The sequence below is a fragment of the Ralstonia sp. SA306 genome (assembly GCF_054792405.1).
This window is the reverse complement of sequence record NZ_CP096451.1, coordinates 571491-1032863: the sequence shown is the minus strand read 5'-3', so window position 1 is coordinate 1032863 and position 461373 is coordinate 571491. Positions and strand designations below refer to the sequence as shown.

422 protein-coding genes, 7 tRNA genes, 1 other RNA gene and 1 riboswitch (2 of these 431 running past the window's edge) are annotated in these 461373 nt (G+C 63.6%); of the genes, 178 read left to right on the top strand and 252 right to left on the bottom strand.

Going from position 1 to position 461373, the window contains the following annotated elements; all coding sequences use genetic code 11:
- The 39 genes from ureC to M1D44_RS04695 all read right to left on the bottom strand — a co-directional run.
- Positions 1-1259 carry the 5' portion of an urease subunit alpha gene (gene ureC / locus M1D44_RS04885; protein WP_024975315.1) on the bottom strand. Its footprint begins 460 nt before the window's first position, so only the first 1259 of its 1719 coding nucleotides appear in the window; its start codon is at positions 1257-1259; its stop codon lies off the left edge, out of view.
- 13 nt (positions 1260-1272) lie between these two features.
- Positions 1273-1578 carry an urease subunit beta gene (locus tag M1D44_RS04880; protein WP_316854187.1) on the bottom strand — a complete coding sequence of 102 codons (306 nt, stop codon included), beginning with the start codon at positions 1576-1578 and terminating at the stop codon, positions 1273-1275.
- A gap of 10 nt (positions 1579-1588) precedes the next feature.
- Complete coding sequence (locus M1D44_RS04875; protein WP_024975314.1) at positions 1589-2206, bottom strand: HupE/UreJ family protein; 618 nt, start codon at positions 2204-2206, stop codon at positions 1589-1591.
- Between the two features lie 41 nt (positions 2207-2247).
- A complete protein-coding gene (gene ureA / locus M1D44_RS04870; RefSeq protein WP_024975313.1) occupies positions 2248-2550 on the bottom strand; it encodes an urease subunit gamma in 303 nt (100 codons plus the stop codon).
- Between the two features lie 79 nt (positions 2551-2629).
- Entirely contained in the window at positions 2630-3517 is an 888-nt protein-coding gene (locus M1D44_RS04865; RefSeq protein ID WP_024975312.1) for an urease accessory protein UreD, read from the bottom strand.
- A 143-nt stretch (positions 3518-3660) separates the two neighbouring features.
- Complete coding sequence (gene urtE, locus M1D44_RS04860; RefSeq protein ID WP_024975311.1) at positions 3661-4353, bottom strand: urea ABC transporter ATP-binding subunit UrtE; 693 nt, start codon at positions 4351-4353, stop codon at positions 3661-3663.
- 142 nt (positions 4354-4495) lie between these two features.
- A complete protein-coding gene (gene urtD / locus M1D44_RS04855) occupies positions 4496-5347 on the bottom strand; it encodes an urea ABC transporter ATP-binding protein UrtD (RefSeq protein ID WP_024975310.1) in 852 nt (283 codons plus the stop codon).
- Positions 5344-6513, bottom strand: coding sequence for an urea ABC transporter permease subunit UrtC (urtC, locus tag M1D44_RS04850; RefSeq protein ID WP_316854186.1), 1170 nt, complete (start codon positions 6511-6513; stop codon positions 5344-5346). Before urtC ends, urtD begins: the two co-directional genes overlap by 4 nt.
- Position 6514: 1 nt before the next feature.
- Complete coding sequence (urtB, locus tag M1D44_RS04845) at positions 6515-8134, bottom strand: urea ABC transporter permease subunit UrtB (RefSeq protein ID WP_316854185.1); 1620 nt, start codon at positions 8132-8134, stop codon at positions 6515-6517.
- Between the two features lie 106 nt (positions 8135-8240).
- Positions 8241-9503 carry an urea ABC transporter substrate-binding protein gene (gene urtA / locus M1D44_RS04840; RefSeq protein WP_024975307.1) on the bottom strand — a complete coding sequence of 421 codons (1263 nt, stop codon included), beginning with the start codon at positions 9501-9503 and terminating at the stop codon, positions 8241-8243.
- Positions 9504-9767: 264 nt separating this feature from the next.
- The gene (locus M1D44_RS04835) at positions 9768-10247 is read right to left on the bottom strand and encodes a MaoC family dehydratase (protein WP_024975306.1); all 480 of its coding nucleotides are present in this window, start codon (positions 10245-10247) and stop codon (positions 9768-9770) included.
- A gap of 37 nt (positions 10248-10284) precedes the next feature.
- Positions 10285-10770, bottom strand: a complete 486-nt coding sequence (locus tag M1D44_RS04830) for a MaoC family dehydratase (protein WP_024975305.1) — start codon at positions 10768-10770, stop codon at positions 10285-10287.
- A 56-nt stretch (positions 10771-10826) separates the two neighbouring features.
- Positions 10827-11957 (bottom strand): acyl-CoA dehydrogenase family protein, encoded by a 1131-nt coding sequence (locus M1D44_RS04825; RefSeq protein ID WP_316854184.1) that lies wholly within the window; start codon positions 11955-11957, stop codon positions 10827-10829.
- Between the two features lie 35 nt (positions 11958-11992).
- Positions 11993-13189, bottom strand: a complete 1197-nt coding sequence (locus M1D44_RS04820; protein WP_024975303.1) for an acyl-CoA dehydrogenase family protein — start codon at positions 13187-13189, stop codon at positions 11993-11995.
- 84 nt (positions 13190-13273) lie between these two features.
- Positions 13274-13735: a DUF1178 family protein gene (locus M1D44_RS04815; protein WP_024975302.1), complete on the bottom strand. Its 462-nt coding sequence runs from the start codon at positions 13733-13735 to the stop codon at positions 13274-13276.
- A gap of 137 nt (positions 13736-13872) precedes the next feature.
- Positions 13873-14484 (bottom strand): NUDIX domain-containing protein, encoded by a 612-nt coding sequence (locus M1D44_RS04810; protein WP_112184272.1) that lies wholly within the window; start codon positions 14482-14484, stop codon positions 13873-13875.
- A gap of 44 nt (positions 14485-14528) precedes the next feature.
- Positions 14529-14843, bottom strand: coding sequence for a DUF2818 family protein (locus tag M1D44_RS04805; protein ID WP_024975300.1), 315 nt, complete (start codon positions 14841-14843; stop codon positions 14529-14531).
- 13 nt (positions 14844-14856) lie between these two features.
- Positions 14857-16332, bottom strand: coding sequence for an NADH-quinone oxidoreductase subunit NuoN (gene nuoN / locus M1D44_RS04800; protein WP_024975299.1), 1476 nt, complete (start codon positions 16330-16332; stop codon positions 14857-14859).
- Positions 16333-16348: 16 nt separating this feature from the next.
- The gene (locus tag M1D44_RS04795) at positions 16349-17815 is read right to left on the bottom strand and encodes an NADH-quinone oxidoreductase subunit M (RefSeq protein WP_024975298.1); all 1467 of its coding nucleotides are present in this window, start codon (positions 17813-17815) and stop codon (positions 16349-16351) included.
- Positions 17816-17827: 12 nt separating this feature from the next.
- Complete coding sequence (nuoL, locus tag M1D44_RS04790) at positions 17828-19888, bottom strand: NADH-quinone oxidoreductase subunit L (protein ID WP_112184270.1); 2061 nt, start codon at positions 19886-19888, stop codon at positions 17828-17830.
- A gap of 29 nt (positions 19889-19917) precedes the next feature.
- Positions 19918-20229, bottom strand: a complete 312-nt coding sequence (gene nuoK, locus M1D44_RS04785) for an NADH-quinone oxidoreductase subunit NuoK (RefSeq protein WP_004630788.1) — start codon at positions 20227-20229, stop codon at positions 19918-19920.
- Between the two features lie 17 nt (positions 20230-20246).
- On the bottom strand, positions 20247-20879 hold the full coding sequence (locus M1D44_RS04780; protein ID WP_045206191.1) for an NADH-quinone oxidoreductase subunit J: 633 nt from the start codon (positions 20877-20879) through the stop codon (positions 20247-20249).
- Between the two features lie 146 nt (positions 20880-21025).
- The gene (gene nuoI / locus M1D44_RS04775; RefSeq protein WP_003261939.1) at positions 21026-21517 is read right to left on the bottom strand and encodes an NADH-quinone oxidoreductase subunit NuoI; all 492 of its coding nucleotides are present in this window, start codon (positions 21515-21517) and stop codon (positions 21026-21028) included.
- 20 nt (positions 21518-21537) lie between these two features.
- The gene (gene nuoH, locus M1D44_RS04770; protein ID WP_009241059.1) at positions 21538-22602 is read right to left on the bottom strand and encodes an NADH-quinone oxidoreductase subunit NuoH; all 1065 of its coding nucleotides are present in this window, start codon (positions 22600-22602) and stop codon (positions 21538-21540) included.
- 8 nt (positions 22603-22610) lie between these two features.
- Positions 22611-24962 (bottom strand): NADH-quinone oxidoreductase subunit NuoG, encoded by a 2352-nt coding sequence (gene nuoG / locus M1D44_RS04765; protein ID WP_316854182.1) that lies wholly within the window; start codon positions 24960-24962, stop codon positions 22611-22613.
- 12 nt (positions 24963-24974) lie between these two features.
- The gene (gene nuoF / locus M1D44_RS04760; RefSeq protein WP_112184266.1) at positions 24975-26270 is read right to left on the bottom strand and encodes an NADH-quinone oxidoreductase subunit NuoF; all 1296 of its coding nucleotides are present in this window, start codon (positions 26268-26270) and stop codon (positions 24975-24977) included.
- Entirely contained in the window at positions 26271-26774 is a 504-nt protein-coding gene (nuoE, locus tag M1D44_RS04755; RefSeq protein WP_024975293.1) for an NADH-quinone oxidoreductase subunit NuoE, read from the bottom strand.
- 114 nt (positions 26775-26888) lie between these two features.
- On the bottom strand, positions 26889-28142 hold the full coding sequence (locus M1D44_RS04750; RefSeq protein ID WP_024975292.1) for an NADH-quinone oxidoreductase subunit D: 1254 nt from the start codon (positions 28140-28142) through the stop codon (positions 26889-26891).
- 13 nt (positions 28143-28155) lie between these two features.
- Positions 28156-28758: an NADH-quinone oxidoreductase subunit C gene (locus M1D44_RS04745; RefSeq protein ID WP_024975291.1), complete on the bottom strand. Its 603-nt coding sequence runs from the start codon at positions 28756-28758 to the stop codon at positions 28156-28158.
- A 1-nt stretch (position 28759) separates the two neighbouring features.
- The gene (locus M1D44_RS04740; RefSeq protein ID WP_004630808.1) at positions 28760-29242 is read right to left on the bottom strand and encodes a NuoB/complex I 20 kDa subunit family protein; all 483 of its coding nucleotides are present in this window, start codon (positions 29240-29242) and stop codon (positions 28760-28762) included.
- 6 nt (positions 29243-29248) lie between these two features.
- Positions 29249-29608 carry an NADH-quinone oxidoreductase subunit A gene (locus M1D44_RS04735; protein WP_004630810.1) on the bottom strand — a complete coding sequence of 120 codons (360 nt, stop codon included), beginning with the start codon at positions 29606-29608 and terminating at the stop codon, positions 29249-29251.
- Positions 29609-29771: 163 nt separating this feature from the next.
- Positions 29772-29856, bottom strand: a tRNA-Leu gene (locus tag M1D44_RS04730).
- Between the two features lie 179 nt (positions 29857-30035).
- Positions 30036-30398 carry a preprotein translocase subunit SecG gene (gene secG / locus M1D44_RS04725; protein WP_024975290.1) on the bottom strand — a complete coding sequence of 121 codons (363 nt, stop codon included), beginning with the start codon at positions 30396-30398 and terminating at the stop codon, positions 30036-30038.
- Positions 30399-30460: 62 nt separating this feature from the next.
- Complete coding sequence (gene tpiA / locus M1D44_RS04720; protein ID WP_024975289.1) at positions 30461-31207, bottom strand: triose-phosphate isomerase; 747 nt, start codon at positions 31205-31207, stop codon at positions 30461-30463.
- 79 nt (positions 31208-31286) lie between these two features.
- Positions 31287-32291 (bottom strand): NAD(P)H-quinone oxidoreductase, encoded by a 1005-nt coding sequence (locus tag M1D44_RS04715; RefSeq protein ID WP_024975288.1) that lies wholly within the window; start codon positions 32289-32291, stop codon positions 31287-31289.
- 39 nt (positions 32292-32330) lie between these two features.
- On the bottom strand, positions 32331-33284 hold the full coding sequence (locus M1D44_RS04710; RefSeq protein WP_024975287.1) for an HAD family hydrolase: 954 nt from the start codon (positions 33282-33284) through the stop codon (positions 32331-32333).
- A 100-nt stretch (positions 33285-33384) separates the two neighbouring features.
- Positions 33385-35553, bottom strand: a complete 2169-nt coding sequence (pnp, locus tag M1D44_RS04705) for a polyribonucleotide nucleotidyltransferase (RefSeq protein ID WP_024975286.1) — start codon at positions 35551-35553, stop codon at positions 33385-33387.
- A gap of 332 nt (positions 35554-35885) precedes the next feature.
- On the bottom strand, positions 35886-36155 hold the full coding sequence (rpsO, locus tag M1D44_RS04700; RefSeq protein ID WP_012436069.1) for a 30S ribosomal protein S15: 270 nt from the start codon (positions 36153-36155) through the stop codon (positions 35886-35888).
- Between the two features lie 163 nt (positions 36156-36318).
- Complete coding sequence (locus tag M1D44_RS04695) at positions 36319-37578, bottom strand: branched-chain amino acid ABC transporter substrate-binding protein (RefSeq protein ID WP_037031504.1); 1260 nt, start codon at positions 37576-37578, stop codon at positions 36319-36321.
- A 160-nt stretch (positions 37579-37738) separates the two neighbouring features.
- Between M1D44_RS04695 and M1D44_RS04690 the strand changes: the two genes are divergently transcribed.
- Positions 37739-38206, top strand: coding sequence for a hypothetical protein (locus M1D44_RS04690; RefSeq protein WP_316854181.1), 468 nt, complete (start codon positions 37739-37741; stop codon positions 38204-38206).
- Positions 38207-38450: 244 nt separating this feature from the next.
- Here the strand turns inward: M1D44_RS04690 and M1D44_RS04685 are convergent, their stop codons facing one another.
- From M1D44_RS04685 to M1D44_RS04660, 6 genes are all read right to left on the bottom strand, one after another.
- On the bottom strand, positions 38451-39992 hold the full coding sequence (locus tag M1D44_RS04685) for a 2-isopropylmalate synthase (RefSeq protein WP_004630827.1): 1542 nt from the start codon (positions 39990-39992) through the stop codon (positions 38451-38453).
- Between the two features lie 314 nt (positions 39993-40306).
- Positions 40307-41179, bottom strand: coding sequence for a CDP-diacylglycerol--serine O-phosphatidyltransferase (pssA, locus tag M1D44_RS04680; protein WP_024975283.1), 873 nt, complete (start codon positions 41177-41179; stop codon positions 40307-40309).
- A gap of 13 nt (positions 41180-41192) precedes the next feature.
- Complete coding sequence (locus tag M1D44_RS04675) at positions 41193-41840, bottom strand: phosphatidylserine decarboxylase (protein ID WP_024975282.1); 648 nt, start codon at positions 41838-41840, stop codon at positions 41193-41195.
- A 147-nt stretch (positions 41841-41987) separates the two neighbouring features.
- Positions 41988-43004: a ketol-acid reductoisomerase gene (gene ilvC / locus M1D44_RS04670; RefSeq protein WP_004630832.1), complete on the bottom strand. Its 1017-nt coding sequence runs from the start codon at positions 43002-43004 to the stop codon at positions 41988-41990.
- Between the two features lie 55 nt (positions 43005-43059).
- Entirely contained in the window at positions 43060-43551 is a 492-nt protein-coding gene (ilvN, locus tag M1D44_RS04665) for an acetolactate synthase small subunit (protein WP_021195003.1), read from the bottom strand.
- Positions 43551-45308 carry an acetolactate synthase 3 catalytic subunit gene (locus M1D44_RS04660; RefSeq protein ID WP_024975281.1) on the bottom strand — a complete coding sequence of 586 codons (1758 nt, stop codon included), beginning with the start codon at positions 45306-45308 and terminating at the stop codon, positions 43551-43553. The genes ilvN and M1D44_RS04660 overlap by 1 nt, the downstream gene beginning before the upstream one ends.
- 359 nt (positions 45309-45667) lie before the next feature.
- Here M1D44_RS04660 and M1D44_RS04655 point away from each other — a divergent pair, with 359 nt between their 5' ends.
- The 11 genes from M1D44_RS04655 to M1D44_RS04605 all read left to right on the top strand — a co-directional run bounded on the left by M1D44_RS04655 (position 45668) and on the right by M1D44_RS04605 (position 54020).
- Positions 45668-46234 carry an RNA polymerase sigma factor gene (locus tag M1D44_RS04655; RefSeq protein ID WP_024975280.1) on the top strand — a complete coding sequence of 189 codons (567 nt, stop codon included), beginning with the start codon at positions 45668-45670 and terminating at the stop codon, positions 46232-46234.
- Positions 46231-46671 carry a DUF3619 family protein gene (locus M1D44_RS04650; RefSeq protein WP_024975279.1) on the top strand — a complete coding sequence of 147 codons (441 nt, stop codon included), beginning with the start codon at positions 46231-46233 and terminating at the stop codon, positions 46669-46671. The genes M1D44_RS04655 and M1D44_RS04650 overlap by 4 nt, the downstream gene beginning before the upstream one ends.
- Before the next feature lie 11 nt (positions 46672-46682).
- Positions 46683-47516, top strand: a complete 834-nt coding sequence (locus M1D44_RS04645; RefSeq protein WP_439004781.1) for a DUF3106 domain-containing protein — start codon at positions 46683-46685, stop codon at positions 47514-47516.
- 99 nt (positions 47517-47615) lie between these two features.
- The gene (locus tag M1D44_RS04640) at positions 47616-48140 is read left to right on the top strand and encodes an RDD family protein (protein ID WP_316854179.1); all 525 of its coding nucleotides are present in this window, start codon (positions 47616-47618) and stop codon (positions 48138-48140) included.
- Between the two features lie 30 nt (positions 48141-48170).
- A complete protein-coding gene (locus M1D44_RS04635; RefSeq protein ID WP_439004782.1) occupies positions 48171-49187 on the top strand; it encodes an esterase/lipase family protein in 1017 nt (338 codons plus the stop codon).
- A 244-nt stretch (positions 49188-49431) separates the two neighbouring features.
- Complete coding sequence (locus tag M1D44_RS04630) at positions 49432-50382, top strand: UDP-2,3-diacylglucosamine diphosphatase (protein WP_112184250.1); 951 nt, start codon at positions 49432-49434, stop codon at positions 50380-50382.
- An 86-nt stretch (positions 50383-50468) separates the two neighbouring features.
- Positions 50469-51512, top strand: a complete 1044-nt coding sequence (locus M1D44_RS04625; protein WP_204360035.1) for a glycosyltransferase family 4 protein — start codon at positions 50469-50471, stop codon at positions 51510-51512.
- 12 nt (positions 51513-51524) lie between these two features.
- Positions 51525-51989 carry a diacylglycerol kinase gene (locus M1D44_RS04620; protein ID WP_112184248.1) on the top strand — a complete coding sequence of 155 codons (465 nt, stop codon included), beginning with the start codon at positions 51525-51527 and terminating at the stop codon, positions 51987-51989.
- A gap of 136 nt (positions 51990-52125) precedes the next feature.
- The gene (locus M1D44_RS04615) at positions 52126-52836 is read left to right on the top strand and encodes a TetR/AcrR family transcriptional regulator (protein WP_024975272.1); all 711 of its coding nucleotides are present in this window, start codon (positions 52126-52128) and stop codon (positions 52834-52836) included.
- Complete coding sequence (locus M1D44_RS04610; RefSeq protein WP_024975271.1) at positions 52833-53417, top strand: LOG family protein; 585 nt, start codon at positions 52833-52835, stop codon at positions 53415-53417. The genes M1D44_RS04615 and M1D44_RS04610 overlap by 4 nt, the downstream gene beginning before the upstream one ends.
- Positions 53418-53423: 6 nt before the next feature.
- Positions 53424-54020 (top strand): LysE family translocator, encoded by a 597-nt coding sequence (locus M1D44_RS04605; RefSeq protein ID WP_024975270.1) that lies wholly within the window; start codon positions 53424-53426, stop codon positions 54018-54020.
- A gap of 19 nt (positions 54021-54039) precedes the next feature.
- Here the strand turns inward: M1D44_RS04605 and M1D44_RS04600 are convergent, their stop codons facing one another.
- From M1D44_RS04600 to M1D44_RS04585, 4 genes are read right to left on the bottom strand one after another with little or no spacing between them, the layout of a single operon-like run.
- Positions 54040-54618, bottom strand: coding sequence for a DUF924 family protein (locus M1D44_RS04600; protein WP_316854177.1), 579 nt, complete (start codon positions 54616-54618; stop codon positions 54040-54042).
- A 43-nt stretch (positions 54619-54661) separates the two neighbouring features.
- Positions 54662-55066, bottom strand: a complete 405-nt coding sequence (locus M1D44_RS04595; protein ID WP_024975268.1) for a group II truncated hemoglobin — start codon at positions 55064-55066, stop codon at positions 54662-54664.
- A gap of 34 nt (positions 55067-55100) precedes the next feature.
- Positions 55101-57635 (bottom strand): ABC transporter permease, encoded by a 2535-nt coding sequence (locus tag M1D44_RS04590; protein WP_316854176.1) that lies wholly within the window; start codon positions 57633-57635, stop codon positions 55101-55103.
- Positions 57636-57691: 56 nt separating this feature from the next.
- Complete coding sequence (locus M1D44_RS04585; RefSeq protein ID WP_316854175.1) at positions 57692-58792, bottom strand: substrate-binding domain-containing protein; 1101 nt, start codon at positions 58790-58792, stop codon at positions 57692-57694.
- A gap of 158 nt (positions 58793-58950) precedes the next feature.
- On the opposite strand from M1D44_RS04585, the gene M1D44_RS04580 reads away from it, so the two are divergent.
- A complete protein-coding gene (locus tag M1D44_RS04580; RefSeq protein WP_316684630.1) occupies positions 58951-59799 on the top strand; it encodes an ABC transporter substrate-binding protein in 849 nt (282 codons plus the stop codon).
- Positions 59800-59840: 41 nt separating this feature from the next.
- Here M1D44_RS04580 and M1D44_RS04575 read toward each other — a convergent pair whose 3' ends face one another.
- Entirely contained in the window at positions 59841-60788 is a 948-nt protein-coding gene (locus M1D44_RS04575) for a LysR substrate-binding domain-containing protein (protein WP_024975264.1), read from the bottom strand.
- A gap of 213 nt (positions 60789-61001) precedes the next feature.
- On the opposite strand from M1D44_RS04575, the gene xdhA reads away from it, so the two are divergent.
- The 6 genes from xdhA to M1D44_RS04545 all read left to right on the top strand — a co-directional run bounded on the left by xdhA (position 61002) and on the right by M1D44_RS04545 (position 69164).
- The gene (gene xdhA, locus M1D44_RS04570; protein ID WP_316854174.1) at positions 61002-62516 is read left to right on the top strand and encodes a xanthine dehydrogenase small subunit; all 1515 of its coding nucleotides are present in this window, start codon (positions 61002-61004) and stop codon (positions 62514-62516) included.
- A gap of 4 nt (positions 62517-62520) precedes the next feature.
- The gene (gene xdhB, locus M1D44_RS04565; protein WP_316854173.1) at positions 62521-64887 is read left to right on the top strand and encodes a xanthine dehydrogenase molybdopterin binding subunit; all 2367 of its coding nucleotides are present in this window, start codon (positions 62521-62523) and stop codon (positions 64885-64887) included.
- A 13-nt stretch (positions 64888-64900) separates the two neighbouring features.
- On the top strand, positions 64901-65935 hold the full coding sequence (gene xdhC / locus M1D44_RS04560) for a xanthine dehydrogenase accessory protein XdhC (protein WP_316854172.1): 1035 nt from the start codon (positions 64901-64903) through the stop codon (positions 65933-65935).
- 2 nt (positions 65936-65937) lie between these two features.
- Positions 65938-66975, top strand: a complete 1038-nt coding sequence (locus M1D44_RS04555; protein ID WP_316854171.1) for an adenosine deaminase — start codon at positions 65938-65940, stop codon at positions 66973-66975.
- 17 nt (positions 66976-66992) lie between these two features.
- Positions 66993-68327: a guanine deaminase gene (guaD, locus tag M1D44_RS04550; protein WP_439004783.1), complete on the top strand. Its 1335-nt coding sequence runs from the start codon at positions 66993-66995 to the stop codon at positions 68325-68327.
- 264 nt (positions 68328-68591) lie between these two features.
- Positions 68592-69164 (top strand): TMEM165/GDT1 family protein, encoded by a 573-nt coding sequence (locus M1D44_RS04545; protein WP_024975258.1) that lies wholly within the window; start codon positions 68592-68594, stop codon positions 69162-69164.
- A gap of 262 nt (positions 69165-69426) precedes the next feature.
- Here the strand turns inward: M1D44_RS04545 and M1D44_RS04540 are convergent, their stop codons facing one another.
- Together M1D44_RS04540 and uraH are read right to left on the bottom strand one after the other, a co-directional pair.
- Positions 69427-70671 carry a urate hydroxylase PuuD gene (locus M1D44_RS04540; RefSeq protein ID WP_024975257.1) on the bottom strand — a complete coding sequence of 415 codons (1245 nt, stop codon included), beginning with the start codon at positions 70669-70671 and terminating at the stop codon, positions 69427-69429.
- A gap of 17 nt (positions 70672-70688) precedes the next feature.
- Positions 70689-71042, bottom strand: coding sequence for a hydroxyisourate hydrolase (uraH, locus tag M1D44_RS04535; RefSeq protein ID WP_012762338.1), 354 nt, complete (start codon positions 71040-71042; stop codon positions 70689-70691).
- A 377-nt stretch (positions 71043-71419) separates the two neighbouring features.
- Here uraH and M1D44_RS04530 point away from each other — a divergent pair, with 377 nt between their 5' ends.
- The 6 genes from M1D44_RS04530 to M1D44_RS04505 all read left to right on the top strand — a co-directional run bounded on the left by M1D44_RS04530 (position 71420) and on the right by M1D44_RS04505 (position 78042).
- A complete protein-coding gene (locus tag M1D44_RS04530) occupies positions 71420-72178 on the top strand; it encodes a GntR family transcriptional regulator (protein ID WP_112184226.1) in 759 nt (252 codons plus the stop codon).
- Between the two features lie 214 nt (positions 72179-72392).
- Entirely contained in the window at positions 72393-73802 is a 1410-nt protein-coding gene (locus M1D44_RS04525) for a nucleobase:cation symporter-2 family protein (protein WP_316684637.1), read from the top strand.
- A gap of 4 nt (positions 73803-73806) precedes the next feature.
- On the top strand, positions 73807-75225 hold the full coding sequence (locus M1D44_RS04520) for an 8-oxoguanine deaminase (RefSeq protein ID WP_024975254.1): 1419 nt from the start codon (positions 73807-73809) through the stop codon (positions 75223-75225).
- 111 nt (positions 75226-75336) lie between these two features.
- Positions 75337-76299 carry an allantoinase PuuE gene (gene puuE, locus M1D44_RS04515; RefSeq protein ID WP_024975253.1) on the top strand — a complete coding sequence of 321 codons (963 nt, stop codon included), beginning with the start codon at positions 75337-75339 and terminating at the stop codon, positions 76297-76299.
- Positions 76296-76820: a 2-oxo-4-hydroxy-4-carboxy-5-ureidoimidazoline decarboxylase gene (gene uraD / locus M1D44_RS04510; protein ID WP_024975252.1), complete on the top strand. Its 525-nt coding sequence runs from the start codon at positions 76296-76298 to the stop codon at positions 76818-76820. Before puuE ends, uraD begins: the two co-directional genes overlap by 4 nt.
- Positions 76821-76971: 151 nt before the next feature.
- Entirely contained in the window at positions 76972-78042 is a 1071-nt protein-coding gene (locus tag M1D44_RS04505) for a porin (RefSeq protein ID WP_316854170.1), read from the top strand.
- A gap of 98 nt (positions 78043-78140) precedes the next feature.
- Here M1D44_RS04505 and M1D44_RS04500 read toward each other — a convergent pair whose 3' ends face one another.
- Both M1D44_RS04500 and M1D44_RS04495 read right to left on the bottom strand, forming a co-directional pair.
- Entirely contained in the window at positions 78141-80462 is a 2322-nt protein-coding gene (locus M1D44_RS04500) for an NADP-dependent malic enzyme (protein WP_112184216.1), read from the bottom strand.
- Positions 80463-80757: 295 nt separating this feature from the next.
- Positions 80758-81426 carry a DUF4136 domain-containing protein gene (locus tag M1D44_RS04495; RefSeq protein WP_316684640.1) on the bottom strand — a complete coding sequence of 223 codons (669 nt, stop codon included), beginning with the start codon at positions 81424-81426 and terminating at the stop codon, positions 80758-80760.
- Between the two features lie 155 nt (positions 81427-81581).
- Here M1D44_RS04495 and pepN point away from each other — a divergent pair, with 155 nt between their 5' ends.
- The 3 genes from pepN (at position 81582) to M1D44_RS04480 (ending at position 85499) form a co-directional block, all read left to right on the top strand.
- Entirely contained in the window at positions 81582-84284 is a 2703-nt protein-coding gene (pepN, locus tag M1D44_RS04490; RefSeq protein ID WP_316854169.1) for an aminopeptidase N, read from the top strand.
- 46 nt (positions 84285-84330) lie between these two features.
- On the top strand, positions 84331-85347 hold the full coding sequence (locus M1D44_RS04485; protein WP_024975247.1) for a class 1 fructose-bisphosphatase: 1017 nt from the start codon (positions 84331-84333) through the stop codon (positions 85345-85347).
- A gap of 76 nt (positions 85348-85423) precedes the next feature.
- A tRNA-Thr gene (locus M1D44_RS04480) sits at positions 85424-85499 on the top strand.
- A 152-nt stretch (positions 85500-85651) separates the two neighbouring features.
- On the opposite strand, the gene M1D44_RS04475 is transcribed toward M1D44_RS04480, so the two are convergent.
- From M1D44_RS04475 to lysM, 9 genes are all read right to left on the bottom strand, one after another.
- On the bottom strand, positions 85652-87607 hold the full coding sequence (locus tag M1D44_RS04475) for a sigma-54-dependent Fis family transcriptional regulator (protein ID WP_024975246.1): 1956 nt from the start codon (positions 87605-87607) through the stop codon (positions 85652-85654).
- Positions 87608-87773: 166 nt separating this feature from the next.
- On the bottom strand, positions 87774-89354 hold the full coding sequence (locus M1D44_RS04470; RefSeq protein ID WP_316683998.1) for a GMC family oxidoreductase: 1581 nt from the start codon (positions 89352-89354) through the stop codon (positions 87774-87776).
- Between the two features lie 33 nt (positions 89355-89387).
- Positions 89388-89960: a gluconate 2-dehydrogenase subunit 3 family protein gene (locus M1D44_RS04465; RefSeq protein WP_112184204.1), complete on the bottom strand. Its 573-nt coding sequence runs from the start codon at positions 89958-89960 to the stop codon at positions 89388-89390.
- Positions 89961-90034: 74 nt separating this feature from the next.
- Entirely contained in the window at positions 90035-90817 is a 783-nt protein-coding gene (locus M1D44_RS04460) for a lipoate--protein ligase family protein (RefSeq protein WP_316854168.1), read from the bottom strand.
- Positions 90817-91527, bottom strand: coding sequence for a dihydrolipoamide acetyltransferase family protein (locus M1D44_RS04455; protein WP_316854167.1), 711 nt, complete (start codon positions 91525-91527; stop codon positions 90817-90819). Before M1D44_RS04455 ends, M1D44_RS04460 begins: the two co-directional genes overlap by 1 nt.
- Positions 91524-91775: a lipoyl domain-containing protein gene (locus M1D44_RS04450; protein WP_024975241.1), complete on the bottom strand. Its 252-nt coding sequence runs from the start codon at positions 91773-91775 to the stop codon at positions 91524-91526. Before M1D44_RS04450 ends, M1D44_RS04455 begins: the two co-directional genes overlap by 4 nt.
- Complete coding sequence (locus tag M1D44_RS04445) at positions 91772-92845, bottom strand: alpha-ketoacid dehydrogenase subunit beta (protein ID WP_316854166.1); 1074 nt, start codon at positions 92843-92845, stop codon at positions 91772-91774. Before M1D44_RS04445 ends, M1D44_RS04450 begins: the two co-directional genes overlap by 4 nt.
- A gap of 32 nt (positions 92846-92877) precedes the next feature.
- Positions 92878-93888 (bottom strand): thiamine pyrophosphate-dependent dehydrogenase E1 component subunit alpha, encoded by a 1011-nt coding sequence (locus M1D44_RS04440; RefSeq protein ID WP_316854165.1) that lies wholly within the window; start codon positions 93886-93888, stop codon positions 92878-92880.
- A gap of 306 nt (positions 93889-94194) precedes the next feature.
- Entirely contained in the window at positions 94195-94680 is a 486-nt protein-coding gene (gene lysM / locus M1D44_RS04435) for a peptidoglycan-binding protein LysM (protein ID WP_009241111.1), read from the bottom strand.
- A 303-nt stretch (positions 94681-94983) separates the two neighbouring features.
- On the opposite strand from lysM, the gene M1D44_RS04430 reads away from it, so the two are divergent.
- Positions 94984-96018 carry an extracellular catalytic domain type 1 short-chain-length polyhydroxyalkanoate depolymerase gene (locus M1D44_RS04430; RefSeq protein WP_112184197.1) on the top strand — a complete coding sequence of 345 codons (1035 nt, stop codon included), beginning with the start codon at positions 94984-94986 and terminating at the stop codon, positions 96016-96018.
- Positions 96019-96024: 6 nt separating this feature from the next.
- Here M1D44_RS04430 and M1D44_RS04425 read toward each other — a convergent pair whose 3' ends face one another.
- The 3 genes from M1D44_RS04425 to gcvA all read right to left on the bottom strand — a co-directional run bounded on the left by M1D44_RS04425 (position 96025) and on the right by gcvA (position 97855).
- Positions 96025-96330 (bottom strand): hypothetical protein, encoded by a 306-nt coding sequence (locus M1D44_RS04425; RefSeq protein ID WP_112184195.1) that lies wholly within the window; start codon positions 96328-96330, stop codon positions 96025-96027.
- 104 nt (positions 96331-96434) lie between these two features.
- Positions 96435-96845, bottom strand: coding sequence for a YXWGXW repeat-containing protein (locus tag M1D44_RS04420; RefSeq protein WP_024975236.1), 411 nt, complete (start codon positions 96843-96845; stop codon positions 96435-96437).
- Positions 96846-96919: 74 nt separating this feature from the next.
- The gene (gcvA, locus tag M1D44_RS04415) at positions 96920-97855 is read right to left on the bottom strand and encodes a transcriptional regulator GcvA (protein WP_024975235.1); all 936 of its coding nucleotides are present in this window, start codon (positions 97853-97855) and stop codon (positions 96920-96922) included.
- Positions 97856-98003: 148 nt separating this feature from the next.
- Between gcvA and M1D44_RS04410 the strand changes: the two genes are divergently transcribed.
- Positions 98004-98837, top strand: a complete 834-nt coding sequence (locus M1D44_RS04410; RefSeq protein WP_024975234.1) for a DMT family transporter — start codon at positions 98004-98006, stop codon at positions 98835-98837.
- A gap of 9 nt (positions 98838-98846) precedes the next feature.
- Here M1D44_RS04410 and greB read toward each other — a convergent pair whose 3' ends face one another.
- Positions 98847-99410, bottom strand: coding sequence for a transcription elongation factor GreB (greB, locus tag M1D44_RS04405; RefSeq protein ID WP_024975233.1), 564 nt, complete (start codon positions 99408-99410; stop codon positions 98847-98849).
- 115 nt (positions 99411-99525) lie between these two features.
- Here greB and M1D44_RS04400 point away from each other — a divergent pair.
- Positions 99526-99602, top strand: a tRNA-Arg gene (locus M1D44_RS04400).
- Positions 99603-99775: 173 nt separating this feature from the next.
- Here M1D44_RS04400 and M1D44_RS04395 read toward each other — a convergent pair.
- On the bottom strand, positions 99776-102196 hold the full coding sequence (locus M1D44_RS04395; protein WP_024975232.1) for a RelA/SpoT family protein: 2421 nt from the start codon (positions 102194-102196) through the stop codon (positions 99776-99778).
- Between M1D44_RS04395 and M1D44_RS04390 the strand changes: the two genes are divergently transcribed.
- Positions 102195-102410 (top strand): hypothetical protein, encoded by a 216-nt coding sequence (locus tag M1D44_RS04390; protein ID WP_204360029.1) that lies wholly within the window; start codon positions 102195-102197, stop codon positions 102408-102410. The two genes, M1D44_RS04395 and M1D44_RS04390, sit on opposite strands and share 2 nt — an antisense overlap.
- 47 nt (positions 102411-102457) lie before the next feature.
- Here the strand turns inward: M1D44_RS04390 and rpoZ are convergent, their stop codons facing one another.
- The 3 genes from rpoZ to M1D44_RS04375 all read right to left on the bottom strand — a co-directional run bounded on the left by rpoZ (position 102458) and on the right by M1D44_RS04375 (position 104421).
- On the bottom strand, positions 102458-102661 hold the full coding sequence (gene rpoZ, locus M1D44_RS04385; protein WP_004630929.1) for a DNA-directed RNA polymerase subunit omega: 204 nt from the start codon (positions 102659-102661) through the stop codon (positions 102458-102460).
- 136 nt (positions 102662-102797) lie between these two features.
- Complete coding sequence (gene gmk / locus M1D44_RS04380) at positions 102798-103463, bottom strand: guanylate kinase (protein WP_024975230.1); 666 nt, start codon at positions 103461-103463, stop codon at positions 102798-102800.
- Positions 103464-103485: 22 nt separating this feature from the next.
- Positions 103486-104421, bottom strand: coding sequence for a YicC/YloC family endoribonuclease (locus M1D44_RS04375; RefSeq protein WP_024975229.1), 936 nt, complete (start codon positions 104419-104421; stop codon positions 103486-103488).
- A 151-nt stretch (positions 104422-104572) separates the two neighbouring features.
- On the opposite strand from M1D44_RS04375, the gene M1D44_RS04370 reads away from it, so the two are divergent.
- The 6 genes from M1D44_RS04370 (at position 104573) to M1D44_RS04345 (ending at position 109487) form a co-directional block, all read left to right on the top strand.
- Positions 104573-105598 (top strand): serine/threonine-protein kinase, encoded by a 1026-nt coding sequence (locus M1D44_RS04370; RefSeq protein ID WP_024975228.1) that lies wholly within the window; start codon positions 104573-104575, stop codon positions 105596-105598.
- A 106-nt stretch (positions 105599-105704) separates the two neighbouring features.
- A complete protein-coding gene (locus M1D44_RS04365) occupies positions 105705-106619 on the top strand; it encodes a PP2C family protein-serine/threonine phosphatase (protein ID WP_024975227.1) in 915 nt (304 codons plus the stop codon).
- A gap of 94 nt (positions 106620-106713) precedes the next feature.
- Positions 106714-107430 (top strand): ribonuclease PH, encoded by a 717-nt coding sequence (gene rph / locus M1D44_RS04360; protein WP_112184187.1) that lies wholly within the window; start codon positions 106714-106716, stop codon positions 107428-107430.
- Positions 107431-107441: 11 nt separating this feature from the next.
- Complete coding sequence (gene rdgB / locus M1D44_RS04355) at positions 107442-108047, top strand: RdgB/HAM1 family non-canonical purine NTP pyrophosphatase (protein WP_316854164.1); 606 nt, start codon at positions 107442-107444, stop codon at positions 108045-108047.
- A gap of 7 nt (positions 108048-108054) precedes the next feature.
- Complete coding sequence (hemW, locus tag M1D44_RS04350; RefSeq protein ID WP_024975224.1) at positions 108055-109323, top strand: radical SAM family heme chaperone HemW; 1269 nt, start codon at positions 108055-108057, stop codon at positions 109321-109323.
- A gap of 74 nt (positions 109324-109397) precedes the next feature.
- A tRNA-Ser gene (locus tag M1D44_RS04345) sits at positions 109398-109487 on the top strand.
- 82 nt (positions 109488-109569) lie between these two features.
- On the opposite strand, the gene M1D44_RS04340 is transcribed toward M1D44_RS04345, so the two are convergent.
- The 8 genes from M1D44_RS04340 to M1D44_RS04305 form a co-directional block, all read right to left on the bottom strand.
- A complete protein-coding gene (locus M1D44_RS04340; protein ID WP_316854163.1) occupies positions 109570-109788 on the bottom strand; it encodes a hypothetical protein in 219 nt (72 codons plus the stop codon).
- Positions 109789-110248: 460 nt separating this feature from the next.
- Positions 110249-113413 carry an ImcF-related family protein gene (locus M1D44_RS04335; protein WP_461241611.1) on the bottom strand — a complete coding sequence of 1055 codons (3165 nt, stop codon included), beginning with the start codon at positions 113411-113413 and terminating at the stop codon, positions 110249-110251.
- A gap of 369 nt (positions 113414-113782) precedes the next feature.
- Complete coding sequence (locus M1D44_RS04330; RefSeq protein WP_316853192.1) at positions 113783-115177, bottom strand: hypothetical protein; 1395 nt, start codon at positions 115175-115177, stop codon at positions 113783-113785.
- Positions 115174-115431, bottom strand: a complete 258-nt coding sequence (locus tag M1D44_RS04325; RefSeq protein ID WP_316853191.1) for a PAAR domain-containing protein — start codon at positions 115429-115431, stop codon at positions 115174-115176. Before M1D44_RS04325 ends, M1D44_RS04330 begins: the two co-directional genes overlap by 4 nt.
- 11 nt (positions 115432-115442) lie before the next feature.
- Complete coding sequence (locus M1D44_RS04320) at positions 115443-116177, bottom strand: T6SS immunity protein Tli3 family protein (protein ID WP_316853190.1); 735 nt, start codon at positions 116175-116177, stop codon at positions 115443-115445.
- On the bottom strand, positions 116167-118119 hold the full coding sequence (locus M1D44_RS04315) for a T6SS effector phospholipase Tle3 domain-containing protein (protein WP_316684011.1): 1953 nt from the start codon (positions 118117-118119) through the stop codon (positions 116167-116169). The genes M1D44_RS04320 and M1D44_RS04315 overlap by 11 nt, the downstream gene beginning before the upstream one ends.
- A 3-nt stretch (positions 118120-118122) precedes the next feature.
- Positions 118123-120633: a type VI secretion system Vgr family protein gene (locus M1D44_RS04310; RefSeq protein ID WP_316853189.1), complete on the bottom strand. Its 2511-nt coding sequence runs from the start codon at positions 120631-120633 to the stop codon at positions 118123-118125.
- Positions 120634-121192: 559 nt separating this feature from the next.
- Positions 121193-121510 carry a hypothetical protein gene (locus M1D44_RS04305; protein ID WP_316853188.1) on the bottom strand — a complete coding sequence of 106 codons (318 nt, stop codon included), beginning with the start codon at positions 121508-121510 and terminating at the stop codon, positions 121193-121195.
- Positions 121511-122128: 618 nt separating this feature from the next.
- On the opposite strand from M1D44_RS04305, the gene M1D44_RS04300 reads away from it, so the two are divergent.
- From M1D44_RS04300 to M1D44_RS04285, 4 genes are all read left to right on the top strand, one after another.
- Entirely contained in the window at positions 122129-122932 is an 804-nt protein-coding gene (locus M1D44_RS04300) for a PAS domain S-box protein (RefSeq protein WP_316853187.1), read from the top strand.
- Positions 122933-123296: 364 nt separating this feature from the next.
- A complete protein-coding gene (locus M1D44_RS04295; RefSeq protein ID WP_316853186.1) occupies positions 123297-123704 on the top strand; it encodes a hypothetical protein in 408 nt (135 codons plus the stop codon).
- A gap of 35 nt (positions 123705-123739) precedes the next feature.
- Positions 123740-124372 carry a DUF2968 domain-containing protein gene (locus tag M1D44_RS04290; RefSeq protein WP_316853185.1) on the top strand — a complete coding sequence of 211 codons (633 nt, stop codon included), beginning with the start codon at positions 123740-123742 and terminating at the stop codon, positions 124370-124372.
- 190 nt (positions 124373-124562) lie between these two features.
- Positions 124563-125300: a ribonuclease E gene (locus M1D44_RS04285; protein ID WP_316853184.1), complete on the top strand. Its 738-nt coding sequence runs from the start codon at positions 124563-124565 to the stop codon at positions 125298-125300.
- A gap of 26 nt (positions 125301-125326) precedes the next feature.
- Here M1D44_RS04285 and pcp read toward each other — a convergent pair whose 3' ends face one another.
- The 8 genes from pcp to M1D44_RS04245 all read right to left on the bottom strand — a co-directional run bounded on the left by pcp (position 125327) and on the right by M1D44_RS04245 (position 132909).
- The gene (gene pcp, locus M1D44_RS04280) at positions 125327-125974 is read right to left on the bottom strand and encodes a pyroglutamyl-peptidase I (protein WP_316853183.1); all 648 of its coding nucleotides are present in this window, start codon (positions 125972-125974) and stop codon (positions 125327-125329) included.
- Between the two features lie 78 nt (positions 125975-126052).
- Positions 126053-127078 carry a TRAP transporter substrate-binding protein gene (locus M1D44_RS04275; protein WP_024975217.1) on the bottom strand — a complete coding sequence of 342 codons (1026 nt, stop codon included), beginning with the start codon at positions 127076-127078 and terminating at the stop codon, positions 126053-126055.
- Between the two features lie 140 nt (positions 127079-127218).
- Positions 127219-128175, bottom strand: a complete 957-nt coding sequence (locus M1D44_RS04270; protein ID WP_316684018.1) for a DUF979 domain-containing protein — start codon at positions 128173-128175, stop codon at positions 127219-127221.
- Between the two features lie 3 nt (positions 128176-128178).
- On the bottom strand, positions 128179-128904 hold the full coding sequence (locus M1D44_RS04265) for a DUF969 domain-containing protein (protein ID WP_024975215.1): 726 nt from the start codon (positions 128902-128904) through the stop codon (positions 128179-128181).
- A 55-nt stretch (positions 128905-128959) separates the two neighbouring features.
- On the bottom strand, positions 128960-129703 hold the full coding sequence (gene pxpA, locus M1D44_RS04260) for a 5-oxoprolinase subunit PxpA (protein WP_316684019.1): 744 nt from the start codon (positions 129701-129703) through the stop codon (positions 128960-128962).
- A 19-nt stretch (positions 129704-129722) separates the two neighbouring features.
- On the bottom strand, positions 129723-130772 hold the full coding sequence (locus tag M1D44_RS04255; protein ID WP_316684020.1) for a 5-oxoprolinase subunit C family protein: 1050 nt from the start codon (positions 130770-130772) through the stop codon (positions 129723-129725).
- Positions 130769-131416 carry a 5-oxoprolinase subunit PxpB gene (gene pxpB / locus M1D44_RS04250; RefSeq protein ID WP_112184128.1) on the bottom strand — a complete coding sequence of 216 codons (648 nt, stop codon included), beginning with the start codon at positions 131414-131416 and terminating at the stop codon, positions 130769-130771. Before pxpB ends, M1D44_RS04255 begins: the two co-directional genes overlap by 4 nt.
- A 278-nt stretch (positions 131417-131694) precedes the next feature.
- Positions 131695-132909: a multidrug effflux MFS transporter gene (locus M1D44_RS04245; protein ID WP_316853182.1), complete on the bottom strand. Its 1215-nt coding sequence runs from the start codon at positions 132907-132909 to the stop codon at positions 131695-131697.
- 485 nt (positions 132910-133394) lie between these two features.
- On the opposite strand from M1D44_RS04245, the gene M1D44_RS04240 reads away from it, so the two are divergent.
- The 5 genes from M1D44_RS04240 to M1D44_RS04220 all read left to right on the top strand — a co-directional run bounded on the left by M1D44_RS04240 (position 133395) and on the right by M1D44_RS04220 (position 138757).
- A complete protein-coding gene (locus M1D44_RS04240) occupies positions 133395-134909 on the top strand; it encodes an ABC transporter ATP-binding protein (RefSeq protein ID WP_316853199.1) in 1515 nt (504 codons plus the stop codon).
- A complete protein-coding gene (locus M1D44_RS04235) occupies positions 134902-136011 on the top strand; it encodes an ABC transporter permease (protein ID WP_112184124.1) in 1110 nt (369 codons plus the stop codon). Before M1D44_RS04240 ends, M1D44_RS04235 begins: the two co-directional genes overlap by 8 nt.
- A gap of 13 nt (positions 136012-136024) precedes the next feature.
- Positions 136025-136945 (top strand): ABC transporter permease, encoded by a 921-nt coding sequence (locus M1D44_RS04230; RefSeq protein WP_024975208.1) that lies wholly within the window; start codon positions 136025-136027, stop codon positions 136943-136945.
- Between the two features lie 81 nt (positions 136946-137026).
- Positions 137027-138187 carry a BMP family ABC transporter substrate-binding protein gene (locus tag M1D44_RS04225; protein ID WP_439004500.1) on the top strand — a complete coding sequence of 387 codons (1161 nt, stop codon included), beginning with the start codon at positions 137027-137029 and terminating at the stop codon, positions 138185-138187.
- A gap of 273 nt (positions 138188-138460) precedes the next feature.
- A complete protein-coding gene (locus M1D44_RS04220) occupies positions 138461-138757 on the top strand; it encodes a YkvA family protein (protein WP_024975206.1) in 297 nt (98 codons plus the stop codon).
- Between the two features lie 9 nt (positions 138758-138766).
- On the opposite strand, the gene M1D44_RS04215 is transcribed toward M1D44_RS04220, so the two are convergent.
- From M1D44_RS04215 to M1D44_RS04200, 4 genes are read right to left on the bottom strand one after another with little or no spacing between them, the layout of a single operon-like run.
- A complete protein-coding gene (locus M1D44_RS04215) occupies positions 138767-139747 on the bottom strand; it encodes a quinone oxidoreductase family protein (RefSeq protein ID WP_316853180.1) in 981 nt (326 codons plus the stop codon).
- The gene (locus tag M1D44_RS04210) at positions 139744-140175 is read right to left on the bottom strand and encodes a methylglyoxal synthase (RefSeq protein ID WP_024975204.1); all 432 of its coding nucleotides are present in this window, start codon (positions 140173-140175) and stop codon (positions 139744-139746) included. Before M1D44_RS04210 ends, M1D44_RS04215 begins: the two co-directional genes overlap by 4 nt.
- Positions 140176-140185: 10 nt before the next feature.
- Positions 140186-140977, bottom strand: coding sequence for an SDR family oxidoreductase (locus M1D44_RS04205; RefSeq protein ID WP_316853179.1), 792 nt, complete (start codon positions 140975-140977; stop codon positions 140186-140188).
- A gap of 42 nt (positions 140978-141019) precedes the next feature.
- A complete protein-coding gene (locus M1D44_RS04200; protein ID WP_316853178.1) occupies positions 141020-141937 on the bottom strand; it encodes a DMT family transporter in 918 nt (305 codons plus the stop codon).
- 183 nt (positions 141938-142120) lie between these two features.
- Here M1D44_RS04200 and M1D44_RS04195 point away from each other — a divergent pair, with 183 nt between their 5' ends.
- Together M1D44_RS04195 and upp are read left to right on the top strand one after the other, a co-directional pair.
- Entirely contained in the window at positions 142121-143599 is a 1479-nt protein-coding gene (locus tag M1D44_RS04195) for an NCS1 family nucleobase:cation symporter-1 (RefSeq protein ID WP_316853177.1), read from the top strand.
- 65 nt (positions 143600-143664) lie between these two features.
- Positions 143665-144315 carry a uracil phosphoribosyltransferase gene (gene upp, locus M1D44_RS04190; protein WP_024975200.1) on the top strand — a complete coding sequence of 217 codons (651 nt, stop codon included), beginning with the start codon at positions 143665-143667 and terminating at the stop codon, positions 144313-144315.
- A 68-nt stretch (positions 144316-144383) separates the two neighbouring features.
- Here the strand turns inward: upp and M1D44_RS04185 are convergent, their stop codons facing one another.
- Positions 144384-145946, bottom strand: a complete 1563-nt coding sequence (locus M1D44_RS04185) for a helicase HerA-like C-terminal domain-containing protein (RefSeq protein ID WP_316853176.1) — start codon at positions 145944-145946, stop codon at positions 144384-144386.
- 173 nt (positions 145947-146119) lie between these two features.
- Here M1D44_RS04185 and M1D44_RS04180 point away from each other — a divergent pair, with 173 nt between their 5' ends.
- The 8 genes from M1D44_RS04180 to rng all read left to right on the top strand — a co-directional run bounded on the left by M1D44_RS04180 (position 146120) and on the right by rng (position 153367).
- Positions 146120-146845 carry a YebC/PmpR family DNA-binding transcriptional regulator gene (locus M1D44_RS04180; protein ID WP_024975198.1) on the top strand — a complete coding sequence of 242 codons (726 nt, stop codon included), beginning with the start codon at positions 146120-146122 and terminating at the stop codon, positions 146843-146845.
- An 83-nt stretch (positions 146846-146928) separates the two neighbouring features.
- Complete coding sequence (gene purD, locus M1D44_RS04175; RefSeq protein WP_024975197.1) at positions 146929-148197, top strand: phosphoribosylamine--glycine ligase; 1269 nt, start codon at positions 146929-146931, stop codon at positions 148195-148197.
- A 155-nt stretch (positions 148198-148352) separates the two neighbouring features.
- On the top strand, positions 148353-149261 hold the full coding sequence (hemF, locus tag M1D44_RS04170; RefSeq protein WP_024975196.1) for an oxygen-dependent coproporphyrinogen oxidase: 909 nt from the start codon (positions 148353-148355) through the stop codon (positions 149259-149261).
- Positions 149258-149968, top strand: a complete 711-nt coding sequence (locus tag M1D44_RS04165) for a nicotinate-nucleotide adenylyltransferase (protein WP_316853175.1) — start codon at positions 149258-149260, stop codon at positions 149966-149968. The genes hemF and M1D44_RS04165 overlap by 4 nt, the downstream gene beginning before the upstream one ends.
- A gap of 74 nt (positions 149969-150042) precedes the next feature.
- Complete coding sequence (gene rsfS, locus M1D44_RS04160; RefSeq protein ID WP_316853174.1) at positions 150043-150660, top strand: ribosome silencing factor; 618 nt, start codon at positions 150043-150045, stop codon at positions 150658-150660.
- Between the two features lie 21 nt (positions 150661-150681).
- Positions 150682-151152 carry a 23S rRNA (pseudouridine(1915)-N(3))-methyltransferase RlmH gene (gene rlmH, locus M1D44_RS04155; protein WP_024975193.1) on the top strand — a complete coding sequence of 157 codons (471 nt, stop codon included), beginning with the start codon at positions 150682-150684 and terminating at the stop codon, positions 151150-151152.
- Entirely contained in the window at positions 151149-151772 is a 624-nt protein-coding gene (locus M1D44_RS04150; RefSeq protein ID WP_024975192.1) for a Maf family protein, read from the top strand. Before rlmH ends, M1D44_RS04150 begins: the two co-directional genes overlap by 4 nt.
- Before the next feature lie 125 nt (positions 151773-151897).
- Positions 151898-153367, top strand: coding sequence for a ribonuclease G (gene rng, locus M1D44_RS04145; protein ID WP_024975191.1), 1470 nt, complete (start codon positions 151898-151900; stop codon positions 153365-153367).
- A gap of 20 nt (positions 153368-153387) precedes the next feature.
- On the opposite strand, the gene M1D44_RS04140 is transcribed toward rng, so the two are convergent.
- From M1D44_RS04140 to mdlC, 4 genes are all read right to left on the bottom strand, one after another.
- Positions 153388-154779 (bottom strand): MFS transporter, encoded by a 1392-nt coding sequence (locus M1D44_RS04140; protein ID WP_316853173.1) that lies wholly within the window; start codon positions 154777-154779, stop codon positions 153388-153390.
- Positions 154780-154893: 114 nt separating this feature from the next.
- Positions 154894-155835: a ketopantoate reductase family protein gene (locus tag M1D44_RS04135; RefSeq protein ID WP_316853172.1), complete on the bottom strand. Its 942-nt coding sequence runs from the start codon at positions 155833-155835 to the stop codon at positions 154894-154896.
- Between the two features lie 6 nt (positions 155836-155841).
- On the bottom strand, positions 155842-157293 hold the full coding sequence (locus M1D44_RS04130) for an aldehyde dehydrogenase (RefSeq protein ID WP_316853198.1): 1452 nt from the start codon (positions 157291-157293) through the stop codon (positions 155842-155844).
- Between the two features lie 32 nt (positions 157294-157325).
- Positions 157326-158915, bottom strand: coding sequence for a benzoylformate decarboxylase (mdlC, locus tag M1D44_RS04125; protein WP_316684026.1), 1590 nt, complete (start codon positions 158913-158915; stop codon positions 157326-157328).
- A gap of 93 nt (positions 158916-159008) precedes the next feature.
- On the opposite strand from mdlC, the gene M1D44_RS04120 reads away from it, so the two are divergent.
- Complete coding sequence (locus M1D44_RS04120; RefSeq protein ID WP_024975186.1) at positions 159009-159908, top strand: LysR family transcriptional regulator; 900 nt, start codon at positions 159009-159011, stop codon at positions 159906-159908.
- 13 nt (positions 159909-159921) lie between these two features.
- Here the strand turns inward: M1D44_RS04120 and M1D44_RS04115 are convergent, their stop codons facing one another.
- Together M1D44_RS04115 and msbA are read right to left on the bottom strand one after the other, a co-directional pair.
- Complete coding sequence (locus tag M1D44_RS04115) at positions 159922-160518, bottom strand: peroxidase-related enzyme (RefSeq protein ID WP_112184106.1); 597 nt, start codon at positions 160516-160518, stop codon at positions 159922-159924.
- 51 nt (positions 160519-160569) lie between these two features.
- Entirely contained in the window at positions 160570-162294 is a 1725-nt protein-coding gene (gene msbA / locus M1D44_RS04110; RefSeq protein WP_024975184.1) for a lipid A export permease/ATP-binding protein MsbA, read from the bottom strand.
- Positions 162295-162527: 233 nt separating this feature from the next.
- On the opposite strand from msbA, the gene M1D44_RS04105 reads away from it, so the two are divergent.
- A complete protein-coding gene (locus M1D44_RS04105; RefSeq protein WP_024975183.1) occupies positions 162528-163310 on the top strand; it encodes a glycosyltransferase family 25 protein in 783 nt (260 codons plus the stop codon).
- A 15-nt stretch (positions 163311-163325) separates the two neighbouring features.
- Here the strand turns inward: M1D44_RS04105 and M1D44_RS04100 are convergent, their stop codons facing one another.
- The 5 genes from M1D44_RS04100 to dnaE form a co-directional block, all read right to left on the bottom strand.
- Positions 163326-164168, bottom strand: a complete 843-nt coding sequence (locus M1D44_RS04100) for a glycosyltransferase family 2 protein (protein WP_024975182.1) — start codon at positions 164166-164168, stop codon at positions 163326-163328.
- Positions 164155-164928, bottom strand: a complete 774-nt coding sequence (locus M1D44_RS04095) for a glycosyltransferase family 2 protein (protein ID WP_316684030.1) — start codon at positions 164926-164928, stop codon at positions 164155-164157. Before M1D44_RS04095 ends, M1D44_RS04100 begins: the two co-directional genes overlap by 14 nt.
- A gap of 12 nt (positions 164929-164940) precedes the next feature.
- Positions 164941-166221, bottom strand: coding sequence for an O-antigen ligase family protein (locus M1D44_RS04090; protein WP_024975180.1), 1281 nt, complete (start codon positions 166219-166221; stop codon positions 164941-164943).
- A complete protein-coding gene (locus tag M1D44_RS04085) occupies positions 166218-167285 on the bottom strand; it encodes a glycosyltransferase family 4 protein (RefSeq protein ID WP_024975179.1) in 1068 nt (355 codons plus the stop codon). The genes M1D44_RS04090 and M1D44_RS04085 overlap by 4 nt, the downstream gene beginning before the upstream one ends.
- A gap of 83 nt (positions 167286-167368) precedes the next feature.
- Positions 167369-170887: a DNA polymerase III subunit alpha gene (dnaE, locus tag M1D44_RS04080; RefSeq protein ID WP_316684032.1), complete on the bottom strand. Its 3519-nt coding sequence runs from the start codon at positions 170885-170887 to the stop codon at positions 167369-167371.
- Between the two features lie 150 nt (positions 170888-171037).
- On the opposite strand from dnaE, the gene M1D44_RS04075 reads away from it, so the two are divergent.
- On the top strand, positions 171038-171886 hold the full coding sequence (locus tag M1D44_RS04075; RefSeq protein ID WP_024975177.1) for a sulfurtransferase: 849 nt from the start codon (positions 171038-171040) through the stop codon (positions 171884-171886).
- The gene (locus M1D44_RS04070) at positions 171883-172008 is read left to right on the top strand and encodes a hypothetical protein (protein ID WP_268747321.1); all 126 of its coding nucleotides are present in this window, start codon (positions 171883-171885) and stop codon (positions 172006-172008) included. The genes M1D44_RS04075 and M1D44_RS04070 overlap by 4 nt, the downstream gene beginning before the upstream one ends.
- Positions 172009-172068: 60 nt before the next feature.
- Here the strand turns inward: M1D44_RS04070 and M1D44_RS04065 are convergent, their stop codons facing one another.
- On the bottom strand, positions 172069-172641 hold the full coding sequence (locus tag M1D44_RS04065; RefSeq protein WP_004631035.1) for a flavodoxin family protein: 573 nt from the start codon (positions 172639-172641) through the stop codon (positions 172069-172071).
- 76 nt (positions 172642-172717) lie between these two features.
- On the bottom strand, positions 172718-173416 hold the full coding sequence (locus M1D44_RS04060) for a pirin family protein (RefSeq protein WP_024975176.1): 699 nt from the start codon (positions 173414-173416) through the stop codon (positions 172718-172720).
- Positions 173417-173522: 106 nt separating this feature from the next.
- Here M1D44_RS04060 and M1D44_RS04055 point away from each other — a divergent pair, with 106 nt between their 5' ends.
- Positions 173523-174425: a LysR family transcriptional regulator gene (locus tag M1D44_RS04055; RefSeq protein WP_024975175.1), complete on the top strand. Its 903-nt coding sequence runs from the start codon at positions 173523-173525 to the stop codon at positions 174423-174425.
- A 62-nt stretch (positions 174426-174487) separates the two neighbouring features.
- Positions 174488-175423 (top strand): tRNA glutamyl-Q(34) synthetase GluQRS, encoded by a 936-nt coding sequence (gluQRS, locus tag M1D44_RS04050; protein ID WP_024975174.1) that lies wholly within the window; start codon positions 174488-174490, stop codon positions 175421-175423.
- Between the two features lie 48 nt (positions 175424-175471).
- Here the strand turns inward: gluQRS and M1D44_RS04045 are convergent, their stop codons facing one another.
- Positions 175472-176953 (bottom strand): DEAD/DEAH box helicase, encoded by a 1482-nt coding sequence (locus M1D44_RS04045; protein ID WP_428984650.1) that lies wholly within the window; start codon positions 176951-176953, stop codon positions 175472-175474.
- Between the two features lie 251 nt (positions 176954-177204).
- Between M1D44_RS04045 and M1D44_RS04040 the strand changes: the two genes are divergently transcribed.
- Entirely contained in the window at positions 177205-178020 is an 816-nt protein-coding gene (locus M1D44_RS04040; protein ID WP_316853170.1) for an oxygen-binding di-iron domain-containing protein, read from the top strand.
- Here the strand turns inward: M1D44_RS04040 and M1D44_RS04035 are convergent.
- The gene (locus M1D44_RS04035; RefSeq protein ID WP_316853169.1) at positions 178004-178714 is read right to left on the bottom strand and encodes a TetR/AcrR family transcriptional regulator; all 711 of its coding nucleotides are present in this window, start codon (positions 178712-178714) and stop codon (positions 178004-178006) included. The two genes, M1D44_RS04040 and M1D44_RS04035, sit on opposite strands and share 17 nt — an antisense overlap.
- Positions 178715-178915: 201 nt before the next feature.
- Between M1D44_RS04035 and M1D44_RS04030 the strand changes: the two genes are divergently transcribed.
- From M1D44_RS04030 to M1D44_RS04020, 3 genes are read left to right on the top strand one after another with little or no spacing between them, the layout of a single operon-like run.
- Positions 178916-180619, top strand: coding sequence for an AMP-binding protein (locus M1D44_RS04030; RefSeq protein WP_316853168.1), 1704 nt, complete (start codon positions 178916-178918; stop codon positions 180617-180619).
- 14 nt (positions 180620-180633) lie between these two features.
- Positions 180634-183957, top strand: coding sequence for an acetyl-CoA carboxylase family protein (locus M1D44_RS04025; RefSeq protein ID WP_316853167.1), 3324 nt, complete (start codon positions 180634-180636; stop codon positions 183955-183957).
- 25 nt (positions 183958-183982) lie between these two features.
- The gene (locus M1D44_RS04020; protein ID WP_316853166.1) at positions 183983-185260 is read left to right on the top strand and encodes a branched-chain amino acid ABC transporter substrate-binding protein; all 1278 of its coding nucleotides are present in this window, start codon (positions 183983-183985) and stop codon (positions 185258-185260) included.
- 15 nt (positions 185261-185275) lie between these two features.
- On the opposite strand, the gene M1D44_RS04015 is transcribed toward M1D44_RS04020, so the two are convergent.
- The 7 genes from M1D44_RS04015 to rpoD form a co-directional block, all read right to left on the bottom strand.
- Entirely contained in the window at positions 185276-186289 is a 1014-nt protein-coding gene (locus M1D44_RS04015) for an MBL fold metallo-hydrolase (RefSeq protein WP_112184083.1), read from the bottom strand.
- 211 nt (positions 186290-186500) lie between these two features.
- Positions 186501-186992, bottom strand: a complete 492-nt coding sequence (locus M1D44_RS04010) for a hypothetical protein (RefSeq protein ID WP_024975166.1) — start codon at positions 186990-186992, stop codon at positions 186501-186503.
- Positions 186993-187104: 112 nt separating this feature from the next.
- Positions 187105-187929 carry an OmpW/AlkL family protein gene (locus M1D44_RS04005; protein WP_024975165.1) on the bottom strand — a complete coding sequence of 275 codons (825 nt, stop codon included), beginning with the start codon at positions 187927-187929 and terminating at the stop codon, positions 187105-187107.
- A gap of 74 nt (positions 187930-188003) precedes the next feature.
- Positions 188004-189263: a DUF2957 domain-containing protein gene (locus tag M1D44_RS04000; protein ID WP_024975164.1), complete on the bottom strand. Its 1260-nt coding sequence runs from the start codon at positions 189261-189263 to the stop codon at positions 188004-188006.
- Between the two features lie 90 nt (positions 189264-189353).
- Positions 189354-190949 carry a DUF2957 domain-containing protein gene (locus tag M1D44_RS03995; protein WP_316853165.1) on the bottom strand — a complete coding sequence of 532 codons (1596 nt, stop codon included), beginning with the start codon at positions 190947-190949 and terminating at the stop codon, positions 189354-189356.
- A gap of 740 nt (positions 190950-191689) precedes the next feature.
- Positions 191690-191777 (bottom strand) — tRNA-Ile (locus tag M1D44_RS03990).
- 108 nt (positions 191778-191885) lie between these two features.
- Entirely contained in the window at positions 191886-194210 is a 2325-nt protein-coding gene (gene rpoD / locus M1D44_RS03985; protein WP_235193145.1) for an RNA polymerase sigma factor RpoD, read from the bottom strand.
- On the opposite strand from rpoD, the gene M1D44_RS03980 reads away from it, so the two are divergent.
- Positions 194203-194583, top strand: coding sequence for a hypothetical protein (locus M1D44_RS03980; RefSeq protein WP_235193144.1), 381 nt, complete (start codon positions 194203-194205; stop codon positions 194581-194583). The genes rpoD and M1D44_RS03980 overlap by 8 nt on opposite strands.
- A gap of 108 nt (positions 194584-194691) precedes the next feature.
- Here the strand turns inward: M1D44_RS03980 and dnaG are convergent, their stop codons facing one another.
- From dnaG to M1D44_RS03965, 3 genes are all read right to left on the bottom strand, one after another.
- On the bottom strand, positions 194692-196503 hold the full coding sequence (dnaG, locus tag M1D44_RS03975; RefSeq protein WP_316853164.1) for a DNA primase: 1812 nt from the start codon (positions 196501-196503) through the stop codon (positions 194692-194694).
- Between the two features lie 40 nt (positions 196504-196543).
- Positions 196544-196993: a GatB/YqeY domain-containing protein gene (locus M1D44_RS03970; RefSeq protein ID WP_024975160.1), complete on the bottom strand. Its 450-nt coding sequence runs from the start codon at positions 196991-196993 to the stop codon at positions 196544-196546.
- A gap of 132 nt (positions 196994-197125) precedes the next feature.
- Positions 197126-198349, bottom strand: coding sequence for a BaiN/RdsA family NAD(P)/FAD-dependent oxidoreductase (locus M1D44_RS03965; protein ID WP_316853163.1), 1224 nt, complete (start codon positions 198347-198349; stop codon positions 197126-197128).
- A 95-nt stretch (positions 198350-198444) separates the two neighbouring features.
- On the opposite strand from M1D44_RS03965, the gene tsaD reads away from it, so the two are divergent.
- Positions 198445-199488 carry a tRNA (adenosine(37)-N6)-threonylcarbamoyltransferase complex transferase subunit TsaD gene (gene tsaD, locus M1D44_RS03960; protein WP_024975158.1) on the top strand — a complete coding sequence of 348 codons (1044 nt, stop codon included), beginning with the start codon at positions 198445-198447 and terminating at the stop codon, positions 199486-199488.
- Positions 199489-199535: 47 nt separating this feature from the next.
- On the opposite strand, the gene folE2 is transcribed toward tsaD, so the two are convergent.
- The 4 genes from folE2 to M1D44_RS03940 all read right to left on the bottom strand — a co-directional run bounded on the left by folE2 (position 199536) and on the right by M1D44_RS03940 (position 203744).
- Positions 199536-200342 carry a GTP cyclohydrolase FolE2 gene (gene folE2 / locus M1D44_RS03955; RefSeq protein ID WP_024975157.1) on the bottom strand — a complete coding sequence of 269 codons (807 nt, stop codon included), beginning with the start codon at positions 200340-200342 and terminating at the stop codon, positions 199536-199538.
- Between the two features lie 251 nt (positions 200343-200593).
- On the bottom strand, positions 200594-202504 hold the full coding sequence (gene dxs / locus M1D44_RS03950; protein ID WP_024975156.1) for a 1-deoxy-D-xylulose-5-phosphate synthase: 1911 nt from the start codon (positions 202502-202504) through the stop codon (positions 200594-200596).
- 56 nt (positions 202505-202560) lie between these two features.
- Positions 202561-203460 (bottom strand): polyprenyl synthetase family protein, encoded by a 900-nt coding sequence (locus M1D44_RS03945; protein WP_024975155.1) that lies wholly within the window; start codon positions 203458-203460, stop codon positions 202561-202563.
- Positions 203457-203744, bottom strand: a complete 288-nt coding sequence (locus tag M1D44_RS03940) for an exodeoxyribonuclease VII small subunit (RefSeq protein ID WP_024975154.1) — start codon at positions 203742-203744, stop codon at positions 203457-203459. The genes M1D44_RS03945 and M1D44_RS03940 overlap by 4 nt, the downstream gene beginning before the upstream one ends.
- Positions 203745-204158: 414 nt before the next feature.
- Here M1D44_RS03940 and M1D44_RS03935 point away from each other — a divergent pair, with 414 nt between their 5' ends.
- The 3 genes from M1D44_RS03935 to M1D44_RS03925 all read left to right on the top strand — a co-directional run bounded on the left by M1D44_RS03935 (position 204159) and on the right by M1D44_RS03925 (position 207255).
- A complete protein-coding gene (locus tag M1D44_RS03935; RefSeq protein ID WP_024975153.1) occupies positions 204159-205256 on the top strand; it encodes an aromatic ring-hydroxylating oxygenase subunit alpha in 1098 nt (365 codons plus the stop codon).
- A gap of 100 nt (positions 205257-205356) precedes the next feature.
- Positions 205357-206346, top strand: coding sequence for a DMT family transporter (locus M1D44_RS03930; RefSeq protein WP_024975152.1), 990 nt, complete (start codon positions 205357-205359; stop codon positions 206344-206346).
- 21 nt (positions 206347-206367) lie between these two features.
- Positions 206368-207255 (top strand): sulfurtransferase, encoded by an 888-nt coding sequence (locus tag M1D44_RS03925; RefSeq protein WP_024975151.1) that lies wholly within the window; start codon positions 206368-206370, stop codon positions 207253-207255.
- 70 nt (positions 207256-207325) lie between these two features.
- Here the strand turns inward: M1D44_RS03925 and M1D44_RS03920 are convergent, their stop codons facing one another.
- The 4 genes from M1D44_RS03920 to polA all read right to left on the bottom strand — a co-directional run bounded on the left by M1D44_RS03920 (position 207326) and on the right by polA (position 213623).
- Entirely contained in the window at positions 207326-208132 is an 807-nt protein-coding gene (locus M1D44_RS03920; protein ID WP_024975150.1) for a ZIP family metal transporter, read from the bottom strand.
- A gap of 148 nt (positions 208133-208280) precedes the next feature.
- Positions 208281-209159, bottom strand: a complete 879-nt coding sequence (locus M1D44_RS03915) for a dienelactone hydrolase family protein (RefSeq protein WP_024975149.1) — start codon at positions 209157-209159, stop codon at positions 208281-208283.
- Positions 209160-209267: 108 nt separating this feature from the next.
- Positions 209268-210602, bottom strand: coding sequence for an NAD(P)/FAD-dependent oxidoreductase (locus M1D44_RS03910; protein ID WP_316853162.1), 1335 nt, complete (start codon positions 210600-210602; stop codon positions 209268-209270).
- A gap of 207 nt (positions 210603-210809) precedes the next feature.
- Positions 210810-213623, bottom strand: a complete 2814-nt coding sequence (gene polA, locus M1D44_RS03905) for a DNA polymerase I (protein ID WP_024975147.1) — start codon at positions 213621-213623, stop codon at positions 210810-210812.
- A gap of 4 nt (positions 213624-213627) precedes the next feature.
- On the opposite strand from polA, the gene M1D44_RS03900 reads away from it, so the two are divergent.
- The 4 genes from M1D44_RS03900 to M1D44_RS03885 all read left to right on the top strand — a co-directional run bounded on the left by M1D44_RS03900 (position 213628) and on the right by M1D44_RS03885 (position 216982).
- Positions 213628-214581 carry an LOG family protein gene (locus tag M1D44_RS03900; RefSeq protein WP_024975146.1) on the top strand — a complete coding sequence of 318 codons (954 nt, stop codon included), beginning with the start codon at positions 213628-213630 and terminating at the stop codon, positions 214579-214581.
- A 94-nt stretch (positions 214582-214675) separates the two neighbouring features.
- Positions 214676-215104, top strand: a complete 429-nt coding sequence (locus M1D44_RS03895) for a hypothetical protein (protein WP_024975145.1) — start codon at positions 214676-214678, stop codon at positions 215102-215104.
- Positions 215105-215189: 85 nt separating this feature from the next.
- Positions 215190-216194: a homoserine kinase gene (locus M1D44_RS03890; RefSeq protein WP_316853161.1), complete on the top strand. Its 1005-nt coding sequence runs from the start codon at positions 215190-215192 to the stop codon at positions 216192-216194.
- Positions 216185-216982 (top strand): BPSS1780 family membrane protein, encoded by a 798-nt coding sequence (locus M1D44_RS03885; protein ID WP_112184058.1) that lies wholly within the window; start codon positions 216185-216187, stop codon positions 216980-216982. Before M1D44_RS03890 ends, M1D44_RS03885 begins: the two co-directional genes overlap by 10 nt.
- Before the next feature lie 32 nt (positions 216983-217014).
- On the opposite strand, the gene M1D44_RS03880 is transcribed toward M1D44_RS03885, so the two are convergent.
- A complete protein-coding gene (locus M1D44_RS03880; protein ID WP_439004499.1) occupies positions 217015-219375 on the bottom strand; it encodes a UvrD-helicase domain-containing protein in 2361 nt (786 codons plus the stop codon).
- 150 nt (positions 219376-219525) lie between these two features.
- Here M1D44_RS03880 and M1D44_RS03875 point away from each other — a divergent pair, with 150 nt between their 5' ends.
- Both M1D44_RS03875 and galU read left to right on the top strand, forming a co-directional pair.
- A complete protein-coding gene (locus M1D44_RS03875; RefSeq protein WP_316853160.1) occupies positions 219526-222402 on the top strand; it encodes a valine--tRNA ligase in 2877 nt (958 codons plus the stop codon).
- 33 nt (positions 222403-222435) lie between these two features.
- Positions 222436-223308: a UTP--glucose-1-phosphate uridylyltransferase GalU gene (gene galU / locus M1D44_RS03870; protein ID WP_037031495.1), complete on the top strand. Its 873-nt coding sequence runs from the start codon at positions 222436-222438 to the stop codon at positions 223306-223308.
- A gap of 130 nt (positions 223309-223438) precedes the next feature.
- Here the strand turns inward: galU and M1D44_RS03865 are convergent, their stop codons facing one another.
- The 3 genes from M1D44_RS03865 to M1D44_RS03855 all read right to left on the bottom strand — a co-directional run bounded on the left by M1D44_RS03865 (position 223439) and on the right by M1D44_RS03855 (position 225767).
- Positions 223439-224434: a hypothetical protein gene (locus tag M1D44_RS03865; RefSeq protein WP_316684047.1), complete on the bottom strand. Its 996-nt coding sequence runs from the start codon at positions 224432-224434 to the stop codon at positions 223439-223441.
- A gap of 473 nt (positions 224435-224907) precedes the next feature.
- Complete coding sequence (infA, locus tag M1D44_RS03860; protein WP_004631109.1) at positions 224908-225126, bottom strand: translation initiation factor IF-1; 219 nt, start codon at positions 225124-225126, stop codon at positions 224908-224910.
- A gap of 347 nt (positions 225127-225473) precedes the next feature.
- Positions 225474-225767, bottom strand: a complete 294-nt coding sequence (locus tag M1D44_RS03855) for a hypothetical protein (protein WP_004631110.1) — start codon at positions 225765-225767, stop codon at positions 225474-225476.
- Between the two features lie 314 nt (positions 225768-226081).
- Between M1D44_RS03855 and M1D44_RS03850 the strand changes: the two genes are divergently transcribed.
- Complete coding sequence (locus M1D44_RS03850) at positions 226082-227185, top strand: endo alpha-1,4 polygalactosaminidase (protein WP_316853159.1); 1104 nt, start codon at positions 226082-226084, stop codon at positions 227183-227185.
- Here the strand turns inward: M1D44_RS03850 and pobA are convergent.
- Positions 227163-228389: a 4-hydroxybenzoate 3-monooxygenase gene (gene pobA / locus M1D44_RS03845; RefSeq protein WP_112184049.1), complete on the bottom strand. Its 1227-nt coding sequence runs from the start codon at positions 228387-228389 to the stop codon at positions 227163-227165. The genes M1D44_RS03850 and pobA overlap by 23 nt on opposite strands.
- Before the next feature lie 117 nt (positions 228390-228506).
- Between pobA and M1D44_RS03840 the strand changes: the two genes are divergently transcribed.
- The 6 genes from M1D44_RS03840 to M1D44_RS03815 all read left to right on the top strand — a co-directional run bounded on the left by M1D44_RS03840 (position 228507) and on the right by M1D44_RS03815 (position 237010).
- Positions 228507-229484 carry a LysR family transcriptional regulator gene (locus tag M1D44_RS03840; RefSeq protein ID WP_112184047.1) on the top strand — a complete coding sequence of 326 codons (978 nt, stop codon included), beginning with the start codon at positions 228507-228509 and terminating at the stop codon, positions 229482-229484.
- Between the two features lie 823 nt (positions 229485-230307).
- Positions 230308-230844, top strand: a complete 537-nt coding sequence (locus M1D44_RS03835; RefSeq protein WP_024975136.1) for a fimbrial protein — start codon at positions 230308-230310, stop codon at positions 230842-230844.
- 51 nt (positions 230845-230895) lie between these two features.
- On the top strand, positions 230896-231639 hold the full coding sequence (locus M1D44_RS03830) for a fimbrial biogenesis chaperone (RefSeq protein WP_316853158.1): 744 nt from the start codon (positions 230896-230898) through the stop codon (positions 231637-231639).
- Between the two features lie 475 nt (positions 231640-232114).
- Positions 232115-234832 carry a fimbria/pilus outer membrane usher protein gene (locus M1D44_RS03825; RefSeq protein ID WP_316853157.1) on the top strand — a complete coding sequence of 906 codons (2718 nt, stop codon included), beginning with the start codon at positions 232115-232117 and terminating at the stop codon, positions 234830-234832.
- 72 nt (positions 234833-234904) lie between these two features.
- On the top strand, positions 234905-236017 hold the full coding sequence (locus M1D44_RS03820; protein ID WP_080693637.1) for a fimbrial protein: 1113 nt from the start codon (positions 234905-234907) through the stop codon (positions 236015-236017).
- Positions 236018-236341: 324 nt separating this feature from the next.
- The gene (locus tag M1D44_RS03815) at positions 236342-237010 is read left to right on the top strand and encodes a response regulator (RefSeq protein ID WP_112184038.1); all 669 of its coding nucleotides are present in this window, start codon (positions 236342-236344) and stop codon (positions 237008-237010) included.
- A 114-nt stretch (positions 237011-237124) separates the two neighbouring features.
- On the opposite strand, the gene pcaC is transcribed toward M1D44_RS03815, so the two are convergent.
- The 6 genes from pcaC to M1D44_RS03785 are packed head-to-tail and all read right to left on the bottom strand — an operon-like array spanning position 237125 to position 242299.
- Positions 237125-237523, bottom strand: a complete 399-nt coding sequence (gene pcaC, locus M1D44_RS03810) for a 4-carboxymuconolactone decarboxylase (RefSeq protein WP_024975132.1) — start codon at positions 237521-237523, stop codon at positions 237125-237127.
- On the bottom strand, positions 237516-238328 hold the full coding sequence (pcaD, locus tag M1D44_RS03805; protein ID WP_112184035.1) for a 3-oxoadipate enol-lactonase: 813 nt from the start codon (positions 238326-238328) through the stop codon (positions 237516-237518). The genes pcaC and pcaD overlap by 8 nt, the downstream gene beginning before the upstream one ends.
- A gap of 22 nt (positions 238329-238350) precedes the next feature.
- On the bottom strand, positions 238351-239712 hold the full coding sequence (locus M1D44_RS03800) for a 3-carboxy-cis,cis-muconate cycloisomerase (protein ID WP_316853156.1): 1362 nt from the start codon (positions 239710-239712) through the stop codon (positions 238351-238353).
- 7 nt (positions 239713-239719) lie between these two features.
- Positions 239720-240922 carry a 3-oxoadipyl-CoA thiolase gene (gene pcaF / locus M1D44_RS03795; RefSeq protein WP_045206035.1) on the bottom strand — a complete coding sequence of 401 codons (1203 nt, stop codon included), beginning with the start codon at positions 240920-240922 and terminating at the stop codon, positions 239720-239722.
- Positions 240923-240944: 22 nt separating this feature from the next.
- The gene (locus M1D44_RS03790) at positions 240945-241607 is read right to left on the bottom strand and encodes a CoA transferase subunit B (protein ID WP_024975128.1); all 663 of its coding nucleotides are present in this window, start codon (positions 241605-241607) and stop codon (positions 240945-240947) included.
- Positions 241604-242299: a 3-oxoacid CoA-transferase subunit A gene (locus M1D44_RS03785; RefSeq protein WP_419177587.1), complete on the bottom strand. Its 696-nt coding sequence runs from the start codon at positions 242297-242299 to the stop codon at positions 241604-241606. Before M1D44_RS03785 ends, M1D44_RS03790 begins: the two co-directional genes overlap by 4 nt.
- A gap of 319 nt (positions 242300-242618) precedes the next feature.
- Between M1D44_RS03785 and M1D44_RS03780 the strand changes: the two genes are divergently transcribed.
- From M1D44_RS03780 to M1D44_RS03755, 6 genes are all read left to right on the top strand, one after another.
- Positions 242619-243410, top strand: coding sequence for an IclR family transcriptional regulator (locus tag M1D44_RS03780; protein WP_024975126.1), 792 nt, complete (start codon positions 242619-242621; stop codon positions 243408-243410).
- A 90-nt stretch (positions 243411-243500) separates the two neighbouring features.
- Positions 243501-244079: a hypothetical protein gene (locus M1D44_RS03775; RefSeq protein ID WP_024975125.1), complete on the top strand. Its 579-nt coding sequence runs from the start codon at positions 243501-243503 to the stop codon at positions 244077-244079.
- Positions 244080-244465: 386 nt separating this feature from the next.
- A complete protein-coding gene (locus M1D44_RS03770) occupies positions 244466-245311 on the top strand; it encodes an ABC transporter substrate-binding protein (protein ID WP_024975124.1) in 846 nt (281 codons plus the stop codon).
- A gap of 48 nt (positions 245312-245359) precedes the next feature.
- On the top strand, positions 245360-246055 hold the full coding sequence (locus M1D44_RS03765) for an amino acid ABC transporter permease (RefSeq protein WP_045206031.1): 696 nt from the start codon (positions 245360-245362) through the stop codon (positions 246053-246055).
- A 2-nt stretch (positions 246056-246057) separates the two neighbouring features.
- Positions 246058-246741 carry an amino acid ABC transporter permease gene (locus tag M1D44_RS03760; protein ID WP_037031491.1) on the top strand — a complete coding sequence of 228 codons (684 nt, stop codon included), beginning with the start codon at positions 246058-246060 and terminating at the stop codon, positions 246739-246741.
- 21 nt (positions 246742-246762) lie between these two features.
- On the top strand, positions 246763-247512 hold the full coding sequence (locus M1D44_RS03755; protein ID WP_024975122.1) for an amino acid ABC transporter ATP-binding protein: 750 nt from the start codon (positions 246763-246765) through the stop codon (positions 247510-247512).
- A gap of 70 nt (positions 247513-247582) precedes the next feature.
- On the opposite strand, the gene M1D44_RS03750 is transcribed toward M1D44_RS03755, so the two are convergent.
- The 4 genes from M1D44_RS03750 to M1D44_RS03735 all read right to left on the bottom strand — a co-directional run bounded on the left by M1D44_RS03750 (position 247583) and on the right by M1D44_RS03735 (position 251282).
- On the bottom strand, positions 247583-248506 hold the full coding sequence (locus M1D44_RS03750) for a glutamate/aspartate ABC transporter substrate-binding protein (protein ID WP_316853154.1): 924 nt from the start codon (positions 248504-248506) through the stop codon (positions 247583-247585).
- A gap of 112 nt (positions 248507-248618) precedes the next feature.
- Positions 248619-249887: a D-amino acid dehydrogenase gene (locus M1D44_RS03745; protein WP_112184029.1), complete on the bottom strand. Its 1269-nt coding sequence runs from the start codon at positions 249885-249887 to the stop codon at positions 248619-248621.
- Between the two features lie 542 nt (positions 249888-250429).
- Positions 250430-250783: a cyclophilin-like fold protein gene (locus M1D44_RS03740; protein WP_316853153.1), complete on the bottom strand. Its 354-nt coding sequence runs from the start codon at positions 250781-250783 to the stop codon at positions 250430-250432.
- Positions 250784-250820: 37 nt separating this feature from the next.
- Positions 250821-251282 (bottom strand): (R)-mandelonitrile lyase, encoded by a 462-nt coding sequence (locus tag M1D44_RS03735; RefSeq protein ID WP_316853152.1) that lies wholly within the window; start codon positions 251280-251282, stop codon positions 250821-250823.
- A gap of 184 nt (positions 251283-251466) precedes the next feature.
- On the opposite strand from M1D44_RS03735, the gene M1D44_RS03730 reads away from it, so the two are divergent.
- Positions 251467-252366 carry a LysR family transcriptional regulator gene (locus tag M1D44_RS03730; protein WP_316853151.1) on the top strand — a complete coding sequence of 300 codons (900 nt, stop codon included), beginning with the start codon at positions 251467-251469 and terminating at the stop codon, positions 252364-252366.
- Positions 252367-252551: 185 nt separating this feature from the next.
- Positions 252552-253292 (top strand): SDR family oxidoreductase, encoded by a 741-nt coding sequence (locus M1D44_RS03725; protein ID WP_428984312.1) that lies wholly within the window; start codon positions 252552-252554, stop codon positions 253290-253292.
- A gap of 257 nt (positions 253293-253549) precedes the next feature.
- On the opposite strand, the gene pelG is transcribed toward M1D44_RS03725, so the two are convergent.
- From pelG to M1D44_RS03690, 7 genes are all read right to left on the bottom strand, one after another.
- Positions 253550-254920 (bottom strand): exopolysaccharide Pel transporter PelG, encoded by a 1371-nt coding sequence (pelG, locus tag M1D44_RS03720; RefSeq protein WP_316684057.1) that lies wholly within the window; start codon positions 254918-254920, stop codon positions 253550-253552.
- Positions 254920-256533, bottom strand: a complete 1614-nt coding sequence (pelF, locus tag M1D44_RS03715; RefSeq protein ID WP_024975114.1) for a GT4 family glycosyltransferase PelF — start codon at positions 256531-256533, stop codon at positions 254920-254922. Before pelF ends, pelG begins: the two co-directional genes overlap by 1 nt.
- Entirely contained in the window at positions 256530-257516 is a 987-nt protein-coding gene (locus M1D44_RS03710; protein ID WP_112184021.1) for a tetratricopeptide repeat protein, read from the bottom strand. Before M1D44_RS03710 ends, pelF begins: the two co-directional genes overlap by 4 nt.
- Positions 257517-257545: 29 nt before the next feature.
- The gene (locus M1D44_RS03705; RefSeq protein WP_316853150.1) at positions 257546-259021 is read right to left on the bottom strand and encodes a PelD GGDEF domain-containing protein; all 1476 of its coding nucleotides are present in this window, start codon (positions 259019-259021) and stop codon (positions 257546-257548) included.
- Complete coding sequence (locus tag M1D44_RS03700; RefSeq protein WP_112184018.1) at positions 259021-259581, bottom strand: penicillin-binding protein activator LpoB; 561 nt, start codon at positions 259579-259581, stop codon at positions 259021-259023. Before M1D44_RS03700 ends, M1D44_RS03705 begins: the two co-directional genes overlap by 1 nt.
- Before the next feature lie 69 nt (positions 259582-259650).
- Complete coding sequence (locus M1D44_RS03695; protein WP_316853149.1) at positions 259651-263682, bottom strand: tetratricopeptide repeat protein; 4032 nt, start codon at positions 263680-263682, stop codon at positions 259651-259653.
- The gene (locus M1D44_RS03690; protein WP_316853148.1) at positions 263669-266506 is read right to left on the bottom strand and encodes a bifunctional glycoside hydrolase 114/ polysaccharide deacetylase family protein; all 2838 of its coding nucleotides are present in this window, start codon (positions 266504-266506) and stop codon (positions 263669-263671) included. Before M1D44_RS03690 ends, M1D44_RS03695 begins: the two co-directional genes overlap by 14 nt.
- 484 nt (positions 266507-266990) lie before the next feature.
- On the opposite strand from M1D44_RS03690, the gene paeA reads away from it, so the two are divergent.
- Positions 266991-268307, top strand: coding sequence for a polyamine export protein PaeA (paeA, locus tag M1D44_RS03685; protein WP_316853147.1), 1317 nt, complete (start codon positions 266991-266993; stop codon positions 268305-268307).
- On the opposite strand, the gene M1D44_RS03680 is transcribed toward paeA, so the two are convergent.
- The 3 genes from M1D44_RS03680 to M1D44_RS03670 form a co-directional block, all read right to left on the bottom strand.
- Positions 268247-268717 carry a carboxymuconolactone decarboxylase family protein gene (locus M1D44_RS03680; RefSeq protein ID WP_316684062.1) on the bottom strand — a complete coding sequence of 157 codons (471 nt, stop codon included), beginning with the start codon at positions 268715-268717 and terminating at the stop codon, positions 268247-268249. The genes paeA and M1D44_RS03680 overlap by 61 nt on opposite strands.
- Positions 268620-269177, bottom strand: a complete 558-nt coding sequence (locus M1D44_RS03675) for a MerR family transcriptional regulator (protein WP_316853146.1) — start codon at positions 269175-269177, stop codon at positions 268620-268622. The genes M1D44_RS03680 and M1D44_RS03675 overlap by 98 nt, the downstream gene beginning before the upstream one ends.
- A 139-nt stretch (positions 269178-269316) precedes the next feature.
- Positions 269317-269541, bottom strand: coding sequence for a hypothetical protein (locus M1D44_RS03670; protein ID WP_024975106.1), 225 nt, complete (start codon positions 269539-269541; stop codon positions 269317-269319).
- Between the two features lie 402 nt (positions 269542-269943).
- On the opposite strand from M1D44_RS03670, the gene M1D44_RS03665 reads away from it, so the two are divergent.
- From M1D44_RS03665 to M1D44_RS03650, 4 genes are all read left to right on the top strand, one after another.
- The gene (locus M1D44_RS03665; protein ID WP_024975105.1) at positions 269944-270216 is read left to right on the top strand and encodes a hypothetical protein; all 273 of its coding nucleotides are present in this window, start codon (positions 269944-269946) and stop codon (positions 270214-270216) included.
- Positions 270217-270412: 196 nt separating this feature from the next.
- A complete protein-coding gene (locus tag M1D44_RS03660; protein ID WP_316853145.1) occupies positions 270413-270868 on the top strand; it encodes a VirK family protein in 456 nt (151 codons plus the stop codon).
- 217 nt (positions 270869-271085) lie between these two features.
- Positions 271086-271913 carry a MipA/OmpV family protein gene (locus M1D44_RS03655; protein ID WP_316853144.1) on the top strand — a complete coding sequence of 276 codons (828 nt, stop codon included), beginning with the start codon at positions 271086-271088 and terminating at the stop codon, positions 271911-271913.
- A gap of 327 nt (positions 271914-272240) precedes the next feature.
- Complete coding sequence (locus M1D44_RS03650; RefSeq protein WP_316684066.1) at positions 272241-272681, top strand: hypothetical protein; 441 nt, start codon at positions 272241-272243, stop codon at positions 272679-272681.
- Positions 272682-272767: 86 nt separating this feature from the next.
- Here M1D44_RS03650 and M1D44_RS03645 read toward each other — a convergent pair whose 3' ends face one another.
- Both M1D44_RS03645 and pedF read right to left on the bottom strand, forming a co-directional pair.
- A complete protein-coding gene (locus M1D44_RS03645) occupies positions 272768-273649 on the bottom strand; it encodes a substrate-binding periplasmic protein (protein WP_112184005.1) in 882 nt (293 codons plus the stop codon).
- A 96-nt stretch (positions 273650-273745) separates the two neighbouring features.
- A complete protein-coding gene (gene pedF, locus M1D44_RS03640; protein ID WP_024975100.1) occupies positions 273746-274231 on the bottom strand; it encodes a cytochrome c-550 PedF in 486 nt (161 codons plus the stop codon).
- Positions 274232-274496: 265 nt separating this feature from the next.
- On the opposite strand from pedF, the gene M1D44_RS03635 reads away from it, so the two are divergent.
- Positions 274497-276518 carry a sigma-54-dependent Fis family transcriptional regulator gene (locus M1D44_RS03635; RefSeq protein WP_316853143.1) on the top strand — a complete coding sequence of 674 codons (2022 nt, stop codon included), beginning with the start codon at positions 274497-274499 and terminating at the stop codon, positions 276516-276518.
- Here the strand turns inward: M1D44_RS03635 and M1D44_RS03630 are convergent.
- Positions 276504-277448: an alpha/beta fold hydrolase gene (locus M1D44_RS03630; protein ID WP_024975098.1), complete on the bottom strand. Its 945-nt coding sequence runs from the start codon at positions 277446-277448 to the stop codon at positions 276504-276506. The genes M1D44_RS03635 and M1D44_RS03630 overlap by 15 nt on opposite strands.
- Positions 277449-277552: 104 nt before the next feature.
- On the opposite strand from M1D44_RS03630, the gene pqqA reads away from it, so the two are divergent.
- The 5 genes from pqqA (at position 277553) to pqqE (ending at position 280822) form a co-directional block, all read left to right on the top strand.
- Positions 277553-277627: a pyrroloquinoline quinone precursor peptide PqqA gene (pqqA, locus tag M1D44_RS03625; protein WP_009277446.1), complete on the top strand. Its 75-nt coding sequence runs from the start codon at positions 277553-277555 to the stop codon at positions 277625-277627.
- Positions 277628-277770: 143 nt separating this feature from the next.
- A complete protein-coding gene (pqqB, locus tag M1D44_RS03620) occupies positions 277771-278688 on the top strand; it encodes a pyrroloquinoline quinone biosynthesis protein PqqB (protein WP_024975097.1) in 918 nt (305 codons plus the stop codon).
- Complete coding sequence (gene pqqC, locus M1D44_RS03615; RefSeq protein ID WP_024975096.1) at positions 278685-279395, top strand: pyrroloquinoline-quinone synthase PqqC; 711 nt, start codon at positions 278685-278687, stop codon at positions 279393-279395. Before pqqB ends, pqqC begins: the two co-directional genes overlap by 4 nt.
- Positions 279376-279648 carry a pyrroloquinoline quinone biosynthesis peptide chaperone PqqD gene (pqqD, locus tag M1D44_RS03610; protein ID WP_024975095.1) on the top strand — a complete coding sequence of 91 codons (273 nt, stop codon included), beginning with the start codon at positions 279376-279378 and terminating at the stop codon, positions 279646-279648. The genes pqqC and pqqD overlap by 20 nt, the downstream gene beginning before the upstream one ends.
- Positions 279620-280822: a pyrroloquinoline quinone biosynthesis protein PqqE gene (gene pqqE / locus M1D44_RS03605; protein ID WP_316853142.1), complete on the top strand. Its 1203-nt coding sequence runs from the start codon at positions 279620-279622 to the stop codon at positions 280820-280822. Before pqqD ends, pqqE begins: the two co-directional genes overlap by 29 nt.
- Before the next feature lie 70 nt (positions 280823-280892).
- On the opposite strand, the gene M1D44_RS03600 is transcribed toward pqqE, so the two are convergent.
- The 6 genes from M1D44_RS03600 to exaC form a co-directional block, all read right to left on the bottom strand.
- On the bottom strand, positions 280893-281225 hold the full coding sequence (locus tag M1D44_RS03600; protein ID WP_024975093.1) for a c-type cytochrome: 333 nt from the start codon (positions 281223-281225) through the stop codon (positions 280893-280895).
- A 71-nt stretch (positions 281226-281296) separates the two neighbouring features.
- Positions 281297-283051 carry a PQQ-dependent methanol/ethanol family dehydrogenase gene (locus M1D44_RS03595; protein WP_112183999.1) on the bottom strand — a complete coding sequence of 585 codons (1755 nt, stop codon included), beginning with the start codon at positions 283049-283051 and terminating at the stop codon, positions 281297-281299.
- Between the two features lie 212 nt (positions 283052-283263).
- The gene (locus M1D44_RS03590; RefSeq protein ID WP_316853141.1) at positions 283264-283839 is read right to left on the bottom strand and encodes a cytochrome b; all 576 of its coding nucleotides are present in this window, start codon (positions 283837-283839) and stop codon (positions 283264-283266) included.
- Positions 283826-284899, bottom strand: coding sequence for a beta-propeller fold lactonase family protein (locus tag M1D44_RS03585; protein WP_316853140.1), 1074 nt, complete (start codon positions 284897-284899; stop codon positions 283826-283828). The genes M1D44_RS03590 and M1D44_RS03585 overlap by 14 nt, the downstream gene beginning before the upstream one ends.
- 20 nt (positions 284900-284919) lie before the next feature.
- Complete coding sequence (locus M1D44_RS03580; RefSeq protein WP_316853139.1) at positions 284920-287541, bottom strand: TonB-dependent receptor; 2622 nt, start codon at positions 287539-287541, stop codon at positions 284920-284922.
- Positions 287542-287799: 258 nt separating this feature from the next.
- Positions 287800-289320, bottom strand: coding sequence for an acetaldehyde dehydrogenase ExaC (gene exaC, locus M1D44_RS03575; protein WP_024975088.1), 1521 nt, complete (start codon positions 289318-289320; stop codon positions 287800-287802).
- Positions 289321-289606: 286 nt separating this feature from the next.
- Between exaC and M1D44_RS03570 the strand changes: the two genes are divergently transcribed.
- The 5 genes from M1D44_RS03570 (at position 289607) to M1D44_RS03550 (ending at position 294788) form a co-directional block, all read left to right on the top strand.
- Positions 289607-290383 (top strand): quinoprotein dehydrogenase-associated SoxYZ-like carrier, encoded by a 777-nt coding sequence (locus M1D44_RS03570; protein ID WP_316853138.1) that lies wholly within the window; start codon positions 289607-289609, stop codon positions 290381-290383.
- Complete coding sequence (locus M1D44_RS03565; RefSeq protein ID WP_316853137.1) at positions 290380-291330, top strand: quinoprotein relay system zinc metallohydrolase 1; 951 nt, start codon at positions 290380-290382, stop codon at positions 291328-291330. Before M1D44_RS03570 ends, M1D44_RS03565 begins: the two co-directional genes overlap by 4 nt.
- Before the next feature lie 40 nt (positions 291331-291370).
- A complete protein-coding gene (locus tag M1D44_RS03560; protein ID WP_024975085.1) occupies positions 291371-292300 on the top strand; it encodes an MBL fold metallo-hydrolase in 930 nt (309 codons plus the stop codon).
- 262 nt (positions 292301-292562) lie between these two features.
- Complete coding sequence (locus M1D44_RS03555) at positions 292563-293693, top strand: porin (RefSeq protein ID WP_024975084.1); 1131 nt, start codon at positions 292563-292565, stop codon at positions 293691-293693.
- A gap of 183 nt (positions 293694-293876) precedes the next feature.
- Positions 293877-294788 carry an acyltransferase gene (locus M1D44_RS03550; RefSeq protein ID WP_112183988.1) on the top strand — a complete coding sequence of 304 codons (912 nt, stop codon included), beginning with the start codon at positions 293877-293879 and terminating at the stop codon, positions 294786-294788.
- Between the two features lie 91 nt (positions 294789-294879).
- Here M1D44_RS03550 and M1D44_RS03545 read toward each other — a convergent pair.
- The 6 genes from M1D44_RS03545 to M1D44_RS03520 all read right to left on the bottom strand — a co-directional run bounded on the left by M1D44_RS03545 (position 294880) and on the right by M1D44_RS03520 (position 301416).
- A tRNA-Ser gene (locus tag M1D44_RS03545) sits at positions 294880-294969 on the bottom strand.
- An 80-nt stretch (positions 294970-295049) separates the two neighbouring features.
- Complete coding sequence (gene serS, locus M1D44_RS03540; RefSeq protein WP_316853136.1) at positions 295050-296366, bottom strand: serine--tRNA ligase; 1317 nt, start codon at positions 296364-296366, stop codon at positions 295050-295052.
- 79 nt (positions 296367-296445) lie between these two features.
- A complete protein-coding gene (locus M1D44_RS03535; RefSeq protein WP_024975081.1) occupies positions 296446-297753 on the bottom strand; it encodes a replication-associated recombination protein A in 1308 nt (435 codons plus the stop codon).
- A gap of 99 nt (positions 297754-297852) precedes the next feature.
- On the bottom strand, positions 297853-298278 hold the full coding sequence (locus M1D44_RS03530; RefSeq protein ID WP_316853135.1) for a hypothetical protein: 426 nt from the start codon (positions 298276-298278) through the stop codon (positions 297853-297855).
- Positions 298279-298313: 35 nt separating this feature from the next.
- Positions 298314-298961: an outer membrane lipoprotein chaperone LolA gene (gene lolA, locus M1D44_RS03525; RefSeq protein WP_024975079.1), complete on the bottom strand. Its 648-nt coding sequence runs from the start codon at positions 298959-298961 to the stop codon at positions 298314-298316.
- A 109-nt stretch (positions 298962-299070) separates the two neighbouring features.
- Complete coding sequence (locus M1D44_RS03520; RefSeq protein ID WP_316853134.1) at positions 299071-301416, bottom strand: DNA translocase FtsK; 2346 nt, start codon at positions 301414-301416, stop codon at positions 299071-299073.
- 223 nt (positions 301417-301639) lie between these two features.
- Between M1D44_RS03520 and trxB the strand changes: the two genes are divergently transcribed.
- From trxB to M1D44_RS03505, 3 genes are all read left to right on the top strand, one after another.
- Positions 301640-302596, top strand: a complete 957-nt coding sequence (gene trxB / locus M1D44_RS03515) for a thioredoxin-disulfide reductase (protein WP_112183983.1) — start codon at positions 301640-301642, stop codon at positions 302594-302596.
- A 131-nt stretch (positions 302597-302727) separates the two neighbouring features.
- On the top strand, positions 302728-303393 hold the full coding sequence (locus tag M1D44_RS03510; protein WP_316853133.1) for a Smr/MutS family protein: 666 nt from the start codon (positions 302728-302730) through the stop codon (positions 303391-303393).
- Positions 303394-303440: 47 nt separating this feature from the next.
- Positions 303441-304064 carry a trimeric intracellular cation channel family protein gene (locus tag M1D44_RS03505; protein WP_024975075.1) on the top strand — a complete coding sequence of 208 codons (624 nt, stop codon included), beginning with the start codon at positions 303441-303443 and terminating at the stop codon, positions 304062-304064.
- A gap of 33 nt (positions 304065-304097) precedes the next feature.
- On the opposite strand, the gene M1D44_RS03500 is transcribed toward M1D44_RS03505, so the two are convergent.
- Genes M1D44_RS03500 through M1D44_RS03490 form a run of 3 tightly spaced genes read right to left on the bottom strand, consistent with a single transcriptional unit; the run spans position 304098 to position 306723 of the window.
- Positions 304098-304436 (bottom strand): P-II family nitrogen regulator, encoded by a 339-nt coding sequence (locus M1D44_RS03500; RefSeq protein WP_004631293.1) that lies wholly within the window; start codon positions 304434-304436, stop codon positions 304098-304100.
- Between the two features lie 13 nt (positions 304437-304449).
- Entirely contained in the window at positions 304450-305076 is a 627-nt protein-coding gene (locus M1D44_RS03495; protein ID WP_024975074.1) for a class I SAM-dependent methyltransferase, read from the bottom strand.
- A gap of 9 nt (positions 305077-305085) precedes the next feature.
- Positions 305086-306723 (bottom strand): NAD+ synthase, encoded by a 1638-nt coding sequence (locus M1D44_RS03490; RefSeq protein ID WP_316853132.1) that lies wholly within the window; start codon positions 306721-306723, stop codon positions 305086-305088.
- 55 nt (positions 306724-306778) lie between these two features.
- Here M1D44_RS03490 and M1D44_RS03485 point away from each other — a divergent pair, with 55 nt between their 5' ends.
- The gene (locus M1D44_RS03485; protein ID WP_024975072.1) at positions 306779-308011 is read left to right on the top strand and encodes a GNAT family N-acetyltransferase; all 1233 of its coding nucleotides are present in this window, start codon (positions 306779-306781) and stop codon (positions 308009-308011) included.
- Positions 308012-308076: 65 nt separating this feature from the next.
- On the opposite strand, the gene M1D44_RS03480 is transcribed toward M1D44_RS03485, so the two are convergent.
- The gene (locus M1D44_RS03480) at positions 308077-308268 is read right to left on the bottom strand and encodes a hypothetical protein (protein WP_024975071.1); all 192 of its coding nucleotides are present in this window, start codon (positions 308266-308268) and stop codon (positions 308077-308079) included.
- A 302-nt stretch (positions 308269-308570) separates the two neighbouring features.
- Positions 308571-309098 carry an inorganic diphosphatase gene (gene ppa, locus M1D44_RS03475; RefSeq protein ID WP_024975070.1) on the bottom strand — a complete coding sequence of 176 codons (528 nt, stop codon included), beginning with the start codon at positions 309096-309098 and terminating at the stop codon, positions 308571-308573.
- Between the two features lie 169 nt (positions 309099-309267).
- Between ppa and M1D44_RS03470 the strand changes: the two genes are divergently transcribed.
- The 3 genes from M1D44_RS03470 (at position 309268) to M1D44_RS03460 (ending at position 312956) form a co-directional block, all read left to right on the top strand.
- Positions 309268-310704, top strand: a complete 1437-nt coding sequence (locus tag M1D44_RS03470; protein ID WP_316853130.1) for an aldehyde dehydrogenase family protein — start codon at positions 309268-309270, stop codon at positions 310702-310704.
- Between the two features lie 39 nt (positions 310705-310743).
- Positions 310744-311502, top strand: a complete 759-nt coding sequence (locus M1D44_RS03465) for an SDR family oxidoreductase (protein WP_024975068.1) — start codon at positions 310744-310746, stop codon at positions 311500-311502.
- Between the two features lie 122 nt (positions 311503-311624).
- The gene (locus M1D44_RS03460) at positions 311625-312956 is read left to right on the top strand and encodes an MFS transporter (protein WP_316684079.1); all 1332 of its coding nucleotides are present in this window, start codon (positions 311625-311627) and stop codon (positions 312954-312956) included.
- Positions 312957-313002: 46 nt separating this feature from the next.
- Here M1D44_RS03460 and M1D44_RS03455 read toward each other — a convergent pair whose 3' ends face one another.
- The 3 genes from M1D44_RS03455 to hemC are packed head-to-tail and all read right to left on the bottom strand — an operon-like array spanning position 313003 to position 317369.
- On the bottom strand, positions 313003-314196 hold the full coding sequence (locus tag M1D44_RS03455) for a heme biosynthesis protein HemY (protein ID WP_024975066.1): 1194 nt from the start codon (positions 314194-314196) through the stop codon (positions 313003-313005).
- A gap of 2 nt (positions 314197-314198) precedes the next feature.
- A complete protein-coding gene (gene hemDX, locus M1D44_RS03450; protein ID WP_316853129.1) occupies positions 314199-316337 on the bottom strand; it encodes a fused uroporphyrinogen-III synthase HemD/membrane protein HemX in 2139 nt (712 codons plus the stop codon).
- A gap of 15 nt (positions 316338-316352) precedes the next feature.
- Positions 316353-317369: a hydroxymethylbilane synthase gene (hemC, locus tag M1D44_RS03445; protein ID WP_112183973.1), complete on the bottom strand. Its 1017-nt coding sequence runs from the start codon at positions 317367-317369 to the stop codon at positions 316353-316355.
- Positions 317370-317477: 108 nt separating this feature from the next.
- Between hemC and ppc the strand changes: the two genes are divergently transcribed.
- Positions 317478-320486, top strand: coding sequence for a phosphoenolpyruvate carboxylase (gene ppc / locus M1D44_RS03440; protein WP_024975063.1), 3009 nt, complete (start codon positions 317478-317480; stop codon positions 320484-320486).
- Here ppc and M1D44_RS03435 read toward each other — a convergent pair whose 3' ends face one another.
- Complete coding sequence (locus M1D44_RS03435; RefSeq protein WP_428984649.1) at positions 320487-321914, bottom strand: MFS transporter; 1428 nt, start codon at positions 321912-321914, stop codon at positions 320487-320489.
- Between the two features lie 125 nt (positions 321915-322039).
- On the opposite strand from M1D44_RS03435, the gene M1D44_RS03430 reads away from it, so the two are divergent.
- Positions 322040-322924, top strand: a complete 885-nt coding sequence (locus tag M1D44_RS03430; protein WP_024975061.1) for a LysR family transcriptional regulator — start codon at positions 322040-322042, stop codon at positions 322922-322924.
- 32 nt (positions 322925-322956) lie between these two features.
- Here the strand turns inward: M1D44_RS03430 and M1D44_RS03425 are convergent, their stop codons facing one another.
- On the bottom strand, positions 322957-323562 hold the full coding sequence (locus M1D44_RS03425; RefSeq protein WP_316853128.1) for a ferritin-like domain-containing protein: 606 nt from the start codon (positions 323560-323562) through the stop codon (positions 322957-322959).
- Between the two features lie 204 nt (positions 323563-323766).
- Here M1D44_RS03425 and M1D44_RS03420 point away from each other — a divergent pair, with 204 nt between their 5' ends.
- The 3 genes from M1D44_RS03420 to argH all read left to right on the top strand — a co-directional run bounded on the left by M1D44_RS03420 (position 323767) and on the right by argH (position 326654).
- Positions 323767-324414: an RNA polymerase sigma factor gene (locus M1D44_RS03420; protein ID WP_024975059.1), complete on the top strand. Its 648-nt coding sequence runs from the start codon at positions 323767-323769 to the stop codon at positions 324412-324414.
- Positions 324414-325133 carry an anti-sigma factor gene (locus M1D44_RS03415; RefSeq protein WP_024975058.1) on the top strand — a complete coding sequence of 240 codons (720 nt, stop codon included), beginning with the start codon at positions 324414-324416 and terminating at the stop codon, positions 325131-325133. Before M1D44_RS03420 ends, M1D44_RS03415 begins: the two co-directional genes overlap by 1 nt.
- 105 nt (positions 325134-325238) lie before the next feature.
- Positions 325239-326654, top strand: a complete 1416-nt coding sequence (argH, locus tag M1D44_RS03410; protein ID WP_232040723.1) for an argininosuccinate lyase — start codon at positions 325239-325241, stop codon at positions 326652-326654.
- 70 nt (positions 326655-326724) lie between these two features.
- On the opposite strand, the gene M1D44_RS03405 is transcribed toward argH, so the two are convergent.
- The 15 genes from M1D44_RS03405 to apbC form a co-directional block, all read right to left on the bottom strand.
- Positions 326725-329004, bottom strand: a complete 2280-nt coding sequence (locus M1D44_RS03405) for an arginine/lysine/ornithine decarboxylase (protein WP_024975056.1) — start codon at positions 329002-329004, stop codon at positions 326725-326727.
- Positions 329005-329077: 73 nt separating this feature from the next.
- Positions 329078-329644, bottom strand: coding sequence for a dCTP deaminase (gene dcd, locus M1D44_RS03400; RefSeq protein ID WP_012762552.1), 567 nt, complete (start codon positions 329642-329644; stop codon positions 329078-329080).
- A 196-nt stretch (positions 329645-329840) separates the two neighbouring features.
- Complete coding sequence (locus M1D44_RS03395; protein WP_024975055.1) at positions 329841-330716, bottom strand: formate dehydrogenase accessory sulfurtransferase FdhD; 876 nt, start codon at positions 330714-330716, stop codon at positions 329841-329843.
- A gap of 88 nt (positions 330717-330804) precedes the next feature.
- Entirely contained in the window at positions 330805-331356 is a 552-nt protein-coding gene (locus M1D44_RS03390; RefSeq protein WP_024975054.1) for a superoxide dismutase family protein, read from the bottom strand.
- A gap of 82 nt (positions 331357-331438) precedes the next feature.
- A complete protein-coding gene (locus M1D44_RS03385; RefSeq protein WP_024975053.1) occupies positions 331439-331756 on the bottom strand; it encodes a hypothetical protein in 318 nt (105 codons plus the stop codon).
- A gap of 35 nt (positions 331757-331791) precedes the next feature.
- Complete coding sequence (locus M1D44_RS03380; RefSeq protein WP_316684085.1) at positions 331792-332955, bottom strand: formate dehydrogenase subunit gamma; 1164 nt, start codon at positions 332953-332955, stop codon at positions 331792-331794.
- 31 nt (positions 332956-332986) lie between these two features.
- Entirely contained in the window at positions 332987-333232 is a 246-nt protein-coding gene (locus tag M1D44_RS03375; RefSeq protein ID WP_024975051.1) for a hypothetical protein, read from the bottom strand.
- Positions 333229-333888, bottom strand: coding sequence for a formate dehydrogenase FDH3 subunit beta (gene fdh3B / locus M1D44_RS03370; protein ID WP_024975050.1), 660 nt, complete (start codon positions 333886-333888; stop codon positions 333229-333231). Before fdh3B ends, M1D44_RS03375 begins: the two co-directional genes overlap by 4 nt.
- Before the next feature lie 16 nt (positions 333889-333904).
- Entirely contained in the window at positions 333905-336910 is a 3006-nt protein-coding gene (locus tag M1D44_RS03365) for a molybdopterin-dependent oxidoreductase (RefSeq protein WP_024975049.1), read from the bottom strand.
- 67 nt (positions 336911-336977) lie between these two features.
- Positions 336978-337229: a ubiquinol-cytochrome c reductase iron-sulfur subunit N-terminal domain-containing protein gene (locus tag M1D44_RS03360; RefSeq protein WP_112183962.1), complete on the bottom strand. Its 252-nt coding sequence runs from the start codon at positions 337227-337229 to the stop codon at positions 336978-336980.
- A gap of 234 nt (positions 337230-337463) precedes the next feature.
- Positions 337464-338135, bottom strand: coding sequence for a TorD/DmsD family molecular chaperone (locus M1D44_RS03355; protein ID WP_316853127.1), 672 nt, complete (start codon positions 338133-338135; stop codon positions 337464-337466).
- A gap of 45 nt (positions 338136-338180) precedes the next feature.
- Positions 338181-340340, bottom strand: a complete 2160-nt coding sequence (locus M1D44_RS03350) for a 4Fe-4S binding protein (protein WP_439004498.1) — start codon at positions 340338-340340, stop codon at positions 338181-338183.
- A gap of 82 nt (positions 340341-340422) precedes the next feature.
- Positions 340423-340983, bottom strand: coding sequence for a DUF3306 domain-containing protein (locus M1D44_RS03345; protein WP_316853125.1), 561 nt, complete (start codon positions 340981-340983; stop codon positions 340423-340425).
- An 11-nt stretch (positions 340984-340994) separates the two neighbouring features.
- A complete protein-coding gene (locus M1D44_RS03340; protein ID WP_316853124.1) occupies positions 340995-341534 on the bottom strand; it encodes a DUF3305 domain-containing protein in 540 nt (179 codons plus the stop codon).
- A gap of 9 nt (positions 341535-341543) precedes the next feature.
- Positions 341544-342632, bottom strand: coding sequence for an iron-sulfur cluster carrier protein ApbC (apbC, locus tag M1D44_RS03335; protein ID WP_316853197.1), 1089 nt, complete (start codon positions 342630-342632; stop codon positions 341544-341546).
- Between the two features lie 206 nt (positions 342633-342838).
- On the opposite strand from apbC, the gene M1D44_RS03330 reads away from it, so the two are divergent.
- Both M1D44_RS03330 and metG read left to right on the top strand, forming a co-directional pair.
- Positions 342839-343468 (top strand): OmpA family protein, encoded by a 630-nt coding sequence (locus tag M1D44_RS03330; protein WP_024975042.1) that lies wholly within the window; start codon positions 342839-342841, stop codon positions 343466-343468.
- A 304-nt stretch (positions 343469-343772) separates the two neighbouring features.
- Positions 343773-345842, top strand: a complete 2070-nt coding sequence (metG, locus tag M1D44_RS03325; protein WP_316853123.1) for a methionine--tRNA ligase — start codon at positions 343773-343775, stop codon at positions 345840-345842.
- A gap of 175 nt (positions 345843-346017) precedes the next feature.
- Here metG and M1D44_RS03320 read toward each other — a convergent pair whose 3' ends face one another.
- The 3 genes from M1D44_RS03320 to M1D44_RS03310 form a co-directional block, all read right to left on the bottom strand.
- A complete protein-coding gene (locus M1D44_RS03320; protein WP_024975040.1) occupies positions 346018-346560 on the bottom strand; it encodes a hypothetical protein in 543 nt (180 codons plus the stop codon).
- Between the two features lie 95 nt (positions 346561-346655).
- The gene (locus M1D44_RS03315; RefSeq protein WP_428984648.1) at positions 346656-350564 is read right to left on the bottom strand and encodes a translocation/assembly module TamB domain-containing protein; all 3909 of its coding nucleotides are present in this window, start codon (positions 350562-350564) and stop codon (positions 346656-346658) included.
- A gap of 8 nt (positions 350565-350572) precedes the next feature.
- Positions 350573-352360, bottom strand: coding sequence for an autotransporter assembly complex protein TamA (locus M1D44_RS03310; RefSeq protein WP_316853121.1), 1788 nt, complete (start codon positions 352358-352360; stop codon positions 350573-350575).
- Between the two features lie 237 nt (positions 352361-352597).
- On the opposite strand from M1D44_RS03310, the gene M1D44_RS03305 reads away from it, so the two are divergent.
- The 3 genes from M1D44_RS03305 to panC are packed head-to-tail and all read left to right on the top strand — an operon-like array spanning position 352598 to position 354597.
- Complete coding sequence (locus tag M1D44_RS03305) at positions 352598-352786, top strand: DUF3460 family protein (RefSeq protein WP_024975037.1); 189 nt, start codon at positions 352598-352600, stop codon at positions 352784-352786.
- Between the two features lie 39 nt (positions 352787-352825).
- Entirely contained in the window at positions 352826-353707 is an 882-nt protein-coding gene (locus M1D44_RS03300; protein WP_024975036.1) for a segregation and condensation protein A, read from the top strand.
- A gap of 38 nt (positions 353708-353745) precedes the next feature.
- On the top strand, positions 353746-354597 hold the full coding sequence (gene panC / locus M1D44_RS03295) for a pantoate--beta-alanine ligase (RefSeq protein ID WP_024975035.1): 852 nt from the start codon (positions 353746-353748) through the stop codon (positions 354595-354597).
- Positions 354598-354645: 48 nt separating this feature from the next.
- On the opposite strand, the gene M1D44_RS03290 is transcribed toward panC, so the two are convergent.
- The gene (locus M1D44_RS03290) at positions 354646-355311 is read right to left on the bottom strand and encodes a ParA family protein (protein ID WP_112183951.1); all 666 of its coding nucleotides are present in this window, start codon (positions 355309-355311) and stop codon (positions 354646-354648) included.
- Positions 355312-355397: 86 nt separating this feature from the next.
- The gene (locus tag M1D44_RS03285; RefSeq protein ID WP_439004497.1) at positions 355398-356894 is read right to left on the bottom strand and encodes a cobyric acid synthase; all 1497 of its coding nucleotides are present in this window, start codon (positions 356892-356894) and stop codon (positions 355398-355400) included.
- A gap of 61 nt (positions 356895-356955) precedes the next feature.
- Here M1D44_RS03285 and cobU point away from each other — a divergent pair, with 61 nt between their 5' ends.
- Genes cobU through M1D44_RS03265 form a run of 4 tightly spaced genes read left to right on the top strand, consistent with a single transcriptional unit; the run spans position 356956 to position 360480 of the window.
- Positions 356956-357531, top strand: a complete 576-nt coding sequence (gene cobU, locus M1D44_RS03280) for a bifunctional adenosylcobinamide kinase/adenosylcobinamide-phosphate guanylyltransferase (RefSeq protein WP_024975032.1) — start codon at positions 356956-356958, stop codon at positions 357529-357531.
- Entirely contained in the window at positions 357528-358508 is a 981-nt protein-coding gene (gene cbiB / locus M1D44_RS03275) for an adenosylcobinamide-phosphate synthase CbiB (protein WP_316853119.1), read from the top strand. Before cobU ends, cbiB begins: the two co-directional genes overlap by 4 nt.
- A complete protein-coding gene (gene cobD / locus M1D44_RS03270; RefSeq protein ID WP_316853118.1) occupies positions 358505-359512 on the top strand; it encodes a threonine-phosphate decarboxylase CobD in 1008 nt (335 codons plus the stop codon). The genes cbiB and cobD overlap by 4 nt, the downstream gene beginning before the upstream one ends.
- 11 nt (positions 359513-359523) lie before the next feature.
- Positions 359524-360480: a cobalamin-binding protein gene (locus tag M1D44_RS03265; RefSeq protein WP_316853117.1), complete on the top strand. Its 957-nt coding sequence runs from the start codon at positions 359524-359526 to the stop codon at positions 360478-360480.
- 13 nt (positions 360481-360493) lie between these two features.
- Here the strand turns inward: M1D44_RS03265 and cobC are convergent, their stop codons facing one another.
- Genes cobC through M1D44_RS03230 form a run of 7 tightly spaced genes read right to left on the bottom strand, consistent with a single transcriptional unit; the run spans position 360494 to position 367245 of the window.
- The gene (gene cobC, locus M1D44_RS03260) at positions 360494-361072 is read right to left on the bottom strand and encodes an alpha-ribazole phosphatase (RefSeq protein WP_316684102.1); all 579 of its coding nucleotides are present in this window, start codon (positions 361070-361072) and stop codon (positions 360494-360496) included.
- On the bottom strand, positions 361057-361827 hold the full coding sequence (locus tag M1D44_RS03255; protein ID WP_316853116.1) for an adenosylcobinamide-GDP ribazoletransferase: 771 nt from the start codon (positions 361825-361827) through the stop codon (positions 361057-361059). Before M1D44_RS03255 ends, cobC begins: the two co-directional genes overlap by 16 nt.
- A gap of 2 nt (positions 361828-361829) precedes the next feature.
- Entirely contained in the window at positions 361830-362888 is a 1059-nt protein-coding gene (cobT, locus tag M1D44_RS03250; protein ID WP_316853115.1) for a nicotinate-nucleotide--dimethylbenzimidazole phosphoribosyltransferase, read from the bottom strand.
- Positions 362888-363508, bottom strand: coding sequence for a cob(I)yrinic acid a,c-diamide adenosyltransferase (gene cobO / locus M1D44_RS03245; protein WP_024975026.1), 621 nt, complete (start codon positions 363506-363508; stop codon positions 362888-362890). The genes cobT and cobO overlap by 1 nt, the downstream gene beginning before the upstream one ends.
- Positions 363498-364337: an ABC transporter ATP-binding protein gene (locus tag M1D44_RS03240; protein ID WP_316853114.1), complete on the bottom strand. Its 840-nt coding sequence runs from the start codon at positions 364335-364337 to the stop codon at positions 363498-363500. The genes cobO and M1D44_RS03240 overlap by 11 nt, the downstream gene beginning before the upstream one ends.
- The gene (locus M1D44_RS03235) at positions 364334-365353 is read right to left on the bottom strand and encodes a FecCD family ABC transporter permease (RefSeq protein ID WP_024975024.1); all 1020 of its coding nucleotides are present in this window, start codon (positions 365351-365353) and stop codon (positions 364334-364336) included. The genes M1D44_RS03240 and M1D44_RS03235 overlap by 4 nt, the downstream gene beginning before the upstream one ends.
- Positions 365350-367245, bottom strand: coding sequence for a TonB-dependent receptor domain-containing protein (locus M1D44_RS03230; RefSeq protein WP_316853113.1), 1896 nt, complete (start codon positions 367243-367245; stop codon positions 365350-365352). Before M1D44_RS03230 ends, M1D44_RS03235 begins: the two co-directional genes overlap by 4 nt.
- Before the next feature lie 125 nt (positions 367246-367370).
- Positions 367371-367621: riboswitch (cobalamin riboswitch) on the bottom strand.
- A gap of 167 nt (positions 367622-367788) precedes the next feature.
- Between M1D44_RS03230 and M1D44_RS03225 the strand changes: the two genes are divergently transcribed.
- The 5 genes from M1D44_RS03225 (at position 367789) to M1D44_RS03205 (ending at position 370286) form a co-directional block, all read left to right on the top strand.
- On the top strand, positions 367789-368109 hold the full coding sequence (locus M1D44_RS03225) for a hypothetical protein (protein ID WP_316853112.1): 321 nt from the start codon (positions 367789-367791) through the stop codon (positions 368107-368109).
- Between the two features lie 2 nt (positions 368110-368111).
- Entirely contained in the window at positions 368112-368429 is a 318-nt protein-coding gene (locus tag M1D44_RS03220) for a cell division protein ZapA (protein ID WP_045202841.1), read from the top strand.
- Between the two features lie 215 nt (positions 368430-368644).
- Positions 368645-368864: non-coding RNA, 6S RNA (gene ssrS / locus M1D44_RS03215), on the top strand.
- Positions 368865-369019: 155 nt separating this feature from the next.
- Positions 369020-369490, top strand: coding sequence for an EVE domain-containing protein (locus tag M1D44_RS03210; protein WP_316853111.1), 471 nt, complete (start codon positions 369020-369022; stop codon positions 369488-369490).
- 94 nt (positions 369491-369584) lie between these two features.
- Positions 369585-370286 (top strand): SIMPL domain-containing protein, encoded by a 702-nt coding sequence (locus M1D44_RS03205; RefSeq protein ID WP_024975019.1) that lies wholly within the window; start codon positions 369585-369587, stop codon positions 370284-370286.
- 66 nt (positions 370287-370352) lie between these two features.
- On the opposite strand, the gene lgt is transcribed toward M1D44_RS03205, so the two are convergent.
- Complete coding sequence (gene lgt / locus M1D44_RS03200; RefSeq protein WP_024975018.1) at positions 370353-371255, bottom strand: prolipoprotein diacylglyceryl transferase; 903 nt, start codon at positions 371253-371255, stop codon at positions 370353-370355.
- A gap of 14 nt (positions 371256-371269) precedes the next feature.
- Positions 371270-372214, bottom strand: coding sequence for a LysR family transcriptional regulator (locus M1D44_RS03195; RefSeq protein ID WP_316853110.1), 945 nt, complete (start codon positions 372212-372214; stop codon positions 371270-371272).
- 128 nt (positions 372215-372342) lie between these two features.
- Between M1D44_RS03195 and ilvD (M1D44_RS03190) the strand changes: the two genes are divergently transcribed.
- Positions 372343-374016 carry a dihydroxy-acid dehydratase gene (ilvD, locus tag M1D44_RS03190; RefSeq protein ID WP_024975016.1) on the top strand — a complete coding sequence of 558 codons (1674 nt, stop codon included), beginning with the start codon at positions 372343-372345 and terminating at the stop codon, positions 374014-374016.
- Positions 374017-374070: 54 nt separating this feature from the next.
- Here the strand turns inward: ilvD (M1D44_RS03190) and M1D44_RS03185 are convergent, their stop codons facing one another.
- Genes M1D44_RS03185 through M1D44_RS03175 form a run of 3 tightly spaced genes read right to left on the bottom strand, consistent with a single transcriptional unit; the run spans position 374071 to position 376451 of the window.
- Positions 374071-374496, bottom strand: coding sequence for a DUF2486 domain-containing protein (locus tag M1D44_RS03185; RefSeq protein ID WP_316853109.1), 426 nt, complete (start codon positions 374494-374496; stop codon positions 374071-374073).
- Complete coding sequence (locus M1D44_RS03180; RefSeq protein ID WP_024975014.1) at positions 374493-374921, bottom strand: DNA polymerase III subunit chi; 429 nt, start codon at positions 374919-374921, stop codon at positions 374493-374495. The genes M1D44_RS03185 and M1D44_RS03180 overlap by 4 nt, the downstream gene beginning before the upstream one ends.
- Before the next feature lie 21 nt (positions 374922-374942).
- Positions 374943-376451: a leucyl aminopeptidase gene (locus tag M1D44_RS03175; protein WP_024975013.1), complete on the bottom strand. Its 1509-nt coding sequence runs from the start codon at positions 376449-376451 to the stop codon at positions 374943-374945.
- A 114-nt stretch (positions 376452-376565) separates the two neighbouring features.
- Between M1D44_RS03175 and lptF the strand changes: the two genes are divergently transcribed.
- From lptF to M1D44_RS03160, 3 genes are read left to right on the top strand one after another with little or no spacing between them, the layout of a single operon-like run.
- Complete coding sequence (lptF, locus tag M1D44_RS03170) at positions 376566-377684, top strand: LPS export ABC transporter permease LptF (RefSeq protein ID WP_024975012.1); 1119 nt, start codon at positions 376566-376568, stop codon at positions 377682-377684.
- Complete coding sequence (lptG, locus tag M1D44_RS03165) at positions 377684-378877, top strand: LPS export ABC transporter permease LptG (RefSeq protein WP_024975011.1); 1194 nt, start codon at positions 377684-377686, stop codon at positions 378875-378877. The genes lptF and lptG overlap by 1 nt, the downstream gene beginning before the upstream one ends.
- Positions 378877-379248 (top strand): sirohydrochlorin chelatase, encoded by a 372-nt coding sequence (locus M1D44_RS03160; protein WP_024975010.1) that lies wholly within the window; start codon positions 378877-378879, stop codon positions 379246-379248. The genes lptG and M1D44_RS03160 overlap by 1 nt, the downstream gene beginning before the upstream one ends.
- Before the next feature lie 13 nt (positions 379249-379261).
- Here the strand turns inward: M1D44_RS03160 and M1D44_RS03155 are convergent, their stop codons facing one another.
- The 8 genes from M1D44_RS03155 to M1D44_RS03120 form a co-directional block, all read right to left on the bottom strand.
- Entirely contained in the window at positions 379262-379663 is a 402-nt protein-coding gene (locus M1D44_RS03155; protein WP_316684111.1) for a 5-carboxymethyl-2-hydroxymuconate Delta-isomerase, read from the bottom strand.
- Between the two features lie 128 nt (positions 379664-379791).
- Positions 379792-380601, bottom strand: a complete 810-nt coding sequence (gene cobA / locus M1D44_RS03150; RefSeq protein ID WP_112183921.1) for a uroporphyrinogen-III C-methyltransferase — start codon at positions 380599-380601, stop codon at positions 379792-379794.
- Between the two features lie 56 nt (positions 380602-380657).
- Positions 380658-381989: a sulfate adenylyltransferase subunit 1 gene (locus M1D44_RS03145; RefSeq protein WP_024975007.1), complete on the bottom strand. Its 1332-nt coding sequence runs from the start codon at positions 381987-381989 to the stop codon at positions 380658-380660.
- Positions 381990-381991: 2 nt separating this feature from the next.
- The gene (cysD, locus tag M1D44_RS03140) at positions 381992-382942 is read right to left on the bottom strand and encodes a sulfate adenylyltransferase subunit CysD (protein WP_112183919.1); all 951 of its coding nucleotides are present in this window, start codon (positions 382940-382942) and stop codon (positions 381992-381994) included.
- A 20-nt stretch (positions 382943-382962) separates the two neighbouring features.
- The gene (locus M1D44_RS03135; RefSeq protein ID WP_316853108.1) at positions 382963-383790 is read right to left on the bottom strand and encodes a phosphoadenylyl-sulfate reductase; all 828 of its coding nucleotides are present in this window, start codon (positions 383788-383790) and stop codon (positions 382963-382965) included.
- Positions 383787-384335 (bottom strand): DUF934 domain-containing protein, encoded by a 549-nt coding sequence (locus tag M1D44_RS03130; protein ID WP_024975004.1) that lies wholly within the window; start codon positions 384333-384335, stop codon positions 383787-383789. The genes M1D44_RS03135 and M1D44_RS03130 overlap by 4 nt, the downstream gene beginning before the upstream one ends.
- Positions 384336-384353: 18 nt before the next feature.
- Complete coding sequence (locus M1D44_RS03125; RefSeq protein WP_316853107.1) at positions 384354-386015, bottom strand: nitrite/sulfite reductase; 1662 nt, start codon at positions 386013-386015, stop codon at positions 384354-384356.
- Between the two features lie 125 nt (positions 386016-386140).
- Entirely contained in the window at positions 386141-386914 is a 774-nt protein-coding gene (locus M1D44_RS03120) for a sulfite exporter TauE/SafE family protein (RefSeq protein WP_024975002.1), read from the bottom strand.
- A 155-nt stretch (positions 386915-387069) separates the two neighbouring features.
- Between M1D44_RS03120 and M1D44_RS03115 the strand changes: the two genes are divergently transcribed.
- From M1D44_RS03115 to ilvD (M1D44_RS03095), 5 genes are all read left to right on the top strand, one after another.
- Positions 387070-388011, top strand: coding sequence for a CysB family HTH-type transcriptional regulator (locus M1D44_RS03115; protein WP_024975001.1), 942 nt, complete (start codon positions 387070-387072; stop codon positions 388009-388011).
- A 40-nt stretch (positions 388012-388051) separates the two neighbouring features.
- Positions 388052-389221, top strand: a complete 1170-nt coding sequence (locus M1D44_RS03110) for an ABC transporter substrate-binding protein (RefSeq protein ID WP_024975000.1) — start codon at positions 388052-388054, stop codon at positions 389219-389221.
- Positions 389222-389242: 21 nt separating this feature from the next.
- The gene (locus M1D44_RS03105; RefSeq protein WP_316684114.1) at positions 389243-390127 is read left to right on the top strand and encodes an NAD(P)-dependent oxidoreductase; all 885 of its coding nucleotides are present in this window, start codon (positions 389243-389245) and stop codon (positions 390125-390127) included.
- A 65-nt stretch (positions 390128-390192) separates the two neighbouring features.
- Positions 390193-390277: transfer RNA gene (locus M1D44_RS03100), tRNA-Leu, on the top strand.
- 202 nt (positions 390278-390479) lie between these two features.
- Positions 390480-392339, top strand: a complete 1860-nt coding sequence (gene ilvD / locus M1D44_RS03095) for a dihydroxy-acid dehydratase (RefSeq protein WP_024974998.1) — start codon at positions 390480-390482, stop codon at positions 392337-392339.
- Positions 392340-392423: 84 nt separating this feature from the next.
- On the opposite strand, the gene dkgB is transcribed toward ilvD (M1D44_RS03095), so the two are convergent.
- Genes dkgB through M1D44_RS03080 form a run of 3 tightly spaced genes read right to left on the bottom strand, consistent with a single transcriptional unit; the run spans position 392424 to position 395398 of the window.
- Entirely contained in the window at positions 392424-393230 is an 807-nt protein-coding gene (gene dkgB, locus M1D44_RS03090; protein ID WP_316853106.1) for a 2,5-didehydrogluconate reductase DkgB, read from the bottom strand.
- A 24-nt stretch (positions 393231-393254) separates the two neighbouring features.
- Positions 393255-394457: an MFS transporter gene (locus tag M1D44_RS03085; protein WP_316853105.1), complete on the bottom strand. Its 1203-nt coding sequence runs from the start codon at positions 394455-394457 to the stop codon at positions 393255-393257.
- Complete coding sequence (locus tag M1D44_RS03080) at positions 394454-395398, bottom strand: TIGR03571 family LLM class oxidoreductase (RefSeq protein WP_112184311.1); 945 nt, start codon at positions 395396-395398, stop codon at positions 394454-394456. Before M1D44_RS03080 ends, M1D44_RS03085 begins: the two co-directional genes overlap by 4 nt.
- 243 nt (positions 395399-395641) lie before the next feature.
- Between M1D44_RS03080 and M1D44_RS03075 the strand changes: the two genes are divergently transcribed.
- Together M1D44_RS03075 and M1D44_RS03070 are read left to right on the top strand one after the other, a co-directional pair.
- Positions 395642-396079, top strand: a complete 438-nt coding sequence (locus tag M1D44_RS03075) for a MarR family winged helix-turn-helix transcriptional regulator (protein WP_024974994.1) — start codon at positions 395642-395644, stop codon at positions 396077-396079.
- 4 nt (positions 396080-396083) lie between these two features.
- On the top strand, positions 396084-397901 hold the full coding sequence (locus tag M1D44_RS03070; RefSeq protein WP_316684118.1) for a chloride channel protein: 1818 nt from the start codon (positions 396084-396086) through the stop codon (positions 397899-397901).
- Between the two features lie 9 nt (positions 397902-397910).
- On the opposite strand, the gene M1D44_RS03065 is transcribed toward M1D44_RS03070, so the two are convergent.
- Together M1D44_RS03065 and M1D44_RS03060 are read right to left on the bottom strand one after the other, a co-directional pair.
- Positions 397911-399578 (bottom strand): GGDEF domain-containing protein, encoded by a 1668-nt coding sequence (locus M1D44_RS03065; protein ID WP_024974992.1) that lies wholly within the window; start codon positions 399576-399578, stop codon positions 397911-397913.
- 1 nt (position 399579) lies between these two features.
- Entirely contained in the window at positions 399580-400581 is a 1002-nt protein-coding gene (locus M1D44_RS03060) for an NAD-dependent epimerase/dehydratase family protein (RefSeq protein ID WP_204360024.1), read from the bottom strand.
- A gap of 80 nt (positions 400582-400661) precedes the next feature.
- Here M1D44_RS03060 and M1D44_RS03055 point away from each other — a divergent pair, with 80 nt between their 5' ends.
- The 3 genes from M1D44_RS03055 to M1D44_RS03045 all read left to right on the top strand — a co-directional run bounded on the left by M1D44_RS03055 (position 400662) and on the right by M1D44_RS03045 (position 403727).
- Positions 400662-401711 carry a CDP-6-deoxy-delta-3,4-glucoseen reductase gene (locus M1D44_RS03055; RefSeq protein ID WP_024974990.1) on the top strand — a complete coding sequence of 350 codons (1050 nt, stop codon included), beginning with the start codon at positions 400662-400664 and terminating at the stop codon, positions 401709-401711.
- A gap of 271 nt (positions 401712-401982) precedes the next feature.
- The gene (locus M1D44_RS03050; RefSeq protein WP_316853104.1) at positions 401983-403170 is read left to right on the top strand and encodes an acetylornithine transaminase; all 1188 of its coding nucleotides are present in this window, start codon (positions 401983-401985) and stop codon (positions 403168-403170) included.
- Between the two features lie 80 nt (positions 403171-403250).
- A complete protein-coding gene (locus M1D44_RS03045) occupies positions 403251-403727 on the top strand; it encodes a GNAT family N-acetyltransferase (RefSeq protein ID WP_316853103.1) in 477 nt (158 codons plus the stop codon).
- Between the two features lie 66 nt (positions 403728-403793).
- Here the strand turns inward: M1D44_RS03045 and M1D44_RS03040 are convergent, their stop codons facing one another.
- The 7 genes from M1D44_RS03040 to M1D44_RS03010 all read right to left on the bottom strand — a co-directional run bounded on the left by M1D44_RS03040 (position 403794) and on the right by M1D44_RS03010 (position 410739).
- Positions 403794-404510: an ABC transporter ATP-binding protein gene (locus M1D44_RS03040; RefSeq protein ID WP_009241298.1), complete on the bottom strand. Its 717-nt coding sequence runs from the start codon at positions 404508-404510 to the stop codon at positions 403794-403796.
- Positions 404511-404526: 16 nt separating this feature from the next.
- A complete protein-coding gene (locus tag M1D44_RS03035; RefSeq protein WP_024974987.1) occupies positions 404527-405303 on the bottom strand; it encodes an ABC transporter ATP-binding protein in 777 nt (258 codons plus the stop codon).
- A gap of 13 nt (positions 405304-405316) precedes the next feature.
- The gene (locus M1D44_RS03030; RefSeq protein WP_024974986.1) at positions 405317-406444 is read right to left on the bottom strand and encodes an ABC transporter permease subunit; all 1128 of its coding nucleotides are present in this window, start codon (positions 406442-406444) and stop codon (positions 405317-405319) included.
- Between the two features lie 13 nt (positions 406445-406457).
- The gene (locus M1D44_RS03025; RefSeq protein ID WP_024974985.1) at positions 406458-407393 is read right to left on the bottom strand and encodes a branched-chain amino acid ABC transporter permease; all 936 of its coding nucleotides are present in this window, start codon (positions 407391-407393) and stop codon (positions 406458-406460) included.
- A gap of 210 nt (positions 407394-407603) precedes the next feature.
- Positions 407604-408809 carry a branched-chain amino acid ABC transporter substrate-binding protein gene (locus M1D44_RS03020; protein ID WP_024974984.1) on the bottom strand — a complete coding sequence of 402 codons (1206 nt, stop codon included), beginning with the start codon at positions 408807-408809 and terminating at the stop codon, positions 407604-407606.
- A 453-nt stretch (positions 408810-409262) separates the two neighbouring features.
- A complete protein-coding gene (gene ispH, locus M1D44_RS03015) occupies positions 409263-410249 on the bottom strand; it encodes a 4-hydroxy-3-methylbut-2-enyl diphosphate reductase (protein ID WP_112183895.1) in 987 nt (328 codons plus the stop codon).
- A gap of 1 nt (position 410250) precedes the next feature.
- Positions 410251-410739 (bottom strand): FKBP-type peptidyl-prolyl cis-trans isomerase, encoded by a 489-nt coding sequence (locus M1D44_RS03010; RefSeq protein WP_024974982.1) that lies wholly within the window; start codon positions 410737-410739, stop codon positions 410251-410253.
- Positions 410740-410857: 118 nt separating this feature from the next.
- On the opposite strand from M1D44_RS03010, the gene radC reads away from it, so the two are divergent.
- The 4 genes from radC to nadB all read left to right on the top strand — a co-directional run bounded on the left by radC (position 410858) and on the right by nadB (position 413909).
- Positions 410858-411532, top strand: coding sequence for a RadC family protein (radC, locus tag M1D44_RS03005; RefSeq protein ID WP_024974981.1), 675 nt, complete (start codon positions 410858-410860; stop codon positions 411530-411532).
- Positions 411533-411711: 179 nt separating this feature from the next.
- The gene (gene rpmB, locus M1D44_RS03000) at positions 411712-411945 is read left to right on the top strand and encodes a 50S ribosomal protein L28 (RefSeq protein ID WP_004631999.1); all 234 of its coding nucleotides are present in this window, start codon (positions 411712-411714) and stop codon (positions 411943-411945) included.
- A gap of 13 nt (positions 411946-411958) precedes the next feature.
- Positions 411959-412129, top strand: coding sequence for a 50S ribosomal protein L33 (rpmG, locus tag M1D44_RS02995; protein WP_003262397.1), 171 nt, complete (start codon positions 411959-411961; stop codon positions 412127-412129).
- A 178-nt stretch (positions 412130-412307) separates the two neighbouring features.
- On the top strand, positions 412308-413909 hold the full coding sequence (gene nadB, locus M1D44_RS02990) for an L-aspartate oxidase (RefSeq protein ID WP_316684122.1): 1602 nt from the start codon (positions 412308-412310) through the stop codon (positions 413907-413909).
- Positions 413910-413912: 3 nt separating this feature from the next.
- Here nadB and nadC read toward each other — a convergent pair whose 3' ends face one another.
- From nadC to purN, 7 genes are all read right to left on the bottom strand, one after another.
- Entirely contained in the window at positions 413913-414812 is a 900-nt protein-coding gene (gene nadC, locus M1D44_RS02985; RefSeq protein ID WP_316684123.1) for a carboxylating nicotinate-nucleotide diphosphorylase, read from the bottom strand.
- A complete protein-coding gene (gene nadA / locus M1D44_RS02980; RefSeq protein ID WP_024974978.1) occupies positions 414809-415957 on the bottom strand; it encodes a quinolinate synthase NadA in 1149 nt (382 codons plus the stop codon). The genes nadC and nadA overlap by 4 nt, the downstream gene beginning before the upstream one ends.
- A 187-nt stretch (positions 415958-416144) precedes the next feature.
- On the bottom strand, positions 416145-417335 hold the full coding sequence (locus tag M1D44_RS02975; protein WP_024974977.1) for a DesA family fatty acid desaturase: 1191 nt from the start codon (positions 417333-417335) through the stop codon (positions 416145-416147).
- Positions 417336-417705: 370 nt separating this feature from the next.
- Positions 417706-419082 carry a mechanosensitive ion channel family protein gene (locus M1D44_RS02970; protein WP_024974976.1) on the bottom strand — a complete coding sequence of 459 codons (1377 nt, stop codon included), beginning with the start codon at positions 419080-419082 and terminating at the stop codon, positions 417706-417708.
- 25 nt (positions 419083-419107) lie between these two features.
- Positions 419108-419677 carry a phospholipase D family nuclease gene (locus M1D44_RS02965; protein WP_024974975.1) on the bottom strand — a complete coding sequence of 190 codons (570 nt, stop codon included), beginning with the start codon at positions 419675-419677 and terminating at the stop codon, positions 419108-419110.
- A complete protein-coding gene (locus M1D44_RS02960) occupies positions 419674-421068 on the bottom strand; it encodes an RsmB/NOP family class I SAM-dependent RNA methyltransferase (protein WP_316853102.1) in 1395 nt (464 codons plus the stop codon). The genes M1D44_RS02965 and M1D44_RS02960 overlap by 4 nt, the downstream gene beginning before the upstream one ends.
- Positions 421065-421715, bottom strand: coding sequence for a phosphoribosylglycinamide formyltransferase (gene purN / locus M1D44_RS02955; RefSeq protein ID WP_024974973.1), 651 nt, complete (start codon positions 421713-421715; stop codon positions 421065-421067). Before purN ends, M1D44_RS02960 begins: the two co-directional genes overlap by 4 nt.
- A 402-nt stretch (positions 421716-422117) precedes the next feature.
- Between purN and M1D44_RS02950 the strand changes: the two genes are divergently transcribed.
- Positions 422118-422783 carry a response regulator transcription factor gene (locus M1D44_RS02950; protein WP_024974972.1) on the top strand — a complete coding sequence of 222 codons (666 nt, stop codon included), beginning with the start codon at positions 422118-422120 and terminating at the stop codon, positions 422781-422783.
- A gap of 60 nt (positions 422784-422843) precedes the next feature.
- Here M1D44_RS02950 and M1D44_RS02945 read toward each other — a convergent pair whose 3' ends face one another.
- Positions 422844-424676, bottom strand: coding sequence for an ATP-binding response regulator (locus tag M1D44_RS02945; protein WP_024974971.1), 1833 nt, complete (start codon positions 424674-424676; stop codon positions 422844-422846).
- A 219-nt stretch (positions 424677-424895) separates the two neighbouring features.
- Here M1D44_RS02945 and M1D44_RS02940 point away from each other — a divergent pair, with 219 nt between their 5' ends.
- The 4 genes from M1D44_RS02940 to M1D44_RS02925 all read left to right on the top strand — a co-directional run bounded on the left by M1D44_RS02940 (position 424896) and on the right by M1D44_RS02925 (position 429804).
- Positions 424896-425894: a bifunctional riboflavin kinase/FAD synthetase gene (locus M1D44_RS02940; RefSeq protein ID WP_024974970.1), complete on the top strand. Its 999-nt coding sequence runs from the start codon at positions 424896-424898 to the stop codon at positions 425892-425894.
- 109 nt (positions 425895-426003) lie between these two features.
- Positions 426004-428883 (top strand): isoleucine--tRNA ligase, encoded by a 2880-nt coding sequence (gene ileS / locus M1D44_RS02935; RefSeq protein WP_316853101.1) that lies wholly within the window; start codon positions 426004-426006, stop codon positions 428881-428883.
- On the top strand, positions 428883-429419 hold the full coding sequence (gene lspA, locus M1D44_RS02930) for a signal peptidase II (protein ID WP_037031476.1): 537 nt from the start codon (positions 428883-428885) through the stop codon (positions 429417-429419). The genes ileS and lspA overlap by 1 nt, the downstream gene beginning before the upstream one ends.
- Positions 429420-429426: 7 nt before the next feature.
- Positions 429427-429804, top strand: a complete 378-nt coding sequence (locus tag M1D44_RS02925) for a DUF4180 domain-containing protein (RefSeq protein ID WP_316684131.1) — start codon at positions 429427-429429, stop codon at positions 429802-429804.
- A 10-nt stretch (positions 429805-429814) separates the two neighbouring features.
- Here the strand turns inward: M1D44_RS02925 and M1D44_RS02920 are convergent, their stop codons facing one another.
- The gene (locus M1D44_RS02920) at positions 429815-430387 is read right to left on the bottom strand and encodes a YdcF family protein (protein WP_316853100.1); all 573 of its coding nucleotides are present in this window, start codon (positions 430385-430387) and stop codon (positions 429815-429817) included.
- A 148-nt stretch (positions 430388-430535) separates the two neighbouring features.
- Here M1D44_RS02920 and coaBC point away from each other — a divergent pair, with 148 nt between their 5' ends.
- The 3 genes from coaBC to dut are packed head-to-tail and all read left to right on the top strand — an operon-like array spanning position 430536 to position 433227.
- Entirely contained in the window at positions 430536-431741 is a 1206-nt protein-coding gene (gene coaBC / locus M1D44_RS02915; protein WP_316853099.1) for a bifunctional phosphopantothenoylcysteine decarboxylase/phosphopantothenate--cysteine ligase CoaBC, read from the top strand.
- On the top strand, positions 431738-432784 hold the full coding sequence (locus tag M1D44_RS02910) for an LLM class flavin-dependent oxidoreductase (protein WP_316853098.1): 1047 nt from the start codon (positions 431738-431740) through the stop codon (positions 432782-432784). The genes coaBC and M1D44_RS02910 overlap by 4 nt, the downstream gene beginning before the upstream one ends.
- Positions 432781-433227, top strand: coding sequence for a dUTP diphosphatase (gene dut, locus M1D44_RS02905; protein ID WP_024974963.1), 447 nt, complete (start codon positions 432781-432783; stop codon positions 433225-433227). Before M1D44_RS02910 ends, dut begins: the two co-directional genes overlap by 4 nt.
- Positions 433228-433294: 67 nt before the next feature.
- On the opposite strand, the gene clpA is transcribed toward dut, so the two are convergent.
- Entirely contained in the window at positions 433295-435583 is a 2289-nt protein-coding gene (clpA, locus tag M1D44_RS02900; RefSeq protein ID WP_024974962.1) for an ATP-dependent Clp protease ATP-binding subunit ClpA, read from the bottom strand.
- Positions 435580-435906 (bottom strand): ATP-dependent Clp protease adapter ClpS, encoded by a 327-nt coding sequence (gene clpS / locus M1D44_RS02895; protein ID WP_024974961.1) that lies wholly within the window; start codon positions 435904-435906, stop codon positions 435580-435582. Before clpS ends, clpA begins: the two co-directional genes overlap by 4 nt.
- A 575-nt stretch (positions 435907-436481) precedes the next feature.
- Between clpS and M1D44_RS02890 the strand changes: the two genes are divergently transcribed.
- The 3 genes from M1D44_RS02890 to M1D44_RS02880 all read left to right on the top strand — a co-directional run bounded on the left by M1D44_RS02890 (position 436482) and on the right by M1D44_RS02880 (position 438029).
- Entirely contained in the window at positions 436482-436685 is a 204-nt protein-coding gene (locus M1D44_RS02890) for a cold-shock protein (protein ID WP_004631953.1), read from the top strand.
- 189 nt (positions 436686-436874) lie between these two features.
- Positions 436875-437330 carry a YjjA family protein gene (locus M1D44_RS02885; protein WP_024974960.1) on the top strand — a complete coding sequence of 152 codons (456 nt, stop codon included), beginning with the start codon at positions 436875-436877 and terminating at the stop codon, positions 437328-437330.
- Positions 437331-437408: 78 nt separating this feature from the next.
- Positions 437409-438029, top strand: coding sequence for a DUF4126 domain-containing protein (locus tag M1D44_RS02880; protein WP_316853097.1), 621 nt, complete (start codon positions 437409-437411; stop codon positions 438027-438029).
- A 4-nt stretch (positions 438030-438033) separates the two neighbouring features.
- Here M1D44_RS02880 and M1D44_RS02875 read toward each other — a convergent pair whose 3' ends face one another.
- The 6 genes from M1D44_RS02875 to M1D44_RS02850 form a co-directional block, all read right to left on the bottom strand.
- Complete coding sequence (locus tag M1D44_RS02875) at positions 438034-438306, bottom strand: cyd operon YbgE family protein (protein ID WP_037031509.1); 273 nt, start codon at positions 438304-438306, stop codon at positions 438034-438036.
- Positions 438307-438317: 11 nt separating this feature from the next.
- On the bottom strand, positions 438318-438446 hold the full coding sequence (gene cydX, locus M1D44_RS02870; protein WP_316853096.1) for a cytochrome bd-I oxidase subunit CydX: 129 nt from the start codon (positions 438444-438446) through the stop codon (positions 438318-438320).
- Between the two features lie 23 nt (positions 438447-438469).
- Positions 438470-439612 carry a cytochrome d ubiquinol oxidase subunit II gene (gene cydB / locus M1D44_RS02865; RefSeq protein WP_024974956.1) on the bottom strand — a complete coding sequence of 381 codons (1143 nt, stop codon included), beginning with the start codon at positions 439610-439612 and terminating at the stop codon, positions 438470-438472.
- A gap of 10 nt (positions 439613-439622) precedes the next feature.
- Positions 439623-441179, bottom strand: a complete 1557-nt coding sequence (locus tag M1D44_RS02860) for a cytochrome ubiquinol oxidase subunit I (protein WP_316684135.1) — start codon at positions 441177-441179, stop codon at positions 439623-439625.
- Positions 441176-441388, bottom strand: coding sequence for a cytochrome oxidase putative small subunit CydP (gene cydP, locus M1D44_RS02855; RefSeq protein WP_239497950.1), 213 nt, complete (start codon positions 441386-441388; stop codon positions 441176-441178). Before cydP ends, M1D44_RS02860 begins: the two co-directional genes overlap by 4 nt.
- A 317-nt stretch (positions 441389-441705) precedes the next feature.
- Complete coding sequence (locus tag M1D44_RS02850) at positions 441706-442023, bottom strand: hypothetical protein (protein WP_316853095.1); 318 nt, start codon at positions 442021-442023, stop codon at positions 441706-441708.
- A gap of 449 nt (positions 442024-442472) precedes the next feature.
- Here M1D44_RS02850 and M1D44_RS02845 point away from each other — a divergent pair, with 449 nt between their 5' ends.
- The 4 genes from M1D44_RS02845 (at position 442473) to M1D44_RS02830 (ending at position 443895) form a co-directional block, all read left to right on the top strand.
- Entirely contained in the window at positions 442473-442652 is a 180-nt protein-coding gene (locus tag M1D44_RS02845; RefSeq protein WP_316853094.1) for a hypothetical protein, read from the top strand.
- 115 nt (positions 442653-442767) lie between these two features.
- A complete protein-coding gene (locus M1D44_RS02840; RefSeq protein WP_316853093.1) occupies positions 442768-442902 on the top strand; it encodes a hypothetical protein in 135 nt (44 codons plus the stop codon).
- Between the two features lie 66 nt (positions 442903-442968).
- Positions 442969-443421: a pyridoxamine 5'-phosphate oxidase family protein gene (locus M1D44_RS02835; protein ID WP_024974952.1), complete on the top strand. Its 453-nt coding sequence runs from the start codon at positions 442969-442971 to the stop codon at positions 443419-443421.
- Between the two features lie 66 nt (positions 443422-443487).
- Positions 443488-443895 (top strand): hypothetical protein, encoded by a 408-nt coding sequence (locus M1D44_RS02830; protein WP_152543657.1) that lies wholly within the window; start codon positions 443488-443490, stop codon positions 443893-443895.
- A 94-nt stretch (positions 443896-443989) separates the two neighbouring features.
- Here M1D44_RS02830 and icd read toward each other — a convergent pair whose 3' ends face one another.
- Together icd and M1D44_RS02820 are read right to left on the bottom strand one after the other, a co-directional pair.
- Positions 443990-445240: an NADP-dependent isocitrate dehydrogenase gene (icd, locus tag M1D44_RS02825; RefSeq protein ID WP_024974950.1), complete on the bottom strand. Its 1251-nt coding sequence runs from the start codon at positions 445238-445240 to the stop codon at positions 443990-443992.
- Positions 445241-445502: 262 nt separating this feature from the next.
- Complete coding sequence (locus M1D44_RS02820) at positions 445503-445823, bottom strand: hypothetical protein (protein ID WP_235193142.1); 321 nt, start codon at positions 445821-445823, stop codon at positions 445503-445505.
- Positions 445824-446209: 386 nt separating this feature from the next.
- Here M1D44_RS02820 and M1D44_RS02815 point away from each other — a divergent pair, with 386 nt between their 5' ends.
- From M1D44_RS02815 to M1D44_RS02795, 5 genes are all read left to right on the top strand, one after another.
- Positions 446210-446422, top strand: a complete 213-nt coding sequence (locus tag M1D44_RS02815) for a hypothetical protein (protein WP_004631913.1) — start codon at positions 446210-446212, stop codon at positions 446420-446422.
- A 188-nt stretch (positions 446423-446610) separates the two neighbouring features.
- The gene (locus tag M1D44_RS02810; RefSeq protein ID WP_316853092.1) at positions 446611-448125 is read left to right on the top strand and encodes a metallophosphoesterase; all 1515 of its coding nucleotides are present in this window, start codon (positions 446611-446613) and stop codon (positions 448123-448125) included.
- Positions 448122-449462, top strand: a complete 1341-nt coding sequence (locus M1D44_RS02805) for a cytochrome-c peroxidase (protein ID WP_316853091.1) — start codon at positions 448122-448124, stop codon at positions 449460-449462. Before M1D44_RS02810 ends, M1D44_RS02805 begins: the two co-directional genes overlap by 4 nt.
- A gap of 90 nt (positions 449463-449552) precedes the next feature.
- Positions 449553-450005, top strand: coding sequence for a DUF192 domain-containing protein (locus M1D44_RS02800; RefSeq protein WP_024974947.1), 453 nt, complete (start codon positions 449553-449555; stop codon positions 450003-450005).
- 38 nt (positions 450006-450043) lie between these two features.
- On the top strand, positions 450044-451009 hold the full coding sequence (locus M1D44_RS02795; protein WP_024974946.1) for an MBL fold metallo-hydrolase: 966 nt from the start codon (positions 450044-450046) through the stop codon (positions 451007-451009).
- Here M1D44_RS02795 and M1D44_RS02790 read toward each other — a convergent pair.
- The 3 genes from M1D44_RS02790 to M1D44_RS02780 all read right to left on the bottom strand — a co-directional run bounded on the left by M1D44_RS02790 (position 451006) and on the right by M1D44_RS02780 (position 453447).
- Complete coding sequence (locus tag M1D44_RS02790) at positions 451006-451473, bottom strand: MliC family protein (protein WP_316853090.1); 468 nt, start codon at positions 451471-451473, stop codon at positions 451006-451008. The genes M1D44_RS02795 and M1D44_RS02790 overlap by 4 nt on opposite strands.
- A gap of 35 nt (positions 451474-451508) precedes the next feature.
- A complete protein-coding gene (locus M1D44_RS02785; protein ID WP_112183864.1) occupies positions 451509-452474 on the bottom strand; it encodes a LysR family transcriptional regulator in 966 nt (321 codons plus the stop codon).
- A gap of 64 nt (positions 452475-452538) precedes the next feature.
- Positions 452539-453447, bottom strand: coding sequence for a LysR family transcriptional regulator (locus M1D44_RS02780; RefSeq protein WP_316684219.1), 909 nt, complete (start codon positions 453445-453447; stop codon positions 452539-452541).
- A gap of 73 nt (positions 453448-453520) precedes the next feature.
- On the opposite strand from M1D44_RS02780, the gene M1D44_RS02775 reads away from it, so the two are divergent.
- Complete coding sequence (locus M1D44_RS02775; protein WP_439004496.1) at positions 453521-455077, top strand: MFS transporter; 1557 nt, start codon at positions 453521-453523, stop codon at positions 455075-455077.
- A 9-nt stretch (positions 455078-455086) separates the two neighbouring features.
- Here the strand turns inward: M1D44_RS02775 and M1D44_RS02770 are convergent, their stop codons facing one another.
- Positions 455087-455497, bottom strand: a complete 411-nt coding sequence (locus M1D44_RS02770) for a DoxX family protein (RefSeq protein ID WP_024974941.1) — start codon at positions 455495-455497, stop codon at positions 455087-455089.
- Between the two features lie 34 nt (positions 455498-455531).
- Positions 455532-456416, bottom strand: coding sequence for a LysR family transcriptional regulator (locus M1D44_RS02765; RefSeq protein ID WP_045202747.1), 885 nt, complete (start codon positions 456414-456416; stop codon positions 455532-455534).
- Positions 456417-456530: 114 nt separating this feature from the next.
- On the opposite strand from M1D44_RS02765, the gene M1D44_RS02760 reads away from it, so the two are divergent.
- The 4 genes from M1D44_RS02760 to dapA all read left to right on the top strand — a co-directional run bounded on the left by M1D44_RS02760 (position 456531) and on the right by dapA (position 460949).
- Entirely contained in the window at positions 456531-458162 is a 1632-nt protein-coding gene (locus M1D44_RS02760) for a gamma-glutamyltransferase family protein (RefSeq protein WP_316853088.1), read from the top strand.
- 102 nt (positions 458163-458264) lie between these two features.
- Positions 458265-459581 carry an MFS transporter gene (locus M1D44_RS02755; protein ID WP_316853087.1) on the top strand — a complete coding sequence of 439 codons (1317 nt, stop codon included), beginning with the start codon at positions 458265-458267 and terminating at the stop codon, positions 459579-459581.
- A 127-nt stretch (positions 459582-459708) separates the two neighbouring features.
- On the top strand, positions 459709-460056 hold the full coding sequence (locus M1D44_RS02750; RefSeq protein ID WP_112184307.1) for a hypothetical protein: 348 nt from the start codon (positions 459709-459711) through the stop codon (positions 460054-460056).
- An 8-nt stretch (positions 460057-460064) separates the two neighbouring features.
- Positions 460065-460949, top strand: a complete 885-nt coding sequence (gene dapA / locus M1D44_RS02745) for a 4-hydroxy-tetrahydrodipicolinate synthase (protein ID WP_316853086.1) — start codon at positions 460065-460067, stop codon at positions 460947-460949.
- Positions 460950-460965: 16 nt separating this feature from the next.
- Here the strand turns inward: dapA and M1D44_RS02740 are convergent, their stop codons facing one another.
- Positions 460966-461373: the 3' portion of a hypothetical protein gene (locus M1D44_RS02740; RefSeq protein WP_112183856.1), read on the bottom strand. 183 nt of this gene lie beyond the right edge of the window; only the last 408 of its 591 coding nucleotides appear in the window; its start codon lies beyond the right edge, outside the window; its stop codon occupies positions 460966-460968.

Below are 461373 nucleotides of genomic sequence, written 5' to 3'. Positions count from 1 at the left end.
TGCGTGAGCGCGGGGTTGATCGTGTACTTCGCCACGTAGCGCTTCACGCGGAAGTTGTCGTGGCCGCCGCGCGCGTCGTTCGGGTCACCAGCGAGCTTGCCGCGCTGCACCTTCATCTTGTGCGCGGTCTGCCACGTGCGCAGGACGACCTCACCGACACGGCCCATGGCTTGCGAGTCGCTGGAGATCATCGAGAACGCGCCCAGGTCGTGCAGGATGTCTTCGGCGGCGATGGTCTCGCGGCGGATGCGGCTCTCGGCAAAGGCGATGTCTTCGGCGATGGACGCATCGAGGTGGTGGCACACCATCAGCATGTCTAGATGCTCGTCCAGCGTGTTGACGGTGAACGGCCGCGTCGGGTTGGTGGACGACGGCAGCACGTTCGATTCACCGCACACGCGGATGATGTCGGGTGCGTGCCCGCCGCCCGCGCCTTCGGTGTGATACGTGTGGATCGTGCGGCCTTTGAACGCGGCGACGGTGGCCTCGACGAATCCCGATTCGTTCAACGTATCGGTGTGGATGGCGACCTGTGTATCGGTGTCGTCGGCCACGCCCAGGCAGCAATCGATGGCGGCCGGTGTGGAACCCCAGTCTTCGTGCAGTTTCAGGCCGATGGCGCCCGCGTCGATCTGCTCGCGCAGCGCGCCCGGCAGGCTGCCATTGCCCTTGCCCAGAAAGCCGATGTTCATCGGGTAGGCGTCGGCGGCCTGCAGCATGCGCTGCATGTACCACGGACCTGGCGTGCAGGTGGTCGCATAGGTGCCGGTGGCGGGGCCGGTGCCGCCGCCGATCATCGTCGTCACGCCGCTGTTGAGCGCTTCGTCGATCTGCTGCGGGCAGATGAAGTGGATGTGCGTGTCGACGCCACCGGCGGTGACGATCATGCCCTCGCCCGCGATGATCTCGGTGCCGGGGCCGATGACGATCGTCACGCCGGGCTGGATGTCCGGATTGCCCGCCTTGCCGATCGCCGAGATGCGGCCGTTCTTCAGACCAATGTCAGCCTTGACGATGCCCCAGTGGTCGATGATCAGTGCGTTGGTGATGACAGTGTCGGCGCAGTCTTTCGATTCGCGCTGGCTCTGGCCCATGCCGTCGCGGATGACCTTGCCGCCGCCGAATTTCACTTCCTCGCCGTAGATGGTGAAGTCGCGTTCGACTTCGACGATGAGGTCGGTGTCGGCCAAGCGGACGCGGTCGCCGGTCGTGGGGCCAAACATTTCCGCATAGGCGCGGCGATCAATCTTCAATGTCATGTCCGTGCCTCGTTCAAAGCTTGCCCATCACACGGCCGGCGAAGCCGTAGACCACGCGGTCACCGGCCAGCGCCACAAGTTCGACCGTGCGCTCCTGTCCCGGCTCGAAACGCACGGCGGTACCGGCGGCGATGTTCAGCCGAAAGCCACGCGCAGCTTCGCGGTCAAAGCGCAGCGCGTCATTGACTTCATAGAAGTGGTAGTGCGAGCCGATCTGCACCGGGCGGTCGCCCGTGTTTGCCACCGTGACTGTCACCGTGGGGCGGCCTGCGTTGAGTTCCAGTTCGCCGTCTTGCGGGAGGAGTTCACCGGGGATCATGTCGCGCCCCTCAGACAGCCGCCGCCAGCAGGCCGGCGCCATACAGCGCCACGCCCACACCCGACAGACGCGCCAGCCACGCCAGACGCGGCTTCAGCGCAAACCCGGCGCCGATACCGGCGGTATGCAGCAGCGCCGTCGCCACGGCAAAGCCGCCAACGAAATACGGGAACATGGCTTGCGCGCCTGCGGGGAATTCCGTGCCATGCGCATAGCCGTGGAACAGCGCGAATGCGCCGCACAGCAGTGCACCGCCCCAGGCCGGCAGTTGCGCGCGTGCGGCAATCAGCAAGCCGAACACCAGCAGCGATGCGGCGATCATCGGCTCGGCCATCGGCAAGGCCACGCCGCCTGCGCCGAGCAGCGCGCCCAGGATCATCAACGCAACAAAGGCGACCGGTGCCCACAATGCGTCGCGCACCGAGCGCGAGGCCAGCGCGCTCCACACCCCCACGGCCACCATCGCCAGCAGGTGATCTGCGCCGGTGAGCGGATGCAGGAACCCGGCGAGCAGGCTGCCCCCGGCGGTATGGCCCGGATGCCCCGGGTGAGCAAAGGCAACGGAGGCGCCAAACGTGAGCGCAATGGCCGCAGCGGGCCGGACGAAGCGAGACAGGGTATGCGTCATGGCAGGACTCGTAGTGGTGAGTGGCGTGCGGACTTCAAACTTCAAATGATCGGGTGGTGGACGGTGACGAGCTTCGTGCCGTCGGGAAACGTGGCTTCGACCTGGATGTCGGGAATCATCTCGGCCACGCCGTCCATCACGTCATTGCGGGTGAGGAGCGTGGTGCCGTAATGCATCAGCTCGGCGACGGTCTTGCCGTCGCGCGCGCCTTCCATGATGGCGGCGCTGATGAAGGCGACGGCTTCCGGGTAGTTGAGCTTGAGGCCGCGGCCCTTGCGGCGCTCGGCCAGCAAGGCGGCGGTGAAGATCAGCAGCTTGTCTTTTTCGCGCGGGGTCAGTTCCACGAGGGGCTCTCTTCGGTGAGGGTCAATTCAGTTCAGTTCAGTTCGGGCGATGCGGGGTCACGTCGCCATCATGTGGCCATCATGTGGCCCACAAGCGCAGCGGACGGCCCGCTACGCCATGCATCGGTTCGCGCAGCGCCAGCCATGTCTGCGACAACAGGGCGCGTGCATCTTCAGGCCGGCGTGCAAGCACGCGCAGCAGCAAAACGTTTGGCAGGCCGGGCGCATCTTGCGTGAGGCACGTGACGCCTGCGCGCAGGTCATCGTTGTACGGCAGGTGCTCGGCCATCGATTCGGCCAGGGCATCGGTCGCGCCCGCGCCCACGGCCCAGAGCGTGCCGACGACGTGGAAGCCGGCCATGCCCGTCGTCGCGTTCAGCATGGGCGATTGCGTGTCGAAGGCGGCCGATTCAATCCACAGCGGCTGGCCGTTGCAACGCAATGCGGTGCGCATGGCGATGCGGCCTTCGGCCCACGATTCACCGGCAGCGTGGCGGCCGAGCATGGTCGTGTCCCAGCCGATGGCGGTGGCGCCCGGTGCCAGATCCAGCGTCAGGTCGATGATCGGGCAGGCCTGGTTGAAGACGATGTTCTCTTGCGGCAGCCAGTCGAGCCGCGCGTCTGCATCCATGCGGATGGCAACACGCTGTGTGGCCGTGCGGCCGAGCGACTTGTACCACTTGGTGGCGCCGGGCGTGGTCAGGACCGCATGCGCATCGGCACCGACTTCGATGTCGATATCGAGCACATCGCCGCCGGCAATACCTGCGGGCGGATGCAGCATGACGGCATGGCAGACGCCCTCGCCTTCCGGATACAACGCTTTCTGCACCCGCAGCGGCCCTTGATGCCGGCAGGTGGCCAGCACGGTGCGCTCACCGCGCCGCGCAAACGCCAGGCGCAATGAGGCTTCCCAGGATGCAAATGCGGAGGCCTGCGGCGGAACAGGAAAATCGGGATGGCGCATCGGTCATGCAATCGGGAGGGGTCCCTCATGAAACGCGGCTACACGCTTCACATTGGGCCCCACCCTAAGCAAACGGAAAGGTTTTCCATCATAGCCAGATGCCGCCCATTTGGCACCCGACTTTTTCACACGACACCTGTGTGTCAAACCGCCACCAGATCGCGCACGCCATCGGCCTCCATGTTGGCGCCGTCGCCGCTGGCAATGACTTCACCGCGGCTCATGACGACGTAGCGGTCTGCAATGCTGCGGGCAAAGTCGTAGTACTGCTCGACCAGCAGCACTGACATGCCGAACTCGTCCACCAGGCGCCGCAGCGTGCGGCCGATCTCCTGAATGATCGACGGCTGGATGCCTTCGGTCGGCTCGTCCAGGATCAGCAGGCGCGGCTCGCTCATCAGCGCGCGGCCGATGGCCAGTTGCTGCTGCTGGCCGCCCGAGAGGTCGCCACCGCGCCGGCCCCTCATCTCCTTGAGCACCGGAAACAATTCATAGATGGAATCGGGCACTTTGGAAGGTGCACGCTTGGCGGCCGCACCAATCAGCAGGTTCTCTTCCACCGTCAGGCGCGGGAAAATCTCGCGCCCCTGCGGCACATAGGCAAGCCCCTGCGAGACGCGCTCGTAAGCGGGCAGCTTCTGGATGGTGCGGCCTTCCCAATCGATCACGCCGCTGGCGGTGGGCACCACGCCCATCAGGCATTTGAGCAAGGTCGTCTTGCCGACACCGTTGCGGCCAAGCAGCGTGGTCAGCTTGGCCGACGGCACGTCGAAGCTGACATTGCGCAGGATGTGGCTGCCGCCGTAGAACTGGTTCAGTTGCTGGACCTGTAGCATCGCGTTCTTTCCTTTTGCCTTGAGGGGGGCTCTGAAAAACGTAGCGAGCGGTCCGATGTTGGCCTGAGAAGCGCAGCCGTACACGGGTACGGCGAGCATCACAGGGGCAAGATCGGGACGCGCAGTCGTTTTGCAGAGTCTTCTAGCGCCCCAGATAGGATTCGATCACCCGCTCATCGCGCTTGACGGCATCGAGCGTGCCTTCGGCCAGAACGCTGCCTTCGGCAAGCACGGTCACGCGCCCTTCCGCCCCCGCCAGCGCGGCGACAAACTCCATGTCGTGCTCCACGACCATGATCGAGCACGTGCCGCGCAGGCCGTTGAGCAGCGCGGCGAGCTGCATCGTCTCTTCATCCGTCATGCCGGCAACGGGCTCATCGAGCAGCAGCAGTTGCGGTTGTTGCATCAGCAGCATGCCGATCTCAAGCCGCTGCTTCTGCCCGTGCGAGAGCAGCCCCGCGGGCCGATACGCCTCGGCTTCCAGGTGGATGCGGCCGAGGGTTTCTTCGATGCGCTGGCGGCCGTCGTTCAGCAGACGCGCGCGCAGCGACACCCACCAGCGCTTGTCGGCCTTCATCGCCAGTTCCAGGTTCTCCCACACGGTGTGCTGCTCGAACACGGTCGGTTTCTGGAACTTGCGGCCGATGCCGATCTGCGCGATACGCGGTTCGGTCAGGCGCAGCAGGTCGATGGTCTGCCCGAGGAACACGCGACCCGTTACGTCGGCGTTGCGCGGCCCCGTCTTGCCAGTGATCACGTCCATCATCGTGGTCTTGCCCGCGCCGTTGGGGCCGATGATGCAGCGCAGCTCACCATGGTCGATCGACAGCGTGAGCGCATTCAGCGCGCGGAAGCCGCCGAAGCGCACGGTCACATCTTCGAGGTACAGGATGGCGCCGTGCGAGACATCGATCGTATCCGGCTCAACCACATGGCCCATGCCGGTGGCGGTGCCGGTCTCCGCGCGATCGGGGAGTTCGGTGAAGGTGCTCATGCGTGGTCTCCGGTGACGGTCGCGGCTTCATGCGCCTTGGCTTGCGTGGGCGCACGCTTTTGCATGCGCAGCTTGCCCATCAGCCCCAGCACGCCGTTCGGCAGATACAGCGTCACCAGCACGAAGATCGCCCCGAGCACAAACAACCAATATTCAGGCACCCATGCGGTCAGCAACGTCTTGGCCCCGTTGACGAGGAACGCACCGATGATCGGGCCGATCAACGTGCCGCGCCCGCCCACGGCCACCCACACCGCCATCTCGATCGAATTGCCCGGCGACATCTCGCCCGGGTTGATGATGCCGACCTGCGGCACGTAGAGCGCGCCCGCAATGCCGCACAGCACCGCCGAGAACGTCCACACGAACAACTTGTAGCCAAGCGGGTTGTAGCCGGAGAACATCACGCGTGCTTCGGCATCGCGGATGGCCGTCACCACGCGGCCGAACTTGGACGTGACGATGGCGCGGCACGCAATGAACGCCAGCACCAGCGCGACGAACGTAGCGACAAACAGCACGGTGCGGGTTGGCAGCGCAGAGATCGGGAAGCCGAGAATGCGTTTGAAATCCGTAAAGCCGTTATTGCCGCCAAAGCCCGTCTCGTTGCGGAAGAACAGCAGCATGGCCGCATACGTCATCGCCTGCGTGATGATGGACAGGTACACCCCCTTGACGCGTGAGCGGAAGGCGAAGAACCCGAACAGCCATGCCAGCACGCCGGGCACCAACACCACCAGCAGCGCGGCCCAGGCGAAGTGCTCGGTACCGTGCCAGAACCAGGGCAGCTCCTTCCAGTCGAGGAAGACCATGAAGTCCGGCAGATCGCTCTTGTACACACCTTCACGGCCGATGGCGCGCATCAGGTACATACCCATCGCATAGCCCCCCAGCGCGAAAAACACGCCATGGCCGAGGCTGAGGATGCCGCAATAGCCCCACACCAGATCGAGCGCCAGCGCCGCAAGGGCGTAGCACATGATCTTGCCGACGAGCGTGAGCGCATACGCCGACAGATGCAGCGGGCTGCCTTCCGGCACGAGCAGCGCGCACACCGGCGCGCCAATGCACACGATAAGCGACACCAGCACCAGCGCAGACCATCCGCGCCGCGAGAGCAACGGCATGCGCGCCGGAATATCGAGAGAAAACTTGGTCGTCGTCATATCAGGCCTCCGCGCTGCGGCCCTTGAGGGCGAACAGCCCCTGCGGACGCTTCTGGATGAACAGCACGATCAACACCAGCACGATGATCTTCGCCAGCACCGCGCCATAGAACGGCTCGATGAACTTGTTGATCAGCCCGAGGCCGAACGCCCCGATGATCGTGCCGGCCAACTGCCCGACCCCGCCCAGCACCACGGCCATGAACGAATCGATGATGTAGCTCTGGCCGAGGTCCGGGCCGACGTTGCCGATCTGCGAAAGCGCGCAGCCGCCCAGCCCCGCAATGCCCGCGCCAAACGCGAACGCGTAGCTGTCGACCTTCCAGGTGCGCACGCCAACGCAGGCCGCCATCGTGCGGTTTTGCGTAGTGGCGCGCACGAACAGGCCCAGGCGAGTGCGATTGAGCACCGCCCACGCAATCGCCACGACGGCCAGCGCAAACAGCAGAATCACGAGCCGGTTGTACGGCAGGATCAGCCCCGGATAGAGCGCAACGCCACCGCTCATCCAGCTCGGGTTGGCTACCTCCACGTTCTGTGCACCGAAGATGGAGCGCACCGCCTGCATGAGCAGCAGACTGATCCCGAACGTGGCGAGCAGCGTTTCGAGCGGGCGGCCATACAGATGGCGCAGCACCAGCCGCTCCAGAGCAAAACCGACGATGGCTGCGGCCAGGAACGCGGCAGGCAGCGCTGCCGGGAGATACCAGTCGAACGCGTTCGGAAAGTAGTTGCGGAAGATCGTTTGCACGACGTACGTGGCATACGCGCCGATCATCAGGAACTCGCCGTGCGCCATGTTGATGACGCCGATCAGGCCGTAGGTGATGGCCAGCCCGAGCGCCGCGAGCAGCAGCACGGAGCCCAGGCTCAGGCCAGCAAACAGGTTGCCGATCAGTTCAGATTTGCGCTCCTGTGCGGCCAGACTATCGAGCGCTTGCTGTGCGGCGGCACGCAGTTCGCCGTCGGCACCGCTGTCTTTCGCGAGCAGCGGTGCAATGCGTTGCCGGGTCTGCGGGTTGGTGTCGCCCGCGAGCAGCTTCAGTGCTTCGAGCTTCTCGGCATGTGTGCCGTCGTCGAGTGCGAGATTGGCCCACAGCAGATGCAGCTTGCTGCGCAACTCCGGATCGGTCTCATGCTTGCGTGCGGCGTCGACAATGGGGCGCGACGCCATCTCCGGATGCGCGAGCAGCGTATCGACGGCCTGCGCGCGCACGGCGCGATCGGGCGATTGCAGCACAAAGCCGCTCGCCGCGCTGTCCACCTGGGCACGCAAGGCATTGTTCAACGTGAGGGATTGCAGGTCATCGGCCTTGACGGTCACGGGTTGGCCCGAAATCGCATCGAGGTAGCGCTCGCCGTCCTGGCGCACCATGCCGGCGGCAGGCGCAAAGAACAGCGCGTCGTTCTGCAACGCTTGCAGAATCGGGCCGGCCTGTTCGGCAGGCGCAGCGGTGAGCGCGTTGAGCGTCTTTACCTTAGCGTCGAAATCGTCTTCGGCCAGCGGCTTGAGATCGGCCTGGGTCAAAGGTTGTCCGGCAGCCCACGCAGATACCGCGGGCATCGCAGCCAGACAGACCGCGCACAGCAGCGCGGCAAAGAATCGGGACAAGCGCATCATGGCAATCCGATACGTGGCGGCCGATATCGAAACCGGTCCGCCACGTCGTACAGCGTCGTTCAAAGGACCGGCTACGTTAGACACATGGCCGGCCCACCTGACCACATCACTTGCTTGCAACCATGTCAGGCTTGCCCTCGTTGCCCGGGATGTACGGGCTCCACGGCTTGGCGCGAATCACCGTCGGCGTCTTCCACACGACGTTGAACTGGCCATCGCCGCGCACCTCGCCGATCATCACGGGCTTGCTCAGGTGATGGTTGTTGTTCATCACCAGCGTGAAGCCCGACGGTGCCTTGAACTGCTGGCCGTACATCGCCTTGCGGACCTTGTCCACGTCGGTGGAACCGGCCTTTTCCACGGCCTGTTTCCACATCATGATGCCGACGTAGGTGGCTTCCATCGGGTCGTTGGTGACGCGCTTGTCACCGCCCGGCAGGTTGTTGGACTTGACCCACGCAGCCCACTTCTTCTTGAAGTCGTCATTGACCGGGTTCTTGACCGACATGAAGTAGTTCCACGCTGCCAACTGGCCGGCCAGCGGCTTGGTATCAATGCCACGCAGTTCTTCTTCACCCACCGAGAAGGCCACCACCGGTACATCCTTGGCCTTCAGGCCAGCGTTGCCGAGTTCCTTGTAGAACGGCACGTTCGAATCGCCGTTGATGGTGGAAATGACAGCGGTTTTGCCGCCCTGCGAGAACTTCTTGATGTTGGCGACGATGGTCTGATAGTCGGAGTGACCAAACGGGGTGTAGACCTCTTCGATGTCGCTGTCCTTCACGCCCTTGCTGTGCAGGAACGCGCGCAGGATCTTGTTGGTCGTGCGCGGGTAGACGTAATCGGTACCAAGCAGGAAGAAGCGCTTGGCGCCGCCGCCTTCCTTGCTCATCAGGTATTCCACCGCCGGAATGGCTTGCTGGTTGGGCGCCGCGCCGGTGTAGAAGACGTTCTTCGACATCTCTTCGCCTTCGTACTGCACCGGGTAGAACAGCAGGCCGTTCAACTCTTCATAGACGGGCAGCACCGACTTGCGCGACACCGACGTCCAGCAGCCGAACGTCACGGCCACCTTGTCCTGCGTCAGCAGGCCGCGTGCCTTCTCGGCAAACAGCGGCCAGTTCGAAGCCGGGTCCACCACCACCGGTTCCAGCTTGCGGCCCAGCACGCCACCGCTCTTGTTGATCTCGTCGATCGTCATCAGCGCCACGTCTTTCAGCGACGTTTCGGAGATGGCCATGGTGCCCGACAGCGAATGCAGGATACCGACCTTGATCGGGTCCTTTGCCTGAGCAAACGCGAAGTTCGACACGGACAACAGCGTTGCGGCGGCGACGGCAGACAGCTTCAACAGCTCACGACGTTTCATTGCGGCTCCTTGGGTTTATTGGTGGCGAGAACGACTCCCCGGGACCCAAAAGTGCAACTAACGTGCCATCACATTTGGCTCATTCGAAGGGAAATCCGCGCCAAAACGGTGCCAAAGCCGCGCCAAGAACGCGCATTTGTTCGGCAGGATGCGCCCGCTTGGGGCGCATGAAGACAAGCACAAAACAAGCGGAGTGCAAGGGCAAGCCAATGAAAAAGAAAGGCCGGCATTGCGCCGGCCTGGTGAACCTACGAAAAGCGAGACTCAGGAATAGCGGCGCGAAATCGATTCGGCCACGCAGACCGGGCGCTCCTGCCCTTCGCGTTCGATGGTCACAGCCCAGGTCATCTGAGCGCCTGTCAGCGTGGGCGCATTGGGCAATGGTGGCAGCGCTTCCATTTCCACCAGTTTCACGCGGGCGCGCACACGGCTGCCCACCGGCACGGGCGCGGTGAAACGGACCTTGTTCAGGCCGTAGTTCACGCCCATCTTCACGTCGGCCATCTCGATCGCGTTCGCCATCAGCATCGGCAGCAACGACAGCGTCAGGAAGCCGTGCGCCACCGGCGCTCCGAACGGCGACTCGCGCTTCGCACGCTCAACGTCCACGTGAATCCACTGGTGATCGCCCGTGGCCTCGGCGAAGAGGTTCACCTGCTGCTGCGTGATCTCTGTCCAGTCGCTCACGGCAACTTCCTGGCCGATCAAGCCTTTGAGCTCGTCGAGCGATTCGATGATGCGCATCTGGGTTGTCTCCTTGTTGTGATGCGATGACGGGTAATCAAGCCTTCGGGCGCCGGCCAAACAGGCCCATGCCCGTCACCGTGCAGACGAGTTCGCCGCGCTGGTTACGCGCCTCCCAGCGGTTGACGGCCACGCCGCGGTCCGGCTTCGACTGCGACGGACGTACTTCCATGCATGTGCTCGACACTGACAGCGTGTCGCCCGGATACACCGGCTTCATCCAGCGGATTTCATCCACGCCGGGCGAACCCATGCTGGCCGCCTTGCCGAGGAAGCCGGTCACCATCAGCCGCATCATGATGGAGCAGGTCATCCAGCCACTCGAGATGATGCCGCCGTAGATGCTGTGCTTGGCGGCTTCCGCATCGATGTGGAACGGCTGCGGATCGTACTGCCGCGCGAAGGTCAGGATCTCTTCTTCGGTGACGGTGTAGGTACCCATCTGCAGCGTACGGCCGACTTCGAAATCATCGAAGTAGAACTCGTACGATCGCGTTGCTTCTGCCCTTTCGTTCTCCGCCATATCGTCTCCTCCAAATGACAACGCCCCGCACGAATGCGGGGCGTTCAGGTTTGCCGTTACGCTGCTTGCTGGAAGCCAGGCAGCGATGCGAAGCGTGCCAGGTGATGATCCACGTCGCCCAGCGTCGTGTTGATCATCGTCAGCCGCTTGAACATGTGCGCGGCGGGCAGTTCGTTCGTGACGCCCATGCCGCCGTGCAGTTGCACGGCTTCCTGGCCAACGTCACGCGCTGCCTGTCCGACACGCGCCTTGGCCGCAGACACATAGCGACGGCGTGCCTCGACGTCGCCATCTTCAAAATGCGCAGCGGCCAGATAGGTAATGGAGCGCGCTTGCTCGCCATGGATGAACATGTCGACCATGCGGTGCTGCAATGCCTGGAAGCGCGCGATGGGCACGCCAAACTGCTGGCGGGTCTTGGTGTACTCCAGCGTTGCAGCGTTCAGTGCATCGATGAGGCCGATCGCTTCAGCGCACAACAGCACGCAACCAAGATCCGCCACGGCGTCGATCGTTTCCCACGCTTCGCCCGCGACGCCAAGCAGCGTTGCCGGTGCATTGTCAAAGCGGATGTCCGCAGCGTGCAGGTTGTCGATCGTTCGGTAGTCCTTGACCATGACGCCGGCCGCAGTGCGGTCGACAACAAAGAGCGACAGGCCCGACGTATCACGCGCTTCGCCGCCCGTACGCGCCGAGACGATCAGCCTGTCTGCCTGCGCGCCATGCACCACAACCGCCTTCTCGCCCGTGAGCGTCCAGCCACTGCCCTGCTGCGCGGCACGCGTGGTGACGTTGAAAAGTTCGTAACGCGATTGGGGCTCGCCGAAGGCGATAGCCAGCTTCACGGCGCCGCCAGCGACTTCTTCAAGCAAGGCATCCTGCCCGCCTGCAAGCTTGAGCGCCTGCGCGCCAAGCACGGTCGCCTGATACGGTTCCACGACCAGGCCGCGGCCGAGTTCCTGCATCACCACCAGCAAGTCCATTGCGCGGCCGTCAAAACCGCCTTGTGCTTCGGGCACCGGCAACGCGGTCAGGCCCAGTTCGGCCAGCGCATCCCAGTGAGCCTGTGACACGCCTTCCGGCGAGTACACGACCTTGTTGCGGGCCTCAAAACCATAGTCTTTGTCGATGAAGCGGCGCACTGCATCGGCCAGTTGCTTCTGCTCGTCGGTGAACGAGAAATCCATGTTTGTCTCCGATATGTGTTCTGTCGCCGTTCTGCTCAGACGCCAAGGATCATCTGCGAGATGATGTTGCGCTGGATCTCATTCGACCCACCGTAGATCGAGGTCTTGCGATAGTTGAAGTAGTACGGCGCAAGCGGCGCGGCATCGTTGTCGCCCGTCACCGCCTGCGAGGTGTCGCCTTCCAGGTAGCTCGGGTCGAACGGCTGGGCATACGGCCCCACTGCCTCGACCATCAACTCGGTCAGCATCTGTTGGATCTGCGTGCCCTTGATCTTGAGCAGCGACGCCTCGGGGCCGGGGCCTTTGCCGGCGTTCTCGCTCGACACCACGCGCAGCACCGTCATCTCCAGTGCCAGCAGTTCAATTTCCAGCGACGCCACCTTGGCACCGAACACCGGGTCCTGCAGCAGCGGCTTGCCGTTCTTCTGGTGTTGCTTGGCAACGCGCTTGAGAAACGCCAGTTCGCGCTTGGAATTGCCCACACGCGCGATGCCCGTGCGCTCGTGGCCGAGCAGATACTTGGCGTATGTCCAGCCGCGGTTCTCATCACCGATCAGGTTTTGAACCGGTACCTTGACGTTGTCGAAGAACACCTCGTTCACTTCGTGCTCTTCGTCCAACATGATGATGGGGCGCACGGTAATGCCCGGCGTCTTCATGTCGATCAGCAGGAACGAAATGCCCTCTTGCTTCTTCGCGTCCGGGTCCGTGCGGACCAGGCAGAAGATCATGTCGGCGTGTTGGCCAAGCGTGGTCCAGGTCTTCTGACCGTTGACGATGTAGTGATCGCCTTCGCGCACGGCGCGCGTCTTCACCGAGGCCAGATCGGAACCGGAACCTGGCTCCGAATAACCCTGGCACCACCAATCGGTGCAGTCAACGATGCGCGGCAGGAAATAGCGCTTCTGCGCTTCATTGCCGTATTTCATGATCACGGGGGCGACCATGCTGACGCCGAACGGCAGCACGCCGGGCGCGCCGACCTCCGCGCATTCTTCGTCCCAGATGTGCTTTTGGATGGGAGACCAGCCGGTGCCGCCCCACTCGACCGGCCAGTGAGGTACCGACCAACCCTTGGCCGCGAGCGCCTTGTGCCAACGAACGAAATCGTCGCGGTTCAGGCGGCGGTGGTTCAACACCTTGTCTTGGATGTCCTTGGGCAGATTGGCTTCCAGCCAGCCGCGGACTTCCTGGCGGAACGCATCATCGGCCGCCGAGTAGTTCAGATCCATGCCTGTCTCCTGTGGTTGGCTCCCCACCGCGGCAAATCGGTGGAGAACGTTCTGTCGGACCGGCGCGGACCTGAATCGAGGCTGTCAGTGCACGGGCTGCTTGAGCGCGTCGGGCACCAACAGCGGCATCACGTCGATGCCTTCCTCTGCCAGTTCCTGCGCTTCCTCCCGAGACGTCGTCCCGCGAATGCCCCGCTCCGGCGCCTCGTTGTAATGCATGCGGCGCGCCTCTTCTGCAAACCGCTCGCCGACGTCCTCGGTATTGGCCAAGACGTGGCGCACGGCTTTCAGATAGAGCTGTTGCAGGGCTGCGGGCGCGCCGCCCTCGCCTTCAGCTGCCTTGGCGGTGCCGCTTTTCTGGGCGGTCTCCGCACGTGACGACGACAGATTCAGGCGCGGCGCACTCGGCAAGCGCTCAACCTCGTTATGACCGCAAACTGGGCACGTCAATAGCCCGCGCTTTTGCTGCGATTGCAGGTCGGCATCGGAGCCGAACCAGCCTTCGAAGCGGTGGTCATTGGCACAGCGGAGGTCCAGCACTTTCATGATCGGTCCAGCGCATGGGGATGAGTGTATCCCCGATTCGAAAATTTGTGAACGGTCGTGCTAATTTTTTCGCACGACCGTTCGCTATGGTAACAACGACAGGAAAACGGTGTGATCAAGCGGCGGCTATAAGCGCCTCAGACGGCACCCGGCGTCCACGCTCCTGACAGAATTTTCTCAAGCCAGAACGTGCCGATGATGGTCTTCACGTCGGAAATCTTACCTTCGCGCACCCAATCGATCAGCTGGCCGGCCGGCGTGACGAAAGTTTCGAGAAATTCGCCTTCATCCAGCATGGCCGTACCCTGCTTGAGATCGCGCGCGAGATAGATGTCGATGAACTCGGTGGAATACGAAATGACCGGGTGAATGCGCGTGAGGTAGTCCCAGCGCTCAGCCGTGTAGCCGGTTTCCTCACGCAGTTCGCGCTTGCCGCATGTGAGCGCGCCTTCCTGCGGATCGAGCTTGCCGGCCGGAAATTCAATCATCACCTTGCCGACCGGGTAGCGGAACTGACGCTCCATCAGCACGGTGCCGTCGTCGAACAACGGAATCATCATCACCGCGCCGGGGTGAATCAGGTATTCGCGGCTGGCATTGCGGCCGTCCGGCAGACGGACGATGTCTTGCTTGAGCGTGAGAAATTTGCCCTGGTGCATCAACGCAGAGGCAACCTGCGTCTCGCGCAGACCGGCATCCGGGTCCTGCGTCCCATCAGGGGTGGCGTTCAGCGGGGTGTAATCGGACATGGCGCTCTCTCATGCCGAGACAGCGAGAACCTGCCCGGCGGGAATTAACGGGAATCGCGAGGATGGCGAATCAGGTATTGCCACGTAAAGCCGGGAAACGCGAACACCAGCATCAGGCAAGCGGTGATCGCATAAAACTGCCAGCCTTGCGCAAACGCATTGCCTTGGCTCGATTCGATACCGAAGCCGATCAGCCCCACCACAACATACATGGCAATCAGCTCGGTGCCGCGCAGCCAGAACGGCTTGCGCGGCCAGCGTGCTGGCACCAGAGCCAGCACGCGTTGATTGACGAACGGCAGGTTGGCACAGATCAGTGCCAACACGATGACAAACAGACCGCCCGTCGAAGTGCTCATGGTGCTCGGCGTGTTACGAAGCCAACGTCAGGCGGATTGCCTGATAGCACACAGCCATCAGGCCGGCCGGGAAGATACCCAGCAAGAGCACCAGCAAGCCATTGACCGACAGCAACGAACGCAGGCCGAAGGTGGCCTCCACGGGGCCATCATCTGCCGGCGCATCAAAGTACATGACCTTGATGACGCGCAGGTAGTAAAACGCACCGACCAGCGAGAACAGCACCGCCACGACGGCCAGCCACGGCATACCGGCATCCACCACCGCGCCCAGGACCGACAGCTTGGCGTAGAAGCCAACTGTGGGCGGCAAGCCCGCCAGCGACATCATGATGAACAGCATCAGCAGCGCAAACCACGGGCTCTTCTTCGACAAGCCTTTCAGGTCGGCAATCTCTTCTGCCTCATAGCCCTTGCGCGCAAGCAGCAGGATCATGCCGAAGCCACCCAATGCGGTCAGCACGTAGGTAATCGCATAGAACATCGACGCGCTGTAGGCCTGGGCCGTCAAATCCGGCTTGCCGGAGCTGACGCCCGACACAAGGCCCAGCAGCAGAAAGCCCATGTGCGAGACGGTGGAATAGCCCAGCAGACGCTTGAAGTTGGTCTGAACAACGCCCGTGATATTGCCGATAGCCAACGACACGACGGCCAGCACGATCAGCATGTTCTGCCAATCGAACGCCAGCGGCAGCAGGCCTTCCACCAGAATGCGAAACGTCATCGCGAACGCCGCCACCTTCGGTGCGCCGGCAATCAGCAGCGTCACGGCCGTCGGCGAGCCCTGGTACACGTCCGGCACCCACATGTGGAACGGCGCCACACCCAGCTTGAAGCCAAGACCGGCGACGATGAACACCACGCCAAACACGAGGATCGTCTTGTTGATCTCGCCGTTCTTGATAGCGTCAAACACCTTACCCAGTTCCAACGAACCAGTCGCGCCGTACAGCATCGACATGCCGTACAGCAACAGGCCCGATGCGAGTGCGCCCAGAATGAAATACTTCATGGCCGATTCGGACGACACGTTCGAACGGCGACGCAGCGCAACCAGTGTGTACGACGCTAGCGACAGCAATTCCAGACCCAGATAGAGCACCAGGAAGTTGTTGCCGGTGATCATCACCACCTGACCGCCCAGCGTGAACAGGGCAAACATGTAGAACTCGCCTGCGTACATGTCCCGGTCGGCCAAATAGCGGCGCGTGTAGACCAGTGTGGCAAACAGGGTCAGCGCACAGAAAGACGCCAGCACGTTGGCCATCGGGTCGATGACGGCCATGTTGCCGAAGACGTAGTGCGTCTCGCCGTTGGCAGCATTCAGCCCGAACCACACGGCCAGCACCAGCGTAATCACCAACGAAACAGGGTAAGCCACGCTGCTTCGCTTCTGGCCGCGCGCCAAGTCAATCCAGTTGACAGCACCAATGCCCAGCGCGAGAAAAACGATTGGGGCAAAAGCCGCAATAGAGGAGGACGATTGCATAGTTTCTTCTCGCTGCTTACAGCTTCGACTGAGCCACGTGGGTCAGCAGGTTGACCACGGACGCATGCATGACATCGGTGAAGGGCTTCGGATAGAGGCCCATGTACAGGGTGGCGATCGCCAGCACGCCCAGCATGAAGAACTCGCGGCAATTCAGGTCCTTCAATTCGGCAACGTGCTTGTGGGTCACATCACCGAAGATCACGCGCTTGACCATCCACAGCGAATACGCAGCACCAAAGATCAGTGCTGTGGCGGCCAGCAAACCAATCCAGAAATTGAACTTGACCGAACCCAGGATCACCATGAACTCGCCGACGAAACCCGAGGTTGCCGGCAGGCCGCAGTTGGCCATCGCAAAGAACACCGACAGCGCCGCGAACTTCGGCATCGTGTTCACCACACCGCCGTAATCGGCGATCTGGCGCGAGTGCACGCGGTCATACAGCACGCCAATGCACAGGAACATGGCACCCGAGATGAAGCCGTGCGAAATCATCTGGACAATACCGCCCTCGACGCCGATCTCGTTGAAGATGAAGAAGCCCAGTGTGACGAAGCCCATGTGCGCAATCGACGAATACGCGACCAGCTTCTTCATGTCGGCCTGCACCAGCGCGACCAAGCCGATGTAAATCACGGCGACCAGCGAGATCGCAATGATGAATGCCGACAGGCTGTGACTCGCATCCGGCGCGATCGGCAGCGAGAACCGAAGGAAACCGTAGGCGCCCAGCTTCAGCATGATGGCAGCCAGGACCACGGAGCCGCCGGTGGGCGCTTCCACGTGGGCGTCCGGCAGCCAGGTGTGCACCGGCCACATCGGCACCTTCACCGCAAAAGCCATGAAGAACGCGAGGAAGATCAGGATCTGCTCGTTCATCGACAGCTTGACCTGATGCCACTGCAGGATTTCAAACGTGCCGCTGTGGAAGTACAGATACAGCAGCGCAACCAGCGTCAGCAACGAGCCCAGCAGCGTGTACAGGAAGAACTTGAATGCCGCGTAGACGCGGTTCGGGCCACCCCACACACCGATGATGATGTACATCGGGATCAGCGTGGCTTCGAAGAACACGTAGAACAGCAGACCGTCGAGCGACGCGAACACGCCGATCATCAGACCCGACAGGATCAGGAACGCGGCCATGTACTGCGCCACGCGCTCCGTGATCACTTCCCATGCAGCAATCACCACGATGACGGTGATGAATGCAGTCAGCACCACGAACCACATCGAGATGCCGTCGACACCCAGGTAGTAGCTGATGTGGAAGCGCTCGATCCACGACGATTTCTCGACGAACTGCATCGCAGCCGTCGTCTTATCGAAACGCGTAATCAGCGGCAGCGTCATCACGAAGCTGATCAGCGAGCCGATCAACGACATCCAGCGGACATAACCGGGATTGCGGTCTGAGCCCGAGGCCAGCACCAGCACGCCGAAGAAGATCGGCAGCCAGATCGCAAAAGACAGAACCATTTTTGTAATCCCTTATTTGCCTGCCAGGAACACGAAATACGTCAGCAGCCCAACCGTGCCGATGATCATCGCGAACGCATAGTCATAGATGAAGCCGGACTGGAGCAGGCGCACGACCGTCGCGAACCAGCCCACCAGACGCGCGCTGCCGTTGACGACAACACCGTCGATCACGCCCTGATCGCCGCCCTTCCACAGGCCACGGCCAAACTTGACCGCACCGTTGGCGAAGACGATCTCGTTGATCTTGTCCATGTAGTACTTGTTGTCCAGCAGCTTGTAGACGCCAGAGAAACGCTTGGCGATCGCTGCCGGAATATCCGGGCGCTTCAGGTAGAAGAACCACGACAACACGACGCCCGCCAGCAGGAGGATGAACGGTGCCGACGTGAAGCCGTGCAGCGCCATCTCGACCCAGCCGTGGAAGTCTTCGGCCAACACCTTCATTGCTTCGTGGTTATCAGCATTGAAGATGACTTCCGAGAACACCACACCGTGCTTGAAGAACTCGCCGAACAGCATCGGCTGGATTGCCATTGCGCCGATGATGACCGACGGAATCGCCAGCAACACCAGCGGCACCGTCACCACCCACGGCGACTCGTGCGGCTTTTGGCCCGGGGCCAGACCATGGTGGTGATCGTGGTCGCCCTCTTCCTCTTCATGGTGATCGTCGTGATGGGCGTGGGCCTTGCCGAAACGCTCCTCACCGTGGAACACCAGGAAGTACATGCGGAACGAGTAGAACGCGGTCACGAACACGCCGGCCAGCACCGCCCAGTAAGCGAACCCGGCGCCCGGCAGGTGCGATTCACGCACCGCTTCGATGATCGAGTCCTTCGAATAGAAACCCGCAAAGAACGGCGTGCCGATCAACGCCAGCGACCCCACCAGCGACGTCAGCCACGTGATCGGCATGTACTTGCGCAGGCCGCCCATGTTGCGCATGTCCTGATCGTGGTGCATGCCGATGATGACCGAGCCCGCGCCGAGGAACAGCAGCGCCTTGAAAAACGCGTGCGTCATCAGGTGGAACACGGCCACTTGATAAGCCGATGCGCCCAGTGCGACGGTCATGTAGCCCAGCTGAGACAGCGTGGAGTACGCCACCACGCGCTTGATGTCGGTCTGGATGATGCCCAGGAAACCCATGAACAACGCAGTGATGGCGCCGATGATCAGCACGAACGACAGTGCGGTGTCCGACAGCTCGAACAGCGGCGACATGCGTGCGACCATGAAGATACCGGCGGTCACCATGGTTGCCGCGTGAATCAGTGCGGAAATCGGGGTCGGGCCTTCCATTGAGTCCGGCAGCCACACGTGCAGCGGGAACTGCGCCGATTTACCCATCGCACCGATGAACAGGCAGATACAGGCGACCGTCAGCATGTGCCAGTCGGTGCCCGGGAAGCCAATCGTGGCCAGGTTGTCTCGAGCGGCGAACACGTCGGCGTAGCTGAGGCTGCCGCTGTAAGCCAGCAGCAGGCCAATCCCGAGCACGAAGCCGAAGTCACCCACGCGGTTAACCAGAAACGCCTTCATGTTGGCGTAGATGGCGGTCGGACGCTTGAACCAGAAGCCAATCAGCAGATATGACACCAGACCCACTGCTTCCCAACCGAAGAACAGCTGCAGGAAGTTGTTGCTCATCACGAGCATCAACATCGAGAAGGTGAACAGCGAGATATACGCGAAGAAACGGTTGTAGCCGTCATCTTCAGCCATGTAGCCGATGGTGTAGATGTGCACCATCAGCGAGACGAAGGTCACCACGCACATCATCATCGCCGTGAGCGAATCGATGAGGAAGCCGACTTCCATCTTCAGCGAGCCAACCGTCATCCATTCGTAGACGGTGCCGTTGTAACCAGCGCCGTTGATGACGTCGGACAGCGTCAGCGCCGACAGAATGAAGGCGATCGCAACACCGAGGATGGTGACGCTGTGGGACGCCGTGCGGCCGATCTTCTCGCCGAAGAACTTGGTGCCGAACAGCCCGGCGATCGCCGCGCCGGCCAGCGGCGCGAGCGGAATCGCCAGCAGCAGGTTGGGATTGAGCGTGGTAGCCATGGAACGCTTCTTATAGGTGGATGCGGAGGTCAGCCTTTCAGGCTGTCCAGATCGTCGACGTTGATGGTGTCCAGATTACGGAACAGCACCACCAGGATGGCGAGACCGATCGCGGATTCCGCCGCGGCCACCGTCAGGATGAAAAACACGAACACCTGCCCTGCCAGATCGCCCAGGTAATGGGAGAACGCGACGAAGTTCAGGTTGACCGCCAGCAGCATCAGTTCGATCGCCATCAGCAGCACGATGACGTTCTTACGGTTCAGGAAGATGCCGACGATGCTGATGGCAAACAGCACCGCGCCGAGCACGAGGTAATGGGCAAGGGATAGCGAAGACATATGGGTTCTCCCGGGGCTCAGCTCTTGGATTCAGCCGAAGCTGCGCCAGCCGATTTTTCCGACGGCATCGAGACCAGACGCACGCGGTCCTTGCGCTTCACGCGGATTTGATCGGACACGTTCTGGGCCTTGGTGTCCTTGCGGCGGCGGGCGGTCAGGGCCACGGCCGCGACAATCGCCAGCAGCAACACCGCGCCAGCCACTTCAAAGGCATAGATGTAATCGGTATAAATGAGCTTCCCGAGCGCCTGCGTGTTCGGGCCGGTAAAGCCCTTCGGCAACTCTTGCACCGGCTGTACGCGCCCCATGAAGGTCTTGGTCAGCACGACGGTCATTTCCAGGATGATGACCACGCCCACGAAGGCTGCCATCGGCACGTAAGTCCAGAAGTCGCGTCGCAGGTGCTCGATGTCGATGTCGATCATCATCACCACGAACAGGAACAGCACCATCACTGCCCCAACGTAGACCAGCACCAGCGTAATGGCGAGGAACTCTGCCTTGAGCAGCATCCAGATCGCCGCCGCGGTAAAGAACGAGAGCACGAGGAACAGCGCCGCGTGCACCGGGTTCTTCGCGGTGATGACCTTCAGCGCTGCGAGCACCAGCACGAGCGCGAAACAGTAGAAGATGATCGTCGTGATTTCCATGATCCTGGCACGGGCCGTTTTGCGGCACGCGCTTGTCCAAAGCCGCGATGGCGTAACGCCACCGCAACTGGTTGGCTCTCAAAGAGCCGTTGTCCAACCGGGATGTCAACTGCACCGCCCGCCAACCGCACGGCGGACGTTCTGAATCAGCGGTACTTTGCGTCGGCTGCCTTGTTGGCCGCAATTTCCGGCTCGAAGCGATCACCCACGGCCAGCAGCATGTCTTTGGTGAAATACAGGTCGCCGCGCTTTTCACCGTGGTATTCCAGGATGTGCGTCTCGACGATGGCGTCCACCGGGCAAGCCTCTTCACAGAAGCCGCAGAAAATACATTTGGTCAGGTCGATGTCGTAGCGCGTGGTACGGCGAGTGCCGTCGTCGCGCTGATCCGACTCAATCGTAATGGCCAGAGCCGGACAAACGGCCTCGCACAGCTTACAAGCGATGCATCGTTCTTCGCCGTTCGGATAGCGACGCAGCGCATGCAGGCCGCGGAAACGCGGCGACAGCGGCGTCTTCTCTTCCGGAAAGAGAACAGTGATCTTGCGCGCAAACAGATAGCGCCCGGTCAGCGCCAGCCCCTTGAAGAGTTCCTTCAGGAGCAGACTGTTAAAAAATTCCTTGATGGCAAGCAACATGGTGCCTTCCTATTGTCCCGTTACTTCCAGATGTTCCACGGCGACACCAACCAGATGGCGACGACGACAAGCCAGCCCACAGTGAGCGGAATGAATATCTTCCAGCCCAGACGCATGATCTGGTCATAGCGATAGCGCGGGAACGATGCACGCAGCCAGATAAAGACCGACAGCAGCAGGAAAACCTTGATCAGCAGCCAGAAGAAGCCCGGAATCCAGTTGAGGACCGGTGCATCGATCGGCGAAGCCCAGCCGCCCAGGAACAGCGTCGCCGTCAGCGCCGAGATGACGATCATGTTGATGTACTCGGCCAGGAAGAACAGCGCGAACGCCATGCCCGAGTATTCGATCATGTGACCGGCCACGATTTCGGATTCGCCTTCCACCACGTCGAACGGGTGGCGGTTCGTTTCTGCCACACCCGAGATGAAGTAGACGCCGAACATCGGCAGCAGCGGCAGCCAGTTCCACGAGAGGATGTTGATGCCGTGACCCGCAAAGAAACCGCGGTTCTGCGAGTTAACGATGTCCGACAGGTTCAGGCTGCCCGTCACCATCAACACCGTCACGAGCGCGAAGCCCATGGCGATTTCGTACGAAATCATCTGTGCCGAGGCGCGCATCGCACCCAGGAACGCGTACTTGGAGTTCGAAGCCCAGCCGGCCAGGATCACGCCGTACACGCCCACCGAGCTGATCGCCATCACGTACAGCAGGCCGGCGTTGATGTTCGACACCATGGCTTCGGCCTGGAACGGAATCACCGCCCAGATCGCCACGGCGGGCATCAGCACCATCAGCGGCGCGATGATGTACATGCCGCGGCTGACCGCGCTCGGCACCATGACTTCCTTGAGCAGCAGCTTGAGCACGTCGGCAATCGGTTGCAGCAGACCCATTGGGCCCACGCGGTTCGGGCCCAGACGCACGTGCATCCAGCCAATGAGCTTGCGCTCCCACAGGATCAGGTAAGCGACGCACAGCAGCAACGGCAGAATGATGCAGACCGCGCGGACCAGCGTCCAGATCAGCGGCCACCATCCACCAAAGGTGGCGGTACCGAAAGAAGTAATCGACTCGATCATGTTGACCCTTACACCGTAGCCGCCAGCGCGGACGATTCAACCTTCTCAACGCTCACCGCGCCGAACATGGCACCCAGCTGAGCCGAAGCCTCGGTGGCAGCCGGCACGCGGACCACACCGGAAGCCAGCGACTTGTCCAGCACGGCCGGCAGCACCACACTGCTCTGCCCTTGCGTCACGCGCACGGCATCACCATCGGCAAGGCCGAGTTGCGCATAGAGGTCAGCCGGCAAGCCAGCGCGCACGGCGGCGCGTGCTGCAGCCGTCAGTTGCAGCGAACCAGCGCGGCGCACGATCGGATCGGCGTGGTAGATCGGTACATCGGCCAGACGTTCGATGCTTGTCGCTGCGGCTGCCGGAGCAGCGGTCTGTGCCGTCGTCGTGTTCGACAAACGGGCGGTGACCGGCTTGGCCAGCACTTCGTCGCGCACCACTTCCGAGCTGTCGTATTCGAAGCCCGACACGTTCAGCAGGTTGCCCAGCACGCGCAGGACCTTCCACGCCGGACGCGAATCGCCCAGGCTGCGCACAACGCCGTTGAAGCTTTGCGGCAGACCTTCGCAGTTGACGAAGGTGCCGGAAGTTTCCGTGAACGGCGCGGTCGGTAGCAGCACGTCGGCGTACTCGAGTGCAGCGCGGGAGGCAAACGGCGCCAGAACGATCACAGTGTCAGCCTGGTCCAGCGCCGCACGGGCCTGTACCGGGTTCGCGGTATCGAATTCAGGTTCGGCGCCCAGTAGCACGTAAGCACGACGCGGTTGCTCCAGCATGGCGGCGGCGTCGAGGCCATTGCTTTGCGGCAGCGCACCGGCAATGTAGCCACCAACTGTGTTGGCCGCTTCCGTCAGGAAGCCGAGCGTCGCGCCGGTTTGCTGCGCAACCCACTGAGCCAGCGCGTGCAGTTGCGAGAATTGCGGATGCGCCACCGCAGCGTTGCCGAGGAACACAGCCTTGCGCTCGCCCGAAGCGAGGCTTGCAGCAATGCGCTTGGCAACGTCACTGGCTTCGATGCCATCGGTACCGCCTGGACGGGCAACGTTGTTGGCAGCAGCCACGGCCACCGCCACTTGCGACAGCAGCGACAGCCATTGCGACGGTGCACCCAACAGTTGCGTGGCGGGCATCAACAGATCTTCGCCACCGGCGCCGATCACGTTCAGTTGTGCACCCTTCTTGCCTGCCTGCCGCAGACGCGCAGCCAGCAGCGGATGATCCTTGCGCAGGAAGGCGCCAACAACCAGCGTGCGCTGCAGCAACGACACATCGGCGATCGGCAAGCCTAGCCACGGAGCGCCCGTCGGCTTGACGGAAAAATCGGATTGGCGCAGACGGAAATCGACGTTGTCGCTGCCAATGCCACGTACCAGCTTTTGCAGCAAGAACAGCTCTTCCAGCGTGCTGTGCGGGCTGGCCAATGCACCGATCTGCTCAGCGCCATGGTCACGCTTGATTTCGTTCAGGCCGTTGGCGACGTATTCCAGCGCCGTAGTCCAGTCGACAGCCTTCCACTGACCGCCTTGCTTGAGCATCGGCTGAGTCAGACGATCGTCGCTGTTCACGCCTTCATAGGCGAAACGGTCCTTGTCGGAAAGCCAGCATTCGTTGATGGCTTCGTTGTCCAGCGGCAGAACGCGCATGACGCGCTGATTCTTCGTCTGGACGATCACGTTCGCGCCCAGGCCGTCGTGCGGCGACACCGACTTGCGGCGTGCCAGCTCCCACGTACGGGCCGAATAGCGGAACGGCTTGCTGGTCAGCGCGCCGACCGGGCACAGGTCAATCATGTTGCCCGACAACTCGGAGTCAACGGTCTGCCCAACGAACGTCGTGATCTCGGAATGCTCACCTCGGTTGAGCATGCCCAGTTCCATCACGCCGGCAATTTCCTGACCAAAGCGGACGCAACGCGTGCAGTGAATGCACCGCGTCATCTCTTCCATAGAGATCAGCGGGCCCACGTTCTTGTGGAACACCACACGCTTCTCTTCCTGGTAGCGCGATTCAGACTTGCCGTAGCCCACAGCCAGATCCTGCAGTTGGCACTCGCCACCCTGATCACAGATCGGGCAATCCAGCGGGTGGTTAATCAGCAGGAATTCCATCACGGACTTCTGTGCCTTCACCGCCTTTTCGGAGTTTGTGAAGACCTTCATGCCCGCGGTTACAGGCGTGGCGCAGGCGGGCAGAGCCTTGGGCGCCTTCTCGACTTCGACCAAGCACATCCGGCAGTTGGCCGCGACCGACAGTTTGCGGTGATAGCAGAAGTGAGGAATGTAGGTGCCCGTCTGGCGAGCCGCCTCCATCACTAGGCTGCCTTCGGCAACCTCGACCTTCTTGCCATCGATTTCGATTTCAACCATGTTCTGCCACGCTTAAATGTAGGTGGGCACCATGCACTGCTTGTGTTCGACGTGATACGCGAACTCATCCCAGTAGTGCTTGAGCATGCCGCGGACTGGCATCGCAGCGGCATCGCCGAGCGCACAGATAGTCCGGCCCATGATGTTTTCGGCCACGTTGTTCAGCAGGTCCAGGTCTTCCTGGCGGCCCTTGCCGTGCTCGATGCGGTCGACCACGCGATACAGCCAGCCAGTGCCTTCGCGGCACGGCGTGCACTGGCCGCACGACTCTTCGAAATAGAAATACGACAGGCGCAGCAGCGATTTCACCATGCAGCGCGTTTCGTCCATCACGATCACTGCGCCCGAGCCCAGCATCGAGCCAGCCTTGGCGATCGAATCGTAGTCCATGTCGGAGGCCATCATCAGGTCGGCCGGCACCACCGGCGCCGACGAACCACCCGGAATGACCGCTTTGAGTTTCTTTCCGCCGCGCATGCCGCCGGCCAGCTCCAGCAGCTTGGAGAACGGCGTGCCGAGCGGAATCTCGTAGTTGCCCGGACGCTCCACGTCGCCGGACACAGAGAAGATCTTCGAGCCGCCGTTGTTCGGCTTGCCCATCTTCAGGTAGTTGTCCGGACCGATGGACAGCAGGAACGGCACTGCGGCAAAGGTTTCGGTGTTGTTGATGGTGGTCGGCTTGCCGTACAGACCAAAGCTCGCCGGGAACGGCGGCTTGAAACGCGGCTGCCCCTTCTTGCCTTCCAGGGATTCGAGCAGGGCGGTCTCTTCGCCGCAGATGTACGCGCCATAACCATGGTGCGCATGCAGCTGGAAATTGAAACCGGAGCCCAGAATGTTGTCACCCAGGAAGCCCGCAGCACGCGCCTCTTCAAGCGCCTGCTCGAAGATCTTGTACTCGTTCCAGATTTCGCCGTGAATGTAGTTGTAGCCCACGGTGATGCCCATCGCGTAACCGCCGATGGCCATGCCTTCGATCAACGCGTGCGGGTTGTAGCGGATAATGTCGCGATCCTTGAACGTACCCGGCTCGCCTTCGTCCGTGTTGCAGACCAGATACTTCTGACCCGGGAACTGGCGCGGCATGAAGCTCCACTTCAGACCAGTCGGGAAGCCCGCACCGCCACGACCGCGCAGGCCCGACGCTTTCACGTCAGCAATGACCTGTTCAGGGGTGACCTTCTCGGTAAGGATGCGCTTGAGCTGTTGATAGCCGCCACGCTTGACGTAATCTTCGAGGTGCCAGTTGTCGCCGTTCAGACCCGCGAGAATCAACGGCTGGATATGTCGGTCGTGCAGAGAGGTCATTTACTTGCCTGCTCCCTTGGTCGGCGCCTTCGACTGGAGGTCGGCGATCAGCGCGTCGAGCTTCTCGTTGCTCATGAAGCTGCACATGTGGGTATTGTTGACGATCATGACCGGCGCATCACCGCACGCGCCCATGCACTCGCCTTCCTTCAGCGTGAAGTTGCCGTCGGCCGTGGTTTCGTTGAAACCGATGCCGAGCTTCTTCTTCAGGTAATCGGCCGCGCGTTCGCCGCCCGACAGCGCGCACGGCAAGTTCGTGCACACCGACAGCTTGAAGCGGCCCACCGGCTTGGTGTCGTACATGTTGTAGAACGTCGCCACTTCCTCGACCCACACCGGCGGCATTTCGAGGTACTCGGCCACGAACTGCATGACTTCGGGCGAGACCCAGCCTTTCTCGCTCTGCGCGACCGCCAGCGCCGCCATCACGGCGGACTGCTTCTGGTCGGCGGGATATTTCGCGACCGCCCGGTCAATTTCCTTGAGAGCTTCTGCTGATAGCATGTTCGTTGCGATTGGTGCGGGACGCGGGGCGTGTTACCTAGCTGCCTTACCCCGGCGGGCGTCCTCGTTTCACAGCCGCGCTTGCCTGCGCGTCAAACCTTGTTTCCTGCTGGTTCAGCGATCGATCTCGCCAAACACGATGTCTTGCGTACCGATGATCGTCACCGCGTCGGCAATCATGTGACCCTTCGCCATTTCGTCGAGCGCGGCCAGATGAACGAAGCCCGGTGCGCGGATCTTCAGACGGTACGGCTTGTTGGCGCCGTCGGAGATTGCATAGATGCCGAACTCACCCTTCGGGTGCTCAACGGCGGCGTATGCCTCACCTTCGGGCACGTGCATACCTTCCGTGAAGAGCTTGAAGTGGTGAATCAGCTCCTCCATGTTGGTCTTCATGTCCACGCGCGACGGCGGCGCCACCTTGTGGTTATCGGTGATCACCGGACCGGGGTTTTTGCGCAGCCACTCGATGCACTGACGAATGATGCGATTGCTCTGGCGCATTTCTTCCACGCGCACCAGATAACGGTCGTAGCAATCGCCGTTCACGCCAACCGGGATGTCGAAATCGACGCGGTCGTACACTTCGTACGGCTGCTTCTTGCGCACATCCCATTCGATGCCTGAACCACGCAACATTGCACCGGAGAAACCTTTGTTAAGCGCACGCTCCGGGCTCACCACGCCGATACCAACCAGACGTTGCTTCCAAATCCGGTTATCGGTCAGCAGCGTTTCGTACTCATCAACATACTTCGGGAAGCGGTTGGTGAAGTCTTCAATGAAGTCCAGCAGCGAACCCGAACGCGTTTCGTTCAGGGCCGCCAGGGCTTTCTCGTTGCGCACCTTGGATGCCTTGTATTGCGGCATCGTGTCGGGCAGATCGCGATAGACACCGCCCGGACGGTAGTAGGCAGCGTGCATGCGCGCGCCCGAAACCGCCTCATACATATCGAACAGGTCTTCACGCTCGCGGAAGGCGTACAGGAACACCGCCATGGCGCCCACGTCCAGCGCGTGCGAACCAATCCACATCAGGTGGTTCATGATCCGCGTGATCTCGTCGAACATGACGCGGATGTACTGCGCACGCAGCGGTACTTCGAGGCCTAGCAGGCGCTCGATTGCCATCACGTAGGCGTGCTCGTTGACCATCATCGACACGTAGTCGAGGCGATCCATGTACGGCACGCTCTGAATCCAGGTCTTCTGCTCGGCGAGCTTTTCAGTCGCGCGGTGCAGCAGACCGATGTGCGGGTCGGCACGTTGAATGACTTCGCCGTCCAGCTCAAGCACTAGGCGCAGCACGCCGTGTGCGGCCGGGTGTTGCGGACCGAAGTTCAGGGTGTAGTTCTTGATATCTGCCATGATCGGGCGCCCTTCAGTGCTTCAGACCACCGTATTGATTCTCGCGGATCACACGCGGCGTAATCTCGCGCGGCTCGATGGTTACCGGCTGGTAGACCACGCGGCGCTGCACCGGGTCGTAGCGCATTTCAACGTAACCCGACACGGGGAAGTCTTTGCGGAACGGGTGACCGATGAAGCCGTAGTCAGTCAGGATGCGGCGCAGATCCGGGTGGCCCTCGAATACCAGACCGTACAGGTCGAACGCTTCGCGCTCGAACCAGTCAGCGGAACTCCAGATCGTAGTCACAGATGACACCACCGGCAGATCGTCGTCCGGCGCGAACACGCGTACGCGAACGCGCCAGTTGTGCGTGATCGACAGTAGTTGCGACACAGCTGCAAAACGCGGACCGTTCCAGGCACCGTCGCCGTAGTCGGCATAATCGACGCCGCACAGATCCATCAGTTGCTCAAATTTGAGCGAAGCGTCGTCGCGCAGCGTGCGCATAACGTCGTGGTAATCGTCAGCCTTCACCACGAGGGTGAGTTCTCCAACGGACTCGGTCAGGCTTTGAACGCGATCGCCCAGCGCCTTTTCCAGCGCGGCCTTCAGAATGGCAAGCTTGTCGGTCATGTCAGGCCTTGCGCGCGATGGTGTTGGTGCGACGGATCTTGGCCTGCAGCTGGATGATGCCGTAGATCAGTGCTTCTGCCGTCGGCGGACAGCCCGGCACGTATACGTCGACCGGCACGATGCGATCGCAGCCGCGCACGACAGAATACGAGTAGTGGTAGTAACCGCCGCCGTTCGCGCACGAACCCATCGAGATGACCCAGCGAGGCTCGGCCATCTGGTCGTACACCTTGCGCAGCGCGGGCGCCATCTTGTTGCACAGCGTGCCGGCCACGATCATCACGTCAGACTGACGCGGCGACGGGCGAAACACCACGCCGAAACGGTCTAGGTCATAACGCGATGCGCCAGCGTGCATCATTTCGACAGCACAGCAGGCCAAGCCGAACGTCATCGGCCAGAGTGACCCAGTACGGGTCCAGTTGATCAGCTTGTCAGCGGTAGTCGTGACAAAGCCTTCATTGAGTACGCCTTCGATCGCCATTTCACATCACTCCCAATCGAGCGCGCCTTTTTTCCAGATGTAGACGAAGCCCACGAGAAACTCGAGAAGAAACACGCCCATCGCGAAGAACCCCGGCCAACCGATCTCACGCAGTGCCACGCCCCAGGGGAACAGGAACGCAGTCTCCAGATCGAACAGGATGAACAGGATGGCGATGAGGTAATAGCGCACGTCGAACTTCATGCGCGCGTCTTCGAATGCTTCGAAGCCGCACTCGTACGGCGAGAGCTTGTCAGGATCGGGATTGTTCGGACCGAGGACTCGGCCGATGGTCATCAGAGCAAGCCCAAGGCCAACGCCGACAACGATGAACAACAGTACGGGGAAATAGGCTTCGAGGTTCAAGGGACGCCCGCCTTTTTGAATGGTTGCAACAGCACTGCCCGCAGGCGGCGCCTTGTCGCCCCATCGAAGGCGCCGGGTCCGCAGCCTTACGACGCCTCGACTACGCGTCGTCTTGCGGAGGGGCCTGCGCGGAACATCCCGTTGAACAGACCCCGAATTTGATTGGTGCCGACGGCGAGACTCGAACTCGCACAGCTTTCGCCACTACCCCCTCAAGATAGCGTGTCTACCAATTTCACCACGTCGGCTGGGGGAAGAAACTCTATCAGGAACCCGGTTGAGACTTAACGCCCTTGCCGTTTCCCGCTTTGTTTCAAGCCTTGCATTCTACCGCAAAGCAAAGCTTTTGTTCAATGCACAAACAAAAATCTTATGCCTCGCAGCGCGCCGGAAAACCCCATCGGTACGCCGCGATCGTTACATCAAATTATTTTGGCACAGCGGGCGCGGAAGCTGCGCCCGGAGCAACAGCAGGAGCCGAGGCCACGGGTGCCGATGCCGTAGACGTAACAGGCGCAACCGAACCCATCACACCTGCCGACACGCTGCCCTTGTTGGTGCCGATCAGCGTCAGCGCCAGCGTGGCAATGAAGAACACGGTTGCCAGCACGGCCGTCGTACGCGACAGAAAGTTGGCCGAGCCGGTGGCGCCAAACAAGCTGCCCGACGCGCCGGACCCAAACGCCGCCCCAACGTCCGCACCCTTGCCGTGCTGCAACAGCACTAGGCCGATCACGCCCAGCGCGCTCAGAATTTGCGCAACCAGTAGCAGAGTTTTCAGAATTGCCATTTCGCTTCTCTCAGTAATATGTTGCAGTCGCACATGTGTGACATGGCGACTCGATCGATCGCTTATGCGCGACCGATCGCCAGGAAATCTTCTGCCTTCAGCGATGCACCGCCGATCAGGCCGCCATCGATGTCCGCCATTGCAAACAACTCGCCCGCATTGTCCGGCTTGACGCTGCCGCCGTACAGAATCGCCAAGCGCTGCGCCACGCCAGCGTCGCGGGCAGCAACACGTGCGCGCAGGAACGCGTGCACAGCCTGCGCCTGCTCGCTAGTGGCAGTCTTGCCCGTGCCGATTGCCCAAACCGGTTCGTACGCCACGACGATACGACCCAGTTGCTCGACCGACAGCGCTTCCAGCACCGCATCCAGTTGGCGGGCTACTACCTGCTCGGTCTCACCAGCTTCGCGCTGCGCGAGCGTTTCGCCCACACAGACGATCGGGGTGATGCCATGTTCCAGTGCACGCAGCGCCTTGGTCGCCACTTGCGCGTCGGTTTCGCCGTGGTACGAGCGACGCTCGGAATGACCGACAATCACGTAGCCACAGCCAAATTCCGACAGCATCGACGCCGCCACTTCGCCGGTGAACGCGCCTCGCGTTTCAGCCGACACGTCCTGTGCGCCCCAGCCCACCGCAGAACCGGCGAGCAGCGACTGACACTGCGCCAGGTACGGGAATGGCGCACATACGGCCAGCGTAGCGTTGGTTTTGCCGGCCGCTTTGATCTGTTCAAGCAGTGCGGCGTTCGCGCTCAGGGTGCCATGCAACTTCCAGTTGCCCACCACCAGCTTCGGTCTTGCGTTCACGTTTTGCCCGGTCGACTGTCAAATAAACCCGGCATTCTACCGCGGCGGCAAAAACGGGGTCAATTTTGACGTCTTAGAGTCAATCCCAAACCAACATAATCTTGCCGATGTGAGCACTCGATTCCATCAAGGTATGCGCCTGGGCCGCCTGTGCGGCCAGTAAGACCTCATGCACGACCGGCTTGATGCGCCCGGACACGAGCAACGGCCAGACCGTCTTATACAGATTGGCCGCGATGGCCGCCTTGAATGCAACCGGACGCGGACGCAGCGTCGAGCCCGTCAGCGTAATGCGCCGGCGCAGGATGTCGCCCAGTGGCACCTCGGCCTTGGCGCCGCCCAGCAACGCGATCAATACGATGCGGCCGTCATCGGCGGTGCAGGCAATTTCGCGCGCGACATAGCTGCCGCCGACCATGTCGAGCACCACGTCGGCGCCGCGTCCTGTCTCGGTCTTGACGATTTCGACGAAATCTTCGGTCTTGTAGTTGATGGCGCGCGTGGCGCCGAGTTCGACGCAGGCCTCGCACTTGTCGGCGCTGCCCGCAGTGGCGAACACGCGGTGACCCAACGCAGACGCGATCTGAATCGCCGTCGTGCCGATCCCGCTGGAGCCCCCCTGCACGAGCAGCGTTTCATCGGCGCCGTGTGCGCCCTGCCCCAGCAAGCCGCGGTCGAACACGTTCGACCACACGGTGAAATAGTTCTCCGGCAATGCAGCGGCTTCGATATCGGACAAGCCGGCCGGCACGGGCAGCACTTGGCCCAGCGGCGCTGTGCAGAACTCCGCATAGCCGCCGCCTTGTACCAGCGCGCAGACGCGATCACCCACCTTCAGGCCGTAGCGATTGTCGGCGTGCGCCAGATCGCCACTGACGATCTCGCCAGCAACTTCAAGCCCCGGAATATCGGAGGCGCCGGGCGGCACTGGATAGTTGCCCGTCCGCTGGAACACATCAGGCCGGTTCACGCCCGCTGCACGCACGCGGATCAGTACCTCGCCGGCCTTGGCCTCCGGCATCGGGCGCTCGCCCAGCTTCAAGACTTCGGGGCCACCGTATTGGGTGATTTCAATCGCTTTCATGGGAATCGGATCGATGAGGGTTACGACGCTGCGCGTGAGTTACGAGACGCTACGCTTCGGTTCGACAAAGTGCTGCGGAATGCCGCGCGTGGTTTCGCGCATGATTTCTTGTTTGCCGTGAACGATGCCGTCGGCGATCTTGCCGATATGCAACTTGAGCCACATCTCCGTCGGCGAGCCGGCGCGATAGTCGGCCGGGCCGAGCATGTCGACGCGATCATCGGCACGCAAGTTGTCGGCCTGCTCGAACGAGCGCGGACTCTCTGGGTTGTAGACAGCATAGGTGCGACCACCGCCCTTGCGCGCGACCGAAAACGCCGGAATATCGCTCGGCCCATCAGCCACATAGATCATGTTGGCGAACGGCACGCGGCGCTCGTCCTCGGCAATCGACGAATTCACACTCACCGCTTCCGGGTGCTTGTTGACGCCCTTGTTGATCTCAAACAGTGCGCGCGTCTTGGTGGTGTTGTCGATGGCGTAGATGATTTCCGAGACGACCTGCCTGCCATCAGCGTTGGCGTCGGGCGCCTCAAGGAATTCACAGCCCCACACGCCGTCGATGTATGGGGCGATGGGCGAGCCCTTGATCATCTCCGTCAGGCCCGTGCTGACGATGTAGTGCTCAAGCTTGATGTCGAACGCTTGGTAGGTTGCGTTGTCGCGCACCCACGCTTTGCTGCGCTCGAAGAAATCGGTCACGCCGGGGAAGAATTCGAGTTCGGCGCCCAGTTCACGGAGCGTGGCATTGTCGAGGCCACCCATGCGGCCGTCGCGCACATGGCGCAGCAGCACGTTGAGGTAGAACGTTTCGTGGTTGACCTTCTGGCCGCGCGATTCGATTTCGCGCGAGCCTGCGGCCACCTCGTCCCAAAAACCCTGCTCGGCGATATTGAAGCGATCGAACAGCGGCACTTGCATGTAGCGCGGGATCAGCGTCTTGTCGAAATCCCAGACGATGGCGATGCGATTTTGCTCGAACAGGCGGCTCATGATGGGGCGCGAAGGGGCAACGGGAGGAACTCGCGACGCAGTGTAAACAAAAAAACGGCTGGACATCGTCCAGCCGTTTTTCTTAGCGGAAACCGCCCGCTTACTGCTGCTGTTGCTGCTGTTGTTGCGAGGCAGCGTCGTCAGCACCCGGTGCTTGCGGTGCAGCGGCCGGCACGTCGCCTTCTTCAGCCTTGGCAGCCTTGATCGACAGACGCATGCGGCCCTTCTCGTCGGTGCTCAGCAGCTTCACGCGCACAGCCTGGCCTTCCTTCACATAGTCGGAAACCTGGTTCACGCGCTCATTGGCGATTTCCGAGATGTGCAGCAGACCGTCCTTGCCCGGCAGGATGTTCACGATTGCGCCGAAATCCAGCAGCTTCAGCACGGTGCCGTTATAGATCTTGCCCACTTCGGCTTCTGCCGTGATGCCTTCGATGCGGCGCTTGGCTTCTGCCATGCCTTCCGACGACGTCGACGCGATGGTGATCGTGCCGTCTTCCTGGATGTCGATCGTGCAGCCGGTTTCCTTGGTCAGCGCCTGGATGGTCGAACCGCCCTTGCCGATCACGTCGCGGATCTTCTCCGGATTGATCTTGACCGTGATCATGCGCGGAGCGTGCTCCGACAGCTCCGTGCGTGCGCCGCCCATGGCTGCCTGCATCTTGCCCAGGATGTGCAGACGGCCTTCCTTGGCTTGTGCCAGTGCCACCTGCATGATTTCCTTGGTGATGCCCTGCACCTTGATGTCCATCTGCAGTGCGGTAATACCAGCGTCGGTACCAGCGACCTTGAAGTCCATATCGCCCAGGTGATCTTCGTCACCGAGGATGTCGGTCAGCACTGCGAACTTGTTGCCTTCCAGGATCAGGCCCATGGCCACGCCGGCCACGTGCGCCTTGATGGGCACGCCAGCGTCCATCAGCGACAGCGAGCCGCCGCACACCGAAGCCATCGACGACGAACCGTTCGACTCAGTGATTTCGGACACCAGACGGATCGTGTAAGCGAATTCATCGTCCTTCGGCAGCACCGGGATCAGTGCGCGCTTGGCCAGACGGCCGTGGCCGACTTCGCGGCGCTTCGGGCTTCCCACGCGGCCGGTTTCGCCCGTGGCGAACGGCGGCATGTTGTAGTGAAGCATGAAGCGGTCACGGTACTCGCCTTGCAGCGCGTCGATGATCTGCTCGTCGCTCTTGGTGCCCAGGGTGGCCACCACCAGCGCTTGCGTTTCACCACGCGTGAACAGGGCCGAGCCGTGCGCACGCGGCAGCACCGACGAGCGGATCTCGATCGGGCGCACCGTGCGGGTGTCGCGGCCGTCGATACGCGGTTCGCCGCTCAGGATCTGACCGCGCACGATCTTCGATTCCAGCTCAAACAGGATGTTGTCGACTTCCACGCCGTCGGCTTCCACACCGGCCTCGGCCAGCTTAGCGGCAACCGACTTGTAGACTTCCTTCAGCTTCTGGCTGCGGGCCGACTTCTGGCGCAATTGGTAAGCAGCTTGCAGATCAGCCAGGCCGAGTTCGGACACCTTGGCGACCAGCGCTTCGTTCTTCGGAGCCGCTTGCCAATCCCACTCAGGCTTGCCGCCGTCGCGCACCAGTTCGTGGATCGCGTTGATGGCGATCTGCATTTGCTCGTGGCCATACACCACGGCGCCCAGCATGACTTCTTCCGACAGTTGCTGCGCTTCGGATTCGACCATCAGCACGGCACGCTCGGTACCGGCCACAACCAGGTCCAGATCGGAATGCGCGAGTTGCGCACGGTTTGGGTTCAGCAGGTACTGGCCATCCTTGTAACCCACGCGGGCAGCGCCCACCGGGCCATTGAACGGCAGACCCGACACAGCCAGCGCAGCCGAAGCAGCGACCAGCGCCGGGATGTCGGCCGGCACTTCCGGGTTGATCGACAGCACGTGGATGACGACCTGGACTTCGTTGTAGAAGCCTTCCGGGAACAGCGGACGCAGCGGACGATCGATCAGGCGCGAGGTCAGCGTTTCGTTTTCCGACGGACGGCCTTCACGCTTGAAGAAGCCACCGGGAATCTTGCCCGCAGCGTAGGTCTTCTCGAGGTAATCGACGGTCAGCGGGAAGAAGTCCTGACCCGGCTTCGGGTTCTTGGCGCCCACCACGGTAGCGAGCACGACGGTGTCGTCCATGTCGAGCAGCACAGCGCCGCTCGCCTGGCGGGCGATCTCACCCGTTTCCATGCGGACCTTATGGCCGCCCCACTGGAATTCTTTGACGATCTTGTTGAACATGTTTTCTCCTGTTCGGTATTCGCGGCACCGACGATTCAAAGTCGATTTCCATTACGCCGCGACAAACACGTTCCGGAAGACGGTGCGGTTGCAGAGGTGTGTTTTATGCCATTCCAGCGCCGCGCTGGCACCAACGCCGCGCTGGAATGACACAAGGCCCTGCTTCCTGCCGCCTCCGGTCCATGGCAGCCGCCTCATCGATTGAATCGGCCGGCTGCCATCACTCACCGGTTGCCCGGCGCGGCCACAAACGCGGCCGCCAAAAACAAAATGCCTGCATCAGCACGCTGACGCAGGCACTTTTCATCACGCGCAGTGCGTGATACCCACCATTACTTACGCAGACCCAGCTTTGCAACCAGCGCGGTGTAACGGTCAGCGTCCTTGCTCTTGAGGTAGTCCAGCAGACGGCGACGACGGCTCACCATGCGGAGCAGGCCGCGACGGCTGTGGTGATCCTTCATGTGCGCCTTGAAGTGCGGCTGCAGTTCGTTGATGCGGGCAGTCAGCAGTGCAACCTGCACTTCCGGGCTACCCGTGTCGTTGGCGCTGCGGCCGTTATCTTTGACGATGTCTTGCTTCTTGATGTCAGCGACGGACATTTTGATTCCTTTGACTTGCGGACACTGCAGCGCCTGAATAGCCGCCGTTGGTGCCGTGTTGAACAATGATCTTGCTACCCACCCGATCCAAAACCGGTCTGGACAGCAAGACCGCGATTATAGCCCAGAACCCCGCCCTGACGACAGTTCTGTGTCATCCCGCTCAGTGGCGCACCATTTTGCAAGTTGTCGGCAAAGCGGTTTGCGAAGCAGGAATCACTTTGAGCGTACGAAAACCGTAGCCGGAGCCCTCGATATCGAAGGGCGCACCAAGCGTACCCGCCCGCTCCATCTGCGTGACGATAAGCGGCTGTATGGCCTGATGATCGTCCGCTCGCAAGGTGACGCGGTGGAAGCCGTTGTCCAGCGATGCGCCTTCCAGCGCACGTGCCACGGCGGTGGCCTCCGTGGTACCGGCCCGCTCGATGGCAGCGGCCAGCATGTCGATCATCATCTGGTCGCGCAGCAGTGGGTAGTCGTCGGCGGGTGCCGGATAGCGGGCACGGAAGGCCCTATAGAACGCATCGGACTTGGCGCCACCCAGGTTCGGGTGCCACTCTGCCACGGCCACCACGCGACCGACGCCGGCTTCGCCCATCGCGCCTGGTGCGCCGAGCGAGTTGCCATAAAACGTAAAGAAGCGCGCCTTGAGCCCGGCATCTCGTGCGGCCTTGACGAGCAGCGTCAGATCGTTGCCCCAGTTGCCGGTGATGACCGTATCCGCACCCGACGCGGCAATGCGCGCCACATACGGCGCAAAGTCCTTCACCTTGCCGATCGGGTGCAGAACCTCGCCCACGATCGCTATGTCCGGCCGCTTCTCACCCAACTGCTGACGCGCCGATTGCGCCACCTGGCGACCGAACGTGTAGTCCTGCCCAATCAGATAGACCCTTTTGATCGCCTTGTCCGCGCGAATCACTTCCGTCAGCGCGTGCATGCGCATATCTGCCGACGCGTCGAAGCGGAAATGCCAGAAGCTGCATGCCTCGTTGGTCAGCGCCGGATCGACGGCGGCGTAGTTCAGGAACAGCACGCGCGCGTCCGGATGACGGTCGTTGTGGCGCGAAATCGACGTCGACAACGCAGCCGCAGCCGCCGAACTATTGCCCTGCAGAACGAAACGGATACCCCCGTCCGTAGCGGCTTGCAATTGCAGCAACGATTCGTCGACGGTGTTTTTACTATCGAAGCGCACGAGCGCAAGCGGATGACGGCCATCGGGCAGCTTCACACCGCCGCGTGCATTGACGTTCTCAATGGCCATGCGCAGATTGCGATCCACCGCCTCGCCCGCATTGGCAAACGGGCCCGACAGCCCTTCAATCAGCGCCAGCCGGATTGGCGCTGCTTCAGGCTGGGCAGTTGCCGCGCCACACAACCCTACAGCCGCCAGCGCGGCCACAAACCAACGAAACACCATGGCAAATCTCCGTGAAGCGCGGATGGTAAAGCGCCGTTGCATGTCGGCACAAGCCAGCACCACTCGCACGGGCTCCTACACTGAAAGCCCCGGGAGAATCATTGTGAGCATTCGATCAATATGGCGGAGCGCGGCGCTGCTCGCTGTAGCGCTGACATCAATGTGCGCGTGTACCGTGCTGGCGCCCATACAAACGGGCGAGGCACTGGTCGGCCAACCTGCTTCTGCCGTGGAAGCCCGCTTTGGCAAACCGCCCGAGAGGTATCCGCGTGCGAATGGCGGCACGCGCTGGCTATATCCAACGCAGCCCTATGGGCAATTCACATATGCCGCTGATTTCGATGCGAGCGGCAAGCTTGTCTCATTCCGGCAGATTCTGACCACAATGGATTTTGCGCAGATCCGCGTCGGCACAGCGACGCGAGCTGACGTGCTGCAGACGTTCGGCAAGCCCGAAGAGACCGCCTATTTCCGGCTGATGAATCGGCAGGTGTGGTCGTATCGCTTTAGGCACGAGGGCGTGTGGCCATCGCTGATGAACTTCTATTTCGATCGCGACGGCATCGTGCGCCTCACGCAGGTCAGCCCAGACCCGATGTACGACCACGATCACGATTCCAGTCGGTAAGCCAGCGCTAAACGCCAGAACGGCAACATCCACGCGAGGCGCATCGCCTGGCGTGGACATTCGGGTCGGCCATGTCGTGGATCGCACAGACATCGCTCTCAAAGACGGCTGGCATGGCGCACGCTCCTGACGTGTCCAGTGCCGCCGCACCCGCTTCGCGTTCCGGTGGATAACCGGGTGCGCGCTCAGTGGTGATCGTGTTGGGGTCTGGGCTGACTCCTGCGTGTGTTGGTAAAACCCGCGATCAGATCTGCGGGTTGAGTTTTTCGCTGCTCTTGTCCTGCAGCTTGTTCAGTGCGGCAAGGTAAGCCTTGGCCGAAGCCGCAACGATGTCCGGATCGGTACCCACACCGTTGACGATGCGGCCCGACTTGGACAGCCGCACCGTCACTTCGCCCTGCGCCTGAGTGCCTGTCGTGATGGCGTTAACCGAATACAGCAGCTGCTCGGCGCCACTGGCGACCTTGCTCTCAATCGCATTGAGCGTCGCGTCAACCGGGCCATTGCCCTCCGCTTCGCCCGTCACTTCCTTGCCGTCTGCAACGAAGACGATGCGCGCGTGTGGACGCTCACCAGTTTCCGAACGTTGGGCCAGCGACACGAACCGGAAATGCTCGCCCTCGCTGTGCTGTGCTTCGTTCGAAACGATGGCGACGATGTCCTCATCAAAGATCTCGGCCTTTTGATCAGCCAGCTCCTTGAAGCGGGTGAAGGCTGCGTTCAGTTCGGCTTCTGAGTCGAGCTCAATGCCCAGTTCCTGCAGGCGCTGTTTGAACGCATTGCGGCCCGAGAGTTTGCCCAGGACAATCTTGTTGGCTGTCCAGCCCACGTCTTCGGCACGCATGATTTCGTATGTGTCGCGCGCCTTGAGCACCCCATCCTGGTGGATGCCCGAAGCGTGCGCGAACGCGTTGGCGCCCACGACAGCCTTGTTCGGCTGGACGACAAAACCGGTGATCTGCGAAACCAGCTTGGATGCCGGCACGATCTGCGTGGTATCGACACCAACGTCGAGATTGAAGTAGTCGCGACGCGTCTTCACGGCCATCACCACCTCTTCGAGGCTGGTATTGCCGGCACGCTCGCCCAGGCCGTTGATCGTGCATTCGATCTGGCGTGCGCCGCCCAGTTTGACAGCGGCCAACGAGTTCGCGACCGCCATTCCAAGGTCGTTATGGCAATGCACCGACCAGACCGCCTTGTCGGAATTCGGGATGCGCTCGCGCACCGAGCGGATCAGCGCGGCATAACCTTCCGGCACCGCGTAGCCCACCGTATCCGGCAGGTTGATGGTGGTCGCGCCCTCGGCGATCACGCCTTCCAGTACGCGGCACAGAAAATCCATGTCGGAGCGGCTGCCATCTTCCGGCGAGAACTCGATGTCGTCGGTGAACTGGCGCGCGAAGCGCACCGCCAGGCGCGCCTGCTCGTACACCTGATCCGGCGACATGCGCAGCTTCTTCTCCATGTGCAACGCCGATGTAGCGATGAACGTGTGGATACGAAACTGGCCGGCCGGCTTGAGCGCCTCAGCGGCGCGGGAAATATCGCGGTCATTCGCACGGGCCAGCGAGCAAATGCGCGAATCCTTGACCGACTGGGCAATCGCGCGGATCGCCTCGAAGTCACCGTTGGAGCTGGCCGCGAAGCCGGCTTCGATCACGTCCACCTTGAGCCGCTCAAGCTGCTTGGCGATGCGGATCTTCTCTTCCTTGGTCATCGACGCCCCAGGGGACTGCTCGCCGTCGCGCAAGGTGGTATCGAAAATAATGAGTTTGTCGCTCATGGCGGCTCCTGGTGGGGTGACGTTTTTGGCGTCGGTCTTAGTGGGTGTCTCGAATGGTTTTTGCGGCGCAGAATGCAAAACGCCCCGGCGTGCATGGTTGCAGGCCGGGGCGCTGTGAATCCTGGTTCGCGAAAACTTGGCGGTTTCTGCTTGCCTTGTCTTGCGATTTCCTATGCGCGTGTCCCGACCTGACGACCTAGTAGGCCACCAATCGAGACTAGCGTAATCAGAATGGAAATCGGGCGCGAAAGCATGCGATCGACTATAGACGAATTCAAAAATCGGCGCAAGCGCACATTGGTGCAGCGCATCGGTCACTCATGCGCATCGCCCGACGCTTGTTTGGGCAAGCGCGGACTCCCCTGTTGCCCGTGCAGCGCACGCCAGCCCCACAGCAAGTAGCCCGATACAGCGTAACCAACAAAGAGGCCGAACAACGCAACCGGCGGATCGCTCGATATCACCACGAACAACACCAGCACGAGCACCATCACGCCAAATGGCACGCGGTGACGAACGTCGAGCGCCTTGCCGCTGTAGAACGGCGCGTTCGACACCATCGACAGCCCTGCATACAGCGTCAGCCCGAAGGCCACCCACGGCATCCACAGCTCTTTGACCGGCAGCTTGTTGTCGATCGCCAGCCAGACAAAGCCCGCGATGAGCGCTGCGGCTGCCGGGCTCGGCATGCCTTGGAAGAAGCGCTTGTCGACCGACCCGATGTTGGTATTAAAACGCGCGAGGCGCAGTGCGGCGCCAGCGCAATACACGAACGCCGCAAGCCAGCCCCACTTGCCCAGATCGCGCAGGATCCATTCGTACATGACCAATGCCGGCGCAACGCCGAACGACACCATGTCCGATAGCGAATCGTATTGCTCGCCGAACGCGCTTTGCGTATTGGTGATGCGGGCGACTCGGCCATCCATGCCATCGAGCACCATCGCCGCGAAGATGGCGATCGCAGCCGTCTCAAAGTTCAGGTTCATCGCCTGCACGATGGCGAAGAAGCCAGCGAACAGCGCTGCGGTCGTGAACGCGTTGGGCAACAGATAGATGCCGCGACGGCGCGGACGCACGATCTCAAGATCGTCGTCATCCGAACGCGGCTGGTTGTGCCGCAGCGGACGCAAGTGCGTCACGTTGCCGGCGGTAAAACGCTTCTTGCGTCGGTTGAACGCGGGCATGGCGGCCTCCGAATCAGTCCAGCTCAGCAAGCACCGTGAGCGTGGCGGACACTTTTTCGCCGATGGTCACGCGCGGGCGTGCCGTCAGCGGCAGGTACACATCAACGCGGGAGCCAAAGCGGATGAAACCATAGCGTTGGCCACGCGTGAGCGCTTCGCCTGCCTTGGTATAGCAAAGGATGCGCCGCGCGATCAATCCAGCCACCTGCACCGAAGTGACGAGCTGGCCATCAGCACGGCGCAGCACGATGGCGTTGCGCTCGTTTTCGAGCGACGCCTTGTCCAGGTCCGCATTGACGAATTTGCCAGGGAAGTATTGCACCTGCTGCACCGTGCCATCGACCGGCGCGCGGTTCGAGTGCACGTTGAACACGTTCATGAACACGCTGATCTTTAGCGAGTCGCGATCGGCATACGGGTCACGCACCTGCTCGACGGCGACAATGCGACCATCGGCCGGGGACAGAATCGCATTGGCTTGCGTTGGCACGGCGCGGGCCGGATCGCGGAAAAACTGCAGCACAAACAGCGTCAGCACCCAGAACGGCCAAGCCCAGCCGAAGCCGGCGGCGGCCTGCACGATGAGCGTGACGATGAAAATCCCGCCCAGGTACGGCCAACCCTCGCGGGCGATGATGGGATGCGGATACGTGTTGTTCAAATCAGACCTCGACAGCGTCTTGAAGGAAATGCGGCATTCTAGCCGACACGGGGCCGCGCCAGCACTTGAAACAATGTTTGGCGCCTTGGAATCAGCATAAAAAAAAGCCAGCCCGAAGGCTGGCTTTCTCGCACAGGATGCAACCGATCAGTTCTTCGTCTGGTCAACCAGCTTGTTCTTGGCGATCCAGGGCATCATCGCGCGCAGCTTGGCGCCAACTTGCTCGATCTGGTGCTCTTCGGTCAGGCGGCGGCGCGAGATTAGCGTCGGTTGGCCTGCCTTGTACTCCAGCAGGAAGCTCTTGGCGTATTCGCCGGTCTGAATGTCCTTCAGGCATTGCTTCATGGCTTTCTTGGTCTCTTCCGTCACGACGCGCGGGCCAGTGACGTACTCGCCGTATTCGGCATTGTTCGAGATCGAGTAGTTCATGTTGGCGATGCCGCCTTCATAGATCAGATCGACGATCAGCTTCAGCTCGTGCAGGCACTCGAAGTACGCCATTTCCGGAGCGTAACCAGCTTCCACCAGCGTCTCGAAACCAGCCTTGATCAATTCGACGGTACCGCCGCACAGCACAGCCTGCTCGCCGAACAGGTCGGTTTCGGTTTCTTCGCGGAAGTTGGTTTCGATGATGCCGGCACGGCCGCCGCCGTTGGCGGTAGCGTACGACAGGGCGATATCACGTGCGGCGCCCGACTTGTCTTGGTGCACGGCGATCAGGTGCGGCACGCCGCCACCTTGCGTGTACGTGCCACGCACGGTGTGGCCCGGAGCCTTCGGTGCGATCATGATGACGTCCAGGTCCGCGCGCGGGATCACGGCACCGTAGTGCACGTTGAAGCCGTGGGCGAATGCCAGTGCAGCGCCCTGCTTGATGTTGCCGTGCACTTCGTTCTTGTACACGTCGGCGATCTGCTCGTCCGGCAGCAGGATCATGACAACGTCGGCTTCCTTCACAGCCTCGGCCACTTCCTTGACCTGCAGGCCGGCGTTGACGGCCTTGTTCCACGACGCGCCGTTCTTACGCAGACCGACCGTCACCTTCACGCCCGAGTCGTTCAGGTTCAGGGCATGGGCGTGGCCTTGCGAGCCATAGCCGATGATGGTGACGTTCTTGCCCTTGATCAGGGAGAGGTCGGCGTCCTTGTCGTAAAACACTTTCATGGTGATGTCCTAATTTTCAAATATCGATGGAGTCCGGCAGCACGCACGCGCCGGTTCAAACCTTCAGAATGCGCTCGCCGCGGCCGATGCCCGAGCCGCCCGTACGGACGGTCTCAAGAATGGCAGTGCGATCGATGGCATCGAGAAACGCGTCGAGCTTGCTGCCGTTGCCGGTCAGCTCGATCGTGTAGGTCTTCTCGGTCACGTCGATGACGCGGCCGCGGAAGATATCCGCCGTACGCTTCATCTCCTCGCGCTCCTTGCCGACTGCACGCACCTTCACGAGCATCAGCTCGCGCTCGATGTGCGCACCTTCGGTCAGGTCGACGACCTTGACGACTTCCACCAGGCGGTTCAGGTGCTTGGTGATCTGCTCGATGATGTCGTCCGAACCGGTCGTAACGATCGTCATCCGCGACAGCGACGCGTCCTCGGTCGGAGCGACCGTCAGCGTCTCGATGTTGTAGCCGCGCGCCGAGAACAGCCCCACCACACGCGACAGTGCGCCGGCTTCGTTTTCCAGCAGGACGGAAATGATGTGACGCATTACAGGTCCTCCGCGCCGAGCAGCATTTCGGAAATGCCCTTGCCTGCCTGGACCATCGGCCAGACGTTTTCGGTCGGGTCGGTCTGGAAGTCGAGGAACACGGTGCGATCCTTCAGTCGGAAAGCTTCGCGCAGCGCGGGCTCGACGTCAGCGGTCTTTTCGATGCGCATGCCCACGTGACCATACGATTCGGCCAGCTTTACGAAGTCGGGCAGCGCCTGCATGTAGGAATGCGAGTAACGGTTGTCATACTCGATTTCCTGCCACTGGCGCACCATGCCCAGGTAGCCATTGTTGAGCGAGCAGATCTTCACCGGGGTGTTGTACTGCAGGCAGGTCGACAACTCCTGGATGCACATCTGGATCGAGCCCTCACCGGTAATGGTGACGACTTCCTTGTCCGGGAACGCCTTCTTGATGCCCATGGCGTACGGCAGGCCCACACCCATCGTGCCCAGGCCACCGGAATTGATCCAGCGGCGCGGCTCGTTGAACTTGTAGAACTGCGCGGCCCACATCTGGTGCTGACCGACGTCGGAGCAGACGAAAGCGTCGCCGTTGGTCAGTTCCCAAATCTTCTCGACCACGTACTGCGGCTTGATGATCTCGGAATTGCGGTCGTACTTCAGGCAATCGACGCTGCGCCACTGTTCGATCTGTTCCCACCACTTGGCCAACGCCGTCTTGTTCGGCTTGGCTTCGCCGGACTGGATCTGGGCAATCATCTCCTGCAGCACGTCCTTGACGTTGCCGACGATGGGGATGTCGACCTTCACCCGTTTGGAGATGGACGACGGATCGATGTCGATGTGGATGATCTTGCGCGGCTGCGACGTGAAGTGCGCCGGGCTGCCGATCACGCGGTCATCAAAGCGCGCACCGATGGCGATCAGCACGTCGCAGTTCTGCATCGCCATGTTGGCTTCGTACGTGCCATGCATGCCCAGCATGCCCACGAACTGCTTGCTCGTGCCCGGGAATGCGCCCAGGCCCATCAGCGTGTTCGTGACCGGGTAACCCGTCAGCGCAGCCAGTTGGCGCAGCTCTTCGCTGGCCTCGGCAAGCACCACGCCGCCACCGGAGTAGATGTACGGACGCTCGGCCTGCAGCAGCAGGCTCACCGCCTTACGGATCTGGCCGGAGTGCCCCTTGTTGACGGGGTTGTACGAGCGCATCTCGATCGTCTTCGGATACTCGTACTTGCACATCTCGCGCGAGACATCCTTCGGGATGTCCACCACCACCGGGCCCGGACGGCCGGTCGAGGCGATGAAGAACGCCTTCTTAATGGTCGAAGCAAGGTTGCGCACGTCCTTGACCAGGAAGTTGTGCTTGACGATCGGTCGGGTGATGCCGACGGTGTCGCATTCCTGGAAGGCGTCCTGTCCGATGGCGTGCGTCGGCACGTTGCCGGTGATGATCACCATCGGGATCGAATCCAGGTAAGCGGTGGCGATGCCGGTCACGGCATTGGTCACGCCCGGGCCGGAAGTCACGAGGGCGACACCGACCTTGCCCGTGGCGCGCGCATAGCCGTCAGCCGCATGGACTGCCGCCTGTTCATGGCGCACCAGGATGTGTTCGATCTTGTTTTGCTTGTAGAACGCGTCGTAGATATAGAGCACCGCGCCGCCGGGGTAACCCCAGACGAACTCGACGCCCTCTGCCGCGAGCGCATTGACGAGGATGTCAGCCCCCATCATGTCGGCAGATGAACCGCTATTGGCGTGGGAAAATTCCGCGCTTGGCATATTCATGTCAGTCCTTTGCAATTTTCGGCAAAAAATTGTTTGGATGCTCTCTACCGGGCTTGTGGCGCGGATTTGAGCGGTGCGCGTCTGCATGGATGGTCCGCCTGATGGGCGGCCAGATGAGACAAACCACAGATGTTGTGAACCGGGAATAATACTGCAATGCCGCATGGCGGTCCAGCGTCGGCGCGATTCCCCACTCCTGGCGGCCCGCCCGACCGTTGGACTGTCCGCGGAGCCGCATTTTTGCTAGCATCGCAACATTTTTCACGGCCAAGGCCGTTGACGCCGCGCGGCGTGATCATCACATCCTGTGAATGTGAATTTTCGCGTGGCTGCCTCACAGGATTCGCACCCGCCGTTGTATGGCCTCTGAACAGGAACTGTCGGCCTTTCTCTCAAGCGTCGAGAAACGCGCCTTCAAGCAGGCGGTCTTCGCGGTGCGCGACGACGATGCCGCGCTTGATATCGTGCAGGACGCCATGATCAAGCTGGCCGAGAAATACGGCGACAAGCCGAGCGCCGAGCTACCCCTGCTGTTCCAGCGCATTCTGCAGAACACGATTCACGACTGGTTTCGCCGCTCCAAGGTGCGCAACACCTGGGTGAGCCTGTTCTCCAGCTTCCGCACGGACGCTGAGGGCGACGACACCGACCCGCTTGAACTGATCGAAAGCGAAGCCGGCACCACAGCGGCGGAAAGCAGCGCCGACAAATTCGAGCGCTCGCAGATGCTGGAAATCCTGGAACGCGAAATCGAGAAGCTGCCCACACGTCAACGGGAGGCCTTCCTGATGCGTTATTGGGAGGACATGGATGTTGCCGAGACAGCCCAGGCAATGGGCTGTTCCGAGGGCAGTGTAAAGACGCACTGCTCGCGGGCAACACACGCCCTGGCCCAAGCGCTGCGGGCGCGAGGGATCCGACTATGAACAAGGTAGAACTCCGAGAACGCCGTTTTGTGCATGCCGTCCGAACCGCTCTGAATGAGTCGGCCGGACAGTTGCCGCCCGACGTACGCGACCGCCTCGCAGCGGCGCGCCGGACAGCGCTTGCGCACAAGAAAGCGGAAGTGCCCGGCACAGTGCGCTCGCCCGCCTTGGCGATGCCGGGCGTCGGCTCCGTGTCTTTCGAGACGGAAGGCGAAGCGCCGTCGCCGCTGCAACGCGCCGCCGCAGTCCTGCGTCGCCTCGGCCTGCTGTGGCCGACCATCGCTCTGGTGGCGGGCCTCGCAGGCATTTATCAGTGGCAACAGCAGCAACGCGTGGACGAGCTCGCGGAGGTCGATGCCGCGATGCTGCTCGATGATCTGCCGCTGGCCGCTTACGCCGATCAAGGCTTCCATCAGTACCTCAAGCACGATCAGTGAAAGGCTGATCGATGAGCAAATTCCAGCACACCCCCGGCCAATCACCGCGAGGCGCAAAGACCCTGTGCCTACGCGCCAGCATCGTCGCGTTGATCGGCGCTGCCGGCCTGATGGCGGGACTGGCGATCGCGCAGGTTCCGGCCGCTTCGGCGCCTGCAGCGGCGCCGGGCGTGACAGTCAATGCGCCGGTTGATCTGCCGACACCGCCCGCAACCAATCCGCTACCCGCCGTCCACCCGAACTGGGCCGAGTTGACCATCGTGCAGCAGCGCATCTTCGCGCCGCTGGCGCCCGAATGGAACAGCCTGCCAGAACTGGCCCGCCAAAAGTGGTTGCAGATCGCCCGGGCATATCCGAAATACACGCCGGCTCAGCAGCAGCGCCTGCAAACGCGCATGGCGGATTGGGTCAAGCTCACGCCGGAGCAACGCCACCGCGCTCGTGAGAATTTCCAGACCACCAAGTCGCTTCCGGTGCAGAAGAAGAGCGAGGCCTGGCAGAGCTATCAGCAACTGACGGAAGAGCAGAAGAAAGCGCTGGCTGCCGCGGCCAAGGCGCAAAAGCATCCGACAGCAGTGACGGCGCTGCCGGGCGGCGCAAGGTTGGCGAAGGACGCGGCCAAATCGATCCATCACGGTGCGCGCACCAAGCCAGGTACGACCAAGTCGGCGCCGACGAGCAAGCCGACAGCCACGGCATCCGCGCCGGTTGCAGCCCATGCGCCCGAACCTGCCGCTACGGCACCTGCAAGCGCGCCGCTCACGCCTGTACACCCTGTTGCACCGTCCACCACCACCGGTGGAGAATCCGGCAATCCGCCACCCTCCACGGTGCTGGGCGGCTGAGGCCGGCAAACCCTTTGGCATAATCCGAACCACGTGCCGCACGACACCCAGCGCGCCGGCACATGATGGACTGCGCTGACGGCGCTCACACTCTGTTCGATGGCCACCTCCGTTTCCTCATCTCCACCCGTTGCGGCACCTGATCCGATTGCCGCGCCCACGCTGCGCCGCCGTCTTGCCGCGATGCTCTACGAGGGCCTGCTGCTGTTTGGCGTGATGTTTGGCGCCACGGCTGTCTTTCTGCTCCTGCGCCTAATCGTGCCGCCCCTGGCGCGCACCGGCGATGTGGGGCTGCAGGTGTGGGGCTTTTTGGCGCTCGGTCTGTACTTCGTTTGGTTCTGGCGCAAGCGCGGCCAGACGCTGGCGATGCAGACGTGGCGCATGCGCGTGGTCAACGCCGATGGATCGCGTATTTCGCTGGGGCGCGCAGTTGCGCGCTATCTGCTGGCGTGGATATGGGTGGCCGCGGCAGTCGGCGTGATCCACCTGAGCGGAGCGTCCCGCTGGGCCGGCGCGGGTGTCGCTCTGGCGTGCCTGCTGGCTTGGGGCGCGCTGGCGTGGCTCGATCCGCAGCGCCAGTTCCTGCACGATCGCCTGGCCGGCACGCGGCTGGTGCGCGACTGATCGGTTTCACGCTCGGCGGCGACCTCCACCATGACGCGCGCCGATCTGCCCACCTCGCCTGTTCCCCTCGCCTTCCTGACCGCGGCCACTGCGCGCCGCATTGCCGTGGCGCTGCAGTGTGCGGCAACGCTGGCGGTTGGCTGGGCGGCGCATTACTGGGGCGGATGGAGTTGGCCGACTGCAAGCCTGCTCGCTGGCGCGGCGCTGGTGCTGGGTTATCTCCTTTCGGTCGGATGGGCGTTCCTGGTGTCCCTGAAGAGCCTGGGCACCGCGATACCGGACGACCCCGTGTGGGACCGCATGCCCGTGCCGCGTACGCATCGTATCGGCGTCGCCGGCTTCATGGGGTGTTGGCTGCGCGAATGTGTATCCGTAGCGTGGATGTTCAATGTGCTGCAACCGTTCCGGGCGCACGCTGCGTTCCAAGCGCCGGCGGGCGATGGCAACCGCGTGCCTGTGCTGATGATCCACGGCTACGGCTGCAATCACGCGGTGTGGTTGCCAATGCAGCAATACGTGGCCGCCGCCGGGCACCCCACGGATGCCATCGATCTCATGCCGCTGCTGGGCGACATCGACGACTACGCCCGCGACATTGCCGCCGCCGTCGCGCGCCTGACGCGCATGCATGGCCGTGCGCCCGTCCTGCTCTGCCACAGCATGGGCGGGCTCGCCGCCCGAGCGCTGCTGCGCCAATCGGAGCCCTGCCCCATCGCCCACGTCATCACGCTCGGCACGCCGCATCGGGGCACCGCGATGGCGCGTACGGGGCGCGGCCACAACGTGCGCCAGATGGCTTGGGCGAGTCCTTGGCTGCGCCAGCTTGCAGCGTCCGAAACGCCTGACGTGCGCGCACGCATCACGTCGATTTTTTCGTGGCACGACTCCATCGTCGGCCCGGCCGGTGCGTCCTGGCTGGAAGGCGCGCGTCACATCCCGTTTGGGGGCATCGGCCATGTGTCGCTGCTATGCGACGCCCGCGTGCGCGACGCTGTGCTGACGGAACTCGCCCGCATTGAAGGCCTCTCCGCGATCTCATCGGCCTGAAACGCGCGCCCGGCGCAGGTCTCGGGCGCAAGCCCACCCCCTTCTCGGCAAACACGTCATGTGACGGTCATGTTTCTGACACGGCTCTTTCATGCAGCGATGGCGAAATCCGTCCAACGCAGCCTCTGTTGCCGACATGGTCCTGCCAAATCTGCCATCGCGCCCTGGTTTCCTCCGCCGCCTCGCGCAACGCTTTCGCGCTGCTCCCCTCACCGGTTCCGACTGGAATGCTCCACCGCCTCTGATGCAAATGGCTGCCGGACTTGCCGCTGCCGGCGCGCTGGGCTCGGCTGTGCCAGCGGGCCGCGGCGATGTGCGCGAGCACGAAGCACCGGCCGCCACGCCAGCTTCCACGTTGGCGCCAGAGCACTCGGCTGATACGGACACTGACCCGCCCGCCGAAAAAATCCAGCGTTACCGCACGATCTGGCTGTCGGACATCCACCTCGGCACGCCGGGCTGCCAGGCCGATTATCTGCTCGACTTTCTGAAGCACCACGAATCGGACACGCTGTACCTGGTGGGGGACATCGTTGACGGCTGGCAACTGCGAAAGGGCTGGTACTGGCCGCAGGCACACAACGATGTGGTGCAGAAGGTGCTGCGCCGCGCGCGCAAAGGTACTCGTGTGGTGTTCATCCCGGGCAACCACGACGAGATGGCGCGTCAGTTCCACGGCCTGAACTTTGGCGATATCGAAGTCGCTGAAGATGCAGTGCACGTGACCGCCACTGGCAAGCGCCTGTGGGTTGTGCACGGCGACCTGTTTGACGGCGTGATGCAGCACGCCCGCTGGCTGGCCTACGTGGGCGACTCGCTCTACACCTTCATCCTGGCGATGAACCGGCACTTCAACCGCATCCGCGTGCGGCTTGGGTTTCCGTACTGGTCTTTGTCGCAATACCTGAAGCATCAGGTCAAGAACGCAGTCAACTTCATCAATTCGTTCGAGCGCGTGATGACGGACGAAGCGCGCCGCCGCGGCTGCGACGGCGTGGTCTGCGGGCATATCCACAAAGCCGAGATCCGCGAGATCGACGGCCAGCTTTACTGCAACGACGGCGACTGGGTGGAGAGCCTTTCTGCCCTGGTCGAAACCATGGAAGGCGAACTGCAGATCGTCTACTGGACGCATCTGCTCGATGCGCCGCGCACATCCCGCCGCGCACGCCGTGCCGCTGCGGCCGCCGCCTAATGGAAGCCCCTATGACCAACACCAGCATCGACCTCGTGCAGCACGCCGCAGCCCAACCTACCCCCCAAGGAGAGCCTGTGAAAGTCATGATCGTCACCGATGCCTGGGAACCGCAGGTCAACGGCGTCGTCCGTACCCTCACCCAGACGCGTCGCGAACTGGAAGCCATGGGGCACATCGTCGACATGATCACGCCGCTGGAATTCAAGACGGTGCCGTGCCCGACGTATCCGGAAATCCGCCTGTCGATCCTGCCGGCCAAGCGCGTGCGCGAGCGCATCGAGAAGTTCGCCCCGCAGGCGCTACACATTGCCACCGAAGGCCCGCTTGGCCTCGCCGCACGCGCCTACGCGCTGCGCCACAAGCTGCCCTACACGACCGCGTACCACACCCGTTTTCCGGAGTACGTGCAGGCGCGCTTCGGCATTCCGCTGGCGTGGACGTATCGCTTTCTGCGCTGGTTCCACAGCCCTGCCCAGGCGGTGATGGCACCGACACCCGTAGTGCTGAAAGACCTTGCCGACTACGGCATCACCAATGGCGTGCTGTGGACGCGCGGCGTGGATCTGGACATCTTCACCGCCCAGCGCAGCAACGTGCTTAATACGGCCCATCCGATCTTCCTGTACGTCGGCCGTGTGGCCGTGGAGAAGAACGTCGAAGCCTTCCTGGAGCTGGATCTGCCGGGCTCCAAATGGGTGGTGGGTGAAGGCCCCGCCCTGGCCGGGCTGAAGGCGAAGTACCCGAACGCGAGCTACCTCGGCGTACTCAAGCAACCGGAGCTGGCCAAGGTGTACGCCTCGGCCGACGTGTTCGTCTTCCCGAGCCGCACCGACACGTTCGGCCTGGTACTGCTGGAGGCACTGGCCAGCGGCCTGCCGGTTGCCGCGTATCCGGTGACGGGGCCGATCGACGTGTTGGGAGATTCGCCGGCCGGTGCGTTGCGCGAAGACTTGCGCGAAGCATGCCTGGAAGCGCTGCGTATCGACCGTGCCACGGCGCGTGCGCATGCCGAGAAGTTCTCGTGGCGCGCGGCCTCGGAGCAATTCCTCGCGCACCTGCGCCCGATGCCCGCCGCGCCGGCCGGCAACACCAAGGCCGCCGAGCCGTCCACCGCCGCGGGTGCCTGAGCCTTGCGTTCCATGAAGCCCACCACCCCGCCGGACCGGCGTCTGGAAAATCCGCCTGCACCACCAGCGGCCGGCGCCTATTCGCCGGCCGACAACCCGCATAAGGGCAATCGCGGCATCACGCGGGCATGGTTTGCGCTCAAGAACTCCATCAGCGGCATCCGCTTCGCCATCGACGAGGAAAGCGCGTTCCGCCAGGAATTGACGCTGTGCGCAATCCTGCTGCCCTGCGCGTTCGTCATCCCAGCCACGGTGGTCGAGCGCATTCTGATGCTCGGTACGCTGGTGCTGGTGCTCATCGTCGAGCTGCTCAATTCGAGCGTGGAAGCGGCGGTCGACCGTATCTCGTTGGAACAGCACGGGCTTTCCAAGCGTGCCAAGGATTTCGGCAGCGCAGCCGTCATGCTGGCCCTGCTGCTGTGCGCGGGGACGTGGTTGGCGATCGCCTGGCCATGGGTGGCCTCGCTGTTGCATTAGGAACACCAGCGAAAAACCGGCGACAACGTTTGGCAATGTCGGCCCCACAGCATGTAGGGGTCGTTGCACAAGCACGATCTCTTATAATCCGGGCACCAATACGCCACGGAGACAGGGCCACCGGCCTTGGCAGTCAATGGAAACCAAGCAGCATTCCACCGGCCCGCGCCGCACGCGCGATCGCATCCTCGAAGTGTCGCTGCGCCTGTTCAACGACTTGGGCGAGCCCAACGTCACCACCACGACGATCGCCGAAGAGCTGGAGATCAGCCCGGGCAACCTGTACTACCACTTCCGCAACAAGGACGACATCATCAACTCGATCTTCGTGCAGTTCGAGCAGGAGATCGCGCGCCGTCTGAAGCTGCCGGATGACCACAAGGCCACACTTGACGAGACCTGGGGCTACCTGCAGTACATGTCGGAGTTTCTTTGGAACTACCGCTTCCTGTACCGCGACATCAACGATCTGCTCGCACGCAACCGCATGCTTGAACTGAACTTCAAGCGCATCGTCGAGCAGAAGCGCCATTTCGCCATGGACATCTGCCACCAGTTCATCGAAGACGGCGAGATGGAAGCCACGGCCGAGCAAATCGATGTCATCTGCACCAACATCGTCGTGATCGCCACCTACTGGCTGTCGTTCCAGTTCGTGCAGCACCCACGCCAGTACAACGACCAGAACGCAATCCGCGACCACCTGCACGGCGCGAGCTACCACATCCTGTCGATCCTCGCGCCTTACCTGCGCGGCAAGCCGCGGCGGGCGTTCGATTTGCTGGCGGTGAGCCGCAGCAATGATCCGCCCATCAGCACCTCCGGCAACAAAACTCCCGCCCAATGAAATCGATCTGCGTTTATTGCGGTTCCAGCCCCGGCGAGCGCCCGGAATACAAAGCCAATGCCATCGCGCTGGGCAGCGAGATGGTCAAGCGTGACCTCACGCTCGTCTATGGCGGCGGTAACGTCGGCCTGATGGGCGTGGTGGCCGACGCGGTGCTGCAAGGCGGCACCCCGGTGATCGGCATCATCCCGAAATCGCTGGTGCGCAAGGAGGTCGGCCATAAAGACCTGACCGAGCTGCACATCGTCGACAGCATGCACCAGCGCAAGCAGATGATGGCCGATCGTGCGGATGCCTTCATCGCTATGCCCGGCGGCGTCGGCACGTACGAAGAGCTATTCGAGACCTTCACGTGGCTGCAGCTCGGCTATCACAACAAGCCGATCGGCCTGCTGAACGTAGCGGGCTTCTACGACAAACTGCTCGCCTTCATCGACCATGCTGTGCAGGAAGGCTTCCTCAAGCGCCACCACGCTGACCTGCTGCACGTGAGCGACGACCCCGCCGCGTTGATCGACATGCTGGCGCGTGCGCCGCGCGAGACGGTCGACAAGTGGTCGGAGCGTCGCGAGCGCACGTAGGGCGACATGCAAGATTCGTTGCTTACGATGGCGCTGTACGCGTCCCTGGTGCTGATCATGCCGGGGCCGACGAACATGCTGCTGCTCTCGTCCGGCCTCAAAGTGGGCGTGCGGCGGACGAGCCCGCTCATTGCCGTAGAGGCGCTGGGCTATGTCACTTCAATCTCGCTGTGGGGATTCTTTCTGACCGCGCTGTCGGTCAGTCAGCCGTGGCTGCCAGCCGTCGTCAAACTGCTGAGTTCCGCGTACATCCTCTACTTGGCCGCAAAGATCTGGCGACAAAGCGGTGCACTGCAGCACGTTGCGGCGAATCCTGTCAGCTTGCGCGACATGTTCGCCACCACGTTGATGAACCCGAAGGCGCTGCTGTTTGCAAGCACGCTCTTCCCGCTCGCAGCATTCCAGTCCGCAGCCGATTTTGGGCGGACCATCGCCACGTTCCTGGTCGTGCTGGTGCCCATTGCTATCGGCTGGTCGTATTTGGGCATGCTGCTCACGACACGGCGCACGTGGGCGTCTCATACGCCCAAACTGTTGCGCGGTGCAGCGCTCGTACTGCTGACCTTCTCGGGAACACTGATGTATTCGGTGTTGAGCCGTTGAGCAGGAAGGCGCCGTTGGCCTAAAACGACGACCCTGGCTGGGTCAGAAACGCAACTTCCTCGGGGGTGGAAACGCGCCCGAGGGCTTCGTTGCGATGGGGGAAACGCCCGAAGCGCGCCACGATCTCGCGGTGCTTCTCCGCCCAGATGAGCGAGTCCGCATCGCCTTCCTGATCGCGCAGGCGCGTGTAGAGGCGAATCGATTCGTCCTGCGCAGACAGTGCCTCGCTGTGCTCGAAAGGCAGGTAACAGAACATGCGGTGATGGCGCGTCGGCAGTCGCGCATCCCAGCCCGCGGCCACGACGATCTGCGCGGTGTGCAACGCAGCCGCGTCGCTGGCAAACGCGCGCGCACTGCCGCGAAACATGTTGCGCGAGAACTGGTCGAGCACAACGATGCGCGCGATGGCTTCGAGCGGCGTATCCATCCAGGTGTCGGCGTCGCCCGTAGAAAGCGCTTCCCACAGCGGCATGAAGCGCGTGCGGATCTCGGTATCGAACGCGTCGGATTTGGTGAACCATTCCGGCCGTGCGTCGATCAGCGGCGCGTTGCCGAACCAAAACGCGAGCACGTCATCGGCGGTGGGCAAACCGATCATTGGGGTCTCCTTGTTTTTGTAAGGTGCGCTATAGCGCGGCACCTTAGCGCTGCACGTTCCGCATCCAATCGGCGGTCTGCCAGAACGCCTGCATCAGGCGCATCTGCAGGGCTTCGTCCAAGCCGATATCTTGCATGGCGAGTGCCATGCAGCGCATCCATTGATCACGCTCCTGCGTGCCGATCTCGAACGGCAGATGGCGCGCGCGCAAGCGCGGGTGGCCAAAGCGCTCGATGAAATGATTCGGGCCGCCCAGCCAACCGCACAGGAACCAGAACAGCTTGTCGCGCGATCCATCCAGGCTTTGCGGATGCAGTGCGCGCAGCACGGCAAACTCGGGCTCCAAATCCATCAGGTCGTAGAAGCGATCAACGAGTTCGCGCACGCGCGCTTCGCCGCCAATCAGGTCAAAAGCCAGGGTTTCCTGGCCGGAAGTTGCGTCAGTCATACAGCGTCAGTCACGTCAAAAAATTTAGGCGTCGTCATGCGTCACGAAGCGTTGCCATGGCCGGGCGACGCAGCACGTCGCGCAAGCCCAGCCAGCCGCCAACAAAGGCACAAGCCATGCCGCTCACAACGCCCACCGGCAGGATCGCCGGGTTGAAACGATACGGAAAATCGAACACGTGCGCCGAGAGCACCCAGCCGATGGCGATTGCGCCCACGCCGGCCATCAGCCCGGCCAAGCCGCCAACGATCAGCACTTCTGCATACTGCGTCTGGCGTACCACAGCGGAGCCCGCGCCCAGCGCGCGCAGCACGCCGGCATCGCGCAAGCGCTCGTCACGCGAGCCGGAGAGCGCGGCATAGAGCACCAGCACACCCGCCGCCAACGTAAAGACGAAGAGGAATTCCACCGCCGCCGTTACCTGATCCAGCACGCCCTGCACCTGCTGCAAGATCAGTTCGGTATCGACCACCGTGAGGTTCGGAAACTCACGCACGAGCTTGGCCGGCAGATCGGCCTGCCCGGCGGGAATGCGGAACGCGGTCACGTACGTCTGCGGCATGTCGTGCAGCGCCACGGGCGGCAAGATCACGAAGAAATTTACGCGCATCGAACTCCAGTCGAGCTTGCGCAATGACGTGATGGGCGCATCCACCGTCTGCCCGGCGACGTCGAAACGCAGCACGTCGCCCAGGCGCAGGTTGAGCGTCTTGGCAATGCCCTCTTCCACCGAGGCCTCGGGCTTCTGCCCGCTGAACCATTGGCCGGAAACAATGCGATTTTCAGGCGGCGGCTCGGTAGCGTACGACAGGTTGAATTCGCGTTCGACCAGGTTGCGGGCGCGCGATTCGGCATAGGTCTGGCGGTCGATCACCTGGCCATTCACCTGGGTTAGGCGTCCGCGCACCATCGGATAGAGCTGTGGGTCCGCCACACCAGCTTGGGCAAGGGCCTGCGCCACTGCCCGCATCTGATCGGGCTGGATATTGATGATGAAACGGTTGGGCGCATCGGCCGGGGTGGCGTTGTGCCACGAGCGGATCAGGTCATTGCGCGTCATGGCGAGCAACAGCAGCGCCATCAGGCCGACGGCAAGCGATACGGTTTGCAGCACGCTCACGCCGCGACGGCGCTCCAGTACGGCCAGTGCAAAGCGCCAACCCACGCTGAGCGCACGACCACGCCCCAGCGATACCGCCAGCGCGCGCAAGCCACCGGCGGCCAGGAGCGCAAACACAACGATGGCGCCGGCAAACCCGGCGGCCGTCAGCGCACCGAGCTTCACGTCGCGCGCAGATACCACGAGCAACGCGAAGAATGCCGCCGCGCCCAGCGCATAGCCAATCCACGCAGCAACGGCGCGCTCAGCCACATCGCGCCGCAGTACGCGCAGCGGCGCCACGCGCACGAGGCTCAGCAACGGCGGCACGGCAAAGCCAATGAGCAGCACCAGCCCCGCCGCCACGCCCACTACCGCAGGCCAGACAGATGGCGCGGGCAATGTCACCGTGACCAGATCACCGAGCGACGCAAGCAACAACCAGTGCGCGCCATAACCCAGCGCCACGCCCACGGCCGAACCCAGCACGCCGATCAACAAAAACTCCAGCGCGAACGTGCCGAGAATCTGCCCCTGCTTGAGCCCCAGGCACTTGATGACGGCCACCGCATCGGTATGCCGCGCGGTGTATCGGCGCGCGGCCATGGTGATCGCCACTGCGGCAATCATCGCGGCCAGCAAGGCAACGAGCGAGAGGAAGCGCTCGGCGCGGTCCAGCGTTTCGCGCATCTGCGGTTGGCCGTTCTGCAACGACTCAACGCGCACGCCACGCAGTTGGCGCGTCTTCGTTTCGTTCTCGGCCCAGGTGTGGAACGCACTGGCAGCGGCATCGGGGCCCGCCACCAGCAAGCGATACGTCACCCGGCTGCCGTAAGTGACGAGGCCCGTCGAACCCAGATCCGACATCGGCAACATCACCCGGGGGGCGAAATTCATGAAGCCCGCGCCGCGATCGAGTTCCTGGGTGATGACATGGGCGACCTTGAACGTGCGCGTGCCCAGGCGGATCGCATCGCCCACGCGAATGCCGAGCGCTTCGAGCAGCGGTGCGTCCACCCACACCGTGCCTGCGGCAGGAATGCCCCGGATTGGCGCGCCCACGGTGTCGCGCCCGTCATCGCTCGCCTTGAGGGTGCCGCGCAGCGGGTAACCCATGTCGACGGCCTTGATGGCGGCGAGTTGCGAAGCGGGTTCGCCTGAGGCGCCCTTGGCCAACGTGCTCGCCATACTGGGGAAGGTGGCGGTGTGCGTGACCTGCAGGCCGCGCGCGCGCGCATGCGCCTCGATGTCGGGTGGCAACGGCTGGTCGGACACGACAAGCACATCCGCGCCGATCAGTTGACGCGCATCGCGCTCCAAGCCGGCATGCATGCGGTCGGCCAGGAAACTGACGGACGCCAGCGCGGCCACGGCCAGCACCAGCGCGACGAGCAGGAGGTTCAGTTCGCCGGCGCGCCAGTCGCGGCGCAGCATGCGCAGGGCTTGGGTCCAGACGGAGAAACGTGACATGGGCAGAACATGGACGGGGCGCTCGATCGCGCAAACCCCGCCATGTTCGCACGACTTCAGCGGGCCAGCGCGCGGGCCTCGTCAGCGTGCCAGGGCAGCGCCTGCTCTGCGGTCAGCAGCGAAACGTGCTCGGTCGGTCGGTAGCCTGCGAGGTGGCCCAGCCCTTCGCGAAAGGCTGGCTGGCCAATGCGCTCGATCAGCTCGCGCACCCAGGGCGACAGCGCGTCATTGCGGCGCACCGCCAGGTAATACGTTTCGCGCGTCAGCGGCACAAAGTGCAGGCCATGGGCTTCGGCGCCCGGGCGCAGGCCGAAGCCGACGTCCGCTCGCCCTTCCTGCACGGCCACGGCGATCTTGTCGCTGGAGAATTCCTGCTCGTCATACCCGTGGATCTGGTCGGGATACAGACCCGCAGCCACCAGCAGTTGATCGAACAGCAAACGCGTGCCCGAACTGCGCTGGCGGTTGATGAAGCGCGCCTGCGTACGCGCCAGGTCGCCCAATGACCGCACCCGCCCGGCCCATTCCGCCGACATCATCAGCCCCTGCTCGCGATCGGCCAGGGCGATCAGGCGTACGGCCGTCGGGCGCAGCCACTTACGCAAGGTCTGGTGCGCGATTGAGCCAGCACCCTGCTGCGGTGCCACATAGAAGCCGGCCACCTCGCATTGCTTTTCCTGCAGGCAGATCAGCCCTTCAACAGCGCTGCAGAACACGGTATCGATGTGGGCACCGTGGCTTTGCCGCGCGAACGTCTCGGCCAGCACTTCCACGGCCGGGTCGTGACTGCCCGAGAACCGGATGCGCGCCTGCGACTGGGAGGCATCTTCCAGCTCGGAGAGGAACTGCCCCATGGCTTGGTGCAGCGCCGGATCGAGTTGCTCACGCAAGCGCATCTCGGCGCGCAACATGCGCTCGCCAAAGAGCGTGAGCGAAGCCCCCCGGCCGCGCTCCATGTCGAGCAGCGAGCGGCCGAGCATTTCTTCCCACGACCGCATCACCCCCCAGGCGTGCCGGTACGACAGCCCCACCTGTTTGGCCGCCCGGTGCAGCGACCCCGTCTCGCGCACCGCCCGCAGCAACTGAAACACTTTGCCGTTGGCGCGCGGGTTGTCGTCCGGCCCCACCACCGGAAATACTTCGAACTGGAATGTCATTATGTTTATGGTTTCCTATTTACTTCCGCCGTGGCCCGGGAGAACAATCCTGCTCATCCCCGGGGCGGGCATATCGTGGCCGCTGACCGCCCCCGACGTTGCTGTCATCATGCAGCATCCGACATAAAGCGTCCACGCCTTCCCGCTGACCCCACAACATGCCCGGATTGTCCCAAACCCTTCGGCTGTCTGCAGTCATCTGCATGACACTCGCGCTCGCCACGGCCGCATATGCTGGCGATCTCCGCATGGCCACCACCACCAGCACTGAAAATTCCGGTCTGCTGAAAGTCCTGTTACCCAAGTTCGAGGCGGCCACTGGCATCCATGTGCACGTGATTGCCGTTGGCACCGGCAAGGCAGTCAAGCTGGGTGAATCGGGGGACGTGGATGTGGTGCTCGTGCACGCCCGCCAACTGGAAGACGCCTTCGTCGCCTCAGGCGGCGGCATCGACCGCCGCGACGTGATGTACAACGACTTCATCCTCGTCGGCCCCGAGGCAGACCCGGCTCACGTGCGTGGCCAGAAGAACGTCATCCAGGGGATGGAGACCGTCGCCGCGGCGGGCGAAAAAGCCGGCACCAAGTTCATCTCGCGCGGTGACAACTCCGGCACCGACGTCATGGAAAAGGCTTACTGGAAGACGGCCAACATCGACCCGAAAGGCAGGCCGTGGTACGTCAGCGCGGGGCTCGGAATGGGCGAAGTGCTGAACATGGCCGCGCAGATGAACGCCTACACGCTCTCGGACCGCGCAACCTACGGCGCCTACCGCGCCAAGACGGGTCTCGACATCGTGCTGGCCGGAGACCCGCGCATGTTCAATCCCTACGGCATCATCGCGGTCAACCCGAAGAAATACCCCAGCGTCAACTACGCTGATGCGACCAGGCTGATCGAATGGATCACGTCACCGGAGGGTCAGCAAGTGATCGCCGGTTTCAAGGTCAACGGGGAACAGGTGTTTTTCCCGGACTACGGGAAGGCCGTCGCAAGCGGAAAGTAGCCCCCCGCGCGGCGGCATGGCTGAGCGGCGGCGGTGCAGCTTCAGGCCACCGCCGATTCCAACTGCGAATGCTGCGGCAACTCTGCCGCCACCTCGCCGATCATGCGGCGCAGCCACATCACATCGGGCGCGGCATGGCTGCGTTCATGCCAGAGCTGGTAGAAGCGCATCTTCGGGAACGCCATGGGCGTCGGCAGGATGCGGATCGGCAAATACTGGGCGCAGTGCGCAGCGAACTGGCGGCCAGTGGTGAAGACCAGATCGGTGCGCATCAGCACATACGGCACCAGCCCGAAATATGGCAGCGACACTTGGATCTGCCGCTTCAGCCCCTGCTCCGCAAGTGCTTGATCGATCATGCTGCGCTGCATGACGGCGTACGGCGCGGGCGCCAGATGCGGCATTTCCACGTAGTGCTTGAGCGAGATCCCCTTGCGCGCCAGCGGGTGCTGCGCCCCCAACATGCAGACGACTTCATCGTCGAACAACGGCGAAATGTGCAGATGTTCCGGCGGCGAGAGCCAGTTGCCGATCACGAGGTCCATGCCGCCCTGCTCCAGCGCGGCAAGGTAATCGACGCCGGCATTGAGCGGATGCACCACCAACTTGGCCTGCGGTGCCTGCTTGCGCAGACGCTCGACGATGTTGGGCAGGAAAAAGGCATCGAGGTAATCCGGCGCACCGAGGTGAAACGTGCGGGTGGTGTTGCCGGGGTCGAATTCCTGCGACGGGCGGGCGATGCGCTCCATCGCCTCCAGGCTCTGCTGCGCGAGCGCCAGCAAATCGTGGCCGCGCTCGGTCGGCACCATGCCGTTCTTGCCGCGCACCAGGATGGCGTCGCCGGTGATCTCGCGCAGGCGCTTGAGCGTATTGCTGATGGCCGGCTGCGACTGGCCGAGCTTGACCGCCGTACGCGTCACGCTCTGCTCGGTGAGCAGCGTGTAGAGAACGCGCAGGAGGTAGGTATCGAGGTGATCTTTGCCGTGCATCTGGAGGCGGGTAACGGCTGCGCCGACCCTTCTAAAAGAAGTGCTTGGGGACGCTGTCAGTGTATGTCACCTGCACGCCGCGCCGCCAGACCGCTACCGGCGGGTATACCCCGGATTTTGGCTTTCCGATGCGGGTTATCACATGGGCCAAATATTGCATTCCTGGCCCGGTGCTATGGTTCCGTTACACACACAAACAGGCGTAGAACCCCCATGGAGACTCAGCCCATCCGCTTCTTCCACCGCGGCCAGGTCCGCACCGTCACGGACGCCCCGATCACCCGGACGGTGCTTCAATACCTGCGTGAAGACGCACACTGCACCGGCACCAAGGAAGGGTGCGCCGAGGGCGATTGCGGTGCTTGTACCGTCGTGCTCGGTGAACTGCAGGAAGACGGCAGCGTCGGCCTGAAGGCCGTCAACGCGTGCATCCAGTTCCTGCCCACGCTCGACGGCAAGGCGCTGTTCACCGTGGAAGACGTGCGTGGCAAGGATGGCACGCTGCACCCGGTGCAAGAGGCCATGGTGGAGTGCCATGGGTCGCAGTGCGGCTTCTGCACGCCAGGCTTCGTCATGTCGCTCTACGCCCTGTACGAGAACACCGGCAATCAGGCGCCGATCCCGTCGCGCCAGACCATCTGCGATTCGCTCACCGGCAACCTCTGCCGCTGCACTGGCTACCGTCCGATCATCGACGCCGGCGAACGCATGTTCGAGCTGCCCTCCCCTGCCGGCATCGACCGCACGCAACTGGCCGAAACGCTGCGCAAGCTGCAACGCAAGGACACCTTCAGCTATGCGCCGGTCGGCACCGAGAACGCACCGCGCTTCTACGCACCGCGCACCGCATCGGCCTTTGCCGCCATCAAGGCCGCGCATCCGAACATCCGCATCCTGGCCGGCAGCACCGACGTCGGCCTGTGGGTCACCAAGCAGTTCCGCGACCTGGGCGACATCCTGTACATCGGCCAAGTGGCCGACCTGTACGCACTGGAAAAGCGCGACGGCTGGATCGAGATCGGCGCTGCTGTCTCGCTGGAAAAAGCCTACGAATTCCTGGCGGCGGACTACCCTGAGACGACCGAGCTGTGGAAGCGCTTTGCCTCGCTGCCGATCCGCAATGCCGGCACGCTGGGCGGCAACGTCGCAAACGGCTCGCCGATTGGTGACTCCGCGCCTGCGCTCATTGCCATCGGCACGCGCGTCGTGCTGCAACGTGGCGAAGTCCGCCGCGAATTGCCACTCGAAGACCTCTACCTCGCCTATCAGAAGAACGCGATGGAAGAAGGGGAATTCGTGGCTGGCCTGCGCATCCCCGCGCGTGAGGGCCGTGATGCTCTGCGCTTTCGCACGTACAAACTGTCCAAGCGCTTTGACGAAGACATTTCTGCCGTGTGCGCAGCGCTGGCCATCGAACTGGACGGTGACATCGTGCGCAGCGCACGCATCGCCTACGGCGGCATGGCGGCAACGTCCAAGCGCGCGACGGAGACGGAAAACGCCATCGTCGGCCAGCCCTGGAATGAAGCGACCGTGCGTGCTGCCATGGCAGCCATGTCGCGCGACTACACCCCGCTGACCGACATGCGCGCCACCGACAACTATCGCCGCGTATCGGCCGCCAACACGGTGTACCGCTTCTGGCTGGAAACCCGCACCGATACGCCACTCGCACCCGAACAGATCAATGTGCGCGCGGTCGAATTGAATACCCTCACGGCAGCGTAAGAACATGAACAAGCAAACCGAAGCCTTCCTGCTGGCGGAAGCCGATATTGCTGCGGCCATGTCTGGCCAGCGCGGCGCTGTGGTGGGCATTTCTCGCCCGCACGAATCCGCACACCTGCATGTTGCGGGCACCGCCACGTACACCGACGACATTCCCGAACTGGCCGGCACGCTGCACGCGGCGCTCGGCATGAGCACGCAGGCGCATGCGCGCATCGTCAACATGGATCTGGACCGCGTGAAGGCCGCGCCCGGCGTGGTGGCGGTGTTCACGTCGGCCGATATTCCCGGCACGAACGATTGCGGCCCGATCATCCACGACGACCCGATCCTCGCCACCGACACGGTGCACTTCATCGGCCAGCCGATGTTCATCGTGGTAGCCACATCACACGATGCGGCGCGCCGCGCGGCGCGTCTGGGCAATATCGAATACGAAGTTCTGCCCCCGATGCTGACCCCGGAAGAGGCGCGTGCGGCCGGCAAATCCGTGCTGCCCCCGATGCACCTCAAGCGCGGCGAACCGGCTGAGCGCATCGCCGCTGCACCCCGCTCTGAAACCGGCAAGATGTCGCTGGGCGGCCAGGAGCAGTTCTACCTCGAAAGCCAGATTTCGTACGCGGTGCCGAAGGAAGACAACGGCATGCACGTGTGGTGCTCGACACAGCACCCGACCGAGATGCAGCACATGGTGTCGCACATGCTGGGCTGGCACGCCAACCAGGTGCTGGTCGAATGCCGCCGCATGGGCGGCGGTTTCGGTGGGAAGGAATCGCAGTCGGGCCTGTTCGCCTGCTGTGCGTCGCTGGCGGCATGGAAACTTGCCTGCCCCGTCAAGCTGCGTCCGGACCGCGACGACGACATGATGATCACCGGCAAGCGGCACGACTTCCGCTTCGCCTATAAAGCCGGCTACGACGACGACGGCCGCATCCAGGGCGTCAAGGTGGACATGACGTCGCGCGCCGGTTTTTCGGCCGACCTGTCGGGCCCCGTGATGACGCGCGCCATCTGCCACTTCGACAACGCCTACTGGCTGCCCGAGGTAGAGATCGACGGTTTCTGCGCACGCACCAACACGCAGTCGAACACTGCCTTCCGCGGCTTCGGCGGCCCGCAGGGCGCGTTTGCCATCGAGTACATCATGGACAACATCGCGCGGTCGGTCGGCAAGGACCCGCTCGATGTGCGCCGCGCCAATCTGTACGGCAAGGACAAGAACAACGTCACGCCGTACGGCCAGACCGTGGAAGACAACGTCATCCACGAACTGCTCGACGAGCTGGAGGCCACCTCCGACTACCGCGCCCGCCGCGAAGCGATTCGCGCGTTCAATGCGACCAGCCCGGTGCTCAAGCGCGGTCTGGCGTTGACGCCGGTGAAGTTCGGCATCTCGTTCAACGTGAAGCACTTCAACCAGGCCGGGGCGCTTGTGCACGTCTACAACGACGGCTCGATCCTGGTGAACCACGGCGGCACCGAAATGGGTCAGGGCCTGAACACCAAGGTCGCGCAGGTCGTGGCGCACGAACTGGGCGTGTCGTTCACGCGCATCCGCGTGACGGCCACGGACACCAGCAAGGTGGCCAACACATCCGCCACGGCTGCATCAACCGGCAGCGACCTGAACGGCAAGGCTGCGCAAGACGCCGCACGCCAGATCCGCCAGCGCCTGATCGCGTTTGCCGCCGAGCACTACGAAGTGCCCGTCGAGACGGTGGCGATCGTGGGCGACCATCTGGAAATCGGTGCACGCCGCGTGCCATTCGATGAACTGATCGGCAAGGCCTATGTTGCCCGCGTGCAATTGTGGTCCGACGGGTTCTACGCCACGCCCAAGCTGCACTGGGATCAAGCCAAGCTCAAGGGCCGTCCGTTCTACTACTACGCCTATGGCGCGGCAGTCTCGGAAGTAGTGGTTGACACGCTCACCGGCGAATGGCGCCTGCTGCGCGCCGACGTGCTGCACGACGCCGGCCGATCGATCAATCCGGCCATCGACATCGGCCAGGTGGAAGGCGCGTTCATTCAGGGCATGGGTTGGCTGACGACCGAAGAGCTGTGGTGGAACAAAAACGGCAAGCTGATGACGCACGCGCCGTCCACCTACAAGATCCCGACGGTCAACGACTGCCCGACGGACTTCCGCGTGCACCTGTTCAACAACGCCAACGTGGAAGACAGCATCCACCGCTCCAAGGCGCTGGGTGAGCCGCCGCTGCTGCTGCCGTTCTCGGTGTTCTTCGCCATTCGCGATGCGGTGGCTGCCGTGGGCGATGGCCGTACGAGCCCACCGCTGAATGCACCCGCCACCAGCGAGGAAATCCTCAAGGCTGTGGACGCTATCCGCAGCGCCCCGCTGTCGGCCTGAGTTGGGAGCCCCCATGGACCACACGCAACTGCGCCCCTTCCGCTTCGCCGATGTGCTTGCCACCGTGCAGGCCGGGCAGCCGTGCGTGCTGGTCACGGTGACGGACGTGCAAGGCTCTGCCCCGCGCGAGCCAGGCACGCTCATGCTGGTGGGCACCGACGGTTTCTTCGGCACCATCGGCGGCGGCCATCTGGAATGGCGCGCGATGGAAATCGCCCAGATCATGATGGATGCGCCCGAGGCCACCGGCGAAGCTCGCCGCCAGTTCGTACGCATTCCACTTGGGCCTGCGCTTGGCCAATGCTGCGGCGGCGTGGTGCGGCTGTCGCTTGAGCGACTCGACACGCGTGATGTGGGATGGATCGCGCTGGCAGACGACGCCATGCGCCAACGCCGCAGCCTGCGCCGCTTCGTCTCCGCCGATCCTGCGGTGGCCGTCGAAGCCACCATCGGTGACGCAGCAACTGCTGGCGTGCAACTCGACGCCAGCGGCTTCACGCAAACCGTCCTGCCGCCCGACATGTCGATCGTGCTGTGCGGCGCGGGCCATGTCGGCCACGCCATCGTGCGCGCGCTGGCGCATCTGCCCTGCCGCGTCACGTGGGTGGATGAGCGCGATGCGATGTTCCCCTTCCCCACGGAAGTGCCGTCGAACGTCGTCATCGAATCCACCGATACGCCGGAAGCCGTGATCGATCACGCGCCCGCCGGCAGCTACTTCCTGGTCATGACGCACAACCATGCGTTGGACCTCGCGCTGTGCGAACGCATCATGCGCCGCACGGACTTTGCCTACTTCGGCCTGATCGGTTCCAAGACCAAGCGCGCGCGCTTCGAGCACCGCATGGTCGAGCACGGCGTAGACCCGGCACGCCTGCCAGAAATGGTGTGCCCGATTGGCGTGGCGGGCATCGTGGACAAGGCGCCGGATATCATTGCGGTATCCGTCGTCGCGCAACTTCTGCAGGTGCGAGAGCTGCAACAGCATGCGCTCACCAGTGCCAGCAGCGGCGCGGCGGTTCCTTACCGCACCCCCACATCCGCCTGACCATGCCGATCTCCCCCGCCCTTGCAGAGCGCATCGCCACCAGCCCGAAAGCCGAACTGCACATCCACATCGAAGGCTCGCTCGAGCCCGAACTGATGTTCGCGCTGGCCGAGCGCAACGGCGTGAAGCTGCCGTATGCGTCGGTGGAAGAAGTACGTGCCGCCTACGCCTTCGACGATCTGCAATCGTTTCTCGACCTGTATTACGCGGGCGCCAGCGTGCTGCTCACCGAGCAGGATTTCTACGACATGACGGCCGCTTATGTCGCGCGCGCGCTTGCCGACAACGTCCACCACGCCGAAATCTTCTTCGACCCACAGACGCATACCGCGCGCAACGTGCCCATGCATGTGGTCATTCACGGCATCGTCCGCGCTCTGGACGACGCCGAGCGCGAGCATGGTTTTTCCAGCGCGCTGATCCTCTGCTTCCTGCGCCATCTGAGCGAGGCAGACGCATTCGACACGCTCGAAGCGGCACTGCCCTATATCCAGGACCCGACCAACCGCATCATCGGCGTGGGGCTGGATTCGTCCGAGCGCGGCAACCCACCGGAGAAGTTCGCGCGCGTGTTCGCACGCTGCAAGGAACTCGGCCTGCACCTGGTGGCCCACGCAGGTGAGGAAGGCCCCGCACAGTACGTGACCGATGCGCTGGACATCCTGAAGGTGGAGCGCATCGACCACGGCGTACGCGCCATCGACGATGCCGCACTCATCAAGCGCCTCGCCGCCGAACGTATCGCGCTGACGGTCTGCCCATTGTCGAACGAAAAACTGAAGGTCTATCCGGACCTGCGCGACCACTCGCTCAAACAACTGCTGGCCGCGGGCTGCGCAGTGACGCTGCATTCCGATGATCCGGCCTACTTTGGCGGCTACATGAACACCAACTGGCTCGCCACCTTCAACGCCCTCGACCTGTCTGCGGCCGATGCGCACACGCTCGCACGCAACAGCTTCGAGGCGTCCTTCCTGCCCGAACAGGACAAAGCCCTGTGGCTTGCCAAGGTCGACGACCACTGGAAAGCCACACACTAAAAATCCACGAGACGACGATGACCACGATGCCCCCGCCTTCCAACAACGTTCACGCTTACCGCGGCCGCGTGCTGCATTTCCTGCACGACCCGCAGTATCGCGAGCGCGATGCTTATGAGTACTGGGAAGACGGCCTGCTCGTGGTCGCGGGCGGCAAGGTCGTGCAGGCCGGCGACTACGCCGCACTGCGCGAGAACCTGCCCGCCGGCACGCAACTGCACGACTACAGCGGCAAGCTGATCGTGCCCGGCTTCATCGATACGCACATCCACTTCCCGCAGACGGACATCATCGCGTCGCCGTCCCCGGGCCTGCTGCACTGGCTGGAGACGTACACCTTTCCGCAAGAGCGCCGCTTCGAAAGCGAGGAGTACGCCGCCGGCGTCGCTTCGTTCTTCCTCGACGAACTACTGCGCAACGGCACGACCAGCGCGATGGTGTGGAGCACCGTGCATCGCAGCTCGGCCGAGACGCTGTTCACGCAAGCTCAACAACGCGGCATGCGGATGATCACCGGCAAGGTGATGATGGACCGCAACTGCCCGGAATATCTGCGCGACACGGCTGAATCCGGCGCGCGTGACACGGCTGACCTGATCTCCCGCTGGCACGGCAAGGATCGTCTGGCCTACGCCATCACACCGCGCTTTGCGCCCACATCGAGCGAAGCGCAGCTGCAAGCCTGCGCAGAGCTCGCCAAGCAATACAAAGACGTCTTCATCCAGACCCACGTCGCCGAAAACCCCGACGAAGTGAAATGGGTGGCTGATCTGTTCCCCAACGCACGCAGCTACCTGGACGTCTACGACCGCTACGGCCTGCTGCGCAAAGGCGCCTTTTACGGACACGCCATCTGGCTGGACGACGGCGACCGCCAGCGCATGGCCGAATCCGGCGCGGCCGTGGCGCACTGCCCCACGTCCAACCTGTTCCTGGGCAGCGGCCTGTACAACTTCCACAAGAACGACGCGCACCGCCTGGCACTGACGCTGGCCACTGACGTTGGCGGGGGCAGCTCGTTCTCAATGCTGCGCACGATGGGCACGGCGCACAAGGTCGCGCGCATGGGCGGCTATCACCTGACTGCGCTGCGCATGTTCTACCTGGCCACGCGCGGCGCCGCCGAAGCGTTGGGCTGGGAAGACCGCATCGGCAGCTTCGTGCCGGGCGCGGAAGCCGACTTCATCGTCCTGGACCCGGCGGCCACGCCGCTGCTGGCACGCCGCAATGCGCGCTCGGAAACGCTGGAAGAGCTGCTGTTTTCGTTAGCGCTGCTGGGTGAGGACCGTGCTGTATCCGCCACTTACATCCAAGGCGAGCCCGCCAAATTCGCAGTTGGCGCCAACGCCTGATCCACATATAATCGCGACTTCCATTGGGGAGTAGCCGCCCAGGGTCGATACCCTGGGGGCCACGTCAACAGACTTGACCCTCGCTAGGATCACCAAGATTCGGGCAGACGGTTATGGCGTGGTCAGCAGCCACTCGGGGTGCGCAACATCGAAAGATGCGTGGCACCTTGGTGACGCGCCTGGCGAGACCGATGACAACCCACTGCGGACAGGGCCGGCAGTGGCGCGTCATTGGTTCGCACACGGCCCGGACACCACAACAACATGGAAGCCTTTCTCGTCTCCACAGGCATCGTCGCGCTCGCTGAAATCGGCGACAAGACACAGCTGCTGTCGATCCTGCTCGCCGCGCGTTTTCGCAAGCCGGTCCCGATCATCCTCGGTATCTTCGTCTCCACGCTCGTCAACCATGCCTTTGCCGGCGCGGTCGGCGGTTGGATTACGCACGTACTGGGCGAAAACGTGCTGCGCTGGATCCTCGGTGTGGGCTTCATCGCCATGGCGGGCTGGATGCTGATTCCCGACAAGCTGGACGAAGAAGAAGCGCCCAGCGACACGCAGCGTGGCCTGGGCATCTTCGGCACGACCATCGTCGCGTTCTTCTTTGCCGAAATGGGCGACAAGACGCAGATCGCCACGGTGGCCCTGGCCGCGCGCTTTCACGACATCGTGTGGGTGGTCGCGGGCACGACATTCGGCATGATGCTGGCCAACGTACCGGCTGTGCTGATGGGCAACAAGTTTGCGGCGCGCATGCCGATCACGCTGGTGCATCGGATTGCGGCGCTGATCTTCCTGGTGCTGGGAGTGCTGGCGTTGCTCGGCGTTGGGAAGTAAGTCGTAGAGATCGAGCTCTGGCGCCAGCTCAGAGCTTGCTTACGCTTCGCAGCCCGCTTGGAGGGCGCCCCCCAGTGCTCCCTCCAACGCCCCAAGGCTTGTATCACCGAGCCGAAATCGGGCGACGCGGAGCACATCGCCGCTGATGTTTAGCAAAAAAAAACGGGGCCGTAGCCCCGTTCAACCCTCACCGGTCATGCCACCCGCTAGGGAACGAATGGCATGCTCCGATAAACCTTCCTGTTGTTGATCAGCGTGCGCCTCAGTTCGTCTTGGCGCCGCCTTCGAACCACTTGGCGATAATCGTGCGCTCGTCGTCGGTGATCTGCGTCACATTGCCCAGCGGCATCAGCTTCTGCTGCACGACCTGCTGGTAGACGAGCTGCGCATGCTTGCCCAGTTCTTCCGGCGTATCGAGCAACACGCCCTTAGCCGGCGAAGGCATCAGGGTAGGATGAGCCGAGTGACATTGGTAGCACCGTGCGGTAACGACTGCCTGTACTTTGGCGAAGTCAGAGCCGCCGGATGCCGCGGTGGCAGCAACCGCAACGCCTTGCGCCGTTGCGGCCGGCGCGCTTTCCGTGGCCGCAACGGCCGGACGGGGCACCGGAGCCAGCCAAACCGCCACACCCACCAGCACCGCTACGCCTGCTGCCGGATAGCCCCAGTTGATCACGCCCTTGTGCTTCAGGATGAAGAACTGACGGATCAGCACGCCAGCCAGCATGATCAGGACCAGCACAGCCCAGTTGTACTTGGCGGCGTACGTCATGCTGTAGTGGTTCGACAGCATCGCAAACAGGACCGGCAGCGTGAAGTACGTGTTGTGCACGCTGCGTTGCTTGCCGCGCTTGCCGTGGATCGGGTCCGGCTTCTCGCCAGCCTTGAGCGAAGCGACCACCTTGCGTTGCCCCGGAATGATCCAGAAGAACACGTTGGCGCTCATGATGGTCGCGATCATCGCGCCGATCAGCAGGAACGCTGCACGGCCCGAGAACAGGTGGCACGCCGCAAACGCCGCGATCACCACATAGATGGCCACCAGAATGCCCACCACGCGGTCGTTCTTGCCGAACACGCGGCAGATCGTGTCGTACACCAGCCAGCCGACCACCAGGAAGCCCAGCGCCAGCAGCACGGCCGTTGTCGCCGTCATGTCGAACACGCTGCGATCGATCATGTAGACGTTGGCGTTGAACAGGTACACCACCGTCAGCAGGGCGAAGCCCGACATCCAGGTCGAGTACGACTCCCAGTAGAACCAGTGCAGATGGTCGGGCAGTTGCTTCGGTGCCAGCAGGTACTTCTGCGGGTTGTAGAACCCGCCGCCGTGCACGGCCCACAGTTCGCCGTCGACCCCCTTGTCCTTCAGATCCGGTGCGATGGGCTTGGTCAGGCTGTTATCGAGCCAGACGAAGTAGAACGACGAACCGATCCACGCGATCGCGACGATCACGTGCAGCCAACGCAAGAGCAAGTTGGCCCAGTCGAGGATATAGCCTTCCATGATGACTCCCTGCCCTGTTAGCTGCCGCGATAGGTCGAATACGACCACGGCGACACCAGCAGCGGCACGTGGTAGTGCGCGCTGGTATCGGCCACGCCAAAGCGCAGCGTCACCACGTCCAGGAACGCGGGCTCGGGGAGTTTGACGCCGGCAGCGCGGTAGTACTCGCCCACGCCGAAGTCCAGTTCATACACGCCAGCCTGCAGCGCGTCGCCTTCGAGCAGCGGCGCATCGCAACGGCCATCATGATTGGTGCGGACCGATTTGATCGGTTGCCGCTGATTGTCGACAATTTTGAACAGTGCAATCGCCAGGTTTTGACCTGGCGTGCCTGCGGCGGTGTCGAGCACATGGGTGGTCAAGCGTCCCATTTGTCTTCCTCTGTAGTTTGAATTTTCAGAAGCGCCGCTGCCTCCACTTGCACCTCGCGCCAAACCCTTGTGTGGCAAGGGCTGGCGTCGGGGCCCGCTCGGTACGTGCTATGCACGCATCCCGGCGCGCGTCCAGCCGGTTTACGCCTGCCACCCATGTGGGGAGGAGCATGCCAAACCGGCAAAGCCGTCGCTCGTTCTGGGTCCGACGCCTTATCTCTGCCGTGTCCCTAGACCTGGCTCGAAACAGGGATTTCCCTAGTTTGTCGGATTCACGAACGCATTTTGTTGACAATATTGAAGGCGGCTATGAATAATTGTCAACAGGTTTTCGCAGTGGTCTATGCCGCGGCGCACTAATGAAAGGCAGGTCTGCCATGTCCAAGAATCTCAAGCTGGTCTCCACGGAAGTGGCGTCGAAGTCGGGCGCCAAGACATCGGGGGCAACACGCATGTCGGTCGAAGAACGGATGTATCACGAGATCTACGACGCGATCATGGAACACCGCCTGCCCCCGCGCACGAAGCTGACGGAGCATGCGCTTTGCGAAATCTATGCCACCGCCCGTCATACGGTGCGCAAGGTCTTCTCCCAACTGGCCGCCGACGGTCTGGTCGACCTGGAACCGAACCGCGGCGCGTTCATCGCGGCGCCCTCCATTGACGAAGCCCATGCCATGTTCGAGCTGCGCCAGATCCTGGAGCGCGCGGTGCTCGACAAGGTTGGCCATAGCAGCAACCCCAAGGCGGCCATCGCACCCCTGATGGAACTCGTCAAGCAGGAACGCCAGGCGTTTGTTACGCACGATCGTCCTCGCTGGATTCGCCTGTCTGCAGAGTTTCACGTGGCGCTGGCCGAGCAGTCGGGCAACCCGCTGGTGGTCGAAATGATGCGCCGGCTGGTGTCGCGCACCACGCTGATGATCGCCAGCGTCGAGGCCCCGGGCAACAACGCCTGCTCGTTCGACGAACACCTCGACATCCTCAATGCCCTGGAGCGTGGCGACGCTAGCGCTGCGCAGGCCCACATGGCCCAGCACTTGCAATGTTGCGCCGATCGCGTGCGCCCCGAAGCGCCCGCTGATTTCGATCTGCGTTCGGTATTGGGCCCGCGCGGCGGGAAGGACAAAGTCTAGGACCGGTTTAGCTGTATAGGGCGAGCCGGCACGACAGAGGCCGGCCGCCCAAGAACCTGTTCACGATCCGCAGCAATCAGCCCAAGGTTGGCCCCGGAAACACAGCCCTACACGAGTACGGCGAGTGTCACCAGGCAAGCCCGAAGCACGCAGCAGGAACGTGGGCAGGCTCAAAGCTGGACGCCGTCCGGCTTACCACCCAAAGGAGACCTTTATGGCAAGCAGCACCATCGCCGCCCCCACGGCGGACCTGACCAATGAGCGCGTGGCGTACGGACGCCTGCTCGCATTGGGCCTTCAACATGTATTGGTGATGTATGCAGGCACCGTGGCAGTGCCTCTAATTGTGGGCGGTGCACTGCATCTGCCCAAGGAACAGCTCGCTTTCCTGATCAACGCAGATCTTTTTGCCGCCGGCCTTGCCACACTCATCCAGGCCTTCGGTGTGTGGAAGTTCGGCATTCGCATGCCGGTCATGATGGGCGTGACCTTCGCTTCGGTGGGGCCGATGATCGCCATCGGCACAGACCCCAGCATCGGCCTGCTGGGCATCTACGGCGCGGTGATTGCGGCGGGGTTGTTCGGCATCATCGTCGCGCCGCTCATGGGGCGGGTGCTTGGGCTCTTCCCGCCGGTCGTGACGGGCACCGTCATCACGCTGATCGGCATGTCGCTGATGGGTGTGGGGATCAACTGGGCTGCTGGCGGCCAGCCGACCATGAAGACCATGGTCGACGGCGTGCTCAAGACCGTGCCCAACCCGGCCTACGGTGATCTGAGCGGCCTGGGCATTGCACTGGCAGTGCTCGTCATCATCCTGTTGCTGACGAAGTACGGCCGTGGCCTGATCGGCAACATCGCCGTGCTGCTGGGCATCGTGATCGGCACGTTCATCGCCATGGCGTTCGGCAAGGTCAGCTTTGCCGGCATCACAGAGGCCGACTGGGTGGCCGTGATCACGCCGCTGCATTTCGGCATGCCCACCTTCCACTTCGGCGCCATCGCTTCGATGTGCATCGTGATGCTGATCACGCTGGTGGAATCGACAGGCATGTTCCTCGCGCTGGCGGAAATCACCGGCAAGAAGCTCTCCACCGATGACCTCACCCGCGGCCTGCGCGCCGACGGTCTGGGCACCGTGATCGGCGGCCTGTTCAACACGTTCCCGTACACCTCGTTCTCGCAGAACGTGGGGCTGGTGACGGTCACGGGTGTGCGTTCGCGCTTCGTGGCAGCCATGGGCGGCCTGATCCTGATCGCGATGGGCCTGTTCCCGAAGATGGCGCACATCGTGGCGTCTGTGCCCTCGTTCGTACTCGGTGGCGCGGGCATCGTGATGTTCGGCATGGTGGCCGCCACGGGCGTGCGCATTCTCGGTTCGATCGATTTCAACAAGTACCGCCACAACCTGTTCATCGTGGCGATCTCGATCGGCTTCGGCATGATCCCGACGCTGGCACCGACCTTCTTCCAGTACCTGCCGCATTGGCTGGAGCCGGTCACGCACAGCGGCATCGTGCTCGGCACGCTGGTCGCGGTCATCCTGAACCTTTACTACAACGGCATGCAGTCGGCGGAGCACGCAATGCGCGACGCTGCTGCCAACACCCACGGCACGGAGTAATTGCATGAACGCCACTGTCGCGCACAACGACCCGCTTCTGATCGCCCGTCATGCCGACGTGCTGGTCACCATGGATGCGCAACGCCGCGAGATCCCGGACGGCGCCCTGGTTGCGCGCGGTGGCGTGATCGAATGGGTCGGCGCCACGGCGGATCTGCCGTCGCAGTATCGCGAGGCCATCGGTCAGCCCAACGTGCGCGTGATGGAGTTGCGCGACCACGTGGTCACACCGGGCTTCGTCAACACGCACCATCACATGTATCAGAGCCTGACGCGCGCCCTTCCCGCCGCGCAGGACGCGGAACTGTTCGGCTGGCTGACGAACCTGTATCCGGTATGGGCAGGCCTCACGCCCGAGATGGTGCGTGTGTCCACACTCACGGCGATGGCGGAACTGCTGCTCTCGGGTTGCACGACCTCCAGCGACCATCTGTATCTGTATCCGAACGGCAGTCGGCTGGATGATTCGATCGAAGCCGCGCAACAGATCGGCATGCGCTTTCACGCAGCCCGCGGCAGCATGAGCGTCGGCCGCAGCCAGGGCGGCTTGCCGCCGGACCGCGTGGTCGAAGGCGAAGAGGCCATCCTGAAGGAAACGCAGCGCCTGATCGAAACCTGGCACAACGCCGATCGCCATTCGATGTTGCGTGTGGTGGTGGCACCGTGCTCACCTTTCTCCGTCTCGCGCGACCTGATGCGCGAATCGGCCAAGCTCGCACGCAGCTACGGCGTGTCGATGCACACCCACCTGGCTGAGAACGACAACGACATCGCATATTCGCGCGAGAAGTTCGGCATGACGCCGGCCGAGTACGCGGAAGACCTCGGCTGGGTCGGCCGCGACGTCTGGCATGCGCACTGCGTGAAGCTCGACGCGCACGGCATCGACGTATTCGCTCGCACCGGCACCGGCGTCGCGCATTGCCCGTGCTCGAACATGCGGCTGGCTTCGGGCATCGCCCCCATTCGCACCATGCGCGATGCCGGCGTGCCGGTCGGCCTGGGCGTGGATGGCAGTGCATCGAACGATGGAGCGCACATGCTCGGCGAAACACGCCAGGCCATGCTGCTCGCGCGTGTCGGCTTTGGCCCCGCCGCGATGAGCGCGCGCGAGGCGCTGGAGATCGCCACGCTTGGCGGCGCACGCGTGCTCAACCGCGACGACATCGGCGCGCTCGCCCCCGGTATGTCGGCCGACTTTGTCAGCTTCGATCGTCACCAAGTCGGTTTTGCCGGCGCCGACCACGACCCGGTCGCGGCGCTGGTGTTCTGCGCCCCATCCAATGTGGCGCACAGCGTGATCAACGGGCGCGTGGTCATCGAAGACGGCCGCCTGACCACGCTTGAGCTCGACGCCCATCTCACGGTTCACCGGAGGCTCGCGCTGGAACTGGCGCAGGCTGCCCGGGCAGTTCCGGCCTGACGCGATGGCGCTTTGTCTTGTTCATGACGCCGCTGTGATGTCGTGAATTTGGAAAGCCGCATTCCACTGTCTGGCCGGTGTTGTATGAAGTCTCCTCGACATGAAAAAACCATGACAAACAATAACTATCCGCGCGATCTCATCGGTTACGGCAAGAACCCGCCCAACGCCAATTGGCCGGGCGGCGCGCGCGTAGCACTGCAGTTCGTCCTCAACTACGAAGAGGGCGGTGAAAACTGCGTCTTGCACGGCGACGCCGGCTCCGAGCAGTTCCTCTCTGAGATCATTGGCGCTGCGGCCTACCCGGACCGCCACATGAGCATGGAGGGCATCTACGAATACGGCTCGCGTGCAGGCGTTTGGCGCATCCTGCGCGAGTTTGAAAAGCGCGGCCTGCCGCTGACGATCTTCGGTGTGTCGATGGCCCTGCAGCGCCATCCGGACCTGACCCAAGCCTTCGTTGACCTGGGCCACGAAATCGCCTGCCACGGCTGGCGCTGGATCCACTATCAGAACATCGACGAAGCCACCGAGCGCGAGCACATGCGCATCGGCGTCGAGATCATCCGCGAGCTGACCGGCAATGCGCCGCTTGGCTGGTACACCGGCCGCGACAGCCCCAACACGCGCCGCCTGGTGGTCGAGCACGGCGGCTTCGCCTACGACGCCGACTACTACGGTGACGACCTGCCCTTCTGGACTGAAGTGCAGACCTCGTCAGGCGAGAGCAAGCCGCACCTGGTGGTGCCGTACACGCTGGACACCAACGACATGCGCTTCGCCAGCCCGCAAGGCTTCAACACGGCAGACCACTTCTACCAGTACCTGAAGGACGCCTTCGACGTGCTGTACGAAGAAGGCGATCCCAACGGGCTCGCACAGCCGAAGATGCTCTCGATCGGCATGCACTGCCGTCTGCTGGGCCGCCCGGGGCGTTTCCGTGCGCTGCAGCGTTTCCTTGACTACGTGCAATCGCACGACAAGGTGTGGATCTGCCGGCGCATCGACATCGCGCAACACTGGATCCAGAACCATCCGTATGAAAAGCAACCCGTTTTGAGCACCGCAGCATGAGCCAGACCACCTACACCCTCTCGCAACTCAACGGCATGGACGCACCGCAGTTCGTGCAAGTCCTGGGTGGCATCTACGAGCACTCGCCGTGGGTTGCTGAACAGGCCGCCACGCAGCGCCCGTTTGCTTCGGCCGAGGCACTCGCAGCCGCCATGCGCAATGCCGTGGATACCGCAGGCATTGAGCCTCAGCTCAAGCTGGTGCGCGCCCACCCGGAGCTGGCCGGCAAGGCTGCCGTGCGCGGTGAACTGACCGCCGAGTCGACGCGCGAACAAAGCGGCGCGGGCTTGAACCTGTGCACGCCGGAAGAGTTTGCGCGCCTGCAGGCGCTCAACGCCCAGTACAACGAGAAATTCGGCTTCCCATACATCCTGGCAGTGCGCGGCTATGACCGCCACGGAATCATCGAGAACTTCAGCAAGCGCGTTGAGAACGACCGCGATACCGAGCTGCGTACGTCGCTCGAACAGATTCATCGCATCGCGGGCTTCCGCCTGACCGATTTGATCGCAGCAAACTGATTTTTCAGGTTCATCAGCAAAAACAACGCTGTGGGCGCGGTGTCATGGGGCATGGGACACCGATCGGCATGGAGCCTGACCAGCCGGCCTGTGACCGCATCAAAGAATGCGGCGCAACCCGCAGTGATCTTCAACAACAAAGGAGGTAGCAATGCAGTCGAAATTCAAGCGTGGCGTGGCCGCGCTGGCAGTGGCGTCGGCACTGGGGGCAGCAAGTGCCGGTGCGCAAGCGCAGTCGTCCGTCACGTTGTACGGCCAGGTGGATGCCTGGGCGGGCGCCACCAAGAGCCTGGGCGCATCGGATCGCGCCTGGGGCGTCAACTCGGGCGGTATGTCGACGTCGTACTGGGGCATGAAGGGCAGCGAAGATCTGGGCAACGGCCTGAAGGCCATCTTCACGCTGGAAGCATTCTTCCGCCCGGACACCGGCAAGTCCGGCCGTTTTGACGGCGATACGTTCTTCGCCCGCAACTCGTTCGTGGGCCTGCAATCGAATACCTGGGGCTCGATCAAGCTCGGCCGCCTGACGCCGCCGTACTTTGTCTCGACGATCCTGTTCAACCCGTTCATCGATTCGTACACGTTCTCGCCGATGGTGTTCCACACCTATCTCGGCAATGGTCTGAGCGGCCCCGGCGGCATCTCGGGTCTGGTGGGTGATTCGGGCTGGAACAACTCGATCATGTACTCGACGCCGGACTTCAACGGTCTGACCGCCAACTTCATCTACGGCGCGGGCGAGCAAGCCGGCCACAACGGCCAGAACAAGTGGGGCGGCAACTTCCTGTACTTCCATGGCAACTTCGCGGCCACGGCAGCCTTCCAGCAAGTGCGCTTCGACGGCGCGCCGGGTGACCTGAACGCGCTGGTGGCAGGCTTCTCGCGCCAGACGGCAGCGCAGTTGGGTGCCACGTACGACTTTGGCGTGGCCAAGGTGTACGGCCAATACCAGTACATCAAGAACGCCATCAGCACGGGCGATGCGAAGAGCAACGGTGGCCAACTGGGCGTGTCGGTGCCGGTGGGCCCGGGTAGCATCCTGGCGTCGTACGCGTACACGAAGACCTCGGGTGCGGCTGACGTGAAGCGCAACACGTGGGCAGTCGGCTACGACTACTCGCTGTCCAAGCGCACCGATGTGTACGCCGCGTACATGCGCGACAAGGTAACGAACCTCAGCTCGGCAGACACCTTCGGCGTGGGCATCCGCGCGAAGTTCTAAGTAGTCGGCAGCAAAGAAAAACGGCGCCTGGACTTTCCCCAGGCGCCGTTTTCTTTTGGACCGCCAACGTTCAGCGGCCCAATGGTCGGATCAACCGATCAACGCGTAGCCGACACATCCGCCACAGCCAGCGCCGTCATGTTGACGATGCGACGCGATGTGGCCGACGGGTTCAGAATGTGCACCGGCTTGGCGGCGCCCAGCAGGATCGGGCCGACCGTCACGCCCTGCCCGCCCGTGATCTTGAGCAGGTTGAACGCGATGTTGGCAGCATCGAGCGACGGCATCACCAGCAGGTTTGCGCTGCCCGAGAAGGCGCTCTTCGGCAGGAAGTGGTGGCGGATATCTTCCGACAACGCCGCGTCACCCTGGATCTCGCCTTCCACCTGCAGATCCGGCGCTTCGGTCTTCAGCAGGTCATACGCAGCGCGCATGCGGCGAGCCGATGCGTTCTTCGACGACCCGAACATCGAGTGCGACAGCATCGCCACCTTCGGCTCCTGGCCGAAACGGCGCACCTCTTCTGCTGCCAGCTTGGTGATGTCGGCCAGCTCTTCCGCGCTCGGCATCTCGTTGACGAACGTGTCGGTGATGAACAGCGTGTGCTTCTCCAGCATCAGGCCGTTCATGGCCGCGAACACCTTGGCGTTCGGGGCCAGGCCGATCACGTCGCGCACGTGTTCCAGGTGGGCATCAAAGCGGCCAACCGTGCCGCACAGCAGCGCATCGGCATCACCCAGACGCACCAGCAGTGCACCGATCAGCGTGTTCGAACGGCGCAGCGCCGACTTCGCCATGTCCGGCGTCACGCCGTTGCGGCCCATCAGCTCGTGGTAAGCGGTGTGGTACTGGTGATAGCGGCGGTCGTCTTCCGGGTCCACCAGTTCGAAGTGCACGCCCGGCTTCAGACGCAAGCCCGCCTTCTGGATACGCATTTCAATCACGTGCGGACGGCCGATCAGGATCGGCTTGGCCAAGCCTTCGTCCACCACCGTCTGCACGGCGCGCAGCACGCGCTCTTCTTCACCTTCGGCGTACACGACGCGCTTCGGGTTGGCCTTGGCAGCCGAGAACACCGGGCGCATGGTCAGGCCGGTGTGGTACACGAAGTCGCTCAGCTGGGCGCGATAGGCATCCAGATCCTTGATCGGGCGCGTAGCCACGCCGGACTCTTCCGCGGCCTTTGCGACGGCCGGCGCGATCTTCTCGATCAGACGCGAATCGAACGGCTTCGGGATGATGTAATCCGGGCCGAAGGTCAGGTCCTGGCCCGCGTAAGCCTGGGCTACCGCGTCGTTCGTTTCGGCTTCCGTCAGCTCAGCAATGGCCTTCACGCATGCCAGCTTCATCTCTTCCGTGATCTTGGTGGCGCCGCAATCGAGCGCACCGCGGAAGATGTACGGGAAGCACAGCACGTTGTTGACCTGGTTCGGGTAATCCGAACGGCCCGTAGCGATAATGCAGTCCGGGCGCGCGGCCTTGGCCACTTCCGGGCGGATTTCCGGCTCGGGGTTGGCCAGCGCCAAAATGATGGGCTTCGGACCCATGGTCTTGACCATGTCGGCGGTCAGCACGCCGGCGGCCGAGCAGCCCAGGAACACGTCTGCATCGCGAACGATGTCGGCCAGCGTACGGGCCGACGTGTCTTGCGCGTAGCGCGCCTTGTTCGGCTCCATCTTGGCATCGCGGCCGACGTAGATCACGCCCTTCGAATCGACCACGTAGACGTTCTCGCGCTTGACGCCCAGGCCCACCATCACGTCCAGGCAGGCGATGGCCGCGGCACCCGCGCCCGACACGGCCACCTTTACGCTGCCGATGTCCTTGCCGACAACCTTCAGGCCGTTGAGCAGCGCCGCCGACGAGATGATCGCCGTGCCGTGCTGGTCATCGTGAAAAACGGGAATGTTCAGGCGGTCACGCAGCTTCTGCTCGATGTAGAAGCACTCCGGCGCCTTGATGTCTTCAAGGTTGATCCCGCCCAGCGTCGGCTCCAGCGAGGCAATGATGTCGACCAGCTTGTCCGGATCGCGTTCGGCCAGTTCGATATCGAACACATCGACGCCGGCAAACTTCTTGAACAGGCAGCCCTTGCCTTCCATCACCGGCTTGCTGGCCAGCGGCCCGATGTCGCCCAGGCCCAGCACAGCGGTGCCGTTGGTGATCACGCCGACGAGGTTGCCGCGCGAGGTGTATTCCGCCGCCAGCGACGGGTCTTGTTCAATGGCCGTACACGGATACGCCACGCCCGGCGAATACGCCAGCGACAGGTCGCGCTGGTTGATCAGCGCCTTGGTCGGGCGCACCTCAATCTTGCCGCGCGTCGGAGCGCGGTGATATTCAAACGCGGCGCGGCGCAGCTCGGCCTCGGCGCCTTGGTCTTGGGAATCCGGCGAGGCGTCGTGAAGCTTGTCGTTCATAGCAATGAATCCTGATGAAGAGTTCCGCAGATGAGGCGCCCGTGCGCTCAGGCGGAAACTCCCTGAGACGAAGTGGCGAAAAACAGTGGGAACAGAGGGAAACCGGGAGCGAGGCCGCACGCGTTGCGCAGCACCGTCAGGAGGGTAGCGACGGGGCGGAGGCAGCGCCGGCCAGGGGTGGCGGTCGGCGCGGGAAGGGATGAAGTGACAACGCTCAAGCGGGATACGGCTGGCGGCCTACAGATTAGGTCATGCATTCTAACGTAGACCGCCGGCCAAAACCCACCCTGGCGCACTACTTGGGTGTCGGCCCGGATGCGGGTTTCGCCGCCGGTTTCACCGATGGATCAACGGGCAGTTCTACGACGATGGGCTGCGCGTTCGGTGCCGGAAAATTGGCAAAGGCGCTGCGTACCAGATAGGGCATCACAGCCGTCAGCGATCCATCCCCACCCTGCGTTTGCGCCGTCACCTGATACACGCGCTTGCCGGTGGCTGCCTCGTCAATTTCCACGTGATAGGCATAGAACGGCACCTGCACGTTGGTATCCACGTATTGCGGCCCCCACGGACCCCAGGGCCCCCAAGGACTGCGCCATGGCCCCCAGGGCCCTGGGCCCCAATACGGATCCGGGTACACAGGCTGGCGCACCTGCACGAGCTGCGTGGCGGTCGAGTAGTCCAGGCGAACCAGATAGCGTGCGCTGGCACGCGGCACGCTGGTAAAGCCGTGGGCGGCCAATTGGTCTGATGTCCAGGCCTCGTAGGTCTGGCGTTCGAGATCATTTTGCTGCGCTGCAGTGTGCTCGAAGGCATAGGTGCGCGGCGGGTTGTCGGTCCAGCCGGGTTGCCGGAACGCCGTCACCTGGCTCGTGACGGTGCTCGCGCAGCCCGCCAGCAGGCTGGCCGCCATCAGCGCGCCGGCCATCGGCCAGACGCCCGATGTCTTGATCCATTTCCACATAGAAAATCCCCCTACTCTCAATCAGACAGATGGTCGCGGGCCCCGGAAGCGGGGCTGCGCGCGCTCTGTTACTCAGAGTGACGCCCCGCGCGGAAGATTCCCGCCAAGGGCCTGAGTACAATGGCCTTTTGCGTACCGCTACGAGGATGTTACCGATGTTGCGCACCGATACCGCCGTCACGATTTACCGCAAGGACTACACCGCGCCCGCTTTCCGCATTGACGAAGTGGCCCTGGAGATCGATCTCGTGCCCGAGCGCACCCGCGTCGTCAACCGCTTGCGCATGACGCGCACGGACGCCGGCAAGCCCCTCGTGCTGGTGGGTGAAGGACTGGAACTGGCGGGCGCAACCGTCGACGGCAAAGCGCTGTCCGGCTTGCAAGCCTCCGGCGACACGCTCACCATCGATGCCGTACCGGCCGATGTTGGCACCAGCTTCACGCTGGAACTCACCACCTACTGCAATCCCGCAGCGAACTCCTCGCTGATGGGCCTGTACGTTTCCAACGGCAACTTCTTCACGCAGTGCGAGGCCGAGGGCTTTCGCAAGATCACCTACTTCCTCGACCGCCCGGACGTGATGACGGTTTACACCGTCACGCTGCGCGCATCGAAAGCGGACTACCCGGTGCTGCTGTCCAACGGCAATCTCATGTCGGAGCGCGACCTGCCGGACGGTCGCCATGAAGCCGTGTGGCACGACCCGTTCAAAAAGCCGTCGTACCTGTTTGCCCTGGTGGCAGGCAAGCTGGAGTGCATTGAAGAACGCATCCGGTCGGCCTCCGGCAAAGAGAAGCTGCTGCAGGTGTGGGTGGAAGCGCAAGACCTCGGCAAGACCCGCCACGCAATGGATTCGCTCATCCACTCGATCCATTGGGACGAACGCCGCTTCGGCCTGGAGCTGGATCTCGACCGCTTCATGATCGTCGCCGTGGGCGACTTCAACATGGGCGCAATGGAGAACAAGGGCCTGAACATCTTCAACACGAAGTACGTGCTGGCCAATGCCGAGACGGCAACCGATGTCGACTTCGCCAACATCGAATCGGTGGTCGGCCACGAGTACTTCCATAACTGGACGGGCAACCGCGTCACTTGCCGCGACTGGTTCCAGCTGAGCCTGAAAGAAGGCCTGACGGTGTTCCGCGATCAGGAGTTCTCCGCCGACATGGCCGCGGCCGCCGGTAACGAAGCCGCTGCGGCCAGCGCCCGTGCCGTCAAGCGCATCGAAGACGTGCGCGTGCTGCGCCAGGCGCAGTTTCCGGAAGATGCAGGGCCGATGGCCCACCCGGTGCGGCCCGACAGCTACGAAGAAATCAACAACTTCTACACTGTCACGGTGTATGAAAAAGGCGCCGAAGTCGTGCGCATGTACCAGACCCTGCTCGGCCGCGACGGCTTCCGCAAGGGCATGGACCTGTACTTCCAGCGCCATGATGGCCAGGCTGTCACCTGCGACGACTTCCGCGCTGCCATGGCCGATGCCAACGGCCGCGACCTCACGCAATTTGGCCGCTGGTACAGCCAGGCTGGCACGCCGGTCGTGGCCGTTGAAGGGCGCCACGATGCGGCCACGCACACCTACACGCTCACGCTGCGCCAGCGCTGCGAGCCGGTCGGCATCGAAACCACCAGCGGCATCCAGAAGCAGCCGTTCCACATTCCGTTTGCGATCGGGCTGATCGACAAGCAGGGCCACGATTTGCCGCTGCGTTTGCGTGGCGAAGCCGCATCGCCCTCGCCGGTGACCACGCGCGTGCTGGACTTCACTGAAACCAAGCAGACCTTCGTCTTCGAAGATGTGGCCGAAGCGCCGTTGCCCTCGCTGCTGCGCAATTTCTCGGCGCCGGTGATCGTTGAATACGGCTATACGACCGAGCAGCTCACGTTCCAGCTCGCGCACGATTCAGACCCGTTCAACCGCTGGGAAGCCGGCCAGCGCCTGGCCACCGACACACTGCTGCGCATGGTGACGGACATCCAGCATGGCCGCGCGCCTGAGGTCGACCCAGCGCTAGTCGAAGCCCTGCGTGCCGTGGTCGCCGACACCTCGCTAGATCCGGCCTTCCGCGAGCAGATGCTGATCCTGCCGGCCGAAGGCTATCTGGCCGAGCGCATGGATGTGGCCGATCCGGCTGCCATTCACGCGGCCCGCCGCACGCTGCGCCGCACGCTGGCAGAAAAGCTCAACGCGGAGCTGCTGCGTGCCTATCAAGACAACCAGACCGAAGGCGCTTACTCGCCCGATGCTGTGTCTGCAGGCAAGCGCGCGCTCAAGAACATCGCCCTCGGCTATCTGGTGGAAACCGAAGCCCCCGAAGCGCTGGCCCTGGCCGAACAGCAATATGCCGGCGCCACCAACATGACCGACCGCATGGGCGCCCTCTCCGCAATGGTCACCAGCTATGCCCCTGGCCGCGAAGCCGCACTGGCCGATTTCTACACGCGCTTTGCCGACGATGCGCTAGTCATCGACAAGTGGTTCTCGCTGCAAGCCATGCAGCCAGGTGCCGCTGGCAAACCGACGCTGGCCACCGTGCGCGCGTTGATGGCCCATCCGGCCTTCACGCTGCGCAATCCGAACCGCGCGCGCTCACTGATCTTCAGCTTCTGCTCGGGCAACCCCGCGCAGTTCCATGCCGCCGACGGTTCCGGCTATGCCTACTGGGCCGAGCAGGTGCTCGCGCTCGACGCCATCAACCCGCAGGTCTCCGCCCGTCTGGCACGTGCGCTGGACCGCTGGCGCAAGTACGTGCCCACGCTGCGCGACGCCATGCAGGACGCGCTCAAGCGCGTGGCGGCACATCCGAGCCTCTCGCGCGATGTGCGCGAGATCGTCGGCAAGGCGTTGGCCTGAATGTCACCGCTTGTATCGTAAAATCGCGCCCGTCTCAGGAGAACCCATGAAGCGCATCAACCTCACCCGCTACCTGATCGAAGAGCAGCGCGAGCACAACACCATCCCGGCCGAGCTGCGCCTGCTGCTCGAAGTCGTGGCGCGCGCCTGCAAGGCGATCTCGCACAGCATCAACAAGGGCGCGCTGGCCGGCGTGCTCGGCTCGGCCGGCACCGGCAACGTGCAAGGCGAAACCCAGCAGAAGCTGGACGTGATCGCCAACGAAGTCCTGCTCGAAGCCAACGAATACGGCGGCAACCTGGCGGCCATGGCTTCGGAAGAGATGGAATCGTTCTACGAGATTCCCCACCGTTATCCGAAGGGCGAATACCTGCTGCTGTTCGATCCGCTCGACGGCTCGTCCAACATCGACGTGAACGTCTCGATCGGCACGATCTTCTCCGTGCTGCACATGCCCCAGGCCGGCCAAGCCGTGACCGAGGCCGATTTCCTTCAGCCGGGCGCCAAGCAGGTCGCCGCGGGCTACGCTGTGTACGGCCCGCAGACCACGCTGGTATTGACGGTGGGCAACGGCGTGCACATGTTCACGCTCGACCGCGAAGTTGGCAGCTTCGTGCTGACCAGCCGCGACGTGAAGATTCCGGCCGACACGAAGGAATTCGCCATCAACATGTCGAACATGCGCCATTGGGCCCCGCCCGTGCGCCGCTACATCGACGAGTGTCTGGCTGGCACGGAAGGCCCGCGCGGCAAGGACTTCAACATGCGCTGGATCGCCTCGATGGTGGCGGACGTGCATCGCATCCTCACACGCGGCGGCATCTTCATGTACCCCTGGGACAAGCGCGAGCCCGGCAAGGCCGGCAAGCTGCGCCTGATGTACGAAGCCAACCCGATGGCCTTCCTGGTGGAACAGGCCGGCGGCGCGGCCACCAACGGCGAGCAACGCATTCTGGACATCCAGCCCGAACAGCTGCACCAGCGCGTGGCGGTGGTTCTGGGTTCAAAGAACGAGGTGGATCGCGTCACGCAATATCACCTCGAAGCCAAGAAAACAGCGTAACGACGCCATGTGAGATTGTTGTTCCGGCGGTTCTTGCAGGGCGGCAAAAAGTTCTGTTAGAATGGCTGTTTCCGACGCCGCTGTAGCTCAGTCGGTAGAGCAGCGCATTCGTAATGCGAAGGTCACCAGTTCGATTCCGGTCAGCGGCACCAGAATAAAAAAAGGGTTACAGGTTCTGCCTGTAACCCTTTTTGTATTTCTAGCTTCCCGGACGGGTGTCCAACCCGCCGCCCCTCCCCCCAGAACGACACCGATTCGCCCCACCCCAGAGACAAGCGCTCTTGGCGTTTCCAGGGCACCCAACCTATTGCTGATTCGGCGCAACAATCCCGAACCGTTCCATCTGCCGATAGACCGTCGCGCGCGCGATGCCAAGCTCGTGCGCAACGTGGGTGACGCGCCATTTGTTCCGGCGCAGCGCGGCCAGCAGGATTTCCCGCTCGTTGTCCGGCGCGGCATCGGCGGCGCTTGAAGCCCCGCACGCCCCACCGTCTATCGTGCTTTCGAGAACCTCCGGCGGCAATGCGTCGACATCGATCAGGCCGTCGTCACTCATGGCGAGCGCAAAGCGCAGCACGTTGCGCAACTGCCGGACATTGCCCTGCCACGGGTAGCTGCGCAGCACCGCCAGCGCGGCCGGCGCGAGGTTCGCGTGCATGTCGAGCTGACGCGCTTCTTCTTCGACGATACGAGCGATCAGGTAGTCCTTGTCACAGCGCTCACGCAGCGTCGGCAGGTGCAGCGTTGCGCCGCACAGCCGGTAGTAGAGATCCTCGCGGAAGCGCTGCTCGGCAATCAGCTGGCGCAGATCACGGTGCGAGGCGGCAATCACGCGCAGGTCGACCGGAATCGGTTTTTCGGAGCCCAGCGGCATCACCTCGCGTTCGGACAGCACACGCAACAGCCGGCTCTGCAGATGGAGCGGCATGTCGCCAATTTCGTCTAGGAACAGCGTGCCGCCGTCCGACTGGGCAATCAGGCCACGCATGCCTTTGTTGCGGGCTCCGGTGAAGGTGCCAGGCGTGTAGCCGAACAGCTCGCTCTCGATCAGAGATTCGGGAATGGCCGCGCAATTGACCGCGACAAACGCCTTGCTGCGACGCTCGCTCGCGGTATGCAGGGCCTTGGCCAGGACTTCCTTGCCGGTGCCGGTCTCGCCTTGCACCAGGATGTTGAGCGGCTTGTTGGCCAGGCGCTTGGCCTGCAGGATCAACCGCTGCATCTGCGGGTCGTCGGCGCCGAGAGCCTCGAGCGCAGCACTGGCCTCAGGGCTGGGCAGCGCCGGCGCAGAGGCCGACGCCGACGGCATAGACGGCTTACCAGGGGCGCCGCGTGGCGGGATCCCCGTCGCGTAATACAGCCCGTGGTCGAACATCCGAATCGCAGTGCGCTCGGATGAGGTGCCCGCACGGGCGATGCGCCACAGCTCGCTCATGTTTTCGCGAAACACTTCGGTCAGCAGATGGCCACGTACGTCGGCGTGCGGATCGCTCTCAAGCCGCAGCTTGCGCCGGCCGCCGCTGTTGACCCCGCGAATCACCCCATTGCCATCGAAGGCGACCATGATCTCGCTATCCACATCCACCAGCGACCACGTTGAACCGAGCCGCAAGATCCACTGGTCGCGGAAGTAGCGCAGGAAGTTCGCGTCTTCGATCTTCTGCGCGTACATGGCGGTCATCTGCAGCGCGAGATGCTGCCCTTCGCGCGGTGCCGGCGCACTGAGAGCGGACACATCGAGCACGCCCAGGAAGTTGCCAGTCGGGTCAAACAACGGCGCGCTGTTGCAGGTGAGCGTGATGTGGCATGCGTCGAAATGATCGGTCTGATGGCACGTCACAGGGGCCTGCTCGACGATGCAGGTGCCGACCGCACAGGTACCGGCGCGCGACTCACTCCAATCGGCCCCCAGGTACAGGCCAGAACGCTTGAGTTCGCGATCCAGATTGTCGTTGCCGATGAAGTCGACCGTGACGCCGTAGGCATCGGTCAGCAGCAGCACGTAATCGAGGCCCGAGACACGCTTATAGAGCTGCTCCATGCCGGTACGCGCGACGCTCAGGAAATCCTCGATCTGATCCTTGTGCTCGCGCAGGCGCTGCGCCTCCACGATGTAAGCGGGTGTGGGGCGACTGGGGTCGCGACCGTAGTCGTCCAGGCAGCGCCGCCATGAGCGCTCGATGACGCCCTGCGCCTCGCCCGGCTGCTGCGAGAAGGCGAGCAGCCGCTCGATATGTGCGCGGTGTGCTTTTTGCTGCACGACTGTCTCCTTAGCCGCCGCATTTGAAAGGGTGCGAAGCCCGTGCTACCGGTCTTTGCCGGCATTGGAGCGAGGGCAGATGCGGTTCTACGCTAATCGATTTACCCGGCTGCCGCAACGTAATGGCAACGTAACGGCAGCGCAAGGGGCAACGAGATTGGCTGGCTTAGATTTCCCTCCGGTTCAATGCCCCGGCAATGTATTCGGCCTGCCGGATCGCCAGGGCCACGATGGTGAGCGTGGGGTTGGCCGCCGAACTGGACGTGAACTGACTGCCGTCCGAAATGAACAGGTTTTTCACGTCGTGCGCCTGGCCCCAGCGGTTGACTACGCCGTCGCTGGCCTTCGCACTCATGCGGTTGGTGCCCATGTTGTGGCTGGCCGGATAGGCAGGCATGTCGATCACGCGCGTCGCACCCACCGCCTCGGACACCTTGCGCCACTGCACCAGGCCGTGCGCGGTAATCTTTTCGTCGTTTTCGTGATAAGTCTTGGTGACAATGGGAATGGGCAGACCGTACTGGTCTTTCTCCGTGGGGTGCAGCGTGATGGTGTTCTGCTCGCGGGCCATATCTTCACCGCAGACCCACACGCAGCTCATGTGGTCGTACATCTCCATGGCCGATGTGAAATCGCGCCCCCAACCGCCAGGCTTCATGAACGCGGCCGTGTACGGCAGATGAATGGCCAGGCCTTCGAGGTAATAGCCGCCGACAAACCCGCGCTTGGTGTTGAGTGGCACCTCATCGGCCACCACCGCCGCGATGTCAAAGCCGCGATACATGTAGACCGGCTTCTTGTGGATCGACACCGCCGCCGCCGTCGCGTGGTTCATGTAGTTCTTGCCCACCTGCCCTGAAGAATTTGCGAGCCCGTTGGGGAACATGCTCGACGCCGAGTTCAGCAGCAGCCGCGGCGATTCGATGGAGTTGCCCGCCACGCAGACCACCCGCGCCTTCTGCAGTTGCTTGCGGCCCTTGTTGTCGACATAGAGCACACCATTGGCGCGACCCTGCTTGTCATGCTGGATCTGCAGCACCATCGACTCGGGCCGCAGTTCGACATTGCCCGTAGCCTGGGCGCGCGGCACTTCAGTGTAGAGCGTCGACCATTTCGCGCCGATCTTGCAGCCCTGCATGCAGAAACCGATCTGCATGCAGCCCGGGCGACCGTCGTACGGTTCGGAGTTCGACGCAGCCGGACGCACGATGTGCTTGTAGCCGACCTTCTTCGCCCCCGCCTCGATCACCTTGTAGTGGTTGTTGGGCGGCATGGGGGGCAAGCCGCTGGCCTTGGTGCCGCACACGCCCATCTTCTTCTCGGCCAGTTCGTAGTACGGCTCAAGCTCGGACAGCGTGATCGGCCAATCCAGCACGTTGGCCCCGTCGATGGCGCCGTAAGTGGTTTTGGTGTGGAAGTCGTGTTCCTGAAAACGTAATGCCACGCCGGACCAGTGCACCGTGGAACCACCCACGCCCTTCACGATCCAGGCAGGCAGGTTCGGATACGTCTTGGTGTGGTGCCAACCACCCGCCGAGATGCGTTTGTCCAGCCACGAAATCTTGTTGAACATGGCCCACTCGTCGTTCTCGAAATCGGCCTGCGTGTAGTGCTTCCCCGCTTCCAACACCACGCATTTGACGCCGCGCTGCGCCAGCTCGTTGGCCAGTGTGCCGCCGCCCGCGCCCGAGCCGACGATCACGACGACGTTGTCGTCGTCGAGGGAAAACTTTGCCTGATCCGTCATGATGGTTGTCTCCGTTTTTTTATGTGCCGAGGCTTAGAGCCAGTCGATGTCGTCAAAGCCGCGGTGCAGGTAACCGCCCTTCTGCCACGACGAGCCCTCGTAGCCGAACAGGGGCCAGAGCTTCTTGTTGTTGTAGAGGCCGGTGACCAGATCGCCCTGGACCTTCTTGAAGAAGGGCGTGGACTCGATGTCCTTGAGCAGCAACACACGTTCGTTCTCGGTCTTCACCTGGGCATAGGGCACGCCATAGCGTTGCCTGGCGCGTTGGTCCAGGTCGTGCACGCCATCGATCAGCAGCGCCTTCACTGCGGGGTCCTTGCCTGCGGCCACGTCATAGGGCGCGACCGCCTCCACGTAGAACTTCTCGGCCAGCTTGTCGTGCGGATAGATGTCGCGCGCCATGCGCACCAGCGTCTTGCCAGTGACGGTGCCCAGACGAGGAAAGCTCTGCTCGACCACCACATCCTTCGTAACCGCCATGGCCGCAGGAACGACCGTGACGCTGATGGCGGCCAAGCCGCCACCGCGCAGAAAGCCGCGTCGCGACACCTTGGGTTGCTTGTCCAAAACCCGCATGGCGGAGCCAGCGGCTGGCGTGGGTTTCATGTTGGTTGCCTCCGTTATCGGGCGAGCACAGCGCGCGCCTTATCTTGTTGAAATGCACAACGTTGACCGTCGACTCACGGGCCTGCCGTAGCAGACCGGGTGGCCTGCGCCGGATGCAGCACGCGGCGCGAATGGCGGGATTCATTCGTGGGGTCATGCTCGCCAAGCACATCGACCAGCATGTGGTGCAGGCTCTCGGCCAGTACGGTTGCCAGCAGCGGCGCACCCAGCTGCTCGGTGCAGGACGTCGTGCAGGCCTGCAGGCGCTGGGCATCCGCCGGGTTTGCCCCCAATGCCGCGCACAGCAGCGGCCAGTCCGGCGGCGAGATGAGCGTGCCGCACGTCAGCAGCACGCCTGTGCGCCGACGTACCTGCGCGAGGCCGACGATCTTGCGTTGCCCGACCACCACCTCCCACGGCGACAGCGAACCAAAACAGGCCCACTTGAGCGATCGGGCCGGCGGCGTCATCTGCAGTTCCTCGGGCGGCACGGCATAGGCGGGAATGCCGACGTCTCGCAGCAGCCCTGCGTGCAGCACGCCCAACCATCGGTAGCTCGACACCGTGCCGGTGCCCGCCACCAGCGGGTGATCGGCCGGCAGCACGATCGACGCCGACAACATCCAGGGCCCGGCCAGCACCGCACCGCCTCCGGCGTCGCGCACAACCACCGGTGTGGTGCCGCCTGCCATGCCCGGATGCAAGGCCGCCTGCGCACGGCCCAGGACAACACCGGGGCCCGCATACGTCCACAGCCGCACCGCAGGCCGCAGGACCGGTTGCGCAAGTTGCGCGCGGTTCCACTCCTGCTCTTCTGCGCAGTGGATTCCGTCGGAGAGAAAGTCGGGCGCGAGCATCACAGGCCTTCGACAGTTTCCAACCGCGTCTTCAGATCGGTCAGGAAGCGTGCGGCCGGGTAGCCGTCCACCGCGCGGTGATCGAAGATCAGATGCAGGCCCATCATTGGCGCGATCACGATGCTGTCGCCCTTGACCACCACCCGCTTGGCAACGCGCGTCACCCCCAGGATGGCAACCTGCGGCACGTTGATGATGGGCGTGAAGCTGTCGATGCCCGTCATGCCGAGATTGGTCACGGTGAAGGTGCCGTGCTGATAGCTGCCGGCCGACAACGTGCCGGCGCGGGCGCCTGCCGCCAGGCGGCGGCTTTCGGCGGCAATGTCGGCCACTGACTGCGTGTCGACATTGCGCAGCACCGGCACCATCAGCCCTTCATCCAGGCTGACGGCCAAGCCGATGTTGACCTCGGGCATCAGCTCGATCTCTTTCTCGAGCAAGCGGGCGTTCAGGCGCGGATGCTCGCGCAATGTCAACGCCACCGCACGCAGCACGAAGGCCGTCAGCGTGACCTTGCACTGCGGCCCGAGCTGCTGCTGCAATGCCTGCACGGCGATCTCGAGCCGGGTGGCATCCACCTCGATCGACTGCGCCACGCGCGGCACCTGCCAGGCGGCGCTCATGGTGCGGGCGATGGCACCGCGCATGCCGGCGAGCGGCACGACACGACGCTCGCCGGCATCGGGCACGAAAGCGAGGGCTTCGCTCATGCTTTCGGCTCCAGCCGGGCGAGCACGGCACCGCGCCCGAAGGTGTCTTGCGCCGCCACCTCCAGCACAGCGACAACGCCATCAGCAGGCGCTGCCACTTCGTGCGTGGTCTTGACCAGCTCGACCACCGCCAGTGCCTGCCCCGCGCTCACTGCATCGCCGGGCTTGACCAGCCAATCCTGCAACAGGGCCTCGGTACCGTCTTCAACGTCCTGCCAGACGGCGTCGGACATCACGATGTCGATCATGCCGCTTCTCGCTTGAGTGAATAGGAAACGGGTTGGTGCTGCACCAGTGCACGCACCTGGACGACGATGCTGTCGACCTGTGGAATGACGAACTGCTCGAGCGGACGGGAATACGGGATGGGCACATCGGGCACCGCCAGCCGCCGCACGGGCGCGCGCAATGCGACGGTGTCGAGGTTCTCTGCCACGATGGCGGCAATCTCGCCTGACAGGCCGAAACTCAGGTAATCCTCGTCGGCCACCAGCAGCCGCCCGGTTTTGGTCACCGAGCGCAGCACGGCCTGACGGTCGAGCGGCACGATGGTGCGAAGGTCGATCACCTCGACATCGATGCCCTCGGCCGCCAGTTGCTCGGCCGCGAGCAGCGACTTCTGCACCATCTGCGAGAGCGTGACGATGGTCACGTCGCGGCCCTCGCGTGCCACGCGGGCCTGCCCGAAGGGAATCGTGTAGGCCTCTTCGGGCACCGCGTTCGTGCTGCCCTCGAAATAGGACATCCACGACAGGCCCATGATGCCCTTGTGGTAGCAGAAGATGACCGGGTTGTCGTCGCGGATAGCCTGGATCATCAGGCCCTTGGCGTCATACGCGTTGGACGGCACGACCACCTTCATGCCCGGCATGTGGGCAAAGCTGGCGTACAGACATTGCGAGTGCTGGGCCGCGTCGTTGTAGCCGCCGCCGATGCCGGTCGTGATGACCGCGGGCAGCGCGACACGGCCGCCCGACATGTAGGTGTTCTTCGCCAGGTGGTTGTAGATCTGGTCGAAGCACACGCCGAAAAAATCCACGAACATCAGCTCGGCGATGGGGCGCAACCCTTCTGCCGCTGCCCCGAGTGCTGCGCCGATAAACGCCGTCTCCGAGATCGGCGTATCCATGATGCGATCCGGCCCGAAGCGGTCGAGCAGCCCGGTGGTGGCGCTGAAAATACCGCCGTACTTGCCGATGTCTTCGCCCATGACGAAGACACGCGGGTCGCGTTCCATTTCCTGGCCGATGGCTTCGGAAATGGCCTGCGCCATGGTGAGGGTGCGCGCGCCCTGCGCCGCGCCTTGTGAGGCTTGCATGGTGAGTCTCCTGTGATGGCCGCAGGGGCTGCTTAGTGAACGAAAACGTGATTCAGCGCGTCGCTCGGATCGGGGTATGGGCTGTTGCGGCCGAAGTCGTAAGCCGCATCAATGCGCGCCGCGATGGCGGCCCGCAGTGAGGTGTCCGTGTCGTCATCAAGCAGGCCCGAAGCACGTAGACTGCTGCCGAGCAGGTCGATGGGGTCGGACTCGCGCAGATGCTTCGCTTCGTCCTTCGGGCGGTAGGTTTCCGGATCCCCCTGGAAGTGCCCGAGGTAGCGGTCGGTCTTGACCTCGATGAGCGTCGGCCCTTCACCGCGGCGCGCGCGGGCGATGGCCTCGCCGACCGCGTGATACACGGCCACGGCGTCGTTGCGGTCCACCAGCACGCCTGGCATGCCGTAGCCGGCAGCACGTACATCGTTGGAAGGCACGGAGGTCGAATCGGCTTTCTCGACAGAGATGCCGTACTTGTTGTCTTCGCAGATGAAGACGACAGGCAGCTTCCATAGCGCCGCCAGATTCAGCGATTCATGGAACGCACCCTGATTGGCCGCGCCCTCGCCAAACACCGCAACGGCCACCCAGTCCTTGTTCAGCTTGCGCGCGGCCAGCGCAGCGCCGCAGGCCTGCGGCATGCTCGCGCCAACGATGCCGCTGCACGAGAACTTGGTCTCCGGGTGAAACAGGTGCATATGGCCGCCCTTGCCGCGCCCCAGGCCCGTTGCCTTGCCGAAGATCTCGGCGGTCATTTCATCCAGGGGCACGCCCTTGGAGATGGCGAAATGGTGGGCACGGTGCGGGCCGACCACGGTGTCTTCGGGCCGCAGATGCGCACACACACCCACCGCCACCGGTTCCTGCCCTGCCGACAGGTGCATCTCGCCAGGCACAGGGCCGGCGCCAATATCAAAGGCCAGGCCCTTCTGGATTTTCGGCGGCAGCTTGCCTTCCAGATAGACCTTCGCCATGGCCTCTTCGTACTGGCGAATCTCGATCATCTTCTCGTACATCCACAGAAGATGTTGCGGTGTCGGGTCCATGCAAAGTCTCCTCTTGCTTTCGTATCGGTGTCCGGCTGCTGTGCCGGCTGACCGGGAATTGCAAGAGGGGTGCCAGCTACGAGGGCAAGCAGCAAGCGTGCATGGGAACTACCCGCAAAGCCTTTCAGCGCAAGGAATTGCGAGGATGCAACCGGAGATGGCCAGGCACCTGAAGACGTCTCGGCAAAGCGCTGCCGAACGAGACAGACGTCGCAGTGAATGCGACAGGTGTCTCACTCAGCCGCCATGCGCGAATAAAAGAAAAGGGCCCGAAGGCCCTTTGTCGTGATGCAACCGCCAGACAGGTCACGCCGCCGGAATGCGCAGCTTCTGCCCGGGATAGATCTTGTCCGGATTCGACAGCATCGGCTTGTTGGCTTCGAAGATGGCCGGGTACTTGTTGGCATCGCCGTAGAACTTCTTAGCGATGGCCGAGAGCGTGTCGCCGCGCTCCACGGTGTGCCATTGCGATTCTTCCGACTCGGTGTTGACCGACATCTGGTCATCCACCGACTTGATGCCCTCGACGTTGCCACAGCACAGGATGATCTTCTCGCGCGTGGCTTGGTCGGGCGCTACGCCAAACACCTTGGCAGCATCGCCTTCAACCTGCACTGACAGCGCCGTGGCGCTCAGGCCCTGCTGCGCGATGTAGTCCTGGATGGCCTGGCCCTTGGCATCGTCGGCTGCCTTGGCGGCATCGGCATCCGCCGACGCATCGGCCGGCGCGGCGGCAGCGCTGCCGTGGAAGAGCTTCTCGCCAGCCTCTTTGATGAAGTCAAAAAAACCCATAACGACCTCCATAAGTACACAACGGGGAACGGGAAAGCAGAAGGGCGTGCCCCAGTCGGGCTCGCCCGTCGCGGCAGTGTAGCCGCTCACCTACGGTGTCTCCATGACAGTCTCGCGCGCAATTGCAAACTTTGCGCCCCGCTTAGGCGTCCATGAGGCGCTTCACCCACTTTGCATGCTGCATTGCAACAAAATCACTGGCACACTGTCTTACCAATATCAAAACCACTTGCGACCCCTCGGAGAGCACGGGCACCATCGTCCTCATCCGCGCTCATTTCCGCCGCCATGCACCGTACTTGGATGAAATCCATCACCCGGCTAGTCGACGCCCTGACCACCCCAGGTTTTGGGCGCCAGTCATGGCCGCCCAAACCGGTCAAGCCGCTCAAGCCAACCGCACGCCGCGATAATCCGCGCCGCGTACGTCCCACGCCCACCCAGGGCACCTTTGTGCGCGAACAGTTCATCTACGAACCTGAGTCCCCTGCCGTGGTGGCACGCCGGCCGGAATACTGGCTGTACACACCGCCCCTACGCGGCAGCAAGCCCCCTGCCCTGATGGTGATGCTGCATGGCTGCAAGCAATCGGCAGAAGTGCTGGCGCATGGCACACGCATGAACGCACTGGCAGACCGCGAGGGCTTTATCGTGCTGTATCCGGAGCAGCCGCGCCGCGCGCATCCGCAATGTTGCTGGCACTGGTATGACCCGGAGCACGCCGGTGCGCGCGAGGCCGATGGCATCGCCCAATTGATCCAACAAACCTTGGCACAAACTGGAGCGGACCCTTCGCGCGTGTATCTGGCAGGCTTGTCAGCCGGCGCGGGATTGGCCGGCCTGCTGGCATTGCGTCATCCGAAACTGCTCGCCGCGTTGGCACTGCATTCCGGCCCGGCCTTGGGCGTGGCACGCTCGCCGGCGTCTGCATTGAACCTGATGCGCCGCGGGGCACGCGTCGACGCCGTCGATGCGCTCTCAAGCGTGGTGAACGTGGCCACCTACCCCGGCATGCCGACGATGCTTCTGCACGGCCTGCGCGATGAGGCCGTCAACCCCGCCAACCAGGCGCAGTTGGCCGCGCAATTCCGCGCACTGAATCATCTGGGCGACGAAGGCAACGTCTCACGCGAAACCACGCGCGGCGAGGGTTACGTCCTGCGCAACGACATGCGCGACGGCGAATGCATCGTCAGCCTGTGCCAGCTCACCGCCGCGGGCCACGCCTGGAGCGGCGGCGACCCGCGCTACGCATTCCACGCACCGGGGCCCGACTCGACGTGGCTGTGGTGGCAATTTGCGCGCAGGCACGTTCGCGACACAGCGCTGGCGGCGTAACCCACGTCAGAGATCGATCGACTGCTGGACCGAGTTGCGTCCCAGCAATTCATCGATCAAGCCATAGCCGCGCGTGAGCCCGGCATCTTCGGCGGCTTCACGCGTGGGCAGCGGGCGGTCGTCATGCGAGTGGGCGACGAGCGTTTCGACGGCCGTCGGGTCTGCGCCGGACTCGCAGATGCGCACGACAAAATCCCACTGCATGGGTCCTTGCCCTCCTTTGTCGGATTTGCGCTCGGCACGGGGGATGGCCAATACGTAGACGTCGAAGTCTTTGTACAGCTCGGTGCGCCAGTTCGATTCCATTGTCATGTTGCCTCCCGGAAGGCGCCGCGGCCGCTCACTTGGCGGTTGCGGCGTCGACAAACCTGCCTGCAAAAAACAGGCCGGTACATGACCGGCCTGTCGTTGCATCATCAGCATTCACCCTTGCGCGCGTGGCCCGGGGGGCAGTGGTAGCGGTCGTCGCGATCGCGGTCACGGCCACGCCAGCGGCCGTCGTCGCCGCGGTCCCAACCACCGTCACGCATTTGCCAGCCGTGCGGACCCTGCTCCCAACGCGGCTCGCGCCAGTGGTAACCCGGTCGGCCATGTTCACGATAGCCGCGACGCCATACATAGCGGCCATCGCGCCATTGCCAGTAACCCGGCACCCATACGTAGCCCGGCTGCAAGACCGGCACAGGCTCGTACTGCGGCGCCGGTGGCGCGTAGGTCGGGCCGATCTGCACACCGATCGACACCTGTGCCTGTGCAGGCAAAGCGATCGACCCGGCCACACCGGCAGCCGCCAGGCATGCAGCGAGAATCCATGCGTTTTTCTTCATGTGAGGACCTCCTTCTCAAACCAATCGAACTTGAATGGATCGTAGCATCGGGTTCCGCCGTCGCCTCTAGGGTGTTACGCGGCGTTACCTCCCTTACCGGAGGGCGGAAATGTGTTCACGTTTGCGTGACGTTGCGGTCGTTCCTCGCCCAGCCACGCACAAAACGCCTGCACCACTTCGTCACCAAGATTGCGCGCAGGGCTGTACCAGTAGTAACTGCGTGCGACCAGCGCGAGATTCGGGAACGGAGCCACAAGACGCCCCTCCTCCAGATCATCCGTGATGAGCGCCGATGGTCCCATCGCGACACCCAACCCATCGATGGCGGCTTGAATCGACAGATAGAAATGCTCAAACGTAAGCGCATGCGCGGGCCGCAGATTCGGCACGCCTGCCAGCACCAGCCAGCTTGGCCACACCGAAGGCAGCGTGTCCGAATGCAGCAGCGTGTGATGTCGCAAGTCGGACGGAGCCGACAACGGCAAGCGCTCCAGCAACACCGGGCTGCACACCGGAAAGCGACTCTCGTCTAGAAAGCGTCCTGACTGAAAGCCCGCATGAACCTCCGGCCCGCCGCGAATAATCACGTCGAAATGATCGGGCAAGTCTTCGATCTCTTCGATGGACGTGGTCAGCCGAACCTCCACGCGCGGAAAGCGCATCTGAAACGTCGAGAGCCGAGGAATCAGCCAGCGCATCGTGAACGTCGGGATGCTGTTCACGCGGAGGATGCGCACCGCGTCGCGGTCACGCAGCGCTTGGCTGGCCGTGCTGATGCGGTCAAGCGCCACGCCAATCTCCGCCAGGTAGCGTTGCCCTGCATCGGTCAGTTCCACCCGCCGATTCAGCCTGCGAAACAGCGATACACCGAGCCACGCCTCCAGTGCCTGAATCTGACGGCTGACCGCGCCATGCGTGACGTTCAGTTCTTCGCCCGCACGCGTAAAACTCAGATGGCGCGCCGCCGCTTCAAAGGCGCGCACTGCATTCAGTGGGGGCAGCGTCCGCATATCACGTGAGTTTTTTGCACAGATCGAGTCAGTATATATCGATTGTTGACCACACTTTATGGCGCTACGCTGGCACCTTCTTGCTCTCGCTGACACTGCATCGAGTGAGAAAAATCGACCCGATTCTCACTTCACGCCCATCGTCATCGTGACCCCCGCCGTTATCGCCCTGGTTCTCTGCGCCGCCCTGCTCCATGCCTCATGGAATGCGTTGCTGAAAAGCGGCTCCGACCGCCTGCGCGCCATCACGCTGATGACGCTGGCCTCAGGCGTGGCGGCAATACCGATGGCGATTGCATTGCCATTGCCCGCGCCGGCCGCGTGGCCGTATGTGGCGCTGTCCGCGGTACTGCACGTCGGCTACAACGTGTTTCTTGCGCGCGCGTATCGGTTTGGCGAGTTCGGGCAGGTGTATCCGATTGCGCGCGGATCATCGCCACTGCTGGTAACGATGGGCGCCGCGCTGTTTGCGGGCGAAATGCCGGGTGTGATTGCGCTGGCGGGCGTGGTGCTGGTGAGCGGCGGCATTCTCAGTTTGGCGCGCGGCCGCAAGGCCGACCTTGGCTCCACGCTGGCGGCACTCACCACGGGCGTATTCATCGCGTGCTACACGGTGTGCGATGGTATCGGCGCGCGGGCAGCGGGCAATGCAAACGCGTACTCGGCATGGCTGTTCATGCTCGACAGTCTGCCAATGGTGCTGCTCTATCGCGTGTGGAAAGGCCCGTTGAACATCGACCTGCGCGACGCCACCACACTGAAGACGTTTGGCGGCGGCGTGGTCTCACTCGTCGCATACGGCATCGTCATCTGGGCCGTGACGCTCGCGCCGATGGGCCCCGTGTCGGCCTTGCGCGAAACGTCAGTGGTGTTTGCCGCGCTGCTCGGCCGACTGTTCCTGAAGGAGTCGCTCACAGCGCGGCGTCTGTCAGCCTGCTCGGTGATCGCCTTCGGCGCCTACTGCCTGGGGCATCCGGCCTGAGTACAGCACTCAAGCGGCGCGCGGCGGATATTTGACCTCGAGGATGTCGATCTGCTCGACCCCCGTTGGGGTGCGCAGCGGCACCGTATCGCCCTCGCGCGCTTTGATGAGCGCACGCGCAATCGGCGAGATCCAGCTCACGTGCCCAATATCCAGATCGACCTCGTCCATGCCGACGATGGTGACGGTAGTCTCATCACCACGCTGATTGACGTAGGTGACCGTCGCACCAAAGAAGATCTGATCGTTGTCGCCCTGCAAGCTGGCGTCGACGACCTCGGCCTTCTCGATACGGCGCGTGAGAAAACGGATGCGACGATCGATCTCGCGCAGGCGCTTCTTACCGTACAGGTAGTCGCCATTCTCAGAGCGATCACCATTGGATGCAGCCCACGACACGATGCCAACCACTTCGGGCCGCTCCGTGTCGATCAGGTGCATCAGCTCGGTGCGCAAGCGCTCGTAGCCCGCCGGCGTGATGTAGTTCTTGGAACCCGGGGGCAAGGGCGCAGCACCCTCGGGCAGATCGTCTTCGTCATCGCCGGAATCTTCCCGGACGAAAGCCTTGTTCATGATGGAAGCCACGGTGGATCAAGGCTCCATTATAGAAAGCTGGCCCCTGTCGAAGAAAAAGTGAAGAAGGGGGTTCACAAGACCGAAAATCTCTGTATAATCTCATTTCTCGGTTGCGGCTGTAGCTCAGTTGGATAGAGTACTTGGCTACGAACCAAGGGGTCGTGGGTTCGAATCCTGCCAGCCGCACCAACCTAATACGAGAACGAAAAGGGCTTCCAGAAATGGAAGCCCTTTTCTTTTGCCCGCTTCGGCTTCGCGTGCAGCGCGATGTCAACATCGCTCGCGCACGTGCGACGAGCGGCCCACAAACAAAAAAAGGCGAAGCCTTATAGCCTCGCCTTTTTTGTTCTTCGCGCGAAGCGTCAATCTCCCCCGCGATCTCGCGCAATACGAATCACATCCGGGTTGCGCCGCAGCGCGCGCATCACGTCGGCTAAATGCACGCGGTCGTGCACCTGAATCAGGAACGTCATATACGTCGCCTCCTGATGCCCCTCCTGCTCCATCGATACGTGTGCCACGTTGGCGTCGGCCGAGGTCAAGTCCGCCGCTACGCGCGCAAGAATACCCTTCGTATTGCGCACCAGCACCTTGATCGACACGTCGAATGCACGCGTCGTGTGCTCGGCCCACATGACGTCGATCCAGTGCTCCGGATCCTTGCCATGCAGACGCTTGGCCACGCGGCATTCCTGCACGTGGATCTGCAACCCCTCCCCCTTGCCGATGTAGCCGACGATCGGGTCGCCGGGAATCGGACGGCAGCATGACGAGAACACCATCGCCATGCCTTCGTCGCCGCTGACGGTGACGGCGGGGGCCTCTTCGCCAGCAAAGGTGTGTACGGCCGCCATCAACGCCTCATCGCCGTCGTGACCACCTTCTTGCAGAAGGATTTCGAGGCGACGCGCAACCACGGCGGCCACCCGTCGGCCGAGCGCCAGATCCGCAAAGACGTCTTCACGCGCCTTGTTACCCGTCCATTGCACGATGCGCTCCCACACCTGGGCGGACACGGCCTTCATGTCGATGCCGAGCTGACGTAGCGCCTGTTCGAGCAAACGCTCGCCAAGTTGAATCGCCTCGTCCAGCTTGGCCGTCTTGAGGAAGTGCCGGATTGCCGCACGCGCCTTGCCGGTGCGCACGAACGTGAGCCACGCCGGGTTCGGCTTCGAGTACGGCGCCGTCACCACCTCGACGATGTCGCCGTTCTTCAGTTCCGTACGCAGCGGCAGCAGCTCGTTGTTGATCTTGACCGCAACGCACTGGTTACCGAGATCACTGTGCACCGCATAGGCAAAGTCCAGCGCCGTGGCGCCGCGCGGCAGTGCTCGGATCTCGCCCTTGGGCGTGAACACGTAGACCGCATCCGGGAACAGGTCGATCTTGACGTGCTCCAGAAACTCCTGCGAATCCCCCGTCTGGCTTTGAATGTCGAGCAGCGATTGCAGCCACTGATGTGCTTGTTGCTGCGCGCGGTCGGGCTCGTCGTGGTGCTGCTTGTACATCCAGTGCGCGGCCACGCCGGCTTCCGCAATCTGGTTCATCTCGCGCGTGCGGATCTGGAACTCGACCGGCGTACCGAACGGGCCCACCAGCGTCGTGTGCAGCGACTGATAACCGTTGATCTTGGGGATGGCGATGTAATCTTTGAACTTGCCGGGCATCGGCTTGTACAGGCTGTGCAGCGCGCCCATCGTCATGTAGCACTGCATCTGCGTGTCGACCACCACACGGAAGCCATACACGTCCAGCACCTGCGAGAACGACAACTGCTTGTCGTGCATCTTGCGGTAGATGCTGTACAGCGTTTTTTCGCGGCCGGTCATTTCAGCCGGGATGCCCGCGTCTGTCAGCGCACGCTGGGCCGTTTCAAGAATGCGGCTCACGACTTCGCGTCGATTGCCGCGCGCGGCCTTCACCGCCTTCTCGAGCGTGGCGTACCGGAACGGCGAGCCGATGCGGAAGCTCAGTTCCTGCAGCTCACGATATGTCGTGTTGAGGCCCAGGCGGTGCGCGATCGGCGCGTAAATCTCCATCGTCTCGCCGGCAATGCGGCGGCGCTTCTCCGGCGGCACGTGGTCGAGCGTGCGCATGTTGTGCGTGCGGTCGGCGAGCTTGACGAGAATCACGCGCACATCGCGCGCCATCGCGAGCAGCATCTTGCGGAAGCTCTCCGCCTGCGCCTGCTCGCGGCTCTGGAATTCGAGCTTGTCCAACTTGGTCAGGCCGTCGACCAGCTCTGCGACCTTGGGGCCGAACTTCTCGGCCAATTCGCTCTTGGTCACGCCCTGGTCTTCGATCACGTCATGCAGCAGCGCCGCCATGATCGACTGCACATCCAGCTTCCAGCCTGCGCAGATCTCTGCCACGGCCACGGGATGCGTGATGTACGGCTCGCCGCTCTGGCGGTACTGCCCGAGGTGCGCCTCATCGGAGAAGTGGAACGCTTCCTTCACCAGCTTGAGATCAGCCGGCTTCAGATACGACAGTTTCTCGGCCAGCCCCGAAATGGAGACGACCTGCTGGCGAGGCGGTGCCGCGGGCTGCGAAGTCGGGCCGAACAGATGCCGATAGGTCTGCTCCAGCACCGCGTCGATGAAAAGGGTGTCGGCGCCCTCGGGCTTGGCCGCCTGCTCAGGTGCCTCGGCACTTGTGACCTTGTGCGATTTTGGCGGCAGGGCTGCCCGCTCCCCTACCAGGTCGGCACCACGCGGATCAGGCAAGTTCGGCGCGCCCGTACGAGGCGACGCAGGGCCGGAGCCGGAAGCGGAGGACGGCATGGAAACGATGGAAGCGGTGGAAGACCCGGAAGGAACCGTGGAGACGCCCGGCGCAGGACTGGATGACCTCGCGGACGATTCCACCGACGGCACGTTGTGTTCGTGCGTGGCGGAATGTTGGGTCCTGGGCGAAGAAGCGGGCGAGGTAGGCATGCCGGGGTCTAGTGCGTTCGCGGCTTTCACATCCATGAAAGATCGCGAGAACGATCAGTGACCGAGGCAGCGTACCACGCCAGGTAATGCCAGGTAATGCGTGTCAGCTCAGGACGGAACCTTCTTGAGCATCTCGATACCAACCTGGCCGGATGCGATTTCGCGCAATGCGGTCACGGTCGGCTTGTCCTTGGCATCGACCTTGGGCGTGTGGCCCTGCACCAACTGACGGGCGCGGTACGTTGCGGCCAATGCCAGTTCGAAGCGATTCGGAATCTGTTTCAAGCAATCTTCGACGGTAATACGCGCCATGAAAACTCCACCTGGTGGCAAATCTTGTTGATCTCGATATTTTAGCAGCAGCGCAGCACTTCCCTCGGACAGCACGGGGGCGGGGGCGCTACCACACTTTCGCAATCACGCCGAAAAACGCGATTGCGCTGCTTGCTCAATGAATGCCCAGCTCGACGAACAGCTCACCGTGGCGCGCCTTCTGAGCACCGAAGCGCAGACGCGTGGCCTGCACCACGGTGCGCAGTTCAGCCAATGCGGTATCGAACACTTCGTTGATGATCACGTAGTCGGCTTCGGGTGCGTGCGCCATCTCGGAGCCGGCGGCCAGCAGGCGGCGCACGATCACGTTGGGCTCGTCCTGACCGCGCTTCTTCAAACGCTCTTCCAGCGCCGTGAGCGATGGCGGCAGGATGAAGATTTCGACAGCATTGGAAAAGCGCTGGTGCACCTGTTGGGCGCCCTGCCAGTCGATCTCGAGCAGTACGTCGGTGCCGGCACGCATCTGTTCTTCGATCCACACGCGTGAAGTGGCGTAATAGTTACCGTGCACCTCGGCCCACTCGAGAAATTCGCCGCGATCACGGCAAGCCTTGAACTCCTCGACGGTCATGAAGTTGTATTCGCGGCCGTGCTGCTCGCCCGGACGCGGCTTGCGCGTCGTGGCCGAGACCGACAGGCGGATCGACGAATCCTGCGCCAGCAGCGCATTCACCAGCGTCGACTTACCGGCGCCCGACGGCGCCACGACCATGAACAGGCTGCCCGGAAAATGATTCTCGATGGGCGTATCGACGGCAGAGTGCGCTTGAGAGGATGGCATGTTCTAGTTCTATTGTTTCGAGTTATTCGAGGTTCTGGACCTGCTCGCGCATCTGCTCGATGAGCAGCTTGAGTTCCATCGATGCATCGGCCAGCTCCTTCGCGGCGGCCTTTGAGCCAAGCGTGTTTGCCTCGCGGTTCAGCTCTTGCATCATGAAGTCCAGGCGCTTGCCGATCTGGCCGCCCTTCTCCAGGATGTGGCGCGTCTCACGCAGGTGCGCTTGCAGGCGCGAGAGTTCTTCGGCGATGTCGATGCGGATGCCGTAGACGGTGGCTTCCTGGCGGATGCGCTCTGTCAGCTCATCGCGCGTCAGCGCCGGCGTGCCTTCCGGTGCGGCCAGGCCAAACGCCTCGCGCAGCCGTTCGGTCAGCTTGTCCTGATGCTGCTGGATCAGGACCGGCACCATCGGCGTGAGTTTGTCGACGATGGCCAGCATCGCGTCAGCACGGTCGAGCAGCACGGCCTTGAGCGCATCGCCTTCGCGACGGCGCGATTCCAGAAGTTGCTTGAGCGCCTCTTTGGCAGCCTCGATCACGGCATCGCGCAGCGCGTCTTGCGTCAGTTGGGGCTCGGCCAGGACGCCAGGCCAGCGCAGGATTTCGCCCATGCGCAGCGAACCCGATGCCGGCAGGTGGCGCGTGACCGCCTGCTCCAGCTTGGCAAGTTGTTGCAGCAGGTCCACATTGAGCGCCGCGACATCACTGGCGGCTTCCTGCCGCTGCAGGTTGATTCGGCATTCCAGCTTGCCGCGCGACAGTGCGCTCATCAGCATTTCGCGCAGGGCCGGCTCGAAGGCGCGGCACTCTTCCGGCGCCCGGAACAGCAGATCGAGAAAGCGCGAGTTGACGGTGCGGAACTCGACCGAAACAGTAGCGACGCTCCCGCTGGGTGCGCCATGGGCATCGGTAAAGGCTGCCTGGCGTGTGGCAACGCCGTAGCCGGTCATGCTGTAGATCATGGAATCGTGGTGTGTTGTGCTTGGTCGAATCAGGAAATCCGGCGGCGGTTATTTAACGCCCGGAATTGGCGGGGAATCCCCCACCTTTTGTCGCTTTACAACGTGTGGACTGGTCAGGGAGAATCCGACAGCCATTTCGCCACACAAACCCATGACAGAGTCAAAAGGCTCAGGACAGCCACGCAGTGCCCCGTTGCCGGTTGGTACCTTGCTGTCCAATTATCGTATTGTAAAGAAGTTGGCCAGCGGGGGGTTCAGCTTCGTCTATCTTGCGACCGACGAACATGGGACGCCGGTGGCCGTGAAGGAATATTTGCCGTCTTCGCTGGCGCGTCGTGCGCCGGGCGAATTGATTCCTGTCGTGCCAGAAGAAAGCGGGAGCGCATTCCGCCTCGGGCTCAAATACTTCTTTGAAGAAGGCCGGTCGCTGGCCAAGATTTCCCACCCTGCCATCGTGCGCGTGCTCAATTTCTTCCGGGAAAACGGCACCGTCTACATGGTGATGACGTATGAGCAGGGTAAAACGCTGCAGGAGCACATCCTCACCGCGCGTCAGCAAGGCAAGCTGAAGATGCTGCGCGAGCGCTTCATTCGCCAGGTCTTCCATGACCTGATGAGTGGGCTGCGTGAAGTCCACATCCACAAGCTGCTGCACCTCGACATCAAGCCCGGCAACATTTACCTGCGCGAAGACTTTTCGCCGATCCTGCTTGATTTTGGCGCGGCGCGGCAGACGCTCACCGCAGAGGCCTCGCGCTTCCAGCCGATGTACACGCCGGGCTTTGCCGCGCCTGAGCTGTACCGCAAGCACAACGAGCTGGGACCGTGGACGGACATCTACAGCATCGGCGCCACCATCTATGCCTGCATGGCCGGCACGCCGCCTCAGGAAGCCACGCAGCGTGAGAAAGACGACAAGCTGGAAGAGGGCCTGGAGCGCCTGCGCAAGGTCTATACGGCCAGCCTGATCGATCTGGTTGGCTGGTGCCTGAAGATGAAGCCGGAAGAGCGCCCGCAAAGCGTATTCCGCCTGCAAAAGGTACTGCGTGAAGAAAGCAACGCGCTGACCGAGTTGCAGGCGCTGACCGCCGTCACCCAAGGTGGCCCGGTACCAGAAGAAAAAGAGGCGTTGACGACACGTTTCATGAGCCGCCTGTTGCGCCGCCGGGACAGTTGACAGCCGGGTCGCCGCCGATAGGCGGAGTATGATTTCAAGAGGGTGCAGCACTAGGCGGGACTTGCCGCTGCACCGCATCCCATCACCGAATACTCATCTAGCCGCAATGCGATTCTCGGTTTATCAGGAAAGCAAAAAAGGCGCGCGACGCGTCAACCAGGACCGCATGGGCTACTGCTTCACGCGTGATGCCATGCTGATGGTGTTGTGCGATGGCCTGGGCGGGCATTCCCTGGGCGAAGTTGCAGCCCAGCAGGCGCTGCAGACCATGGCGCGCCAGTTCCAGCGCCACGCACGTCCGTCGATCCGCAATCCGCGTGATTTCCTGCACGAGAGCATCATGCTCGCGCACCGCGACATTCACCGCTATGCCGAGACGAACGGCCTGCCCGATGCGCCACGCACGACCATCGTCTGCGCGCTCGCCCAGCGCGGCTCGCTTCACTGGGCGCACGCCGGCGATTCGCGCATGTATCTGATGCGCAAGGGCGAACTGGTGACGCGCACGCGCGATCACTCCAAGATCGAGAACCTGCTGCAACAAGACCGTGTGCTGCCGATGCAGGTGGCGCACCACCCCGAGCGCAACAAGATCTACAACTGCCTGGGCTCGCCCAATCTGCCGCTGATCGACATCGGCGGGCCGGTCAATCTGGAGCCGGGCGACGTTGCCATGCTGTGCTCCGACGGTCTGTGGGGCAGCGTGGAGGAAGACGAACTGGTCGATACCTGCACCAGCTTCTCGGTCACGCAGGCGATTCCCGAGCTGATTGCCCGGGCGCTGCGCAATGCCGGCGACACCGCAGACAACACCACCGCCATCTCCATGATGTGGGAGCTGGACGCCGTGACCACCTCGCAGGATTCGGTGCAGACCGATACCCTCCCGCTGAACGCCTTCACCACGTCCATCCTGGACGCGCCGCAAGGCGAATCAGGGCTGATGTCGGAAGAGGAAATCGAGCGCTCCATCGCGGAAATCCGCGCCGCCATCGACAAGACCAGCAATCTGACGCGCTAAACGCCGTCGCGCAGTCCTTATCCGGCCCGCCCTGCCGAGCGCAGCGCGGGCCGGTATCATGTCGGGCTATCCGTTTTCTTCAGCGAGACCCCACATGCGACCCAGCGGCCGCCAGCCCGATCAACTCCGTCACGTCACCCTCACCCGCAACTTCACGCGCCACGCCGAAGGCTCGGTGCTGGTCTGCTTTGGCGACACGCAAGTGCTCTGCACGGCCAGCGTGCTGCCCAAGGTGCCGCCCCACAAGAAAGGCAGCGGCGAGGGCTGGGTGACTGCCGAATACGGCATGCTGCCGCGCTCGACCCACACGCGCTCCGACCGCGAGGCCGCACGCGGCAAGCAGACCGGCCGTACGCAGGAGATCCAGCGCCTGATCGGCCGCGCGATGCGCTCGGTGTTCGATCTGCGCGCGCTGGGCGAGCACACACTGCATCTCGACTGCGACGTGCTGCAGGCTGATGGCGGCACGCGCACGGCCAGCATTACCGGCGCGTTCGTCGCGGCATATGACGCCGTCTCTGTCATGCGCAAAAAGGGCCTGCTGGTGGGCAACCCTGTTCGCGACTTCGTGGCCGCCGTATCGGTGGGCGTGGTCGATGGCGTACCTGTGCTCGACCTGGACTACCCTGAAGACTCCGCCTGCGATACCGACATGAACGTCGTCATGACCGGCAGCGGTGGCTTTGTGGAAGTGCAAGGCACTGCGGAAGGCACGCCGTTCTCGCGCTCCGAAATGGATGCACTACTGAACCTGGCCGACCAAGGCATCCGCACGCTGATCGGCCTGCAGAAGCAGGCGCTGGGTTTGTGACCGGCACTGCCATGCGCAAAATCGTTCTCGCATCGAACAACGCGGGCAAGCTGGCCGAATTCAACGCGCTGCTAGGCACCCTCGGGGTCGACGTGACGCCGCAAGGCGCGCTCGGCATTCCCGAGGCGGAAGAACCCTATGCGACGTTCGTTGAAAACGCGCTCGCCAAGGCGCGCCACGCGAGCCGCGCGTCCGGCCTGCCTGCGCTGGCAGACGACTCCGGCATCTGCGTGCATGCGCTGGGCGGCGCGCCGGGCGTGTATTCCGCGCGCTATGCGCAATTGGTGGGTGGGCCGAAATCGGATGCCGCCAACAACGCCCGCCTCGTCCGCGAACTGGCCGGCAAGGCCGATCGCGGCGCACACTATGTTTGTGTGCTCGTCTACGTGCGCCATGCAGATGACCCCCAGCCGATCATTGCCGAAGGCAACTGGTTTGGCGAGGTGATCGACACACCGCGCGGCGACGGCGGCTTCGGCTACGACCCGTATTTCCTGCTGCCTGATCTCGGCAAGACCGCCGCCGAGCTGACCAAGGCCGAGAAGAATAGCGTGAGCCATCGCGCACGAGCCCTCGCGCAGCTTGTCGAACGGCTGCGCACCTTTGAAAACGCCTGACGTTCCGATGATCCCGATTCACCCCGCCGGCGCAGCCAAGGCGCCCTCCGCAACTGCCGCTGAGACCGGTGACAAGGTCACCTCCGTCTTCCTGCAGCCGGGCAAGATCAGCCTGCCGGCTTCGCCGCCGCTGTCCTTGTACGTGCACGTGCCGTGGTGCGTACGCAAGTGCCCGTACTGCGATTTCAACTCGCATGCAGAGCCGGAACGGGGCATCCCGGAAGAGCGCTTTCTGGCTGCCGTGCGGCAGGATTTGGAGGCCGCGCTGCCGATGGTGTGGGGCCGGCATGTGCACACGATCTTCATCGGTGGCGGCACGCCCAGCTTGTTGTCGGCGCAAGGGCTGGACCGTCTGCTGTCGGACATCCGCATGCTGCTGCCGGTCGACGCCGACGCCGAAATCACGATGGAAGCCAACCCGGGCACGTTTGAGGCAGAACGCTTCCGCAGCTACCGCGCCAGCGGCGTGAACCGCCTGTCGATCGGCGTCCAGAGCTTCAACGACGCACACCTGCAGGCGCTTGGCCGCATCCACAGTGCCGCTGAAGCGCGCGCCGCAATCGACATCGCCCGCGCGCATTTCGACAACATCAACCTGGACTTGATGTTCGCCCTGCCGGGTCAGACACTCGCCGAATGCGAGGCCGATGTGGAGGCCGCGCTGTCGTTCGATACGAACCACGTGTCGCTGTACCACCTGACGCTGGAGCCCAACACGTACTTCGCCAAGTACCCGCCCGCGCTGCCGGATGACGACACGGCGTTTGCGATGCAGGACTGGATTCACGCGCGGCTGGCTGCGGCGGGCTACGAGCATTACGAGGTATCGGCGTATGCCAAGGCGGGCAAGCGCTGCAAGCACAACCTGAACTACTGGCAATTCGGCGATTACCTCGGCATCGGCCCAGGCGCGCACGGCAAGCTGAGCTTTCCGCACCGGGTCATCCGCGAGATGCGACACAAGCATCCGGACACGTATCTGCGTCAGGCCGAGACGGCCGGCGGCGCGGCGGTGATGCAGGAGCAGCGCGAAGTCGACGCCGCTGACCTGCCGTTCGAATTCATGCTCAACGCGCTGCGACTAACGGACGGTTTCCCGGTCACGCTGTTCCAGGAACGCACGGGCCTGCCGCTGCGCTCCATCGAGCGTGAACTCGATACCGCCGAGCAGCGCGGCCTGCTGAAACGCGACCATGTCGCCATCCGCCCGACCGAGCTGGGCCAGCGATTCCTCAATGATTTGCAGGAATTGTTCTTGGCTGACGACGAAAACTGACGGTAACCGGTGCCAAGTTGCGCCAGGTGCCGTTACAATGGCGCCCTTGCTCGCAACGAGCAGCGCAGCACGAAGGAAGCGTGGCCGAGTGGTTTAAGGCAGCAGTCTTGAAAACTGCCGATGGGGTGACCCATCCGTGAGTTCGAATCTCACCGCTTCCGCCAGTTCATGCGAAGCCATTGATTTGCCGATATAGAGGCGATTTTTTTGTCCTCACCTGGCACGCGACAGCAGCGCCAAGTCCGGTCAGCACACGAAGCTGACATGCCCCTCTATATGCGCAAGGACGCCCATGGCAACAAACTCGTCCGCCCGATCCGCAAAGAACTGCGTAACCGAGCGCTCTAGGCGAAGTTCATCAAGAGATTGAGCCGGAACTACCGGAAAGCCAAGACCGCCTGCGCCGCCTTCACCGTTGAGACCGACCGGTAACTTGCCGAAGCCAGTGCCGAACAGGTCAATCACAACTCCGTAGATGCACTCCTCAAGCAGGAGACCCGAACACGACTCAAAACCATCTCGGTTACGCCGGAGCTCACTGAGCAGTTGGCGGCTCTTTGCTACAAGGGCTGAATACTGGCTTCCAGGCCACCAGGGATGGGTTCAACGACGATGAGCTCGAGTCTTTAGATGCCAACGTGAACGAGATGCAGGGCTTGATCAATCGCGCACTGGCTAGCGGGCAAGTCGGCAAGTTTCACGGTGCCGTCGCCTAGTTCCTGATGATGCGAGGCCAGCAACTGAACACAACTGATGCCGCGTGGCAGGCGCTCACCTATGAGGTACTCCGGTACATCCAGGCCCGCTGCAAGACAGACGAACAGCGTACACCTCCTGACCTGTCCGTCTTGCAGGAGCCGATGCCGGCGACCTAGCAATCGCGGCTTCCACCGAACAGCGGTTGCAAGAGATTGGTGAACATGGCTCAGGACTCCGGGTTACGCGCGCGCCCTGCCCGCATGTCCATAAAAATCCGCTGCGGCAAGGTGAAGTTGCGCAGCGTGAGGAGTTCGAGTGGTCCGCTACCCACCTCAGTGCGCATGAGGTAGCGGATCGGATAAATCATGTCCTGGGGTGTAGGCATCAACGGAGCCTTGACGACCTGCGCGTCGCTGTCTGACGGTTTGGCTTGTGCATCGACAGCCTTGGGCGCCGCATCGGCCACAGCCTGCCAGGTGAGTTGCACGGTGGCGCTGTCGATAGGTTCGACCTTGGCGCGCTCAAGCATGCGCACCAGGCCCCAGCGGCCGATGTACTCATAGCTCTTGTTGGTGCCCGCCTGCTCGGTCTGCCATTGGAGGCGCGTGCCAAGGTTTTGCGGGTCATTCGCGGGCCAGATCAGCGCGTGCCACGTCTCGCGTTGGTTGTAGTAGTGCAGCGTCTGGCCATCGAGGGTGAGCAGCGTGTCAGTCAGGCCAGGTATCGGCACCGGCTGGAAATCGAAGCGGTATTGGGCCTCACCCTGCACCAGCATGTGGGCGGCGATGCGCTGCAGGGTGTTGATGGCTTTGAGGAAGCTGGGGTCGAAGGCGAGACTGTCACCCCCGGTGGCGGTGCCGAAGGCACGGCCTGCGGGCACCCAGCGGTCGCCTTGGAGTTCAAGCACGCCGGCCAGTTGGGTGCCGAGGAAGGCGTGGATGAGGCCGCCCTGGGGGCGCAGGAATCTTGCGAGCTCGGGGATGGAGGCGTCGTTGCTGGTGTTGGCGAACGGGTAGCGGCCCGCGAAGGATTGGTTCCAGGTGGTGGCGATGGTTTGGCGCCAGGCGTCGTTGAGGCTGGCCTGGGCGGGTAGCAGCACGGTTTGCGTGGCCTGGGCGACCGGCCGTACGAACAAGGCCTCGCCCATGCCGGCCCATTGGGCGCCGAGGCTGGCGGCGATCTGGTCGGCGTAGTCCTGGATGTCGGCCAGATCCGAGCCTTTGCCTTGGAACAGGGCCATGGCGACCTGTTTGGCCTGGGCGTCAGCGTTGGGGCTGGTGCTCATTTGTTGGAGCTTCAGGCGCAGCGCGGTGACGCGATCCAGATAGCGCCGCAGGCTCAGGTCGCCCTGATTGGGCGTGTCTTGGGCCATCAGCCGCAGGATCGGGCCGAAGGTTAGGCCAAGGGGGCTGGCTGTGTCGGACGGTGCGCTCGGGGCGTCTTCCTTCTTGCCGAAGACATTTTGGGCTTTGGCGACCAGGGTGTCGGAGAGGCTCGCCTTTGGGGCACCGGCCTTGCCGTGGTATTCGAGGCTTTTCATAAGCGCGATGACGGGCGAATGGCGGGTGTCGGTCATCGGTTTGAGCTGCTCGATGGCGGCGGGCATGGTGGCCGCGCGCTCCCATTGCAGGCTGTTCATGAAGGTGGCCCAAGCGTCGGCGTAGTCGGCGAAATAGCGGGTGGTGAGTTCGGCCTTGAGGGCGTCGCCGGTGAGGCCTTGTTCGGCTTGGTGGCTGTTACTGGTGTTCAAGACCCAATCGCCGGCGGCGGCGCTGCGCTCGGCAGCTTTGTCGATCTCCGCCTGGATGGTGCCTTCGTAGGCTTGGCGGGTGAAAGCGCCAGGGACGGTGGCGCTGGTGCGCAAGAGGCCGCGCGGGTCGGTGCCGGGGGTGAGCGTCGCCAGGCTCTGGTCGGGGTACTTGCCGCCGACGGCGTCGAGCACGCTCTGGTAGACGGTGTCTTCGGAGTTCTTGACGACGATGACGGCGAGCAAGGTTTGCCGGGCGGAGCCGACCAGATCCTGTCTCGGCTGGATGCGCCAGTCGGGATGGGCTTTGAGCTGCTGGGCATAGAAACCGAGCAGGCGTTCAGAAAGGTCCAGCTTGGCCCCATCGCTCAAGTTGGCGCTGGTGCGCCAGTGGCGAGTGAGTTGCGGGGTGAGGAAGGCGGCCTCTGCACGTGCGGGCTCGGCCAGCATCAGGTAGGCCTTGAGGGCGTGGTGGCCTTCCAGGGCGATCTTGTTCGTTTGGTCATCGAGCTGGTCGGTGGGCATCTGCGCGAGGTCGACCAGTTCGGCTTCGATGTTCTGTGCGACCGGGGTGATGAGCAAACGATTGGCGGCCTGGTCGTAAGGAGCCCAGAGGGCGGCCAGCGTTGCGCGGTCCTGGTTCAGGCCAAAGCGGGTCCACACCGGGGCCTGGTGCTCGATGCGATGTTCGTAGAGTTCGATGCGGTGTTGCACGTCGAGCAGTGCGCGCAGGCTGGCGGCGGTGTCGGGAGCGAACTTCAAGTCACGCAGCGCTACGTTGGTGAGGTGGACTTCACGGGCGTTGCTGGCGGCGGAGGCCAGCATGCCGGTGGTCCAGGCACCGACGCCAACCAGCACCATCGTGGAGAAGACGGTGACAGGGTGTAGACCAACGCGTTTGCCGCGCGTGCGACGCGCCAGTTGGCCGAGGTGGTGCCACAGCGGCAAGTCGGCTTGCGTGTCGCCCACACCCTGCTGTGCCGGGTACGGGGCGAAGAATGCACCGCTGATGGGTTGGTGATTACGCTTCTTGGTGGACAGGCTGGCGATCCAGGCGGCGAGCTTGGTGCTGCGGTCATCCAGGCGCTCGGAGAGTTCTGCGCTGTAGCGGTCGTGGCGGTTGGCGATCAGTTGGGCGACGCCGCGTTGGGCGAGTTGGTCACGCAATACGAGCAGTGCATCGGCGATGGCTGGGGCATCCATGCCCTTGCCATGTCGATTACCGAATTCGCAGCCCATGACGGGCGTTTGACCGTCGCCAGCAACATCAGTATCCGCCACATCCAGCACGTATACCGTGGCGGACCACTTCAGTGTTTCAGCGATGCGGGTGAGGTTCAGGCTGTCGGTACTCACGCCCCGGCGTTGGGCGGCTAGCTCGCCTGTGCCGTCTTCGACCAGCACGACGGCATCCACTGGGCGGCTGCGGCGGAGTTTGCGCAGTTGTTTGAGCCAGGCGGCGTCGGGTTGACCGCCTTCGCCCTTGTCATTCCAGAGCAGAATCGCTTCGTCTGTGTAGAGCCAGCCGGGTTCAACGATGGCTGGCAACAGACGCTTGATTGCGCTGCTGTCGCCGGTCAGCAGTAACCACGGCTGCCGGTAGCGCCAGCGGCGGCCATGCGTGGCACGTAAGGTATTGCGCAAGCGGAACAAGCCATCTATGTTTGCCGCGCTCGTTGCGTGGGAAGCTCCTGCCAGTACCGCGTCTGCTCTTTTGACATCCTTACGCCAGGCTCTCAAACCGACAAGAATGGTTATGCCCCCAAAAAAGATCCAGAGCGCAACAACAGCTAGCATCTTTCTGAACTCGGTATCCAGCCCAAGATGTGCTCCCTGGAGCCAGATCAACACGCTGCCAGCCACTGCGGCCAACAGAAATGCAAACACATCGAGACGAAACTTGGTCATGCTGGTCTAGAGGCAGACTGCTCTTTCAGCGTTGTTGACGCCAAAATTGCCAACGGCCTGCAATGTTCAGTTTGTAAAGCCATGAGGCGCTTCCTGCAGCCGTTGCTATAGGTGCGCGTGGAAATCATTGGTGGTCTCACGCCGCAATAGTATCGATGCGCCGATCTGGAGCGGGATCATCAAGATCACGACGGCCAGCACAACACTGGGCAACCAATCCGGAATGCCTCCCAAGGTCTGTACACCAAAGAGCACTAAGCAAGCGATGCCCAAAAGCTGGATCGTCGTGCAGAGGCTGAACATCGGGTAGTACGTGGGATCGACCGACGCAATCGGCGCGAGCTGAGTACCAACCAGACCAAGTTGAACCCCGCTCGGAACCGACGTTACGGCCAATTGCACGCCTTGGCCATGCCGCACCATCTGTGCGGCCAATGCGTGCAACAGCAAGGAACTCACGGGGCCAGGCTTGCCGATGGCCTCGTCCAGGTTACGCGCCGGCAACTCCAGCCCACAGTCCCGAACGGCAGATTGCGTGATGTGCCAAGACTGGCCGGCTAAGCCGCTCACCCACAGCTGTTTGATGCAATCGGGTAGGACTTGCTGGGCACGTAGCAATGTGTGCATCGCCTCAACGACCTGATCAGATTCAGTCGTGATCGGCCGAAATAGATACGCCAACGGCTTGAACTTGTTTTTGTGGGCAGCCAACCCCGTGGGCGTCGTGGTCTGGAGGGCGACTGCAACCTCGGACCAAACAGGTTCCTCGCCCGGCTGATGCAACTGACAGGCCAGGGTGAGTTGAAAGTCCGCTAGCTCGCGTTGACCGTTGGCCAGCCATGGTTCAGCCGGGGACAGCGATGCCTCCAACGACTGCCAGGAGAATGTGGCGAACTCGGGCAGGTGCAATTGCTCCCAGACCTGTCGCAACTCAGCCAGCCCCTCTTGCGCTGTCGATTGCAGGCAGACATGCAGCGTGTGGGGAGGCGCAATAGCGGTCACCGTCTCAGATAACGGCACGAGCAATCGCCGGAGTACACCTTCAAGTCGGGATTCGTTGAACTCCTGATTCTGGCCGTCCAGGGGTAGCCGCTCGCCTGCATTGTCTGGCTTTGGGCCTTCCAGCCCCAGCATGCGCTCCGCAACCGCTGCTTCGGGCGTGACCGTGGCGCAAGCCACGATCACGACATATCGCTGCGCCCAGCTTCGCCAACGCGATTGCAGGCTGCGGCACAGGTAATTCCACCAGTCCGTTTCGCTAATACGATTTTCGTACCCTTTGTACAGCGCTGCACACAGCACAGCTGTTGCGGAAAGCGGCAACACCAACAGGCGCACGAAGAAATCAACCGAAGCAACCGGCTTCGCCCCCCAGGTCATCACAGTGATGGCGGTTCCAACCAATTGCACGACAACAAAGATCGCGAAGGCAATCCACAACGATGGCGGTTTGCCTCGCTCGCGGTCAGGTGGTTGCTGGACTTGCCAATGCAGACTCATTCGAAGGACACCTCCGCCGTACTGGCGATGACGTAGCTGCCGCATCGGGTACGGCAGTGGTCGACCACCGTTGGGCGGTCTTCGTCAATCAGGCCGTCACCCGCTTCGATGATCGGGTTGTCGCCATGCTCGGGGCACGACACGATGTCGTACAGCAGCGCGGCAGGGCGGCCGCCGATGTCGAAGGTGGACGACGCGGTGATGACCTTGCCGCCATGGCTGGTGGCATCGCCAAGAAGAACAGGGGCTTTCATCAGAATGCTTCTTACTGTGGTGCCAATGGCGCATCAGGGTTCGTCGGCTTCATTGATGGGTCGCAACTGATATGTTCTTGCCTCGAAGGGGTATGCAGGTTCATAAAAGTGCGAGGTCGGCTCGACAACGCGAAGCTATCGCCTGTAACCCCCGGCGGGTATGGTTTCCCCAAAACAACACCAGGCATCAACGGATATTCCACAACGTATGAATCATCGTCCCCCCACTTCTTTGCAACATAGAGCCGGTCGTTCGTTACAAAAACCGCACGATTTTTCGAGTCTTCATATGGCTTGAAGCTGTGCTCCATATAGTCCATCGAGCTAAACGTTCTTCCGCCGTCCGTTGAGTACATCAACTCAACAGTCCAACCACGATCAATGGAAGCAAGATGTGGTGGCGCTGCTGCTGGGAAGGCTAGGTTCTGGCCAGTTGGATCAGCGTTGATTAGATAGCCTTGATAATTCTCAAAGCTGCCTCGCCCAAGCGGTTGGCGAATGTTCGCGCGCGTGTCGTTGTAGAACGCCTCACCGTGATTGCAGTCCCGATAACGCTCCAGTGTCACGAAACGATGATCGTCTATCCGGTAGATGACTTGAGTCGGAGAGTCATAAGGAAGTTCTTTCACTCTCATGAAATCGCTGAGCATGAAAACATATGGCTCCTTGGATCTACCGGAACACCCCTGAAGCGCGGCAAACACCGTCGCCAGCAGAACAACTTGCTGCAGTCTCTTAGTCGCCATATATGACCTCCTCCCGCTTTCGTTGAGGCAGACCTTTCATCTGCTCCTTGAGATCCTCAAGGGCGATCCTGTTCAAGGCTTCACCTGCTGTATCCCAGTCAATCAGACTAGGCCTTTGCACCGAGTTGAGCACACCAGTTTCGAAGTAGGAGTCACGGCCCAGCGTCCAGTCCGCCTGTTTCATCAGGGCGATCCAGAAATCCCTTTTCTCGTATGCGTCGCAAAATCCAATGGGCAAGTCATATGCCGCGACGCGACGCATGAAAGCCTCATTATTTGGTAATGTGCTGTGGTTAGTTGGCTCGGCTCGATATTCGTCGTGCTTCTTGATCGCTTCCGCTTGAGTTTCTCGCGCCACACTCAGGCCAATTGGGCTAAGCGGGTTCGCCACCGTCTTGGTCTTTGATTCGTAGAGGTAGCGGTAGTACGGATAGCTCTCGTCACGGTATTTTCCTGTCCTTGGGTCCACAGCTGCCATTTCGTTTGCATCAACGCGGGATTCCTCGAAATTCTTCATCTCTTCAGCGGTCAGCGGATGCGCGACTCGCTCAGCGTTGATCATCACCGTCTTGTTTGCATTCGGTACCACCCAAAGGTTCATGCCCGGTAATGCCCCTCGGTTGCCGTTCCAAAACGAAGAGGGAGAGATTCCTGCCACAGGCCTCTGGATTGGTGGCAGCGTACCGAACTTCTTGGCGCCTGCCGCCTCGCCCACGGGCGTGCCGCGCGCCAGCATGCGTTGCTTGACGGTATCACCCAGCTCGGCCAGAAGTGTGTCGTTTACCCCCTGCCAACCGATGCTTTGCAGTGGCTCCGACCCCATCACGCGATCATGTGGGTTGAAGTACACGTACAGCCGACCATGGTTGTCGCGTTCGTGCACGCCGGACTTGCGTTGATTGTCAGGACGCCAGAAATCCATATTCTCCGACGCACCACACTGCAACTGCTTCAACTCCGCTTCCGTAAAAACACGTTTTTCGCGTTTGATGCGATTTGCAATATTGCGGAAGGTGTTGACGCGAGCATCGGTTGTCGGACGAAACATACCTGCGGTCAATGCGTCGGTCGACTTGTCCTCAAGCGCATACGGTGAATTCATGACGAATAGCGCGTCGGGCGCTCGCTTCTTGCACAGCGCAGTAGCCGCCAACGCAACCATGGTTCCCTGGCTGTGGGACATGATCGTCACCGTGTCACGTGGACATTCGGTGCGAATGCGATCAACAAGATCGGCCAATCGCTGGGCTGCATGCGCGTAGTAGTCGCGCGGTGGCGCATCCTGCAATTCGCGGTCGGCCTCTGTGTTCAACTTCTCCAGGTCGATTCCAAAGAGGTGGCGCTTCATGCCCTCCTTGCTCCACAGTTGTGGAAGGTTATTCGTCCCGTTCTGGAACGGCCCGCCACCCCAATACCACGGACCTTTTTCGCCGGAGCGAGCGGGATTCCAGAAATCTACGGCGCTCCTGTTGCGCAACGGAATCCGCCATTTTTTTTCCATCCCTTCTGGCGCACGGTAGCCCCAATAGAAGCGGATTACGGGAGAATACCCAACCCCATTCGGCGCAAGTTGCCTTGGAATTGGCTTGTCCGTCTTTTGGTCAGCCGTGAGGTACTGGTTTGCCTTCAGTTTGGTGCCCTCAGGCCGATTGAGGCGGTCATTTAGCCCCTCGCACAACCCCTCTTCCGCTGCGTCATACCACTCCCCCTCGGAGTTGACCCCGTGCACGAAAATGATGATGCCGGGCATGTGCGGCGGAATGCGACATTCCGCTCGCACCTGAAAACCAGACGGCGAGTGATAGGACTCCCAAAACGGCTGGCTCAGGTGATCGCGCTGCATCGGCACGATTCGGGTCGCGGATTGTTGCTGGTAGGGTTTCGGTCCATCGATACTGTTCGTGCCGGACTTTGGCTGCAGAGTTTCTTTTTGATCAGGCATGAATCACACTTCCCTGTGGTTCTGGAGCAGCAGCTTGAGGCCTTGAGCCACGTCCTGCTGGCTGATCGAAGTCTCGCCAATGTCATTGGTAATACCCTCGACCAGCTGTCCATTGGCGAGTTGAATTTTGTATGGTCGATTGGCAATCGGACGACCGGTGATGCCGTCACTCAAGATGAACCGCTCGTCGTTCGTGATCGAGCCCTGATTGAACTTCGGCACCGGTAGCGACAATGCACCAGCCCCCAATTTCTGAATCTTCGGCACCTTGACAATCAAGTTGCCAGCACCACCGATCTCTACGCTGTCGCCCAGCACTTTGATGTAGGCTGACCCGCCACCACTCAGAATGACGCCGTTGGCCGCATTGACGGTTACGGTGCCGTCCGCGCTGGCGATTTGCAGGTTCTTCTGTGCGACAAGTTCCATGGCATCAGACTGCGCCTGTATCTGCACCTTGCCGCGCGCGGCAAACAGCTTGATACCAAGCTTGTTGGCAAACAGGGATAGTGCGCCGCTAGCGGCCTGTGTGATGTTCTTGAGCGTGCTGATATTCACGCCGGCCATGGTGGACACGTTGATGTCCTTACCAGCCGCCACGGACATGCGGTCCGGCGTTACCATCGCGATACCCGCTGGGGCGGACAGCACCATCACTGCCTGTTTCAGTTCTGTCACGCTGTCCTTGAGCCATTGGTTTTCGGCTTTGAGGTCGGCGATCTCGGCGTTGGCAATTCGGGCCATGCTGGCCAAGCCCTCGGCCTGTGCCAACGCGACTTGCAGCTGGGAAAGCGCTGCGGTCATATCGAGCTGTTTGCCGTTGGCCTTCGGCTGATCATCCGCAGAGATGAAAAGTCCCTTACCACCCCGGATAGCTCCCCATCCGGAGGTCCGCAGCTCAAAACCTTCCCCCCGCTTCTCCCACCGCCCATCGTTGATGTGCCCCAGCGTGAGCTGGCTCTTGCCCGAATGCTCGGTTCTGAGCGTGACGTATTCCTCGCCCTCCCAGTCATCCAACTCCAGCAGGTTCCGGCTCTGGGTAGTGAGGCGGTTGCGCGAGAGCCAGCGGTCTTCGCTGGTGATCAGATCGCGGTGAATGCTGTTGTGGTGGAAGGCTACGATTTCCGGCTTATCGGGATCCCCGTCGCGGCAGGAAATCACGGCCTCGTCACCGGGGAGCGCAGGCAGGTGCAGACCGGTCTGGTTCTTGCCGGCGAACGCCTTGGCCATGCGCAGCGGCACACATTCGGCACCGGAGTCCCACTCCTCCTGGTCGAACTCGAACCGAACCGCATACCGACCGGCCGTGTTGAGGTACGCGTATTTGTAGGTGCTATTGCTGGGCGAAGTCACCCTGGCAGTCAAGGTGCCGGCCACTTTCGGCCACGTATCACGCTCGATGCGTAATCTGAACCGCCGATCACTGGGGATGGCCTTGAAGGTGTTGCTGTACGCCCGGTCGCGCGCACCACGGTGGATGACCTCGATGGCGACCATGCCGTTGGGAGCGTCGGGCTCTGGTTTGTCGATGCGCAGGATTTGCGCCGGGCACAGGTCACGTACGTTGCCCTGACCTTCGTAGATCAGTTGCCAGGCAATCTCGGCTTCATGCTGCAGTTGGGCTTCCCACTTGGCTTCCGCCGGGTCGAGATGGTGGGTTCCCCAGATGTAGGGTTGGCCAAACGTCGTGGTGTCTTTGCGGGCGATATTGGCTTCGCCGTCAATGCGTTCCCACGCGGCGTCCGGGTTGTAGTCCGCCACCCGCACCGACTGCGCCACGACCTGGGCGTGCGTCTGCAGGCTGGAGATGGCCTCGACCCCAGATGATTCCAACCCGGCAGTCTCCCGATAGGGGACCGTCCGATCAGGCGTGTAGAGGTAAAAATCGATGTCGTCCGCCCAGACGATTTCATCCCCAAACTCGCCCTGAATCCAGTAGCAATACAAACCTTCACGCTGCATCAGGATCTTGATGTAATCCCAATCCGAGCAGTTGTACTGGAAGCGAAACGCGTGCGTGCGATAGCTCTCGCGGCGCAGCTTGAAGCGGAACTGGTGGCCCTTGAAGCCGTGCCGGCGCAGGATCGCTTCAATGATCTCGGGACCGGTCTTGTGTTGGAAGACCCTCGTGTTACGGACAATCCGTAAGCGGGCGACGTGAGCTTCGACAACGATTTGGTAGGCGGTGAAGTCCGCCGTGGCCTTGAGCTTGGAAAAGCCGGTGATGCAGCCGCAGAACTTGCGCGGCTCGCATCCGTCATCGCTGTCGATGCTGAACGTCGCATCCTTGCCCAGATAATCCGCGCGCACCAACTCGTCGGGGTGCGTGAGTTCGATGGTGATTCGATAGGGCTCGCCTAGGCGCTCGATGGCTTCGAACGACACGACTGACAACGCCTGCGCGCTCTCCGTACCCGGCACGTCGAGGTGATACGGCTGCCGGCCGGCGAGAGCCCGAACAACTCGCTCAACGCTTGTGCCAACTGCTCCGGATGCCCCTTGCCACTCTGCCATCGTTGCTCACCTTGATTCGAGTTCGACTGGGCGCGATGAACTGTGCGCGCGAGGTGAGCAATGTAAAGGGCACTGGGGCTAAAACTTTTCTTCAACCACTTGATTTAACAAATTTCCACATAAAACAATCTGAAGCCGGTTTTTTAAATTTCTCATAGGATGTTATCAAAGGCACTGACATCTGCATTAAATTAAATCTATATCAACAGAAGAATTCCGCATTCCGGCCAACTGTCCAGCGAATGCAGACATCATCTTGATAATGATTCAACCCCTGCATGACACATCACATCTGGCCCGGCTGAGACAACCTTGACACCGTCCTTTGGAATGCCGTTCGGTGCTGGCGAGAGAGGAAAGCGGCGCTCGTTGCGAGCCATGCATAACAGCAATGGCATACGCCATGAAGCTGATAGTTGCTGGAGCCGAACGTGACGCAACGGTTCTGTACTCCCTCAGATTCGCGACGTGCACGGGTTCACAGCTTGGCGAGCGTCCGTAACTTCGCGCAAAAGCTTGGCCACAAAGTGCGTGCACTGCGCTCGAACGCGAGTCCCTGCTAATGCCGCGCCATCGGCCAAAGCGCATCGGGATCCTCTCCAAGCGCCTTGGCAATGGCCAGACGAACGCGCTTCGCCCCGTTGCCCGCGATGGAAGACGACAGCAGTTGCGGAGTGACGTCGTCCAAACCCAGCTTTTCTGAAAGTTCACGCAAGGTGGCCTTGCCGAAACGCTCGTTGAGAAGACGTTTTACGGTAGGCATGGCGCGGGGAAATTCGCGAGGAGCGGGCGTGACCCCGCCTACCTGATTAGCGCTCTTGCGCTCCTTCGGCTCTGTCGAGAAATCGACCGGTTGAGGGAGAGGATTCTCGGCCATAGACCTGCCTAGATTTGTTAGAGCTTCAGCTGCGTTTCGCCCTGTGCTGGAGCACATCGTGTCCGGTGCGACCAACACCGCAAAATAGCGTCCACGATCTTGGTACAACCTTACCTTGCAAATCAAATCCATAGTAGTCGGGCGCTAAATCAAAACGGACGTATTGATTATTCTTTTTCTTAATGGAATAACCTGACCGCGGCTGCTGCGCGCCGTTAACCAAAGCCAAGAACGCAAGCGCCGCCCCAAGCCCCCCCGGGCTTGGGGTTGGTCGAGCGCAATGAAGACTCTTCCCCGTTCTTCAAAAAAGGTACAACTCTTTTTATTTTTCCCTCACCAATAAGCTTCTTGGTAAGGGCTTGCGCATCAACGCCGAAGCCATGTCGCCGGATCGCCAACTCGAAAAGACAAGGGGAGAATCCGCTCACCCCGTGTCTACGAGTCAGGTTTGGCCTGCGAGGGCCAGACGACTTGCTGTTTTCCCCGTTGCCCGCCCCGCGTCGGTCCCATGGAACCGCACAGGTGCTGAACATTCTTATTAGGCATGATGCTGACACCGTATATTGTCGGGAACGATAGCAGACGCTATTCTGACTGGCACCCTGCTAATTAGAGGGCATGAACCCGCCAGCAGACGCCGTTCGTGCCGGCTGCTTTTTTTTGGTGCAGCGGGCGCGGATCAACATATCCGAGAGCGCGGCAAGTGCTGGCAGCGCTGTCATGATCACAGCCTTGTGCAACTGTTTGTCGCTGCCTGGGATTGCGACCCAGCTTGGTATTGCACATCGGCGCCTGGCCATCAGTTCTCTTTTGTATTGCAACCAAACGCGGCAGACCATGGAAGTCCTCAATGATGTGAGCGCGATCGCTTTGGCCAATAGTCTTCCGGATGGCGTCTTTCTGGTCGACGAGCGTGGGCGGATCCGTCACGCCAATGCGGCGTGGCAGGACATCCTTGGTTATCGGCCATCCGAGCTGGTCGAGCAATGCATGCTCGAGCTTGTAGCGCCGGACGACCGCGACAGAACGCAACGGGAAGCGGGTCGCGTTCAGGCAGGTGCAAAGTGCACTGGATTCGAGAATCGCTATCGCCACCAGCTTGGCACCGATGTCCAGTTGTCGTGGTCGGCACAGTGGAGCGTCGAGCACCAACTGCGCATTGGCGTGGCGCGTAACGTCACCGCAACGAGGACGCTGGCAGAGCGCAGCCCCTTGGCGCAACTGCAGGCGCGTCTGGCGCCTCACGAGTCCCGGGTATTGCAACTGTTGTTGACCGAGGCCGCAGAAAAGCAGATTGCGGAACAGCTCGGCCTTGCCGTTTCAACCACGCACTCCTACATCACAAACGTCTATCGCAAGTTCGGCGTGCGTGGCCGCGCTGGGCTGATGAGCCTGTGGCTCAAAGAGATGCAGAACCGCTGACACCCCCGCCCTCTCCTTCGCCGTGCCTTGGCGAGAGAGCGCTTACGCGCCGCCCGATCGGCATCGGGGCTTCTCGGCTTCACGACTTGGCACAAACAGCGCGCAACCCCTGCGCTATACTGCCGCCCGTCACGCACACAACGTGACCTCGGATTGGCGTCCGGGAGCAGATACAGGCGGGTAACCGCCGGCTGGCGGTTTTTTTACGCCCGTTCATCAAGCGCCTCCTATGGCCGGGCCTTGGTGAGGGAGCGCTCGCGCTCGCCGGTTTCCTGTATCGCCGGTACGCCAACCTTGCCTTGTGCCCGGCCACCCCGATTGGCGTCGGGGTTCGGGTACCTAGACCCGATACAGGAGCATCGAAATGCGCCACGCCCTTGCTCGCCTAGAGGACACGCAATCTCCTTTGCAAGATACCCTCGGTAATCGCAACGACGGGACTGAGCCGCTTCAACAACAACGTGCCGATCTTGTGCGAGCGCTCGCAGCAGCCGAAGCCTCAGTAAGAACATTCCCTGCCGGTTCGCTGCAACAGGCCAAAGCGCGGGCACGGGTCACGCGACTGCAGAACGAATTGAGACGCTTGAAAGCCACGCTTGGCATGGCCAGGCCACGTCAGAACCTGGGCGACTTCCTGATCGAGATGTTCCGCGAACGCGTCTCCCGCACCGAGTGGCAGTGCATCGTCGCCGAAGCGCGACGCCGCCATGATTCAAAAGCTGCGGAACGTCAAATCGGACCGCTTGCCGCAGGGCCTGGAGTGCAAAGCTGATATAGTCGCGTCGGCTCCGATTTCTGAACCTTGCGATGTCTCTCGTTTTTCGCCGAACCGCCCTCTCGTTCGTTGCCGCAGCCTCGGTTGCAGGCGCCGGTTTCGTCCACGCGCAAGCCAGCGCGCCACAAGCGCCGGCAGTGTCCACGGCAGCGTCGGGCGGCACCGTTGCCGAGCTGCAGCACTTGCTGGCGCAGAAGCGCTTGACCGAACTGCGCACGACCTACAACGGCGACTACGGCACCAGCCTGCTGCTCGTCAACGAAGACACCACGGCCTACGTTGCCCTGTCGTATCGCAAAGAACTGTGGCGTGTGTACAAGTTTGCGTCGGTCGCTCCGGCCGAAGGCGCATACGACACACTGGCGAGCCAGACCCGGACATGGGCCGAAGATGATCTGCGCCGCGCCGTCACGGCGGGCCAGAAGGCGCAACTGGAGCGCGAAGCCCAGGCAGCTCAGCAGCGTGCCGCATCGCTCAGCCAGGAAGTGCGCATCATGCAGGCGCAGCGCCAGAAGATGCTGACCGAGCAGCAGACCATGCGGCAGGAGACCAAGGCGCTGGACATCGAGCGCCGCGCGTACCAGACCCAGGTTGAATCGCTGCAGCAGCAGATCCGCCTGCTGGAAAAGCAGCTCAACGATCCGCACTGGTCGCCAGCACCGTAAACGTCTGCGATATTCACATTCCTGGCTTGGCGCAGAAACGGCAGGCCAGCGACCTCCCCAGCCTTCGGTGCGGCCCGCATCGACTTAGGATCAATCTGATCGACCACCGTTCACCCACCGCTTAGCATGGCGCCTGCTTGCGCAGCCGGCTTTGCTTTGACGTCCGCTGCGGCCATCAGCGGAGACGGACTTGGAATCGCCCCACTTCATCATTGACGGACACCTGCGCCTACCGGGTCTGGTGCGTATGCCGCCGCCTTTCGGGCCACCACTCGACGAGGCGCTGGCCATCGTCGGCACACAGGTGAGTACGCCCGCCGATCCTGCCGCCAAAACCTACGGTGAAGCCGGCGCAACTACTCGCGGGCAATGGCGTCAACGCATGACCGTGCTGTCAATTGGCGTGGCCTGCACATTGGCCGCTGCGCTGCTTGGCTGGCAGACCAGGCCGCATCGGCAACATCGGCAGCAGGCCGCAGCGTCGGATCAGACCACCGTGGCCGTCATCGCCCAGCCAACCACACCGGGCGTTCCGCACGAGAACCTTGCTACCGAGCAGGTCGCACTAATAGAAACCCACGAGCCCGAGGAATCCGAAGCCGTTACCGCAGCCGTAGCTGCGGTCGCGCAGGCTCCAGACATGGCGATGGACGGTGTGGAAGTTGCCGCGCCAGTCATCGCGGCTGCATCGCTGGCCGTAACGCAATTGCCGGTGAAATCGATACGGCTGCGCAAGCTTGTGCGGGCTACCGAGCCAGCGCCGAGGCTGCCCGAGTTGGAACACCCGGCCACACCGCACGACGACGAATCTGCGTTCATCGAACTTGAACCGTCACCGGTCGACACCGCTCCAATCGCCTCTGGCTATGCGGCCCCAAGCGCGTCGGCGCGCATTGAACTGCAACGGCATACGCGCTTCACGGACTGACCAGCGCGCCGAGCTGCTGCGCGGGCTCAGTGCAGCTGGCCGCCCGTTTCGCGTACGTCGTGCAGCGTGCGCAGCGTTGTCTCGATGGCGATGCGCAGGCCCGTGACGATGGTGTCATGCGCCATACTCGGTTGCCCCGGGTGCTTGGCTGCCTGCGACGGCAGATACGGGATGTGGATAAAGCCGCCGCGCGTCGGCAGCTTGTGGCGGGCGAGGGCATGCATCAGCCCATAGAAGACGTGGTTACAGACAAAGGTACCCGCCGTCTGCGAGACCGATGCAGGAACGCCGCCCGCACGCAGTTCGCGCACGATAGCCTTGATCGGTAACGTTGAAAAATACGCGGCCGGCCCATCACTCGCGATGGCGATATCGATGGGTTGCTTACCGGCGTTGTCAGCAATGCGTGCGTCGTCGACGTTGATGGCGATGCGCTCGATGGCCATCTCGGCGCGGCCGCCAGCCTGCCCCACGGCGATCACCACATCCGGCTGCAGCGTCTGCAGCAACTTGCCGAGCACTTTGTTGGATTCACCAAAGATGGTCGGCAACTGGCGCGCGACAATCTCGGCACCGGCGATTCCTTGGCCATCGAGGGTGCGCACGGCTTCCCACGACGGATTGATGGGTTCGTTCTCAAACGGATCGAAACCGGTGACGAGGACGGTAGGCATGACGTTCTCCTGCGTGCAGCGTAAGACTAAAACGATGATAAACGTCCGTCGAACATCATGCCCAAGCGCGTTGCAGCGTCAGTTTGCCTTGCTGCGCTTGTTCTCGAAGTTCAACAGGATGTCGACTTCTTCCGTGCCCGCGGTGTGCAGCCATTCGCGCGTCAGACGCTCGCCCAGGCGGCGCATATCGCCCTGCAGCGTCACGTCCGGATTGAGCACGCGCACGCCGGTCTTGGCGAGTTCGGCTTCATCGCGCTCATAAGTCTGGCGGCTCGAATCCCACCCGCGCGTCTCGTACTCCTTGGCGAGCTTGAGCACGGTCTGCTGCATCGCCGGCGGTAGCTTGGCGAAGCGCGCCTCGTTGACGAACACGGCGTTCTTCGGGATCCACGCGTTGACCTTGTAGTAATAGGTCATGCGCTGGCCAGCCTTCGTTTCCAAACCGGTGGACGGCGAGGTGACCATAGTGTCGATCCGGCCGCCGGCAATCGCGGCGGTCAGGTCGGCGGCCTCCACCTGCACGGCCTGCGCACCGTACAGCTCGGCAATGCGCTTTTGCGCCGCGTTATAGGTGCGCAAACGATGTCCCTTCAGGTCGGACAAACGGGCGATCGGTGTTTCGGAATACAGGTTCTGCGGCGGCCAGGGCACGGCGTACAGCAGGCGCAATCCGTTGGCCTTCATCAGCGCTTCGATGTGGCTGCGCGAGGCATCCCACAGCAGGCGCGCATCGTTGTAGCCCGACACCACGAAGGGAATTGAATCCACGCCGAAGAGCGGATCGCGCTGGGCCAGCGTCGAAAGCATCACCTCGCCCGCTTCGGCCTTGCCGTCCTTGACGCCATCAAAGATGGCGGCCGGCTTGAGCAGCGTGCCGTTCGGATAGACGTCCAGCTTGAGCCCGCCGTTGGTGGCGGCACTGACGGCGCTGGCGAAGGCCTGCAGGTTTTGCGTATGGAAATTGAGGGCCGGATACGGCGTGGCCACTCGGAGCGTTTCCGCGCGGGCTTGCGCGGCGGAAATCAGCGACAGGGCGCTGACTGCAAGAACACAAAGAAAGCGGCGTCCCGACATGGAACGGCCGCTCGTCATCTGGCTGCTCATAAATCCCCCCGGAGAAGAGCACGATGCGAGGTCTACACGACCGCATGCCCTTGTCTCGCGGGCAGCGATCGCGCTTGGTGGCGTCGGCCGGCTAAGAGCCGCCCGCGTGACGCACACCGCACGCGACGCATTAAACACGATTAGTGAAGCATCAGGAAGTACAAGAGCACGATATTGGCTGTAAGCAACAGCAGCGCGGTCGGGACTTGCGCTTTGATCACAGCGTTCTTATCGGAAAGCTCCAGCAGCGCAGCCGGCACGACATTGAAGTTGGCCGCCATCGGGGTCATCAGCGTGCCGCAGTAGCCCGAGAACATGCCGACGGCCGCCATCACCGCCGGGTTGCCATGGAACACGCCCACCAGGATCGGCACGCCCACGCCGCCCGTCATGACCGGGAAGGCCGCAAAGCCGTTGCCCATGATGACGGTGAACAGCGCCATGCCCACGCAATAGACGATGACCGCGACGAGGCGATAGTCCATGTTGATGTAAGCGGTGGTCAGGTGCGCCACGGCCTTGCCCACACCGGCATCGGCGAAGACGAGACCCAGCATGGCCAGCATCTGCGGCAGCACCAGCGCCCAGCCGAGCGACTCGGTCAGCCGACGCGATTCACGCATGGCTTGCACCGGCGTGTCGCGCGTCAACCAGCACGCCAGCGCGAGCGAGATGATGCAGCCCAGGCCCAGCGAGACGAAGGTCTGGTTCTTCGGATCGAGCAGCAGATCGCCGCCAATCTTGATGTCCTTGAGGAACACGCTGCCGATGACGGTGACCAGCGGAATGGTCAGTGCTGGAATGAACAGGCGGTTGCCCAGGCGCTTGGCGGATGCGCGGCGCTCTTCTGCCGGCAGTTCGCCATGCTTGCCCAGCGTCACACCGCCCGTGCCGGCCAGCAGTGCCATCACCACGGCGCCGACGCCCACCGCAATCGGCGGAATCTTGTCGCCAACGAGAAAGATGACGGCGAAGATCGCCCAGAACAGGCCCGTGGTCCAGCGACGCGGGTGGTTCTTGTCGGCAAAGGTCATCAGCGCGGTGATCGTCAGGATGATCCCGGCCAGCCAGTACAGATAATTGATCGACAGAATCATGGCTTACCCCTGCTTGGCCGCGGCCGCGTTGGTGTTAGCGGCGGCACCCATTTCACGGGCAAGCCAGCCGTCCAGGCGCTTGAGGCGCACCGAGTGGATCAGGAACGCGCAGACCGCAGTCGGGATGCCCCACACCGCGATGTGCAGCGGTTCCACGTCGATGCCCGAGCCGAGCAGGAACGTGTGCATCAGCGCGATGGCGCCAAAGGCCACGAAGATGTCCTCACCGAAGAACAGGCCGACGTTGTCCGTGGCGGCGCAGAAGGCCAGCAGACGTTCGCGCACCGGCGCCGGCAGCTTGCCGAAGCGGTTTTCGGCGGCGCCTTCTGCCATTGGCGCCAGCAGCGGACGCACCATCTGCGGATGCCCGCCGAGGCTCGTTAGGCCCGCCGCCGCCGTCAGCTCGCGCACGGCGAGGTAGACGATCAGCAGACGACCCACCGTGGCCGATTGGATGCGCGAGATCCAGTTCTGCGCGTGTTCACGCAAGCCGTGACGCTCGAGCAAACCCACCACCGCGAGCGGCAGCAGGATGATCAGCGGCAACGTCCGCGTCTTGATGATGCCCGTCCCGATCGCCGTCAGGATCTGGCCGATGGACATCGATGCCGCAAAGCCAGTGGCGATGGCGGCCACAGCCACCACCAGCATCGGATTGAATCGCAGGATGAACCCCGCGATGATGACGACCACCCCGATCAGCGGCCATAGATTCACTGCCGTACCCATGTGGTGCTTCCCCCCAAGTTAATAAAAAGCCCCGTTGGAAGGACGGGGCCGTGGCTCAGGCGCCGGCGCGAACAGCGATACCCTCGCTGCCCAGCCGTTCCCGAATGCGTCGCGCGAACGCCAGCGCATGCGCGCCATCGCCGTGCAGACAAACCGTTTCCGCGCGGATCGGAACCCACGTGCCGTCGATGGCCCTTACGCGCTGCTCGCGCACCATCGTCAGCGTCTGGTCCAACGCGGCATCTTCGCTGTCGATCAAGGCACCCGGCGTGCCGCGTTTGACGAGCGAGCCGTCGGCGTTGTACCCGCGATCGGCAAACACCTCTTCCTTGGCCTGCAGACCAAGTTCGCGCGCTGCCTTGACCAGCTCACCGCCCGCCAGACCGAACACCACCAGCGACGGATCGAAATCACGGATCGCGCGCACGATGGCGACGGCCAGAGGCCGGTCACGCGAAGCCTGGTTGTACAGCGCGCCGTGCGCTTTCACGTGGGCCAGCTTGCCGCCCTGCGCACGCACGATGGCAGAGAGCCCGCCAATCTGGAACAGCACGCCCGCGTAGATTTCATCCGGCGGGAGGTGCATTTCAGTGCGGCCAAAATTCTCGCGATCAGGAAAGCTCGGATGCGCGCCGATCGACACGCCCTGGCGCAGCGCCCAGCCGACGGTCTGGCGCATCGTGTTGACGTCGCCGGCATGCCAGCCGCAGGCGATGTTGGCGGAACTCACCAGCGTGAGGAGCGCCTCGTCGGTATCGCAGCCTTCGCCAAGGTCGGCGTTCAGATCAATTGCAGTCATGGTGTTGTCTTCCGGTGCATCAGGCGTTCAGTCGCGTCTTGGCGGTGCGGTGCGCGCTCGACAAAATGCCCTGGCGCTGCCAATCCAGCGCGGTTTCGATTTGCTGCAGATACCGTGCCACGTCGGCGCGGGCGGCTTCAGCCTCTTCCAGCGTCACGCGCTCAAAGCGCACGCGCGTGCCAAGCGGAATCTGCGCCAGGCGCCATTGGTCGGCCAGGATGACGGAGCCGATCTTCGGATAGCCGCCCGTGGTCTGCGCATCGGCCATCAGCACAATGGGCTGGCCCGACGGCGGCACCTGGATCACGCCCGGCACCACGCCATGCGAGAGCAGATCGCTGCTGCGCTGCTTCTTGCGCTTGAGTTCCGGCCCTTGCAGGCGAAAGCCCATGCGGTTGCTGTTAGGCGTGAGCGTCCAGTCCGATTCCCAGAACGCGGCTTGCGCATCGGCAACGAAATCGTCGTATTCGGGACCAGGCAGCACGCGCATGACGGGCGTGTCCTTCTGCGCGCGGTCGAACGTCCAGCGGGCGGCCTTCACCGCAACGGTATCGCCGCTGATGTCGGGAGCGTACGTCGTGTCTGCAGGCAATACCTGCAACCTGTCGCCGTCCTTCAGCGGGCGCCCTTCGAGGCCGCCGAAGCCGGCTTTCAGATCGGTGCTGCGCGAGCCCATCATCTCGGGCACATCGATGCCACCGGCCACACAGAGATACGCTCGCACACCGCCCTGCGCCACACGCAAGGTCAGCGTCTGACCGCGCTGCACGGGGATGGCGCGCCATGCATGCACCGGCGCGCCGTCGAGCGTGGCGCGGCAATCGGCGCCCGTCAGCGCGATCAAGCCGTTGGCGTGGAAGCGCAGCGTGGCGTTGCCCAGCGTGAACTCGATGCCCGCCGCATCACTGCGGTTCCCGACCAGGCGGTTGCCCACATACAGCGACAGTGGATCGAGCGCGCCGGATGTGCACACGCCAAAGCGGCGATAGCCGGTGCGGCCCAGGTCTTGCACGGAGGCCAGCACGCCGGCCCGCACGATCTCGATCATGGGTTGGGGTTTCGAACTCATGCGCGCACCTTCGAGGCAACAAAGCGGATGCGGTCTCCAGGCGAGAGCAGCGTGGGGGGATTGCGCTGCGGCATGAAGAGCGCCGCGTCTGTGCGACCAAGCAATTGCCAGCCACCGGGGGATGCGGCCGGGTAGATGCCGGTCTGCTCGCCGCCGATGCCCACCGAGCCGGCCGGCACGGCCATGCGTGGCTCGGCGCGGCGTGGCGTGGCGAGCGACTTGTCGAGCCCGCCCATGTAGGCAAAGCCCGGCTGGAAACCCAGGAAATAGACGATGTATTCGGGCGCGGTGTGACGACGCACGACTTCGGCCGTGCTCAGGCCGGTGTGCTTGGCCACTTCGCGCAGATCGGGACCTTCGTCACCGCCATAGGCGACTTCGATATCGACGAGTTTGCCGTCGGCCACCAGCGCCTGGCTTTCTTCCCAGGCCTCGCGCAGTTGAGTGGTCAATCGTTGCGCATCAGCCAACGGGCCAAACACGAGCGTGAGGTTGTTCATGCCGGGCACCACGTCGACCACGCCCGCCCAGTTGGACGCGCGCGAAGCCATCGCCCAGATGCGCTGCTGACAAGTCAGGGTGGCCGGTGGCGGCACTTCGCACAACAACGCCAGTTCGCCCAGCCGGTGAATCGTGCACTGCAACTTAACCCCCGTCCCGTGTGCGCCGTTGGCGGGAAGATCCCGGCAAAACGATGCGCGATTGAAAACGAAAGCGATACGTTAATAAATTGTCGATAAATTCTGTATAAGAAGTAACCCTTAGTCGCTCAGGGCCAAGTCGCGGCGGAACGCGGTCCGGCTGCACTCATCATAGGTGCCGGACACGGTCAGCGTGACAGGCATGTTATGCCCGAGTCATATGAAAAGAGGAAGACGCCTCTAGAACAAGAGGCGTAGAGGAATAGCCGGAAGCGCGAGGATCAGGCGCCGGGCTCTTCGCGCGTGATGCGCAGGCCCAGAACAAGGGCGGCGATGGCGCACACGGCCATCATGCCCAGCAGCGGCAGCGCGGTCTGGCCGATGGCGGCAACCACCGTACCGGTCACCATGCCGAGGCCGAATTGCATGGCGCCCATGAGCGCCGAGCCCGTACCCGCACGCGCGCCCTGCCCCGCCATTGCAAGGGCGCCGGTGTTGGGCGAGATGCAGCCGATCGATGCGATGTAGCAGAACAGCGCCACCAGCACGAGCGGCAGCGGCGTATAACCCGCCGCCGCGGCTGCCGCAGCCAGCACGCTGGTGATAACCGGCACCCACAGCGCCCGCCGCAGCACGCGCGCCGGCGAATATTTACGCACCAGCCGCACATTCACGCGCGAGGCCGCGATCATCCCCGCCGCGTTGCTGCCGAACACCCACGCGTAGTGCGAGGGCGTCAGCCCATAACCGTCGATCAGCACGAACGACGACACGGTGATGTACGCAAACATGCCCGACAGGAACACCGCGCCGCACCACATATAGGCGGCGTAATGGTGATCGTGCAGGAGTTCCCAGTAGTCGCGCAGCACGTGGCTGACCGCCAGCTTGCGCGCCTGCTCGGGCGCCAGCGACTCGCGCATCAGGTAGTGCACGGCCACCAGCGACAGCACGCCAAATGCCGTCAGCAAAGCAAAGATGACCCGCCACGTTGCGAATTGCAGCACCGCGCCGCCAATCATCGGTGCGAGGATCGGCGCCACCCCCATCACCAGCATCAGCGTGGAATACGCCTGCGCGGCGCCGCCCGGGTCCATGCGATCACGCACGGCAGCGCGTGCGATAACCATGCCCGCGCAGCCGCCAAATCCCTGCACGCCGCGCAGCACGGCCAGCATCGTGGCGTCTTTGGCAAACGCGCAACCGATGGATGCCGCCACGTACATCGCCAGACCGATATAGAGCGGCGGCTTGCGGCCAAACCGATCGCTAGCCGGGCCATAGATGAGCTGGCCGATCGCGAGGCTGATCAGGAAGACGGTCAGCGTGAGCCCCGCCGCAGCCGACGACGTATTCAGATCGCGCGCGATGGTCGGCAGGCTCGGCAGGTACATGTCGACCGACAGGGGGCCGATGGCCGTGAGCGCGCCAAGCAACAGGAGCCAGCCGGGAATCGGGCCGGGCATGCGGGATCGTGCAGGAGCGGGAGCAGTCATGAAGGGAGAACGAGACGCGGCGCAGACGTGCAGCCCGCGCCGGAGCAAACCAAGAACTTTAGCGCAAAGTGGCGAACCACGGGCGCGCACCGGCCAGGTGCAAGGCGGCCTGCGCGCCCCACCCGAGGGCTGAGCGTGCAACCTGCATACGTCGGCATGACAAGCTGGAACCTCCAAATGGCCCCGATGGACCCGGCACGGGATTTGCACTCCGCCACCCCTCGTACGAGGCAGTCGCGAGCTGGCCGAAATCGCCGTCCGGTGCGGTTCCGGACGATATAATTTGTTGTTGATGGCAAGCATCACACAACCATGATGATTGCTGCGATGCGTCGGCGCGAACCTGCATCGGCGTTGCCTGCTGTGAAGTGTCGTCAACACCCAAAATGAGACCGCCTCCGCTGCGTACCCTGCACGGTGAGCGGCACGGAAACCACGAGCCAACTGTTGTGACACCACTCCCACCACGCCTGTCGCTGACGGGCATGACCAAGCGCTACCCGAGCGTGGTCGCCAACGACGGCGTCAGCCTGACAGTCGCGCCGGGCGAGATCCATGCCGTGCTGGGCGAAAACGGCGCGGGCAAGTCGACGCTGATGAAGATCATCTTCGGCGCCGTGCAGCCTGACGCCGGCGAGATGCTGCTCGACGGCCAGCGCGTCGAGATCGCCAATCCGCACCAGGCCCGCGCGCTGGGCATCGCCATGGTGTTCCAGCACTTCTCGTTGTTCGACACGCTCACGGTGGCAGAGAACATTCTGCTCGGCCTGCCCGCGGGTACCGACCTGCGCGACGTGGCTGAGCAGGTGCGCAGCACGGGCGAGAAATACGGCCTCCCGCTGGAGCCGCATCGCCATGTGCACACGCTGTCCGTCGGCGAGCGCCAGCGCGTGGAAATCGTGCGCGCATTGCTCACCAAGCCGCGCCTGCTGATTCTTGACGAACCGACCTCGGTGCTGACACCGCAGGCCGTCGAGAAGCTCTTCGTGACGCTGCGCCAGTTGGCGGCGGAGGGCACAAGCATCCTCTACATCAGCCACAAGCTCGACGAGATTCAGGCCCTGTGCCACGCCGCCACGGTGATGCGCATGGGCAAGGTCACAGGCGTGTGCGACCCGCGCCAGGAAACGGCGGCGTCGCTATCGCGCATGATGATCGGCGGCGAGCCTCCGCGTGAATTGCGCCCGCAGACCACACCGGGCGAAGTGCGCATGGAAGTGGCCGGTCTGTCGCTGCCCAAGGCACACGCCTTTGCGACGGAGCTGCGTGACATCGCACTGCAATTGCGCAGCGGCGAGATCGTCGGCATTGCGGGCGTGTCAGGCAACGGGCAGCAGGAACTCCTGGCGGCCCTGTCTGGCGAAGACACCCGCCCCCCGGCACAAACCATCAGCATCGGCAACGAGCCGGTCGCCAAGCTCGACCCGCGTGCACGCCGCAAGCGCGGACTGTCGTTCGTGCCGGAAGAGCGCCTCGGGCGCGGCGCTGTGCCATCGCTGTCGCTGGCCGCCAATACGCTGCTGACGCATCAGCGTGCGCCGCAGGTGCGTGGCGGGCTCATCGACAAGAAGGCGGCAGGCAAGCTGGCCACCGGCATCATCAATCGATTTGGCGTGAAGGCCGGCGGCCCGGATGCATTGGCCAAGAGCCTGTCGGGCGGCAACCTGCAGAAATTCATCGTCGGCCGCGAAATTGAATGCGCGCCGCGCGTGCTCATCGTCGCGCAACCGACCTGGGGCGTGGACGTGGGCGCGGCGGCCCAGATCCACAACGAAATCCTCGCGCTCAAGGCCGGGGGCTGCGCCATCCTGATCGTGTCAGAAGAACTCGACGAACTCTTTGCGCTGTGCGATCGCCTGCACGTGATCGCCAACGGGCGCCTCTCCCCTTCTACCCCCACGCACGCCACCGACCGCGAACAGATCGGCCTGTGGATGAGCGGCATGTGGGACAAAGCCGCGGCTTCGCCGGCAGCAACCTCGGAGGTAGCCCATGGCTGACGTCATGCATGGCGGCCGCCTGGCGCTGCCGATCTCGCTGGAGCTGCGCGCAATCCCGTCGCGCACCATGGCCTATGCCTCGCCGCTGATCGCGCTGGTGCTGACGATGGTGTTTGGCCTGCTGCTGTTCGCGCTGCTGGGCAAAGACCCGGTGGCGGGCATGCGCGTGTTTCTGGTCGAGCCGCTGGCCAGCAAACGCGCGATTGGTGAAGTGCTGCTCAAGACCGTGCCGCTGGTGCTGTGCGCACTGGGCTTGTCCGTGTGCTATCGCGCCAACGTCTGGAACATCGGCGCGGAGGGGCAGCTCATCGTCGGCGGCATCTTCGCGGCGGCCACGATCATTTACTTCGATACGCCCACGCCCGCCATCCCCGGCGGCTTTGCGTTGGTGCTGGCCGTCGTCGCCGGCCTGATCGGCGGGGCGCTGTGGGCCGCCATTACCGCGCTGCTGCGCGATCGCTTTCATGCCAACGAGATCCTCGTCTCGCTCATGCTCACGTACATCGCGCAGTTGCTGCTGCTGTACGTGGTCAACGGGCCGTTGAAGGACCCGAACGGCATGAATTTCCCGCAGTCGATCGTGTTCGACAGCGCATTTGTTCTACCTACGCTCGTGGCCGGCACGCGTCTGCACGTCGGCTTCCTGTTCATGCTCGTGATGACGGCGGCGATGACGTTGTTCGTCTTCCGCAGCTTTGCGGGCTATCGCCTGCAAGTGGGCGGGCTGGCGCCGCAAGCGGCCCGTTACGCGGGTTTCTCGTCGCGTGCGGCGCTGTGGACGGCGCTGCTGATGTCGGGCGGCCTGGCAGGCATTGCCGGCGCCTTCGAGGTCACGGGCCCAATCGGGCAGCTGCTGCCATCCATTTCTCCAGGCTACGGCTTTGCCGCCATCGTGGTGGCATTCGTCGGGCGCCTGAATCCGGTCGGCACGGTGCTGGGCGCGATTGTGATGTCGCTGTTCTATATCGGCGGCGAGCTTGCGCAATCGCGCCTGGGCCTGCCGTCGGCCATTACCGGAGTGTTCCAGGGCATGCTGCTGTTCTTCCTGCTCGCCTGCGACACGCTCATCGAATACCGCCTGCGCTGGCGCGCGCATCACTGATCAGGCCTCACACATGGAAAGTCTCGCTCCCCTGATCGCCGCGTCGATCAACGCCGGCACCCCGCTGTTGCTGGCCGCCCTGGGCCTCTTGATGAACGAGCGCTCCGGCGTGCTGAACCTCGGCGCCGAAGGCATGATGCTGGTGGCCGCCGTGGTCGGCTTCATGGTCGGTTACCAGACGCAGATTCCGCTGCTGGGTTTTGCTGCCGGCGCGATTGCCGGCATGGTGATGGCGGCCCTCTTCGCGTGGCTGGCGCTGGTGCTCGTTACCAACCAAGTCGCGACGGGCCTCGCCTTGTCGATCTTCGGCACCGGGCTGTCTGCCTTCATGGGGCAGCGCTTTGTCGGCATGTCACTGCCAGCGCAGGCGCACGGCATCCCGGGGCTGGAGTCGATTCCGTTCGTCGGCCCTGCCCTGTTCGCACACCACTGGATGGTCTATTTCAGCCTGCTGCTGTGCGGCGCGATTGCCTGGTTCCTGTTCAAGACGCGCGCGGGGCTCACGCTGCGCGCGATCGGTGAATCGCCGGAGTCGGCTCACGCGCTCGGCTACCCGGTGCGCACCATCCGCTTTGGCGCGCTGCTGTTTGGCGGCGCATGCTGCGGGCTGGCCGGCGCATACCTGTCGCTGGTCTACACGCCAATGTGGGTCGAAAACATGGTTGCCGGCCGCGGCTGGATTGCCCTCGCGCTGACCACCTTTGCCACCTGGCGCCCAATGCGCATCCTGTTCGGCGCGCTGCTGTTTGGCGGTGTGACGATCCTGCAGTTCTACCTGCAGGGGATGGGCGTATCGGTGCCATCGCAAATTCTGTCGATGGCGCCGTTTGCCGCCACCATCGTCGTGCTGGCCATCATCTCGCGCAATCCGGATTGGATTCGCCTGAACATGCCTGCATCGCTCGGCAAGCCGTTCCGCCCAGGGGCTGCCTAAACTGCTGCCTACGGCTTCTGCATTCCCGTCCTTTGCTTCAAGCTTCAACACAGTCAACGAGCCACACAACAGGAGAAATCGATGAACGTTACCCGCAGGATCACGCTGGCCGCCCTGGTCGCCGGTGCTGCCCTGACCCTCTGGGGTTGCGGCAAATCCAACGAAGCCGCAGGCGACAAGACCGCCGCGCCGGCCGCTTCCTCGGCCCCCGCCGCTGCCGCGCCGGCACCGGCCAATGAGCCGCTGAAGGTCGCGTTTGTCTACGTCGGCCCGGTGGGCGATGCGGGCTGGACATACGCTCACGACGCCGGCCGCAAGGAAGTTGAAGCCAAGTTCGGCGACAAGGTGAAGACGAGCTTTGTCGAAAACGTGCCCGAAAGCGCTGCAGACGCCGAGCGCGTGTTCCGCGACCTGGCCACCCAGGGCAACAAGGTCATCTTCGGCACGAGCTTCGGTTTCATGGAATCGATGCTCAAGGTCGCCAAGGAATTCCCGGACGTGAAGTTCGAGCACGCCACCGGTTTCAAGACCGCTGACAACCTCGGCCAATACGACGTGCGCACGTATGAAGGCGCGTACCTGGCGGGCGTGGTGGCCGGCAAGATGAGCAAGTCGGGCAAGCTTGGCGTGGTGGGTTCGGTGCCCATCCCCGAGGTGATCCGCAACATCGACTCGTTCACGCTGGGCGCGCGCAGCGTCAATCCGAAGGCCACCACCCGCGTGGTATGGGTCAACAAATGGTTCGATCCGGGCAAGGAGCGCGAAGCTGCCACCACCCTCATCGGCCAAGGGGTCGACGTGCTGATGCAGAACACCGACTCCGCAGCAGTCGTGCAGACCGCGCAAGAGAAAGGCGTCTACGCGATCGGCTGGGACAGCGACATGACCAAGTTTGGCGAGAAGGCCCACCTGGCCGCCTCGATCAACAAATGGGGCGTGTACTACACCAAGGTCGTCGGCGACGTGCTTGAAAACAAGTGGAAGCCGGAAACCGTGTGGTGGGGCCTGAAGGAAGGCGCGATCGATCTGGGCGCGTACAACGCCGTGGTACCGGACGACGTGAAGACGCTGGTCGAGACCCGCAAGAAGGGCATCATCGACGGCTCGGCACCGATCTGGAAGGGACCGCTCAAGGACAACACCGGCAAGGAAGTCCTGCCCGCCGACAAGGTCGCCGACGACGGCTTCCTGCACGGCATCAAGTTCTACGTCGACGGCGTGGAAGGCAAGATTCCGGGCTAACCTGCCCACGGTCCTACTGCGCGGTCCGATCTTGGCTCTGTGATGCTCGCCGTACCCATGTACGGCTGCGTTTCTCAAGCCAACTTCGGAGCGCTCGCTACGGACCGGGAACAGGTTCGTTGCGGCAAAAAGCCGGCACCTCGCGAGAGGGCCGGTTTTTTTCATGGGCGATGGCGCCTGATCTTGAAAACCGGGCAGTTTCCCCAAGCTGATACGATGGTTTGCCGGTCAAACGCTCTCATGTGACGCCGGCTTTTCATCAAGGAGCCCACGATGTTCGGACGACTCTTCCGCTTGTGGAGCGTGGTGCGCAACGATGCGCGCCTGCTGTGGTTTGCCCTGCGCCATCCGGACAAGCCCTGGTGGCTCGCGCCGGCGGCGCTGCTGCTGGTGGGCTACGTCGTATCGCCAGTCGACCTGATTCCGGATGTCATCCCGGTGATCGGCTGGGTGGACGACATCGTGCTGGTGCCGTTCGCGCTGCACATACTGCTGCGCGGCCTGCCCGACCGCGTGCGCGAGGATGCGCGCTTTGCCGCCGCCCGGCGTGTGAAGCCCACCGGGCGGTAACTTTCCGCCTTACGGCAAGAGGATCGTCGAGCCGGTCGTCTTGCGCGCTTCCAGATCGCGGTGCGCCTGCGCCGCGTTCTGCAGTTCGTAGCGTTGGTGAATTTCGATTTTCACCTTGCCGCTGCTCACCACATCAAACAACTCTCCCGCCATCGGTTCCAGTAGCTCGCGCCGCGCCGTGTAGGTCATCAGCGTCGGGCGCGTGATCTTGAGCGATCCCTTTGCGCTCAGCACACCGAGGTCAACCGGCGGCACGGGGCCCGATGCGTTGCCGTAGGTGACCATCATCCCGCGCGGCGCGAGGCAGTCCAGCGAACCCGTAAACGTATCTTTGCCAATGCCGTCGTAGACCACCGGCACACCCTTGCCGCCGGTGATTTCGCGCACGCGCTCGGTAAAGTTCTCGCGCGTGTAGACGATGGTGTGATCGCAGCCGTGCGCGCGGGCGAGTTCAGCCTTGGCATCGCTGCCGACGGTGCCGATCACGATTGCGCCCAGCGCCTTGAGCCACTGGCACGCAATCAAACCCACACCGCCAGCGGCTGCGTGGAACAACACCGTATCACCGGGCTGAACGCGATAGCTGTCGCGGAGAAGGTATTGCGCGGTCATGCCCTGCAGCATCATCGCTGCGCCGGTTTCAAAGTCGATCGCATCCGGCAGGCGCACCAGAATGTCGGCCGGCATGGTTCGCACCGCCGCATAGGCCCCGGTCGGGCGGCCGGCATAGGCCACGCGGTCGCCGGGCTTGACGTGCGTCACGCCCTGGCCCACGGCTTCCACCACACCCGAAGCTTCCATACCGATACCGCCCGGCAGCGGCTGGGGATACAGCCCCGTGCGGAAATACACGTCGATGTAGTTCAGGCCGATGGCGTGCTGCTTGACCGTCACCTCGTCGGGGCCGGGCGCGGGCACGTCGACATCGACGTACTGCATCACTTCCGGACCGCCGGTCTCAAAGATGCGGATGGCTTTCGCTTGTGTCATGCGTGGATCTCCTTCGGATCGGGCGCCACCCGTTGCAGGGCAGACATCACGAGGTCGGCGGTGGCCAGGTTGGTGGCGCAGGGAATGTTGTGGACGTCGCAGGCGCGGACCAGCGCGTTGATGTCGGGTTCGTGCGGCTGCGGCGTCATCGGATCGCGCAGGAAGATGACGGCGTCGACACGGCCTTCGGCCAACTGTGCGCCAATCTGCAAGTCGCCGCCCCACGGGCCGGACAGCATGCGCTGCACGGTCAGGCCGACTTCCTTCTCCAAGCGGCCACCGGTGGTGCCGGTCGCCAGCAGATCGCATTGCGACAGGAAGGCTCGGTGCGTTTGTGCGAAAGCGATCATGTCGTCTTTCTTGTGATCGTGTGCGATCAGGGCGACGCGGCGTTTGCGGGCTGCGCTTTCGGGCGTAAGAGTGGTCATCGTTATTGGCTTAGAAGGTGCCAGGGAAGCTGCCGCCATCCATCAGGATGTTTTGCGCATTCAGGTAGCCAGCGTGCTGGCTGCACAAGAAAGCACACACGGCGCCAAACTCGGCCGGTTGGCCGAAGCGTCGGGCCGGATTGCCCTGCCGCTTGCGGTCGAAATTTTCTTCTGCGCTGATGCCGGCAGCCTTAGCGCCAGCTTCCAGCGTCTTGGTCAGGCGGTCGGTCTCAAACTGGCCCGGCAGCAGATTGTTGATGGTCACGCCATGCTTGGCGACTTCACGCGCCAGGCCCGCCACGAAGCCGGTCAGGCCGGAGCGCGCGCCATTGGACAAACCCAGCACGTCGATCGGCGCCTTCACGGCACCGCTGGTGATATTGACAATGCGGCCCCAGCGGCGCTCGATCATCTTGTCGACGGTGGCTTTGATGAGGTCGATGGGCGTGAGCATGTTGGCGTTCAGGGCGGCATTCCACGCGTCGCGGTCCCAGTCGCGAAAGTTGCCCGGCGGTGGGCCACCCGCGTTGTTGACGAGAATGTCGGGCGAGCCGCCCAGTCGCTCGCATGCGAGCAGCGCCTCGGCGCGGCCTTCCGGCGTGGTGATGTCGGTGGCCACGGCTTCCACGCGCACGCCGTGCGCCGTGCGGATGCGTTCAGCGGCTGCCGACAGCGCCTCGGCACCGCGCGCGACAATCACCACGTCCACGCCTTCGGCGGCCAGCGCGTCGGCGCACGCAAAGCCCAATCCCTTGCTTGCGCCGCACACCAGCGCAAGCTTGCCTTTCAGCCCCAAGTCCATCCTGTCTGACTCCTTGTGATTGTTATCTGTGTCGGCCGCCTGTCAGCCGCGACGGCGTGACAGCAGCGCCATCCCGGCAAGCACCAGCGCACTGCCTGCAACCTGCCAAATCGTGATCGGCTCGCCCAGCAGCCACCAGCCCAGCAGCAGCGTTGACACGGGCCCGATCATGCCCGCCTGCGACGCCACCGGCGCACCCACGCGCGCCACCGCCATCATCGTCATCGTGACCGGCGCCACCGTGCAGAACACCGAGTTGATGGCCGACAGCCCATACACCTGCCAGGGCAACACGAGGGCCGACACCGGGCGCAGCACCAGAAACTGGACGATACAGGCTGCGGTCGACACGCACATCGCATAGGCAACCAGCCGCATCGACCCAACGCGCTTGACCAGCTCACCACTGGCCAGCAGATAGATACCGTAGCTGATGGCGCTGGCGAGCACCAATCCGCCACCCAGCCACACGTTGTTGCCGCCCAGGTTGAGGTCGTGCGCGAACACCAGCACGATGCCGGCATAGGCCAGCGCCAGCGACACCCACTGCAAGCCGGTAATGCGCCGCTTGAATACCGTCGATGTAATCAGCAGCACGAATGACGGCGTTAGAAACAGGATCAGCCGCTCCAGCCCGGCCGTGATGTACTGCAGGCCGAGGAAATCGAGAAAGCTGGACAGGTAATAGCCGATGAGCCCCAAGCCGACGATGCGCCAGCGGTCTGGCACGGTCAGCGGCTCCGCACGGCGCGACTGCCACCACCCCATCGCCATGAACAGCGGCGCCGCCAGCAGCATGCGCAGGGTGATGACCATGACGGCGTCCACCTGATAGCGGTACATCAGCTTGGCGACGATCGCCTTGGCGGAAAACAGGACGGCGCCCACGGAGGCGGGCAGCAGGCCGCCGGTATCGGTGGTTCTTGCGGGAGTGGAAGACGCAGAAGACGCGGTGGTCACAGCGGGGCGCGGAGAGATGCGGGCGGCGTTGGAGAGCGTCGTCGATTGTATTGGAATTCAACAAAACGTTCCGGCGCGGGGTGCACCGCACGTGGCACAGGTTTCGCTTTGGGGCACACGGGACCGCCGTACAATCGCGCCAGCATTCCGAATATCAACAACGACAACGGATTCCTCATCGACATGAGCCAAACCACCTCCCCCGCATTCTCTGCGGACGCTGCCGGGGCACCCGACCCGACGCTCTGGAACGAAGACCTCAACCCGACCCCGCAGGCTGCCCGCACCTGGACGGCGACCAACTACGCCGCGCTGTGGGTGTCGATGGTGGTGTCGGTGCCGGCCTACATGCTGGCTTCGGGCCTGATGAGCGAGGGCATGAACTGGTGGCAGGCGGTGTTGACGGTGTTCCTGGGCAACCTGATCGTGCTGGTGCCGATGGTGCTGGTAGGCCATGCCGGCACCAAGTACGGCATCCCTTTCCCTGTGCTGGTGCGCGCATCGTTCGGCGTGCGCGGCGCGCAGTTGCCGGCCATTCTGCGGGCCATCGTGGCATGCGGCTGGTTCGGCATCCAGACGTGGCTGGGCAGCCAGGCGATCTACACGATCCTCAACGTGGTCACCGACAACATGCTGGTCGGCAGCAACATTCCGGGGCTGGGCATCAACCCGGGCCAGGGCTTCTGCTTCCTGCTGTTCTGGGCGCTGCACATCTGGCTGATCACCAAGGGGCTCGAATCGATCAAGCGCTTCCAGGCGCTGGCCACCCCGCTGCTGATTCTGGCAGCACTTGGCTTGGTCTGGTGGGCGTATATCAACGCGGGCGGCTTTGGCCCGATGCTGTCGGCGCCATCGGCGTTTTCGGCGGGCGGCAAGCGCGCCGGCGAGTTCTGGGGCTTCTTCTGGCCGTCGCTGACTGCCATGGTGGGCTACTGGGCCACGCTGGCGCTGAACATTCCCGACTTCACCCGCTTTGCGCGCAGCCAGCGCGATCAGCTTGTCGGGCAGGCAATCGGCCTGCCGCTGCCGATGGGGCTGCTGGCACTGGTGGCCGTGCTCGTCACGTCGTCCACGGTGGTCATCTACGGTCAGGCCATCTGGGATCCAGTCACCCTGGCCGGCAAGATGACGGGCCCGTCGGTCATCGTGGCGTTGCTGGCGCTGATCACCGCCACGCTGATGACGAACATCGCCGCCAACGTGGTTTCGCCGGCGTATGACTTCTCGAACCTGGCGCCGCATCGCATCTCGTTCCGCATCGGTGGCTACATCACGGCGGGCATCGGCCTGGCGATGATGCCGTGGAAAATTCTGGAAACCACCAAGGGCTACATCTTCACGTGGCTGGTCGGTTACGGCGCACTGCTAGGGCCGGTGGCCGGCATCATGATGGTCGACTACTTCCTGGTGCGTCGCACCGTGCTGAAGACCGGCGAGCTGTTCCGCATGGACGGCCCGTACGGTTACGGCAACGGTTGGAATGGCCGTGCCATCGTCGCGCTCGTCATCGGTGTTCTGCCCAATCTGCCGGGCTTCTTCAAGCAGGCCGGGTTCGTCACCAGCGTGCCAGGCGTGTTCGAAGCGCTATACACGTATGCATGGTTCGTGGGACTCGCGATTTCGGCCGTGGTGTATGTGATCCTGATGCGCGGGCGCCGCTGAGCACCTCCACAATCGGCACGGGGCGCGCCGGTACAATGCGCCCCATCTGAGAATTCCTTGCCGCCATGAAACAAGATCCGCGCTTTCCGAACCTGTTCATCCTCAATCACCCGCTGATCCAGCACAAGCTCACACACATGCGCGACAAGGACACGTCGACGCGCACGTTCCGCGAGCTGCTGCGCGAGATCACCTTGCTGATGGGCTACGAGATCACGCGCAACCTGCCGCTGACCAGCCGCCACATCGACACGCCGATGGGCCCGATGGAAGCGCCCGTCATCGCGGGCCGCAAGCTGGCTGTGGTGCCGGTGCTGCGCGCAGGCGTGGGTATGAGCGACGGTCTGGTGGAACTGATTCCGTCGGCACGCATCGGCCACATCGGCGTGTACCGCGACGAGCAACACCGCCCGGTGGAATACCTCGTGCGCCTGCCTGATCTGGAGGACCGCACCTTTATCCTGTGCGATCCGATGGTCGCCACCGGCTACTCCGCCGTACACGCCGTCGACGTGATGAAGAAGCGCGGCGTGCCCGACGAGAGCATCCTGTTCCTGGCGCTCGTGGCGGCGCCCGAAGGCGTGGAGGTATTCCAGCAGGCGCATCCGGGCGTGAAGCTGTTCGTGGCGTCGCTCGATTCGCACCTGGATGAAAACGCCTACATCATCCCGGGCCTGGGCGATGCGGGCGACCGCCTTTTCGGCACGAAAAACTGATCGCACGCTCCCAGCGCGAACAAAAACAGCCGGCAATGCCGGCTGTTGTCTTTGGTACGTCGGGGCGCTCAGCGCTTCTTCGATCCGCCCAGAATGCTGCCCAGCACGCCGCGCACGATTTCGCGCCCGACGGTCGAACCGATGGTGCGCATCGTCGACTTGGCCAACGTTTCGACAATCGAATCGCCCCGGCCGCTGCGGCCCGTACCCTTCGTCAGGATTGCGCCGACATCGCCAAGCCAGCCGCCGCTCTCCGGTTGCGCGGGCGCAGGCGCCGGTGCGGGCACTGAACCTGTCGATGCACCGAAATCCGTACCGATGGAAGCGGGTGCCGGCGCAGATGCCGGCCCGCCGTTTGCCACGCGGCCGCTCAGGATTTCGTACGCCGATTCACGGTCGATTGCCGCCTCATAGCGGCCGGCCACCAGCGAATTGGTCATCAGCTCGCGGCGCTCGTCGTCCGAGATCGGGCCGATGCGCGATGCGGGCGGGACGACAAACGCACGCTGCGTAACCTCGGGGCGGCCGCCCTCGTCCAGCATTGAGATCAGCGCCTCACCCACGGCCAATTCGCCAATGGCCTCTTCGATGCTGAATTCCGGATTTGCGCGCATCGTTGTCGCTGCCGCCTTGACGGCCTTCTGATCGCGCGGCGTGAAGGCCCGCAGCGCGTGCTGCACGCGGTTGCCGAGCTGGCCAAGCACCGTGTCCGGCACGTCGGCGGGGTTCTGCGTCACAAAGTACACGCCCACACCCTTGGAGCGGATCAGCCGCACCACCTGCTCCACCTTCTGCAGCAGCGACGGCGGCGCGTCATTGAACAGCAGGTGCGCCTCGTCAAAAAAGAAGGCGAGCTTGGGCTTGTCCACATCGCCCACCTCCGGCAAATGCTCGAACAATTCAGAGAGCATCCACAGCAGGAACGTCGCGTACAACTTGGGCGCATTGAGCAGCTTGTCGGCCGCCAGGATGTTGATCACGCCCTGGCCACGCACGGTCTGCATCAGGTCATTGATATCCAGCATCGGCTCGCCGAAGAACTGGTCGGCGCCCTGCTCTTCCAGCGCGATCAGGTTGCGCTGGATGGCCCCGATGCTGGCCGACGAGATGTTCCCGTACTTGTTCGTGTAGTCCGACGAGTGCTCGCCAACGTGCTGGAGCATCGCGCGCAGGTCTTTCATGTCGAGCAGCGCGAGGCCTGAGTCATCAGCAATCTTGAAGACGAGATTGAGCACGCCGGTCTGGATGTCATTCAGCTCCAGCATGCGCGAGAGCATCAGCGGGCCCATGTCGGACACGGTGGCGCGCACGGGGTGGCCACGCTCGCCGTACACATCCCACAACGTGACCGGGCAGTTGGCCCATTGCGGCTCTTCCAGACCGCGCTCCTGCAGGCGGGCCTTGAGCTTGTCGTTGGACTGGCCAGCTTGCGAAATGCCGGTCAGATCACCTTTTACGTCGGCCAGGAAAACCGGTACGCCGATCTTCGACAGGCCCTGGGCGATCGTTTGCAGGGTGACAGTCTTGCCGGTGCCAGTGGCGCCGGTGATCAAGCCATGCCGGTTGGCGAGCTGGGGCAACAGCACCAACTCCGCTTTGGCGTTCTTGGCAATCAGGATGGGATCGGTCATGGCGTTTGGACGAGGATCAATCTGGGGGGACGACACGCCAGCAAGTCGACCGGATGGACGGGGCGGCGGGCGTGTGCAGCATGCTAAAATCCGCGACCGATTATAGAGCGTGCAGGTGGCGTCAAACCGCCATCTGAGCGCCAGATTCCACTGCATTCCGCTCGGAGAGTTTCATGGCCGGTCATTCCAAATGGGCCAATATCAAGCATAAGAAAGCCGCTGCCGACGCCAAGCGCGGCAAAGTTTGGACGCGCCTGATCAAGGAAATCACCGTGGCGGCCCGTCTGGGCGGCGGCGATGCCGACTCCAATCCGCGCCTGCGACTGGCCATGGACAAGGCCACCGACGCGAACATGCCCAAGGACAACATCAACCGCGCCATCCAGCGCGGTGTGGGTGGCCTGGAAGGCGCGAACTACGAGGAAATCCGCTACGAAGGCTACGGCATCAACGGCGCAGCCGTGATCGTCGACTGCCTGACCGATAACCGCACGCGCACCGTGGCCGAAGTCCGCCACGGTTTCGACAAGTACGGCGGCAACATGGGCACATCGGGCTCCGTCGCGTTCCTGTTCGACCACATCGGTCAGTTCATCTACGCGCCGGGCACGCCCGAAGACAAGCTGATGGACGCAGCGCTCGAAGCCGGCGCCGACGATGTCGTCACGCATGAAGACGGCTCGCTCGAAGTCATCTGCCCGCCCAACGATTTCACCAAGGTCAAGACCGCGCTGGAAGCCGCCGGCTTCAAGGCGGAACTGGCCGAAGTCATCATGAAGCCGCAGACCGAAGTCGAGTTCACCGGCGAAGACGCGGTCAAGATGCAGAAGCTGCTCGACGTCCTGGAAAACCTGGACGACGTGCAGGAAGTCTTCACCAACGCGGTCATCGGGGAGTAAGTCCCGGACACGCGCATAACGGCGATCGACCTCACGATCGCCGTTTTTGTTTTCCAGATTTCGATTTTTTGAGTAGGTACAGCATGAAAGTGATGGTGGTCGGTTCGGGCGGTCGAGAGCACGCCCTGGCATGGAAGCTGGCACGCTCGCCCAAGGTGCAGGTGGTATACGTGGCCCCCGGCAACGGCGGCACGGCGCTCGACAAGCGCCTGCAGAACCTCCCGATCACGGATCCGGAAGTGCTGGCCGCCTTTGCCGAGCGCGAGGGCATCCACTTCACGGTGGTCGGGCCGGAGGCGCCGCTGGCCGCCGGCATCGTCGACCTGTTCCGCGCCAAGGGCTTGCGCATCTTCGGGCCAACCAAGGCCGCCGCGCAGCTCGAATCGTCGAAGGATTTCGCCAAGGCGTTCATGCACCGCCACGGCATTCCGACCGCCAAGTACCAGACCTTTGGCGATGCTGCGCAGGCACACGCGTACATTGACCAGGAAGGCGCCCCGATCGTCATCAAGGCCGATGGACTGGCCGCCGGCAAGGGCGTGGTCGTGGCAATGACCGCCGAAGAAGCGCACAGCGCCATCGACATGATGCTGGCTGACAACCGCCTCGGTGACGCCGGTGCGCGCGTGGTGATCGAAGAATTCCTCGCTGGTGAAGAAGCCAGCTTCATCGTCGTGTGCGACGGCAAAAACGTCGTGGCGCTGGCCACCAGCCAGGACCACAAGCGTCTGCTCGACGGCGACGCCGGCCCCAACACGGGCGGCATGGGCGCCTACTCGCCCGCGCCGGTGGTCACGCCCACGCTGCACGCCCGCGCGCTGCGCGAGATCATCATGCCGACGATCCGAGGCATGGAGAAGGATGGCATTCCGTACACCGGTTTCCTGTATGCCGGCCTGATGATCGACGCAGAAGGCAACCCCAAGACGCTCGAATTCAACTGCCGCATGGGCGATCCGGAAACGCAGCCCATCATGGCGCGCATGAAGACCGACCTGTACGACGTGCTCGACCGCGCCATCGACGGCAAGCTCGACGGCATGGAGCTGGACTGGGACCGCCGCACCGCGCTGGGCGTGGTCATGGCCGCGCACAATTACCCGGACACGCCGCGCAAGGGCGACGTCATCACCGGCATCCCGAAGGAAACCGAAGACAGCGTCACCTTCCACGCTGGCACCACGCTCAAGGACGGCGTGTTGACCACCAACGGCGGCCGAGTGCTGTGCGTGGTTGGCCTGGCCGATACCGTCAAAGCGGCCCAGCGCGCGGCGTACAACGCCATCGAGCAGATCCACTTTGACGGCGCCCAGTACCGGACCGATATTGGCCATCGCGCCATCCGCCATTGAGCAATAGCCAGCCGCGCTGATGCCCCACCATGGGGCAGGCGCGGCATCCGTCACCCCGGGTGATCCCCGACTTGCCCCGGCTGCCCGCCCGCTACAATGGTGACAACCGTATGACTCGGCCTGACTCGCCCCTGCGAGCGGCCCCTTCTGATCGCATGGATACCCAAGCCGTCCGCGCCTACCTGCTGGACCTGCAGGACCGCATCACCACTGCCGCCAGCGCGCTGGACGGCGGCACGTTCGTCACCGACGCGTGGGAGAAGCCGCCCACCGAGCGCCTGCGCGGCAGCGGTCGCACCCGCATTCTGGAAGGCGGCGCGCTGCTTGAGCGCGGGGGCGTCGGTTTTTCGCACGTGATGGGCGACACCCTGCCCCCGTCGGCCACCGCCAACCGGCCAGAATTGGCGGGGCGCGGTTTCGAGGCAATGGGCGTGTCGCTGGTCTTCCACCCACGCAATCCCTACGTGCCGACGGTGCATATGAATGTGCGCTGCTTCGTCGCCGTGCGCCCCGACGCCGAGCCCGTCTGGTGGTTCGGTGGCGGCATGGATCTCACGCCCTATTACGGCTTCACCGAAGACGCCGCACACTTCCACCGCACCTGCCAGGGCGCCCTGGCGCCCTACGGCGACGAGCTGTACCCGCGCTTCAAGCAATGGTGCGACGATTATTTCTATCTGAAGCACCGCAAGGAAGCGCGCGGCGTCGGCGGCATATTCTTCGACGACTTTGCGGAGCTGGGCTTCGAGCGCAGCTTCGAGATGATGCGCTCGGTTGGCGACGCCTTCCTGCCCGCCTGGCTGCCCATCGCCGAACAACGCCACGCCACGCCCTACGGTGAGCGCGAGCGCGCCTTCCAGGCCTATCGTCGTGGCCGCTATGTCGAGTTCAACCTCGTATTCGACCGCGGCACGCTGTTCGGCCTGCAAAGCGGCGGCCGCGCCGAATCGATCCTGATGTCGATGCCGCCGGTGGCCAACTGGCGCTACGACTGGCAGCCGGAACCGGGTTCGCCGGAAGCGGCGCTGTACACCGATTTCCTGCCGGCGCGCGATTGGGTATGACGCTTCCCACGTTCGTGCGCCCCGATCTCGATCGCCCTTATCGGCTTGGCTTGCTGGGTGGCACGTTCGATCCGCCGCATGTCGGCCACATCGCCCTGGCCGAGCTGTGCATTGCCCGCCTCGACCTGGATGAGCTGCTGTGGATCCCGACCGGCGTGTCCTGGCAGAAAGCCGCCGACATCACGCCCGCGCCGCTGCGCTTTGCCATGACCGAACTGGCCGCCAAAGCGGTGCGCGGCGGCCGCGCCCGAGTCCACGCGAGCAGCATGGAAGTCGACCGCCACGGGCCCAGCTACACTATCGACACCGTGCGTGAATTGCGGGGTGTCTACGGCCCGGACACCTCCATGGCATGGCTCATGGGCGCCGACCAGCTCGTCGGCCTGGACACTTGGCACGGCTGGCAGGACCTGTTCGAATACGTTCACTTGTGCGTCGCCACACGCCCCGGTTTCGACCTTCAGGCGCTACATGCGCCGGTGCAGCGCGAACTCGATGTGCGCCGGGCCGACACGGCATTGATACAATGCGCACCCGCAGGCCATATGTGGATCGACCAGACCCTGGCTGTCGACCTGTCGTCCACCCGCCTGCGCCGGCAGCTTGCCACCGGCGCGCGCTGCGACATCGACCTGCCCGCCGGCGTGGCCGACTTGATCCAATCGCATTCGCTGTACCGCCGTGCCAATGGCACGGTCAGTGCTTGACCGCGTGATTGACCGCATTCACGCGCTTCTTTTCGACCTTTTTTCTCGCCTTTTAAACGTTCTTCTCACTCAGTATGGATATTCGCAAACTACAACGCGTGATCGTCGACGCGCTCGAAGACGTCAAGGCGCAAGACATCAAGGTCTTCAATACGACCCACCTGACCGAACTGTTCGACCGCACGGTCATCGCCAGCGGCACGTCTAACCGCCAAACCAAAGCTCTGGCCGCATCGGTGCGTGACGCCGTCAAGGAAGCCGGCGGCCACGTCATCGCCGTGGAAGGCGAAGACGTAGGCGAATGGGTGCTGGTCGACTGCGGCGACGCCGTGGTCCACATCATGCAGCCGCAGCTGCGCCAGTACTACAACCTCGAAGAGATCTGGGGTGACAAGCCGGTGCGCATCGAACTGGGCGGCACCGGCAAGCGTGGCTTGCCCAAGGCCAGCGAAGGTTACGACGACGAGGAAGACGAGGCCGAAGAGGTCACGCCGGCCAAGCGCCGCACCACCAAGCCGAAGCTGGCAGGTGAACGCCCGACCAAGGCCGCAGCACCGGCCAAGAAGGCTCCCGCCAAGAAGCCCGCCACCAAGCGGGCTACCGGTGCTGGCAAGACCGCCACCAAGACCGCCGCAAAAACGGCAACCAAGACGGCAGCCAAGCGCGCTCCGGCCAAGAAGCGCGCAGCGTAACGTCGAGCGCGCAGTCTCGCCATGCAGTTGCTGATCGTTGCCGTGGGGCACAAGATGCCGTCCTGGATCGAGGACGGCTTCTCTGAATACGCCAAGCGCATGCCGCCCGAACTGCGCATCGAACTGCGCGAAATCAAGCCTGAGCAGCGCTCCGGCAGTCGCACCGCTGCCACCGTCATGCAGCTTGAAGCGGCGCGCATTGAAGCCGCGCTGCCCAAGGGCTGCCGCATGATCGCGCTGGATGAGCGCGGCAAAGACCTCACCACCGTCGCACTGGCTGAATCCCTCGCCGGATGGCAACAGGAAGGCGGCGACATCGCCTTCGTGATCGGCGGCGCGGATGGGCTGGACCCGGCGCTCAAGGCCAAGGCTCGCATGCTGATCCGCCTATCGAGCCTGACGCTGCCGCACGGCATGGTGCGCGTGCTTCTGGCCGAGCAGCTCTACCGCGCGTGGAGCATCACGCAGAACCACCCATATCATCGCGTATGACCATGGATGCACCCGGCGCGCCGCACCTCTATCTCGCCTCGCAGAGCCCGCGCCGGCAGGAACTGTTGCGCCAGATCGGCGCGCGTTTCGAGCTGCTGCTGGCCGGCGAAGATGAAGATGCCGAAGCGCTGGAAGCCGTGCTCCCCGGGGAGACGCCCGATGACTACGTCCAACGTGTCTGCGCATTGAAGGCACAAGCCGCGGTGCGCCGCCGCATTGCACGCGACCTCCCCGCCCGACCAATCCTCACGTCCGACACCACGGTATGCTTGGGCGGCGAGATCCTCGGCAAGCCGACCGACGCCGCCGATGCGCATCGCATGCTGCGCGCCATGTCCGGCCGCGAACATCGCGTGCTGACCGCCGTGACGGTCGTCACCGCCAGCGGCACGCCAATGCACGCGCTGTCTGTTTCCGATGTGCGCTTTGCCGTGCTGACGGACAACGACATCGCCCGCTACATCGCCAGCGGCGAGCCCTTCGGCAAGGCGGGCGCGTACGGCATCCAGGGTCGCGCAGCCGCCTTTGTCGCCCATATTTCGGGAAGCTATTCGGGTATCATGGGCCTACCCTTGTTCGAGACCGCCGCACTACTCGCACAGGCGAGCATCACGCTGTAACTCGCCCCTGACCGGCCGCTGAAGCACGCACCGGACAGCGTGCGAGGGCCGGTTTCAAGACACGCTTCGGGCGCATACGATCAAGCCCGGAGGCGGGTGCTGAAACCCGCTCTCCAGGTACCCCCATGTCCGAAGACATCCTCGTCAATATCACGCCGCAAGAAACGCGCGTGGCCATCGTCCAGCAAGCCGCCGTTCAAGAACTTCACATCGAGCGCACGCTAACGCGCGGCCTGGTCGGCAACATTTACCTTGGCAAGGTGGTGCGCGTCCTGCCCGGCATGCAATCGGCCTTCATCGACATCGGGCTCGAGCGCGCGGCGTTTTTGCATGTGGCCGACATCTGGCACCCGCGTGACGCCAAGGACGCGCCACCCGCCCCCCAGGTCGCCATCGAGAAGACGCTCTTCGAGGGCCAGGCGCTGATGGTGCAGGTCATCAAAGACCCGATCGGGACCAAGGGAGCGCGGCTGTCCACGCAGGTCAGCATTGCCGGCCGCACGCTGGTGTATCTACCCCAAGACCCGCACATCGGGATCTCGCAGAAGATCGGTAACGAGGCCGAGCGTGAGGCGCTGCGCACGCGCGTGACCGCCATGGTGCCCACTGAGGAACGCGGTGGCTTCATCGTGCGTACCATCGCCGAAGAGTCGACCGACGAAGAACTTGCCAACGACGTTGCTTACCTGCGCAAGATCTGGGCGACCATCCGTCACAACGCGACCACCCTGCCCGCCCCGTCGATCCTGTATCAGGACCTGAACCTCGCCCAGCGCGTGCTGCGCGATTTCGTGACGGACGAAACGCGCAGCATCCAGGTCGATTCGCGCGAGAACCATCAGAAGCTTGTCGAGTTTGCGCAAGAGTACACACCGGCCGTAGTCGAGCGCCTGACGCATTACACCGGCGAACGGCCAATCTTCGATCTGTATAACATCGAGGCGGAGGTTGAGCGCGCGCTGTCGCGCCGGGTCGACCTGAAATCGGGTGGCTACCTGATGATCGACCAGACCGAGGCGATGACGACCATCGACGTCAACACCGGCGGTTACGTGGGCGCACGCAACTTCGACGACACGATTTTCAAGACCAACCTGGAAGCGGCCCACACCATCGCGCGGCAACTGCGGCTGCGCAACCTGGGCGGCATCATCATCATCGACTTCATCGATATGGAGTCGGCCGAGCATCGCGACGCGGTGTTGGCGGAACTGCGCAAGGCGCTGTCACGCGACCGCACGCGCATCACCGTCAACAGCTTCTCGCAGCTTGGGCTGGTGGAGATGACGCGCAAGCGCACGCGGGAATCGCTCGCGCACGTGCTCTGCGAGCAGTGCCCGGTGTGCCAGGGCAAGGGTCAGGTGAAGACGCCACGCACGGTGTGCTACGACATCCTGCGCGAAATCATGCGTGAGTCGCGGCAGTTCAATCCGCGCGAATTTCGCATCCTTGCTTCGCAAGCGGTGATTGATCTGTTCCTGGAAGAAGAAAGCCAGCACCTTGCGATGCTGGGCGATTTCATCGGCAAGCCGATTTCGCTGCAAGTGGAATCGTCGGCCGCCAGCCAGGAGCAGTACGACATCATCCTGATGTAGCACGGCTCCCAGCGCGGCAGCTACGGTTTGACCGGGCTGCCGTGCGGAACCGGCGCCGCTGCCATGGATGCTTGCGCGCGCTCCGTTAGGCGGGGAATTTGCTCACGCATCGCCAGCAGCGCGGCCAGCACCACCAGCATCACAATCCCGAGCATTGCCAGATAGGCCACCGACCCACCGGCGGTGATAACCATCGCGCCTGCAAATGCGCTGAGGATCGCGCCCAGCCGTCCGAACGCCACCGCCGATGCCGTGCCTGTCGCGCGCACCGCCGTCGGATAAACGTAGGCGCACAGCGCATACATCGTCGATTGCACGGCGTTGACGAATAGCCCGTGCAGCCCAAGGCCGACGATCAGCAGGTTCGTGTTCAGCTTGGCGTCGACACCCTGCAACGCAAAGGCACTCGCGGCCGCGCCCACGCAACACATCGCCATTGGCCAACGTGAACCCCATCGCGCGATGGTGACCGCGCAAACCAAGGCGCCGATCACGCCGCCCAGGTTGTACGCCGTCAGACCCGAACCGGCCACGGCCACGCTCAAACCTTCTGAAGCCAGCATCGTCGGCAACCAGCTGAACGCCGCGTACACGGCCAGCAGGCACATGAAGAACGCCGCCCACAGCGCGATCGTGTCGCGCGCCTGCCCCGGCGCGAAGAGCGAGCGGAAACTGGCGTGCTGAATGACCTTCTGACCAGCCACATCGGCAAACGCCGTATTGGCGGACACATCGCGCCCCATCCTCGACAGCAAATGTGCAAGCTGCGGCCAGTGCGATTGGCGACGCGCCAGGAAGCGCGGCGATTCAGGCAGCGCGACCACCAGCACAAATCCGAGCACGAGCGGCAGCGCACCGCCAATCCAGAACAGCCCGCGCCAGCCATAAAGCGGCAGCACGTGGCCGGCAAACAAGCCTGCCAGCATCCCGCCCAGAGGCACGCATACGATGGTGGCCGTCACCGCCAACGTGCGGCGACGCGCAGGCGTGAACTCCGCCGTCATCGTCGTGGAGCTCGGCAGCGCGCCACCAATGCCCAGGCCGGCGATAAATCGCAGCGCGGCAATCGTCGCCACATTGGGTGCAAAACCGATCGAGCATGTCGCTACGCCAAACACGAACACGCTCCCGATCAACGCCCAGCGTCGCCCGAAGCGATCGGCAAACAGGCCCGCCAACGCGCTGCCCAGCCCCATACCGACCAGGCCGGCGGCCACTGCCGGGGCGAACGCGTTGCGCGTGATACCCCACTCCTTGATGAGCACGGGAATGGCAAAGCCGATCAACTGACCGTCAAAGCCGTCCATGACGATGGCGAAGGCCGCAAGCAGCACCGCCAACTTCTGCGCGAGGGAAAACGGCCCATCGTCGAGGACCGTGCCGATATCGATCGTGGTCTGGTTTCCGTTCATACCGGCCCCCGTTTGGACGCCGCGCTCGGCAATCTGCAATTGCACTTCATGTGGTTGTCTCCGTTGAGGTGGCGTCTGCGCGCCATCGAATGAAACCCTGCGTATCCCGGCCCGCTAAGGCGCCTGCTGGTTCACGGTGCTCGCCTGCACCAATCGCACCAATTGCATCAACGTCTCGGTGTGGGGCACAGGCACGCCGTGCCGGCGCGCCGCTGCCACCACGGCGCCGTTGATGGATTCGATCTCGGTGGGGCGCCCGGCCAGCACGTCCTGCAGCATCGACGGCTTGTGCCCCTGATGCGCGACGATGGCGTGCCGCACGTTGTCGTTCACCTTTGCGGCATCAACTGAAATGCCGCTGGCGCGCGCCACGGCCAGCACCTCGTCCACGATGTTCAGCGCCAGCGTCGGGCCGTCTTCCACCGCGCCCAGCGCGTCGACGGACTGCTTCAGCACTGTGCACAGCGGATTGAGCGCGGCATTGAAGGCGACCTTCTCCCACACGGCGCCCCATACGTTCGCATCCGCCTGGCAGTTCAGGCCGGCGGCGGACAGCACGTCCACCACACGTGCCAGCATCGGGAGCCGCTCGCCGTCTGCGCTCATCAGGCGGATCGCACCTGCGCCATGTGAGCGCACGTGGCCTGGGCCAGCAAGGTCCGCCGGCCACGTGGTCACGCCAACGAAGATACGTTCCGGCGGCACCATCGAAGCCAGCGCCTCCACGTTGCCCAGCCCGTTCTGCAGCGTCAGCACATGCGTTGCCGGGCCAAGCAGGTGACGCACGCTCGCGAGTGCCGCACGCGTATGCATCGCCTTGGTGAAGACGATCAGCAAGTCGGGTACGTCCGTCGCGTCGCCCGGGCGCAGGGCCTGCAGGTTGCGGACGTGGCGATCGCCAGTGTCGGTTTCCAGCCGCAAACCGTGCGCGGCAATCGCATGCAGATGCACATCGTTGATGTCGAGCAGCGTGACATGCTGGTTGGCTTCGGCGAGCAGCCCGCCGAACAACGACCCCATCGCGCCCGCGCCGAGGATTGAGATCTTCGTCGGCATCTCGGCTCAGAACGGGTAATGGCGCGGCGTGGTCTGTACCGTCATCCAGCGCAGCTCGGTGAACTCCGCCACACCAGCGCGACCGCCGAAGCGCCCAAAACCGCTTGCCTTGACGCCGCCAAACGGCATTTGCGCCTCGTCGTGCACCGTGGGGCCATTGATATGGCAGATGCCCGATTCGATGCGGCGCGCGACGTTCATCGCGCGCGCTACATCGCGACTGAACACGGCGGACGACAAACCGTATGCGTTGTCATTCGCACAGGCGACGGCGGCATCGTCGCCGCTCACACGCACGATGCCCTTGACCGGGCCGAACGATTCTTCCGAGTAGATCAGCATATCGGGCGTGACGTGGTCGAGCAGCGTGGCAGGCATCAGCGTGCTGTCGGCCTTGCCGCCGCACAGCAGCTTCGCGCCTTTGGCGAGGGCGTCGTCGATGAGGTGATTGCAGCGTTCGACTGTGCTCATGTCGAACACTGAGCCGAGCACCGCCGGCCCCTTGCGCGGATCGCCCAGCGGCAGCGCTGCAGCCTTGGCAGCCAGCTTGCCGACAAACGCGTCGGCGATAGATTCGTCGACGATGATGCGCTCGGTGGACATGCAGATCTGGCCAGAATTGGCGAACGCGCCGAAGGCCGCACCATCGACGGCGGCGTCGATATCCGCATCCGCCAGCACCAGCAGCGGCGCCTTGCCGCCCAGCTCCAGCACGACGGGTTTCAGATACGTCGCGCAAGTCTGCGCGATGATGCGGCCCACGCGCGTGGAGCCCGTAAAGTTGACGCGACGCACCGCTGGGTGCGCAATCATCGCCTCCACCACCGCGCCCGCATCGGCCGGAGCATTCGTCACGAAATTGACGACGCCATTTGGCAAGCCCGCTTCCTGCAAGGCTTCGATGATGAACCCGTGCGTCGCCGGCGAAATCTCGGAGCCTTTCAACACGACGGTGTTGCCGCACGCCAGTGGCAACGCAATCGCGCGCACCGCCAGGATGACCGGCGCATTCCACGGCGCAATACCCAGCACCACGCCTGCCGGCTGGCGCACGCCCATGGCGAGGCTGCCCGGCACGTCAGATGGAATGATCTCGCCCGCAATCTGCGTGACCATGGCGGCGGCTTCCTGCAAACCGCTCGCAGCGAGATGCACGTTGAAGCCCGCCCACAGCGCGGAGGCGCCGGTCTCTGCGGCCATCGCGACGGCAAAAGCCTCGCCCTTGGCTTCCAACGCCTGTGCAGCGCGCATCAACAACGCGCGGCGCTCGCTCGGGCCGATGGCGGCCCAGGCGGGGAATGCTGCCGCTGCAGCATCAACAGCGCGACGCGCATCGTCCACGGTAGCGGCTGGTGCCCTCGTGGCCACGGTGCCGTCAAGCGGATTCCGCCGCTCGAACACCGCACCCTCGGCAGCTTGCACGCGCTCGCCGTTGATGAGCATCGAGATGGTCTGCACCGCGTCCGGCGGGGCAATGTTCGTATTCGTCATCAGGCGATCTCCACTTCAATCAAGGTTGGTCCGGCGGATTGCAGCGCTGTACGCAGTACGGCTTCCAGCGCATGCGGGTCGCTCACGCGCTGGCCTGTGCAGCCCATCGCACTGGCCAGGCCGACAAAATCGATGCCGTGCAGATCCGTGCCCTGCACTGCGTCGGTTGGGGCAAAGCCGAACACCGGCGCGAAATCCTGCAGGGCAGCATAGCGGCGGTTGTTCAGGATCACGAACGTCATGGGCAACTCGAGGAGCGCAGCGCTCCACAGCGCCTGGATCGAATACATGCTCGATCCGTCGCCAATCAGACCAATCACGCGTGTGCCCGGTTTGGCGAGTGCCACGCCGACTGCCGCCGGCATGCCGTAGCCCAAGCCGCCGCTGTCCATGGTGTAGAAGGCGCCGGAGCGGCGCATCGGCAAGTAGGCCTGCATGGTCGAGCGTGCACTCGGAGCCTCTTCGACGACGATGTCTGCCGGGCCGCGCACGGCATCGAGCGTCTGCAACGCAAACGCAACCGACATGGGCGAACCTGGCTCAGCTCGCGGCGATTTGACGCGTGGCGCGGGCAGCGGCCGTGCCGGTGGCGCGGGGCGGGCGAGCAGATCCAGCACGCCCAGGCGGATGTTGCCAACGGCGGAAATGCCCTCCGGCGTCCAGGCAGCGGTCGCTGGATCGTCGATCAACTGCACGAGCTTCGCCCCGACCGGCACATGCGGCCCGTGGCCTTCCACGTGGTACGTAAACGCCGGTGCGCCGAGCGCGAACACCACGTCGTGCCCCTGCAGCAGGCTGACGATCTTTTCACGCATGGCGGGCAGGAAACCCGCAAACAGCCGATGGTCTTCCGGAAACGCGCCACGCCCAGCCATTGGTGCGGTGAACACGCGCGCGTTGTGCGCCTCGGCGAGTTGCACGACGGTATCCCACGCGCCAGCGCGATCGACCGCGGCCCCAACCACGAACGCCGGCCGCTGCGCCGCGTCGAGCAGGTCGCCGATGCGCGCCAGCGTGACCGGATCGGGCCGCACCGCGGTGGCCACTTCATGCACGGCAACGGGCTCTGTCGTCTGGTCCCAGTCATCCACCGGAATCGACACCAGAACGGGGCCCCGGGGCTCCTGCATGGCGATGTGATACGCGCGGGCCAGCGCCAGCGGCACATCTTGCGCACGCGCGGGCTCGATGCTCCACTTCACATACGGCTTGGGCAACTCCGTCGCCTGGTTGGAAGCGAGGAACGGATCGAACGGCAGAATGGATCGTGCCTGCTGCCCGGCGGTAATCACGAGCGGCGTGCGGTTCTTGAAGGCCGTGAAGATGTTGCCCATGGCATTGCCGACACCGGCCGCCGAGTGCAGGTTCACCAGCGCGGCATTGCCCGTTGCCTGCGCAAAGCCGTCCGCCATGCCGACCACCACGGCTTCCTGCAAGCCCAGGATGTAGCGGAAATCCTCCGGAAAATCGCGAAACATCGGCAGCTCGGTGGAGCCCGGATTGCCGAACACGTGGGTCATGCCGAGCCGGCGCAGCAGGTCGATCGTGGCGTCGCGCACGGTGATCAGCGCGAGCGAAGTGCGGGTCATACAGGCAGTCCTCCTTGAAACAGGCTGCCAGTATGGAATCCGTAGCGATTAACGCGATATTGAATTATTTCGTCAAAGTCATTACCTTTTGGCATGACTTTCGATCTACGCCAGCTACGCGCCTTCACCACTATCGTCTCCGCCGGCAGCCTTGGGCGTGCGGCGGAGGTCCTGCACGTCACGCAGCCGGCGCTCAGCCGCATCGTCAAGCGATTGGAAGACGAGGTGGGCGCGCCGCTGTTCGAGCGGCACTCCAAGGGAATGCAGCTCACCGCGATCGGGCAGGCACTCCTGCCACACGCCTCGCTGCTTCAGCGCGAGGCCGATTACGCACAGGAAGAGATCGATGCGATGCGCGGGCTTGCCAAGGGCACGATCCGCGTGGGCGCAGTCGGCAGCATCGCAAGCTATGTCTTGCCGTTGGCCGTGGGCACTGTGGTAGCCCGCTGGCCGAACCTGCGCGTGGAGATACTGGAAGGCGTATGGGACCGGCTGGCCGAAGGGTTGGTCAAGCACGAGATCGATCTCGCGCTGTCGATGGCGATGCCGGATACCGACGAGATCATCGCCATCGCGGATTGCCGCTGGGAGGATGCGAGTTTCGTGGTCGCGTCACCGGAGCATTCGCTACGCCATCGCCCTGGCCTGACATTGGCCGATACGCTGGATGCATTCTGGGCCGTTCCACCGCGCGGTACCGGCCCGTACGAGCACATGCGCCAGGTATTCGAAGCAGCCGGACATGGCTTGCCGAACATCGTGGTGGAAACGCGCTCGGTGACGGCACTCAAGAGCCTCGTGGCGCGCTCCGGTTTCCTGAGCTGGATGGCAGAACCGATGATCGATGCGGAGCGCCGTGCCGGCGTGATCGAGCCGCTGCCGATTCCCGGCCTGGTCGCGCGCCGCACGCTCACAGCGTTCCGGCGCCGCCACGGCATTCTGCCGAGCCCCGCCGTCAAGCTGCTCGAAGCGCTGCGCGAGCTGACGGCGTAGGCACCCTGGCGCCCTATTTCTTCTCGCGCGGCAAGCGGCCGAGCAGGAAGAATTCGTCATTGGGCCGCATCGAAATCACATTCGCCATGCGGTTGGACAGGCCAAAGAACGCGGTGATGCCGGTGATGTCCCAGATGTCCTCGTCATCGAAACCGTGCGCGCGCAACGCGTCATAGTCGGCGTCATTGACGGTGTGCGAAGCGGTGCAGACCTTCATCGCGAAGTCGAGCATGGCGCGCTGGCGCGGCGTGATGTCGGCCTTGCGGTAATTGACGGCAACCTGGTCGGCCACCAACGGCTTCTTCTCGTAGATGCGCAGAATGGCGCCGTGCGCGACCACGCAATACAGGCATTGGTTGGCGGCGGACGTGGCGACCACGATCATCTCGCGCTCGCCCTTGGTGAGGCTACTGCCTTCGCGCAGCATCAGGGCGTCGTGGTACGCAAAGAACGCACGGCACTCGTCCGGCCGATGTGACAGCGCCAGGAAGACGTTCGGCACAAAGCCGCTCTTCTCCTGCACCTCCAGGATGCGCGCACGGATATCTTCGGGAATGTCGGCCAGCTCAGGAACGGGGAACCGGCTGATGGGCGGCGTGGTGGTCGTCACGATGTCTCCTTTGATTTGAGCATCCTGAGCACGCCGCCCTGAAGGCAAGACTTACTGGGTAGCGAACTGGATGCGATGGAGTCCAGCATACAACCCATCGCGCTCGATGAGTTCGCGGTGCGTTCCGGCTTCGGCAATCTTGCCGTGCTCCAGCACGATGATGCGGTCGGCATTTTCGATGGTCGACAGCCGGTGCGCGATCACCAGCGTCGTGCGGCCTTCCATCAGCCGTTCGAGCGCGGCCTGCACCTGGCGCTCAGACTCGGAATCCAGTGCGGAAGTCGCTTCATCCAGGATCAGGATCGGCGCGTCTTTGTAGATCGCACGGGCAATCGCCAGGCGCTGGCGCTGGCCACCGGACAGCTTCGAACCGTTGTCGCCGACATTGGTATCGATGCCCTCGGGCAGGTTGTCGACCACATCGGTCAGGTAAGCCGCTTCCAGCGCACGGCGCACGCGGGCCATGTCGATCTCGGAGGCGTCGCGCGCGCCATAGGCGACGTTGGCAGCGATGGTGTCGTTGAAGAGCACCACATCTTGGCTCACGAAAGCGATCTGGCGGCGCAGGTCATACAGCGCCAGATCCGCCAGCGCATCGCCATCGAGCGAAATCGTGCCAGAGGTCGGATCGAAGAAGCGCGGGAGCAGATTCACCAACGTGGTCTTGCCGCTGCCCGACGGTCCGACCAGCGCGACGACCTCGCCCGGCTTGACGTGCAGATTCACGTTGTCGAGCGCCGCCCGACCATCTTCACCATAGCGGAAGGTGACGTTGTCGAAGCGGACATCGCCGCGGGCACGATCGATCTTCTTGCCGCCTTCTTGCGGTTCGATTGGCGTGTCGATGAGGCCGAAGATGAACTCAGCGGCGGTCAGGCCGCGCTGCAGCGGCTGATTCACATCGGTCAGGTGCTTGAGCGGCGAGATCAGCAACAGCATCGCCATCACAAAGCCGGTAAAGCCGCCGACCGTAGTCTGGTTGGCCTGTGCCTGCATCATGGCAATGGCCAGGATGATCGACAGCGCCAGCGCCGCCAGGAACTGCGTCACCGGCTGGTTCAGGCCACCGGCCACGGCCACGCGCATGGCGTAACCACGCAGACGATTCGTCATGGCATTGAAGCGCAGCGATTCGTACGCTTCGCCGCCGTGCAACTTGACGACCTTGTAACCGCCCACGGCCTCTTCCACCACATAGGCGGCCTGGTTGGTCAGGTTTTGGCTCTCGCGGTTGAGCGAGCGCAGGCGGCGGTTGATACGCGACATCAGCAGCCCGATGATCGGCAGGATCACCGCCACCACCAGCGTCAGGCGCCAGTTGGTGTAGAAGAGGAAGATCAATAGCGCCAGCACCGTCATTGAATCGCGTACCAGCGTGATGAACACGCCGGTCAGCACCTGCAGCACCTGGTTCACTTCAAAGATGACCGCGTTGATGATCGACGCCGCCGTATTGCGCTGATAGTACGAAGCCGGCGCCTGCAGCAGGCGCTCGAACATCTTCATCCGCAGATTCAGCAGCACCTTGTTCGACACCAGGCTCAACAGATACGTCGATGCAAATTGCGCGATCCCACGCACCACGGCAATGCCCACCAACATGGCCGGCACCTGCCACAGCCTGCCGACGTATTCACCGCCGAAGCCCTGATCCAGCAAATCCTTCACGACTTTCGGGATGATCCCCTCCGTGGCTGCCACCACGCCCATGGCAACCATTGCCAGGATGAAAGCGGTCAATTCGGGGCGCAGGTAGCCCCACAGCCGCTTGAGCATCGGCTTGGCGGGCGCTGGGTGATCAGACTTTGCTTGTATACTCACGGCGTTTTCAAATGAGGGTGGGCAGCTTGCGTCGCATGGCGATCGGCTCTGCCGACATCAAGTGCGTTGCAGCGGCTGTCATCCGACAGACGGGCGACCCGGCATTTTAGCGGCAATCCACCACCCGGCCCATCCTGCTGCGCAATCCCCGGTCAAGACGGACCGACGCATCATCTGACGCTTCCGCAATGAGTTCGCGCGTTCCCACGTTTTTCATCAATCTCGACCACGACGCCGGTCGCCGCGAGGCGCTGGAACGCCAGCTCGATGCGCTTGGCCTGCCGCATAGCCGCTTCCCGGGTGTGTACGGCAAGACACTTCCCGCCGACGAACTTGCGCGCCACTATGACCATGCGCGCGCTATTGGCCAGAGCCGAGAATTGACCGTCGGCGAAGTCGGCTGCGCACTAAGCCACCTTGGCGTCTACCGGGCAATCATCGAACAAAACCTGCCCTACGCGCTCATCCTCGAAGACGACGCCAAACTCGGGCCCGATGTGCCCGCCGTGCTCGATGCGCTGGCTCAGAGCGTGCCACCGGACGAACCGGTCGTCATCCTGCTCACGCACATCGACCGTTACTACAAGGGCGGCGCCGAATCGCTCACAGCTGACCACCGCACGGTCAAACTCGCCAACTACCAGTGGCTCGCGCATGGCTATTTCGTCACGCGCGCTGCGGCCAAGCGCATGGTCGAGCAGCTCTATCCCGTGTGGCTGGCAGCGGACTATTGGTACAAGTTCGAGCGTGAAGGCATCGTGCAGATGCGTGCGGTCGTGCCTTATGTGATTGGCGTGCAGAACTTCGATAGCGGTTCCAACCTGGAAGCCGATCGCGCCATCAAAAGCCGTGAAGCCGACAACCGGCTCGGTGTCGGCCATCATCTGCACCAGATCTTCGTGCGCAAGTTCCTCTATCAGATCTTCGTGCGGCCATTCCTCGGCATCGCCAAGCAGAAGAAGACTTGGTGAGCATGACGGCGCCGCTCAGGCGCCTTGCTCTCGCAGTTCCGCAAGCCCGACTTCCGCGCGGATGATGTCGGTATTCCGGCGGGCCATCATGCGTTGATAGTTGGGGCTCTCCTGCGCGCGCGATTGTTCGCGATGCCATAGGTGGAAGACTTCGGTCGCGCAGAAGCCGCGCTTGCGCCGCACCCCGGCGTTGTACAGGCGCACAACCAGATCGGCGTCTTCATGACCCCACCCGACGAAGCTCTGATCGAAGCCGTTCACACACTCGAAATCGCTGCGCCACACGCCGAGGTTGCAGCTTTTGATGCCGCGCAGGCTGGTGCCCTTGAACGTGCGCGGCAACGGCAAACCCGGCACCATGAGCGGCAGGAATTTGTTGATGCGGCCCGCGCGCCAGGCGGCAAACCAATACGCGCAGTCCTTCAGGTGGATATCGATCTGCTGGGCGACGACCTCACGCGTCATCGCTTCATTCAGCAGGATGCGGCTGCCAGACAGCAGGCGCCCCTGCTCGGCCAACGCGCGGTGCCGGGCCACAAAATCCGGACGCGGCACGCAATCGCCATCGAGAAAAACAAGGTAGTCGGCATCCGTCGCCAGCACGCCGCGGTTGCGTATCTCACCAGCACGAAAGCCATCGTCTGGGTGCCAGACATGGCGCAACGGATACGGTGCGGTCTTGGCTGCCATTTCGACCGCTACGCGTGTGTCATCGCGCGAACCGTCGTCGGCGACGATGACGTCGAATGCGTGGTCGGTCTGTGCGCCACACCCAGCCAGTACGCGGGCGAGCGCGTCCGGGCGGTTATACGTCGTAACGATGAGGGCGATGCGACGCGGCGGCTCAGCGCTTGCCATGACGATGCAACATCATCAGTTTGATGTAGCGGTAATACGTGCCTTCGGCGTTCGACACGGCGAGCATGAAGCCCTCCGCGCCATCAAGGAAGCCCCGCTGGATGATGTACGTGCGGATGAACGCCCACAGCCCGTGGCCGATCGCGCTGCCCAGCGAGGCGCGTTTGCCCTTGGCATAGGCTGCGGCCGCACCGGCGGTCGAATAATCGTTGGCCTTGTCGAGCGCAGCCTTCAGGTCGGGAATCGAGTAGTGAATGATCGGCGCGCGGAAGTCGCCCACCGTCCCCTCAAAGACCAGGTGCGAGTGCACCGGTGCATCGAAGAATGTCACCTGCTCGCGTTTGAAAAAGCGACGAATGCGGTCCGGCCACCAGCCCGAGTGTTTCATGAAGCGGCCGCAAAAGCTGGAGCTGCGCGGCATCGAGTAGACAGTGTGCGAACTGCCCGATTCGAGTACGGCGATCATCTCGGCGCGCAATTCGGGGCTGATGCGCTCGTCGGCATCCAGCGAGAGCACCCAGTCGGTACGGGCTTCGCGCAGAGCACGGTTGGATTGTTCGCCGTAGCCGGGCCAGTCGGTCTCGAACACGCGCGCACCAAGTTGGCGGCAGATATCCTGCGTGCCGTCCGTGCTACCCGAGTCGAAGACGATGACATCGTCCGCCCATTCGCGCACCGAACGGATGCAGTCGCCGATATCAGCGGCTTCGTTCTTGGCGACGATGATGACGGCGAGCGTGGCTCGATTGGATACGGACATGCGAAAGCGATCTCAGAGAACAGGAGCGGCGCCAAGCTGCTGCCGGCGCCGATGAATATGCGCGGTGAATACGGCCACCATCACGCTGTAGAACACAACCGTCTGCGCGATGATCAGCATCACCTCGGTCAGCCCGAACAGTACGAAGCCGACACATAACGTGAGGCCCATCGCCCCCGTGGTGCGTAGGATGCGATCGTCGCACAAGGCGGCGCGCACGAAGTACGCGGCAGGCACCAGATACAGCGCCAACAATGCGCCGATGCCCAGCACGCCAAGCGTGGCGCCATTGTATAGAAACTCGTTGTGGGCATGCTCGAAGGCAGTCGCTTCCTGTGTAATCAAGCCCTCCGCGTGGATCGCCTTGAGAGCGGGCTCGAATTGGCCTCTTCCCACCCCGGCTATTGGATGGCGCGTCAACATCAGCGTAGCCGCTTTCCAGAGTTGGAAGCGGATGCCGACCGAGGTGTTGGTCTGACCAGCCTGATAGGCATGAATGTCCCCCATCGCCTGATCAAAGCGGGTTCGCACCATACTCGACGACACGCATATCGCCGCCAACAGCGCGAAGAACACCAGCAAGGCAGTCGCTCGCTTCTTCCAGCTCACATGCCGTAGCGTCGCCACGGCGATCAGCAGTAGTACGGGGATTGCAATCCATCCACCGCGCGCCTGGGACAGGTACGACGCATAGAGCCCAGCGCCTCCCGCTGCCAGACGCAGTCCAATCAGAGGCCAACCGTCATTTTTCGCCCAACCGATCGATATCAGTGAGAACAATCCCATCAACAACGATAAGTTGCCGAACGGAATGGCGTTGGAAAACGCGCCTACAGTGCCGGTTCTTCCCGCTCGCAACTCAAAATACGACCACACCGCCGAACCGAGGGCCCCTGCAACGCAGCCCCACTGCACACTCTCCAACTGTTTAGGACGCAGTTGCAGCAACGCAAACAGCGCCAATCCGAACAGCCAGAGCCGGCCATAGGCAAACGGCACAGTGCGCGGCGCGGCCGGGTTCAGCTGCGCACTGATCAGCATCGCAGTCGGCATGGCGGCCATTGCCAGAATCAGCCAGCGATGTTCGCGCCACATCGCTCGCAGTCGGTTCATGATTTCTGCAGGCGCGGCCAGCATCGACCAGAACGCCGCAACCAGTAGCAGCAGGAACGACAGGAACGCTGCGCCGCGCAGCGACAGCATGAAGGCCGGGAGGATGGCGATTCCAAACACGGCCAGAGCCGCCGGCGCACTGGATATCAGCGTCCGGCCACGTTGCATCAAACCGCTCATCGCAATGTCCCCGCGCCAGGGGCAAGCGCCAGGAGCGCATCGATGTGCGCAGCGATGCTCGGGTCATAGCGCAGGTGTTCACGCGGATTCGCCAGGCGCGCCTGGCCAGCCTGCGCACGGGCGACAGCCGCCTCGATCGTGCGCGCCAGCGTGGCTGGATCGTTCAGATCGAAGGTGGGCGCACCTTCTTCCGAGATCACCTCGGTGCAGGCGATATTGGCTGCCAGTACGGCAGGTGTGCCGCACAGCACGGACTCCACCCCGATCAGCCCGAACGGCTCGTAGTGCGAAGCCAGGATCGTGTAGTCCGCTGCGCGGTAGACATTCTCGATGTCCTTGCGGTATCCCAGGTAGCGGATGTTGGGCGAGGACGAAGACACCGGCCGCCCGATCACCGCCAGTTGCACCGGCAAATCCGTCTTGGAGAAGAACGCCTCAAGCAGCGGATAGCCCTTGCGCTTGTGGCTCGACGACGGGAACACAAACGTGATGCGATCCTTCGCAAAGCCCAGCTCATCGCGCAGGCGCTGACGCTCGGTCTCGTCCACCGGCGAGAACTTCGTCTCGCTCACCGGCGGGTACACCGTCTTCACCTTGGCCGCCGGAATGTCGTAATAGTCGAGCACCTCCTGCGCCATCAACCTCGAGTGTGCAACGACAACATGCGAGCGTACGTAGTCCCGGCGTTCCAGCGCGATCTGCTGGCGGTCCCAGAAGGCAGCCTCTTTGGAAAAGCTCTTGAGATAGCCGACGTGCGTGCCACCGCAAATGGCGATATCCGATGCCCCTGTACGGTTGCAGCCGATCATCAGATCGATGTGCTCACGCTTGGCCAGATAGCGCACCAGCCAGCCGAACGCGTGGTCGTTCAATTTGCCTGGCAGCTTGCGTGTGGGCAATGCAACGGCCTTGACCTGGCGATATTCGGGAAGCGCCTTGTCCACCATCTTGGCGAAGAACACGGGACGGATGTCGCGCTCATGCAAGCCGCGCACCAGGTCCATCGCGTAGCGCTCGCTGCCGCCGCTGTAGCCCAGCGCGTTGCACGAGATTCCGACGTTCATGGATGCTCTAGTAATAATCGTATTGAGACTGCAGTCGTGCCGAGCCGGCGCCCGGCGATGACGCCCCCCGCGCCATCTTCGAACTACTCGTACACCGTTGCCACGTTCTCGGCGTCCAGCGCCTGACGCAGTGCGGCGATTGCCGCTTCGCTCGGCACGATGCGCCAAGCGTCGCCGAGCACCGCTTCGCAGCGGGCCTGTTCGCAGACGTAGCTGATGCGCACCGAGACGCCATTGCCATCCGCCGCGACATGCGGCGAGAGCAAGTCGCGCAGCTTGGCCGCAGTTGAATCGCCATTCATCGACAAACGAATCGCCCGCGCAAACTTGGCACGCGCCTGGGTCATGTCCATGACAGATTCGGCTGTCACGCGCACGCCGCCAGTGAACATGTCGTGCCGGGCACTGCCCTGCACGATCAGCACTTCGTCTTCCTTGAACAGCGCGCGATTGGCTTCAAACACTTCGTTGAAGACCGTCACTTCGGTGGCTTCGCTGGCAGAGCCGTCGTCGAGCATGACGATCAGCATCTTGCCGCGCTGCGTCATCTGTGTGCGCTGGCCGACGATCACGCCTGCCACCGTCTTGTTACGCGCATCGCGGTTGCCGTAGCCGCCGCCATTGCCCTTGTCGGTCACTTCGCGGGCCAGATCGGCCAGCGTCGTACGCGCAAAGCGGCGCACCTCGTCACGGCATTCATCGAACAGGTGGCCGGAAAGGTAGAAACCCAGCGCCTGCTTTTCTTCCTGCAGCTTGCGCTTGGTCGACCACGCCGGCTCGTCGACCAGTTCGGGGCGATGCTGCTCGGCATCGTCGCCGCTCATCAAATCGAACAGCGACACCTGGTTGGCGGCCGCTGCCTTCTGCTCGGCGGCTTCCATGGCCAGGCCGATCGAGGCGAGCAGCTGTGCGCGGTTATCGTGGAGGCTGTCGAAGGCGCCGGCACGCACCAGCGCTTCGATCGTGCGGCGATTGACCTGGCGCCGGTCAACACGCTCGCAGAAGTCGAACAAGTCCTTGAACGGGCCATCTTCGCGTGCCCGCAGGATGTCTTCGATCGCACCCTGACCGCTGCCCTTCACGCCGCCCAAGCCGTAGCGGATGGTCTTGGCGTCGGTCGGCGCAAAGCGATACTGGCTCGCGTTGATATCCGGCGGCAGCACGGTCAGTCCGTTCTTGCCTCGGGCATCGTCGTAGAGGATCTTCACCTTGTCGGTGTCGTCCATGGCGAGCGACATGTTGGCTGCCATGAATTCGGCCGGGTGATGCGCCTTGAGCCAAGCCGTGTAGTACGCCAGCAGCGCATAGGCAGCCGCGTGCGACTTGTTGAAGCCGTAGCCCGCGAACTTCTCCATCAGGTCGAAGATTTCATCGGCCTTTTCGGTGGAGAGCCCGTCCTTGGCCGCCCCCGCGCGGAACAGCGCGCGGTGCTCGGCCATTTCTTCGGCCTTCTTCTTACCCATCGCTCGGCGCAGCAAGTCAGCGCCGCCGAGCGAGTAACCGCCCACGATCTGCGCCATCTGCATCACCTGCTCCTGGTAGACCATGATGCCGTAGGTCTCCTTGAGCACCGGCTCAACGCGCGGGTCGGGGTACTCGACCTTCTCGCGGCCGTGCTTACGCGCGCAGAAGCTCGGAATCAGGTCCATCGGGCCTGGGCGATACAACGCCACCAGGGCGATGATGTCCTCAAAGCGGTCAGGTTTGGCGTCCTTCAGCATGCCCTGCATGCCGCGGCTTTCCAGCTGGAACACAGCCACCGTGTTGGCCGACTTCAGGATGTCGAACGCCTTCTTGTCCGTCAGCGGAATGTGGCTGCAGTTCCAATCTGCCTTGGACGGATCGAGCATGCGGATGTAGCGCTCGGCCCAGTCGAGGATCGTGAGCGTGGTCAAGCCCAAGAAGTCGAACTTGACCAGGCCGACGGCTTCCACGTCGTCCTTGTCGTACTGACTGACGACGCCCGCATCTTCGCCGCCTTGCGTGTAGAGCGGGCAGAAGTCGGTCAGCTTGCCCGGGGCGATCAGCACACCGCCCGCGTGCATGCCGACGTTACGCGTCATGCCTTCCACGCGCTGTGCGAGTTCCAGGAGCTGCTTGACCTCTTCTTCGTTGGCTTCGCGCTCGGCCAGCAGCGGCTCTTCCTTCTTGGCTTCTTCCAGTGTGACGAGCTTGCCCGGCTTGAACGGGATCAGCTTGGCCACGCCGTCAACGAAGTTGTAGCCGAGATCGAGCACGCGGCCCACGTCACGCACCGCGGCCTTGGCGGCCATGGTGCCAAAGGTGGCGATCTGCGAGACGGCGTCCTTGCCGTATTTTTCCTTCACGTACTGGATGACGCGGTCGCGGCCGTGCTGGCAGAAGTCGATGTCGAAGTCGGGCATCGACACACGTTCCGGGTTCAGGAAACGCTCGAACAGCAGGTTGTATTTGAGCGGATCCAGATCGGTAATGCCCAGCGCGTATGCCACCAGCGAACCGGCACCGGAACCCCGGCCCGGCCCCACCGGCACGCCATTGTTCTTGGCCCAGTTGATGAAGTCCGCAACGATCAGGAAATAGCCCGGGAAGCCCATCTTGATGATGGTGCCGGTCTCGAATTCCAGGCGAGCGTAATACTCGGCGCGTTTGGATTCGCGCACGGCCTCGTCGGGGAACAGCACTTCCATGCGCTTTTCCAGCCCTTCCTTGGCAAGCTGGACGAGATAGTCATCCAGCGACATGCCATCGGGCGTCGGGAACAGCGGCAGCTTGGGCTTGCCTAGTTCCAGCTTGAGGTTGCAGCGCTGCGCGATCTGCACTGCGTTGGCCAGCGCGGACGGGATGTCGGCAAACAGCGCGCACATCTCGTCCTGCGTCTTGAAATACTGTTCGGTCGTGAAACGACGGGCACGGCGCGGATTGGCGAGCAGTTCGCCCTCCGCAATACAGGTGCGCGCTTCGTGGGCCGTGAAATCGTCCGGGGTCATGAACTGCACCGGATGCGTGGCAACCACCGGCAACTGCATGGCCGATGCGAGCTTCACGGCTTGCTGGATGTAGGCCTCGGTACCAGTCTGCCCGGCGCGTTGCAGTTCGATGTAGAAGGCGCCCGGAAACACGCGCGACCAGTTCGTCGCCAGCTTGCGCGCCAGCGCCTCGTTTCCGTTGGCCAGCGCCATGCCAATATCGCCGCCCATGGCGCCTGAGAGCGCCAGCAGGCCCGTGGCCAATGGGGCATTTTCCACGCCCGGCTCGTCGAACCATTCGGGGGCGATTTCCGCGCGGCCGCGATGTTGGTTGGAGAGCCAAGCACGGGCCAGCAACTGGCACAGGTTCAGGTAACCCTGCTTGTCACGGACCAACAACAGAAGGCGTGCCGGTTTGTCGCGCTCATCGTGATTGGTGATCCACACGTCGGCGCCGACGATAGGCTTGACGCCCTTGCCGCGCGCCTCCTTGTAGAAGCGCACCAGCCCGAAGGCATTGGCGAGATCGGTCAGCGCCAAGGCGCCCATGCCGTCTTTGGCTGCGGCCTTGACGGCATCGTCCAGACGGACGTTGCCATCGACGACGGAGTATTCGGAGTGGAGGCGGAGGTGGACGAAGCGCGGCGAATTCATCCGCGTATTGTACCGGGTGACATCTTCCGTAAAGCATTCGGGGCGTGTCCGGTTGATCATCGACAACCCCGCGCGGCTGCTCGGGCGGCTATAATTTCGGCTTACGAATCAACGGGTTACCCAAAGCGCCAAAAAATGGCGCGGCAGCACATGCAGATCGTCAATATTTCCGCTTACAAATTCGTCACCCTCGATGACCGCGAGACCTTGCGCGCCGCCCTGCTGGCCGAATGCCAGGCGCGCGAGCTGAGGGGCACCGTTCTACTGGCGCCCGAGGGCATCAACATCTTTCTGGCCGGCTCGCGTGAAGCCATTGACGGCATCGTCGGCTGGCTGCGCGCCGACGCCCGTTTTGCTGACCTGGCACCGAAGGAAAGCCTGTCCGACCACCAGCCGTTCCGCCGCTTGCTGGTGCGCATGAAGAAAGAAATCATCACCATGCGCCACCCGCTGATCCGCCCGGAAGACGGCCGCGCGCCGTCGGTTGCGCCGCCCGATCTCAAGCGCTGGCTCGACCAGGGCCACGACGACGAGGGCCGCCCAGTGGTGATGCTCGACACGCGCAATGACTATGAAGTTGCCGTCGGCACATTCAAAAACGTCGTCGAATACAACCTCAAGAAATTCACCGAATTCCCGCCCGCCATTGCCGCGCACAAAGACGACTTTGCCGGCAAGACGGTCGTGTCCTTCTGCACCGGCGGCATCCGGTGCGAAAAGGCGGCAATCCACATGCAGGAGATCGGCGTCGAGCGCGTGTATCAGCTCGAAGGCGGCATCCTCAAGTATTTCGAGGAAGTGGGCGGCGCCCATTACGACGGCGACTGCTTCGTGTTCGACCACCGCACGGCTCTCAATGCTGAGCTGCTGCCAGCAGGGCCGAAACAATGCTTCGCCTGCCGCGCCGTGGTGACGCCGGAAGAACAGCAATCCGCCGACTACATCCCCGGCCAGCGCTGCCCGCATTGCGCGGGCAGCCAAACGCGGGCCGCTGCATGAAGCGCTTCGCCGCCCTCCTCTTCATCAGCACGGTGTGCCTGGCAGCATTGGCCGGCTGCGCAACGAGCTGCGAGGGTGGCTCCAACCGCGGCGTGTTCTGCGGCGCTGGCACGCGCTTCTGACCCTTAACAGCGCACAAAAAAACGCCGGACATGCCGGCGTTTTTCTTTGAGCGATCCGCCTTACTGACGGCCGCGCACGAACTGATTGGTGATGGCAACAATGCGCTCACCGAACAGCTTGGCGGTTTCCAGGTCGCCCGGCAACGGCCCCTCTTCAGGGCTCGCATCAGACGGCGATTGCGCCAGCGCGCCGCCAAAGCCCGCCAGGTAATTCACGTCGTTGCGCGTGGCGGCCTTGCTGTTGGCCGGCATCATGCCCGTGCCGACCCAGATCATTCCGTGCTGCTGCGACAGCGTCCACAGGTACTGGATCGACGCGTACTTGTCTCCATTCATCGATGCGGAATTCGTGAACCCCGCAGCGATCTTGTCCTTCCACGCGCCCGTGAACCATGCCTTGGACGATGCATCGGCAAACTTCTTGAAGTCGCCCGAAACGCCGCCCATGTAGGTCGGCGCGCCAAAGACGATCGTATCGACGCCGGCCAGCAGCGCCCACGTGTCGTCGTTGACGTCTGTGACCGAAATCAGGTGCGCTTCGGCGCCGGCGCCTTGCACGCCTGCAAACACGGCCTCTGCCTGCTTCTTGGTGTGGCCATAACCGCTGTGATAAACGACTGCAACTCGTGCCATGGGAATCCTCTTGGGGTTGGGTATCGCGGGGGACAACGGAAAAGAAAAATGGCGCACACAGCGTGCGCCACGAACATTACGGCAGATCGAACACCAGCACTTCGCTGTCTTCGCCGCCAGAGAGCGTCACGGCCTCTTCTTGCGTCAGCTTGGCTGCGTCGCCGCCAACCAGCGTGCGACCGTTGATGCTCACCTTGCCGCGAACCACGTGCACGTAAGCACGGCGGCCTTCGGCAATGGGCAAGGACGCAGTTTCTGCGCCATCAAACTTGCCGGCGTAGAGCACCATGTCCTGATGCACCTTCACCGAACCGTCACGACCATCGGTGCTCGCGATCAGGGCGAGCTTGCCGCGCTTGGCAGCCTCGTCGAAATGGCGTTCTTCGTAGCCCGGCGTGAGGTTCAACTGCGCGGGAAGCACCCAGATCTGCAGGAAATGCGTGGTCTGATCCTGCGCGTGGTTGAACTCGGAGTGACGCACGCCTGTCCCAGCCGTCATGCGTTGCACGTCGCCCGGGCGCAGCACGCTGCCGTTGCCCATGCTGTCCTTGTGCGCCAGTTCACCATCCAGCACGTAGCTGATGATTTCCATGTCGCGGTGGCCGTGGGTGCCAAAGCCCATACCGGCGGCGACGCGGTCTTCATTGATGACGCGCAACGGCCCGAACTGAACGTGTTCCGGGTCCATGTAATCGGCAAACGAGAAGCTGTGATACGACTTGAGCCAGCCGTGATCTGCGTAACCGCGATCTTGAGAGGGGCGGATTTCAATCATTTTGATGAATCTCCTATCCAAATTACTGCGTCGATGTGTGAATGGTACGCAGATTGTCTATAGTTTCGCGGTATGGCTTTGACTCAATACATCAAAAATTCTGAACATGGCGCTATCGCTGGAATCTCTGGAAGTGCTGGACGCGATCGAACGCAAGGGCAGCTTTGCCGCCGCCGCGCACGAACTGGGCAAAGTGCCGTCGGCGCTGACATATGTGGTGCGCAAGCTGGAAGACGATCTCGATGTCCTGCTGTTTGACCGCCGCCGCCATCGGGCGGAACTCACGCCCGCTGGCCGCGCATTGCTCGACGAAGGCCGTCACCTGCTGCAGGCCGCCGACGAACTCGCGCGCCGCGTCAAACGCCTCGCCACCGGGTGGGAAGCCACACTGACCATCGTAGTCGACGATCTCGTGCACTTTCGCGCACTTATGCCAGTCATCCAGGATTTCTACGCGGAGAACACCGCCACGCGACTGCGCTTCAGCCGTGAGGTTCTGGCCGGCACGTGGGACGCACTGCTCTCAGGCCGCGCGGATCTGCTGATCGGGCCGGCGCAGGTGATGCAGGTACAGGGCATTCAGACACGCACGGTGGGCAACATTCCCTTTGTGTTTGCGGTGGCGGCACATCATCCGCTGGCGCACATGGAGGAGCCTTTGCCTGCAACCGCCATCACCCGGCATCGCATCGTTGCCGTGGGAGATACGTCACGCAATCTGCCCGCACGCACCATCGGCGTGATGGCCGGACAGGACACGCTGGTGGTGCCGTCCATGGCTGACAAGGTGCAGGCGCAGATTCGTGGCCTGGGCTGCGGCTGGTTGCCGGTGCCGCTGGCGCAACCGTATCTGGATTCCGGCGTACTGATCGCCAAGGAAACCACCGAAGACAAGCGTGCCGGCACGTTTCAGGTTGCCTGGCGCAACAACATGCGCGGCAAGGCGCTGCAATGGTGGGTCGACAAGCTGGAAGACCCGCGCCTGGGGCAGGCCCTGATGATGCAGTAGGCGCCTCGTACGGACAAATCGCGCACAATAGCGCCATCGACTTCTGCGCCTGGAGCGTTGCGTTGTCCCAAGCCAATCTCGATTTTCCGGAATCCACCACGTCGTCGCGCGGCCAATACCGCGGCCGCTTTGCGCCATCGCCCACGGGGCCGTTGCATATCGGCTCGCTGGTCACCGCGCTGGCAAGCTGGCTGGATGCACGCGTACACGGCGGCACGTGGCTCGTGCGCATTGAAGACATCGATTTTCAGCGCAACGTGCCCGGCGCCGACCGCGACATCCTCGCCACACTGGATACACTCGGGCTCATTCCCGACGAGGTCCCACAGTGGCAAAGCGCGCACCTGTCACGCTTTGAACAGGCGCTCGAGCAACTGCAAGCAATCGGGAGCCTCTACCCGTGCGGCTGCACGCGCCGCGAGATTGCGGATTCCGTCACCAGCATTGACGCCAATGGGCACGTGCGTCACCAGACCCTGATCTATCCCGGCACGTGCCGCAACGGGCTCCACGGCCGCCCGCCGCGCGCTTGGCGCGTGCGGGTGCCGGATGCCGACGCCGCTACCATCTGCTTCAACGACCGCTGGCAGGGCACGCAATGCCAGAACCTGGCTGAAGCCGTAGGCGACTTCGTGCTCAAGCGCGCCGACGGCATGTGGGCGTACCAGATTGCGGTGGTGGTGGACGATGCCACCCAAGGCATCACGGACGTCGTGCGCGGCGCCGACCTGCTCGACTCGACGCCGCGCCAGATCTACCTGCAGCGCTTGCTCGGGCTGCCGGCGTTGCGCTACCTGCACGTGCCCGTGGTGGTGAACGCCGACGGCGAGAAACTCAGCAAGCAGACGGGCGCGCGCGCCATCAACCGCAGTCAACCGCTGGCCGCGCTAACAGAAGCGGCGCAGCACCTGGGGCTGGAGATTCGTGCGGGGGATGTAGAGGGGTTTTACCGAGACGCCGTCCCGGCATGGGCCAATCGCCTGGCACAAACGGCCTGAGGCAATTGACCCTGGCGGCAGGAGCGCCGCCGTTTTCAGTCGACTGACTTAACGCTTGCGCGGCACGCCACCGAGCAGCGCCGCGATCGGGCGCTTGGCGGTACGCGGATGCCCGGTCGCTTGCGCTGGCTTGGCAGTTTCTGCCGATTCCGCTGGCAGAGACGATTCGTACGGGCGATTGAAGAACGGGTCGTCCGATGGGCGGAAAGGCGGGCGCACGATCGTGTGATCCAACACGCGGGCACCGTTGCGGTCTTCACGCTCGCGGGAGCGGCGGACTTCGCTGCGGGCACGCTTTTCGTCGCGCTCGCGGCGTTCACGGTCACGAGCCTGTTCACCGGTCGGATCGAAATCGGCTAGTTGTTCGCGCGGCAAATTGCGCTTAATCAGCTTTTCGATGTCGGCCAGGAAACGCTCATCGCCCGGGGCGAACAGCGACAGAGCGTCACCGGAGGCGCCTGCACGACCCGTGCGGCCGATACGGTGCACGTAGTCTTCTGCGTTGAACGGCAGGTCGAAGTTGATCACGCACGGCATCTGCGAGATGTCGAGACCGCGCGCCGCCACGTCGGTGGCGACCAGCACATCCACGGTACCTTGCTTGAACGCTTCGAGCGTTTGCATGCGCTCGGTCTGCGTCTTGTCGCCGTGGATGGCGTTGGCGTTGATGCCTTCGCGCTCCAGGGCTCGCGCCAGGCGCGAGCAGCCGATCTTGCTGTTGGAGAACACGATGCACTGGCGTGGCAGGCCTTGCTCTGCGCGCTGACGCAGCAGGTGCACGAGCGCGGCCTGCTTGTGGTTGTCCGGCACGGTGTAGATGACCTGGCGGACGTTTTCTGCAGTGGCGTTGCTGCGCGCCACTTCAATGGTTTGCGGATGACGCAGGTAGCTGGCGGCCAGCTTCTTGATCTCGGGCGAGAACGTGGCCGAGAACAGCAGCGTCTGGCGGTGCGCCGGCAGCAGATTGATGATGCGCTGCAGGTCGGGCAGGAAGCCCATGTCGAGCATGCGGTCGGCTTCGTCCAGCACCAGCATGCGCACCTGCGACAGGTTCACGCTGCGCTGCTGCACGTGATCGAGCAGACGGCCCGGCGTGGCAACGAGGATTTCCACGCCGCGGCGCAGTTGCTCCGTCTGCGGGTTCATGTCGACACCGCCGAAAACGACCGCGCTGCGCAGCGCCGTGTACTTCGCGTACTTGGCAACGTTGTCGTACACCTGGTCGGCCAGCTCGCGCGTGGGCGTGAGGATCAGCGCTCGCACCGGGTGGCGCGCAGGCGATGCGCTCGTATTGGCGTCGGGCAGCAGGTTGTGGATGATCGGCAGCGAGAAACCGGCGGTCTTGCCGGTGCCGGTTTGTGCGGCGCCCATGACGTCGCAGCCGGCAGTCACCACCGGGATGGCGGCAGCCTGGATGGGCGTGGGCTTGGTGTAACCGCTTTCGGTCAGCGCGCGGAGGACGTCCGGATGCAGGCCGAAGCTGTCGAATGTCACCGATTCATTGGCCGGCGCTTCTGACGCTTCAGACATCGTTGCAGTATTCATAGGGGGAGATGCGGCATGCCGGTTGGCATGGCGGCGCGCCAGACCCAAGCGGAAAACCCGCGTGCGGCTCGCGCAAAGCGTTAAAGATCAAGAGTTTATCACGTGAGACCCAGCCGGGGCCGGATGATCGGCCACCCAGGCCAATGCCGGCGTCACACCGGCCTTGACACGGATCAAGTGTGGCGGCCACGCCCTGCGCGACCATCGGAGCATTCCAACCGCGCCCGCCCTCTCCCATGGTCACGACGCTCTATGAAACGCCCGAGCATGTCTGCCTGATGTTTTCCGACCTGGTCGACGATCACGACGACCTGCCGGTGCAGACAAACCAATTCCTGATCGTCGATCACGGCCACGGCGCGCTGATCGACCCAGGGGGTCAGATGACCTACAACGCGCTGTTTTTGGCGATGAACCGGTACTTTTCGCCCAAGCAGCTCGACTACGTGCTGGCCTCGCATGCAGACCCAGATATCGTCGCCTCGGCGGGACGGTGGCTGACGAGCTCGAGCTGCGACATCCTGATCTCGCGCGTGTGGGAGCGTTTTCTGCCGCATTTCTGCACGGTCGGCAAAACCGAGGGCCGCATCGTGCCGATCCCGGATACGGGCATGGCGATTCCGCTGGGGCAATCACATCTGCTGGCGGTGCCGGCGCATTTCCTGCATTCCGAGGGCAACTTCCAGTTCTACGATCCGGTATCGCGCATCCTGTTCTCGGGCGATCTGGGGGCGTCGATGGTGCACGCCAACGTGGCCGCCAAGCCCGTGGAAGATTTTGACGCGCACCTGCCGCTGATGGCGCCCTTCCACCGCCGCTACATGAGCGGCAACCGGGTGTGCCGGCTATGGGCGCAGATGGTGCGCGGGCTGGACATCGAATGGATCGTGCCGCAGCACGGCCAGCCGTTTCGCGGGCCAGCCATGGTCAAGCGGTTCATCGATTGGGTGGAAACGCTCGATTGCGGCATCGACCTGATGACGCCGGAGATCTTCCGCCTCCCCGTCTTGCCGAGCGCAACTGCTGGCGCGGCGCTCAGGACGCGGGTTTAGTTGCTGGGCTTGGGGCGGCCGGCAGAATGATCTTCATCATGGCGCTCGACAACTCGTGCGCCAGCACGCCGGCGTCAATGCGCGATGGATCGTGCCACGTGTACATGAAGCCCATCACACCGCCCATCGAGTGCGCGGCGACGCGCGCATCGCCAAAGTCGAACACGCCGGCGCGCTTGCCCTCATCGAGCAGCGCATAGAGATCGCGGTAATACGCCCGCGACATGCCGTGCAGCCATTCCACCGTTTCGGGGCGCAGGTATTGCCGATCGCGATACGTCAGTGCTGCGGCGTAGTGGCAGTCGATGCAACGGCGAGCCATTTCCAGCAGACACGCCTGCAGGCGCTCCCGCACGGGTAGGGCCTGATCGGCCGTTTCCCGGATCGCCGACAGACAGTCCTGCGCGGCCTCGCGGCACAGAATGTCGAAAATCTCGTACTTGTCGGTGAAGTAGTAGTACACCGCCGGTTTGGTCACGCCCAGCGCGTTGCACAGGTCGCTCATCGTCATGCCGGCATAGCCTTTGGTGAAGAAGAGCTGCGCGGCTGTGTCGAGAATCTGCCGGCGGCGGGCCTCCTGCCGCTCGGCGATGTGCGGGCGCGTGGCCGGCGGTGCGACGCCGGGGGCTTCGGGCGCCTCGGTTTCAGCAGACGGTTGCACGTCGGAAACGGCGGATTTGCGGACGGTGGACATGGCGCATATTTTCGCATGTCGCCCGCGTATGCGCCGTGGCATACGCGCATCTTGGCGACATCATCGCGCTCAAATGCTTGACGCATCAAAGAACGCTTTCTATATTCTTACCCGTTGGTATAAAAAATTACTTTCCAGTATAGATAGTGCGGCGCCGCCGTGCGCACGCACTGCACAATCCAACGGAGACAAGCTTTGTCGATGGACGAGTCCGAGTATCTCGGCCGCGTTCGCGCGCTCTGGGCGCGCGCATGGCCGGTCGATACCCCCCGCGAGCCGCATTACCCGATCGGGCGCGCTGCCCTCACAGACTATCTGCGGCACTGGGCGCGCACCACGCCAGACAAGCCGGCCATCCACTTTTACGGGCACGACACGACGTTCGCCCAGCTTGACGATCTCTCCGACCGTTTCGCCGCGCTGCTCACGCAACACGGCATTGGCGCGGGCGACCGCGTTGCGGTATTCCTGTCCAACTGCCCGCAATTCAATGTGGTGTTCTTCGGCATTCTCAAGCTGGGCGCCGTGTATGTGCCGATCAGCCCGCTATCGCAGCGAGCGGAGTTGATGCATGCGCTGAGCGACGCCACACCGCGGGCCATCGTCACGCTGGATCGCCTCATGCCGCTGGTGCGTGACGTGCGCGCCGAAACATCGATCGAGCACCTCTTCGTCACCCGTTACGCAGACGTGCTCCCCGCACAGCCGACGCTGCCGCTCCCGGCAATGCTGACCGAGCCGCCGCTGACCTGCGGCGATGCAATCGACTTGTTGCCCGCATTGGCTCAGACCACGCCGATCCCTCTCCCGCCTGGTTCGCTTGATGCGGTTGCTGCGCTCAACTACACCGGCGGCACGACGGGGCTGCCCAAGGGCTGCATCCACTCGCAGGGTGACATGGTGGACATGGCTGCCGCGTTCTCGGCCGTATCGCTGCGCGCGGATGCCGACACCGTCATGCTCAGCTTCTATCCGCAGTTCTGGATTGCCGGCGAAAACACCGGGCTGATCTTCCCAGCCTTCCTTGGCGTGCCGCTTGTGCTGCTCGCTCGCTGGGATGCGGAGGCCTTCATGGCTGGCGTGCAGCGCTACTGCGTGACCAACGGCTCGATGCTTGTCGACAGCGCGGCCGAGGTGATGGCGCATCCTCGTGTGCATGCGTATGACTTACGTTCGCTGCGGCATACGGGCGTGTCGTCGTTCGTGAAAAAGCTGAACCCCGAGTACCGCCGTGCATGGCGCGAACTGACCGGCTCGATGATGGCCGAGAGCGCCTGGGGCATGACAGAAACGCAGACCTGCAACAGCTTCACGGTCGGCATGCAGGACGACGATTTCGACCTGCGATCGCAACCGATTTTCGTCGGGTTGCCGGTGCCGGGCACCGATTTCAAGATCTGCGATTTCGACACGCACGAACTGATGCCGATCGGCGCCGAAGGCGAACTCTGCGTGCGCACACCGACGCTGCTCAAAGGCTACTGGAACAAGCCCGACGCCACGGCGCAAACCCTGCGCAACGGCTGGTTCCACACCGGCGACATCGGCTGCATCGACGAACAGGGTTACGTCCACTATCTCGGCCGCCGCAAGGAGATGCTCAAGGTCAACGGCATGAGCGTCTTCCCGGCGGAGATCGAAGCCATGCTCGGCAAGCATCCGGCCATCCTCGGTTCTGCCGTCGTGGGCCGCGCCGACGAACAACGCGGCCAGCTTCCCGTCGCCTTCGTGATGCTGCGGCCCGAGGCCGTCGGCACATTGGATGACGCCGCCCTTACCAATTGGTGTCGCGAGAACATGGCTATCTACAAGGTGCCCGTCGTGCGCATCGTCGACACGCTGCCGCTCACGGCCACCGGCAAGGTGCGCAAGCAGGATCTTGCACCACTCGCTGAACAGCTCTAACCCACGCCTGCTCCATGACGTTTCGCAAACTGCTGATCGCCAATCGCGGCGAGATCGCCATCCGCATTGCCCGCGCGGCCGCCACGATGGGCTTGCCCTCGGTCGCCGTCTATTCCGAAGACGATTGCGACGCGCTGCACCCACTACGCGCCGATGAAGCCGTGCCCTTGCCTGGCACCGGCCCGCGCGCCTATCTCGACGGTGCAGCCATCCTCGCGGCTGCACGCGCCGTCGGCGCCGATGCCGTTCATCCCGGCTATGGCTTCCTGAGCGAGAACGCCGCCTTCGCCCGCCAGTGCGCACAGGCCGGAGTGCAGTTCATCGGACCGTCACCGCGCGTGCTCGACCTCTTCGGCGACAAGGCACGTGCGCGGGCACTTGCGCACGAGGCCGGCATTCCCATCGTCAGCGGGACGCAAGGCGCGACCGCGCTTGAAGATGCGCGCGCCTTCTTCGCCGCGCTGCCGCCCTCGCACGGCATGATGATCAAGGCCGTGGCCGGCGGCGGCGGACGCGGTATGCGCGCGGTGCACGATGCGCAGGCGATTGCCGACGCGTATGCGCGTTGCGTCTCTGAAGCCACCGCCGCGGGTGGTGGCCAACCGGGCAGCGGAGACGTCTATGTGGAAGCGCTGGTGCCTGCGCCGCGCCATATCGAAATCCAGATCGTTTCAGACTCACATGGCCACGTGATGCATCTCGGCGAGCGTGAATGCAGCCTGCAACGCCGTCACCAGAAGCTGATCGAGATCGCGCCCAGCCCCGCGTTGGACGACGCCCTGCGCACGCGCATCGCTGACGCTGCCGTCACACTCGCCAAAGCGGCGGGCTACAGCGGCATCGGCACGTTCGAGTTCCTCGTGGAAGGCGCGGGCACGCCGCACGCCACGTTCTACTTCATGGAAGCCAACCCGCGCGTGCAAGTCGAGCACACCGTCACGGAAATGGTGACGGGCGTTGACTTGGTGATGACGCAACTGGCCCTGGCGCAAGGTGCCTCGCTCACCGACCTGGGGCTTGCTCGGCCAATCGCACCGCGCGGCCATGCCGTGCAAGTGCGCATCAATGCAGAGACCATCGATGCGTCCGGACAACCGCATCCATCCACCGGCACGCTCACCGCATTCGAACCACCCAACGGCCCCGGCGTGCGCGTCGACACCTGCGGTTATGCGGGCTACCGTCCGAACCCGCGCTTTGATTCGCTGCTGGCCAAATTGATCGTCCACGCGCCGCACGGCACGTATGCGCAGACGCTGGCACAGACGTACCGCGCGCTGTGTGAGTTCCGCATCGAAGGACTGGCCACCAACAAGCGGCTGCTGCAAGACCTGCTGCACAATGCCGACGTGCAAGCCAACGCCGTGCACACGCAGTTCCTCGATGCGAAGCTCGCCGAGTTGGCCGCTGGCAATGGCGAAGCCCATCCCGCGCTGCACGCCACGTCGATCGCAGCCACTGACGTCACGCCTGCAACAGCATTCGTCGACGAGCTTCCTGACGACGCCGAAGTCCTCACCGCGCCAATGGATGGCGCGCTCATTCAGATCCACGCAGAAGCCGGTGCCACGGTCGTACGCGGCGAGGTGCTCGCTGTGATTGAAGCGATGAAGATGGAGCACGTCGTCATCGCGCCCGCGGCCGGACGCGTGCTGCAGGTCTGCGCTCAGGAGGGCGCAACGGTGCGCGAGGGCCAGCCGCTGGCCGTGCTGCAGCCCAGCGACGCGCAACATGACCACGCAACCGCCGACACCGAGATCGCCCTCGACCATATTCGCCCCGACCTGCAGGCCGTCATCGACCGCCATGCATTCGGCCTCGATGCAAACCGCCCGGACGCCGTTGCCCGCCGCCGCAAGACCGGCCAGCGCACCGCGCGCGAGAACATCGACCACCTGTGCGACGCTGGCTCATTCATCGAGTACGGCGCGCTGGCCATTGCGGCGCAACGCCAACGGCGCGCGCTCGATGACTTGATTCGCTCGACACCGGCTGACGGCATCATCACCGGCATTGGCACCGTCAACGGCACGCACTTCCCAGATCAGGATGCGCGCTGCATGGTGCTCGCGTACGACTACACCGTGCTGGCCGGCACGCAGGGCACCTTCAACCACAAGAAGACCGACCGCGCGCTGGAGTTGGCGCAGCAATGGAAGCTGCCCGTTGTGCTGTTCGCCGAAGGCGGCGGCGGCCGGCCGGGCGACACTGAAAAGCGCGGCGTCAGCGGCCTGGACTGCCCGACCTTCATTCACTTTGCGCGCCTCTCTGGGCTGGTGCCGACCGTTGGCATCGTGTCAGGCCGCTGCTTTGCGGGCAATGCCGCGCTGCTGGGCTGCGCTGACGTGATCATCGCCACACGCGACGCGACCATCGGTATGGGCGGCCCGGCCATGATTGAAGGCGGCGGCCTTGGCGTATACGCGCCCGAAGAGGTCGGCCCCGTGAGCGTGCAGGCGCCCAATGGCGTGATCGATGTCCTGGTCGACGACGAGACCGAAGCCGTGGATGTCGCGCGCCGCTATCTGAGCTATTTCCAGGGTCCGCTCACCAAGTGGGAAGCCGGCGACGTGCGCCACCTGCGCCACGCGATTCCCGAAAACCGCATGCGTAGCTATGACATGCGCGCCGTGATCGATGCGCTGGCCGATACAGGTTCCGTGCTGGAGCTGCGACAGGCCTTTGGCGTGGGCATCATCATCGCGCTGATCCGCATTGAAGGGCGCGCCTTCGGCTGCATCGCCAACAACCCGCGCCACCTGGGCGGCGCCATCGATGCGGCGGCCGCGGATAAGGCGTCACGCTTCATGCAGTTGTGCAACGCGTTCGATCTGCCCATCGTCTCGCTGTGCGACACACCGGGTTTCATGGTCGGGCCAGAAGCGGAGAAAACCGCCACCGTGCGCCACGTCAGCCGCATGTTCGTGACGGCGGGCAACTTGCGCGTGCCCTTCTTCACCGTCGTGCTGCGCAAAGGCTACGGCCTCGGGGCGATGGCCATGGCCGCGGGCGGTTTCCACGCGCCGTTCTTCACCGCATCGTGGCCGAGCGGCGAGTTTGGCGGCATGGGCATCGAAGGCGCCATCCGCCTGGGTTATCGCAAAGAGCTGGAAGCGGTGGAAGACCTTGCCGAGCGCGAGGCGCTGTTCCGCAAGATGGTCGATGCCGCCTACGAGGAAGGCCGCGCGCTCAACATCGCCAGCTATCTCGAGATCGACGCCGTGATCGACCCAGCCGATACGCGCCGCTGGTTGTTGCGGGGGCTGCAATCAACGCCGCCTGCGCAGCCGCGGCACGCGCGCGACCCAGCCACGCGCCGCTTCATCGACACGTGGTAGACGAGAACACACACAAGGAGGAGACATGCCCGCAGTGATTCGCTTTGCCCGTCCCTTGTCCGCGTTGGCTTGTGCCGGGGCGCTGTTGTTCGCACCGCTGGCGCACGCCGCAGACTCAGCGCCCATCAAGGTGGCGTTCATTGATCAGTTGAGCGGGCCGCTCTCGAATGTGGGCGAGCAGTTTCTGGCGAATCTGAAACTCGGCATCGACGACGCCAACGCACAACCGCAGGGCGTGCTAAACGGCGCCCGCTACGAGCTGTCGACCTATGACAATAAGCTGTCGGCACAAGACAGTCTGTCGGCGCTGCAAAGCGCCATCGATGCTGGGGCGAAGATCGTCTTCACCGGCGGCTCGGGCTCGTCCGTGGTGGCCGCCATGGTGGATGCGGCCACCAAGCACAACGAGCGCAATCCGACCAAGCGCGTGCTGATCATCAACTACGCGTCGATCGATCCCGACCTGACCGGCGCGCATTGCAGCTTCTGGCATTTCGCCACCGAGGCCAACACCGCGATGAAGATGCGCGCGCTGGCCAATTTTGTAAAAACGCAGCCCGATATCCGCAAGGTCTACTCGCTGAACCAGGACTACGCACACGGCCGGCTGTGGGCGTCATTGGGCAAGCAGATGATCTCGGCCGCGCGACCCGACGTGCAGTTCACCGGAGCGACGCTGCACCCGATTGGCAAGGTGAAGGACTTCGCACCTTACGTCTCGAAGGCCAAGGCGACGGGCGCTGACACGCTGCTCACCGGCAACTGGGGGCAAGACCTGAACCTGCTCATCAAGGCTGCGGGCGACATGAGCTATGACGTGCGCTATCTGAACCACAGCGGCGCAGGCGCCCCGGGCACCGTGCTGGCCGTGTCGCAGGCCAAGATTGGCAAGGTGACCTGGGTTGCGGAATGGACGCCCGGCAACGGCAACGCGCAACTGATGCAGATGGATGCCCGCGTGCGCCAGACGCCCGCCGGCGAGCACTTCGCGCCGCGCACCGTGTTGTCGGTCGAACTCGTAACAGACGCCATCCGCAAAGCCAATTCCACCGATCCGCTGAAGATTGCGCTGGCACTGGAAGGCATGCAGAAACAGAGCTTCCTGGGCGACGTCACGATGCGCAAGGTCGACCACCAGTTGCTGCTGCCGCAAGTGGTATCGACAATCGCACCGGTAGACGGAAAGACCGTCAAGGTCGGCTACGACGGCACCCAATGGGGTCACAAGACCGAGAGCACGACCCCGGCCAAAGACCTGGATCTGCCGACCACTTGCAAGATGAAGCGACCGGCAGGCGCTTGACGGACCAATCGGGGATCAGTCGGCGCGGTCCGTGCGCAGCGGGCCGTACTCGATCGGCACCCAGGCGAAGGCGTTGCCGTCGCGGCGCACATGCCCCAGGCCCGGGAACGGCAGATGTGCGCCGGCCACCCAGAGCTTGTCCCGCGCGGCTTCCACAAACAGCTTGCGTCGCGAGGCAACGGCGGCCTTCTTGTCGACGTCGTATTCGAACGCGACCTCGGGGTGCTGGAACTGAACCGCGTGGCTGTGCACGATATCGCCCCACACCAGCAGGCTGTGTCCCTTCGATGCAAACAGGTAACCGCTGTGCCCCGGCGTATGCCCGTTGGCGACCACCGAGCGCACGCCCGGCACCACCTCGTCGCCCGGCTTGAATTGCTTGAGCTTGCCCGTGGCCGCATACGGCGCGACCGAGTCGCGCGCCATTTTGAAGAACGGCTGCATGTCACTCGGTTTGGAAGCGGCAATCGTTTCGCTCAACCAAAAACCGGCTTCTGGCGCGGCCACATACACCTGCGCATTCGGAAAGGCCGGTTGGCCTTGCGGCGTCAACAGGCCGCATGCGTGGTCCGGATGCAGGTGCGTCAGCAGCACGGCGTCAATCTGCTCGGGCTGGTAACCGGACGCACGAACGTTGCCAGCCAGGCCGCCCATCGTCGGGCCAAAGCAGGTGCCCGAACCCGTATCGACGAGGATGCGCTTGGCTCCAGTATCGATCAGGAAGCCGTTCACCGCCGTCTGCATGCCCGGCGTGTTCGATACGAACATCCGCGCCAGCAGGCTCTGCACCGATTGCGCATTCAGGCCAAGCAAAGTTTTGGCGGGCAGATCAGTATAGCCGTCGTAGAGGGCAGTCACAACGTCGTCGCCCAGCGCCATGCGGTAGTAGCCGGGCACCTGGGTGCGTTGTTGCGTAGCGGCGGTGCTGACCGCTGGGGCAGCTGCAGCTGATGCTGCGGTTTGGGCGTGGGCAAATCCGACGGACACCGCCATCGCAGCGGCCACGGCGGCAGAGGTGAGCAAACGCATGTTTTGGCTCCTGGGAAAGACCGCTGCCCCGGTGCAGCGGCGAAAGCCGGATCATGCCACCGCCCAGCACATTGCGTTGCCGCCATTGGCGACAGGGGTATTGCTCAGACAGAAAAGCGGCCCGCGAAAAGAAACAAGGCCCGACATGCCGGGCCCATGCTTCAGACCAATCGACGGCGGCTGCGCAACCGCCCGTCAATCGGGAACGTGCTTACTGCACGTGGAACTTCGGCGTCGATACCACCGTGCCGCTCACCGTGCAGTCCGGCGTGAGCAGTGCATTGGTGAACGTGAGCGACGAGTTCGGATCGTTCCAAGTGGTCACGACCTTGCTCGGGCCACAGTTACCCAGCAGGAACACGCTGACCCCTGCGTTGTTGATCGACAGCTGGGTGGCGCTGTCGGCCTGGCCGGTCCACGGGGTCGTTCCCGAGATGAGGCCGCACGTCCCGCCGCCGGTAAACGATGTGGACGTGATGTTGACGATGCCCGTAGGCGTGATCGTCCCGGTGAAGGTCGCTGTGCAATTGGCGCTGATGGAGCCCTTGGACAACGTGGTCGCACCGGTCACCGAGAACGGCTCGCCGTTCGGGTTCATGGCTTGACCATCGACACGCGAAACGGTGACGGCAAGTGCGGGTGTGGCTGCTACGGTGGCAAGTGCGAGTGCAACTGCAAGAGATACGACTTTACGTGTGCTCATTTATTGCCTCACTAGAACTGACGGTAGAAACCGCCTTAAGAATGCGGCGCAAACCGGTTCCCGCTCGATTCACGCCGCGCCAATTAGCCAGGCGCAGACAGCCGACACCCAGCTAAAACTTGTACGACACCCCGACGAACGTGATGATCGGATTGGCCTTGAGCGTGGTCTTGGTGGTAGCCAGCGTGGTACCGTCCGCCGCCTTGATGACGGTTGCCGCTTCGGTCTTGAGCGGCAGGTACGACACCGTTGCCGTCAAGGCCCATTGCTTGTTGATCGCGTAGCTCGCCCCGAGGTTGAAGATCGGCGCCCACGAGGCGGACGATTTCCCTTCGACATAGGTCGGCCCCGGCTTACCCGCCCCCGCTGCCAGCACGCTGCCCAGCTCGCGATTCACCGCCGCCGCAAAGTACGGATTCAGCTCGATGTTGGTGAAGAAGCTGTAGACCACGCCCACACCCACGAACGGACGGAACGTCGATTGCGCATGCCCGAAGTACCACTGCAGGATGACCCCGGGGCTCCATTGGCGCGCCTTGCGCACAGCCGGCTGATTGGACGGATCGTCCAGATCAACGTGTCCGAGTGCACCTGCGGGCCCGGGCGCGCGGATCACGCCATGCCCAGTCAACTTGAACTCGGGTGGCACGCCGGCAATCGTGGTCAGCGCAATGTTGTCGGTAAAGAAGTGCGTGAGCGTCAGGCCGAGCGTGTTGGCGTTGCTCACGCGCAGCCCGCTGTTGGGCGACGTAAAGCTGCCCGGCAAGCGCAGCGGATCATTGATCGGCGCATTGATCACGCTGGTGGTCAGGTTGTTGCTGGAGTCCTGCGGCATGATGTGGAACCAGCCCACCGTCGCCACGTTGTCACCGGCCTGCTGCGCCATGGCACCTGCGGATGCGCAGGCCGCCACCAATGCGACAGTCAGTTGTTTCATGATGCTTCCTCCTGTTGTTCTGAGCGGAGCGCGGTTGTCTGTGCAGCGCCCCGTGGCGTGTTATTCCGGAAACGTCACTGCACGAAGGCGCCCACCGTGAAGTACGGGTTCTTCGTATCGCTCATGTCCAGGAAGCCGAAGGTTTTGCCGGTGAAGATCAGCTTGCCCGTGGGGGCCGAGCCGGCCGGGGCGCTGGTCTGCGTGGTGCGGATCACACCCGGGACGGTCTGCGTGAAGTCGAGGTTCAGCGGTCGCGCCAGCGCTGCCTGCGACGCATTGAACGGATCGAGCATCGTGGCCTGCGCACCCACCAGCGCCGTGGCGCGGTAGTTGAACGTGCTGTCCACACCCGTGTATTCGCCGTCTTGCGAGCCCTGCGCGATGTTGCCGACCGGCGCCATCATTGAAATGCCGGACTCGTCATCCGCCACCGGGGGGCCAGCCGTCAGATCGGAGTTGGCCGCGCCCACGCGAATGAAGATCGGCACAAGCTGGCCATACAGCTTGCCCACGATCATCACGCCCTTGCCCGCCTTGGACGGATCCAGCGACGACACCGTTGCCGGCACCTGCGGCTGATAGTTCAGCGTGGTGAAGGCCGGCGCATCGCTGCGCAGCGTCAGCTTCTGGTTGACTGTTGCGCTTGACGTCAGGCAGGCCCCGCCGTTCTTCACGCCCAGGTTGTCGCACTCGGTGTAGGTGCCGTCCGCGTTGATGGTGAAACGCGCATCGACCGCCTGCTGCGAGAAGTTCTGCGACGGCACCTGGTGGTAGCCGAGCTGGTTGTAGTTGCCCGCAATCTTGTTCAGATCGGTCTCGGTGTTCGAGAAGCTGATGAACGGGTAGTACGGGAACGTGGTCTGCGGAATCTTGCCCACGCCAACAATGCCGTCGAACTGGATCGTCGCCCCTGGAATCGTGCCGCCCAGCACGCCCTGACCGAGGAAGAACCGCGCAGGCCGGCTCGGATCAAGGCTTGCGTTATTCAGGCGGAATGCGCACTGGTTCAGCTTCTCGGTCGGCAGCGCCGTTTCCTGCGTGAGCGTGCCGGTCTGCACATTGTTAGGGGCCGTATCGCGCGTGGGCGCGACAGTGCCCGTCTTGACCGGAATCGGCGAGGCCAGATACGTGATCTGGTACGTCATCTTCGTTGTGTCGAGCTGCACCTTCACCAGTTCACCCGAGCCCGACCCACCGGTGAACACGGTGTTGAAGTCGATGGCCTGCGGACACAGGCGCTGGATCACCGGAGCCGGCGAGTCATCTCCGCCACCTCCGCAAGCTGTCACCATCGGCGCGCACGCGAGCACGACCAACCATTTACGCCATTGCATTTGCGTCTCCTCCATGTTGTTGTTCAGCCGCGGCAGCGCTGCGTGCACAGGTCACGCACGCCGCCGCATGTGGTTTCGTTGTTGCGCGCTTCACTGGACGAATGCGCCGACCGTGAAGAACGGGTTGTACTTGTTGTTGTTCATGAGCATCGCGTACACGTTGCCCACCTTGACCGCCACGCCGGTGTCGCCCGCCTTGAACAGCGCAACATTGCCGCTGGCGCCTTGCGCGTTGAAGTCGTTCTGCGCGGTCACGATCAACTTGCCCGGGGCGCTTTGCGTGTAGTCCAGGCCGAACTGCGCCGTCACACGCGAGGTGAGCGGGTTGATGAAGGCCGCGGTGCCGTTCTGGAACAGCGTGGAGGTGTAGTTGGCGGCCAGCGTCGATACGGCCGTGCCGTCGCTGCAGTTGCCGGCATTGGCGTGGAAGAAGCCACCGCTAAAGGAGCCCGACAGTTCCGGGTGATCGATCGTCGCGTTCAAGCCGTTGCCACTGGCAGGCGCACCGCTCGGACCGTTGTTGGTGACCACGCCGCAAGCCGAGCCGCTGGTCGCCCCAACATAGCCACCCTTGAGCGCGTTGGCCGGGATCGCCGTCGCCGGTGACAGGATCGAGATACCGATCTGGTCGTCCGCCACCGAAGCCAGCAAGTTCGTCGCATCGCTATGCGAGTAGCCGACACGGATCACCACCGGCACCACTTGCCCGTTGAGCTTGCCGGCGATGAGGATGCCCTTGGCCTGGCTTGGCGCCAGCAGCACCAGCGGCGAGACCTGGCCGACATACGGATACGGCACGCTGCTGCTGGTCGGGTTGCTGACGAACACATTGTCCTGCGAGCCATCGGTGTTCTGACGCAGCGTCCAGGGCGTACCCGTCGTGTGGCACGAATAGTCGATGCCTTCCGCGGTACACGTGCCGTCGGCATTCAACGTTTGCGTCCAATTGACAGCGTCAGGCTGCCAGCCTTGCGGTGCCGAGGTCTGGCTGCCCGATCCTGTGGGCGTGACGTGCACGCCGACCTGGTTGTAGCGTCCCGCGACCTGCGAGAAATCCGTCACCGTCTCGGAGAAGCCCAGGAAAGGATAGAAATCGAACGTGCGCGACGGTACTGCGCCAATCACGACGCCCGGAATCGGCTGGATGCCATCAAATTGGATCGTCGCTCCCGGAATGCCGCCCCCCACGATGCCCTGGCCGACAAACAGCATCGGCGGGTCTTGCGGATTGACGGTGATGGCGTAGCTACTGTCCGCCGTCTTGCCAGACTGCAGCACGAAAGCGCAGCGGTTCTGCTCGGGGGTCGGCAAGTTGGTCGGATGAACGAACGTGCCATCGATGGTCAACCCCTTGCGGGTCGTGTTGACCTGGCCCGCCGAAGTCGGCACAGACGACTCCAGGAACTGCATCTGGTACGTGTTCTTACTCGTGTCGAACTTGACCTTGATGTACTCGCCGCTGCCCGAGCCGCCGGTATACGTGGTCGTGTAGTCCAGCGCGGCCGGGCACAGACTGGTCGGCGTGCTGGGCGTGGTGTTCGCTCCGCTAGGCGGGCAAGAGCTGCCCGAACACTGTGCAACATCCGACGAGCCGGGGTCATCCGCCCCACCGCACCCGCCGATAAACGGCATGGCCACTATGCAACTGGTTGCCATGACAACAAAAAGATGACGTCGACTACCCATGGTTGTCTCCTCACGTTTTGGAACTTGTTGTGTTTTGGGCCGGCGAATGTGTGCAACAGCCGGTCAATACCCCCGCCTGCCGGCAAACGACAGCCGACAGCGCACGACCTGCCCCGTCGGCAGATCGACCTGCAAACTACAAAAACGACGGACGAGCTTTGGCCGCGTTACCCGATGGTTTGCCGGGTATCACGCAGATCGGCTGGGTGCCGATCCCAAGAACAATCGAGGTAATGCTGCTAGCGTGGACGAGCCTCGCCACCGCTGCTGCAGTGACGACGATGGCGAAGACGCGCGGGGGCACGCGCAGAAGCGGAATGTCGGAAGGGCCCGTTTTGAATGCGTAACATCCTGTGTCTCCGAAGGATACGCTACTGGCTATTTACTTATCGTTATGGCCGAAACTATGGTCTGCCCAGGGTATGAAGTAAATAGAGATTTCATTCAAAACAGCGGCTGCAATCCCCCGCGCAAGCAGGCGCGGCGCGGTTTGACAGCTTTTCAAACGAGGGAATGAAACCGTTTCGTTTGAAGCGTTTTAAACTCCCCCCTCCGGTCGGGGGGAATGCCAACGCAATGCGGTGTTATTCAATTATTTCGAAATGAATATATTTCGCCAAGACTCACTGGGGTAGCAAAATACGATCCCGCGACAATAACGCAAGCAAGGCGAGAGAAAGCTGCCAGATAAAATCGGCATGCAAACGCGGATGAAGGGAAAAAGGCGGGAGAGGAAAAGATGGTGGGCCGGGTGGGATTCGAACCCACGGTGTCCTTTCGGAGGCGGATTATGAGTCCGCTGCCTGCAACCAGCACGGCGTCCGGCCCTGTGAAACGGGAAAAAAAGAGACCCGGCGCTTAGGCCGGGCCTGGAGCGGGATTTTACCTGAAAGTGGGCGCGAGCCCACTCGGAAAATCGCCTGCTTCGCTACAGAATCAGCTGCCCTCGAGGAAGCTCTTCAGCTTGTCGGAACGGCTCGGATGGCGCAGCTTGCGCAGTGCCTTCGCCTCGATCTGACGGATACGCTCGCGGGTCACGTCGAACTGCTTGCCGACTTCTTCCAGCGTGTGGTCGGTGCTCATTTCGATACCGAAGCGCATGCGCAGCACCTTGGCTTCGCGCGGCGTCAGCGAATCGAGCACGTCCTTCACCACGCCGCGCATGGAGCCATGCAGCGCCGCTTCGGCCGGGGCGAGCGTGTTCGTGTCCTCGATGAAATCGCCCAGATGGGAGTCGTCGTCGTCACCGATCGGCGTTTCCATGGAGATCGGCTCCTTCGCGATCTTCATGATCTTGCGGATCTTGTCTTCCGGCATCTCCATCTTCTCGGCCAGCGTTGCCGGATCCGGCTCGTTGCCGGTTTCCTGCAGGATCTGACGCGAGATACGGTTCATCTTGTTGATCGTCTCGATCATGTGCACCGGAATACGGATGGTGCGCGCCTGGTCGGCGATCGAACGCGTGATGGCCTGACGGATCCACCACGTGGCGTACGTCGAGAACTTGTAGCCGCGACGGTATTCGAACTTGTCCACTGCCTTCATCAGGCCGATGTTGCCTTCCTGGATCAGGTCGAGGAACTGCAGACCGCGGTTCGTGTACTTCTTGGCGATCGAGATCACCAGACGCAGGTTGGCCTCGGTCATTTCACGCTTGGCCTCACGGGCGCGGCGCTCGCCTTCCGACATCTTGCGGTTGACGTCCTTCAGTTCGGTCAGCGGCAGCACCACGCGCGCCTGCAGGTCGATCAACTTTTGCTGCAGTTCGTGCACGGCCGGCACATTACGCTCGACGATGGTGCTGTACGGCTTACCGTCAGCCACCACGGTCTCGATCCACTTCAGGTTGGTCTCGTTGCCCGGGAAGCGCGCAACGAAATCGCCGCGCGGCATGCCACACTTGTCGACCACGATGTTCAGGATGGCGCGCTCGAGCTTGCGCACTTCGTCCACCTGGCCGCGCAGCGTGTCGCACAGGCGCTCGACGTTGCGTGCCGTGAAGCGGATCGTCATCAGCTCGGCCTGGATGGCTTCCTGTGCCTTCACGTAAGGCTTGGACTTGTAGCCTTCCTTCTCGAAAGCACGACGCATCTTGTCGAACTGCTCGCCGATCACACCAAACTTGACCAGCGCGGCCTGCTTGAGCTCTTCGAGTTGACGGGCCGAGGCTGCGGCAGCGCCAGCACCTTCATCGTCCTCGTCTTCCTCTTCGTCGCCCTCTTCTGCGGCCTCCTCTTCTTCGAATTCCTCTTCTTCCTCAGCAGCAGCGGCTGCATCGGCTTCAGCGTTCGGGTCGATCAAGCCATCGATGTACTCGTCGATCTTGGCTTCGTCGTTGGCAACGCGCTCGCCCATGGCGAGGATTTCGGAGATGGTCACCGGGCACGCCGAGATCGCCATGACCATGTCCTTCAGGCCGGCTTCGATGCGCTTGGCGATCACAATTTCGCCTTCGCGCGTCAGCAGCTCGACCGTGCCCATTTCGCGCATGTACATGCGCACCGGGTCGGTCGTGCGGCCGAATTCGGAGTCAACCGTCGACAGCGCGGCTTCAGCTTCTTCTTCAGCCTCTTCTTCCGTGGTCACCGAAGGTGCGTTGTCGTTCAGGAGCAGCGTTTCAGCGTCCGGCGCCTGCTCATACACGGCAACGCCGATGTCGTTGAGCGTGGCAACCAACGTTTCCAGCGACTCCACGTCGACCATGTCGTCGGGGAGATGGTCATTGATTTCAGCGTAGGTCAGGTAGCCGCGCGATTTGCCCAGCTTGATCAGCGCCTTGAGCTTCTGGCGGCGGGCCTCGAGCTCTTCTTCCGAACCGCCTTGCTGCGAGGCAGCGAATTCCTTGAGCAGGGCTTTTTCCTTGGCCTTGCGGTCACGGGCCTTCAGCTTTTCGGTTTTCGGTGCCGGAGCGGCGGGGGTGTCAAATTCTTCAGTCACGTCCGTGCTGCTGTCGTCGTCTGCCTGCGTCTCTGCCTTGGGCTTGCGGCCGCGCTTCTTGGGCTCGGCTGCTGCCTCGGCGCGGGGCGCAGGAGGAGTTGTGGGGGTGGCCTCTGCCTGGGCGGTGCGCTTGGTGTCTTCCGCGGTTGCCTTAGCTGGCTTGGCTGCGGTGCTGGTACGAGCGGTACCCGTCTTGGTTGCGCTTGCGCTGGCAGTGGTCTGCTTGCTCTCGACTTCGGTAACTTTCGATTTCGCCACGGTGGTTGTCTTGCCCTTGAGTGCGACGGAAGCGGCTGTGCCGCCAGGTCTGGCGCTCGTGCTCATCGACGTCGAGACCTTGCCTGAGGTTGAAGATTGGATCGCGCCCTTTGTGCGCGCTGTCGGTTTGACAGTCTTGGCTGCGACGGCGATATCGGCGGTCTGGCGCGGCTGGGTTTTCCCCGTCTCTGCCGGCGCAGTGGCCTTCACCCCTGTCGATGCTGCCTGCCCCATATGGGTCCGACCATTCGCGACTTTCGCCGTTCCCGCTGGTGTCTTTCCTCCTCCGGAGCCGCGCGCCGATGAGGATCGCTTGGCAGAAACAGAAGCAGGACTGGCCTTGGAACCGGCCTTCGCGGAGGTCTTCACCTTCACCATGGGCACGCTCACTCCCCCAAAAATGGGAAAAAGGACTTGCAATCCAAACCGGCTATTCTAGCACGCCAGACCAAGCCGGTCTAAACGAAAATCGGGTTTTCGCCTGAAAAATCAAGGGGCTACCCGCAATTGCCCGCCCCGCTTGGAGCTTGGCTCTGCGGCTTATGCGCTACACGAGCTGCCGACGGCGGCTGATTTCGCCCACCAACCAGCGCATGCGCTCCTTGTCTTCGTCGCCAGCATGGCCGGCTTCCATCTTGCGCTGTAACAGCTCCAGCTCGCGCTTAAGTGGCTCGGCGAGCATCTTTTGTACGGCGGTATCAAATTCGGAAATGGCCGGCTCCAGTTCGATGTCGTCCTGAAGCACGGCGGTACGCAGCCCGGCAAAGGCTTCGGCATAGGGAGTCTGGCCCAGACGCTCGACAAAGGCCCCAAAGTGCACCTCTGGACCCACGGCATCGCATTCGGCCAGCAACCCTGCCAAGATCTCACTTTGGGGCAATTGGGGCGCAGTCAACTGGGTGCGGGCATCGGTGTCGAGCCGTGCCGCCAGCGCGGGATAGCGCATCAGCAAGCGCAGCACCTTCTGCTCCAGCGCCGTGGGTGCAGTGCGCGCCACGCGGGGCCGCTTCTGCGTCATGCGTCCCGCTTGGGCCGGGTCACTGCGAAGGCCACACAGCGCTTCGATGTCGGCAGGCGTGGTACCGGTCATGTCGGCCAGGCCGCGCACGATCTGCAGGCGCAGGCCGCCGGCGGGCATGGCACTCAGCAGCGGCTTGGCTTCGTATTGCGCGCGGGCACGTCCCTCCGGTTGACGGAGGTCGAGACCCTCGGTCACGGCCTGCAGCAGAAAGCGCGACAGCGGCATGGCGTTGTGCACTTCACGGGCAAAGGCTTCGGTGCCCTCTTCGCGCACGAAACTGTCCGGATCGTGCTCGGAGGGCAAAAAGAGGAACTTGATGGTCTTGTTGTCGGTGGCGTGCGGCAGGCAGGCTTCGAGCGCACGGCGTGCAGCCCGGCGCCCCGCACCGTCCCCGTCAAACGAAAAGATGACGGTATCGACCTGCCGCAGCAGCTTCTGCACGTGGATCGGTGTACAGGCCGTGCCCAGCGTCGCCACCGCATTGGCAAACCCGAGCTGCGCCAGCGCGACGACGTCCATATAGCCCTCCACGACCAGCACATAGTCGAACTCGCGGATGGCGTTGCGCGCCTCGAACAGGCCGTACAGCTCGGTTCCCTTGCTGAACAGCGGCGTTTCGGGGGAGTTGAGATATTTCGGTTCGCCCTGTCCTAGTACCCGGCCACCGAAGCCGATCACCACGCCCTTGGTATTGCGGATGGGGAACATGATGCGATCGCGAAAGCGGTCGTACCGGCGGTGCGAGCCATCGGCGCTGGTCTTTTCGCTTTCGATGACGAGCCCGGCTTCGATGAGCGGTGCTGCGGTGGCGTCTTCGCGATACGGACCGAACACGGCTTCGAGCGATTGCCAATCGTCAGGCGCATAGCCGAGGCCGAAGTGCGCAGCAATCTCGCCGGTCAGGCCGCGGCCTTTGAGGTATTGGATGGCGTTGGGTGCGCTGCGCAATTGCTTGCGGTAGTGCTCGCAGGCGCGGGCCATGACGTCACCCAGCGCGACGGTCTTGGCTTGCTGCTCGGCGCGGGCGGCGGGCGGCAAGCCACCGCGCTCTTCAGGTACCACCATGCCGACGGACTGCGCGAGGTCCTTGATGGCCTCGACGTACGACTGCCCGGAAAACTCCATCAGGAAACCGATGGCCGAGCCGTGCGCGCCGCAGCCGAAGCAGTGATAGAACTGCTTGGTGGGCGACACCGAGAACGACGGCGACTTCTCGTTATGGAAGGGGCATAACCCCATGAAGTTGGCGCCGCCCTTCTTCAACTGCACGTAACGGCCCACCACGTCGACGATATCGACGCGGTTGAGCAGGTCGTCAATGAACGGCTGCGGGATCACGCGGGGTGCGCCCCTTGGATGCTGCGAATGTGGTGGGAATTCAGGCGCCGGCCAGGGCGGCCTTCACGCGTGCCGAGACTTGCGTCATGTCGGCGCGGCCGGCCAGGGCCGGCTTCAGGATGCCCATCACCTTGCCCATGTCTTGCGGGCCAGTTGCACCAGCCTTGGCCACGGCGTCACGCACCGCGGCGTCAACTTCGGCTTCCGACAGTTGCGCGGGCATATAGACCTGCAGCACGGCCACCTCCGCCGTTTCCTTGGCGACGAGATCGTCACGGCCGGCTTGCTCGAATGCGGTGATGGAATCCTTGCGCTGCTTGAGCATCTTGTCGATCACAGCCAGCACGGCGGCGTCATCCAGTTCGATGCGCTCGTCCACCTCGCGCTGCTTGATGGCAGCCTGCAACAGACGGATCGTGCCCAGACGATCTGTTTCCTTGGCGCGCATGGCGGCCTTCATGTCTTCCGTGATCTGTGCCTTGAGGGACAACTGCGACATTCCGAACTCCGATAAACGGCAAAACCCGCTCGGACGGCTGGTCCAGCGGGTTGCAAACTTTGAAAAATGGATCACTGATCGTAGCACAGAACCCAAACAGTTCCAGGACCGTTCCGTGGGGGATCAGCGGGCGGAGGCTGCCTCCCCCGCCGCCACGGCCGAGGCCCACGCCCACTGGAAGTTATAGCCGCCAAGCCAGCCCGTCACGTCGACCACCTCGCCGATGAAGTACAGGCCGGGTACGGATTGCGCCTCCATGGTGGCGGAGGACAGCGCCCGCGTATCGACCCCACCGCGCGTCACTTCGGCCTTGCGATAGCCCTCACTGCCGGAAGGCATCAGCTCCCAGCGGTTGAGCGCGCCGCCCAGCACGCGCAGCACCTTGTCCGGCAACTCGGCAATCGGCGCCTGCGGGTTGGCGCCGTGCGTGGCGCACCACGCCTGCGCGACGCGTTCCGGCAAGCGCTGCGCCAGCACCGTCCCGAGCTGCTTGCGTGAGCCCAACTTCTCATCGCACAGCCATTGCGCGGCGTCAGCGTCCGGCAGCAGATCGATGACAAGCGGCTGACCTGCATTCCAGAAGCTGGAGATCTGCAGCACCGCTGGGCCGGACAACCCGCGATGGGTAAGCAGCAAGTCTTCGCGGAACGTCGTGGCGCCGCCCTTGCGACCGCCCTTGCCCGCAGGCTGCTCAACGGTCACATCCACTTCCATCGACACACCGGACAACACCGAGAACGGCGCCCAATGCTCGGCATTGAAGGTGAGCGGCACCAGCGCCGGATGCGTCTCAACGATCTTCAACCCAAACTGCCGTGCAATGCGATACCCAAAATCCGTCGCGCCGATCTTGGGGATGGACAGGCCGCCCGTGGCGATCACCACCTTATTGGCGACGATCTCGCCCGCGCTGGTCGACAGGCGATAGGCCTCGCCGTCCTTGCCGATTTCAGCGATGGAGCAACCGGTTCGCCAGGTCACATTGCCCCGCTCGCATTCCGTTTCGAGCATACGGATGATGTCTTCGGCGCTGTCGTCGCAGAAGAGCTGGCCTTTGTGCTTCTCGTGATACGGGATGCGGTAGCTGGAAACGAGGCTGATGAAGTCCTGGGCCGTGTACCGCGCCAGCGCCGAACGGCTGAAATGCGGGTTGTTCGACAGGTAGTTGGCCGGCCCCGCGTTGACGTTCGTGAAGTTGCAGCGCCCACCGCCGGAGATGCGAATCTTTTCGGCCAGTTTCGTCGCGTGATCGATCAGCACAACGCGGGCGCCGCGCTGCCCGGCCACCGCCGCGCACATCATTCCGGCCGCGCCCGCGCCGATCACCGCTACATCGCACCGCATCATGATGGCTGCGCCGCCCTATTCTTGAAGAAACCGCGCATTTTAACTTGTGCTATCTTCGGCGGCCTTCCCATTGCAATTCCTCACTCCCGCTTGCCATGCTGGTCCTCGGCATCGAATCCTCCTGTGACGAAACCGGCGTCGCCCTGTACGACACGGCGGCTGGCCTGCGCGCGCATGCGCTGTATTCGCAGATCGCCATGCACCGCGAATATGGCGGTGTGGTGCCCGAGCTGGCCTCGCGCGATCACATCCGCCGCGTGATTCCCCTGCTGGAAGAGGTGCTCGGCAAGGCCGGCGCCACGCGCGCGGACATCGATGCCATTGCCTATACAAAAGGCCCGGGGCTGGCCGGCGCGCTGCTGGTGGGCGCTTCGGTGGCGAATGCGCTGGCGTTTGCGCTCGGCAAACCGCTGGTGGGCGTGCATCACCTGGAGGGGCATCTGCTTTCGCCCCTGCTGGAGGCAGACCGGCCTGAGTTTCCGTTCCTGGCGCTGCTCGTCTCGGGCGGGCATACGCAGCTGATGCGCGTTGATGCCGTCGGCCAGTACACGCTGCTTGGAGAGACGCTCGACGACGCCGCGGGCGAAGCCTTCGACAAGACCGCCAAGCTGCTCGGCCTCGGCTATCCGGGCGGCCCGGCCGTGTCGCGCCTGGCCGAATTCGGCAACCCGGGCGTATTCGACCTGCCTCGGCCGATGCTCCATTCGGGCAACTTCGATTTCTCGTTCGCGGGCCTCAAGACCGCGGTGCTCACGCAAGTGCGCAAGCTCAACCTGACCGACAGCGAGACCTGCTACCAGCCGCGCGCCGACCTTGCCCGCGCGTTTGTCGACGCCATCGTCGAAGTGCTCGTCAAGAAGACGCTGCGCGCGGCACGCGAACATGGCCTCAAGCGCATTGTCGTGGCGGGTGGCGTGGGCGCCAACCGCCAGTTGCGCGATGGCCTGAACGCCGAGGGCAAAAAGCGCGGCCTGCGCGTCTATTACCCCGACCTGCAGTTCTGCACCGACAACGGCGCGATGATCGCTTTTGCCGGCGCAATGCGGCTGCAGGCTGACCCCACCCAGGTGCAGGACGGCTACGGCTACGGCGTTACACCACGCTGGGACCTCGAAGACATCCGTATCCAGCAAGCATGAAAAAAAGCCGCTCGGTGGAGCGGCTTTTTCTTTGGACGCAGCGTCGATCACTTATCGGTGCGCTTGTCGCGCTCGATCAGCGCATAGGCGCTGTGGTTGTGGATCGACTCGAAATTCTCAGCTTCCAGCGTGTAGGCGACGATGCGGTCGTCCTGGTTCAGGCGCATGGCGATATCGCGCACAAGGTCTTCCACGAACTTGGGGTTTTCGTATGCACGCTCGGTCACGAACTTCTCGTCCGGGCGCTTGAGCAGGCCCCACAGTTCGCACGATGCTTCTTCTTCGGCCATGCGAATGAGCGATTCGACCGGCGTATCGGCGGCCAGCTCGGCGTCGATCGTGATGTGCGAGCGCTGGTTGTGCGCGCCGTACTGCGAGATCTTCTTCGAGCACGGGCACAGACTCGTCACGGGCACCAGCGCCTTGACGCGGACCTTGGTGTGGCCGTCGCGCACTTCGCCAATCATCGTCACTTCATAGTCCATCAGCGACTGCACGCCCGACACCGGGGCGGTCTTGCTGACGAAATACGGGAAGTGGACTTCGATGCGGCCGGCGTCGGCTTCGAGCTTCTCCAGCATCTTTTCCAGCAGCAACTGGAACTGCGCCAGATTCAGCGGCTCGCGCTCTTCTTCGAGCAGCGCGACGAAGCGCGACATGTGCGTGCCCTTCTGGTCGGCCGGAAGATGCACATCGAGGTTGTACGTGCCGACGGTGTTCTGCACGCCCGAGGGGGTCTGCAGCGACATCGGGTAACGCACGCCGCGCACGCCAACGCGCTGAATGGGGATCTGGCGGGTATCGTGGCTGGACTGCACGTCCGGCATCGCGAAAGCTGGGTTCATATCGTTCATGATCGGTTTCCTTTACGGTCGCCCGGCCATCGCAGTCGGCCGGCACGCAACGAGTGTGAAACCGCGGAACCTGGCTGACGGTGACCACCCCTCAAGTGATCGAATCGGCCAATCCCGCGACTGCGCACACAATTCACAAATAAGACTGGCGGAGTGTAAAAGAAATTTCCTACCTCTGCAGTCAACTACTCATACCCGTGGATGCAATACGGGTGATTGATTCTGCCTATGAGTCGAAAGCCAAAGGTGACTCAGGCGACGCGCGGGGCTGCAGCGCGCGGTTGTACGGCAAAACGCTCACGGATGGAGGCGAGGATGCCGTTGGCATCCAGCCCGCATTGCGCCAGTAGCGCAGCGTGATCGCCGTGGTCGACAAAGCGGTCGGGCAGGCCGAGCTGCATTACCGGCGTAGCGACACCTGCGGCAGCCAGCGCTTCCAGGCAGGCGCTGCCTGCACCGCCCATCATGCAGCCTTCCTCCACGGTGACCACGTAATCGTGCGTGCGGGCCATTTCCAGCACGCAGGCCACATCGAGCGGCTTGACGAAGCGCATGTTGACGACGGTCGCGTCCAAACGCTCAGCCGCTGCCGAAGCCGGGGCAACCATTGAACCAAACGCCAGAATCGCCACGCGCTGGCCTGCCGGAGCCGTGGAAGCGCGACGCACTTCAGCCTTGCCCAACGGCAGCGGCTCCAGCGTCGGCTGCACCGCCACGCCCGTGCCGGCACCACGCGGATAGCGCACTGCTGTCGGGCAGTCCTGCGCGAACGCGGTGCTCAACAGCTGGCGGCATTCGTTCTCGTCGGCCGGCGTCATCACCATCATGTTGGGGATACAACGCAGGTAGGCAATGTCATAAGCCCCTGCGTGCGTGGCGCCGTCTGCACCGACCAGACCGGCGCGGTCCAGCGCAAACACCACCGGCAGGTTCTGCAGTGCGACGTCGTGGATCAACTGGTCATAGCCGCGCTGCAGGAACGTCGAATAGATGGCAACAACAGGCTTCAACCCCTCGCACGCCAAGCCGCCTGCAAAGGTGACGGCGTGCTGCTCGGCGATGCCGACGTCGTAATAGCGATCCGGAAAGCGCTGCTCGAACTCCACCATCCCGGAGCCTTCGCGCATGGCCGGCGTGATACCCACCAGCCGCTTGTCGGCCGCCGCCATATCGCACAGCCATTGGCCGAACACTTGTGTGTAAGTCACCTTTGCCGGGCGCCCGGAAGGTTTGATGCCCTCTTGCGGATTGAACTTGCCCGGGCCGTGATAAAGGATCGGATCAGCCTCGGCCAGCTTGTAGCCCTGGCCCTTCTTGGTGACGACGTGGAGGAACTGCGGGCCACCGCCTTCGCGCGCACGCTGGCGGATGTTCTGCAGCGTCGGCACGAGCGATTCGAGATCATGTCCGTCGATCGGGCCGATGTAGTTGAAGCCGAACTCCTCGAACATCGTGGCCGGCACGAACATGCCTTTGGTGTGTTCCTCGAAGCGCTTGGCAAACTCGAGCACCGGCGGCGCCACCGACAGCAGCTTCTCAACGCCTTTCTTGGTGGCCGCGTAGAACTGCCCGCTCATGAGGCGCGCCAGATAGCGGTTCAACGCCCCCACCGGCGGCGAGATCGACATGTCGTTGTCGTTCAGCACGACCACCAGCGGCAGGTCTTTATAGACGCCCGCGTTGTTCATCGCCTCGAAGGCCATGCCGGCGCTCATCGCTCCGTCGCCAATCACGGCAATGGCGACGCGGTCTTCGCCCTTGGTCTTGGCGCCCAGGGCCATGCCCAGCGCAGCCGAAATCGACGTGGACGAGTGCGCGGTGCCGAAGGTGTCATACGGGCTCTCGCTGCGGCGCGGGAAGCCTGAGATGCCGTCCAACTGGCGCAGCGAGCCCATCTGGTCACGGCGGCCAGTCAGAATCTTGTGCGGATAGCTCTGGTGACCGACGTCCCACACGATGCGGTCTTCCGGCGTGTTGAAGACGTAGTGCAGCGCGATGGTCAGTTCGACCGTGCCCAGATTCGACGACAGGTGCCCGCCCGTTTGAGAGACGGAATCGAGCACGAAGGCGCGCAGCTCGTTGGCCAGCGGCCCGAGTTGGCGGCGGTCCAGTCGGCGCAGGTCGGCCGGATCGTCGATGGTGTTCAGAAGTTCGTACGTCATGTGGGACCGCCGCTCAGGCGTTTTGGCAAAGACTTCTACCGTCTATGCAATGTTGTTCAGTGGCCACGCCGCACGATCAGGTCGGCCATTTCGACCAATCGATCAGTACGGGCTTTGCCCAGTTCGCGGGCAAGTTGCTTGACCGCCGCACCCGCTGCGGCATGCAGCTCGTCGGCCAGCGCCCTGGCCTTGTCCAGCCCGAGGATGGACACGTAGGTCGGCTTGTCGTTGGCCTCGTCCTTGCCGGCGGTTTTGCCCAGCGTGGCGGTATCGGCGGTCACATCGAGGATGTCATCGACCACCTGGAACGCAAGACCGACCGCGCCCGCATAGGCATCAACCTGCTCCAACGCAGCGGCATTCACGCCAGCACAGAGCGCGCCCATCCGCAGACTCGCCCGCAGCAACGCACCGGTCTTCATGCGGTGCATTGCCTCCAATTCATCCTGCGACAGCGCTATGCCGACGCTTTGCAGATCAATCGCCTGACCGCCCGCCATGCCGAGCGAACCGGAAGCGCGTGCCAATTCAGCCACCAGCACTGCCCGCGTCGCCGGGCTCACCGCGCCCAACTCAGCCAGCACAATGAACGCCTGTGTCTGCAAGGCATCACCCACCAGCAGGGCCGTCGCTTCATCATAGGCGCGATGCACGGTGGGGCGGCCGCGGCGCAGGTCGTCGTCGTCCATGCACGGCATATCGTCGTGAACGAGCGAATAGGCGTGGATCATCTCCACCGCGCAGCTCACTCCGTCGAGTGCCTCAGCCGAGGCGTCACCCAGCGCACCAGCGGCGTGCGCCAGCAATGGGCGTACACGCTTGCCTGCACCCAGCGTGGCGTAACGCATGGCGGCATGCAGACGTTGCGGCGAGACGGTTTCGGCCGGCAGCGCGCGCTCAAGCGCGCCTTCCGTCCGCGCAACGACGGACGCCATCCATTGGGCGAAATCACTCATGCATCGCCCTGCTCGTTCGCGCTGCTGTCGTCGGCTAACGGCTTCAGGGCATCGCCATCAAGCACACGTACCTGCTGCTCGACGCGCTCCAGCACCTGCTGGCAGTACTTGACCAGCTCCGCCCCGCGTCGATACGCCGCAAGCGAGGCTTCCAGCGGCAATTCACCGGATTCCATGCTGGCGACGAGGGTTTCGAGTTCCGCCATGGCCGCTTCATAGGAAGCCGGCGTAGCGGAGGGAGTGGCGGACGCGCTGCTGGAGGCGTCGTTTGAGGCACGGGGCATGCCGATTGCGAATCAGAAAAGGACAATCTGGCATTTTACGGCAATTCCGCGTGCGTTCCGCGCACATCCCACAAGGCACGGGACAGCGGTCTGCGCTGGCAAGGCGGGGCATCGTCAGCCTGACGGTCGGGCGGCTGGAAGCGGAAAGGGTTCGAAAATCAGGGACTTATCAATTTCCCTGGGGTACAATCCCCCCCTTTCCTCCAAAGGCCGGGCCGGTGTACGCCGCTCCGCACGATGGTTTGGGTCTGTTGGCCCATTGAACGTATGGTCGTTGGCCCAAGCGGGGGCCAGCAAGCGCTCGTTTCCTACCTCAACAGACCCTAGGCCACCTGCCGATGGCGTCCTTTCCCAAATCGATCTTGTCGATGGTTGGGTTGTTCACTGCTTTCACCGTTATTGGGAGTGGGGATAATGTCCAATCTCAGCGCCGCACTGAATCTAGTGCCGTCTGAAACCCAGCTGCCCGTCTCTGCTTACTTCGACGAGGCGCTGTATCAAACTGAAATCGAACGTCTGTTCAAACATGGCCCCGGTTACGTCGGCCATGAGCTGATGGTCCCGGAAGTTGGCGACTATCACACGCTTGCCGCCGAGGCCGAAGGCCGCGTGCTGGTGCGCAATCCGAACGGCGTCGAACTGCTCTCCAATGTGTGCCGGCATCGGCAGGCAATCATGCTCAATGGGCGCGGCAACGCCCAGAACATCGTTTGCCCGCTGCATCGCTGGACATACGACCTGCAGGGCGACCTGCTGGGCGCACCGCACTTCGAGAAGCAACCATGCGTGCATCTGTCGCGCTCGCCGCTGCAGAACTGGAACGGTCTGCTGTTCGAGGGTAAGCGTGACGTGCGCGAAGACCTTGCGCGCCTGGGCGTGGCGCGTGATCTCGATTTTTCCGGCTACATGCTCGACCACGTCGAGGTGCACGACTGCAACTACAACTGGAAGACCTTCATCGAGGTGTACCTCGAGGACTACCACGTCGTGCCCTTCCACCCAGGCCTGGGCCAATTCGTCTCGTGCGACGACCTGGAATGGGAGTTTGGTGAGTGGCACAGCGTGCAGACGGTCGGCATTCACGCCAATTTGCGCAAACCCGGCACGCCGGCTTACCAGAAGTGGCATGACGCCGTGCTCCGCTTCAACAACGGCGAGATGCCGAAGTACGGCGCAGTGTGGCTCACGTACTACCCGAACGTGATGGTCGAGTGGTATCCGAACGTGCTGGTAGTCTCGACACTGCATCCGATGGGCCCGACCAAGACGCGCAACGTGGTCGAGTTCTACTATCCGGAAGAAATCGTGCTGTTTGAGCGCGAATTCGTTGAAGCCGAGCGCGCTGCCTACATGGAAACGTGCATCGAGGACGACGAGATTGCCGAGCGCATGGACGCCGGGCGCCTGGCGCTGCTCAAGCGCGGCACGAGCGAAGTCGGCCCGTACCAGTCGCCCATGGAGGACGGCATGCAGCATTTCCACGAGTGGTATCGGCGCGTGATGGACTACTAGGCGACGACTGAAGGTAGGCATCCGCCGCCTTCCGCGTCACAATAGGAACGGTGCAGCCCTCACAGGCCGCACCGTTTTTTTTCGCCCTCGTCCTCTCACCATGCCTGCCGACACTGCAACCGCTGCTCAGACTGCCGCCCAGACGGCCGAGAGCTCCTCTCGCCAATCGCTGTGGATGATCCTCGCCGCATTCGCCTTCTCGGCGATGGGCGTGTGCGTAAAACTGGCCTCGGCGCATTACAGCACCGGCGAGATCGTGTTCTACCGCAGCATCATCGGCGTCGTGCTGATGGGCACGATCCTCCAACGCTCGGGGCAAGGCGTACGCACGCCGTACTTCCTGTCGCATATCAAGCGCAGCGTGTTCGGGGTGACTTCGCTGCTGCTGTGGTTCACATCCATCAGCCTGCTGCCGCTGGCGACCGCGATGACGTTGAACTACATGTCGCCGGTGTGGATTGCGCTCATCATTGGCGCAGGTGCAGCGCTGGCGGGCAAGCCCGGTGGTGCTGACCGGCGCATGGTGGTGGCCATCGTTATGTCGTTCGTGGGGGTGATCTGCCTGCTGCAACCGAGCGTGGGCGGATCGCAGCTTGCGCTGGCCGGCGGCATGATCGGGCTCGTCTCCGGCGTGTTCACGGCCCTCGCCTATGTGGAGGTCCGTCAACTGGGCGACCTGGGTGAGAACGAAGCACGCATCGTGTTCTATTTTTCGTTGCTGAGCGCAATTGCCGGCGGTGTGTGGATGCTCATCGGCGGTGCACAGCCTCACACATGGTCTGGCGCGGGCCTCTTACTGGCTGTGGGTCTCTTGGCGACCCTCGGCCAGACGTCCATGACCCGCGCCTACAAGCGCGGTAACACGCTGCTGACTGCTAACCTGCAATACACCGGCATCGTCTTTGCGAGTGGGTGGGGTATGTTGCTGTGGAATGACCACTTGAACGCGCTGTCGTGGGCGGGCATGGCACTCATCATCGGCAGCGGCATCGTGACGACCGTCATGCGCGCCCGTCAGTCGGGCACCGAGCATCCGACGCCGCAGACAGCCGTGTCCGGCCCGGAAGCCGAGATTCACCCGGAAGTTTGATCGACCCTGGAGATTGCCGCCATGAGCGAACGCGCTCACTACGCCACCCTCATCACCGCACCGCAACTGGCCGCACTGCAGCACAGCGCGCCCGAAGCGGTGGTCGTCATTGACTGCAGTTTTGACCTCGCCGACCCTGCCGCTGGGCGTGATGCATACCACGCCAGCCATGTGCCCGGCGCGTTCTACATGCACCTCGACAACGAACTGTCGGGCCCGAAAACCGGCACCAACGGCCGCCACCCGCTGCCCGATGCAGAAGCGCTGGTTGCGCGCCTGCAGGCGCTCGGCGTCAACGACGACACACAAGTCGTCGCGTATGACCGCCAGGGCAGCATGTACGCCGCGCGCCTGTGGTGGCTGCTGCGCTGGGTCGGCCATGCCGATGCGGCCGTGCTAGATGGTGGCCTGCAGGCCTGGGAAGCTGCGCACTTCCCTGTCGACCAGATCGTGCCCGAAGAACCGCAGCTCAACGCCACGCCCGGCAACATCACGCGCAAGCCCTCGCTCGTACAGATGGTGACTGCGGATATCGTGCAGAAATACCTGGGCCACGCCGACAAGCCCGTCGTCGATGCCCGCGCCCCCGACCGCTACCGTGGCGAGAACGAAACGCTGGATCCCGTCGGCGGGCACATACCGGGTGCACGCAACCGTTTCTTCCGCGACAACCTGCAGCCCGATGGCACTTTCAAGCCTGCCGAACAATTGCGCGCCGACTTTACCGGCGTGCTGGCCGGTGCCCGGCCGCAAGATGCGACGCTGCAATGTGGCTCCGGCGTGACGGCCTGCCACAACGCATTGGCCATGGAGATTGCCGGCCTGACGGGCGCGGCGCTCTACGCCGGCTCATGGAGCGAGTGGTGCAGCGACCCATCGCGCCCCGTGGTAACCGGGCCGAATCCGTAATCTGCAAATCTGGTGCACAGCAAAAAGCCCGGCATCGACCGGGCTTTTTTCTTGAAGCGAATGCGGCACCTCAGTGCGCGTGACCGTGCAGACCTTCGGTCAGCAGAAAGATCATTGCGATGCCCGCCGCAATCAAAGCGACCTGCACCGCCGATTCCTGCCAGCGCGGCCGGCGCTTCATCTGCGGCATCAGATCGCACACGGCGATGTAAATGAAGCTGCTCGACGCCACCACCAGCACGTATGGAATCCACGACGTCAGGCGGTCCAGCAGGTAATAGCCGAGCACCGCGCCCACCAGCGCGCAAACACTGCAGAGCAGGTTGTAGACAAAGGCGCGCGTCTTGGAAAATCCGGCGTTGAGCAGCACCATGAAATCGCCAATCTCTTGCGGAATCTCGTGTGCGGCAATCGCCAGCGCGGTGACGATGCCAACCTTGGTGTCCGCCAGGAACGCCGCGGCAATGACGATGCCGTCCGAAAAGTTATGCAGGCCATCGCCCACCAGGATCATCAGGCCGCTGCGGCCCGCTTCCTGCCGGTCATGGCCGTGGTGATGGCCGTGACCATCGCCCTCGTGGTGGTGTGAATGGCGGATCAGCGAGATCTTTTCCAGCAGGAAGAAACCCAGCAGCCCGGCCAGCAACGTGGCGAACAATGCATGCGTGTTGGGCTCGATGCCGCGATGCACTTCGAACGCCTCCGGCAACGAATGCAGCAACGACGTGGCCAGCAGCACGCCCACCGAAAAACTGACCATCCGATCGACCATGCGCGACAGCACCGTCAATGACAGCACGGCGGCGCCTGCCATGCTGCCGATGCCAGACAGCGCGGTGGCCAAGAGAATGCCTAACAGGGTGGTATCGAAGGTCATGCAGGGGCGACGCAGCGGGAGCCAATAAACGCAACAGAGTTGCAAGAAGGGCGAATTGTATGCCGCTTTATCGACCTTTGCCAGCGCAGCCAAAAGAAAAAGCCCGAGGTAGTTACTGGGGGCCTTTCGTGTTCGACGCGTTGAGGTGCTAAACCACGCCGTGATCCCTGAACCAGGCGAGGCACTTCTTCCAGCCATCTTCCGCGTCGGCTTTCACATAGCTCGGACGGTAATCGGCGTGAAACGCATGGCCGGAATTCGGGTACACGATGATGCGCGACGCGTGTGCCTTAGGGTTCTTGGATTTTTCCAACGCGGTTTTCATCGTGTCGCGCACATCTTCCGTGATCACGGTGTCCTTCGCGCCGTAGAGGCCCAGCACGGGCGCCTTCAACTCGTCGACGTTGTCGATTGGCGAAACCGGTTGCAGCGGATTCGGATTGCCCTTCAGCGGCCCGTACCACACCACTGCAGCCTTGATGCTGGGATTGCGCTCCGCGGCAAACCAGACCTGACGCCCGCCCCAGCAGAAACCGGTGATGCCGATACGCGCTGCGTCGCCACCGTTCTCCTTGGCCCAGGCGATCGTCGCGTCGATATCGCCCGCCACCTGGGAATCCGGCACCTTGGAGACCACGTTGGCGACGGTTTCCTGGACCGTGCCATAGGCACGCGGGTCGCCCTGGCGCACAAACAACTCAGGCGCGATCGCCAGATAACCCACCTTTGCAAGGCGCCGGCAGATATCGGCAATGTATTCGTGTACGCCAAAGATTTCGCTGACGACGATGACTACCGGCAGCTTCGTCTTGCCCTCTGGCTGAGCGCGATAGACCGGCATCTTGAAATCGCCCACGGGCACGATCACCTCGCCCGCCGTCAGCCCATTGAAATCGGTATGGATAGTCTGCGCCGACACCGGTAGCACCGCCGCCGCAAAGGCCGAGCCCAGCGCTGTCTTCATGAAGCCGCGACGGTCAAAGCTGCGGCCGGGTACCAGGCTCTCCACTTCTGCATCTAGCTGCATCGCACTCTCCTCGCGCCCACGGGCGGCTACGGTGAACGAAGCGGCTAGTCTACCGAAGCGGATGCATTGCTGCCGAGCCAGGCATCCGGTGCGAGCACAAGGAACCGCCTAGTGCAGCTTGACCCGCGGATTCGTCTTGCTGCGCAGCCAGTGCATGACCGTATCCACCGACATGCGCACCCAACCGTGCAGTGCCAGAACGTGCATGCGATATAGCGACGTGTACATCAGCCGCGCCATCAGGCCTTCGATGAACATCGATCCGCCGATCAGCCCGCCCATCAGGCTGCCGACCGCGCTGAAATGGCCGAGCGACACCAGCGAACCAAGATCCTTGAACGCGAACGGCTGGACCGGCTTGCCATCCATGCGCTTGCGCAGCGCGTCGAACAGATAGGTGGCCTGCTGATGCGCGGCCTGCGCACGCGGCGGCACGCTGGTCGACGCCTCGGGCCACGGGCAGCTTGCGCAATCGCCAAAGGCGTAGATTGAATCGTCGCCTTCCACCTGCAGCGTGCGCGAGACGACAATCTGACCCAGCCTGTTCACCGGCAGCCCCAACTCGCCCAGCACCGACGGTGCACGGATGCCTGCCGCCCACACAGTCAGATCCGCCGGAATCGACTTGCCGCTGGCCGTGTTGACGGCGCTGGCGGTGACTTCCGTCACACGTTCGCTGGTGATGACATTCACGTCGAGCTTGTGCAGCAGCTTGGTGGTCGCAGCCGAAATACGCTCCTTGAGCACCGGCAAAATGCGCGGGCCGCCCTCGATCAAATGGATGCGGATGTCGTGGCGCGGGTCCAACTTGTGCAGCCCATAAGCGGCCAACACGTGGGCGGTATTGCGCAACTCTGCCGACAGTTCCACGCCCGTGGCACCCGCACCGACGATGGCGATGTCCACCTGCGGCCGAGCATCGCCCATGCCGTTCTGTGCGCGCATGCACGCTGCGATGAGCCTGCGGCGGAAGCGCTCGGCCTGCCATGCGGTGTCGAGGGCGATGGCGTGCTCGGCCGTGCCCGGCACGCCGAAGAAATGCGTCACGCTACCGATGGACAGCACCAGCGTGTCGTACGAAATGGCGCGCTCGGGCAGCACCTCGGTGCCGTCAGCGTCAACGCATCCGGACACAATGATGGATTTGGCGACGCGATCGAGGCCCTTCAGCTCGCCCTGCTGGAATTCGAAGCCGTGCCAGCGCGCCTGTGCAGCGTATTCGAGCTGATGGGTGTTCGGATCCATGCTGCCGGCGGCGACTTCATGCAGCAGCGGTTTCCAGATGTGTGTGGGGTTACGGTCGACCAGAATCACCTGGGCTGCGCCGCGCTTGCCGAGCTTGTCGCCCAGCCGCGTTGCGAGTTCCAACCCGCCAGCGCCCCCGCCGACCACCACAATGCGCGGCCCGTTCGCCCCGCCTGCGCCATCCGTCTGCCCTGCCATGTGCCTCTCCTGGAGCCGTTGAATCTTGTCGATCACGTGATCTGTCAGGTGCAGTCTGCTGCAACGCAAAATTCACCGCAACCCCGCACGCATGGATATGGCGAATCATGACAACCGCATGCCAAGGCCTTCCGCAGGCTGCCTCGGCAGGCAAACTCGCGCCACGCCTTGTTTCACGGGGTAGCGCTCACGCGGCAAGCGATTGCGTCAGTGCGCCTCTTCCCAGTTGGTACCCACGCCAACTTCGGCTACCAAAGGCACGCGCAACGTTGCGACGCTGCACATCAGCTCGGGCAGGCGCTCGCGCACCACGGCCAGTTCGTCCTGCGGAACTTCCAGCACCAGTTCATCGTGCACCTGCATGACCAGGCGCGAGCGCATTGCCTCGGCTTCGAGCCAGCCTTGCACTGCCAGCATCGACAGCTTGATCAGGTCAGCCGCCGTACCTTGCATCGGCGCGTTAATGGCGGCGCGCTCGGCAGCCTGACGCCGTGGGCCGTTGCCGCCGTTGATGTCCGGCAGCCACAGGCGACGTCCGAAAACAGTCTCCACGTAGCCTTGCTCGCGCGCGCTCTGGCGGGTTTCTTCCATGTAGCTCGCGGCGCCGGGGTAGCGGGCGAAGTAGCGGTCGATATAGAGCTTGGCGGCGTCGCGCCCAATGCCCAGATTGCTGGCCAACCCAAACGCGCTCATGCCGTAGATCAGGCCGAAGTTGATGACCTTCGCCACACGGCGCTGGTCGGGTGAAACCTCCAGCGGCGTCACGTTGAACACTTCGGCGGCCGTTGCGCGGTGCACGTCCTGGCCCTCACGGAACGCACGCATCAGGCCTTCATCCTGCGACAGATGCGCCATGATGCGCAGTTCGATCTGCGAGTAGTCGGCCGACACGATCACGCTGCCCTCCGGCGCGATGAACGCCTCGCGGATGCGCCGCCCTTCTTCCGTACGCACCGGAATGTTCTGCAGGTTCGGATCGGTCGAGGCCAGGCGCCCCGTCACTGCCGTCGCCTGACCGTAGGTGGTGTGGACCCGGCCAGTGCGCGGGTTGACCATCTTCGGCAGCTTGTCGGTGTAGGTGGACTTGAGCTTGGCCAGGCCCCGGTAATCGAGCAGCAGCTTCGGCAACGGGTAGTCTTCGGCCAGCTTCTGCAGCACCTCTTCGTCGGTCGAGGGCGCGCCGCTCGCCGTCTTCTTGATGATCGGCAGCTTCATCTGGTTGAAGAAGATATCGCCAATCTGCTTGGGCGAGCCGAGGTTGAACGGTTGCCCCGCAAGCTTGTGCGCCTCGGCCTCCAGATCAATCAGGCGCAAGCCCAGCTCGTTGCTCTGCTTGGCCAGGCGGTCGGCATCGATCAGCACGCCATTGCGTTCCATCTTCTGCAGCACGATGGAGGTCGGCATTTCGATCTGCTCGTAGACGTAGCGCAGCTTGTCGTCTTCGGCCACCTTGGGGAACAGCGTGCGATGCAGACGCAGCGTGATATCGGCGTCCTCCGCCGCGTATTCGGTCGCGCGATCGAGGGGCACCTCGTCAAAGCCGATCTGCGAGGCACCCTTGCCGCACACAGCTTCGTAGGTGATCGTCTTCAAGTGCAGCACGCGTTCGGCGAGTGCGTCCATGCCGTGATTGCGGTGGGATTCGAGCACGTACGATTCGAGCATCGTGTCGTGCTCGATACCGCGCAGCGCGATGCCGTGGTTGGCAAACACATGCGCGTCGTACTTCAGATGCTGGCCGACCTTCTTGCGCGATTCATCTTCAATCCACAACTTCATGCGCGCGAGCACGGTGTCTCTTGAGAGCTGCGCCGCAGCATCAAACCCTGCCACATCAGGGCCGCGATGCGCCACCGGAATGTAGCAAGCCTCGCCCGGCTTGACCGACAGCGAAATGCCAACCAATTGCGCAAGCATCGGATCAATCGACGTCGTCTCGGTATCGATGCAGACGAGGTCCACTTCATCCAGGCGCTGCATCCATGATTCGAGCTGCGCTTCAGTCGTCACCGTCTCATACTTGACCTCATCGGGCGGCGCTTCTACGTCGAACAGGTTGGCCTGGGCTTGCAGTTGCGCAGCCTCGCCGGCGTAGTTCTTCACTGGCGTCGCGGCCTTGCGCGCGGCACCCACGCTGCGCGTATCGGGCAGCGCTTCTCCGGAGGCCTCGCGCAGCCACGTCTTGAAGCCGTATCGGGAGAAGAAATCGACGAGCTTGGATTTGTCTTCGCCGCCATCGATCAGTGCATCGAATGTCGGCACTTCTTTGCTGAGGTCACAGTCGAGTTTCACTGTCAGCAGCTCGCGGCCCTTGGGCAGCCACTCCAGCGTGTTGCGCAGGTTGTCGCCCACCACGCCCTTGATCTCGCCCGCGCGCGCCATGACGTTGTCGAGCGTGCCGAATTCCGACAACCATTTCACCGCGGTTTTCGGGCCGACCTTGGGCACCCCCGGCACGTTATCCACGGTGTCGCCAATCAGCGAAAGATAGTCGACGATGCGTTCGGGCGGCACGCCGAACTTGGCTTGCACGCCAGCCGGATCAAGCGTTTCGTTGGTCATGGTGTTGACCAGCGTGACATGGTCATTCACCAGTTGGGCCAGGTCCTTATCACCCGTTGAGACGATGGTCCGGACGCCTTCGCGAGCCGCCCGTTCGGCCAGGGTACCGATCACATCGTCGGCCTCGACGCCCTCCACCACCAGGATGGGCCAACCCAATGCCCGTACGGCTTCGTGGATCGGTTCGATCTGCGCGCGCAGGTCATCGGGCATGGGCGCGCGATGCTCCTTGTAGGCCGGATAGAGGTCGTCGCGAAAGGTCTTGCCTTTGGCGTCGAAAATGCAAGCGCTATACTTGGCCGGGTAGTCGTTGCGCAGTTTGCGCAGCATGTTCACGATGCCGTAGATGGCCCCCGTAGGAAACCCTTCTCCGTTTCGCAAGTCGGGCAGTGCGTGATAGGCACGGTATAGATAACTCGAGCCATCGACGAGCAACAGCGTTTCTTGACTTTCCGACATTCCCATGGACTCTAAAGTGACTGGAACGCCAAAAGGCGTTTCCGATAATGGCGCTTCTGCTGAAGGCGGCGTGGCAAAGCAGGTTGCTGGTGCTTCCGCGACGGAGGTTTCGGCGGCTGAACTGACCGGTGTGAGCCCCTCGCGCCAGGCCACCACGGCCGACATGGACGTCAACGTGACAGTGGGCGTTGAACACGAGCCCCAAGCTGACGTGTCACACGGCCGTACCGATCGCAAGATGATCCCCAGCCTGCGGGCACTCGCCGACGAAGAACGCGCCACCGCAAAGAAAGCGCGCGCCTCCTGGCAGATGTTCACGATTATGGCAGAGTTCATCGAGGCGACCGAGTACCTTTCGGAGATCCGTCCGGCCGTCTCGATCTACGGCAGCGCGCGCCTGCGCGAGGATTCGCCATACTACGAACGCACCATCGAAATCGCCCGGTTGTTCTCGGATGCGGGCTTCGCCGTCATCTCCGGCGGGGGCCCCGGCATCATGGAAGCGGCCAACAAGGGCGCGCACGCCGGCAAGTCGGCCAGCGTCGGCCTGAACATCGAACTGCCGCACGAACAGCAAGGCAATCGATACCAGGACATCTCGATGCGCTTCCGCCATTTCTTCACGCGCAAGGTCACCTTCGTGAAGAACTCGGATGCGTTCATCGTCATGCCCGGCGGTTTCGGCACGCTCGATGAACTGGCTGAAGTGCTCACGCTCGTCCAGACGGGCAAGTCGCGCAGTGTGCCGGTGGTCATGTTCGGCAGCCATTTCTGGAAGGGCCTGCTGGATTGGTTCCGCTTTACGCTGCTGCCGATGGGCCTGATTGCCGAGCACGACCTGGACATCATGCGCATCGTCGACGAACCCAAGGACGCGCTCGATGCCGTCTACGAGTTCTACGAAAAGCGCGAAGGCACCTCGCCGATTCCGCCCAAGGAAGAAATGTTCTATCTGTAATCTCGGGTGTGGCATTTGGCGCCACGCGAACGGACGATGGCGGGAGGCTGGACTGCTAGAATGTAGGGTCCCAGATCACCCGCCGGAGTCCATGATGGATTCGCTGCTTCACCCGTCCGCCCCCGTCCACTCCGGTTTTGCCAATGCCGCGCGCCTGATGCGCCACGCTGGGCTGCTGGCAGGCGCCGTTTTCTGCCTCGCCCTGCCCGCGCACGCCGAAGTGACATCCGACAGCGCCGGACTGGACCTGCCCGACGTCAAGGCGATCAACAATCAGCCGATTTCCAAGCCGACCCACGGCGCGATCCATAACGAGCGCGTCAAGCCCAGCTTCGACTACCGCGACAACGACGGTACGCAGGTGGAGGAATACCGCTTCCAGAAGGGCCAGGCGCCGGATATCCATGTCAAGTCGGGCATGGGCACGTCCTACAACCTGAGCAAGCCGGAAGACAGCTCGCCGCGTATCCGCGAGCGTGGCGATATCGACCGTGTTCCCTCGGTCAACGTCCTGAAGTTCTAAGCCTGTGCCGCAACCGCGGCGCCTGCAGGCCGGCCCCTCGGTGGGCTGGCCCGCTTTCCCTCCACCCGTTTCCCGTTCCTGAAGCATGGCTGTTTTCACCCCGGTCTCCGACGCAGAGATCGCTCTCTGGCTGGATCAATACGATGTGGGCGCCGTGCGCGCATTTCGCGGCATCCCGTCCGGGATCGAAAACTCCAACTTCTTCCTGACTACGGAAAAGGATGGGCAGACGCACGAATACGTCGTCACGCTGTTCGAGCGGCTGACGTTCGAGCAACTGCCGTTCTACCTGTATCTGATGCAGCATCTGGCGCAGCACGACATCAGCGTGCCGGCGCCGATTCCGGGGCGCGACGGCGAGATCCTGCGCACGCTCAACGGCAAGCCGGCGACCATCGTGACGCGTCTGGCCGGCCGCTCGAACCTGGCGCCCACGGTGTCGGAATGCGGCATCGTCGGCGACATGCTCGCGCGCATGCATCTGGCCGGGCGCGACTATCCACGCCATCAGCCGAACCTGCGCAGCCTGCCATGGTGGAACGAAGTCGTGCCAGACGTCGTGCCCTTCGTGCACGGCGACACACGCGCACTGCTGGAAAGCGAACTCGCGCACCAGCAACGCTTCTTCGCCAGCGCCGACTACGCCGCGCTGCCCGAAGGCCCGTGCCATTGCGACCTCTTCCGCGACAACGTGCTGTTCGAGCCGGCCGCCCATGGGCAGCCGGAACGCCTGGGCGGCTTCTTCGACTTTTACTTTGCCGGTGTCGACAAGTGGCTTTTCGACGTGGCCGTCACCGTGAACGACTGGTGCATCGACCTGGCCACCGGCGTGCTGGATGCAGAACGGGCACGTGCGATGCTGCGCGCGTACCACGCTGTGCGCCCATTCACCGACGCCGAAGCACGGCACTGGCAAGACATGCTGCGCGCAGCGGCGTACCGCTTCTGGGTTTCGCGCCTGTGGGATTTCTATCTCCCGCGCGATGCCGAATTGCTCAAGCCGCATGACCCCACCCACTTCGAGCGCGTACTGCGTGAACGGGTTGGCGCGAGCGCCCTGACTCTGGATCTTCCCCAACCATGCAACTGATTGAAGTACCGGCCAAGCAAGGCTACGTCTGGCTGCGCCAGGGTGCGTGGCTGTTTCGCAAGAACCCGATCGGGTTCTTGCTGCTGCTATTCATCTACCTGTTTGCGGTCAACCTGCTGATGCTGCTGGTGCCGCCGATTGGTGTTTTTGCCATCCTGCTGGTGAATCCGGCCATCTTCGTGGGCTTCATGTCGGCCTGCCGCGATACGGTAGCCGGCAAGCGCGTCGGGCCGGCATCGCTCATCGCGGGCTTTCGCGCATACGGCAAGGATGCAATGCGCAGCCTGCTCAAGCTTGGCGGCATCTATGGCGTATTGGTACTTGTAGTCAGCGGCGTGCTGATGACGATGGTGGACGTTGACACGCTCATGACCGTGGTCAGCGACAAACCGCTCACGACCGAGGCCATTCGAGAGTTCTACCTTGCCATGGTGATGGGCTCGGTGCTGTACATCCCGGTGGCGGTGCTGTTCTGGTTTGCGCCGTTGCTGGTCGCATGGCACGGCATTCCGGTGGGCAAGGCGCTGTTCTTCAGCTGGATGTCCGTGTGGCGCAACCGGGCAGCCTTCATCGTGTACGGCGTGCTGGTCGCAATTTTGCTGATCGCCGTGCCGCTGTTCATCGATGCGCTGTTCGCGTCGAGCGGCGCCAACAACATCGCCCCGATCATCGCCACGCCGTACCGGATTCTGGTGATGGCGGTGCTGTACTGCTCGTTCTACGCCACGTACCGCGGCTGCTTCAACGTGACGCAAGCCGCCGGCCAGACGACTGACACGGCGGCCTGACTGGCCCGATGGCCCGATGGCCCGATCAACGCTCAGTTGATCGGGTCCAGCTTGGCGATGCCCAGCGCCAGCGTCTTCACCCCGTGGCGGTTGAATTTGATCTGGGCACGCGCCTCTGCGCCCTCGCCTTCCAGCGTCGTGATGACGCCTTCCCCGAACTTGTTGTGGAACACCGACTGGCCGACGCGGAAGCCCGTGGCCTCTGCGCGCTTGGCATCGGCGTAGTTCTTGCCGGTGTCCATGCCGCCAGTCGGGCGGCCGGTGTAAGCGTCGTCATCACCGCGCTCGGGGCGCTTGAACCAATCCTTCCCCCAGGCGGAATCGCCTTGCACACGGCGCGTCGCCTGGTAGCCCGAGTGCTGCGGCGTCAGCCACTTCAGCGTGTCTTCGGGTAGTTCGTCAAAGAAGCGTGAGCGGATGTGGTAGCGGATTTGACCATGCAGCACCCGGCTTTGCGCGAATGACAGATACAACCGCTCGCGCGCACGGGTGATCGCCACATACATCAGGCGGCGCTCTTCCTCCAGGCCGTCCTTCTCCATCTGGCTGTTTTCGTGCGGGAACAAGCCCTCTTCCAGCCCGGTGATGAAGACGACGTGGAATTCCAGCCCCTTGGCCGCATGCACGGTCATCATCTGCACGGCATCCTGGCCGGCCTGGGCTTGGTTGTCGCCCGCTTCAAGCGAGGCGTGCGTGAGAAACGCAACCAGCGGCGTCATCTCAGCGGGCGTCTCGTCGGTCACGAGTTCAGAGGCGGTATCGATCTCGCCGCCTTCGATGCGCAGCATGGCGTCGTGGCGCACCGGCAGCGCGGTTGCAATCGCGTCGACGCCGTAACCTTCTTCGGCAACGAAGGCTTGCGCCGCGGTTATCAACTCCTGCAAGTTCTCGATGCGGTCCTGGCCCTCCTTCTCACCCTGGTAATGCGTGATCAGGCCGCTGGCGTGAATGACATGCTGGACAATTTCGGGCAGCGTCATCTGGCGCGTGTCGGCACGCATCTGTTCGATCAGACGCACAAACGCCGACAACTTGGTGCCCGCCGCCCCCGTGAGATACGGCACCGCCGCTGCGAGCGAGATGCCATACAGCCGCGCCGCATCCTGCAACTGCTCCAGGGAGCGCGCCCCAACGCCGCGCGCCGGAAAGTTCACCACACGGCCGAACGCAGCGTCGTTGTCCGAGTTTTCCAGCAACTGGATATATGCCAACGCGTGCTTGATTTCCGCACGCTCGAAGAAGCGCAGACCGCCGTACACCTTGTACGCGATGCCGGCCGAGAACAGCGCGTGCTCGATCACCCGTGACTGCGCGTTGCTGCGATACAGGATGGCGATTTCCGAACGCGCCGCGCCGCTGGCAATACGGTCGCGGATTTCTTCGACGATCCAACCGGCCTCCTGCCCGTCCGTCGCGGCCTGGTAGACACGCACCGGCTCACCATGGCCGGCATCGGTACGCAGGTTCTTTCCCAACCGACGCGTGTTGTGCGAGATCAGGTGGTTGGCGGTATCGAGGATGTGGCCGTGCGAGCGATAGTTCTGCTCCAGCTTGATCCGGTGCTCGACGCGGAATTCGCGTTCAAAGTCGACCATATTGCCAACGTTGGCACCACGAAACGCGTAGATGCTCTGGTCATCGTCGCCCACGGCAAAGATGGCGTTGGGCGTGACGCCAGGCTCGCCGAGGCCGGCCAGAATCTTCAGCCAGGCGTATTGCAGCTTGTTCGTATCCTGGAACTCGTCAACCAGGATGTGCTTGAAGCGCCGTTGGTAGTGCGCGCGGATAGCGTCGTTGTAGCGCAGCAGTTCGTAGCAGCGCAGGAGCAGTTCGGCAAAATCGACCACGCCTTCGCGCTGGCATTGCGCGTCGTAAGCGGCGTAGAGGTCGGCCATGCGGCGGTCGTACTCGTTGGCGATTTCCAGATCGCCCGCGCGCAGGCCCTGCTCCTTGGAGCCGTTGATGAAGTACTGAACGTTCTTTGGCGGGAATTTCTCGTCGTCGACATTGAGCGACTTGAGCAGACGCTTGACGGCGGAGAGCTGGTCTTGCGTATCCAGAATCTGGAACGTCTGCGGCAAGCCGGCATCACGGTAATGCGCGCGCAGCAACCGGTTGCACAGACCGTGGAACGTGCCGATCCACATGGCGCGCGTGTTGATCGGCAGCATGGCCTGCAGGCGGGCCGTCATTTCCTTGGCCGCCTTGTTCGTAAACGTGACGGCCAGCACACCTGCCGGCGACACCCGCGCGCTCTGGATCAGCCACGCGATGCGGGTGGTCAACACACGCGTCTTGCCGCTGCCCGCCCCCGCCAGGATCAGCGCCGATTCATCGGGAAGCGTGATGGCAGCGCGTTGTTCGGGGTTCAGATTGGCGAGCAGGTCGGACATGCGGGAGGAGCCTCGGCAGAATCCTGAAATTATACCGGCCGCATTCACCGCTTCGCCCGTGCCGCACATCGACACGCCGTATAATTCCAAGCTTTCGCCCGCCATTTTCTTGGGCCAAACGTCTTTTTGCGCCCATAGCGCCCCGTCAGCATGACCGATCAAAATCAGTCCCTCGCCAAGAGTTTCGAACCCGCCACCATCGAGCAGAAGTGGAGCGCGGCTTGGGAAGCGATGGGCGTCTCCCGCGCGACGCTCGAAGCCGGCAAGCCCGACTTCTGTATCCAGCTCCCGCCGCCGAACGTGACGGGCACGCTGCACATGGGCCACGCGTTCAACCAGACCATCATGGACGGCCTGACGCGCCACGCGCGCATGGCCGGCGCCAATACGCTGTGGGTACCGGGCACCGACCACGCCGGCATCGCAACGCAGATCGTCGTTGAGCGCCAGCTGGATGCCCAAGGCGTGTCGCGCCACGACATGGGCCGCGAGAAGTTCGTCGAGAAGGTCTGGGAATGGAAGGAGCAATCGGGCTCGACCATCACGCGCCAGGTGCGCCGCATGGGTGCCTCGATCGACTGGGAGCGCGAATACTTCACGATGGACCCGAAGATGTCGCGCGCGGTCAGCGACGTCTTCGTGCGTTTGTATGAGCAGGGCCTGATTTACCGCGGCAAGCGCCTCGTCAACTGGGACCCGGTGCTCGGCACCGCCGTATCCGACCTGGAAGTGGTGAGCGAAGAGGAAGAAGGCTCGCTGTGGCACATCCGCTATCCGCTGGCCGAACCGGACGCAGTTGGCGGCTTGACCCACCTGACGGTTGCCACCACCCGCCCCGAGACAATGCTCGGCGACACGGCCGTGATGGTGCACCCCGAGGATGAGCGCTACGCCCACCTCATCGGCAAGTTCGTTCACCTGCCGCTGACCGACCGCAAGATCCCGGTGATTGCAGACGAATACGTAGACCGCGCGTTCGGCACCGGCGTGGTCAAGGTCACCCCGGGCCACGACTTCAACGACTACGCCGTGGGCCTGCGCCACAAGCTGCCACAGCTGTCGATCCTGACGCTCGACGCGAAGATCGTTGCCGATGCGCCGGCTGCCTATGCCGGCATGGACCGCTTCGACGCGCGCAAGAAGATGGTCGAGGATCTCGAAGCGCAGGGCCTGCTGGCTGAAGTCAAGAAGCACACGCTGATGGTGCCGCGTGGCGACCGTACCGGTGTCGTCATCGAACCGATGCTGACGGATCAGTGGTTCGTTGCCATGAGCAAACCGGCGCCGGAGGGCACGCGCTTCCCGGGCCGCTCCATCGCCGAAGTGGCGCTGGATGCCGTACAGAGCGGGAAGATCAAGCTCGTGCCCGAGCAGTGGGTCAATACGTACAACCAGTGGCTGAATAACATCCAGGACTGGTGCATCTCGCGCCAACTGTGGTGGGGTCACCAGATTCCGGCGTGGTACGACGAAGCCGGCAACGTATACGTCGGCCGCACGGAAGAGGAAGCCAAAGCCCAAGCGGCGGCCAAGGGCTACACCGGCACGCTCACGCGTGACGACGACGTGCTGGACACATGGTTCTCGTCCGCGCTGGTGCCGTTCTCATCGCTGGGCTGGCCGGCTGACACGCCGGAACTGAAGCACTTCCTGCCGTCCACCGTGCTGGTCACGGGCTACGACATCATCTTCTTCTGGGTGGCGCGCATGGTCATGATGACCCTGCACTTCACCGGCGAAGTGCCCTTCCACACCGTCTACGTGCACGGCCTCGTGCGCGACTCGGAAGGCAAGAAGATGAGTAAGTCCGAGGGCAACACGCTCGACCCGGTGGATCTGATCGACGGCATCGCGCTGGAGCCGCTGCTGGCCAAGCGCACGACCGGCCTGCGCCGCCCGAAGGACGCCCCCAAGGTCGAGAAGCGCACACGCAAGGAATTCCCCGAAGGCATTCCCGCATTCGGTGCCGACGCGCTGCGCTTCACGTTCGCCTCGCTCGCCACGCTTGGCCGCAGCATCAACTTTGACCCGGGCCGCTGCGAGGGCTATCGCAACTTCTGCAACAAACTCTGGAACGCCACGCGCTTCGTGCTGATGAACACTGAAGGCCAGGACTGCGGCATGCAGGAATGCGTCGGTGATTGCGGCCCCGAAGGCACGCTGCACTTCTCGCAGGCCGACCGCTGGATCGTCTCGCTGCTGCAGCGCGTGGAAACCGAAGTGGAAAAAGGCTTTGCCGACTACCGCTTCGACAACATCGCCAACGCCATCTACAAGTTCGTCTGGGACGAATACTGCGACTGGTACCTGGAACTCGCCAAGGTGCAGATCCAGACCGGCACGCCGGCTCAGCAGCGCGCCACGCGCCGCACGCTGCTGCGTGTGCTGGAAACGGTGCTGCGCCTCGCCCATCCGATCATTCCGTTCATTACCGAAGAACTCTGGCAGAAGGTTGCGCCGATGGCCGGCCGCGCCAAGGACGATGGCACCGAAAGCCTCGCGCTGCAGGAATACCCGCGTGCCGTGCTGTCCAAGGTCGACGAGCAGGCCGAGCAATGGGTTCAGCAGTTGAAGGCACTGGTGGACGCCTGCCGCAATCTTCGCGGCGAGATGAACATCTCCCCCGCGCAACGCGTGCCGCTCTACGCCAATGGCGAAGCCGAGTTCCTGCAGGTGGCGGCGCCGTACGTGCAAGCGCTGGGCAAGCTTTCTGAAGTGAAGGTCTACACGGATGCCGCTGCCATGGAGCAGGACGGCGCCGGCGCACCGGTCGCCATCGTCGGCGAAAACAAGCTGCTGCTGAAGATCGAGATCGACGTGGCCGCCGAGCATGCGCGTCTGTCGAAGGAAATCGACCGCCTGCGCGGCGAGATCACCAAGTGCGAAGCCAAGCTCGGCAACGAATCGTTCGTTGCCCGCGCGCCGGCCGCCGTGGTGGAACAGGAACAAAAGCGTGTGACGGATTTCAAAGCCACGCTGGCCAAGCTGGAAGCCCAGATTGCACGGCTGCCGGTACAGACTGCCTGAGCGCCCAGAACAATCGATATCAAGGAAACCACGATGCAACGCGTCACCAAAGCCGTTTTCCCCGTCGCGGGGCTCGGAACCCGCTTTCTGCCAGCCACCAAGGCCAGCCCGAAGGAAATGCTGCCGGTCGTGGACAAGCCCCTGATCCAGTACGCCGTGGAAGAAGCCATGGCCGCCGGCATCACCGAGATGATCTTCGTCACGGGCCGCAGCAAGCGCGCCATCGAAGATCACTTTGACAAGGCTTACGAGCTGGAAGCAGAACTTGAAGCCAAGCACAAGACCGCGCTGCTCGAGGTCGTGCGCTCCATCAAGCCGTCGCATGTGGATTGCTTCTACGTGCGCCAGCCTGAAGCGCTGGGCTTGGGCCATGCCGTGCAATGTGCTGAGAAGCTCGTCGGCGACGCGCCCTTCGCAGTCATCCTGGCTGACGACCTGCTGGACGGCGACCCGCCCGTCATGAAGCAGATGGTCGACCTGTACGAACACTACAACTGCTCGGTGATCGGCGTGGAAGAGATCGACCGGGAGCAGAGCCGCTCGTACGGTGTGGTCGATGGGCGCCCGTGGGAAGAAGACGGCAGCGTCATCAAGATGTCGGGCATCATCGAAAAGCCGGCACCCGAGAACGCACCGTCCAACCTCGGCGTGGTCGGCCGCTACATCCTCACGCCGCGCATTTTCGAACACATCCGCAACCTCAAGCCTGGCGCGGGCGGTGAACTGCAACTGACGGACGCCATCCAGTCGCTGCTGTCCGCAGAGCAGGTGCTAGCCTATCGCTACAAAGGCGTGCGCTACGACTGCGGCAGCAAGCTGGGCTACCTGAAGGCAACGGTGGAACTCGCGCTCAAGCACAAGGAAGTCGCTGACGACTTCCGCGCCTATCTGGCTGCACGCGGCTGAGCTAATACGCGCGTCGCCATAGAAAAAACCCGCGCAGCGTGAGCTGACGCGGGTTTTTTGTTGCCGGATCGTGTCCCGTCCGTCCGGCGCGGAGTCCCACCCTTTTGCGAGGAGAGGCTGCAGCCTCTTCTTATTGCGGTGCCGTCAGCGGTTTGATGGTGTTGTTCAGCAAGCTCCAGTACGAACTGGTGCTGTACGGCAGCATCTGCTCAACGTAGTTCCACCAGAAGTAGCCACCGATGAAGCGCGGATCCGCTGCCATCGAGGTCGTACCCATGGGGTAGTACGACTTGATCAGATTCTGCTGCACCGACAGCGGCGCCGACGTACTGGACGTACCGATCTCACCAAACCCCACCTTCGCGACCGGGAAGATGCTTTCAAGCAACTTGAAATCGTTTGCCCACGACGGATTCAAACCTGGGCAGTCCTGGTACGGGTAGTAGCTGAACAATGCGTAGTCCGCGCCTTGCAGCACACGGGAGGGCAGGAAGTTGGTCGCCCAGGTACGCCATGAGTCCATCGACAGTTCGTAGCAGTTGGTGCCCTTGCCATCGTCGTTGTAGTACATCGTCACCGACACCAGGCCACCCGCGCCCTTCACGATGTCGTAGGCATTGCCGACCATCTGACCGATCTGCTGTTCCTGCGACGTTGCCGTCGCGGTCGGACCGCTCGGATTGGCACGCAACCATTCGCCGTTGATTTCATTGGCGATTTCCCACACGTCCACGACATCCTTCAGCGTGCTCACCAACTCGTTGGTGCGTGCGCTGTAGGTCGTCGGGTCGACCGGGAAATAGTACGAATCCATCACTTCGCCCATCACGTAGGCAACTTGATGAAGCTTGACCAGCGGTGCGTAATAGTCGGCAGCCGATGTACCCGGGTCAAAGACCACGCGCACGGTCGGCTTGTACGGCAGGTGCGTGAGCGAGGCCACGATCGCGTTGATGCTGCTGACGTCGTCAAGCGTGACGCCATAGATGGGGGCCTTCGGGCGCGTGGCCTGCGCCGAGGCATTTTGTATTCCCAGGCCTGTCAGCGTTGTTGCCGCCGCCAGACCCACCAAAGCGCGCAGGCTCATGCGCGCCGCCCTCTGTGCTGCTTTCTTGGTTTCCAACATTGTGATTTTCTATTCCCTCGGACGCAAAAACGTTACGCCCAGTACTGCGATGGACAAGCGCCGTCCTACCTGTGCGGTATCCCGATGTGGTGTGACTCCTTTGACACACTGAACACCGAACGGGTGCGAGCGTCAGATGACGCCCCGGTCGGCGAATGGATGCGCGATTAGAGGTCCTGCTGAGTCGATGAATCGATCAACGGCCGTGCGCTTATGAGTGGACTGGTACAGCTGGCGCGAGCTCACCCGAGGGCAGCACGCGGCTTGAAAAATATGACAAGCCCTGCACTTCAGTTGACCGCCAACTGTGTTCCCCCCGTTGGCAGCCAAGCGGCATGATACCGGATGTTGTCGGCAGATCAACGAAATTTAACACTGCTTACGCAGCAATAATAAAAAAACCGCGAGTCGGGCAGACACGCGGTTTCTTCGAAACGCCCACGGGATGGACGTCTTGGCGGCACAGCCGTTTTTTACTTGTGCCGGTAGTTGATGCGACCCTTCGTGAGGTCGTACGGCGACATTTCCAGCTTCACGCGGTCGCCCGCGAGAATGCGGATGCGGTGCTTCTGCATCTTGCCCGATGCATAAGCCCAGATTTCCACGCCGTTTTCCAACTGCACGCGAAAACGATTGTCGGGTAGCGCTTCAGACACCACCCCTTCAAATTCAATCAGTTCTTCCTTGGCCAAACTCGTTCCTTTGTATGCAGCACGCGGCTGCGCCGATGGTTGCAATGATGTGATGACCCACCCGAACCACGCCACACGCCTTGAGGAGCATGCAGCGGTACGCCGCGATCATCTGCCCGGACAGCGGGCTTGGGGGGTACCGAGCTGCACGAAACACAAATCGCGCCCGCCAATGGCGCGCGCCGTTTCGTGCAAGCGAGAGCGAGGATGGGTGGCGGTCGCAGATGCGCGCCGCCCGACTCGGCGCGGGGTATTCCCCGGTGCTGGACTCAGCCGCCACCGACCATGATTGGCCCGGCGGCGAGCCGGATTCGCCTGCTATTCTACCACGGGCAGGTTCTGCGGGTTCAGGCGCCGTCGGCGGGAAGCGACAGTTCAGGCACGTCACCATCGATGATGCTCTCAGCAAAGCGCAGCGCTGCGATGCGCGCAGCACCCACATTGCTGAATTGCCGGTCCCCCGAGAGGCGGAAGACCTGGGTCTGCCCGGGTTCGGGCGACTCCCCCGCCCGACAGATCATCACGGCTGCGTTGTAGCTGCGATCTTCCCTGGCCTCGGGCCAGCGTGCCGTGCGTTCATGTTGGAAAGCCAACGGATAAATGTCGAAGCCTTTGTATTGGCCCGCCGGCGAAGTGTCCATCTGAAATGCCCCCTTCTTGAACGTCGAGTGCTGTCCGACTATACACCCGTGCGTTTTGCATGGCGATGAAAGCGACGGCAACGTTTGACTTCGGGCACGGCACAGCATGCGCAGACCAATCATCGGCCATGGCAAAGAGGTCGGAAGCGACGACGAACGCTGGTCTAAAGAAGTTTCAGAACGTCACGCCCCCGCCGCACGGTGCGGCGCGATCCGATTGTGCTAGCTTGGATTGATTGGTGCCTGCCGCGGCATTCAAACGGATATGCACGCTCGGAGCACGGCACCGCCTCCCAATCCTTTCAAGAGTGACAATGCGCCTGATCTCTCCGATTGCCCTGGCGTGTGCCGGGCTGACGCTGTCTGCCTGTGGTGGCGGCGATGGTGGTTCGTCATTGAGCCCGCAAGCCAGCGCAGCGTCCAATGCGGCGAACGCCCAGTCGAAAACGATTGCCGCCGCAACAACCACACGCGTTTGCGGAGTCAACGGCACCTCGCCGCTGGCAGGAGTGCAGACGTGGATGTATCAGTTGCAGGGCATGACCACCAGCGCGCAGATTGACGCGCTGGACACGCAGCCGTACGACATGCTGGTGATCGAGGCCAACAACACCATCAAGGGGCTGGAAAACTTCAACACCGTCGACATGGTGGCGCGCCTGCGCACCAAGCCCGACGGCTCCGCGCGCAAAGTGCTCGCCTACATCGACATTGGCGAGGCCGAAGACTTCCGCACCTATTGGGCGTCGAGTTGGAAGGCACCGACAGCTGACGGCCCCGGCACGCCCGACTTCATCATCAAGGCCGACCCCGATGGCTGGGCCGGTGACTACCCCGTTGCGTTCTGGGACCCGCGCTGGCAAGCGCTCTGGCTCGGGCCAAACGGCGCCGTCGCGCAACTGGCGCGCGAAGGGTTCGACGGCGTCTATCTGGATTGGGTCGAGGCGTACGCCGAGCCTTCTGTGGCAGACGCGGCCCAAGCGGCTGGCATCGACCCAGCGCAGGCCATGATCGATTTCATCGCCAAGATCCGTGCGGCGGGCCGCGCCATCAATCCACAGTTCGCGGTGATCCAGCAAAACGCACCCTCATTGATTGACGACGGCGGTGGATCAACGCTGCTGGCAACAATCGATGGTATCTCGCAGGAAGACACGTGGTTCGGCGGCAGTTCCGGCGCCGCTTGGGGTAGCGCCTCCGGCGGCGACAAGGCCGCCAGTGCAGATGACACGCAATGGACGATCGACCAACTGCAGAAATACTGTGCCGGGAACGTGCCCGTCTTTACGATCGACTACGCGTTGAAGACCGCCAACGCGCAGAAGGTCTACACGGCCTCGCGCGGGCTGGGCTTCCACCCGCTGGTCTCCCGCATCGCACTGTCCAAGCCGACGACTACGCCGCCCTGGAACTACTGACCACGCTCAACGACGCACCGGCAGCCGTATCGGCAAACGGCAGGCCGACGTAGTTTTCGGCCAGCACGCGGGCGCCGGCAGGCGAGCTGGTCACGTAGTCCAGCTCGGCGCGCTGCAGCCTTTGCATGAACGGCGTGTGGTCGTCAAAGCGATGCAGCATCGACGTCATCCACCACGAGAAATGCTCGGCGCGCCAGACGCGTTGCAAGCAGCGTTCGGAGTAGCTTGCAAGCTGGGCGGTGTCGTCCTGCTTGTAGCGCGCGGTGAGCGCCTGGGCCAGCACGCGAACGTCAGCCACAGCCAGGTTCATGCCTTTCGCGCCGGTGGGCGGCACGATGTGCGCGGCGTCACCCGCCAGGAACAGGCGGCCGTACTGCATCGTCTCGCAGACAAAGCTACGCATCGGCGTGACGCTCTTCTGCAGGATCGGACCTTCCTTCAGGCGCCAGCCGTCGTTGTTCTCCAGACGCGTGTGGAGTTCATCCCAGATGCGCGCATCGGACCATTCGGCCAGGTTTTCATCGGGCTTGCATTGCAGGTAAAGCCGCGTGATCTTGGGTGAGCGCATGCTGAACAGCGCAAAGCCGCGATCGTGGCTCGCGTAGATCAGCTCTTCCGCGGCGGGCTCGGCTTCCGCCAGGATGCCAAGCCAGGCAAACGGATACACGCGCTCGAACACCGCTTGCCGCTGCGCCGGAATCGCTTGCCGGCAGATGCCGTGAAAGCCATCGCATCCGGCGATGTAATCGCATTGCAGTGTCTGCGGCACGCCATCGTGGACGAACTGCACCGAAGGCGTGGCCGACTCGATGTCGTGCACCGACACATCGCTCACATCGAACAGCAGCGGTGCGCCCTGCTCCACGCGCGCTGCAATCAGATCCTTTACCACCTCGTGCTGCCCATACACGGTGATCGAGCGGCCGCCCGACATAGCGGTCAGGTCGATGCGATGGCGCTTGCCACCAAACAGCAGATCGATGCCATGGTGCACCAGTCCTTCGCGGCGCATCCGCATGCCCGCACCCGCTTCGTTGAGCACGTCGACCGTGCCTTGCTCCAGCACGCCGGCGCGGATGCGCTCTTCAACGTAGGCGCGGCTCTTGGTTTCGAGGATGACGGCGTCGATGCCGTTGCGGTGCAGAAGCTGCCCGAGCAGAAGGCCTGCCGGGCCCGCGCCAATGATGGCGACCTGGGTGCGCATGGTTGTCTCCGGATGGATTTGGAATCGTTCTGGCAACCATTGTTGGTGCTCACCTTGATATCGCACAATGCAATATTGGCGATAAACTTTATCGCCAATTCATATAGTGCGTCTGCCATGTCTACCCTGCCCGACTTTGACCTGAACCTGTTGCCGATCCTGCTGGCGCTACACGACGCGCGCAGCGTGAGCATGGCCGCGCAACAGCTTGGTATGAGCCAGCCTGGCGTGAGCACCGCGCTGGGAAAGCTGCGTGCTGCGTTTGACGACCCGCTGTTCGTACGCACCTCGCGCGGCATGGAGCCGACGCCGCGAGCGCTGGCGCTCATTCCTGCAGCACGCGATGTGCTGGCGCGTGTGCAGCAGGGCATTCTGGAAACCGGCGCGTTCGATCCGGCCACGACCACGCACACGTTCTCGATCTCGTTGTCGGACGTGGGCGAGATGGTGTTTTTGCCGCGCATTGTCGAGGCGATGGCGCGGCAGGCGCCGCGGGCGTCGGTGCAATCCGTATCTCTACCGCCGGCGCAGATCGAACGCGCACTTGAGACCGGTTCGCTCGACCTGGCTGTGGGTTACTTCCCCGACTTGAAGAAGAACAACTTCTTCCAGCAGCGGCTGTTTACCCACTACTTCACATGCATCGTGCGCGCCGATCATCCTGTCACGCGCGGCGCCAATACGAAGCTGTCGATGGCGCAGTTCCTGGAATACGGGCACGCCGTGGTGCGCGCCGAGGGGCGCAGTCAGGAACTGTACGAGCGGTTTCTGGAACGCAAGCGCATCCGACGTAAGCCGGCGCTGCTTACACCGCATTTCATGAGCATTCCGTTCATCCTGGCGCGCACGGACTTGATTGCGACGGTGCCGCACGCGGTGGGCCTGTCGTTCATGCAATCGCACGCCAACATCCGCGTGATGGAGCCGCCCCTGGAACTGCCCAGCTTCGATCTCAAGCAGCACTGGCACCGGAAGTTTCATAACGACGCGCGCAGTCAGTGGCTCCGGGCCCTCGTGACGTCGCTGTTCAACGACGAAGCGGACGAATGGCGCGAACCCGGCCATGCTCCAGCCAAGCGCAAGCACACCAGATAGACAAGGAAGTGTTATCTGCGCAGTTGTTCACAACACGATCACTCGATGCGTTTTAAGGCCTGGGAGCGCCCTCGTCGTAGACCGCGGTGCATGAAGTCCGGCACCCTGTCCTGATGGGCCAGGCGGCCGGCCTCTTTGTGCACCGGATCACGCCATGGTGCGCGGCCCTCGTCCACCCACGGAGGCTCGGTCCCATCTCGCAGTACACGCCCAGGCACATCTGCGGCCCGTTGCCAGCCGTTCATCGCAACTGCTGGACGCAATCCGAAGGCCCCCATGGCCTTCGCATTTGAACCACGTCTTTCAACGCATTGATCCGTTGGCCATCTCGCGCCAGCCTCATTGGCCACCGGCCGGTCTCCTGCAACAACATCTCACGCCGGATCAGCGCCGTTGAACAAGCCATAGATCCAGCGTTCGACCCATGCGGAAAACTACCAGTCAGGCATTCGTCCTATGGAAGAAACCCCAGGTCAGGTGCTCGTCCTATATCGCGAGCCGCAAGTTATTCCTAACATAACCCGCTCAGCACCATTTAAACCGATTGTTTATCTGGCCGCCCGATTTAGGCGTCTAGTGCGCATTTTCTCGCTCAAAAATTTGAGGCAATGCCGTTAGGCGCAATGTTTTTCGCTTATGCCGATGGAGCCCCAGCGACGTCATCGACGACTACGGGGAAAACAAATCAGCATTTCGTCTGGAGGGCAATCATAGAATATAAAAAATAGGGAATATATTCATTCGAATATTCATCTCTACGGCACCCATCAATACTCACATTTCTCGCTTTAAAGCGAGATACTCTTTACAAAGGAAAATCAAGATGAAAATGGCAAAACTCTCACTCTCCATCGCTGCTGTTCTCGGCATGGCGCTCACCTCGGCCCAAGCCTCCGCCACTGACGGCACCATCTCGTTCACCGGCCAGCTGGTCGGGTCCACCTGCAAGATCAACGGCAACGACAGCGGCACGCAAACCAACGTCAACGTCACGCTGCCGACGCTGTCGGTCACCGCACTGCGCGCGGTCGGCTCGACCGCCGGTGTTACGCCGTTCCAACTGAACCTGACCTCATGCTCGGGAGCATCTGCGCAAACGCACTTCGAGATCGGTTCGACGGTCGATTCGGCTACCGGCGCACTGGTCAACCAGACCGCCGGTGGCTCCAATGCACAAGTTCAGTTGCTGAACGACAAATACCAGCCGATCAACATCACCACCAATGCCAATTCGCAAACGGTAACGATCACGGATGGTTCCGCAACGATGCAGTACTACGCGCAATACCTGGCGGCCAAGGCAGCCGCTAACGCGGGCCAAGTGACGTCGCAGGTCACGTTCTCGATGAACTACAACTAAGCGTCAGATGGCCGCGCTATTGCGCGGCCATTTAAACACCGATTTCAAACCATGAACTTTTTAACGCGCCAGTGTCTTGCGGCCCTTTATTTACTCGGTGCATTGCTTTCGGCAAGCGCCCACGCCAACGTCGTCATTTCCGGGACGCGAGTCATCTACCCGGCCGAACAGCGTGAAGTGAGCGTCAAACTCACCAACGAGGGAGATCGCCCCGCTCTGATGCAGGCTTGGATCGATAGCGGCAATGCCAACGAATCGCCCGAAGAGAGCGCTGCGCCGTTCATGCTGACCCCCCCGCTCGCGCGCGTCGAACCGGGCAAGGGCCAGACGCTCCGTCTGGTTTATCTGAAAGAGCCCCTGCCAGTTGACCGCGAATCCGTGTTCTATTTGAATGTCCTGGATATTCCGCCCAGTGCACGCCCTAGTGACGAGCACAATCAATTGCAAGTCGCGTTCCGCACGCGCATCAAGATTTTTTTCCGGCCCAGCGGTCTACCCAGCGATCCGGACAGCGCTGCTGAGCAGCTCACATGGAAGCTAATACACGAGAGTTCCGGCGCCTATGCGCTCGAATGCCAGAACACCAGCCCATACCATGTGTCACTGACTGAAGTCCGATTGCAGCACGGCGGACGGACAGAGGAAGGCGGTGTGGGAATGGTTGCGCCTAACGCCACTTTTCGTTTCGCCTTGAAGGGCTTGGCAACGTTGCCCACAGGCCCGCTGGAACTGCATTACACGTCGATGAACGATTACGGTGCCGGCGTACCGCATCAAACGCAGATCACGCCTTAAAGGGCTGGCGAAGATATGGGAGGCCTGCCACGCCATATCGCCCGCAGTCAGGCTCCCTGCTGAGGCGCAGGCGATATCGATACGCGATCAGAAAGCCTCGGAACGCATCGAATCGCCTCTGCCAATGCCAAACCGCATCCCCTCGAAACATCCGGGAAGTGGGAGCCGTTCACAAAAATGTACCGCTGACTGACGACACCCTGCTCGTCCTGATGTCTGGTATTCCACATACGAATTTTTCTACCAATTCGCTTGAACCCCGACGGGATTCGCCGACGCAGCCTGCGCAAATAATCGCATATAGGCACGCTGAGTTTTAAGAAAAATACTATCCAAAAATAAAAACATTTTCAACATAACATCGCCGAATTTATTCTAATTCGTCAATTTAAATTCAATCCCCATCGGTGATGAGCGCGTGAATAGATTTTATCGACACACGCCATCTTTATAAATCTTTACAAAGAGATTTCCCATGTCCGCAACTCGTACCAACCGTCATCGGCCGGCTTCCGCACACGGGGTACCTGTCCGCCCAGCAAGCGCGCTTATCGCGGCGCTACTGATGGGCGGTTTTGCGGCTGCGTCGAATGCAAGGGAGCTACGGACAGCGAGCACTCCAACAGACTACGGGGAAGGCAAAGCACCCGCCCAGCTTGACGGCGCCGCGCAGGAATCGAACGCCCCGACAGACGGGGATGTGATCTTCAATCCTACGTTCCTTAAAGGTCGGCGTGACAACGCCGTCGATCTATCCCGGTTCGAGCGTGGCGGCCAAACGATGCCCGGCGTCTACCGCGCCGACGTGTACGTCAATGGAAATTGGGTAACCAGCGAGGACATCACGCTGCGGGCACATGCCGGCGAACAGGCGCAGCCGTGCTTTACGCCGGCGATGCTGGAACGTTATGGGGCGAACGTGGCAAGCCTCTCTCCGGACGCGCTCAAACCGCTCGCCGCGGCAAATGCGTGCGAACATCTGGAAACGCTCTTGCCAAATGCGACCGCCAGCTTCGATGCGGCGGACCTCCGCTTGATCATCACCGTACCGCAGGCTGACATGCGCCGCACACCACGCGGGTATGTCGATCCCAAATATTGGGATCGTGGTGTGAATGCCGGCTTTATCGATTACAACGCGAACCTCTACAGCACCGACTCTTACGGTACCGCGCAGACTCAGGGCTTCCTGGGATTGAACACCGGCGTCAATGTGGCCGGCTGGCAACTGCGCTCCAATTCGTCGCTGAGCTGGCAGGATTCCGGCAGCGGCGGCAGCCGCATGCAGTGGCAAAACGTAGCGACTTACGTCCAGCGGGACTTGAAACGCCTGCGATCACGCATCACGCTCGGCGAGAGCTTTACTAGTGGTGAGTTGTTCGACAGCGTGGGTTTCCGTGGCGTGCAGATTGCCAGCGATGACCGCATGCTGCCGGAATCAAAGCGCGGCTATGCACCTATTGTGCGTGGAGTGGCACAGACCAACGCGAAGGTAACGGTGCGCCAGAACGGCAACATCATCTATGAGACGACCGTTGCGCCCGGGCCATTTGTCCTTGATGACCTGTACGCCACAGGATATGGCGGCAACCTTGATGTGACCGTGCAGGAAGCCGATGGCCGCCGGAATACTTTCAGCGTGCCGTACGCATCCGTTTCTCAGCTACTGCGCCCAGGAGTCACCCGCTACGCGTTGACGGTCGGCCAGTTGCGTGACTCGAGCCTGCGTGGCAAGGCCCCCTACTTTGCGCAGGGCATCATGCAGCGTGGCATCACCGACCAGATAACACTGTACGGCGGGCTGCTCGGTGCGCAGGGCTACGGTGCAACGCAGGCAGGCATCGCCATCAACACGAAGGCGGGCGCGATCTCGGTAGATGCGACTGCGGCCCAGACCTCCGTACCGGGCGCATCATCGATGCGCGGGCAAAGCTATCGTGTCGGTTATAGCAAGCTGCTCGAGCAGACCAGCACGAACCTGACAGTGGCCGCCTACCGCTACTCGACCAGCGGATACCTAAGCTTGCAGGACGCCGCGCGCCTGCGCAGTTACGCGCGCGCCGGCGAAGACACGAGCGCGGTTTGGCAAGCGCGCAGCCGCTTCCTGGTGTCCGCCAACCAGCCGCTTGGAGACCGTCGCGGCAACCTGTATGTCTCCGCTTCAGCGCAGAACTACTGGAACCGACCCAGCAGCGACGTCCAGTTTCAGATTGGCTATACCAACAGCTGGCGCAGCATCTCGTACAACCTTAGCGTGTCGCGCATGCGCAGCGGCAACGACGGTCGACAGTATTCCCAGTTCTATGTCGGCGTCACAATTCCCCTCGGCCGTGTCAGCCGCACCATCGCCACGGTATCGACCAACTTGACGCACGATACGCGGGGCAACACACAAGCCCAAACCAGCTTTAACGGCACGGCAGGCGATCTCAATCAGCTGAGCTACAACCTTCACCTTGACGCCAACAATAGTGCGAACACCGGCACCGCCGTTGGTGGCGGCGCGAACCTGCAATATCGCGCTCCCTTCACGGAGCTGCGCGCCGGCGCCAGCACAGGCTCGCACTTCCGGCAAATGTCCGTCGGCGCGATGGGCTCTATCGTGGCGCACCCCGGCGGCATTACGTTGGGCCAGTCGCTGGGCGACACGATCGCCATCGTTGCGGCGCGGGGTGCCAAAGGCGCCTCGTTAACGAATGCGCCGGGTGTACGCGTTGACCGGCATGGCTATGCAATCGTCCCGTACCTGACGCCATACAGCCTCAACACTGTCGAAATCGATCCGAAGGGGTCGCCAGCGGACGTCGAAATCAAGGAAACGTCGCAGAAGGTGGCGCCACATCTCGGGTCCGTCGTCATGCTGCACTATCAAACCGTCAGGGGACGTACCTTGCTCGCGCATGCGACCCTGCCTGACGGCAAGCCGCTGCCCTTTGGTGCTGATGTGATTGACCCCTCGGGCAGCAGCGTTGGTGCAGTCGGCCAGGGCGGACAGATCTATGCGCGCGTGCCCGCCGACTCAGGCACGCTCACAGCCAAATGGGGCGAGCGATCCGACCAGCGCTGCAGCTTTGGTTATGCCGTCCCCGCCTCGCCACTTCCGGACAGTCTCCCTTTGCGCCTGAGCGTCAAATGCGAGTTGCCGACGATTGCAGCAGCGGCGCTGAAATCGGGCGCTAAAACCAGAAGATAAGCAATCAATGCCAACGCGACCCGAATACGCTCGCACCGCCGACATCGCATCGATTGGAAAAAGTGGAAATCAATGAAAATGACCGCGCAACTATCACGCAATTCGCATCTGCATAAAACTTATACACATCCATCCAACCTGGCAAAAGCTATCTATTTTGCCATTGGGATGACCACCGCCTTCTGGAGCATGAACGCTCAGGCGGCGGCAACATGCAGCGGTGGTGGCGTCACCAGTACGTTAAGTATGCCCGCCACAATTTCAGTCCCACGTGATGCTGTAGCGGGCACCAACTTGACCGGCTGGATATTGGGCCCGTCGCAATCATCCGCCTTCAAATGCAATACGACGAACATCAACTCTTCGGGAGCAGGGGTCCTGTACATCGGCTCGGGAACCGACACAGGAATGCGGATAGCCGACCCGGGAGGCACGCAAGGAAGCGCCAGAGTTTATACAACGAACGTACAAGGAATCGGTTTAGCCGTATCCGTTCGCCTCTATGCCAATAACTGCGGCTGGACTTCATGGTCGAAATTTATTGGCGCTGATAGTCAAATCTACCCATATATTGCATCATATTCCTGCAATGGAAATACCCAACCCGATGGTGGCCAGATTGCCTTTGCCTACGTTAAGCTGAACGACTCCATTCAGGCTGGCGGATACATTACGTCAGAGAGAATAGTGAATATGGTTCCGCAGCACCATCAAAGTCAATTGGGCGGAACTTGGTCGCCAAATTATTATCAGAACGGCAGTACGTTGATCGTCCCACAAACGTGCTCAACACCGAATGTCACTGTCGCTATGGGTACGGTTCAGACCAAGCTATTTACTAGCATTGGAAGTAAAGCGGCACTAAAGCTCTTCAACATCTCGTTGCTCAACTGCCCTAGCGGAATCAAAACTGTTTCGTACCAGATCGACCCCGTAACTCCGATTTTGGATTCAGCCAATTCGGTGGTGGCATTGGTGCCATCCACCGCCACCGGCGTCGGACTACAGTTGATGAACAGCTATGGCACGCGGCTTCAGCTGAGTCAACCAATTCCCTTCACCAGCTACAGTTCAAGTGGCGGTAATTTTTCCATTCCTCTGCTCGCCGCCTATTATCAGACTGGCAGCGTCGTTACGCCGGGACCGGCCAATACCTTCTTGCAATTTACAATGACGTATCAGTAGCACTGAAAATCGAGGATATATCTTTTCCTGATTGATATTTCCTGATTCCGACAGCAGACCGGCTATTGCTGGAGACCGAAGACATACACATCGAAATCCGGGGCCGCACCGCGCAAACGGACCGCCTTCCATGACGCTGAGTGCCCCGTCCCGATGCGAATTGTAGGCGCTACGTGTTTTGAAACAATTAGCGAAATTTTTAGATTTGAACCTCGCCTAAAACGGCTGCAACCTCCGGAATAGAAAATATATTGAGATACAATCCGTACGCATCAGACGCAAGACGGCGTCCCTTGGTGCCAGCTTCGATGGGGCGAGGATGCGATGGATGAATTTTCGGTTCGTGTGATCGTCGCGGACGATCACCCAGTGACGGGGCACGGTATAGCGCATGGTTTGAGCCGCATGCCCACGATCGATGTCGTTGCGGTGGTGTCGGACGCCAAAGCGCTGGTCGACCAGCTGGACACCACACCTTGCGACGTGCTGGTGCTCGACTACGTGATGCCCGCCGCCGCGGGGCAGTACGGCGACGGCCAAGCATTGATCGCCTTCCTCAGGCGACGCTACCCGCAATTGCGGATCGTAACGGTCACGATGCTCAGTTCTCCCCCGGTGTTTCGCGCGCTGCAGCTGCTTGGCGTGCACTGCATCGCAAGCAAATCCGACTCGATTTCACACATGGTCGCCGCCGTGCACGCGGCTTATGCTAACGGCAGCTATCTGTCGCCAGCGATCGCTTCACTCGTCACCCAAGCGGATATTGGCTCCGGCAGCGCGCTGTCGAAACGGGAGTCGGAGATCGTCCGGCTCTTCCGCGAGGGTTATAAGGTGACGGAAATCGCTGAGAAACTGCATCGAAGCAAGAAGACCATCAGTGCACAGAAACTGGCGGCAATGCGCAAGCTCGGCATCACGCGTGACGCCGACTTGATCAAATACGCGGATTCCCTCGGGCCGTTCGTCAACGCCGAGCCTCCAGCGACAAACTAAGACACGCCTGCACGCGCTGGGCCCCACAGACGGACGCACTCCGACAATCGTCAAGCGCGCCGTCGGCGATGCGATTCTGGATGGACTACATAGCGCGCACCAAGGCGACCGGCATCAATTGCTGGCAGCGCCCTCGGCATCCATCTCCGCAAACACCGTCTGCGCCAGATGGAACGCATGGTTGGCTGCCGGCACGCCACAGTAGATGGCGGTCTGCAGCAGCGTTTCCTGAATCTCGTCGCGCGTGACGCCGTTGTTGGCAGCGGCACGCAGATGCAGACGCAGCTCACCGTCGCGGCCGAGGGCGACCATCATGGCAATCGTCAGCAGACTGCGCGTGTGGCGCGGCAAACCGGGGCGCGTCCAGATTTCGCCCCAGGCATAGCGCGTGATGAGATCCTGGAACGGCGCGGTCAACTCGGTTTGTGCGGCGTTGGCACGGTCGACGTGCGCATCGCCAAGCACAGCGCGCCGCACTTCCATGCCCGCAGCGTAGCGTTCACGATCATCCATGCGCGACCTCGCGCGCAACGCCCGTCGTCAAGAAGCTGACCAGCGCTTCGGTGTAGCCGTCAGCCTGCTCCCAGTTGGAGAGGTGGCCGGCGGAGAGTTCGATGTATTGCGCACCCGGCACGCCGTCTGCAATGAGCTTGGTCTGCGCGGCGGGCGTGGAGATATCGTGCGTGCCGCCAATTACGAGCATCGGCACACGGATGCTCGGTAGTTGCGCACGCAGATCCGCATCGCGAATCGCGCCGCAGTTGCCGTTGTAGCCGGCGTCCGGCGTGGACAGCAACATCGCCTTGACGATGTCGACGCGGCTTGCGTTGGCATCGCGGTAGCCCTGCGTGAACCAGCGCTCCAGCACCGTTTCCGTAATGCTGGCCATACCGCCCTCTTCGACCTGCGCGATGCGCGTGTTCCAGCTCTGCTGCGTGCCGATCAGCGCGGCGGTGTTCGTCACCACCATGCGCGGGAAGCGCTCGCCGTGATACGCGGCCAGCCACAGGCCAGTCAGGCCGCCCATCGACAGGCCGCAGAACAGCGCAAGCTCAATGTTGTAGTGGTCGAGCAGTGCAAGCACATCCCCGCCGAGCTGTGCGACGCCAAACGGCGCGTCGGGCACGCTCGACTGGCCGTGGCCACGCTGGTCATAGCGCAACAGGCGGAAGTGCTGACGCAGCGCTTCGAGCTGCGGCTCCCACATGCCCAGGTTCGTGCCCAGGGAGTTCGACAGCACCAGCACCGGCTTACCCGTGGCGGGCCCATCATCGAATTCGTGATACAGGCGGACATTGTCGTGTTCAAGCCAGGGCATGGTGTCTCCGTGGAATGTGTGTTCAGGGATGGCGGCGAGCATGTTCGGCAAGCACGCGGTCGACTGCGGCGCCCGCATCGCCAAGGTAATGATTGGGATCGAGCAGCGCGCTCAGCCGTTGCGGCGTGGCCGTGCCCCAGATGCGCAGGACGTCGGCGTCCTGGGCCAGCACGTCATACAGCGTTTTGCTCTCTTGTAAGGCTTTGCGACTGGCAGCTTCGACCACATGGTGTGCTTGCAGGCGACCAAGATCTGCGCCGAGCGCCAGCATCACGGCTTCACCGAGGATCAGGCCGTGCGTGAGGTCGAGATTCGCGCGCATGCGAGCGGCGTCAACATGCAAACCTTCAACAATCTCGCGCATGCGATCGAGCGCGCCGGCCGCGAGGCAGGCCATCTCACGCAACGTCGCCCATTGCGCCTGCCAACCGCCGAGCGCGCGTTCGTGCTCCTGCGGCAACGCAGACAGCAGCGTGCTCGCCAACCCCGGCATGCGCGTGGCCGCAGCAAGCACCGTCGCGCAACCGACCGGGTTGCGTTTATGCGGCATGGTGGAAGATCCGCCCTTGCCCGCACCGGACGGCTCGGCAACCTCGCCGACCTCCGTCTGCGTCATTAGCGACAGGTCGCGCGCGCAGTGACCCAGCGTCCCGGTAAGCAGCGCAAGCGTCGTGCCAATATCGGCGATTCGATCTTGCTCGCCGTGCCACGACAGAGCAGGCAGCGGCAGATCAAGCTCGTGCGCCAGCGTTTGAGCGACCGCACGTGCATGCTCGCCCAGGCTGGCAAGCGTGCCTGCCGCCCCACCAAACTGCAGCGCGGGCACATGCGCGCGCAGCACGGCAAAGCGATCCTGCGCGCGATGCACCGCGTCCAGCCAGCCCGCAACCTTGCGCCCGAACGTGGTCGGCAGGGCTTGCTGCAACCACGTGCGCGCCACCATCGGTGTATTGCGATGACGTTGCGCCAGCGCGGCCAGCGCGTCCGCCAGCTTCTGCAAATCCGCTTCGATCAACTCCGCCGATTGCCGCCACTGCAGCATCAGACCGGCATCGATGATGTCCTGGCTGGTCGCGCCCCAATGCACGTAGCGCGCGGCGTGTTCATCGTGCTGCGCGACAGCGGCGGTCAGTTGCTTGACCAGTGGGATCGCCAGGTTGCCAGCGCTGGCAGCGGCGGTGCCCAGCGCGTCCAAGTCCAACGTGACGTTGGCGCACACCGCGCGAATCGGCGCAACGGCTTGCGCCGGAATCACGCCAACCGCGCCCTCGGCCTGCGCGAGCGCGGCCTCCACATCGAGCATCGCGCGCACCGTGGCCGCATCGGACCACACCGCCAACATGGCCGGTGTGGAGAATGCGCGATCGAGCAGTCCGCTGGTCATCGTCGTATCAAACGCGTTCGATCACCAGCGCAATGCCCTGGCCCACGCCGATGCACATCGTGCACAGCGCATAGCGTCCGCCCGTGCGTTGCAGCTGATACATCGCCGTCGTCACCAGGCGTGCGCCGCTCATGCCGAGCGGGTGGCCCAATGCGATGGCGCCGCCATTCGGGTTGACGCGCGGGTCGTCATCACGCAGACCCAGTTGACGCGTCACTGCCAAACCCTGCGCAGCAAAGGCTTCGTTCAGTTCGATCACGTCCATCTGATCAATCGTCAGGCCCAACTGCTTGAGCAGCTTCTGCGACGCCGGTGCCGGGCCAATGCCCATCACGCGCGGTGGCACGCCAGCGGTCGCCATGCCGACGATGCGCGCACGCGGGGTCAGGCCAAAGCGCTTGGCGGCGTCTTCATTGGCGAGGAGCAGCGCACAGGCGCCATCGTTGACGCCCGAAGCGTTGCCAGCGGTCACGGTGCCGTCCGGACGCACCACACCCTTGAGCTTGGCGAGCGCTTCCATGCTCGTCGCGCGAGGATGCTCATCCCGGTCCACCACGATGGCGTCGCCCTTCTTCTGCGGGATCGTCACAGGCGTAATTTCCTGCGCGAGCGTGCCGTCTTCCTGCGCACGCGCGGCGCTGGCCTGGCTGCGCAGCGCGAAGCGGTCTTGGTCTTCGCGGTTGACCTTGTAGTCGGTGGCGACGTTCTCGGCGGTTTCGGGCATCGAGTCGACACCATATTGCGCCTTCATCAACGGGTTGATGAAGCGCCAGCCGATGGTGGTGTCGTAGATGGCGGCATCGCGCGAGAAGGCGCTCGCGGCCTTGCCCATCACAAATGGCGCGCGGCTCATGCTCTCCACGCCGCCCGCGATCATCAGCGCGGTTTCCCCCGAGCGGATGGCGCGCGCAGCGGTGCCGGTCGCGTCCATGCCCGAGCCGCACAGGCGGTTGATGGTCGAACCCGGCACGCTGTCCGGCAACCCGGCCAGCAACGACGACATGCGCGCCACGTTGCGGTTGTCTTCGCCCGCCTGGTTGGCGCAGCCGAAAATCACATCGTCGATGGCCGACCAGTCGACCTGCGGGTTGCGCGCCATCAGCGCCTTGAGCGGCACTGCGCCAAGATCATCCGCACGCACGGCAGACAGGCTGCCGCCGTAGCGGCCGATAGGAGTCCGGATGGCGTCGCAGATAAAGGCTTCAGTCATGATTGTTCTGTCTCCAATAGTTCTAGGCACGACGCAACGGCGCCGCCGTCATCGTCTGCAGCGTATCGAAATCGAGGCCGTCGGCCATCTCCCGCACCACCAGCCCCTCGGGCGTGATGTCGATCACGGCGAGGTCGGTGTAGATGGTATCGACACAGCCGATGCCCGTCAGCGGGTACGTGCACGACGGCACGATCTTGCTTTCGCCCTGCTTGGTCTGGTGCTCCATCATGACGAAGACGCGCTTGGCACCAATGGCCAGATCCATCGCTCCGCCCACGGCAGGAATTGCATCGGGTGCGCCGGTGTGCCAATTGGCCAGGTCGCCCGTGGCTGACACCTGGAAGGCGCCGAGCACGCAATAGTCGAGATGGCCGCCTCGCATCATGGCAAACGAATCGGCGTGATGGAAGAACGATGCACCGGGCTTGATGGTGACCGGCTGCTTGCCGGCGTTGATGAGGTCTTCGTCTTCTTGCCCGGGCGCGGGCGCGGGGCCCATGCCCAACAGGCCGTTCTCGGTGTGCAGGATGATTTCGCGGTCGGCCGGCAACTGATTGGCCACCAGCGTCGGCAAGCCGATGCCCAGGTTGACGACCGAGCCATCGGGAATATCACGCGCCACACGTGTAGCGATCTGGTCGCGCGTCCAGCGCTGAACCTTGGCGGTAGTTTCGGCGCTCATGCGGCCTCCTTGGCTTGCGCAGCGTTGCCGAGTTGCACGACGCGCTTCACAAAAATGCCCGGCGTGACGATGTGCTCCGGGTCCAGCTCGCCAAGCTCCACCGTCTCGCTGACCTGCGCAATGGTGCACTTGGCCGCCATCGCCATCACCGGCCCGAAGTTGCGTGCCGTCTTACGATAAACGAGGTTGCCCCAGCGGTCTGCGCGCAGGGCCTTGATGAGGGCGTAGTCAGCGGTCAGCGGCAGCTCGAACACGTACGGCTTGCCGTCGATGATGCGCGTTTCCTTGCCTTCGGCCAATTGCGTGCCATAGGCGGTCGGGCAGAAAAAACCGCCGATGCCGGCGCCCGCGGCGCGGATGCGCTCGGCCAGGTTGCCTTGCGGCACGAGCTCCAGTTCGATTTCGCCGGCGCGGTAGAGCGCATCGAACACATACGAATCGGCTTGGCGCGGGAACGAGCAGACGATCTTGCGCACGCGGCGCGCCTTGAGCAGCGCCGCCAGGCCCGTCTCGCCATTGCCGGCGTTGTTGTTGATGATGGTCAGTTCACGCGCGCCATGCGCGATGAGCCCGTCGATGAGTTCCGATGGCATGCCGGCGGTACCGAACCCGCCAATCATGATGGTGGCACCGTCCGGGATATCGGCCAGGGCGGCCTCCACAGACGGACAAAGCTTGTTGATCACGTGCATTCTCCGGCAAGGGCGCCGCACATTCTCGATGGCTGGCGCGGTTCGGAGCATCGCTGGGGCCGGACATGGCCGAGCCGCAACCGGGCGGCCTGCGAGTCTCCTGTTTGGCGATTGGATCGACACAGGCCTTTGCTGTCCGGCCCACGTTGGCTTACCCGCATTTGTTCGCTATGCGAACTCACGTTCGATCCAAGAACTAATCTACGCCTCCATTCCCGAGCGTGTCAAGGCGTACGCATACCGATCAGCCGTTCGAGTAGCGAAACCGGGGCAATGCCAGTAGTCTTGAGGCCACTGCGCCGCTTTCGCCTTTCTTTGCATGTCTGCTACCGAACTGCCCACCGAAAAACCCAGCGATTCCTACGTCCAGTCCTTTGCACGGGGGCTGTCGGTCATTCGCGCGTTCAATGCCGAACGCCCCGAGCAAACGCTCTCCGAAGTCGCCGAGGCCACTGGCCTGACCCGCGCGGGCGCCCGCCGCATCCTGCTCACGCTGGTCAGCCTGGGTTATGTCAGCTTTGAAGGCCGCCTCTTCCGCCTCACGCCCAAGATCCTCGATCTCGGGTTCGCCTACCTCACCTCGATGCCGTTCTGGAACCTGGCCGAGCCGGTGATGGAGGAACTCGTGCAGACAGTGCACGAAAGTTGCTCTGCCTCGGTATTGGATGGGACGGAAATCGTCTACGTGCTGCGCGTGCCGACGCAGAAGATCATCGCGCTGAACCTGTCGGTCGGTAGCCGCCTGCCGGCGTTCTGTACGTCGATGGGCCGCGTGCTGCTGTCGGGCCTGCCCGAGGATCAGCTCGACATTGCACTGCGCGAGTCGGACCGGCGGGCACGCACGCAGCGCACCATTACAGACGTCGATGCACTGAAGGAGATCATTACCGGCGTGCGCCAACAGGGTTGGGCGCTGGTCGACCAGGAGCTTGAGGAAGGGCTGATTTCGCTGTCGGCGCCAATCCGCAATCGGGCAGGCGATATCATCGCCGCCATGAATATCAGCGGACAGGCCAACCGGACTTCCGGCAAACAGATGACGAAGCAGTTTCTTGGTCCGCTGCAGCAGGCGGCCGAGCGCATTTCTGCCATGGTGCGGGTACGGACCTGACCTGAGTTAAAAGCGGCAGCGCCCAGTGCGCTGCGCGCCTCGCATCCCGACAGTTTTTTCAATAAAATTGTGGCTCCGTGGGCAAAGAGGATGTCTGTGACTCAACACACCGCCATTCACACCGGTCTGGATGTGAAAGGCCGCCAACGCCGGGCGCGTGCTTCGTGCATCCTGGCGCTTGCCCTGCCGTTGCTGTCCAGCCCTGTGTGGGCCCAATCGACCACGCTGGCGACGGCCATGCAGGAATTGACGCCGCTGGCCCGCATGCTGGTGGGCGCCGCCACGGGTCGCAGCACGGCCGCCGCCGGCGTGCCGGCCCTCACTGGGCCCGCCCGCAATGCAGACCGTGCCCTTGCCCAGGCCTGCGCCGAAATCAACCGCTTCACCCCGGTCCCGCTCGACCGCGAGACCTCGCTGGCGCAATGCTCGCTGGCGCAGAAGAAAAACCTCGTCTTCGTCATCACGCTGACCAACTACGCAGCGCACTCGGCCGCATCGCAGGGCTTTCGGCTGAATTTCGTGCCGATCCTGCAGAAGAACATCTGCAACAACGGCGACGTGCGCATCCTCACGCGCCTCGGCCTGAGCCTGGTCTACCGCTATCGCGGCAACGATCACGAGACCGTGGGCGACGTGCCCATCAACGAATCGATCTGCGGCACGCTCTAAGCCCACGCTCTGCCCCGGGAATCCCCTGATGGAGCGCAGTCGGCTGCCATGTCATTAATTGCAGACAAAGTCTCATTTGATCCAACGTCTGCCGGCCCCCTGCCTTGCTGTGCCAGCCTTACCGGGCTGCACGCGCGCAACCCGGCATCCCCAACGTCCCGCCTGTGCACTGCACCCCCGCCCTGCTTGCCACAACTGGTCTGTGCCACTTCGGCAAGGACTATAGTTGGGCGTTCCACGCAAGCCTGGGGCGGGCATTCCGCTCGCCGTCATATGGTTATCCGAAGTCCGCGCATGCAAACCGCGCATACGCCGGTATGCTCGCGGGCGATCCCGATTCCGATTCGCACGCTGTTCACCACCCAAGTCGTCAAGGAGGAAATCCGATGAAAACAAACCGACATCTGACGCAATTTGCGGGTGCCGCCATCCTGGCCGCGGCAACCCTGGTCGCCACCACCGCGCACGCTGATCAAATTTCCGACATCAAGAAGAAAGGCGAGCTTGTCTGCGGCGTGCTCGGCACCGACGAGCCATTCAGCTTCCTGAAAGACCCGATGAGCCGCGAGATCGTCGGCTATGACGTCGACATGTGCGACGCCATCGCCAAGAGCCTGGGCGTCAAGCCCGTGCTCAAGCAATTGGCTGTAGCCGCGCGCCTGCCTGAACTGCAGCAAGGCCGCGTCGATCTGCTGGCCGCCTCGCTCACGCACAACAAGGAACGCGAAGCGCAGATCGACTTCTCGGTGTCGACCTTCATCACCGGCCAGAAGGCGATGGTGAAGAAGAGCAGCGGCATCACGTCGCTCGCCCAGCTTGATGGCAAGAAGCTCCTGACAGTCAAGGGTTCGACCATGGAAGCCAACATTGCCAAGACCATCAAGAACGCCGACGTTGTCTCGTTCGACAACAGCCCGCAGGCGCTGCTGGCCCTGCAGCAAGGCAAGGGCGTCGCCTACGTGAACGACGAAACCACGCTGATCGGCAACATGGCCAAGATGGGTCCGGCAGCGAAGGACTACGCGCTCCTGCCGCAAAACCTGTCGACCGAACACCTCGCACTGGGCATCCGCAAGGGCGAGCCCGCCTTCAAGAAGCAGGTCGACGACGTGCTGCTCGGCATGGAAAAGAGCGGCGAGGCGCAGAAGCTGTTCGACAAGTGGTTCGGCCCGAACACAAAGATGGCCTTCCCGCAGCGCACCTTCAAGATTTCCACCGACAAGATCGATTAATCGTTAAAGGTCGGGCCGCCCAGACGCCGTTCTGGGCGGTGAATCTCCATGCCCCATTTTGATTTGTCGATGCTGCTCTCTGGGCAGTATCACCAATGGCTCGTCAGCGGTTTCTTCCTGTCGATCAAGCTCTCTGTACTGGCCTTCGTGCTGGCGCTGCCGCTTGCCATCGTGGTGGCGCTGCTACGCCTGGCGCCCGCCGCACCGCTACGCGGCATCGGCCAGACTTTCGTCGAAGCCATCCGCAACGTGCCGCTGCTCGCCCACATGCTGTTCTGGTATTTCGGCGCGCCGCAGATCCTGCCAGAGTTCATCCGGGACTGGCTCTACAGCATGAACTACGAGGCCGCGAGCGCCGTCATTGCGCTCGTGCTCTACACAGCCGCTTACATGGCGGAGGACATCCGCAGCGGCATCCGCTCGATCCCTAAGGAACAGCTTGAAGCCAGCCGCGCGCTCGGGCTCTCATTCCTGCAGGCCATGCGCCTGGTGGTGCTGCCGCAATCGCTGCGTGTGACGGTTCCACCGCTGGTCAGCCAAACGTTGAACCTGTGGAAGAACTCCAGCATCGCCATGGTCATCGGCGTGGCCGAGCTGATGTACCAGGCACAGCAGGTGGAGTCTGCGACCTTCCGCGGCTTTGAAGCGTTTGCGTTTGCCACCGCCGCCTATCTGACCATCTCGATTGCGATCACGGTGTTCTCTGCCTGGTATCAGCATCGCTACCCCGTGCGGACGCTGTAGCCATGCTCGATCTCATTCAAACCTACGGTATCTATTACCTGATCGGCCAGTACCCGAACGGGCCGCTGGGCGGGCTGGCGCTGACGTTCCTGCTGGCGTCCGCCGGCCTCGTGCTGGCGCTGCCGATGGGCATCATCCTGGGCCTGTGCCGCGTGAGCCCGATCGCCGCGCTGCGCTGGCCTGCCACCGCACTGGTCTATATCGTGCGCGGTACGCCGCTGCTGATGGTGATCTTCTGGGCGTATTTCCTGCTGCCCTCCGTCACCGGCCAGCGCACGGATCAGTTCAGCACCATGCTGACCGCGCTGGTGATTTTCGACGGTGCGTATCTGGCGGAGATCGTGCGCGCGGGCATCCAGGCGTTGCCGCGCGGGCAAATGGAGAGTGCCCGATCGCTCGGTCTGTCGTACATGCAGGCAATGCGGCGGGTGATCCTGCCGCAGGCGCTGCGCAACATGCTGCCGTCGCTCGTCAACCAGCTTGTCTCGACCATCAAGGAAACCTCGCTCGGCTACATCATCAGCCTGCCCGAGGTGTCGTTCGTGGCGGGGCAGATCAGCACCGCTGTGATGGTCAAGTCCGCCGAGGTGTACGGCCTGCTCGGCATCAGCTACTTCATCATGTGCTTCAGCCTGACACGCGTGGCGTTCTATCTGGAGCGCCGCCTTGCAGCGCGCACGCGTTAGGGTCTGATGGAACACAAAACCATGAACATGATCACGATCGAACACGTCGACAAGTGGTACGGCGACTACCACGCGCTGGTCGACATCAACGAAACCGTTGCCAAGGGTGAGGTGGTGGTGGTCTGCGGGCCGTCGGGCTCTGGCAAGTCGACGCTCATCCGAACGTTGAACCGGCTCGAAGCCATTCAGAAAGGCCGGATCGTCGTGAACGGGCATGAAGTCCATGCACCAGGCGTGGACGTCAACGTACTGCGCAGCGGCATCGGCTTCGTGTTCCAGCAGTTCAACCTGTTTCCGCACTTGACCGTCATGCAGAACTGCACGCTGGCGCCTGTGCAACTCAAGCGCATGGCGCCGCAGGAAGCAAAGGACTTTGCGATGCGTCTGCTCGAACGCGTGGGGCTGCCGCACAAGGCCGGCGCCTACCCCGGCGAGCTGTCGGGCGGCCAGCAGCAGCGCGTGGCCATCGCGCGTGCCCTGGCCATGAAGCCGCCCGTCATGCTATTCGACGAGCCGACCTCCGCGCTGGACCCGGAGATGGTGAACGAGGTGCTGCTGGTGATGAAGGACCTCGCCCGCGATGGCATGACCATGGTCTGCGTCACGCACGAGATGGGTTTCGCACGCGAGGTGGCAGACCGCGTCCTGTTCATGGACCAAGGCCAGGTGCTGGAGCGCGCCACGCCGGAAGACTTCTTCCAGCGCCCGCAACACCCGCGCGCGCAACGCTTCCTGGCCGACATCCGCTCGCCCTGGAGCGAACCCGCCTGAAGCCACGCAGCGGGCAAATGAAAACGGGGGACCCAGTCCCCCGTTTGCTTTGCATGCGCGACGACGCGGCTTATTGAATAGCCTTGTCGTTCGGGTGCGCGTACAGCTCCTTCATGCCGGCCGTCATCGGGTAGTTCAGGTTCAGGCCCTTCGGCGGAATCGGCGACAGGAACCACTTCTTGTACAGATCGTTCGCCTTGCCCGACTTCATCAGGTCGGCAATCACGTCGTCGGCCACTTTCTTGAACGCCGGATCGTCCTTGCGCATCATGCAAGCGTAGGTTTCGGTCTGCAGCGGCTTGCCCGTGACAACCCAGTCAGCCTGGTTCTTGGCCTTGGTGCGCTCCCCATACAGCAGCGGCTCATCCATCACGAAGGCCACAGCGCGGCCCGATTCCAGCGTCAGGAACGCCTGGCCGTGATCCTTCGCGAGGATCAGGTTCATCTTGTCGGCATCCTTGGCTTCACCGTTCATCTTCTGCAGGATGCGGTCTTCGGTCGTGCCCGCGGTGGTCACCACGGTCTTGCCCTTCAGGTCGGGAAAGTCCTTGATGCCCGAGTCCTTCTTCACCAGCATCAGCATGCCGTAGATGAAGATGTTGTTCGAGAACGCCACCTGCTTCTGGCGCTCAAGGTTGTTGGTGGTCGAGCCGCACTCGAAGTCGATCGTGCCGTTCTGCAGCAGCGAAATGCGGTTCTGCGACGTGATCGGCGTGAGCTTCACCTGCAGCTTCTTGCCCACCGTCTTTTCCACACCCGCGATGATCATGTTGGAGATCTCTTGCGAATAGCCGGTGATGGTATTCGCGTCAGCCTGATACGAGAACGGAATCGACGACTCACGATAGCCCACCGAGATCACGCCCGTTTGCTTGATCTTGGCCAGCGTGTCGTTCGACTGCGCCTGCGCGCCGGTCGACAGCACTACCAGCGCGCCGGCCGCAGCCAGCGTCAGGCCGGACAGAATACGTTTGGTCGAATGCAAGGTCTTCATGCTTCCCCTCCTATGGGTGTGTTCGCTCCAGACTACTTGGGTTACCAATTGGCGCGGGCCAGATACGCATCATCGGGCCTGCGCGCTCGGTCTTTTGAATCTCGTTCTTGTGTCACGCGGCCAGCGCATACGGCACTGGGGAAATCGCGGGCTTGCGGCCGGCAATCAGATCGGTCAGCAAGCCTGCGCTGCCCAGCGCCAGCGTAAAGCCGAGTGCGCCGTGGCCCACGTTCAACCACAACCCTTCCACCGGCGATGCGCCCACCACGGGCACGCCCGTTGGCGTCGCAGGGCGCATGCCAGCCCAGGGTGCGGCATCGGCACCCGCATCATTCGCCCGCATGGCGCCCGGAAACAGCGCGCGCGTTTCGTCATACAGCGTCTGCGCGCGGCGCGTGTCCAGCGCCGTTGACCAACCCACCAGATCAGCCATGCCCGCCACACGCAGGGTCTGCCCGATGCGTGCATAGACGATCTTGCGCGCGGCATCCGTCACGCTGATCACCGGGGCAACATCGCCCTCGCCCAGCGGCAGGCTGATGCTGTAACCCTTCAGCGGATACAGGCCCGGGTCGATGCGCAATGGGCTGAGCAGGCTGGCGCTGGTCACGCCCGCAGCCATCACCACCGCATCGGCGGCAACTTGCTCGCCATCGTCCAGTTTGAGGCCGCGCACACGGCGCCCTTCGGTCCACAACGCTTCCACACCGGTATTGAAGCGCAGCGTCACGTTCGGCATCGCGCGCAGCCGGTTGAACAAGCCGACGCAGAGTTGGTGGCAATCGGCCACGTCTTCGTCGGGCGTGTAGATGGCGCCGACGATCTGGTCGCGCACGCCGGCAAGCGCGGGCTCGTGGGCGACCGCCTCATCGGCAGACAACGCATGCTGCTCACACCCAAGCGTGGCCTGATAGCCGACCTGCGCGCGGGCAGATTCAAACGCCGCAGCATCGCGATGCACCACCAGCTTGCCGCGCCGGGCAAAGCTGAATGCCAGATCCGGCAGCGCCTCCCGCAGCGCTTCCATGCGGGCGCGGCTGTAGAACGACAGCGCGAGCAACTCACGCGTGGTGCGATCGGCACGATCACGATTGCAGGCCGCGATAAAGCGCAGCCCCCAGCGCAGCAATGCCGGGTCCAGCGACGGTTTCAGCCGCAGCGGCGAATCGCGGCGCAGCAGCCAGCCTGGCACATGGGAAAGCACACCGGGGCCCGCCAGCGGCGCCACATAGCTGTAGCTCAACTGACCACCGTTGGCATAACTGGTGCCCTCGCCCGGGCCCGAATGCCGCTCGACCAGGGTGACCTGATGGCCTTCCTGAGCCAGCGCATAGGCCGTGCTGATGCCGATGATGCCGGCGCCGACTACTGCTATTTGCATGAAGAAGCTGCGAGATTTGAAATGTCGGGTGCAGCTTAAGGAGCCCAGCGGTGGTTGGGCAAATGCGGAGTTGTTGCGGGGGATGTTGTGGGGCTATGGTTTTTTTTGGACTTGGTGGTCCATCCCTTGTTTCATCCCCTGCCGGGGCTGACTCACTTTCTTTGTCTTGCCAAAGAAAGTAAGCAAAGAAAAGCGCGCCCGAGATGGCGACTTCCCCTTGAATTTCTGTAACCGTGCGGGGAAGGAACGGACAAACCGGCGGTGGGCCGCGGTCCGTGCGCAAGTCAGCTTAAGCGGGATGCGAAGCGGATCGGCACGCCGAAGGAAGAATTGCGGCTTTCGCCCTCAATGTCAGTTGCGGCTACCAATATCGGCAGGCAGGCACCCTTTCCACCAAAGGCCGCGTCCGCCATTCAAGGGGCACGCGCTGTCCAGATATCGCCGTACCGAAAGCTGACGGTCGCAAACGCATACGAGCAATGGCGCGCCTCGCGCATGGTCCGGGCCATGCCGCTGCGGCCAAATTCACCCGTCGGAATGGGTCACTCGTCGATCAGCTCGATGGTCACGACGCCTTCACGCTGCTGGCCAAGTTTGCCGATCGCGCTGTCGATGCTCCCGAGGCGAACCAGTCCCCGCGCATAGGGCGCCGTCTTGTAGAACAGGGCCAGGTTGCCCCACGGGGCGTAGTAAGCCAAGTCGCCCGCATCGGCGTCTGTACCCGCCGGCGCGCTATCCACAGTGAGCTCGTGGGGCAAGTAGGTGATCTTTTCTGCCGAGCCGAAGTCGCTCACCTCCAGTTGCAGCGGCAGCATGGATACCAACTCGTACGCCGCTGGCTGGTCGATCAGGGTGACGGTGAACGCGTCAGCAGAAAACCGAAAGCGGATCTTCATGGGCGCCATTCCAGACTGCGTTGCAGGCCCGGCCATATCACGCCGCGTACTGGTGGTCGTCGACCTGCTCCATCCACTGGGCAGCCGATCCGTCACGCACTTCTTGGATGGCGATGTGCGCCATGGCATGAGTGGCCGAGGCGCCATGCCAATGCTTCACACCCGGCGGAATCCATGCCACGTCGCCAGGTTGGAGGGCGCGCCGGTCCTCGCCCCAAGCCTGGATCCAACCCTGGCCGGCGGTGACGATCAGGATCTGACCCACGGGGTGCGCATGCCAGGCTGTGCGGGCGCCGGGTGTGAAGGTGACCAAAGCGCCAGACCCCGGTGAGTGTGAGTTCGGCCCGAACATCCCGTCCACCACGACGGTGCCGGTGAAGAGTTCAGCCGCGCCGAGGGCCGAGGGTCGCGCGCCGACGGGGGTGACCTGAATGGTTGGCTGACGGGTCTGCCCGTCCGAGGCCGGCGAGCCAGCATTGGTGGTGATTGGGTCGTGCATATCGATACTCCTCGGGCATGAGGTCTGACGAAGGCAGGGGCGCACGGCCGGTTCACCCGCGTCAATACCGCCCGCGATTACGGGTCGTTGTTTCGCCCTTCCGGGCCTTGAAACGACTGTAGCGGCCATGCCCATTCAGCACTAGACTGCACAATCGGCATGGACTTATGGCTCGTTTCGATCAATGGACAGCGAGAACCTCAACGACCTGTACGCATTCCTCGCTGTTGCGCAGGAGCGCAGCTTCACCAAAGCCGCTGCCAAGCTTGGGCTGTCGCAGTCCACCCTGAGCCATACCGTCAGAGGACTGGAAACACGGCTGGGCGTGCGGCTGCTGACGCGCACGACGCGAAGCGTGGCGCCGACCGAAGCCGGTGAACAGTTGCTGCAGAGCGTGAGGCCCAAGCTCGAGGAGATCGCCGCCGACCTCGCGGCCGTGCGCGAATACCGCGACAAGCCTGCCGGCACCATCCGCATCACCGCGATCGACATCGCGGCCGACTTATACCTGTGGCCCCGGCTGCGGCCGTTGCTCGAGAGCTATCCCGACCTGAGAATCGAGATCGCTACCGACTACCGATTGGTGGACGTCGTCACTGAGCGCTTCGACGTCGGCGTGCGCATGGGCGACCAGGTGGCAAAGGACATGGTCGCTGTACGCATCAGTCCTAACATGCGCGCGGCGATCGCGGCTTCACCGGCGTACCTGGCCAAGCATGGAACGCCACGAACCATCGACGACCTGGCCCGACACCAGTGCATCACGCTGCGGCTGAGCAACGGCGCCGTCTACGCCTGGGAGTTGATAGACGACGGCAAGGACTTGGCCGTCAAGGTGGACGGACAGGCCACCTTCAGCGGGGCCTACCAGATGATCCAGGCCGCCATCGACGGCTGCGGCCTGGTGTTCGTGCCCGAGGATGTGCTCAAGCCCCACGTCGACGCCGGGCGCTTGGCATGGGTGATGGAGGACCACTGGCCGACCTGGCCGGGTTGGCATGTCTACTACCCGAGCCGACGCGAGTCATCTCGCGCACTCAAGCTGGTAATCGAAGCCCTGCGCAGTCCGGCGGTGCCGGGCTGATTCGGCGCCAGGCGCCGCGCAGCGTTCGGCCATTGATCGTCGCGCAACAATGATTGCGCATGATTCATGGGCCACCTCGATAAGGCCATGCGATCTGCGGCGTCTAGTCCTGAGTGCCCTGCGGCCGTAACCTGCTGGTTAGCCTTGGGATGGAGCCCGAGGTCTCACATCAGGAGCAAGGAATCGTGGAAGGCAAAGTCATCATCATCACGGGCGCCTCGTCGGGCATCGGCGCGGCCACCGCCAAGCTCCTGGCGTCCAGGGGAGCGAAGGTCGTGCTGGGCGCACGGCGGCAGGACAAGCTCGAGGCGCTGGCCGACGAAATCCGCGCCGCTGGTGGCGAGGCCGCCTACCAAGTGCTCGACGTCACGAAACAGGCCGACAACGATGCCATCGTCAAACTGGCTAAGGAAACCTTCGGAAAGGTCGACGTGATCTTCCTGAACGCGGGGATCATGCCGAGTTCACCCCTGTCGGCGCTGAAAACAGACGACTGGCACGAGATGGTCGATATCAACATCAAGGGCGTGCTCAATGGCGTGGCGGCGGTACTGCCCACCTTTACCGCCCAGAAAGCGGGGCAAGTGATCGCCACGTCGTCGGTCGCGGGGCTCAAGGCTTACCCAGGCAGCGCTGTGTACGGCGGCACGAAGTGGTTCGTGCGCGACTTCATGGAGGTGCTGCGCATCGAGTCGGCCATGGAGGGCACGCACATCCGTACCGCCACCATCTACCCGGCCGCAATCCACACCGAACTGCTGAATACGATCAGCGACAAGGCCACTTCGACCGGCATGCACGCGCTGTACGAGACTCACGGCATTTCTCCAGATCGTATCGCCAGCGTGGTGGCGTTCGCGATCGAGCAGCCGGCGGACACGACGGTGAGCGAGTTCACTGTGGGGCCCACCACGCAACCCTGGTAAGACGAAACAGCGTTCTGAGCTCCAAACTTTCGACCAAAAAGCGCCGATTGCCGAGTTCGAAGCCCCAACCATGGGGCGAAGAGCCCGGCGCTCAGCACTTCAAGTCCCAATGGCCGAGCAAAAAGCATCATGGGGTCGCTGCAAAAAGCCTTGCGGCTGGCGCTTGGAGCGCTGTGCGCAAGGCTTGAAGGTCCACCACCGGAGGTTGATGCGTCGTTCGTGAGGCTCCGGATGCCAGCAGAGGCTGTCGGCAGACCTTACTGCAACATGAACGTCTCGTACTCCAGCCGATCCAGCTTCCGGTCCAGGATCACCAGGCTCGCCATCACAACCAGCAGCAGCGACACGGCAAATCCGTATCCGTACCAAGCGGGGCCAAGCTGTAACGTAATCCAGGTCAACACGCCGTTGAGCACCACAAACGCGGCCGTCAACGCCAGCACAACGCGGCGCCGGTCCAGGTAGAAGAAGATATTCACCACGCCCAGAAACACCACCTGCAAGCTGGCGGCAATGGTGTCGACATACAGCAGCGGCAGATACAGCTCGGAAATCTGCAACGCCCGCAGCACCGCAGCGCCCACGGCAAACAGGACCAGCGCGGCCATCGCCTGAATCTTCACGATCTCGTACAGGCCGGCGCGAATGGTCTGCACCATCGTGTTGCGCATGTCTTCGATGTGCTCAAGCGATGCCCCGCCACGCACGGCGTCATAGAAGGCGTCGTAGTACTCGACAAAGTCCGTCTCGATGCGAACCAGGAACACCGCCATGCCGGGGATGATGCCGAGGTACGCCAGGAACACCGGAATGTCGTAGATGACCGAGGCGTGCAGCGGCCCGATCACCTGCTGCCCCGTGCCCGGTGCGTACCAGAACATGAACTTGTCGAGCCAGATGCCGAGGTTGTAGAGCAGCCCGATCAACATGAGTGACGGATACGCAAACCGCTTGTCGAACACCTCGAACGACAGGAAGCGCCGACCGCTGAAGTTGCGGTAGATGAGCGCGGCCATGCCGATCAGCAAGAAGAGCTGCCCCGTCACGAACCCCAGCAGCAGCCCTTCCAACCCGAACCGGTTAAACAGCAGCGCCAGCAGCACGGTGAGCGTGTAGCCGACCAGGAAGATCCAGACAATCGCCTTGTACTGCTTCATGCCCGACAAGAAGATCACTGCGATCCAGATGTTGGCCATGACCACGAAACCGGCCAGCATCAGCAGCCGGTAGATGGCTGACTGCTGCGGAAACGCAAACACGATGACGAGCAGCCCAAGCCCACCCGCGACCAGCGTCATCACGAGCGACACGGCGTGGTAGTTGGGCAGGATCAGGTCATCGCGCTTCTCGAACAGGCGGTCGGACGTAAAGCGCGTGAAGGCAAGCTGCAGCGGCCCCGTCAGGATCAGGCTGACCGCAATCAGGTAGGTGACCGACACCTGGAACTGCGTGATGAGCGAGCCGGGAATCACGAACGGCAGGCTCAGGATACCGATCAGCAGAATCCCGACGATGGAGAGAATCCACGGCCCGGAGCTGATGATGCCGGCGTAGGTGTACGCGCGCATCAGCCCGAGCAGGCTGTCGCGCTTGAGCATCTTGCGCAGCTCAAAACCAATGCCGGCCATCAGCGGGCTCCCTCATGTGGCTTGTTCTGCTGGGCGTGGTGCGGGCAGGCCGCGGCGGCGGCCTTCGCACCGTGCTCGGTACTCAGATCGGGCAACGTCTCCAGGCGCGTATACAGCTCGCGGTAGCTGCCGACCATCATCTCTTGCGTGTAATAGCGCTCGACGCGGGCAATGCCAGCAGCCTGGGCCGCATGCCAGCGCGTTTCATCGCGCAGCAGCGTGAGCACTTCGGCAGCCAGGGCAGCCGGGTCGGCAATGCGCACCACGGCGCCAGCCGCGCCCAGTGCCGCGTCTTCGCCCTCCAGGCCGAACAGCAGTTGCCGGCACGAACCCACATCCGTCGTGACTGACGGCACGCCCGCGGCAAACCCTTCCAGCACCACCAGCGGCAGCGCCTCGCTGATGGAACTCAGCACCAACACGCCCACCTTTGGCAGGATGTCGTCGATCTTCTGGAAGCCCAGGAACTTGATGCGGTCGCCCAGGCCGAGGCTTTCAGCCAGGCTGTGGCATTCCTGCGCGTATTCCGGATCTTCGTCTTCCGGGCCGGCAATCCAGCCTTCCGCATCGGGCATCTCGCGCGTGATGGTCAGCATGGCGCGAATGAACGTCTTCACGTCTTTGATCGGCACCACCCGGCCGATCAGGCACATCACGCGCGGTACGCTGGCTTGCCGCTTCTCGCGCAACGCAGCCAGGCGCGGCAGGTTGATGCCGTTGGGGATGCTGCGCGTCTTCTCGGCCGGCGCGCCGTCAATGACCTGGCGCTGCCGATTACCTTCATACAGCGCGACGATGTCTTCAGCCGCGTCATAGCAGACACGGCCCATGGTTTCGAAAAAGCGCACCCACAGATCGCGGAAGTAGCTGATCTGCGCAATGTCCTTCTCGAAGATGCTGCGGTTGTCACGAATCCACTGGCTCTGGAACAGGTCGATCTTCCGTTCCTTGGTGTAGATACCGTGCTCGGACACCAGCAGCGGACGCCCTCGCCTGTAGCGCAGCAGCGCGCCCAGGAAGCCTGCATAGCCGGTCGAGATGGTGTGGAACACCTTCACCGGGATGAGGTTTTCGGCAATGCGCACGAGCTGCCACAGCGGCTTGTGCATGATGCGCACGGTCCAGAAGTAGTCCGTGAACGACGGGTCGGTGCAGTAGCGCCGGTAGTAGTCCGTCATCATGTCCCACGCGCGGTGGCTGTAGAGGAACTGTTCCTCGGCCAGCGGGCCATCGTCGCGCAGGTCGGCAATCGAGGCGCGGATCAACTCGGCCGTCTCTTCCTTGTTTGCCGGATTGCGCAGCGCATCGTGCAGCTTGCGCGAGCGCTCGAACGCTGCGGCATCGCCGCCGCTGGCCTGCACCAGCGGCGGCGGCGGAAAGTCGTACAGGTAGTGGCACTCCAGGTGCACCACGTTGTCGGGAATGGCGTAGACGGGCTTGCCGTAATCCTCACGGCGGCTGCCGATGAAGACGATGGCAAAGCGGATGTCCGGAAACGCCCGGATCATCTGGTTGACCCAGCTCGACACCCCGCCGCTCACGTAGGGAAAGGTCCCTTCGAGCAGCAGCGCAACGTCGGCGGACTGGGCGCGCGGAAAGTGGTCGTTGCTCATGATGTCCAGTAGCGCAACAGCGGGCGCAGCAACGGCAGCGGAGAACGGCTGGAGAACTGCGCCAGCGCCGCACGCGCGCCGGCATAGTCGCGGCGCAGGTAGCAGGCTTCGGCCAGCGGGGGCAGCAGGCGGTCACGCGGGAAGCCGAGGGATTCAGCGCGGCGCAGATGGGACTCGGCCACATCGGGCTCGCGGCGCGACAGTGCAAGGCGGCCGCGCATGTACCACAGCGCGGCGTTGTCGGGCTGGATGTCGAGCGCGGCGCTGGCGTAGCGCTCGACCTGCTCGGCGGTGTAGCGGTACACGTCGCCCTGCACGAGGTTCTGGTAGATCAGTTCCCAATACAGGTCGGCCAGGCGCTTGTTGATGTCGTAGCGCGCCTCGGGCGTGGTGGCTTCTTCCAGGCGCGGCAGCTCGGCCAGGATCTTTTGCGTGAGCACCTTCTCGGCGTTGTCGAGCATGCCGTAGGCCAGCAGGCGGATATCGTCCACCGGATCGGCCAGCAGGTCGCGCAGCACGGGGCTGGCAGTGCGCGTGGGCATCGACTGCATGGCCACCAGTGCGGTCATGCGGCTTTGTACCGGCGCGCGCTCATTGCTGAGTTGCGCACGCAGCCGCGCTCCGCCGCCATGCGTCACGCGTGAGATCAAATGCGCCACGAACACCGGCAGCCCTACATCGGCGATGTCCTTGTCGTCTTCGGGCTTGGGAAACAGCTTGGCGAGCAGCAGGCTGCCCAGCACCAGCAGGACGCCGGCCACCGGCACAAAAAAGCACAGCGCCGCCAGGTAGCCATACGTCCACACGAACGGCACGCGATAACGGCGCGGCAGCAAGCGCCACGCAGCCAGGCCGATCAGTGCGGCGGCGGTGCCCTGCAGCATCAGGCACGACAGCAGCAGCGCAAGGCTGTTGCCGGCATGCAGTGCCATCACCACTGCCGCGATCTGCGCCGAGATGCCGCCGAGCGTGAGCTTAAACATGGTCAATCCGCAGCATGGCCTGGCCGCCCCTACGCATCGAGATGGCAGCGCGCGAGGAAGCGCTGCAGCGCTTCGCCCGGATGCTCGCCGGTCACATGCAACGTCTGCACGCTGATGTGCCCGCCCTCGAAATCCACGCCAAACTGCGCGCGCAGGCTGTCTTCAATGCGCACCAGATAGGCCGACACGGCACCCGCGCCCGACAGCGGCATCAGCGTGATGATGGCGCGGCGGTTCTTGCCGCTTGACTGCCAGACAACGTCGAGCGCACGGCGGCTGCGCACCACGCTCTCGAACAGCGCATCGCTGGTCTCGTCCTGATCGAAGATGAGCGCCACCACCGACGAATCGATACCGGTATCGCGATGCAGGCGTGCCAGCCGGCCGAGATCGAGCGCGAACTCGTACGGCGCGTCGGGCACGAGATCCAGAATCTCGGAGCTGACGGTGAGATGGCGCACGCCGTCGGCGTAGTAGCCAAGCAGCACGAGCAGGAACTGCAGGTTCTCGTACGACAGCGAGAGGAACGGCATCTGATGTACGACCACCAGGCCGATCAGCTCATCCGCCCCCGAGAGCACCGGCGCGCACGCCACGTAGCGCGAGCCGTCTTCGGGGTTGTTCACATTCCGCAGCTCGGGCGCCTGCGGGTGGCCCAGCGTGTGGGTGTCGATGCAATGGCGGATCAACGGATCATCGGCAACGATGTCGAACGGCGTGCCCACGCGGGCCACCGGTTCGGTGTCGACGCGGTTGCCCGTCACGCGCACCATGGCCGCCACTTCCAGTTGGCAGGCCTGCGCCGTCCATTGCAGGAAGGGCTCGGCGCCGGGCAGTTGCGCCACGTCAGGCTGGTTGTCACCCAGGCCATGTTCACGTGCGGCCAGCGCGATGTTGCGCAACTGCGTGAGCGTGTCGCGCAGCGTGGTCGGCTTGGCCAGCAAGTCGTTTTCCAGGCGCTCGTGCGAGAGGCGCAGCAGGAAGTGGTTTTTGGTGAGCGCCGCCAGCCGGTCGTTCAGGTAACCGTTGACGGTGCGGGCACGCGACAACCGCGCGCCCCAGATATCGCCGTACTGCCCGCCGACCAACACAAGCATCAGCCCGCCCAGGAAGTACATGCGCGGGAAGCTGCCGGCAGCGGCCGTCTGTCCGTAGAACACGGCCCAGGCGCCCAGCACCACCAGCGCGGCAAGCGCGCCGAGCAGCGTGCCGTAGCGCAGCGCCAGGATGAGCGGCACCAGCCAGATCCACGGAAAGCCGTAGCCGAGCAGCAGCGGGTTGTCCGGCGCAAACAGCCAGACGACGCCAATGGCCACCACCACCGTACCCAGCGTTTCCAGCACAGCGCTCGGGCTGGACACGGCGGGCGCAATCATGCGCCCATACCAAGTCGACGCGCCAATCCCCTGCGCGTTGCGCCGGCGCTCAGTTCTTCCACCCTGGCCGCGCCCATCGGCGGCGGCGCGGCCGGCCGATTGAGCGGAACCTGCCGACTCGGTCTTCATCAGCCCCGGCCCAGCGGCGAGAGCAGCTCGCGCAGCAGCTTCTGCGCCACCGCCGACACGGCATCGCGGCTCCAGCCGGTGCGGCTACCGGCCGCGCTCCAGATCACGTTGCCGGTCTGCACGTCAATCACTTGCAGCGTGATGCCGACCGCGGGCTCGCCATCCACACCGACCTTGTAGCGCCATTCATCCACGGCGCCGGTCAGGGCATAGCGGGCCTTCTCGCCACGTGCCCAATCCAGTGCGCGCGCCACGGCCTCGCGCTCGGCGGGCTCGAACAGCGACTCGCTGTTCAGGTTGGCTGGATACTGCTTGAGGTTGGAGAAGCCGCGCGCCTTGAGGATGCTGGCCGCAATCGTCTCCGCACGCAGGCCGGCCTGCGGCGTTTCGGTGTAGTTGGCGATGGGCAGGACCACCCACGCATCAGACGCGCTGGTTGCCGGCGCACGCGCGCTGTCGACCACCGCGCAGGCGGACAACACAAGCGCCGCACCAACGCCCGCTGCCACGGCCAGCCAGCGCCGGCGGCCGGCATGCATCTTGTTGATCAAGGGTGTCATCGCGTTCTCCCTGGAGTCTTCCGTTGTGTGCTTCATCTCGTTCTTTCCCCGTTGCTTTTTTCTTGCTTGTCAGTAGAGCCAGCGGTAGCGCAGGCCGATCTCTGTCAGCGGCGATGTCCCCGCGCGCGTAATCGACTGGTGCTCGATGTACAGCGCCAGATGGTCGTTGCCAAACACGCTGCCTGCCACGCCAAGCTGGGCCTGCACGCCCCACCCTTCGCGGTTGTCATGCAGCATGCCCGCATCCATAAAGGGCCGCCAGGCGCGCGTGTAGCGGTCCAGATAATCCGTGCCGAAACCAAACAGCATGCCGAACTGGTTGAACGAGCGCGGCATGATCTGGTCAACGTCCGGCGCGGCACCCGAAGGAAGCAGGCGAGCCATCAATGGGCTGACCGTGCCCGTCGCGTTGTAGCGTGCGACGGTACCAACCACGCGGATCGTGTAGTCCGGATATTCCACCCGGAAGCGGTGCCCGATTTCGCCATCGAACACCATGCCGCTGCCCAGGAACGAGCGGTCCTGCCCGTAGAAGCGGTCGCCTTCCACGCGGGCGCGCACGTACTCGTTTTGCGTCAGGCGCCAGTTGTTGCCAATCGAGAACAGATCCTTCACGCCGCCCACACGCAGTTGCGGCGTTTCATTGGCCGGCTGGTTGCGACCGATCGAAAGCTCCGTGCCCACCGGCCCGACCTGCCCCAGCAGGCCGTCCAGCCGGAAGGCGTAAAGCGAGCCCAGCCCCTGGCGCCAACCCACCGTGCCCTTCCACTGCGTGTTCTGCGTCTGGTACTGCGAGATCCAATCCACCTGCCGATCCTGCGCAGGCACGCCGGTCAACTGCGTATCGTCGGTCGAGCGCTGGTTCCGCTGGGTGGCGCGCACGAGCATGCTGTAGTGATCGGTCAGGCGGATACCGGCGGCAGCGCTGCTCTCGAAGTACGTCAGCGGCGCCTGCTTGAACCACGTCTCGCGCGGCTCCAGCGCCTGTGCATTGGTCAGCAGCGTCTCCTGCACACGTTCGTGCAGTTGCTCGTCATCGGGTGCGGTGGTCAGCCCTTCAAACGACAGACGCTGCGCCTCACCGAGGCGGTCCGTCATCACGTTGGCATCGATGCGGTTGTAGAGCGGAATGCGGTCAGGCGTATCGTCAAGCAGCCGGTTGAGCGTCTGCAGATCGTGCTCGGCCAGGGCAATGGAGATCTCGGCATAGGCCGGGCGCGTCATGCGGCGCGTGTACTGCTGCAGCAACCACGCGCGCGCCAGATCATTCGCCTCCCGCGAGAGCGCCCAGCCCAGCGCCGCTTCCTTGGCCACGGCGGAAACGAGCTGATCGCTCACGCGGGCCTGCTTGCGTTTGTCGGTGGGGGTCTGCGGCGGCTCCGGCGGCAACGTGTCGATATCGCCCAGCTCGGACTTTGCCATCGCCGAGCGGCCACCTTCGCGGGCCTGCTTCGTCGCGCGGCGATCATCGCGCAGCAGCTCGATCAACAGACGCTGCGCCAGGTCGCCAGACCCGAATGTTTGAGCCAGTGAGACGCGCCGGGCACGCAATTCGGTGCGCGCATCTTCTTCCAGCGGCGCCGCATCGCCATCCCCCACCGTGACTCGCGTGCCTACACGGCGGCCAATTGGCAGCTTGGTCTTGTCGCTGCCTGGCGTATCTTCAGCGCGCCACAGCAACCACCACGCCTCGCGGCGCAGCGCCCAGGCAGCATCGGCCTGACCGGCCATTTCGCGTGCATCGGCATAGGCCAGCAACCAGAGCGGATCGGTCTGCATCGACTTGCCCTGGCGGCCCAGGAAGCGCAGCGCCAGGTTGGCGTCAAACAACTGCAGGCCGGCGGCAGCGTAGGCACCCCAGTACGCGGAATCATTTTCGGCCTCGCTACGCCAAAGCGCCAATGCGCGCTTGAGCTCGGCGTTCTGTCCGGAATCCAGCAGGCCCCACAGGAAGGCCGCCTTCACATCGCTGCCCGCATCCGGCAGCGAGACTGCGCGCCGCAGGTCACGCATGGCGGCATCCCACTGGCCGCTCTGGCGGAAATACTCGGCCCGCGCGCCCAGCACGCCGGCGGATTGCTCGGCCGCTTTGCGCTGTTCTGGTGTGAGCGAGGCCAGCAACCCGTCGATGCGGCGGAAGGCGCGCGCACGCGTGTAGTAGTAGATGGCCTGCTGCAGGTGAACCATCGTGCCATCTTTGCGGAAAGCGAGTTCGGCCAGACGGCCAGCATCGATGGGGCTGGCGTCGTAGAAATCGATCATCGTTGTCAGATCGTCTGGCTCAGCCTTGCCGCCGATCAGCAACTGTCGATACGCCTCACGCGACAGATCATCACGCTGGTTCAGGCGCGCGAGCTGGGCGAAGGTCCGCCAATACAGGTCATCGGTTGGCAAGGCCGCCTTGTCTGCAGCCTGCATGGCGGCAAGCGCCTGCGCAAACTGCCCGCGCACGTACAAGATGTTCGCCAGCTTGAGCGCGTACTGCGCGTTGGGGCCGAACTCCTTTTGCAGACGCACGTAGGTGTCGTAAGCCTGATCGTCTTTGCCGGCGCGCTCGGCCAGATTGGCATAGCGCTCCAGCACCACCTGACGATGCGGCCCGTGCGCGATGCTGTTCAGATACGCCAGCCCTTCCACGGGTTCGCCCAGACGTTCGTACGCCGCGATGACCTGGTCGAGCAACTTCATGTCGCCCGGGGTGCGGCTTGCCTGGTAGCGCAGCCCGGCCAGATAGGCGTGGTCTTCGTGGAGCGCAGGCGCCAGACGCAGCACATGCTGCCAGGCCGCATCATCCCCAGTGGATTGCGCGTACGCGAGCCAGTAGTTCAACGCCGCCATTGGTTGGCGGTTCCACTCGGCCACCTGCGCGGCACGTTCGGTCCAGATTTTCAGATCGGGGCGTTGACGCACGGCGGCTTCGGCCACGCGCATGGCGTCGTTCAGATTGCCGCTGCCCATGAAAACCTGGAATGCGAGATCGTAGTCTTCCGCATTGAACGGGGCGATCCCGCGTGCGATGGCCTGTGCGCCCGACGGTTGTGAGGACGAAGCCGCATCGTCAGCCTTGCTCTGCTTATCCGCCACCGGGCGAATGCGCGCAGTGTGGCGCTGCCGACGCGCCAGGCCTTCTGGGCCATCCATGAACACCAGGTCTGCAGGGCTTGGCAGCGGTTCCGGCCGGCCGGCGAATGCCCAGTCATGCCGGGCGACACCGGAGGCCAAGACAATGCCCTCCCCCGCCTGATGCCACGACAGCCGCAGCAGGCGCCGCGCGTATTGGTCTGCCAGATCCGGCCGGTTACATGCCATCGCCAGGCGCGTGAGAAAGCGCAGCGTTTCGGTATCGTCGATCAGCGGGCCAACACGGCGTTGCGCTTCTGTCATGGCGTCGTCGAGCAGGTTGCCAGCCTGCAGGGCCTTCAACCCGGCGATGAAGTAGCGGCGCTGTTCGTCGAGCGACTTGGCGGTGGCCTGCGCGGCAAAGTTGGCGGCGGCAGCGGCGCGGTATTCGCCCACGCCCAGCGCAATCTCAGCAGTACGCGCCTGCCATTGCGCGGCGCGCGCCACGTCCTGTTTAGCCAGGCGTTGATAGAACTGGATGGCAATCGCGCCCTGATCCAAGGCACGCGACTTGGCGGCGAGAATCTCCAGCTCGGCCGCAGTCCAGCGATAGTCCAGCGCCTGCTTGAGCAGACCACGCAGGTCGACCAGCATGGCGGCGCGCTGCGGATCCTTCGGTTGCAGCGCGTAGGCGCGTTGCTCTCGGATGGCGATATCAAGCAGCAGCGCTTCACGGTCGAGCGTCTTGTCGCGCAGCGCGCGCATGCGAGCGACCATGGCTTCGGCTTCTGCCAAGCGGCCCGTGCGCACGTACTGGGCAGCCAGCACGCTCAAGAACTCGCCGTCGTTCGGGCGCACGCGCAGCCAGGCTTCCAGGTAGGCCACCGACAGCGCATCGACCTTACCGCCCTCCAGCAGGCGAGCCTCCAAACGTTCGCGGGGAAACATCAAGGCGAGCGCCAGCCCGATCAGCGCACCCAGGGTACCGATCAGCCAGGCTGGCAGCAGCCGTTCACGCGGAGTCAGGTCAGCAGACCACATCGATACGTTGGTAGGTCACGGTTTGCGCAGCAGCTCCTGTCAGATCAACGCGCACGGTGTTGTCTTGTGCGCGGGCCGTGCGCGCTGGGTTGCCGTTGACCTTCACGCGGCAAACACCTGCGTTGGCCAGACGAACAAACGGCTTGTAATAGCCGCCCGCCTCGAAACTCAACTCATTACCGTTTCGTGCGAAATTGCGCACAAAGGCAGCGGCTTCTGCAATGTACGCTGGCTTGGCCGACTCCGCCTCAGGTGCGAGCGTAAAGCGTGCGGCGCCGTCATCAAGATGGATATAGATACCGCCGGCCGCCTTGTCATACCCAACCACCCCCTGCGCATCCGCCAGGCGCGGCGTACCGCGCGCCATCCAGCGCAGTTCGCGCAGATCGCCATCACCGCGCACCACCCAGGTGTTGCCGTCACCGACTTCTCGGGCGATGGCCATGTTGCGGAAGTCCAGCACCTTGACCACATATTCGGTCGAATAGATCGGGAACACGGGCTGCGACAACGCGTAGTCATAGACCTTCTTCAAGGCCTTGAGTGACGCAAGCTTGGTGCCCGAATACATGTGGTAGTAGATGTTGATCGGCTTGAAGCGATACGGAGTGTCCGTCAACTGCAGCGTTTCAATCAGGCGATCGAAACCATAGAACGGCCCGGTCCAATCGTTTGTATAGACGTTCTCGTTCTGGTTTGGCGCAAACACTTGGTAAGCCCCTGGGCCCTTGTCGATGCCCAGCGGTGCAATCTCCGTCCACGATGGCGAGCTGCGTGTGATGGTGGTATCGCCGCCGTTCAGATTGAGAACGCCCGCGTCCCAGGCCATGCGCACGGCAATCTCGGGCGGCTGGCAGTCGCCTGACCACTGCAGGAGCTTCACGCGCTTGCCGGGCGGGGCCAGGCGCTCGTTGATGTAGTTGATGGAGCCCGCTATCTCGCGGTCGAGGCTGAACTTGTAGCCCGGAATGGACAGCGTGAATGCGGTGTCGCCACCGCCCTTGTCCGCACCCGGGCCTTCCTTGGCCCGATCAGCGGCCGCGCCGGGCACGGTGCGGCTCCAATCGAACGGGTGCGAATAGGTATGCGTGCCCAGTTCAACGTACGGCAGCGCGAACATCTGGCGCGCAATCGTTTCCAGGCGCGGCGTCAGCTTGGGGTAAAGGCCGCTTGCGCCCACCTCGCCCTCGATGACCGACAGCGTTGTCGGGATGCGGTACTTCTCCCACACGTCCTGCAGCAGCACCTCGCCGGAATATTCGGGGCCGGGAAACTCGGCGCGCGAGGCAAAGCCGTCGCCATCCACATGCACGAGCATGAGTCGGCGGCCGTTTTCAGAGGTCACGTCGGGGATCGGCATGTCTGGCAGCGCCAGTGCGCGGCGCAGGAACTCGATCGGCTGGACAACCCAACGCGCCTGCTCAACGGTGTCCATGGAGAACACCGCGTACGGATTCAGTACGTAGCCGCCCCAATCGGTAATGGCAGCGGCATCAAACTCAAAGTTGCCCGACTTCAGCCGCAGCAGCGACTGCCCGTTCGCGCTCACCTGAATCGGCTGGGCTTCGCGGCGCTCCGGTTGCGGCGCCATCTCAAAACCCATCATCTTGTCTTGCGACACCACCGACAGCGGCCCGCTGGCACGCCCACGCACAAGGTGCAGCTTGAACATGTCGGCCATGCTGCCATCCACCGGCAGGCCAAACTGGTTCAGGAAGGCGATGTGCACGCCGTCATGAATACGTTGCCGCACCCACGACGACAGCGCCGCCACCTGCTTGACCGGACTGGTGTTCACCCACACCACCACGCCGGCGTAGCGGTCGGGTGGTACTGAAGCGGGCAGCGGCTTGTTGATGTCGGCGTACTCGACGTCGTAGCCGAGAAAGTTGAGTGGCGTGGCCACGAAGCGCACGCCCTCGCTGGTGTCAATGGTGGTACGCGGGTCGCGGTCCTGCAGGATCAACACCTTGCGCGGCAACACCTCGATGCGCCCCACGCCAATGGTCGACAGGTCTGGATCGGTCACGTAGGGCACCACGCCCTGCGCCTTGATACGTTTGGCCGTTTCGCGTGCGCAGGCACGGTCGGTGGGCGGGCAGTAATCGATGGCGATGACGGGCAGTTGGTAATCGTCGCGAATCTTGCGTACATGGCCCATCAGCCATTCGCGGTCCGCGTCGCTCACTTCCTTGTACTGCTTGCTGCCCTGGTCCCAGCCGCGATACAGCGATTCAAACGCCACCGCATACGCCTGGTCGTGCACCTGCGGCAGGATCTCAAACCCGCGGTTGAAGATCAGCTGGGCGTCCGGATAGCGCGCCTTGATCGCGCGAATCACACGCACCATGCCGGCTTCCTGCGCGGCGCGCGAGGCGTCGTCCTTGGCCACCAACTGATACGAGTCGAGCGTATCGAGAAAGAAGCCACGGTAGCCCTTCTCCCACAGCGGCTTGATGACGTGATCGACATAAAACGCCGGCCACTCGGGCTGGGCCTGATCCACCACGCGCGAGGCCCAGGCCGCATTGCGGCCCAACAGCCAGGCCTTGGGCAAGTCCTTGTACCAGCTGCGCTGGGGCGTGACCTCGCCAACGCTCACGTAGGCGTACCACTGCGTCTTGGGCGTCTTGAACTGCGATGGATCGAACCCGTGGTCTGGCTCCACAACGACCGCGTCGAAGGCGCGCAACTGCGCCACGGGCGGCTTGTCGCCGTAGAACCACGCGATGTTCGGCGCGTTAACCGGAACTGAAGCTGTTACCCCTGACGCACCGGAGCCGGTGGTGGCAGGCGCTTGTTGAGCAAGCGTCACACAAGGCATCGATACGGCGGCTGCGACAAGAAGCCCAGCCAACCGTGCGATCGTCCCCGCCGTATTCCCCCGTTTCCCCCCGGTGCGCCGCTGTAAGCGGCTGAGAACCCACATGAACTGGCACTCCGCTATGCAACTATGTGCATCAATTAGGCCGATCTGCGCCGGCACTGAAGATCGGCGCCTGTGATGACGCCGTCCGGAACCGCTGTTTTTCTTCACGGCTGCCGCCCGCAAACGCAGGCCCCGCAAGGCATACCGAGACAATGTGTCCGAAGGTGAAGTATCGCCGATGGCGTGGGTACACGGCAAACCACATTTTGGATGGCCGTCTATCCTCCTCGGACATAAACAATTGTTTGAGATCACCCGCGCACGCCGTGGTTTGACAAAGCGATCGGGGCTGCACCATGATCATTCGAAGCCACATTCCACGCGACCGTGCAGTTGTCGCTGCGCAACGACGCGACTTGCCGCGACGGCCCCCGCCACCATGTCCGCCCTCATCCTTGCCCTACTGATCCTGATCAGCGCCTTTTTTTCTGCTTCCGAAATCGCCCTCACGGCCTCGCGGCGCACGCGCCTGCAAACCCTGGCAGACGACGGGAACACCCGCGCCTTGCGCGTGCTGCAACTCAAGGACATGCCCGGCAACTTCTTCACCGTGGTGCAGATCGGGGTGAATGCGGTGGCCATCCTGGCCGGTGTCATCGGCGACAGCCAGATCTCGGGGCCGTTGGCCGCGTGGTTGAGTGACTGGCTGCCGGCCGCCCGCGCTGAACGGATCGGCAGCATCGTTGGCTTCATCATCGTGACGGGGCTGTTCATTCTTTTTGCCGACCTGCTGCCCAAGCGCCTGGCCGTGCTTTACCCCGAGCGCTGCGCGATGTCGATCATCGGCCCGATGCACTCGTGCCTGCGCGCGCTGAGGCCGGTGGTGTGGCTGTTCAATGGGGCAGCCGACATGTTCCTCAAGCTGTTTGGTGTGCCGACGCACCGTGTCGACCAGATCACCACCGAAGACATCGCCGCCATGGTGGGCGCAGGTGCGCAAGCCGGCGTGCTGCGCAAGCACGAACTGGCCATGATCGAAAACGTGTTCGAGCTGGAATCACGCACGATCACCTCAGTGATGACCGTGCGCGACGAGGTGATCTACTTCACGGTGGACGAACCGGTGGAGTCGATCAAGATGAAGATCATTGCGCAGCCGCACGCGGAATACCTCGTCTGCCGCGAAGACATCGACTCGGTGCTCGGCTTCATCGCGTCCAAGGACATCCTGCAGCAGATCCTGTCGGAGGAGTCGTCCGCCGTGATCCGCAACATCAGCAAACATTACGACAAGAATCTGCTGGTGCTGCCCGACACGCTCAACCTGTCGCAGGCGCTCACGCGCTTTCGCGAGATGCACGAGCGCTTTGGCGCGGTGGTCAACGAATACGGGCTGGTGGTGGGTGTGGTGACACTCGACGACATTGTCGGCGCGGTGATGGGCGACATCCTGTACCTGGGCGAAGACGAGCAGATCGTGCGTCGCGATGACGGCTCATGCCTGATCGACGGTGTCACGCCGCTGGGCGACGTCAAACGCGCCTTCGACCTCGACGACCTGCCCGGCGAACACCACGTCGAAACCCTCGCCGGGCTAGTCATCTACGCGCTCAAGCGCATTCCCAAGAAGAGCGAAACCGTCGACATCGGGCCACTGCATATTGAAGTGCTCGATATCGACAACCACCGGATCGATCAGTTGCTGGTTTCGCGGCGCATCGATCCGCCGGCCGGGGCCGCGCCCTCGGCGTCGTGAGCGGCAAAGACTTCCTTGGCGGCAAACATGCCGTTGAGCGCCGCCGGAAAGCCCGCGTATAGCGCCATCTGCAGGATCGTCTCGGTGATCTCCGTGCGCGTGAGCCCGACGTTGAGCCCCGCCGCAATGTGCACCTTCAACTGCGGTGCCGCGTGGCCCAGCGCCGTGAGCGCGGCAATGGTGGCGATCTCGCGCTCGCGCAGCGTCAGGCCCGGGCGGCAGTAAACATCCCCAAACCCGAATTCGACGATGTAGCGGCCGAGGTCAGGCGAGATGTCGGCCATGGCCTCGACCACGCGTTCGCCAGCCACATCATCGACTTCCTTCAGCTTTTGCCAGCCGCGTGCGTAACGGTCGTCCTGCAGGTTGGCGTGGTTTGCGGCTTGTGCTGTGTGCGTGTTCGGTGTCATGCGCGTCCTCGTTCGGTTGGCGTTTCGGCTGGTGTTTCGATTTGGAAGATGAGGAAGCGGAGCCTGACGCGTTTTCCACGGCTTCAATCCGAGCCCGGATGCCGTCATAGACGACGAGTTTGACGCGCAGCACGGCCAGCGTTTCGGCCCGTGCGCGCAGCTCCGCTTCCAGCGCCGCGGCATGCGATTCCAGCAGGCGTTGGCGCGCCGACACACTCTCCAGACTATCGCCCTGCCGCCGCAGCGCAGCGTACTCCTGCATCTGCACGATCGGCATGCCGGTATCGCGCAGGCGCAGCAGGAACTCAAGCCACCTCATGTCTTCGGTGCGGAAGACACGATGGCCGTTATCGCGTCGCTGCACGCTGTCGAGCAGGCCGATGCGCTCGTAATAGCGCAGCGTATGCGTCGACAGGCCGCTGGCTTCTGCAACTTGGGCGATGGTCAGGAATGTGGTCATGAACGGAGCTTAGAAGTTAGAGCGCACTCTAAGTCAAGCGACTTTAACGTGAATCTTTTCGGCTCGCACAAAACAAAGCGCCGGCCCCTTCTCGGAGGCCGGCGCTTTGGTGTGCAGAAAATCGACGGGCTACAGCAGATCAGCCGCCCACGCCGTACGCGCTCTTGTCCTGATGCTTCGGACGATGGTCGCGTTTCTTTTTCTTCTTCTGAAGTTGCGTTGCCTTTTCGCCTGCGGCAGGTGCCGACGCGGCGGGTGCCGGCGCGGCCGTGGCAGGTGCCGGAGCTGCTGCAGGTGCGGATGCCTGCGCAAACGCGCCGGCGCTGAAGACTGTAGCCACGAGGGCGGCCAGAAGCTTGTTCATCGTGTTGTCCTTATAGAAGAGACTGGTTTGTGGCGCTACCGGTATCGGATGGAGCGTGACCCAATGCGCTCCCACGCCCGCGATGCAATGCGCGGCCTGACATCGAAATGGCCCACGCATCACCACGCAGTGTGGTGTACGCGTCAGCGGTTGTCCACCCGACGCCTGACGGTACGCCGATGCGCAGGGCCTGGCCTTGATGTGTCTCAACCCATCGCAACAGACATTGGACGCAGCGAACCTACCTTGTTACGCGCGCTTACACCGTCGGCAGAACGCTTACAAACGGCGGTCAGCCCGCTCTCACTGTGAGACGTTTTTGGAGGCATGGATCGTAAATGGGACGAGATCCATGTATCTGGAGTCCCAATATCCCGCTTGTATCTGTTTAAGGAGTCTCACATGAAAGTCGCTCAATCCCTGGCCGCTCTGATCGTTGCTGGTGCCTTCGCAGCCCCCGTGTTCGCAGCTGGCACCGCGTCCGCACCGGCCGCGGCACCTGCACCGGCTGCGACCGCTGCAGCGACGACCACCGATGCCGCTTCGGCACCGAAGGCTGAAGCCAAGCACGAGAAGAAGCGCACCCACAAGAAGGCCCACAAGGCTGCAGCCAAGTCGGAAGCCAAGACCGACGCTGCTTCGGCACCGAAGGCCGCTGCGCCGGCCAAGCAATAAGGCAGCCGCGCCATGAAGAACGCCGGGCACTCCCGGCGTTTTTTATTTGGATGAGCAAAGTTGAGCATCGGGGCGCGATCTCGCGTTGTGGGTGAGCATGATCTCTTCTACGATCCACGCGTGTCTCCCCGCCCGGTCCGGCTTGCATGGCGGGGCAGGGTTATTTGTCTATCGCCCCCTGCGACTCATCTCACGCATGCGCCCAAAGACCAAGAAACCGATCACGCTGCCCTTCGCCGCGCTAGCAACCCTTGCAACCCTGCCGCTGTTCGCCGGCGCTCAAACCATTCCCTTGCCCGACGTGCTGGCAGCCGAACAGGCGCTAAGCGCCGGCAAGCCCATGACAGCAACCATCGATCTGACGCGCTGCAAGGGCGACACCAACACCACGCCTGCTGGGCAGACGCGCGGCGGTCTCACGGTCAATGCGTACCGGATCCAGCCGGACCACACCCTCAGCTTCGCCGACACCCATTTCACCGTCGGCCGTGATGGTGCGCCCATCACACAATTCCTGCGCTACACCATCACGGCCGATGGCACCGCGCGCTTTGCCTCGTACATCTTCGCCATGCCCGCCTACACGCTGCAAAGCCAGGTCTCGTACACGTGCAAGCTGGGAGACGGCGTCAAGCTGTTTGTGCGGTTCTGAGCGTGCGGCAATCGAAACCGTCATCGTTGGACGCAAAGTAGTCAGCGCCCGCCTAGCATCAGGTCACGCCACCCTACCAAGCGGATAACGCTGGCAGGGTGGCCATCCGCCCCGCCGAGTGCCCCCTTGCAGCGTCATCCGGCATTCCGGCGGTTCCACTAGAATGGCGTGCCCGCCGTTTCCTTCGCTCACACTCCTTTCGAATTTCTGCTCTCTCATGCCGCTGTCTTCGCGTGCCCTGCCCCGCTTTGCGTTCTTCCTTCTGATGACCATCGGCGCATTGAGCAGCACCGCCCAGGCCCAGACCGTACCCGCCGCCAGCACGGAAAGCAGCGCAAAGAACAGCGCCGAAGCCGGCGACTGGAGCATTGCTGTGGGCCCGGCGATCTACGTGTCGCCCAAGTATCCGGGCGCGAAATCGAGCTTCGTGTTTCCGTGGATCGATCAGGAGATCGAGTACAAGCGCCGGTTCTTTTCCAAGGGGATGGACTTTGCCGGCGTGTACCTCGCCAACAACGACACGTGGCAGGTGGGCGGCAACTTTCAGTTCGACCCGACGTGGCGCCATGCGCATGACGACGCGCGCCTGAATGGTCTGGGCAACGTCAATGCCACGGTGCGCGCAAAGGCGTTCGCGCAGTACACGGTGTCGTTCCTCACCCTGTCCACCGATGCGGAGCAGGACATCCTCGGTAACCGCCAAGGGTTGATCGCCAATGCCGATGTCTACGCAAGCGCGCCGGTCGGCCGCTGGCTGTTCAGCCTTGGCACCGGCGTGTCGTGGACGAACGGTCAGTACATGCGTACGTTCTTTGGCGTGGACGATGGGCAAAGCGCCCGTTCGGGCCTGCCGGTATTTGCCACGCATGCGGGGCTGCGCGACATCCACTTCAACGCCATCGTCACCTGCAAGCTCGATGACCGGTGGACGGCCAATGGCTCGCTCACGGTTGCGCGGTTGCACGGAGATGCCGCCGACAGCCCGATCATGCAGCGTCGCCAACAGACCACGGCCATGGCCTCGCTTACGTACCGGTTCCGCTGACATCGCGTCCAAGATCGGGCGCCGCGATGTGCGCAATCGCTTGCGCAGGCAGGTGACGTTTTCCTCGCAGACCTGTGCACGCGAGGCAATCTGCCTATGAGACCAGAACTTGGCCCGCGCGCCTCTCAGCCAAACGGACCATGCTTCCTTTTCACAACAGGCATGCAGGTGGACTAGCGCAATCGCCCCGCTTTTTTTGCTAGTCTGTTTGGCAAGCGGCGATCACTTCCGATCAATGCGCGGGCAGTAAACGGTGTCTTCCCACCGGCGGCGGACACCGCAAGACAGGAGGGCTTGACCATGTTGCGGTGGATTGCAAACTGGGCCTTGAGCCACGCACCCTCTCCCGAGAAGCAGGCCGAACGCGCGCTAAGCGAATTGCGCATGGAGCTGTACCAGGCAGAGCAGCGCGTGATGGATGCACAAATGCACGCGGACTATTACCGCGCCCGTCTCACATTCCTGGAAGACGTCGTCAAGAAGGGCATCGAGCGCGTCTCCGACCAGCGCAAGGGCAAGCAGGAAAGCGCCCACGCATTGCGCGCCGGTCTCAAGTTCACGGCCGAGCTGTGGCGCGAATCTCAATCGCGCGACTCGCACATGCTCAAGCGCCGCACCGCAATGTCCTTCATCGACCCGCACGACGCACAGGTCGACGACTCGCACGCGCCGAAGATCCACCACTTCTCGAAGATCCCAGTGGATTCGCCGTTCGACGACAACGTGAGTGCCCTGCCCTCCAAGCACGCCGCGGCGGAGAAAGCGTAGCGCGTGAACTGGCCGGGGCGGCCAGCCCGCACGGCCAGTGCGTCAGGTACGTCGACACGTTCGGCTCCGGGTGCAGGCGGTGGCGCCTACGGTGCCACCATCGAGACGCCGTATTGCGCAAAGATGCGCTGCAGCTCGCCGCTGGCGCGCAGTGCATTGAGCGCGCTCTCCAGCGCCTGCGCCAGTTCGCGCTGATCCGCCTTGACGGCCATGCCGATTGCCCAGCCGCGTGCGGGCAGCAGCGGCGACTGCAGCTCGGTCGCCACAAAGCGTGTGGCAGATTGATTCTGCGTCTTCAGCGCGCTTTCATATTGCGCCCGCGTCACCATTGCCGCGGCAATCTGGCCGGAGAACAGCGCATGCAGGACCTCGTTGGCCTCCGGATAAATCTTCACCTTGTCGCGCAGGGCGCCGTTGGCGCTGGAAAGCAGCGCGCTCGCACCGCCCGATCCCTGCTCGGCGCCAGTCGCCTGGCCGGCGAGGTCTTCGAAACGGCTGACCCTGTGGACGCGCTCGCTGTCGTACACCAGCACGTAGCCTTCGCGAAGGTACGGCGCGAAGATCAGCACCTGGCCATTCTGGCGTATGAAATTCGGGTCGACCGGCACATGCAGCATCACATCGGCTGGGCCGTACCCCAGGTAATGCCCCTTCCAGACCATGTTGCGCAGGTCGCCCGACATGCCGTCGTCATCCGCATCAAAGGGAAGCAACGACGCGGACAGCCCCATCTGCTTGCCGAGCGCATTGGCAAGCGCCACGTCGATGCCGCTGAATTGCCCCCCGACGTTATCGGAGAACGGCGGTAGACCCTTGTACAGGGCGACCTTCAGGGCGCCGCTCTGGCGGATCTTCGCCATATCGGCGTGCGCCGGCGCGGCGCTCACCACCATGGCTGCCGCGGCAAGCAGGAGGCTGGCAAGGCGGCGAAAAACTCCGGCCGCGGCCAACCGAGAACGGGCGTTCATGAGACATCTCCAGGCGGAAAAAATGAGCGAGCCGACGCACACGAAGGCAGGAACAGCGCCGGCTCGCAAAGCTGCCAGCTGTGGCTGGCCGACCTACTACTCCTGTACGCGGCGCGATTCCAGATACGTCTTGATCGACCAGACCGCTTCCTGGGTCAGCACGCCTTCGAACGGCGGCATGTAGACACGGCCGTCGCGCGTGCGGCCGTGGCGGACGGTGGCTGTGAAGTATTGCGACACCTCTCCGTAGCAAGCCTCCTTCTTCTTGGCGTCGGCCAGCGACATGCAGTCGGTGTCGAGCTTGCGCAGGTCGGGCGCGATCCCGCCGGAGATGGCCTCCAGCCCATGGCAGCGCGCGCAGTTCTGGTTGAACCCGGAGGAGCCGATCCGCAGCGCTTCGTCATGTGCGGGCCCCGTCCTGTATGGATTGTCCTGACGCCAATCGGCGCCGAGTTGCGGTAAGGTGTGTGTGTCTACGGCTTGCGGCGTGACATCGCCGTGAGCGGATGCGGCTGCGGGCAATCCCCCGGCCAGAAGTGCGCAGGCAGAAAGCAGCGCGAGCGAGTTGCGAGGCGTTTTCAAGAGTGTCTCCTTGTTGTCGTTGAAACGATTTTTGGAGGCATTTCTGCAAGAGCCATACCAAGTCGAAAATCTGCCGGGAGACACGGCCAACGTGCGCCAAACGCTCCGGATACCGGATGCATCGGTTGGCAAAGGTGCTCAGGAATGCAACACCCTGGCAAGGGTCTTGCTTCATAGCGCAACACTTCCGGTTCGCACCCTGGTTAAATGAGGCGATCCGGGCGACCCGCACATAGATTGCGGGCGAGGTTTTAGGAGACATACCATGACCCCTCACGCGGCAGCCGACCCGCGCGCTTCCGAGAACGCCCCGGCCACGCTCGGCGACGCCCCGAACGATCAGCCCGAACTGATCGCGCAGTCGCACGAGCGATCCAAGTCCTACGGCCTGCGACCCTATGAATCGCCCGATTTCTGCCCGGTGCTGCACAACGAGCTGAAGACCGAGATCGAGCGCAGCCAATCGCTGTTCACGCACGCGCTGCCCGTGATGGAGACGCTCTACAGCCAGATCGTCAACACGCAAAGCATGGTGATCCTGACCGACACCTCGGGCCTGATCCTGCATTCGATGGGGGACGACGATTTCCTGGCCCAGGCCAGCAAGGTGGCCCTGCAGCCGGGCGCGCTGTGGTCGGAGGCGAGCCGTGGCACCAACGCCATCGGCACGGCGCTGGCCGATGGCAAACCCACGCTGGTCCACGGCTCCGAGCACTACTTGCAGGCCAACCAGTTCCTCACCTGCTCGTGTGCGCCGATCTTCGATCCGTATGGCGCCACCGTGGGTGCGCTCGACGTGACGGGTGACCATCGCGGCTTCCACAAGCACACCATGGCGCTGGTGCGCATGTCGGCGCAGATGATCGAGAACCAGTTGTTCGCCAACACGTTCCAGGACGTGGTGTGCATCCACTTCCACTCGCGTCCGGAATTCATCGGCACGCTGGTCGAGGGCATTGCGGCCTTTACGCCGGCGGGGCGTTTCCTGTCGGCCAACCGCAGCGGCGAATTCCAGCTTGGCCTGTCGATCCGCGCGCTGCATGCACATACCTTTTCGTCGCTGTTCGGGCTGTCGATGTCGCAGTTGATCGACCGGGAACGCAGCGCAGCGGCAGGCGTCATGCAGCTGCAACTGCCCAGCGGTGTGAAGGTGTTTGCGCGCGTCGAATGGAAGCGGCCGGCCAACCGCATGGTGGGCGGCCCAATTGGCGCCGATCTCTCGATCGACCGCGACACGGCACCGCGCCGGGCCTACATCGAGCCATCCCGGCAGCCGGCGAGCCTGGAGGCGCTGGATACCGGCGACGCGCAGATCCAGACCGTGATCGGCAAGCTGCGCAAGGTCATCGGCAAGGACATCCCTGTCATGGTCCTGGGCGAAACCGGCACCGGCAAGGAACTGCTTGCGCGCGCCATCCACGCCGACAGCCCGCGCCATGCCGGCCCCTTCATCGCCGTGAATTGCGCGTCGATTCCGGAAGCGCTCATTGAATCTGAACTGTTCGGCTACGAAGAAGGTGCCTTTACCGGCGCGCGCAAGAAGGGCGGCATCGGCAAGATGGTGCTGGCCAACGGCGGCACGCTCTTCCTCGACGAGATCGGCGACATGCCGCTGCACCTGCAGGCCCGGCTGCTGCGCGCCCTGCAAGAGCGCGCGGTCTCGCCGCTGGGCAGCAACAAGCTCATCCAGGTGGACGTGGCGGTCGTATGCGCGACCCACCGCAACATGCGCGAGATGGTCGCCAGCGGGCAGTTCCGCGAAGACCTCTACTACCGCCTGAACGGTCTGGTCGTGCGCCTGCCGGCATTGCGCGAGCGCACCGACCTGGACGTGGTGGCCGACAAGCTGCTGAAGCTTGAACAGGCCGACGCGCCCCCCATCAGCGAAGCCGTGATGCAGATGTTCCGCAGCTACCACTGGCCCGGCAACATCCGCCAGCTCGGCAACCTGCTGCGCACCGCCCGGCTGATGGCCGAAGGCGCGCCGGAAATCACCGAAGACCATCTGCCCGACGATTTTCTTGAAGACTGGCAGGCGCGCCATGGCGACCAGCCGGCTGCGGACAATGCGCCGGCGCCGGCAGCAGCCGTGCCGCCGGTCACGCATCAAGCCGTTGGCGGCCCCCAGCCCAAGCGGCTTGCCGATGTGGAATGCATGACCATCATGGCGGCCGTGAAGGCGCACAACGGCAATATCTCGGCCGCTGCGAAGGCGCTCGGCATTTCGCGCAACACGATCTACCGCAGGATTGACGAGGCCGGCGGCTTGCCCTCAGACACCGACTGACCACGCCGACGCACGGATGGCGGCGCCCAGCGCTTTCGCCATCTCCCCCACCGCCAGGTGCCCGCCCGGCACCCAGACCAACCGCGCATGCGGTATCGCTGCAGACAACAGCAGCGCATTCCGGGGGCGGCAAACGTTGTCTTCCCGCCCATGCAGCAGCGTCACCGGCAATCCCCTCGCGCCGATACGCGCAGCCGCCCGCAGCAACGCCGATTTCCCGAGCCCCGCCCGCCGATACAGGTAATGCGCCTGCAACCGGTACTTGCGCACCAGGGCCATGCGCTGTTGCCAGGTTTGGCGACGTGCCTGCGGCTGCAGACCCAACAAACGATGTTCCGCGCGCTGCCACGCCCTGGCGATGTTCAATTTCTGAACAGTTGTCCCAAGCTGCAACATGTCTGTTGCAACGTAAAGGCGACCACGGGCCGCGGGAAAACCCTCGCCTCGCCCGTCGATGCTTTGCAAGAGATCACGGCCGGCGCCGCGCGCGTTAAACAGCGCCTGCACATCGTCGAAACCGGTCAGGAAAGCGCCGCGCAGTACCAGCGCCGATACGGCATCGGGAAAGCGATCGGCGTAGGCCAGTGCCAGCGCTGCGCCCCATGAGCCGCCAACCACGCCCCAGCGCTCAATGCCAAGTGCGACGCGCAGTTGCTCAAGATCGGCCAGCAGCGCCGTCACCGTATTGCGCCGTAGTGTGCCGGCCGGTCGTGACCGACCCGCGCCGCGCTGGTCCGGCAGCACGGCGCGATGCAGCAGTGGATCGAACCACGCGGCCATCGAGGGCGCGCAACCGCTGCCCGGGCCGCCGTGCAGCACCAGCCACGGCTCACCGCTGTCGCGGCCGCATTGGCGCACATGCAGGCAATGGCCGTCCGGTGTGCGCAGGTTGATGCGGGCAGACGTGGTTGGCCAGTCGGAAGTGGGCATGGATGTTGCCTTGATGACGATGCGGCTGTGTTCGGCAAACGCCTGCGTCAGCCGCTGAACAACGCAGTGCACTCACTAACTATGCCAACCCTCAAGGAGGAGACATGAACTGGACAACGCCCGCCTATACCGAACTGCGACTCGGGTTCGAGATCACCATGTACATCGCCAACCGCTGATGCTGCGCGGCTGAGCACGCAAGGCTCCACAGGCCCGCCGGTTCTTCACGGCGGGCTTTTTTTTCAGCTTGCGGCTCGCATGCCTTTTCGCCATCCCCTGGCCGACTTCTTGCTCAATCCGCCCGACACGTTGGAATTGCATCATGACAATACTCAGGGTTCTCGGCTCGGCCGCCGGCGGCGGTTTCCCACAGTGGAACTGCAACTGTCGCAACTGCGACGGCGTGCGGCGCGGCACCGTGCGTGCCACCCCCCGCACGCAGTCGTCCATCGCACTCGGCGACGACCAACACAACTGGATCGTGGTGAATGCCTCGCCGGACATCCTCGCGCAACTGCGCAGCTCACCGGCGCTGCAACCCGCGCGCGCGCCGCGTGATACGGGCATCGTGGGCGTCGTGCTGATCGATGCGCAGATCGACCACGTGACCGGCCTGCTGATGCTGCGCGAGCATCGCCAAGCGCTGCCCGTCTATGCCAGCGCGGCCGTCATCAGCGATCTGTCCACCGCCTTCCCGCTCACGCGCATGCTGTCGCACTACTGCGGGCTCGACACGCGCGCGCTGGCGCTGGACGGCACGGCGTTCTCGGTACCTCCACTCGACGACGTGGCGTTGACGGCGATCCCGCTGGAGAGCAAGGCTCCGCCCTACTCGCCCAGCCGCAACGCGCGCCGCGTGGGCGACAACATCGGCTTGCGCATTGTCGACAGAAAGAGCGGCCGGCGGGCGTTCTACGCGCCCGGCCTTGCCCGTGTCGAACCACATGTGTTCGACGAAATGGGCGCGGCCGACGTGGTGCTGGTGGACGGCACCTGCTGGCAAGACGACGAGATGCTCGCCCTTGGTTTTTCAACCAAGACGGCAGCCGACATGGGCCACCTCGCGCAATCCGGCCCGGGCGGCATGATCGATGTGCTCGACCAGTTGCCGGCAACGCGCAAGGTGCTCATCCACATCAACAACACCAACCCGATCCTCGATGAAGACTCGCCGCAGCGGCGCGAGTTGGAGGCGCACGGCATCGAGGTGGCTTACGACGGCATGGAAATCTCGCTATGACACACCCTGTTGCCTGGACTGCCGAAGACTTCGAGGCGCGACTGCGCGCGAAGCAGGCGGGCTATCACATCCATCATCCGTTCAACCTGCGCATGCGCGCTGGCGAATGCACGCCGGAGGAAATCCGCACGTGGGTTGCGAACCGCTTCTACTACCAGGTCAACATCCCGCTCAAGGATGCGGCCATCCTGTCCAACTGCCCTGACCGGGCAACGCGGCGCGAGTGGATCGTCCGCATTCATGACCACGACGGCGACGAGTCACAGCCGGGCGGCATCGAGAGCTGGGTGCGCTTAGGCGTTGCCGTGGGCCTGACGCGCGATGCACTGTGGTCTCACCGGCATCTGCTGCCCGGCGTGCGCTTTGCGGTGGATGCGTATGTGAACTTTGCGCGCCGAGCGCCGTGGCAGGAGGCGGTGTGCTCGTCGCTCACGGAGATGTTCGCGCCGGACATCCACAAGGAACGGCTGGCCGGCTGGCCCGATCAATACCCGTGGGTGCAGCCAGAGGGGCTTGCGTACTTCCGCTCGCGCATTCCGCTGGCCTCGCGCGACGTCGAGCACGGCCTGCGCGTGACACTCGACTACTTCCGCACGCCCGAGCAGCAACAGCGTGCGCTGGACATTCTGCAGTTCAAGCTCGACATCCTCTGGTCGATGCTCGATGCCATCCAACAGGCCCACGCCCATGAGCCCTCCCTTGTCTGATCCGGCCCACCCCATGCTGCACCGGACCTTCCGGCTGCAATGGGAAGACATGCAGCAGAGCTGGGTACTGCTGTACCCCGAGGGCATGGTCACCCTCAATGACAGCGCCGCTGCGATCCTGCAGCGCTGCGACGGTGCCCATACCCTCGACATGCTGATCGATGACCTGCAATCCGCCTTTGGCGTGCAAGGCATCGCTCCGGAGGTCCACGCCTTTGTCAAACATGCATTCGAACGCGGCTGGCTCGTTTGAGGCCGAATCGCTGCCGGCGCCGGCAGCTGCGCCGATGCCCGGTCCACCGCTCTGGCTGCTGGCCGAGCTGACCTACCGCTGCCCGCTGCATTGCGCCTTCTGCTCCAACCCGGTCGACTACACACAGCACGATCGGGAACTCACCACCGAGCAGTGGTGCGATGTGTTCACCCAGGCGCGGGCGCTGGGCGCGGTGCAGCTCGGGCTGTCGGGCGGCGAGCCGCTATTGCGCAAGGATCTCGAAACGCTGGTCGCGCATGCGCATGGGCTCGGGTTCTACGTGAACCTCGTGACGTCCGGGGTGGGCCTGACCGATGCGCGGCTTGGGGCGTTGCGCGCTGCGGGGCTCGACCATATCCAGTTGTCGTTCCAGGACTCCACGCGTGAGATGAACGACTTTCTGTCGAGCACGCGCACCTTCGATCTGAAGCGCCGCGTGGCGGATCTGATCAAGGCCCACGGTTATCCGATGGTGATGAACTGCGTGATGCACAGGCACAACCTGCCGCACGTGGGTGCCATCATCGACATGGCGCTGGAGATCGGCGCCGAATACCTGGAGCTTGCCAACACGCAGTACTACGGCTGGGCATGGGAGAACCGCCTGGCGCTGATGCCAACGCTGGAGCAACTGCGCGACGCCGAGGCCGTCGTGAACGACTACCGGACCCGCATTGGCAGCCAATGCCAATTGCTTTACGTCGTGCCGGACTACTTCGAGCAGCGCCCGAAGAAGTGCATGAACGGTTGGGGCACAACATTCCTCGGCATCGCGCCGGATGGCGTTGCGCTGCCCTGTCACTCCGCGCGCATGCTGCCGGAGCTGGAGCTGCCCAACGTGCTCAGCCAGCCGCTGCGCGATATCTGGCGAAGCAGCGACGCCTTTCAGCGCTTTCGCGGCACGCACTGGATGCCGGAGCCGTGTCAGTCATGCGAATCGCGCGAGGAAGATGCGGGCGGCTGCCGCTGTCAGGCGTACCTGTTGACGGGCGATGCGACACGCACCGACCCGGTGTGCGGAAAGTCGGCAGATCACGGCGCGCTGCAGCAGGTGGTGCTGCAAGGCCGGATGGCTGCAATAAACGGGTTCGGGCAGATGCGGGACACCCGTACCGGTGAAGTGTCGATCGTGTTCCGGACGGATGCGAATTCGCGCCGGCTGACACAGCGATAAAGCGCGGTCATGGAAGAAAAGAAAGGGCCGGACAATGCCGGCCCTCTTCCCTTGCGAGCGACGTAGACGCTCAGGAGCCTGAACTTAACACCCAGGCCACGAGTTGCTTCGCCTCGTCTTCCTTGAGGTCGGGATGCGCGGGCATTGGGATACGGCCCCATGTGCCCTTGCCGCCTTCGCGTACTTTCTGCGCCAGCCGGGTCGGCGCATCAGCATCGCCCTTGTACTTGGCAGCCACGTCGGCAAAGGCTGGGCCGACGATCTTGGCATGCATGCTGTGGCACGAGAAGCAGCCGCTCTTGTCGGCCAGGGCCTGCATGTCGGGGGCGGCATGGGCGGGTGCCGCGCCAATTGCTGCGCACGCTACCGCCAGCAACGAAAACACTCCATTACGCATGATCACGATCTGAAACTCCATGAAGCTGTGCGAGAGGCTGCGCGCCGCAAATGACGCGCAGCGCTCAACTCAGCACGTCAGTTCTTGTGCAACTTGAACACCCAAACCGAACCGCCCTGCTCCAGGAAGTTCACGCGCTTGGCCACTTCACCGCCCCACAGCGGCACTGCACCACCCCAGCCCGACACCACGGCCACGAACTGCTCGCCGTTGTCTTCCCAGGTGACGGGCGGCGCAACGATGCCGCTGCCGGTCTGGAATTCCCAAAGCTCCTTGCCGGTCTTGGCATCGGCCGCCTTCAGATAGCCCTCGGGCGTGCCCCAGAACACCAGGCCGCCGGCAGTCGTCATCACACCACCCCACAGCGGGGCGTTGTTCTTGATCTGCCATTCGATCTTGCCGGTCTTCGGGTTGATCGCGCGCAGTGCGCCGATGTAATCCTCATTGAGAGGCTTGATGGTGAAGCCGGCGCCCAGGTAGGCCGCGCCCTTCTTGTAGCTGACGGGCTCGTTCCAGATCTCCATGCCCCACTCGTTGGCGGGCACGTAAAACAGACCGGTTTGCGGGCTGTAAGCCATCGGCATTTGGTTCTTGCCGCCCAGGAAGCCGGGCTCGGCAAACACCGACTTGCCCTTTTTGTCTTCACCCGTGGCTTGCGCCGGATCGCCCGGCCGGTGGTCCGGTGCGTAGTTCGGGCGGCCAGTCTTGAGGTCGATGCTGGTGGCCCAGTTGACCTTCACGAACGGGAACGCGTTGAGCAGCTTGCCGCTCTTCGCGTCGTTCACGTAGAAGAAGCCGTTACGATCAGCCTTGCCGCCGACGCGCTTGCCGTCCATGTCGAACGTCACGAACTCGTTCACGCCGTCGAAATCCCAGCCGTCGTTCGGTGTGTTCTGGTAGTGCCAGACGATCTTGCCGGTGTCCGGGTTGATTGCCAGCGTCGACGACGAATACAGGTTGTCGCCCTTGCGCAGGTGGCTGTTCCACGGCCCCGGGTTGCCGGTACCAAAGTAGACCAGGTTGGTCTGCGGGTCATACGTGCCACCCAGCCACGTCGATGCGCCACCGGTCTTCCACGTCTCGCCGGGCCAGCTCGCGTTGAGCGTGCCCGTCATGCCGTTCTCGGTCTTGTTGCCGTCCTTGTCGTACTTGTAGCCCATGTGGCCTTCGACCGTCGGACGGGACCAGATCAACTGACCGGTCTTGGCATCGCGCGCTTCCACACGGCCCACCACGCCAAACTCGCCACCCGACACGCCCGTCAGCACCATGCCCTTCACGATCAGCGGTGCGGCGGTCGTCGAGTAGCCGGCGGCGTAGTCTTCGATCTTCTCTTTCCAGACGATCTTGCCGGTGTCCTGATTGAGCGCGATCAGTTGCGCATCCAGCGTGGAGAAGATGACGAGGTTGTCGTACAGCGCGGCGCCACGGTTGACGACGTCGCAGCAAGGCATGATGCCTTCTGGCAGACGCTGCTCGTACTTCCACAGCTTCTTGCCGGTCTTCAGGTCGATCGCATAGATGCGCGAGTACGACGCGGTGACGAACATCTTGCCGTTGTAGATCAGCGGCTGGGCTTCCTGCCCGCGCTGCTTCTCACCGCCAAACGAGAACGACCATGCCGGCACGAGCTGGCTGACATTCTTCGTGTTGATCTTGGTGAGCGTCGAGAAGCGCTGCCCTTGCGTACCCATACCCCAGGTCAGCACGTCGTTCGACGATTTCGCGTCGTTCTCGATCATGGCATCGGTAACGGGGGGCGTTGCCGCGTGCACGGCAACACTTGCTGCCGCCATGGCAGCCGCAAGTGCAATCACTCGTAGTGTCCTCATTCTTGTCTCCTCTACCTCTATTTATGGTCCAGGTCCGGCAGTGTGATGTCACACCGGTCGGACTCAGGGCAAATCCCGTGCCATCAAAAAACGCCGTGAAATCACGGTTTCAACCGACTTGCAGTGCGGTGTTGCGTGCCATACCGCAACACATCGCGTGTTCTGTTGCGAAATGGAGCAACGCAATGAACGCAGCCCGCGAAGACCGCGGCTTACAGCGCGCGGGAGCGCCGGCCAGGCAACATGCGCTGCACACACCGCTGTGCATCGAGCCATTGGTGCTTGATCACTCCGGCAACGTGGAAGGCAACCAGGCAGAGCAGCAGATCGGCCGTCGTGCTGTGTACCGTGTAGAACATGTGCTGCAGTGCGCTGTCGACCCAACCCCAGCGCGGCAGCGGCACGCCCCAGAAGCGCGTTCCGTATTGATTGAACGAAGACCCGAGGTAGCCCGACAGCGGCATGACGACCATGCACATGTAGAGCAGGCGGTGGGTGATGCGCGCAAGCTCCGCCTCCCAGCAGTGCAGCCCCGGAATCGAAGGCGGCGCAGCACGGCGCAGGCGCACGGCCACGCGCCACGCGATCACCAGCGCCGCCGTCAGGCCGAGCGATTTATGCAGATTCACCCAGGCAGCCTTGCCGGGCGCGCCCTTGGCCAACCCGGTCATGTAGTAGCCCAGCGCAAACAGCCCGCATAGCAGCAATGCGCTCACCCAATGCAAAGCGATCGGCAGGCCCGCGTAGGCAGGCGCCATTGCGGGGGTGGGTCGATCAGCGCGGCGCATCAAGCGTGCCCACCGAGGTTGGATAGGTCACCACGCCCCAGGGCAGCTTGTAACCCTGGAGCGTATCGACGACCTCGCGCTTCTGCGCGTCGATCACCTGCACACTGTTCGACCGGCCGCAGGCAAGCAGCAGCTTCTGCTCGCCGGGCGTGAAGCTGAAATGCCAGCAACGCTTGCCCACCGGAATGGTGGCCACCGGTGCGAAGGTGCGGGCATCGAACACCTGCAGCTGATCCGCTCGGCTGGCGGCCACCCAGAGGTATCGGCCCTCTCGGTCAAACGCGATACCGTACGGCCCCTGCCCAGTAGGCACTGTCTTGATCGGCTTGAAAGCGGCGTCGAGCAACAACAGGTTGTTCGAGTTTTCCAGCGTCACCACATAGGTCTTTCCATCCGGCGCGATCTTGATGCCGCGCGGCCGATTGCCGAACGGCGCAACATCCACCCGCCGGATCTGCTTGAGCGTGGACAACTCATAGACGCCGACCGTGTTGTCACCCTCGTTCGCCACCAGCAGCAACCTGCCCCCCGGTGAAAATTCGATGGCTTCGGTCTCGCGGGCGGCCTTGATGCGGCCAACCACGGCCCACTGGCTGAGATCGATGATTGCGACTTCAGCGGGGGCTTCATCCTTCTCGGCCTCCTCGCCTTTCCCGGCACGGTCGTTCTTGGCCGGCGGCCCACCTTCCGACGAAGGCTCGTAGGTGACGAACGCCCGGCGGCCATCCGGCGAGATGCGCATGAATTCGACATTCCTGCCGACTGCGATGCGCTTGACCTCCTTACGCGTGCCCGTATCGACCACCGACACATCGGCGCTGCCCTGATTGGCAGTCAGCAGCCAGCGGCCATCGGGGGTGACTGCAAGGCCGCGCGGGTCCTTGCCCACGGCAACCTCGTCAACCTGTTTGAGCGTGCGTGCATTCAGCACGGTCACACCGCCCCCCTGATTCGTGACATACGCGATGGGGTCCGGCACCTCGGCAACCGCCTGCAGCGTCGATACCAAACCCACGCTGATCAACGTGGCAATCCGGATGTAATAGGTCAATGCATTCATGATCGTCTCTTCGAAGGGGCTCAGTCCTTGTCGGCACCGGAGGCCTTGCCTCCAAATGAATACGTCAGGCCAATCCAGATTGCGCGTGGTGACGCCGGCGTCATGAACTGCTGCGTCGCCAGCGTGTAGATGCTCCGGGTGCCCGAGAGGCCGTACGTGGAATAGCGCTTGTTGAACAGGTTGCTGATGTACGCCGAGATTTCGAGGTTGCTTGTCGGCTTGTAGTGCAGGTTCAGATTGACGAGGCCGTAGCCGGCCACCTGGCCGTTCGGGTCGGCATTGCTTTCGTTGCCGTGCGCGATCTGCTTGCTGACCAGGATCACGTTCCCGCCCATCGACAGGTTCGGGCTGAAGGCGTACGACGCGCCAAGCTTGAGCGTCTTTGCGGGGATGCCCGGGATCTTGTTGCCGCTGACCACGTTCTGCCCGCTGGCCGTGGTGAATGCCGACTTGTAGATTGCATCGACATAACCAAAGTTGGCCGACAACGACCACTTGTCGATCTTCGTGCTCGCGCCCAGTTCAAAGCCGCGCCGCTCGGTCTTGCCGACGTTGGCGAAGTAGCCGTACGTGTTTGACGTGGCGATGAACTGGATGTCATTGCTGAGGCGCGAGTCATAGACAGACGCGCTCCAGTAGGTGGACTTGCCGAGCTTTCCGCGGCCGCCGAACTCGATGGTCTTGGCCACCACGGGCTTGAGGTCCGGATCACCGTTGAACCCGGTCGGCAGCGAGCACGGGCTGTTTGGATCGGCGCAAGACAACTCGATCGATGTCGGCGCGCGCATCGATTCGCTATAGCTGCCGAAGATGCCCTGCCCCGCCCCAAGGTCGTAGTTGAATCCCAATGCCGGGTTGAACCGGTGGTAGTGGTGCGAGCCGGCCAGACTGTTGGTTTCCGGCCCCGCCACCGCCCCTGCCGGGACTCCGTTCGGGGTGGATGCCACACCCGATCCAGCGTTCGAATACCGATAGGCGTTCGCATAGCCGGGGTTGTAGTACGACACGCCCGATACGTCATCCGTCCAGGCGTAACCGCCGTCACCGTTCAGGTATTTGTTGTTGGCGCCGCCCTGGTTGAGGGTGGTGTAGTTGAAGCTTCCGGATGCCGTCACGCTCAGCTTTTCCGTCACGCTCAACGTATCGGTGAAATACGCGCTGAAGTTGTTGACGTTGGACGACAGGTTGACCGCGCCGATCACGTTGCTGCCTGTGAACAAAGCCGGGTTCGATGTCGACGGTGCCGATCCATTAGCGGTGAATCCGTACTCCTGATTGGGAATCACCACGGCCTGATAGTTGATCAACCGAGCCAGGTAAGTGGTCTGGTCGTACGTGATGCGCGAATGGTCGAACGCACCACCGAACGTGAACGTATTGTTGCGTCCCGCCAGTTGGCTGAAGTTCGACCACTGCAGGGAGGAGCCCACCGTGTCCTCATGCGTGGCGGAATCGACGACGCTCGTGTTGATGGCGTTCGTCCAGCGGCCGTAGCCCAGCGCCAGCGCATTGGCGCCGGTCACGGCATTCACTGCCGTGCCGTTCGGCGCCCTGTTCGCGCATTGGTAGCCGGTGATGCCACCTACGGTGGTCGTCGCCAGCGAGCCGTCGTCATTGAAGCAGCCGTCGTCCAGCTGCGCGTTGCTGTTGACGTTGTGCAGGTTGGCCTTGCGGTAGTAGACGCTACCGGCCAGTTGATTGGTGTCGTTCAACCAATGGCTGCCCTTCAGGTTCAGCATCGCCATCCGGTTTGAGATGGTGTCAGGCCACGTATAGGCTGCGCTGCGGTTGGCCATCATGTCCATCGGCAGCGACTGCGTGCCGCTCAGCGAGGTATCTGCCAGTGCAGCTGACAGTTCCAGTTGGGTAGCGCCGTCGTTGCCGTGCCACCGCGCCTTTCCATACAGTTGCTTGACCTCGGAACCTGAGTGGTCACGAAAGCCGTCCTGCCGGTCGAAGTTGCCGGCGACGAAGTAATCGGTGCCGTGCGCCTTGTCAGCACCGCCGGTCTCGAAGCTCAGCGCCCGGCGGCCAAACGACCCGCCCAGCGCCTCGATCGACGTGCCCGCGTTGTCCTTTCCGTTCTTGGTGTTGACGACAAGCGCGCCGCCCAGGGTGTTGAGGCCGAACATCGGATTGGAGCCCGGCAGGATGTTGACGCTGGACATCGCGTTCATGGGAATGAGATCCCAGTTGACGATGGAGCCGAAGGGCTCGTTCATCCGCACGCCATCAAAGTAGACCGACACGCCAATGGGCACGCCCAGCAGCGAAGACACCTGAAACCCGCGGTAGTTGATGTCGTTCTGGTACGGATTGCCCGACCCATTGCTGATGCTGACCTGGCCGAGGTTATCGTTCAGCAGGTCCGCCAGATTCGAGCTGCGTTGCTCGCGCGCATCCTTTGCGCTAATGCGCTGCGCATTGGCAGGGAACTGCGACAGCGGGACGCCAATGCTGTCGATCGGGGTTGAGCCGACGACCTGGGCGGTGGGCAACGCCACCGCAATGATCTGGTCCTCGGCAAAGGCCGGCGAGTACAGGCCCGCGGCAGCGAGCGCCGCCACCCCGCCGGCCAGACGCGGCCCGGCGTTACGCAGACGGCTGGCGTCCTTCCCCGAACGGCTGGTATTCGAATGCACGGAGTGTCTCCCTGGTGTTTCTCGCTCGCCGAGCCCCGGTGCGCCAACGGCATGTCCGGAAGTCGAAGCGTGGCGAGGACTATTCCCCGCTGGGAATCAGCGGCGATGGGGGTGACACCTGCGCGCAATGCGGCAGTGCATGTGGTGGGCGCATGGCCATGTCTCCTCTTCTTTTTTCGCCGGCGAGGTCTTTGCCTCGCAGGTCAGCGGCTGGCGCACGGGTGTCGATGACCATGCGCCAGCCGTCCTGCTACACCATCAGAAGAAGCCCAGCGGGTTGGTGTCGTAGCTCACCAGCAGGTTCTTGGTCTGCTGATAGTGGTCGAGCATCATCTTGTGGGTCTCGCGGCCCACGCCCGACTTCTTGTAGCCACCAAACGCCGCGTGCGCCGGATACAGGTGGTAGCAGTTCGTCCACACGCGTCCCGCCTTGATGGCGCGACCCACTCGGTACGCACGGTTGATGTCGCGCGTCCACAGACCGGCGCCCAGGCCAAAGTCGGTGTCGTTGGCGATCTGCAGGGCCTGTGCCTCGTCCTTGAACGTCGTCACGGCAATCACCGGGCCGAAGATCTCTTCCTGGAACACGCGCATGCTGTTGTCGCCCTTGAGCAGCGTCGGCTTGATGTAGTAGCCCTTCGACAGATTACCGGGCAGCACTTCCACGTCGCCGCCGACCAGGCATTCGGCACCTTCCTCCTGCGCGATCTCGAGGTAACTGCGGATCTTGTAGAACTGCTGCTCCGAAGCCTGCGCGCCAACCATGGTCTCGGTGTCGAGCGGGTCACCGCGCTTGATGGCGGCCACCTTGGTCATCACCGCATCCATGAAGCGGCTGTAGATGGATTCCTGCACCAGCGCGCGCGACGGGCACGTGCATACCTCGCCCTGGTTGAAGAAGCCCAGCACCAGGCCTTCGGCGGCCTTCTCGATGAAGCTCGGCTCGGCCTGCATGATGTCTTCGAAGTAGATGTTGGGCGACTTGCCGCCCAGCTCCACCGTCGACGGGATGATGTTTTCGGCCGCGCACTTCATGATGTGCGAGCCCACCGGCGTCGAGCCCGTGAAGGCGATCTTCGCAATGCGTTTGCTGGTGGCCAATGCCTCGCCGGCTTCCTTGCCGTAGCCGTGCACGACGTTGAGCACACCTGCCGGCAGCAAATCGCCAATCAGTTCCATCAGCACGCAGATACCCAGCGGCGTCTGCTCGGCCGGCTTGAGCACCACGCAGTTGCCAGCAGCCAGTGCAGGCGCCAGCTTCCATGCCGCCATCAGCAGCGGGAAATTCCACGGGATGATCTGGCCGACCACGCCCAGCGGCTCGTGGATGTGATACGCCACGGTGTGCTCGTTGATTTCGGCAGCGGAACCCTCTTGCGCACGAATGCAGCCGGCGAAGTAGCGGAAGTGGTCCACGGCCAGCGGAATGTCGGCGTTCAGCGTTTCACGCACGGGCTTGCCGTTGTCCCACGTTTCAGTCACGGCCAGCAGTTCGAGGTTCTGCTCGATGCGGTCGGCGATCTTCAGCAGGATCAGCGAGCGGTCCTGCACCGAAGTGCGCCCCCAGGCGTCAGCGGCAGCATGCGCGGCGTCGAGCGCGCGGTCGATGTCTTCAGCGGTCGAGCGCGGGAACTCGCCGATCACCTCGCCCGTCACCGGCGTGGTGTTGGTGAAGTACTGCCCCTTGACCGGCGACACGAATTCACCGCCGATGAAATTGCCATAGCGCGGCTTGAACGAAACGATGGCGCCGGGAGTGCCGGGATGAGCGTAACGCATGGGTTGTCTCCTGATGTTTGAGTGATGACCGCAGCGTCGTTGTCTGCGCTGTGTCCGGTCGTCATCTGCAAAACCCGGGCCATCCCCTGCGGCGGATGCTGCATCCACTCCCAATCGCTTGTTCACGCCAATTGGCCTGCGAGAGTGCTCCAGAATGGAACAACAGGTGTTGCAAAGCTCAACGCCCCATCACCTGAACACCCGATGGACGCGCGTGCGGACACACCGCTTGCATGGCATGACTTTCGCAACATGGGCCTTTCATCTGAACCTGCCAAGGCACACGATGAGAACGGCTTCACTCCATGCTGCCGCTGCCGCGCTGGCCGCTGCGTGCCTGTCCTGGCCGGCCCGCGCTGATACGAATATCGACCCGGCGGGCTCCCCGCTCTGGCCGACGATTCAGCAGGAGGTGTTTGGCGCGGCGCGAACAACGTTCGACAGCCGCATCAGGATCACCGGGCCGGCATTTGCGGAAGACCCGATGCAGGTGCCGATTGCGTTTGACGCGTCGGCGCTCGGCAAGGTGGAGCGCATCGTCGTCGTGGTCGACCGCAACCCGATCCGCAAGGTGCTGGAATTCGCGCCGATGCACGTGCGCCCGGCGCTGTCGTTCCGGTTCAAGCTGCAGGAGGCCTCTGCGGTGCGCGTTGCGGCGCGTACGCAGGACGGTGTGTGGCATGTCGGCACCTTGCAGGTGGACGCCACCGGCGGCGGCTGCACGCTGCCCGGGGCCACCCGCCAGAACTCCACGTGGAGCACCACGCTGAACCAGGTGGAGTCGCGCGTGTTTCCGGGCTTCAACGGCGCAGGCAGCCGCATCCGCCTGCGCGTGATGCATCCGATGGACACGGGCTTGGTGGCAGGCATTCCATCCTTCCATATCGAGCAGCTCAACCTGCTCGATGCCCGGCGGCAGCCCATGCTTGAACTGGCGCTGTACGAGCCCGTGGCCGAGAACCCGATCTTCTCGTTCGATCTGGATGGCCCCGTTGAACGCGGCATCAGCGTGGCCGGCGTCGACAACAACGGCAACCGCATCCGCGCACAGGTGACACGATGAACCGACGGCACCAACGGTTGGGGCTCCTGCTGCTGTGCCTGGCGATGTTGACTGCCAGCGCGCGCGCAGAGAGCCCCGATTACCACCTCGTACCGCACCCGGTTGCGCCCGGCGTCTGGGTGCTGGAAGGCGCCAACGCAGATTTTTCGGCGCGCAACGGCTGCAACATCATCAACACCGGCTTTATTGATACGGGCGACGGCGTGCTCGTCGTCAACACCGGGCCGTCGCTGCTGTACGGCGAACAGCAGCGCCAGGCCATCCGCACAGTCACCTCGGCGCCGGTGCGCTGGGTGTTCAACCTCAACCTGCATCCCGACTATTTCTTCGGCAACCAGGCCTATGCGGATATCGGCGCCCAGGCGCTGCCCGGCACCATTGCCGGTGCGCAACGCGAAGGCGCGGCCTATGCCGACAATCTCTACCGCATCTGCGGCGCGTGGATGCAGAACACGGTATCCACACCGCCGGGCGTGCCATTGACGCCCGGCACACGCACCATGGGCAGCCACCGCATCGACCTCATCCGCCTCGATGGGCATACCGATGACGATCTCGTCCTGGTGGACCGGACCAGCGGTGTCGTCTTCGCCGGCGGCATTGCCTTTCGAGACCGGATTCCCACCACGCCGCACGCCAACATTGCGCATTGGCTGGCCAGCCTCGATCGGTTGCAGAAGATCGTTGCCGACAGCGGCGCGCGCATGTTGATCCCCAGCCACGGGCCCGCGCTCGGCAAGGCAGATGCCATTGCACAGACACGTCAGTACCTGCAGTGGCTCGATGCACGCATGCGCCGCGCGGCCGCAGAAGGACGCGACCTTGCAGAGGTGATTGCCATGCCGGTAGACGCGCCCTACGCGCAATGGGGCGGAATGCCCGCGGAGTACGTGCGCAACGTGACCCGCTTCTACCCACGCTACGAGAACGCCGCGCTGGCGCCCTGACATGGCGCCAGACCCCGCGCGGCGACGCTGGATGCGCATCATGCTCGCGACCCTGATCAATCCGGCGCCGACGGCGTCTGCGGCACCCGCACGCGTTACGCTGTTGCGTCTGCAGGATGGCCTGTACGCTGCCCGCGCTGTCAACGCAGAGGCCTCGCGCGGGAATGCCGGAGAAGTCGTGCCCACGCTGGTGCACACGACCGGCAACGGCGTGCTTGTGGTGGACCCGGGCCCGCACGCGCGATGGGGACACCATCTGATCGCGGCCATCCGGCACATCACGGCTGAACCGATCCGCTGGGTGGTCAACACGCACGCGCACCCGGAGCACGTGCTCGCCAACGCGGCGTTCGCGCAACTGCAGCCGCGCCCTGCCTTCCTGGCATCGGCCGCCACCACCGACCTGATGCGCCAGCGTTGCCAGACCTGTCTGGCGCGGCTGACCGCCCTGCTCGGTGCACGCGTCATGCACGAAACGCAGATCGTCTATCCCGAGCCCGCATTGCGCGATGGCGATTGGCTGCACACCGGCAAGACAGCCTGGCAAGTTCACGTCTGCACAGCTGCGCACAGCGCTTCCGACACGGTGCTGTACGCGCCGCAGCGCGGCGTGCTGTGCACGGGTGGCCTGGCATATCGGCAGCGCATTCCCGACCTGCAGGACGGCTCGCTGGTCGGTTGGCGGCAAGCATTGCATGCGCTTGTTCAATTGCCCGCCACCATCGTCGTCGGCACCGCCATCGGCACACCGGCGCAGATGCTGCAACCAACACTCGCCTATCTCGACATGCTCGATAGCGCGATTACGCAGGCCATTGAAGCCGGGGGCGATGCAGCACGCGCGCTCGCGTACGTCCCGGGCGACGCCTATCGCGACTGGCGAAACTTCGACCCCCGCCATGCGCTGAACGTCGGACGTGCATGGCGCGAGCTCGAAGATCGCTGGATGCAAAGCGCGCCAAGGGTCTGACTGCGGCTGCTCCACTGCGCAACAGAGAGCGGACATGTGTTGCACCAACTGTCCCGTCACGCCACATCGCACGCACAGCCGCGGGCATCCGCAAACGTTAAGCAACGGACTGCAACTCCGTGCAATGCGCCGCGAACGCCGTGGTACGCATATTGCAAAGTCCCGCCGACGTTGAGCGCGCGCCCCGCGTGTTTGGCGCCAACACCGCATGCGTCCGAGCCAATTCAATGGACGCATCACACAACGACAATACGGAGACAACATGCAGAACACACGCCTTCGACCCTGCGTCCTGACCGCCATAGCTGCCGCCCTCGGCTGCGCAGCGAGCGGCGCCATCGCACAATCGTCGGTCACGATCTACGGCACAGTCGATGCCGGACTCCAGTATCAAAACCGCAGCGCAGCCGGCGGCAGCATCACGGAAATGCATTCGGGCGGCATCAGCCCAAGCATCTGGGGTCTCAAGGGAGCAGAAGACCTGGGCAGCGGCCTGAAGGCCAACTTCGACCTCGAAGGACATTTCAGCAGCGACACCGGCACGCTCACCACCGGCCCGGGCTTCAGCTCGGAGCTGTTCCGCCGGCAGGCGAACGTCGGACTCAGCGGCAACTGGGGCGCGATCACGCTGGGGCGCCAGTACAGCCCGGCGCTCCTCGGCACGATCGGCACGGAAGCGCGCGGCTTCAAGGAGCAGTTCTCGAATCTGTACGGCTGGGCCTACAACCAACTGCCCGCACCGGGCAACGCGATGGGCGCCGGCACCAACCCCGGCAACGATGTGGGCGTGTTCATTGGCAACGCACTGCAGTACTCCAACAACTTCGGCCCCGTGTGGCTGGGCGTTGCGTATTCATTTGGCGAGACCGCCGGCAGCTTCAAACGCGGCAATGAACTCTCGCTGGGTGCCACGTACACGGGTCCGGTCACAGTCGGCCTCGGCTATCAGTCAACGGCGGACAGTGGCACGGGCGAAACCCTCAGCCGCTTATGGAGCGCAGGTGTGGCCGTGCCTTTCGATGCCTTCACGGGCCGGCTGAACTACATCGGCGTCACCAACAACGCGCCGACTGGCCAACGCGTATCGGACGTCAAATCGATCGGCGCCGGGCTCGACTACAAGTGGAGCCCCGCCAATACCGCCACGCTGGCCGGCTACTACAGCAAGTACGAAAGCAGCGCGCACGACAGTTCCACCAAGTCGATCGTGCTAAGCAACGACTATGCATTCTCCAAACGCACCACGCTGTATGCGCAGCTCGTGTACGTGAATGCGGGCGCGGTGGGCACGGCCGATCCGCTGGAAAGTCTCAAGACGTCGATCGTGGCGGGCGGTACGGCGCCGGGCGCGAAGACGGTGCTGGCGGGGGTGGGGCTGAAGCATTCGTTCTGAGCCGTACCTGAGCAGAAAAAACCCTTGGCCAACACCAAGGGTTTTTTTTCGCCCCTCAGACGCGAAGCATGAATCCTGACGCAGCGCATGGTCTGGGCGGGTGATCCGCGTTACGCTCACGTATCCTTAACATCACGATTCCTGCCTGCCGCTGTCACCCGGCGGGCGCTCATTGGAGGTGCCTTGATTCGCGTCCTGCCTGCCTTTGTACTGGGCACGCTTAGCTCGATCCTGCTGGCGTTGAACACGCTGTTCTGGAGCGCACCGCTATTCATGCTCTCGGCGTTCAAGCTGCTGGTGCCGGCAGCGGCGGTCCGCCGCCGGATCGACCCCGTGCTCAACTGGGTCGCCACGTGCTGGATCGGTTGCAACAATGCCTGGATCGGCGTGCTGCAACGCGAGCCGTGGAGCGTGGAAGGCGCCGACAACCTGCGCTATGCGGGCTGGTACTTGGTCAATTGCAACCATCGGTCGTGGGTGGACATCTTTGTGCTGCAGCGGGTGTTGAACCGGCGCATCCCGCTGCTGAAATTCTTCCTCAAGCAGCAGTTGATCTACGTGCCGGTCATCGGCCTGGCCTGGTGGGCGCTGGATTTCCCGTTCATGCGTCGGCACTCCAAAGCGGCGCTGCGCAAACACCCCGAGCTGCGCAATCAAGACCGCGAAACCACGCGTCGCGCCTGCGCCAAGTTCGCCCACGTGCCGACCAGCGTCATGAACTTTGCCGAAGGCACGCGATACACCCCCTCAAAGCACCGGACGCAATCGTCGCCCTATCGCCATCTGCTCAAGCCGAAGGCTGGCGCGCTGGCCTTGACGCTCAATGCCATGGGTGGGCGGTTCCAGTCGCTGCTCGATATCAGCATTGCCTACCCGGACGGCACACCAAGCTTCTGGCAACTGGCCAGCGGCCAAGCCGGCCGGGTGATGGTGCATATCCGCGAGCTGCCGATCCCGCCGGATTTCTGCACGCACGACTACAGCACCGACGCCGCCTTCCGTAGCGATTTCCACCGCTGGCTCGCCCAGCTCTGGGAAGAGAAGGACCAGCAGATTGAAAACATGCTGGCGCGGGCGGCAAACCGCGCGGCGTGACCGCCGGTGTCGACGCATTCTTCGCCAGACGAAATCTAAGCGCCAAACAAAAAGCCCCTTGGTCGTAAAACCAAGGGGCTTTTGCTACTGCTGGCGGAGAGGGTGGGATTCGAACCCACGGTACCGTCGCCGGTACGCCTGATTTCGAGTCAGGTACATTCGACCACTCTGCCACCTCTCCGGTAACTGGGTCGCTGAATCGCGAAACCGCGACTATAACAGAATTTTTCCGGCCAGATCAAGAGGGTCGGCGCCACTCGATCAAACTGCCGGCTTCAGCACTTCCTGGCCGCCCAGATACGGGCGCAGCACCGCCGGCACCGTGACCGAGCCATCCGCATTCTGGTAGTTCTCCAGCACGGCCACCAGCGTACGGCCCACGGCGAGGCCCGAACCGTTGAGCGTATGCACCAGCTCCGGCTTGCCCTGCGCGTTGCGGAAGCGCGCCTGCATGCGGCGCGCCTGGAAGTCGCCCATGTTCGAGCACGAACTGATCTCGCGGTACGTGTTCTGCGCCGGAATCCACACCTCGATGTCGTACGTCTTGGTGCTGCCGAAGCCCATGTCGCCGGTGCAAAGCACGACGGTGCGGAACGGCAGTTCGAGCTTGCGCAGGATGTTCTCCGCGCAGTTGGTCATGGCGTCCAGCGCCGCGGCCGAGGTTTCTGGCTGCACGATCTGCACCATCTCAACCTTGTCGAACTGGTGCTGGCGGATCATGCCGCGCGTGTCCTTACCGTACGACCCGGCTTCGGAACGGAAGCACGGCGAATGCGCCGCGAACATCATCGGCAGCGCGTCCGCGGCAACGATCTCATCGCGCACGAGGTTTGTGAGCGGCACTTCGGCGGTCGGGATCAGGTAGAAGTTCTCGACGCGTTCACGGTCTTCCTCTTCTGCACTGTGCCCCATCTTGCGCGGCACGCGGAACAGGTCTTCCTCGAACTTCGGCAACTGGCCGGTGCCACGCATCGACGCGGCGTTGACGATGTACGGCACGTAAGCCTCGGTGTAGCCGTGCTCCAGCGTGTGGGTGTCGAGCATGAACTGCGCGAGTGCGCGATGCAGACGCGCCACCTGCCCCTTGAGTACAGTGAATCGCGCGCCCGACAGCTTGGCGCCCGCGTCAAAATCCAGCCCCAGCGCGGCGCCCAGGTCTACGTGGTCCTTGACCGGGAAGTCGAAGGTGCGCGGCGTGCCTTCGCGGCGCACTTCCACGTTCTGCGTTTCGTCGCGACCGGCCGGCACGCTTTCGTGCGGCAGGTTCGGGATCGACAGCATCAATTCCTGCACCTTGGCCTGCACCACGTCGAGTTGCGCGGCAGACGCCTTCAGCTCGTCACCGATGCCCGACACCTCAGCCATCACGCCCGATGCATCCTCGCCCTTGCCCTTGAGCATGCCAATTTGCTTGGAGAGGCTGTTCCGGCGTGCCTGCAGCTCTTCTGTGCGGGTCTGGATGGCCTTGCGTTCCGCTTCAAGCGCGGCAAAGCCGGCCACGTCGAGCACGTAGCCGCGATCTTTGAGGCGCGCAGCGACGGCGTCGATGTCTTTGCGCAGCAGTTGGATATCAAGCATGGTGGAAAAAGGGAAACCGAAGATTGCGAGCGATCTGAATGATCGAAAAGGCCGATTTTATCGTACCGGCCCGTGGGGATTATTTGTTGCGAGAGGATTTGTCCTGCTGGGCATGCCACTGTGCATCCAGCTCGCGCAGGTGCCGCAGCTTCTCGCCGATCTTGCCTTCCAGGCCGCGCGGTGTGGGCACGTACCAGTTCTGCGCGGGCAGGTCGTCGGGAAAGTAGGTTTCGCCCGCGGCGTAGGCCTCGGGCTCGTCATGCGCGTAGCGGTAGGCGTGGCCGTAGCCAAGTTCTTTCATCAGCTTGGTCGGCGCATTGCGCAGATGCACGGGCACGTTGCGCGACCTGTCCTGGCTGACGAAGGCGCGTGCTGCGTTGTACGCGTTGTAGCCGGCATTCGACTTGGGCGCGATGGCCAGGTAGATCACGGCCTGGGCCAACGCCAGCTCGCCTTCCGGCGAGCCCAGACGTTCGTACGTTTCCGCGGCATCCAGCGTGATGCGTCCGGCACGCGGGTCGGCCAGCCCAATGTCTTCCCATGCCATACGCACGATGCGGCGCGCGAGATAGCGCGGGTCGGCGCCCCCGTCGAGCATGCGGCAGAACCAGTACAGCGCGCCGTCCGGGTCGGAGCCGCGCACGGATTTATGCAGTGCACTGATCTGGTCGTAGAACGCGTCGCCGCCCTTGTCGAAGCGGCGCAGGTTTTCCGACAACGCCGATGCCAGCAGCGCCTCGTCGACCACCGGAACGGTATCGCCCTCAGCCTGCGAACGCGCGGCGCGGGTGACGATTTCAATGTTGTTGAGCAACTTGCGGCCATCGCCATCGGCAGAGGCGACGATGGCGTCGACTGCGGCGGGGGCCCACTCCAGCCCGCCCAGCTCCTGGCGCGCTCGTTCGGCCAACTGCTTCAGCTCGTCGTCAGACAGGCTCTTGAGCACGTACACCGCGGCACGCGAGAGCAATGCACCGTTCACCTCGAACGAGGGGTTTTCCGTGGTCGCGCCGATGAAGGTGAACAGCCCGCTTTCCACGTGCGGCAGAAATGCGTCTTGCTGGCTTTTGTTGAAGCGATGCACCTCATCGACGAACACGAGCGTGCGGCGGCCATTGGCGCGGAATTGCTCAGCGCGCTCGACGGCCTCGCGGATGTCTTTCACGCCAGAGAGCACGGCCGACAGCGCGATGAATTCCGCATCGAACGCGTCGGCCATCAAGCGGGCCAGCGTGGTTTTTCCAACGCCGGGCGGGCCCCACAGGATCATCGAATGCGGCTCGCCAGAAGCGAAGGCCACGCGCAGCGGCTTGCCCGGCCCCAGCAGATGCTGCTGGCCGATCACTTCGTCGACAGAATGCGGGCGAAGGCGCTCGGCCAGCGGCATGTGGGCGGGCGCGTCCGGAAAGAGGGATGCGGAAGCGTTCATCCGGGGATTGTCGCAGAAACCGGGCGTAACCCCGGCGCCCCTTCGCGCGACGCGCGGTCAGTTTGACGCGCGCTGCACGAGCCCCATGAACGCCTTGGCCGGCAGCGGCCCATGACATGACTGCGCACCGCTGGGCGAGCGCAGGAGGAGCCAGACGCTCTCGCTGGCCGGCGGCTGAATCACGAACGGCTGACGCGCGGAAGCCTCGGGCAGGCGCGGATCAGCCGGCGTCTGGATCGGCACAACTTGCCCTGCGTGCCCCTTCACCAATGCGCTGCACTCGGCGCCAGGCAGCTCGGTCGCGTGCAGGAAATCCTTGTTGACCAAGGCTTCGGCCAGCACGGTGTCGGGCGCGGCGAGGAAGGAATCGACATCAAAACGGGACGCACCGGTGGAGGCGCATCCGGTAAAGACGGCTGCCGCTGACGCTGCGACAGCAAGAGCGGCCGCTCGGTGCAGCGACGTGGTGAACGGCAAAGGCATGGTCGGTCTCCTTGTCGAAAACCGGCCTGCACGCGTCATTGCTTGATTACGTCGGCCCCTTTGGGCGGCGTAAAGCGGAACACGTTGGCCGGCAGTTGCGGATTCTTCTGGATGTTCGAGAACGTCAGCAAGGTGGTGTTACCGAAGGCGTCGCGCAGCTCCATCCCCTGCAGCTCGCCGCTGCGAAAGCCGATGGCGATGCGCTCGAACTGGGTGTCCTTTGCCTTGGGGGTGAGTTCGGCCCAGTCGATGCCGTCTTTGGTACCGCCTTCCTTGAGCGTGAAGTTCTTGGCCAGATCGTTGCTGCCGAACAGGATGGCGGCGGGGCTTGAGCCCAGCGACGCATCGAGCTTGCGCTCCGTGATCTGGTTCAGGTCCTTGTCGAAGATGTAAAGCATCTGGCCGTCGGCCGAGAGTTGCTGCTCGTATGGCTTCACATAGCGCCAGACGAAGCGGCCCGGGCGCGAGAAAACGAAATCGCCGCTGGAGGTGCCGGCCACGCGCAACGGGCTGCCGTTGGTGCCGCCCTTCACTTGTCGCTGGACGAACTCTCCGCGCGCGGTGCTGACGTTGCTCACGAACGCATTGAGCTGTTCGACTGCGCCCGCATAGGCGCCGGCCGACCATGCCGCCAGCGAAACCAGCCCGGCGGCCATCAGGTGACGTGCTTTCAACACAAACATAGGAATCCCGGTTTCAGTTGATCTTATTCTTAGTGGCCGGCCGCGCCCGAACATTCCGCCGACGCGGTAACGCGATGTAACGGCAAGTGCGCGCAACATGCGGACAGCATCATTCCTCTTCGACGACGTTGCCGTTGCGGTTGGGCGCCAGAATTTCGCGGTTGCCGTTGCCGGACATGGCAGAAACAAGGCCCGCCTTTTCCATGTCTTCGAGCAGGCGTGCGGCGCGGTTGTAGCCGATACGCAGGTGACGCTGCACCAGCGAGATCGAGGCACGGCGGTTCTTGAGCACCACGTCGACGGCTTGGTCGTAGAGTGGGTCAGCCTCGCCGCCACCGGCGCCGACAAGACCCGCGCCGCCGCCAAAGCCATCGCCGCCGCCCTCGCCGTCGACCACACCGCCTTCGAGAATGCCTTCGATGTAGTTCGGCTCGCCTTGCGATTTGAGGTTATCGACGATGCGGTGGACTTCCTCGTCCGACACGAACGCACCGTGCACGCGCACCGGCAAACCGGTGCCGGGCGCCAGATACAGCATGTCGCCCATGCCCAGCAGCGCTTCGGCGCCCTGCTGGTCAAGAATCGTGCGCGAGTCGATCTTGCTGCTGACCTGGAACGCGATCCGCGTCGGCACGTTGGCCTTGATCAGGCCCGTAATCACGTCCACCGACGGACGCTGCGTCGCCAGCACCAGATGGATACCGGCGGCACGCGCCTTCTGTGCGATCCGCGCGATCAGCTCTTCGACCTTCTTGCCGACCACCATCATCAGGTCGGCCAGTTCGTCGATCACGATGACGATCATCGGCAGCTTGTCGAGCGGCTCCGGCGCGTCCGGCGTCAGGCTGAACGGGTTGGGAATCTTCTCTTCACGCGCCGCGGCTTCTTCGATCTTCTTGTTGAAGCCCGCCAGGTTCCGCACGCCCATCTTGCTCATGAGCTTGTAACGGCGTTCCATCTCGCCCACGGCCCAGTTCAGCGCGTGGCCAGCCTGCCGCATGTCGGTCACGACCGGGCACAACAGGTGCGGAATGCCTTCGTAGATGCTCAGTTCCAGCATCTTCGGGTCGATCAGGATCAGGCGCACCGCGTCGGCCTTGGCCTTGTACAGCAGCGACAGGATCATCGCGTTGATCCCGACCGACTTACCGGAGCCCGTGGTACCGGCCACCATGCAGTGCGGCATCTTGGCCAAGTCGGCCACCACCGGCTTGCCGGCGATGTCCTTGCCCAGCGCCAGCGTGAGCTGCGATACGCTCTCATTGTAGACCTGCGAGCCGAGAATCTCCGACAGGCGCACCGCCTGACGCTTCGGGTTCGGCAACTCCAGACCCATGTAGTTCTTGCCCGGAATCGTCTCCACCACGCGGATCGACACCAGCGACAGCGAACGCGCCAGGTCCTTGGCGAGGTTGACGATCTGGCTGCCCTTCACGCCCGTGGCGGGCTCGATTTCGTAACGCGTGATGACCGGGCCAGGATAGGCCGCCACCACCTGCACATCCACGCCGAAATCCTTGAGTTTCTTCTCGATCAGGCGAGAGGTGAATTCCAGTGTCTCGGCGCTCACGGTTTCCACAACCGGCGGGATCGGATCGAGCAGCGCGAGCGGCGGCAGGTCCGAATCGTGAATGTCGACAAAGAGCGGCTGCTGCTTTTCACGCTCCACGCGTTCGCTCTTGACCACGGCGGTCGGGCGCACGATCTGCACCGGCGGCGATTCTTCAATGCGCACGCGGCGGGTTTCGACCACCTCCTCACGCTCGACCTTGGCTGCCTCGCCAATGGCCCGGTCCTGCTTGCTCTCGCGGCGCGTCTTGAAGCCGACGAACAGCATCTCGACGCCTGCGCCGATCTGCTCGGCCAGGTTCAGCCACGAAAAATGGAAGAACAGCGACAGCCCGACCAGGAACGTGAACAGCAGCGCCAGCGTGCCGCCAGTAAAGCCCAGCGAATGCTGCATCGCCCCGCCGATCACATCGCCCAGCACGCCGCCCGGCGCACGCGGCAGCTTCATGTGCAGCGAGTACATGCGGATGGCTTCCAGACCCATGCTGGAAGCCAGGATGAGCGCAAATCCGATCCACGTGACACTGGCGTCAACGCGCGGCATGGAGGTGCGCGGCAGGCGCTCGTCCGACATCAGCTCGCGCCAGCCGCGCCAGACCTTGCGCACCAGCAGCACCGCCCACCAGTAGGCGGACGCGCCAAAGACAAACAGCAGCAGATCAGCCAGCCACGCGCCCACGCGGCCGCCCAGGTTGCGGATTTCGTCGACCTGGCTGGCGTGGGTGAAACCGGGGTCGGCCCGGTTGTATGACAGAAGGATGATCAGGAAGGCGATGGTCACCGCCAGCAACAGGAACCAGCGGACCTCCCCCAGCAGCCGTCCAATGCGGGACGGCAGTGCGGAGGGATCGGTGCGGGTTGTCGGAGTGGTGGAAGCTCGAGCCATGCGGGAGACGGGTGCGCCGCTTGGGCAAGGCCGCGCGGCTTGGTGACAGCACAAAAGGACAGCACAAATGCGATGCCGAGGATTGTAACGCGGCCCTATCACTGCCATTGGAATTTACAACCGGGCGGACGAGGGGGTGCCACTTTATAATGGCGCCCATCACCCTCACCTAGCCTGCACGGCGGCGCTCCACCCCTCGTGCCGCGCACACACAGAACGCATCATGGCAAAACACGCAAAAGTGCTGATCCTTGGCTCCGGCCCCGCCGGCTACACGGCCGCGATTTACGCTGCCCGGGCCAACCTGAACCCCGTGCTGGTCACCGGTCTGGCACAGGGCGGCCAGCTCATGACCACCACCGACGTGGAAAACTGGCCGGCTGACAAGGAGCACCTGCAAGGCCCCGAGTTGATGCAGCGCTTTCTGGAACACGCCGAGCGCTTCAAGACCGACGTGCTGTTCGACCACATCCACACCGCGCATCTGAATGAGAAGCCGATCCGCCTGGTGGGCGATTCGGGCGAATACACCTGCGATGCGCTGATCGTCTCCACCGGCGCTTCGGCCCAATATCTGGGCTTGCCGTCGGAAGAAGCCTTCGCGGGCCGCGGCGTGTCTGCCTGCGCAACGTGCGACGGCTTCTTCTACAAGGGCCAGGAAGTGGCCGTGGTGGGTGGCGGCAACACCGCCGTGGAAGAAGCGCTGTACCTGGCCAACATCGCCAGCAAGGTCACGCTCATCCACCGCCGCGACAAGTTCCGCGCCGAGCCGATCCTGATCGACCGCCTGCATGAGCAGGAGAAGAAAGGCAAGATCGAGATCAAGACGAACATGGTTCTCGACGAGATCCTGGGCGATGACTCCGGCGTAACGGGCGCCCGCCTGAAAGGCACGAACGAGAACGAAGGCAAGACCGAAGAGCTCAAGGTGGCGGGCGTGTTCATCGCCATCGGCCACAAGCCGAACACCGACATCTTCCGCGGCCAGCTCGACATGAACGACACGGGCTACATCCGCACGAAGAGCGGCCTGGATGGCATGGCCACCGCCACCAACATCCCGGGCGTGTTCGCCGCGGGCGACGTCCAGGACCATATCTACCGCCAGGCCATCACCAGCGCCGGCACGGGTTGCATGGCCGCACTGGACGCCCAGCGCTACCTGGAAAGCCTGGAATAAGCGTCATTGCGCCGGGGCTTCCGGACGCAAACAAAACGGCCGATGGGTGACCATCGGCCGTTTTGCCATGTGCGGCACCTTCGTATAATCGACACACGCTCCACCCCCGATGTGCTCGCCTGCCCTTCACCATGAAACGCGCCCCCTTCCCCGCCAACAAACTCAGCCTGACCGACCTGGCCAGCCTGCGTGACCAGCTCAAGCACGAGACGGAAGCACGCGAAGCCGCACGCCAGCGCGCCGAAGCCGCCGCACGCAAGGCCGCAGAAGAAGCCAACGTGTTCCGTGCCAGCATCGGCGAGGTCAGCGCGCTGCGCCAGAACAAGCGCGTCGAGCATCCGCGCAATCCGCCCGCGCCCGACCCCGTGCATTCGCGTGCCGAAGAGCAAACCGTGCTGCGCGATTCGCTGTCGGATGAATTCGACGTGGACAACCTCCTGGAAACCGACGACACGCTTTCCTACCGTCGCCCTGGCATTGGCGACGACGTGCTCAAGAAACTGCGCCGCGGCGAGTGGGCCACGCAAGACCAGATCGACCTGCACGGCATGCGCCGCGAAGAAGCCCGCGAGGCGCTCGCAGCCTTCCTGCGCCGTGCCGTACAGCGTGGCATCCGCTGCGTGCGCGTGGTCCACGGCAAGGGACTCGGCTCGCCCGACAAAACGCCCGTGCTCAAGGGCAAGGTGCGCTCGTGGCTGGTGCAGAAGGAAGAAGTGATCGCTTTTGTCGAGCCCCGCAACACAGCCGGGGGCGCTGGCGCGGTGCTGGTGCTGCTGCGCCAGCCGCACGGCTCCTAAAGCACAGTCCTCCCATTCGCCCCGCTCATCACAAGAACAACACGCATATGCACGTGACCCGCCTGCAACTGGTGATGCACTGGGTGGAGATCCTCGCGGTCTTCTCGTTTGCCATCTCTGGGTTGGCGGAGGCCAAACGGCGCCGGCTCGATGCCGTGGGCGCATTCATCGTTGCGTTCCTGACCGCGTTCGGTGGCGGCACATTGCGCGATCTGCTTCTGGATCGACGGCCCTTCTACTGGATCGAGCACGAGCAATACCTGCTCGCGCTGTTCGTGATGAGCCTGTTCGCCAACTGGGTGATCCGACTGGTGAGCCAACTGGTGTCCGATCGCGTGCTGATCGTGGCCGACGCCATCGGCATGGGGCTCTTTGGCGTGCTTGGCACGCAACTGGCGCTCGATGCGGGCGTGCCGGTCTTCGTGTCGGTGATGATGGGTGTGATCACGTCGGCCTTTGGAGGCCTGCTGCGCGACGTGGTCTGCAATGAAGTGCCCATGCTGCTGCGGGACAATCACCCGTACGCAACGTGCGCGTTTCTCGGGTGCTTCCTTTACGTCGGGCTGACGCACACGGACTTGCTGCCAAGCGTGTCCGTGGTGATCGCCACGCTGGCGATCGTGATCGGGCGGCTAGCGACGCTGCGCTGGAACATCACCCTGCCGCGCTGACCGGCGCGAGCGCGCCGGCCACAGAAAAAGGCTTCAGACCGCCGCTTCGTCCTTCTCGCCGGTGCGGATGCGAATCACCTGCTCCACCGGCATCACGAAAATCTTGCCGTCGCCGATCTTGCCGGTCTTGGCGGCCTTGACGATGGTGTCGATGACGTTCTCGACCTGGCTCTCGGCCACCACCACCTCGATCTTGATCTTCGGCAGGAAGTCGACCACGTATTCCGCACCACGATACAGCTCGGTGTGGCCCTTCTGACGGCCAAAACCCTTGACCTCGGTGACGGTCAGGCCGGTCACCCCCACGTCGGCGAGCGACTCGCGCACTTCGTCCAGTTTGAAGGGCTTGATGATGGCGGTGATCTGTTTCATGGTGTCTCGCTCACTAGTTGGTGAAGTATTCAAGCATCCAATAATACTGGAGCCGGTTAATGCGCACATCCCGGGCGATGCCGGCCACCGTCTGCAGCAGCGTCGGATCGTCCGGAAAGTTCTTCAGCACATCGTGCTCGCTGCCATCGCGCAAGGGGCGACGCTGCCACGTGTTGCCATGTTCGTCGTTGTAGGCAATGGGCGTGCTTGAGCCGAACACATACTGGTTATCGAACCACAGCACACGCACGCCGGGCCCCAGGGCGCGGTGCAACGCTTCGACGTGCTGGCGCAAGCGCTGCAGCGGCACATGCGACCACCAGCAGCCTGCCGTCATCACATCAAACATGCCAGGCGCAAAAGGCAGCGCATCGTTGTCCGCGCGCACAAACGACGCCCTGGGGATGTCCTTGCCGCGCGCAATGCGCAGTACGGTGTCGTTGTAATCAGCGCCGACGATGCTGCGCGCGTCCGTCATCGCCTCGGTCCAGAAACCGGTGCCGCACGCCAGATCCAGCACCCGCGCACCGCGCGTCAGATCACGCACGCGCGCCTTCAACCACGCCAAATCCCCCTGCCGTTCCGGCCTCGCATAGATGCGTTCGTATTCGGGGGCACGCTTGGCGTAGTAGTCGAGCATGGCGGCGGCTTACTCTTTGAAACGCGACGTAATCGGATACCGCCAGTCGCGCCCGAACGCCCGCTGCGTCACGCGAATGCCCACTGGCGCCTGACGCCGCTTGTACTCGTTGATCTTGATGAGGCGCACGATCTTCTGCACGTCGGCCTCGGCAAACCCCGCAGCAATGATGTCGGCCACCGGCTGGTTCTGCTCCATGTAGCGCTGCACGACGGCGTCGAGCGCATCGTATTCGGGCAGGCTGTCCTGATCGGTCTGGTTCTCGCGCAGCTCGGCTGACGGCGCGCGGGTCAGGATGCGCTCAGGAATCACTTCCGACAACGAATTGCGGTAGCGGCACAGCCGGTAGACCAGCGTCTTGAAGATGTCCTTGATGACGGCAAAACCACCGGCCATGTCACCGTACAACGTGCAGTAGCCGACCGCCATTTCGCTCTTGTTGCCGGTCGTCAGCACGATGCGGCCGCTCTTGTTGGACAGCGCCATCAGCAGCGTGCCGCGAATGCGCGCCTGGATGTTCTCTTCCGTCGCATCTTCGGGTAGCCCGCGGAACTCCTCCGCCAATGCGCCCTTGAATGCGTCGAACATCGGGCTGATGGCGATTTCGTCGTACTGCACGCCCAGCCGAGCCGCCATGTCGCGCGCATCCACCCACGAGATATCGGCCGTGTAGCGCGAGGGCATCATCACCGCGCGCACACGATCGGCGCCCAGCGCATCGACGGCAATCGCCAGCACCAAAGCGGAATCGACGCCACCCGACAAGCCGATGATCGCGCCGGGGAAGCCGTTCTTGCCGAGGTAATCGCGCACGCCCAGCTTGAGCGCCTCGTACACCTGGGCTTCCAGCGAAGGCTCCGGCACGATCGCCCCCGGCAGCGCGCGTCCGCCGTCGAACTGCGCGTAGCCGACGCCCTCCACAAACTGCTCCATCCTCACGACGACGTTGCCTTCGGCGTCGAGCACGAACGAGCCGCCATCGAAGACGAGCTCATCTTGCCCGCCGACCAGGTTCGCATACACATGCGGCAAGCCCGATTCCTTCACGCGGTCACCGATGATCCGCTCGCGCAGGTCTTCCTTGTCGAGGTGATACGGCGAGGCGTTGGGGATCAGCACAACCTGCGCACCGGCAGCCTTGGCATAGGCCGTGGCCGTGGCATACCAGGCGTCTTCACAGATGACGACGCCGAAGCGCGTGCCGTCCACTTCGAACACAAAGGGCTCGGTGCCGGGCTGGAAGTAGCGCTTCTCGTCAAAAACCTCGTTGTTGGGCAATTCCAGCTTGTTGTACCGGCCGACCACGCAGCCGTCCGCGGCCACTGTGGCGCTGTTCGTGGGCTTGGGCAACAGGCCGGGGGCCGGGGCTTCCTGCGAGAGTTGCGGGTGCCCGATCAGCACGTGCAAACCCGGGAAGGCCGCCAGTTCGGCGATGAGCGCGTCAAGCGCGCGCGCGCTGGCATCAATGAAGGCCGGGCGCAGCAGCAGGTCTTCGGGCGGATAGCCCGTGAGCGACAGTTCCGGCGTGAGCAGAACGCGCGCACCAGCCTGGTGCGCTTCGCGCGCGGCGGCGACGATGCGGGCAGCATTGCCGGCGAAATCGCCGACGGTGCAGTTGATCTGGGCGAGAGCGACAGAGACGGTCATGGGGGCAATGTGGATTGCAAGCGCGGCATTCGAAGCTGGAATTAGAATCGGCGGCATGACCTCTCGCCCCCTTTTTCCCGAGCCCCAAGCGCGCGCTGGTTCGCGGCACGAATTAGCCAATTATCGCATGCGACTTGTGACCGATCTGCGTGACATTGGCCGCGATGCGTGGGACGCCCTGCTCGCCCTGCAGCCCGAGGCAACGCCCTTCCTGCGTTTCGATTTCCTGCACGCCCTGCATGAGAGCGGCAGCGCATCGCCCGACACCGGCTGGTCGCCGCAATACCTGACGCTGTGGGAAGACGGCCCCGATGGCGAAGTGCTCGCTGCGGCCGTACCGCTGTATGTGAAGGGCCACTCCTATGGCGAGTACGTCTTCGACTGGGCGTGGGCCAATGCGTATGCGCAGCATGGGCTGGAGTACTACCCGAAATGGCTGTCCGCCGTGCCGTTTACGCCAGTCCAGGGCGCGCGCTTGCTGGCGCGGGATGCGGCTGCCCGCGCGGCGCTGCTCGACACGTTGCTGGCGGTTGCGCGGCAGAGCGAGTTGTCATCGCTGCATGTGCTCTTTCCCACCGCCGGCGAGGCCGAGCAAATGCGTGCGGCCGGCATGCTGCTGCGGCAAGGGGTGCAATTCCACTGGTGCAATCCGGGCTTTGCCAGCTTCGACGACTTTCTGGCCGCGCTGGAACAAAAGAAGCGCAAGAATATCCGCGCCGAGCGCCGCCGCGTGCACGACGCCGGCATTACGTTCCGCCATGTGCCCGGCGCAGCGGCAACAGACGCCGACTGGCGCTTCTTCCACCGCTGCTATCGCACCACCTACCGCGAACATCATTCGTCGCCGTATCTGAACCTGGAGTTCTTCCGCCAGATCGGCCAGACGATGCCGGAAAACCTCCTGCTGGTGGTCGCCTCGCGCGACGGCAACGACATCGCCAGCGCGCTGCTGGTGGTCGACACACGGCCCGAAGCGTCCGTCATGTACGGCCGCTACTGGGGTGCGATCGAACATCACCCCTGCCTGCACTTTGAGACGGCGTATTACCAGCCGCTGACGTACTGCATCACGCACGGCATCCGCACGTTCGAAGGTGGCGCGCAAGGCGAACATAAGATGGCGCGCGGCTTCGAGCCGGTGGCGACGCTATCGGCACACTGGCTGGCGCACCCGGCGTTTGCCGATGCAGTCGGCAGGTTCCTCGACCGCGAGACGGCCGGCATGGAAGCGTATTTGGATGAACTGACAGACCGCTCGCCGTTCAGGCAACGATCAGAATCGGATTAGCGGCGGGAAACGGCGGAGGCGGGGAAAGACAGCGTCCGCACAAGCGGCGGACGCGGAAGCAAAGCTTAGTGTGCGGCAGGCTTCTGCCGGGCGATCACGCAGTGTGCGGCGTTCGAATCAACAGCCATGGCGGTCGATGCAACGGCACGCTCGCCAGCGTGGGCGGCGTCCGGCGGCCCAACCAGCAGCGCCCACACAGTAAATGCGGCCATGGCCACAGCGGAAAGCACGGGAACGACAACGGTCTTGTTCAACATCGCAGTACCAAGGGTTGGAGTCAAACTTGACGGGGAGTCTAGAGGGGCCGTTTCCGGTGGGCAAATGAGCGTTTCTTAAATCTCTGTGTAGCAGAACTACCGGGCGGTAAGTATGCAAAACTCGTAGAGAACTCCATGAAACGCATACAACGACCTAGCCCCGGCCGCAGATGGCGCTCTGACGCACGCCGACAAATCCGTGCGCATGACGCTGATGGCCACTTCGCAAAGAAAAAATCCCGGCGCTCCATCCGGAGCCCGGGATTTGTCAGACACGCCGTACGGCGAAATCCTGAAATTGCTTACTTCTTATAGTTGGCAACGCCGTCGGCGATTTCCTTGTGGGCTTCTTCAATGCCGCCCCAGCCTTCGACCTTGACCCACTTGCCGGCTTCCAGCGCCTTGTAGTGCTCGAAGAAGTGCTTGATCTGATCCAGCAGGTTCTGGCCGATGTCCGACAGGTCGGTCATGTGGGCCGTGGCCGGGCTCAGCTTGTTGACAGGCACGGCAACCAGCTTGGCGTCCACGCCGGATTCGTCGGTCATCTTCAGCATGCCCAGGGCACGGCAGCGCACCACGCAACCGTGGATGAGCGGAAACGGCGTGACGACCAGCACGTCGACCGGGTCACCGTCGCCCGAGAGCGTCTGCGGGATGAAACCGTAGTTGGCCGGGTAGCGCATGCCGGTACCCACGAAGCGGTCCACGAACAGCAGGCCGGTTTCCTTGTCGGCTTCGTACTTGACCGGGTCGCTCTGCGCCGGGATCTCGATGATGACGTTGAAATCGTTGGGGATGTCCTTGCCCGGCGAGACGTTGTTGAAGCTCATGGAAATGCTCCGGAATGCGCGAACTGCGTAAAAACGCGACGCAAATGGTTGGAAAGAAACGTGAAAATCTGTCGGCGGGCATTATAGCCCCTGACAACCTGCCGCTTCCCCTACCCGGCCTGCACCCGTGCGAAAATCGTGCGTTGCCGATCTTTTGCAGGACCCCCCCATGCATGCCCAGCACTTCATCGCCAACCGTCTGATGTCGCCCGACTCGGGGATGCGCATCAAGGTGTTCGACCCGTCCGACGGCCAATCCTTTGCCGAGATTGCGCGCGGCAACGCCACCGACATCACCGTGGCCGTGCACGCAGCGCGGCGTGCGTTCGAGGGCGTCTGGGGCCAGTTGCCGCCAGCCGAGCGCGGCCGTGTGCTCATGCGCGTGGCCCTGCGCCTGGCCGATCACGAAGAAGAACTGGCCCGCCTGGAAGCCCGCGACACCGGCAAGCCCATGCGCCAGGCGCGCGCCGACGCCCGCGCCGTGGCCCGCTACTTCGAGTTCTACGCCGGTGCGGCCGACAAGCTGCACGGGCAAACCATCCCCTACCCGGCCGATACCACCGTGCTGACCGTGCGCGAGCCGCATGGCGTAACGGCACACATCATCCCGTGGAACTACCCGATGCAGATCTTCGGGCGCAGCGTGGGCGCTGCACTGGCGGCGGGCAACGCATGCGTGGTCAAGCCGGCGGAAGACGCGTGCCTGTCGATCCTGCGCGTGGCCGAGCTGGCCGCCGAGGCAGGCCTGCCCGACGGCGCACTCAACATCGTGACCGGCTATGGCCACGAAGCGGGTGCGGCACTGGCTGCGCATCCCGGCATCAACCATGTGTCGTTCACGGGATCACCGGAAACGGGCAAAGCCGTTGTGCGAGCGGCGGCAGAAAACCACGTGCCCGTGACGCTGGAACTTGGCGGCAAATCTCCGCAAATCGTGTTTGCCGACGCCGATCTGGAAGCGGCCATTCCAGCCGTGGTGAACGGCATCATCCAGAACGCCGGGCAGACGTGCTCTGCCGGCAGCCGCGTACTGATCGAGCGCAGCGTGTATGAGGCGATGCTGGACCGGCTGGCCATGGTGTTCGAATCCATCAAGGTCGGGCCCTCGTCGCTGGATCTGGATTGCGGGCCGCTCATCAACCCCAAGCAGCAGCAACGCGTATGGGATTTCGTCTCGGATGCGCAGCACGCCAACATTCCGGTGATGGCCCAGGGCCAAGTGGTGCCCGAGGCGCCCGAGACCGGCTACTACCAGGCGCCGATGCTGCTGCGCGATGTGCCGCACACGCACCGGCTCGCACAGCAGGAAGTGTTCGGCCCGCTGCTGGCCGCCATGCCGTTCGATACCGAAGCCGAAGCGCTGGCCCTGGCCAACGGCACACCCTACGGCCTGGTGGCTGGCGTGTGGACGAACGACGGTGGCCGCCAGATGCGCCTCGCACGCAAGCTCAGGGCCGGCCAGGTCTTCATCAACAATTACGGGGCGGGCGGCGGCGTTGAACTGCCCTTCGGCGGAACGGGCCAATCGGGCCATGGGCGCGAGAAGGGCTTTGAAGCGCTCTACGGTTTCACCACGCTCAAGACCATCGCCATCCGTCACGGTTAAGGCGCAACGCAACATCCACCCACAACACGAGGAGACACCATGCGGCTTGCCGGCAAAATCGCCATCGTCACGGGCGCGGGTTCGGGTTTTGGAGAAGGCATCGCCAACACCTTTGCCCGCGAAGGCGCACGCGTCGTCGTCAATGACCTGAATGCGGAAGCCGGCGAACGCGTGGCCAGCGCCATTCGCGTGGCCGGCGGCGATGCGCATTTCGTGCACGCTGACGTGTCGAATGGCGATTCCGTCGCCAAATTGCTGGGCGCCACGCTGGGGCGCTATGGCGATCTGCACATCGTCGTGAACAACGCCGGCACCACGCACAAGAACAAGCCCCTGTTGCAGATCACCGAAGATGAGTTCGACCGCGTGATGGCCGTCAACGTGAAGAGCATTTACTGGACGGCGCATCACATCGTCCCGCACTTCCGGGAGCGCGGTGGCGGCGTGTTCGTCAATGTGGCGTCCACCGCAGGCATCCGGCCGCGGCCGGGGCTCGTCTGGTACAACGCCAGCAAGGGGGCCGTCATCACGGCCAGCAAGGCGATGGCGGCGGAGCTTGGCCCCGACAAGATCCGCGTGAACTGCGTGAACCCGGTGATGGGCGCCACGGGCCTCATCGAGCAGTTCATGGGCGTACCCGACACCCCTGAGAACCGCGCGCGCTTCCTGGCGACGATCCCGATGGGGCGGCTCTCCACGCCGCAGGATGTGGCCAACGCATGCCTGTATCTGGCGTCGGACGAAGCCGAGTTCATTACCGGCACGTGTTTGGAAGTGGACGGCGGGCGCTGCGTATAAACCCTGCCGGCGGGCGTCTTGGCGCATTCGCCCGAGAAGCGCAGAATGCTGTGGCGGTTTTCCAGGCCGAGGTAGGTAACGAGGAGCACTCGGCCTGAACTCACAACAATTCTGGAGACCCGATGGCCACCACCCCACCCACCTCACCGGTCGGCGGCGCAAGCACGCTGCCGCCCCAGTCCACAAGCGCGTTTGAAGAAGCCACGTACCGCAAGGTGACGTGGCGCCTCGTTCCGTTCCTGCTGCTGTGCTACGTGGTCGCGTATCTCGATCGCGTCAACGTGGGCTTTGCCAAGCTGCAGATGCTCAACGACCTTAAGTTCAGCGAGACCATCTACGGCCTGGGCGCGGGCATCTTCTTCATCGGCTACTTCCTCTTTGAAGTGCCGAGCAATGTGATCCTGCACCGCGTGGGCGCGCGCATCTGGATTGCACGGATCATGATTTCGTGGGGCATCATCTCGGCGGCCATGATGTTCGTGACCACGCCGGCCATGTTCTACGTAATGCGCTTTCTGCTGGGCCTGGCAGAAGCCGGCTTCTTCCCGGGCATCATCCTGTACCTCACGTACTGGTATCCGGGGCAGCGGCGTGGGCGCACCACCACCTTCTTCATGACGGCGATTGCGCTGTCTGGCGTGATCGGCGGCCCCATCTCAGGCTGGGCGATGAAGGCGTTTGGCGGCGTCTACGGCCTAGCCGGCTGGCAGTGGATGTTCCTGATCGAAGGCATTCCCTCGATCATCGTCGGCATCTTCGTGCTGGCTTATCTGGACGACCGCATCAGCCACGCGAAGTGGCTGACCGAGGAAGAGAAGGCGCTGCTCGCCCGCAACATCGCCGCCGAAGACGCCGAGAAGGAAGACCCGCCCATCCGCACCGTCATGGCCAGCCCGCGCGTGTGGCTGATGAGCCTGATCTACTTCACCTTCGTGATGGGCCTGTATGGCGTGAGCTTCTGGCTGCCGACATTGATCAAGCAGACCGGCGTGGCAGATCCGTTCTCGGTGGGCTTGCTGACGGCGATTCCGTACGGCGCGGCAGTCGTCGCCATGGTCTTGGTGGCCCGCAGCGCCGACCGTCTGCGTGAGCGCCGCTGGCACATCGCGATTCCCGCGGTGGTGGGCGCGGTCGGGCTCGTACTGTCCGCCGTGTGGCACACCGACACCACGCTGGCCATGGCCGCCCTCACGCTCGGCACCATGGGCATCCTGACCACGTTGCCGCTGTTCTGGAGCCTGCCGACTGCGTTCCTGGCTGGCACCGGCGCCGCCGCCGGCATTGCGCTCATCAATTCGCTGGGCAACCTTGCGGGCTTCCTGAGCCCCTACGCCGTCGGCTGGCTGAAAGACGCCACGCAGAGCACCGATTCCGGCATGTACATGCTGGCCGCGTCGATGGTGCTGGGTGCAATCCTCACGCTTTCCGTACCGGCACGGATGGTGAACAAATAGGCGCCGTCACCAGCAAGAAAAAAGGCCGGGGTCATCCCGGCCTTTCTCATTTCACGGCAAGCAATGCGCTTTGGCGATAGTGGCGCTGGGCATCTTCCATGCGCTCCGTCTGTTCGAACATCTGTGCAAGCGCCAGATGCGCATGGGCGCGCAGGTTGCCAGAGTGATCGGCATCGGCGTACTTCAATGCCGACTCCAGGTTCGACTGCGCCTTGCCCCAGAGCTGCTCCTTGAAGCACAGCATGCCGAGCGTGTAGAACAGGTCGGCATCCACCGGATGCTGGGCGAGCCATTTCTCGGCCTGCTGGATCAACAGCAGGGCCTTGCCCGGCACTGCGCAATCGGCGTAGCGACGGATCAGGCGGCTATCCCAATGCGTCTTCAGGCCATCTTCTACGATGCGCTTGGCATCATCGGTGCGGCCAAGCTGCGCAAAGTACAGCGCCGCCTGTGAGGCAATGCGAGGCGAGCGGCGCTCCTCCGTGGTCAGCTCGCGCCAGAAGCTGTTCAGCGCATCGGCATCGTGGCGGCGCTCAGCCAGCAGCGTTTCACACGCCATCTGCTTGAGTCGTGCGGCCAGCACGGAATGGATGGCGTTGCGCTTTTCCAGGGCACGCGTGAGGCGCAGCACCTCGCTCCAGTTCTTCAGATGCTGATGCGCACGCAGGGCAATGCGTTGCGCCTGAATCTGCCGCGAGCCCTGCGATTGCAGTTGCGCGATCTTCTCTAGCGCACCTTCCGCATCGCGTGCGTCGACCAGCAATTCGGCCATCGACACAAGCTTCGCCTGCTCACGATCGGGCGAAGACACTTCGGCCATCCAGGCGTCGCGGCGCTCGGTCTCCTGCATGCGGTGTGCGGCACGGGCACCGATCAGCGCGGCCGTTTCGCGCTGCGGCTCCCAAGCCTGTGCTTCGCGCGCCTGGCGCTCCGCATGGCCAAAGCGCCCGGCAAACAGGCTTTCCATCGCTTCGCGCAGCGCGGCAGACGCCTTCAGGATGCGGTTGCGCTCGCGATACGCTGCAGCACGCGCCGGCATGCCGGCCACATGGTGGAAAAGGCGCATCACAAGATGCAGCACCACGAACGTCGCCAGGAGTGCCGCCAGCACGAAATTGAGCGACATCTCGACCCGGTACGGCGGGTAGAACAGCACGACGTTGCTCAGGTTGAGTTCAGTAAACAGCGCCAGCCCAACGGCGGCAGCAAACAGGAGCGCGACCCAGAATACCCAGCGCATGCTCACTCCTTGCCCGAACCGCGCACGGCGGCAAGGCTGTCAGCCAGCGTCGGCACCTGCAGCGTGCCCGCCGTCGCGCGCACCTGCGACAGTTGATTCTGCACCGTGGTCACGCGCGAAGACTGCGTATCAAAGTAGCGCGCGAGCAGCGTATCGGCACGCCCCAGGTCGGCGCGGAACACGGCGTCATTGCGCGAGAGCAATGCCAGGCGTGCATTCATCAGGCGCAGCTTGAGGTTTTCGCGCAAGAACCACGCTTGGTCCGAAGACAGCAGCAATGCCTCGGTCTGGTCGACGCGGCGCACCTGTACGATCTGGCCGAGTTCGTCGCGCACGTCGCTCCACAGGCGGCCCCACCAGGCACGCACGCCAGCCGACCATCCGGCGTTTGACGGCGTCGATGCAACCGGCGCCGACGCGGCCGCAGCATGCGCCTTGGCATTCTTCGTGGGTTTCGCGGCCGCATGCGGCGCCTGCGCAGCCTGTTCCGCCTCCAGCGGCTGGGCCGACGAGATGAGCGGCAGCGTGTCTACAGCGTTGATGGCGTCATCCAACCGCAGCGCCGCACCCGCCAGATCAAACGACGGCATCGCCTTGAGCTTGGCCATGTCGCGCGATACCGCCCGGCGCACGGCGTTGAACTGCGGCTTGTCGAGCGTGGCCAGGCGCGCGTCGACCGTTTGCAGCGCAGCCAGCGCGCCGGCGACATTGCCCGTCAGTTGCAGTTGCTCGGCGGTGACTTCCAGCGAACGCTGGATCTCGGCGCGCTGCCAGTCATCGCGATTGCGCAGAAGGTCTTGGTTGGCCTGCTCCAGCGCGGCTTGGCGATCGCGCGTTTCAGCGGTGCGGGCATCCAGCGCACCGAATTTCTGTTGCAGCTGGGAAACCGAATCCTGATCCGCGCGCGACAGCACGCGCATCTCCTGCGCCAGCGCTTCGTTCGTCTGGGCGTGCTGACGGATCTCGCGCGCCAGGCGCTCGTTGCGCACCTGCAGCGCGGCCACCGCTGCCACAACCGCAACCAGCACCACCCAGATCAGCCAACCGCCACGGCGCGGCGCATGGTTGACCGTCATGGTGGGCGCAAACGCAGCCGGCGGAGCAGCAGGCGCTGGGGCCGGGCTCGGCTTGGCTGCCGCGGATGCGGGCGCTGGTGTCGAAGCAGGGGCAGAAGCGGGAGCCGCCGAGGGAACGGGAGTCTGCGTCACAGTGGAAGAAGAAGTAGACGGGTTTGATTCAGCCGACACCGCTGCCGGGGCATGCTCGGCTGCCGATACCGGCCCGGCCCACGCGAGCACGCTGGCGAGGAGCCGGTCGTCGCCGGCGCCGGTGAGCGTCACGTCGCGAAAGCCCAGCGATTTGGCTTGTTCGACGATGCGGGCGTGCGAAGCAAAGCATGGCGCGCCGTGCAGCGTATCCAGATCGGCGGGCGACAGATTGGCGCGGGCCAGTTCATCGAGATTACGGACGGCCTCGGAGCTGGTGAGCGTCCAGGCATGGCGGGCCGAAAGCACGGCACGTAACGCGAGCCACGCAGCGGCATCGGGCACCGGCACGCTGCGGCGATAGGCTTCCACCGTGCGGACCGATGCGCCGGCTTCGCGCAGTTGATCGGCCAACCATTCGCGGCCACCGTTGCCCCGCACGATCAGCACCTCCCGGCCGCTCAACGCGGGCACATCCAGCCGCGCGTACAGCGCTTCGGAATCCTGGCGTGCGTCGTCGGCATGCGTGTCGGGTTTGATCACACGGTGCGCCGGCGGAGCAACGCCGTGCGTGGCAAGTGCCTGTGCGCTCGCGGGGCCCACCACCGCTACCGGCACCTCCTGCGGCCAGCGGAAACCTTCCGACATGGCGGCAAATGCCTGTTGCACGGCGTTGGGGCTGACGAACACGACCAGTGCGTAGCGTGAAGGATCGCGCAGCGCGGCACGCAAGTCGTCGAGATTGGGCGTCGGCGCAATGTCGAGCAGTGGAAACTGGTGCGTACGCAGGCCGTGGCGCTCAAGCGCCGCCACCAGCATGGGCGCCTGCGCGCGCGGACGCGTGACCACCACCACGGGCGGGGTTGCCGATTGAACAGGCGGCGTGCTGGATGCGGGCGACGATGGTGACAAGCGCAGTGGCAAGTGGTCGTCCATGGCGAGCCGTGGGAGTTAGGTAGCGGGTGGGGCGTCGGCGCCCAGCATGGCAAGGATGTCGCGTGCGCCGCCGGCCAGCATCTGCTGGGCGACGCGCACGCCCAGCGCGTCCGCTTCGGCCTGCGTGGATGGCGTGGCCTCGCCGTCCGCGGCAAGTTTGCGGGTGCCGTCCTGCGAAGCGACAAAGGCGCGCAGGCGCAGCGTGCCGGTATCCGACCACTGCGCAAACGAAGCCAGTGGCACCTGGCAGGAACCGCCGAGGATGCGCGAAACGGCGCGTTCAGCCGTCACGGCCAGCGCGGTGGGGTCATCGTGCAGCGGCGCGAGACACGCTCGTACGTCTGCACGATCGGCGCGAATCTCGATGCCGAGTGCACCCTGCCCTGCTGCCGGCAGCGATTCTTCCGGCGCGATGGTCGAGCGGATACGATCAGCCAGGCCAAGGCGTTTAAGCCCGGCAGCAGCCAGGATGATGGCGGCGTAGTCGCCACGATCGAGCTTGCCGAGGCGAGTATCGAGGTTGCCCCGCAGCGGCTGGATGACCAGATGCGGGAAGCGCGCCCGCAGTGAAGCTTCACGGCGCAGGCTGGACGTGCCCACGACGGCGCCGGCCGGCAGCGAGGCCAAATCGGCGTAGTCGTTGGAAACAAAGGCGTCGCGCGGATCTTCGCGTTCGAGGACGGCCGAAAGCGCAAAGCCTTCGGGCAATTCCATCGGCACATCCTTGAGCGAATGCACGGCGAGATCGGCACGTCCCTCGGCCAGCGCGACTTCCAGTTCCTTCACGAACAAACCTTTGCCCCCCACCTTCGCGAGGGAGCGGTCGAGAATCTGGTCGCCGCGCGTGGTCATTCCAAGGATGGACACGTCGCACGCGGGATAGTATTTTTGCAATGCAGCACGCACGTGTTCGGCTTGCCAAAGGGCAAGCCGGCTTTCGCGCGAGGCAATGACCAGCTTGGTCGGCGCCTGGGCTGCAGGAGTCGTTGCAAGCTGGGATTGACGGGAAGTCGGGCGGGCGTTGGAAGACATGCGGCAATGGTAGCACGCAGCTTTTTCGCGACAGTCCGGCTATCACGTTGAAGTGATGCAGAAAAGAGGGCCGTTCAGGCACCTTACCTACCCAACCTAGGAGACACCATGACGCAGCCCGCCGCGCGCCGCGCTTCCTCGCGCGCGACCACAGCCCGCAAGCCTTCCGCCGCCCCCGCCAAGACCAGCAAGGCCCCGAAGGCCATCAAGGCTGCCAAGCCCGCCTCCAAACCGGTGACCAAGGCCAATGGTGCGGACGAAGCCAACGGCGCATCACTCGGTCCCACTTCCCGACGCTCGTCGGGCAGCGCCGCGGCCAAGGATCAGCCGCTGAAGGAAGACATCCGCTTTCTCGGGCGCCTGCTGGGCGACGTGCTGCGTGACCAGGAAGGCGGCACCGTCTTCGAAACGGTCGAGACCATCCGCCAGACTGCCGTGCGCTTCCGCCGCGACGGCGACCGTCAGGCCGAGCAGGATCTCGACCGGCTGCTGAAGACGCTCTCGCGCGACCAAACCACGTCGGTGGTGCGCGCCTTCAGCTATTTCTCGCACCTGGCGAACATCGCTGAAGACCAGCACCACAATCGCCGCCGCCGCGTGCATGCGCTGGCTGGATCGCCGCCGCAGCCGGGCAGCCTGATGCGCGCGCTGCTGTCGGCCGCCGATGAAGGCCTGTCGGGCGACGTGCTGCGCCGATTCTTCGAAACCGCGCTGATCGTGCCGGTGCTGACCGCCCACCCGACCGAGGTGCAGCGTAAGAGCACGCTCGATGCACAACGCGAAATCGCCCGCCTGCTGGCCGAGCGCGACGCACCGCTCACCACGCGCGAGCGCGAACGCAACACCGCGCTGCTGCGTGCCCATGTCACCAAGCTGTGGCAAACGCGCATGCTGCGCACCACGCGCCTGATGGTCGCCGACGAGATCGAGAACGCGCTGTCGTATTACAAAACCACTTTCCTGCGCGAAATTCCCGCGCTGTACCGCGAACTGGAAGAAGACATTGCGACCGCGTTCCCGCGTCGCGGCGCGCGGGGCGAACCGGCACCGCTGCCGCCCTTCTTCCAGATGGGCTCGTGGATCGGCGGCGACCGCGACGGCAACCCGTTCGTCACCGCGACGACGTTGCGCGACGCCGCACGCAAGCAGGCGAGCGTGATCCTTGCGTGGTACCTGGAAGAGATCCACGCGCTGGGTGCGGAGCTGTCGATGTCGACGTCGCTGGTGGATGTCAGCGCAGAGCTGCAAGCGTTGGCCGAGCGCTCACCCGACCATTCCGAACACCGCGTGGACGAGCCGTACCGCCGTGCGCTGATTGGCGTCTATGCGCGCCTGGCGGCCACGTGCCACGAACTGACGGGCGAAGACGCTGGCCGCCACGCCGTCGGCCCCGCTCCGGCTTACGGCAACGCAGAAGAACTGCGTGCCGACATCCAGATCGTCATCGATTCCTTGGCGGCGCACCACGGCGAGGTGCTGGCCGACGCACGGCTGGCATCGCTGGCGCGCGCGATTGATGTGTTCGGCTTCCACCTGTCGTCAATCGACCTGCGGCAGGTGTCGGACGTGCACGAAGCGACCGTCGCCGAGCTGCTGAAGGTTGCGGGTGTGGAAGGCGCCTATGCGGCGCTGTCCGAGGCCGACAAACGCACGCTGCTGCTGCGTGAGCTGCAACAGCCGCGCGTGCTGACGTTGCCGTTCCACGCATACAGCGAGCAGACCACGTCGGAGATCGACATCTTCCGCGCCGCCCGGGAAGTGCGTGCCCGCTACGGCAATCGCATCGTGCGCAACTACATCATTTCGCACACCGAGACGCTGTCCGATCTGCTGGAAGTGATGCTCCTGCAGAAGGAAGCCGGCATGTTCCGCACGGGCGCCAATGGCAGCGGCAGCGCCGCGCTGGATGTAATGGTGATCCCGCTGTTCGAAACCATCGAAGACTTGCGCAACGCGCCGGAAATCATGGCCGACCTGCTTGCCCTGCCCGGCTTCGATGCCGTGCTGGCGGCGCAGGGCAACGAGCAGGAAGTGATGCTCGGCTATTCGGATTCGAACAAGGACGGCGGTTTCCTCACCTCCAACTGGGAGCTGTACAAGGCCGAGCTGGCGCTGGTGGATCTGTTCGAGCGCAAGGGCGTGCGCCTGCGCTTGTTCCATGGCCGCGGCGGCACGGTCGGCCGAGGCGGCGGCCCGACCTACCAGGCCATCCTGTCGCAGCCGCCGGGCACGGTGAATGGGCAGATCCGCCTGACCGAGCAGGGCGAAATCATCTCCAGCAAGTTCGCCAATCCTGAGATCGGTCGGCGCAACCTGGAAACCATCGTCGCGGCCACGCTGGAAGCGACACTGCTGCCCACGCGCAACCGGCCGAAGGGCCTGGAAGATTTCGAAGCCGCCATGCAGGCGCTGTCGGACAACGCCTTTGCCGCGTACCGCAACCTCGTATACGAAACCCCGGGCTTCAAGGACTACTTCTTCGCCACCACGCCGATCACCGAGATTGCTGACCTGAACCTCGGTTCACGCCCGGCCTCGCGCAAGCTGATGGACAAGAAACACCGCCGCATTGAAGACCTGCGCGCGATTCCGTGGGGCTTCTCGTGGGGCCAATGCCGTCTGCTGCTGCCGGGCTGGTTCGGCTTTGGCAGCGCGGTGCAGCGCTGGCTCGATGACGCTGGCAACGCCAAGGCCCGCGCCGCGCGCCTGGCCACGCTCAAGCGCATGCACAAGCAGTGGCCGTTCTTTGCGAACCTGCTCTCGAACATGGACATGGTGCTGTCCAAGGCCGATCTGAACGTGGCGTCACGCTACGCGCAGTTGTGTGATGACCGCAAGCTGCGTAACGCGGTGTTCTCGCGCATCTCGGCGGAGTTCACGTTGACCGAGCAGATGCTGGCAGCCATCACGGGGCAGTCGGAGCGTCTGGCCGACAACCCGCTGCTGGCGCGTTCCATCAAGAACCGCTTCCCGTACCTCGACCCGCTGAATCACCTGCAGGTCGAACTGCTCAAGCGCTTCCGCTCGGGCAAGGCCGGCAGCGACGATGCGCGTGTGCGGCGCGGCATCCATCTGTCGATCAACGGGATTGCCGCGGGGCTTCGCAATAGCGGCTGATCAGGCAGCCAGCGCGGTGGCGGCCGGGCGACGGCTGATCCACGCCATCGCCATCGCGCCGGCGTACGACAGCGTCATCAGGCCGAACACCAGCGGCGAGGCATGCGCCAGACCGGGCACCACCGTGACGACCGCGCCCGCCGCTGCCACGCCCAGCAAACTCCCGGTCTGCCGCGCGGCGTTGAGCAACCCCGACGCCGTGCCGGCCAACTCGCCCGGCGCCGCAGACAGGATGGTCGACGTCATGGGCGCAATCGCCAGTGCGGTGCCGCCGCCGTAAGCCATCATCGTTGCACTCACCACCCAGATGTGCACTTGGCCGGTCAGTGCAGCCGACGTTGCCAGCAAACCCGCTGCGCCGATCACGAGGCCACTCAGCATCATCGTCGGCGTAGAAAAACGCGCCATCAGCTTGCCCGCGAAGATGTTGCCCGCCGACAGGCTCACCGCCATTGGCAGCATGACCAGGCCGGTCTGGCGTGCGCTCAGGTGTTCGACATTCTGCAAATGCAGGCTCAGCACGAACAACGCGCCGTAATAGCCGAAATTCAGCAGAAACCCCACGCCGTTGACCGCGCCCAGCGTGCGATGCCCCAGCCAGGCCAGCGGCACCAGCGGCGCACGCGCCCGGCGTTCGACCAAGACGAACAGCACCCCGGCCACCACCGTCAACAGCGCGGTACCCCACACCCACGGCGATTGCGCGCCGCGCACCGGCCATTCAATCGCGGCAAAACACAGCGCTGCGAGCATCACCGCGCTCGTCACCTGCCCCGCCCAGTCGAACGGCTTGGCGCGCGCAGGCTGCACGTGACGCACGATGACCCACGTGCCCAGCATGCCGACCACACCGAGTGGCACGTTGATCAGGAAGGCACTGCGCCAGCCATATGTGTCGACCAGCACGCCGCCCAGCGCCGGGCCCACGGCCGCGGCGGTCGCGACGATGGCGCCCCACAAGCCAATGGCCCAGGCGCGCTCGCGCGGGTCTTCAAACGTGCTGCGAATGAGCGATAGCGAACTCGGCAGAAACATCGCCGCCCCGACGCCCTGCAGGATGCGGGCGGCAATCAACGTGGCCACTGAAGGTGCCAGCCCGCAGCCGGCCGAGGCCACGATGAACACCGCCATCCCCGCCATGAACACGGTGCGCGCGCCAATGCGGTCGCTCAGCAAACCGCCCGTGAGGATGAAGGCGGCAAAGGCGAGCGTGTAGGCGTCAACAATCCAGGCAAGTTCTGCGACGCTGCTGTGCAAGCTGTCGCGCATGGCGATGAGCGCCACGTTGACCACGGTCGTATCGAGCACCGCCATGAACACACCCGACGTGAGAATGCCCAGCGTTGCGTTGCGGCGCCAGCGGCTGAGATCGGGTTGCAAGTCAGCCGAGGGAGTGACGCACATGGTGTTGGCGTGGCATGAAGACATGGCGGAACCGTTTGGCAATTTCATGCAGCCAAGTGTAGGCTGGAGAGCGCATGCAAAAAAGCAGCGTTTTTGCATTGCAACGCTGCAGATTTGCATCACTCATCTACGCATATTCGGAGCCCGACGTGAACTGGGACAACGGACGCTTTTTCCTGGCGGTAGCGCGCACCTGTACGCTGCGCGGTGCGGCCCAGCGCCTGGGCGTGGATCAGGCCACGGTGGGCCGCCGCATCGCAGCGCTGGAAGACGAGCTATCGGCCAAGCTCTTCCTGCGGACGTCGACCGCGCTGGTGCTCACACCGGCCGGCGAAGCGCTGATCGGACCGGCCGAAGCAATGGAGCAGGCGGCACACACCATCGAGCGCCGCGTTGCCGGCATCGACGACCAACTCGCCGGCACGATCCGAGTGGCCACGACCGACACGATGGCAGCCACCTTTGTGTTGCCGGCCATCGCGCAGCTGCGGCAGCAGCATCCGGGCATCGACGTCGTCTGCATGGCGTCCAAGAGCATTGCCAACCTGACCAAGCGCGAAGCCGACGTGGCCGTGCGCACGCTGCGCCCGGATTCACCAGACCTCATCGCGCGGCGCATCGGCCAAATGGAAACCGGTATCTATGCGAGCCGCAGCTACGTCGCCGCGCGCGGCGAGCCTGAGGAAGGGACGGCCTTTGCGGGGCACGACCTGGTGCTTTACCCGCGCAACGAAGTGCCGTGGATGTGGGAAGACCTCTGCGGCGAGCCGATCACGCGCGGGCGCGTCGTCTTGCAGAGCAACTCGGCGCTGGCGCTGTTCGAGGCGGTGGCCGCAGGCATTGGGATCACCGAGCTGGTTTGCCGCCGCGCGCAAGCGTATCCACAACTGGTGCGCGTACTGCCAAACCGTCGGAGCATGCAGGACGTCTGGCTCGTCACGCACGCCGATCTGCACAAGACCGCGCGCGTGCGGGCCTTGCTCGATTGCATCGTCGAAGCATTCGACGCGCACAAAAAAACCGCCACACCGTAACGAGCAGCCGGTGTGGCGGCCCAACAAACCCTTTAGCTGATGAACGCCACCGGCACCGGGTCTTCACCCAGCACCGAGAGCAGCACCGCCCAATGCATTGCCTCGTCGCCCAGGATGCTGGCGGCGGCCTTGGTCAGGTCGCGCGTGTAGAAATTCGGCATCACGCCCAGGTAGGCCGAAGTGGCGCCCTTTTCCAGCCCGGCGGCAAAACGCAGCACGTCGGCCTGCGTCTTGAGCTGGCTGACCGGGAAGTTGTATTCCGCCACCTTCTTCTCCATGACCGGCGTACCACCCAGTTTGGACACCGTTCCCGCCAGCACCGCCGCGTGTGCCTTGTGGTGGCCCTGGAACTTCACAGCCGTCGCCAGCACGGGCTTTTGCAACAAGCCGCTTTCTGCGCCCACCTGATATGCGGCGATGGCTTGGTACTCCAGCCCAAGCGCCACGTTCAGGATGCTGATGTCGTCTTTCACGCTGCCTGATTGGGTCTGCGCCCAGGCAGGCATCGACTGGCCCAGCGACACCGCCGCCAGCGAACCCAGCGCCATCAGCCCCGGCGCGCGCAGCAGCACGCGGCGGCGCGCGTCGATGCGCGGGCTGTCACTCTCCAACTGATCCATCTCTTTGGTTGTGTCCATCGTCGGTCTCCTTGCATATGTGGGGAAAAGCGCGATCCGTGCGGTGCGTGATGGGAATCGCGGGCGTTTGTCCAGCGCCTGACCTCTTGTACGAAGCGCGCGCCCAACTGGATGCAAATACCTCAGCACCTTTCACGTGAATTCCCCCGGCAACCACGGTTTCTACTTACACTCTGGGCAGGACCGTCCACAAAAAGCTGCCCCGTGCTCACCTTCCAGCGCACCGCCGACGACCACGCCGCGCAAGACGCCGATCCGCCGACGGCGGCCGCGGCAGCTCGCTCCCAAAGCGCCGACGCGGAAGAGCTGGCGGCGTTGCTGCAGCGCATCGGCCTGGGTGACCGCGACGCCCTGCGCACGCTATATACGCGCTGCGCACCGAAACTGTTTGGGCTCGCGCTGCGTATCTTGGTCAGGAAGGACTGGGCCGAGGACGTCTTGCAAGAAAGCTTCGTCAACATCTGGCGCCATGCCGGCGATTACCGCCCGCATCTGGCCGCCCCCATGACGTGGATGACCACGATCGTGCGCAACCGTGCACTCGATTGCCTGCGCCGGCAGCGTGCCGAGCGCGTGCAGGAATCCGTGCCGCTGGATGACACCTACGCCGATGTCCTGGCCGACCACGCCCCTGGCCCGGCGGACCTCGCGCTCGCCGGCCAGCAAGCCCGCGCGCTGGCCGAATGCCTCAAGCGCCTGGACCCAAAGCAGCGCGAAGTCGTGTCGCTCGCCTATCTGCGTGACCTGTCGCACAGCGAGCTGGCACAAGCGCTGTCACTGCCGCTGGGCACCGTCAAATCCTGGATGCGGCGCGGGTTGGACCGCCTGCGCGAATGCCTCGGAGCACCGTAATGGACCCGCGCCGCCACCCCGATCTCGTCGACAAGCTGGCCGCCGAATATGCGGTCGGAACATTGCGCGACGGCGCACGCCGCCGATTCGAGCAGATCATTCGCCACGACGATGCCGTGCGTGCCACGGTCGAACGCTGGCAGCGCTATCTGGCCGACCTGCCGGCGCTCCAGCCAGCCACGGCGCCGCTGCCGGAAATTCTCTGCCGGGTTGAAGTGCAACTCGGCTGGCGCGAACCGGCGCCGCCGCGGAAAGCGGTCTGGCAGCGGCTCTGGCAAGGTACCGGCTTCTGGCGCGGCGCCACCGCAGTCGCGGCGGTGGTTGCGGCGGTGGCGATCGGGCTGAACCTGAGGCTGGCGCAGCAATTGCGCGAGGCGCCTGTCGCCAACGCCGTGGCCGTGCTGCAGGACGCGAAGGCCCAGGCGGCCGTCCTCGTCACCTGGGATGCGCGCACCGGCACGCTATCGCTCAAGCGGCTGGACGCAACGCCGCTCAACACTGAACAGGCCTTGCAGCTCTGGGCGCTGCCGCCCGGCGGGCATCCTCAGTCACTTGGGGTGATCGGGCACCAGCGCGCCGTGCGGCTGACGGTGGCGCAGCCGTTGCGGCAGGTCCCCGCACTGGCCATCAGCGTGGAACCGCGTGGCGGCTCGCCCAATCCGGAGGGACCGACCGGCCCCGTGGTCTTCAAGGGCGCGCTGATCGACAGCACGCTGTAGCCGGCTCTGGCGCGGGGGCTGAAAGTCCCGGCGGGCGATATAATCGCGGTTTCCTGAATTTGCGGCTGGCCCCTCCTGCTAGCCGCCTCCTCCAGCAGTCCGCCCATGACCTCCCAACTCGCCAAGAAGGCCGAAGCGTGGTCCGCCCGCTTTAACGAGCCGGTGTCCGATCTCGTCAAGCGCTATACCGCGTCGGTGTTCTTCGACAAGCGCCTCGCACTGTTCGACATCCAGGGCTCGCTCGCGCACGCCGCCATGCTCGCCAAGCAGGGCATCATCGCCGAAGCCGATCGCGCCGCCATCGAAAAGGGCATGGCGCAGATCCGCCAGGAGATCGAAGCCGGCACGTTCGAGTGGAAGCTGGACCTGGAAGACGTGCACCTGAACATCGAAGCGCGTCTGACCGCCATGGCGGGCGACGCCGGCAAGCGCCTGCACACGGGCCGCTCGCGCAACGACCAGGTTGCCACCGACATCCGCCTGTGGCTGCGCAGCGAGATCGACAACATCGTCGGGCTGCTCAAGGCCCTGCGCAGCGCGCTGCTGGACTTGGCCGAACAGCACACCAACACCATCGTCCCGGGCTTCACGCACTTGCAGGTCGCGCAACCGGTGGTGTTCGGCCATCACCTGCTGGCCTACGTCGAGATGTTCACCCGTGACACCGAGCGCATGCTTGACGCCCGCAAGCGCGTCAACCGCCTGCCGCTGGGCGCCGCGGCGCTGGCTGGTACGAGCTACCCGATCGACCGTGAATTCGTCGCCCAGCAACTCGGCTTTGACGGCGTGTGCCGCAACTCGCTGGACGCCGTGTCCGACCGCGACTTCGCCATCGAATTCTGCGCCGCCGCCGCGCTCGTCATGACGCACGTCTCGCGCTTCTCTGAAGAGCTGGTGCTGTGGATGAGCCCACGTGTGGGCTTTATCGACATTGCGGACCGCTTCTGCACCGGCAGCTCGATCATGCCGCAGAAGAAAAACCCCGACGTGCCCGAACTGGCGCGCGGCAAGACCGGCCGCGTCAATGGCCACCTGATCGGCCTGCTCACGCTGATGAAGGGCCAACCGCTGGCCTACAACAAGGACAACCAGGAAGACAAGGAACCGCTGTTCGACACCGTGGATACCGTGGTCGACACGCTGCGCATCTTTGCCGACATGGTGCCAGGCATCACCGTCAAGGCCGACGCGATGCGCGCCGCAGCTCTGCAGGGCTACGCCACCGCCACCGATCTGGCCGACTACCTCGTCAAGCGTGGCCTGCCCTTCCGCGATGCACACGAAGCCGTGGCGCACGCGGTGCGCGCGTGCGACGACCTGCGCTGTGATTTGGCAGACCTGTCCGTGGCACAACTGCGCGACATCTGCGGCCTGGGCGACAAGTCCGATCTGATCAGCGACGATGTACATGCCGTGCTGACGCTGGAAGGCTCGGTCGCCTCGCGCAACCACATCGGCGGAACGGCGCCGGAGCAGGTGAAGCAAGCCATTGCGTTTGCTCGGGCGGCGCTGGCTGAGTAATCTGCCGCACGCTGCAAACAAAAACGCCGCGCTGATTCAGCGCGGCGTTTTTGTTTTGCGTGGCTGAAACTCAGCGCACGCAGTCGACGAAATACCCCATCTTGCCGTCGACCTCTTCCTCGACCAGGCCGTGAATGTCGGTCTCGAAGCCCGGGAACAGCTTGTTGAACTCGCGTGCGAATTGCAGGTACTGCACGATCGTCTTGTTGAAGCGTTCGCCCGGAATCAGCAGCGGAATACCCGGGGGATACGGCGTCAGCAGGATGGCGGTGATGCGGCCTTCCAGGTCGTCGATTGCCACGCGCTCGGTTTCACGGTGGGCCATCTTGGCCCAGGCGTCCGACGGCTTCATCGCCGGTTCCATGTTCGACAGGTACATCTCCGTCGTCACGCGAGCCACGTCGTTGGCCTGGTAGACGCTGTGGATGCTGTCGCACAGCTCACGCAGGCCGATGCGCTCGTACTGCGGGAACTGGCGCACGAACTCCGGCAACACGCGCCACAGCGGCTGGTTGTTGTCGTAATCGTCCTTGAATTGCTGCAGCTCGGTCACCATCGAGTTCCAGCGGCCCTTCGTGATGCCGATGGTGAACATGATGAAGAACGAGTAGAGACCGGTCTTCTCGACGATGATGCCGTGCTCAGCCAGGTAACGCGTCACGATGGCGGCCGGGATTCCCGAGTCGCTGAACTTGCCGTCCACGTCCAGGCCCGGGGTGATGATGGTGGCCTTGATCGGATCAAGCAGGTTGAAGTCTTCGGCCAGGTTGCCAAAGCCGTGCCAACGCTCGTTGGCCTTCAGCATCCACGCTTCGCGGTCTTCGATGCCTTCGTCGGACAGGTCGTTCGGGCCCCAGACCTTGAACCACCAGTCGTCGCCACGTCCACTGCCGCCATTCGTGCCGACGTATTCCTGTTCCACCTTGCGCATGGCGCGGCGGAAGTCCAGCGCTTCGGCGATGCTCTCCTCCACCAGCGCAGTACCGCCCGGCGCCTCCATCATCGCCGCGGCCACGTCGCATGAAGCGATGATCGAATATTGCGGGCTCGTCGACGTGTGCATCAGATACGCCTCATTGAAGCGGTACGTATCGAGCTTGCGCGTTTCGGAATCCTGCACGAGGATCTGCGAGGCCTGCGACAAGCCGGCCAGCAGCTTGTGCGTGCTCTGCGTGGCAAACACCAGCGCGTCCTTGCTGCGCGGGCGACCGTGACCAATGGCGTGCATGTCCTCGTAGAACGGGTGGAACGACGCATGCGGCAGCCACGCTTCATCAAAGTGCAGCGTGTCGATTTCGGTCGACAGCATGTTCTTGATCATCTCGGCGTTGTACAGCACGCCGTCGTATGTGCCCTGCGTGATGGTCAGGATGCGCGGCTTCTTGTTCTTGGCCTGGCTGGCGAACGGGTGATCGGCGATCTTCTTGGCAATCGTTTCGGGCTCGAACTCGCTCTTCGGGATCGGGCCGATGATGCCGAAATGGTTGCGCGTCGGCATCAGGAACACGGGGATCGCCCCCGTCATCATGATCGCGTGCAGGATCGACTTGTGGCAGTTGCGGTCCACCACCACGATGTCGCCGGGCGCCACGTTGGCGTGCCACACCATCTTGTTCGACGTCGACGTGCCGTTGGTCACGAAGAACATGTGATCCGAACCGAAGATGCGCGCGGCGTTGCGCTCAGACGCGGCCACCGGGCCCGTGTGGTCAAGCAACTGGCCGAGTTCTTCCACGGCGTTGCAGACGTCGGCGCGCAGCATGTTCTCGCCGAAGAACTGGTGGAACACTTGCCCCACCGGGCTCTTCAGGAACGCCACGCCGCCCGAGTGCCCCGGGCAATGCCACGAATACGAGCTGTCCTGCGCGTAGTCGATCAGCGCCTTGAAGAACGGCGGCGGCAGTGAATCCAGGTAGTTGCGCGCTTCACGAATGATGTGTCGGGCCACGAACTCGGGCGTGTCCTCGAACATGTGAATGAAGCCGTGCAGCTCGCGCAGCACGTCGTTCGGCAGATGGCGCGAGGTGCGCGTTTCGCCGTACAGGAAGATGGGAATGTCGGCGTTGCGGCGACGCACCTCGGCCACGAAGGCGCGCAGGTTTTCTACCGCTTCCGGTTCGGGCTTGTCGTTGTCCGGGTTGATGAATTCATCGTCGTCGATCGAGACGATGAAGGTGGAGGCACGGCTCGACTGTTGGGCGAACGAGGTCAGGTCACCATAGCTGGTGAGGCCAGTAACCTCCATCCCCTCCTGCTCGATGGCCTGGGCCAGCGCGCGAATGCCCGACCCGGAGATGTTCTCGGAGCGGAAGTCCTCGTCAATGATGATGACGGGAAAGCGGAATTTCATCGTGGTTCCTTATGGATGAAGCTAAAGGCACCGCTCCGGATACGCCTGAACGCGCGGAAACGGACTACAAAAACTAGGTCTTGGGCAGCGTCACACCGTGCTGGCCTTGATACTTGCCACCACGATCCTTGTACGAGGTTTCGCATTCCTCGTCGCTCTCGAAGAACAGCACCTGCGCGCAGCCTTCGCCGGCGTAGATCTTGGCGGGCAGCGGCGTGGTGTTGGAGAACTCCAGCGTCACGTAGCCTTCCCATTCGGGCTCGAACGGCGTGACGTTCACGATGATCCCGCAGCGCGCGTACGTGCTCTTGCCCAGACACACGGTCAGCACCGTGCGCGGGATGCGGAAATACTCCATCGTGCGGGCCAGCGCGAACGAGTTCGGCGGGATGATGCACACATCGCCCTTGAAGTCGACAAACGACTTCTCGTCGAAGTTCTTCGGATCGACGATGGTGCTGTTGATGTTGGTGAAGATCTTGAATTCGTCGGCGCAACGGATGTCGTAGCCGTAGCTCGACGTGCCGTAGGAAACAATGCGGCGCCCTTCGGATTCGCGCACCTGCCCGGGCTCGAACGGCTCGATCATGCCGTGCTGCTCGGCCATGCGGCGGATCCACTTGTCGGATTTGATGCTCATGGAGCGTCCAGATACCTTGGATGAACAAATGGGGGCAGGCTTCGCGGTGCGAAAACTGTCCCCATTTGGTCACGCCAGCAGGCCGGCCCGCGGCTGGGGCCGGTTTGGAACGCGGATTGTACTCCCAAACCTGTGACGGAAAACCCCGTGGCGGCTGATGGCTTGCGCGGGCCTTATCCGAACAAACGCGGACAGATCAGCGGCCGGATTCCGCCGCCTGGGGCAGCTCCCCGCGCGGCCCGACCGTGCCGGCCACCTCCGGCTCGGCCACAAAACGGTCCCGCCCCGTGTAGAGCAGAAAGTGCCGCCCAGTGCACCGCGCAAACAGCGTCAGGTTGACCCGCTGCGCCATCTGGTGGCCCATCTGCGTGACCCCCGAGCGCGACAGCAGGAACGGAATGCCCATCTGCGCGCCTTTGATGACCATCTCGGAGGTCAGGCGGCCGGTGGTGTAGAAGATCTTGTCGCCGCCGCCCATTCCCTCAAGCCACATGAGGCCGGCGATGGCATCCACGGCATTGTGGCGGCCCACGTCTTCGATGAAGTGCAGCAGTCCGCCGTGCACATCGAACAGCGCGCAGCCATGCACCGACCCCGCTTGCTTGTAGATCGACTGCTGCAGGCGGATGGTGTCGACCACGCGATACAGCGTGGTCTGCGTCATGCGCGCGTCGGACGGCAGATGGATGGCGTCGATCTCGTCCATCAGCGAGCCAAACACGGTGCCCTGCCCGCAACCGGTGGTCACGGTGCGGCGGGCGGTCTTCTCATCCAGGTCTGCAATGCCGCCGCGCGTGGTGACGGCAGCGGATTCGGTTTCCCAGTCGACCTGGATGGAGGCGATGTCGTCGATGCTGCTGACCAGGCGCTGGTTACGCAGATAGCCGAGTACGAGTGCTTCGGGCGCGCCGCCCAGCGTCATCAGCGTGACCAGTTCGCGCTTGTCGAGGTAGACGGTGAGCGGGCGTTCACCGGGGATGTAGACATTGCGGGCGCGGCCCAGCTCGTCGAGCACTTCAACCTCGTCGAGCAGCGGAACGGAAGCGTTGGTCAGTTCAGGGCGCAGCGGCATCAATGTCTTCGTTCAAATAAAAATGCGCACGGCAAGCGTGCGCATGGTGCGGCTGGTACCTGCGCGAGCAGGTACCGCGTGCGGGCGATCAGTTCGCCACGATCACGCCGCAAGCGATGCGCCCGCCGGAATTGCCGGTGGGCTGGGTCATGTAGTCGTCCTTGCCTGCGTGGACGATCAGCGCATGGCCGACCAGGCTCGTGGGCCCAGGCGACAGCGTCACGCCGGAAAGAACGATCGAGCCGACGGCCTTGCCGTTGGCATCGGATTGCAGCATCGGAATGTCGCCGGCGTGGTGTGCGCCGTGGCGCGGATCACCGTGCTGCTGGCCGGTCGGGTTGAAGTGGCCGCCGGCGCTATTGCCATCCGCCGACGAGCAATCGCCCTTCTCATGCACGTGGAAACCGAACATGCCGTTGGCCGGCAAACCAGAAATATCCACGGCGATGGCAACCCGATTGTCGCCTTGCTGCGCGAGCTTCACGCTGCCTTGCACGGTACTGCCGCTCTTGGGTGCCAGCACGGCCGAGGCCGCCATGGCGCCGTCACCAGCATTAGCCGCCTTGGCCGTCGACGCTGAGTTCGATGCGCAGCCGGCCATCAGGCCGATCGCGGCGAGTGCAATCACGAGTTGCTTCATGTGTCACCTCCAGTCAGGGTTCACTCGGGGAGCGGACGATTGTACTGCCGGATGATGAACACGCAACATTGGCAACAGCGGTTCACCCTTTGGCCGCTGGTGCAGATGCTGGAGGCATGGGTGCGACAAACGGCCCGGGGTCAACGCACGGCGCGCCCGGTTGCGTATGCGCAGCCTTGCCGCCGGCCTGGTAGGACGCCGCCACCTTGTCCTGGGCCTTGCACGTCTGGAACGCGGCCACCTTGTCACCCCAGGCTGCCTTGGCCTTCGCCAGAACGGCCTGTGCCTTCTGTTCTTCCGTCGGTGCCGGCAGCTTGGCGCCGGCCAGTCCGCTTGTCAGGCTCAGCATGGCGGCAGCAAGTGCCATACCTGCGGCGCGGCTCAGAGCGGATGCATGCATGGTGAGGTTCCTTGATTCGGTGGCGGTCGATGGCGTCATGACTTGGCGGGCTGCTCGCTCGGCGCCGGCGGCGCAGGCGGTTGAGTCCGCTGCGCGGGGATCTTGCCGGCCTTGACGTCGTCGTACCAAAGCTCGTGATGCTCCTTCGCCCAGGCCTCGTCGACATAGCCATCACGCATTGCGCGGTAAGCCCCTTCCATCCCGACCGTGCCCATGTAGATGTGGCCCAGCGACATGCAGATCATGCCCACCGCCGCAATGGCGTGAATGACCTCGGCCAGTTGCATCGTGCTGCGGTAGTAATCCACGCCCGGGACGATGCGATCGAGCGTCCAGCCCGAGGCCGACAGGATCAGCCCGAACACGACGAGCCCGCCCCAGAACCAGAGCTTCTCGCCGGCATTGAAGCGGTGCGACGGCACTTCGGCGCCGTGCTCGCCGGCAAACATGCCGCCCAAGCTCAGCAGCCATTTCATGTCGCCGCGGCGCGGCAGGTTGTCCCCCACCCACATCACGAAGGCCAAGATGATGCTGACCGTGAAGAGCGGCCCCACCAGGTTGTGGAGATTTTTCAATATGTACGTCAGCCAGCCGAACAACTGGTGCCCAAGGATCGGCAGCAGAAAATGCTTACCCCACAGCATGACGATGCCCGACACGCCCAGCGTGACGAAGGAAATCGCCATCGTCCAGTGCACATAGCGCTCGGTGGGCGTGAAGCGCTCGATCTTGCGGCCGGTGGGCGCTTCCTTCAGGGGAATCGTGCCGCGCCACAGGAAAAAGCCCAGGATGAGCAGCGGCACCAGCACCACGAGCCACCCCCCCCACACGGTGATCACGCCGTTGCGGAACAGCCGCCATTTCTGCCCGGTGCGCTGGATCAGCACGCCGGCTTCCAGCCCGGGAATGCTGGCGTAATGGGCCTGATCGGAGTTGACCTCGCGCCAGACAGGCGCGTTGTTGCCGGGTCGTGCGACACGGCGTGCGGCCTGGTCTCGCGCCTCTTTGGCGAGATCGCGCTTCTGTAGATCAAATACGTTCTCCGAGACGACATTGGAGAACGGTTGCGCCGGTTGCACAGCCGGGTTGACGGGGGCATTGTTGGCGGCCGGCGCGCTGGCCGGCTGCTGAGCGCTCGCCAACGCCGCCGCTGCGCCGAGCAACACGGCCATCGCAAGGTGTTTCCAGGAAGTGCCCATGGACGAACCTCCGCTCGTACGTGTCATGGCGTCATGGCGTCTTGTTGTACTCGTTCTGGTATTGGCCGCGCGCGCGGATCTGGTTCTCCCAGCTCGTGCGGTCACCGGGCGTCCAGTTCTTGGCCATGAACGGATCGTCTTCCGCGCCCTTGTAGGCTGGCGCGTCGTCCTTGCGGTGCGAGGCAAAGGCGACTTGCGGGCGTTCGCCGCAGGCACCGAGCAACAGCGCAGCGCCCAGGGCGATCAGCAGGCTGGTCGATCGTGCTCTGGGGGTCATGATTTTGCTCCCGGCGTTGAAGCAGGCGCGGCCGGAGTAGCCGGCGCTGCCTGGCTGCCTTTGCCGTGCCCACCGCCGTAAGCCGTGCCCCATCCGAACAACTCAGCGCCCTTTCCGCGCTTCATGACCCGGTTACGCAGGATGTCGGAAATCACATCGCCATCGCCGCCCAGCAGCGCCTTCGTCGAGCACATTTCGGCGCACAGCGGCAGCTTGCCTTCAGCGAGGCGGTTGCGACCGTACTTCTCGAATTCTTCCTCGCTGCCGTTCTTCTCGGGGCCGCCCGCGCAGAACGTGCACTTGTCCATCTTGCCGCGCACGCCAAACGTACCTTGGCTGGGGAACTGCGGCGCGCCGAACGGGCACGCATACGAGCAGTAGCCGCAGCCGATGCAGACGTCTTTGTCGTGCAGCACCACGCCGTCTTCGGTGCGGTAGAAGCAGTCGACCGGGCAGACCGCCATGCATGGGGCATCGGAGCAATGCATGCACGCCACGGAGATGGACTTCTCCGCGCCGATCATGCCGTCGTTGATCGTGACCACGCGGCGACGGTTCACGCCCCAGGGCACCTCGTGTTCGTTCTTGCAGGCCGTGGCGCAGGCGTTGCATTCGATGCAGCGCTCGCTGTCACAGATGAATTTCATGCGTGCCATGTTGATCTCCCCGTCCTTATGCGAACCGCTCGATCTGGCAGACCGTCGTTTTCGTTTCCTGCATCATCGTCACCGAGTCGTAGCCGTAGGTCGTGGCCGTGTTGACGGCCTCGCCACGCACGATCGGGTGGGCGCCTTCCGGGTAGTAATCGAGCAAGTCCTTGCCCTGCCACCAGCCCGAGAAGTGGAACGGGATGAAGGCGTGATCCACGCCCACGCGCTCCGTCACCAGCGCGCGCACCTTGATCTGGGCGCCGGTCGGCGTCTTGACCCAGACAAAATCGTTGTGACGAATACCGCGGTCGGCCGCGGCCTTCGGGTTGATCTCGACAAAGTTCTCCTGCTGCAGCTCGGCAAGCCACGGGTTGGAGCGCGTCTCTTCGCCGCCGCCCTCGTACTCCACCAGACGGCCGGAGGTGAGGATGATCGGGAATTTCTCGTGGACCTTGTTCTCGATATTGCGCTGCTGCACTGTCTTGTACAGGGTGGGCAAGCGCCAGAAAGCCTTCTTGTCGTCGTGCGTGGGGTACTTGGCGACCATGTCGGGCCGCGTCGAATACAGCGGCTCGCGGTGCTGCGGAATGCCATCGGGGAAGTTCCACACGATCGCTCGGGCCTTGGCGTTGCCGAACGGGTGGCAACCGTGCTTCATCGTCACGCGCTGGATGCCGCCGGACAAATCGGTCTTCCAATTCTTGCCTTCAGCGGCCTTCTTCTCGGCGTCGGTCAGGTCGTCCCACCAGCCCAGTTTCTTGAGGAAGACGTGATCGAACTCGGGGTAGCCTGTCGTCAACTCCGAGCCCAGCGAGAACGAGCCATCTTCGGCCAGCAGGTTGACCCCGTCGCGCTCCACGCCAAAGTTGGCGCGGAAGTTGCCGCCGCCCTCCATCACATGCTTGCTTGTGTCGTACAGGTTGGGTGAGCCGGGATGCTTGAGTTCCGGCGTGCCGTAGCACGGCCAAGGCAGGCCGAAGTAATCGCCGGTGAGGTCGTAGCCGGTTTCGGCGTCCTTGCCGCCCTTGCAGCGCAGCGTGCGCACATCAAACAGATGCATGTTGCGCATGTGAGCCTTCAGGCGTTCCGGCGATTGCCCTGTGTAGCCGATCGTCCAGTTGCCGCGATTGATTTCACGCAGGATCGATTCGATCTCCGGCTCGCGCCACGTCATGCCGGCGCGTTTGTATTCGGTGATCTTGTAGTTCTTTGACAGCTCCTTGCCGAAGCCGAGCCGATCGGCAAACGCCTGCATGATCACGTGGTCCGGCTGCGATTCGAACAGCGGCTCGATCACCTTCTCGCGCCATTGCAGCGAGCGGTTGGACGCGGTGCATGAGCCCGACGTTTCGAACTGCGTGGCGGCCGGCAGCAGGTAGACGGCACGGTTTGGATTGGGCGGCGTGCCGTCGGCGGCGGGCATGTTGGCCATGGCCGCCGTGGCCGACGGGTATGGGTCGATCACCACGAGCAGGTCGATCTTGTCGAGCGCACGCTTGATATCCATCCCGCGCGTTTGCGAGTTCGGCGCGTGGCCCCAGTAAAAGACGGCGCGAACGTTGTTGTCCTGATCGATCAGATCATTCTTCTCGAGCACCGCATCGGCCCACCGCGAAACCGTGGTGCCCGACTTTTCCATCATCGCCTGCGAGGCGAAGCGGCCTTTGATCCAGTCGTAATCGAGCCCCCACACGGAGGCGAAATGCTTCCACGCACCAGTAGCAAGCCCGTAATAGCCCGGTAGCGAATCGGGATTGGGGCCGACGTCGGTGGCGCCCTGCACGTTGTCGTGGCCGCGGAAGATATTGGCGCCACCGCCCGACTTGCCGATGTTGCCCAGGGCCAATTGCACGATGCACGATGCGCGCACGATGGCGTTGCCGATGGTGTGCTGCGTCTGGCCCATGCACCACACCAGCGTGCTGGGGCGATTCATCGCCATCATCTCGGCGACCTTGTGCACCTGTGCCTCAGGCACGCCGCACACTTCCTCGACCTTGTCCGGCGTCCACTTGGCGAGCACTTCTTCTCGCACCTTGTCCATGCCGTAGACACGGTCATGGATGTACTGCTTGTCTTCCCAGCCGTTCTTGAAGATGTGATACAGCACGCCAAACAGGAAGGCGATATCGGTGCCCGACCGGATCCGCACGTATTCATCGGACTTGGCCGCCGTGCGCGTGTAGCGCGGGTCGACCACGATGACCTTGCAGCCTGTTTCCTTGGCATGCAGCAGATGCAGCATCGACACCGGATGCGCCTCGGCGGCGTTCGAGCCGATGTACAACGCGCACTTGGCGTTCTGCATGTCGTTGTACGAATTCGTCATCGCGCCGTAGCCCCAGGTGTTGGCTACGCCGGCCACGGTGGTGCTATGGCAGATACGCGCCTGGTGGTCACAGTTGTTGGTGCCGAAGAACGACACCCACTTGCGCATGAGGTACGACTGCTCATTGCTGTGCTTGGACGAACCCACGAAGAAGAACGAATCCGGTCCGGTTTCCTGGCGGATCGTGTTCATCTTGGCGACGATCTCGTTGAGCGCCTGTTCCCAGCTGATGCGCTGGTAGCGGCCGTCCACGAGCTTCATTGGCGTCTTCAGGCGGTATTCACCGTGACCATGCTCGCGCAGGGCAGCACCTTTGGCACAGTGCGCACCCAGGTTGATCGGCGAGTCGAATACCGGTTCCTGGCGCACCCACACGCCGTTTTGCACCACGGCATCCACCGAGCAGCCGACCGAGCAGTGCGAGCACACCGTGCGGCGCACAACGATGTCGCCCTTGCCTTCGGCGGCCTGGGCCTCACCCACCACCGATTTCTTGACCAGCGAAAGCTGCGTCGCGGCCAGCCCTGCGCCAACGCCGATGCCGGAGCGCTTGAGGAAGGTGCGGCGGTCCATGGTCGGCAGTGCGCCGGCCAGGCTGCGAGCCAGGCTGCCGGCAAGCGATGCGGCACTCTGGCCGTTTGAACGTCGAGCCGGTGCGGCTTTGGTGTCCTGTACCGCCGGTTTGCGGGTCAGAAGCATGAGGTCACCTGAGGATGTGGGATGCGTGCAATAACGATGGAGTAACAGCGGCGCGCGTGCAGCCGCGTCAGATCCACGTCGTCTTGTAGTACTTGCGGATGTGTTCGCTCAGCCGGTAGCCGGTGGCACCGTCATCAGCGGCGTCAGCCGGTGGCGAGGCAGGGGCGGCGGGCGCTTGCACCAGATGGCTGGCCGTGGCGGCCGTGCCTGCGGCGGCAGCGGCCACGGCGGCGCCCATCAGGAAGCGGCGGCGCGTGGGGGCGGATTCAGCGGAATCCGCCTCGGGGCGGGCGTAAGGGACGGTGTTCGGACCTGGCATTTCGATGCTCCCCGGCTCGTTCAAACCGATGACCGAATGTAATAGGAATTTTTGAACACATTTTAGGAGTAATGGCATGGGAAAACCATGCCTAAAACCCCTCACCCCGGGATTTTCCTGACGATTTACCGATGAATTTTTTCAATGAGTGCAGTTTGAATCGGTCCGCCGTGACGCTGGCGGGGCGTGGCTCTTGGTCTTCCGCCTAATTTTTCGACACGTGGACCATCGCCGTCACGCCAATTCCAGCGCGAGCCGCTCGACGTCGAAAAACGCTTTTGCCAATCCCGCCACGTCGGCATAAAACGCGGCGCGCGGATGCTGCAATACAGCATCACAAGCCGTATCGACCCACGGGGCCAGATGGCGCTGGAAAAAAACGCGCTGCTCTTCGATGTGGGCTACGGCAACATCGTCCCCGGCGATGAGGTAACGCATGACCTCGCACAGCGTAGCAAGGTGATCTTCGGTTTCCGTGACGCCCTCGGCACGCTCCAGGCCGTAGCGGCGCAGGTCGTCGCGCAGCACCACGAGCGGCTTTTCGTTCATGAAACCGGCTTGGTAATACGAGCCGTACAAGAACACTTCGGGCTTGCCGACGCCGATAAACAGTTCGGTGTATTCGTCGTCGGCCTGCCCTGCGGTGGTCTGGCCGGCGCGGGCGACAAGCTTTCGCCACGCCTGGGTAAGTGCGCTGCTGGCGGCGGCTTCCGCATCGGCCGGCGCGATATCGTCGTCGCCTACCGGGTCCAGCGGCGCGGCGGCAATGCGCTGCAGCAAATCGGCGTCTGCCGCATGGAAGAACAGCGTGGCCAGCAGGCCGTACAGGTCCGCACGGGCGAGATCCTCGGCGCTGTCGGCAGGGGTGGCGGCGGGCTGGAATTGCAGGGGCTGGGCGTCGGTCATGGGATCAGGAATCGGCTTCAATGCACGGTGTTCGGTGCGCGGTCTTCAGTGCGGGGCGCCGGGACGTTCGCCGTGCTGCATCATGTCGATCACGCGGCAGTCGCTGCACATCTTGAGGCGCTCGGCGGCGGCGCCCGAAAACGCCGGATGCTCGCCCAGCTTGGCGAGCATCGTCGTGACCATCTGCGCGGTGCCGAACGGCTTGTTGCAGCGGATGCAATGGAACGGCTGCGCCTCGTTGAGCGTGACCGATTGGCGCGCTTCGGCCGACAGGTTCAGACGCGGCACAAGAGCGATGGCGCTTTCAGGGCACGTGGTTTCACACAGGCCGCATTGGACGCAGTTGCGCTCGATCATGGCCAGCACCGGGCGCTCGGCCTGGTCGCGCAGCGCCTGCGAAGGGCACGCGCCCACGCAGGCCATGCACAGTGTGCAGCTTTCGCGGTTCACGGTGATGGCGCCGAACGGTGCCCCGGCCGGCAGCGGGATGACGGCATCGGTGGCCTGGGCGTGGCGCGCAAGATGGTCGAGCGCAAAATCCAGCGTCTCGCGCTTGGCAGCGGCCACCGCAAAGGTGGCGGCCGGCATGTCACGGCGCAAGCCGCGCAGCGGGCCCGACACGTCAGCACAGCCCAAGCGCGTGTCGAGCGCAGCCGCATCCGCCACGTCGATCAGCACCACGCCCGCCTCATCCGCCGGTTCGCCCAGCCCCTGCAGCACGGCCTGCGCCACGGCAACCTGCTCAGCGAGCATCGCGCGGTACTGCGGTGCGTCGTCTTCCGTCAGCAGGATGGCGATGCGCGCGGCGCCGTAAGCCAACGCTGCGAACCACAGGTCCAATCCCGTCGATGCCGCATGGAAGACCTCGACCGGCAGCACATTCACCGGCACGCCCTGGGCCTTGTCGATACGCGCGGCCCGGCCCAGTTGCTCGATCAGCGTGCGGCCGCGCCCACCGTTATGCAGCAGAACCACGGCATCACGTCCACCTGCCGATGCATACGTGCTCAGCAGCGTCTTCAGCTTGCGCCCCTGGTAAGGCGCGCTGGGGTAGGCATACGTGATGGCACCCGTCGGGCACGCGGTCGTACACGCGCCGCAGCCCACGCACAGATTGGGCGTGACGTGCACGCTGCCACGGCCGTCCTTCCACTGCGACGCAATGGCCGACGCAGAACACACCTTAACGCAAGCGTCGCAGCCCACTTGGCCGTTACGCCCGTGCGCGCAGATGGATTCCTTGTATTGGAAGAACTTGGGCTTCTCGAACTCGCCCACCATTTGCAGCAGTGCCAGCGATGCCGTCAGTTGGCGGCCCGCGTCTGCGCCCGCGTGGAAGTACCCCTGCGGCGGCTGGTGCTGCGCAAACGCCGGCGCATCGTTCAAATCGAAGATCAGGTCGAATGGGCCGGATAGCGCCTGCGGTGCATCCACACGGCTGAAATCGATGGCCATCGCATCGCCGCACGCTTTTACACACGCGCGATGGTCGCGGCATGCGTCCAGATCGATCTGGTAAAGCGCGTCGATGGCGCCTTCGGGGCAGACATCGATGCAGGCGTTGCAGCGGGTGCAGCGGTCCAGGTCGATCGGATTGCGGTTGCGCCACTTCACTTCGAACGTGCCAAGCCAGCCCTTCACCTCCTGCAGTTCGCCCGCGTGGACGGGCCAGCGGCGCTCCATCGACGGGACAAGCGGACCCTTTGCGCGGTCGCGTCCGGTGACGAGCACCGTCACGCTCAGTTGGTCGGCCAGCCGTTCCGCCCACGGCATCGCTCGCTCGGCAGGACCGACGATCAGTACGTGGCCGTCGGACCGGTAGTCGACCACGGGCACCGGGTCCGGCGCCGGCAACCCTGCCACGGCCAGCAGCGCCGCTGTCTTGGCACGGAAACCGCGCGCATCGCGCCTGGCCCCCGCCGACCACCCGCCCGTTTCGCGCACGTTGACGAAATGGATCGGCGCGGTCACGCCCTCGTGCTGCGCGGCCACTTCTGCAAACAGCGCCTTTTCCTGCGTGCAGGCGACGATGACGTCTTCCGAGCCATTCAGCGCCTGCGTGAACGCGCCGATCTCGCGGCGGCACAGCAGGTGGTGCGTCTTGCCCGGCGCGTCGATGGCGGCGGCGGACTCGCGCAGGGCGTCGCCCACCGCATCGGCATCGATCGGCATGGTGTGATTGCAACTGCAGAGCAGCGTCGGCATGGATTTGTGCGTGAGCGCCCACGTGCATGGCGCGGGCTGTGGGGACATGGCCGCACGGTCTTTGCCGCGCGGTCTTCTTTTTTTATTCTACGGACGGCGGCTTAGCACCGCCATGCGGGGTTGCCTGGGCGGGGTCGTCCGGGAAGGGCGATTCGGCATCGCCAGGTTCACGCGGTATCTCGCCGGTCACAGCGGGCGAAACATCCGATACCGGTTCGACTCCTGTCGGCGCAGCCGCCTCCTCTTCCAGCGGCTCGAACAATCGCAATCCCGCCGTATGGCGCAACTCGCGCAACATCTCAGGCGGGATCGGGTCGGGCTGCGAATAATCGTCGATGTAGGTGTCGAGCCCGTCCATCACATTGAAGTGCGGATCGGCGAAGAGCTTCTTGAGCGCGGCGCGCTTGACGGCTTCGTCCACCCCGCGCGCGACGAAGGGCGCGAAATCATCGGATGGCGTCAGCTTGGCGGCGTCTTCCAGCGTGAGCGGGGGCGGCGCCTCGGGCGAGGGCTCGGGCGGCGACACTTCGGGCACGACGACGGGCACCGGCTCCGCGGGCGGGGCCGCTTCGGGTTCGGGTTCGCCCCGCCGCTCGGCGGCCTTGCGGCGCGACCAGCGCGAGAGGAAAGTTTCGTCGCTCACGGCAGCTTCGCTCAGAACTTCGCGCGGTCTTCCGGCGGCAGGAACGACTCCGGCCGGCGCCGCTTCTTCGGCTCAGGCCGGTAGTTTTCAGCCACGTACGCCTGCAGCCACTCCAGCGCCGCGGCGTCCAACGGCACGTTTTCGACCGTCTCGCCACCGTCGAGCCAGCGGCCGGCCTCGTTGTAGCTGAGCGAAACCGTATGCGGAATCGCCCGGCCTTCGTCAGCCGTGCCCGATTCACCCAGGCGCCACAGCACAAACCAGCAGGGCGCGGCGGAAGTCACGTTCAGGTAGTAGCCTTCGGCCTCGTCGCGAAACAGCGTGACGGAGAAGCCGGGCGTGAGCCAGCGCTCGTCGCCCTTCTCATCGTTGGCGCGATCCAGGCAGCGCGGTGCGGTGCCGTATTCGCCCAGATCGGGCACAACAGCCTCCAGCCGCCACTGGAACGGCTGCCAGCGGTTGGCCGTCGGGCGGCGGCACAGCACCACCGCCACCCGTACGGACGGGCGCTCCGTCTGGCGATCGTTGGACAACCGCTCGCTGGCATCCATGATTTGCGCTCAGGTGTTCTGCACGACGATCGAGGGGAACTTGCTTGTCATGTCTTTCGCCTTCTCGGCCACGGCAATGGCGACGCGGCGCGCGATCTGCTTGTAGACGCCGGCAATTGCGCCTTCAGGATCGGCCACCACGGTCGGACGGCCCGAATCGGCCTGCTCGCGAATGGACAGATTCAGCGGCAGGCTGCCAAGGAACGGCACGTTGTACTGTTCGCACATCTTCTCGCCGCCGCCGGCGCCGAAAATGTGCTCGGTATGGCCGCAGTTCGGGCAGCAGTAGACCGCCATGTTCTCGACCACGCCGATGATGGGAATCCCCACCTTCTCGAACATCTTCAGGCCCTTCTTGGCGTCGAGCAGCGCGATGTCCTGCGGCGTGGTGACGATCACCGCGCCCGTCACCGGCACCTTCTGCGACAGCGTGAGCTGGATATCGCCCGTACCCGGCGGCATGTCGACGATGAGGTAATCCAGGTCGCGCCAGTTGGTCTGCTTGAGCAATTGTTCCAGCGCCGAGGTCACCATCGGGCCGCGCCAGACCATCGGGTTGTCCTGCTCGATCAGGAAACCGATCGAGTTGGCCTGCAGGCCGTGGCCCTCCATCGGCTCCATCGTCTTGCCGTCTGCCGACTCCGGCTGGCCCTGGATGCCCAGCATCATCGGCTGGCTCGGGCCGTAAATATCGGCGTCGAGAATACCGACGTTGGCGCCTTCCGCGGCCAGCGCCAGCGCCAGGTTCACGGCGGTGGTCGACTTGCCCACCCCGCCCTTGCCCGACGCCACGGCGATGATGTTTTTCACATTCGGCATGAGGTGCACACCACGCTGCACCGCGTGCGCGACGATCTTCATCGACACCTGCACGCTCACATTTTCGACACCTTGCACCTGGCGCAGCGCCCCGATCACCAGCTTGCGGATCGGCTCGAACTGGCTTTTGGCGGGGTAGCCGAGTTCCACGTCGAGCGACACCTCGCCGCCATCGACCCGGATGTTGCGCGCCGATTTGGACGACACGAGGTCGCGCTCGGTATTGGGATCCACCACGCCGCGCAGGGCTTCGGTGATCTGTTCGATGGTTACGCTCAACATTTGCTCCACAAATCTAATGCGAATGGGGGACGGGCCAACGGTGACGCGGCATGAACTTTGCGGCGCCCTGGCCACTCTATCTACTGTTTTGCTATTGTATTTTGCCGGCGCGTCGTTCGTCCGATTCCTCCCTCAATATCCCTCTGATGCGCCGGATATCGGCAAACTCACAAGAACCGATCCCGTTACCCGTAGGAGAAACCATGAAAGCCAAGCTTATTTCCGTCTCGCTCGTCGCCCTGCTGGCCGCCGGCTGCGCGACCGAACAGCAGAACCAGACCGCCATGGGCACCGGCGTTGGCGCGGCCGTGGGCGCTGGCATCGGCGCGCTGGTCGGCAACGGCAAGGGCGCCGCCATTGGCGGTGCGCTGGGCGCGGCAACCGGTGCAGCCGTCGGCTACAACTGGGGCGCCATCAAGTCCAAGCTGGCCGGCGATACGGCCGGCACCGGCACGCAAATTTCAGAGCAGCCCGACGGCTCGCTCAAGCTGAACATTCCGAGCCAGGTTTCATTCGACACCGACAGCGCGGTGATCAAGCCGTCGTTCCGCGGCCCGTTGGATAGCGTGGCACAAACGCTCACACAACATCCGGAACTGGCCGCCAATGTGGTCGGCCACACGGACAGCACCGGCAACCCGAACTACAACATGACGCTGTCGCAAAAGCGTGCGCAGAGCGTGGCGAGCTACCTGACTGACCGCGGCGTGGCCCGCAACCGTCTCTCGGCTGAAGGCCGCGGCCAGAACCAGCCCGTTGCCGACAACGCCACCGAGGCCGGCCGCGCGCAAAATCGCCGTGTGGAAATTTATTTGAAACCAATTCAGGGCTAACCCTGTCATAGAAAACAGGTGCCGCTTGCCACACGTTGCTGGCTCGCGATGCGTGGCTGACCTCCCGGGCGGTACCTGATTTCTCCTCCTTTTCCGTTGTGGAAAGCTGCGCCGGCTCTGACCGGCGCTTTTTTTTGGGTCACACCGTGCGCGGCATCGTGACGCATAGGCCAACCCCATGATCACACCCGCGATTCCGCAGATTCCTCTCTGACGGGCTCGACGCCGTCGGGCGCGCTAAAATATGCGTTTCTCCGCGCGCCGCGCCCTGTTCGCGGCCTGCCCGCACTTTTCTGGCTCGCTCATGTCCGAACGTCGCATCCTCGTCACTTCCGCCCTGCCCTACGCAAACGGACCGATTCACATCGGCCACCTGGTCGAGTACATCCAGACCGATATCTGGGTGCGTTTCCAACGCATGCGCGGGCATGAGACCTACTACGTGGGTGCCGACGACACACACGGCACGCCCGTCATGTTGCGCGCCGAGAAGGAAGGCCTGACCCCGCGCCAGCTCATCGAACGCGTCTGGACGGAACATAAACGCGACTTCGACAACTTCCTCGTCTCGTTCGACAACTACTACAGCACCGACTCCGACGAAAACAAGGAGCTGTGCCAGAGCGTCTACCTCAAGCTCAAGGAAGCCGGCCTGATCGACGTGCGCGAGGTCGAGCAGTTCTATGACCCGGTCAAGGAGATGTTCCTTCCGGACCGCTTCATCAAGGGCGAATGCCCCAAGTGCGGCGCGAAAGATCAGTACGGCGACTCCTGTGAAGTGTGCGGTGCGACGTACCAGCCGACCGATCTGAAGAATCCGTATTCCGTGGTGTCGGGCGCGACGCCGGTGCGCAAGTCGTCGGAGCACTACTTTTTCAAGCTGTCTGACCCGCGCTGCGAAAACTTCCTGCGCGAATGGGTGGCCGACCTAGCCCAGCCCGAAGCCACCAACAAGATGCGCGAATGGCTCGGCGACGAAGGCGAGGCCAAGCTGTCGGACTGGGACATCTCGCGTGATGCGCCGTACTTCGGCTTCGAGATTCCGGGCGCGCCGGGCAAGTACTTCTATGTGTGGCTGGATGCGCCGGTTGGCTACTACGCCAGCTTCAAGAACCTGTGCGCCAAGCGCGGGCTCGATTTCGAATCCTGGATCGCCGAGCACTCGACGACCGAGCAGTACCACTTCATCGGCAAGGACATCCTGTATTTCCACACGCTGTTCTGGCCGGCGATGCTCAAGTTCTCGGGCCACCGCACGCCGACCAACGTGTTCGCCCACGGCTTCCTGACCGTGGACGGCGCCAAGATGAGCAAGTCCCGCGGCACGTTCATCACCGCTCAGAGCTACATCGACACCGGCCTGAATCCGGAATGGCTGCGCTACTACTTCGCCGCCAAGCTGAACGCGACGATGGAAGACCTGGACCTGAACCTGGACGATTTCATCGCCCGTGTGAACAGCGATCTGGTGGGCAAGTTCGTCAACATCGCCAGCCGCTCTGCGGGGTTCCTGGTCAAGCGCTTCGAAGGCCGCGTGAGCGACGCCGCGCTGGGCCACCCGCTGATGGTGCAACTGCGCGAAGCCGCCCCGCAAATCGCCGATCTGTATGAAAAGCGCGAGTACAGCAAGGCGCTGCGTGCCGTGATGGAGCTGGCCGACGCCGTCAATGCGTTCGTCGACACCGAAAAGCCGTGGGACCTCGCCAAGGACGAAGCCAACCGCGAAAAGCTGCATGCCGCGTGCTCGGTCGCGCTGGAAGCGTTCCGCCTGCTGGCCGTGTACCTCAAGCCGATTCTGCCGACAACGGTTGAGCGCATCGAAGCGTTCCTCAACGTTGAGCCGCTGACGTGGCGCTCGATCGATTCGCAACTGTCGTCGGCCAAGCCGGTCCAGCCGTACTCGCATCTGATGACGCGCGTGGACAAGAAGCAGGTGGATGCGCTGGTGGAAGCGAATCGTCAGTCGCTGCAGGCCACCGCAGAAGCACCGGCGGCAGCCGCCAACGGTGCCGCCGCCATCGAGCCGATGGCCGAGACCATCACCATCGACGACTTCGCCAAGATCGACTTGCGTGTGGCCAAGATCGTCGCCTGCCAGCGCGTGGAAGGATCGAACAAACTGCTGCAGCTCACGCTGGATGTCGGTGAAGGGCAGACGCGGAATGTGTTTTCTGGCATTCAGTCGGCGTATGCGCCGGAAGATCTCGTGGGCAAGCTGACCGTGATGGTTGCCAACCTCGCACCGCGCAAGATGAAGTTCGGAATGTCGGAAGGGATGGTGTTGGCGGCTTCGGCGGCTGATGAGAAGGCTCAGCCGGGGCTTTATATTCTTGAGCCGCATTCTGGGGCTGTGCCGGGGATGCGGGTACGGTAATTGGATGCTTGGGGATGGGCCTTGGTGGTCCACTTCCCTTTCGTTCCCTGCCGGGGCTGACTCACTTTTATTTGTCTTGCCAAAGAAAGTGAGTCAGCCCCGGCAAGGGATGAAACCAGGGATGCACCACAAGAACATCCTCAGTGCGACGGCCGAAGGCCCAAACACCAATCAGCTACGCCCCATTCAACCGATCGTCACTCCGCGAAGTCGTCGTAACCCGCCCATCCGGCCCGAAGTGCACATTGAAGAAAGCCCGCTCGGTAGCACTTTCCATCCACCGATACCCCCAAACCTCTTCCTGTTTCAGCTTAAACACCTCAACCTTCCCCGGCTTGCCCAGCATCCGGCGGATGTCGTCTTTGGTCTGTCCCACCCGCACGCGCCCAAAATTTTCGGCAGTCAGCACCTGCTCGATCTTCTGCACGTGTCCGTCAGGCCCGATCGTCACCATCCAGGTTGAAGTCCCTTCTGGCCCGCGCGGATACTCAAGCTGCCGCGTGCCGCCTTCGCTCTCCCAGATCATCTCGGGCTGGCCGGCGGTGGCCCTGACGTCGTCTTCGGTCGATTGCCCCGCCACGATGCCCTTGAACAGCAGGTTGTCCGGCTTGGCCGATTGCCATGCTCGCTTGGCGGCATCGCCCACGCGATCCACAGCCTGATCGACCTTCTGCTGATCACAGCCGAACAGCCCCAGCAATGAAGCCAGAACGCCCATGGTGACTCCCACTTGTGCGAGTTGACGAAGATGCGGCATGGAACTCCTCGTGCGAAGCATGTACCTGCTGCCATTCTGGCAGCCGGGCCAACTGATTACCAACGCTTGTTGAACAGGACCGACGCGCCGTTGATCGTGCCGCCGCGTGCCACTACCGACCACCGCCGCGAAAACTGCCACGTCAGTTTGACGATGGAATCGGCGGTCGACAGGCTCTGTTCGTAGCCAACGGTGATGCGCTCCGAGATTGCCTTGCCCAGGCTCACCACCTGAGGATCGGTCAGGCCAGCGGTGGATGGCCCGATCGAGAACTCGTCGAGCCCGAAGCGCCGCGCCACGTTCTTGCCGGCCACGTTGCCCAGCAGGCCGAGTGCCGCGCCGGACATCGCCTGCTGCTGGCCCAGGCCAGCGTTTGATGCGCTGTAGCCGAACATCAGCCAGGAGAGCTTGTCTTCATCGGGCACGTTGGGCTCGGAGACGAGCTTGACGCGCGGCTGGCGCACCGTGCCGGTCACCTGCACACCGGCTTCGACTTCCTGGTTACGTCGCATTGCGGTGATGTTGAACGATGGGTTGTTGACCGGCCCCACGAAGTTCAGCACGCCCCGCTCGATGGCCAGCTTACGGCCGAACGCTTCGTACGTGCTGCCCTCGCGCACGTAGATCGTGCCGGTGCCGCGCAGGGGCACGAGCGGTTCGCTGTGCACGTGCATCTGGCCGCCAAGTGACAGGTCTGCACCCGCACCCTTGAAGCGGAAGTTGTCGCCAAAATCGACATCGACATCCACCACCGGGCTGAAGCGGCCAGCCGGCTTCTCTTCCCGCTTGACGCCGCGTTCGGCCTGGTTGCGTGCGGCATCGGCACGACGGACGATGACCACGTCGTCGCCGAGCGACGGCGCGCCGTCCTTGGGCAAATCGAACAGGCCGCGGTCGACCTTGAACTTGCCGGTGATGGCCACGCGGTCGTTGTCGTTGGCGATGCGCGCCTGGCCCGACAGCACCAGCGTCCGGTCCGGATCGGCAAAGAGTTGCAGCTTGTCGGCAACGATGGACCCTGCCAGGTTCGGATTCGCCTCGCCAAGCTGCACGCGGCCCTGCGCCCGCACGGTGCCGTCTCCGCCATGGAACACCACCTCCTGCAGGTCGACCACGTTCTGATCGAGCGCCACGCGCACCACGCCCTTGGTCAGGCGGATGCCCTGGTCGTACAGCGCCACGTCAACGTCCTGGCCCGTCAGGAAGCCGCTCACCTTGGGCGCGCCCACCGTACCGGCAAATGTCAGGCTGGCTGCAAGCTGCCCGTCCGTTGCGACATCCGGCCCAAGCAAGTCACCGATGCTCTTGAGATGCGGCAGGCTGATCGTCAAACCGCCGGAAAGTGGGGACGTGGGCGCCATGAGCGCCAAGGTGCCCGGTCCGGGATCACGCACAAGCCCGACACCCGCATCGAGGTAAACATTGCCGACGCGCGTTGACTGCACATTCCCGCGCAGCCCGAGGCGCATGCCTTCGCCGCGCGCTTCCACGGTCGCTTCGGTCAGGCCCAGTGGCGTGAAACCACGGCCGGCGTTGATCGACAGATCGCCGCTGCGCCGGGCGATGCGCGCCGTGCCGGTGGCCGTGCTGCCGAGGTCCAGATCCCATTGGCCATCGACGACGAGATCCGTGCGCACCGGCGGTGCCTGGCCCGTCCAGGTGCGCACAAGCTCCAGCACCCGCGCAATCTGTAAACCATCGACGCGGCCGGCGCTGCGCACGTGACCCTGGGTCGATTCGACACGCTCGATGTGGATGGGGGTCTGGTCCAGTGTCAGGTCTGCACGACCCATCATCAGGCGGCCCGGTGCCACCGACAGCTTCACCGGCGCCGTGAGCTGCAGGTTGGGCGCGCCCTGCGCCGACAGCGTGGAGATCGTGCCGTCCCAACCATCGCCGTCCTTGCCGGGTGTCAGCGCACCGTCGCCTGCCAGTGCGAACTTGAACGGCTGGTTGCGCACGTTGCCGTCGGCATCGGCGCGGAAGCGGTGGGCGCGTCGCGTGCCGTCCAGCGTGGCATGCACTTCCCGCAATGACAGGCTCGGGCCCGTCACGCGCTGCGCGGTCAGCTCGAACAGCAATGGCCCGTCGATCCCGTCGCGGATCTGCGCACGACCGTTGGCGGTGTCGATCTTGTTTCCTTGATAGGCAAGCTGATTGGCGCGGAACGTGGCGTCCACCTGCGGGCGCTTGATCGTGCCAGAGACATCGCCGGACAAGGTGAGCGCCCCACTCACCCCAAGCTGCAGGCGTGCGAGCTGCGGCGCATCGACTTCGACATGCATGCGGTCGCCCGCCCCGCCAAAGCTGCCCCGCAGGCTGGCCTTGTTACCGGCCACGTCGAGCCTGGCGTCGCTGGGCAGCAGGCGTTCGCCGCGCACGTGGACGTTGCCGTCGCCGGTCATCGGCAAGCCGGCGTAATCGCTATCGCGCACGGCAAACTTGACGGCGGCGTCAATTGGCTCGCCCAGCGTGCCGCGCGCGTCGAACTCGGCATTGATGCGGCCCTTGGCCACCTTGGCCAGCCGCGACGGATCGAACTCCGCCAGATTGCCCTTGAAGGCGAACGACTGCGCATCGTCGTGCTTGAGCGTACCCGCCAGCGTCAGCCGCGAGCGCCCCAGCGACACCTGGGCGCTCTCCACCGCGACCTGCGCCGCATCGAGCACGGCTTTCGCTTGCGCGCGCATGTCGCCGCCCGCCAGATCAAGCGCCACACGCTGCGTGCCTCCCGAAAAATCCACGGTGATGGGGCCAGCGAGTTTCGTCCTCTCCAGCGATGCGTGCAGCGCCTGCAGATCGAGCTGGCGCACATCCACGCGCAGTGCGCCATGCCCCTTCCGCACATCTGCGCCGCCCGTGAGCACCGCGCCGCCCAGCAGACGCACATCCAGCCCGGTGAGTTGCTGGTCGCTTTCGTTCAGACGCACCTGTGCACGCAGCGATTGCAGCGGCAGCTTCTGTTTGTCGAGCGTGCCGGGCTGCGCGTTGTCGATCTGGATGGGGCCGGCCACCGTCAGCGTCTTGGCCTTCTCGTCGGGGCGCAGATCGGCGTGAATCGACAGTGATGCTTCCGGCGCGCCCGGAGCAAACGCACGCGGATTCACGTGCTCCGCCGACACGACTGCGCGCGACAGAGGCAACGCGCCGAACGGCGTGGCGTCAATCAGCGCCTGCGCGGTCAGCTTGGCGCCGGTGCCGGTCGCCTCGATATGCAGCGCCTCCAGCGAGCCCGACAGTTGCGCCGACACCGACGCGTCCTGCTTCTGCCCGTTCACCTCGAACTGCGTGGCCAGCGTGGCAGCCCCGGTGAGTGGATACGGGCGCGTACCGGTCATGCGCAGCGTGGCCGCGAGCTTGCCGGCGGGCGTCTCCATACCGTCGAGGAGCACGTTATGATGCGTGCCGTCGGTATGCAGGCTGCCGGCAATCGACTTCAGTTCGGTGGTCGACGTACCCTGCCGGATGGCGAGGCGATCGACTGCGAGGCGATCCACATCCAGCGCCAGCGGCAGCACCAGCGAATTTGGCGGACCACTCGGCGGTGTGGGCGGCGTCGGATGCAGGATCACCTCGACATTACCGGCACGCAGATACGCGAAGTGCGCATGCCACGGGCCACGTGTGATGGCCCAGCGGCCTTCCACATGGTCGATGCGCACTTCCGTGCTGCCCGCGCGGACGTGCAGATCGCGCAGTGACACGCCCTCGCGCACCGTGCCGCCCTCCAGCTTGCCCGACACATACGCGCTGCCAAAGCGCGTAGCGAGCGACCACAACTGCGCCGTGCCCGATTGCGAATGGATGGCCCAAACCAGCCAGCCGGCGAGCACCAGCACGATCACCAGCAGGAGGGAGATGAAGGCGCCGAGCCAGCGCAGCATGCGGCGGCCCCAGCCGCGCTTTGGACGCTCGGGGCGTGATGCTTCGGGTTGCTTGGGTTCAGGCGTTTGCGGATCGGTCATCGTCATATTCAGAACGCGATGCCCAGCGACACGCTCGGCCGGAACTGCTTCTGCTGGATGCCGTAGGCCATGTCGAGCTGGATCGGCCCCACCGGGCTCTTCCAGCGCACGCCGACACCCACACCGTTGAACCAGCGACGCTCCGACCAGTTGTCGGTTGCCGTACCGGTATCCCAGAACACGGCGGCGCCCCATTGCGGCAGAAACCAGCGTTGATACTCCAGCCCGCCGGTAACGAGGAACTTGGCCGGCAGCGTGCTGCCGTTGACGTCGTTACCGATGCTTTGGAAGTCGTAACCGCGCACCGACTGCGTGCCGCCCGTGCGGAAGCGCAGCGTGGCCGGCACGCCATCGCCCGAACCGGACGTGATGACCGCACCCAACTCACCGCGCGCAACGAAGATGTCGCGCTGCCCCACCGGCACGAACTGGCGGATACGGCTGTACGACCGCACGAACGATTGGTCCGTCAGCACGCCTTTGACTGCCGCGCCGATCTGCGTGGTGATGATGTTGCCCCGGCGCGGGAACAGCGGGTCGTCCACGTCGCGGCGCGTCCACGCGAAACCCGGGACGAGCGCCTTGCTCAACTGCCGCTCGGCGCCATCGGGCCGCAGATCGTCGTAGTAGAAATCAACGGTGAACGACGTCTCATAGATGCCGCGTACACGCGTCTGCTTGAAGCCGGAACGGTAGCTGCGGGTATCGGTGCCCGAAGTATCGGTGCGGTCCATGCTGGTGTAGAAGCTATTGACGTATTGCTTGTCGTCGGGCGGCACCGTCACGCCGGCAAACAGATACTGGCGGCGCTGTTCGATGCGGGCTTGCGTGTCGAGCACCCATGCCTTGCTGAACAGGTTCAGATATTGGTAGCGCCCTTCCACCGAGGCGCCCGTATCCGTGCCGTAACCCACACCGCTGGTGATGCGGTTGGGCGGGTACTCCCGCACGCGCACGCGCACCGGCGCGTTGACCGGGTTCTTCGGATCGTCGCCCAAGTCAACGATGGCATTGGAGAAATACGGCTGCCCCTGGATGGCAGCCTGCAGCGATTGCAGCCGATCGGCGGAGTAATCCTCACCCACGCGCAGCGGGTTGACGTGGTTGATGATGCTGAGCGGATAACGCGACAAGCCCTGCACCTCCAGCGGCCCCAGCGTGTAAGCCGGACCGCTGTCATAGCCCACCGACAGGTCTGCCTTGCTTTCGTCCGGATCGACACGCGCCAGCGACGACGTCTGCTTGGCCGCGTAATAACGTTTGCTCTGCAGCGCGGCCAGACTGTCGTCCTTGGCCTTGTCCCAGCCCGACTGGCGGAAGGCCATGCCGTGCTGCAGGCTCCACGACTTTCTCAATTCGTCGATGCGCTTGGCGTCTTGCGTGATGGCCCCGGTAAAGTCGAGCCCCACGGTGTCGATGGTGGTACGCGGGCCGGGCTCGACCTTCACGCTGACTACGCGGTGGTCTGGCGCGCCGTCCAGCTTCGCGGTTGCCTTCGGCACGAAATAGCCTTCGGTCGCCGTCAGCTTGGTGACCTGGTCGCCAATGGTCTCGACCATGTACTGGAGCTGGTCGTCGGTGATGTCCTTGCGGTCTTTGTAACGCGACAGGTCCAAATGGCGCTCAAGCAAGTCGCGAATGGACTTCGGCGCATCGATCTTGACGTCGTATTCAGCGTGCGCCGGGGCGCAGGCTAGGGACAGCACAAAGCCGGCCGCCAGCGCGGCGGCGGGCAAACCCAGGAAACGGAAGCGTGGTGGTCGTGACGGTCGCGATGGTCGATTGGAGCCGGTCATCGTGGCAAGCGTAGTGCCGCCCCACGGGCAGGCTGAATCGAAGGAAAGGCGTATTTGACCATACCGGGCCCGGCGGGTGCCCAGGCAAATGCAGCGAATGGGGCCTTCCGGATCGGCCGGAAGGGTTTCGCACGTGCCGTGCCCAAGGCCGTTACGACGGCCAATACGGTAAAATGCGCCGGTTTTCCGCTCGGGATCTTTCCGTGCGGGCAAGATCACTCAACATCACATACCGCCATGGCCCTGTACAAGTCCGAGATCACCCAGTTCCTGGAAGAACTCAAGACCCAGAAGCCCGACCTGGAAGCGCAGCAGCGCCAAGGCCGGTCCCTGCTGTGGGACAAGGACCCGATCGACCTGGAAGAGCGCGCCCGTGCCAAGTCCGCCCGCGTGCCGCAAAAGCCGTACGTCTACTCACTGGACTGATCGGCCAACCGGCCCTCGGCCCGCCTGGCTCACCGCCGCATGACCACTTCCGCGCAGGACAAGCTGCCACTGCCCGTCGAGCTGCCCAGCGTGGCGCCCGATCAGGATTCCACGCCCGCGCAAGTCGACGGCCTCGCCTTTGCGCGGCTCTACGGCGAGCCCCTGTTCAAGCTCCCGCAGGATCTCTACATCCCGCCCGATGCGCTCGAGGTCTTTCTCGAAGCGTTTGAAGGGCCGCTGGACTTGCTGCTGTACCTGATCCGCCGCCAGAACTTCAATGTGCTGGACATTCCGCTGGCGCAAGTCACGCGGCAGTATCTGGCGTATATCGAGCAGATCCGCACGACCAATCTTGAGCTGGCTGCTGAATATCTGCTGATGGCGGCCATGCTCATCGAGATCAAGTCGCGCATGCTGCTGCCGGTCAAGAAGAGCGACGAAGGCGCTGAGCCCGAAGACCCGCGCGCCGAACTGGTGCGCCGCCTGCTCGAGTACGAGCAGATGAAGCTCGCCGCGCAGAAGCTCGACACCGTGCCGCAACTTGGCCGCGATTTCCTGCGCGCGCAGGTCTATATCGAGCAGAGCCTCGCGCCGCGCTATCCCGACGTCAATTCCGACGACCTGCGTGTCGCCTGGGCCGACGTGCTGCGCCGGGCCAAGCTCACCCAGCACCACAAGATCTCGCGCGAAGAGCTATCCGTGCGCGAGCACATGAGCCAGATCCTGCGCCGCCTGCAGCACGCGCGGTTCATGGAGTTCACCGAGCTGTTTGAAGAAGCGATCCAGTCCGGCAAGGGCGCACCCATCGTGGTCGTCAACTTTGTCGCCATGCTCGAGCTTTCGCGCGAATCGCTGCTCGAAATCACGCAGGCCGAACCATACGCACCCATTTACGTGCGCCTCGCCTATTCTCCGACGTAATTCGTCCGACCTGACCCGGGCCGCATCACACAACAATTATGAAAGTCATCTCGTCGATCCAGGAACTGCGCGACCAGTTGCGCGGCCAGAACCGCGTCGCCTTCGTGCCGACCATGGGCAACCTGCATGAGGGCCACCTGAGCCTGATGCGCCTGGCGCGCCAGCACGGCGACCCGGTGGTGGCGTCCATTTTTGTGAACCGGCTGCAATTCGGTCCGAACGAAGATTTCGACAAATACCCGCGCACGCTGCAGGACGACATCGAGAAACTGCAGAAGGAAGGCGTGTACGTGCTGTTTGCGCCCACCGAGCGCGACATGTATCCCGAGCCGCAGGAATACCGTGTCGACCCGCCGCACGACCTGGGCGACACGCTGGAAGGCGAATTCCGCCCCGGCTTCTTCAAGGGTGTCTGCACGGTGGTGATGAAGCTGTTCTGCTGCGTGCAACCGCGCGTGGCCGTGTTCGGCAAGAAGGACTACCAGCAGTTGATGATCGTACGCCGCATGGCAAATCAGTTTGCGCTGCCGGTGGACATCATCCCCGCCGAAACGGTGCGCGCGGATGACGGTCTGGCGCTGTCGTCACGCAACGTCTACCTGACCAACGAAGAGCGCGCCGAAGCGCCCGAGTTGTACCGCACGCTGCACCAAGTGCGTCAGGACGTGCTGGAAACCGTGCTGCAAGGCCAGGCCTCGCACGAAGAGGTGACCACCAAGGCGATGGAATATCTGCGTGGCCGCGGCTGGCAACCCGACTACGTGGCCGTGCGCCGCCGTTCGGACCTGCAGAAACCGACGCCCGAGAACATCGCGGCAGGCGAGCCGCTGGTCGTGCTGACCGCTGCCAAGCTCGGCAAGACGCGCCTGATCGACAACCTCGAAATCTGAGCGACGCAGCCTCATCGCACAAAAAAGCCCGGCAATGCCGGGCTTTTTTCATGCCGCCGCCGACGTGTCGGCAACGCTCGCCTGCGTAGGCGGCTCCCCCAGCCAGTCGAGAATGCCGCTCCACTGCTCCACGTCCTTGGCCACCCGCGAGGGCGCCACGTCCCACAGTGTCAAGCCGTGCGCCGCCAATTGCACGTAATTCTGGGTATCGCGCAGGTAACCCAGGATCGGCACCTCCAGCCCCTGCACGAAACGCTGGAGCTGTTCAGCAGCACGCGTGCGCATATCGACGCGCATGCCGACGACGCCCAGCTTGACCTCGCCATGGCGCACCGGTTTTTCATCGGCCAACTTGCGCAGGAAGGTCTGCGTGGCAAGGATGTCGAACATGGAAGGCTGCAGCGGCACGATCACGTAGCCAGACATCTTGACGAGATCCCCCAACCGCCAGCCATGGAGGCCCGCCGGCGTATCGAGCACCACGTGGGTCGTACCCTTGGGCGGCTTGGCGATGTGGTCAGCGTTGATTTCCCACGTGCGAATGGGCTTGGCGGTTTCCGGGCGCAAGGCAAGCCACTCGCGTGAGGACTGCTGGCGATCGGTGTCGCCCAACATCACGGCGTGATCCCGCGCCGCAAAGTAGCCCGCCAGATTGGTGGCCAGCGTGCTTTTGCCCACTCCGCCCTTCGGATTCGCTACAACGGCCACCGGCATGCCTGCCTCCTTGTACACATCGTGCGCTCGTCGAATTATGTGCCGAGTTAGTCACCCAGCGGATCTGCCCATCCGGTAATTATGGCTCAGCCTGCACGTGGCAGCGTTCGGAAGAGCGCGGCGAGATCCAGATGCGCTTCGCACGTGTCGGCAAGACGTTCGAGCGATGCCTCACGCAATGCGGCGTAATCCTGCGCGTGCGCATCCCGCACGCCGGCCCAGGCAAGCAACGCTCGGCACGCCTCGGGCGCGTCAAACAAGCCGTGCAGGTAAGTCGCGAGGATTTGCCCGTCGGCGGAGATCGCGCCATCTGCGCGGCCATCGTCGAGTTGCACGGCGGGGCGCGCGAGCGCCGCGCCTTCGGTCACGCCCATGTGGATTTCGTAGCCTGCGATGGCCGCACCGCTTTCCGTCAGGATGCCGCGCACCTGACGCAACTGCTTGGCAGCCTCCAGCGTCGTCTCGAAATCGAGATAGCCGAAACCCTCGACGCTGCCTGCTGCGCCTTCCAGCCCGTGCGGATCACGCAAGCGCCGCCCCAGCATCTGCATGCCGCCGCAGATGCCGATCAGCTTGCCGCCATAGCGCAGATGCCGCGCGATGGCCGCTTCCCAGCCATTGGCACGCAGCCAGGCAAGATCGGCCTGCACGCTCTTGCTGCCGGGCAGGATGATGAGGTCGGCCGGCGGAATCGGCTGGCCGGGGCCGACCAGACGGACATCCACCTGCGGGTGCGCGCGCAGCGCGTCGAAATCGGTGTGGTTGGACACACGCGGCAACACCGGAATGACGACGCGCAGTGCATCGGCCGAGGCTGCGCGCTGCACGGTCTGCACCGCGTCTTCTGCGTCGAGGTGCAGACCATGCAGATACGGCAGCACGCCAAGCACCGGCTTGCCCGTCTGCGCGGTCAGCCAGTCGAGCCCGGGCCTCAGTAGAGAAACATCGCCGCGAAACCGGTTGATGATGAACCCGCCCACGCGCGCGCGTTCGCTATCGGACAGGCAAGCGAGCGTGCCGACCAGGTGCGCGAACACGCCACCGCGATCGATGTCGGCGACGAGCACAACGGGGCAATCGACGGCTTCGGCAAAACCCATGTTGGCGATATCGCGATCGCGCAGGTTGACTTCCGCCGGGCTGCCGGCGCCCTCCACGAGCACGAGGTCGTAGTGCGCGCGCAGACGCGTGTGCGATTCAAGCACGGCAGCCATGGCGGTGGGTTTGTAGTCGTGATACGCGCGTGCGTCGAGGTCACAGCGCGGCTGACCGTGGATGATGATCTGCGCGCCGGTGTCGCTGTTGGGCTTGAGCAGCACGGGGTTCATGTCGACCGTGGGGGCGACGCCCGCCGCCTGCGCCTGCAACGCCTGGGCGCGGCCGATCTCGCCACCGTCTGCGGTGACGGCGCTATTGAGCGCCATGTTCTGCGGCTTGAACGGCACCACGCGCACACCGGCGCGACGCGCAACGCGGCACAGGCCGGCGACCAGCGTGCTCTTGCCAGCGTCGGACGTGGTGCCCTGGATCATCAGCGTGCCCCGAAGCGTGTCCGCCGGCACAGGAAAGGGAGCTTTCGACATGCGCGGATTATCGCACCCACCTTGTTACGCTTGACCGCCGCGCCCCCGCTAAAATGCTGGAATGTCACGCCGCCTCACCCTCGTCCTCGGTGGTGCCCGCTCGGGCAAGAGCCACCACGCCGAACAGCTCGCGCTGCAATGCGCGGGGCCGGTCACGTACGTCGCCACCGCCGGCGAGGGCGACGAAGAGATGCAATTGCGCGTGGCCCTCCACCGCGCGCGACGCCCGGCCGATTGGGGGCTGGTCGAAGAGCCCGTGCGCCTGGCCGAAGCGCTCTACACGCACGCGCAGCACGGTGGCTGCGTGCTGGTCGATTGCATGACGCTGTGGCTCAACAATCTGCTCTTCTCAGAGCACCACGAATACCCCGAGACGGGCCTCGTCACGCCACCCGAAGCCTGGACAGCCGAGATCGATGCGCTACTCACCGCGCTGCCGCTGCTGCCTGGCGAGGTCATCCTCGTGAGCAACGAGATCGGCCTGGGTGTGGTGCCGATGGGCGCCGTCACACGTTTCTACGTGGATGAGCTGGGCCGGCTGAACCAACGTCTGGCCGCGCTGGCCGACAACGTGCATCTGCTGGTGGCTGGCATCCCGATGGTGGTGAAAGGGCCGGCACTCGGCGCAGCAACGTGAGCGTGTTGTCGGGCGGTGTATTCGATCTTGGGTGGCCGCTCGTGACGCTGGCCGCGCTCGCGGGCGTGCTGCTCGACCGGCTGTTCGGCGAGGTGCCGCGTTGGCATCCGCTGGTCGGCTTTGGACACGTCGCCACTGCGATTGAGCGTTGCATGAACCGCGCACCGGCTGCGTTGGCGTGGTCGCGCATCGTCGGTCTCCTTGCATGGGCGCTCGCCGTGCTGCCGTTCGTGCTGCTGGCGGGATGGCTCGTCGTCATGATGCGTGATGTGTCGCCATGGCGGGTGGCGGCGCTTGATGCCATCGCACTCTATTTCGCCATTGGCGCGCGCAGTCTGCATGACCACATCGCGCCGATCGCGCTTGCGCTGCGCGATGCGGATCTGCCCCGCGCACGTGCCCTCGCCTCGCGCATCGTCTCGCGTGACCTCACACAAGCCGCGGATGAGCCCATCGCCCGCGCCGCGGTGGAATCTGCGTTGGAAAACGGCAGCGATGCCGTCTTCGCGCCGCTGTTCTGGCTTGTGGTGGCGGGCGCGCCGGGCGTGGTGCTGTATCGGTTGGCCAATACGCTTGATGCAATGTGGGGCTACCGCAATGCGCGCTTTACCGGCTTTGGCTGGGCGGCCGCACGCATCGACGACGTGCTCAACTGGATTCCCGCGCGAGTCACGGCAATCAGCTACGCGCTGCTTGGCCACACGGCCGATGCGCTGCGCTGCTGGCGCACGCAAGCCCCGCAATGGTCGAGCCCGAACGCCGGCCCCGTGATGGCCGCAGGCGCGGGCAGCCTGCGCGTTCAGCTCGGTGGCGCCGCACGCTACGAAGGCGTGGAAGAAGCGCGCCCTTCGCTCGGCACCGGCCAGCCGGCGACCGCAACCGATATCGCGCGGGCATTGACGCTCGTGTCGCGCACGTTGTGGTTGTGGCTCGGCGTACTCGGCTTGAGCGCAGCGTTGACGTGGGGCCTGTCGTGAACGCAATCGTCCACGGCGGCAATCTCGCGGCCGCACGCACGCTGTACGGAGAGCCTGCCGGCGGCTGGCTTGACCTGTCCACAGGCATCAACCCGCACGGCTACCCCATCCCGCCGATCCCACCCGATGCTTGGTTGCGCCTGCCCGAAGACGATGGCCTCGAAGCGCAGGCCGCCGCGCACTACGGCGTGATCGACGCGCGCGCCGTGCTGGCGGTTGCGGGCTCCCAGGCAGCAATCCGCACGCTGCCGACCCTGCTGCCACGTGGGCGTGCCGGCATCGCGCAGATCGGCTACAGCGAATACGCGCCCGCCTTTGCGCGCGCCGGCCACGACGTCGTGCCGCTACCCGAAGCCGCCTTCTTCGGTGACCTCCCAAACGACGTGCAGCATCTGGTTGTCGTCAACCCGAACAACCCGACGGCGCGCGTGCTGCCGGCAGAAACCCTGCGCGATTGGCATACGCGCTTGCATGCGCGCGGCGGTACGTTGATCGTGGATGAGGCCTTTATCGAAGCGTTCGACGATGGCCCCACATTGGCGCCCATGGCTGGAATGCCGGGGCTCGTGGTGCTGCGCTCGATCGGAAAGTTCTACGGGCTGGCGGGCGCCCGCATCGGCTTCGCGCTGGCGGCGCCTGAGCTGCTGTGCCCGCTGCGCGAGGCGCTGGGGCACTGGACGGTCAACGGCCCGGCCCGTGCCGTGGTGCGTGCAGCGCTGGCCGATACCGCCTGGCAAGTTTCAACGCGCGCGCAACTGCGGGATGCGGGGGCGCGGCTCTCGGCGTTGCTGGATCGCCACGGCCTGCCGAATGCCGCCACACCGCTGTTTGCCTGGGCACACGCCCCACATGCGCGAGCGCTGCATGCAGGCCTAGCGCGCCTCGGCATCTGGACCCGCCTGTTCGATGCGCCCGTCAGCGGCTTGCGCTTCGGTCTGCCCCCGGATGAAACCGGATGGCAACGCTTTGCCGATGCGCTAGCATCGCTGTCGCGCTCCGCTTGACCTGCCCCCCGATGCCCGTTCGTCTATCTCGTCTCGCCCGTCGCCTGTGTGCGTGCGGCCTCTCCGCCATTGCGCTCACGATCGCTGCCACACCGGCACTTGCCGCCATTTCCGTCACAGACGATAGCGGTGCCACCGTTACGCTGCAGCGCCCCGCGCAACGCATCGTCAGTCTCGCGCCGCATGCGACCGAGCTGCTGTTCGCGGCCGGCGGCGGCGCACGCATCGTCGGCACCGTGGCTTACAGCGACTACCCGCCACCCGCGCGCGACATTCCTCACGTGGGCGATAACCGCTCGCTCGATCTGGAGCGCATTGCCTCCCTCAAGCCCGATCTGGTGGTGGTCTGGCGTCACGGTAACGCGCAGAAGCAGATCGACCGGCTGCGTGCGCTGGGCATTCCGCTGTTCTTCTCCGAGCCGCATCGCATGAGCGATATTCCGCGCTCGATCGAGGCACTCGGTACGCTGCTCGACACCCGTGCCAGCGCGCACGACGCGGCCCAGCAGTTTCGCCAACGCGCCGATACGCTGCGCCAGCGCTACGCTAGCCGACCGCCGGTTTCGGTGTTCTACCAGGTATGGGAACAGCCGCTGATGACGCTCAATGGCCAGCACATCTTCTCTGACATGCTGACGTTGTGCGGCGGCCGCAATGTGTTTGCCAGCGAGCCCTTGCTGGTGCCGACCGTCTCGCCGGAAGCCGTCATCGCAGCGAACCCCGAGGTATTGCTGACCGCGAGCATGGGCGCCACACAAGGCAGCCGCCCGATCGATACGCTCGACGCGTGGAAGCGCTGGCCGCAATTGCTGGCCGTGCAGCGTGGCAATCTCTTCACCATCAACGGCGACCTGATCAACCGGTTCGGACCACGCCTGGTGGAAGCGGCAACGCTGTTGTGCGAAGACTTGGAACAAGCCCGCATGCGGCGCCTCGGTTCACAAACCACCAACGGGTTAAGTCGCTGAACCGCGTCGCCGGTCAACGGTTCCAGAACAGCAGCACCGGTAACGCGTCGGGCTGCACGCGAAAGCCGCAGACCGCCCCCCATTGCAGCGGCCATTGCAGCGTCTCGGCCAACGGCCGTTGCAACCAATGCGCCGCCAGCGCACGCATGCAGCCGGCATGCGTCACCGCCCACACGCAAGGCGCGGGCGTTTCGCTTGTTGCTTCGGCCCAGGTCGTCACGCGCGCCAGCAAATCTGCCGCCGATTCCCCGCCATGCGGATTGCCGTGCACGAGATCGCGCGCCCACTGGTCAATTTCCGCGCGCGGGATGTCATCCCACTGGCAGCCTTCCCAGGCGCCAAAATCGAGTTCCATCAATTGCGCATCGATTTCGATCGTGGGAAGTTGAGCCGCTTGCGCTAGGGCTTCGGCCGTCAGGCGGCTGCGTTGCAACGGACTCGCCAACAGGCGATGTGGAGTGTGCGCGCCGAGTTTCTCGACGATGGCCGAGGGCTCGGGGTCCATCGGCGAAGCCAGCTCCAGATCGGTACGGCCATAGCAGAGACCCGCCGTCATGGCTGGCCGCGCGTGGCGGATCAGGATGACATCCATGCCAGCAGCCCCCACAGAATCAGCACCTCGAACATCTGCTGTGCCATCCCCAGACAATCCCCCGTGATGCCGCCGATGCGGCGCACGAAATATCGACCCAGCAGCCAGCGCGCAACGATCAACCCGACGACAACGAGCGCCGTGCACATCGGCCCGAACCACAGCAGAGGCGCGATGCCGAACACGCCGGCCCACAAGGCATCGCTCCATCGCATGCGTTGCGCAACTGGCTTGGCCTTGCCTTCAGCGCGCACGTAGTCGTGGGTGAGCAGGTAGCTGACGGCCGCCGCGCGGCTTGCAGCATGCGCGCTCACCATTGCAACGAGGATGGCGAAGCCGTGCGGCGCCATCGCGCTCAGCAATTGCCACTTCAGCAGCAACGCCATGCACACGGCAATCGCCCCGAACGCACCGATGCGCGAATCGTGCATGATGCGCAGCCGATCTTCCGGCGTGTAGCCGCCGCCAAAGCCGTCTGCGCAATCGGCGAGACCGTCCTCATGAAACGCTCCGGTCAGCAACAACGTAGCCACCATCGACACGGCCACCGCCACGCCTGACGCGGGCACCGTGCGCGACGCGAGCCAATACACCGATGCTGCTACGGCGCCCACCAGCCAGCCAATCAGCGGAAAGTAGCGCGCCGCGCGATTCAACCCTGCTTGCGAGAACCCAACCGACACCGGCACAGGGATGCGGGTGAAATACCCGACCGCTGTCCACAGCGCTTGCCAATGTTCACGCAAGGCGTTCATGGCTATGCGCGCTCGCTCACGCCTGCGCTGGCGAAGGTCGCCATCTCGCGCAGGAACGCCACCGCTGACACGACCACCGGATACGCCAGCACCGCGCCACTGCCCTCCCCCAACCGCAATGACAGCGACAGCAGCGGCCGCGCATCGAGCACCTCCAGCAGCGCACGATGCCCGCGCTCGTCCGACACATGCCCGAACACGCAATAGCCCAGTACGTCGGGCGCCACCTGTGCCGCCACCAGAACGGCGGCCGTGGCGATGAACCCGTCGACGAGGATGACCATGCGCCGCTGCGCCGCTTCAAGCACAGCACCCACCATCGCCGCGACCTCAAAACCGCCGAAGCACGCAAGCACGTCCAGCGGCTCACGGACGTCAGCATGCTTGGCCATCGCCGCCTCCAGCACGGCACGCTTGTGGGCAAGGCCGTCATCGTCGAGCCCGGTGCCGCGGCCAACGCATTGCGCGACCGGCAAATCGCATAACCGCGCCATCAGGCATGCGGCAGACGCCGTGTTGGCGATGCCCATTTCGCCCAGTGCGATCACGTTGGTGCCGAGCGCCGCATGGTGTGCCACCCGCTGCGCGCCGAGGGCTATGGCGCGGTCGCGCTCGTCGGCGGTCATGGCGGCTTGCGCAGCACCCTCGTCAGCGAAGTTGCGCGTGCCGGGGCCGACAGGAGCATCGACCAGGCCCGGCGTATCCGCCGTCCACAACGGTGTGGCAACACCGGCGTTCACCACCTCCAATGCAAACCCATGCTGACGGCAGAACACATTGACAGCCGCACCACCCGCGATGAAGTTGAGCACCATCTGCGCGGTCACCGCTTGAGGGTATGCGCTCACGCCAGCGTGGGCGATGCCGTGGTCTGCGGCAAACACCACCATTGCGGGGCGCGTCAGCTGCGGTGTATCGGTGTTCTGGATCAGGCCGATCTGCACGGCCAGCGATTCAAGCCGGCCCAGTGCGCCGAGCGGCTTGGTCTTGCTGTCGACGGCGGCCTGCAGGCGCGCGCGCAACGCATCATCAAATGGTGGAATGTGTATGGCTTGGTTCATTACAGTTCGACTCCCGGCTGCGCCTGGATGCCTTGGGAAAACGCATGCTTGACGAGCGTCATGTCGGTGACGGTATCTGCGGCGTCGATCAATTCGGGCGGCGCACCGCGCCCGGTAATCACCACATGCTGCGCCGGCGGACGCGCGCGCAAATCGGCCAGCACGGTCTGCACGTCAAGGTAGTTGTGTTTGAGCGCGATGTTCAGTTCATCCAGCAGCACCAGGCCGATGGTCGGATCGTTCAAGAGTTCGCGCGCGCAGGCCCATGCGGCTTGCGCCTTTTCAATGTCGCGCGTGCGGTCCTGCGTCTCCCACGTGTAGCCCTCGCCCATCACGTGGAAGCTGCATTGCTCGGGAAAACGGCGCAGGAAACGCTCCTCGCCCGTCGGGATCGCTCCCTTGATGAACTGCACCACACCGACCTGCATGTCGTGGCCCATGGCGCGGATCACCATGCCAAAGCCGGAGCTGGATTTGCCTTTGCCGTTACCGGTGTTGACGAGCAGCACTCCGCGCACGTCGGTGGCGGCGGCGATCTTGGTATCCACTACGGCCTTCTTGCGCTGCATGCGCGAGCGGTGGCGTTCGTTCAGCGCGTCATCGTTGTCTTCAGTCGTCATCGGAATCACCGGGAATCAAGGCCGTATGGCAGCCGTCGGCCACCTCGGCAATAGGAGTGCGCAGCGCGCACGCACAGTGCTCGGCGGTGAGCACATCGGCCGCGATGCCCGAGGTAGTGTGCCCCGCGCCGTCCATCAGCAGCGCGTGCGTAGCAAAGCGGCGTGCGAGGTTCAAGTCATGCACGGTCAGAACGACCAGCCAGCCGTGTTTGCGGCAGCCTTCGCGCAGCAGGCGAAGCACGGCAACCTGCTGATGCAGGTCAAGGTGCGCGACGGGCTCATCGAGCAGCAGCACGCGCGCCTCCTGTGCCACCACGGCAGCCATCGCCACGCGCTGACGTTCACCGCCGGAAAGCGTGCGCACATCGCGTTGTGCCAGCGACTGCAACTGCAGCGCAGACACCGCTGCATCCACGGCGCTGGCATCGGCGTCGCCCTCCCACTCCCAGCGCGCGAGATGCGGGTGGCGGCCGGTCATCACGGCGTCGTAAACGGTGATGGGGAAGGTGTCATGCAAGGTCTGCGGCAGAAACGCGCGACGACGCGCCATCGCCAGCGCCGGCCAATCGGCAAGCGGGACGCCATCGAGCGTGACGCTGCCGCCGTCTGGCGAGCGCAAGCCTGCCAGTACGGAAAGCCATGTCGACTTGCCCGCGCCGTTCGGCCCGACCACGCACCAGAGCTGGCCCGCGGTCGCCGTCATCGACAACCGCTCGATTAACACGCGCCCATCGATGGTCACCCGCAGATCGTGCAGCGCGAGTTCCGGCGCTGCGTCCAAGTGCGCGAATGCATCCGGTGCAGGACGTGGGCGGCGCCACCAACTCATCGCGCGCTCCGCATCAGCAGGTAAAGAAACGTCGGAACCCCCAGCAGGGTGGTGATCACGCCCACGGGCAGCTGCGTTGGGGCGATCAGCGTTCGGGCGATCAGGTCGGCCAGCATCAGAAGGCCCCCGCCGGCCATCGCCGTAGCGGGCAAATGGATGCGCACGTCGCGGGTCCACGCCAGGCGCACCATGTGCGGCACCAGCAGGCCGACAAAGGCCACCGAGCCTGCAATCGTAACCGCCACTGCCGTACACAGCGACGCCACCACGTAGATCAACGCGCGCACACGCGCCACCGGCACACCCAGCGCGCGGGCGCGAGTTTCACCGGTCAGCAGCACGTTCAGGTCGCGCGCATGCGGCAACACCACGGCCACCGCCACCACAAGCGCCACCAATGCACCCGCATAACGATCGGCGCCACCGAGGTCGCCGACCATCCAGAAAATCATGCCGCGCAGCTTATTCTCGGGCGCCACCGTCAAGATAAGCGTGATCAGGCCGACCCAGCCGGAAGCCATCACCACGCCACCGAGCAGCAAGCGGGCATTGGCCTCGCCGGGCTCGCCGCGCCACAGGTGCTGACGCGCCAACGCCGCCACCAGCGCCATCGACAGCAAGGCTCCGGCTCCAGCACTTGTCTGCACTGCCCACCAAGGCAGCGAAAACAACATCGCCGTAAGTGCCGCCACTGCCCCGCCGCCGGACACGCCCAGCACATACGGATCGGCCAGCGGATTGCGCAGCAGCATCTGCATGAGCGCTCCGGCAAAGGCCAATAGCCCGCCGGCAGCAAATGCAGCGCCCGCACGCGGCAAGCGTAACTCGGTGACGATGCCTGCAGCCAGGCCATCGCCACCGCTATTGCCAAAGAAGAGGGCCCGCCAGACTTCAGCGGGCGACAGCTTCACACTGCCGAGCATCAATGACGCTACCAGCACCGCCACGCACGCAAGCGCCAGCAGCGACCACAGTCGCCAGGCAAAACCGCGTGCGCGCAGTGCAGGTGTTGTCATCGCTTCGGTTCGTGCTGTTGCCACGACAGCGTGAAGAACACTCCACGCGAAGGTGTGTTGTAGCTATACGCTGTCTGGTAGCTTTTGTTGAACAGATTCTCCAAGCGCGCCGACAATGCCCAATCCGGCGTGATTTGATAACGCCCCATCAGATTCACCATGCCATAGCCGCCCATTACGTTGGACGAGAACGACGAATCGCGCCGCTCGCCGCTCGCGTTCCATTCCGCACCTGCAGAGAATGGTCCAAAGGTCTTGCCCAAATACACGCTACCGAAGTGCCGTGCGCGGCGCGGCAGCACCTGGTTCGGTGTGGCCGACAAGTCCTGCGGGTTCTGCATGGTAAAGCTGGCACGCACATCCACGCCATAGATCGCACCGCGGTACGAGGTTTCCAGCCCATTCACACGCGCGCGGTTCACGTTGGCGGCGATGCAGTTGAACGCCGCATCGCACTGCGAGGTGATGAGGTTGCTGTAGTCCGTCTCGAACACCGTCATGCGCACCAGGCCGATCGCGCCGCTGTATTCCACTCCCCCTTCCACCGACCGCGCTTTCTCAGGCTGCGCATTCGGGTTGCCGTAGTTGGGGTAGTACAGATCGTTGAACGTCGGCGCACGAAAGGCGTTGCTTACGCTCGCCACAGCCTTCCACTGCGGGTTGAATGCAAAGCCGTAACCCGCGTAATAGCTGTTGGCGCTACCGAAATCCGAGTAGCGATCACGGCGCAGGTTCAACTGCAGCTGGTGCGGGCCAAACGTGCCCTCGTAGCCCAAGTAAGCCGAATCGACACGGCGGGTGGGCGCGTCATACGCATCGCTGTCGATAGTAGTTTGCGCGTGCTCCAAGCCCACCTTGAGCAACTGCTCGGGCATGAACGCCCAATCGTTCTGCCAGCTCGCCTGCTGGGTGCGCGTGTTGAAGCGACCGTTCTGTACGGCGTTCTTGAAGTTGACGTTCTTGTCGTCGCCTTGCGAGAGCGTCAGGCGCGTCTTCCAATCCTGCGTGACCTTGCCATCCAGGTAGGCCGACATCGACCGCACCTGGTTATGCGCAATGTTGATATCGGTCGAGCTGCCAAAACCGCTGTCGTAACTGGCGTCGCCCCAGGTCTGAAAGTACGTCAGCCCTGCCTGCCAATCCGCGGAAAGGCGATGCGACAACTGCGCCGACACGCTCTTGTTCGTATAAGGGTTGTCGTTCGGGTTGGCATTCTTGGCTTGCAGTGGGTTGATTGCAGAGAACCCGTCGGTCTTGAACTCCGACACTGACACAGCGAACGACGTATCCCCGCGCTCGCCCAGCGAGCCGTTGATACCCGCCTGCGCGCGCTTGGTGTTGCGTGCGCCGTACTCAATCTCTGCATTGGCCAATGGGGCATGTCCCTTGCCACTGCGCGTGAAGATCTGCACCACGCCGCCAATCGCGTCGGAACCATATAGCGCCGACACGTTGCCGCGAACGACCTCGATATGATCGATCTGGTCGGCCATCAGTTGATCGATCTGCGTGGCCCCCAGCGTGGCGGAACTCACCCGCACACCATCAATGAGAACCAGCGTCTGATTGGAACCGGCACCGCGCATGAAAAGGCTGGCGTTGGTGCCAGGCCCGCCGTTCTGCGCGATTTCGATGCCGGCCTCGCGGCGCAGCAGCGTCACCGCGTCCGGCGCCTGCGAGCGCTCGATATCGGCGCGGCTGATGACCGTCGTGTGCGGCAATGCATCCGACAGGGGCTGCTCGCTGCGCGAGGCCGTCACCACCGTCGGATTCAGTTCACCCACTGGCGTGCTGGCTGCCGGTGCATTGCTTTGTGCCCAGGCCGGCACGACTGCACCTGCCATGACCCCCGTTAGTGCGCTGGCAAGCGCGCGCATGGCCGTCCGGGGCATTCGGAGTGGCCGCTTTGTAGTCAAGCTCATGTTGAAAAGACAAGAAGCGTCAGCCGGACCCGTTCCCCCGCAGGTCACTGGCAGCAGGATCTCGATGCGGTTCCCTCCGGGGCTTCACATCGGCTCTGAGATCCACCGTCCTGGCCGGTATCCGGGCTGGCGAAGCGGCCTGCCCGCCTTCCCATTCCCAGAGGAACAGTGGCGTATGGACAGACCGCGCGGTACCCATCTTCTTCTTGGCGAGATGGCAGGCACACGCGACGTTCGCTTACCGTTGCGGGGGCAGCGCAGGTTGGCGCATCGCTTGGGGCGCGCGCTCCCTGCTTCCCGTTTAACTGCAGATGGTGCTGCGGGCACCAGGACGCCGCGAAGTTTAACGGAAAAGGCACGCTAAACCCGCCCAAGTCGCGGTAAAAACACACCCTTCGCCCTTTGTGCCCGCTGCGTCGCCTCATGCCGCCGCAACTCGCGCATCCGTATGGAGGACAGGCGCGACGCGCATGATCGGCTAAAATCCCCCCACTCGATTCTGATTGACACCCAATGCTGAACGAACTCGAACAACTTGCCGGCAAGATCGCGCGCGTGCTGCGTCACGCCGATGCGCTAGCCGCCGAGAACCAGCGCCTGCGCGCCGAAGTCGAGCGGCTTCAGGCGGAAGCCGATGCCTCCAAGACCGAGCGCGACGCGATGGTCGCCGATCGCAGCGTGCTCAATGCCAAGATCGAAGAAGCGCAACTGCGCATCCAATCGATTCTCGACAAGCTGCCCACGGCTACCGACGCGCGCCAGCTTGACCTCCTCGGCCAGGCCGCAGGCGCCGATGAAACAACGGCCGCCCCCGCCCCGCATTCGGAGACCTAAGCATGAGCAGCAAGCAAATTGAAGTGAACATCGCCGGGCAGCCCTACAAGTTTGCCGTCTCGGTCGATAACGAAGCGGCCCTGCGTGAAGCCGCAGCCATGGTCGACAATCAGATGACGCGCATCAAGAACGGCTCGAACACCAAGGGTATCGAGCGCGTTGCCGTGATGGCCGCCATTAGCATCGCGTCGGATTTGCTGTCGATGCAACGCCAGGCCGCGTCCGATTCCGCCCTGCCGATCGACTCGATTCGCGCCAAACTGGCCGACCTGAACGCCCGCACTGACGAGGCGCTGCGCCAGTACGGCGAAGTCATTTGACTCAGTACAAAACGTGTTTGTAACCGGATCGCATCCGGGCTTGGGTTCGGATGCGAACGGGTGTATAGTGTCTCCCAATGGCTTCCGGAATCTCCCGCAAACCCTTGCAGCATAAGGCTTTAGCGGCTATAGAGTAGAGAAAAACGGTTGCCTGCGATGAATCTTTCAGACGCATCGCCATGCGCTCGAAACACAGCGTGATGATGCGTCTGACAGTTTCCCTGCCTGGTTCGCCATGGCCATTAATTCCTTGAACCGATAAGCATTGCTTGGTGCGGGATATGCCGTGTGGGCGAGCGCGTCTTCCAGTGCATAGCGTGCGACGCAAGTCGTGGGCTCCCTGTGCTGGTGATGTACCCAAAATGCGGCTTCCGCTGCCACTCTGAACCTCACTTGGGTTCAGGATGCGGGTCTAGCGGCCAAGGTGGGGACCCAACAAAGGGCGGTAGTGCACATGTGCGCTACCGCCTTTTTCTTTGCCTATCCTCGATACACCCGCTATTACCGCACCGCTAATGGCGAGGCCGCGGCCGTGTTGCTATGCTGCGCACACCGTCACCTCCCCGCACGTCGCCCGCGCGCCCCACACGATGGCCACCCAGTACTGGTTGATGAAGTCCGAGCCCGACGAGGCCAGCATCGATACGCTGCACGCCGAAGGCACGCTGCCCTGGACCGGCGTTCGCAACTATCAGGCACGCAACTTCATGCGCGACCGCATGCGCATCGGCGACGGCGTGCTGTTCTACCACTCGTCTTGTCCGCAACCCGGCATCGCGGGGCTGGCGGAAGTCTGCTCGACCAGCTATCCCGATCCCACGCAGTTCGACGCCAAGAGCAATTACCACGACCCCGCATCGAAGCCCGAAGCGCCGCGCTGGATGCTCGTCGACGTGAAGTTCGTGCGCAAATGCGCGCTGATTGATCTGCCGACGTTGCGTGCGCAGGAACAGCTCGCCGACATGACGGTGCTGCAACGCGGTAACCGCCTGTCGATCACGCCAGTCACACCTGCGCAGTGGCGTTACATCACCACCAAATTGATGCGCGATCCTGAGTGAATGGTTGGCATCGGCGGGGAATTGTTACAAACGTGATGAACGATGCGCGTAACAGCCAGTCAGACGCATCACATTGCTTTTTTGGGAGAACACAATGAAATCTGTCCTGGCCGCAACCATTTTGGGGACTGCAATCATGACGACTGCTTTCGCACAAGCTGCTCCTGAAACGAATCATTCGGGCGTGCTGTCGCTGGATGCGCAGGCCGTAGCCGAAGTGCCGACCGACACCGTCACGCTCACACTGGGCGCCGAGCAGGAAGGCGCGGACCCGGGCGCGATCTCCACGGCCCTGTCGCGAAAGGCCGATGAGGTGATCAACCAGGCAAAACGCACGTCCGGCGTACAGGCAGAGACAGGCGGCTTCAACATCTATCCGAACACCGATCGCAACGGCAAGATCAGCGTCTGGCGTGGCCGTGCGGAAGTGCGCATCACATCGAAGGACTTTGCTGCGGCGTCCAAGCTGGCGGGCCAACTGGCCAACCAGATGCAGGTGCAGAACGTGAACTTCACGCTCTCGCGCGAGGCACGCTCGGCGGCGGAAGCCAAACTGATCGATCAGGCCGTGAATTCGTTCCGCGACAAAGCACTGACGACCACCAAGCTGTTCGGCTACACGAGCTACACGATCCGCGACGTGCATGTGAGCGAGGGCAGCAACAACCCGGGCCCGCGTCCGATGATGCGCATGGCAGCGGCTCCGGCGTCGTACGATTCGGCACCGGTGCCCATCGAGGGCGGCAAGGCCCAGGTGACGGTGACCGTTTCCGGTGCCGTGCAGATGCTGAAATAAGCAGCGAGCCGCTCCATGAAAAAAGCCACCGAAGTTCGGTGGCTTTTTCTTTGTGCGATAGCAGCGTCAGGCGTGCGCCTGGCTTTTTTCGCCGTTGCCTGCACGACGATACGACCAGACCAGCATGGCAATGCCGATCAGGATCATCGGCAACGACAGCCACTGCCCCATCGACAGGTTCGCCGCCAGCAGGCCGAGGAAGTTATCCGGCTCGCGGGCAAACTCCGCAATGAAGCGGAACACGCCGTAGCCGAGCAGGAATGCGCCAGACACCGCGCCCATCGGTCGCGGTTTGCGCGCGTACAGCCACAGCAGGATGAAGAACAGCACGCCCTCGCCGAGGAACTGGTAGATCTGCGAGGGGTGGCGCGGCAGCATGTGGTACTGGTCGAACAGAGCTTGCACGCCGCTGGTGACGGCCTCTTGCGCGTGCGAGAGCAGCCACTCCCGGTCTTCGCCCTGCGCCTGCGGGAACATCATCGCCCAAGGCAGATTGGGCGACGACACACGGCCCCACAGCTCGCCGTTGATGAAATTGCCAAGGCGCCCCGCTGCGAGGCCGCACGGCACCATCGGCGCGATGAAGTCGGTCACCTGCATCCACGAGCGGCCGCGCATGCGCGCATACAGCATCATCGCGACGACCACACCGAGGAAGCCGCCGTGGAAGGCCATGCCGCCTTCCCAAACCTTGAAGATGTCGAGCGGGTGGGCGAAATACCAGTCGGGCTTGTAGAACAGCACGTAGCCCAGGCGCCCGCCCAGAATCACGCCCAGCACGCCGTAGAAGAGCATGTCGTCGAGGTCGCGGCCGGTCCAGCCTTCGGCGGCGATGTGTGGCTGGCGCGTGCGCAGGCGGCCGAACCACAGGAACATGATGAACGCCGCCAGATACATCAGGCCGTACCAGCGGATGGCGAGCGGCCCCAGATGCAGGGCGACGGGGTCGAATTGCGGATGGATGAGCATGAATCCTGTGGGTTTCAGGTTTGGTTGTTTTCTTGCAGCTTGGCAACGGCTTCGGCACTGGCCACGAACCACGGCAGCACCGGCGAAGCCGCATCTCGCCGCCACACGAGCCCGGTCTCGATGAACGGGCTTGGCGCGGCAAGTTCGAGATAGACCACGCCGGTCCGCTGCAGGTTGCATAGCGATGCCGGGACCAGCGCAATCCCCATCTCAGCGGAGACCAGGCTGACGATGGTCTGCATCTGGATGGCTTCCTGGCCAATGCGCATCGCGGCCCCAGATTCTCCTGGCCGGCCGCCGTGCGCGGCATGATAGCCGGTAATGATGTCATACAGCGCAGGCGCGGACCGGCGCGGGAAGATGATGAGCGATTCGGCCGCCGCATCCGCCAAGGCAATGGGCTGGCCCGGCACCACGCCCCATTGCGCTGCGCGCGATGCGGGCACCGCCAGCACAAGGCGCTCGCGCACCAGCGGGCGGTATTCCAGCTCGCCGGGCACCGAGCCCGCGTGATGCGCGATCACGACACCCGCGTCCACATCGCCGGCCAGGAGCGCTTCGATCTGCACATCGCTGGTGGCCTCGCGCAGCAGAAGCTGCACCTCGGGCCGCGCGTCGCGAAAGTGCCGCAGCAAGGCGGGCAGGATGCCGTAATCGGCGGTGCTGACGAAGGACAGCGACAGCGAGCCGACCTCCCCGCGCGCCAGCCGCTGCGCCAGACCGGGCAGCGCATTCGCCTCGGCAAGCACACGCCGCACCTCGGCCAGCCAGCGCGCACCGACGGCCGTCAACGCCACGGAGCGCTGCGTGCGATGGAACAGGGTGACCCCGAGTTCGTCTTCCAGCGCGCGAATCTGCTGCGACAGCGGCGGCTGCGTCATCGAAAGACGCTCGGCGGCGCGCCCGAAATGCAATTCCTCGGCAACGGTCACAAAGTAGCGAAGCTGGCGCAGATCCATATCGGCGATTGATATATTTTTCGAATCAATAATCAATCAATAATATATTTGACGCGCCATTTCTCCAAGTGCATGCTGGGCGCCAAGCTGTTGACTACAACGATAGTGCCGCCCCCACGGAGACCACCATGCCAGACAACAAGCGTTCGCAGCACATCACCCAAGGTGTGGCACGCTCGCCCAACCGCTCGATGTACTACGCATTGGGCTACACGAAAGACGACTTCAACAATCCGATGATCGGCGTGGCCAACGGCCATTCGACCATCACGCCGTGCAACTCGGGCCTGCAGAAGCTGGCCGATGCCGCCGTGGCTGCAGTAAAGGATGCCAACGCGAATCCGCAAATCTTTGGCACGCCGACCATTTCCGACGGCATGTCGATGGGCACGGAAGGCATGAAGTTCTCGCTGATCTCGCGCGAGGTAATCGCCGACTGCATCGAGACCTGCGTCAACGGCCAATGGATGGATGGTGTCGTCGTTATCGGCGGCTGCGACAAGAACATGCCAGGCGGCATGATCGCCCTGGCGCGCACGAATGTGCCAGGCATTTATGTGTACGGCGGCACCATCAAGCCGGGCCACTGGAAGGGCAAGGATTTGACCATCGTCTCGTCGTTCGAGGCCGTGGGCGAATTTACCGCCGGCCGCATGAGCGAGGAAGACTTCGAGGGCATCGAGAAAAACGCCTGCCCGTCGAGCGGGTCGTGCGGCGGCATGTACACGGCCAACACGATGAGTTCATCGTTTGAAGCGCTCGGCATGTCGCTGCTGTATTCGTCGACGATGGCCAATCCCGATCAGGAGAAGGTCGACAGCGCAGCCGAATCTGCGCGCGTGCTGGTCGAAGCCGTGCGCCGCGACCTGAAGCCGCGCGACATCATCACGCGCAAATCCATCGAAAACGCCGTAGCCGTGATCATGGCCACCGGCGGCTCCACCAACGCCGTGCTGCACTACCTGGCCATCGCCCACGCGGCGGAGGTGGAATGGACGATCGATGACTTCGAGCGGGTGCGCCAGCGCGTGCCCGTCATCTGCAACCTCAAGCCGTCGGGCCAATACGTGGCGACCGACCTGCACGAGGCAGGCGGCATTCCGCAGGTGATGAAGCTGCTACTCAACGCCGGCCTGCTGCACGGGGATTGCATCACCATCACGGGCAAAACGCTGGCTGAAGAACTCGCGCACGTTCCCGACCAACCGCGCGCCGATCAGAACGTGATCCTGCCGATCGACAAAGCTCTCTACAAGGAAGGCCACCTCGCCATCCTGAAAGGCAACCTGGCCGAAGAAGGCGCCGTGGCGAAGATCACCGGCCTGAAGAATCCTGTCATCACCGGCCCGGCGCGCGTGTTCGACGACGAGCAAAGCGCGATGAGCGCGATCCTGAGCGACCAGATCAAGGCCGGCGACATCCTCGTACTGCGCTATCTGGGGCCGAAGGGCGGCCCCGGCATGCCGGAGATGCTGGCCCCGACCTCAGCCATCATCGGCAAGGGCCTGGGCGAGTCGGTCGGCTTTGTCACCGACGGACGCTTCTCGGGCGGCACGTGGGGCATGGTGGTCGGCCACGTCGCGCCGGAAGCGTACGTGGGCGGCACGATCGGCTTGGTGCACGAAGGCGATTCAATCACCATCGACGCGCATCAGCGCCTGTTGCAGTTGAACGTGCCAGACGATGAGCTTGCCCGCCGCCGCGCCGCGTGGAAGCAGCCAGCGCCGCGCTATACGCGTGGCGTGCTGGCAAAGTTTGCGAAACTGGCAGCAACGGCCAGCAAGGGCGCGGTAACGGACTGAGTTCGAGCAGCACCAACAAAAAACCCGCCAGACGGCGGGTTTTTCTTTGTGCGATCAGCGCTGCGGGGGCTTCTGCTGCGCGGCGAGCGCATCGTCCAACGCCGCGCCCAGCCAATCCATCAGGCGGGCCTCCAGCGTGCGGGTCAGGTCAGCGGCGAGCTGTTCGCTCAACAGTGACAGGCGTGATTCCATGGCTGCGCGACACTGCGCTTCGATCAACGCCGGCCACTCGGACTGGAAACGCCACATCACGTCGCCCATCACGCGGGCGGCATCGGTCCCTTCGGGAGGCATGGCCGAAGTGGGTGCAAGGCCTTGCTCGCACAGGGCGGGCGGGACGTCCACGTTGCCGGCTTCAGTCGTGGCGGGCAGCGGCGCGGCAGGCGCGGCCGTAGGCGCCACATCCTCCAATTCGACAATTTCCGTCAGAACAGGGATGTTGTTGTCCGCGTGGGACCCGGGATAGCGTCCGTCGGTCATGCGCGCCCCACGTCATGATGTTGGATCGGATAGCCGCGATCGCGGTAGAACCGGAAGCGATCGCGCGCAGCGGCGCGATCGGCGTCGTCATCGCCAACGATCTCGATCAACCGGCTAAAGCGCGCGAACAGCGCCGGCGGTTCAGGCGACAGATTGACCAGAATGTCGTGATGCGGCGCGTCGTCCAGCGGCTCGGATGCATCGGCCAACAGGATGGGCGTCTGCGCGGCCAGCGGATGCCTCAGGCCGCAGTGCGGCAGGAAATCGAGCTGGCTGAACGTCCACAACTGCGTGTCGAACGCTTGCAGCGCAGCCTGATCTCCGACCACGATCACTTTCTGGCCCGCGCCGTAGGCCTTGCGCACGAGCCGGCAGGCATAAGCCAGCTTGCCGGGCACGTTGCTGTGAAAGTCGACGCGAGTCATACGGTGCTTTACCTCTGCCAATCAACCGCGGTCCATCAGGAAGCGCGTCAGCAGCGGCACCGGGCGGCCCGTGGCGCCCTTGGCCGCGCCGCTCTTCCAAGCGGTGCCGGCGATGTCCAGGTGGGCCCAGTCGTACTTTTCGGTAAAGCGCGCCAGGAAACAGGCAGCCGTCACGCTGCCGGCCGGACGGCCGCCGATGTTGCCCATGTCGGCAAAGTTGGACTTGAGCTGCTCCTGGTATTCCTCATCCAGCGGCATGCGCCACGCTGTATCGAGCGATTGCTTGCCGGCCGCCACCAGCGCACCCGCCAGCGCGTCGCTGCGGGCGTACATGCCGGTGTTGATGTGGCCGAGCGCGATGATGCAGGCGCCCGTGAGCGTTGCCACGTCGATCACCACCGCCGGCTTGAAGCGCTCCACGTAGGTGAGCGCATCGCACAGGATCAGGCGGCCTTCGGCGTCGGTATTCAGGATCTCGATGGTCTGGCCCGACATGCTGGTCACAACGTCGCCCGGCTTGGTGGCAACGCCACTGGGCATGTTCTCGCAGGTCGGCACCACGGCGATGACGTTCTGCTTGAGTCCCATTTCGGCCACAGCACGCAGCGTGCCCAGCACCGAAGCGGCGCCGCACATGTCGTACTTCATCTCGTCCATGCCCTCGCCCGGCTTGAGCGAGATGCCACCCGTATCAAACGTGATGCCCTTGCCGACCAGCACCACCGGGGCCTGCTTGGCGGGGCCGCCCTCGTAGCGCAGCACGATGAATGCCGGCGGCTCGACGCTGCCCTTCGTCACGGCCAGGAAGGCGCCCATCTTCAAGGCTTCGATCTGCTTGCGGCCAAGCACTTCCACCTTGAGCTTGAAATCCTTGGCGATCTGGCGTGCGGTGTTGGCCAGGTACGTCGGCGTGCAGATGTTGGACGGCAGGTTGCCCAGATCACGCGTGAGGTCCATGCCGTTGGCGATGGCGGTGCCGCGCGCTGCGGCCACGCTGGCAGCCTTGGCATCGGCTGCAGATACGGTCAGGACGACCTTGCGCAGGCTCGTACCGTTCTTGTCGCGCTTGCTCTTGAGCTCCGGATGGCGCTCGATGAAGCGGTAGCTGGCTTCGCGGATGAGCGTGACGGCGGTCAAGACCGCCCAGGCGGTGTCTTTGTCGCGCGCGGTGTGCTCGGTGAGCGCCCACGTCACGCTGGTGGCCTTGGTGCTGGCCAGCGCGCGCAGTGCGGTGCGCACGGCTTCGGCGTAGGCGCGATCGGTGAAGTCGGCTTCCTTGCCCAGACCGACCAGCAGCACGCGGGCAGCGCCCACGCCGGCCACTTCGTGCAACAGCAGCGACGTGCCGCGCTTGCCTTCAAAGTCGCCCAGCTTGACGAGGCGGGCAACCAAGCCCTTGGTGGCCACGTCCAGCGCCTTTGCAGCACCAGCCAGGGTCTGCGACTCGAACAGACCGATCACGAGGCAATCGCTCTTGGCAGCCAGGGCGCCCGCTTTGGCCCAATCCAGGGCTTTTGTGCTAAATTCCATCGCGCTTCTCTCTATGAGGCGAGTCAACGAAAGCCCACATTATCCGCCATTTTGCGCAGGGGCTCCGGTGGAACGTACACCGGCTATGACCTCGCCCTCCCATCCCGCATCCGCATGATTTTTGAACAAGCCCTGCGACGCGAGCTGTCATTCACCGCCGGCGCCGTCTTCCTCGTGCTGCTGACGTTCATGCTGACCACCCTGGTGATCCGCATTCTCGGCATGGCCGCCAACGGCGAAGCGAACCCGAACGACGTCCTGCTCCTCATCGGCCTGGCAACGCTAGGCTACCTGGCGATTCTCCTGTGCGCCACGCTCTTCATCTCGGTATTGCTGGTGCTGACGCGCTGGTACAAGGATTCCGAGATGGTGGTGTGGTTCACCTCGGGCATCAGCCTGACGGATTTCATCCGCCCCGTGCTGCGTTTCTCGCTGCCGTTCATCGTGCTGGTGGCGCTGCTGGCGCTGTTCGGCTGGCCGTGGGCCAATCAGCAGAGTGCGCTGTTCCGAGATCGCTTCGAGCAGCGCGATGTGCTGTCGATGATCTCAGCCGGCCGCTTCATCGAGCCCGCGCACGGCAGCTACGTCCTCTTTATCGAGGGCGTCGATAACGGCATGAAGCACGCCCGTAACCTGTTCGTCGCCAATGCCGAGCAGGACAAGATCGGCGTGGCGATGGCCAAGACCGGCGAATTCAAGACCATGCCCAACGGCGACCGCTTTGTCGTACTCGACAAGGGCCGCCGCTATGAAGGCACGCCCGGCAAGCTCGACTACCGCATCGTCGAATTCGACAAATACGGCGTGAAGGTCGCCAACAAGCCGCCGCAAGCAGATGCCAGCCTGCCAACCAAGAGCCGCTCCACGAAGGATCTGCTCGCCAACCCGACGCCCGAGAACCTCGGTGAACTGGTCTGGCGGATCGGCCTGCCGCTGCTGGCGTTGAACTTCGTGCTGATTGCGATTCCGCTGGCCTACGTCAACCCGCGCCTGGGCCGCTACACACCGATGATCTTTGCGGTGTTGATCTACCTGACGTATTCGAACCTGCTGAACCTGTCGCAGGCGTGGGTCTCGCAGGGCAAGATGAACGTGTTCATGGCTTGGTGGCCGATCCACCTCGCTGCCTTCATCTGCGCGGTGCTGCTGTTCCGCTTCCGCCACTACAGCGCGGCCGGCCTGAAGGGGATTTCCGCCCTGCTCGGCTTCGCACCCAAGAAGGCGGGTGCGTGATGAAGATGCCGGTCTATGAGAAGTACTTCGCGCGTCAGATCTACGGCGTGTTCGTCTTCATCCTGTTTGCGGTGCTGGCACTGTTTATCTTCTTCGACATGCTGGGCGAACTGGGCTCGGTGGTCGGACGCTATACCACGCTCGTCGCGTTCTTCCACGTGATGCTGCAGGCGCCGACGCGTGTGTACGAAGTGATTCCGGTGGCTGCGCTCATCAGCGCCATCTATGTGTTCTCGCAGATGGCGAGCCAGTCGGAGTTCACGATCTTTCGCGTGGCAGGGCTTGATACGCGGCGTGCGCTGATGTCGTTGTTCAAGATTGCGCTGCCGCTGGCGCTTGTCACGTACATCTTCGGTGAATTCATCGGGCCGAAAGCGGAAGAGTACGCACAGAAGGTACGGCTGGAAGCGCTGGGCGCGACGGTGTCGGCCGGCTTCCGCTCGGGCGTGTGGGTCAAGGATCGCGGCCCCGCCAAGCCCGACGGCACGGGTGGCGAAGTCACCCGCTTTGTCAACGTCGGCGCTCTGCAGCCGGACCAATCCATCAAAGGCCTGCGCATCTATGAATTCGATTCGGACTACCGCCTGAGTTCGATCCGCGTGGCGGAGCAGGCGCGCTACCAGGGCCACCAGAACTGGCAACTGAACGGCGTGACGGAAACGCGCTTCATTGAGTTCCCGCGCAAGCCCGGCACAGTGGCCCCGCAGGACACCGTGCAGGCGGTGCCCGGCGCACCCGATGCGCTGGCGCCCGACTTCCGCGGCGAGCAGATCAAACTGCCGCAGCAGGAGATGCGCTCTGAGCTCACGCCGCAGATTCTGTCGGTGCTGATGGTCACCCCCGACCGCATGGCTACGCTGGACCTCTTCCAGTACATCCGCCACCTGCGCGACAACAAGCAGGACACGCAGCGCTACGAGATCGCGCTGTGGAAGAAGGTGGTCTATCCGTTCACTGTGCTGGTGATGATGGCGCTGGCCCTGCCTTTTGCGTATCTGCATGCACGTGCCGGGGCAGTCGGCCTGAAGGTGTTCGGCGGCATCATGCTGGGGTTGTCATTCCAACTGGTGAACAACCTCTTCTCGCACGTCGGCCTGCTGAATACGTGGCCGGCCATCTTTACGGCCATCGTGCCGGGCGCGCTGTATCTGGCACTGGCGCTGGTCAGCCTGCGCTGGGTGGAGCGCCACTGATGGCTGACCGGGCGCTTGTCCTCTTTGCACACGGCGCGCGCGATGCCCGCTGGCGTGAACCGTTCGACCGCCTGCGCGCGTGTTTGGCTACGCAGCAGCCCGACGTCGACACGCGCCTAGCCTTTCTCGAACTGATGGCGCCCGATCTGCCGGGCACCATCGATGATCTGGCCGCAAATGGCACGCGGAGTGTCACCATCGTGCCGGTGTTCTTTGGCCAGGGCGGCCACTTGCGGCGCGATCTGCCTGCACTGGTCGCGCAGTGCGCGCAGGCTCATCCCTCCCTCTCCATCCGCTGCGCCGATGCCGTTGGCGAAGACGACGCCGTGCTCGACGCCATCGCGGGTTACTGCGTCCGCCAACTCGGCTAAGCCAGACGTCGCCTCACTGCGGTTCTGCCATGCGCATGAAGCGCGCGTGCACGTTGTTTTCGACGTGAAAGCCATGCGCGTCGAACTCCACCAGCTCTAGTGTCAGCCCGAGATAACGGCGCGCAAACACGTCGACCAGATGCGCGCGCATGGCGGTGAACATCGCCGCGCAGATCGACCGCGTCACAGCTTTGCGCCGGCCCGCCTTGATGCGGAAGGTCACGTGGATGAAGGCGTCGTCTTCCACGCCGTCGGCCATGCGGTACTGGTCAAGGCGCAGCGCGCGCGTACGGATGCCGCCGGTGGGAAACACATCCGCGTAGCCGATCAGCACATCGTTGAGCACGCGCATCAGCTCAGGAATGCGCGCATCGGCCTCGACATTGGCGGTGTATTCGATGATGACGTGCGGCATGGCACAGATCTCCCCCCGGAGAATGGAATATGTCAAAGCATCTCATGCCCGGCAGCTTTATCGCTGCACCGGGCAATTTTGATTGCTTGAACAGGGGAGAGAGAAAGCGCCGGCGCGCTGAGCGCAGCTCAGGCGGCCAGGCTATGGGGATGCATGTCGAGCGCCAGTTCGGGCGCTGCCGCCGATGCCCGCGCGGCAAACGCGTCACCGATCATCAGCAGGCTCGGATGCTCTGGGTTGATCCACTCCGCTGCGGCGCCATCGGCCATCTGCTGAAGGGTGAAGCATGCCGAGCGCTGCTCGGGCGTTGTTGCGGCCTCGACCACCCAAGCGGGTGTCGACGGTGCGCGGCCACGGGCGATCAGGTCCGCAGCGATGGAGGCAGCTTGATCCCGGCCCATGTAGTAGACGAGCGAATCGGCCTGCGCAACGGGTTCCGGCACGACGCCTTCGGGTTGCGGCGTGTCGGGATCAGCAGCCTTGGCTTGCGTAACAAACGCGACGCTGCGCGCGACACCGCGCTTGGTCAACGGCTGACGGATCGCGGAGGCGGCTGCCAGCGCTGCCGTAATGCCTGGAACGATTTCGTAGTCGATGCCGGCTTGCTCGAGCGCCTGCAGCTCCTCGTCAGCACGGCCGAACAGCATCGGATCACCGCCCTTCAGGCGCACGACGCGCTGATATTTGGTGGCCAGATCGACGAGTTGGCGATTGATGAAGCGCTGTGCGGTCGAACGCTTGCCGCAGCGTTTGCCGACTGCAATCAGCACAGCCTGCGGGCAATACTGGAAGACCTCCGGCGAGACCAGTGCGTCATGCAGCACGACTTCGGCTTCGCCCAACAATCGTGCACCGCGCACCGTGATGAGGTCCGCGGCGCCGGGGCCCGCACCAATCAGGCTCACGCGGCCGAGTGTTTTGGGGGTCTTCGCTTCCATTGCCTAGGTTCCTTTGCTTTTTCCTGCGGGGCGCAGCTTACCGCGCCCCATCCACGTTAGGAAAATGCACGGATCATGCCAGCTGCCACCGTGTGGTGCGTGGCTTCGTCCACCAGGATGAACGCGCCGGTGGCCGGGTTGTCGCCATACGCATCGCAGACGATCGGCTTCTGCAGGCTGATGTTGACCGTACCGATATCGTTGAGTGCGATCTGCTTGCGGCCGGTTTCGTGCGACAGCGTATGCACGTCCAGCACGCGCTCCACATCCGACACACGTGCGAACACGGTGGCCGTAGTGTGCTTGAGCACGTACTTGCGGGCCGGGTTCAGCTCATGCGCGTCAAACCAGCAGAGGTCGGCATGCAGCTTCTTGGCTGCGTTGGCGGCAGTCGTCGGAGCAGCGACGATCGTGTCGCCGCGCGAGATGTCCACGTCATCGGCCAGGCGCACGGTGATGGTCTCGCCGGGGCCGGCAGAATCGGCTGCGCCATTGGGCGTCAGCACTTCGGCCACCGTGGTTTCGCGGTTGGCGGGCAGCACGCGCACGGCTTGGCCGACGCGCACCGTGCCGGCTTCCACACGGCCCATGTAGCCGCGAAAATCATCAGCCTGCGAGCCGTCCTGACGCGCCACGAGCTGCACGGGGAAGCGCAGCGCATCGTCGCCCGCCGGGGCGGTCTCTTCCACCTTCAGATCTTCCAGCAGCGCCAGCAGCGGCTCGCCCTGATACCAAGGCATGGCTTCGGAAGCGTGCACGATGTTGTCGCCGCGCAGGGCCGACACCGGCACGTAGCGCACATCGCGCAAGCCCAGTTGCGTGGCCAGTGCATCGTAGGCGGTACGGATTTCGTTGAAGCGCGCTTCGCTGTAGTCGACCAGATCCATCTTGTTGATGGCCACGATCACGTGTTGCAGTTCCAGCAGCTTCACGATGGCCGAATGGCGCTTGGTCTGGGCCAGCAGCTCCGTCTTGCCGTCAACGGTCGTCACACGCGTGGCATCGATCAGGATGATGGCGGCGTGCGCGGTCGAGGCGCCGGTCACCATGTTGCGCGTGTACTGCTCGTGGCCCGGCGTATCCGCAATGATGAACTTGCGGCGCGCGGTCGAGAAATAGCGGTACGCCACGTCGATGGTGATGCCCTGCTCGCGCTCGGCTTCCAGGCCGTCGGTGAGCAGAGAAAAGTCGATCTGCTCGCCGGCGGTACGCTTGTTCTTGGCGTTGGCCAGCGCTTGCAGTTGGTCGGTCAGCACGGCCTTGCTGTCGTACAGCAGGCGACCGATCAGCGTGCTCTTGCCGTCGTCAACGGAACCGGCGGTGATGAAGCGCAGCAGGCCTTGGTGCGATGCAGGGTGCGTCGCTGGGTGCGTCGAATTCGTCGTCATGATCAGAAATACCCTTCCTTCTTGCGCTTTTCCATCGAGGCTTCGCTCGTCTGGTCGTCCATGCGCGTGGCGCCGCGTTCGGTGATTTCGGTAACGGCCGTCTCGGCGATGATCTCGGCCGGCGTGGCGGCGGTGCTCGCCACCGGGCATGTGCAGCTGATGTCGCCCACGGTGCGGAAGCGCACCGACAGGACTTCGCTCACGTCGCCATCGGCCTTGGGCGTGATCGACGTGACGGGCACCAGCAGGCCATTCTTGCGCACGACTTCACGTTGATGCGCGTAGTAGATCGGCGGCAGGGCGAGGTTCTCGCGGGCGATGTACTGCCACACGTCGAGTTCCGTCCAGTTGGAGATCGGGAACACGCGCATCTGCTCGCCCTGTGCCATGCGGGCGTTGTACACGCTCCAGAGTTCCGGGCGCTGGGCCTTCGGATCCCACTGGCCGAACTCGTCGCGGAACGAGAAGATCCGTTCCTTCGCGCGGGCCTTCTCCTCATCGCGGCGGGCGCCACCCATCAGGGCGTCGAAGCCGTGCGATTCGATCGTTTCCAGCAGCGTGACGGCCTGTGCGGCGTTGCGCGAGTCGGTTTCCTTGCGCAGGCGCACCGTGCCGCGCTTGATGGAATCTTCCACATGGCCGACCACCAGGCGTGCACCCAGCTTGGCAACCTGCTCGTCACGGAAGGCGATCACTTCCGGGTAGTTGTGACCCGTGTCGATGTGCACCAGCGGGAACGGCAGATCGATCTTGCGATCGCCCAGGCGGAACGCCTTGAGCGCCAGGTGCAGCATGACGATCGAATCCTTGCCGCCCGAGAACAGCAGCGCCGGGTTGCGGCACTCGGCCACCACCTCACGGATGATGTAGATCGACTCGGCTTCCAGCCAGTCGAGGTGTTCGTTCTGCACAGGCGTCAGGGCCGTGCCGGGGATCTCGCTCATCACTCCCATGATTCTTCCTTAGCTCTCGCTCAATTCTGTTGCGACAGGTTCGTCGCCGAATTTGTCACCGCATTTGCCGCATGCAGACCGCATTCCTTGCTGTCGCGCGATTCCCACCACCAGCGGCCGGCGCGTACGTCTTCACCGGCACGCACCGCGCGCGTGCAAGGCTCGCAGCCGATGCTTGGATAGCCTTTGTCGTGCAGCGCGTTGGTCGGCACGTTGTGTTGTTCGAGGTAAGCCCAGACTTCTGCCTCGGACCAGTCGAACAGCGGGTTGTACTTGGCGATGCCGCGCGCGTCGTCGTCTTCGGCAAACGGCAGGTCGGCACGGGTGACGGCCTGCTCGCGGCGCTGGCCCGTGAGCCACGCGTCGGCGTCTTGCAGTGCCCGGTTCAGCGGCACCACCTTGCGGATGTTGCAGCAGGCTTTGCGCAGTTCAATGCTGTCGTAAAACGCGTTGAGGCCATGGTCGCGCACGTAGGCTTCCACTGCGCGGGCGTCCGGTGCGTATTGCTCGATCGCATAACCGTAGTGCGCGCGGATGCGGTCGAGCATCGCCAGCGTTTCGGCGTGCAGGCGGCCGGTCTGCAGCGTGAAGATCGGCAGGTGCGCCCGCACGGCCTCGGGGCTGCGCAGGATCGCATCGGTCACGACCATGTCTTCGGCAGCCAGGCTGGTGGCGAACTTTGCCACGCCGTGCTTGGCGGCAATCTCGGCCAAGCGCTCGAACAGCGCGGCTTCCTTCGCGGCCAGGGCTTCAGCCGTGCCGGTGTAGACGGGGCGCGTCCACAGCACCGGGCGCCCGATTGCGGACACCGGCACTTCGGACACGGCGATGTCTTGGGTGTCGCTCATGCTGCATTTGCCTCGGTTGTGCGCTCGCGGCGGAACAGCGGACGCGGCTCGTCGATGGCGCCTTGGTAGCGCACGCTGATCTCGCCAAAGCCGTTCAGCGCATCGTCGATGTTCTTGTCCGCACGCACAGCGTAGGCATCGAAGCCGCAGCGGCGCATGAAGTCGAGCTGATCGCGCAGCACGTCGCCAATGGCGCGCAACTCACGCGTAAAGCCCAGGCGCTGGCGCAGCAGGAACGCGGTGCTGTAGCCACGGCCATCGCGGAAGACCGGGAAATCCACGGCCACCAGCGACAGGTTCGGCAGGTCAGCCTCCAGCGCAAACGGCTCGTCGTCGGGAGCGAGCCAGACGGCCAGCGTGCCAGCGCGGGCGCGGCCGAGCAGCGCGTCGCGGTTGGCTTGCCAATAGGCCAGCGGCACGATGGCGTGCGCAGTGGCATCCACATCGGCTTGCGTGAGTTCGCCGCCTTCCGGTGCGCGCAGCACGGTCCATTCGTCAGCCACGATTTGCGGGGCACCGTTTTGCAGCTTGATGATCTTGCTCATAGTCGTTTCCCTCGGCGTTCAGGCTTCTTCACGGGCGTAGACGCGTTCCTTGAACGGGGCCATGCCGATACGGTGATAGGTGTCGATGAACAGCTCGTCTTCCGTGCGGTTGGCGACGAAAGTGTCGATGATGCGTTCGATCACATCGGGCATTTCTTCGGCCTTGAACGACGGACCGATGATCTTGCCGATCGCCGAATCGTTGCCCTGCGCGCCGCCCAACGACACCTGGTACCACTCTTCTTCGTGCTTATCGACACCCAGGATGCCGATATTGCCGACGTGGTGATGCCCGCACGAGTTGATGCAACCCGAGATGTTGAGCGACAGCTCGCCCAGGTCGTACACGTAGTCGAGGTTGTCGAAACGCGCCTGAATCGCTTGCGCGATGGGAATCGACTTGGCGTTCGCCAGCGAGCAGAAATCGCCGCCCGGGCACGCAATGATGTCGGTCAGCAGGCCGATGTTGGCGGTCGCCATGCCGTGCTCTTTGGCCAGTTGCCACAGCTCGAACAGATCGTGTTTCTTCACGTCCGGCAGGATCAGGTTCTGCTCGTGCGCGACACGCAGCTCGCCAAAGCCAAAGCGCTCGGACCAATCCGCCACCAGCGCCATCTGCTCGGCCGTCGCGTCGCCCGGAGGCAACGCCGCGCCCGGCTTGAGCGACAGCGTGACTGCGGCGTAGCCTGGCACGCGGTGCGGATGCACATTGCGGCTCACCCAGCGGGCGAACGCCTTGTTCTCCAGCAGCGCCTTTTCATAGGTGGCATCGGTGTCGGCCAGCTTTTCATACGCCGGCGGCGCGAAGAACTGCGCCACGCGGTCGAATTCGGCCTGCGTGATGGTCGACGGACCGTCCTTGATGTGCTGCCACTCTTCTTCCACCTGGCGGGCGAATTGTTCCGCGCCGATGGCCTTCACGAGAATCTTGATGCGCGCCTTGTACTTGTTGTCGCGACGGCCGTAGCGGTTGTACACACGCACGGCGGCCTCGATGTACGACAGCATGTGCTGCCACGGCAGGTCTTCCTTGATGATCGCGCCCAGGATCGGCGTGCGCCCCATGCCGCCGCCGGCCAGGATGCGAAGCAGCGTCTGGCCGTCCTTCTCATAGGCGTAGACGCCGATGTCGTGCAGTTGCGTCACGGCGCGGTCTTCGCGCGAGGCCGACACGGCAATCTTGAACTTGCGCGGCAGGAACGCGAATTCGGGGATGAACGTCGACCATTGGCGCAGGATTTCCGCCAGCGGGCGCGCGTCGACCACCTCGTCCGGTGCCACGCCAGCAAACTGGTCGGTCGTGATGTTGCGGATGCAGTTGCCCGAGGTCTGGATGGCGTGCATTTCCACCGAGGCCAGCTTGGCCAGGATGTCGGGCACCTGCTCCAGCTCGATCCAGTTGTACTGGATGTTCTGGCGCGTGCTGAAGTGGCCGTAGCCGCGATCGTGCTCGGCGGCGATGTGGCTGAGCATGCGCAGTTGCTTGGCGCGCAGGTGGCCATACGGAATCGCCACGCGCAGCATGTAGGCGTGGCGCTGGTAGTACAGGCCGTTCTGCAGACGCAGCGGCAGAAACTCTTCTTCCGTCAGTTCGCCCGAGATACGGCGGCGCACCTGATCGCGGAACTGCTCTACGCGGTCGGCGACGAGGCGGTGATCGTAAGCGTCGTATTGGTACATGACTGTTCAGTCCGATCCGGCTGGGCCGGCGTGCGATTCAATTGGGGGAAAGCGTTTCGTTATGGCGCTGCTGCCAGCTCAGCGACAGCAGCCGCAATCAAGCAGGGCCGGCATGAGGTCACGCATCACGACACCAGCTTGATGGCCGTGATCGTCAGCGTGGCGGCAAGCGCGCCGCGCACCAGACGTTCCGGCAGATTCTTGGACAGGCGCGCACCCAGCCAGATACCCGGGATGGAGCCCACCAGCAGTGACACCAGCAGGTTCCAGTCGATCGTGCCCAGGTACATGTGGCCCAGGCCCGCCACGGCGGTCAGCGGCACGGCATAGGCGATGTCGGTGCCGGCCACTTCGGCGCTCTTCAATTCGGGATACAGGATCAGGATGAGCGTCGCGCCCACGGCACCTGCGCCAATGGACGACACCGTCACCAGCACGCCCAGCACCACGCCGACGATGACCGTGGCCACGGCCAGCGCCGTGCCCTGCAGACGATAACGCGGGTTGGCCGCCAGCCAGCCCAATACGCGCTGACGGAACAGCAGCGAAATCACCGTCAGGATGACCGACGCGCCGATCGTCACGCGAATCACGTGCATCCACTCCGCATCCAGGTTGCCGGCGGTCTTCAGCACGATCACCGTCACCAGCGCTGCGGGCAGACTGCCCATGCAGAGGCGCTTGACGATGTCCCAGCGAATATGACCGTGGCTGCGATGTGCGATCGTGCCGACGCCCTTGGTGAGCGACGCAAATGCCAAATCCGTGCCGACAGCGGTCGCCGGCGAAAAGCCGAACATCAGCGTCAGCAGCGGAGTCATCAGCGAGCCGCCGCCAACGCCCGTCAGGCCGACCAACAGGCCGACCAGCAAACCGGAAACCGTATAGGCGAGCGTCATGGCGCGGGAGACAGTGAGGGCGTGTTATCACGAAGTTCGAGCATCGTAATGAACTGGCCTCATATCCCAAACCAATAAAAAATTGTTTGTTTATATGGCGTCGGTTATAAGTAGCGTTCAGTTCGCACCCGTTCTTCTTTATCGACCGCGCAGCCATGAACCTTCACCAATTTCGCTTCGTGCGCGAAGCCGTGCGGCAGAAATTCAACCTGACAGAGGCCGCAAAAGCGCTCTATACATCACAGCCAGGCGTTTCGAAGGCCATCATTGAGCTGGAAGAGGAGCTGGGCGTCGATATCTTCACCCGGCACGGCAAGCGCATCCGGGGTCTCACGGAGCCGGGTCGGCGCATCCTGGCCTCGGTCGAGCGCGTGCTGGAAGAAGTCGAAACCCTCAAGCGCGTCGGCAAGGACTACGCCGCGCAGGATCAGGGCAACTTCACCATCGCCACCACGCATACGCAGGCGCGCTACGCGCTGCCCAAGGCGATTGCCGAGTTCACGCGCAAATACCCCAAGGTGCGCCTTTCCATTCAGCAGGGCACCCCCGCGCAGATTGCCGAGATGGTGCTGCACGACCAGGCCGACCTTGCCATTGCCACCGAAGGCATGTCGCACGTGAAGGATCTGATCTCGATCCCGGGCTACCAGTGGCAGCATGTGGTGGTGACGCCGCCTGATCACCCGCTTCTGTCTCGCCAGCACCTGACGCTGGAAGACCTGAAGGGTTACCCGATCGTCACGTACGACCAGCACTTTGCCGGCCGGCCCAAGATCGACCACGCCTTCGAGCTACGCCAGATCAAGCCCGATATCGTGCTGGAGGCCATCGACGCAGACGTCATCAAGACCTACGTGGAAGTGGGGCTTGGCGTGGGCATCGTGGCCGGCGTGGCGTTTGACGCCGAGCGCGACCGCAACCTGCGCGCGATTCCGGCCGGACACCTGTTCGGCACCAACGTCACGCACCTGGGCGTCAAACAAGGCGCGTACTTGCGCGGCTTCGTCTACACCTTCATCGAACTGTTTGCGCCAACGCTGACGCGCAAGCTGGTCGAGCAACTCATGTCCGGCGATCACGAAGCGTACGAGCTCTGATTCGCCTGCAATTGCAATTGCCGAACTTCCCGGAGATTTCATGACGACCCGACGTCGCCTGCTGTGCGGCATGGCGCTCCTTGCCAGCGCTGCCGCCATCGCCCTGCCCGCCCAAGCCGACATCCGCGTGGGTGTGGTGCTGTCGACCACCGGCCCCGCTGCGGCCATCGGCATCCCGAGCAAGAACACCGTGCAGATGTGGCCGGCGACCATCGGCGGTCAGCGCGCGCAGGTCATCATTCTGGACGACGCATCTGACCCCTCGATGGCGGTGCGCGATGTGCGCAAGCTGATCGCCGAAGACAAGGTGGATGTGATCGTCGGTCCGACGATCGTGCCGACGGCGCTGGCCTCGCTCGATGCCGTGGCCGAAGGTCAGACGCCGATGATCACGCTGGCCGCCTCCGCTTCCATCGTCGAGCCGCAGGACGCCAAGCGCCACTGGGCGTTCAAGATGCCGCAGAACGATTCGCAGATGGCCACGCTCGTCACGCAGCACATGGCGGACAGCGGCGTGCATACCGTCGGTTTTATCGGCTTTACCGATGCGTATGGCGAAAGCTGGTGGCGTGAATTCTCGAAGCTGGCCGAGGTGCGCAAGCTGCGCGTGGTGGCCAACGAGCGCTTTGCGCGCACAGATACCAGCGTGACCGGCCAGATTCTCAAGTTGATGGCCTCCAAGCCCGACGCCATCCTGATTGCCGGGGCCGGCACCCCGGCCGCGTTGCCCCAACGCACGCTGGTGGAGCGCGGCTACAAGGGCCGCATCTACCAGACGCACGGGATCGCCAGCACGGAATTCCTGAAGGTGGGCGGCAAGGACGTCGAAGGCACCCTCTTCCCGACCGGCCCCGTGGTGGTGGCGCGCGAGCTGCCAGCCAGCCATCCGGTACGCAAGGTGGCAGTTGAGTTTGCCGAGCGCTATGAAGCCAAGTATGGCCCCAACACCGTCACGCAATTTGCGGGCGACGCCTGGGGCGCGTGGCAGTTGCTCGACAACGCCACGGCCCGCGCGCTCAAGACCGGCGCCAAGCCTGGCACGCCCGCTTTCCGCGCCGCCCTGCGCGACGCGCTGGAAACCACGCGCGATCTCACTGTGCCCAACGGCGTGCTGAACCTGAATGCCCAGGATCACCAAGGCTTCGACCAACGCTCGCGCGTGATGGGCATCATCAAGAACGGCCGCTTTGCTTACGCTGGCCCGCGCTAATCAAACACGCACAGATCTGCCATGACACGTATCGCCTTCATCGGCCTCGGCAACATGGGCACGCCGATGGTCCAGCACCTCATTGCCGCCGGACACACCGTGCGCGCCTATGTGCGCCGTCCGGAGGCAGCGGACAACGCCCGCGCCATCGGCGCCGAGCCTTGCAGCACCCCCGCCGAGGCTGCACGCGACGCCGAAGTCATTTTCACCAACGTCACCTCCACGGCCGATGTGGAAGGCGTGCTGCTGGGGCCGGACGGCGTCGTCCATGGCGCACCGCGTGGCGCGGTGTGCATTGATCACAGCACGATCTCGGCCGTGGCCACGCGCCGCATGGCCGCCGAGTTGGAAGCGGCGGGCCTGGAGTTCCTGGATGCGCCGGTCTCCGGCGGCACCGCAGGCGCGCAAAAGGCCACGCTATCGATCATGGTGGGCGGCAAGACCGAGGTGCTGGAACGCGTGCGCCCGCTGCTGCAACTTCTGGGCACCACCATCACGCACGTCGGCGACCACGGCGCCGGCCAGGTCGCCAAGGCCTGCAACCAGATCGTGCAGGTCATCAACATCCAGGGCATTGCCGAGGCCATGCTGTTTGCACGCGCCCAGGGCACCGACCCGTCGCGCGTGCTGGCTGCCATCGGCCCGGGCTTTGCGGGCAGCCGCATGCTCGACATGATGGGCCCGAAGATGGCCGAGCGTAACTTTGCCGCCGGCATCGAAGCACGCCTGCACGACAAGGATTTCGGCCTCGTGCGCGAGATCGCCCAGGAACTCGGCCTGCAGATGCCGGCGATGGAGCTGGTGGCTTCGCAGCTCAATACGCTGGTCGCCAATGGCTGGGGGTATGACGATACGGCATCGCTGCTGCGCGTGCTGGAGCAGCAGAACAATCAGCAGGCGGATTGAGCATTGCCCGGCCGCCTTGTTCGCATGGCCGAACTTCTGGCATAATTGCCGGCTCATCAGCACCTGCCCGAGTGGTGAAATTGGTAGACGCAGGGGACTCAAAATCCCCCGCCGCAAGGCGTGCCGGTTCGATTCCGGCCTCGGGCACCAGAATTCAAGCCGCTTCTGTTCACGCAGAAGCGGCTTTTTCATTGGCCATTCGCCAACCCAATTGCAGCCGGCAACACGCCCCGCCTGGCGTGGGATAATGCGGGTTTTGCCCCGGGCGCGGCTCAAGAGGTTGATCGCACGGGCATGAGGGCCTGTATCCGCGTGGCCCGCTCCCCATTTCGAACCTTCTTCAGTACCCACAATGCCCGCATACCGTTCCAAAACCTCCACCGCCGGCCGCAACATGGCGGGGGCACGCTCGCTCTGGCGCGCCACCGGCATGAAAGATGAAGACTTCCAGAAGCCGATCATCGCGGTGGTCAACTCGTTCACCCAGTTCGTGCCCGGCCACGTGCACCTGAAAGACCTGGGCCAGCTCGTCGCGCGCGAGATCGAAGCCGCGGGCGGCGTCGCCAAGGAATTCAACACGATTGCCGTCGATGACGGCATCGCCATGGGCCACGACGGCATGCTGTATTCGCTGCCCAGCCGCGACATCATTGCCGACTCGGTCGAATACATGGTCAACGCGCACTGCGCCGACGCCATGGTGTGCATCTCGAACTGCGACAAGATCACCCCGGGCATGCTGATGGCCGCCATGCGCCTGAACATTCCGGTGATCTTCGTCTCGGGCGGCCCGATGGAAGCGGGCAAGACGCGCCTGGCCAACCCCGTCACCAAGGCCATCGAGATCAAGAAGCTCGACCTGATCGACGCGATGGTGATCGCGGCCGACAGCAAGTATTCCGATGAGGAAGTGGCGGAAGTCGAGCGCTCGGCTTGCCCGACCTGCGGTTCGTGCTCGGGCATGTTCACGGCCAACTCGATGAACTGCCTGACCGAAGCCCTGGGCCTGTCGCTGCCGGGCAATGGCACAGTGGTCGCCACGCACGCAGACCGCGAACAGCTCTTCAAGCGCGCCGGCCGCCGCATCGTTGAACTGGCCCGCCAATACTACGAACAGGAAGACGAGCGCGTGCTGCCGCGCTCGGTCGGCTTCAAGGCATTTGAAAATGCGATGACGCTGGACATCGCGATGGGCGGCTCGACCAACACGATCCTTCACCTGCTGGCGATTGCACAGGAAGCCGAAATCGACTTCACGATGACGGATATCGACCGCCTTTCGCGCGTCGTGCCGCAGCTGTGCAAGGTCGCACCGAACACGAACAAGTACCACATCGAAGACGTGCACCGCGCAGGCGGCATCATGGCCATCCTGGGCGAACTGGACCGTGCCGGCAAGCTGCACACCGATGCACCAACCGTGCACGCGCCCACGATGAAGGATGCGCTGGACCAGTGGGACATCGTCCGCACGTCGGACGAAGCCGTGCAGACGTTCTACCGTGCCGGCCCGGCTGGTATCCCGACGCAGGTCGCGTTCAGCCAGAACACGCGCTGGCCGAGCCTGGACCTGGACCGCGCCGAGGGCTGCATCCGCTCGAACGAGCATGCGTTCTCGAAGGAAGGCGGCCTGGCCGTGCTAAGGGGCAACATCGCGCTGGACGGCTGCGTGGTGAAGACCGCTGGCGTGGATGAAAGCATCCTCGTGTTCGAAGGCACGGCGCACGTGACGGAATCGCAGGACGAAGCGGTCGAGAACATCCTCGCCGACAAGGTCAAGGCTGGCGACGTGGTGGTCGTGCGCTACGAAGGCCCGAAGGGCGGCCCCGGCATGCAGGAGATGCTGTACCCGACGAGCTACATCAAGTCCAAGGGCCTGGGCAAAGCCTGTGCCCTGCTGACGGACGGCCGCTTCTCGGGCGGCACGTCGGGCCTGTCGATCGGCCACTGCTCGCCGGAAGCGGCGGCAGGCGGCGCGATTGGGCTGGTGCGTAACGGCGACAAGATCCGCATCGACATCCCCAACCGCACGATCAACGTGCTGGTGTCGGACGAAGAACTTGCACGCCGCCGCGAAGAGCAGAACGCCAAGGGCTGGAAGCCCGCGCAGCCGCGTCCGCGCAAGGTATCGGCCGCGCTCAAGGCCTACGCAAAACTCGTCATGTCGGCGGACAAGGGCGCCGTGCGCGACCTGTCGCAACTGGACGACTGATGCGCGGCGGGCCATGCGCCCGACTGATGCAAAAAGAAGCCGCTCTTCGGAGCGGCTTTTTCTATTGCGCCGGCAGCGCAACGTTCAATCCCACTGCGGCGCAAGCCCATCGGGTGACACCTCGCGGCCGTTGCGCTCAAGCGCGGCAATCTGCGCCATGTCGTCGGCAGTCAGTTGCAGTGTTCGCGCGCGCAGGTTGCTCGCCAGGTTCTCGCGCTTGGTCGACGATGGGATCACCGAATAGCCGAGCTGCATCGCCCAGGCCAGCGCGACTTGCGCCGGCGTTGCCTCATGCCGCTGTGCAATCGCGCCGATCACCGGATCGCCCAACACCTTGCCGTAAGCAAGCGTCATGTACGACGTGACGCGGATGCCCTCGCGCTGTAGGAAATCGACGAGCTTGCGGTTCTGCAGATACGGGCTCAGCTCGATCTGGTTGGTGGCGATGGCGTCTTTGCCAACCACCGCAATCGCCTGTTGCGTCAGGGCGATGTTGAAATTCGAGACGCCGATCTCGCGCGTCAAACCCCGGGCCTTGGCATCGGCCAGCGCGCTCATGAATTCTTCGAGCGACACGCCGTTGTTAGGCGCAGGCCAGTGGATCAGCGTGAGGTCGACGTAGTCGGTGCGCAGCTTGGTGAGGCTGTCTTCGAGGCTCGCCGCGAGCTTGCCCCGGGCGTAGTTGTCAACCCAGATCTTGGTGGTCAGGAACAGGTCTTCGCGGCGCACGCCGGAGCCGGCAATTGCCTCGCCCACCTCCGCTTCATTGCCATAGATTTGCGCAGTGTCGATTGTGCGGTAGCCGAGTTCGAGGCCGTTGCGAACCGAATCGATGACAACCTGTCCCTTCAGGCGAAACGTGCCGAGGCCGAAGGCGGGAATCTTGTTCATCTTGTGCTCCAAAGGGAAACCGGATCAGGGGTTCATGGCCAGGCGCGTCCGACGCTGAACAACGTGCAGACCAACCAGCGCGAGACCTGCCGCCGCAATCACTGCGCCGACAATCGGCACGGCCGCATAGCCCAGGCCTGCAGAGATGGCCGCGCCGCCCGCTGCTGCGCCGAGCGCGTTGCCGAGGTTGAACGCGCCCACGTTGACCGACGATGCGAGCCCCGGCGCCTCAGCTGCGGCACGCATCACGCGCATCTGCAGCGGCGGCACGACCGCGAAGGTGGCAATGCCCCATACCAGCAGCTCGGCGGCCGCACCCGCGTGCGTCTTGGCGAGTACAGGGAAGGCGAGCATCGTCACGATCAGCAGCAACAGAAAGCCGATCAGGCTGCCGTCGAGCGAGCGATCGGCCAAGCGGCCGCCGGCGATGTTGCCAATCGAAAAACCGATGCCGATCAGCACCAGCATCGCCGTCACGAACGCTGGCGAGGCGCCGGTCAGTTCGGCGAGCGTCGGGGCGACGTACGTGTAGAGCGTGAACATCGCGCCCGCACCGAGCACCGTAGTGGCAAGCGCGCCCAGCACAACGGGACGCGTCAGCACGGCGAGTTCGGCACGCAGGTTGGGCATCTTGCCGGCATCGCCCTTCGGCAGCGCGGCGAACAGGCCCGCGATTGCGATCAGGCCCAGGCTGGCCGTGGCGGCAAACGACATGCGCCAGCCGATCATCTGTCCAAGCCACGTCGCGGCCGGCACACCGCCGACGTTGGCGATCGTCAGGCCCATGAACATCGTGGCCACGGCGCTGGCCTGCTTCTCGCGCGGCACGAGGCCGGCGGCAACGACCGAACCCAGCCCGAAGAACGCGCCGTGGTTGAGGCTGGTGACGAGCCGCGCGAGCAGCAGGGTCGTGTAATCCGGCGCAACGGCTGACAGCAGGTTGCCGATGGTGAAGATGCTCATCAGCGCGATCAGCGCCTTACGCCGCGGCCAGCGTGCGAGCAGCAACGTCATGATCGGCGCACCGACCATCACGCCGATCGCGTAGGCGCTGATCAGCATGCCGGCCTGCGGAATCGATACATGCACGCCGTCGGCAATGACAGGCAGCAAGCCCATCGGCGAGAACTCGGTGGTGCCGATACCGAAGGCACCTGCGGCAAGCGCGAGCAGCGGCAGCGTCGCGCTGCTGCGTGTGGTCTCGGCGGAAGTGGGGGTGGGGTTCATGCGGTGTACTCCAAAGCAGAGGAATGGAAAGCGGGCAGGACCTCTGCCGCGATTTCCGCAAACGTTTCGGCAAGCGGGCGACGATTCCGGCGGAAATGCAGCCCGATATGCTGAACACCCGCCTCGCGCATCGCTGCCAGCTCTTCGGACAGTGCGATGCGCCCGGCGCGTGCGCCAAAGCGATGGCGTTGCAGCGGCTCGTGCGGGTCATCCGCCAGATCGAGGTGGATGAAGCTCACGTAGGGCTTGTCGCCCGCAACGGCACGCCATGCGGCGGCGCGTTGCGCGTGGTCGGCCGGCGTGCCCGGATAGGCGAGGCAACCGTCCATGTGTGTGCCGATCCAGGTCGGCGTCTGTTGCGCGAGGCCCGCCACCAGCAGCGGGAGCGGCGCGCGCATGGCCGGCAGAACCTCCACGCCGATGGGCAAGCTGCCGCGCGCGCTGTCACGCAAAAGCGCGATCTGGTCACGGAAGCTTGCACCGCGCGATTCGAAATCGCGGCCGAACAGCGGATATTCCACGGGCCGGTCTCCGCTCGCCACGCCGAGCAACAGACGACCGCCGCTCAACTCCTGGATGCTTGCGGCCGATTTGAGCGTCAGCAGCGGCTCGCGCAGCGGCAGAACAACGGCGGCGGTGCCGAGCAGAATGTTGCGCGTGATGCCGGCTAGGTAGCCCAGATACGAGAACGCTTCGAACACCTGCGCAGCATCGCCGAATGCGGGGTCGTACACCGGCACATCGCGCACCCACAGGGCACGAAAGCCGAGCGAATCCGCGAGTTGCGCGAGGGCTGCGTGGTGTTCGATATCGGGCACACCGTGGCGGCGCCCATCGCGCAGCCGCTTGGCATCGCCAGCGGGGGACCAATCGTTGTCGAGTGGCAACTCGATGCCGATGGTGAAGCCGCCGTGAGTCAGTTTGTCGAGTGTGGGAGGCATGGTTGTGATCGGGTCAAAAGGCGCTAACGGCGAAGCGTTCGCTATCAGCGCAATGAGCATGGACCGCAGTGTGCGTGCGCCACCTTTGCAGAAAAACCCGCCCGTCGACGAAACAGTCTTGATTGGCAATCAACAATCCGTGCAACTCAGAACGCACTCCAGGTTGGCAATACAGCAACATGGCAGGCCTCTCCAAATATGTCACACTGTGATATATTCCAGCCCGAACCTTTTGATTCCGCCATGTCCACCCGCGCCCGACCTCTGTCCAAGCAGGATTTCGAGAGCCTCTCCGATTTCCGCTACCACTTGCGCCGCTTCCTGCGCGCCTCTGAAGATCTGATCCACGCCAAGGGCATCACGCCGCTGCAGTATCAGTTGCTGCTGCACGTGAAAGGCTATGCCGGGCGCGAATGGGCCACCGTCGGCGAACTGGCCGAGCGCCTGCAGGCCGCGCCGCATGGCACGGCGGCACTCATCACACGCTGCGAAGAAGCGGGCCTGGTCGAACGCCGCCAAAGCGACACCGACGCACGTCAGGTGGAAGTGCATCTCTCCAGGAAGGGTGACCAACTTGTTGCGCTGCTGGCCGGGCTGCACCAGAGCGAGCTGTCAACCTTCAGCCGCGCTTTCAAGATCCCCCACCTCGATCACCCCGCCGAACCATCCGCCGAGCAGTAACGTCATGCAAACCCTTGAACACCAACAGCATCGGCGCGACTTTGCGACCGACACCACGCTGTTCCGCACCACTGCGCTGGCGGTTGTCATCGCTGCGTTTGCCACGTTGGCAGCCGTGGTGCTGCTCAACCTGATCCGCTTCTTCACCAACCTGTTCTTTTTCCAGACGCTGTCGCTGGCGGATCGCTCGCCGGCCACCAACACGCTCGGCGCCTGGGTGATTGCGGTACCGCTCATCGGCGGGCTGATCGTCGGGCTGATGGCGCGCTTCGGCTCGGAGAAGATTCGCGGCCACGGCATTCCCGAGGCCATCGAAGCCATCCTGTTCGGCAAGAGCAAGATGTCCCCGAAGGTGGCGGTGCTCAAGCCGCTGTCCTCGGGCATCGTGATCGGCAGCGGCGGCCCGTTTGGCGCGGAAGGCCCGATCATCATGACGGGCGGCGCGATCGGCTCGCTGTTCGCGCAGTTCTTCAAGCTGACGGCCGCCGAGCGCAAGACGCTGCTGGTGGCCGGTGCTACGGCGGGCATGACGGCCGTGTTCGGCACGCCGGTGGCCGCGCTGCTGCTGGCGGTGGAACTGCTGCTGTTCGAATGGCGCCCGCGCAGCATGCTGCCCGTGGCGGTGGCGTGCGCGGTGGCGGGCTTCCTGCGTGTACTGGTGCTGGAACCTGGCCCCCTCTTCCCGCTGGAAACCGCACCGGCGACGCTGCCAGCGCTGGGCTCGTGCGTGGTCGCCGGGTTGCTGTGCGGCGCGCTGGCACGCTCGCTGTCGATGGCGCTGTACAAAACTGAAGACCTGTTCGGCCGCCTGCCGATCCACTGGATGTGGTGGCCGGCCATCGGTGGCCTGGTGGTTGGCATTGGCGGTTATTTCGAGCCGCGTGCGCTCGGGGTCGGCTACGACGTCATCGGCGATTTGCTGCACAACCATCTCGCCATCCGCGTGGCGCTGGCGCTGCTGGTGGTCAAGGCCGTCATCTGGGTGATCGCGCTGGGTTCCGGCACGTCCGGCGGTGTGCTTGCTCCGCTGCTGATGATGGGCGCCGGCTTGGGGGTGCTGATCGGGCCCGTGCTGCCGGGGGGTGACCCGGGCTTGTGGCCGCTGGTGTGCATGGCCGCCATGCTGGCCGGCGTGCTGGGCGCCCCGCTCACGGCCATCGTCTTCGCCTTCGGGCTTACCCACGATGTGAACGCGCTGCTGCCGATTCTGCTGGCGGTGGCGGTGTCCTACGGCTTTGTCGTGCTGACCATGCCGCGTTCGATCATGACCGAGAAGATCGCACGCCGCGGCTTCCACATCTATCGCGAATACGCCGTCGACCCGCTCGAGCGTCACGCCGTGGATGAGGTGATGACGCGTTCGGTGCAGACCATCGACGCACAGGCCACGCTGGCCGATACGCTCGCCAACCGCTTTGGGGCCAAGCAGGCACACCGCGCGTTTCCGGTGGTGCGAGGTGGCCCGAATGGCGCGTTGATCGGCATGCTCGACCGCGATGCCCTGCTAGCGGGCCAGAAGCGCGGCGCCATCACCGTTGCCGAATTGTTCGGTGCGAATGCCCCCGTGATGGCATTGCCCGGCGAGACCTGCCGCATCGTCGCCACGCGCCTGGCAGTGCATGGGCTGGAGCGGCTGCCGGTGGTGGCCGATTCGCAATCGCGCGCGCTGGTGGGCATTGTCTCGCGCAGCGATCTGGTCAAACCCTCGCTGGCGTTTTTTGATGAGGAGCAACGCCGCGAGCGCTTCCGCCGTGTACCGCTGTCGGGCACGCGCACGCAGCTCGAACTACGCCGCCGCCGCGCTGGACGCGCCGCGCGCTAGTCGCCAGTTTCAGCCGGCCACGTGCCGGTTGCGACCGCTTTCCTTGGCGCGATACAGCGCCAGGTCGGCGCGCTTGAGCATCTCCGACGCGGTATCGCCCGGCCGGCAGACCGTCATGCCCATGCTGACGGTCATCGACAGCCCGGTCGGGAAACTCTCGTCCGTCTCTGCCACCGCAGTACGCAGGCGCTCCGCCACCTCAGTGGCCGTTTCCAGTGTGGTGCGGCCCATCACCATGGCGAATTCCTCGCCGCCCAAACGCCCGACCAGATCACTGCTGCGCAGCACGCTCGTCGCAAGCGACGCAAAGCGCTGCAGCGCCATGTCGCCCACTGCGTGGCCCCATGTGTCATTGATGCGCTTGAAGTGATCCAGATCGGCCAGCACCAGCACGAGCGGTTCGGCGCGGTTGTGGGCTCGCGCGAGCACCGTGTCGAACAGCGCCAGGAAGCGACGCCGCGTCAGCACACCCGTGAGATGGTCGAAATGCGCCTCGTTGGCGAGCGCGCTATTGGTGCGTTGCAGCCGCTGGTTCAAATGGCGCGTTACACGGTGATGCTGCCGCTCGCGCACCAAAGACCACGCCACCAGCACGAACGTCACCAGCACGCTCACGAACAACACGAAGCCGATCGCGCGGTTGCGCGCATGGTTGGCAAGCTGCTGGCCCCACGCAGGCAGCGGCTCGGCCACGACGATGGTGAGGTCCGCACTGGCACTGCGCGACACGGCGAGCGAAGGCATCGCACTGCCCTCACGCCAGGACAGCGTGTCGCGCACCTCGGCCGGCACCCAGCGGGGCACATCGTGATGCGCCTTGGCAGTGGGCTGATAGGGCCACGGCTCGAAGTCGACACGCTGGTAGGCGTTGTACCGGTCGCTGGCACGCATGCGCTGCAGGCGCGCATCCGGCAGGATCTTGCCCACCAGCGACGCGTCGGTCGACAGAATGATCAATCCGTTTGGATCGGTCACCAACGATGTCGGGTGCGACACCCAGTGCTGCAGCCTCGCAAGGCTTACCTTGGTGCCCATCGCCGCGACCAGGTACCCACCAGCGTCATACACCGGTGCAGCGAAGAACAGGCCCGGCACGCCCGTCACCCGGCCCACCGTGAATTGCTCGCCCAGGCCGCCCAGCATCGCCTCCTTCATGTACGGCTGCATGCTCGACTGCACGCCGACGAACGAATCGGCATGACCGGCGTTATTGGCCAGCACCACGTAATTGTGTTGGTTGACAACCCAGACGTAGTCGAGTCCGAGATTGCCGGCGGTCGCGTTCAGGAATGCATCGATGTCGACCACTTCCGGGTGCGACGTCGCCTCTTCAGCACGCGAGCCCTGATCCATCAGGTTCCAGCGCCGGGTGTCGACGCGCGCCACGGCACGCGGGATGGCATCGATCTGCGCGAGCGTCTGCGGCAGCGCGCGCAGCAAGGCCACGTCGGCCGTGATCTGGTTCGACATCCCTTCCGCCACCTGCGCAGCCAGCTGGCGCCGCGCATCGACCATCTGCTGCATGTCGCGCGCGCTCATCGAATCCGCCACGAAGCAGGCGGCAAACCATGAGACGCCTACGCCCACCACCGCCGCCGACAGCCAAAGCGCCAACCGCGCAAGGCGCAGCCGGGCGCCGTGCGACGACGTTGCAGGTGCGGGCGCAGGCGCCTTCATGTCAGGCCTCGCTGCTCAGGAAATCCGCCACCGTTGGGTAGCGCAGCGCCACGCGCAACTCGCGCGCTAGCCGCGTGTTGCGAAGCCGGCGCGATTCGCTCATGAACGACAGCAGTGCCGGCTCGATCTGCTGGGCGGCCTCGGCCCGCGAAATGCGCGGTGGCCGCTGCAAGCCGCGCGCGTCGGCCACGGCGTCAAAGTAATCGCCCATGCGCAGCTCCGATGCATCGCTGGCATGCACCACGCGCTGCGGTTTCCCCCGGAACAGCGCGGCAATGACGGCGCGCGCAAGGTCGTCGGCGTGGATGTGGTTGGTGTAGACATCGTCTTCCGGGCGCAAGGCGGGCGTGCCGCGTTCGAGCCGCGCGACAGGCAGCCGGTCGGCTGCATAGATGCCTGGAATGCGCAAAATCGACGTGCGCCAGCCGCCGCCCGCACCGAACCAGCGCACGCGGCGCTCGGCAGCGACACGGCGTTGGGCACGCGCCGTGGTTGGCTTCACCGGGCGGGATTCGTCGACCCAGGCGCCGCCCGCATCGCCGTAGACGCCACTGGTGCTGGCATACACGAACGCGCGCGCTTGGAGGTGAGTTTTCAAGCGGCCAGTGAGGCCACCCGACCTGCGCGCCCGCTCGGGTAAAATGCGACGTTTTGTGGCCCGGGAAACCGGAGCCGGCTGCGTCAGCGCGTGCAGTAGCGCGGCGGTACGCGGATCATCGTTGCCGACAGCGGGCGGCGGTGCCAGATGCAGCACGCGGAGGCTTAAACCTCGCAGGCGGCGCAGCGACGCGGGATCGTCCAGATTGGCGACAATCGGCACGGCGCCGGCTTCGCGCAACGAAGCGCGACCTTCGGGGCGTGAGGTGACGGCAAAGACGCGAAAACGCGTGCGGAGCATCGCCAGGCAGCGTTGTCCGACATCGCCGCAACCGACGATCAACACGCGGGGAAGGCCCAAGCGTAGTGAAGATTTGGATGGCCGAGCGACTGACTGATTCACCATCGGACGTGCTGCCGGATTGACCACCATTGCATGCCCAGACGGGCGACCAGACACTCTTTTCAACATATTCGGATTGTAGTATGGCTTACCAGATCAACGTGCTGCCCAGCGGCCGCCAATTCCAGGCCGAAGACGGCGAGACCATCCTTGCAGCGGCGCTGCGCCAGGGCATCGGCCTGCCATACGGCTGCAAAAACGGCGCGTGCGGTTCGTGCAAGGGCCACGTGCGTGAGGGCTCCATCGTCCAGGGCAACCACTCGCCCAACGCGCTGTCCGCCCAGGAAGCCACCGAAGGCCGTGCGCTGTTCTGCTGCGCCACGCCCGCCACTGACGTCACGATTGAAGTGCGCGAAGTGCATGGCGCCGGCGACGTACCCATCAAGAAGATTCCGTGCCGCGTCGCGTCGCTGGAAAAGGCCGCGCCGGACGTCACCATCGTCAAGCTGCAACTGCCTGCCACCGAGCGTATGCAATTTCTGGCCGGACAGTACGTGGAATTCCTCCTGCGCGACGGCAAGCGCCGCAGCTACTCGATCGCCAACCCGCCCCACGACGAAGGCCCGATCGAGCTGCACATCCGCCACATGCCGGGCGGCGCATTTACCGACTACGTGTTCGGCGCCAAAGAAGGCGCCCCGGCCATGAAGGAGCGTGACATCCTGCGCTTCGAGGGCCCGCTGGGCAGCTTCTTCCTGCGTGAAGAATCCGACAAGCCGATCATCCTGCTGGCCTCGGGCACCGGTTTCGCGCCCATCAAGGCGATCATCGAGCACGCCCAGTTCATCGGCAGCACGCGCCCGATGACGTTGTACTGGGGCGGCCGTCGCCCACAAGACCTGTACATGCACGCCAAGGCTGAAGAATGGGCGCGCACGCTGCCGAACTTCACCTACGTGCCGGTCGTCTCCAACGCCTTGCCGGAAGACGCGTGGACAGGCCGCACCGGCTTCGTTCACCAAGCTGTGATGGCCGATCACCCTGACCTGTCAGGCCACGAGGTCTACGCCTGCGGCGCGCCGGTGGTGATCAACTCGGCCCGCACGGATTTCGCCGCCCAGTGCCGGATGCACCCGGACGCGTTCTTCGCCGATTCCTTCACCTCGGAGGCAGACCTCCACCCGGCCGGCTGACGTTGCACAAATCCAAAGAAGGTCAAAATTTCGTTTTGACTTGACTTGGCATCCGTCTTATTCTTGCGCCTTATGAACCAAGCCCTGCACCTCCGACGCCGCCGTACGTTGCTCCCTCCGGGAAGCCACGCGGCTGTCTGCTGATTGCATATCGGGTTCACAGGATTCGACGATCACAAGGCCACGGGGCAACCCCCGTGGCCTTTGTCTTTTTCCAACTCGCGTTTTTTCGGTTTTTCATCTTCCTGCCGCCTTTTTCTGGAGCTTTGCCATGGCGTTTGCTGACTACCCCGTCCAGTCCCTGATGTACATCACCAATCGGCCCGAGATCGTCTTCACCGAAGGCAAGGGCTCGTGGCTGACGGACCACAACGGCAAGCGATATCTGGACTTCGTGCAAGGCTGGGCCGTCAACTGCCTCGGCCACTCCAATGACGGCATGATCGAAGCGCTGAACGCGCAGGCCAGGAAGCTGATCAACCCGAGCCCGGCGTTCTACAACGAGCCAATGGCCAAGCTGGCCGGCCTGTTGACCGCGCACAGCTGTTTCGACAAGGTGTTCTTCGCCAACAGCGGCGCCGAAGCCAACGAAGGCGCCATCAAGCTCGCTCGCAAGTGGGGCAAGAAGCACAAGAACGGCGCGTTCCAGATCATCACGTTCGACCACAGCTTCCACGGCCGCACGCTCGCCACCATGAGCGCGTCGGGCAAGACCGGCTGGGACACCATCTTCGCGCCGCAGGTACCGGGCTTCCCAAAAGCCATCCTGAACGACATTGCCTCGGTGGAAGCGCTCATCACCGACGAGACTGTCGGCGTGATGCTTGAGCCGGTGCAAGGCGAAGGCGGCGTGCTGCCGGCCACGCCGGAATTCATGCAGCAGCTGCGCGCGCTGACCAAGAAGCACAAGATCCTGTTGATCGTTGATGAAGTGCAGGCCGGTTGCGGCCGCTGCGGCACCCTCTTCGCCTATCAGCTCTCGAACATCGAGCCGGACATCATGACGCTGGGCAAGGGCATCGGCGGCGGCGTGCCGCTCTCGGCCCTGCTGTGCACGGATGAAGTCGCCAGCTTCGAGGCCGGCGATCAGGGCGGCACCTACAACGGCAACCCGCTGATGACGGCCGTCGGCTGCTCGGTGATCGAGCAACTCCTGGCCCCGGGCTTCCTGGCCGGCGTGCAAGAACGCGGCGCCTATCTGCGCACGCAACTGCTCAAGCTGAGCGAAGAGTTCGGCCTGGCCGGCGAACGCGGTAACGGCCTGCTGCGCGCGCTGCTGCTCGGCAAGGACATTGGCGGCCAACTGGTGGAAGCCGCCCGCGAGATGAACCCGACGGGCCTGCTGCTGAACGCCCCGCGCCCGAACATCCTGCGCTTCATGCCTGCGCTGAACGTGACGACCGAAGAGATCGACACGATGATCGGCATGCTGCGCACGCTGCTGAAAGCGCACGCCTAAAGCACATCGCATGACCCCGGGGCGGCGCGCAATGCGTCGCCCTTCATCGCTCCATCGCAGTTCCCCCCTTGAGGTTTGCCATGGCCGTGACGCGAGAAGTTTCGGCCACGGGGATCGTGTTGTCTGATGATTCCGCGTGGCTCCCGCTGGACGACATCTACAACTTCCTCTCGCAGGAAACGTATTGGGCCCGCGGCCTGCCACGCGATGTGTTCGACAGATCGATCGCAAATTCGATGTGCCTTGCCGCTTATCGACTGAACGGCGATGGCTCACATGGCGAGCTTGTTGGTTTTGCGCGTGTCATCACCGATCGTGCAACGTTCGCGTACTTGTGCGATGTGTTCGTGCTGCAGGCTTGGCGTGGGAAAGGTATCTCCCACGCGTTGATGGACTTCCTGCGCGAGCACCCTGACTTGCAGACGCTGCGCCGCACAGTGTTGGTGACAACGGGCGCCGACTGGCTTTATCGCAAGCACGGCTTTACCGATGTGCCGGAGGGCGTCGGGTTCATGCAGTTGCATCGGCCGAACATCTACACGGCGGCATCTGCCTGAAGCGTTGGTCACGCGCAAAGAAAAAGCCCCGCAATCGCGGGGCTTTCTCGTGGTGCTTGAGGGTGCTTACTCGCCCAGGTAGGCGGCACGCACCTTCGGGTCGTCCAGCATCTGCTTGGCATCGCCGCTCATGGTGATGAGACCGGAGTCCATCACGTAGCCGCGGTGCGCTGCCTGCAGCGCCAGGCGCGCGTTCTGCTCAACGAGCAGCACGGTCACGCCTTGCGCCGAGATGTCGCGCACGACCTCGAAGATCTTCTCCACCATGATCGGCGAGAGACCCATCGACGGCTCGTCCAGCAACAGCAGCTTCGGTTGGCTCATCAGCGCACGCGCCATGGCCAGCATCTGCTGCTCGCCGCCCGACATCGTGCCGGCCAGCTGGTTTGCACGCTCCTTCAGGCGCGGGAAAATGCCGAACATGCGGTCGATATCGGCCTTGATGTTGGCCTCGTCGTTGCGCGTGAAGGCACCCATCTGCAGGTTCTCGACGATGGTCATGCGCGCGAACACGCCGCGGCCTTCCGGCACCATCGCCAGGCCCTGCTTGAGCAGGTTGTAGCTCGGCACGCCCTTGATGGACTTGCCCAGATACTGCACGTCACCGCCGGCCCAGCCCTGCAGGCCGGTGATGGCCTTCATGGTGGTCGTCTTGCCGGCGCCGTTGGCACCGATCAGCGTGACCAGCTCACCTTCGCGAATCTCCAGATCCACGCCCTTGACCGCCTGGATGCCGCCGTACGCGACCTTCAGGCTGTCGATCTTCAACATTACTGGTTTCATATTCCGTTCCTCTGCGTCAGTGCGCTGACGCGCCGAGGTAGGCCTCGATCACGGCGGGGTTGCTCTGCACTTCATGCGGCAGGCCTTGTGCGATTACCTTGCCGTAATCCAGCACGGTCAGGCGGTTGCAGAGGCCCATCACCAGCTTCACATCGTGCTCGATGAGCAGGATGGTCTTGCCGTCGGAACGGATCTTGTCGAGCAGGCCACGGAGTTCCACCTTTTCGGTGGCGTTCATGCCGGCGGCCGGTTCGTCCAGGGCCAGCAGCTTGGGCTGCGTGGCCAGGGCACGTGCGATTTCCAGACGACGCTGGTGACCGTACGACAGGTTGCGCGCCGTGTAATTGGCGTACTTGCCGATGCCGACGTAGTCCAGCAGGTCGTGCGCCCAGTCTTCGATCGACTGCTCTTCCTCGCGTGCAGCCTTGGTGCGGAACACCGCGCCGATCAAGCCGGCCTTGGTGCGCACGTGACGGCCGACCATGACGTTTTCTGCCGCGGTCATGTCGCCGAACAAGCGGATGTTCTGGAACGTGCGCGCAATGCCAGCCTTGGCCACTTCGTGCACGGCGGTCGGCTGGTAGGGCGTGCCGGCCAGCACGAACTCGCCTGCGTCAGGCGTGTACAGGCCCGTGATGACGTTGAAGAACGTGGTCTTGCCGGCGCCGTTCGGGCCGATCAAACCGTAGATTTCGCCTTCGCGAATTTCCAGGTTCACGTCGGACAGCGCTTGCAGGCCGCCGAAACGCTTCTGGACTCCTCGGATCGAGAGGAGGACGTTGTTATTGCTCATGTGCGTGCCTCCATCAGATACGGGACAGTCCACCAGCCCGCTGCTTTTGCGGACGGTCTTCCTTGCGCGGCGAGGGCCACAGGCCCGCAGGGCGATACAGCATCACCCCAACCATCGCCAGGCCGAACAGCAACTGACGAAGCACTTCCGCTTCCACGATCACATGGCCGAACAGCTTGTTCTGCACCGGCTCGGCCAGGGCGCGCAGCAGTTCCTGGAAGCCCACCAGCAGAATGCCGCCCAGAATCACACCCGGGATATGGCCCATGCCGCCCAGCACCACAATCGCCAGGATGTAGATCGACTCCCACAGCACGAACGATTCCGGTGACACAAAGCCCTGGAACGACGCGAACATCGCACCAGACACACCACCGAACGACGCACCCATCGCAAAGGCCAGCAGCTTGATGTTGCGGGTGTTGATGCCCATCGCCTTGGCAGCGATTTCATCTTCACGCAGCGCCACCCATGCACGACCAATACGCGAGTTCTGCAGCCGCAGGCACACGATGATGATGATCGCGGCCAGGAACACGAACAGGTAGTAGTACATGTAGACCGAGTCGAAGCGGATGCCGAAGAAATCATGGCGCTTCGAGAAGTCGAACCCGAAGATCTTGACCGGCTCGATCAGGTTGATGCCCTTCGGACCGTTGGTGATGTTCACCGGGCGGTCGAGGTTGTTCATGAAGATCCGGATGATTTCACCAAAGCCCAGCGTCACGATGGCAAGGTAGTCACCGCGCAGCTTCAGCACCGGCGTGCCCAGCAGAATGCCGAACAACGCCGCCAACCCGGCACCCAGCGGAATCACCCACCAGACAACAAGGTGCAGGCCGTTGGGGAACAGGTTGTGAATCCACTCAAATTGGTTGGACAGGTGCGGCGAACCCAGCAACGCCATCATGTAGGCGCCCACCGCGTAGAACGCGATGTAGCCCAGATCAAGCAGGCCGGCAAAGCCCACTACGATGTTCAGGCCCAGGGCCAGCATGATGTACAGCAGCGCGAAGTCCAGCACGCGCACCCAATAGTTGCCACCTGCGGCACCTACGATGAACGGCGCGAAGATCGCAAGGATCAGGAAGCCGTACAGCGCGGCGCGCGTCTTCATCGGCGCTTTGAAATTTTCTGTCATGGCGCTCCCCTTCTTATGCGCGGTCCGCAACGCGTTCGCCCATGATGCCGGACGGGCGGAACAGCAGCACGCCAATCAGCACGATGAATGCGAACACATCCTGGTAGTTCGAACCGAACACACCGCCAGTCAGATCACCGATATAACCGGCACCCAGTGCTTCGATCAGGCCCAGCAGCATGCCGCCAACCATGGCGCCTGCCAGGTTGCCGATGCCGCCCAGCACTGCGGCGGTAAACGCCTTCAGGCCGGGGATGAAGCCCATGTAGAAGTGAGCATTGCCGTAGTTGGTCGCCATCATCACGCCGGCGACCGCAGCCATGGCAGCGCCGATCATGAAGGTGGCGGAGATCACGAAGTTCGGGTTGACGCCCATCAGGCCTGCCACACGCTGGTTCTCGGCGGTGGCGCGCATGGCGCGGCCGAGCTTGGTGCGGTTGACCAGCAGGATCAGCCCGATCATCACCACGATTGACACCGCGATGATGACGATTTCCTTGCCCGTAATGGTTGCGCCCGTGGAGCCGATATCAATCGGGCTCGAAGGCAGCAGTTGCGGGAAGGTCAGAGGGTTGCGCGACCAGATCATCATCGCGAGTGTCTGCAGCACGATCGACACGCCGATGGCGGTGATCAGCGGCGCCAGACGCGGCGCATTGCGCAGCGGCCGGTAAGCGACACGTTCGATGGTGTAGGCCACGATGGCGCAGACGGGCATTGCAAACAGCAGTGCAAACACCAGCGTGAGCCAGTCAGGCAGATTGGGGAAGTACTTCTGGAGGAAGTTGATGGCAGTCAGGGCAGACATTGCCCCAACCATCAGAACATCGCCGTGGGCGAAGTTGATGATGCCGAGAATACCGTAGACCATGGTGTAGCCAAGTGCGATCAGCGCGTAAATGCTGCCGAGCACCAGACCGTTCACGATCTGCTGGATAAAGATATCCATGAGAACAGCTCCTGCTATGCCTTGCTTTGTTGTAGGCGACGGGATGACGTGCCCGCAAGGTATGCGATCAATCGGATGGGTAAGGTGAGGTTGCTGGTAAGCGGCCTGCCGACACGCCCATGGTGAGGGCCTTGTTTCATTGGCGAGGCTATGAAAAACGGCACCGCAGGGGTAGTCGCGGTGCCGTTTTTAGGGCGGATAACCCTTCGATTACATCTTCACAACGTCAAGAACAGTCTTCTTCTTGTCCTTGTAGTTGTACAGGGTGATGGAACCTTGCTTCAGGTCACCCTTGTCATCGAACGAGATGTTGCCGATCACGCCGTTGTAGTTGGTTGCCGGCATGGCAGCCAGGATCTTGGCCGGATCGGTCGAGTTGGAACGCTTCATCGCGTCGATGATCACGTTGACGGCGTCATACGTGAACGGAGCGTAGATCTGCACCGGCGTGTGGAAACGGTCTTGGTACTTCTTGTCGAAGTCCGCGCCCTTCTCCATCTTCGACAGCGCCAGGCCTGCTTCCGAGCAGACGATGTTGTCGATTGCGTCGCCAGCCAGTTCGGCCACCTTGTCGGTACACACGCCGTCGCCGCCAACGATCTTGGCCGTGATGCCCAGTTCCTTGGCTTGCTTGGCGAACGGGCCGCCGGTGGCGTCCATGCCGCCGTACATGATCACGTCCGGCTTCTTGCCCTTGATCTTGGTCAGAATGGCCTTGAAGTCGGTCGCCTTGTCGTTGGTCGCCTCACGCGCCACGACGTTCACGCCGTCCGCCTTCGCGGTCTTCTCGAACTCGTCGGCCAAGCCCTTACCGTAGGCGGTGGCATCATCAACAATTGCCACGGTCTTGGCGCCCAGGGTCTTGGCGGCGTAGTTCGCCAGTGCCGGGCCTTGCTGCGCATCGGTCGCGACCACGCGGTAGGTCGTCTTGAAGCCTTGCTTGGTGTAGTCGGGGTTCGTCGACGACGGCGAGATCTGCACGATGCCTGCATCGCTGTAGATCTTCGAGGCCGGGATCGAAACGCCCGAGTTCAGGTGACCAACGACAGCAACAACGTGCTCGTCAACCAGCTTCTGCGCGACGGCGGTGCCGGTCTTCGGGTCGCCTGCATCGTCTTCACCAACCAGTTCCAGCTTGATCTTCTTGCCGTCGATGGTCAGGCCTTCCTTGTTGGCTTCTTCAACGGCCAGGCGTGCACCGTTTTCGTTGTCTTTGCCAAGGTGAGCAATACCGCCCGTGAGCGGAGCCGCGTGACCGATCTTGACGACGGTCTCGCCGCCGCCAGCAGCAGCCGGAGCCGACGTTGCTGCAGGTGCAGCAGCTTGGTCTGCGGGCTTTTCCTCGTTCTTACCGCAAGCTGCTACGAGTGCCACGGCAGCCGCAAGCGGCAGAACTTTGGCAAACTTAATTTGCATGAGTGATCTCCTAGATCTCGCAAGAGCAAGAAGAGCGTCCTGCCTCCCGGCCGCTCCCCCCGCGCCGATTGTTTCAATTTGAAACGCGCGAATTGTATCCCCTTTTATTGCGGATGCAATACGCGTCGCAACAACGATTTTTGCAGTAACTACGCCGCTTTACGGGCTTTCCCCAATGCCCAAACAGGCGTCATTTCGCGCAGGCATTCGCGAACGGCTGATAGGCTTATCAAGAAGTGTGCCAGACTAGGGGAAACCCCCTATTTATGCGGCTTGGCGGGCGTTTTCCACGGTAAATCAAGGCTTCGCCGGTATTGAAGAGGTTTTGCAACGCACAAAACAAAACGGCCACTCTGGGAAGAAGTGGCCGCTGATTCCTCAAAAGCGCTTTATGCACCGCATTAGGGCGCACAGTTTTTGTGCGCTTTTAAGTGGGTATTTACATAAAGGTATTCAATTGATTTGAAGACCCCTCGGAAGGGGGAAGGACATGTTTTCCTGGATGCCGTCGAGCGGACGCACAGTGCGCGCGCCCAGCGCCTTGAGCCGGTCGACGATCGATTGCGCCAGCTCTTCGGGCGCCGAAGCCCCCGCCGTCAGGCCCACGCGGCGCTTGCCGGCCACCCATTCGGGCCGCACCTGTTCAGGTGTATCCACCATATAGGCAGGCACGCCCAGCTTTTCGGCCAGCTCACGCAGGCGGTTCGAGTTCGAGCTGTTCGGGCTACCGACCACGATCACCACTTCCACTTGCGGCGCCATGAACTTCACAGCGTCCTGGCGATTCTGTGTCGCGTAGCAGATGTCCTGCTTCTTCGGCTCGTGCACGGTCGGAAAGCGTGCCTTGATGGCCGCCACGATCTCCTGGGTCTCGTCCACCGACAATGTCGTCTGCGTCACGTAGGCCAGGCGCGTCGGGTCTTTCACCTCAATATGCGCAACGTCGTCGACGGACTCGACCAGCAGCATGCCGTCGTTGGCCTGGCCCATGGTGCCTTCCACCTCGGGATGGCCCTTGTGCCCAATCATGATGATCTCGAAACCCTGCGCACGCATCTTCGAGACTTCCACGTGCACCTTGGTCACCAGCGGGCAGGTCGCATCGAACACGCGCAGGCCGCGCGCCTCCGCCGCCTCGCGCACCGCACGCGATACGCCATGCGCGCTGAAGATGACCGTGCCGCCAACGGGCACATCGTCGAGTTCCTGCACGAACACCGCGCCCTTGTTGCGCAGATCGCCAACGACATAGGCGTTGTGCACGATCTCGTGGCGCACGTAAATGGGTGCCCCAAACAGCTCCAGCGCGCGCTCGACGATCTCGATGGCGCGATCAACGCCGGCGCAGAAACCGCGCGGCTGCGCCAGCAAAACCTCGGCGTCGGCCTGTGTGACAGGATCAATGCGGGGGGCAAGCGGGGCGTTCACAGCGTTACTCATATTAGAGAATGCCGATCAGTTGGACTTCAAACACGATCGTCTGGCCGGCCAGCGGGTGGTTGAAGTCGAACAGCGCGGAGGTTTCGCCGACTTCCTTGAGCACACCGGCATATTTACCGCCGCTCGGCGCATTGAACTCAACCAAGTCGCCCGGTTGGTAATCCTCTTCAAACGAAGAATTCTCGCGCAGCGTGGCCAGCGACACGCGCTGCAGCAGCTCCGGATTGCGCGGGCCGAACGCATGCTCGGGCGCTAGGCGGAACGTCGTGCGCTCGCCCTCGCGCATCCCGAGCAGCGCCTGTTCCAGCGTCGGCGCCATCTGGCCTTGGCCGAGCAGCAGCGTGGCCGGCTTGTCGTCGAAGGTCGTCACGATGTCCGTGTCGTTTTCCAGCGCGATGCGGTAGTGCAGCGTCAGAAAGGAATCCGGGCCAACCACCTTGCCTGCGTCGCTTGGCGCCGCCGCGGACGCCTCGTTCACCAAATTTTGCACGCTTAACCTGCTTGACCAAAAAGTAACCCGTTATTGTACGTCAGCCCTCCCCGCAGCCGCAGGCGCGAAGCCCGCCGCACTCTCGCTGGCAGGGCCTTTCCTCCGTTGATCCCAAACTATGGCAATCGTCGACTGGCCCGCCCACGAGCGGCCGCGTGAAAAACTGCTCGCCCACGGCCCCGCCGCGCTCTCCGATGCGGAACTGCTGGCCATCTTCCTACGCGTGGGGATGCCAGGCAAAAGCGCCGTCGACCTAGCCCGCGAGCTGCTCACGCACTTTGGGTCGCTCGCGCGGCTGTGCCATGCGTCACAACAGGAGTTCTCGTCGATCAACGGCATGGGCCCTGCCAAATACGCGCAACTGCACGCGCTGCTCGAAGTTGGGCGGCGTGCACTAAAAGAGGATTTCACCCAGGGCCAGACCTTTAACTCTCCACAAAGCGTGAAGGATTTTCTGCGCCTGACACTGGGGCACCGCCCGCACGAGGTGTTCGCCTGCTTCTTTCTAGATGTACGACACCGGCTGATCGCCTGGGAAGAACTCTTCCGCGGCACGCTGACGGAAGCCCGCGTCTATCCGCGCGAGATCGCCAAGCGCGCACTACATCACAATGCAGCCGCCGTGATCCTGGCCCACAACCACCCCACCGGCAATACTGAACCCAGCGAAACCGACATCACGCTGACCCGAGAGCTGTGCCGCGCGCTGGCCATGCTCGACGTGATCGTCCTGGATCACATGATCGTTGGTCGCAGCCACGTCTACGGCTTCCTCGAACACGGCAAAATGTAGTGCCGATGCCGCATCGCACGGTGCCCAACAGCAATCCGTCGATCTCGTTGATTTGCCAGCGCTTTTGTGTGTATAATCCGCGTTTCGCTGAAGTCCCACCTCTACAGTGGCGCTGCGCTTGGTTTGGTCCCAGCGCCCGGTCGCAAACTGTAGCCAACGAATTTAGTTAGGAGTGCTCCATGGCACGCGTCTGTCAAGTGACCGGGAAAGCGCCGATGGTCGGCAATAACGTTTCCCACGCAAACAACAAGACCAAGCGCCGTTTTCTGCCGAACCTGCAGAATCGCCGCTTCTGGGTCGAATCCGAAAACCGCTGGGTCAGCCTGCGCGTCTCGAACGCTGGTCTGCGCCTGATCGATAAAAAAGGCATCGACGAAGTGCTCGTGGACCTGCGCGCACGCGGCGAAGTCTAATTAGGAGTTAAACATGGCCAGCAAAGGCGGACGCGACAAGATCAAGCTGGAATCGACCGCAGGTACGGGTCATTTCTACACGACCACCAAGAACAAGCGCACCAAGCCGGAAAAGATGGAGATCATGAAGTTCGATCCCGTCGCCCGCAAGCACGTCGCTTACAAGGAAACCAAGATCAAGTAATCCTCGCGGATTGCGCATCTTGTTTCCGTCGGCATGACCGACAGCAAAAACCCGCTCTCAGGCGGGTTTTTTGTTGCCTGCTGTTTGGCGCATGCTGGGGTGTACACTGCTCTTCTTTCCAATTGACACGCGGCTGTGGTATCCACCGGCCGTGTTCGCACCGCTTCCCGCGTCTTCCATGAATTTCGATGTTGCCGTTGTTGGCAGCGGCTTGGCGGGTCTGACCGTCGCCCTGCACTTAGCCGATCACCGCCGCGTGGTCGTCATCAGCAAACGCAGCCTGCCGGAAGGCGCCAGCGACTGGGCGCAGGGCGGCATTGCCGCAGTGCTCGATTCAGGCGACAGCCATGACGAACACGTCGACGACACGCTCATCGCCGGGGCAGGACTGTGCGATGAAGCCGCCACCCGCTACATCGTCGAAAACGGGCGCTCGGCCATTGAATGGCTGATCGGCCATGGCGTGCCTTTCACGCGCGACGAGCAGGCTGAACTCGGCTTCCACCTGACGCGCGAGGGCGGCCATCGCCATCGACGCATCATCCACGCCGCCGATGCCACCGGCCATGCCGTGGTCACGACGCTGGTTGAGAAGGTACGCAACCACCCGAACATCACGCTGCTGGAAGACCACTTTGCGATCGACCTGATTACCGATGCGAAGCTGGGGCAGCCGGGCATGCGCTGCCATGGCCTGTATGCGCTCGACATTGCATCGGGCCACGTCAAGACGATTACCGCGAGCCAAACCGTGATGGCCACGGGCGGCGCGGGCAAGGTCTATCTCTATACGACGAATCCGGACACGGCCAGCGGCGACGGCATCGCCATGGCCTGGCGCGCGGGCTGCCGGGTAGCGAACATGGAATTCATCCAGTTCCACCCCACGTGTCTGTACCACCCGTTCGCGAAATCATTCCTGATTACCGAAGCCGTGCGCGGTGAAGGCGGCAAGCTGATCCTGCCCGACGGCACGCGCTTCATGCCGGCGCACGATGAGCGCGCTGAGCTGGCTCCGCGCGATATCGTCGCCCGCGCCATCGACTTCGAGATGAAGAAGCGTGGCCTGGACTGCGTCTATCTGGACATCAGCCACCAGAGCCCGGAGTTCCTCAAGGAACATTTCCCGACCATCATGGCACGCTGCCTGGAGCTGGGCATCGACATCACGCGCCAACCGATTCCGGTGGTGCCGGCGGCCCACTACACGTGCGGCGGCGTGGTGACGGATCACCTCGGGCGCACGGATATCGCCGGCCTGTACGCCGTGGGCGAGACGGCCTACACGGGCCTGCACGGCGCCAACCGGCTGGCGAGCAATTCGCTGCTGGAATGCATGGTGATCGGGCGTGGCGCGGCGGAGGACATCCTCGCGCAACCGCCCTCGAACCCAACGTCGTTGCAGATTCCCGCGTGGGATGAGAGCCGCGTGACCGACGCCGATGAGGAAGTCGTCGTCTCGCACAACTGGGACGAACTGCGCCGCATGATGTGGAACTACGTCGGCATCGTGCGCACGAACAAGCGACTGGAACGCGCGCAGCACCGCATCGCCCTGTTGCGCGAAGAAATTACGGAGTACTACGCCAACTTCCGCGTGAGCCACGATCTGCTGGAGCTGCGCAACCTCGTCGAGGCTGCCTCGCTGATCGTCGACAGTGCGCTGTCACGGCATGAGAGCCGCGGCCTGCATTTCTCGCGCGACTACCCCGAGACGCTGCCCAAGGCGCTGCCGACGGTCATGCAACCGACCCATCGGCAGATCGCCCGGAAACGCTAAGGCTTACTCGACGATCCGCAAAGAGAAGTCGGTCGCGCGTACGTCCTTCGTCAGCGCGCCGACGGAGATACGGTCCACACCCGTTTCGGCAAACGCGCGGATCGTCTCGATGTTCACGCCGCCGGACACCTCCAGTAGCGCCCTGCCCGCCGTCACGCGCACAGCCTCACGCATCGCAGGCGGCTCGAAGTTGTCCAACAGCACGGACGTAGCGCCCGCCGCCAGCGCCTCTTCAAGCTGAGTCAGCGTTTCCACCTCGATCTGGATCGTCACCCCGGTGTTCAGTGCCTGCGCCGCACGCAGGGCTGCCGTCACGCCACCCGCCGCAGCGATGTGGTTTTCCTTGATCAGGATGCCGTCATACAACGCCAGGCGTTGGTTCTCGCCACCACCGATACGCACGGCGTACTTCTGCGCCAGGCGCAGGCCCGGCAGCGTCTTGCGCGTATCAAGCACGCGGGCGCGCGTGCCGTCGATGGCCGCAGCGTAACGCGACGTTGTTGTCGCCACACCGGAAAGCAATTGCAGGAAGTTCAGCGACGGGCGTTCGGCTGTCAGCAGCGATCGCGCCGGACCTTCGATCTCGCACACCACCGAATCGGGCGCCATGCGGTCGCCTTCGTGCTGGCGCCATGTAACGCGCAGCGTCGGATCAACGGCGCGCATGCATGCATCGAACCAAGGCGTGCCACACAGCACGGCGGTCTCGCGCACAATCACCCGCGCGCGCGCATGGCGATCGGCTGGGATCAGCAAACCGGTGCGGTCACCCGTGCCGACGTCCTCGGCAATCGCAGCAGCCACGTTGGCGGACAATGCCTCGTGCAGTGCCGGGCCAAAGCTATCGAAAATTGCCTGAGCCGCCGTAGCAAAGCTCGTCGCGTTCATCTGGGTTGCCGTCATGCCGGACCGATTCCTTGAAAGAGTTGCGCGTTGGCTGCCAGTTCACCCTGCGGGCGAACCACGGCTTTTTCCCGCGCGGCAAAATCCAGCATGCGATCGATGCAGACCACGGCCTGCTTACCGACGGCGGGATCAACATGGATCTCGTTGCGACCGGTTTCCAGCACCTCGGCCAGATTGGTCAGCGCATTCATCGCCATCCATGGGCAATGCGCGCAGCTCTTGCAGGTGGCGGCGTTGCCGGCGGTCGGCGCCTCGATAAAGCGCTTGCCCGGAGCCGCCATGCGCATCTTGTGCAGGATGCCGTTGTCGGTCGCGACGATGAATTCCTGCGCTGACAACGACTGCGCTGCCGCAATCAGCTGCGAAGTCGAACCCACCACATCGGCCTGCGCCACCACAGATTCAGGCGATTCCGGGTGGACGAGAATCTTCGCGTTCGGGTGCTCGGCGCGCAGCAGGTCGAGCTCCACGCCCTTGAACTCGTCGTGCACCAGACAGGAGCCCTGCCACATCAGCATGTCGGCGCCGGTCTGCTTCTGAATGTAGCTGCCGAGATGACGATCGGGAGCCCACAGGATTTTCTTTCCCTGCGCATGCAGATGCTGCACGATCTTCAGGCCGATCGATGAGGTCACCATCCAGTCGGCACGAGCCTTCACAGCGGCGCTGGTATTGGCATAGACGACCACGGTGCGATCCGGATGCGCGTCGCAGAAGGCGGCGAACTCATCCGGCGGGCAACCCAGATCCAGAGAGCAGGTCGCGTCAAGGTCCGGCATCAGCACAGTCTTTTCGGGGCTCAGAATCTTGGCGGTCTCGCCCATGAAGCGCACGCCCGCCACGATCAATGTCTTGGCCGAATGGTCGCGGCCGAAGCGCGCCATTTCGAGCGAATCGGACACGCAGCCACCAGTCTCCTCGGCCAGGTCCTGCAGGTCAGCGTCAACGTAGTAGTGCGCGACCAGTACGGCCTCACGCTCCTTGAGCAGGCGCTTGATGCGAGCCTTCAGTTCGTCGCGTTCCTCGCGCGACAGCACCGGCGGCACCTTGGCCCAAGCGTGGGCCACGCAACTGGCACCGGATTGCGCTTCGGAAAGCATATCCGGGCGCTCGAATTCAACCGTCTTGATGTGGGTTTCCATGGTGGTCTCCGCGTCCATTCGCGCTGTTAAGGCGCCGAGAAGCTGGCGCGGCAATGAAACGGACGGCGTGTGAGGAGGACTGGCACCGCGATACATTGTCGCGGCCCGTTAAAAATGTGAGTTGGGGCAGTTTACCCAAAAGAAAAGCCCCGCTGCGGAGCGGGGCTTCACCTATGAGACAAGAAAGTCAGGCGTAACGGCGCAGGCGAACAGCAAATTCCTGCAGCGCGTGGATGCCGCTTTCCTCGGCGCGCTTGCACCACTCTTGCAGTTGATGCAGTAGTTGCTCGCGCGTGGCGTTCGAACGGCCCCACAGCGCGCCAAGCTCGCGACGCATTTCAACGAAGGTGTGCAACGCCGAATGGTCCGACACGATTTGCGAGAGCTGCTCACGCTGCGGCGCGCCCAGCTTGGTTTCGTCGCGGTGGAACCACTTGCGGGCCGGCTTCAGCGCACGATACTCAACAGCGCGCGAGTCCTTCAACTTGGCCAGCTCTTGGCGGTAAGCCGTCTTAACAGTCTTGGCGTAGCGGGCCATCACGTCATAGCGGTTCGCGATGATGGCTTCCAGCGTGTTCTGGTCGACCGGCTTCACGTCGCCAAAACGCGCCTTTGGCGCCACTTTCTTGACCTTCGCCAAACCGACGATTTCGAGCGCGCGGATGTAGCCCCAGCCGATGTCGAACTCGTACCACTTGACCGAAAACTTAGCCGACGTAGCGTACGTGTGGTGATTGTTGTGCAGCTCTTCGCCGCCGATGATGATGCCCCACGGCGACACGTTGGTCGAAGCGTCTTCGCAGTCGAAGTTGCGGTAGCCCCAGAAGTGGCCCAGGCCGTTGATGATGCCGGCAGCGTGGATCGGGATCCACAGCATCTGCACCGCCCACACCGTCAGGCCTAGCGCGCCGAACATCAGCACGTCCAGGATCAGCATCAAACCGACGCCCTGCCACGTGAACTTCGAGTACACGTTCTTCTCAACCCAATCGTCCGGCGTACCGTGGCCGAACTTCTGGATCGTTTCCTTGTTCTTGGCCTCGGCGCGATACAGCTCAGCACCTTCCATCAGCACCTTGCGGATGCCACGGGTCTGCGGGCTGTGCGGATCGTCTTCGGTTTCGCACTTGGCGTGGTGCTTGCGGTGAATGGCGGTCCATTCCTTGGTGACCATGCCGGTGGTCAGCCACAGCCAGAAACGGAAGAAGTGTCCGGCAATGGGATGCACGTCCAGCGCCCGGTGCGCCTGGCAACGGTGCAGAAAAATCGTGACGCAGGCGATCGTGATGTGCGTCACCACCAGCGTGAAAATGAGGATCTGCCACCAGGCCCAATCGAGGGTGCCGTTGGCAAGGAAAGTCAGAAAGGAGTCGATCAAAGTGTTCTCCGTGGTCAACTCGGTGATCAAAGCAGCTTTTTATCCATCAACTGATCCGGACGTTGCTGCCTCTTAAGGCCATCCGCTGTCGTAGCGTTACGACAACGGGGTCGTGTTGGCGGGGATTCGGGTGTTGGCACCCGGCTTGCGCGTCACATCGGCGAGCTTGCGGCTGCTACCCATATGACCTCCGCCCCAGCGCAATACAAGGTGTTCGCGGCGCATTGTCGCAAGTGCTAAGCTTTTGCGACCGGCCGTCTGATCCTTCGTGGGAGCATTTAACATTTTAACCGAATACCCCCTCCATTCCATGGGGGAAACCCGCTGATTTGACCTCAGACAAGTGGGCACCGTTCCGCCTACAGATGTGTTAGGTCGGCACGGATGCGCTGGATGAGGCTGCTGCATCACCCGAAGTGCTTGAAGCGCCCTGCTGCGGCCCCAGCGGCCCGAGCACACGCACTTCCCGTTGCGGATACGGAATGTCGATGCCCGCCTCTTTGAAACGGCGATAGATAGCGCGATTCAGATCGGACTGGACGCCCAGCTTGCCGTTGTGCGGATCCGCGATCCACACGCCAAGTTCGTACTCGATGCCGCTGTCTGCAAACAGGGCCATGAAGGCGGCGGGCGCCGGCTCGGGCAGAATGCGCGAGATGCCCTCGGGGCATTGCAGCAGCAGCGACAGCACCGCTTCAGGATCGGCGGCATACGACGCCTGCACGCGCACTGCCACGCGCACGGTGCCGCGCTCATTGTGGTTCTGCACGGCTTGCGCGACCATCAGTTCGTTCGGAACCAGCGTATCGCCATCGCCGTTGCGCACCACGGTGTAGCGCGTGCGGATCTGCGTGACGATGCCGGTGTATGTGCTGACCGTAATCTGATCGCCGAGCTTGAGCGAGCGTTCGAGCAGGATGATGAAGCCCGAGACGTAATTGCTGGCGATCTTCTGCAAGCCGAAGCCCAGGCCCACACCCAGCGCGCCGCCAAACACCGACAGCACCGTCAGGTCGATGCCCACGAGCGACAGGCTCAGCAGCAACGACACCAGCAACAGCACCGCCTTGGTCACACGCGACAGCACCACCTTCAGGTTGGCGTCGATGGCAGAAGCGCGCGTAATGCGGCTGTCCAGCCACGAGCCGAACCACATCGCCACCAGCACGGTGACAAGAATCCACACCACGCCCATCAGCATGGCGGCGAGGCTCACCTTCTGCTTGCCGCCCAGCGCAAAGCGAATGCCGTCGAGGTAATCCACCACATCGCCCAGCACGCCCAGCACGTAGAGCACCATGCCGATCCACATCAGCGTGGTCAGCACGCGCTCGGCGACGACGAGCATGCCGTGCAACTCACCATTGGCCGACAGCACGCGGCGCAGCACGTAGAAGCCGAGATAGAGAATCGTCAGGCCGAACAGCGGCACGGCAGCCAGGCGGAACACGCTGATCGGCATGGTTCCGATCAGCGCATAGCGCGCGCCCACCACCAGCAGCCAGCCGATCAGCGGGAACATCGCCCGCTCCAGGCTCGACCAGGCAAAACGCAGGGCGAACGTGTCGTTCACATGGGCCGTATGCAAGCGCCGCGCAATCGGCCGCGCAATCAGCCACGCGGCAACGAGCACCAGCACCAGCACGCCCAGTTGCCAGATAAAGCGCGGACCACCCAGATCGGAGACGATGTCGTCGATCATGTGGCCCAGCGCGAAGTGGTTCAGGTTCAGCGGCAATCCGTTCATTGGCGTGACCGGTTATTGCGACCCATTATTGGGTCCGATAGGGCAACGCATCGCCCACATGCTTCTGCCAATTGGCGGCATAGCGTTGGGCGAGATCGGCGTCGCCGCGCACGATCAGGACGTTCTCGGCATTGCCGCGCTGCGCGGTCTGCGTGAAGTTGAAGCTACCGGTGACCAGCACCGGATGCGCGCCGCGCGGGTCGATCACGATGACCTTGTTGTGCGCGTTCTTGTAGCGCACCTCTAGCCAGACGGGGATGCCCGCATTGGCCACCTCGGGCACGCGGCTGCCGCCGGAGCGCGTCATCTGCTCGCGATCGGCCAGCACGCGCACATCCACGCCGCGCTGATGCGCCGCCAGCAACGCACGCGTAATCGCCTTGTTCGACAGCAGATACGCCTGCACCAGCACCTGCTCGCGCGCCTGGTCGATGGCATCGGCCAACAACCCTTCGATGTCATCGTCGGGCGTGAACGCAGCCTGCACCGTACCCTTGGCCGGCTGCACCGGCGGTGTGCTGCGGGCCAGCGCCACGCCGCCTTCAGCAAACACCAGCCATGCGGCCAGCAGCCAACCCAAGCGGCGCAGCATCATGCGCGGCGCTCCAGCACAGCCGCGAAGAAGCCGTCGGTCTGATGCGTGTGCGGATACAGCTCCAGGTAGGGCCCCATTTCCAGGGCGATCTTCTGCGCGGCCAGCACCTCACCAGCGGGCACGAGCACGAAATCTTCATGCGCGGCCAGGAACTGCTCGACCACCTGCTGGTTCTCGCGCGCCAGCACACTGCAGGTCGCGTAAACGAGGCGGCCGCCCGGTTTCAGCAGCCGCGCCGCCGATGTCAGGATCGACAACTGCTTGGCCGACATTTCTTCCACGGCCTGCGCGGACTGGCGCCACTTCAGGTCCGGATTGCGGCGTAACGTACCCAGACCGCTGCACGGCGCGTCGACCAACACGCGATCGATCTTGCCCGCCAGCCGCTTGACCTTGGCATCGTGCTCGCTGTCGATCCGGCCCGGATGCACGTTCGACAGGCCGCTGCGCGCCAGGCGCGGGCCCAGGTTCGACAAGCGCTTTTCCGATACATCGAAGGCATACAGGCGCCCGGTCGAGCGCATCGCCGCGCCGATCGCCAGGGTCTTGCCACCGGCGCCAGCACAGAAATCGACCACCATCTCGCCGCGCTTGGGTGCCAGCAATTGGCAGAGCAGTTGACTGCCCTCGTCCTGAACCTCGACCGTGCCGTTGGTGAAGATATCGAGCTTGTTCAACGCCGGCTTACCCGCCAGGCGAATGCCCACCGGCGACAGCGGCGCCGCAGCACCTTCAATACCGGCTTCGGCCAGTGTTGCAAGCACGGCTTCGCGCTCGCCCTTGAGCGTGTTCACCCGCAAGTCCAGCGGCGCGGGCGTCAGCCACGCTTGCGCCAGCGCCTCGGTGAAATCCGCACCGTGCTGCGCAACCAGTGCGTCGAACAGCCAGTCGGGCAGATTGGCACGCACGCGGGCTGCCAGCGCGGCACGGTCGCGGTTTTCCCAGCGATCCAGCCATTCGGCTTCGGCCGGGTTCAGGAACGGGGCAATGGCCTCACGCCCGGCGGTCTGCAACAAGCCAAGCAGCACAAGGCGACGACGCGCCGGGCCAGTGCCGCTCTCGGCAAACTGACCGAACTCCACCTTGCGGCGCAGCACGGCAAAGGCTGCCTCAGCGATGATGCCGCGCTCGCGGTGGCCAAGTTCGTGGTGCTCGCGGAAGTACTGGCTGACCACCATGTCGGCCGGCGCCGCAAAGTGCAGCAGGCGCGCCAGCACCTTATCCAGGTGTTCCAGATGGCTGCCATGCACGCCCGTGCGGGGACGCGGGGCGCTACGGGGCGCGGGCTTGCCCTGCGGCGCCCGATACCAGCCGCCGCCACCGGAACCGGCACGCTTGTTGCCCGCCCCACCATTTCCATTGCCGCGCGAACGCTGACGATCCTGACTCATGCTGCCTCCCGGGCGTTGATGCCAATGACAAGCTGCGATTCATCCGGAGAAACGCGCACAACACCGTCTTCGATCGACAACCGCCCTTCCACGAACCAGCGTACGGCACGCGGATAGATCGTGTGTTCTTGCGCCAGCAGCCGCCCGGCCAGCGAGTCAGGCGTGTCGTCCTGACGCACGTCGATGATGGCCTGCAGCACGATCGGGCCGTGGTCCAGGTCGGCCGTGACGAAATGCACCGTCGCGCCATGCACCTTCACGCCCATGGCCAACGCGGCCTCGTGCGTGTGCAAGCCGGGGAAGCACGGCAGCAGCGACGGATGAATGTTCAGCATGCGCCCGGCGTAGCGCTTTACAAAGCCCGGCGTAAGGATGCGCATGAAGCCGGCCAGCACCACCAAATCCGGCGAAAAGCCGTCGATCACCTGCGCCAGGGCGGCGTCGAAGCTGTCGCGATCGGGGAACGCCTTGTGGTCGACCACCGCGGTGGCAATGCCGTGCGACGCGGCAAATTTAAGTCCTGCCGCATCGGGCCGATTAGAAATGACGGCGGCAATGCGTCCCGACCAACCTTCGGCCTGACAGGCGCGGACAATGGCTTCCATATTGGAACCGCGTCCGGAAATGAGAATGACGATGTTTTTCATCGCGGCATTTTATCAAGTGCGCCGGAGTTCCCCGAGAAAATCGGGTGTGACGCCTGCGCAGCCATGCCGCGGGCGCTTTTGCAGCCACCGTGGCATTTTGCCGACGCGTGCCGACAAAAACCCTGTCGCGCCAGCAAAAGGAAGGGGCAACCGTTGGCGCGCTTTGGCGCGCTCTGATAATCTCAGCACCATAATTGTCCGCGCTCCCGAGGGGTCGGGTGGGCTGCCAGCGGTGATCCGACGCGTATCAAACGCCTGTTCATCCTGCGCTGCAACATCGTGCGGGCAATACCGTGACGGTCGATCGGCACAGGGTGAGACACCCGGCTTGTCGGCCATCGCCCGCGCCGGGTCGACACGCGTACAACAACAAGAGGGCATTGCCCTCACCGGGGAATAAGAATGACGAGCTCGCTGCGTAGCCTGCTGGTGGTCGACGACCACCCTCTCGCCTTATCTGGCACGACCACGTTTCTTGCGCACGCCTTGCCTGAAGTTCAGGTGCACGCGGCTATTGGCCGGCGCCAAGCGCTGGCGCTGATTGAAGAAGGCGTCCGACCGGACGTCGTGCTGCTGGATGTGTGGCTGTCTGATTGCACGGGTTTCGACGCCATGCGCGAACTGCGCGGCAAGCTGCCGGAAGCGCGCTTTGCCTTCATGTCGGCGGAAAACACGCCGGAAATCGTCGCCAAGGCCCAAGCGCTGGGCGCCATCGGCTTCATCGGCAAGCACGCCGATGCCCATGCATTCTCCAAGGCAGTGGCCGGTATTTTTGGCGGCGATGCGTCGTTCCCGTCGGAAGACGATATGGGGGGCATCAACGGCAAAGGTGGCGCCTCGCATGGCATCCCCATCACGCCGGCGGAACTGGGGCTGACGCCGCGTCAGGGCTCGGTGCTGGCGCTGCTGCTCGAAGGCCTGCCCAACAAGTCGATCGCACGCCAGTTGGGCCTGACGGAAAACACCGTCAAAGAACACGTCTCGGCGATTCTCCAGCGGCTGGGCGTGCGCACGCGCATCCAGATCATCTCGCGCATGGAACGCTTTCGCCTGACGGGCGCGGCCTGATCTGCGCACCTGATCTGATCATTCCGGCGGCGCCATCGACGGCGCCGTTTCACATTACCGTCAGTAAGCGACCTGCGGCTCGGCTGAGCGGCCGCGCAGCCAGCGCTTGAGCAGCACGCGCAGCATGTTCGGGTCCATCGGTTTGGCCAGCAGCAGATAGCCGGCCTCTTCGGCGCGCGCCAGGGCGGCGGAGTTGCGATCGCCAGTCAGCAGCACGGCGTGGGCATCGGGGTGGCTGACCTGCCAGCGTTCGAGCAGTTGCAGGCCGTCTTCCTCGCCGGGCAGGCGCAGGTCGCAGAAGATGATCTGCGGACGGATACCGCGCGCGAGCAGTTGCTCTGCGGAACGGCCATCGGCGGCACTGTGGACTTCCACGCCCCACGCTTCGAGCAGCGCGTGCCACGCCTTCCGGATTTGCTGGTCGTCGTCCACGACCAGCACTACGCCGGAGAATCGCGGCTGGTCGAGCACTGCACGCTTTTGCTCGGCGCGCGGCTGTGTGGCCAGCGGCGCCTTGATCTCGGCGGGCACCGGCCGAAGCGCCATCCAGAACATCGAGCCGCGCCCCGGCACCGAGCGCACGCCAAACGTCCCGCGCAACAGACGCACACATTCCTTGTAGATCGACAGGCCCAAACCCAAACCTTGGCTCGGATCGCGCTCGGGGTTTTCGACTTGGTAGTACGTCGAGAAGATGTCTTTCTGGTGCTCTGGCGCTACGCCGATGCCCGTATCCCAGACCTCGATCCGCAGATGCTTCTGACGCACGCGCAGTGCCACCATCACGCCGCCGCGCTCGGTGTAGCGCAACGCGTTCTGCAGCAGATTGAACAGCGCCCGGCGCAGCAACACCGGCTCGGCCATCCCGAACACCGGCAGCGGCGGAATGCGCGCCGTGAGCGCCAGACCCTTGGCGCGCGCATCCGGCATGAACTGCTGGACCACTTCGGTGATGACCTCGCCCAGATCCACCGGCTCCAGCGTCGGCGAGGTCTTACGGCTCTCCAGCTTGGACAGGTCCAGCAGCGAACGGAACAGCAGATCGATGGTCGCGGCGCCCGAGGCCAGTTGCTCCACCAGCGGCGCCAAGGATTCCGACTGGTTGCGCGCCCGCAGCGCCTCCACCAGGAGCACGATCGCATGCACCGGCTGACGCAAGTCGTGGCTGGCTGCAGCCAGGAAGCGCGATTTTTCTTCCGATGCCGACAACGCGCGCTGCTTCTCATCCTGATAGCGGCGCGCGAGCTGGCGGCTCTCGTTCTCAAGCTGGATTTCGCGCACCAGCGTGTTGTGGATATTCACCGCATGCCGCGTCAGCAGCGCCGCAAAGAACAGCAGCACGCCCCGCAAATACAGCCCGTGCCCCGGAAACGCCTGCTCGGCCAGCACAAAGTGCGGCGCCAGGATGCCCGTCCCGAGGATCAGCAGGCTGGACGGCACCGGCGCCTGCGACAACACCGCCGCCGCCGCCACACCGATGATCACGATCATCAGCAGGCTGCTGAACTCGAGCGACGGCGACATCAGATACAGCCCCGCCGAACAGCCCCACGCCACCCCGCCCACCGCTGACATAACGTGCATGCCCGTCCACCACTTGCGGGTGTGCGCGGCCAGCGTCATGCGGCTTAGGTCGTAGCGATAGCCAAAATAGAAGCGCAGACCTGACGCCGTCAGGCACAGCATGATCAGGCACCAGCCCAGCAGCACCGGGCGGTTGGAGGCGTCCCAGAACGCCGCTACCGTCAAGGCGGGCAGTACGACCGAGGCCGCAATCCCCATGGGAGCCCCGCGATGCACGGCGGCGAGCAGCTTCGCTCGGGCGTCCAGTTCAAGCGGCGCACGGCTGGCAAGCCCGAACTTGGCAAAAAAAAGGCGCAACGAAGCGTTCAAGGGGATGTGGGAAAGAAACTGGATACCGGATTGTGCCGCAAGCATGCGCCGCGCGGGCGCACCGTTCGGACGATTGTGCAACACCCCGACACCCATCCGCGTGCGCGCCGGGGATGGGGCAATCCCTTATATAATGTGCGTTTTGCTGGATTTTGGCGGCTGTCACGCCAATCCGGCACGAAAGCGCACTTCTCCTTTCCTCGACCACCGACGCTTCTCGTGAAAGTCTTTCGCGGCTTGCCCAACGCCGAAAGTCGCGCGCCCTGCGCGTTGACCATCGGCAACTTCGACGGCGTGCACCGCGGGCACCAGTCTTTGCTGGCCCGCGCACGCGCGGCGGCCGACGCACGCGGATTGCCGCTCACGGTGATGACATTCGAGCCGCATCCGCGCGAATTCTTCATGCCGGACCGCGCGCCCACCCGCATTGCGCTGCTGCGCGACAAGCTGGAAAGCCTGCGCCGCCAGGGCGTCGACCGCGTGGTCGTGGAGCATTTCAACGCGCATTTCGCTGGGCAGACGCCGGACGAGTTCGTGCGCAATGTTCTGGTCGATGGCCTGCACACGCGCTGGCTGCTGGTGGGCGATGACTTCCGCTTCGGCGCCAAGCGGGCGGGCGATTTCAACTATCTGCAGGCCGCCGGTGCCCAGTTTGGCTTCGAAGTCGAGCAGATGGGCTCGGTGTCGGAGTCCGGCGTGCGCATTTCCAGCTCGGCCGTGCGCGAGGCGCTGGCCGCCGGTGACCTGGAACACGCCCGCCGCCTGCTCGGGCACGGTTATGCCATCAGCGGACACGTGGTGCACGGGCAAAAGCTCGGCCGCTCGCTGGGCTTCCCAACGCTGAATTTGCGCATCTCGCATCGCAAGCCGGCAGTGGCCGGCATCTTTGTCGTGCAGGTGCACGGGCTGGCCGAAAAACCGCTGCCGGCCGTCGCCAGCATTGGCGTGCGGCCGACCGTGGACGACTCAGGCCGCGTGCTGCTTGAAGTGCATATCTTTGATTATCACGCCAGCGTCTACGGCAAGCTGGTGCGCGTGGAATTCATGAAAAAGCTCCGCGACGAGGCCCGTTACGATTCGCTCGATGCCCTCAAGGACGCGATCGCGCAGGACTGCGTACACGCGCGGCAGTTCTTCGGCCTGCCGATTCCGCCAGCCGGCGAGTCGCCAACGCTTCGGCGCGACTTCGCCACCTCCGCCACCGACCGAATTCAGTAGGCGGCCGACCCGTTCGCCGCCCAGAAGCCACTCGCTGCGCACGCGCGCCCTGCACTGTCAGCCGCGCCTGCACCGATCCGATCTGCCCGAATCTGCCCCACATCACACCATGTCCGATTCCAAGAAGCCCACGCCGGAGAAGAGCAAGTACCCGGTCAACCTGCTGGACACCCCGTTCCCCATGCGCGGCGACCTGCCCAAGCGCGAGCCGCAGTGGGTGAAGCAATGGCAGGACAAGCAGCTCTACAAGAAGATCCGCGCCGCGCGCAAGGGCGCGAAGAAGTTCATCCTGCATGACGGCCCGCCGTATGCCAACGGTGATCTGCACATCGGCCACGCGGTCAACAAAATCCTCAAGGACATGGTGATCAAGGCGCGCGGCCTCACCGGCCTGGACGCTGTCTATGTGCCGGGCTGGGATTGCCACGGCATGCCGATCGAGATCCAGATCGAAAAGCAGTTCGGCAAGGGCCTGCCCGTCCAGGAAGTGCAAGAGAAGGCGCGTGCATACGCCACCGGCCAGATTGCGCGCCAGAAGGCAGACTTCGAGCGCCTGGGCGTACTGGGCGACTGGGCCGATCCGTACCTGACGATGAACTTCCGCAACGAAGCGGATGAAGTGCGGGCGCTGGGCAAGATCCTGGAGAAGGGCTACGTCTTCCGCGGCCTGAAGCCCGTCAACTGGTGCTTCGACTGCGGCTCGGCATTGGCTGAAGCCGAAGTCGAATACGCGGACCGTACCGACCTGTCGATCGATGTCGGTTTCCCGTTTGCCGATATCGACGCACTGGCCAGTGCCTTCCACGTGGGTGTTGACGTGCTCAAGGCCAAGCCGGGCTGGATCGTGATCTGGACCACCACGCCGTGGACGATCCCGTCCAACCAGGCGCTGAACCTGCACCCGGAAATCGAATACGCGCTGGTCGACACGCCGCGTGGGCTGCTGATCGTTGCCAAGGAGCGCGTCGAGGCGTGCCTGCAAAGCTGGAAGCTTGAAGGCACCGTGCTGGCTACGTGCGAAGGCGCGGCGCTCTCGGGCGCGCGCTTCCACCACCCGCTCGCCAAGATGGACGCGGGCTACGACCGCACCTCGCCCGTCTACCTAGGCGACTACGTGACCATCGACACCGGTACCGGCATCGTCCACTCCGCGCCTGCGTATGGCGTGGAAGACTTCCAGTCGTGCAAGTCGCACGGCATGCCCGATTCGGAGATCATCAACCCGGTGATGGGCAACGGCGTGTATGCATCGACGCTGCCGCTGTTTGGCGGCCAGATGATCTGGGACGCCAATCCGAAGATTGTCGAGGTGCTGCGCGAGTCCGGCAACCTGTTCGACGCGCATAAGCACCCGCACAGCTACATGCACTGCTGGCGCCACAAGACGCCGATCATCTATCGCGCCACGTCGCAGTGGTTCGCGGGGATGGACGTGCAGCCCAACGACGGCAACGCCACGCTGCGCGAGACCGCGCTCGCGGGCATCGACGCGACGGCGTTCTACCCATCGTGGGGCAAGCAGCGCCTGCACAACATGATCGCCAACCGCCCGGACTGGACGCTCTCGCGCCAGCGCCAATGGGGTGTGCCGATGGCCTTCTTTGTGCACAAGGAAACCGGCGCACTGCACCCGCGCACGCCTGAGCTGCTGGAACAAGTCGCTCAGCGCATCGAAAAGAGCGGCATCGAAGCCTGGCAGACGCTCGACCCGCGCGAGCTGCTCGGCGATGAAGCCGACATGTACGAAAAGAACCGCGACACGCTCGACGTGTGGTTCGACTCGGGCACGACGCACTGGCACGTCATCCGCGGCTCGCACGCCGCGGATCTGTACGACGCTTCGGCCGATCTGCCGGACGGTCGCCTGGCTGATCTGTATCTGGAAGGTTCCGACCAGCACCGCGGCTGGTTCCACTCGTCGCTGCTGACGGCTTCGATGCTGTACGGCAAGCCACCGTACAAGGGCCTGCTCACGCACGGCTTCACGGTGGACGGCGAAGGCCGCAAGATGTCCAAGTCGATCGGTAACACGATCGCGCCGCAGGAAATCGCCAACAAGATGGGCGCCGAGATCATCCGCCTGTGGGTGGCCTCGACCGACTATTCGGGCGAACTGGCCATCTCGGATGAAATCCTGAAGCGCGTGGTGGAAGGCTATCGCCGCATCCGCAATACGCTGCGCTTCCTGCTCGCCAACCTGACGGACTACGACCACGCCAAGCACGCGCTGCCGACCGAGCAATGGCTCGAGATCGACCGCTACGCCGTGGCGCTGACGGATGCGCTGCAGAAAGAAGTGCTGTCGCACTACGACGTGTACGAATTCCACCCGGTGGTCGCCAAGCTGCAGACGTTCTGCTCGGAAGACCTGGGCGGCTTCTACCTCGATGTGCTGAAGGACCGCCTGTACACGACGGCGCCCGATTCCGTGGCGCGCCGCTCGGCACAGAACGCGCTGTACCACATCACCCAGGCAATGCTGCACTGGATGGCGCCGTTCCTGTCGTTCACGGCCGAAGAGGCGTGGCAGGTATTTGCGCACGGCACGGAGCACACCGACACCATCTTCACCAGCACGTACTACAACGCCCCGGTGCCGCAAGGCGCCAGCGCGCTGCTGGAGAAGTGGGCCGCCATCCGCAACGTGCGCGGCGAAGTGACCAAGCAACTGGAAGCGCTGCGCATCGACGGCAAGATCGGCTCGTCGCTGCAGGCGGAAGTGACGGTGGCGGCGGGTGAGTCGGTGCATGACGCGCTGGCCAGCCTCGGCGACGACCTGCGCTTCGTGCTGATCACATCTGCGGCCAAGTTGGAGCGTGCGCCGGAAGGCGGCGATCTGCTCATCACCGTGGTGCCGTCCACGCACGCCAAGTGCGAGCGCTGCTGGCACTACCGCGCCGATGTCGGCCACGACGCGGCCCACCCGACCCTCTGCAAGCGTTGCACCGACAACCTGTTCGGTGCCGGCGAACAACGGAGCGCTGCGTAATGGCGACAACTCGGGCGGCCCGTAACGGCGGTAAGAGCAAATCGATCGGGTTGAAGAAGAGCGGCGGCGGTCATGGCGTGGGCCCCTGGCTCGGCCTGGCGGTCATCTGGATCCTGCTGGACCAGTTGACCAAGGTCGCCATCCTCAAGACCTTTACCTACGGCGAGTCGCGCCCGGTCACCGGGTTCTTCAACCTCGTGCTGGCCTATAACAAGGGCGCGGCGTTTTCGTTCCTGGCCGCGGCCGGCGGCTGGCAGCGCTGGTTCTTCACGGGCCTGGGCGTGGCGGCGGCGCTGTTCATCGTGTGGCTGCTCAAGCGGCACAGCGGGCAAAAGCTGTTCTGCTTTGCGCTGGCGCTCATTCTGGGTGGCGCGCTGGGCAACGTGATCGACCGCGTCATCTACGGTCATGTGGTGGACTTCCTCGACTTCTACCTGCACAACTACCACTGGCCGGCCTTCAACGTGGCCGATTGCGGCATCACCATCGGTGCAGTGCTGCTGATCGTCGACGAACTGCGCCGCGTGCGTCGCTGACGCTGCGGTGCCAGAACTCCGGCAGTGGAATGGTGAAGCGGTGCTGTGCCTCGACGAGGCCGGCCCGCCCATCGCCAGCGAACAGGATGCGCTGGACCACCTGATCGGCGAGGCGCTGGGGCATGGTGCGTCGATGGTTGCCGTGCCCGTCAGCCGCCTTGATGCCGCGTTCTTTGCGCTGCGCACGGGCCTGGCTGGCGGCATCGCTCAAAAGATCACCAACTACCGCCTGAAGCTTGCCGTGGTGGGTGACATTTCTGCGCACCTGCACGCCAGCGGTGCGCTACGCGACTGGGTTCGTGAATCGAACCAGCGCGACACGATCCGCTTCGTGCCCTCGCTCGCCGACTTGGCCGCCAATGCGCGGCCCATGCCGGCTGAATGATCCCTCAGCGTCAGTAGCGCACGGCGTACCACGCCCGTTTGACGTACTCCGCAAGAATCGACCCGGATTCGTACACTGGCACCGACTTGGCCAGCGTGTCGCCCGGGAATACGCCCTGCGCGCTCCATGTGACTTCCGGCCACACCTTGCGGAACACCGCCAGCGCCCGGCCCGTGTGATACCAGCTCGTGACCAGCATTGCCCTTTGCACCTGCTGGCCCGTTAGCGTCTCGCGCGTCATCCGCGCATTTTCCATCGTGCTGCCGGACACACATTCGTGGCCGATGCGCTCTGCCGGCACGCCGGCCATCACAAGGCGGCGCTCGATGAGAAGGCAATCGCCCTGGCCGCTGACGAACACGCGGGGTGCCACGCCTGCGTGGTACAGCTCCGCGGCGCCGATCACGCGTTGGCCCGATTCGCCACCCAGTACAACGATCACGTCTGCGTGCGCCAGCTTCGGCTCGTCACGCAGCCATGCCTTAGCCCCGCACACGAGCACAGCGCAGATCACCGCCGCAACGATGGCGCAACCGCCAATCCAGGCGAGGACATTGCGAACTGCTGAACGACCGAAAACCATATCGAGAATGCGCTTTTGAGGAAAAACCGGGTGCCAAACGCACCGCGGGGCAAGCCGGTATCATCGCCACTGTTCAGCAGGAAGCCCGGGCACCGGGTTGTATCCTGCCCGCGCATATTGCGTCAATCGGATTCCCAAGCGGGTTGTTATGGAACTGCAAGGCAAACATTTCGTGCTCGGCCTGACCGGCGGCATCGCGTGCTACAAGTCGGCCGAGCTGGTGCGGCTGTTGACCAAGGCCGGGGCGACCGTGCAGGTGGTGATGACCGAGGCCGCCGCGCACTTCATCACGCCGGTGACGATGCAGGCGCTTTCGGGGCGACCGGTCTTCACGTCACAGTGGGACGGCCGCATCGGCAACAACATGCCGCACATCGACCTCTCGCGCGAGGCAGATGCCATCATCATCGCGCCGGCCTCCACCGACTTTCTGGCCAAGCTCGCGCACGGCATGGCCGACGATCTGCTCTCCACGCTGTGCATCGCGCGCGATTGCCCGCTGCTCGTGGCGCCCGCGATGAACCGTCAGATGTGGGCGGCGCCCGCCACGCAGCGTAACGCCGCGCAGTTGCGCGCGGATGACGTCACCCTGCTCGGCCCCGACGCCGGCGACCAAGCCTGCGGCGAAGTTGGCGACGGCCGCATGCTGGAGCCGGAAGACATCGTCGAGCAGCTCATCGGCTTCTTCCAGCCCAAGCTGCTGCGCGGTCACCGCCTTCTGCTCACCGCAGGCCCGACTTTCGAGCCGATCGACCCCGTGCGCGGCATCACGAACCTGTCCAGCGGCAAGATGGGCTTTGCCTTGGCACGTGCGGCAGCGCAGGCCGGCGCGGAAGTCACGCTGGTTGCCGGACCGTGCCATCAGGACACGCCCGCAGGCGTGCTGCGCATTGATGTGCAAACCGCCCAGCAGATGCACGACGCCGTCATGCACGAGCTGGATGCTGCCAAGAACGATATCTTCATCGCAGTTGCGGCGGTGGCCGACTGGCGCGTGGCACAAGCCGCGGAACAGAAGCTCAAGAAGCAGAACGACTCCGACGTACCCGTACTTACGTTCACGCAGAACCCGGACATCCTCGCCGCTGTGGCGCGCCGCGCGAATGCGCCGTTCTGCGTCGGCTTCGCGGCTGAAACGGAGCGGCTGGAAGAGTTCGGCGAGGCCAAGCGCCAGAAAAAGGGCATTCCCCTGCTGGTCGGCAATCTCGGTCATCAGACCTTCGGCCGCGACGACAACGAAGTCGCACTCTTCGATGCCAAGGGCATCACGCGCCTGCCGCGCGCCGACAAGCTGACGCTCGCGCGCCAGATCGTCGCCGCCATCGCCGACCGCGTGCATGGGGCACGATCATGAGTGCCGCGCCGATCCGCCTGTCCGTCCTGGACCAAAGCCCGGTCATCTACGGTCACAGCGCACGCGATGCCATCGCCGCGACGGTCGATCTGGCACAACTCACGGATTCGCTCGGCTACACGCGCTACTGGTGTGCCGAGCACCACGGCCTGCGCGGTGTCAGCAACCCCGCGCCGGAGGTGATGATCGCCCGTGTGGCCAGCGCCACGAAGCACCTGCGTGTGGGCTCCGGCGGCGTGATGCTGCCCTACTACAGCCCCTTCAAGCTAGCCGAGCAGTTCCGCCTGCTGGAGGCGCTGTTCCCCAACCGCATCGACCTGGGCGTCGGCCGCGCACCCGGCGGCGACATGCGCACCGCGCAGGCCGTGGCCATGGGCGACTACAACCGCGGCGACATCTTCCCGCAGCAGGTGCAGGAACTGATCTGGCACCTGACAGGTACGCTGCCGCCGGACCACCCGGCCTACGGCGTCCTCCTGCAACCCGAGATCGATACCAAACCCGAGCTGTGGATGCTCGGCTCAAGCGATTTTGGCGGTGCGCTGGCCGCGCGCCTGGGTATCCGTTTCGCGTTCGCGCACTTCATCAACCCACACGTCGGGCACATCGTCGCCCAGCAGTACCGTACGGATTTCGAGCCCGGCTACGACGCACGCCCGTATAGCGCCGCCGCCGTCTTCGTGATCGCGGCTGATACCGAGGCGGAAGCGCGCCGCTATGAAGCCGCCGTCGATCTGCGCCGCGTGCAGATGGCACTTGGCGCGAACGGCCCGATCCCGACCGTCGAGCAAGGGGAAGCCCACGTCTACACCGAGCGCGACCAGGCCATCGTCATGCGCGAGCGGCCGCGCAGCATCATCGGCACGCCTGACTCCGTGGCCGAGCAGATGCACGCGCTCAAGGAGCGCTTCGTCGCCGATGAACTGATCGTGCTGACCGTCGCACCAAGCTACAAGGCGCGCCTGCGCTCGTATGAGCTGTTGGCCGAGGCGTTTGCGCTACCATCTCCGGCTTCTGTAACCTCTTCGGCCTGCCCCGCATGAAACTCGACGTCAAGATCCTCGACGCCCGCCTGCACGAACAGCTTCCGCAGTACGCCACCACCGGCAGCGCCGGGCTGGACCTGCGCGCCTGCATCGACGCCCCGCTCACCATCGAGCCCGGCACCACGCATCTGGTCCCGACCGGCATGGCCATCCATCTGGCTGACCCGGGTTATGCCGCGCTGATCCTGCCGCGTTCCGGCATGGGCCATAAGCACGGCATCGTGCTCGGCAACCTGGTCGGTCTGATCGATTCGGACTACCAGGGCCAGCTCATGGTCAGCACGTGGAATCGCGGCAGCACGGCGTTCGTGCTCAATCCGATGGAGCGCCTCGCGCAATTGGTGATCGTGCCGGTGGTGCAAGCCGAACTGAACATCGTCGATGACTTTGCAGAAAGCGAGCGCGGCGCGGGTGGTTTCGGCAGCACCGGGCGCCACTGACAACATCGCCCGCGCATAACAAAAAGGCCCGGAGATTCCGGGCCTTTTCTTTGGTGCGACAAACTCGTCAAGCTTCCGCTTCTTCCTGGGCAGGTGCTGGCGGCGCTTCGTTCTCGGAGAATTCCAGCTTCACTGCATCCGCATCGTCCAGGTCCACGACCACCTTGCCTCCATTGGTCAACTTGCCGAACAGCAGTTCGTCGGCCAGCGCCTTGCGGATCAAGTCTTGAATCAACCGTTGCATCGGGCGCGCACCCATCAGCGGGTCGAAGCCCTTCTTCGCGAGGAAGCGCCGCAGCTTCTCGGTGAAGATGGCGTCCACCTTCTTCTCGTGCAGTTGCTCTTCCAGCTGCATGAGGAACTTGTCGACCACGCGCATGATGATTTCCTCATCGAGCGAGCGGAAGCTGATGGTCGCATCCAGACGGTTGCGGAACTCCGGCGTGAACATGCGCTTGATGTCGGCCATCTCGTCGCCCTGTTCGCGCGTCGTGGTGAAACCGATCGTTGCCTTGTTCATCGTCTCGGCGCCCGCATTGGTCGTCATGATGATGATCACGTTGCGGAAATCCGCCTTGCGGCCGTTGTTGTCCGTCAGCGCGCCGTGGTCCATCACCTGCAGGAGGATGTTGAAGATGTCCGGGTGTGCCTTCTCGATCTCGTCCAGCAGCAGCACGCAGTGCGGCTTCTTGGTCACGGCTTCCGTCAGCAGACCGCCCTGATCGAAGCCCACGTAGCCCGGAGGCGCGCCGATCAACCGGCTCACCGCATGGCGCTCCATGTACTCCGACATGTCAAAGCGGATCAGCTCGATGCCCAGGATGAACGCGAGCTGCTTGGCAACTTCGGTCTTGCCCACGCCCGTCGGGCCGCTGAACAGGAACGAGCCGATCGGCTTGTCCGTCTTGCCCAGGCCAGCACGCGACATCTTGATGGCCGAAGCGAGCGCATCGATGGCCGGGTCCTGCCCGAACACCACCGACTTCAGATCGCGCTCCAGCGTCTGCAGCTTGCTGCGATCGTCCTGCGACACGCTTTGCGGCGGGACGCGGGCGATGCGCGAGACGATGTCTTCGATCTCACCCTTGCCGATCGTCTTCTTCTGCTTCGACTTCGGCAGGATGCGCTGCGCAGCACCGGCTTCGTCGATCACGTCGATCGCCTTGTCCGGCAAATGGCGGTCGGTGATGAAGCGTGCCGACAATTCAGCCGCAGCCGTGAGCGCCGACGACGCGTACTTCACGCCGTGGTGCTCTTCAAAGCGCGACTTCAGGCCACGCAAAATCTGCACGGTCTGGTCAACTGTCGGCTCCACCACGTCGATCTTCTGGAAGCGGCGGGACAGCGCTGCGTCTTTCTCGAAGATGCCGCGATATTCCGTGAACGTCGTCGCGCCGATGCACTTGAGCGCGCCTGAGGACAGTGCCGGCTTGAGCAGGTTGCTTGCGTCCAGCGTGCCGCCCGAAGCGGCGCCTGCGCCGATCAGCGTATGGATCTCGTCGATGAACAGGACTGCGTTCGGGTTGTCCTTGAGCGACTTCAGCACGCCCTTCAGGCGCTGTTCGAAGTCACCGCGGTACTTGGTGCCGGCCAGCAGCGCGCCCATGTCGAGCGAGTAGACGACGGACTTCGCGAGGATGTCCGGCACTTCACCCTTGGTGATGCGCCATGCCAGGCCTTCGGCGATGGCGGTCTTGCCGACACCGGCCTCGCCCACCAGCAGCGGGTTGTTCTTGCGCCGACGGCACAGCACCTGCACCACGCGCTCGACTTCCTGCTCGCGACCGATCAGCGGATCGATCTTGCCGGCCTTGGCCAGCGCGTTCAGGTTCTGGGTGAACTGCTCAAGCGGGCTTTCCTTGCCGTCGCCGCCTTCGCCCTCGGGGTTGCCTTCGCCCTGCTTGGCGGGCTCAGCCTGGTCCTTGCGAATTCCGTGGCTGATGAAGTTCACGACGTCCAGCCGGGTCACGCCCTGTTGCTGGAGGTAGTACACCGCGTGCGAATCCTTCTCGCCGAAGATGGCGACCAGCACGTTCGCGCCCGTCACCTCCTTCTTGCCGTTAGACGTGGATTGCACGTGCATGATGGCGCGCTGGATCACGCGCTGGAAACCCAGCGTGGGTTGCGTGTCCACCTCGTCCGTGCCGGGCACCACAGGCGTGTTGTCGGCGATGAAGTTCTTCAGATGCGTGCGAAGGTCTTCGATGTTGGCGGCGCAGGCGCGCAGCACCTCCGCGGCCGTCGGGTTGTCCAGCAGCGCAAGCAGCAGATGCTCCACCGTAATGAATTCGTGGCGAGCCTGCCGGGCTTCGACAAACGCCATGTGCAGGCTGACTTCCAGTTCTTGCGCGATCATGCTTCCTCCATCACGCACTGCAGCGGATGCCCCGCTTGCCGTGCATGGGTTGACACTAATTCCACTTTCGTCGCGGCGATATCCCGTGTGTAGATACCGCACACGCCCCTACCTTCCCGATGCACAGTCAGCATGATCTGTGTGGCGGTCTCCCGGTCTTTGCTGAAATACTGCTGAAGAACCATCACGACGAATTCCATCGGGGTGTAGTCGTCGTTGAGCAGCAGCACCTTGTACATCGCGGGCGGTTTGAGCGCTTGCTCTTTCCGCTCCAGGACGGTGCCTGCATCGTGTTGTGGAGTGGTCGCTTGCCGGATTGCCATGGTCTTATTCTAACCACTCCTTTCGAGTTCGCAATTTGGGGAAATAACACCGACTTCAAGGTCTACAAACGGTTTGGCCCGTGCCGCGTGCGTCCGTCAGCCCTCGGGCGCGAAGCGCTTTACCGCCTCCGAGCTGGCTGGAACCGGCGCAAGCTCCGCGCCTGAAAAGCCAATCGTTTTCCATACTTGGAGGCGATCGGCCGGATTTCGAGCAAACCCTCTTCAGAAATTGACCGTTTTTCGCCACAAACCCACCCTTTGTAGCCTTGACAGTCTCTTACATTCCTCGAACAATCGAATTCAGCATGTGCGCCCTACTGCCCCGCAAACCGTTGGCAGCGAGCCGCATGAATGGTGAGCCCGGGAGGCCTCACACCAGTCGACAACAGATCGACAACCGCTTCAGGCTGTGGCGTTTGCCACAAGAAGACCGATCGCTTGCGGCGCGGTTCCACCCGCGCCATTCGTCGTGCCGTGCAGGCCGGCGACCGGGCGATGACTGCGCGGTACCGCTCTGCACTGCCCCGACAGGCATACCTCCCGGCTCGGACTTGTGTTTTAACGGAGGGGTTTTCATGGCACTCGGTACGGTCAAATGGTTTAACGACGCCAAGGGTTTCGGTTTCATCTCGCCTGACGAAGGCGGCGAAGAGCTGTTTGCGCATTTCTCGGCCATCCAGATGGCTGGCTTCAAGACGCTCAAGGAAAATCAGCGCGTCTCGTTTGAAGTGACGCAAGGCCCGAAGGGCAAGCAGGCTACCAACATTCAGGCTGCCTGATTGGCGTTGCGCGGCACCGCGCCAGATGGCGACGGTGTCCAAATGCAAAAAACCCGGCGATGTGCCGGGTTTTTTGTTGCCGCGGCGCCAGACAATGACGGAGATACCTCATCGGGCGCAACACGTCATTTCAGTGCGTTGTGCGCTACGGTAAGGATGATCCCCGTGTCATTTCAAGGAGCCCCGCGCATGAAACATCATCTGACCCGCACCGCCGCCACGGCCACACTGCTGATTGCCGTGCTACTTCCTGCTGCCGCCCACGCCCAGATCGGAGACCTCATCAAAGGGGCCACGCAGGGCAACAGCCAGGGCGCCACTGGTGGCCTTGGCAACATCGGCAGCCTGGGCGGTGTGCCGTCACTCGGGTCATTGACGTCAGGGAGCACCGGCAATGTGGCTGGCGTGCTGGAATTCTGCATGAAGAACAATTACCTAGGCGGCGCAACCGATGCAGCGTCGGTCAAGGACAAGCTGCTCGGCAAGCTGGGCGGGGCGCCCGCGTCGAACCCGGGTTACACCGACGGCACAAAGGGCATCCTGACGAGTTCGGATGGCAACAAATTCGACCTGAGCAGCATCAAGTCGCAGATCACCAAACAGGCTTGCGACAAGATCCTGTCGCAGGGCAAATCGCTGCTTTAGGCCGCGGCGCAGGCGAGCGCGCACTACACTGCAATATCGACTGGCCGTTCGTCTGCCCTCTCCGCCCCAAGGAGCCACATGCTGGAAACTGCCGCGCTGGCTGCCGGGCTGTCCTGGACCAGCGGATTCCGTCTCTATCTGGCCGTATTTGCTGCCGGCGTGCTCGGCCGCACGGGTTGGCTGCATTTGCCGCCCGGCCTGCAGACGCTGGAATCGTGGTGGGTGATCGGCTTGGCCGGCGTGCTGGCCGTGGCGGAATTCCTCGCCGACAAGATTCCCGGTTTCGATTCCGTCTGGGATGGCATTCAGACCTTCATCCGCGTGCCTGCGGGCGCGATTCTGGCTGCGGCCGCTTTCGGGCAGCTCGATCCGCAATGGATGGTGGCTGCAGGACTGATTGGCGGGACGCTGGCCGGCACGGCACATGCCACCAAGGCTGGCACGCGGGCGCTGATCAACACGTCGCCGGAACCGTTCTCGAACTGGGTGGCGTCGTTCAGTGAAGACGTGGCCGCCAGCGGTGGTTTGCTGATGGCATTTTTCCTGCCAGTTGCGTTCTTGGTGGTCCTGGGGCTGCTGCTGTTGGTATCGGTATGGTTACTGCCCAAGCTGTGGCGGGGCGTGCGGCGCGTGCGGGATGCGCTGCGGGGGCGTTCGTCTGAACCGCCGCCGGCCGGCACCACCCGGCTGCCGCGCTAAGGCGCTATCCAAAGGCGCGCAGCAGCCCGAACAGCGTCAGGGCCAGCGCGCAGGCCCACCCGGAAAACAGCACGCGCCAGACCTTGTTGCGCGGAACAAACCCCACACCGCGCACCAGCCCCGCACTCATCGCCCAGAACAGCAGTATGGCCAGACCGTGGTCGGCATGCCCGTCGCGATTGGCGAGGATGTACGGATACACCGTGCCCACCGCCATCACGAGCAACCCCGCGGCCAAGCTGGCGGCATGGATGCGCGGCTTGTCGGTGGCGTTCACGTTCGCTGTGCTCACTCGCGGTCCGGGTTCGGATTGTTCGCGTTGGCGGCGCGTTCGTCGCTCACCTCACCCCACATTGCGTTGAGCACCGCCAGCAGCACTGCAAAGCCGACACCCAGGACCCAACTGAAGTACCACATGGATTTGCGCTCCTGTGCCGTGGTTAGTAAGCCGAGTGCTCGTTGGCGCGGATGTGTTCGACCGTCACCTTGCCGCGCATCACGCGGTAGCACCAGCTTGTGTAGGCGATGACGATGGGCGTAAAGATGATCGCCGCCCAGAACATCAAGCCAAGCGTGAAGTGGCTGGAAACGCTGTCCCACACCGTGAGGCTGGCGCCGGGCATGCTAGACGAAGGCAGCACAAACGGGAACATCGATGCCCCGGCCGTCGTGATGATGCCCGCCAGCCCCAGCGACGACAGCACAAACGCAATAAGCGTGCGCCCCGCCCGCGACAGCACGACGGCCAGTAGCGGGCCAATCACGCCAATTGCCGGCAACGCCCACAGCAACGGCTGCTTCTGATAGTTGCGCCACCAAGCGTCAGCCGTGCGCGCGACGGTCTTGGCCATCGGGTTGGCAAGCCCCGCGGGGTCGATAGCCGAGGTGATGACGAAGCCTTCGATGCTGCCGGCGTGCAACCATGCGCCGGCTGCAATAAACGCCACCACCGCGACGATGGCCGCGCCAGTGGCAGCATTGGTGGCGCGTTGTTGGACAGCACCCTCCGTCCGGTGGGCGAGGTAGATGCCGCCATGCATGGTGATCATCGCGCTCGACACCACGCCCGTCAGGATGGCAAACGGATTCAGCAGTTGCCAGAACGTGCCGGTGTACGTCACCACCATGAAGTTGTCGAAGTGAAACGGCACGCCCTGCAGCAGATTGCCGAACGCCACGCCAAAGATGAGCGGCGGCACCGCGCCCCCGATGAAGAGGCCCACGTCCCACACTTTGCGCCACGTCGCGTTGTGGATCTTGCTCCGGTAGTCAAACCCGACCGGCCGGAAGAACAGCGCCCACAGCACCGCCAGCATCGCCCAGTAGAACCCGCTGAACGCGGTCGCATATACCAGCGGCCACGCGGCAAAGATGGCACCGCCGCCCGTGATGAACCAGACCTGGTTGCCATCCCAGTGCGGGCCGATGGTGTTGATCATCACGCGGCGCTCGTCGTCGGTCTTGCCGACAAACGGCAGCAGCGTGCCGACGCCCATGTCGTGTCCGTCCATGATGGCAAAGCCGATCAGCAACACACCGATGAGCAGCCACCAGATGACCTTGAGGGTTGGGTAGTCGAACATGGCGTTCTCCTCAAGCGTGGGCGGCTTCGAAATCGTAGCGGCCAGTGCCGAGGCTGCCCGGCCCCTGACGCGCGAACCGGATCATCAGGTACATCTCAACGATCAACAGCAGCGTGTAGAAACCGATGAAGCCTGCGAGCGAGCCATACAGGCTTGCCTCGCTCAACGTCGACACACTCAGATGCGTGGGCAGCACGCCGTAGATCGTCCACGGCTGACGGCCGTACTCTGCTACCACCCAACCCAGTTCGATGGCGATCCACGGTGCGGGCAGCATCCACAGCGCCCAGCGCAGCAGCCATGCCGGTGCCTTGCGCTGCGGCCGCAATGTGCTCCAGAACGAGAGGCCAAACAGCGCCAACATCAGGAAACCCAACCCGACCATCACGCGAAAGCCCCAGAACATCGGCCACACGCGCGGCACGGTATCGTCGACAGCCTTGTCGATCATCTCGGGCGTGGCTTGCCGCACGTCGCTCACGTATTTCTTGAGCAGCAGGCCAAAGCCCAAGTCTTGCTGATGGATCTGCAGGGTCTGGAGCGCCGCCGCATCGCCCGGATGCTGGCGCACCGTTTCCAGCGCGGCCACAGCCTCGATACCGCTCATGATTCGGCCGCGATTGCGCGCCTTGATCTCATGGATGCCCGGAATCTGCTTGGACACCGAGCGCGTGCCGATCAGCCCCATCACCCACGGAATCTCGACCGCCCAGTCGTTCTTCTGCTCGCGCTGGTTGATCGATGCAATCACGTTGAAGCTGGCCGGCGCGGGCTCGGTCTCCCACATGGCCTCGATTGCGGCCATCTTGGTTTGCTGCGCTTCGCCCACGGTGTAGCCGGACTCATCGCCCAGCACAATCACGGAGCACACGCTGGCCAGGCCGAACGCAGCCGCCACGCGAAAGCTGCGTCGCGCGAATTCCACATCGCGGCCGCGCAGCAAGTACCAGCTCGAAATCGACAGCACGAACATCGCGCCCGTCACGTAACCCGCCGACACGGTATGCACGAACTTGGCCTGCGCGATCGGGTTGAAGACCACGGCCCAGAAGTCGTGCATCTCCATGCGCATGGTCTGCCAGTTGAATTCGGCGCCGACCGGGTTCTGCATCCAGCCGTTGGCGATCAGAATCCACAGCGCGGAAAGATTGGTGCCGATCGCCATCAGCGTCGTCACCAGCAAATGCTGCGTCTTGGAAAGGCGATCCCACCCGAAGAAGAACAGGCCGATGAAGGTGGATTCCAGAAAGAACGCCATCAGCCCTTCAATGGCCAGCGGCGCACCAAAGACATCGCCCACGTAGTGCGAGTAGTACGCCCAGTTGGTGCCGAACTGGAATTCGAGCGTGATGCCCGTCGTCACGCCCAGCGCAAAGTTGATGCCGAACAGCTTGCCCCAGAAGCGCGTCATGTCTTTCCAGATGACCTTGTTGGTCATCACGTAGACGCTCTCCATGATGACCAGCAGCCAGACCATGCCCAGCGTGAGCGGCACGAACAGGAAGTGGTACATCGCCGTGGCCGCGAACTGCAGCCGGGACAGATCGACAAGATGCTCGGAAATCACGGTTGCCCTCCCTGCGCTGCTGACGGTGTCACGATCAGTCGATCAGCGGCCCGCTCGGCGTCGACCGGCACCCGGTGGTCTCGCACGAACACCCACCACAGCGCGCTCAGCACCACCAGCTTGATGGCGACGATGATCAGCAGATGGCGGACGAGTCGGCGGTCGTTGGGGCTCACGGGCAGACGAGACTTGGCACGCGTCGGTGCCATCGGCGGGGTTCCGCCAGTGGCAAAGAAAGTCACATGTGATTCAGTCTAGTCATGGATGGAAGGAGTGACAAACCATTCCTGAGGGGATTTGTGAGGTATCGGGCGCTTGGGCGGGCCGCCGTCGACAGCGTTTTCGTGACTCCTGGCGCTTGCCGCACAGCACGAGATGGACTCGCATAGCTTCGACGGTCAAAAAGACGCCGGCCACTCCACTGTCGAAGCTGCCGGGTTTTTCGCATTTGGCACAACAACGCTTGACCTTCCGGCAACGGAAACTGGCATGTCAGCGACAGCTGACATCCAACAGTCGCCGACCTCTAGCGCTGCGGCTTCTTCATGGCCTCGGATTCTCTCGCGGCGTTCAGTTCTTCGCTGGCCTCAATCGGATCCATTGCCTCATCAATCGAGGAGGCCGCGCGTTCTATTTCGCCTCGCTCTTCGGCCAGGAATTCATCCGACTCCTCCGAGTCGCCGGGAGGAGGCTCCAGCATATCGTCGAGCATGGCACCCAACTCGGGCGTGTCCCATGGCTCGCCTCGGTGCGTCTTTTGCTTTATGTAGTGACGAATCTCAGCATCTTGTTCGGGGGTCAATGGAAGCCCGCGAAAAGTGCTCTTGGGGTCGGCCTCGGGCATGATTTTTCTCCCGTACTGAGTAGTTTTTTAGTGTACGCCGGGCTTTGCGGGAGTGCTCGGCGACGTTGCCGGGCCAACAGGAAACCGAGAGACCAGTCACCCAACAGGGCACACCGGGCGGCATTGGCGCCGGACGTCAGCAAATTCTGATTTATAGTTTCGCCCCTGCTCAGACGAAGCGGCCATCAGTACACTCTGCGCCATCGCTTTCGGTGCCATAGAGAAAACGATCGAGGTGTGGAAACCTCGGGTATAGCGGGCAAGCGCCGAGCATAGGTGCTTGTCCTCAAACGCTATGGCTTGGCTTCGTCTCCCTCCTGGGGCGAGCCAGGCTTGAACGGCTTCGGCCGTGCCGATCGCTATACCTCGGTTTTCCACCTTGCCTGTGCTCGCCCACCCCTCCTCCCAGGGTTGGGCGCGGTTCCGTTCATCAGATGAAGAGGAATGCCGTGACCCGCTCGATCTCCCAATCCGTCGATTCCCCGGCTGGCGATTCGCTCAGCGAATATCAAAAAGGCGTTTGCTCTGCGCGTGAGTTTCTGCGCACGGCGTTCTGCCGCAACGCCGCCGACAAGCCGCGCGCCACAAGCGCGGCGGATGCGCCAAATAACCCGGACCAACAACGCTGACTTTATGGGCGAGCCAGGCGCATGACGGCCTGCTGGTGCCGATGTTGCAGCGTCGGTGCCCGGGCTTGCCTGGGCTCGCCCGCCAATTTACGTGCCCCCCTCGGGGTGACGCCCCATGGCCGAAGCCGCGAGGTTCGATCATGTTGTGCAAATCGCCCGCAAACCAGCACTCGATCACAAGATTGACTACGCTACTGCACTCGTCGTCAGCGGGGGAGCCGTGGCGAAGTCGGTCGCGATCTGCCGTTGATCCACATCAAGCAGCGGATCACCCAGTGGCCGATGCTGAGGCTGTCCTGAATTTGAGGAGCAGCCCATGAACGAGCAGATCAAGAAACAGATACTGGGATTGCTGGATCAGCACCGGATCATGACGATCGCCACGCTAAGACCGGACGGCTGGCCACAGGCTACAACCGTAGGCTACGTGAACGAGGGACTGACGCTCTACTTCCTCTGCGGCCTGGAAAGTCAGAAGGCAGCCAATCTGGCCCGAGATGATCGAGTCTCGCTCACGATCGATCACGACACTTCAGACCTGATGACGATTGCGGGCTTGTCCATGGCGGCGCATGCGCGGCCTGTGACCGATCATGCCGAGGCGGAAAAGGTCTTGCGCATGCTTCCGCTCAAGTACCCGGAACAGGTTGCACTGCCAATGCCGATGCCGTCCCCCGAGGAAGTCCGGATATTTCGCGTCACGCCGACAATGATTTCCGTGCTCGACTATTCGAAGGGCTTCGGGCATACCGATCTTGTCGCTTGCTGAGCAAGATTCAACAAGTGGGCACGGAACACCATGACGCGGTGCGCTTATAGGCGGGTCAGGTTGGTAGTGTGTGCCAAAGCTGGCTGCGTCTATGCATTGATTGTTTTTTTGATCGGCTTTGCCCTGGGGGCGATCCGTGTCCTGCTGCTTGCCCCGCGCTTGGGAGATGCGGTCGCCGTATTGCTGGAAGCGCCGCTCATGCTGGCCGTGAGCTGGAGACTATCGAGATGGACCGCAAGCAAACACGGCTTGCTGAGCGATCCTGGCGGAGCATTGCTGATGGGGGCAATCGCCTTTGCCGTCTTGATGCTTGCTGAGCTTGCAACCGCCATGCTCTTCTTCAATAGGACTGTGGCGGAGTACTTTGCTGGCTTCTGGTCCGTGGCAGGAGCGATCGGGCTAGCGGCCCAACTTTGCTTCGCCAGCTTTCCATTCCTGCAGGCCAGTCATCAGCGAATTCAGTCCAGCGGGTAGTTAAGCGCGTCCTTCTCGGCAGAAAAAAACCCCGGTCAGCCGAAGCTGCCGGGGTTTCTCATATCCATCGCGGCCGGAACCGCGAGTGACATGCTTACATATTGTCGATCATCACTTGACCGAAGCCCGAGCACGACACTTGGGTCGCGCCTTCCAGCAGACGGGCGAAGTCATACGTGACCTTCTTCGACAGGATCGACTTCTCGATCGACGAGATGATCAGGTCAGCGGCTTCCGTCCAGCCCATGTGACGCAGCATCATTTCGGCCGACAGGATTTCCGAACCCGGGTTCACGTAATCCTTGCCTGCGTACTTCGGAGCCGTGCCGTGGGTGGCTTCGAACATCGCCACCGAATCCGACAGGTTGGCACCCGGGGCGATACCGATACCGCCAACTTGTGCAGCCAGGGCGTCGGAGATGTAGTCGCCGTTCAGGTTCAGCGTTGCCACCACCGAGTACTCGGCCGGACGCAGCAGGATCTGCTGCAGGAAGGCGTCGGCGATTGCGTCCTTGACGACGATTTCCTTGCCAGTCTTCGGGTTCTTGAACTTGCACCACGGGCCGCCGTCGATCAGCTCGGCGCCAAATTCCTTCTGTGCCAGCGCGTAGGCCCAGTCACGGAAACCACCTTCCGTGAACTTCATGATGTTGCCCTTGTGCACGATCGTGACCGACGGCTTGTCGTTGTCGATCGCGTACTGGATGGCCTTGCGCACCAGGCGCTCCGTGCCTTCCTTCGAGACCGGCTTGACGCCGATACCCGAGGTTTCCGGGAAGCGGATCTTCTTGACGCCGAACTCGTCCTGCAGAATCTTGATCAGCTTCTTGGCCTTGTCGCTCTGGGCTTCGAATTCGATACCGGCGTAGATGTCTTCCGAGTTCTCGCGGAAGATGACCATGTCGGTCTTCTCCGGCTCTTTGACCGGCGAGGGCACGCCCTTGAAGTAGCGCACCGGGCGCAGGCAGACGTACAGGTCCAACTCTTGGCGCAGCGCCACGTTCAGCGAACGGATGCCGCCGCCCACCGGCGTCGTCAGCGGGCCCTTGATCGACACCACGTAGTCCTTCAGGACTTGCAGGGTTTCTTCCGGCAGCCACACGTCCGGGCCGTACACCTTGGTCGACTTCTCGCCGGCGTAGATTTCCATCCAGGAAATCTTGCGCTCGCCCTTGTAAGCCTTCTCAACCGCCGCGTCCACCACCTTGATCATCACCGGGGTGATGTCGAAGCCGGTGCCGTCACCTTCGATGTAAGGAATGATCGGGTTGTTCGGAACGTTCAGGGAGAAGTCTTGATTGACAGTGATCTTCTCGCCGGCCGGGACCTTGATGTGTTGATACATGGACGACTCCAGTGCAGACCGCAGGTAGCGGGTGGACGGTGGGGGTTGACAGCACAGCGTGCCGCTCACGGGTTGGCCGGCGTGGCGCGCTGCAATGAACTGGCGATTCTAACGGCCTACGATGACGCGCTCACGATGCACCGCACAAAATCTCGCATCTGGCGCAAGCCGCAACTCTTATATAAGACACAAGAGTGAATTTCGCATTATGCCGGAAAATTTCACCATCCGCCATACTCCCGCCCCTGCGCGCGGGCATCGATCAAGGCAGGATCCGCATCCCGCCGAAAGCGCTCCAGGCATCCACCAGTTGGGCCAGCGCGGCACGCAGATCGAGCGCGTTGCCGGCATCAAGCAAGCGGACCAGACCCGCACCATCCAGGTCCGGATGCCGGCGGACCAACCACGCGAGCGCCGCGATGTGCTCGATCAAGCGATCGTCAGTCCGGTGTAAATGGCTGAAACAAGACAGTCCTGCGTGGCGATCCAGCGGCGCGCCGGAAATCGTCTGTGACACGAGCATGAAATCGTCGAGGGCGGAAGCGCCGTGCGAAGGAGGCCAGAAGCCGGGCAAGGCGCCCAACACAATCAACGCTCCGCAACCCAGGACGAAATCGCGGCGCTGGAGCCGGGCCGGCGGAACGGGCGAGGCGGGCTTGGTAGGGCGGGAAGATGACGACGGGAGAGACACGGCAAGCCTTGAGCAAAATCGGCTCGCATTCTCTAGGTGCGGGCGCCGCCGTCCAATCAGATCGGTCCGAAACGCGGGCGCTGCACGTCCGGTGGCGGGCATCTTTCTTGCGCAGCGCGCCATGCGCCACATCGCGGATCACGAAGCGCGGAGGCTTCTGTCGGTTCCCACAAAAAATTCAGTGCAACGTGTCAACGCGCCTGTAACGGCCTGCGTTATTGCAGATGACTCATTTAGCGGGTCGTTGGTTAACTCACTGATCTATAAAAGGATTCACCATGAAGAAGCTGATCGCTGCCCTGATCGCCGGCCTGTTCGCCACCGGTGTGTTCGCTCAAGCCTCCGCTCCGGCTGCTGACGCAGCTGCTGCTCCGGCTGCTGCCGAAAAGGCTGCTCCGAAGGCCAAGAAGGCCAAGAAGCACCACCACAAGAAGGCTGCCAAGAAGGCTGCTGACGCTTCGGCTCCGGCTGCTGACGCCGCCAAGCAATAAGCTTGTGTTTCTGCCGGGCCCACGCGGCTCGGCCGATACAGAAAAAGCAGATGCTTATGCATCTGCTTTTTTTTTTCGCCCTCGCCAGCCGAACGGAAATCCCGGGCACGCATGCAGGGCTGTCAAAATAGCGCCATCAAGCTTGAGTACCTTGCCCGTTCCCCACAACAAGAAACAGGGATGGCGCAATGGAATTCCGATCGATGTTCGCTCCGGTGCGACGAAAACGCACCGTGTTCACGATGCTCTCTCTTGCCGCGCTGGCCGCTGCGGCCGTGATTGCCGGCTGCGGTGGCTCGTCGTCCGACTCGACGCCGGTGTCGACGGCAACGCCGTCGGATGCAGCCACGGCTGACGCCAACATCCAGGCCGCCTGGGTGGAGATCGGCGACAGCAACCAGGCTGTCGTGCGCGCCGTCACCAGCTATACGAACAGCGCCTCGCCCGTCGACAGCTCGGTCTGCCCGCTGCTGACGGTGGACGGCACCTCCACGCGCATGACGCTGCGCGTGGCTGCCGGCACCCCCGCACAGCGCACCACGGCCAGCGCCGCCAGCGATTCGAAAGCCTCGTCCTTCCCTGTGAACGCCTGCGAAGCCACGGTGGCATCCACGGCCAAGGCCGCGTCGATCGGCGCGCGCGTGCTGCCCCTGCCCAAGGCGAACCCGCAGCGCGTGGTGATCCTGGCGGACACCGGCTGCCGCATGAAGAAGTCCAGCAACACGTTCCAGTCGTGTAACGACCCGCTGTCGTGGCCGTTTGCCAGCGCTGCCGCCACGGCCGCCAAGATGAATCCCGACCTCGTGCTGCACGTGGGCGACTATCACTACCGCGAAAACGCCTGCCCGCCCGACGTGGCCGGCTGCCAGGGCAGCCCGTGGGGCTACGGCTGGGATACGTGGCAGGCTGACCTGTTCCAGCCCGCCGCCCCGCTGATGGCCGCGGCCCCGTGGGTGCTGGTGCGCGGCAACCACGAGGAATGCGCACGCGCCGGCCAGGGCTGGTACCGCTTCCTGGATCCGCGCCCGTACTCGGCCGACCGCTCGTGCGACAACCCGGCCAACGACACGGCTGCCAACGCCTCAGACCCGTACGCCGTGGCCTTGGGCAGCGATACGCAGGTCATCGTGTTCGATTCAGCCAAGGCAGGCACGACGGCATTGGCGACGACCGACCCGTGGTTCCAGACGTACCAGAAGCAGTTCAGCACGGTGGGCACGCTGGCCGCCAAGCCGGGCGTGATGTCGATCTTCACCAATCACCACCCGATCCTGGGCTTCGTGCCCATCGCAGGCAGCACGCCGCTGGGCGGCAATGCCGCGCTGCTGTCGGTCATGAACAGTCTGAACGCCACGGCGTATTACCCGCCGGGCGTGCAAGTCGCACTGCACGGCCACGTGCATGACTTCCAGGCCATCAACTTCACCAGCAACCACCCCGCGACCATCGTTGCAGGCAACGCCGGCGATTCGCTCGACGTGGCCCTGCCCGATCCGTTCCCGGCCGTCAGCCCGGCTTCGGGTGTGACGGTCGGCAGCATCTCGCACAACAACTCGTTCGGCTTCATGGTCATGGACCGCCAGCCGGCGCCCGCCAAGGGCTGGCTGTTCAAGGCCTACACCGTGGCCGGCAAGCTGCTGACGACCTGCACGCAGAACGGCACGAGCCTGGTGTGCGACAAGACGGGCTTCGCTGCACCTTGAAGCGCCTGAGCACCGCACTGTGGGTTGCCGCCGCACTCTTCTCGGGTGCGGCGGTGGCCGAATCGATCGGCATGACGCCCAAGCTCGACGCCGTGCCGCCGCCTGCCGAGTCGACCGCGTTCAAGCCCGACCCGAACCTTGTCGCGCTCGGCAAGCGGGTGTTTTTTGACCCGCGCCTGTCGGAGCCGCAAGGCACTTCGTGCGCGGCGTGCCATGACCCGGGCCGCGCCTTCGCACCCACGCTCAAGGGCGAGGCGCTGCGCATCGGCGTGCCGGCCGGCAGCCGCCCCGGGCATGTGGCGGCACGCAATGCGCCGTCGCTGCTGTATCTGCGCTACATCCCCCATCGCTACTTTTTCCAGGATGACGACGCGAGCTTCCCGTCGCCGTTCGGCGGCTTCTTTGCCGATGGCCAGGCAGATTCCATCCCGGAACAGATTCGCGGCCCGCTGTTCAATCCGGACGAAATGGGCAACCGTTCAGCGCGCGACCTGCGGCGCAAGGTGGCCGGCACCGATCTGGACCAAGCGTTGGAGAAGCAGTTCGGCGCCGATGCGGTGCGTGAGCCCGAGCGCCTTGTCGGCGTGTTGGGCAAGGCGCTGGAGGCCTATTTCCAGAGCGACGAGCTGGCACCGTTCACCTCGCGCTTCGACGACTTCCTGCGCAAGCGCACGCCGCTTTCCGCCGCCGAGATGCGCGGCCTCGCCCTATTCCGCAATCCGGACAAAGGCAACTGCGCGTCGTGCCATCTGATGGTGGAATCGTCGTCGCGTCCGGAGCGCTCGCTCTTTACGGATTTCGGCTACGACGCCATCGCTGTGCCCCGCAATCCGCTGCTGCCCGCCAACAAGGACCCACGCCACTTTGACGTGGGCCTGTGCCAGACTGCCCACAAGCTCAAGTGGCCTGAGCCCGACCAGTGGTGCGGCTACTTCCGCACGGCCGGCCTGCGCAATGTGGCGGTGCGCCAGACGTTCATGCACAACGGCGTGTTCCGTACGCTGCGCGACACGGTGGCGTTTTATGCCACGCGCTCGACCGACCCCGCGCAGTGGTACCCCGGCGGCAAGCGTTTCAACGATGTGCCTGCCAAATACCAGGGCAACATCAACGTGAATGCCGTGCCGATGAACCGCCGCCCCGGCACCACGCCTGCGCTGATGGAAGACGAGATCGACGACATCGTTGCGTTCCTGCGCACGCTTACCGATGCGCGTTATGTGGCGCTGATGCCCGATCCGGCGGCGGACAAGGCGCGCACGGCGCATGCGCCCAAGACAGGTGCCAAAACGGTTGCCGTCGAGCACCAAGCCGCCCCCAGCCCCAATACGCGGTAACAACTTCGTCGCCCGGCCGGCCGCCGTCTCATTGACGCCGGCTAGCCGAGTGCCGATCATGGAGCGTTTCTTTTCCGACCCGTTCGCGCCATGACCACCCTGTCCCGCTTCTTTGCCGCCCTGTCGCTGGCCGTTGCCGCCACCGGTGCGCTCGCCCAGACGCCCACCGCCCCCAATACCGGCCTGCCCGTGGCCGACCTGACCATCGGCATGTACAAGGTCAAAGCCGAGGTGGCGGCCACCCCGCAAACGCGCGAGACCGGCCTGATGTTCCGCAAGACCATGCCCGACACCGCCGGCATGCTGTTCGTGTTTGACGAATCCGCCGGCCACTGCTTCTGGATGAAGAACACCGACCTGCCGCTGTCCATCGCCTTCATCACCGACGACGGCACCATCTCCGACATTGCCGAGATGAAACCGCAGACCGAAGACAACCACTGCCCCACCCGGGCCGGCAGCTACGCGCTGGAAATGAACAAGGGCTGGTTCGCACGCAAGGGCGTCAAGCCTGGCATGAAGGTGGGCGGGCTGCCCCGCTGAAACTCGCACGCAGACAACAACAGAGTGGAGACCGCCGCATGCACGCTTTCGACAACAACCGTCGCCGTTGGATGCGGCAGGCCGGCGCGCTAGCCGTGGGTGCGGGCGCAGCGTCCGCAAGTTTGCCGCTGAGCGCCCTGGCCGCCGATGCGCCGAAGAAGGGCACGCGGTTGATCCTGCTGGGCACGGCAGGCGGGCCGACGCCGAAGAAGAATCGCTCGGCGCCGGCGCAGGTGATCGTCATCAACGGCGTGTCGTACGTGGTCGATTGCGGCAACGGTGTCGCACGCCAATACGTGACGGCAGGCCTCAGGCTCAAGGACATCCGCCACGTCTTCATCACGCATCAGCACTCCGATCACAACGCCGATTACGGCACGCTGATGCTGCTGGCATGGGCCACCGATCTGACGGGCCCTGTCGACGCCTGGGGCCCGCCCCCGCTGGCCGCGATGACGACCAAGTTCCTTGAGCTGTACGACTACGACATCCGCACCCGCATTGCCGACGAAGGCCGCCCACCGCTGGCGCCGATGATCCATCCACACGAAATCAGCGAAGGCGGGCTGGTCATGCAGGACGCCAACGTGAAGGTGACGAGCACGCTGGTCAAGCACCCGCCGGTGTCGCCGGCATTTGCGTTTCGCTTCGATTCGGCAGACCGCTCAATCGTCATCTCCGGCGATACGGCGCCGAGTGAGAACCTCGTGCGGCTGGCGTACGGTGCCGATGTGCTCGTCCATGAGGTGATGCACCTGCCGTCGCTGGACAAGCTGCTGTCTACCGAGCCCAACGCCAAGACGCTGCGCGAGCATCTGCTGGCGAGCCACACCTCCACCGAAGAGGTCGGCCGCATCGCCACCGAGGCCAAGGTGAAGACGCTGGTGCTGTCGCACTTCGTGCCCGGCGGCTATCCGTTCCTGGAAGATTCAGTCTGGCTGGATGCTGTGCGCCCGCACTTCAAAGGCGAGATCATCGTCGGGCACGATCTGCAGGAAATTTAAGGACGGCCGCTGGTCGCTTCGCTGCAATCGCGGTAGAGCTGATTACGGCTGCCAGACAGGGTCTCGTCGGCGAGGAAGCCGGTGGGGCCCTTCGTCCACCACACATACTGGCCCGACGCGTAGCGCGCACCGGAAGCGGCCATCACGTTGGCAAACACGAGCGTCTTGCCGTTCAGTGTCATGGCGGCCAGCGGCGTATCGCCCACCGTCATGTATTTCACGAGGAGCGTCTTGCCGCCTTCGCACGTGTAGCGCACGTCGTGCGGCTCCTTGATCGGCAACGCAGAATACGCACGCGCCTGATCGATCGCCTTGTTGAGCCCGGCCTTGGCAAAGTCGAGCGCGGTGTTCAGATCGTCGGACGACATACCCGGCACCGGCGACTGCTGCGCGGTGGCGATACCGCTGAATACGCCAGCGCCAAGCGCCAGCCCAAACATCACTGCGGTTGCAAAACGACGCATGGATCCGTCTCCTGGAAAGGGTCAGCGCAAGCCGGTTAGTCTGCCGCGTCGCTGTCAGGTTCTGTGGGCTTGAGCACGAATGCAGTCGGCTCCACGCGCTGTGGCAGCTCCTCTGACAGCGAACGCGCGGCCTCGGCAAAGCACTGCACGAGGCTATCGGCCAGCGATGACGGCGCGTGATGCTCGGCACGCATGGCGCGCACGTCAAATGTCTGCGCCGGCTCCAGCGCGAACAGCGCGATGCGCTCCATGCTGCCGGTGGCGGCGGTGAACTGGTCGAGCATCGTCACGCCGAGCGACTCCTCCACCAGCGAACGAGCCAACGAATACGTCTGCACTTCCAGCGTCGACTGCGGCGCCAGCCCGCCGCGCGCCAGCGTCTGCCCGACCAGCGAGCCGAGCGAGATCTGGTCTTCCAGTCCGATGAAAGGCTTTTCGGCAACGAGCTTGTGCAGCGCGCGGCCATCCGTCTTGCCGCCCACCCAGGCGCGCGGCACGGCCAGCAGGATGCGGCCCTGCGCGACCGGCGTGGTGCTGATGGCCGGATGCACGGGCGGTGCAAAGGCAAACCCGACGTCGATGTCCTGCGAGAGCAGGCCTTGCACGATCTCAGCCGTGTGATGCGTGAACACGCGTACCAGCGTATCGGGATGGCGCTGCGAGAAACGCCGCACGGCGGGCGCGAGGATGCTGGGCGCCAGGCTGGGCGTCGCGGCCACTCGCAAGCGCCCCGCACCCTTGTGACGCAGATTGGCCGACACGCGCCGCACGCGCTCGACCTCCTGATACAGCCGCTCGACTTCGCTGAACAGTTCGAACGCCTCGGCGGTGGGCTGCAGGCGCCCCTTGGTGCGGTCGAACAGGCGGAAGCCGAGCTGCAGCTCGGTGTGCTGAAGCACGCGCGTCACCACGGGTTGCGACACGTTCAGCATGCGCGCGGCCTCGCTGACGGTCCCGACCAGCATCACGGCGCGGAAGACTTCAATCTGGCGCAGACGCATGGCCGCAGGTCCTCACAATCCGAATAGGGAAGCGCCGATTGTGACATCCAGCGCTGGTCTTCGGCTAGGCGGGCGCCGGTGTGGCGGAAACGCCCTCCGCTTCCAGCGCATCCAGAAACACGCGCACCTTGCGCGGCACCAGCTTGCGGGCGGGCATCAGCGCGTAGACGCGCAGCGCAGTCAGCTCGAAATCGGGCAGCACGCGTACGAGCCGCCCGGCCGCGACTTCCGTATCGCCCACGGAGCGGGCCATTCGCGCCACGCCCAGGCCACGCACGGCGGCGCGGGCGCGCATCTCGGCATTCAAGGTCTGCAGGCGCGGCTGGATCGGAACTTCGATTGGCTCAACCGCGGGCTGGCCGACGGGGCGGAAGGCCCAGCTTGCATCGTCGGGACCGGACAGGCACGGCCAGCCGGCAAGGTCGACGGGCGTCTTGAGCGGCGGGCGTTCCGCCAGCAAGGTCGGCGACGCATACAGGCCGCGCGGGATCAGCACCACGCGGCGCGCCACAAGCGACGAATCCGGCAGCATCTGGTCGACCATCACGAAGACGATGTCGTAGCCGCTGGCCAGCAGGTCGGGCTGCTCCCACGAGATGTGCACCTGGATTTGCAGATGCGGATACTTCTCAAGCGTGCGGCACACGGGTTCAGTCAGGTGCTGCGCACCGACTTCGTACGGCGCGGCGATGCGCAGCGTGCCGGCCACGGTTTCGCTGGCTGCGGTGGTGTCGGCGTGCACTTCGCGCAGGCGCTCGAACAACGGCGCGATGTCGTCGTAGAACTGCGAGCCCGCGTCGGTCAGCCGCAACTGGCGTGTGGTGCGCGTCATGAGGCGCACGCCCAGCGCGGCTTCCAGCCGTGATACGGCGGCGCTGGCCGTCGATTTGGGGATGCCCAGCGCCTCGGCGGCGGCGGTGAAGCTGCCGGCCTCCACCACGCGGCAGAAGGTTTCCCAGTCGTTCCACTCCATTGTTCGCATGACTGGACAGTGTTCCTAGAGTTGGCCGTTTATCCGGCTGGCGGGCAAGTTTATGCTCGGGCACATGTCGCTGCAAATCCTCAAACCCGCGTCTCTGCGGGCGTTTCCCCACTTTTCTTCGGCGCGCGTCCACGCTTTTGGGCTGGCGATGGGCCTCTCCACAGGCCTCGATTTTGTCTCTTCGCAGATGTTCGCCGTGGCGGGCCAGCACATCCAGGGCGGTGTGCATGCGAGCCCCGAGGCGTATCTGTACGCCGTCACAGCGTATGCCGTGGCGGCCGTGGTCGCCAACCTTGCCATCGGCCGCATTGCCGCACACGTGGGCTACCGGATGTATTCGCTGGTGGGCATCGTGCTGTTCGCCATCGGCTGCGTGGTGTGCGCCGAGTCCAACAGTATCGGCGAACTGGTCATCGGGCGGACCATCCAGGGCTTGGGCGCGGGCGGCCTGTTTTCGGCGTCGCGCATTCTGGTGCAGCTCACGGCCGAGCCCGACGAGCGCACTCCTCCGATGCTGATGTTCAGCGTCGGCCTGTTCGGACTGACCACCCTTGCGCCATGGATCTGCGCCGAGGTGCTGGAGTACAGCGAATGGCGCGTGATCTTCTGGATCGAACTGGCGCTGGCCGGCGTGGCATGGGTGGCGGTGTTCTTCCTGCCGCCTGAGCACCATCAGCCGCGCACACGCGCCGCGCGCCGCCCCGATGAAGCGCCGCCCGAAGACAGCCAGTGGGATTGGGTTGGCGTGGGTGCCATGGCCATCGGCGCGCTGTCGATTTTGATGGGCCTGTCGGAACTGCGCTACAGCCGGCTGACGGCCTCGCCCTTGATTCCGCTGTTGTTGCTGGGCGGTGCGGCTTCGCTGCTGCTGGCCATCCACCGCCTGCGCACGCACCCCGACCCGTGGCTCGACCTCTCGCGCCTGAACGGTCGCCGCTACCTGCGGGGCATCGGTTTCTACGGCATCTATTACCTGATGAGCGGGTACTGGTCGTACCTGTTTCCGGCGGTATCGCAGGGCGGCCTTGGCTTTACGTTCCGCACAACCACGCTGTTTCTGATGATCAGCGGGGCAGTGTCAACGGTGGTGGCCGTCGTCATGACGATTTGGTTGCCATTCTTCTTCCGCAAGCGCCGCTTCATTGCCATCGGGTTTGCCGTGTATGCGGCAGCGGCGCTGCTGCTGGCGACAAGCCTGATGCCGGGCGCGCCGGACTATGCGTTCTTCCCTGTGTCGGTCCTGGAAGGCATCACGCCGGGCGCGGTGATGATCCAGGTCGCGATGATGACCTACCTCGATCTCGACCGCGAAGACTTCGCGCACGGCTATCAGATGAAGAACATCGCGCGCCAGTTTGCGACCGCGGTGGGTACGGGCTTGGCCGCGGTATCACTGCAGACGCAGCAGGCGGAATCGCGCTCGCTGATCGTGGCGCATGTCACGCGCTTCACGGCAGACCTGCAATCCGCCAACCCGCTCACGCCGGAGCGCCTGGCGAGCCTGTCCGCCGAGATTGATCGGCAAGCCACGCTGCTGGCCGGTACGCAGCTCTTCAGCTGGTTTGCGGTGGCGTGCGGCGTGTTTGCCGTGCTGGTGTTGGTGCAGCGGTCGTTGCGCTGAGCGCGCGCACTACGACTTCTGCACCGCGTATCTCCCCGGCCCTGTCGCGGCCAGCAGGAACAGCCCGCCCATGATGCTCAGGTTCTTGTAGAACTGGATCTTGTTGGCAGCTTCCATGGCGCCTTGCATATCCCAGTAGGAATGGGCGATGAACGACGTGCCGAGCACGAATAGCGCCATCAGAATGGCCAGCGGCCGCGTCCACAGGCCGATGAGCAAGGCGATGCCCACGCCAAACTCCATGACGACGGCAACCGCAGCAGCGACCGTCGGCATGGGCGCACCTGTGCTCGTCATGTAGCCGACAGTGCCCTGAAAGCCTGTCAGCTTGCCCCAACCGGACATCACGAACAGCACCATCATCAGGATGCGGGCGAGCAGGATCAATTCGTCGCGCCAGCGTTGAATGAATGCGTCCATCGCGGCCTCCGGAGCCAGTTGTGGTGGCTCCAGTCTAGGCGCTGGAATTGCCAAGTGTGGTTTCGAGCGCATCGAGTACCGCCTGAATCACACCGTGCCGCACATGCTCTTTTCGCTCGATCATGCCGACGGCGCGCACGGGCGTCTGCGGCGGCATGGGCAGCACGCGCAGGGCCGGATCGCTCTCCCAGCTCGCGCGGCGAAGGCGCGGCACCAGCGTGACCCCCACCTGCTGACGCACCAGCTCGACAATCGCCTCGATTGAATTGACCTCGATGAACTCGTTGACCGCCATGTGTGTCTTGCGCAGGGCGCGGTCGATGAGCGCGCCGGTGCGCACCGCGCGGTCGAAACGCAAAAACGGATGGGTGCGCAGAACTTCCTCTGCGCGGCCGCGCGTATGGCGGCCCGCCACCACCACCAGCGGCTCGGTATAGAGCGGATGCCACGCAAGGTTGGCAGGCAGGCGCTCCAGATGTTCGACCACCAGCGCGCCATCCAGCTCGCCGGCTTCCACCTGCTCCGCCAGTTCACCCGATTTGCCGGTGATGAGCTTGACGTCCAGCCCCTTGTGCACCTGCTTGAGCCCCGCCACCGCATGTGCCAGCGACCCCATCACCGAGACCACCGCGCCAATCGCCACGGCGCCGGACAACTCCGTCTGCGGTTCGTCGCCGATGCGCATGGCGTCGTACAGGCCCAGCAGGTGTTCGGCTTGGGGCAGCAGCGCTCGGCCATGGGCGTTCAGCGTGACAGTGCGCCCCGACCGGTCGAACAGATCGCGGCGCAGTTCGGTTTCGAGCGCACGCATCTGCAGGCTCACCGCGGCCTGCGTCAGCGCAACGCGCTCGGCGGCGGCGGCAAACGAGCCATGGCGTGCCACGGCAACAAAGGTGCGGAGGAAGCGAACGGTACTCACAGCAAGGCGCGGCAAACTCTCAAGTTTTTCTTAAGCTGCATCCAATGAATTTTAACTTTATTAAATCCAGCGCACCGCAAATAATCATTCGTCAAACATTCCCGCTTGAGCACCATGTCCTCCCACCGCTTCGATTGGCAAAACCCGTATCCCACCGTTCGCATTCCGCTGTTTGCGCGCAACGTTGTCTCCACGTCCCACCCACTGGCCGCGCAAGCCGGACTGCGCATGCTGCTCGCGGGCGGTAGCGCCGTGGATGCGGCCATCGCGGCGGCGGCCATGCTCACCGTGGTCGAGCCCGTCTCGTGCGGCCTCGGCAGCGATGCATTCGCAATCTTGTGGGACGGCAAGGCGCTGCACGGCCTGAACGCCTCCGGCACCGCGCCGCAAGCCTGGAACCTCGACTACTTCCGCAACAAGTACGGCGAAGACGCCAACGGCAACCCCAAGCGCCCCACGCGCGGCTGGGATGCGGTAACCGTGCCGGGCGCAGTCTCCGCCTGGGCCGCATTGCACGAGCGCTTCGGCAAGCTGCCGTTTGCCGATGTGCTGGAACCTGCCGCCGAGATTGCCGAGCGCGGCCACACCATCGCGCCCATCGTTGCGCACAAGTGGGCAGCGGCCATTCCCGAGCTGCACAGCCAGCCGGGCTACGCGCAGGCCTTCATGCCGCACGGCCGCGCGCCGGAAGTGGGCGAGAAGTTCAAGCTGCCCGATGCCGCTGCCACGCTGCGCCGCCTCGGCCAGACCAACGGCCGCGATTTCTACGAAGGCGAACTCGCTGAACGTATTGCCGCGTACTCGCGCGAATGCGGCGGCGGCATGACCGCACAAGACCTGCGCGACTACCGGCCCGAGTGGGTCAAGCCGATCACCAAGCGCTATCGCGGCTACGACCTGCACGAGATTCCGCCGAATGGCCAGGGCATCGCCGCGCTCATCGCGCTGGGCATTCTCGACCGCTTCGACCTCGGCGCCCTGCCCGTCGACTCGGCTGATTCGCAGCATCTGCAGATTGAAGCGATGAAGCTGGCGTTTGCCGATCTGTACAAATACGTGGCCGATCCGCGCTCGATGGAAGTCACGCCCGAGCAGATGCTCGACGACGCGTACCTCGATGCACGCGCCAAGCTCATCGACATGGGCCGCGCGCAGATGCCAACCTTCGGCATGCCGCGCGCCGGCGGCACGGTGTACCTGACCGCCGCCGATGAGAACGGCATGATGGTCTCGTTCATCCAGTCCAACTACATGGGCTTCGGCTCGGGCGTGGTGGTGCCAGGCACGGGCATCAGCCTGCAGAACCGCGGCTTCGGATTCTCGATGGATGCGCGCTCGGCCAACGTGGTGGAAGGCGGCAAGCGGCCGTTCCACACCATCATCCCGGCGTTCCTGACCAAGGACGGCCAGCCGCAGATGAGCTTTGGCGTGATGGGCGGCGACATGCAGCCTCAGGGCCACCTGCAGACGCTTGTGCGCATGCTCGATTACAAGCAGCAGCCGCAGGCCGCATGCGATGCACCGCGCTGGAAGGTCAACCGTGATTTCACGCTGGACGTGGAAGGGACGATGAACGCCAAGACCGTCGCTGCGCTGGAAGCGCGCGGGCACAAGCTTGAATCGGTGGCCGATCCGTACATGGATTTCGGCTCCGGCCAGTTCATCTGGCGCCTGTCGAACGACGCCGACCACGGTTACGTGGCTGCCAGCGACAGCCGCCGAGACGGCCACGCAGTGGGCTTCTAAAGAAGGCCCGCCGCACCAGCGCGCTGACCTGTCGGACCGGGCGGGCAACGCGCTGCAGTCTCTATAAAAACGATCCCGGCCGGCACCAAAGGAACCCTCACCATGACCGCCCCCTCTGCGGCAGGCTCTGCTGCACCCGCTCGTCCTGCACCAACGAGTACAGCGCACGCGCGCCGCATCGTCATTTCGTCGTCGATCGGCAATGCGCTGGAGTGGTACGACTTTCTCGTCTACGGCTTCTTCGCGTCCATCATCGGCAAGCTCTTCTTTCCGGCCGATGACGAATGGGTCTCGCTGCTGTTTGCGGTGGGCAGCTTTGGCGTGTCGTTCATCACGCGGCCGGTGGGCGCGATCGTGCTCGGCATGTATGCCGACAAGAAGGGGCGCAAGGCGGCACTCACGCTGTCGATCCTGCTGATGATTGTCGGCACGCTGGTGATTGCCGTGATGCCGAGCTACCAGCAGATTGGCATCGTGGCGCCCGTCACCATCCTGCTTGCACGCCTGGTGCAGGGTTTTGCGGTGGGTGGGGAATTCGGCAGCGCGACGGCCTTCATGGTGGAGCACAGCCCGCGCGGGCGCGGGTACTACGCAAGCTGGCAATTCGCCAGCCAGGGCATTGCCACCATTCTTGCGGCTGGGCTGGGGGCGCTGCTCACGGCATCGCTTACGCAAGCGGACCTGGAGGGCTGGGGCTGGCGGCTGCCGTTCATCTTTGGTCTGCTGGTCGGCCCAGTGGGTTTCTACATCCGCCGCCATCTGGACGAGACGCCCGAGTTCGTTGCCGAGCAGAAGAAGACGACGGTCGACCCGCAAGCTTCCTTCAAAGCGCAGTGGATCAACTTGCTGCTTGCGGTGGGCGTGGTGGCGCAATCGACTGTGTCGGTGTACGTGCTGCAGCTCTACATGCCCACGTACGCCGTCAAGCAGTTGCACCTGCCGGCGGCGCAGTCGTTCGCGGTGGTCGTGCTCAATGGCGGGCTGCAGTTCCTGCTCTCGCCGGTGATGGGCGCGCTGTCGGATCGCATTGGCCGCATCCGCATCATGCTCACCACGTCGGTGCTGATGATGCTGCTGATCTATCCGATGTTTGCGCTGTTGCGCGTATATCCGACCATCGGCGCGCTGCTGGCCCTGCAAGCCGCGTCGGGCATCTTCAAGGCCGCATATTCGGGCCCGATGCCGGCGCTGATGTCGGAGATCTTTCCCACGCGCGTGCGCTCGACCGGCCTGTCGCTCGGCTACAGCCTGGGCGTGACGCTGTTCGGCGGGTTCGCGCCGTTTATCGTCACGTGGCTGATCCATACCACCGGCGATACGCTGGCGCCGAGCTACTACGTGTTGACCGCGGCTGCGGTGAGCGGCATCTCGCTGACGATCATCGCGCTGCGTCGTCGCAGGCAAGCGCACGCTGGCTGAGCATTTACGCTTTCTTTACGCGGCGTCACGCCCCTTTTTCACGCTTTTTACGAGCGAATCGATACGGTGTCGTCATGTTCAACGACATGGCGACGCAGGCCGTCGCCACCCCATCATGGCGCGATCGATGCTCCTGTCTTCGCTGGTTCCGCAGTTGCTGCCACCCTCGCCGGCGGCGATGCCTCGCGCGGTTGCCATGCCGGCAAGCCGACACGTGTGCCTGCGCGTGACGGTGCCCGGCGATGCGCCGCACGCGATTCGCCGGCAGTTGCACGCGCTGCTCGGCGACACGCTTGGGCTGTACATCGTCCGGCATGACGCTCGCCGCAAGGCAATCACCGTTGATTTGGAACTGGCCCATGCAGATGTGGATGCGGTAATCAGCGCGCTGCTGCGTGGCTTGCCCTGTGCCATGCTGGGCAGAATTACGCCGCTGTGCATGTCGCACAAACGCGCGATCGCGTCGCTGCACTGAGGCGCGCCATGTTCTCGGGAATCTGGATTCCGCTGGTCACACCGTTTCATCGCGATCGCGTCGACACCACCGCGCTGCGCCGATTGGTGTGCCATTACCAAAGCGCCGGTGTGTCGGGTTTCGTTGCACTCGGCACGACAGGCGAAGCCGCGCTGCTCTCGCAAATCGAGCGCTATACCGTGCTGGAAGCCATCGCCGACGCTTGCGGCGATCGCACGCCCTTCCTGATAGGCGTGGGCGCGGCGGACACGCGCGAAGTCTGCGCGCAAATCCGACACTACGAGCGTTGGAACAGCGCGGGCTACCTGGTGCCGCCGCCTTACTACGTCTGCCCGTCGCAGGCGGGATTGCGCTGGCATTACGCACAAGTCGCCGACAGCACGACCCGCCCGCTGGTGCTCTACAACGTGCCCAAGCGCACGGGCGTCTCGATCGCGCCGCAGACCGCGCTGGTGCTGGCAGAGCAGCCCAACATCGTCGCCATCAAGGAATGTGTGGCCGAGCATTTCGGCGCGTTGCAAGGCGGGCCGCTGGATGTGCTGAGCGGGGATGACAGCGCGCTGCTCGAATGCCTGGCACATGGCGGCACGGGAGGCATCCTGGCCGGCGCGCATCTGCGGCCTGAGCTATTCGTGGCACTGGTTGCGCACCATCGCGCGGGTCGCATCGACGAAGCCCGGCGGTTGGCCGACGCCCTCGCGCCGTTGGCGGCGCTGCTGTTTGCGGAGCCAAACCCGGCGCCGGTCAAGACGTTGTTGTCTGCGCAGGGAAGCATTGGCGCAGATACGCGCGCGCCGATCCTGCCGCTGTCAGAATCGCTGCACCGGCGCCTGATGACAGCGATGCACACACTGGAAAACGTCGAAGCAGATTGCCTGCTGCGACTGGCCTAGATACCGAGAAGGCCGATCAGGCGCCCTTGTACCAGGCCGCGTTGAACGGCGCGCCATGGCGCATGTAACGCGTACCGCGATGATGACGACGTGCGTTGGCGGATGCCGGCGCGTCGTTGTCTTCCAGCGTCTCGCGTTCGGCGACCGTGCGCGCGCGCGGCGGCGGCACTTGCGAGTACACGCGTTGCTCCATCCGGTCACGCGCTGCCGCAACGCGGTCGGGCGATGCGGGTTGCGTAGCCGCTTCCGTGGGTGCAGATGCGGCGGTCGGCGCCGGCGTCGCTGCGTTGGCAGGCCCGGCGGCCATGGCAACGCTCATCGCATCGCCGGCCTGCGCGGCCGTCGGCGTGCGGCTGGCGAGGCTCTTCACCCAGGGCGCGTGGTACATCCCGACGTAAATCGCCCCCGTCACAGCAATCAACGC

Coding starts and splice junctions, on each gene's coding strand:
- M1D44_RS03965 (WP_316853163.1), bottom strand. CDS start 198,349: ATGATGCGGTGCGATGTAGCGGTGATCGGCGCGGGCGCGGCCGGAATG.
- M1D44_RS03740 (WP_316853153.1), bottom strand. CDS start 250,783: ATGAAGATCCGCTTTCGGTTTTCTGCTGACGCGTTCACCGTCACCCTG.
- M1D44_RS03115 (WP_024975001.1), top strand. CDS start 387,070: ATGAACCTTCACCAATTTCGCTTCGTGCGCGAAGCCGTGCGGCAGAAA.
- M1D44_RS03510 (WP_316853133.1), top strand. CDS start 302,728: ATGAAACGCGCCCCCTTCCCCGCCAACAAACTCAGCCTGACCGACCTG.
- M1D44_RS03935 (WP_024975153.1), top strand. CDS start 204,159: ATGTCCAATCTCAGCGCCGCACTGAATCTAGTGCCGTCTGAAACCCAG.
- M1D44_RS04375 (WP_024975229.1), bottom strand. CDS start 104,421: ATGATCTACAGCATGACCGGCTACGGCGTTGCCACACGCCAGGCAGCC.
- puuE (WP_024975253.1), top strand. CDS start 75,337: ATGACAAACAATAACTATCCGCGCGATCTCATCGGTTACGGCAAGAAC.
- M1D44_RS02880 (WP_316853097.1), top strand. CDS start 437,409: ATGCTGGAAACTGCCGCGCTGGCTGCCGGGCTGTCCTGGACCAGCGGA.
- M1D44_RS03915 (WP_024975149.1), bottom strand. CDS start 209,159: ATGCAGCTAGATGCAGAAGTGGAGAGCCTGGTACCCGGCCGCAGCTTT.
- M1D44_RS03315 (WP_428984648.1), bottom strand. CDS start 350,564: ATGACCGATCCGCAAACGCCTGAACCCAAGCAACCCGAAGCATCACGC.
- M1D44_RS03240 (WP_316853114.1), bottom strand. CDS start 364,337: ATGAGTTGGTGGCGCCGCCCACGTCCTGCACCGGATGCATTCGCGCAC.
- folE2 (WP_024975157.1), bottom strand. CDS start 200,342: ATGAACGATATGAACCCAGCTTTCGCGATGCCGGACGTGCAGTCCAGC.
- M1D44_RS03160 (WP_024975010.1), top strand. CDS start 378,877: ATGGCTGACCGGGCGCTTGTCCTCTTTGCACACGGCGCGCGCGATGCC.
- M1D44_RS03590 (WP_316853141.1), bottom strand. CDS start 283,839: ATGCGCCGCGCTGATCGACCCACCCCCGCAATGGCGCCTGCCTACGCG.
- cobU (WP_024975032.1), top strand. CDS start 356,956: ATGTCACGCCGCCTCACCCTCGTCCTCGGTGGTGCCCGCTCGGGCAAG.
- M1D44_RS03880 (WP_439004499.1), bottom strand. CDS start 219,375: ATGTCCGACCTGCTCGCCAATCTGAACCCCGAACAACGCGCTGCCATC.
- dkgB (WP_316853106.1), bottom strand. CDS start 393,230: ATGAACAAGATTCCCGCCTTCGGCCTCGGCACGTTTCGCCTGAAGGGA.
- nuoF (WP_112184266.1), bottom strand. CDS start 26,270: ATGACCTCTCTGCACGACCGACATATCCAGCCGTTGATTCTCGCGGGT.
- M1D44_RS02970 (WP_024974976.1), bottom strand. CDS start 419,082: ATGAACGGATTGCCGCTGAACCTGAACCACTTCGCGCTGGGCCACATG.
- hemDX (WP_316853129.1), bottom strand. CDS start 316,337: ATGGACGACCACTTGCCACTGCGCTTGTCACCATCGTCGCCCGCATCC.
- M1D44_RS03255 (WP_316853116.1), bottom strand. CDS start 361,827: ATGAACGCCTTGCGTGAACATTGGCAAGCGCTGTGGACAGCGGTCGGG.
- M1D44_RS03085 (WP_316853105.1), bottom strand. CDS start 394,457: ATGAACCCCACCCCCACTTCCGCCGAGACCACACGCAGCAGCGCGACG.
- M1D44_RS04180 (WP_024975198.1), top strand. CDS start 146,120: ATGGCCGGTCATTCCAAATGGGCCAATATCAAGCATAAGAAAGCCGCT.
- M1D44_RS03195 (WP_316853110.1), bottom strand. CDS start 372,214: ATGGATCTGCGCCAGCTTCGCTACTTTGTGACCGTTGCCGAGGAATTG.
- M1D44_RS02910 (WP_316853098.1), top strand. CDS start 431,738: ATGAGTGCCGCGCCGATCCGCCTGTCCGTCCTGGACCAAAGCCCGGTC.
- argH (WP_232040723.1), top strand. CDS start 325,239: ATGACCTCCCAACTCGCCAAGAAGGCCGAAGCGTGGTCCGCCCGCTTT.
- M1D44_RS02790 (WP_316853090.1), bottom strand. CDS start 451,473: ATGCGTCGTTTTGCAACCGCAGTGATGTTTGGGCTGGCGCTTGGCGCT.
- M1D44_RS04600 (WP_316854177.1), bottom strand. CDS start 54,618: ATGATCGGTTTGCCCACCGCCGATGACGTGCTCGCGTTTTGGTTCGGC.
- M1D44_RS02850 (WP_316853095.1), bottom strand. CDS start 442,023: ATGCCCGAGGCCGACCCCAAGAGCACTTTTCGCGGGCTTCCATTGACC.
- M1D44_RS04505 (WP_316854170.1), top strand. CDS start 76,972: ATGCAGTCGAAATTCAAGCGTGGCGTGGCCGCGCTGGCAGTGGCGTCG.
- M1D44_RS03035 (WP_024974987.1), bottom strand. CDS start 405,303: ATGAGCAATAACAACGTCCTCCTCTCGATCCGAGGAGTCCAGAAGCGT.
- M1D44_RS04620 (WP_112184248.1), top strand. CDS start 51,525: ATGAAGCCCACCACCCCGCCGGACCGGCGTCTGGAAAATCCGCCTGCA.
- M1D44_RS04520 (WP_024975254.1), top strand. CDS start 73,807: ATGAACGCCACTGTCGCGCACAACGACCCGCTTCTGATCGCCCGTCAT.
- M1D44_RS02750 (WP_112184307.1), top strand. CDS start 459,709: ATGCTCCTGTCTTCGCTGGTTCCGCAGTTGCTGCCACCCTCGCCGGCG.
- M1D44_RS04715 (WP_024975288.1), bottom strand. CDS start 32,291: ATGAAAGCGATTGAAATCACCCAATACGGTGGCCCCGAAGTCTTGAAG.
- M1D44_RS03265 (WP_316853117.1), top strand. CDS start 359,524: ATGCCCGTTCGTCTATCTCGTCTCGCCCGTCGCCTGTGTGCGTGCGGC.
- M1D44_RS04525 (WP_316684637.1), top strand. CDS start 72,393: ATGGCAAGCAGCACCATCGCCGCCCCCACGGCGGACCTGACCAATGAG.
- purN (WP_024974973.1), bottom strand. CDS start 421,715: ATGAAAAACATCGTCATTCTCATTTCCGGACGCGGTTCCAATATGGAA.
- M1D44_RS04045 (WP_428984650.1), bottom strand. CDS start 176,953: ATGTCTGAAGCGTCAGAAGCGCCGGCCAATGAATCGGTGACATTCGAC.
- M1D44_RS03050 (WP_316853104.1), top strand. CDS start 401,983: ATGGCGTTTGCTGACTACCCCGTCCAGTCCCTGATGTACATCACCAAT.
- M1D44_RS02815 (WP_004631913.1), top strand. CDS start 446,210: ATGAAGAAGCTGATCGCTGCCCTGATCGCCGGCCTGTTCGCCACCGGT.
- ilvD (WP_024974998.1), top strand. CDS start 390,480: ATGCCCGCATACCGTTCCAAAACCTCCACCGCCGGCCGCAACATGGCG.
- M1D44_RS04695 (WP_037031504.1), bottom strand. CDS start 37,578: ATGGTGTTTCGTTGGTTTGTGGCCGCGCTGGCGGCTGTAGGGTTGTGT.
- exaC (WP_024975088.1), bottom strand. CDS start 289,320: ATGCGTTACGCTCATCCCGGCACTCCCGGCGCCATCGTTTCGTTCAAG.
- M1D44_RS03745 (WP_112184029.1), bottom strand. CDS start 249,887: ATGCAAATAGCAGTAGTCGGCGCCGGCATCATCGGCATCAGCACGGCC.
- M1D44_RS03380 (WP_316684085.1), bottom strand. CDS start 332,955: ATGGGCACTTCCTGGAAACACCTTGCGATGGCCGTGTTGCTCGGCGCA.
- M1D44_RS03305 (WP_024975037.1), top strand. CDS start 352,598: ATGGCCCTGTACAAGTCCGAGATCACCCAGTTCCTGGAAGAACTCAAG.
- M1D44_RS03765 (WP_045206031.1), top strand. CDS start 245,360: ATGCCCCATTTTGATTTGTCGATGCTGCTCTCTGGGCAGTATCACCAA.
- serS (WP_316853136.1), bottom strand. CDS start 296,366: ATGCTTGATATCCAACTGCTGCGCAAAGACATCGACGCCGTCGCTGCG.
- M1D44_RS04310 (WP_316853189.1), bottom strand. CDS start 120,633: ATGGCAGAGTGGCAAGGGGCATCCGGAGCAGTTGGCACAAGCGTTGAG.
- nuoK (WP_004630788.1), bottom strand. CDS start 20,229: ATGTCTTCGCTATCCCTTGCCCATTACCTCGTGCTCGGCGCGGTGCTG.
- M1D44_RS04185 (WP_316853176.1), bottom strand. CDS start 145,946: ATGACCGATCCCATCCTGATTGCCAAGAACGCCAAAGCGGAGTTGGTG.
- M1D44_RS03800 (WP_316853156.1), bottom strand. CDS start 239,712: ATGACCAGCGGACTGCTCGATCGCGCATTCTCCACACCGGCCATGTTG.
- M1D44_RS04070 (WP_268747321.1), top strand. CDS start 171,883: ATGAAGCGCTTCGCCGCCCTCCTCTTCATCAGCACGGTGTGCCTGGCA.
- M1D44_RS04230 (WP_024975208.1), top strand. CDS start 136,025: ATGGAAAGTCTCGCTCCCCTGATCGCCGCGTCGATCAACGCCGGCACC.
- M1D44_RS03320 (WP_024975040.1), bottom strand. CDS start 346,560: ATGGGCGTTCTGGCTTCATTGCTGGGGCTGTTCGGCTGTGATCAGCAG.
- M1D44_RS04270 (WP_316684018.1), bottom strand. CDS start 128,175: ATGATTCTGTCGATCAATTATCTGTACTGGCTGGCCGGGATCATCCTG.
- M1D44_RS03530 (WP_316853135.1), bottom strand. CDS start 298,278: ATGCCTTTGCCGTTCACCACGTCGCTGCACCGAGCGGCCGCTCTTGCT.
- M1D44_RS03390 (WP_024975054.1), bottom strand. CDS start 331,356: ATGAAGCAACTCGTGATTGCACTCGCCGCGATCGGCCTGATGGCCGGC.
- M1D44_RS03930 (WP_024975152.1), top strand. CDS start 205,357: ATGCCTGCCGACACTGCAACCGCTGCTCAGACTGCCGCCCAGACGGCC.
- M1D44_RS04365 (WP_024975227.1), top strand. CDS start 105,705: ATGCGATTCTCGGTTTATCAGGAAAGCAAAAAAGGCGCGCGACGCGTC.
- M1D44_RS04135 (WP_316853172.1), bottom strand. CDS start 155,835: ATGCCGACGAAGATCTCAATCCTCGGCGCGGGCGCGATGGGGTCGTTG.
- dcd (WP_012762552.1), bottom strand. CDS start 329,644: ATGAGCATCAAATCCGACAAGTGGATCCGCCGCATGGCCGAGCAGCAC.
- M1D44_RS04740 (WP_004630808.1), bottom strand. CDS start 29,242: ATGGCGATCGAAGGCGTACTCAATGAAGGCTTTGTCACGACTACCGCT.
- xdhB (WP_316854173.1), top strand. CDS start 62,521: ATGAACAAGCAAACCGAAGCCTTCCTGCTGGCGGAAGCCGATATTGCT.
- M1D44_RS03365 (WP_024975049.1), bottom strand. CDS start 336,910: ATGCTTCTGACCCGCAAACCGGCGGTACAGGACACCAAAGCCGCACCG.
- gcvA (WP_024975235.1), bottom strand. CDS start 97,855: ATGCGGACGCTGCCCCCACTGAATGCAGTGCGCGCCTTTGAAGCGGCG.
- rpmB (WP_004631999.1), top strand. CDS start 411,712: ATGGCACGCGTCTGTCAAGTGACCGGGAAAGCGCCGATGGTCGGCAAT.
- M1D44_RS03910 (WP_316853162.1), bottom strand. CDS start 210,602: ATGGCAGGGCAGACGGATGGCGCAGGCGGGGCGAACGGGCCGCGCATT.
- M1D44_RS04810 (WP_112184272.1), bottom strand. CDS start 14,484: ATGTCCGATTACACCCCGCTGAACGCCACCCCTGATGGGACGCAGGAC.
- M1D44_RS04825 (WP_316854184.1), bottom strand. CDS start 11,957: ATGGATTTCTCGTTCACCGACGAGCAGAAGCAACTGGCCGATGCAGTG.
- M1D44_RS03230 (WP_316853113.1), bottom strand. CDS start 367,245: ATGCCCCGGACGGCCATGCGCGCGCTTGCCAGCGCACTAACGGGGGTC.
- M1D44_RS03700 (WP_112184018.1), bottom strand. CDS start 259,581: ATGACACCCTTGATCAACAAGATGCATGCCGGCCGCCGGCGCTGGCTG.
- M1D44_RS03750 (WP_316853154.1), bottom strand. CDS start 248,506: ATGAAGACCTTGCATTCGACCAAACGTATTCTGTCCGGCCTGACGCTG.
- dnaE (WP_316684032.1), bottom strand. CDS start 170,887: ATGAATTCGCCGCGCTTCGTCCACCTCCGCCTCCACTCCGAATACTCC.
- M1D44_RS04540 (WP_024975257.1), bottom strand. CDS start 70,671: ATGGAAGGCTATATCCTCGACTGGGCCAACTTGCTCTTGCGTTGGCTG.
- M1D44_RS03485 (WP_024975072.1), top strand. CDS start 306,779: ATGACCTCTCGCCCCCTTTTTCCCGAGCCCCAAGCGCGCGCTGGTTCG.
- clpA (WP_024974962.1), bottom strand. CDS start 435,583: ATGATCGCGCAAGAACTGGAAGTCAGCCTGCACATGGCGTTTGTCGAA.
- M1D44_RS04325 (WP_316853191.1), bottom strand. CDS start 115,431: ATGAAAGCCCCTGTTCTTCTTGGCGATGCCACCAGCCATGGCGGCAAG.
- M1D44_RS04315 (WP_316684011.1), bottom strand. CDS start 118,119: ATGCCTGATCAAAAAGAAACTCTGCAGCCAAAGTCCGGCACGAACAGT.
- M1D44_RS04040 (WP_316853170.1), top strand. CDS start 177,205: ATGGTCACGACGCTCTATGAAACGCCCGAGCATGTCTGCCTGATGTTT.
- pelG (WP_316684057.1), bottom strand. CDS start 254,920: ATGGCCGGCATTGGTTTTGAGCTGCGCAAGATGCTCAAGCGCGACAGC.
- M1D44_RS03900 (WP_024975146.1), top strand. CDS start 213,628: ATGGACTCTAAAGTGACTGGAACGCCAAAAGGCGTTTCCGATAATGGC.
- M1D44_RS04030 (WP_316853168.1), top strand. CDS start 178,916: ATGGACGAGTCCGAGTATCTCGGCCGCGTTCGCGCGCTCTGGGCGCGC.
- hemC (WP_112183973.1), bottom strand. CDS start 317,369: ATGTCTTCCAACGCCCGCCCGACTTCCCGTCAATCCCAGCTTGCAACG.
- xdhA (WP_316854174.1), top strand. CDS start 61,002: ATGGAGACTCAGCCCATCCGCTTCTTCCACCGCGGCCAGGTCCGCACC.
- M1D44_RS03565 (WP_316853137.1), top strand. CDS start 290,380: ATGAACCGACGGCACCAACGGTTGGGGCTCCTGCTGCTGTGCCTGGCG.
- paeA (WP_316853147.1), top strand. CDS start 266,991: ATGTCCGCCCTCATCCTTGCCCTACTGATCCTGATCAGCGCCTTTTTT.
- M1D44_RS03435 (WP_428984649.1), bottom strand. CDS start 321,914: ATGTCTTCATGCCACGCCAACACCATGTGCGTCACTCCCTCGGCTGAC.
- panC (WP_024975035.1), top strand. CDS start 353,746: ATGAAAGTCATCTCGTCGATCCAGGAACTGCGCGACCAGTTGCGCGGC.
- M1D44_RS04640 (WP_316854179.1), top strand. CDS start 47,616: ATGGCCACCTCCGTTTCCTCATCTCCACCCGTTGCGGCACCTGATCCG.
- M1D44_RS04140 (WP_316853173.1), bottom strand. CDS start 154,779: ATGAACGGAAACCAGACCACGATCGATATCGGCACGGTCCTCGACGAT.
- M1D44_RS04225 (WP_439004500.1), top strand. CDS start 137,027: ATGAACGTTACCCGCAGGATCACGCTGGCCGCCCTGGTCGCCGGTGCT.
- M1D44_RS04055 (WP_024975175.1), top strand. CDS start 173,523: ATGGCGCTATCGCTGGAATCTCTGGAAGTGCTGGACGCGATCGAACGC.
- M1D44_RS03890 (WP_316853161.1), top strand. CDS start 215,190: ATGGCTGTTTTCACCCCGGTCTCCGACGCAGAGATCGCTCTCTGGCTG.
- lptF (WP_024975012.1), top strand. CDS start 376,566: ATGATTTTTGAACAAGCCCTGCGACGCGAGCTGTCATTCACCGCCGGC.
- M1D44_RS03520 (WP_316853134.1), bottom strand. CDS start 301,416: ATGGCTCGAGCTTCCACCACTCCGACAACCCGCACCGATCCCTCCGCA.
- M1D44_RS03865 (WP_316684047.1), bottom strand. CDS start 224,434: ATGTTGGAAACCAAGAAAGCAGCACAGAGGGCGGCGCGCATGAGCCTG.
- M1D44_RS04445 (WP_316854166.1), bottom strand. CDS start 92,845: ATGCAAGCCTCACAAGGCGCGGCGCAGGGCGCGCGCACCCTCACCATG.
- M1D44_RS03595 (WP_112183999.1), bottom strand. CDS start 283,051: ATGAGGACACTACGAGTGATTGCACTTGCGGCTGCCATGGCGGCAGCA.
- M1D44_RS02775 (WP_439004496.1), top strand. CDS start 453,521: ATGTCGCTGCAAATCCTCAAACCCGCGTCTCTGCGGGCGTTTCCCCAC.
- M1D44_RS04795 (WP_024975298.1), bottom strand. CDS start 17,815: ATGGTTCTGTCTTTTGCGATCTGGCTGCCGATCTTCTTCGGCGTGCTG.
- M1D44_RS04195 (WP_316853177.1), top strand. CDS start 142,121: ATGAGCCAAACCACCTCCCCCGCATTCTCTGCGGACGCTGCCGGGGCA.
- urtC (WP_316854186.1), bottom strand. CDS start 6,513: ATGACGACGACCAAGTTTTCTCTCGATATTCCGGCGCGCATGCCGTTG.
- M1D44_RS03235 (WP_024975024.1), bottom strand. CDS start 365,353: ATGACAACACCTGCACTGCGCGCACGCGGTTTTGCCTGGCGACTGTGG.
- uraH (WP_012762338.1), bottom strand. CDS start 71,042: ATGGGACGCTTGACCACCCATGTGCTCGACACCGCCGCAGGCACGCCA.
- M1D44_RS03080 (WP_112184311.1), bottom strand. CDS start 395,398: ATGCCTCCCACACTCGACAAACTGACTCACGGCGGCTTCACCATCGGC.
- nuoI (WP_003261939.1), bottom strand. CDS start 21,517: ATGTTGCTTGCCATCAAGGAATTTTTTAACAGTCTGCTCCTGAAGGAA.
- cydP (WP_239497950.1), bottom strand. CDS start 441,388: ATGGCACCGACGCGTGCCAAGTCTCGTCTGCCCGTGAGCCCCAACGAC.
- M1D44_RS03465 (WP_024975068.1), top strand. CDS start 310,744: ATGCGGCTTGCCGGCAAAATCGCCATCGTCACGGGCGCGGGTTCGGGT.
- pcaF (WP_045206035.1), bottom strand. CDS start 240,922: ATGACTGAAGCCTTTATCTGCGACGCCATCCGGACTCCTATCGGCCGC.
- M1D44_RS03790 (WP_024975128.1), bottom strand. CDS start 241,607: ATGAGCGCCGAAACTACCGCCAAGGTTCAGCGCTGGACGCGCGACCAG.
- M1D44_RS02770 (WP_024974941.1), bottom strand. CDS start 455,497: ATGGACGCATTCATTCAACGCTGGCGCGACGAATTGATCCTGCTCGCC.
- M1D44_RS03455 (WP_024975066.1), bottom strand. CDS start 314,196: ATGCGCTGGGTATTCTGGGTCGCGCTCCTGTTTGCTGCCGCCGTTGGG.
- M1D44_RS03815 (WP_112184038.1), top strand. CDS start 236,342: ATGGATGAATTTTCGGTTCGTGTGATCGTCGCGGACGATCACCCAGTG.
- M1D44_RS03405 (WP_024975056.1), bottom strand. CDS start 329,004: ATGAAATTCCGCTTTCCCGTCATCATCATTGACGAGGACTTCCGCTCC.
- gmk (WP_024975230.1), bottom strand. CDS start 103,463: ATGCCATCCTCTCAAGCGCACTCTGCCGTCGATACGCCCATCGAGAAT.
- M1D44_RS04290 (WP_316853185.1), top strand. CDS start 123,740: ATGTCTCTCGTTTTTCGCCGAACCGCCCTCTCGTTCGTTGCCGCAGCC.
- M1D44_RS03155 (WP_316684111.1), bottom strand. CDS start 379,663: ATGCCGCACGTCATCATCGAATACACCGCCAATGTCGAGGCCGATGCG.
- dxs (WP_024975156.1), bottom strand. CDS start 202,504: ATGACGTACGAACTTCTGAACACCATCGACGATCCGGCCGACCTGCGC.
- M1D44_RS03560 (WP_024975085.1), top strand. CDS start 291,371: ATGCTCGCGACCCTGATCAATCCGGCGCCGACGGCGTCTGCGGCACCC.
- tsaD (WP_024975158.1), top strand. CDS start 198,445: ATGCTGGTCCTCGGCATCGAATCCTCCTGTGACGAAACCGGCGTCGCC.
- M1D44_RS03825 (WP_316853157.1), top strand. CDS start 232,115: ATGTCCGCAACTCGTACCAACCGTCATCGGCCGGCTTCCGCACACGGG.
- M1D44_RS04255 (WP_316684020.1), bottom strand. CDS start 130,772: ATGAGTTCGAAACCCCAACCCATGATCGAGATCGTGCGGGCCGGCGTG.
- M1D44_RS03460 (WP_316684079.1), top strand. CDS start 311,625: ATGGCCACCACCCCACCCACCTCACCGGTCGGCGGCGCAAGCACGCTG.
- M1D44_RS04780 (WP_045206191.1), bottom strand. CDS start 20,879: ATGGAAATCACGACGATCATCTTCTACTGTTTCGCGCTCGTGCTGGTG.
- coaBC (WP_316853099.1), top strand. CDS start 430,536: ATGGAACTGCAAGGCAAACATTTCGTGCTCGGCCTGACCGGCGGCATC.
- M1D44_RS02920 (WP_316853100.1), bottom strand. CDS start 430,387: ATGGTTTTCGGTCGTTCAGCAGTTCGCAATGTCCTCGCCTGGATTGGC.
- rlmH (WP_024975193.1), top strand. CDS start 150,682: ATGCAGTTGCTGATCGTTGCCGTGGGGCACAAGATGCCGTCCTGGATC.
- M1D44_RS03020 (WP_024974984.1), bottom strand. CDS start 408,809: ATGCAAATTAAGTTTGCCAAAGTTCTGCCGCTTGCGGCTGCCGTGGCA.
- M1D44_RS03350 (WP_439004498.1), bottom strand. CDS start 340,340: ATGCCGACGCTGCTCTGCAGTTGCAATCACACCATGCCGATCGATGCC.
- M1D44_RS04450 (WP_024975241.1), bottom strand. CDS start 91,775: ATGATCGACATCGTGATGTCCGACGCCGTCTGGCAGGACGTTGAAGAC.
- M1D44_RS03505 (WP_024975075.1), top strand. CDS start 303,441: ATGCACGTGACCCGCCTGCAACTGGTGATGCACTGGGTGGAGATCCTC.
- M1D44_RS04305 (WP_316853188.1), bottom strand. CDS start 121,510: ATGGCCGAGAATCCTCTCCCTCAACCGGTCGATTTCTCGACAGAGCCG.
- M1D44_RS04485 (WP_024975247.1), top strand. CDS start 84,331: ATGAAGCGCATCAACCTCACCCGCTACCTGATCGAAGAGCAGCGCGAG.
- urtB (WP_316854185.1), bottom strand. CDS start 8,134: ATGATGCGCTTGTCCCGATTCTTTGCCGCGCTGCTGTGCGCGGTCTGT.
- M1D44_RS02965 (WP_024974975.1), bottom strand. CDS start 419,677: ATGATGCTGCGCCGCTTGGGTTGGCTGCTGGCCGCATGGCTGGTGTTT.
- M1D44_RS03110 (WP_024975000.1), top strand. CDS start 388,052: ATGACGACCCGACGTCGCCTGCTGTGCGGCATGGCGCTCCTTGCCAGC.
- rpoZ (WP_004630929.1), bottom strand. CDS start 102,661: ATGGCGCGTATTACCGTCGAAGATTGCTTGAAACAGATTCCGAATCGC.
- M1D44_RS03495 (WP_024975074.1), bottom strand. CDS start 305,076: ATGCTCGACTACTACGCCAAGCGTGCCCCCGAATACGAACGCATCTAT.
- M1D44_RS04440 (WP_316854165.1), bottom strand. CDS start 93,888: ATGGACCCGACACCGCAACATCTTCTGTGGATGTACGAGAAGATGATC.
- M1D44_RS04830 (WP_024975305.1), bottom strand. CDS start 10,770: ATGGCGGAGAACGAAAGGGCAGAAGCAACGCGATCGTACGAGTTCTAC.
- M1D44_RS04630 (WP_112184250.1), top strand. CDS start 49,432: ATGCAAATGGCTGCCGGACTTGCCGCTGCCGGCGCGCTGGGCTCGGCT.
- M1D44_RS03535 (WP_024975081.1), bottom strand. CDS start 297,753: ATGCCGCTGGCCGAGCGCCTTCGCCCGCATTCTGTCGACGAAGTGATC.
- lspA (WP_037031476.1), top strand. CDS start 428,883: ATGGCGACAACTCGGGCGGCCCGTAACGGCGGTAAGAGCAAATCGATC.
- M1D44_RS04015 (WP_112184083.1), bottom strand. CDS start 186,289: ATGCGTTTGCTCACCTCTGCCGCCGTGGCCGCTGCGATGGCGGTGTCC.
- M1D44_RS03885 (WP_112184058.1), top strand. CDS start 216,185: ATGCAACTGATTGAAGTACCGGCCAAGCAAGGCTACGTCTGGCTGCGC.
- M1D44_RS03055 (WP_024974990.1), top strand. CDS start 400,662: ATGGCTTACCAGATCAACGTGCTGCCCAGCGGCCGCCAATTCCAGGCC.
- M1D44_RS02890 (WP_004631953.1), top strand. CDS start 436,482: ATGGCACTCGGTACGGTCAAATGGTTTAACGACGCCAAGGGTTTCGGT.
- M1D44_RS03040 (WP_009241298.1), bottom strand. CDS start 404,510: ATGAAACCAGTAATGTTGAAGATCGACAGCCTGAAGGTCGCGTACGGC.
- M1D44_RS04555 (WP_316854171.1), top strand. CDS start 65,938: ATGCCGATCTCCCCCGCCCTTGCAGAGCGCATCGCCACCAGCCCGAAA.
- pqqB (WP_024975097.1), top strand. CDS start 277,771: ATGACAATACTCAGGGTTCTCGGCTCGGCCGCCGGCGGCGGTTTCCCA.
- M1D44_RS03780 (WP_024975126.1), top strand. CDS start 242,619: ATGTCTGCTACCGAACTGCCCACCGAAAAACCCAGCGATTCCTACGTC.
- greB (WP_024975233.1), bottom strand. CDS start 99,410: ATGAACAAGGCTTTCGTCCGGGAAGATTCCGGCGATGACGAAGACGAT.
- pnp (WP_024975286.1), bottom strand. CDS start 35,553: ATGTTCAACAAGATCGTCAAAGAATTCCAGTGGGGCGGCCATAAGGTC.
- M1D44_RS04330 (WP_316853192.1), bottom strand. CDS start 115,177: ATGAGTCTGCATTGGCAAGTCCAGCAACCACCTGACCGCGAGCGAGGC.
- M1D44_RS04430 (WP_112184197.1), top strand. CDS start 94,984: ATGAAATCCATCACCCGGCTAGTCGACGCCCTGACCACCCCAGGTTTT.
- M1D44_RS03220 (WP_045202841.1), top strand. CDS start 368,112: ATGAGCAGCAAGCAAATTGAAGTGAACATCGCCGGGCAGCCCTACAAG.
- M1D44_RS04545 (WP_024975258.1), top strand. CDS start 68,592: ATGGAAGCCTTTCTCGTCTCCACAGGCATCGTCGCGCTCGCTGAAATC.
- M1D44_RS04455 (WP_316854167.1), bottom strand. CDS start 91,527: ATGAGCGAAGCCCTCGCTTTCGTGCCCGATGCCGGCGAGCGTCGTGTC.
- M1D44_RS03945 (WP_024975155.1), bottom strand. CDS start 203,460: ATGAGTGATTTCGCCCAATGGATGGCGTCCGTCGTTGCGCGGACGGAA.
- M1D44_RS04150 (WP_024975192.1), top strand. CDS start 151,149: ATGACCATGGATGCACCCGGCGCGCCGCACCTCTATCTCGCCTCGCAG.
- M1D44_RS04585 (WP_316854175.1), bottom strand. CDS start 58,792: ATGACATTCCAGTTCGAAGTATTTCCGGTGGTGGGGCCGGACGACAAC.
- hemF (WP_024975196.1), top strand. CDS start 148,353: ATGGATACCCAAGCCGTCCGCGCCTACCTGCTGGACCTGCAGGACCGC.
- M1D44_RS04580 (WP_316684630.1), top strand. CDS start 58,951: ATGCCCGGATTGTCCCAAACCCTTCGGCTGTCTGCAGTCATCTGCATG.
- ilvN (WP_021195003.1), bottom strand. CDS start 43,551: ATGCGTCACATCATTTCCGTCCTGCTGGAAAACGAAGCCGGCGCACTG.
- M1D44_RS04165 (WP_316853175.1), top strand. CDS start 149,258: ATGACGCTTCCCACGTTCGTGCGCCCCGATCTCGATCGCCCTTATCGG.
- M1D44_RS03645 (WP_112184005.1), bottom strand. CDS start 273,649: ATGAACGCCCGTTCTCGGTTGGCCGCGGCCGGAGTTTTTCGCCGCCTT.
- M1D44_RS03655 (WP_316853144.1), top strand. CDS start 271,086: ATGCCGCTGTCTTCGCGTGCCCTGCCCCGCTTTGCGTTCTTCCTTCTG.
- M1D44_RS02960 (WP_316853102.1), bottom strand. CDS start 421,068: ATGAGTCAGGATCGTCAGCGTTCGCGCGGCAATGGAAATGGTGGGGCG.
- cobT (WP_316853115.1), bottom strand. CDS start 362,888: ATGAACCAAGCCATACACATTCCACCATTTGATGATGCGTTGCGCGCG.
- pxpA (WP_316684019.1), bottom strand. CDS start 129,703: ATGACTGCAATTGATCTGAACGCCGACCTTGGCGAAGGCTGCGATACC.
- lysM (WP_009241111.1), bottom strand. CDS start 94,680: ATGGGTTTTTTTGACTTCATCAAAGAGGCTGGCGAGAAGCTCTTCCAC.
- pepN (WP_316854169.1), top strand. CDS start 81,582: ATGTTGCGCACCGATACCGCCGTCACGATTTACCGCAAGGACTACACC.
- M1D44_RS03185 (WP_316853109.1), bottom strand. CDS start 374,496: ATGACCGACGGACGCTATCCCGGGTCCCACGCGGACAACAACATCCCT.
- M1D44_RS04010 (WP_024975166.1), bottom strand. CDS start 186,992: ATGAGCACACGTAAAGTCGTATCTCTTGCAGTTGCACTCGCACTTGCC.
- cydX (WP_316853096.1), bottom strand. CDS start 438,446: ATGTGGTACTTCAGTTGGGTCCTGGGTGTCGGCTTTGCAGTGCTGCTG.
- M1D44_RS04465 (WP_112184204.1), bottom strand. CDS start 89,960: ATGAAACCCACGCCAGCCGCTGGCTCCGCCATGCGGGTTTTGGACAAG.
- M1D44_RS04120 (WP_024975186.1), top strand. CDS start 159,009: ATGACTTTCGATCTACGCCAGCTACGCGCCTTCACCACTATCGTCTCC.
- M1D44_RS03670 (WP_024975106.1), bottom strand. CDS start 269,541: ATGAACAAGCTTCTGGCCGCCCTCGTGGCTACAGTCTTCAGCGCCGGC.
- M1D44_RS02950 (WP_024974972.1), top strand. CDS start 422,118: ATGACGAGCTCGCTGCGTAGCCTGCTGGTGGTCGACGACCACCCTCTC.
- M1D44_RS04275 (WP_024975217.1), bottom strand. CDS start 127,078: ATGAGCAGCCAGATGACGAGCGGCCGTTCCATGTCGGGACGCCGCTTT.
- M1D44_RS03875 (WP_316853160.1), top strand. CDS start 219,526: ATGACCGATCAAAATCAGTCCCTCGCCAAGAGTTTCGAACCCGCCACC.
- M1D44_RS02835 (WP_024974952.1), top strand. CDS start 442,969: ATGAACGAGCAGATCAAGAAACAGATACTGGGATTGCTGGATCAGCAC.
- rpsO (WP_012436069.1), bottom strand. CDS start 36,155: ATGTCCGTCGCTGACATCAAGAAGCAAGACATCGTCAAAGATAACGGC.
- rpoD (WP_235193145.1), bottom strand. CDS start 194,210: ATGAGCACGAGCGCCAGACCTGGCGGCACAGCCGCTTCCGTCGCACTC.
- M1D44_RS03225 (WP_316853112.1), top strand. CDS start 367,789: ATGCTGAACGAACTCGAACAACTTGCCGGCAAGATCGCGCGCGTGCTG.
- M1D44_RS02800 (WP_024974947.1), top strand. CDS start 449,553: ATGACCACCCTGTCCCGCTTCTTTGCCGCCCTGTCGCTGGCCGTTGCC.
- M1D44_RS04370 (WP_024975228.1), top strand. CDS start 104,573: ATGACAGAGTCAAAAGGCTCAGGACAGCCACGCAGTGCCCCGTTGCCG.
- pelF (WP_024975114.1), bottom strand. CDS start 256,533: ATGAGCAACGACCACTTTCCGCGCGCCCAGTCCGCCGACGTTGCGCTG.
- M1D44_RS03145 (WP_024975007.1), bottom strand. CDS start 381,989: ATGACGACGAATTCGACGCACCCAGCGACGCACCCTGCATCGCACCAA.
- M1D44_RS04235 (WP_112184124.1), top strand. CDS start 134,902: ATGGCTGACGTCATGCATGGCGGCCGCCTGGCGCTGCCGATCTCGCTG.
- M1D44_RS04470 (WP_316683998.1), bottom strand. CDS start 89,354: ATGACGGATCAGGCAAAGTTTTCCCTCGACGACGACAACGTCGTCGTG.
- M1D44_RS03840 (WP_112184047.1), top strand. CDS start 228,507: ATGTCTACCCTGCCCGACTTTGACCTGAACCTGTTGCCGATCCTGCTG.
- rsfS (WP_316853174.1), top strand. CDS start 150,043: ATGGATATTCGCAAACTACAACGCGTGATCGTCGACGCGCTCGAAGAC.
- M1D44_RS04090 (WP_024975180.1), bottom strand. CDS start 166,221: ATGAGCGGTTTGATGCAACGTGGCCGGACGCTGATATCCAGTGCGCCG.
- M1D44_RS04750 (WP_024975292.1), bottom strand. CDS start 28,142: ATGGCAGATATCAAGAACTACACCCTGAACTTCGGTCCGCAACACCCG.
- M1D44_RS04875 (WP_024975314.1), bottom strand. CDS start 2,206: ATGACGCATACCCTGTCTCGCTTCGTCCGGCCCGCTGCGGCCATTGCG.
- M1D44_RS03285 (WP_439004497.1), bottom strand. CDS start 356,894: ATGTCGAAAGCTCCCTTTCCTGTGCCGGCGGACACGCTTCGGGGCACG.
- M1D44_RS03375 (WP_024975051.1), bottom strand. CDS start 333,232: ATGACCCCCAGAGCACGATCGACCAGCCTGCTGATCGCCCTGGGCGCT.
- M1D44_RS03770 (WP_024975124.1), top strand. CDS start 244,466: ATGAAAACAAACCGACATCTGACGCAATTTGCGGGTGCCGCCATCCTG.
- M1D44_RS04865 (WP_024975312.1), bottom strand. CDS start 3,517: ATGCGCCATCCCGATTTTCCTGTTCCGCCGCAGGCCTCCGCATTTGCA.
- M1D44_RS04805 (WP_024975300.1), bottom strand. CDS start 14,843: ATGAGCACTTCGACGGGCGGTCTGTTTGTCATCGTGTTGGCACTGATC.
- ilvD (WP_024975016.1), top strand. CDS start 372,343: ATGCCAGACAACAAGCGTTCGCAGCACATCACCCAAGGTGTGGCACGC.
- M1D44_RS04265 (WP_024975215.1), bottom strand. CDS start 128,904: ATGGGTACGGCAGTGAATCTATGGCCGCTGATCGGGGTGGTCGTCATC.
- clpS (WP_024974961.1), bottom strand. CDS start 435,906: ATGGCAATCCGGCAAGCGACCACTCCACAACACGATGCAGGCACCGTC.
- mdlC (WP_316684026.1), bottom strand. CDS start 158,915: ATGACCCGCACTTCGCTCGCGCTGATCACCGTGCGCGACGCCACGATC.
- M1D44_RS04020 (WP_316853166.1), top strand. CDS start 183,983: ATGCCCGCAGTGATTCGCTTTGCCCGTCCCTTGTCCGCGTTGGCTTGT.
- M1D44_RS04075 (WP_024975177.1), top strand. CDS start 171,038: ATGCAGATCGTCAATATTTCCGCTTACAAATTCGTCACCCTCGATGAC.
- M1D44_RS03070 (WP_316684118.1), top strand. CDS start 396,084: ATGCAAACCCTTGAACACCAACAGCATCGGCGCGACTTTGCGACCGAC.
- M1D44_RS03630 (WP_024975098.1), bottom strand. CDS start 277,448: ATGCCCACTTCCGACTGGCCAACCACGTCTGCCCGCATCAACCTGCGC.
- M1D44_RS03820 (WP_080693637.1), top strand. CDS start 234,905: ATGAAAATGACCGCGCAACTATCACGCAATTCGCATCTGCATAAAACT.
- M1D44_RS03330 (WP_024975042.1), top strand. CDS start 342,839: ATGAAAGCCAAGCTTATTTCCGTCTCGCTCGTCGCCCTGCTGGCCGCC.
- hemW (WP_024975224.1), top strand. CDS start 108,055: ATGATCCCGATTCACCCCGCCGGCGCAGCCAAGGCGCCCTCCGCAACT.
- M1D44_RS03290 (WP_112183951.1), bottom strand. CDS start 355,311: ATGCCGGTGGCCGTTGTAGCGAATCCGAAGGGCGGAGTGGGCAAAAGC.
- xdhC (WP_316854172.1), top strand. CDS start 64,901: ATGGACCACACGCAACTGCGCCCCTTCCGCTTCGCCGATGTGCTTGCC.
- galU (WP_037031495.1), top strand. CDS start 222,436: ATGCAACGCGTCACCAAAGCCGTTTTCCCCGTCGCGGGGCTCGGAACC.
- M1D44_RS03105 (WP_316684114.1), top strand. CDS start 389,243: ATGACACGTATCGCCTTCATCGGCCTCGGCAACATGGGCACGCCGATG.
- icd (WP_024974950.1), bottom strand. CDS start 445,240: ATGTATCAACACATCAAGGTCCCGGCCGGCGAGAAGATCACTGTCAAT.
- M1D44_RS04880 (WP_316854187.1), bottom strand. CDS start 1,578: ATGATCCCCGGTGAACTCCTCCCGCAAGACGGCGAACTGGAACTCAAC.
- M1D44_RS04240 (WP_316853199.1), top strand. CDS start 133,395: ATGACCAAGCGCTACCCGAGCGTGGTCGCCAACGACGGCGTCAGCCTG.
- M1D44_RS04530 (WP_112184226.1), top strand. CDS start 71,420: ATGTCCAAGAATCTCAAGCTGGTCTCCACGGAAGTGGCGTCGAAGTCG.
- M1D44_RS04615 (WP_024975272.1), top strand. CDS start 52,126: ATGGAAACCAAGCAGCATTCCACCGGCCCGCGCCGCACGCGCGATCGC.
- upp (WP_024975200.1), top strand. CDS start 143,665: ATGAAACAAGATCCGCGCTTTCCGAACCTGTTCATCCTCAATCACCCG.
- pqqE (WP_316853142.1), top strand. CDS start 279,620: ATGCATTCGAACGCGGCTGGCTCGTTTGAGGCCGAATCGCTGCCGGCG.
- M1D44_RS03995 (WP_316853165.1), bottom strand. CDS start 190,949: ATGGGTAGTCGACGTCATCTTTTTGTTGTCATGGCAACCAGTTGCATA.
- urtD (WP_024975310.1), bottom strand. CDS start 5,347: ATGAGCACCTTCACCGAACTCCCCGATCGCGCGGAGACCGGCACCGCC.
- M1D44_RS03360 (WP_112183962.1), bottom strand. CDS start 337,229: ATGCCAGGTCCGAACACCGTCCCTTACGCCCGCCCCGAGGCGGATTCC.
- uraD (WP_024975252.1), top strand. CDS start 76,296: ATGAGCCAGACCACCTACACCCTCTCGCAACTCAACGGCATGGACGCA.
- M1D44_RS03705 (WP_316853150.1), bottom strand. CDS start 259,021: ATGAAGACCGAGTCGGCAGGTTCCGCTCAATCGGCCGGCCGCGCCGCC.
- M1D44_RS04060 (WP_024975176.1), bottom strand. CDS start 173,416: ATGATTGAAATCCGCCCCTCTCAAGATCGCGGTTACGCAGATCACGGC.
- M1D44_RS03425 (WP_316853128.1), bottom strand. CDS start 323,562: ATGGACACAACCAAAGAGATGGATCAGTTGGAGAGTGACAGCCCGCGC.
- dut (WP_024974963.1), top strand. CDS start 432,781: ATGAAACTCGACGTCAAGATCCTCGACGCCCGCCTGCACGAACAGCTT.
- M1D44_RS02785 (WP_112183864.1), bottom strand. CDS start 452,474: ATGCGTCTGCGCCAGATTGAAGTCTTCCGCGCCGTGATGCTGGTCGGG.
- pcaC (WP_024975132.1), bottom strand. CDS start 237,523: ATGGATGATCGTGAACGCTACGCTGCGGGCATGGAAGTGCGGCGCGCT.
- nuoE (WP_024975293.1), bottom strand. CDS start 26,774: ATGCTATCAGCAGAAGCTCTCAAGGAAATTGACCGGGCGGTCGCGAAA.
- M1D44_RS03130 (WP_024975004.1), bottom strand. CDS start 384,335: ATGAGCAAGATCATCAAGCTGCAAAACGGTGCCCCGCAAATCGTGGCT.
- cobC (WP_316684102.1), bottom strand. CDS start 361,072: ATGGATGTCATCCTGATCCGCCACGCGCGGCCAGCCATGACGGCGGGT.
- ileS (WP_316853101.1), top strand. CDS start 426,004: ATGTCCGATTCCAAGAAGCCCACGCCGGAGAAGAGCAAGTACCCGGTC.
- M1D44_RS03490 (WP_316853132.1), bottom strand. CDS start 306,723: ATGACCGTCTCTGTCGCTCTCGCCCAGATCAACTGCACCGTCGGCGAT.
- M1D44_RS04690 (WP_316854181.1), top strand. CDS start 37,739: ATGTGCGCGTGTACCGTGCTGGCGCCCATACAAACGGGCGAGGCACTG.
- pcaD (WP_112184035.1), bottom strand. CDS start 238,328: ATGCCCTGGCTTGAACACGACAATGTCCGCCTGTATCACGAATTCGAT.
- M1D44_RS04685 (WP_004630827.1), bottom strand. CDS start 39,992: ATGAGCGACAAACTCATTATTTTCGATACCACCTTGCGCGACGGCGAG.
- nuoN (WP_024975299.1), bottom strand. CDS start 16,332: ATGCAATCGTCCTCCTCTATTGCGGCTTTTGCCCCAATCGTTTTTCTC.
- M1D44_RS04005 (WP_024975165.1), bottom strand. CDS start 187,929: ATGAAACAACTGACTGTCGCATTGGTGGCGGCCTGCGCATCCGCAGGT.
- M1D44_RS03695 (WP_316853149.1), bottom strand. CDS start 263,682: ATGTGGTCTGCTGACCTGACTCCGCGTGAACGGCTGCTGCCAGCCTGG.
- M1D44_RS04660 (WP_024975281.1), bottom strand. CDS start 45,308: ATGAATATGCCAAGCGCGGAATTTTCCCACGCCAATAGCGGTTCATCT.
- M1D44_RS03180 (WP_024975014.1), bottom strand. CDS start 374,921: ATGACTCGCGTCGACTTTCACAGCAACGTGCCCGGCAAGCTGGCTTAT.
- M1D44_RS03175 (WP_024975013.1), bottom strand. CDS start 376,451: ATGGAATTTAGCACAAAAGCCCTGGATTGGGCCAAAGCGGGCGCCCTG.
- urtE (WP_024975311.1), bottom strand. CDS start 4,353: ATGCTACAGGTCCAGCAACTGAACCAGTTCTACGGCGGCAGCCACATC.
- trxB (WP_112183983.1), top strand. CDS start 301,640: ATGGCAAAACACGCAAAAGTGCTGATCCTTGGCTCCGGCCCCGCCGGC.
- M1D44_RS04320 (WP_316853190.1), bottom strand. CDS start 116,177: ATGGCGACTAAGAGACTGCAGCAAGTTGTTCTGCTGGCGACGGTGTTT.
- M1D44_RS03855 (WP_004631110.1), bottom strand. CDS start 225,767: ATGGACACTTCGCCGGCGGGCCAATACAAAGGCTTCGACATTTATCCG.
- pcp (WP_316853183.1), bottom strand. CDS start 125,974: ATGCCTACCGTCCTCGTCACCGGTTTCGATCCGTTTGAGAACGAACCC.
- M1D44_RS04460 (WP_316854168.1), bottom strand. CDS start 90,817: ATGCTCGCGCCCGACTTTCTCTCCGACGGAATCCACTGCGCAGAAGAG.
- M1D44_RS04065 (WP_004631035.1), bottom strand. CDS start 172,641: ATGGCACGAGTTGCAGTCGTTTATCACAGCGGTTATGGCCACACCAAG.
- M1D44_RS02840 (WP_316853093.1), top strand. CDS start 442,768: ATGGCCGAAGCCGCGAGGTTCGATCATGTTGTGCAAATCGCCCGCAAA.
- M1D44_RS03210 (WP_316853111.1), top strand. CDS start 369,020: ATGGCCACCCAGTACTGGTTGATGAAGTCCGAGCCCGACGAGGCCAGC.
- M1D44_RS02760 (WP_316853088.1), top strand. CDS start 456,531: ATGTCCTCCCACCGCTTCGATTGGCAAAACCCGTATCCCACCGTTCGC.
- M1D44_RS03785 (WP_419177587.1), bottom strand. CDS start 242,299: ATGCACGTGATCAACAAGCTTTGTCCGTCTGTGGAGGCCGCCCTGGCC.
- M1D44_RS03355 (WP_316853127.1), bottom strand. CDS start 338,135: ATGACCGACGCCCAGCCCCTGCAATTCCAGCCCGCCGCCACCCCTGCC.
- M1D44_RS03470 (WP_316853130.1), top strand. CDS start 309,268: ATGCATGCCCAGCACTTCATCGCCAACCGTCTGATGTCGCCCGACTCG.
- M1D44_RS04625 (WP_204360035.1), top strand. CDS start 50,469: ATGATCGTCACCGATGCCTGGGAACCGCAGGTCAACGGCGTCGTCCGT.
- M1D44_RS03585 (WP_316853140.1), bottom strand. CDS start 284,899: ATGAATGCATTGACCTATTACATCCGGATTGCCACGTTGATCAGCGTG.
- M1D44_RS04590 (WP_316854176.1), bottom strand. CDS start 57,635: ATGTCACGTTTCTCCGTCTGGACCCAAGCCCTGCGCATGCTGCGCCGC.
- M1D44_RS02885 (WP_024974960.1), top strand. CDS start 436,875: ATGAAACATCATCTGACCCGCACCGCCGCCACGGCCACACTGCTGATT.
- M1D44_RS03760 (WP_037031491.1), top strand. CDS start 246,058: ATGCTCGATCTCATTCAAACCTACGGTATCTATTACCTGATCGGCCAG.
- dapA (WP_316853086.1), top strand. CDS start 460,065: ATGTTCTCGGGAATCTGGATTCCGCTGGTCACACCGTTTCATCGCGAT.
- M1D44_RS04745 (WP_024975291.1), bottom strand. CDS start 28,758: ATGACCGACAAGCTTGCCATTCTGAAGGCCGCGCTGGAAAAGGCGCTG.
- urtA (WP_024975307.1), bottom strand. CDS start 9,503: ATGAAACGTCGTGAGCTGTTGAAGCTGTCTGCCGTCGCCGCCGCAACG.
- M1D44_RS04245 (WP_316853182.1), bottom strand. CDS start 132,909: ATGACTGCTCCCGCTCCTGCACGATCCCGCATGCCCGGCCCGATTCCC.
- M1D44_RS03710 (WP_112184021.1), bottom strand. CDS start 257,516: ATGTTTAAGCTCACGCTCGGCGGCATCTCGGCGCAGATCGCGGCAGTG.
- M1D44_RS03415 (WP_024975058.1), top strand. CDS start 324,414: ATGGACCCGCGCCGCCACCCCGATCTCGTCGACAAGCTGGCCGCCGAA.
- M1D44_RS03205 (WP_024975019.1), top strand. CDS start 369,585: ATGAAATCTGTCCTGGCCGCAACCATTTTGGGGACTGCAATCATGACG.
- M1D44_RS03895 (WP_024975145.1), top strand. CDS start 214,676: ATGGATTCGCTGCTTCACCCGTCCGCCCCCGTCCACTCCGGTTTTGCC.
- M1D44_RS03125 (WP_316853107.1), bottom strand. CDS start 386,015: ATGTACCAATACGACGCTTACGATCACCGCCTCGTCGCCGACCGCGTA.
- M1D44_RS03775 (WP_024975125.1), top strand. CDS start 243,501: ATGTCTGTGACTCAACACACCGCCATTCACACCGGTCTGGATGTGAAA.
- M1D44_RS03065 (WP_024974992.1), bottom strand. CDS start 399,578: ATGAAGGCGCCTGCGCCCGCACCTGCAACGTCGTCGCACGGCGCCCGG.
- M1D44_RS03385 (WP_024975053.1), bottom strand. CDS start 331,756: ATGCATGCATCCGCTCTGAGCCGCGCCGCAGGTATGGCACTTGCTGCC.
- M1D44_RS03690 (WP_316853148.1), bottom strand. CDS start 266,506: ATGCCTTGTGTGACGCTTGCTCAACAAGCGCCTGCCACCACCGGCTCC.
- cydB (WP_024974956.1), bottom strand. CDS start 439,612: ATGTTCGACTACCCAACCCTCAAGGTCATCTGGTGGCTGCTCATCGGT.
- M1D44_RS04655 (WP_024975280.1), top strand. CDS start 45,668: ATGGCCTCTGAACAGGAACTGTCGGCCTTTCTCTCAAGCGTCGAGAAA.
- M1D44_RS03850 (WP_316853159.1), top strand. CDS start 226,082: ATGCGCCTGATCTCTCCGATTGCCCTGGCGTGTGCCGGGCTGACGCTG.
- lptG (WP_024975011.1), top strand. CDS start 377,684: ATGAAGATGCCGGTCTATGAGAAGTACTTCGCGCGTCAGATCTACGGC.
- nadA (WP_024974978.1), bottom strand. CDS start 415,957: ATGGAAACCCACATCAAGACGGTTGAATTCGAGCGCCCGGATATGCTT.
- rph (WP_112184187.1), top strand. CDS start 106,714: ATGCGACCCAGCGGCCGCCAGCCCGATCAACTCCGTCACGTCACCCTC.
- M1D44_RS04105 (WP_024975183.1), top strand. CDS start 162,528: ATGAGTTCGCGCGTTCCCACGTTTTTCATCAATCTCGACCACGACGCC.
- M1D44_RS03135 (WP_316853108.1), bottom strand. CDS start 383,790: ATGAGCGACACCCAAGACATCGCCGTGTCCGAAGTGCCGGTGTCCGCA.
- M1D44_RS04095 (WP_316684030.1), bottom strand. CDS start 164,928: ATGTCCGTATCCAATCGAGCCACGCTCGCCGTCATCATCGTCGCCAAG.
- M1D44_RS03830 (WP_316853158.1), top strand. CDS start 230,896: ATGAACTTTTTAACGCGCCAGTGTCTTGCGGCCCTTTATTTACTCGGT.
- pssA (WP_024975283.1), bottom strand. CDS start 41,179: ATGCCCGCGTTCAACCGACGCAAGAAGCGTTTTACCGCCGGCAACGTG.
- pqqD (WP_024975095.1), top strand. CDS start 279,376: ATGAGCCCTCCCTTGTCTGATCCGGCCCACCCCATGCTGCACCGGACC.
- rpmG (WP_003262397.1), top strand. CDS start 411,959: ATGGCCAGCAAAGGCGGACGCGACAAGATCAAGCTGGAATCGACCGCA.
- M1D44_RS03500 (WP_004631293.1), bottom strand. CDS start 304,436: ATGAAACAGATCACCGCCATCATCAAGCCCTTCAAACTGGACGAAGTG.
- radC (WP_024974981.1), top strand. CDS start 410,858: ATGGCAATCGTCGACTGGCCCGCCCACGAGCGGCCGCGTGAAAAACTG.
- msbA (WP_024975184.1), bottom strand. CDS start 162,294: ATGCTCAAGCGGCTGTGGGGCTACCTGCGCCCCGAATTGACCGCTTTC.
- nadC (WP_316684123.1), bottom strand. CDS start 414,812: ATGACGGCAACCCAGATGAACGCGACGAGCTTTGCTACGGCGGCTCAG.
- pobA (WP_112184049.1), bottom strand. CDS start 228,389: ATGCGCACCCAGGTCGCCATCATTGGCGCGGGCCCGGCAGGCCTTCTG.
- M1D44_RS03045 (WP_316853103.1), top strand. CDS start 403,251: ATGGCCGTGACGCGAGAAGTTTCGGCCACGGGGATCGTGTTGTCTGAT.
- rng (WP_024975191.1), top strand. CDS start 151,898: ATGTCCGAAGACATCCTCGTCAATATCACGCCGCAAGAAACGCGCGTG.
- M1D44_RS04210 (WP_024975204.1), bottom strand. CDS start 140,175: ATGACCACTCTTACGCCCGAAAGCGCAGCCCGCAAACGCCGCGTCGCC.
- M1D44_RS04000 (WP_024975164.1), bottom strand. CDS start 189,263: ATGCAATGGCGTAAATGGTTGGTCGTGCTCGCGTGCGCGCCGATGGTG.
- M1D44_RS03030 (WP_024974986.1), bottom strand. CDS start 406,444: ATGACAGAAAATTTCAAAGCGCCGATGAAGACGCGCGCCGCGCTGTAC.
- M1D44_RS03555 (WP_024975084.1), top strand. CDS start 292,563: ATGCAGAACACACGCCTTCGACCCTGCGTCCTGACCGCCATAGCTGCC.
- M1D44_RS04635 (WP_439004782.1), top strand. CDS start 48,171: ATGACGCGCGCCGATCTGCCCACCTCGCCTGTTCCCCTCGCCTTCCTG.
- M1D44_RS04100 (WP_024975182.1), bottom strand. CDS start 164,168: ATGGCAAGCGCTGAGCCGCCGCGTCGCATCGCCCTCATCGTTACGACG.
- nuoL (WP_112184270.1), bottom strand. CDS start 19,888: ATGGCTACCACGCTCAATCCCAACCTGCTGCTGGCGATTCCGCTCGCG.
- M1D44_RS04495 (WP_316684640.1), bottom strand. CDS start 81,426: ATGTGGAAATGGATCAAGACATCGGGCGTCTGGCCGATGGCCGGCGCG.
- M1D44_RS04835 (WP_024975306.1), bottom strand. CDS start 10,247: ATGCGCATCATCGAATCGCTCGACGAGCTCAAAGGCTTGATCGGCCAG.
- M1D44_RS02795 (WP_024974946.1), top strand. CDS start 450,044: ATGCACGCTTTCGACAACAACCGTCGCCGTTGGATGCGGCAGGCCGGC.
- guaD (WP_439004783.1), top strand. CDS start 66,993: ATGACCACGATGCCCCCGCCTTCCAACAACGTTCACGCTTACCGCGGC.
- M1D44_RS04595 (WP_024975268.1), bottom strand. CDS start 55,066: ATGACTGACGCAACTTCCGGCCAGGAAACCCTGGCTTTTGACCTGATT.
- M1D44_RS04085 (WP_024975179.1), bottom strand. CDS start 167,285: ATGAACGTCGGAATCTCGTGCAACGCGCTGGGCTACAGCGGCGGCAGC.
- M1D44_RS04300 (WP_316853187.1), top strand. CDS start 122,129: ATGAACCCGCCAGCAGACGCCGTTCGTGCCGGCTGCTTTTTTTTGGTG.
- M1D44_RS02810 (WP_316853092.1), top strand. CDS start 446,611: ATGGAATTCCGATCGATGTTCGCTCCGGTGCGACGAAAACGCACCGTG.
- M1D44_RS04710 (WP_024975287.1), bottom strand. CDS start 33,284: ATGAGCCGCCTGTTCGAGCAAAATCGCATCGCCATCGTCTGGGATTTC.
- M1D44_RS04025 (WP_316853167.1), top strand. CDS start 180,634: ATGACGTTTCGCAAACTGCTGATCGCCAATCGCGGCGAGATCGCCATC.
- lolA (WP_024975079.1), bottom strand. CDS start 298,961: ATGTTTGTGTTGAAAGCACGTCACCTGATGGCCGCCGGGCTGGTTTCG.
- M1D44_RS03925 (WP_024975151.1), top strand. CDS start 206,368: ATGAGCGAACGCGCTCACTACGCCACCCTCATCACCGCACCGCAACTG.
- M1D44_RS04500 (WP_112184216.1), bottom strand. CDS start 80,462: ATGAACGACAAGCTTCACGACGCCTCGCCGGATTCCCAAGACCAAGGC.
- cobA (WP_112183921.1), bottom strand. CDS start 380,601: ATGGAAGCGAAGACCCCCAAAACACTCGGCCGCGTGAGCCTGATTGGT.
- M1D44_RS04815 (WP_024975302.1), bottom strand. CDS start 13,735: ATGAAAGTGCTGGACCTCCGCTGTGCCAATGACCACCGCTTCGAAGGC.
- cysD (WP_112183919.1), bottom strand. CDS start 382,942: ATGGGAGTGATGAGCGAGATCCCCGGCACGGCCCTGACGCCTGTGCAG.
- M1D44_RS04205 (WP_316853179.1), bottom strand. CDS start 140,977: ATGGACTTGGGGCTGAAAGGCAAGCTTGCGCTGGTGTGCGGCGCAAGC.
- M1D44_RS02755 (WP_316853087.1), top strand. CDS start 458,265: ATGACCGCCCCCTCTGCGGCAGGCTCTGCTGCACCCGCTCGTCCTGCA.
- M1D44_RS03570 (WP_316853138.1), top strand. CDS start 289,607: ATGAGAACGGCTTCACTCCATGCTGCCGCTGCCGCGCTGGCCGCTGCG.
- M1D44_RS03025 (WP_024974985.1), bottom strand. CDS start 407,393: ATGGATATCTTTATCCAGCAGATCGTGAACGGTCTGGTGCTCGGCAGC.
- M1D44_RS04390 (WP_204360029.1), top strand. CDS start 102,195: ATGGAAACGATGGAAGCGGTGGAAGACCCGGAAGGAACCGTGGAGACG.
- ppc (WP_024975063.1), top strand. CDS start 317,478: ATGACGCAGCCCGCCGCGCGCCGCGCTTCCTCGCGCGCGACCACAGCC.
- M1D44_RS04650 (WP_024975279.1), top strand. CDS start 46,231: ATGAACAAGGTAGAACTCCGAGAACGCCGTTTTGTGCATGCCGTCCGA.
- M1D44_RS04295 (WP_316853186.1), top strand. CDS start 123,297: ATGCGCCACGCCCTTGCTCGCCTAGAGGACACGCAATCTCCTTTGCAA.
- M1D44_RS03060 (WP_204360024.1), bottom strand. CDS start 400,581: ATGGTGAATCAGTCAGTCGCTCGGCCATCCAAATCTTCACTACGCTTG.
- M1D44_RS03940 (WP_024975154.1), bottom strand. CDS start 203,744: ATGCCCCGTGCCTCAAACGACGCCTCCAGCAGCGCGTCCGCCACTCCC.
- ispH (WP_112183895.1), bottom strand. CDS start 410,249: ATGAGTAACGCTGTGAACGCCCCGCTTGCCCCCCGCATTGATCCTGTC.
- polA (WP_024975147.1), bottom strand. CDS start 213,623: ATGTCGGAAAGTCAAGAAACGCTGTTGCTCGTCGATGGCTCGAGTTAT.
- M1D44_RS03660 (WP_316853145.1), top strand. CDS start 270,413: ATGCGCCCAAAGACCAAGAAACCGATCACGCTGCCCTTCGCCGCGCTA.
- secG (WP_024975290.1), bottom strand. CDS start 30,398: ATGGCAATTCTGAAAACTCTGCTACTGGTTGCGCAAATTCTGAGCGCG.
- M1D44_RS03075 (WP_024974994.1), top strand. CDS start 395,642: ATGTCCACCCGCGCCCGACCTCTGTCCAAGCAGGATTTCGAGAGCCTC.
- M1D44_RS03730 (WP_316853151.1), top strand. CDS start 251,467: ATGGACAGCGAGAACCTCAACGACCTGTACGCATTCCTCGCTGTTGCG.
- pqqC (WP_024975096.1), top strand. CDS start 278,685: ATGACACACCCTGTTGCCTGGACTGCCGAAGACTTCGAGGCGCGACTG.
- cobO (WP_024975026.1), bottom strand. CDS start 363,508: ATGACGACTGAAGACAACGATGACGCGCTGAACGAACGCCACCGCTCG.
- M1D44_RS03675 (WP_316853146.1), bottom strand. CDS start 269,177: ATGACCACATTCCTGACCATCGCCCAAGTTGCAGAAGCCAGCGGCCTG.
- M1D44_RS04610 (WP_024975271.1), top strand. CDS start 52,833: ATGAAATCGATCTGCGTTTATTGCGGTTCCAGCCCCGGCGAGCGCCCG.
- purD (WP_024975197.1), top strand. CDS start 146,929: ATGAAAGTGATGGTGGTCGGTTCGGGCGGTCGAGAGCACGCCCTGGCA.
- nadB (WP_316684122.1), top strand. CDS start 412,308: ATGAATTTCGATGTTGCCGTTGTTGGCAGCGGCTTGGCGGGTCTGACC.
- M1D44_RS04605 (WP_024975270.1), top strand. CDS start 53,424: ATGCAAGATTCGTTGCTTACGATGGCGCTGTACGCGTCCCTGGTGCTG.
- metG (WP_316853123.1), top strand. CDS start 343,773: ATGTCCGAACGTCGCATCCTCGTCACTTCCGCCCTGCCCTACGCAAAC.
- M1D44_RS03340 (WP_316853124.1), bottom strand. CDS start 341,534: ATGGATGCCAGCGAGCGGTTGTCCAACGATCGCCAGACGGAGCGCCCG.
- M1D44_RS04425 (WP_112184195.1), bottom strand. CDS start 96,330: ATGACAATGGAATCGAACTGGCGCACCGAGCTGTACAAAGACTTCGAC.
- nuoG (WP_316854182.1), bottom strand. CDS start 24,962: ATGGTTGAAATCGAAATCGATGGCAAGAAGGTCGAGGTTGCCGAAGGC.
- M1D44_RS02780 (WP_316684219.1), bottom strand. CDS start 453,447: ATGGAGTGGAACGACTGGGAAACCTTCTGCCGCGTGGTGGAGGCCGGC.
- M1D44_RS04215 (WP_316853180.1), bottom strand. CDS start 139,747: ATGACACAAGCGAAAGCCATCCGCATCTTTGAGACCGGCGGTCCGGAA.
- lgt (WP_024975018.1), bottom strand. CDS start 371,255: ATGCTCATCCATCCGCAATTCGACCCCGTCGCCCTGCATCTGGGGCCG.
- M1D44_RS03395 (WP_024975055.1), bottom strand. CDS start 330,716: ATGCCGCTGCGCCCTGAACTGACCAACGCTTCCGTTCCGCTGCTCGAC.
- M1D44_RS04820 (WP_024975303.1), bottom strand. CDS start 13,189: ATGGATCTGAACTACTCGGCGGCCGATGATGCGTTCCGCCAGGAAGTC.
- M1D44_RS03680 (WP_316684062.1), bottom strand. CDS start 268,717: ATGACACCGAACACGCACACAGCACAAGCCGCAAACCACGCCAACCTG.
- M1D44_RS03635 (WP_316853143.1), top strand. CDS start 274,497: ATGACCCCTCACGCGGCAGCCGACCCGCGCGCTTCCGAGAACGCCCCG.
- fdh3B (WP_024975050.1), bottom strand. CDS start 333,888: ATGGCACGCATGAAATTCATCTGTGACAGCGAGCGCTGCATCGAATGC.
- M1D44_RS03735 (WP_316853152.1), bottom strand. CDS start 251,282: ATGCACGACCCAATCACCACCAATGCTGGCTCGCCGGCCTCGGACGGG.
- M1D44_RS03665 (WP_024975105.1), top strand. CDS start 269,944: ATGAAAGTCGCTCAATCCCTGGCCGCTCTGATCGTTGCTGGTGCCTTC.
- M1D44_RS04645 (WP_439004781.1), top strand. CDS start 46,683: ATGAGCAAATTCCAGCACACCCCCGGCCAATCACCGCGAGGCGCAAAG.
- M1D44_RS03120 (WP_024975002.1), bottom strand. CDS start 386,914: ATGACGCTCGCCTATACGGTTTCCGGTTTGCTGGTCGGCCTGTTGGTC.
- M1D44_RS04220 (WP_024975206.1), top strand. CDS start 138,461: ATGTTCGGACGACTCTTCCGCTTGTGGAGCGTGGTGCGCAACGATGCG.
- ilvC (WP_004630832.1), bottom strand. CDS start 43,004: ATGAAAGTGTTTTACGACAAGGACGCCGACCTCTCCCTGATCAAGGGC.
- M1D44_RS04420 (WP_024975236.1), bottom strand. CDS start 96,845: ATGAAGAAAAACGCATGGATTCTCGCTGCATGCCTGGCGGCTGCCGGT.
- rdgB (WP_316854164.1), top strand. CDS start 107,442: ATGCGCAAAATCGTTCTCGCATCGAACAACGCGGGCAAGCTGGCCGAA.
- M1D44_RS03835 (WP_024975136.1), top strand. CDS start 230,308: ATGAAAATGGCAAAACTCTCACTCTCCATCGCTGCTGTTCTCGGCATG.
- M1D44_RS04575 (WP_024975264.1), bottom strand. CDS start 60,788: ATGCACGGCAAAGATCACCTCGATACCTACCTCCTGCGCGTTCTCTAC.
- ppa (WP_024975070.1), bottom strand. CDS start 309,098: ATGAGCTTCAACAACGTCTCGCCGGGCAAGGACATCCCCAACGATTTC.
- M1D44_RS04395 (WP_024975232.1), bottom strand. CDS start 102,196: ATGCCGTCCTCCGCTTCCGGCTCCGGCCCTGCGTCGCCTCGTACGGGC.
- M1D44_RS03920 (WP_024975150.1), bottom strand. CDS start 208,132: ATGACCTTCGATACCACCCTGTTAGGCATTCTCTTGGCCACCGCGCTG.
- nuoH (WP_009241059.1), bottom strand. CDS start 22,602: ATGATCGAGTCGATTACTTCTTTCGGTACCGCCACCTTTGGTGGATGG.
- M1D44_RS03300 (WP_024975036.1), top strand. CDS start 352,826: ATGACCACTTCCGCGCAGGACAAGCTGCCACTGCCCGTCGAGCTGCCC.
- M1D44_RS03310 (WP_316853121.1), bottom strand. CDS start 352,360: ATGACCGGCTCCAATCGACCATCGCGACCGTCACGACCACCACGCTTC.
- M1D44_RS03755 (WP_024975122.1), top strand. CDS start 246,763: ATGAACATGATCACGATCGAACACGTCGACAAGTGGTACGGCGACTAC.
- M1D44_RS03480 (WP_024975071.1), bottom strand. CDS start 308,268: ATGTTGAACAAGACCGTTGTCGTTCCCGTGCTTTCCGCTGTGGCCATG.
- M1D44_RS04035 (WP_316853169.1), bottom strand. CDS start 178,714: ATGTCCACCGTCCGCAAATCCGCCGTTTCCGACGTGCAACCGTCTGCT.